Origin of the sequence: Enterococcus sp. DIV0187, assembly GCF_051713785.1 — a bacterium.
GTDB classification, from domain to species: domain Bacteria; phylum Bacillota; class Bacilli; order Lactobacillales; family Enterococcaceae; genus Enterococcus_A; species Enterococcus_A avium.
On record NZ_JBIOQO010000002.1, the window covers coordinates 1 to 461,373 of the forward strand.

At 39.3% G+C, this 461,373-nt stretch carries 418 protein-coding genes, 1 tRNA gene, 4 pseudogenes, 1 riboswitch and 2 other annotated features (1 of these 426 only partly in view); of the genes and pseudogenes, 206 read left to right on the top strand and 217 right to left on the bottom strand.

The window, feature by feature from the left end; translation table 11 throughout:
* The 12 genes from IGI52_RS19995 to IGI52_RS20050 all read left to right on the top strand — a co-directional run.
* A partial coding sequence (locus IGI52_RS19995; RefSeq protein WP_438782279.1) for an IS110 family transposase occupies positions 1-591 on the top strand: 591 nt, incomplete at its 5' end.
* Between the two features lie 409 nt (positions 592-1,000).
* A complete protein-coding gene (locus IGI52_RS20000) occupies positions 1,001-2,446 on the top strand; it encodes an IS1182-like element ISEfa7 family transposase (protein ID WP_002288571.1) in 1,446 nt (481 codons plus the stop codon).
* Between the two features lie 308 nt (positions 2,447-2,754).
* On the top strand, positions 2,755-4,824 hold the full coding sequence (locus IGI52_RS20005) for a BglG family transcription antiterminator (RefSeq protein WP_102866505.1): 2,070 nt from the start codon (positions 2,755-2,757) through the stop codon (positions 4,822-4,824).
* 47 nt (positions 4,825-4,871) lie between these two features.
* Positions 4,872-5,180 carry a PTS sugar transporter subunit IIB gene (locus IGI52_RS20010; RefSeq protein ID WP_311857489.1) on the top strand — a complete coding sequence of 103 codons (309 nt, stop codon included), beginning with the start codon at positions 4,872-4,874 and terminating at the stop codon, positions 5,178-5,180.
* Positions 5,181-5,584: 404 nt separating this feature from the next.
* Positions 5,585-6,868 carry a PTS sugar transporter subunit IIC gene (locus IGI52_RS20015; protein ID WP_070503512.1) on the top strand — a complete coding sequence of 428 codons (1,284 nt, stop codon included), beginning with the start codon at positions 5,585-5,587 and terminating at the stop codon, positions 6,866-6,868.
* 73 nt (positions 6,869-6,941) lie between these two features.
* The gene (locus tag IGI52_RS20020) at positions 6,942-7,334 is read left to right on the top strand and encodes a tetratricopeptide repeat protein (RefSeq protein ID WP_144325827.1); all 393 of its coding nucleotides are present in this window, start codon (positions 6,942-6,944) and stop codon (positions 7,332-7,334) included.
* Positions 7,335-7,364: 30 nt separating this feature from the next.
* Positions 7,365-8,231: a class II fructose-bisphosphate aldolase gene (locus tag IGI52_RS20025; protein WP_016178564.1), complete on the top strand. Its 867-nt coding sequence runs from the start codon at positions 7,365-7,367 to the stop codon at positions 8,229-8,231.
* Position 8,232: 1 nt separating this feature from the next.
* Positions 8,233-8,850: an AAA family ATPase gene (locus tag IGI52_RS20030; protein WP_438782280.1), complete on the top strand. Its 618-nt coding sequence runs from the start codon at positions 8,233-8,235 to the stop codon at positions 8,848-8,850.
* A 134-nt stretch (positions 8,851-8,984) separates the two neighbouring features.
* A complete protein-coding gene (locus IGI52_RS20035) occupies positions 8,985-9,983 on the top strand; it encodes a LacI family DNA-binding transcriptional regulator (RefSeq protein WP_438782281.1) in 999 nt (332 codons plus the stop codon).
* A gap of 55 nt (positions 9,984-10,038) precedes the next feature.
* Entirely contained in the window at positions 10,039-11,754 is a 1,716-nt protein-coding gene (locus IGI52_RS20040) for an alpha-glucosidase (protein ID WP_016178561.1), read from the top strand.
* Positions 11,747-13,609 (top strand): PTS beta-glucoside transporter subunit IIBCA, encoded by a 1,863-nt coding sequence (locus IGI52_RS20045; RefSeq protein WP_016178560.1) that lies wholly within the window; start codon positions 11,747-11,749, stop codon positions 13,607-13,609. Before IGI52_RS20040 ends, IGI52_RS20045 begins: the two co-directional genes overlap by 8 nt.
* 9 nt (positions 13,610-13,618) lie before the next feature.
* Positions 13,619-15,079: a sucrose-6-phosphate hydrolase gene (locus IGI52_RS20050; RefSeq protein ID WP_438782282.1), complete on the top strand. Its 1,461-nt coding sequence runs from the start codon at positions 13,619-13,621 to the stop codon at positions 15,077-15,079.
* Between the two features lie 38 nt (positions 15,080-15,117).
* Here the strand turns inward: IGI52_RS20050 and IGI52_RS20055 are convergent, their stop codons facing one another.
* From IGI52_RS20055 to IGI52_RS20075, 5 genes are all read right to left on the bottom strand, one after another.
* Complete coding sequence (locus IGI52_RS20055) at positions 15,118-17,376, bottom strand: ATP-binding cassette domain-containing protein (protein WP_207486457.1); 2,259 nt, start codon at positions 17,374-17,376, stop codon at positions 15,118-15,120.
* Positions 17,373-17,801, bottom strand: a complete 429-nt coding sequence (locus IGI52_RS20060; RefSeq protein ID WP_048722069.1) for a MarR family winged helix-turn-helix transcriptional regulator — start codon at positions 17,799-17,801, stop codon at positions 17,373-17,375. Before IGI52_RS20060 ends, IGI52_RS20055 begins: the two co-directional genes overlap by 4 nt.
* Before the next feature lie 356 nt (positions 17,802-18,157).
* Positions 18,158-18,538, bottom strand: coding sequence for a MerR family transcriptional regulator (locus tag IGI52_RS20065; RefSeq protein ID WP_438782283.1), 381 nt, complete (start codon positions 18,536-18,538; stop codon positions 18,158-18,160).
* Positions 18,539-18,580: 42 nt separating this feature from the next.
* Positions 18,581-19,237 (bottom strand): iron-containing alcohol dehydrogenase, encoded by a 657-nt coding sequence (locus tag IGI52_RS20070; RefSeq protein WP_137438994.1) that lies wholly within the window; start codon positions 19,235-19,237, stop codon positions 18,581-18,583.
* A gap of 393 nt (positions 19,238-19,630) precedes the next feature.
* Positions 19,631-20,056 carry a hypothetical protein gene (locus IGI52_RS20075; RefSeq protein WP_438782284.1) on the bottom strand — a complete coding sequence of 142 codons (426 nt, stop codon included), beginning with the start codon at positions 20,054-20,056 and terminating at the stop codon, positions 19,631-19,633.
* Between the two features lie 422 nt (positions 20,057-20,478).
* Here IGI52_RS20075 and IGI52_RS20080 point away from each other — a divergent pair, with 422 nt between their 5' ends.
* From IGI52_RS20080 to IGI52_RS20090, 3 genes are all read left to right on the top strand, one after another.
* Entirely contained in the window at positions 20,479-20,895 is a 417-nt protein-coding gene (locus tag IGI52_RS20080) for a GNAT family N-acetyltransferase (RefSeq protein WP_137438993.1), read from the top strand.
* Between the two features lie 10 nt (positions 20,896-20,905).
* On the top strand, positions 20,906-21,379 hold the full coding sequence (locus tag IGI52_RS20085) for a VOC family protein (RefSeq protein ID WP_137438992.1): 474 nt from the start codon (positions 20,906-20,908) through the stop codon (positions 21,377-21,379).
* Between the two features lie 243 nt (positions 21,380-21,622).
* Entirely contained in the window at positions 21,623-22,153 is a 531-nt protein-coding gene (locus IGI52_RS20090) for a 5' nucleotidase, NT5C type (RefSeq protein ID WP_144325839.1), read from the top strand.
* Positions 22,154-22,177: 24 nt separating this feature from the next.
* On the opposite strand, the gene IGI52_RS20095 is transcribed toward IGI52_RS20090, so the two are convergent.
* Positions 22,178-23,053, bottom strand: coding sequence for a hypothetical protein (locus IGI52_RS20095; RefSeq protein ID WP_438782285.1), 876 nt, complete (start codon positions 23,051-23,053; stop codon positions 22,178-22,180).
* Between the two features lie 150 nt (positions 23,054-23,203).
* Between IGI52_RS20095 and IGI52_RS20100 the strand changes: the two genes are divergently transcribed.
* A complete protein-coding gene (locus tag IGI52_RS20100) occupies positions 23,204-23,569 on the top strand; it encodes a MoaF-related domain-containing protein (protein ID WP_070503539.1) in 366 nt (121 codons plus the stop codon).
* 141 nt (positions 23,570-23,710) lie between these two features.
* Positions 23,711-24,571: an AraC family transcriptional regulator gene (locus IGI52_RS20105; RefSeq protein WP_016178545.1), complete on the top strand. Its 861-nt coding sequence runs from the start codon at positions 23,711-23,713 to the stop codon at positions 24,569-24,571.
* 60 nt (positions 24,572-24,631) lie between these two features.
* On the opposite strand, the gene IGI52_RS20110 is transcribed toward IGI52_RS20105, so the two are convergent.
* A complete protein-coding gene (locus IGI52_RS20110) occupies positions 24,632-25,603 on the bottom strand; it encodes a 1-phosphofructokinase family hexose kinase (RefSeq protein ID WP_070503543.1) in 972 nt (323 codons plus the stop codon).
* On the bottom strand, positions 25,600-26,361 hold the full coding sequence (locus IGI52_RS20115) for a DeoR/GlpR family DNA-binding transcription regulator (protein ID WP_070557897.1): 762 nt from the start codon (positions 26,359-26,361) through the stop codon (positions 25,600-25,602). Before IGI52_RS20115 ends, IGI52_RS20110 begins: the two co-directional genes overlap by 4 nt.
* A 292-nt stretch (positions 26,362-26,653) precedes the next feature.
* On the opposite strand from IGI52_RS20115, the gene IGI52_RS20120 reads away from it, so the two are divergent.
* The 7 genes from IGI52_RS20120 (at position 26,654) to IGI52_RS20150 (ending at position 33,147) form a co-directional block, all read left to right on the top strand.
* Complete coding sequence (locus IGI52_RS20120; RefSeq protein ID WP_438782286.1) at positions 26,654-27,112, top strand: PTS sugar transporter subunit IIA; 459 nt, start codon at positions 26,654-26,656, stop codon at positions 27,110-27,112.
* Positions 27,113-27,157: 45 nt separating this feature from the next.
* Positions 27,158-27,457: a PTS sugar transporter subunit IIB gene (locus tag IGI52_RS20125; protein WP_034875821.1), complete on the top strand. Its 300-nt coding sequence runs from the start codon at positions 27,158-27,160 to the stop codon at positions 27,455-27,457.
* Between the two features lie 33 nt (positions 27,458-27,490).
* On the top strand, positions 27,491-28,882 hold the full coding sequence (locus tag IGI52_RS20130) for a PTS galactitol transporter subunit IIC (protein WP_438782287.1): 1,392 nt from the start codon (positions 27,491-27,493) through the stop codon (positions 28,880-28,882).
* A gap of 22 nt (positions 28,883-28,904) precedes the next feature.
* Positions 28,905-29,168 carry a hypothetical protein gene (locus tag IGI52_RS20135; RefSeq protein ID WP_144325849.1) on the top strand — a complete coding sequence of 88 codons (264 nt, stop codon included), beginning with the start codon at positions 28,905-28,907 and terminating at the stop codon, positions 29,166-29,168.
* Between the two features lie 18 nt (positions 29,169-29,186).
* On the top strand, positions 29,187-29,939 hold the full coding sequence (locus tag IGI52_RS20140) for a class II aldolase/adducin family protein (protein WP_016178538.1): 753 nt from the start codon (positions 29,187-29,189) through the stop codon (positions 29,937-29,939).
* A gap of 337 nt (positions 29,940-30,276) precedes the next feature.
* Positions 30,277-31,029 carry a DeoR/GlpR family DNA-binding transcription regulator gene (locus tag IGI52_RS20145; protein WP_438782288.1) on the top strand — a complete coding sequence of 251 codons (753 nt, stop codon included), beginning with the start codon at positions 30,277-30,279 and terminating at the stop codon, positions 31,027-31,029.
* A 672-nt stretch (positions 31,030-31,701) separates the two neighbouring features.
* Entirely contained in the window at positions 31,702-33,147 is a 1,446-nt protein-coding gene (locus IGI52_RS20150) for an IS1182-like element ISEfa7 family transposase (RefSeq protein WP_002288571.1), read from the top strand.
* Between the two features lie 35 nt (positions 33,148-33,182).
* Here IGI52_RS20150 and IGI52_RS20155 read toward each other — a convergent pair.
* From IGI52_RS20155 to IGI52_RS20165, 3 genes and pseudogenes are all read right to left on the bottom strand, one after another.
* Positions 33,183-34,639 (bottom strand): annotated as a pseudogene (locus IGI52_RS20155) (PTS galactitol transporter subunit IIC).
* Between the two features lie 21 nt (positions 34,640-34,660).
* Positions 34,661-34,963 (bottom strand): PTS sugar transporter subunit IIB, encoded by a 303-nt coding sequence (locus tag IGI52_RS20160; RefSeq protein WP_016178528.1) that lies wholly within the window; start codon positions 34,961-34,963, stop codon positions 34,661-34,663.
* A 42-nt stretch (positions 34,964-35,005) separates the two neighbouring features.
* Positions 35,006-35,497 (bottom strand): PTS sugar transporter subunit IIA, encoded by a 492-nt coding sequence (locus IGI52_RS20165; RefSeq protein ID WP_176674701.1) that lies wholly within the window; start codon positions 35,495-35,497, stop codon positions 35,006-35,008.
* Positions 35,498-35,661: 164 nt separating this feature from the next.
* On the opposite strand from IGI52_RS20165, the gene IGI52_RS20170 reads away from it, so the two are divergent.
* The 13 genes from IGI52_RS20170 (at position 35,662) to IGI52_RS20230 (ending at position 47,764) form a co-directional block, all read left to right on the top strand.
* Positions 35,662-36,435 carry a DeoR/GlpR family DNA-binding transcription regulator gene (locus IGI52_RS20170; RefSeq protein ID WP_438782289.1) on the top strand — a complete coding sequence of 258 codons (774 nt, stop codon included), beginning with the start codon at positions 35,662-35,664 and terminating at the stop codon, positions 36,433-36,435.
* Positions 36,436-36,453: 18 nt separating this feature from the next.
* On the top strand, positions 36,454-36,882 hold the full coding sequence (gene lacA, locus IGI52_RS20175) for a galactose-6-phosphate isomerase subunit LacA (protein ID WP_049142584.1): 429 nt from the start codon (positions 36,454-36,456) through the stop codon (positions 36,880-36,882).
* Positions 36,883-36,900: 18 nt separating this feature from the next.
* Entirely contained in the window at positions 36,901-37,416 is a 516-nt protein-coding gene (lacB, locus tag IGI52_RS20180; RefSeq protein ID WP_010731482.1) for a galactose-6-phosphate isomerase subunit LacB, read from the top strand.
* Positions 37,417-37,428: 12 nt separating this feature from the next.
* The gene (gene lacC, locus IGI52_RS20185) at positions 37,429-38,355 is read left to right on the top strand and encodes a tagatose-6-phosphate kinase (RefSeq protein WP_438782290.1); all 927 of its coding nucleotides are present in this window, start codon (positions 37,429-37,431) and stop codon (positions 38,353-38,355) included.
* 12 nt (positions 38,356-38,367) lie between these two features.
* Positions 38,368-39,354 carry a tagatose-bisphosphate aldolase gene (gene lacD / locus IGI52_RS20190; RefSeq protein ID WP_438782291.1) on the top strand — a complete coding sequence of 329 codons (987 nt, stop codon included), beginning with the start codon at positions 38,368-38,370 and terminating at the stop codon, positions 39,352-39,354.
* Between the two features lie 455 nt (positions 39,355-39,809).
* Entirely contained in the window at positions 39,810-40,478 is a 669-nt protein-coding gene (locus tag IGI52_RS20195) for a response regulator transcription factor (RefSeq protein WP_016178523.1), read from the top strand.
* Positions 40,469-41,563 carry a sensor histidine kinase gene (locus tag IGI52_RS20200; protein ID WP_438782292.1) on the top strand — a complete coding sequence of 365 codons (1,095 nt, stop codon included), beginning with the start codon at positions 40,469-40,471 and terminating at the stop codon, positions 41,561-41,563. Before IGI52_RS20195 ends, IGI52_RS20200 begins: the two co-directional genes overlap by 10 nt.
* 54 nt (positions 41,564-41,617) lie before the next feature.
* Positions 41,618-42,871, top strand: a complete 1,254-nt coding sequence (locus IGI52_RS20205) for a hypothetical protein (protein ID WP_438782293.1) — start codon at positions 41,618-41,620, stop codon at positions 42,869-42,871.
* Positions 42,868-43,542: an ATP-binding cassette domain-containing protein gene (locus IGI52_RS20210; RefSeq protein ID WP_438782294.1), complete on the top strand. Its 675-nt coding sequence runs from the start codon at positions 42,868-42,870 to the stop codon at positions 43,540-43,542. Before IGI52_RS20205 ends, IGI52_RS20210 begins: the two co-directional genes overlap by 4 nt.
* 51 nt (positions 43,543-43,593) lie before the next feature.
* Positions 43,594-45,069: an ABC transporter permease gene (locus IGI52_RS20215; RefSeq protein WP_438782295.1), complete on the top strand. Its 1,476-nt coding sequence runs from the start codon at positions 43,594-43,596 to the stop codon at positions 45,067-45,069.
* Positions 45,070-45,080: 11 nt separating this feature from the next.
* Complete coding sequence (locus tag IGI52_RS20220; RefSeq protein ID WP_438782296.1) at positions 45,081-45,755, top strand: ABC transporter ATP-binding protein; 675 nt, start codon at positions 45,081-45,083, stop codon at positions 45,753-45,755.
* Entirely contained in the window at positions 45,748-47,166 is a 1,419-nt protein-coding gene (locus tag IGI52_RS20225) for a PASTA domain-containing protein (protein WP_438782297.1), read from the top strand. The genes IGI52_RS20220 and IGI52_RS20225 overlap by 8 nt, the downstream gene beginning before the upstream one ends.
* A 217-nt stretch (positions 47,167-47,383) precedes the next feature.
* The gene (locus IGI52_RS20230) at positions 47,384-47,764 is read left to right on the top strand and encodes a hypothetical protein (RefSeq protein WP_438782298.1); all 381 of its coding nucleotides are present in this window, start codon (positions 47,384-47,386) and stop codon (positions 47,762-47,764) included.
* Between the two features lie 5 nt (positions 47,765-47,769).
* Here the strand turns inward: IGI52_RS20230 and IGI52_RS20235 are convergent, their stop codons facing one another.
* A complete protein-coding gene (locus IGI52_RS20235; RefSeq protein WP_438782299.1) occupies positions 47,770-49,182 on the bottom strand; it encodes a PLP-dependent aminotransferase family protein in 1,413 nt (470 codons plus the stop codon).
* Between the two features lie 113 nt (positions 49,183-49,295).
* On the opposite strand from IGI52_RS20235, the gene IGI52_RS20240 reads away from it, so the two are divergent.
* From IGI52_RS20240 to IGI52_RS20255, 4 genes are all read left to right on the top strand, one after another.
* Positions 49,296-50,177, top strand: a complete 882-nt coding sequence (locus tag IGI52_RS20240) for a DMT family transporter (protein WP_438782300.1) — start codon at positions 49,296-49,298, stop codon at positions 50,175-50,177.
* A 214-nt stretch (positions 50,178-50,391) separates the two neighbouring features.
* Positions 50,392-51,252 carry a PRD domain-containing protein gene (locus tag IGI52_RS20245; protein WP_148894553.1) on the top strand — a complete coding sequence of 287 codons (861 nt, stop codon included), beginning with the start codon at positions 50,392-50,394 and terminating at the stop codon, positions 51,250-51,252.
* Between the two features lies 1 nt (position 51,253).
* The gene (locus IGI52_RS20250; RefSeq protein WP_438782301.1) at positions 51,254-53,098 is read left to right on the top strand and encodes a beta-glucoside-specific PTS transporter subunit IIABC; all 1,845 of its coding nucleotides are present in this window, start codon (positions 51,254-51,256) and stop codon (positions 53,096-53,098) included.
* An 18-nt stretch (positions 53,099-53,116) separates the two neighbouring features.
* Entirely contained in the window at positions 53,117-54,550 is a 1,434-nt protein-coding gene (locus IGI52_RS20255) for a family 1 glycosylhydrolase (protein WP_438782302.1), read from the top strand.
* A 314-nt stretch (positions 54,551-54,864) separates the two neighbouring features.
* On the opposite strand, the gene IGI52_RS20260 is transcribed toward IGI52_RS20255, so the two are convergent.
* Complete coding sequence (locus tag IGI52_RS20260) at positions 54,865-55,461, bottom strand: histidine phosphatase family protein (protein WP_438782303.1); 597 nt, start codon at positions 55,459-55,461, stop codon at positions 54,865-54,867.
* Positions 55,462-56,007: 546 nt separating this feature from the next.
* Between IGI52_RS20260 and IGI52_RS20265 the strand changes: the two genes are divergently transcribed.
* The 5 genes from IGI52_RS20265 to IGI52_RS20285 all read left to right on the top strand — a co-directional run bounded on the left by IGI52_RS20265 (position 56,008) and on the right by IGI52_RS20285 (position 62,486).
* Entirely contained in the window at positions 56,008-56,643 is a 636-nt protein-coding gene (locus IGI52_RS20265) for a DUF2922 domain-containing protein (RefSeq protein WP_438782304.1), read from the top strand.
* A 454-nt stretch (positions 56,644-57,097) separates the two neighbouring features.
* Positions 57,098-59,083, top strand: coding sequence for a HelD family protein (locus tag IGI52_RS20270; protein ID WP_438782305.1), 1,986 nt, complete (start codon positions 57,098-57,100; stop codon positions 59,081-59,083).
* Entirely contained in the window at positions 59,080-59,826 is a 747-nt protein-coding gene (locus IGI52_RS20275) for a MerR family transcriptional regulator (protein ID WP_438782306.1), read from the top strand. The genes IGI52_RS20270 and IGI52_RS20275 overlap by 4 nt, the downstream gene beginning before the upstream one ends.
* A 196-nt stretch (positions 59,827-60,022) precedes the next feature.
* Positions 60,023-61,441 carry a glycoside hydrolase family 1 protein gene (locus IGI52_RS20280; protein ID WP_438782307.1) on the top strand — a complete coding sequence of 473 codons (1,419 nt, stop codon included), beginning with the start codon at positions 60,023-60,025 and terminating at the stop codon, positions 61,439-61,441.
* Between the two features lie 226 nt (positions 61,442-61,667).
* Complete coding sequence (locus IGI52_RS20285; protein ID WP_438782308.1) at positions 61,668-62,486, top strand: histidine phosphatase family protein; 819 nt, start codon at positions 61,668-61,670, stop codon at positions 62,484-62,486.
* Positions 62,487-62,529: 43 nt separating this feature from the next.
* Here the strand turns inward: IGI52_RS20285 and IGI52_RS20290 are convergent, their stop codons facing one another.
* The gene (locus IGI52_RS20290; protein WP_438782309.1) at positions 62,530-64,566 is read right to left on the bottom strand and encodes an FAD-dependent oxidoreductase; all 2,037 of its coding nucleotides are present in this window, start codon (positions 64,564-64,566) and stop codon (positions 62,530-62,532) included.
* Positions 64,567-64,784: 218 nt separating this feature from the next.
* Between IGI52_RS20290 and IGI52_RS20295 the strand changes: the two genes are divergently transcribed.
* Positions 64,785-65,753 (top strand): helix-turn-helix transcriptional regulator, encoded by a 969-nt coding sequence (locus tag IGI52_RS20295; protein ID WP_438782310.1) that lies wholly within the window; start codon positions 64,785-64,787, stop codon positions 65,751-65,753.
* A gap of 53 nt (positions 65,754-65,806) precedes the next feature.
* Here the strand turns inward: IGI52_RS20295 and IGI52_RS20300 are convergent, their stop codons facing one another.
* Positions 65,807-66,427: a GNAT family N-acetyltransferase gene (locus IGI52_RS20300; RefSeq protein WP_438782311.1), complete on the bottom strand. Its 621-nt coding sequence runs from the start codon at positions 66,425-66,427 to the stop codon at positions 65,807-65,809.
* A 179-nt stretch (positions 66,428-66,606) separates the two neighbouring features.
* Here IGI52_RS20300 and IGI52_RS20305 point away from each other — a divergent pair, with 179 nt between their 5' ends.
* The 20 genes from IGI52_RS20305 to IGI52_RS20400 all read left to right on the top strand — a co-directional run bounded on the left by IGI52_RS20305 (position 66,607) and on the right by IGI52_RS20400 (position 95,953).
* Positions 66,607-67,590, top strand: coding sequence for a helix-turn-helix domain-containing protein (locus tag IGI52_RS20305; protein WP_438782312.1), 984 nt, complete (start codon positions 66,607-66,609; stop codon positions 67,588-67,590).
* Between the two features lie 317 nt (positions 67,591-67,907).
* Positions 67,908-68,351: a PTS sugar transporter subunit IIA gene (locus tag IGI52_RS20310; RefSeq protein ID WP_102866520.1), complete on the top strand. Its 444-nt coding sequence runs from the start codon at positions 67,908-67,910 to the stop codon at positions 68,349-68,351.
* Between the two features lie 97 nt (positions 68,352-68,448).
* Positions 68,449-68,733, top strand: coding sequence for a PTS sugar transporter subunit IIB (locus tag IGI52_RS20315; RefSeq protein ID WP_016178497.1), 285 nt, complete (start codon positions 68,449-68,451; stop codon positions 68,731-68,733).
* Positions 68,734-68,758: 25 nt separating this feature from the next.
* Entirely contained in the window at positions 68,759-70,021 is a 1,263-nt protein-coding gene (locus tag IGI52_RS20320) for a PTS ascorbate transporter subunit IIC (RefSeq protein WP_438782313.1), read from the top strand.
* Positions 70,022-70,082: 61 nt separating this feature from the next.
* Entirely contained in the window at positions 70,083-70,703 is a 621-nt protein-coding gene (locus tag IGI52_RS20325) for an SIS domain-containing protein (RefSeq protein WP_144325895.1), read from the top strand.
* Positions 70,703-71,611 carry a 4-hydroxy-tetrahydrodipicolinate synthase gene (gene dapA, locus IGI52_RS20330; protein WP_438782314.1) on the top strand — a complete coding sequence of 303 codons (909 nt, stop codon included), beginning with the start codon at positions 70,703-70,705 and terminating at the stop codon, positions 71,609-71,611. Before IGI52_RS20325 ends, dapA (IGI52_RS20330) begins: the two co-directional genes overlap by 1 nt.
* A complete protein-coding gene (locus tag IGI52_RS20335) occupies positions 71,599-72,222 on the top strand; it encodes a bifunctional 2-keto-4-hydroxyglutarate aldolase/2-keto-3-deoxy-6-phosphogluconate aldolase (RefSeq protein ID WP_438782315.1) in 624 nt (207 codons plus the stop codon). The genes dapA (IGI52_RS20330) and IGI52_RS20335 overlap by 13 nt, the downstream gene beginning before the upstream one ends.
* 18 nt (positions 72,223-72,240) lie before the next feature.
* Positions 72,241-74,325 (top strand): BglG family transcription antiterminator, encoded by a 2,085-nt coding sequence (locus IGI52_RS20340; protein WP_438782316.1) that lies wholly within the window; start codon positions 72,241-72,243, stop codon positions 74,323-74,325.
* Between the two features lie 176 nt (positions 74,326-74,501).
* Positions 74,502-74,903, top strand: a complete 402-nt coding sequence (locus tag IGI52_RS20345) for a VOC family protein (RefSeq protein WP_016178491.1) — start codon at positions 74,502-74,504, stop codon at positions 74,901-74,903.
* Between the two features lie 109 nt (positions 74,904-75,012).
* Positions 75,013-76,545, top strand: a complete 1,533-nt coding sequence (locus IGI52_RS20350; RefSeq protein ID WP_438782317.1) for a helix-turn-helix domain-containing protein — start codon at positions 75,013-75,015, stop codon at positions 76,543-76,545.
* 108 nt (positions 76,546-76,653) lie between these two features.
* Positions 76,654-82,815, top strand: a complete 6,162-nt coding sequence (locus tag IGI52_RS20355; RefSeq protein ID WP_438782318.1) for a SpaA isopeptide-forming pilin-related protein — start codon at positions 76,654-76,656, stop codon at positions 82,813-82,815.
* A gap of 532 nt (positions 82,816-83,347) precedes the next feature.
* Positions 83,348-84,118, top strand: a complete 771-nt coding sequence (locus tag IGI52_RS20360) for a Cof-type HAD-IIB family hydrolase (protein WP_048717756.1) — start codon at positions 83,348-83,350, stop codon at positions 84,116-84,118.
* Positions 84,119-84,221: 103 nt separating this feature from the next.
* Complete coding sequence (locus IGI52_RS20365) at positions 84,222-85,466, top strand: MFS transporter (protein WP_438782319.1); 1,245 nt, start codon at positions 84,222-84,224, stop codon at positions 85,464-85,466.
* 198 nt (positions 85,467-85,664) lie between these two features.
* Positions 85,665-86,069 carry a pyridoxamine 5'-phosphate oxidase family protein gene (locus IGI52_RS20370; RefSeq protein WP_048717757.1) on the top strand — a complete coding sequence of 135 codons (405 nt, stop codon included), beginning with the start codon at positions 85,665-85,667 and terminating at the stop codon, positions 86,067-86,069.
* A gap of 225 nt (positions 86,070-86,294) precedes the next feature.
* The gene (gene kdpA / locus IGI52_RS20375) at positions 86,295-87,971 is read left to right on the top strand and encodes a potassium-transporting ATPase subunit KdpA (protein WP_438782320.1); all 1,677 of its coding nucleotides are present in this window, start codon (positions 86,295-86,297) and stop codon (positions 87,969-87,971) included.
* A 15-nt stretch (positions 87,972-87,986) separates the two neighbouring features.
* Positions 87,987-90,017, top strand: coding sequence for a potassium-transporting ATPase subunit KdpB (kdpB, locus tag IGI52_RS20380; protein ID WP_438782321.1), 2,031 nt, complete (start codon positions 87,987-87,989; stop codon positions 90,015-90,017).
* Between the two features lie 16 nt (positions 90,018-90,033).
* Entirely contained in the window at positions 90,034-90,564 is a 531-nt protein-coding gene (locus tag IGI52_RS20385; RefSeq protein WP_271819781.1) for a potassium-transporting ATPase subunit C, read from the top strand.
* Positions 90,565-90,629: 65 nt separating this feature from the next.
* Positions 90,630-93,191 (top strand): DUF4118 domain-containing protein, encoded by a 2,562-nt coding sequence (locus tag IGI52_RS20390; protein WP_438782322.1) that lies wholly within the window; start codon positions 90,630-90,632, stop codon positions 93,189-93,191.
* Between the two features lie 9 nt (positions 93,192-93,200).
* Positions 93,201-93,890: a response regulator transcription factor gene (locus IGI52_RS20395; protein WP_438782323.1), complete on the top strand. Its 690-nt coding sequence runs from the start codon at positions 93,201-93,203 to the stop codon at positions 93,888-93,890.
* Between the two features lie 266 nt (positions 93,891-94,156).
* Positions 94,157-95,953, top strand: coding sequence for a heavy metal translocating P-type ATPase (locus IGI52_RS20400; protein ID WP_016178478.1), 1,797 nt, complete (start codon positions 94,157-94,159; stop codon positions 95,951-95,953).
* Between the two features lie 180 nt (positions 95,954-96,133).
* Here IGI52_RS20400 and IGI52_RS20405 read toward each other — a convergent pair whose 3' ends face one another.
* Genes IGI52_RS20405 through IGI52_RS20415 form a run of 3 tightly spaced genes read right to left on the bottom strand, consistent with a single transcriptional unit; the run spans position 96,134 to position 98,949 of the window.
* On the bottom strand, positions 96,134-96,775 hold the full coding sequence (locus IGI52_RS20405; RefSeq protein ID WP_438782324.1) for a hypothetical protein: 642 nt from the start codon (positions 96,773-96,775) through the stop codon (positions 96,134-96,136).
* A gap of 57 nt (positions 96,776-96,832) precedes the next feature.
* Entirely contained in the window at positions 96,833-98,269 is a 1,437-nt protein-coding gene (locus IGI52_RS20410; RefSeq protein WP_438782325.1) for a HAMP domain-containing sensor histidine kinase, read from the bottom strand.
* Complete coding sequence (locus tag IGI52_RS20415) at positions 98,266-98,949, bottom strand: response regulator transcription factor (RefSeq protein WP_016178475.1); 684 nt, start codon at positions 98,947-98,949, stop codon at positions 98,266-98,268. The genes IGI52_RS20410 and IGI52_RS20415 overlap by 4 nt, the downstream gene beginning before the upstream one ends.
* Before the next feature lie 307 nt (positions 98,950-99,256).
* On the opposite strand from IGI52_RS20415, the gene glpO reads away from it, so the two are divergent.
* The 9 genes from glpO to IGI52_RS20460 all read left to right on the top strand — a co-directional run bounded on the left by glpO (position 99,257) and on the right by IGI52_RS20460 (position 108,700).
* Positions 99,257-101,062, top strand: a complete 1,806-nt coding sequence (gene glpO, locus IGI52_RS20420) for a type 1 glycerol-3-phosphate oxidase (RefSeq protein ID WP_438782326.1) — start codon at positions 99,257-99,259, stop codon at positions 101,060-101,062.
* A 25-nt stretch (positions 101,063-101,087) separates the two neighbouring features.
* Positions 101,088-102,596 (top strand): glycerol kinase GlpK, encoded by a 1,509-nt coding sequence (gene glpK, locus IGI52_RS20425; protein ID WP_016178473.1) that lies wholly within the window; start codon positions 101,088-101,090, stop codon positions 102,594-102,596.
* A gap of 96 nt (positions 102,597-102,692) precedes the next feature.
* Positions 102,693-103,415, top strand: a complete 723-nt coding sequence (locus IGI52_RS20430) for an MIP/aquaporin family protein (RefSeq protein WP_016178472.1) — start codon at positions 102,693-102,695, stop codon at positions 103,413-103,415.
* Positions 103,416-103,478: 63 nt separating this feature from the next.
* Entirely contained in the window at positions 103,479-104,006 is a 528-nt protein-coding gene (locus IGI52_RS20435; protein ID WP_082158529.1) for a GNAT family N-acetyltransferase, read from the top strand.
* A 40-nt stretch (positions 104,007-104,046) separates the two neighbouring features.
* Positions 104,047-105,030, top strand: a complete 984-nt coding sequence (dhaK, locus tag IGI52_RS20440; RefSeq protein WP_070504953.1) for a dihydroxyacetone kinase subunit DhaK — start codon at positions 104,047-104,049, stop codon at positions 105,028-105,030.
* A 188-nt stretch (positions 105,031-105,218) separates the two neighbouring features.
* Positions 105,219-105,797, top strand: a complete 579-nt coding sequence (gene dhaL, locus IGI52_RS20445; RefSeq protein ID WP_016178469.1) for a dihydroxyacetone kinase subunit DhaL — start codon at positions 105,219-105,221, stop codon at positions 105,795-105,797.
* Positions 105,790-106,158 carry a dihydroxyacetone kinase phosphoryl donor subunit DhaM gene (gene dhaM, locus IGI52_RS20450; RefSeq protein ID WP_016178468.1) on the top strand — a complete coding sequence of 123 codons (369 nt, stop codon included), beginning with the start codon at positions 105,790-105,792 and terminating at the stop codon, positions 106,156-106,158. The genes dhaL and dhaM overlap by 8 nt, the downstream gene beginning before the upstream one ends.
* Before the next feature lie 148 nt (positions 106,159-106,306).
* A complete protein-coding gene (locus tag IGI52_RS20455) occupies positions 106,307-107,482 on the top strand; it encodes a M20 metallopeptidase family protein (RefSeq protein WP_304570794.1) in 1,176 nt (391 codons plus the stop codon).
* 3 nt (positions 107,483-107,485) lie between these two features.
* On the top strand, positions 107,486-108,700 hold the full coding sequence (locus IGI52_RS20460; protein ID WP_102866541.1) for an MFS transporter: 1,215 nt from the start codon (positions 107,486-107,488) through the stop codon (positions 108,698-108,700).
* Between the two features lie 61 nt (positions 108,701-108,761).
* Here the strand turns inward: IGI52_RS20460 and IGI52_RS20465 are convergent, their stop codons facing one another.
* Positions 108,762-109,454: a DUF2461 domain-containing protein gene (locus tag IGI52_RS20465; protein WP_102866542.1), complete on the bottom strand. Its 693-nt coding sequence runs from the start codon at positions 109,452-109,454 to the stop codon at positions 108,762-108,764.
* Entirely contained in the window at positions 109,444-110,298 is an 855-nt protein-coding gene (locus IGI52_RS20470) for an RNA polymerase sigma factor (protein WP_438782327.1), read from the bottom strand. Before IGI52_RS20470 ends, IGI52_RS20465 begins: the two co-directional genes overlap by 11 nt.
* A 168-nt stretch (positions 110,299-110,466) precedes the next feature.
* On the opposite strand from IGI52_RS20470, the gene IGI52_RS20475 reads away from it, so the two are divergent.
* The 12 genes from IGI52_RS20475 to pnuC all read left to right on the top strand — a co-directional run bounded on the left by IGI52_RS20475 (position 110,467) and on the right by pnuC (position 122,566).
* Positions 110,467-110,841, top strand: a complete 375-nt coding sequence (locus tag IGI52_RS20475; RefSeq protein ID WP_016178462.1) for a GntR family transcriptional regulator — start codon at positions 110,467-110,469, stop codon at positions 110,839-110,841.
* Positions 110,841-111,686: an ABC transporter ATP-binding protein gene (locus IGI52_RS20480; RefSeq protein ID WP_438782328.1), complete on the top strand. Its 846-nt coding sequence runs from the start codon at positions 110,841-110,843 to the stop codon at positions 111,684-111,686. The genes IGI52_RS20475 and IGI52_RS20480 overlap by 1 nt, the downstream gene beginning before the upstream one ends.
* Before the next feature lies 1 nt (position 111,687).
* Positions 111,688-112,344, top strand: a complete 657-nt coding sequence (locus IGI52_RS20485; RefSeq protein WP_438782329.1) for an ABC-2 transporter permease — start codon at positions 111,688-111,690, stop codon at positions 112,342-112,344.
* A gap of 342 nt (positions 112,345-112,686) precedes the next feature.
* A complete protein-coding gene (locus IGI52_RS20490) occupies positions 112,687-115,458 on the top strand; it encodes a sigma 54-interacting transcriptional regulator (protein WP_438782330.1) in 2,772 nt (923 codons plus the stop codon).
* An 80-nt stretch (positions 115,459-115,538) separates the two neighbouring features.
* Entirely contained in the window at positions 115,539-115,958 is a 420-nt protein-coding gene (locus IGI52_RS20495) for a PTS sugar transporter subunit IIA (RefSeq protein ID WP_016178457.1), read from the top strand.
* A gap of 19 nt (positions 115,959-115,977) precedes the next feature.
* Positions 115,978-116,448 (top strand): PTS sugar transporter subunit IIB, encoded by a 471-nt coding sequence (locus tag IGI52_RS20500; protein WP_048721220.1) that lies wholly within the window; start codon positions 115,978-115,980, stop codon positions 116,446-116,448.
* A 20-nt stretch (positions 116,449-116,468) separates the two neighbouring features.
* A complete protein-coding gene (locus tag IGI52_RS20505; RefSeq protein ID WP_016178455.1) occupies positions 116,469-117,260 on the top strand; it encodes a PTS mannose/fructose/sorbose/N-acetylgalactosamine transporter subunit IIC in 792 nt (263 codons plus the stop codon).
* On the top strand, positions 117,244-118,071 hold the full coding sequence (locus tag IGI52_RS20510; protein ID WP_438782691.1) for a PTS system mannose/fructose/sorbose family transporter subunit IID: 828 nt from the start codon (positions 117,244-117,246) through the stop codon (positions 118,069-118,071). Before IGI52_RS20505 ends, IGI52_RS20510 begins: the two co-directional genes overlap by 17 nt.
* A gap of 15 nt (positions 118,072-118,086) precedes the next feature.
* Entirely contained in the window at positions 118,087-119,142 is a 1,056-nt protein-coding gene (locus IGI52_RS20515; RefSeq protein WP_438782331.1) for an SIS domain-containing protein, read from the top strand.
* Positions 119,143-119,160: 18 nt separating this feature from the next.
* Complete coding sequence (locus IGI52_RS20520; RefSeq protein ID WP_137438928.1) at positions 119,161-120,165, top strand: SIS domain-containing protein; 1,005 nt, start codon at positions 119,161-119,163, stop codon at positions 120,163-120,165.
* An 855-nt stretch (positions 120,166-121,020) separates the two neighbouring features.
* Positions 121,021-121,728 (top strand): deoxynucleoside kinase, encoded by a 708-nt coding sequence (locus IGI52_RS20525; protein WP_207487211.1) that lies wholly within the window; start codon positions 121,021-121,023, stop codon positions 121,726-121,728.
* Between the two features lie 94 nt (positions 121,729-121,822).
* Complete coding sequence (gene pnuC, locus IGI52_RS20530) at positions 121,823-122,566, top strand: nicotinamide riboside transporter PnuC (RefSeq protein WP_016178450.1); 744 nt, start codon at positions 121,823-121,825, stop codon at positions 122,564-122,566.
* A 54-nt stretch (positions 122,567-122,620) separates the two neighbouring features.
* Here pnuC and IGI52_RS20535 read toward each other — a convergent pair whose 3' ends face one another.
* Positions 122,621-123,520 carry a hypothetical protein gene (locus IGI52_RS20535; protein ID WP_438782332.1) on the bottom strand — a complete coding sequence of 300 codons (900 nt, stop codon included), beginning with the start codon at positions 123,518-123,520 and terminating at the stop codon, positions 122,621-122,623.
* 178 nt (positions 123,521-123,698) lie between these two features.
* Here IGI52_RS20535 and IGI52_RS20540 point away from each other — a divergent pair, with 178 nt between their 5' ends.
* Complete coding sequence (locus tag IGI52_RS20540) at positions 123,699-124,613, top strand: alpha/beta fold hydrolase (protein ID WP_438782333.1); 915 nt, start codon at positions 123,699-123,701, stop codon at positions 124,611-124,613.
* A gap of 106 nt (positions 124,614-124,719) precedes the next feature.
* On the opposite strand, the gene IGI52_RS20545 is transcribed toward IGI52_RS20540, so the two are convergent.
* The gene (locus IGI52_RS20545; RefSeq protein ID WP_070504901.1) at positions 124,720-125,433 is read right to left on the bottom strand and encodes a sugar isomerase domain-containing protein; all 714 of its coding nucleotides are present in this window, start codon (positions 125,431-125,433) and stop codon (positions 124,720-124,722) included.
* Positions 125,434-125,743: 310 nt separating this feature from the next.
* Here IGI52_RS20545 and IGI52_RS20550 point away from each other — a divergent pair, with 310 nt between their 5' ends.
* The 8 genes from IGI52_RS20550 to IGI52_RS20585 all read left to right on the top strand — a co-directional run bounded on the left by IGI52_RS20550 (position 125,744) and on the right by IGI52_RS20585 (position 135,272).
* Positions 125,744-126,277: a PadR family transcriptional regulator gene (locus tag IGI52_RS20550; protein ID WP_438782334.1), complete on the top strand. Its 534-nt coding sequence runs from the start codon at positions 125,744-125,746 to the stop codon at positions 126,275-126,277.
* Between the two features lie 51 nt (positions 126,278-126,328).
* Positions 126,329-127,864, top strand: coding sequence for an MFS transporter (locus tag IGI52_RS20555; protein ID WP_438782335.1), 1,536 nt, complete (start codon positions 126,329-126,331; stop codon positions 127,862-127,864).
* Positions 127,865-127,956: 92 nt separating this feature from the next.
* Positions 127,957-128,403: a GNAT family N-acetyltransferase gene (locus IGI52_RS20560; RefSeq protein WP_185937755.1), complete on the top strand. Its 447-nt coding sequence runs from the start codon at positions 127,957-127,959 to the stop codon at positions 128,401-128,403.
* Positions 128,404-128,551: 148 nt separating this feature from the next.
* Positions 128,552-129,856, top strand: a complete 1,305-nt coding sequence (locus tag IGI52_RS20565; protein ID WP_438782336.1) for an MATE family efflux transporter — start codon at positions 128,552-128,554, stop codon at positions 129,854-129,856.
* Positions 129,857-130,550: 694 nt separating this feature from the next.
* Entirely contained in the window at positions 130,551-132,788 is a 2,238-nt protein-coding gene (locus tag IGI52_RS20570) for an adhesive domain-containing protein (protein ID WP_438782337.1), read from the top strand.
* Between the two features lie 57 nt (positions 132,789-132,845).
* Entirely contained in the window at positions 132,846-134,522 is a 1,677-nt protein-coding gene (locus IGI52_RS20575; RefSeq protein WP_438782338.1) for a hypothetical protein, read from the top strand.
* 5 nt (positions 134,523-134,527) lie between these two features.
* Positions 134,528-134,767, top strand: a complete 240-nt coding sequence (locus tag IGI52_RS20580) for a hypothetical protein (RefSeq protein WP_070504883.1) — start codon at positions 134,528-134,530, stop codon at positions 134,765-134,767.
* A gap of 178 nt (positions 134,768-134,945) precedes the next feature.
* A complete protein-coding gene (locus IGI52_RS20585; protein ID WP_144204875.1) occupies positions 134,946-135,272 on the top strand; it encodes a hypothetical protein in 327 nt (108 codons plus the stop codon).
* Between the two features lie 92 nt (positions 135,273-135,364).
* On the opposite strand, the gene IGI52_RS20590 is transcribed toward IGI52_RS20585, so the two are convergent.
* Both IGI52_RS20590 and IGI52_RS20595 read right to left on the bottom strand, forming a co-directional pair.
* On the bottom strand, positions 135,365-136,687 hold the full coding sequence (locus IGI52_RS20590) for a 2-hydroxycarboxylate transporter family protein (protein ID WP_438782339.1): 1,323 nt from the start codon (positions 136,685-136,687) through the stop codon (positions 135,365-135,367).
* A 114-nt stretch (positions 136,688-136,801) separates the two neighbouring features.
* Complete coding sequence (locus tag IGI52_RS20595) at positions 136,802-138,433, bottom strand: malolactic enzyme (protein WP_438782340.1); 1,632 nt, start codon at positions 138,431-138,433, stop codon at positions 136,802-136,804.
* A 395-nt stretch (positions 138,434-138,828) separates the two neighbouring features.
* Between IGI52_RS20595 and IGI52_RS20600 the strand changes: the two genes are divergently transcribed.
* The gene (locus IGI52_RS20600; protein WP_083291845.1) at positions 138,829-139,533 is read left to right on the top strand and encodes a FadR/GntR family transcriptional regulator; all 705 of its coding nucleotides are present in this window, start codon (positions 138,829-138,831) and stop codon (positions 139,531-139,533) included.
* Positions 139,534-139,542: 9 nt separating this feature from the next.
* On the top strand, positions 139,543-140,298 hold the full coding sequence (locus IGI52_RS20605; protein ID WP_070504873.1) for an IclR family transcriptional regulator: 756 nt from the start codon (positions 139,543-139,545) through the stop codon (positions 140,296-140,298).
* Between the two features lie 76 nt (positions 140,299-140,374).
* On the opposite strand, the gene IGI52_RS20610 is transcribed toward IGI52_RS20605, so the two are convergent.
* From IGI52_RS20610 to IGI52_RS20625, 4 genes are read right to left on the bottom strand one after another with little or no spacing between them, the layout of a single operon-like run.
* Entirely contained in the window at positions 140,375-140,818 is a 444-nt protein-coding gene (locus IGI52_RS20610) for a MaoC family dehydratase (RefSeq protein WP_070504870.1), read from the bottom strand.
* A 2-nt stretch (positions 140,819-140,820) separates the two neighbouring features.
* Positions 140,821-141,963 carry a CaiB/BaiF CoA transferase family protein gene (locus IGI52_RS20615; RefSeq protein ID WP_438782341.1) on the bottom strand — a complete coding sequence of 381 codons (1,143 nt, stop codon included), beginning with the start codon at positions 141,961-141,963 and terminating at the stop codon, positions 140,821-140,823.
* A complete protein-coding gene (locus tag IGI52_RS20620) occupies positions 141,956-143,107 on the bottom strand; it encodes a CaiB/BaiF CoA transferase family protein (RefSeq protein WP_438782692.1) in 1,152 nt (383 codons plus the stop codon). The genes IGI52_RS20615 and IGI52_RS20620 overlap by 8 nt, the downstream gene beginning before the upstream one ends.
* A gap of 5 nt (positions 143,108-143,112) precedes the next feature.
* A complete protein-coding gene (locus IGI52_RS20625) occupies positions 143,113-144,252 on the bottom strand; it encodes an ABC transporter substrate-binding protein (protein WP_070504864.1) in 1,140 nt (379 codons plus the stop codon).
* A 289-nt stretch (positions 144,253-144,541) separates the two neighbouring features.
* Between IGI52_RS20625 and IGI52_RS20630 the strand changes: the two genes are divergently transcribed.
* From IGI52_RS20630 to fucO, 6 genes are all read left to right on the top strand, one after another.
* Positions 144,542-145,453: a dihydrodipicolinate synthase family protein gene (locus tag IGI52_RS20630; RefSeq protein WP_229078993.1), complete on the top strand. Its 912-nt coding sequence runs from the start codon at positions 144,542-144,544 to the stop codon at positions 145,451-145,453.
* Positions 145,454-145,474: 21 nt separating this feature from the next.
* Positions 145,475-146,500 (top strand): L-rhamnose/proton symporter RhaT, encoded by a 1,026-nt coding sequence (locus IGI52_RS20635; RefSeq protein ID WP_438780359.1) that lies wholly within the window; start codon positions 145,475-145,477, stop codon positions 146,498-146,500.
* A 24-nt stretch (positions 146,501-146,524) separates the two neighbouring features.
* Positions 146,525-147,601, top strand: a complete 1,077-nt coding sequence (locus tag IGI52_RS20640; RefSeq protein ID WP_438780360.1) for a Gfo/Idh/MocA family protein — start codon at positions 146,525-146,527, stop codon at positions 147,599-147,601.
* A gap of 13 nt (positions 147,602-147,614) precedes the next feature.
* Complete coding sequence (locus IGI52_RS20645) at positions 147,615-148,490, top strand: amidohydrolase family protein (protein ID WP_438780361.1); 876 nt, start codon at positions 147,615-147,617, stop codon at positions 148,488-148,490.
* 14 nt (positions 148,491-148,504) lie between these two features.
* Complete coding sequence (locus IGI52_RS20650) at positions 148,505-148,834, top strand: L-rhamnose mutarotase (RefSeq protein ID WP_185968681.1); 330 nt, start codon at positions 148,505-148,507, stop codon at positions 148,832-148,834.
* Positions 148,835-148,920: 86 nt separating this feature from the next.
* Entirely contained in the window at positions 148,921-150,072 is a 1,152-nt protein-coding gene (gene fucO, locus IGI52_RS20655; protein ID WP_438782342.1) for a lactaldehyde reductase, read from the top strand.
* Positions 150,073-150,148: 76 nt separating this feature from the next.
* Here the strand turns inward: fucO and IGI52_RS20660 are convergent, their stop codons facing one another.
* A complete protein-coding gene (locus IGI52_RS20660; RefSeq protein ID WP_438782343.1) occupies positions 150,149-151,072 on the bottom strand; it encodes a LysR family transcriptional regulator in 924 nt (307 codons plus the stop codon).
* A gap of 164 nt (positions 151,073-151,236) precedes the next feature.
* Between IGI52_RS20660 and metF the strand changes: the two genes are divergently transcribed.
* The 7 genes and pseudogenes from metF (at position 151,237) to IGI52_RS20695 (ending at position 158,150) form a co-directional block, all read left to right on the top strand.
* Positions 151,237-152,094, top strand: coding sequence for a methylenetetrahydrofolate reductase [NAD(P)H] (gene metF / locus IGI52_RS20665; RefSeq protein ID WP_048718368.1), 858 nt, complete (start codon positions 151,237-151,239; stop codon positions 152,092-152,094).
* Positions 152,095-152,382: 288 nt separating this feature from the next.
* On the top strand, positions 152,383-153,636 hold the full coding sequence (locus IGI52_RS20670) for a MalY/PatB family protein (RefSeq protein ID WP_438782344.1): 1,254 nt from the start codon (positions 152,383-152,385) through the stop codon (positions 153,634-153,636).
* Positions 153,587-154,684: an aminotransferase class I/II-fold pyridoxal phosphate-dependent enzyme gene (locus IGI52_RS20675; protein WP_438782345.1), complete on the top strand. Its 1,098-nt coding sequence runs from the start codon at positions 153,587-153,589 to the stop codon at positions 154,682-154,684. The genes IGI52_RS20670 and IGI52_RS20675 overlap by 50 nt, the downstream gene beginning before the upstream one ends.
* Positions 154,685-154,706: 22 nt before the next feature.
* Entirely contained in the window at positions 154,707-155,618 is a 912-nt protein-coding gene (locus IGI52_RS20680; RefSeq protein WP_049219610.1) for a LysR family transcriptional regulator, read from the top strand.
* Between the two features lie 188 nt (positions 155,619-155,806).
* Complete coding sequence (locus IGI52_RS20685; RefSeq protein WP_438782346.1) at positions 155,807-156,523, top strand: alpha/beta hydrolase; 717 nt, start codon at positions 155,807-155,809, stop codon at positions 156,521-156,523.
* A 504-nt stretch (positions 156,524-157,027) separates the two neighbouring features.
* Positions 157,028-157,412 (top strand): annotated as a pseudogene (locus IGI52_RS20690) (hypothetical protein).
* Between the two features lie 57 nt (positions 157,413-157,469).
* Positions 157,470-158,150 (top strand): hypothetical protein, encoded by a 681-nt coding sequence (locus IGI52_RS20695; protein WP_438782347.1) that lies wholly within the window; start codon positions 157,470-157,472, stop codon positions 158,148-158,150.
* 261 nt (positions 158,151-158,411) lie between these two features.
* On the opposite strand, the gene IGI52_RS20700 is transcribed toward IGI52_RS20695, so the two are convergent.
* Complete coding sequence (locus IGI52_RS20700) at positions 158,412-159,380, bottom strand: AraC family transcriptional regulator (protein WP_438782348.1); 969 nt, start codon at positions 159,378-159,380, stop codon at positions 158,412-158,414.
* A 167-nt stretch (positions 159,381-159,547) separates the two neighbouring features.
* Here IGI52_RS20700 and IGI52_RS20705 point away from each other — a divergent pair, with 167 nt between their 5' ends.
* From IGI52_RS20705 to IGI52_RS20720, 4 genes are read left to right on the top strand one after another with little or no spacing between them, the layout of a single operon-like run.
* Complete coding sequence (locus IGI52_RS20705; RefSeq protein ID WP_438782349.1) at positions 159,548-160,873, top strand: MFS transporter; 1,326 nt, start codon at positions 159,548-159,550, stop codon at positions 160,871-160,873.
* 11 nt (positions 160,874-160,884) lie between these two features.
* Positions 160,885-162,879 carry an alpha-L-rhamnosidase-related protein gene (locus IGI52_RS20710; protein WP_438782350.1) on the top strand — a complete coding sequence of 665 codons (1,995 nt, stop codon included), beginning with the start codon at positions 160,885-160,887 and terminating at the stop codon, positions 162,877-162,879.
* Positions 162,880-162,916: 37 nt separating this feature from the next.
* Positions 162,917-163,570, top strand: coding sequence for an MFS transporter (locus tag IGI52_RS20715; protein ID WP_438782351.1), 654 nt, complete (start codon positions 162,917-162,919; stop codon positions 163,568-163,570).
* A complete protein-coding gene (locus tag IGI52_RS20720) occupies positions 163,560-164,222 on the top strand; it encodes an MFS transporter (protein ID WP_438782352.1) in 663 nt (220 codons plus the stop codon). Before IGI52_RS20715 ends, IGI52_RS20720 begins: the two co-directional genes overlap by 11 nt.
* A gap of 215 nt (positions 164,223-164,437) precedes the next feature.
* Here the strand turns inward: IGI52_RS20720 and IGI52_RS20725 are convergent, their stop codons facing one another.
* On the bottom strand, positions 164,438-165,310 hold the full coding sequence (locus tag IGI52_RS20725; protein WP_438782353.1) for a MurR/RpiR family transcriptional regulator: 873 nt from the start codon (positions 165,308-165,310) through the stop codon (positions 164,438-164,440).
* A gap of 193 nt (positions 165,311-165,503) precedes the next feature.
* On the opposite strand from IGI52_RS20725, the gene IGI52_RS20730 reads away from it, so the two are divergent.
* From IGI52_RS20730 to IGI52_RS20740, 3 genes are read left to right on the top strand one after another with little or no spacing between them, the layout of a single operon-like run.
* Entirely contained in the window at positions 165,504-167,312 is a 1,809-nt protein-coding gene (locus IGI52_RS20730) for a beta-glucoside-specific PTS transporter subunit IIABC (RefSeq protein ID WP_438782354.1), read from the top strand.
* A gap of 25 nt (positions 167,313-167,337) precedes the next feature.
* Positions 167,338-168,774, top strand: coding sequence for a 6-phospho-beta-glucosidase (locus tag IGI52_RS20735; RefSeq protein ID WP_438782355.1), 1,437 nt, complete (start codon positions 167,338-167,340; stop codon positions 168,772-168,774).
* Positions 168,775-169,536 (top strand): formate/nitrite transporter family protein, encoded by a 762-nt coding sequence (locus IGI52_RS20740; protein ID WP_438782356.1) that lies wholly within the window; start codon positions 168,775-168,777, stop codon positions 169,534-169,536.
* 52 nt (positions 169,537-169,588) lie between these two features.
* Here the strand turns inward: IGI52_RS20740 and xerS (IGI52_RS20745) are convergent, their stop codons facing one another.
* Positions 169,589-170,752, bottom strand: a complete 1,164-nt coding sequence (xerS, locus tag IGI52_RS20745; protein ID WP_438782357.1) for a tyrosine recombinase XerS — start codon at positions 170,750-170,752, stop codon at positions 169,589-169,591.
* A 151-nt stretch (positions 170,753-170,903) separates the two neighbouring features.
* Here xerS (IGI52_RS20745) and IGI52_RS20750 point away from each other — a divergent pair, with 151 nt between their 5' ends.
* On the top strand, positions 170,904-171,950 hold the full coding sequence (locus IGI52_RS20750) for a bifunctional transcriptional activator/DNA repair enzyme AdaA (protein WP_438782358.1): 1,047 nt from the start codon (positions 170,904-170,906) through the stop codon (positions 171,948-171,950).
* Between the two features lie 25 nt (positions 171,951-171,975).
* Here the strand turns inward: IGI52_RS20750 and IGI52_RS20755 are convergent, their stop codons facing one another.
* Both IGI52_RS20755 and IGI52_RS20760 read right to left on the bottom strand, forming a co-directional pair.
* The gene (locus IGI52_RS20755) at positions 171,976-172,302 is read right to left on the bottom strand and encodes a hypothetical protein (protein ID WP_144325959.1); all 327 of its coding nucleotides are present in this window, start codon (positions 172,300-172,302) and stop codon (positions 171,976-171,978) included.
* A gap of 12 nt (positions 172,303-172,314) precedes the next feature.
* Entirely contained in the window at positions 172,315-172,713 is a 399-nt protein-coding gene (locus tag IGI52_RS20760) for a helix-turn-helix domain-containing protein (protein ID WP_438782359.1), read from the bottom strand.
* Positions 172,714-172,955: 242 nt separating this feature from the next.
* Between IGI52_RS20760 and IGI52_RS20765 the strand changes: the two genes are divergently transcribed.
* The 4 genes from IGI52_RS20765 to IGI52_RS20780 all read left to right on the top strand — a co-directional run bounded on the left by IGI52_RS20765 (position 172,956) and on the right by IGI52_RS20780 (position 176,130).
* Entirely contained in the window at positions 172,956-173,600 is a 645-nt protein-coding gene (locus IGI52_RS20765; protein WP_144325963.1) for a TetR/AcrR family transcriptional regulator, read from the top strand.
* Between the two features lie 102 nt (positions 173,601-173,702).
* The gene (locus IGI52_RS20770; RefSeq protein ID WP_438782360.1) at positions 173,703-174,941 is read left to right on the top strand and encodes an MFS transporter; all 1,239 of its coding nucleotides are present in this window, start codon (positions 173,703-173,705) and stop codon (positions 174,939-174,941) included.
* Positions 174,942-175,081: 140 nt separating this feature from the next.
* On the top strand, positions 175,082-175,837 hold the full coding sequence (locus IGI52_RS20775) for an alpha/beta fold hydrolase (protein ID WP_438782361.1): 756 nt from the start codon (positions 175,082-175,084) through the stop codon (positions 175,835-175,837).
* Positions 175,838-175,935: 98 nt separating this feature from the next.
* Positions 175,936-176,130, top strand: a complete 195-nt coding sequence (locus IGI52_RS20780; RefSeq protein ID WP_049218310.1) for a type II toxin-antitoxin system RelE family toxin — start codon at positions 175,936-175,938, stop codon at positions 176,128-176,130.
* Positions 176,131-176,220: 90 nt separating this feature from the next.
* Here the strand turns inward: IGI52_RS20780 and xerS (IGI52_RS20785) are convergent, their stop codons facing one another.
* Positions 176,221-177,363: a tyrosine recombinase XerS gene (gene xerS, locus IGI52_RS20785; protein ID WP_016178386.1), complete on the bottom strand. Its 1,143-nt coding sequence runs from the start codon at positions 177,361-177,363 to the stop codon at positions 176,221-176,223.
* A gap of 1,209 nt (positions 177,364-178,572) precedes the next feature.
* Complete coding sequence (locus IGI52_RS20790) at positions 178,573-179,190, bottom strand: Type 1 glutamine amidotransferase-like domain-containing protein (protein WP_438782362.1); 618 nt, start codon at positions 179,188-179,190, stop codon at positions 178,573-178,575.
* A 79-nt stretch (positions 179,191-179,269) separates the two neighbouring features.
* Between IGI52_RS20790 and IGI52_RS20795 the strand changes: the two genes are divergently transcribed.
* Positions 179,270-180,208: a helix-turn-helix transcriptional regulator gene (locus tag IGI52_RS20795; protein ID WP_185937738.1), complete on the top strand. Its 939-nt coding sequence runs from the start codon at positions 179,270-179,272 to the stop codon at positions 180,206-180,208.
* 72 nt (positions 180,209-180,280) lie between these two features.
* Here the strand turns inward: IGI52_RS20795 and ald (IGI52_RS20800) are convergent, their stop codons facing one another.
* The 3 genes from ald (IGI52_RS20800) to IGI52_RS20810 are packed head-to-tail and all read right to left on the bottom strand — an operon-like array spanning position 180,281 to position 183,886.
* The gene (gene ald, locus IGI52_RS20800; RefSeq protein WP_176675336.1) at positions 180,281-181,399 is read right to left on the bottom strand and encodes an alanine dehydrogenase; all 1,119 of its coding nucleotides are present in this window, start codon (positions 181,397-181,399) and stop codon (positions 180,281-180,283) included.
* Between the two features lie 19 nt (positions 181,400-181,418).
* A complete protein-coding gene (gene kynU, locus IGI52_RS20805) occupies positions 181,419-182,690 on the bottom strand; it encodes a kynureninase (RefSeq protein WP_137438903.1) in 1,272 nt (423 codons plus the stop codon).
* A gap of 11 nt (positions 182,691-182,701) precedes the next feature.
* Positions 182,702-183,886: an MFS transporter gene (locus tag IGI52_RS20810; protein ID WP_185937736.1), complete on the bottom strand. Its 1,185-nt coding sequence runs from the start codon at positions 183,884-183,886 to the stop codon at positions 182,702-182,704.
* 205 nt (positions 183,887-184,091) lie between these two features.
* Here IGI52_RS20810 and IGI52_RS20815 point away from each other — a divergent pair, with 205 nt between their 5' ends.
* A complete protein-coding gene (locus IGI52_RS20815) occupies positions 184,092-184,535 on the top strand; it encodes an Lrp/AsnC family transcriptional regulator (protein ID WP_102866577.1) in 444 nt (147 codons plus the stop codon).
* Between the two features lie 128 nt (positions 184,536-184,663).
* Here IGI52_RS20815 and IGI52_RS20820 read toward each other — a convergent pair whose 3' ends face one another.
* The 6 genes from IGI52_RS20820 to IGI52_RS20845 all read right to left on the bottom strand — a co-directional run bounded on the left by IGI52_RS20820 (position 184,664) and on the right by IGI52_RS20845 (position 190,221).
* Positions 184,664-185,080 carry a DUF3788 family protein gene (locus IGI52_RS20820; RefSeq protein WP_176675338.1) on the bottom strand — a complete coding sequence of 139 codons (417 nt, stop codon included), beginning with the start codon at positions 185,078-185,080 and terminating at the stop codon, positions 184,664-184,666.
* A 52-nt stretch (positions 185,081-185,132) separates the two neighbouring features.
* Positions 185,133-186,026, bottom strand: coding sequence for a helix-turn-helix transcriptional regulator (locus IGI52_RS20825; RefSeq protein WP_185937735.1), 894 nt, complete (start codon positions 186,024-186,026; stop codon positions 185,133-185,135).
* Between the two features lie 159 nt (positions 186,027-186,185).
* On the bottom strand, positions 186,186-187,031 hold the full coding sequence (gene panC / locus IGI52_RS20830; protein WP_176675340.1) for a pantoate--beta-alanine ligase: 846 nt from the start codon (positions 187,029-187,031) through the stop codon (positions 186,186-186,188).
* Positions 187,028-187,870 (bottom strand): 3-methyl-2-oxobutanoate hydroxymethyltransferase, encoded by an 843-nt coding sequence (gene panB / locus IGI52_RS20835; protein ID WP_185937734.1) that lies wholly within the window; start codon positions 187,868-187,870, stop codon positions 187,028-187,030. The genes panC and panB overlap by 4 nt, the downstream gene beginning before the upstream one ends.
* Complete coding sequence (locus tag IGI52_RS20840) at positions 187,867-188,700, bottom strand: Rossmann-like and DUF2520 domain-containing protein (protein ID WP_185937733.1); 834 nt, start codon at positions 188,698-188,700, stop codon at positions 187,867-187,869. The genes panB and IGI52_RS20840 overlap by 4 nt, the downstream gene beginning before the upstream one ends.
* Positions 188,701-188,847: 147 nt before the next feature.
* The gene (locus tag IGI52_RS20845) at positions 188,848-190,221 is read right to left on the bottom strand and encodes a M24 family metallopeptidase (protein ID WP_185937732.1); all 1,374 of its coding nucleotides are present in this window, start codon (positions 190,219-190,221) and stop codon (positions 188,848-188,850) included.
* Between the two features lie 122 nt (positions 190,222-190,343).
* Here IGI52_RS20845 and IGI52_RS20850 point away from each other — a divergent pair, with 122 nt between their 5' ends.
* Complete coding sequence (locus tag IGI52_RS20850) at positions 190,344-191,897, top strand: helix-turn-helix domain-containing protein (protein ID WP_048718648.1); 1,554 nt, start codon at positions 190,344-190,346, stop codon at positions 191,895-191,897.
* A gap of 48 nt (positions 191,898-191,945) precedes the next feature.
* Here the strand turns inward: IGI52_RS20850 and IGI52_RS20855 are convergent, their stop codons facing one another.
* From IGI52_RS20855 to trpE, 18 genes are all read right to left on the bottom strand, one after another.
* Positions 191,946-192,770: a class F sortase gene (locus tag IGI52_RS20855; protein ID WP_137438897.1), complete on the bottom strand. Its 825-nt coding sequence runs from the start codon at positions 192,768-192,770 to the stop codon at positions 191,946-191,948.
* A gap of 225 nt (positions 192,771-192,995) precedes the next feature.
* Positions 192,996-194,186, bottom strand: coding sequence for a DUF6179 domain-containing protein (locus IGI52_RS20860; RefSeq protein WP_438782363.1), 1,191 nt, complete (start codon positions 194,184-194,186; stop codon positions 192,996-192,998).
* Positions 194,183-194,614, bottom strand: a complete 432-nt coding sequence (locus IGI52_RS20865) for a DUF6323 family protein (protein ID WP_311892519.1) — start codon at positions 194,612-194,614, stop codon at positions 194,183-194,185. Before IGI52_RS20865 ends, IGI52_RS20860 begins: the two co-directional genes overlap by 4 nt.
* A 280-nt stretch (positions 194,615-194,894) precedes the next feature.
* Positions 194,895-195,938 (bottom strand): peptidylprolyl isomerase, encoded by a 1,044-nt coding sequence (locus IGI52_RS20870; protein ID WP_048718655.1) that lies wholly within the window; start codon positions 195,936-195,938, stop codon positions 194,895-194,897.
* A 150-nt stretch (positions 195,939-196,088) separates the two neighbouring features.
* On the bottom strand, positions 196,089-196,421 hold the full coding sequence (locus IGI52_RS20875; protein WP_438782364.1) for a multidrug transporter: 333 nt from the start codon (positions 196,419-196,421) through the stop codon (positions 196,089-196,091).
* A gap of 150 nt (positions 196,422-196,571) precedes the next feature.
* Positions 196,572-198,320 (bottom strand): thiol reductant ABC exporter subunit CydC, encoded by a 1,749-nt coding sequence (gene cydC, locus IGI52_RS20880; RefSeq protein WP_438782365.1) that lies wholly within the window; start codon positions 198,318-198,320, stop codon positions 196,572-196,574.
* Positions 198,317-200,029, bottom strand: coding sequence for a thiol reductant ABC exporter subunit CydD (gene cydD / locus IGI52_RS20885; protein ID WP_438782366.1), 1,713 nt, complete (start codon positions 200,027-200,029; stop codon positions 198,317-198,319). Before cydD ends, cydC begins: the two co-directional genes overlap by 4 nt.
* Positions 200,030-200,073: 44 nt before the next feature.
* The gene (gene cydB, locus IGI52_RS20890) at positions 200,074-201,096 is read right to left on the bottom strand and encodes a cytochrome d ubiquinol oxidase subunit II (RefSeq protein ID WP_438782367.1); all 1,023 of its coding nucleotides are present in this window, start codon (positions 201,094-201,096) and stop codon (positions 200,074-200,076) included.
* Positions 201,089-202,504, bottom strand: coding sequence for a cytochrome ubiquinol oxidase subunit I (locus tag IGI52_RS20895; protein ID WP_438782368.1), 1,416 nt, complete (start codon positions 202,502-202,504; stop codon positions 201,089-201,091). Before IGI52_RS20895 ends, cydB begins: the two co-directional genes overlap by 8 nt.
* 376 nt (positions 202,505-202,880) lie before the next feature.
* Positions 202,881-203,774, bottom strand: coding sequence for a diacylglycerol/lipid kinase family protein (locus IGI52_RS20900; RefSeq protein ID WP_016178363.1), 894 nt, complete (start codon positions 203,772-203,774; stop codon positions 202,881-202,883).
* A 172-nt stretch (positions 203,775-203,946) separates the two neighbouring features.
* Positions 203,947-205,353 (bottom strand): C69 family dipeptidase, encoded by a 1,407-nt coding sequence (locus tag IGI52_RS20905; protein WP_070503972.1) that lies wholly within the window; start codon positions 205,351-205,353, stop codon positions 203,947-203,949.
* Positions 205,354-205,423: 70 nt separating this feature from the next.
* Entirely contained in the window at positions 205,424-206,179 is a 756-nt protein-coding gene (trpA, locus tag IGI52_RS20910) for a tryptophan synthase subunit alpha (protein WP_438782369.1), read from the bottom strand.
* A complete protein-coding gene (gene trpB, locus IGI52_RS20915) occupies positions 206,176-207,369 on the bottom strand; it encodes a tryptophan synthase subunit beta (RefSeq protein ID WP_438782370.1) in 1,194 nt (397 codons plus the stop codon). The genes trpA and trpB overlap by 4 nt, the downstream gene beginning before the upstream one ends.
* 23 nt (positions 207,370-207,392) lie before the next feature.
* Entirely contained in the window at positions 207,393-208,007 is a 615-nt protein-coding gene (locus tag IGI52_RS20920; protein ID WP_102872861.1) for a phosphoribosylanthranilate isomerase, read from the bottom strand.
* A complete protein-coding gene (gene trpC / locus IGI52_RS20925; RefSeq protein ID WP_102872862.1) occupies positions 208,004-208,762 on the bottom strand; it encodes an indole-3-glycerol phosphate synthase TrpC in 759 nt (252 codons plus the stop codon). Before trpC ends, IGI52_RS20920 begins: the two co-directional genes overlap by 4 nt.
* Positions 208,763-209,776, bottom strand: coding sequence for an anthranilate phosphoribosyltransferase (gene trpD / locus IGI52_RS20930; RefSeq protein ID WP_438782371.1), 1,014 nt, complete (start codon positions 209,774-209,776; stop codon positions 208,763-208,765).
* Entirely contained in the window at positions 209,777-210,307 is a 531-nt protein-coding gene (locus IGI52_RS20935) for an anthranilate synthase component II (RefSeq protein WP_176675356.1), read from the bottom strand.
* Positions 210,304-211,653, bottom strand: a complete 1,350-nt coding sequence (trpE, locus tag IGI52_RS20940; RefSeq protein WP_438782372.1) for an anthranilate synthase component I — start codon at positions 211,651-211,653, stop codon at positions 210,304-210,306. The genes IGI52_RS20935 and trpE overlap by 4 nt, the downstream gene beginning before the upstream one ends.
* Positions 211,654-211,749: 96 nt before the next feature.
* Positions 211,750-211,977, bottom strand: a binding site (T-box leader).
* 83 nt (positions 211,978-212,060) lie between these two features.
* Positions 212,061-212,291 (bottom strand) — a binding site (T-box leader).
* A gap of 130 nt (positions 212,292-212,421) precedes the next feature.
* On the opposite strand from trpE, the gene IGI52_RS20945 reads away from it, so the two are divergent.
* A complete protein-coding gene (locus IGI52_RS20945; protein WP_438782373.1) occupies positions 212,422-213,390 on the top strand; it encodes a YncE family protein in 969 nt (322 codons plus the stop codon).
* A 282-nt stretch (positions 213,391-213,672) separates the two neighbouring features.
* Here the strand turns inward: IGI52_RS20945 and IGI52_RS20950 are convergent, their stop codons facing one another.
* Together IGI52_RS20950 and IGI52_RS20955 are read right to left on the bottom strand one after the other, a co-directional pair.
* Positions 213,673-214,386, bottom strand: a complete 714-nt coding sequence (locus IGI52_RS20950) for a nitroreductase family protein (protein ID WP_438782374.1) — start codon at positions 214,384-214,386, stop codon at positions 213,673-213,675.
* 96 nt (positions 214,387-214,482) lie between these two features.
* Positions 214,483-215,340 carry a formate/nitrite transporter family protein gene (locus IGI52_RS20955; protein ID WP_016178352.1) on the bottom strand — a complete coding sequence of 286 codons (858 nt, stop codon included), beginning with the start codon at positions 215,338-215,340 and terminating at the stop codon, positions 214,483-214,485.
* 172 nt (positions 215,341-215,512) lie between these two features.
* Here IGI52_RS20955 and IGI52_RS20960 point away from each other — a divergent pair, with 172 nt between their 5' ends.
* Positions 215,513-215,947 (top strand): OsmC family protein, encoded by a 435-nt coding sequence (locus tag IGI52_RS20960; RefSeq protein WP_438782375.1) that lies wholly within the window; start codon positions 215,513-215,515, stop codon positions 215,945-215,947.
* 74 nt (positions 215,948-216,021) lie between these two features.
* On the opposite strand, the gene IGI52_RS20965 is transcribed toward IGI52_RS20960, so the two are convergent.
* The 9 genes from IGI52_RS20965 to IGI52_RS21005 all read right to left on the bottom strand — a co-directional run bounded on the left by IGI52_RS20965 (position 216,022) and on the right by IGI52_RS21005 (position 225,973).
* Positions 216,022-216,858 carry a GNAT family N-acetyltransferase gene (locus IGI52_RS20965; RefSeq protein WP_438782376.1) on the bottom strand — a complete coding sequence of 279 codons (837 nt, stop codon included), beginning with the start codon at positions 216,856-216,858 and terminating at the stop codon, positions 216,022-216,024.
* 133 nt (positions 216,859-216,991) lie between these two features.
* Complete coding sequence (locus IGI52_RS20970) at positions 216,992-217,666, bottom strand: hypothetical protein (RefSeq protein WP_438782377.1); 675 nt, start codon at positions 217,664-217,666, stop codon at positions 216,992-216,994.
* A 14-nt stretch (positions 217,667-217,680) separates the two neighbouring features.
* On the bottom strand, positions 217,681-218,799 hold the full coding sequence (locus IGI52_RS20975) for an NAD(P)-dependent alcohol dehydrogenase (RefSeq protein WP_311856050.1): 1,119 nt from the start codon (positions 218,797-218,799) through the stop codon (positions 217,681-217,683).
* Positions 218,800-218,842: 43 nt separating this feature from the next.
* The gene (gene buk, locus IGI52_RS20980; protein WP_438782378.1) at positions 218,843-219,913 is read right to left on the bottom strand and encodes a butyrate kinase; all 1,071 of its coding nucleotides are present in this window, start codon (positions 219,911-219,913) and stop codon (positions 218,843-218,845) included.
* A 5-nt stretch (positions 219,914-219,918) separates the two neighbouring features.
* On the bottom strand, positions 219,919-220,809 hold the full coding sequence (locus IGI52_RS20985) for a phosphate acyltransferase (RefSeq protein ID WP_438782379.1): 891 nt from the start codon (positions 220,807-220,809) through the stop codon (positions 219,919-219,921).
* A 9-nt stretch (positions 220,810-220,818) separates the two neighbouring features.
* Positions 220,819-222,159 carry an aldehyde dehydrogenase family protein gene (locus IGI52_RS20990; RefSeq protein ID WP_311856053.1) on the bottom strand — a complete coding sequence of 447 codons (1,341 nt, stop codon included), beginning with the start codon at positions 222,157-222,159 and terminating at the stop codon, positions 220,819-220,821.
* A 142-nt stretch (positions 222,160-222,301) separates the two neighbouring features.
* Positions 222,302-222,880 carry a TetR/AcrR family transcriptional regulator gene (locus tag IGI52_RS20995; protein WP_311856054.1) on the bottom strand — a complete coding sequence of 193 codons (579 nt, stop codon included), beginning with the start codon at positions 222,878-222,880 and terminating at the stop codon, positions 222,302-222,304.
* A 226-nt stretch (positions 222,881-223,106) separates the two neighbouring features.
* A complete protein-coding gene (locus IGI52_RS21000; protein WP_438782380.1) occupies positions 223,107-225,059 on the bottom strand; it encodes a glucosaminidase domain-containing protein in 1,953 nt (650 codons plus the stop codon).
* 560 nt (positions 225,060-225,619) lie between these two features.
* A complete protein-coding gene (locus tag IGI52_RS21005; RefSeq protein ID WP_154059697.1) occupies positions 225,620-225,973 on the bottom strand; it encodes a hypothetical protein in 354 nt (117 codons plus the stop codon).
* A gap of 232 nt (positions 225,974-226,205) precedes the next feature.
* Here IGI52_RS21005 and IGI52_RS21010 point away from each other — a divergent pair, with 232 nt between their 5' ends.
* Entirely contained in the window at positions 226,206-227,366 is a 1,161-nt protein-coding gene (locus IGI52_RS21010) for a cation diffusion facilitator family transporter (RefSeq protein WP_016178341.1), read from the top strand.
* Positions 227,367-227,590: 224 nt separating this feature from the next.
* Here the strand turns inward: IGI52_RS21010 and tnpC (IGI52_RS21015) are convergent, their stop codons facing one another.
* From tnpC (IGI52_RS21015) to IGI52_RS21060, 10 genes are all read right to left on the bottom strand, one after another.
* Positions 227,591-229,153 carry an IS66 family transposase gene (gene tnpC, locus IGI52_RS21015; RefSeq protein ID WP_070557863.1) on the bottom strand — a complete coding sequence of 521 codons (1,563 nt, stop codon included), beginning with the start codon at positions 229,151-229,153 and terminating at the stop codon, positions 227,591-227,593.
* Between the two features lie 149 nt (positions 229,154-229,302).
* A complete protein-coding gene (tnpB, locus tag IGI52_RS21020; RefSeq protein WP_070557861.1) occupies positions 229,303-229,656 on the bottom strand; it encodes an IS66 family insertion sequence element accessory protein TnpB in 354 nt (117 codons plus the stop codon).
* A gap of 1 nt (position 229,657) precedes the next feature.
* Positions 229,658-229,843, bottom strand: coding sequence for a hypothetical protein (locus IGI52_RS21025; RefSeq protein WP_070557862.1), 186 nt, complete (start codon positions 229,841-229,843; stop codon positions 229,658-229,660).
* Positions 229,844-229,998: 155 nt separating this feature from the next.
* Positions 229,999-231,987 (bottom strand): ABC transporter permease, encoded by a 1,989-nt coding sequence (locus IGI52_RS21030; protein WP_438782381.1) that lies wholly within the window; start codon positions 231,985-231,987, stop codon positions 229,999-230,001.
* 2 nt (positions 231,988-231,989) lie between these two features.
* Positions 231,990-232,751, bottom strand: coding sequence for an ABC transporter ATP-binding protein (locus tag IGI52_RS21035; RefSeq protein ID WP_048720073.1), 762 nt, complete (start codon positions 232,749-232,751; stop codon positions 231,990-231,992).
* Between the two features lie 140 nt (positions 232,752-232,891).
* Positions 232,892-233,881, bottom strand: a complete 990-nt coding sequence (locus IGI52_RS21040; RefSeq protein ID WP_438782382.1) for a sensor histidine kinase — start codon at positions 233,879-233,881, stop codon at positions 232,892-232,894.
* Complete coding sequence (locus tag IGI52_RS21045; protein WP_438782383.1) at positions 233,881-234,558, bottom strand: response regulator transcription factor; 678 nt, start codon at positions 234,556-234,558, stop codon at positions 233,881-233,883. Before IGI52_RS21045 ends, IGI52_RS21040 begins: the two co-directional genes overlap by 1 nt.
* A gap of 183 nt (positions 234,559-234,741) precedes the next feature.
* Positions 234,742-235,581: a TIGR03943 family putative permease subunit gene (locus IGI52_RS21050; RefSeq protein WP_438782384.1), complete on the bottom strand. Its 840-nt coding sequence runs from the start codon at positions 235,579-235,581 to the stop codon at positions 234,742-234,744.
* 15 nt (positions 235,582-235,596) lie between these two features.
* Positions 235,597-236,493 (bottom strand): permease, encoded by an 897-nt coding sequence (locus tag IGI52_RS21055; protein WP_154059692.1) that lies wholly within the window; start codon positions 236,491-236,493, stop codon positions 235,597-235,599.
* Between the two features lie 159 nt (positions 236,494-236,652).
* Positions 236,653-236,928 (bottom strand): HU family DNA-binding protein, encoded by a 276-nt coding sequence (locus IGI52_RS21060; protein WP_010743624.1) that lies wholly within the window; start codon positions 236,926-236,928, stop codon positions 236,653-236,655.
* Positions 236,929-237,255: 327 nt separating this feature from the next.
* On the opposite strand from IGI52_RS21060, the gene IGI52_RS21065 reads away from it, so the two are divergent.
* Complete coding sequence (locus IGI52_RS21065) at positions 237,256-238,788, top strand: helix-turn-helix domain-containing protein (protein WP_438782385.1); 1,533 nt, start codon at positions 237,256-237,258, stop codon at positions 238,786-238,788.
* A complete protein-coding gene (locus tag IGI52_RS21070; protein ID WP_438782386.1) occupies positions 238,757-240,271 on the top strand; it encodes a helix-turn-helix domain-containing protein in 1,515 nt (504 codons plus the stop codon). Before IGI52_RS21065 ends, IGI52_RS21070 begins: the two co-directional genes overlap by 32 nt.
* A 19-nt stretch (positions 240,272-240,290) precedes the next feature.
* Here the strand turns inward: IGI52_RS21070 and IGI52_RS21075 are convergent, their stop codons facing one another.
* Positions 240,291-240,683 carry a hypothetical protein gene (locus IGI52_RS21075; protein ID WP_049219393.1) on the bottom strand — a complete coding sequence of 131 codons (393 nt, stop codon included), beginning with the start codon at positions 240,681-240,683 and terminating at the stop codon, positions 240,291-240,293.
* 296 nt (positions 240,684-240,979) lie between these two features.
* On the opposite strand from IGI52_RS21075, the gene ald (IGI52_RS21080) reads away from it, so the two are divergent.
* Positions 240,980-242,116 (top strand): alanine dehydrogenase, encoded by a 1,137-nt coding sequence (gene ald / locus IGI52_RS21080; RefSeq protein ID WP_311856075.1) that lies wholly within the window; start codon positions 240,980-240,982, stop codon positions 242,114-242,116.
* An 80-nt stretch (positions 242,117-242,196) separates the two neighbouring features.
* On the top strand, positions 242,197-243,897 hold the full coding sequence (locus tag IGI52_RS21085; RefSeq protein ID WP_438782387.1) for a M3 family oligoendopeptidase: 1,701 nt from the start codon (positions 242,197-242,199) through the stop codon (positions 243,895-243,897).
* Between the two features lie 248 nt (positions 243,898-244,145).
* On the opposite strand, the gene IGI52_RS21090 is transcribed toward IGI52_RS21085, so the two are convergent.
* Complete coding sequence (locus IGI52_RS21090; protein ID WP_311856079.1) at positions 244,146-245,558, bottom strand: LPXTG cell wall anchor domain-containing protein; 1,413 nt, start codon at positions 245,556-245,558, stop codon at positions 244,146-244,148.
* 623 nt (positions 245,559-246,181) lie between these two features.
* The gene (locus IGI52_RS21095) at positions 246,182-246,961 is read right to left on the bottom strand and encodes an ABC transporter ATP-binding protein (RefSeq protein ID WP_311856080.1); all 780 of its coding nucleotides are present in this window, start codon (positions 246,959-246,961) and stop codon (positions 246,182-246,184) included.
* Between the two features lie 105 nt (positions 246,962-247,066).
* Between IGI52_RS21095 and IGI52_RS21100 the strand changes: the two genes are divergently transcribed.
* Together IGI52_RS21100 and IGI52_RS21105 are read left to right on the top strand one after the other, a co-directional pair.
* Positions 247,067-247,762, top strand: coding sequence for a TIGR00266 family protein (locus IGI52_RS21100; RefSeq protein WP_016178303.1), 696 nt, complete (start codon positions 247,067-247,069; stop codon positions 247,760-247,762).
* A 77-nt stretch (positions 247,763-247,839) separates the two neighbouring features.
* Positions 247,840-249,609: a putative polysaccharide biosynthesis protein gene (locus IGI52_RS21105; RefSeq protein WP_311856082.1), complete on the top strand. Its 1,770-nt coding sequence runs from the start codon at positions 247,840-247,842 to the stop codon at positions 249,607-249,609.
* Positions 249,610-249,701: 92 nt separating this feature from the next.
* Here IGI52_RS21105 and IGI52_RS21110 read toward each other — a convergent pair whose 3' ends face one another.
* The 16 genes from IGI52_RS21110 to IGI52_RS21185 form a co-directional block, all read right to left on the bottom strand.
* Entirely contained in the window at positions 249,702-250,160 is a 459-nt protein-coding gene (locus tag IGI52_RS21110; protein ID WP_016178301.1) for a hypothetical protein, read from the bottom strand.
* A gap of 153 nt (positions 250,161-250,313) precedes the next feature.
* Entirely contained in the window at positions 250,314-251,468 is a 1,155-nt protein-coding gene (locus IGI52_RS21115) for a trans-sulfuration enzyme family protein (protein ID WP_311856083.1), read from the bottom strand.
* A gap of 121 nt (positions 251,469-251,589) precedes the next feature.
* Complete coding sequence (locus tag IGI52_RS21120; RefSeq protein WP_311856085.1) at positions 251,590-252,690, bottom strand: SLC13 family permease; 1,101 nt, start codon at positions 252,688-252,690, stop codon at positions 251,590-251,592.
* A 238-nt stretch (positions 252,691-252,928) separates the two neighbouring features.
* Positions 252,929-254,068, bottom strand: a complete 1,140-nt coding sequence (gene tnpB, locus IGI52_RS21125; RefSeq protein WP_311856087.1) for an IS200/IS605 family element RNA-guided endonuclease TnpB — start codon at positions 254,066-254,068, stop codon at positions 252,929-252,931.
* 279 nt (positions 254,069-254,347) lie between these two features.
* Positions 254,348-255,391, bottom strand: a complete 1,044-nt coding sequence (locus tag IGI52_RS21130) for an HAAS signaling domain-containing protein (RefSeq protein WP_438782388.1) — start codon at positions 255,389-255,391, stop codon at positions 254,348-254,350.
* Positions 255,392-255,393: 2 nt separating this feature from the next.
* Positions 255,394-255,729: a PadR family transcriptional regulator gene (locus IGI52_RS21135; protein WP_016178296.1), complete on the bottom strand. Its 336-nt coding sequence runs from the start codon at positions 255,727-255,729 to the stop codon at positions 255,394-255,396.
* A gap of 108 nt (positions 255,730-255,837) precedes the next feature.
* Complete coding sequence (locus IGI52_RS21140; protein ID WP_438782389.1) at positions 255,838-257,064, bottom strand: DUF1015 domain-containing protein; 1,227 nt, start codon at positions 257,062-257,064, stop codon at positions 255,838-255,840.
* A complete protein-coding gene (locus tag IGI52_RS21145; RefSeq protein ID WP_016178294.1) occupies positions 257,064-258,251 on the bottom strand; it encodes a 3-phosphoglycerate dehydrogenase family protein in 1,188 nt (395 codons plus the stop codon). Before IGI52_RS21145 ends, IGI52_RS21140 begins: the two co-directional genes overlap by 1 nt.
* Positions 258,252-259,334 (bottom strand): 3-phosphoserine/phosphohydroxythreonine transaminase, encoded by a 1,083-nt coding sequence (gene serC, locus IGI52_RS21150; protein WP_373143704.1) that lies wholly within the window; start codon positions 259,332-259,334, stop codon positions 258,252-258,254.
* 684 nt (positions 259,335-260,018) lie between these two features.
* Positions 260,019-261,149 (bottom strand): hypothetical protein, encoded by a 1,131-nt coding sequence (locus tag IGI52_RS21155; RefSeq protein ID WP_256137727.1) that lies wholly within the window; start codon positions 261,147-261,149, stop codon positions 260,019-260,021.
* A 181-nt stretch (positions 261,150-261,330) separates the two neighbouring features.
* Positions 261,331-261,903, bottom strand: a complete 573-nt coding sequence (locus IGI52_RS21160; RefSeq protein WP_048718413.1) for a helix-turn-helix domain-containing protein — start codon at positions 261,901-261,903, stop codon at positions 261,331-261,333.
* A gap of 185 nt (positions 261,904-262,088) precedes the next feature.
* Positions 262,089-263,576, bottom strand: coding sequence for a glutamate/gamma-aminobutyrate family transporter YjeM (yjeM, locus tag IGI52_RS21165; protein ID WP_016178287.1), 1,488 nt, complete (start codon positions 263,574-263,576; stop codon positions 262,089-262,091).
* Positions 263,577-264,228: 652 nt separating this feature from the next.
* Complete coding sequence (locus IGI52_RS21170; RefSeq protein WP_438782390.1) at positions 264,229-265,830, bottom strand: ABC transporter; 1,602 nt, start codon at positions 265,828-265,830, stop codon at positions 264,229-264,231.
* Positions 265,823-266,581, bottom strand: a complete 759-nt coding sequence (locus tag IGI52_RS21175; protein WP_049218289.1) for an ABC transporter ATP-binding protein — start codon at positions 266,579-266,581, stop codon at positions 265,823-265,825. Before IGI52_RS21175 ends, IGI52_RS21170 begins: the two co-directional genes overlap by 8 nt.
* 213 nt (positions 266,582-266,794) lie before the next feature.
* On the bottom strand, positions 266,795-267,283 hold the full coding sequence (locus IGI52_RS21180) for a prolyl-tRNA synthetase associated domain-containing protein (protein WP_438782391.1): 489 nt from the start codon (positions 267,281-267,283) through the stop codon (positions 266,795-266,797).
* A 100-nt stretch (positions 267,284-267,383) separates the two neighbouring features.
* A complete protein-coding gene (locus IGI52_RS21185) occupies positions 267,384-267,857 on the bottom strand; it encodes a GyrI-like domain-containing protein (protein ID WP_438782392.1) in 474 nt (157 codons plus the stop codon).
* A 155-nt stretch (positions 267,858-268,012) separates the two neighbouring features.
* Here IGI52_RS21185 and IGI52_RS21190 point away from each other — a divergent pair, with 155 nt between their 5' ends.
* Entirely contained in the window at positions 268,013-268,675 is a 663-nt protein-coding gene (locus IGI52_RS21190; protein WP_373143699.1) for a Crp/Fnr family transcriptional regulator, read from the top strand.
* Positions 268,676-268,677: 2 nt separating this feature from the next.
* Here the strand turns inward: IGI52_RS21190 and IGI52_RS21195 are convergent, their stop codons facing one another.
* The 10 genes from IGI52_RS21195 to IGI52_RS21240 form a co-directional block, all read right to left on the bottom strand.
* Positions 268,678-268,887 (bottom strand): hypothetical protein, encoded by a 210-nt coding sequence (locus tag IGI52_RS21195; protein WP_016178281.1) that lies wholly within the window; start codon positions 268,885-268,887, stop codon positions 268,678-268,680.
* Between the two features lie 248 nt (positions 268,888-269,135).
* Positions 269,136-269,519: a hypothetical protein gene (locus IGI52_RS21200; RefSeq protein WP_016178280.1), complete on the bottom strand. Its 384-nt coding sequence runs from the start codon at positions 269,517-269,519 to the stop codon at positions 269,136-269,138.
* Positions 269,512-270,081, bottom strand: coding sequence for a UbiX family flavin prenyltransferase (locus IGI52_RS21205; RefSeq protein WP_311856099.1), 570 nt, complete (start codon positions 270,079-270,081; stop codon positions 269,512-269,514). The genes IGI52_RS21200 and IGI52_RS21205 overlap by 8 nt, the downstream gene beginning before the upstream one ends.
* A gap of 9 nt (positions 270,082-270,090) precedes the next feature.
* On the bottom strand, positions 270,091-271,563 hold the full coding sequence (locus tag IGI52_RS21210; RefSeq protein ID WP_311893233.1) for a UbiD family decarboxylase: 1,473 nt from the start codon (positions 271,561-271,563) through the stop codon (positions 270,091-270,093).
* An 85-nt stretch (positions 271,564-271,648) separates the two neighbouring features.
* The gene (locus IGI52_RS21215; protein WP_438782393.1) at positions 271,649-272,533 is read right to left on the bottom strand and encodes a LysR family transcriptional regulator; all 885 of its coding nucleotides are present in this window, start codon (positions 272,531-272,533) and stop codon (positions 271,649-271,651) included.
* A 72-nt stretch (positions 272,534-272,605) separates the two neighbouring features.
* Positions 272,606-273,172: an NUDIX hydrolase gene (locus IGI52_RS21220; RefSeq protein ID WP_438782394.1), complete on the bottom strand. Its 567-nt coding sequence runs from the start codon at positions 273,170-273,172 to the stop codon at positions 272,606-272,608.
* A gap of 84 nt (positions 273,173-273,256) precedes the next feature.
* The gene (locus IGI52_RS21225) at positions 273,257-274,108 is read right to left on the bottom strand and encodes an AraC family transcriptional regulator (RefSeq protein WP_311856104.1); all 852 of its coding nucleotides are present in this window, start codon (positions 274,106-274,108) and stop codon (positions 273,257-273,259) included.
* A 73-nt stretch (positions 274,109-274,181) separates the two neighbouring features.
* Positions 274,182-275,333 carry a pyridoxal phosphate-dependent aminotransferase gene (locus tag IGI52_RS21230; protein ID WP_438782395.1) on the bottom strand — a complete coding sequence of 384 codons (1,152 nt, stop codon included), beginning with the start codon at positions 275,331-275,333 and terminating at the stop codon, positions 274,182-274,184.
* A gap of 20 nt (positions 275,334-275,353) precedes the next feature.
* On the bottom strand, positions 275,354-276,076 hold the full coding sequence (locus tag IGI52_RS21235; RefSeq protein WP_016178273.1) for an amino acid ABC transporter ATP-binding protein: 723 nt from the start codon (positions 276,074-276,076) through the stop codon (positions 275,354-275,356).
* Positions 276,069-277,520: an ABC transporter substrate-binding protein/permease gene (locus tag IGI52_RS21240; protein ID WP_438782396.1), complete on the bottom strand. Its 1,452-nt coding sequence runs from the start codon at positions 277,518-277,520 to the stop codon at positions 276,069-276,071. The genes IGI52_RS21235 and IGI52_RS21240 overlap by 8 nt, the downstream gene beginning before the upstream one ends.
* A gap of 140 nt (positions 277,521-277,660) precedes the next feature.
* Between IGI52_RS21240 and IGI52_RS21245 the strand changes: the two genes are divergently transcribed.
* Complete coding sequence (locus IGI52_RS21245; protein WP_311945713.1) at positions 277,661-278,743, top strand: iron-containing alcohol dehydrogenase family protein; 1,083 nt, start codon at positions 277,661-277,663, stop codon at positions 278,741-278,743.
* A gap of 346 nt (positions 278,744-279,089) precedes the next feature.
* Here the strand turns inward: IGI52_RS21245 and IGI52_RS21250 are convergent, their stop codons facing one another.
* Both IGI52_RS21250 and IGI52_RS21255 read right to left on the bottom strand, forming a co-directional pair.
* A complete protein-coding gene (locus tag IGI52_RS21250; RefSeq protein ID WP_438782397.1) occupies positions 279,090-280,790 on the bottom strand; it encodes a hypothetical protein in 1,701 nt (566 codons plus the stop codon).
* A gap of 101 nt (positions 280,791-280,891) precedes the next feature.
* Positions 280,892-281,428 carry a GNAT family N-acetyltransferase gene (locus IGI52_RS21255; RefSeq protein ID WP_438782398.1) on the bottom strand — a complete coding sequence of 179 codons (537 nt, stop codon included), beginning with the start codon at positions 281,426-281,428 and terminating at the stop codon, positions 280,892-280,894.
* A gap of 436 nt (positions 281,429-281,864) precedes the next feature.
* Between IGI52_RS21255 and IGI52_RS21260 the strand changes: the two genes are divergently transcribed.
* The 4 genes from IGI52_RS21260 to tnpC (IGI52_RS21275) all read left to right on the top strand — a co-directional run bounded on the left by IGI52_RS21260 (position 281,865) and on the right by tnpC (IGI52_RS21275) (position 285,698).
* On the top strand, positions 281,865-283,295 hold the full coding sequence (locus IGI52_RS21260) for a basic amino acid/polyamine antiporter (protein WP_438782399.1): 1,431 nt from the start codon (positions 281,865-281,867) through the stop codon (positions 283,293-283,295).
* A 150-nt stretch (positions 283,296-283,445) separates the two neighbouring features.
* Positions 283,446-283,631, top strand: coding sequence for a hypothetical protein (locus IGI52_RS21265; protein ID WP_070557862.1), 186 nt, complete (start codon positions 283,446-283,448; stop codon positions 283,629-283,631).
* Position 283,632: 1 nt separating this feature from the next.
* A complete protein-coding gene (gene tnpB / locus IGI52_RS21270) occupies positions 283,633-283,986 on the top strand; it encodes an IS66 family insertion sequence element accessory protein TnpB (RefSeq protein WP_070557861.1) in 354 nt (117 codons plus the stop codon).
* A gap of 149 nt (positions 283,987-284,135) precedes the next feature.
* Positions 284,136-285,698 (top strand): IS66 family transposase, encoded by a 1,563-nt coding sequence (tnpC, locus tag IGI52_RS21275; RefSeq protein ID WP_070557863.1) that lies wholly within the window; start codon positions 284,136-284,138, stop codon positions 285,696-285,698.
* 58 nt (positions 285,699-285,756) lie between these two features.
* Here tnpC (IGI52_RS21275) and menA (IGI52_RS21280) read toward each other — a convergent pair whose 3' ends face one another.
* The 4 genes from menA (IGI52_RS21280) to pplA all read right to left on the bottom strand — a co-directional run bounded on the left by menA (IGI52_RS21280) (position 285,757) and on the right by pplA (position 290,214).
* The gene (menA, locus tag IGI52_RS21280; RefSeq protein ID WP_438782400.1) at positions 285,757-286,725 is read right to left on the bottom strand and encodes a 1,4-dihydroxy-2-naphthoate polyprenyltransferase; all 969 of its coding nucleotides are present in this window, start codon (positions 286,723-286,725) and stop codon (positions 285,757-285,759) included.
* 74 nt (positions 286,726-286,799) lie between these two features.
* A complete protein-coding gene (gene menA, locus IGI52_RS21285; protein WP_438782401.1) occupies positions 286,800-287,747 on the bottom strand; it encodes a 1,4-dihydroxy-2-naphthoate polyprenyltransferase in 948 nt (315 codons plus the stop codon).
* Position 287,748: 1 nt separating this feature from the next.
* Positions 287,749-288,774, bottom strand: a complete 1,026-nt coding sequence (locus tag IGI52_RS21290) for an FAD:protein FMN transferase (protein ID WP_369906299.1) — start codon at positions 288,772-288,774, stop codon at positions 287,749-287,751.
* Between the two features lie 543 nt (positions 288,775-289,317).
* Positions 289,318-290,214 carry an extracellular electron transfer flavoprotein PplA gene (gene pplA, locus IGI52_RS21295; protein ID WP_438782402.1) on the bottom strand — a complete coding sequence of 299 codons (897 nt, stop codon included), beginning with the start codon at positions 290,212-290,214 and terminating at the stop codon, positions 289,318-289,320.
* 255 nt (positions 290,215-290,469) lie between these two features.
* Between pplA and IGI52_RS21300 the strand changes: the two genes are divergently transcribed.
* The 4 genes from IGI52_RS21300 (at position 290,470) to IGI52_RS21315 (ending at position 294,529) form a co-directional block, all read left to right on the top strand.
* The gene (locus IGI52_RS21300; RefSeq protein ID WP_438782403.1) at positions 290,470-292,416 is read left to right on the top strand and encodes an FAD-dependent oxidoreductase; all 1,947 of its coding nucleotides are present in this window, start codon (positions 290,470-290,472) and stop codon (positions 292,414-292,416) included.
* Between the two features lie 139 nt (positions 292,417-292,555).
* Complete coding sequence (locus tag IGI52_RS21305) at positions 292,556-292,969, top strand: NusG domain II-containing protein (protein ID WP_034875886.1); 414 nt, start codon at positions 292,556-292,558, stop codon at positions 292,967-292,969.
* 11 nt (positions 292,970-292,980) lie between these two features.
* Positions 292,981-293,529, top strand: coding sequence for a Gx transporter family protein (locus IGI52_RS21310; protein WP_016178261.1), 549 nt, complete (start codon positions 292,981-292,983; stop codon positions 293,527-293,529).
* 13 nt (positions 293,530-293,542) lie between these two features.
* Positions 293,543-294,529 (top strand): polyprenyl synthetase family protein, encoded by a 987-nt coding sequence (locus IGI52_RS21315; protein WP_048721799.1) that lies wholly within the window; start codon positions 293,543-293,545, stop codon positions 294,527-294,529.
* A 45-nt stretch (positions 294,530-294,574) separates the two neighbouring features.
* Here IGI52_RS21315 and IGI52_RS21320 read toward each other — a convergent pair whose 3' ends face one another.
* The 8 genes from IGI52_RS21320 to IGI52_RS21355 form a co-directional block, all read right to left on the bottom strand.
* On the bottom strand, positions 294,575-294,931 hold the full coding sequence (locus IGI52_RS21320) for a DUF1634 domain-containing protein (protein WP_438782404.1): 357 nt from the start codon (positions 294,929-294,931) through the stop codon (positions 294,575-294,577).
* A complete protein-coding gene (locus IGI52_RS21325) occupies positions 294,931-295,779 on the bottom strand; it encodes a sulfite exporter TauE/SafE family protein (protein WP_154059888.1) in 849 nt (282 codons plus the stop codon). Before IGI52_RS21325 ends, IGI52_RS21320 begins: the two co-directional genes overlap by 1 nt.
* A gap of 103 nt (positions 295,780-295,882) precedes the next feature.
* Positions 295,883-297,211 carry a phosphatase PAP2/LCP family protein gene (locus IGI52_RS21330; RefSeq protein ID WP_438782405.1) on the bottom strand — a complete coding sequence of 443 codons (1,329 nt, stop codon included), beginning with the start codon at positions 297,209-297,211 and terminating at the stop codon, positions 295,883-295,885.
* Positions 297,208-297,462, bottom strand: a complete 255-nt coding sequence (locus IGI52_RS21335) for a hypothetical protein (protein ID WP_438782406.1) — start codon at positions 297,460-297,462, stop codon at positions 297,208-297,210. Before IGI52_RS21335 ends, IGI52_RS21330 begins: the two co-directional genes overlap by 4 nt.
* Before the next feature lie 14 nt (positions 297,463-297,476).
* Entirely contained in the window at positions 297,477-298,616 is a 1,140-nt protein-coding gene (locus tag IGI52_RS21340) for an FtsW/RodA/SpoVE family cell cycle protein (protein WP_438782407.1), read from the bottom strand.
* Positions 298,588-299,736, bottom strand: coding sequence for an FtsW/RodA/SpoVE family cell cycle protein (locus IGI52_RS21345; protein ID WP_438782408.1), 1,149 nt, complete (start codon positions 299,734-299,736; stop codon positions 298,588-298,590). Before IGI52_RS21345 ends, IGI52_RS21340 begins: the two co-directional genes overlap by 29 nt.
* 111 nt (positions 299,737-299,847) lie before the next feature.
* A riboswitch (M-box (ykoK) riboswitch) is annotated at positions 299,848-300,016 on the bottom strand.
* Between the two features lie 187 nt (positions 300,017-300,203).
* The gene (locus IGI52_RS21350; RefSeq protein WP_438782409.1) at positions 300,204-300,899 is read right to left on the bottom strand and encodes an alpha/beta hydrolase; all 696 of its coding nucleotides are present in this window, start codon (positions 300,897-300,899) and stop codon (positions 300,204-300,206) included.
* Positions 300,900-301,535, bottom strand: a complete 636-nt coding sequence (locus IGI52_RS21355; RefSeq protein WP_181235855.1) for a pentapeptide repeat-containing protein — start codon at positions 301,533-301,535, stop codon at positions 300,900-300,902.
* Positions 301,536-302,203: 668 nt separating this feature from the next.
* Here IGI52_RS21355 and lepB point away from each other — a divergent pair.
* On the top strand, positions 302,204-302,773 hold the full coding sequence (gene lepB, locus IGI52_RS21360) for a signal peptidase I (protein ID WP_438782410.1): 570 nt from the start codon (positions 302,204-302,206) through the stop codon (positions 302,771-302,773).
* A gap of 47 nt (positions 302,774-302,820) precedes the next feature.
* On the opposite strand, the gene IGI52_RS21365 is transcribed toward lepB, so the two are convergent.
* The 4 genes from IGI52_RS21365 to IGI52_RS21380 form a co-directional block, all read right to left on the bottom strand.
* Positions 302,821-303,240 carry a hypothetical protein gene (locus tag IGI52_RS21365; protein WP_070503255.1) on the bottom strand — a complete coding sequence of 140 codons (420 nt, stop codon included), beginning with the start codon at positions 303,238-303,240 and terminating at the stop codon, positions 302,821-302,823.
* Between the two features lie 2 nt (positions 303,241-303,242).
* Positions 303,243-304,541, bottom strand: a complete 1,299-nt coding sequence (locus IGI52_RS21370; RefSeq protein ID WP_207486372.1) for a Y-family DNA polymerase — start codon at positions 304,539-304,541, stop codon at positions 303,243-303,245.
* Between the two features lie 192 nt (positions 304,542-304,733).
* Complete coding sequence (locus IGI52_RS21375; protein WP_016178245.1) at positions 304,734-305,678, bottom strand: permease prefix domain 1-containing protein; 945 nt, start codon at positions 305,676-305,678, stop codon at positions 304,734-304,736.
* A gap of 3 nt (positions 305,679-305,681) precedes the next feature.
* Positions 305,682-306,008, bottom strand: a complete 327-nt coding sequence (locus tag IGI52_RS21380; RefSeq protein WP_048718059.1) for a PadR family transcriptional regulator — start codon at positions 306,006-306,008, stop codon at positions 305,682-305,684.
* A gap of 239 nt (positions 306,009-306,247) precedes the next feature.
* Here IGI52_RS21380 and IGI52_RS21385 point away from each other — a divergent pair, with 239 nt between their 5' ends.
* The gene (locus IGI52_RS21385) at positions 306,248-307,357 is read left to right on the top strand and encodes an NAD(P)/FAD-dependent oxidoreductase (RefSeq protein ID WP_438782411.1); all 1,110 of its coding nucleotides are present in this window, start codon (positions 306,248-306,250) and stop codon (positions 307,355-307,357) included.
* 15 nt (positions 307,358-307,372) lie between these two features.
* On the opposite strand, the gene IGI52_RS21390 is transcribed toward IGI52_RS21385, so the two are convergent.
* The 3 genes from IGI52_RS21390 to IGI52_RS21400 all read right to left on the bottom strand — a co-directional run bounded on the left by IGI52_RS21390 (position 307,373) and on the right by IGI52_RS21400 (position 309,707).
* The gene (locus tag IGI52_RS21390) at positions 307,373-307,936 is read right to left on the bottom strand and encodes a YdeI/OmpD-associated family protein (protein ID WP_048721280.1); all 564 of its coding nucleotides are present in this window, start codon (positions 307,934-307,936) and stop codon (positions 307,373-307,375) included.
* 1 nt (position 307,937) lies between these two features.
* On the bottom strand, positions 307,938-308,639 hold the full coding sequence (gene deoC, locus IGI52_RS21395) for a deoxyribose-phosphate aldolase (protein WP_048721278.1): 702 nt from the start codon (positions 308,637-308,639) through the stop codon (positions 307,938-307,940).
* A gap of 162 nt (positions 308,640-308,801) precedes the next feature.
* Positions 308,802-309,707, bottom strand: a complete 906-nt coding sequence (locus IGI52_RS21400; protein WP_438782412.1) for an AraC family ligand binding domain-containing protein — start codon at positions 309,705-309,707, stop codon at positions 308,802-308,804.
* Positions 309,708-310,012: 305 nt separating this feature from the next.
* Here IGI52_RS21400 and IGI52_RS21405 point away from each other — a divergent pair, with 305 nt between their 5' ends.
* The 7 genes from IGI52_RS21405 (at position 310,013) to rarD (ending at position 315,092) form a co-directional block, all read left to right on the top strand.
* A complete protein-coding gene (locus tag IGI52_RS21405; RefSeq protein ID WP_438782413.1) occupies positions 310,013-310,480 on the top strand; it encodes a hypothetical protein in 468 nt (155 codons plus the stop codon).
* 207 nt (positions 310,481-310,687) lie between these two features.
* Entirely contained in the window at positions 310,688-311,731 is a 1,044-nt protein-coding gene (locus tag IGI52_RS21410; RefSeq protein ID WP_438782414.1) for an aldose epimerase family protein, read from the top strand.
* Complete coding sequence (locus IGI52_RS21415) at positions 311,721-312,890, top strand: galactokinase (RefSeq protein ID WP_438782415.1); 1,170 nt, start codon at positions 311,721-311,723, stop codon at positions 312,888-312,890. Before IGI52_RS21410 ends, IGI52_RS21415 begins: the two co-directional genes overlap by 11 nt.
* A 117-nt stretch (positions 312,891-313,007) precedes the next feature.
* The gene (locus tag IGI52_RS21420) at positions 313,008-313,193 is read left to right on the top strand and encodes a hypothetical protein (RefSeq protein WP_049219495.1); all 186 of its coding nucleotides are present in this window, start codon (positions 313,008-313,010) and stop codon (positions 313,191-313,193) included.
* 37 nt (positions 313,194-313,230) lie between these two features.
* A complete protein-coding gene (locus IGI52_RS21425; RefSeq protein WP_438782416.1) occupies positions 313,231-313,560 on the top strand; it encodes a GNAT family N-acetyltransferase in 330 nt (109 codons plus the stop codon).
* A 355-nt stretch (positions 313,561-313,915) separates the two neighbouring features.
* A complete protein-coding gene (locus IGI52_RS21430; protein ID WP_155856972.1) occupies positions 313,916-314,089 on the top strand; it encodes a hypothetical protein in 174 nt (57 codons plus the stop codon).
* Between the two features lie 112 nt (positions 314,090-314,201).
* Entirely contained in the window at positions 314,202-315,092 is an 891-nt protein-coding gene (gene rarD / locus IGI52_RS21435; RefSeq protein WP_438782417.1) for an EamA family transporter RarD, read from the top strand.
* Between the two features lie 57 nt (positions 315,093-315,149).
* On the opposite strand, the gene IGI52_RS21440 is transcribed toward rarD, so the two are convergent.
* From IGI52_RS21440 to IGI52_RS21465, 6 genes are all read right to left on the bottom strand, one after another.
* Positions 315,150-315,314, bottom strand: coding sequence for a hypothetical protein (locus IGI52_RS21440; protein WP_016178233.1), 165 nt, complete (start codon positions 315,312-315,314; stop codon positions 315,150-315,152).
* 212 nt (positions 315,315-315,526) lie between these two features.
* Entirely contained in the window at positions 315,527-316,426 is a 900-nt protein-coding gene (locus tag IGI52_RS21445; RefSeq protein ID WP_154059897.1) for an NAD(P)-dependent oxidoreductase, read from the bottom strand.
* A 70-nt stretch (positions 316,427-316,496) separates the two neighbouring features.
* The gene (locus tag IGI52_RS21450) at positions 316,497-317,066 is read right to left on the bottom strand and encodes a CPBP family intramembrane glutamic endopeptidase (protein WP_216406467.1); all 570 of its coding nucleotides are present in this window, start codon (positions 317,064-317,066) and stop codon (positions 316,497-316,499) included.
* A gap of 64 nt (positions 317,067-317,130) precedes the next feature.
* Positions 317,131-317,958 (bottom strand): diaminopimelate epimerase, encoded by an 828-nt coding sequence (gene dapF / locus IGI52_RS21455; protein WP_438782418.1) that lies wholly within the window; start codon positions 317,956-317,958, stop codon positions 317,131-317,133.
* Positions 317,959-317,982: 24 nt separating this feature from the next.
* Positions 317,983-319,281 carry a diaminopimelate decarboxylase gene (gene lysA, locus IGI52_RS21460; RefSeq protein WP_438782419.1) on the bottom strand — a complete coding sequence of 433 codons (1,299 nt, stop codon included), beginning with the start codon at positions 319,279-319,281 and terminating at the stop codon, positions 317,983-317,985.
* A gap of 15 nt (positions 319,282-319,296) precedes the next feature.
* Positions 319,297-320,469 (bottom strand): M20 metallopeptidase family protein, encoded by a 1,173-nt coding sequence (locus IGI52_RS21465; RefSeq protein WP_016178229.1) that lies wholly within the window; start codon positions 320,467-320,469, stop codon positions 319,297-319,299.
* A 277-nt stretch (positions 320,470-320,746) separates the two neighbouring features.
* On the opposite strand from IGI52_RS21465, the gene IGI52_RS21470 reads away from it, so the two are divergent.
* From IGI52_RS21470 to IGI52_RS21495, 6 genes are all read left to right on the top strand, one after another.
* Positions 320,747-321,382 carry a hypothetical protein gene (locus IGI52_RS21470; RefSeq protein WP_311855154.1) on the top strand — a complete coding sequence of 212 codons (636 nt, stop codon included), beginning with the start codon at positions 320,747-320,749 and terminating at the stop codon, positions 321,380-321,382.
* An 87-nt stretch (positions 321,383-321,469) separates the two neighbouring features.
* Positions 321,470-321,802 (top strand): YrdB family protein, encoded by a 333-nt coding sequence (locus tag IGI52_RS21475; RefSeq protein ID WP_311855153.1) that lies wholly within the window; start codon positions 321,470-321,472, stop codon positions 321,800-321,802.
* A 140-nt stretch (positions 321,803-321,942) separates the two neighbouring features.
* Positions 321,943-322,833, top strand: a complete 891-nt coding sequence (gene dapA / locus IGI52_RS21480) for a 4-hydroxy-tetrahydrodipicolinate synthase (protein WP_176675418.1) — start codon at positions 321,943-321,945, stop codon at positions 322,831-322,833.
* Entirely contained in the window at positions 322,830-323,585 is a 756-nt protein-coding gene (gene dapB / locus IGI52_RS21485; RefSeq protein WP_311855151.1) for a 4-hydroxy-tetrahydrodipicolinate reductase, read from the top strand. Before dapA (IGI52_RS21480) ends, dapB begins: the two co-directional genes overlap by 4 nt.
* 514 nt (positions 323,586-324,099) lie before the next feature.
* A complete protein-coding gene (gene dapD, locus IGI52_RS21490) occupies positions 324,100-324,801 on the top strand; it encodes a 2,3,4,5-tetrahydropyridine-2,6-dicarboxylate N-acetyltransferase (protein WP_216406457.1) in 702 nt (233 codons plus the stop codon).
* Positions 324,802-325,063: 262 nt separating this feature from the next.
* Positions 325,064-325,708: a hypothetical protein gene (locus IGI52_RS21495; RefSeq protein WP_438782420.1), complete on the top strand. Its 645-nt coding sequence runs from the start codon at positions 325,064-325,066 to the stop codon at positions 325,706-325,708.
* 41 nt (positions 325,709-325,749) lie between these two features.
* On the opposite strand, the gene IGI52_RS21500 is transcribed toward IGI52_RS21495, so the two are convergent.
* The 3 genes from IGI52_RS21500 to IGI52_RS21510 are packed head-to-tail and all read right to left on the bottom strand — an operon-like array spanning position 325,750 to position 328,092.
* On the bottom strand, positions 325,750-326,286 hold the full coding sequence (locus tag IGI52_RS21500; RefSeq protein ID WP_438782421.1) for a TetR/AcrR family transcriptional regulator: 537 nt from the start codon (positions 326,284-326,286) through the stop codon (positions 325,750-325,752).
* A 46-nt stretch (positions 326,287-326,332) separates the two neighbouring features.
* Complete coding sequence (locus IGI52_RS21505) at positions 326,333-327,019, bottom strand: ABC transporter ATP-binding protein (RefSeq protein ID WP_216406451.1); 687 nt, start codon at positions 327,017-327,019, stop codon at positions 326,333-326,335.
* 11 nt (positions 327,020-327,030) lie between these two features.
* Positions 327,031-328,092, bottom strand: a complete 1,062-nt coding sequence (locus IGI52_RS21510; RefSeq protein WP_438782422.1) for an ABC transporter permease — start codon at positions 328,090-328,092, stop codon at positions 327,031-327,033.
* Between the two features lie 193 nt (positions 328,093-328,285).
* On the opposite strand from IGI52_RS21510, the gene IGI52_RS21515 reads away from it, so the two are divergent.
* Positions 328,286-328,882, top strand: coding sequence for a uracil-DNA glycosylase family protein (locus IGI52_RS21515; RefSeq protein ID WP_185937868.1), 597 nt, complete (start codon positions 328,286-328,288; stop codon positions 328,880-328,882).
* A gap of 113 nt (positions 328,883-328,995) precedes the next feature.
* Here IGI52_RS21515 and IGI52_RS21520 read toward each other — a convergent pair whose 3' ends face one another.
* Complete coding sequence (locus IGI52_RS21520) at positions 328,996-329,841, bottom strand: SDR family oxidoreductase (RefSeq protein ID WP_438782423.1); 846 nt, start codon at positions 329,839-329,841, stop codon at positions 328,996-328,998.
* Between the two features lie 106 nt (positions 329,842-329,947).
* On the opposite strand from IGI52_RS21520, the gene IGI52_RS21525 reads away from it, so the two are divergent.
* Positions 329,948-330,415: an Rrf2 family transcriptional regulator gene (locus IGI52_RS21525; protein WP_016178216.1), complete on the top strand. Its 468-nt coding sequence runs from the start codon at positions 329,948-329,950 to the stop codon at positions 330,413-330,415.
* 423 nt (positions 330,416-330,838) lie between these two features.
* Here the strand turns inward: IGI52_RS21525 and IGI52_RS21530 are convergent, their stop codons facing one another.
* The 9 genes and pseudogenes from IGI52_RS21530 to IGI52_RS21570 all read right to left on the bottom strand — a co-directional run bounded on the left by IGI52_RS21530 (position 330,839) and on the right by IGI52_RS21570 (position 343,619).
* Positions 330,839-332,536, bottom strand: coding sequence for a metallophosphoesterase family protein (locus IGI52_RS21530; RefSeq protein ID WP_438782424.1), 1,698 nt, complete (start codon positions 332,534-332,536; stop codon positions 330,839-330,841).
* A gap of 561 nt (positions 332,537-333,097) precedes the next feature.
* Positions 333,098-335,830, bottom strand: a complete 2,733-nt coding sequence (locus IGI52_RS21535) for a cation-translocating P-type ATPase (protein ID WP_438782425.1) — start codon at positions 335,828-335,830, stop codon at positions 333,098-333,100.
* Between the two features lie 203 nt (positions 335,831-336,033).
* Positions 336,034-337,312: pseudogene (locus tag IGI52_RS21540) on the bottom strand (SLC13 family permease).
* Positions 337,313-337,484: 172 nt separating this feature from the next.
* The gene (locus tag IGI52_RS21545) at positions 337,485-338,648 is read right to left on the bottom strand and encodes a sialidase family protein (RefSeq protein ID WP_016178211.1); all 1,164 of its coding nucleotides are present in this window, start codon (positions 338,646-338,648) and stop codon (positions 337,485-337,487) included.
* A 136-nt stretch (positions 338,649-338,784) separates the two neighbouring features.
* Positions 338,785-339,231: a YhcH/YjgK/YiaL family protein gene (locus IGI52_RS21550; protein ID WP_176675409.1), complete on the bottom strand. Its 447-nt coding sequence runs from the start codon at positions 339,229-339,231 to the stop codon at positions 338,785-338,787.
* Positions 339,232-339,243: 12 nt separating this feature from the next.
* Entirely contained in the window at positions 339,244-340,245 is a 1,002-nt protein-coding gene (pdxA, locus tag IGI52_RS21555) for a 4-hydroxythreonine-4-phosphate dehydrogenase PdxA (RefSeq protein WP_176675434.1), read from the bottom strand.
* Between the two features lie 39 nt (positions 340,246-340,284).
* Positions 340,285-341,181 (bottom strand): 4-hydroxy-tetrahydrodipicolinate synthase, encoded by an 897-nt coding sequence (gene dapA / locus IGI52_RS21560; RefSeq protein ID WP_016178208.1) that lies wholly within the window; start codon positions 341,179-341,181, stop codon positions 340,285-340,287.
* A 21-nt stretch (positions 341,182-341,202) separates the two neighbouring features.
* On the bottom strand, positions 341,203-342,360 hold the full coding sequence (locus IGI52_RS21565; protein ID WP_070503231.1) for an iron-containing alcohol dehydrogenase: 1,158 nt from the start codon (positions 342,358-342,360) through the stop codon (positions 341,203-341,205).
* A 23-nt stretch (positions 342,361-342,383) separates the two neighbouring features.
* A complete protein-coding gene (locus tag IGI52_RS21570; RefSeq protein WP_176675408.1) occupies positions 342,384-343,619 on the bottom strand; it encodes a four-carbon acid sugar kinase family protein in 1,236 nt (411 codons plus the stop codon).
* Positions 343,620-343,787: 168 nt separating this feature from the next.
* Here IGI52_RS21570 and IGI52_RS21575 point away from each other — a divergent pair, with 168 nt between their 5' ends.
* Both IGI52_RS21575 and IGI52_RS21580 read left to right on the top strand, forming a co-directional pair.
* Entirely contained in the window at positions 343,788-345,572 is a 1,785-nt protein-coding gene (locus tag IGI52_RS21575; RefSeq protein WP_176675407.1) for a sigma-54-dependent Fis family transcriptional regulator, read from the top strand.
* A gap of 116 nt (positions 345,573-345,688) precedes the next feature.
* Positions 345,689-347,109, top strand: a protein-coding gene (locus IGI52_RS21580) for an IS3 family transposase (RefSeq protein ID WP_225844229.1) whose coding sequence is annotated in 2 segments (ribosomal slippage) — positions 345,689-346,166 and positions 346,166-347,109 — 1,422 coding nt in all. Because the reading frame shifts where the segments join, the coding sequence is not laid out codon by codon here.
* A gap of 137 nt (positions 347,110-347,246) precedes the next feature.
* Here IGI52_RS21580 and IGI52_RS21585 read toward each other — a convergent pair.
* Complete coding sequence (locus IGI52_RS21585) at positions 347,247-347,579, bottom strand: SdpI family protein (RefSeq protein ID WP_438782426.1); 333 nt, start codon at positions 347,577-347,579, stop codon at positions 347,247-347,249.
* Between the two features lie 234 nt (positions 347,580-347,813).
* On the opposite strand from IGI52_RS21585, the gene IGI52_RS21590 reads away from it, so the two are divergent.
* Positions 347,814-348,101 (top strand): hypothetical protein, encoded by a 288-nt coding sequence (locus tag IGI52_RS21590; protein ID WP_016178202.1) that lies wholly within the window; start codon positions 347,814-347,816, stop codon positions 348,099-348,101.
* 46 nt (positions 348,102-348,147) lie between these two features.
* Here IGI52_RS21590 and IGI52_RS21595 read toward each other — a convergent pair whose 3' ends face one another.
* Positions 348,148-348,462 carry a hypothetical protein gene (locus IGI52_RS21595; RefSeq protein ID WP_176675667.1) on the bottom strand — a complete coding sequence of 105 codons (315 nt, stop codon included), beginning with the start codon at positions 348,460-348,462 and terminating at the stop codon, positions 348,148-348,150.
* Between the two features lie 283 nt (positions 348,463-348,745).
* On the opposite strand from IGI52_RS21595, the gene IGI52_RS21600 reads away from it, so the two are divergent.
* Genes IGI52_RS21600 through IGI52_RS21615 form a run of 4 tightly spaced genes read left to right on the top strand, consistent with a single transcriptional unit; the run spans position 348,746 to position 352,443 of the window.
* Positions 348,746-349,459 (top strand): ABC transporter ATP-binding protein, encoded by a 714-nt coding sequence (locus tag IGI52_RS21600; protein ID WP_438782427.1) that lies wholly within the window; start codon positions 348,746-348,748, stop codon positions 349,457-349,459.
* Between the two features lie 11 nt (positions 349,460-349,470).
* Positions 349,471-350,250 carry an ABC transporter permease gene (locus IGI52_RS21605; protein ID WP_070505131.1) on the top strand — a complete coding sequence of 260 codons (780 nt, stop codon included), beginning with the start codon at positions 349,471-349,473 and terminating at the stop codon, positions 350,248-350,250.
* A 52-nt stretch (positions 350,251-350,302) separates the two neighbouring features.
* Entirely contained in the window at positions 350,303-350,992 is a 690-nt protein-coding gene (locus IGI52_RS21610) for a response regulator transcription factor (protein WP_438782428.1), read from the top strand.
* A complete protein-coding gene (locus IGI52_RS21615; protein ID WP_438782429.1) occupies positions 350,989-352,443 on the top strand; it encodes a sensor histidine kinase in 1,455 nt (484 codons plus the stop codon). Before IGI52_RS21610 ends, IGI52_RS21615 begins: the two co-directional genes overlap by 4 nt.
* A gap of 349 nt (positions 352,444-352,792) precedes the next feature.
* On the opposite strand, the gene IGI52_RS21620 is transcribed toward IGI52_RS21615, so the two are convergent.
* The 6 genes from IGI52_RS21620 to IGI52_RS21645 form a co-directional block, all read right to left on the bottom strand.
* The gene (locus IGI52_RS21620; protein ID WP_438782430.1) at positions 352,793-353,398 is read right to left on the bottom strand and encodes a DUF975 family protein; all 606 of its coding nucleotides are present in this window, start codon (positions 353,396-353,398) and stop codon (positions 352,793-352,795) included.
* A gap of 20 nt (positions 353,399-353,418) precedes the next feature.
* Positions 353,419-353,844: a flavodoxin domain-containing protein gene (locus IGI52_RS21625; RefSeq protein WP_438782431.1), complete on the bottom strand. Its 426-nt coding sequence runs from the start codon at positions 353,842-353,844 to the stop codon at positions 353,419-353,421.
* Between the two features lie 21 nt (positions 353,845-353,865).
* Positions 353,866-354,432, bottom strand: coding sequence for a TetR/AcrR family transcriptional regulator (locus IGI52_RS21630; protein WP_016178194.1), 567 nt, complete (start codon positions 354,430-354,432; stop codon positions 353,866-353,868).
* A gap of 169 nt (positions 354,433-354,601) precedes the next feature.
* Complete coding sequence (locus IGI52_RS21635) at positions 354,602-355,219, bottom strand: group II intron maturase-specific domain-containing protein (protein ID WP_311855113.1); 618 nt, start codon at positions 355,217-355,219, stop codon at positions 354,602-354,604.
* A gap of 3 nt (positions 355,220-355,222) precedes the next feature.
* The gene (locus tag IGI52_RS21640; protein WP_438782432.1) at positions 355,223-355,750 is read right to left on the bottom strand and encodes a GNAT family N-acetyltransferase; all 528 of its coding nucleotides are present in this window, start codon (positions 355,748-355,750) and stop codon (positions 355,223-355,225) included.
* Positions 355,751-355,880: 130 nt separating this feature from the next.
* On the bottom strand, positions 355,881-357,470 hold the full coding sequence (locus IGI52_RS21645) for an NlpC/P60 family protein (protein ID WP_438782433.1): 1,590 nt from the start codon (positions 357,468-357,470) through the stop codon (positions 355,881-355,883).
* Between the two features lie 244 nt (positions 357,471-357,714).
* On the opposite strand from IGI52_RS21645, the gene IGI52_RS21650 reads away from it, so the two are divergent.
* Positions 357,715-358,671 (top strand): GIY-YIG nuclease family protein, encoded by a 957-nt coding sequence (locus IGI52_RS21650; RefSeq protein WP_311855107.1) that lies wholly within the window; start codon positions 357,715-357,717, stop codon positions 358,669-358,671.
* Positions 358,672-358,747: 76 nt separating this feature from the next.
* Positions 358,748-359,242 carry a GyrI-like domain-containing protein gene (locus IGI52_RS21655; protein WP_016178190.1) on the top strand — a complete coding sequence of 165 codons (495 nt, stop codon included), beginning with the start codon at positions 358,748-358,750 and terminating at the stop codon, positions 359,240-359,242.
* A 504-nt stretch (positions 359,243-359,746) separates the two neighbouring features.
* Here the strand turns inward: IGI52_RS21655 and IGI52_RS21660 are convergent.
* On the bottom strand, positions 359,747-360,376 hold the full coding sequence (locus tag IGI52_RS21660) for a histidine phosphatase family protein (protein ID WP_049219806.1): 630 nt from the start codon (positions 360,374-360,376) through the stop codon (positions 359,747-359,749).
* A 312-nt stretch (positions 360,377-360,688) separates the two neighbouring features.
* Here IGI52_RS21660 and IGI52_RS21665 point away from each other — a divergent pair, with 312 nt between their 5' ends.
* Together IGI52_RS21665 and IGI52_RS21670 are read left to right on the top strand one after the other, a co-directional pair.
* Positions 360,689-360,949, top strand: coding sequence for a DUF6442 family protein (locus tag IGI52_RS21665; RefSeq protein ID WP_016178187.1), 261 nt, complete (start codon positions 360,689-360,691; stop codon positions 360,947-360,949).
* Positions 360,950-361,048: 99 nt separating this feature from the next.
* Positions 361,049-361,783: a YdcF family protein gene (locus tag IGI52_RS21670; RefSeq protein ID WP_438782434.1), complete on the top strand. Its 735-nt coding sequence runs from the start codon at positions 361,049-361,051 to the stop codon at positions 361,781-361,783.
* A 163-nt stretch (positions 361,784-361,946) separates the two neighbouring features.
* Here the strand turns inward: IGI52_RS21670 and IGI52_RS21675 are convergent, their stop codons facing one another.
* Positions 361,947-362,201 carry a hypothetical protein gene (locus IGI52_RS21675; RefSeq protein WP_176675663.1) on the bottom strand — a complete coding sequence of 85 codons (255 nt, stop codon included), beginning with the start codon at positions 362,199-362,201 and terminating at the stop codon, positions 361,947-361,949.
* A 336-nt stretch (positions 362,202-362,537) separates the two neighbouring features.
* Here IGI52_RS21675 and aspD point away from each other — a divergent pair, with 336 nt between their 5' ends.
* Positions 362,538-364,133, top strand: a complete 1,596-nt coding sequence (aspD, locus tag IGI52_RS21680) for an aspartate 4-decarboxylase (protein WP_438782435.1) — start codon at positions 362,538-362,540, stop codon at positions 364,131-364,133.
* Between the two features lie 42 nt (positions 364,134-364,175).
* Here the strand turns inward: aspD and IGI52_RS21685 are convergent, their stop codons facing one another.
* Positions 364,176-364,709: a phenolic acid decarboxylase gene (locus IGI52_RS21685; protein WP_242693631.1), complete on the bottom strand. Its 534-nt coding sequence runs from the start codon at positions 364,707-364,709 to the stop codon at positions 364,176-364,178.
* Between the two features lie 107 nt (positions 364,710-364,816).
* On the opposite strand from IGI52_RS21685, the gene IGI52_RS21690 reads away from it, so the two are divergent.
* From IGI52_RS21690 to IGI52_RS21700, 3 genes are all read left to right on the top strand, one after another.
* On the top strand, positions 364,817-365,353 hold the full coding sequence (locus IGI52_RS21690) for a PadR family transcriptional regulator (RefSeq protein WP_034876033.1): 537 nt from the start codon (positions 364,817-364,819) through the stop codon (positions 365,351-365,353).
* Between the two features lie 110 nt (positions 365,354-365,463).
* Positions 365,464-366,282, top strand: a complete 819-nt coding sequence (gene thiD, locus IGI52_RS21695; RefSeq protein WP_311855095.1) for a bifunctional hydroxymethylpyrimidine kinase/phosphomethylpyrimidine kinase — start codon at positions 365,464-365,466, stop codon at positions 366,280-366,282.
* On the top strand, positions 366,272-366,820 hold the full coding sequence (locus tag IGI52_RS21700; protein ID WP_048719516.1) for an ECF transporter S component: 549 nt from the start codon (positions 366,272-366,274) through the stop codon (positions 366,818-366,820). Before thiD ends, IGI52_RS21700 begins: the two co-directional genes overlap by 11 nt.
* An 84-nt stretch (positions 366,821-366,904) precedes the next feature.
* Here the strand turns inward: IGI52_RS21700 and IGI52_RS21705 are convergent, their stop codons facing one another.
* Both IGI52_RS21705 and IGI52_RS21710 read right to left on the bottom strand, forming a co-directional pair.
* A complete protein-coding gene (locus tag IGI52_RS21705; RefSeq protein ID WP_016178179.1) occupies positions 366,905-367,570 on the bottom strand; it encodes a helix-turn-helix domain-containing protein in 666 nt (221 codons plus the stop codon).
* 101 nt (positions 367,571-367,671) lie between these two features.
* A complete protein-coding gene (locus IGI52_RS21710; RefSeq protein ID WP_438782436.1) occupies positions 367,672-367,974 on the bottom strand; it encodes a nuclear transport factor 2 family protein in 303 nt (100 codons plus the stop codon).
* A gap of 232 nt (positions 367,975-368,206) precedes the next feature.
* Between IGI52_RS21710 and IGI52_RS21715 the strand changes: the two genes are divergently transcribed.
* Positions 368,207-368,353, top strand: coding sequence for a hypothetical protein (locus IGI52_RS21715; protein ID WP_016178177.1), 147 nt, complete (start codon positions 368,207-368,209; stop codon positions 368,351-368,353).
* A 504-nt stretch (positions 368,354-368,857) separates the two neighbouring features.
* Complete coding sequence (locus IGI52_RS21720) at positions 368,858-370,387, top strand: ABC-F family ATP-binding cassette domain-containing protein (protein WP_438782437.1); 1,530 nt, start codon at positions 368,858-368,860, stop codon at positions 370,385-370,387.
* A 106-nt stretch (positions 370,388-370,493) separates the two neighbouring features.
* On the opposite strand, the gene IGI52_RS21725 is transcribed toward IGI52_RS21720, so the two are convergent.
* Positions 370,494-370,934 (bottom strand): hypothetical protein, encoded by a 441-nt coding sequence (locus IGI52_RS21725; protein ID WP_304570866.1) that lies wholly within the window; start codon positions 370,932-370,934, stop codon positions 370,494-370,496.
* A gap of 163 nt (positions 370,935-371,097) precedes the next feature.
* On the opposite strand from IGI52_RS21725, the gene IGI52_RS21730 reads away from it, so the two are divergent.
* Positions 371,098-372,669 (top strand): Nramp family divalent metal transporter, encoded by a 1,572-nt coding sequence (locus tag IGI52_RS21730; protein WP_311880760.1) that lies wholly within the window; start codon positions 371,098-371,100, stop codon positions 372,667-372,669.
* Between the two features lie 35 nt (positions 372,670-372,704).
* On the opposite strand, the gene IGI52_RS21735 is transcribed toward IGI52_RS21730, so the two are convergent.
* The 5 genes from IGI52_RS21735 to IGI52_RS21755 form a co-directional block, all read right to left on the bottom strand.
* On the bottom strand, positions 372,705-373,421 hold the full coding sequence (locus IGI52_RS21735) for a DUF5131 family protein (RefSeq protein ID WP_438782438.1): 717 nt from the start codon (positions 373,419-373,421) through the stop codon (positions 372,705-372,707).
* Positions 373,422-373,536: 115 nt separating this feature from the next.
* Positions 373,537-374,229, bottom strand: a complete 693-nt coding sequence (locus IGI52_RS21740) for a tryptophan synthase subunit alpha (protein WP_176675594.1) — start codon at positions 374,227-374,229, stop codon at positions 373,537-373,539.
* On the bottom strand, positions 374,229-375,509 hold the full coding sequence (locus tag IGI52_RS21745; protein ID WP_438782439.1) for a PTS ascorbate transporter subunit IIC: 1,281 nt from the start codon (positions 375,507-375,509) through the stop codon (positions 374,229-374,231). The genes IGI52_RS21740 and IGI52_RS21745 overlap by 1 nt, the downstream gene beginning before the upstream one ends.
* 11 nt (positions 375,510-375,520) lie before the next feature.
* Complete coding sequence (locus IGI52_RS21750) at positions 375,521-375,793, bottom strand: PTS sugar transporter subunit IIB (protein ID WP_176675596.1); 273 nt, start codon at positions 375,791-375,793, stop codon at positions 375,521-375,523.
* A complete protein-coding gene (locus IGI52_RS21755) occupies positions 375,787-377,826 on the bottom strand; it encodes a BglG family transcription antiterminator (RefSeq protein ID WP_176675597.1) in 2,040 nt (679 codons plus the stop codon). Before IGI52_RS21755 ends, IGI52_RS21750 begins: the two co-directional genes overlap by 7 nt.
* A gap of 205 nt (positions 377,827-378,031) precedes the next feature.
* Here IGI52_RS21755 and IGI52_RS21760 point away from each other — a divergent pair, with 205 nt between their 5' ends.
* The 3 genes from IGI52_RS21760 (at position 378,032) to IGI52_RS21770 (ending at position 380,375) form a co-directional block, all read left to right on the top strand.
* The gene (locus tag IGI52_RS21760; RefSeq protein WP_016178166.1) at positions 378,032-378,301 is read left to right on the top strand and encodes a hypothetical protein; all 270 of its coding nucleotides are present in this window, start codon (positions 378,032-378,034) and stop codon (positions 378,299-378,301) included.
* Between the two features lie 46 nt (positions 378,302-378,347).
* Positions 378,348-379,271: a DNA/RNA non-specific endonuclease gene (locus IGI52_RS21765; RefSeq protein ID WP_176675598.1), complete on the top strand. Its 924-nt coding sequence runs from the start codon at positions 378,348-378,350 to the stop codon at positions 379,269-379,271.
* An 84-nt stretch (positions 379,272-379,355) separates the two neighbouring features.
* Positions 379,356-380,375, top strand: coding sequence for an LPXTG cell wall anchor domain-containing protein (locus IGI52_RS21770; protein WP_438782440.1), 1,020 nt, complete (start codon positions 379,356-379,358; stop codon positions 380,373-380,375).
* Positions 380,376-380,424: 49 nt separating this feature from the next.
* Here IGI52_RS21770 and fsa read toward each other — a convergent pair whose 3' ends face one another.
* Positions 380,425-381,078 (bottom strand): fructose-6-phosphate aldolase, encoded by a 654-nt coding sequence (fsa, locus tag IGI52_RS21775; RefSeq protein WP_311855071.1) that lies wholly within the window; start codon positions 381,076-381,078, stop codon positions 380,425-380,427.
* Between the two features lie 217 nt (positions 381,079-381,295).
* Between fsa and IGI52_RS21780 the strand changes: the two genes are divergently transcribed.
* Complete coding sequence (locus IGI52_RS21780) at positions 381,296-381,667, top strand: YxeA family protein (RefSeq protein WP_016178162.1); 372 nt, start codon at positions 381,296-381,298, stop codon at positions 381,665-381,667.
* 33 nt (positions 381,668-381,700) lie between these two features.
* On the opposite strand, the gene IGI52_RS21785 is transcribed toward IGI52_RS21780, so the two are convergent.
* From IGI52_RS21785 to IGI52_RS21805, 5 genes are all read right to left on the bottom strand, one after another.
* Positions 381,701-382,009, bottom strand: coding sequence for a carboxymuconolactone decarboxylase family protein (locus tag IGI52_RS21785; RefSeq protein WP_311855069.1), 309 nt, complete (start codon positions 382,007-382,009; stop codon positions 381,701-381,703).
* Between the two features lie 44 nt (positions 382,010-382,053).
* A complete protein-coding gene (locus IGI52_RS21790) occupies positions 382,054-384,621 on the bottom strand; it encodes an FtsX-like permease family protein (RefSeq protein WP_311855068.1) in 2,568 nt (855 codons plus the stop codon).
* On the bottom strand, positions 384,618-385,304 hold the full coding sequence (locus IGI52_RS21795; protein WP_048722104.1) for an ABC transporter ATP-binding protein: 687 nt from the start codon (positions 385,302-385,304) through the stop codon (positions 384,618-384,620). Before IGI52_RS21795 ends, IGI52_RS21790 begins: the two co-directional genes overlap by 4 nt.
* An 82-nt stretch (positions 385,305-385,386) precedes the next feature.
* Positions 385,387-386,376: a sensor histidine kinase gene (locus IGI52_RS21800; protein WP_311855067.1), complete on the bottom strand. Its 990-nt coding sequence runs from the start codon at positions 386,374-386,376 to the stop codon at positions 385,387-385,389.
* The gene (locus IGI52_RS21805) at positions 386,369-387,049 is read right to left on the bottom strand and encodes a response regulator transcription factor (RefSeq protein WP_311855066.1); all 681 of its coding nucleotides are present in this window, start codon (positions 387,047-387,049) and stop codon (positions 386,369-386,371) included. The genes IGI52_RS21800 and IGI52_RS21805 overlap by 8 nt, the downstream gene beginning before the upstream one ends.
* A 180-nt stretch (positions 387,050-387,229) precedes the next feature.
* Here IGI52_RS21805 and IGI52_RS21810 point away from each other — a divergent pair, with 180 nt between their 5' ends.
* The 6 genes from IGI52_RS21810 to IGI52_RS21835 all read left to right on the top strand — a co-directional run bounded on the left by IGI52_RS21810 (position 387,230) and on the right by IGI52_RS21835 (position 390,257).
* Positions 387,230-387,598, top strand: coding sequence for a DUF6713 family protein (locus tag IGI52_RS21810; RefSeq protein WP_311855065.1), 369 nt, complete (start codon positions 387,230-387,232; stop codon positions 387,596-387,598).
* Between the two features lie 136 nt (positions 387,599-387,734).
* The gene (locus IGI52_RS21815; RefSeq protein ID WP_016178155.1) at positions 387,735-388,049 is read left to right on the top strand and encodes a PadR family transcriptional regulator; all 315 of its coding nucleotides are present in this window, start codon (positions 387,735-387,737) and stop codon (positions 388,047-388,049) included.
* Positions 388,046-388,630: a DUF1700 domain-containing protein gene (locus IGI52_RS21820; RefSeq protein WP_048722093.1), complete on the top strand. Its 585-nt coding sequence runs from the start codon at positions 388,046-388,048 to the stop codon at positions 388,628-388,630. The genes IGI52_RS21815 and IGI52_RS21820 overlap by 4 nt, the downstream gene beginning before the upstream one ends.
* Positions 388,627-388,791 carry a hypothetical protein gene (locus IGI52_RS21825; protein WP_016178153.1) on the top strand — a complete coding sequence of 55 codons (165 nt, stop codon included), beginning with the start codon at positions 388,627-388,629 and terminating at the stop codon, positions 388,789-388,791. The genes IGI52_RS21820 and IGI52_RS21825 overlap by 4 nt, the downstream gene beginning before the upstream one ends.
* Positions 388,792-389,010: 219 nt before the next feature.
* Positions 389,011-389,538 (top strand): GNAT family N-acetyltransferase, encoded by a 528-nt coding sequence (locus IGI52_RS21830; protein ID WP_049219127.1) that lies wholly within the window; start codon positions 389,011-389,013, stop codon positions 389,536-389,538.
* Positions 389,539-389,624: 86 nt separating this feature from the next.
* Positions 389,625-390,257 (top strand): pentapeptide repeat-containing protein, encoded by a 633-nt coding sequence (locus IGI52_RS21835; protein ID WP_311855060.1) that lies wholly within the window; start codon positions 389,625-389,627, stop codon positions 390,255-390,257.
* A 43-nt stretch (positions 390,258-390,300) separates the two neighbouring features.
* On the opposite strand, the gene IGI52_RS21840 is transcribed toward IGI52_RS21835, so the two are convergent.
* The 22 genes from IGI52_RS21840 to IGI52_RS21945 form a co-directional block, all read right to left on the bottom strand.
* Positions 390,301-390,912, bottom strand: a complete 612-nt coding sequence (locus IGI52_RS21840; RefSeq protein WP_438782441.1) for a hypothetical protein — start codon at positions 390,910-390,912, stop codon at positions 390,301-390,303.
* Between the two features lie 191 nt (positions 390,913-391,103).
* Positions 391,104-391,529 carry a transcriptional regulator Spx gene (spx, locus tag IGI52_RS21845; RefSeq protein WP_048722083.1) on the bottom strand — a complete coding sequence of 142 codons (426 nt, stop codon included), beginning with the start codon at positions 391,527-391,529 and terminating at the stop codon, positions 391,104-391,106.
* Positions 391,530-392,032: 503 nt separating this feature from the next.
* Positions 392,033-393,391 (bottom strand): FAD-dependent oxidoreductase, encoded by a 1,359-nt coding sequence (locus IGI52_RS21850; protein ID WP_311855055.1) that lies wholly within the window; start codon positions 393,389-393,391, stop codon positions 392,033-392,035.
* A 178-nt stretch (positions 393,392-393,569) separates the two neighbouring features.
* A complete protein-coding gene (locus tag IGI52_RS21855) occupies positions 393,570-394,130 on the bottom strand; it encodes an ECF transporter S component (protein WP_016178144.1) in 561 nt (186 codons plus the stop codon).
* Positions 394,117-394,524, bottom strand: coding sequence for a DUF4430 domain-containing protein (locus IGI52_RS21860; protein ID WP_176674244.1), 408 nt, complete (start codon positions 394,522-394,524; stop codon positions 394,117-394,119). Before IGI52_RS21860 ends, IGI52_RS21855 begins: the two co-directional genes overlap by 14 nt.
* 667 nt (positions 394,525-395,191) lie before the next feature.
* A complete protein-coding gene (locus IGI52_RS21865) occupies positions 395,192-395,512 on the bottom strand; it encodes a PTS lactose/cellobiose transporter subunit IIA (protein ID WP_016178142.1) in 321 nt (106 codons plus the stop codon).
* Positions 395,513-395,563: 51 nt separating this feature from the next.
* Positions 395,564-396,496, bottom strand: coding sequence for an ROK family protein (locus IGI52_RS21870; protein WP_311855053.1), 933 nt, complete (start codon positions 396,494-396,496; stop codon positions 395,564-395,566).
* Positions 396,497-396,518: 22 nt separating this feature from the next.
* Positions 396,519-397,946, bottom strand: a complete 1,428-nt coding sequence (locus tag IGI52_RS21875) for a DHA2 family efflux MFS transporter permease subunit (RefSeq protein ID WP_311855051.1) — start codon at positions 397,944-397,946, stop codon at positions 396,519-396,521.
* A gap of 101 nt (positions 397,947-398,047) precedes the next feature.
* Positions 398,048-398,359 (bottom strand): PTS sugar transporter subunit IIB, encoded by a 312-nt coding sequence (locus tag IGI52_RS21880; RefSeq protein WP_016178139.1) that lies wholly within the window; start codon positions 398,357-398,359, stop codon positions 398,048-398,050.
* Positions 398,360-398,377: 18 nt separating this feature from the next.
* A complete protein-coding gene (locus IGI52_RS21885; RefSeq protein WP_176674237.1) occupies positions 398,378-399,724 on the bottom strand; it encodes a PTS sugar transporter subunit IIC in 1,347 nt (448 codons plus the stop codon).
* Positions 399,725-399,753: 29 nt separating this feature from the next.
* On the bottom strand, positions 399,754-400,611 hold the full coding sequence (locus tag IGI52_RS21890) for a Cof-type HAD-IIB family hydrolase (RefSeq protein ID WP_438782442.1): 858 nt from the start codon (positions 400,609-400,611) through the stop codon (positions 399,754-399,756).
* A gap of 11 nt (positions 400,612-400,622) precedes the next feature.
* A complete protein-coding gene (locus IGI52_RS21895) occupies positions 400,623-401,600 on the bottom strand; it encodes a sugar phosphate isomerase/epimerase family protein (RefSeq protein ID WP_242693625.1) in 978 nt (325 codons plus the stop codon).
* Positions 401,601-401,613: 13 nt separating this feature from the next.
* Positions 401,614-402,006 carry a C-glycoside deglycosidase beta subunit domain-containing protein gene (locus IGI52_RS21900; RefSeq protein ID WP_016178135.1) on the bottom strand — a complete coding sequence of 131 codons (393 nt, stop codon included), beginning with the start codon at positions 402,004-402,006 and terminating at the stop codon, positions 401,614-401,616.
* Between the two features lie 57 nt (positions 402,007-402,063).
* Positions 402,064-403,167 (bottom strand): Gfo/Idh/MocA family protein, encoded by a 1,104-nt coding sequence (locus IGI52_RS21905; RefSeq protein ID WP_016178134.1) that lies wholly within the window; start codon positions 403,165-403,167, stop codon positions 402,064-402,066.
* Positions 403,168-403,195: 28 nt separating this feature from the next.
* Complete coding sequence (locus IGI52_RS21910; protein WP_016178133.1) at positions 403,196-404,278, bottom strand: Gfo/Idh/MocA family protein; 1,083 nt, start codon at positions 404,276-404,278, stop codon at positions 403,196-403,198.
* The gene (locus IGI52_RS21915) at positions 404,275-404,622 is read right to left on the bottom strand and encodes a nuclear transport factor 2 family protein (protein ID WP_016178132.1); all 348 of its coding nucleotides are present in this window, start codon (positions 404,620-404,622) and stop codon (positions 404,275-404,277) included. Before IGI52_RS21915 ends, IGI52_RS21910 begins: the two co-directional genes overlap by 4 nt.
* Positions 404,623-404,633: 11 nt before the next feature.
* Positions 404,634-405,620 carry a sugar phosphate isomerase/epimerase family protein gene (locus IGI52_RS21920; RefSeq protein ID WP_016178131.1) on the bottom strand — a complete coding sequence of 329 codons (987 nt, stop codon included), beginning with the start codon at positions 405,618-405,620 and terminating at the stop codon, positions 404,634-404,636.
* Between the two features lies 1 nt (position 405,621).
* Entirely contained in the window at positions 405,622-406,053 is a 432-nt protein-coding gene (locus tag IGI52_RS21925; protein ID WP_016178130.1) for a C-glycoside deglycosidase beta subunit domain-containing protein, read from the bottom strand.
* 18 nt (positions 406,054-406,071) lie between these two features.
* Complete coding sequence (locus tag IGI52_RS21930; protein WP_176674234.1) at positions 406,072-406,986, bottom strand: sugar phosphate isomerase/epimerase family protein; 915 nt, start codon at positions 406,984-406,986, stop codon at positions 406,072-406,074.
* A gap of 163 nt (positions 406,987-407,149) precedes the next feature.
* Complete coding sequence (locus IGI52_RS21935; RefSeq protein ID WP_438782443.1) at positions 407,150-409,459, bottom strand: GH39 family glycosyl hydrolase; 2,310 nt, start codon at positions 409,457-409,459, stop codon at positions 407,150-407,152.
* A gap of 215 nt (positions 409,460-409,674) precedes the next feature.
* On the bottom strand, positions 409,675-410,898 hold the full coding sequence (locus tag IGI52_RS21940) for an MFS transporter (protein WP_311855035.1): 1,224 nt from the start codon (positions 410,896-410,898) through the stop codon (positions 409,675-409,677).
* 136 nt (positions 410,899-411,034) lie between these two features.
* Positions 411,035-413,428, bottom strand: coding sequence for a sugar-binding domain-containing protein (locus tag IGI52_RS21945; protein WP_438782444.1), 2,394 nt, complete (start codon positions 413,426-413,428; stop codon positions 411,035-411,037).
* A gap of 116 nt (positions 413,429-413,544) precedes the next feature.
* Between IGI52_RS21945 and IGI52_RS21950 the strand changes: the two genes are divergently transcribed.
* Complete coding sequence (locus tag IGI52_RS21950; RefSeq protein ID WP_016178125.1) at positions 413,545-414,507, top strand: helix-turn-helix domain-containing protein; 963 nt, start codon at positions 413,545-413,547, stop codon at positions 414,505-414,507.
* A 199-nt stretch (positions 414,508-414,706) separates the two neighbouring features.
* On the opposite strand, the gene IGI52_RS21955 is transcribed toward IGI52_RS21950, so the two are convergent.
* Entirely contained in the window at positions 414,707-415,723 is a 1,017-nt protein-coding gene (locus tag IGI52_RS21955; protein WP_016178123.1) for an AraC family transcriptional regulator, read from the bottom strand.
* Positions 415,724-416,000: 277 nt separating this feature from the next.
* Here IGI52_RS21955 and IGI52_RS21960 point away from each other — a divergent pair, with 277 nt between their 5' ends.
* From IGI52_RS21960 to IGI52_RS21975, 4 genes are read left to right on the top strand one after another with little or no spacing between them, the layout of a single operon-like run.
* The gene (locus tag IGI52_RS21960) at positions 416,001-417,686 is read left to right on the top strand and encodes a glycoside hydrolase family 3 protein (RefSeq protein WP_070558472.1); all 1,686 of its coding nucleotides are present in this window, start codon (positions 416,001-416,003) and stop codon (positions 417,684-417,686) included.
* A 19-nt stretch (positions 417,687-417,705) separates the two neighbouring features.
* Complete coding sequence (locus IGI52_RS21965) at positions 417,706-420,531, top strand: alpha-L-rhamnosidase (RefSeq protein ID WP_070504333.1); 2,826 nt, start codon at positions 417,706-417,708, stop codon at positions 420,529-420,531.
* Positions 420,524-421,180: a beta-phosphoglucomutase gene (gene pgmB / locus IGI52_RS21970; RefSeq protein WP_070504330.1), complete on the top strand. Its 657-nt coding sequence runs from the start codon at positions 420,524-420,526 to the stop codon at positions 421,178-421,180. The genes IGI52_RS21965 and pgmB overlap by 8 nt, the downstream gene beginning before the upstream one ends.
* 16 nt (positions 421,181-421,196) lie before the next feature.
* Positions 421,197-422,741, top strand: coding sequence for a glycoside hydrolase family 43 protein (locus IGI52_RS21975; RefSeq protein WP_070558470.1), 1,545 nt, complete (start codon positions 421,197-421,199; stop codon positions 422,739-422,741).
* 120 nt (positions 422,742-422,861) lie between these two features.
* Here IGI52_RS21975 and IGI52_RS21980 read toward each other — a convergent pair whose 3' ends face one another.
* The 8 genes and pseudogenes from IGI52_RS21980 to IGI52_RS22015 all read right to left on the bottom strand — a co-directional run bounded on the left by IGI52_RS21980 (position 422,862) and on the right by IGI52_RS22015 (position 432,298).
* Positions 422,862-423,188: a PTS sugar transporter subunit IIB gene (locus IGI52_RS21980; RefSeq protein WP_070504831.1), complete on the bottom strand. Its 327-nt coding sequence runs from the start codon at positions 423,186-423,188 to the stop codon at positions 422,862-422,864.
* Positions 423,189-423,201: 13 nt separating this feature from the next.
* Positions 423,202-423,567: pseudogene (locus IGI52_RS21985) on the bottom strand (ABC transporter permease subunit); the annotation flags it as partial.
* 162 nt (positions 423,568-423,729) lie between these two features.
* Positions 423,730-426,114: a phosphoketolase family protein gene (locus IGI52_RS21990; protein WP_070504824.1), complete on the bottom strand. Its 2,385-nt coding sequence runs from the start codon at positions 426,112-426,114 to the stop codon at positions 423,730-423,732.
* Between the two features lie 164 nt (positions 426,115-426,278).
* The gene (araA, locus tag IGI52_RS21995; RefSeq protein ID WP_070558468.1) at positions 426,279-427,703 is read right to left on the bottom strand and encodes an L-arabinose isomerase; all 1,425 of its coding nucleotides are present in this window, start codon (positions 427,701-427,703) and stop codon (positions 426,279-426,281) included.
* Between the two features lie 30 nt (positions 427,704-427,733).
* Positions 427,734-428,432 (bottom strand): L-ribulose-5-phosphate 4-epimerase, encoded by a 699-nt coding sequence (locus tag IGI52_RS22000; RefSeq protein ID WP_070504819.1) that lies wholly within the window; start codon positions 428,430-428,432, stop codon positions 427,734-427,736.
* Positions 428,433-428,564: 132 nt separating this feature from the next.
* Positions 428,565-430,154 (bottom strand): xylulokinase, encoded by a 1,590-nt coding sequence (locus IGI52_RS22005; protein ID WP_070504815.1) that lies wholly within the window; start codon positions 430,152-430,154, stop codon positions 428,565-428,567.
* A gap of 161 nt (positions 430,155-430,315) precedes the next feature.
* A complete protein-coding gene (locus IGI52_RS22010; RefSeq protein WP_070504812.1) occupies positions 430,316-431,392 on the bottom strand; it encodes a GntR family transcriptional regulator in 1,077 nt (358 codons plus the stop codon).
* A 471-nt stretch (positions 431,393-431,863) separates the two neighbouring features.
* Entirely contained in the window at positions 431,864-432,298 is a 435-nt protein-coding gene (locus IGI52_RS22015; RefSeq protein WP_016178106.1) for a hypothetical protein, read from the bottom strand.
* 201 nt (positions 432,299-432,499) lie between these two features.
* Between IGI52_RS22015 and IGI52_RS22020 the strand changes: the two genes are divergently transcribed.
* Both IGI52_RS22020 and IGI52_RS22025 read left to right on the top strand, forming a co-directional pair.
* On the top strand, positions 432,500-432,832 hold the full coding sequence (locus IGI52_RS22020; RefSeq protein ID WP_016178105.1) for a PadR family transcriptional regulator: 333 nt from the start codon (positions 432,500-432,502) through the stop codon (positions 432,830-432,832).
* Position 432,833: 1 nt separating this feature from the next.
* The gene (locus IGI52_RS22025; RefSeq protein ID WP_016178104.1) at positions 432,834-433,640 is read left to right on the top strand and encodes a hypothetical protein; all 807 of its coding nucleotides are present in this window, start codon (positions 432,834-432,836) and stop codon (positions 433,638-433,640) included.
* 630 nt (positions 433,641-434,270) lie between these two features.
* Here IGI52_RS22025 and glf read toward each other — a convergent pair.
* Complete coding sequence (gene glf / locus IGI52_RS22030; RefSeq protein ID WP_016178103.1) at positions 434,271-435,380, bottom strand: UDP-galactopyranose mutase; 1,110 nt, start codon at positions 435,378-435,380, stop codon at positions 434,271-434,273.
* Between the two features lie 205 nt (positions 435,381-435,585).
* Here glf and IGI52_RS22035 point away from each other — a divergent pair, with 205 nt between their 5' ends.
* Positions 435,586-436,527: a hypothetical protein gene (locus IGI52_RS22035; protein WP_083303591.1), complete on the top strand. Its 942-nt coding sequence runs from the start codon at positions 435,586-435,588 to the stop codon at positions 436,525-436,527.
* A gap of 247 nt (positions 436,528-436,774) precedes the next feature.
* On the top strand, positions 436,775-437,251 hold the full coding sequence (locus tag IGI52_RS22040) for a hypothetical protein (protein WP_144204685.1): 477 nt from the start codon (positions 436,775-436,777) through the stop codon (positions 437,249-437,251).
* A 511-nt stretch (positions 437,252-437,762) separates the two neighbouring features.
* Here the strand turns inward: IGI52_RS22040 and IGI52_RS22045 are convergent.
* Positions 437,763-438,617 (bottom strand): glycosyltransferase family 8 protein, encoded by an 855-nt coding sequence (locus IGI52_RS22045; protein WP_070558462.1) that lies wholly within the window; start codon positions 438,615-438,617, stop codon positions 437,763-437,765.
* A gap of 282 nt (positions 438,618-438,899) precedes the next feature.
* On the bottom strand, positions 438,900-440,588 hold the full coding sequence (locus IGI52_RS22050) for a MucBP domain-containing protein (RefSeq protein WP_144204684.1): 1,689 nt from the start codon (positions 440,586-440,588) through the stop codon (positions 438,900-438,902).
* A gap of 136 nt (positions 440,589-440,724) precedes the next feature.
* Between IGI52_RS22050 and IGI52_RS22055 the strand changes: the two genes are divergently transcribed.
* From IGI52_RS22055 to IGI52_RS22075, 5 genes are all read left to right on the top strand, one after another.
* A complete protein-coding gene (locus IGI52_RS22055) occupies positions 440,725-440,910 on the top strand; it encodes a hypothetical protein (RefSeq protein ID WP_070557862.1) in 186 nt (61 codons plus the stop codon).
* 1 nt (position 440,911) lies between these two features.
* Positions 440,912-441,265 carry an IS66 family insertion sequence element accessory protein TnpB gene (gene tnpB, locus IGI52_RS22060; protein WP_070557861.1) on the top strand — a complete coding sequence of 118 codons (354 nt, stop codon included), beginning with the start codon at positions 440,912-440,914 and terminating at the stop codon, positions 441,263-441,265.
* 149 nt (positions 441,266-441,414) lie between these two features.
* Positions 441,415-442,977, top strand: a complete 1,563-nt coding sequence (gene tnpC, locus IGI52_RS22065; RefSeq protein WP_070557863.1) for an IS66 family transposase — start codon at positions 441,415-441,417, stop codon at positions 442,975-442,977.
* Positions 442,978-443,133: 156 nt separating this feature from the next.
* The gene (locus IGI52_RS22070) at positions 443,134-443,580 is read left to right on the top strand and encodes a transposase family protein (RefSeq protein WP_438780294.1); all 447 of its coding nucleotides are present in this window, start codon (positions 443,134-443,136) and stop codon (positions 443,578-443,580) included.
* Positions 443,549-444,880, top strand: coding sequence for an ISL3 family transposase (locus IGI52_RS22075; RefSeq protein ID WP_438780293.1), 1,332 nt, complete (start codon positions 443,549-443,551; stop codon positions 444,878-444,880). Before IGI52_RS22070 ends, IGI52_RS22075 begins: the two co-directional genes overlap by 32 nt.
* A 252-nt stretch (positions 444,881-445,132) precedes the next feature.
* Here IGI52_RS22075 and IGI52_RS22080 read toward each other — a convergent pair whose 3' ends face one another.
* Positions 445,133-457,417 (bottom strand): KxYKxGKxW signal peptide domain-containing protein, encoded by a 12,285-nt coding sequence (locus IGI52_RS22080; protein WP_438782445.1) that lies wholly within the window; start codon positions 457,415-457,417, stop codon positions 445,133-445,135.
* A gap of 455 nt (positions 457,418-457,872) precedes the next feature.
* Here IGI52_RS22080 and IGI52_RS22085 point away from each other — a divergent pair.
* Positions 457,873-457,960: transfer RNA gene (locus IGI52_RS22085), tRNA-Ser, on the top strand.
* 57 nt (positions 457,961-458,017) lie between these two features.
* Here IGI52_RS22085 and IGI52_RS22090 read toward each other — a convergent pair.
* The 4 genes in view from IGI52_RS22090 to IGI52_RS22105 are tightly spaced (at most 52 nt apart) and all read right to left on the bottom strand, a layout consistent with a single transcriptional unit that may run on beyond the window.
* Positions 458,018-458,647, bottom strand: coding sequence for a hypothetical protein (locus tag IGI52_RS22090; RefSeq protein ID WP_016178093.1), 630 nt, complete (start codon positions 458,645-458,647; stop codon positions 458,018-458,020).
* 22 nt (positions 458,648-458,669) lie between these two features.
* Positions 458,670-460,052 (bottom strand): hypothetical protein, encoded by a 1,383-nt coding sequence (locus IGI52_RS22095; RefSeq protein WP_016178092.1) that lies wholly within the window; start codon positions 460,050-460,052, stop codon positions 458,670-458,672.
* A gap of 52 nt (positions 460,053-460,104) precedes the next feature.
* Positions 460,105-460,506 (bottom strand): hypothetical protein, encoded by a 402-nt coding sequence (locus tag IGI52_RS22100; protein ID WP_016178091.1) that lies wholly within the window; start codon positions 460,504-460,506, stop codon positions 460,105-460,107.
* Positions 460,493-461,373: the 3' portion of a sugar transferase gene (locus tag IGI52_RS22105; protein WP_016178090.1), read on the bottom strand. The gene runs 148 nt beyond the window's last position; only the last 881 of its 1,029 coding nucleotides appear in the window; the start codon falls outside the window, past its right edge — the gene reads right to left on this strand; it ends in the stop codon at positions 460,493-460,495. Before IGI52_RS22105 ends, IGI52_RS22100 begins: the two co-directional genes overlap by 14 nt.

The following is a 461,373-nucleotide window of genomic DNA, read 5'->3' on the forward strand; positions in this document are numbered from 1 at the left end:
TTTAAAAATCCCGAAGGAATTGCAAAGGCAATTTCTAAAGCCATACGTAGTTCCTACCGGTTAGGAAAAGTCCATCAGGACTCTGTAGATATTGTTTTGGGTGTTCTAGCCAAAGAAATTCGTAGTCTTGAAAAGTTAATTAAAGACTTAGACAAAGCCATTGACGATTTAGTCGTTGTGCTACCTGAATATCAATGTTTAACCAGTATTCCAGGAATCGGTCCTGTTTATGCTGCGGGTATACTCGCTGAAATTGGCCCTATCAATCGCTTTTCAGATGAAAGCAAATTGGCTAAATATGCCGGTTTATATTGGCGACAGAACCAATCAGGTAACTCTGAGTATGAAAATACTCCTATGGCCAAACGAGGCAATCGTTATCTCCGTTATTATCTAGTTGAAGCCACCAACTCCGTAAGGAGATACGAGCCTGAGTACCATGCGTATTATAAGAAAAAATACGCTGAAACACCCAAGCATAAACACAAACGAGCCATCGTACTAACCGCAAGAAAATTTACGCGTCTGGTGGATACGCTACTACGTAACCATCAACTCTATATGCCACCAAGGAGCGTGATAGATAAATAACAGTATGTTATTGACGCTAATCCTTGGAAGTACCCGAAAAAATTTTTAATTTTGGTCGGGTTTAGTTCAGTGCGCTTCAAAAATTAACTACCTTTAAAAATCTTTTGAAAAATTATCTTGACTTATTACCACTAGACTTTTTTTCTATTAAATTTTAGTATACATGTTTCCATCGGTGATTAATAGATAGCCAGATTTTTTTACTCCTAATTTTTCCGCAGCAAAGATTGTAAAATCAATTACGTTGGATCAAATAGATTAAGTTATAATAAACAGAGCAATAAAAATAGAAAAAACTTCCACTTTGGTGGGAGTTTTCAGACTGTAGACAAAGTCCATTTTATGGATGATGTCTACAGTCTTTTCTTTTATAATAGATTTATGAAAACGAATGCAAGGAGTGATAGTTATGATGTCTAAAAACAATACGAATGGTAGAAATCAATTTGCGATGCTTACGATTGATGATCTAGTTCCTCAAGATCATCTCGTTCGAAAGATTGATGCCGCGCTTGATTTTGAATTTATTTATCCAATCGTCGAAGCCACTTACTCCGATTTAGGTCGCCCAAGTATCGATCCAGTGATTCTGATCAAATTGGTGTTTATTCAGTATTTATTCGGTATCCGTTCCATGCGACAAACCATTAAGGAAGTCGATACCAATGTCGCTTACCGCTGGTTTTTAGGCTATTCCTTCGAGGAGAAAATCCCCCATTTCTCAACTTTTGGAAAGAATTATGTCCGCCGATTTAGAGAAACGACGGTGTTTGAGGATATTTTTGCCTATATTTTAGAACAAGCAGTTAAAGCAGGTTTTGTAACAGAGGATAATTTGTATCTTGATTCTACCCACATCAAAGCTAACGCCAATAAACATAAGTTTACGAAAGAAATGACCCATGATGAAGCGAAAGCCTATCAGGATGAATTAGAAGATGAGATCAATCGTCAACGAATAGAGGCTGGAAAACGCCCTTTTACTTTGGACTTAGAAAAGGAAGTGAAGCTGAAAGAAAGAAAAATAAGTAAAGCTGATCCGGAAAGCGGCTACTACGTCAAAGGCGAACGAGAAAAACAATTTGCTTATTCTGCCCATACTTCATGCGACGACAACGGATTTATTCTTAGCACAATCATCACTCCTGGAAATATTCATGACAGTCAAGTCGCCTTTCAGCTCGTCAAACAATCGAAGAGACTTTTTCCTGAAATCAATTGTGTTGTCGCTGATGCTGGGTATAAGACACCTAAGTTTGTTCACTTTTTGACTCATTTGAACCTTCGACCTTGTTTGCCTTATTCAAGGCCCAAAGGGAAAAAGGGGCTATTATCAAAAAATGAGTTTCTCTACGACGAGTATTTTGATTGTTATATTTGTCCGCAAGATCAAATGCTCGCTTTTTCAACGGTTACTCGAGAAGGGTACCGAGAATACAAATCCAATCCAAAAGAATGTGTGAACTGTCCTCTGCTAAACCAATGTACCAAAAGTAAAAATCATCAACGAGTCATCACGAGACATGTTTGGGGAGATCTGATGGATGAAGTGGAACATCTTCGCCTAACGGATCTGAATAAATCAATTTACAAAAAACGGAAACAAACGATTGAACGAATATTTGCGGATGCAAAAGAAAAGCATGGGATGCGTTGGACCAAGTATCGAGGCTTGGAAAAAGTCGCGACGCATACGATGCTAGTGTTTGCTGCAATGAATTTAAAGAAATTAGCCACTTGGCTATGGAAAGGCAAGGAGCCTTTATTTTTTTGTTCAAAAATTCGAAACGAAGTAGATAAAAAGCTGTTCCAAGCTCGAGTTACGAGTTTGGAACAGCTTTTGTCTACAGTCTGAAAACTTCCACTTTGGTGGGAGTTTTTTGTTTCATTTTGAAGAGGATTAAATAAAGATGAAGGATCAAAAGCTAGTTTTATTTTTCAAGTAAGAACTGACTATAGCTCGTTAAAAAAAGCATGTAATATGAACCTGAAATGATTTTGAAAAGAGATATAAAATAACGGCATTTACAAATGGATGAAAGGCTTTAAAATAAACATTTTTTAGGTTGCGCTTACATTGTTGCCAAAAAAGATTGCAAGAATCTCTACTTATCAAGAAAAATAAAGGGTTATATACTCACCTTAGACGAAAGGAAGATTGGAATGAAAGATCGCACAGTAAAAATATTAAGGATTTTTATAACTTCTGACTATCCTGTAACACTTGAAAAGCTAGAAGAGGAATTTCATACCAGTGCCCGAACGATCCGAAATGAATTAAGAGAAATCAACCAATTTTTAAATGAGAGGTCACTTCCTGAAATCAAAAATCTTAGAAAAAAAGGGTATCAACTAATTTTAACTCAGGAGCAAAAAGATTCCTTGCTTGAGCAGCTTGATTTAGCGGATGTGGAGCAATACCTGGATCGTGAAAGCCGGATCTTTGACCTGATTCTTTCTTTTGCACTAGGAAAGAAAGCAACATTTTTGTATCAAAAAGAAGAGGAATACCAAATTTCTAAAAGTTCGTTGGATGAAGACATGCGTCGCGTCAGAAATATTTTGGCAGAATACGGCATCGAGGTGTTGAGTGTGCCAAAGCAAGGAATTGTGCTGCAAGGAGCTGAACGCTCCATCCGAACGATGGTTTATGATGTGATCAACAATGCTGTTGGAGTGATTTCACCTCAGGAGGAACAGAAAGCTTCTGTTAATTTAACAATTCTGAATCGTTATATCTCATTACATTGGTTGAAAAAATTAGATGATTTGTATGTTCGATCGATGACCTCGCTGGAGGAGACAATTTATCGCAATCAATTGTTGATGTTCACAGCGGTCTGGTTGAGTCGCTATTTACGAGAAGATCTCATCGCAAGCTCGGTGTGGGAAGCTGCCGATACACCTCAAAGCGACATTCGTGATTTTGTCACAGCGATTTGCGAAGCCTTTCAACTCTCACCGCCAGAAGTCGAAATCAAATACATTGTTTTTATGTTGAACACCTTCAATTCGAGAGACATGAATAATTCGATCGAATGGGTTCAGGCGCAGTTGCTTTCGATTCAACTGATGCAATTTGTCGAGAAAAAAACCAAAATTCCGTTTTCCAGAAAAGAAGAGTCTTTACAAGAAGGACTGTACAAGCATTTGGTCGGTCTGATAAATCGGGTGAAAAGCGATATTCAAATCGTAAATCCGTTGAAGGAAAACATAAAAAAGAATTATGGCACTATTTATTCTGCCATTCGTCAATTTACCCCCTCGATCGAACAGGTAACTGGCAATCGATTAAGTGAAGATGAAATCGCTTTTTTAACCATTCATTTTTCAACATCCGTCAGTGCGATCAATCAAGAGCTGCATTATGTCTATAAGGCAGTGGTTATTTGTAATCATGGGGTCGCGACCGGCAAGCTATTATCTGAAAATTTGAAGGAGCTCTTTAATATCGAAGTGTTAGCAGTGTTAAGCTCGCGGGAATTAGAATTGATCGAAAAGCTGGATGTCGATTTGGTTTTCAGTACGGTAACAATCCAATATTCACAAAAACCAGTGTTGGAGCTAGAGCCGATCATTAAAGAAGAGAGCAAAAAGAGAATTACCAGCTTTTTAAATGAAAATCATAAATTGAAACGTTTAGTTAACAATCAAGATTCCACGCAATTGTTTTATTCCCTGATCGATACTATTAAAAAAAGCGGGGGAGAAGTGTCTGGAGCCATCTATCAGGAATTGGAAAGGCTCTTTGACCAAAATCATTTAGAGATAAATAAAAAGGAGATTCAGCCGATGTTAGAAGATGTGTTGAAGGATAGCGATATTTTATTAAATCAGAAGGTAAGTAATTGGGAGGAATCGATTCGTCGAGTTTCTGAACCTTTGATACATGATCAGGTGATTGAACCAAGTTATGTGGCTGCTATGATCGACTCGGTGAAGGAATACGGTCCGTATATCGTGATCGGAAAATACATTGCGTTGGCTCATGCTCGGCCTGAGGATGGCGTCAATCAGTTAGGAATAAGTGTCGCAACAATCAAAGAACCGATTGAATTTGGCAATGAAGAGAATGACCCGGTAAAAATCATTTTTTGCTTAGCGGCAGTTGATTCTTATTCGCACTTAAATATTATGAAGAGTCTAATTGAATTGATCAACGATGAGGAAAAAGTGAATCGTTTAAGTCGCGAGACAAATATTGAACGATTCAAGGAGATTTTATTTAGTTAAGGAATTATGCATAGTTCGATAAATAGAGAAAGAATGGAGAGAAAAATATGGGAAAACAAGTATCAATTTTATTCGTGTGCGGTGCAGGTTTAGGAAGTAGTTTTGCCGCTCAAATGGCAGCAGAGGATGTATTAAATGCTCATGGTGTTGACGCAAGATTAGACCATGTGGACATTTCAACAGCAGCCTCATCACGATCAGACGTAATTATTACCGCTCAAAATTTTAAGTCACAGTTTGAAAAATTTTCAATTGATGAAGAGAAGACCGCCATTGTTTATTTGAAAAATATTGTATCAAAACCAGAAATCGAAGAAAAACTGCTGCCGATTTTAGAAGCAAAAGGAGCGTTATAAAGAAATTTTAAGGATGTCGGTTTGCTTATTTACGTAAGTTAATAAAATGATATTTCGGCATGAAAAATGAATACATTAATATGAATAAGGATGTCAGTTCCACTCTTGGCAGTTAATAAAGTGGAACAAACAAAAAAATAGCACACACAATTCAAGTTCAGAGAACTAGTGGAATGGTATACGGCATGAAGATCAAACTCATTTTTCGATCTTTGAAAAATGAATACATTAATATGAATAAGGATGCCAGTTCCACTCTTAGCAGTTAATAAAGTGGAACAAACAAAAAAATAGCACACAATTCAAGTTCAGAGAACTAGTGGAATGGTATACGGCATGAAGATCAAACTCATTTTTCGATCTTTGAAAAATGAATACATTAATATGAATAAGGAGCGAAACAAATGGGAGTTATTAATTTTATCATCGAGAATATCTTGACACAGGCATCGATCACAATTGCTTTGATCGCGATGCTAGGGCTATGTTTGCAGAAAAAATCTGCGGGTCAAGTGGTTTCAGGAACCCTAAAAACTTTGCTTGGATTCCAAGTATTGAGTGCTGGTTCTAGCATTATTGTTGGTAGTTTGACTTATTTTGGAGAAATTTTTACTGCGGGTTTTCACATGCAGGGAATCATTCCATCTATTGAAGCTATTAACGGGCAAGCAATGAATGAGTTAGGCTTGGGACGTGATATTGCCTTAACCTTTCTAGGTATTTTTATCGTGAATATCTTGATTGCCCGCTTTACAAAATGGAAATATATTTTCTTAACTGGACAAGCGATTTTATGGATGGCGACGATGACTACAGTTTTTGGGTACTTTGCCGGTTTGAGAGGGTTGGTTCTGATCATTGTTGGAAGTATCGTCGGAGCAATCTTTGCAGTAGCAATGCCAGCAATCGCTCAACCAATTATTCGTAAAATCACGGGATCAAATGATATCGCATTAGGACATTTCTGTACGATCGGTTACATGTTTGAAGCAGGTGTGGCGTATATCTTTGGTGAACGTGGTGAAAATAAAAAATCAATCGAAGATATCAATTTGCCAAAATCTTTTGAGTTTTTACAAGATACGTATTTGTCAGTGATGGTCGTGATGGTTCCGCTATACATCATCACAGCAGCCTTTGCTGGACCAGGCATTGGTGATCATGGCGCACAACATTATTTAATGTTTGCCTTCTTACAAGCCATTCAATTTGTTGTCGGAGTCTATGTTTTGCTATCAGGTGTTCGTTTGCTATTAGGAGAAATTGTTCCAGCCTTCCGCGGAATTGCGATGAAATTGGTACCGAATGCGATCCCGGCTCTGGATTGTCCAGTATTTTTCCCGTATTCACCGAATGCAGTAATTTTAGGATTCATCACGACAACAATCGGAACAATTATCGCCATGTTTGTTTTGCCGACATTTGGTTTGGCAATGATTTTACCAGGTATGCTGACTAACTTCTTTGCTGGAGGCACGGCGGGGATTTTCGGAAATGCGGCTGGTGGACGTCGAGGAGCGATTATTGGCGGGATTGCCCATGGCTTCTTCATTACCTTACTACCAGCACTTTTAGTAACCATCTTCAATCAAATGGGCTTTGTCAACGCGACTGCGACCGACGTAGATACCGTTGCGGCAGCATTACTTTATGCTTGGATTCTTAGCCCGATTTTGAAAATGTTTTAATTAATTTACCAGTAACGAGTCTTTATCTCAGTAGCGGGAGAAATATAAGGCATAAAAAACAGGAGGTGGATTTATGTTTAGTTTCTTTAAGAAAAAAGACAAACCTGAAAAGACGGAACACAAGATTGAGCTTTCACTTCAAGAAAAGGACAGTATAACCGAGGAAAACCAGCAATTAATGGCAAAAATCGCAGAAGCAAAACAAACAGAGGATTTAGCTAAACTATATGAAAAACTCGGCTTGAATTATGCCAAATTAGAAGAGGTGGATTCAGCCATCGAAAGTTTAGAAAAAAGTTTAGACTATAAGCTGTCCATTGGCGACGGCTACAAAAAATTAATGAGTCTTTATAACGCAAAACGGGCGGAAGCCGCGCGAAATGGGGATGATGCGGGCATCGATAAATACATGAATAAGATGGATGAAATGCGTCAAATTGCTAAAAAAGTCACGATTAGCGGCTAATCAATCAAAAGAAAAGAAGGTATTCGATAAATGTACAAAACACTAAAAGAAGTTACACAAATAGCAGAAGATTTAAATATGACCATTGGGGCATTTAATACCCATAACTTGGAAATGCTGCCGGAAATGATCCGCGCAGCGAAGGAGATGGGTTCACCTATCATCATCCAAACCAGCATTGATACAGCAAAATATATTGGTTACGATGTGATGGTGGCAGTAGTAAAAGAAATTGCCAATACTGAAATGGTGGATGTTGCTTTGCACTTGGATCATGCCAGAGATTTCAACGAGATCAAGGCAGCGATCGATGCAGGATACTCAAGTGTCATGTACGATGGCTCACATCTACCATTTAAAGAAAACATCGCCAAAACAAAAGCAGTGGTGGAGTACGCTCATGCTAATGGCGTTTCTGTTGAAGGCGAGTTAGGGACCATCGGCGGAACAGAGGAAGGAATCTCTGTAGCTGAAAATGATAAAGTTTATACAAAACCTGCGGATGCGGTGGAATTTGTTAAGCAAACAGACATCGACGCCCTTGCAATTGCTATCGGTACCAATCATGGACAATTTAAATCTAAAACAGAGGTCAATATTCCATTGTTAAAAGAGATCCATGCAGTAGTTGATATTCCGTTGGTGATTCATGGCGGTACAGGTGTAAAAGAGGAAGATTATCCAGAATTAATCAATAACGGAATCCGAAAATTCAATGTAGGAACCGAATTGCTAGTTAATTGGACAAAAGTCGCAAAAGAGTCCTTTGGCGAAACCGAAGTAAACAAATCACTGCGCCATAACGTCATTCCTGCAAACCAAGCGGTCAAAGAAATCGTTAAGCATAAAATCGGACTATTCATGAACGTTGATAGTCCCTTAGCGATGCAAAAATAACATGAAGAAGTATTTGATTTTGATTGCAGGAAGTCCAGCAACTGGAAAAACTTATTTAATTAATGAAATGCGGCAAGCACTAGGAGATTTTTTTCTGATCACACCAGATGAAGGAAAAGAAATTTTCGCAGATCAAATCGGTTTTGATAATCTGGATGAGAAGAAGGAACTAGAAAAAAAGGTTTGGGCATTTTATTATAGTGCTTTGGCCTTGTATATGGGTGCTGGGAAACGGATCGTTGTTTCCGAATATCCCTTTAGCGAGAAGCAAAAGGATCAGCTGAGTGCTTTAGCCAATCAATACAACTATGAACCAATCACTATCCGATTGGTTGCTGATTTTGATGTATTATGGGAACGCAGAAAGCTTCGTGATATTGAGCCTGATCGTCATTTGAGTCACATTATGACGCATTATCATTTTGGTGACCAGTTGGTGGATCGAAGCAAGGCAGATAATTTGATTACAAAAGAAGCTTTCTATGAAATCATTAAAACCCGAGACTATAACAATTTTCAATTAGGCAGCTTGATCGAGTTTGATGTGACTGATTTTTCAAAAGTTGGCTATGAACCATTTTTGAAAGAACTAACTGAGCGAATCGCGAAGAACCGTTGATTAAATATTCAACGGTTCTTTTTAAACGGATCGTTCTAAGGTTGATAAAATTATTTCTTTAATAAATCCTATTGACAATCAAAAATATTCATCGTATGATAATTATGAAATCGATACCACAAGGCGGTGAGTTATTGGCAACTATTAAGGATGTCGCAAAAAAAGCAGGGTTATCTGTGTCAACAGTTTCTCGATACTTGAATCATCATCCCTACATTTCTGAAGACAAACGCAAACGAATTCAAGCAGCGATGGCGGAATTGGATTATACTCCTAGTTCAGTAGCGACTCAACTGAGATCAAAAAAAGGGACAATGATTGGTATCCTTGTGTCACGGATTGCTAACCCGTTCTTTTCACACTTGGTTGATTCGATCGAAAAGAGTGCGCGATCACACGGGTATAACGTTCTGGTTATGCAGACCTATGATGATAAGAAAGCTGAAACAAATATGCTGGAAATGCTGAAACAGCAAGTGATCGCTGGTTTGATTATGTGCTCGATCGAAGGCGATCCAAAAAATATTGAAGCGTATCGCGAATATGGTCCGATTGTTTTATGTAATGAGGAGATACCAGAATCTGATTTGCCTCAGGTATTCACGAACCAAGAAGCAGCGAGTTTTGAAGCGACTGAGTATTTGATTAATAAAGGCTATAAAAAAATCGCTTATTGTACGGGAGGTACATTAACCCGCGGGGGACATGGGAATTCTCGGACTGAAGGATTTGAACGGGCTTTAAATGAGCATCAACTACCGATGAAAATTGACTGGATTTTTAAGCAAGTGCACACGATTGAAGATGGTAAGCAGGTGGCGGATAAGCTGTTGGCTTTGCCTGAGGAAAACCGTCCTAATGCGGTATTCACCAGTAGTGATGAAGTAGCCAGCGGTATTTTGCAGCGGTATTTGGAACAGGGAAAACAGGTACCAGAGGATTTGGCAATCATGGGTTTTGATAATCAACCATTCACTGGGATGCTGGCGGTACCTTTGACAACCATCGCACAGCCGATTGAGGCTTTGGGGCGTGAAGCAACGAATTGGTTGATTGCTCGAATGGAAGAAAAAGATTATCGAGTGGATACATCTGAATTAGTATTAAAATTAATCGAACGAAAATCTGCATAAGCAGGTTTTTCTTAAAATAAATATGGTATCGATACCACAAAAGGAGCAACGTAAGATGGAAACCGTTTTGAACAAAGAAAAGATATTATCCGAAGAACAAAGCTTTTGGAAAGAAGAAGTGGTCTATCAGATTTACCCGAAAAGTTTTTACGATAGTGACGGCGATGGGATTGGTGATATCAAAGGAATTACGCAGAAGCTAGACTATTTATCGAACCTTGGGGTGACCATGCTGTGGATTTGTCCGATTTTTACTTCGCCAATGGTTGATAATGGCTACGATATAGCTGATTATAAAGGTATACAGGTAGAATTTGGTACGATGGAGGATCTAACGGAATTAATCGAAGCCGCAAAAATAAAAGGCATCAAGTTAATTCTTGATCTAGTTGTGAATCATTCTTCAGATGAACATGCATGGTTCCAGACAGCTTTAACGGATTCCAACAGTCCTTATCGTGATTACTATATTTTCAAATCAGGTGAAGCGGGAAATCCGCCAAACAACTGGCGCTCGATCTTCGGTGGCAGCGTCTGGGAGCCTGTGCAAAACGAGGAGAATATGTACTATTTCCACACTTTTGATAAGAAGCAGCCGGATCTGAACTGGGAAAATCCAGAGCTGAGACAAGAAATCTACGAAATGATCAACTGGTGGTTGGAAAAGGGGATTGCCGGTTTTCGAATTGATTCGATCACGTTCATTAAGAAGGATCAGGATTACGGAAATGCGCCGATTGACGGCAACGATGGCTTAAGCAGTGTGAAGCACAAAACACGAAATCGTCCCGGAATTGAAACGTTCTTAGCGGAATTGAACCGCGAGACTTTCCAAAAGTATGAATGCGTCAGTGTTGGGGAAGCTCCCGGTGTGCCTTATGACCAATACGATCAATATATTGGTGAAGATGGCTACTTCAATATGATCTTTGATTTCCATTATGCCGACATTGATGTAGAAAATGGCAGCGAATGGTTCCGTCGCACAAATTGGGAGCCGCAGGATTTGAAGGAATTATTGTTCAAAAGTCAAACAGCGATTCAAAATAGCGGATGGGGCGCGAACTTTTTAGAAAATCATGACCAGCCCCGTTCATTATCAAAATACATTACCGATGAAACGTATCAAAATGAGATTGGGGCGAAAGCATTAGGGACTCTTTTCTTCTTTTTACGAGGAACCCCGTTTATCTATCAAGGGCAGGAAATCGGGATGAAGAATTTTCAACGAGAATCAATTGAAGACTTCAATGATGTCTCTAGTATTGATAATTATCATCGTTCGATTATGGAAGGCTTTTCCGAAGAGGAGGCCATGAATTTTGTAAATCATCGTTCTAGAGATAATACGCGTACGCCGTTTCAATGGGACGCTTCAGAAAATGCTGGTTTTAGTAAATCGAACAAAACTTGGTTGAAGCTGACAGGGGATCAGATCGAAGTGAACGCAGCGGACCAGGTACAACGACCAGAGTCAATCTACTCCTATTATCAACAAATGATTCAATTGCGAAACCGTTCAGTCTATCGTAATGCATTGATCTATGGCCAATTTACGCCACTGGAAACCGCCGATGCCGTTATTGGTTACGAGCGATCAGGAGAAAAGACGCTTCAAATTTTTGTCAATCTAAGCAATCAAGAACAAATAATTGAAGCCGTTGGTGAAGTTTTATTAAACAATTATCCAGAATTGACAGAACAGAATCATGCAAAAATTTTAAAACCTTATCAAGCCGTTGTAATCAGAAAGGGTGGCAATCATGACTAAAACAAATTATCAAGAAATAGCTGAAAAACTTGTCGCAGTTGTAGGAGAGGATAATATCGTCTCTGCTACACACTGCGCGACCCGCTTGCGCCTGCAAGTAAAAGACCGTAAAGCAATCGATGACAGTCAAGTAGAGCAGGTGGAAGAGGTCAAAGGTGTTTTCTATAATGCGGGACAATATCAAATTATTTTAGGTACAGGGATTGTCAATAAGGTTTATGCTGCGCTACAAAAGACTTACTCTTTCAATGAAGTTTCGAAAGATCAAATAGCAAAAGACGAAGCTTCGCCGTTGCAGCGAGCTGTTCGGAATATTGCGGATATCTTTGTTCCAATCATCCCAATTCTGGGAGCGACAGGTCTCTTCTTAGGACTAAAGGGTGTGCTCTTCAATGAAACCGTTCTTCGTGTAATGGGACTGACGCCGAATAGTATTCCCGAATGGTTGAGTGCGTCAGTGACGATTTTAACCGATACGGCTTTTGGCTTTTTAACCGCTTTTATCTGCTGGTCTGCGTTTAAAAAATTAGGCGGATTACCGATCATTGGCTTTTTGATCGGATTGATGCTGGTTTCTCCGGCTTTACCCAATGCTTATGCAGTTGCAGGTGGAACCGCTGAACCAATTATGGCTTTCGGTGTAATTCCGTTAGTTGGCTATCAAGGCTCGATCCTGACTGCCTTGATCACTGGAATGATTGGCGCCACGTTAGAGAAAAAATTACGAAAAAACATGCCCAATGCGATGGATTTGATTTTCACGCCATTTCTAGTAATCCTAATCTCTGTCTTTGTTGCTTTATTCGTCCTAGGCCCAATCGTTCATGCCTTTGAAGGACAGGCGGTAAAAGTAATTGAAATGTTCCTGCATCTGCCATTAGGAATCGGCGGTTTGATCATTGGTTTCTTATATCCAATTGCCGTCATGACGGGGATGCACCATATGTTTATCATGATAGAAACCTCTTTAATAGCGACAACCGGTTTCAATCCGTTGATTACGGTTTGTGCGATGTATGGTTTTGCCAATGCGGCGGTTTGTTTAGCAATTGCTTTAAGAACGCGTAATACTTCTGTGAAAACGGCTGGGATTTCGGCCACGGTTACTCAAATGCTGGGTGTTAGTGAACCTGCGCTGTTCGGTGTGGTGATGCGAACAGGAATGAAAGCGATATTAGTCATGTTAGGAAGCTCCGCAGTCGGTGGCATGGTGTTATCTTTATTGGGAATTCAAGCCAACAGCTATGGATTAGCGGTTCTATTATCACCACTGATGTATATCTATGAGCCTTACCAAGTGATCACATATGTGTTAGTAGGCATCGGTACCTTTATTCTGGCCTTTGCGTTAACGAATTTATTTGTTATTAAAAAAGAGAAGGACGCTGTTGCTTCAAACGCACAAGCTAAAAAGACGAATGGGAAAGTTTATTCACCCATCGAAGGTGAAATTATTCCAATTTCTGAAGTGGATGATCAGGTTTTCGCCAGTAAAATGATGGGGGAAGGCTTTGCGGTCTTACCAAGTGATGGAACAATCAAGGCACCTATATCGGGTATAGTAAAAATGATTGCACCAACAAAACATGCGATCGGAATAGTTGCCGATGATGGGATGGAATTGCTGCTTCATTTAGGAATCGATACGGTTGATTTAAATGGCGAGCCCTTCACATTGACTATTAAAGAAGGAGAAACACTGCAACAAGGACAAGTAATCGGAACGATTGATCTAAACCAGATCGAAGTTAAAGGAAAAGATGCAACTGTGATGGTGATTATCACCGATTCAAAAGAAGCCATTTCAGGATTGGAATACAATCAGGATTATGTGTTACCAATTTTAGGATCATAGGTGAATACGATGAAATGGACACAAGCGGCACGTTATCGCCCATATCAAGAATGGTCTGAGGAATATGTCAAGGATTTAAAAAGGAAGATCACTGCTTCAAAATGGCGATTGAACTATCATGTTCAGCCAGAGACAGGATTATTAAATGACCCTAATGGATTTAGTTATTCTAATGGGAAATGGCATTTGTTTTATCAATCGTTTCCCTTCGGTGCCATCCATGGGTTAAAATCTTGGTTTCATATCACCTCAAAAGATTTGGTTCATTGGGAAGTAGAAGGTCCGGCGTTAGAGCCGGATTCGGTGTACGATTCTCATGGTGTTTATTCAGGAAGTGCCATTCCGGTAGAAGAAAAACTTTTTTTAGCCTATACCGGAAATGTTAGAGATGAGACCTGGGAACGTCATAGTTACCAATTAGGTGCTTGGATGAATAACAATGGAACGGTCACTAAGCTAGAAATGCCATTGATTTCAGCCCCTCCTATTGGCTACACTGCGCATTTTCGCGACCCTCAGATCATTCCATACGAAGATGAGTATCTGATGGTGATTGGTGGACAAACGAGTGACGAAAAAGGCAACATTCTGATTTACCGTAGTCAAAATTTAATTGATTGGACATACCGAGGCCCATTAGCGCTCAATCAAGATTTAGGTTTTATGGTAGAATGTCCTAATCTGCTTTTTATTGATGGCAAGGTGGCGCTGCTGCTTTGTCCACAAGGCATGGACAAGAGTGTATTAGAATATCAAAATGTTTATCCAAATACGTATATTTTGGCTGAGGATTATATAATAGAAGAAAATCGACTAGAACATCCACTTCAGCAACAGTTGCTAGACGAAGGTTTTGATTTATATGCGACGCAAGCGTTCAATGCGCCGGATGGACGTTGCTTGAGTGTTGGCTGGATCGGATTACCAGAAATGGACTACCCAACCTTTAACGAGGGCTGGGCACACAGTTTGAGTTTGATCAAAGAGCTAACGCTAAAAAAGGGAAAGCTCTATCAATATCCTGTAGCTGAAACGAAGCAATTAAGAAAAACAAAGGAAACATTTATTTTAGAACCGACAGAGCAGTTACGAAAGACGACTAATAATTGTTATGAGTTACAGCTAACGATTCCTAAAAATAGCCATGGAGAGATTCATTTATTTTCAGATAAAACAGATATGTATGCTCTGATTTTGAGCTATGATACTGAAGAAGGGAAGCTTCAATTGGATCGCAGAAACACTCACTATCCATTGAATCCCGCGTTCGGTGAAATCCGAGAAAGTTTAGTAGCTCCAAGTGAAGCGATGAGACTCTCCATTTTTGTAGACCAGTCGACCTGCGAAATATTTATCAATCATGGGGAGAGGGTTCTGACTGCGAACTACTATCCAGAAGAGAATCAGAAGGAATTAGTAGTCAAAGGTACTAAGAATATTTCAATAACCTACTATTCACTAGAAAAATAAAGGAAGCGATGGTTGAGTGCTCTCAATCATCGCTTCCTTTATTCATCAATAAAATTCTTCAAATGTTTGGCGGTATAAGATTTCTTACACTCTAAAAGCTCTGGTAAATAGCCCTGAAACAGAATTTCTCCACCGTTCATACCACCACGTGGACCCATATCAATAACCCAATCGGCCTGACTAATCATCGATAAATTATGTTCTAAAACGATTAGGGTTTTGCCAATTTCTTTTAACTTGTCTAAAAGCTTTAGTAAACTTTTAATATCACTTTCATGCAGTCCAGTACTAGGTTCATCTAAGATAAAAATTGTTGAAGCTAACGAGTCCTTTTGCAGTAGCATCGTTGCGATTTTTAAACGTTGTCGTTCTCCACCTGATAAAGTATCTAGACTTTGTCCCAAGGGAATATAGGCCAAATTAGCTTCAACTAGAACCTCTAGCGTGTTTCTGATTTCAGGAATAGCAATTAGTTCATTAGCTTCGGCGACTGTTAGTTGAAAAAATTCGTCAATATTGTAGCCTTTCCAACTATAGGACAATGCTTCCTCGTTGTATCTTGTTCCGTGACATTTTTCGCATTCTTGCCGAACATCCCCCATGTAAGCTAAGTCATAGTTGATATAGCCTTTGCCCTTACATTCAGGGCAAGCGCCAGCGCCGTTGAAAGTAAATAGAGAAGCTGGTTTTCCCGAAAATTTCGCATATTCTTGGCGGATAACATCAAACATTCCAAGATAAGTCAATAAATTCGAACGATTGCTTCCACGGATAGGTGTCTGATCGAAGGCAATTGCTTCTGGATATTTTTCCATAAAAAGTTTTCGAATCAACGTACTTTTTCCAGAACCCGCTAAACCAGAAACCACCGTTAGTGCTCCTTTAGGAAGCTGGACTGATTGATTCTTGATGTTGAAGGCACTGACATCTTCCAAACTATAAAACTCTGAATAGTCTTTCTTGTGCAGTTTAAACTGATGAGGTTCATTTAACGATTGTGCGGTTAACGTGTCAGTATTTAAAAATTTGGTATAACTTCCTTGAAAGGTGATTTGGCCGCCCTTTGAACCTGCACCGGGTCCTAAATCAATGATGAAATCAGCCATTTTGATAATATCTGGATCGTGGTCGACCAAAACGACAGTATTACCTTTTTCTTTTAAACGTGAAAAAATCTTGCTAATTCCAATAATATCTTCAGGATGCAGACCAACACTGGGTTCATCGAAAATATACAACACATCGGCGAGTGAACTATTTAGATGTTTCGTCATTTTTAGCCTTTGGGATTCTCCTCCGGAAAGAGTACTGGTGGTTCTTCCAAGAGTTAAATAGTCTAAGCCAACAGATATCATCGTTTTCAGACGGTTCTTCAAATCAATTAAAATGGTAGCAACCTGCTTATCATGAACAGTGTCTAAAAAAGCTAGTAGATCTTGAATCGGCATGTTAACACAATCAGCGATGGATAAATCGTTGATTGTCGCCGAACGAACAAGCGCGTTCACCCGTGTACCTTGACACTCAGGACACACTACGGATGTGGTCACTCGATCGATATCCTTTTGGTATTGTTTCGCGCCTTTTTCAATTACGGTCTTTTGAATACGATTAATTACTCCGGTATAAAGGCCCGTTTTAGGGAATTTATCGGTCGCATTCGCCGGTTTACTGCCTTTATCGTAAAGCAACTTTTCCAACTCAGCAGAAGAGAAGTCTTTTATTTTTTTATGATTGTCGAAATAACCGGATTCGGTATACCGAGTCAAGCGCCAGCCGCCTGGTTGGAAAGTAGGAAAGCAGATGGCGCCTTCAGCGAGGGAACGATCAAAATCAATCAGTTTATTCAAATCAAAGGTTAAACTTTCACCCGTTCCCTGACAGCTTTGACACATGCCAGCTGGATGATTAAAAGAATAGATCATAGAATAACCAATAAAAGGCTGAGCGATTCGTGAATAAAGTAAACGCAGGGAAGTATAAATATCAGTAGTGGTCCCCACAGTTGAGCGGATATTTCCGCCAATTTTTTTCTGATCTATTACGATCGAGATCGGGAGATTTTCAATTTTATCTACGATAGGGCGTACATAGTGGGGGAGCATTTGCTGAACATAGCTTGAGTAAGTCTCATTCAGCAATCGCTGTGATTCAGCTGCTAAAGTGTCAAAAACTAAAGATGATTTTCCTGAACCAGAAAGTCCTGTAACTACTGTGATTTTTCCTTTTGGGATAGTAACAGAAACATTTTGTAGGTTGTTGCTTCTGGCGCCTAAAATATTGATTGTTGTCGTCATTGTTTTCGCGACCTTTCTTCTTCAAGAGCAAGGATCAGTTTATTCGCTAATTGGGTAAAAAGCTGCTGTTCTTCTGAAGAGAAATTCTGAGCGGCAGTTTTGTAGAGAAACGTGTGACCAGCGTCAACTGTTCGAAGAAAATCCAGACCTGTTTCAGTCAGGCTGGTTAATAACCCCCGTCCATCTTCTTGGTTGACTGCTTGTGTAATGTAGTCTTTTTGCTTTAATTCTTTAATGACCTTGGAAAATTTTGACGGGCGAATGTGCAGCTGTTCGGACAATTGGGAAGGGGAGGCCGGGCCTTTTTGCCGCAGCAAATTTAAAATATCGTATTGCAGCCATGAAAGTCCGTTGGGATTGACTAGATTTCGTTCAGCGACTAGCTCACATTGTAGCTGGATCAACGCAGTTTCTAAATCAGACATGATAATCACCCCGAATAGTTTTTATTTGGAAATTATATCTGATTTAAAACTAATTATCAAATGAAAAGACAAAATGATTAATTCGCTTGCTGGTTGTAAGGGAGAGAGTACGGGATATATCATGGATTTTTGGGTTGGTTGATACACTATGAGGTTTTCAGGTGAAAATTGATGAGCAAGGGGTGCATTTGTTTTAGAAGATCGGATAATCTCTGCTATCAAGAAATAGAAAAATTATTATTGGTTTTTAAATATCTGTTGACAGAATCAAGAGCAAGTTAAAAAGAAGGTACTACAAATGACAAACGAGATTTCGGCTTCTTATAAAAGAAAGAGCAGAAATCTCGTTTGTATTATTAAAAATTTTTTTTGGATGCTGCTTCATGCTGTCGGGTGTATTTATCAATTTTACGATTAATTTTGTCCAAATAGGCTTGCGTCTGAGCTAACTGTTTTTCAACTTCTTTTTTATGTTTAGTAAAAAAATCAAGCCGTTTTTCATAGGTTGGATCACCATCCATTGACCATTCGACAAATTTTTTGATGTCATTTAATTGCATTCCGGTATTTTTCAAACAAGTGATAATTGAGAGAAACGCTAAATCCTCATCCTTAAAATGACGCCTTCCATGTTTATCGCGAGCAACGAAGGGCAATAGTCCCTTTTGATCGTAAAAGCGCAATGTATAGGCACTTAGTCCAGTCTTTTTTGAAATATCACTGATTTTATAGCCCATCTTTTTCACTCCCTTTCCTATATTTTACCAGACTGAGGAAACCTATAAATATTTCAGGAGCGTATAAATATCTGAGTTAGTATTTTTTTGAGCCAGGTCGTCAAATGCAGTATCAGTAGAGGTAATACCCAAGTCTTCTAAAGTCGTCGGTAAATGAAGAGTTTGAAAAAAAGCTTCAACTTCATGAATCCCCATCAAAGCAGCTTCTTTATCTCCTCTGTGAGAGTCGACAGATAGGATATTTTTAGCGAACAATACAAAGCGTTCTACGTGCTTACAATAAACCATACGGGCCCAATTTGGCCAAACAATGCTCAATGCCGCTGTTTTTGAGATATTAAAAGAGTAGCTAAGTTCACTAGACATCTTTTGAAGAGAAGAGTAGTCTTGTAGCTTCATTACATTCCACGAATAGTCTGGGTGGCTGATCGTATTTAATATGGATGTTGGCTCTAATTGATTGATTTGATCAATACTTACCTTCAAAGTAGTGTCCATAAGATCTCGAATGAGCGCTTCTGTCAATTTATCAGTGACCGTAGTTTGCTCCTCCTTAACCAGATAAATGGTGGCCAAGTGTAAAATAAACTCAATGTTATTAGAAAGGAACCGCTCCTTCGCAGTATTATTTTGCTCAATGATAAAAGTCTTGTCTAGATAATCCTCTTTTTTTGGCGATTGAGATAAAGATGATTTCACAATATACACCCCTTTTCTTTTTGTATATTCAGCTTATGCCTTCGAGTACACTCTAAGTCAACAAGAAATATGCCAAATTTGAAAATAACTATTCGAAAAAAGCTTGATTAGATTCGATAAAGCACGATGTCTAATTGGATTGTGTGGGGCTGAGAAACAATGATGTCGACAGCACAAGTGAAGAAAGGTCAAATAGAAGGTGCGATGGAAAAGGTTAGACCAATCGCTTAAAAGCGTTAGTAAAAAGAAAATGTATGTGCTTTATGAATGGACAGGTGGAACCATTCTAAGAAATGCTGCCTTACACATTTTATTATCGAATCAATTTCAAACCTGTGAAATAGCTGGTGCTCTTAAAGGCTAGACGCTGATGAATCTATCAAGGGAATGGACTCAGCATTTAATTGCGGTTGCTTCTTTTTTCATTTGTGTCATGGCGAAGAAATAATCCGCATAAGTCCAGCTGCTCTTTGGATGAAATTTACTAATTTTTTCGCTCTCAAACTGCTGAATCATTCGCAGTTGCTTCAATAATCTTCTTGCGTCTATTTGTGCATATGCATAGGGATCAATGAAGGAAACAAAGTAAAAGCGGGTCTTTAGCCGATTTAGGTAACGAAGCTCATGCACAAGTGGAAGGCTTAATAATAGAATATCTCCAGATAACTGCTGGATCGCTTCTTCATCATAATCGACGACGTCCATTTGGATGGAAATCGTTTCTTTTTCCATAAGCTCTTTAAAGCGAGCAACTAATTGGGTGGTGATACTATTACTAGATTTCTCTTTAATAATGGTTAATTTATTTAAATTAGTCATTTTATTCCTCTTTCCTGATGGATTTAGACAAAGAGAGTCAGATATTTTCGTATGAAACTAACATACTACCTCGAGTTAACTTTAGGTCAACAAAAAAATTCGATTGTATTTCAATCAATCTGTTCTTTGAAACCATCATAGCAGTTGATACAATAATTTTGTATGCTTCTAAAGTAAAGAAAAACAGCGTTCCAAGAATAGTTAAAAGAAGCGTATTTTTTTGAAAAGCCGTTCTAATATTATTAGCTAGGAATCTATCCGCTTATCAATAATGGTAGTTAGTTCTGCCAAGCTTCCACGCCACTGAAATTTCATCTTGCTAAAAAAAGAATTCTCGTAAACTATCAAACCTGTGTCAGCTTTCACCATTGTCTCAACTAGGTAAAATGTTATACTGAAGGAAAAGTGAGAGGAGGTTGTTCATGCAGATTCGTCATGTCCAAGAGATTGACAGAGATTTTTGGCTCACATTGGATCGTCATCTGCCGGAAAACCAATTCGTACAAAAGATTCGAGATAAACAAGGATATGTTTTATTAGTTGGTGGTGTGCCGGCGGGGCTATTGAGATACAATCTATTTTGGGATGAGCATCCGTTTTGTACGATGCTTCATGTGGCTGAGAAGTATCAGGGGCTAGGGTTCGGAAAGGTTTTAATGGAGTTTTGGGAAAACGAAATGCAGCAGTTAGGTTATAAAATATTGATGACATCGACGCAGGTGGATGAGAATGCACAGCACTTTTATCGCCAAATAGGTTATCAAGATGCGGGCGGTCTATTGCTTTCAGTTCCTGATTATCAACAGCCGATGGAACTGTTTTTTATTAAAGAGGTTTAGGAGGAAGATTATGGACTATCAAGGAACGTTGATTGCAGTGAAAGATATTGAAAAGGCAAAGGATTTTTATCTTTCTGTTTTTGGTTTGAAAGTAATGGTGGATGCTGGTGTCCATGTTCAATTGACCGGCGGGGTATCCTTACAGACGACAGGTAGTTGGGCAGACTTTATTTATAAGAAGGAATCAGATATTATTCTTGAGAATAATGCTAGTGAGTTATATTTTGAAAGCGATGACATTGATGCTTTTCTTGATTTGTTGGAAAAAAGAGAGGATATCGTTTATCTTCATCCTGTTATTGAGCATAGCTGGGGACAAAGAGCAGTGCGTTTTTATGATTTGGATAAGCATATTATTGAGGTCGCTGAGAAAATTAGTATGGTGGTCAAACGCTTCATTGATTCTGGCTTGACCATTGAGGAAACGGCGGAGCGAACGGATGTGGAGCCCCAGTATATTAAAGATATTTTGGATAAGCTATAGGAACTTTGAATTATTGTCTAATCGGGTACTCTTTTTCGATTGAAGTCAGTTTTCTTTGTTTTATCATAGTTCATGCAAAATACCCTTTTAAAAAAACGAAGTGTGTGATCTAAAAGAAAAATAGATGATATTGATTGAGAGGGTGGTTATCCCATTTTTTTGTATTTTCTTTTATTAAGTCATATTATGGGCTGATCCGCATAGAAAATATACTGATAAAAGATAATTCTAGGAGGATATAAAATGGTTCGAATCGCAATTGATATGGATGAGGTTATTGCTGATTTTACAGCGAAGCTTTTGCAACTGTACAATGAAAAATACGGTGCTAGTTATACTAAATCTGATTTGGCAGGGATAAATTTGCGGGATATACGTCCTGAGCATGCGGAGAACATTCGAGAAATGATTCTGGATGCGGACTATTTTTCTGATTTGCCTGTGATTGAAGGCGCCAAAGAAGCGTTGGAAAAATTATCAGAAAAGCATGAACTGTTCATTACTACAGCCGCGATGGATTTTCCGACTTCCTTTAATGCGAAGTATGGGTGGTTAAGAGTGAATTTTCCATTCATTCCAGATACCCACTACGTTTTTTGCGGTGACAAATCTATCATTTCTGCAGATTATTTGATTGATGATCATTCGCGGCACTTAAAGACATTTAAAGGACAAGGCATTCTTTTTGCAGCACATCACAATGCGGATGAGTCTTATGAATTGAAAATGGATAGCTGGGAAGAAATCTACAACTATTTTGAAAGTAAGTATTAGCAGATTAAAAGCTTGAGAAGCATTTTATTCACTTCTCAAGCTTTTTTCGATTGGAGAATAGAGGTAGGTAATCCATTCAGAGTCTTTACGGCGGTTTTCGAAAGGCAAATAACCAGCGTACTTATAGATATAATCAATTTTCCAACCACCAGTCTTGGTCTTTTTCTGGTGGATTAGCTGTAATAGGTTATGAGCACGCGGATCAGTCGTATATTGGCTTTTTTCAATAATATATACCAAATCTGTTAAGGAAAGAACATAGCTTTGAGGGAACATACTCTCCGTGATATGCGGGCTGATGGGTTGACCAATAGACAATCGCTGATAGAGATTGTGCTGTAGCATATAATCGACACCTTGCTCGATCAAAGCGTTGACTTTTTCGTCGTGGGGATCAACTTTTTCTTGGTAAGTCAGTAGCGCTCGCATGGTTTTTCCAATACCGATGTAACAGGGAACCCTCATCATACAACCGCCAAATTTGCAGATACCTTTGTGGGGCCAAGTAGTTTTCTGCTGACGGTCAAATACTTGGTATTGTTTGATCCATTGAAGCGCGTTTTGTGCTTCGCTAGATTTTCCTAAGCCCAACCGACAGTAAGCCTCGAAAAGTATAGCGTTATAACAGGGAACGATTTCCTCTAATTTACCAGTAAAGGAAAAGCCCTCCGATGTGGACAGGTTTTGGTTCACAAAAGCAAGCAATTCTTGAGTAATCGGTAATTTCTCTGCATAAGGGATTTCAGCTAAGCCAATTAGAGCAAAAATTTTTCCTAATGGTTTCAACTTAGTCATTTTAGCGTAGTTTTTAATAATGTCAGAGTGATCAAGATAGTCGAATGGATCAGAGATTTCTTTATTCTGATCCACTTTCATTCGTAATACCAGAGCAGAGTCCATCTCTTTTCCTGCCTTTCTTGTCTATTTACATGTATTATCTCAAAAATGGAAAAAAATGAAAGCTGTTTTCTGACAAAACAGTGCAATTTGTTCCTAAAACCTGTATGTTAGAGATAGTAGAAAATAACGTTTAGATAGGAAGGTGCATTGATGAAGAAACATCCACTAGAGGGTAGAACAGCAAAAATATTCTTTGATTCCGGGCTGCAATTTCGTATTGATTTTTTGGCGGATAATCAGTTACGCTGGACCTCTATCCGAGAGGAAGATGCAGGAGCAACAGATGTCGAGACAATTCATATTGAAGAGTATCCAGGCGGGATTTTTTCGATTGATTGGGTAGAGAAAGACGGATTGTGTGTCTCATATACGGTCGATACGGTGAATAGTTATGTAAAAAGCTTTATGACCTTCACTGATGATGGTTATCGCGGTGGACGCAGACCATTTGTTCATGAAGGGCCGTTTCAGCTTATTCTAGAAAACGGCGAGCCAGATTTAGAACCGCTCTATTAACAGCTTTACGATAGCAAATCCGATCATTATTTTGTGATCGGATTTTATTTTGATATGTTCATTCGATATTATTGGTCTGAGGTGTATCAAGTGTTGAGCTGATTTTTTAGGTATGATCAATGTGTGAGTGAGGGGATAAGAATGATTCAAGATTTGAATCGATTGATGGATTATATTGAGGAGCGGCTAACAGACGAGCTTTCATTGGCAGAGGCCGCAAAGACGATTGGGATTTCTGAATATCATTTGAAACGGACATTTTCTTTTATTGCAGGTATTTCTTTAGTGGAATATATTAAAAATCGTCGACTGGCACTAGCGAATAAAGATTTGATTCGAGGTGAAACAGTAACGGATGTTGCACTTAAGTATCGTTATCAATCAGTTGAAGGATTTTCTCGAGCGTTTCGAGACTGGTCGGGCTACCTGCCTTCAGAAGTCATTAAAAGTCACCAGCAAAAAACTTTTCCTCGGTACTCATTTTATATTGATGTTAAAGGAGGAACTTCAATGAATTTCAAAATCGAAGAAAAACCCGCTTTTAATTTAGTTGGTGTTTCAAAGCAGGTACCGCTGCAGTTTGCAGGAGTGAATAATGCAATCCAAGAATTAGCTCAGTCAATTACAGAAAAACAAAGGGCAGAGATGCATGAGTTAGGAGACCTTTATCCTAAGCAGGTGATCAACGCATCTTATGATTTTGCTAAAGAGCGAATGGAGGAGAAGGGGGAACTGACACATTTTATTGGTTTCGCTTCGACTCAAGAAAATCCTTTTGATGACCTAAAGCAATTGTCTATTGCCAGTCAAACATGGGCGATTTTTCCTAACAAAGGGCCATTTCCTCAAGTACTTCAGGAGACTTGGGGACAAATCTATTCAGAGTGGTTGCCCTCTTCAGACTGTGAATTAGTTCAGGCGCCAGAAATCTCTTTTACCAATTTCGATGAAGGATTGGAGAACTGCTATAGTGAAATTTGGATTGCAGTGAGGGAAAAGTAATCGAACGAATCAAAGGGCACACCGATCCATAAACATACATCGGTGTGCCCTTTTCTGCTATTATCGATTGATACTTAGTTCCTTGATTTTCGTTAATTGGATGTCATCAATAAATTTATCTACCTGATTTTTGTCAATTGTTCCATTTGTTTCGAACAAGGAATTAGAAATACCACAGGCCATTGCATATCTGAGAGAATCTTCAATGGAATAACCTTGACTGATAGCATAAGCCATTCCTCCAACTGTAGAGTCGCCACAACCTGTTGTGTTCACGACAGCAACCTTGGGAATTTGAATATCATAAATAGTAGTCCCATGCTTAACAAGTGCTCCATCTTCACCCTGAGAGATCATAATGGTTTCGACATTGTCAAAAATAGGATCGTGCAGGATTGTAATTAGTTCTTTTATTGACTGAATCTTTCTGCCAATCAGTTCCTCCAATTCATGGGTGTTGGGTTTAATAAAGCTTGGTCGTACTGTTTTCTGTTTTAAACAATTTTCCAACTGTTCACCAGAGATATCCATCAAGATCGGGAAAGACTCTCCAACGATTGAGCGGATAAAGTGAAGCAAATGGTAGTGGAAATTGGCATCGTCCGAATTGACTGACCCAGAAATACAAATTACATCGATTGCGTATGTTTTTAAGAGATTACTAATATGTCTGAAAAAAAGCTGCTCATTTTCTTTGGAAAGATAGAGACCTTTTTCTACTAGCTCAGTGTGAGTGTTTCCGTCATGCATGATCGTGATTGCATTTCGTGAATTCCCTTCAACAGTCAAAAATTCAAGATGGTAACGCTCCTCAGCAATTAAGGTATCCAAAATCATTTTTCCGACAGGACCACCTAGGATGCCAGTCAAAATTACTTCTTTACCTGATTGTGCGATGACTCGGCCAGCATTGATACCTTTTCCGCCAATCGACGTGTGGGGATTTTCGACCCGATTTACTTGATCCAAATTCAATGAAGAAACAAGGTAGTTGTAATCCATTGAGGGGTTGAGCGTAATTGTTAGGATCATTCTTGCTCCTCCTTAATGATTTTCGTATAGGAGCTGTAGTAGTCAAACTGTGTGTCCGGCAATTTATTGTCGGTGACTAAATAATCGACTTCCGATAAGGAGTAGAAGGTATAAACATCCGACCGATTAAACTTGGAGCTGTCAGCCACCACGCATTTTTTCCGAGAGTGGGCAAAGGCCACTCGTTGGATTGAACCCTCGATAGAATTTGCGGTGGTGACGTTATTGTCAAAGACACCATTCGTTGCAGCAAAAGCAATATCGATATTTAGATTATCAAAGCTCTTTTCAGCGATTTCTCCATAAAATTCTTCAGTTGTCCTTGAAAATTCGCCTCCTGTTAATAGGACACGATAATCTGTATTATAAATCAAATAATTAAATGCTAGCAGACTATTTGTAATCACGAATAAGTTTGCTTTTTTAATTTCTGGCAGTGCATGGAGCATGGTCGTTCCAGCACCAATATAGATCGTGTCATTATCAGAAATAATACTGTTCATAACTTTTCCGATAAATTTCTTTTCTGGTACATTGGTATCGATTTTTTCTTGAGTGGACAATTCTTGTTCAATTTTTTCAAGTTTTTGTGCGCCACCGTAAATTTTTACTAGCAAAGATTTGTCGGCAAGCTCATTGATATCTCTTCGAATCGTCATATCGGAGACGTCTAAACTTGAAGATATTTCTGGAATGGATAAGTAGTCGTTTCTATTTAACAAATCCAAAATTTTTTCCTGACGCTCTTTTTTTAACATGAAATCACCTCTAATAGTAAGCTCTTACAATAAACCGTGAAATACACGGTTATGTTTATACATTAATTAATAGCATTTAAAGAAGGAAAATGCAAGAGAAAAATGTTCAGTTGTGTTAAAGTTTGTTAAAAATATGAAATTAGATTTGCGAAAACGTGTTTTAGAATGAAATAAAATGTTAAGTAAGCGTTGACAAACAGAATGAAGCGTTGTATATTTACATTGTAAAACATATGTTAACAAAGATTAACAAATGATTTCAATTTTTGTATTTGAAAGGGGCGTAAAATTTGTGGACTATAAAAAGATGTTCGACAAGCAGCTGATCGGTCTAGAGATTGATGGTGAAAACGAAGAACAGGTATTTGAACAGGTCGCAGAGCATTTAAAGAATCTGGGTTTTGTTAATGAAGGGTATCTAAAGGGAATTACGAGCAGAGAGCAAAAATTTCCAACAGGATTGATTACACAGCATTTAAATATTGCCTTACCGCATTCAGAACCAGAGTATGTGGAGAAACCATTTGTTTATATTGCGCGATTGAAAAATGAAGTAAGGGTCAAGCAAATGGGCGATAGTCAGTTAATGAAGGTGAAAAATTTGTTCTTTCTTGGTATTAAAGATCCCAAAGGACAGGTCGGATTGCTGCAAGCGTTTATGGAATTATTTATGAACGAAGAGTTTGTCAGAGCATTTATACAGGAAGAGGATAAACAAAAAATCTATCATTTGTTTACCAAAAATATTTAGATAAGGTTTCAATTCATTAAATTATAGAAGCTGGAGGAATTCATGATGAAAAGAAGACTAATTGTTGCATGTGGAAGCGGAGTGGCAACCAGCCAAACGATCGCTAGTAAAATCGCGGGATTATTAGAAGATGACGGGATTGATTTTCCGGTTGAAGCGGTAGATTATAAGTCCATTCAAAATGAGCTGCCATCTACCGGAATTTATGTCTATGTTGCGCAGCCGGATGACGAAGTTTTAGAAAAGGCTGAGGAATTAGGCGTGAAGGTTTTTCCTGGTATTCCATTTTTGACAGGTATGGGTGCAGATCAAATTTATGATGATATTAAAGCGTTGGTCGAGTAGCAATAGAATTAATTAAGGAAAGAAGTGGAAAACGTGAAAATATTTCAAGACATTATTAATTATATCTTAGGACTGGGTTCAGCCATTTTTGTTCCATTGATTATCTTGATTTTAGGGTTGGTCGCAGGAATGAAATTCAAAAAAGCGTTTATGTCAGCCATCACTTTAGGGATTGCCTTTACTGGGATGTCAATGGTTATCGGCTTTATGTCGAATGCGGTAAGCCCGGCTTCAGAAGCGTTGGCGAAAAATACCGGGATTAATTTACCGGCTTTAGATTTAGGCTGGACAGGTGCTGCTAGTATTACTTGGTCTTGGTCCTATGCGTTTGTTTTCTTTGCTGTGGTACTTGGTGTGAATTTCGTCATGTTGCTTTTGAATTGGACGAAAACATTAAACGTTGATATGTGGAATGTTTGGGGCAAGGCATTAACCGCCTACCTTGTTTACTTTATCAGTGGCAGCTTGTTAGCGGGATTTGCGACGGCGATTGCTCAAGTGATTTTGGAATTGAAGATGGGAGATATGTTCCAACGACATATTGAAGACCTGACAGGAATTCCATTAGTGACGGTTACGCATTTAATGAACATCTCGGCGGTATTGCTGTTACCGATCAATGTGATCATGGATAAGATTCCTTTCTTTAATAAACGAGCAGATACGAAGGCATTGAAGAAAAAAATCGGTGTTTTCTCTGAGAATTCTGTGATGGGCTTTATCATTGGTTTAGGACTTGGGCTGGCAGCCGCCTATGGCGTATCTGGTTCACTGAATTTAGCCATTCAAATTGCCACAGCAATGGCCCTATTCCCAATGATCTCAAAAATGTTTATGCAGTCGCTTTCGCCATTAGCTGATGCTATGTCAGAAATGATGAAAAAGCGCTTTAAGGATCGCGAAGTATACATTGGCTTAGATTGGCCGGTCCTAGCAGGTCGCTCTGAAATTTGGGTTACTGCAATTTTATTAGTACCAGTCTTTATTGGCTATGCAATCATCTTGCCGGGGAATGCTGTACTGCCATTGGCCGGCATTATCAATTATTCAATCGCTGTGGGTGGTTTGCTATTAACTGGTGGAAACCTAGTCAGAATGCTAATTATGGGTGTAATCTCCATGCCGATTTATCTGTACGCGGCCACGTATTTGACACCGATTCTAACTGGTTTAGCGGACAAAACTGGCGCGGTTGAAGGAATTAAGAAAGGCCAGCAGATTACCTGGTCTTCTATTGAAGGACCGGAATTTCGAATTTTATTTGCGGAAGCCTTCAAAGGAAATATTTTAGGTATCGTTGGTACGATTATTTTTGTCGCAATGTTTGTTTGGTTGTATAAATATATGTCCAAAGTAAAAGTTCCGAGCCAAAGATATGAAGAATTGACAGATAAAAAAGTCAACGGTGTAAAAGTCACAGGGTAATGACTATGAATGGAGGGTAGGTATGGTTAAAAGAGAGAATAAAGAAAAGACGAAATGGTTGCTTATATTATTTCTGGCGATCGTTAGTTTTATCCTAGCCTTCATGACCCAGAAGCTGATCTTTAACGCTATCGCTATTAGTTTAGCAATCTGTGTTTATAAATATGGCAATCCGATTCTTTTCAAGGAATATGACGAACGTCGGAAAAAGAGATATGAAGAAGCGCTGCAGGTTAGAGATGCAGCTCAAACAGCTATTACGAGTAGACGAATTTTCAAAAAATAGAAAAAGGTGGTCTCGACTATGTCAGATGGACGAATGATTTTTGAAAGAGAGCGCGAGGATTTAGCGCGGATCGTGAAATTGATTTTTGAACGAAAGAATACGAATGTCGCAGGCGGCAATTTTTCATTCAAAACAACGGATCAAACGGGAAAAGAATACATTATTATGACTCCGACAATGATGTCGGAAGCTTATTTAGGTGAGGTATCACCAGCGCAAATTCTAGTCGTTGAACCACATACACGAAAGATAATTGATGGTGTAGGGAAACTGACACGTGAAATCAATTTACATGAAGCTGTGTATGATACAAACCCAGAAATTAAAGCAGTTTTACATGCTCATGCACCAAATTCAATGTTTTGGGCAACAGCTGGATTAGATATGCCGAATTTAACCGAAGCGACCCAAAAAATCGGTTACGTTCCAGTATTAGATTTTGAACCGAATTGTTCCCCCGAACTAGCCGGGTTAGTCTCTGATTACATGGAAAAAGAAAAGCTTGAGCTGCCTAATATGCTGCTGCTAAACAGCCACGGTGTTTTGATCAGTGCGCCAGGAGAAACGGGCATCGAAGCGATCCATAAAGCCCTGCAGATTCTAGATACAACTGAGTGGAACGCAGAAATTGCTTATAAACAAACGATTTTCCAATCGTTAGGTCTATTAGATGGTTATTATTCAAAAGGCAAACAGGTTGGAACGATTGAAGATTTAAAGGATCATAATCCGATTTACAATCGTGAAGAGATATTTGCAGGAGGAGATTAAATTATTAGAGAAATTCCTTGAATGGAAAAGGAGAAATCCTTTTCTGTTCGAGGTTTTTTGTTTTGGGAAGATTAAAAATCAGAAAAGATATCTCGCTATTCGCGAAAGATCTTTTGGTTCAATAATATTTGGTGCTCTCAGTCAGAAAAAGCAGCAACGTTAAATATTATAGAACCTCACTATGATAGTCATGCTCGTTCGGTTTTATTTTTTTAGAATAGCAGCTTGCAAATTCTGAAAAATTTTGCTTTCCTTCCTGCAGAAGACTTCTTAAGAAAACTTGTTCTAGCACTTTTCTTAAGAATTTGATAGTCTTAAAAAGAAAAGAGGCGATGAAATGTTAAAAACGGATCGATTCCAAGCGATCATGTCGTTATTAGAGGTTAACGGTACAGTACGAGTCAGCGATATTATGGAGAAGTTTTCGGTTTCGGATATGACAGTCCGACGTGATTTGGACGAAATGGAGAAACAAGGATTATTAGAACGCGTCCATGGCGGAGCGAAATTGAAGGATTTTTATCGGCATGTGGAGCTTTCTCATAGAGAAAAACAGATTATGCTGCAAGAAGAAAAGCAGCGGATTGTGGAAAAGGCGAATGAAATAATCAATGATGGTGATACGATATTTCTTGGACCAGGAACTACAATCGAGCTCATGTCAAAAATCATTCAAGGGGATTCACTGCGGATTGTTACAAACTGTTTGCCTGTTTTTGAAGAATTAAATAAGCGAAAAGGGAATCGAAAAATCTATCTATTGGGTGGCGAGATGCGGGAAACGACTCAATGCTTTGTTGGTGAGATCACGAATAAATCGCTACAGGATATGAATTTTCATAAAGCATTTTTCAGCTGTAATGCTTTAAATGAACAGAAAATTATGACTTCGACTTTTGAAGAGGGCCAAACTCAACAGATCGCTCTGAATAATTCTGTTGAACGCTTTTTATTGATTGATCATTCGAAAATTGGGAAAAGAGATTTTTCAGTATATTATAATCTGAATGATGTAACAGTAGTTATAACGGATGATGATGAACAAAAGCACTATGAAAAAATCGAAAAAGAAGAAAAATATGTTGTGTAAATGAGAAACTGCCAAACTCTAGATAATTAGAACTTGGTAGTTTTTTGGTAGCCTTGAATTTAAGCGAGTTATGTTATTTTTAGGGTGCATCATTACTAATTCCTCCGAATACTTGAATACACCATTTGAAAAAAGATAGTCGATTTTTTTGGGATATTATGTTTATGAGAAAAAAATATCAGTATCAATCACCGCTTTATTAAGGAGGAAAAGGGATATCAAAACAACCATTGGCACTAAGTCAGCTGAAGCTCTTTGACATGAAACGAGTTAGATCAGAAAAAGCAATGATGAAATCGCACGCATAACCGCGGGATGCGAAGCGATTCAGGAAAAAAGAAGTCAAGGAATTCGCAATTAAACAACAAAAAGTCAAAAAGCACAAAACAAACAAGAACACAAAAAGAATCGTTGAGTAATACCAACAAAGACAAGCTTAAAGGAGGTAAAAAAAAGCATAAACATTGATAATTTCTTTATTTGGTGTGGCAAGAGATGGGCTATGCTTTTTGAAATGGATTTTACATCTATTTATTTTTTATAGGTAAAATAATACCCCGAAGTCTAAAGACATTCGGGGTCAGACTGTAGACAAAGTCCATTTTATGGATGATGTCTACAGTCTTTTCTTTTATAATAGATTTATGAAAACGAATGCAAGGAGTGATAGTTATGATGTCTAAAAACAATACGAATGGTAGAAATCAATTTGCGATGCTTACGATTGATGATCTAGTTCCTCAAGATCATCTCGTTCGAAAGATTGATGCCGCGCTTGATTTTGAATTTATTTATCCAATCGTCGAAGCCACTTACTCCGATTTAGGTCGCCCAAGTATCGATCCAGTGATTCTGATCAAATTGGTGTTTATTCAGTATTTATTCGGTATCCGTTCCATGCGACAAACCATTAAGGAAGTCGATACCAATGTCGCTTACCGCTGGTTTTTAGGCTATTCCTTCGAGGAGAAAATCCCCCATTTCTCAACTTTTGGAAAGAATTATGTCCGCCGATTTAGAGAAACGACGGTGTTTGAGGATATTTTTGCCTATATTTTAGAACAAGCAGTTAAAGCAGGTTTTGTAACAGAGGATAATTTGTATCTTGATTCTACCCACATCAAAGCTAACGCCAATAAACATAAGTTTACGAAAGAAATGACCCATGATGAAGCGAAAGCCTATCAGGATGAATTAGAAGATGAGATCAATCGTCAACGAATAGAGGCTGGAAAACGCCCTTTTACTTTGGACTTAGAAAAGGAAGTGAAGCTGAAAGAAAGAAAAATAAGTAAAGCTGATCCGGAAAGCGGCTACTACGTCAAAGGCGAACGAGAAAAACAATTTGCTTATTCTGCCCATACTTCATGCGACGACAACGGATTTATTCTTAGCACAATCATCACTCCTGGAAATATTCATGACAGTCAAGTCGCCTTTCAGCTCGTCAAACAATCGAAGAGACTTTTTCCTGAAATCAATTGTGTTGTCGCTGATGCTGGGTATAAGACACCTAAGTTTGTTCACTTTTTGACTCATTTGAACCTTCGACCTTGTTTGCCTTATTCAAGGCCCAAAGGGAAAAAGGGGCTATTATCAAAAAATGAGTTTCTCTACGACGAGTATTTTGATTGTTATATTTGTCCGCAAGATCAAATGCTCGCTTTTTCAACGGTTACTCGAGAAGGGTACCGAGAATACAAATCCAATCCAAAAGAATGTGTGAACTGTCCTCTGCTAAACCAATGTACCAAAAGTAAAAATCATCAACGAGTCATCACGAGACATGTTTGGGGAGATCTGATGGATGAAGTGGAACATCTTCGCCTAACGGATCTGAATAAATCAATTTACAAAAAACGGAAACAAACGATTGAACGAATATTTGCGGATGCAAAAGAAAAGCATGGGATGCGTTGGACCAAGTATCGAGGCTTGGAAAAAGTCGCGACGCATACGATGCTAGTGTTTGCTGCAATGAATTTAAAGAAATTAGCCACTTGGCTATGGAAAGGCAAGGAGCCTTTATTTTTTTGTTCAAAAATTCGAAACGAAGTAGATAAAAAGCTGTTCCAAGCTCGAGTTACGAGTTTGGAACAGCTTTTGTCTACAGTCTGACCCCGAAGTCTAAAGACATTCGGGGTGTTTTTAGCTTATTTAGCTTCGGCTGCATAAGTCATATTATGAGCTGTTGCCGGAGAGGCATTCTCTTCTTTTTCAGCTGCGTATGCAGCGTTGCGTTTTTTCATTTGACGAGCGTACCAAATGAAGATTAAAAGGTATGCACCTAATGCTAAGGCAGCGTATATCACAAATTCGATTTGTCCTTGAGAAGCATTACCGACTAAATAACCTAGGAATTTTTCAATCGGGCCTTCCATCGTTGTATGAGAGATCATGGCGGACCCGCTCAAGCCGGCTGGAAAGGCTCCGACTGCTTTAGCTGTTTGAGTAACGAATGGTGCAATCAAGGTGCCTGACCATAAGAATAATGGTAATTCGATCGCGCCGATTACGATCATACGGATTAATTTTCCACGAGTTACGACCAATAGTGCTGGGGTAACACCCATTGCGATGATTCCGCCTAGTGGCAATAATTTATTTCCTGGTAAGATGATAGCTTCTAGCAACATGATTGGTGCTAATACGTTAGCGGCAGCCCAGATTTCAGCGCGGCCTGCTAAGAAAGGCCAGTCTAAACCTATGTTGATGGTACGTCCTTTTAGTCGTTTATTGGCAAAATCGGTAATCCCTTGTGATAACGGTTCTACGGCTGCGATGAACCAAGCGCCGATCAAAGAGAACAATTCCAAACAGACGGCAGCAGTAAAGGCTAGCGAGAAAATTTGCGTTGGTGTTTGTCCTGCTAGTAATCCAACAAAAATCCCCAAATAAATTCCAATCGCGAATTTTGATCCCCAGAAGCCAATTTTACTATTCAATTTGGCAGCATCGAAATCATATTTATCCAACCATGGGAAAACTTTGTCGAAAATTTTATCGAAAACCATAATGATAGGATTCATCATGTAGTTCATATGAGTCGTAGTCATCGGGTTGCTGTCTGGTGCATTTAACAAGTCATTGAAGGTTGGTTTCATTAAGTCGGAGTTCCAAATTTTTAATACACCAATGAAAATAACTAATGCAGAAGCAATAAACAGATTAGCACCGCAGAAGATCGCGAACAAACCAACAATTGCTAAATGCCAAATATCGAAAATATCCACATCTAATGTGTCGGTTTTTTTCATTGCTAACATGATAATATTGACGATCACCATAATTAGTAAAAAATAAAGCGTGTATGGCGACCCCCATGTGATGGTTGCTAGTGGGGCCCAACCGACATCTGTAATGTTTAATGAAATACCTGTGCGTTCAACAAAAGCTGTCATAGCGTCTGAAAAAGCAGTAGTTAAAATTCCAATAATAGCTCCGATCCCAGTCAGGGCGATCCCTAATTTGATCCCGCCTTCAAGAGCGCGTGACGGTTTTACTTTAAAAAATAAAGCAATAACAGTTAATACGATGGTCATTAACGGTGCCGCCCCTAAATTAATTAGGGGGTAAATACTTTATTGGCAATATCAATAATTGTATTCATATGTTTTTCCTTTCTTTAGTCCTATTTGTTTAATGATTGGATTGCGCTTTCCATACTTTGGTAAACAGGCTCAGCCATAGCAGGAATACGATAAAGAATAGCACCTGCATCAACGACAGGGATGTTAATGTTAAAACCCAAGTCGGTGTTGGCAATTTGTGCGAAAATGTCATAATGAGAAAGCATTTCTTCATTGATGTCTTTGATCATAACTGCGTCACAGGTGACTTGATAGCCACGATTTTTCAATTCAGTTTCCAAAGCGCTTTTGATTTGATGGCTTGAATTAACGCCTGCTCCACATGCTGCTAAAATTTTGATCATAATAATTCTCCCCTTAAAATAAGTTTATTTTTTATCCTGCGGTTAGGCAGAGACTTCTATATAAAAATGTTCTTCTAAAAAATGATAAATCGCTTCTGTGTCCTCTAATTTGAAAAACGAACACAGTTTTTCTTTGTCAACAGAATTAATGAAATCCATGATATTAGCCAACATGCCAGCCTGTGCTTCACCATTTTCGTTCAAGATCATGAAAAGAAATGAAGCGGAAATCTGATCGCTTGGCGAGATCATGTTGTAGAAAGGGATTTCATTTTTTACTTTGATTGGAATGATACGGGTGGTTCGCACAAACTCACTTTCGGTATGAGGGATAGCGATATCTGGCAATATTTTAGAGACAGGTGAGAGATCCAATCCCGTCGGATAATTACGCTCCCGTTCTAAAAGGTTCTCCAAAAAATCTTCGGTTACCAATTCTTTCTTTAACAGATCTTGATAGACTTGCTCGAACACTTCTTCTTGCGATTGCTTGTCAGAAACATAGACCGTGTCTTTGAAAAAGAATTCATTCACACAAAACAGCTCCTTTATTAGTTCGTTTATGTTTATTTATCTGTTTACACGTTGAGTATAATCGCTTACAAAATCATTGTCAACACATAAACGAAAATAAACAAACAATATGTGTTGAAAAATGTTTTCAAATGTTTTATTATAGGGTCGTGGAGGTACAGAATATGCTGAAAACAGAACGACAGCGTTCGATCTTAGCGATGTGTGATCGCTATGGGACGATCACAGTCAAATTTATTCAGGAAGTACTGAATGTTTCAGATATGACGATCCGCCGAGATCTAGAGGAACTCGCGCAGAAGAAACAGCTTTTACGCGTTCATGGCGGTGCACAAAAAATCGATTATCTGGAAATGTCGACTTCTATAGAAGCAAACGAGCTTTCTCATACTGAAAAAAAGAAGCTTCATACAAAAGAGAAGGAATACATCGCTAAAAATGCGGCGGCTCATATCAATCAAGAAGACGACACGATTTTTCTTGGATCGGGGACAACGATCGAATTAATGACACGATACATCAAGCCGTCATCTCTCCGAATCGTTACTAATAGTCTGCCGGTTTTCAATCTATTAAGTGAAATAAAAAGATTTGAACTGTATTTGATCGGTGGGCTTTATCGGGAAAAGACTGGCGCCTTTGTCGGTTCAATTGCCAATGAAGCTGTTCAAAAAATCGGTATTAAGAAGGCTTTTGTCGGAGTGAATGGATTGAAGGGTTCAGAGGTTTCGAATTTCAGTATTGAAGAAGGTACCTTGCAAAAAATTGTTTTAGATAATGCGGCAGAAAAATGTTTGGTTTCAGATGCAAACAAATTCGACCATAGCGATTTTTATAATTTCTATGATTTACGCAAGATCGACAAATTATTTACGGATTCTACTCTTTCAGCCGAGCTGAAGAGTTATTATCAGCAATTCACTAAAATCATTCAGTAAAAATAGGAGGAAACAAAAATGCGTGTAGTAATTGGTTCAGACAGTGATGGCATGGAATTAAAGGAATTAATCAAGAAAAAATTGATCAAGGAAGGTATTACAGTAGTAGATAAGAGTGAAACGGCTTCAGAAGATTTTGTGGAATCAACTTTGGCGATCGCAAATGATCTGAATGAAAACGAAGGTAGTTTAGGAATCGCGGTTGATGGCTACGGTGCTGGCAGTTTTATCACGGCAACAAAGGTTAAAGGAATGGTAGCGGCAGAAGTTTCGGATGAACGCAGTGCGTATATGACCCGTGAACATAATAATTCCCGGATGATCACACTTGGATCAAAAATTGTTGGCGATGAGTTGGCATTGAATATTGTTAAGGAATTTCTACAAGCAAATTATGATGGCGGTCGTCATCAAGTACGTGTCGACATGTTAAATAAAATGGCGTAATTAGGAAGGATGAATGAAATGAAAATCGCAATTGGCTGTGACCACATCGTCACAGATACAAAAATGGCAGTATCAGATTTCTTAAAATCAAAAGGACATGAAGTGTTGGATATGGGGACCTATGACTTTACCAGAACCCATTATCCGATCTACGGAAAAAAAGTCGGAGAGGCCGTGACTAGCGGAGAAGCAGATCTAGGGGTTTGTTTGTGTGGAACAGGTGTTGGCATTAACAACGCTGTCAATAAAGTTCCTGGTATCCGCAGTGCGCTGGTTCGCGATATGACGACTGCTATCTATGCGAAGGAACAACTAAATGCCAATGTGATCGGCTTTGGCGCTCGGATTACGGGAGAATTTTTGATCTGTGACATATTAGAGGCCTTCATCAATGCCGATTATCAAGAAACTGAAGAAAACAAAAAATTGATCGCCAAAATCGATCACGTCGAAAAAGCCAGTGACAAGCAATCTGATCCGCATTTCTTCGATGAATTTATCGAGAAATGGGATCGTGGCGAATACCACGATTAAGCGGGTGGACAAATGATTTTAACAATAACGATGAATCCCTCGATTGATATTTCTTATCCATTAGAAACCTTCAAGCTCGACACAGTCAATCGAGTAAGAAATGTTCGCAAAACAGCTGGCGGCAAGGGCCTAAATGTGACACGTATCTTGAAGCAATTAGATACGGAGGTGATTGCCAGTGGTTTAATCGGCGGATTTTTAGGTGAAGAGATTAAAAAGGACCTGACTCAAAATGAGATTGCTCATGACTTTTTACCTATCAGCGGAGAGACACGTAATTGCATCGCTGTTTTACATGACGGAAAACAGACGGAAATCCTAGAAAACGGACCTGTTATTACTGAACAAGAAGCAAGGGCGTTCTTGCAACATTTCGAAAAATTAGCTGTTAAAGCCGAAATCATTTCTTTTTCAGGAAGCTTGCCAGAAGGATTGCCTGCTGATTTTTATCGACAAATGCTGCAAGTTTGTCAGCCAAAGCCTGTCGTTTTAGATTGTTCAGGGACAGCATTAAGGGAAGTGTTGCGAGGCAGTGTAAAACCTAAGCTAATAAAACCCAATACCGAAGAGCTGGCTGGTCTGCTAGGACGAGAAATCTCAACAGAATTATCAGATTTAAAAGCCGCCTTGTCAGATTCGATGTTTGATGAAATTGAATGGATCGTGGTTTCAATGGGGGGCGACGGAGCCTTTGCCAAACATCACGAGACTTTTTATCGTGTGACGATTCCAAAGATTGATGTCGTCAATCCAGTTGGCTCTGGTGATGCGACCGTTGCTGGATTGACCGCTGCGATTCAACAAGGTTTTTCGGATGAAGCCGTTTTAAAGCAGGGCAATGTTTTAGGAATGCTGAATGCTCAGGAAGCGACGACTGGCTATGTCCAATTAGCCAATTATCAAAAACTATATGATCAAATCTTAGTGGAGAAAGTGTAGGAGGATACGGAAATGAACGAAGAAAAACGTCAATATATTAAGCAACTATGCAATGAAGATGGAGTGATTGGGGCCTTAGCAATTGATCAACGCGGGGCTTTGAAGAAGATGATCACAAAATTCAAGGGCAGCGAAGCAGAAGAATCAGAAATCGTTGAATTTAAAGAAATTGTTTCTTCACAATTAACGAAATATGCTTCATCAATTTTATTAGATCCAGAATATGGCTTGCCAGCAGCTGACGTTAGAGCAAAAAATGCCGGCTTGCTGTTAGCTTATGAAAAGACTGGTTACGATGCGTCAACTCCCGGCCGCTTGCCAGATTTATTATCGATCTGGTCAGTTAAACGTTTAAAAGAAGCAGGCGCCGATGCTTGTAAGTTCCTACTTTACTATGATGTCGATGAAGCAGAAGAAATCAATAATCAAAAACATGCCTTTATTGAACGAATTGGCTCAGAATGTCAGGCTGAAAACTTACCCTTCTTCTTGGAGCTTGTTTCTTATGACGCGAACATCTCTGATGCGACTTCGAAAGAATACGCCATTAAGAAACCTCATAAAGTCAACGATATGATGAAGGAATTTTCTGATCCACGTTATGGCGTAGATGTGTTAAAGGTGGAAGTACCCGTCAATATGAATTATGTGGAAGGCTATGGGACAGGCGAAGTCGTGTACACAAAGGCACAAGCAGCTAACTTCTTCAAGGAACAGGCTGAAGCCACTAACCTGCCATTTATTTTCCTAAGCGCCGGTGTTAAAGCAGAGTTGTTCCAAGAAACACTGCGCTTCGCGAAAAATGCTGGCTCAACCTTCAATGGTGTACTGTGCGGCCGTGCGACTTGGGCAGATGGTGTAGAAAGCTATATCGTTGATGGAAAAGAAGCAGCGATGGAGTGGATGAATACGCAAGGGCGTAAAAATATTGAAGAATTAAATGCCGTATTGAAAGAAACTGCTACACCGGTGGAAGTGTTAACGAACTCTTTATCATAAGAAATCAGACTGTGAAGCACAATTGCTTGCAGTCTTTTTTTATACATAAGGCGTAAAATCATGCTGCATTATTAGGGGGACGAATTCTAAAATAGTAAGTGAGTTAAAACGAAGGGGCTTTTCTTTAGAGAGGTTTTCTTGCATGGGGTACTTAATGGCTTGATGGCAATTTTCAGTGTTCTAACGAGGCTTATTGGTCATAAACCAACGAACTTTGAAAAGTATATACAAGAAAACCAAGCAAATAGAAAGTAGTGAGACTGGAGGAAAGGTTCCAGTCTTTTTCTATTCTAGGTATTTTCAAACAGTAAAATCATTCTTAATTATGTGTTTTTTAACAGAATGTATGAATTTCTTCAAATCTTCACAAAAAGAACGTGGACTTTGAAGAAGAGCATGTACTATGCTAAAAAGCATAAGTGTAATTACTAAATCCATACGAGGAGTGAATATACATGCGTGTACTGGTGGTTGAGGACAATCGTGAGCTGGCTTTATCCGTAAAAAAGGGATTAGAGCAGGAGAATATTTCTGTAGACGTAGCTTATGACGGTGAGTTGGGAGAAGAGAAGGCCTTCATCAATTCATACGATGGGATACTACTAGATTTAAATCTGCCTAAAAAAGATGGATTATCTGTTTTACAAAGTCTCCGTGCTGAAGAAGTCGAAAGTCCAGTTATCATTATTACTGCACGTGATGAGATTGAAGAACGAGCAAAAGGCTTAGATTTTGGAGCAGATGATTATTTAGTCAAACCCTTTGAGTTACTAGAATTAAAAGCACGGATACGCGCGGTTATTCGTCGTTATCATGGACGTGCACTGCCGCAGATTTCAATTGGTGCTTTGAAGATTGATCCATTAGGTCGAAGGGTCAGCTATCAAAAGACAGAGGTGGTCCTGAAACCCAAGGAATTTGATATCTTGCTGTGCATCGCGCAGCGTCATCCAGCGGTTGTTTCGTCTGAGGAAATTTCTGAACATGTCTACGATGAAGATTTTGATCCTTTTTCATCGGTTCTGCGAGTGCATCTGGCTCGTCTAAAAAAGAAACTGGCTGAAGCAGCTGAAAAAGAGGTCTTAAAAACTATTCGAGCAAAGGGGTACCAGCTATGCGATTAAATTTTAAAATGACGTTAACGATGCTGGCTTTTTCACTGTTGGTGACAGGCGTGATTTTAGTGAGTTTCTTCTTTCTGAGAAATAATTTGGAGGGAATCAGTATCGCATCTACCTTAGGGGAAGATGTTTATTTTATGGAAGAGGGTAAGACGGTTCAAACAGAGACGCAGATGGAAGTTTCTAAATCTTCCAACAATCAATTTATGACTATTTCGATGATAGATAAAGCTTACCAGGACGAACTGTTTAAATATTTACCAGCGATGGTGCTGGTTATTTGTTCTGCCATCATGTTATTAACGTTTATTCTTTGGTTGGTTTTACGTAAAATTTACAGCAATCAAATCTTAGCGATTACGCGTGATTTAACGTTTATTGATCAAGTTCCTAAAAAAACTGTGAAGGACGAGGCGTTAAATGCGGCTTTTAATAAGCTAAAGGATAAGTTCGATGGCCATTTGGAGGATTATCGTCGATTAAATAGTTATCTGACTCACGAGCAGAAAAATGCCATCGCTATTTTGCGTACGAATCTGGAAATAGAACGGCAAGATGCCGATCAAGGAAATTTAATGCTTTTAGATCGGATGACCGACAGTATTGACGATATTTTAACACTATCCAATAACTCAGAGGATCTTAGCACGGAAGTCGTAGACGTTTCACTGATCTGTGCGGAAGTTTGTGATGCCTACAAAAAGAATTATCCGAATCTTTTGTTTGCGTTTACTGAAGATCAACCAACCCTGATTCATGGACGAGATCGTTGGATTTATCGAGCGGTTTCGAATTTGGTTGACAATGCAATCAAATATGGTGAAGGAAAACTGGTAACTGTCACCATTTCAAACCAAAAGGGCAGCGTGATTATCGAAGTAAAAGATCAGGGAATTGGCATTCCTCAGGAGAAACAGGCATCAATTTTTTCTCATCAGTACCGAGTGCATGGACTCAAGCAGGATGGCTATGGTATCGGACTTTCTGTGGTGTCTCATGTCTGTGATCTTTGTCGCGGGTTTGTCTATTTGGAAAGTGAAGAAAAAAACGGTTCGTCATTCTATTTAAGTTTTCCTAGTATTGGTTAACATTCAGTTAACACTGGATTTGCTAAGATACGCTCATAGGAGGAGAAGTAAGCGATGATCATCATCCGACATGCTTGGCTAAATCTTAAACGCAACCGCTTCAGTCATCTAAAAAGTGGTAGCTTCATTTTAATGATCTTGCTGTTTGTATTTTTGCTGCTGCAGGTTTATTTAACCGCTTCAGCCTATTTTTCAGATTATCAAGAGCAGACGGCAGCGATAATAAAAGGCGTGCAAGATTTAAAAAATGAACAAGCAAACAAATTTAATATGACCGATTACGAAACATTAAAAGCAAAGCCTTATGTAAAAAAGAGTCAATTAACAAGACAGGGGATCATCCCAACTAGTTTGCAGCAACCGGAAGATCAAATGTTCGGCAGCTTTTCCAGCTCTTCATCGGAGCAAAATCTAGATGACTACTTATCAGTGTCAATGTTGGAGGACGATGCGTTAAAAACGTTGTTGTCCACTAAAAAGGCTAAACTCCAAGGGAATATTCCTTTAAAAAAGAACAGCTGTGTGGTTAGTCGTTCTTTGGCTAAGATTAACAAGTTGAAACTAGGAGATACAATTATGCTTGGAGCAAAAGGGCAAGAACACAAGATCGAGATTGTCGGGATAGCTGAATTTTCAACGATAGAATGGGCATCAGCTCCAAGTAGCATCTTAATCAGCTGGGAAACAGGTTCAGCGGTGGAAAAAAACATGGTATCGAATTTTTCTTGTGTAATGTATCAATTGACCGATAAAAAGGAATTAAAAAATTTTGTAAAAGACTTTAAAAAAACAAAATCTTTTAAAAATTATTCTCTAATCAATCAAAGTTGGTCGCAAGAAATTTTAAAGTCGTTTAAGGATACGCTTGATCTGTTGTTTAACGGAGTAGTTGTTGCACTGATTATAGGGATTTTAGTGATTGCTGTTTGTTCCACATTAGCAATTAATCAGCGACAAGATTTTTATACGTTGCATTTGATGGGGATGAATCCCAAGGTATTATCGGCGAGCAGTTCATTAGAAAACAGCTTGCTTATAATTGGGCTCGGAGTAATCGCATTTTTTAGTTCTCGACAATTGAGCGGCTGGATTACTGGCGAGTGGCTAATCAAGCTACAAAAGAGTTTGCCTGAACAAGAGCCATTTGTTGACTGGACAATTCCCCATTTAGAGCAAAGTATGAACAGCTGGACAAATTATTCAGCAGTTCTTTTTTTAGGAATCTGTCTATTAATGATGTTGATAATAACCAATCTTCGAATTGCTAAAATTGTTCGTGCTCCCTTACAGGTGGTGGCAAAGCCATGACAAAATGGAACTTGGATCAGGTTAACTATCGTTATAAACATTCAAAGATCCCGACATTTGACAAGATTCGAGGCAGCTTTCAAATAGGAAAAAGCTACCAAATTTCTGGTGATTCTGGCAGTGGCAAGTCTACGCTTTTGGCTTTATTCGCTGGTTTAATCACTTGCTGTAGCGGTTCCTTAACTTACGATCATCAAGAAATTGCTAAGATTGATCGAAACCACTATCGAAGCCAAGAGGTCGCTTGCTTATTTCAAGAGGGCAGTCTCCTGAAGGACTCAGCCTTGGCCAATCTGGAAATGGAGACACTACTATCCGGTAGAAAGGTCGATAAGGACGTGTTAATACGCGGCTTGTTATCGATAGGTCTATCGGAAAAACAGTTAAACATTCCCTTGACTAAATTAAGTAAGAAAGATCAACAGCTCGTTGCTTTAGCAAAATTATTGCTGAAAAAGCGGGCGCAATTGATTTTAGTCGATGAGCCTGAAAAGGTTTTTAGTGAGTGCGGAGTATCTTTTGCCATGAATAAGCTTAGAAGTCATAGTCTGCAGGAAAAGAAATGCTTCATTTTTACGACACAATCCACGCAATCGGTCAAATTTGCGGATGAGCTATGGGGGCTTAATGGAGGGAAGTTACTCTTCATCAAAGAACAAGTCGAACTGTAGCATGATCTCGCTTTCCAACCATCTAAGTTCTTTGATAGGAAGGATGTTACGATGAATTATTGGAAACGAGCAAAAAACAGTATCTTAAGAACAAAAGGGAAATCATTGATCCTATTTGCAGTCATTTTTGTATTGGGCAATGTGATTGCCGGAGCGATTGCGATTCAGCAATCAACAACCAATGTTGAAAAGAAGATGAAACAGGAGTTAGGAGCAACGGTCTCTGCCGAACCGGATTTAAACAAAATCCTGGAGCAAAACGAGAACGGTGAGATACAGGCTTCCTCCCAGAACGAACGACTAAAGGAAGAAACCATTAAAAAAATGGGCGCGTCACCCTATGTAAAGGATTACGATTATAGCTATATGGCTTATTTGTATGTGAAGAAGTTCAAAACCTATGAACTTCAAGATCAAGGAGATATTCATTTCGCCACCCCCTACAATTCAATGACCTTAAAGGGAAGTAATAGCACCGAACCAATGGATTTCAAAAATAAAAAGGTCAAGCTGGTTGATGGTCGCATGCTGACCAAAGAAGAACTGGCTGGAAAAAAACCGGTAGCGTTGATTTCTAAGAAGGTGGCCGATGAAAATGGCCTATCCGTTGGCGACCAAATGGTTTTAGATACCGTCACTTTGCTTCCGAAAGAGGACGGCTCAATGGATACTCAGGATTCCACAGAGCATGGCATCAAGATCGTGGGCTTATTTGAACCAATCAAGCTGGAGAAAAAGAAAAAAGAAGGACAAAACAGGCAAGACGCTCTGAACCAGCAGATTACTGAATTGGAGCAATACAACACCGCTTTTGTTTCCAACGGTTTAGTACGGGAAATCAATAAGATCGAGATGGACAACCAGCCGGAAGAATTGAAGGAAGATTCTGAGGGGGAAGTGTCGCCGATTTTCACTTTGAAATCACCGGATGATGTGGCGGCTTTTAAAAAGGAAATGAAGCCGTTATTGCCAGATGGGTACAAAGCAGTTGCTTCTACGGATGAGTTTGATAAGGTAGGGGCAAGTGTTAAGCGCCTTTCTAAAATCTCTGGTTATGTCGTACTGCTGGCGATTCTAGCCTCCTTATTGATCATCACTCTCGTAGTCGTGTTGTTTATGAAAGATCGCCGACATGAGTGGGGGATTTATTTATCACTGGGAGAGCATCGAAAGAATATCATGAAGCAGGTCATTGCTGAATTGTTAGTGATTAGTCTAGCTGCTTTACTGATTTCCTTAGTATCAGGAAATATTTTAGGGAAAATGGTCTCTGAATCATTGATTGCAGGGGATACGATGGAGCAGTCTGCGCAGGATATCGGTTCACAAATGATTTCAATGGGCGGGAATGCTTCGGTTTTAGCTTCCTCGTTGTCAAATCAAGATGTCTTAAATAATTACGAAGTACGTTTTTCTTTGACATACATTGCGACCTATCTGATCGCTGGTATCGGAACGATTCTTTTAGCCGCTATCTTACCTTTGACGTATGTGATGCGGTTGAATCCGAAGAAAATCATGATGTAGGAGGAATGACAATGACGATTTTAGAAGCAAAAGACTTAAGCTATTTCTATCAAGATGGTGAAAAAAGACGGATGATCCTGCAAGATACCTCAGTGAAATTTGAAAAAGGGCAATTCTATACGATTTTAGGTGAATCTGGGTCAGGAAAAACGACCTTTTTATCCTTAATCAGTGCCTTAGATGCTCCGACAGCAGGTGAAATTTTATATAACGGGGAAGACATCAAAAACATCGGGTATGATCGTTTTCGTAGAGACGATGTCAGTATTATTTTTCAAAATTACAATCTCGTTCCTTATTTAACAGGGTTAGAAAATGTATTAGTAGCTATGTCCATCACGGATAACGAAATGCCTAAAGATACGACTGAAATTGCCTACAATCTTTTGGATTATATTGGAATTAACAAGGTTAAGGCGGATCGATTAGTCAATCAGCTTTCAGGTGGTGAACAGCAACGGATCGCAATCGCACGAGCCTTAGCGACCAATGTAGACATCATTTTAGCGGATGAACCAACGGGGAATCTAGATGTTGGGATGGAAGAGGAGATTGTGACGATTTTCAAGGAATTGGCTTCGATTCATAATAAATGTGTAATTGTCGTGACGCATTCCAGAGAAATTGCGGAACAGTCTGATCAGATCTTTTACTTAAATCAAGGTGAGCTGCTGCCATATGAGTGATTTTTTATCAAACTTTAACGGAGATAATTACGATCACCGCAAGCAGGAAAAAGAACCGCGAGAACCCAAAAAGGAAGCTCCTAAAAAAGTGAAGCAGGAAGTCTCTTCGGAAAAACAAGAGAAGGCGCCCGAACCAAAGCTTAGACGTAGAAATAAAACAAATGAAGCTACTGTCGAGATTGATCCTTCCTATAAAAAACAGAAAAGGAAGAAACGTCGCTGGGTCATTCTGGGAGCAATCGCCTCTGTTCTAGCTTTAGGGGTATTTTACTATCAGCAAACCCACGTCAAGGTCCCGAATTTTATCGGAAAAAATTTGTCTGATTTACAGGTTTGGGCTTCGGAAAATAAAATCAAAACCAAAATCAAGGAATCCTATGATTTAGCTAAAGATGCGAATACTATTCTTGCACAGAAACAAAAAAGTGGTTCACGGATTAAAAAAGGCGGCATTTTAAACGTCACGAACAGTCTGGGGGCAGACCCTAAAGAAAAAATTCCACTGCCTGATTTTATGCAGATGAACAAGCAGCAGGTGGAAAGATGGATCAAAGAGAAAAAAGCGGATAATCTTTCATTGATTGAGGAATACAGCGATACGATTGAAAAGGGACGACCGATTCGCTTTGAAATTGCCAATGCTGAAGTGACACCAGAAAACTATCGACGAAAAGATTCTGCGAAGGTTTATTTTTCTAAAGGCAAGCAAACCTATCAAAAGGATATCAAGGTTCCCGATTTTCTGCGTAAGCCGCGTAGTGAAGTTGAAACCTGGGCCAAAAATAATGAAATCGATATGACTTATGAGGAAAAAACCTCAAACGATATTCCAGCCGATAGTATCATGGAGCAAAGTACTGCCAAGGATGAAAAAATTGCCAAAAAAGAAAAGATGAAGGTTACTGTTTCTTTAGGCAAGGGCTATGTCGTTCCAAATTTCTCTGAGTATAATCTCGACGACGCAAGCTCTGCGTTGGAGGGAGTCCAAATTCAAGCAAAAGGTATTTACACAGAAAATCTTCCCTATGGTCAGCTAGTCTCTCAAAGTGAGGAAGCTGGAAAAGTTTTGAGTGCTAAGGATAGCCTATTGATCAAAGTGCTGTACTCCTTAGGGCAACCTTACATGAAAGATTTACGCGGCACGATGGTGGAAGGCGGACTGCAAAAATACTTCCACGATGAGTTTCAATCCAAAGGTGCCAACATTAATTATGTCATTCGGCGGGTTGACTCCGATCAGCCGAAAGGGACTGTTGTGGGAATGAGTCATTTCAGTGATTATGTTCCACTGAATCTTACGGTTTCTATCGATATTAGTTTAGGTAATTTGGGCTCCGCACCAACTAGTTTTCCTAATAATACGAACGGTGAGAACACGGGAGTCGGAAATGAAGCAAATGGCGGAAACTAAGGAACACCTAGCGAGTAGTTTCTAAGCCTAACAGGAAATATATTCGTCTTTGAATAAATAAAGTGAATAAAATGCATAAACCCATTCGATAATTTATCGAATGGGTTTATTTGTGAGTGTTTAAAAATGATTATTTGCAATATAACAATGATTATATTAATATTAAAATATATGAAATGTCATTTAATTGTTTTTTGTTAAAATGGAGGCTTTACAAATGGAAGGAACCACCAAGGGACAAGATAAGATTCGTCGTGTGACACTATTAATTTCTGTGCTGCTGCTATTGAGCAGCGTCGGAAGCTATCTGCTTTACCAACACTTTTATCAGTCAGAGCTTCAAGTAACCTTTGTCAGCAGGAAAATTTTGCCAAAGACTGGAACCGCAAAGAAAACTTCTCAAAGATTGAAGGAGACGCAGGTCAACAACAAGAATGCGATGCAGACGAATGTATCAAAGGAATTGACTCATGATCCTCTATTGCAAGGTTCGGATAAACGAAACACTCGTCTAACTCAAATAAATTCAACTGGTGCTTCACCAATAATTTTCAAAGTAAGTGATAAAATTGGCGTTTTTCCAATGGAAAATGAGTAAGCAAGTTACAGCCATTTTGACCAGGCTTGCTTTAATCGAGCGACGCAATCTGGAATATCCACTAGGTCAATTTTACTAAAGCCTAGAAATAAGGTATTAGGCGGACAAGCTGCTTTTTCCTGCCAAAATTTCATTGTTGAATAGACTTTTACACCGTGATTTAATGCGGAGTCGATCAATTGACTTTGTTCGACAGGCTGTGTGAAGGTTAGAAGAAAATATTGCCCACTCCCATTGCTAGATATTTTGATTTTATCTTTGACATCGTCCAGCTCTTTTGTGAATTGTTCCAGACGCTTTCGGAAGGTCTGATTCAGGCGGCGAATGTGTCGTTCATAATGACCAGTTTCAATCAGACGTGCGACAACATATTGATTAAGTAAAGGGACCGTACTATTATATGGTTCGAATAGTTCTAAATATCGTTGACATAAATGCGGCGGTAATATCATGTAACCCATCCGAATTGAAGGAGACAAAGTCTTAGAAAATGTACCCAAATAAACGACGCGATTATTCTCATCAATCGATTGCAAAGCAGGGATCGGTTTGGAGTAATAGCGTAATTCGCTATCAAAATCATCCTCAAGAATAAAAGAATCATTTCTTTCTGCCCACTCGAGCAATTTGTAGCGACGATCAATGGTCAGAGTTGCTCCTGTTGGAAATTGATGAGAAGGCGTCGTATAGATCGCACGAATATCATTGTTATAAGGAAGATCGGCAACAATCAAGCCATTTTCATCAATCGGAACAGTTTTAATCTTAATCTTGTTCATCTTAAACACCGCACTGGCTCGATCAAAACCTGGTTCTTCCATTAAGAACGTTTGCTGATCACAAGCAATCAATTTACACAAATAGTCAAGAGACTGCTGTAGCCCACAGGTAATAACGATTTGACGCTCCTCACAGTGAACTCCTCGTATTTTTCTCAAATAAGTAAGCAAGTTTTTCCTTAAATAAAGATCTCCCTGCTTTTCCTGATAGGAGGCTAATTTTGATTCATCTGTAAGAAAGTCAAGACATTCTACTGTGTAACGCTTCCAAAGCTTTTTAGGAAATAGATCGCTGGTTTGACTGCTGTTAGTCAGGTCGTAAACAATCTTGGAGTTCGTTTTTTCGTGATTTATAGAAGCTGGGCTGCTTTTTTTAATGCTCTCTTTTTTAGTTGCAAGACTAGGCACTTGTCTGACACGTAAGCCGGTACCCTTTACTGAAACAACATAGCCTTCTGCAATCAATTGGCTGTAGGCAGTATTCACCGTATTTCGACTAACCCCCAGCACATCCGCAAAAGCCCTGCTACCAATCAATAGTTCTTCTTCTTTAAGATTTCCGTTCAGAATATCTCGTTTGATTTGATCGTATATCTGTGAATACAAAGGTATTTTACTTTGGCGATCTAAATAAATCATCGTGCTTCTCCTTTAGTGGACCTCTTCTTTTTTTGATTAGCGGATCTTCTTATGGTACCAATACCAGTATATCATACTCCTTAACAGTTTAGATAATGATGGAGGAGAAGAAAATGGATCGTGTAACAGACCGTACCAATGATACAAAAGACGTTTTTGTCGAACTAATTGCTATTGCTTTTTTAGCAACCGGAGGGATTTTTGTAAAGCTCAGCAGTTTGCCGCCAATAAGCACTGGGTTTTATCGAATTCTTTTTTCGCTACCCATATTATTACCATTTACATATAAGCAATTAAAAGCACTGACTAAAAAGGACATCTTGATCTTAGGTGCAGCAGGTGTTTTTTTAGCAGGAGATATTGCCCTTTGGAATCTGTCATTTAGTTATACGTCCGTGGCTAACGCTAACTTGCTGACTAATTTGACACCTTTTACGGTTATTCCTGCTTCCTATTTTTTATTTAAGGAAAGAGCATCAAAATTTTTTCTGGTCGGAGCTAGTATTACATTGATCGGTGTCTTTATTCTTTTAGGTGGGAAACTTGATCCAACGCCGGAAAGTTATCTAGGCGATTTGTTAGCGTTTTGTGCTTCAATTTTCTACGCCGGCTTTTTATTGATTTCCTATCGCTTGCGGAATCGTTATCAAAGCAGTGTCATTATGCTGGTCAGCGGAATCGGCAGTGGGATCACACTTGGTATCGTAGCCTTAGTAACAGAAGGGATTCAAATTCCAAAAGGAGCTGCTGAAATAGCTCCGTTGTTAGGTTTAACACTCTGCCTGCAGGTGATTGGCCATAATTTATTGGCTCATTGTCAAGGAAAACTGAATGTAAACTTGTCGACGATTGTTTGCCTTTGCCAACCGGTTATCGCCTCTATTTATTCGTTTTTTATTTTTTCTGAACACTTGTCTCTAAAGGAAATTATAGGGATTATCATTGTTATGCTAGGGGTATTTTTTGTTAAGGGGCAATACCAGACTAAGCGATAGATTCTTTAAGTGATTAGCTAAACAAAGCCAAAGAAAACGTTGACATTGAAAAAAATCTCCCTTACAATGATGATGAGAAAACTTAAATCAAAGCAACGGTGGTAGTTGCTGCTTTGAGTATGTTACTGATCATGCAGGCAGAACTCAAATTACCTTAGGATAAATACGCTATCCTTAGGTAATTTGAGTTTTTTTGTTTGAAAGGAGGGAAAACATGATTATCAGTCAAATTTTGAACAATAATGTAGCCATTGTAAAAAAAGGGAGCAATAACCAAACTCGGGGGAACGAAGTGATCGTCTATTCAAAGGGTGTCGCTTTCAAAAGAAAAGTCGGGGATACCATTGAGGAAAAGGATATTCAAAAAACTTACGTCCTAGATTCCCATGATAAATTAGAGCATTTCAGCTATTTACTTTCTAATACCAAAGAAGAATATCTTCAGATCGTCACTGAAACGATTGAATATGGGGAGAAAGTCATTCAGAAGGATGTCTCTGATTATCTGTATTTAGCCTTGCTAGATCATATTGATTTTGCTATCAAACGTTTAAAAAAGGATCAAATCGTCAAAAGTCCGCTGGATTGGGAGGTTCGAAAATTTTATCCAGATCATTATAAGATTGGGCTTCACGCAGTGGAAATGATCGAAAAAGTGACAGGGATGAGCTGTCCGAACGAAGAGGCGGTATCAATTGCACTGCATTTTATCAACCTGCAAACCAAAGGCAGCGAAGATGACCACATGATGAAGATGATGGAAGCCGTTCGGGATATTCTATCCATTATTAAGTATCATTACCATTTGGGCTTTGAAGAAGAAAGTATCAACTATATCCGTTTAGTGACTCATTTACAGTATTTCATCGTCCGAATGTTTAAAAACGAAGCATTTACCTCAAATGAGACTGAGCTCAATCGACAAATTCGCAAACTTTATCCAGAAGCTTATAGCTGTGTCAATAAGATCCGTATCTATGTCCGAGACACATTTGAAAAGGAATTGTCCGAGGATGAGGAGGCTTATTTAATGCTTCACATTCAGCGGGTCACAAAACGAGAAGAGGGAGATTAATATGAAATATCAAGAATTTTGCAACCAGCTGATCGAATTGGTCGGCGGTAAAGAAAATATTCAAAGCGTCGCAAATTGTATGACACGTTTACGTTTTAAATTAAAGGATCGCAGCCTAGCTAAAACTGAGAAAATCAAAGAGCTGCCGGATGTGATCGATGTGGTATCAAATGACGTGGCGTATCAAGTTATCATTGGCACCCAAGTACAGGATATTCGTCCTGAGATGAATCAGATTTTAGGTTTAAGTGGCGAGGACAAGCACTCCGGATCAGGTGAGAAAGAAAAATTTGTCACGATGGCGCTAAGAATTCTGTCTGAATCAATGGGACCGATCCTAGTACCAATCATGTCGGCCGGGCTACTAGCTGGTATCTTATCATTGATTTCGTTAACCGGATTTGTATCTGCGGAAAGTTCAACCTATTTGATCTTAGATGCGATTCGTCAATCAGTGTTTTTCTTCCTGCCAGTCTTGATCGCGATTCCTTTTGCGCGTCAATTAGGAGTAAATGAATATCTGGCCGGTACGGTTGCCTTAACCTTGATGTCTGATACCATCAATGGTGCTAAGGGCTTGGATTTTCTGGGCTTCAATTTGCCCGAAACGACGTATTCTAATTCGTTCTTTCCGATTATTTTAAGCATCATTTTCATGAAATACGTGACAAAAGCATTAGAGAAAATCATGCCGAAAGCGCTGCAATATTTCTTTAATCCGGTATTGATTTTGATTGTTACATTGCCAGTTACGCTGATTCTTTTTGGACCTTTAGGCACATACATCGGTGATGGCTTAAACTTTATTTTCGAATTTATCGGAAATACTTTCGGTAATTGGATGGTACTCATGTTATACGCAGCGTTACAGCCGTTTTTGATCACGATCGGAGCCGGAAACTTTATTATTCCGATCTTTATGAATTCTTATGCGACCATGGGCTACGATCCAGTCTTTACACCTGCCTGGATCATTTCTGATATCGCCGTCTGCGGTGCTGTATTAGGATATTTCTTCCGTTCGAAAGACAAGAAGCAAAAACAATTGTTTGGAACGACCGCCTTTAGTGCGTTTATGGGAGTAACTGAGCCAGCTCTTTATGGGGTGTTCGTCAAATATCGCCGGCCATATATCGCAGTTATGATTGGTGGGGGATTAGGCGGATTGTTTGCTGGTTTGATGAAGGTCGTCGGGTATGCACCTGTGTCATTATTTGGATTAGGGTCATTTATTGGCGAAAATAATTACCGAAACTTCTATATGATGTTGATCGCTGTAATTATCGGCTTTATCGGTGCTCTTGTGGCCGGATTTATCCTAGGAATTCCTGCTGATGACAAGCTCGAAGCAAAAACAACGGAGCCGATTGAAAACGATGCGGAAGCTGTGACAAAATTATTAATCAAAGCCCCTGTTAAAGGAAAAAATGTTGCATTGAGTAACGTGAATGACAAAGCCTTTTCGTCTTCTGCTTTAGGCAAAGGACTAGGGATTGAACCGGAAGAAGACACAATTACTGCTCCAGTAAATGGTGAAGTTGTCAGTCTGTTTCCAACCAATCACGCGATCGGGATCAAAACCGAATACGGCGTGGAAATTTTGATTCATATTGGAATCAACACTGTCGAACTCGATGGAAAATATTTCGAAACATTCGTCAAACAAGGCGATAAGGTTTCAGTCGGCGACAAGATTTTGAAGGCTGATATGTCCGGGATTCGCAGTGAGGGCTATGATCCAGTCGTTATTACAGTAATCACGAATACGGCTGATTATTTAGATGTGTTGCCATCAAGTGACAGTGATCTAAACAGTAAAGAGGACTGTTTGACAGTTGTTGTTTAAAAAAAGGAGGCAAAAAAAGTGACAAAATTAGCGAAAGATTTTTTATGGGGCGGCAGTATCGCTGCTCATCAACTAGAGGGCGCGTGGCAAGAAGATGGTAAAGGTCCGGGGATTATGGATTTTGCCACCTCAGGATCAGTGACGACGCCGCGAGAATATACTAAAACGATCGAAGCGGGCAGACATTACCCATCTCACGAGGGAATCGACTTTTATCATCGCTATAAAGAAGATATCAAGCTGTTTGGAGAAATGGGCTTTAAGAGCTTACGAATATCCATTGATTGGTCGCGAATCTATCCAAATGGTGATGATGTCGAGCCGAATCAAGCAGGGATCCACTTTTACCAAAACGTTGTTGATGAATTATTGAAGTACAACATCGAACCGATTATCACCCTGTATCATTTTGAACTACCCATGAATTTGGTGACTAAATATGACTCATGGAAAAATCGTCAAGTCATCGATTTCTATTTGAAATTTGTCGAAACGATGGTTAATGCTTTGAGAGGCAAAGTCAAGTATTGGGTAACCTTCAATGAAATGAACCATATTGATCCGCAAACGGAAGCTTCGGATATGTTCACCTATATTTTATCAGGTCTAAAATACAGTGAGCTAGAAGGAAATAAAAAAGAAACCCTGGCAGTAATCGGCTACAATATGACTTTAGCCGGTGTCAGAGCAACAAAATTGATCCATCAGCTTGATCCGGCGAGTCACGTCGGCTGTGTATTTGGAATCACACCAAAATACCCAGTGAACTGTGATCCAATCAATGTTATGAATGCCTTCAAGGATATGGATCGTGATTTCTATCAGATTGATGCGATGTGTAATGGAGAATTTCCTAAGTATAAGCTAAGAGAGTATGCGGACATGGATATCGATATAGGAATGACTGAGGAAGATAAGCAGGCTTTTGCTGAAGGCAAGCTGGATTACATCGGCATGAACTACTATATGACAGAGGTTACTCGCTATGAAGGTGGAGAAATTGATGAAGAATCACTGTTTGGCGGTGTGCAGAATCCCTATATCGAAAAAAGCAAATGGGGATGGGGCATTGATCCGATTGGGTTGAGATATTTATTAAATTACACGTATCGGAGATATGGCTTACCCATCATTATTTGCGAAAATGGCTTAGGAGCTTACGACGAGGTTGGAGCAGATGGGTCCGTTCATGATGACTATCGGATTGACTACCTGCAAAAACATTTAAGTGAGCTAAAAAGAGCGGTAGAAGAGGATAAAGTTGATTGCTTTGGCTACTTAATGTGGGGACCGATTGATTTGGTCAGTGCCACAACAGGGGAAATGCGGAAACGCTATGGCTTTATTTATGTTAATAAGCATGATGACGGGACAGGTGATCTAGCTAGATCGCCGAAAGATTCATTTTATTGGTATAAAAAACTAATTGAGACCAATGGGGAGGAGTTGTAAAAAATAGGAATTATTGCTGGATCTAGCCGGCTTATCGTAATTACTAAAAACATTGGTGGCAGTATTACTCGTTTGTCTAACAAAACAATAGAAATTGGAGGAGCTGTGACAAAATTCTTGTCATAGCTCTTTTTTCTGAACAAACGATGTTTAAGAAGAAGCTTATTCGGGAAATAAGCAGAAATTTCATAAAAAAATTTAAAAACATCGAGTACGGACCGTTCAACATTAGCTCCTACGTTACTATGTTTCTTGGCAAATTTCGGAGTTTCCTTATTATTTCTTGAAGCTGATTCCTTTTATTCTAACTTTTTTTAACATAAGATGCTTTCCTTCATCACTGGATCAATGATATCCACTAATTCGAATTGCTTATCCATATAATTGAAGATGAAAATTGCGCAATTTGGATAAGCCCGAATCAACTCATCCTTGTTTTCTTGCTGAAGTGTTTGCAAAAAGCTGACACAAGCCCCATTATGTGAGACAGCTAAGACCTGCTGATGATCGTCAATTGCCATAATGTGGTGCAAGGTAGAACTCATTCGCTTTTGCACAGCCGATAGGGATTCTCCACCAAATTGCGAATAAAAGGTTTCGAAGTATTCGGCGCCATCCGGCTGTAAAAATTGTGGCTCTCCTTCATACAATCCATGATTCATTTCCTTAAGCCCTTTCAGTCGTTGGTATTCTTTACTTTCAGAAATAATCTCTAATGTGTCGCACGCTCGTTCTTGGGTAGAGGCGTAAAGATGATCAAATTTAATGCCATTTTCTTGAAAAAAGTCTCGGGCTAGCTTTGCTTGTTGGATGCCTTTTTCAGTTAAGGGTGAGTCACAGGCACCTTGGACTTTTTTTAAGACATTAAATAGTGTTTCTCCATGGCGCATCAAATATAGTTTCTTTATCATTTTAGCCCTCCAATTATTCATTATCTAAATAGTATCAAATTGAATCTGGCAGTGCATTACTTTTTTAGGGCTCATACTAAACCGGGAGAATAGGCTGTCATACAACGCCAAGTAACAGCAGAAGGGAAGAATTCGTGTCAGCTTTTTTTTGCGAATGAACGGTAACGATTAGGCTGTTTGTAATGAACAAGCCAGAAGAATAGGCAATTAGCTTTTAGAGTACGCATTTTTTTGAAAATGATTTTCTTATTTTTTTAACTCTAATAATCAAAAAAAATTTTCTTTTTCTCTATTTTCAGATTGTCATCTTTAGCTCACTCTTGTTCACTTGTGAATCACTCTTTTTAGTAGACATAAAAAAATTATGCCGTTGACAACGTTTGCAGGTTGGTATTAAATTTTATTTGTCAATAGAAAATATATGTCTGTAGAAATTGTTTTGCTATGAAAAGGAACGATTCTTATCTTTTAAAATAGCTTTAACTATAACTTTATTGCTTAGCCGGAAATACCTGTAAAAAGAATAGCCTGAGAGGAGCACGATTGATGCGCATGTTAATTGTCGTATTTGAAAATAGTGAAGGAAAAAATCATCGCTGGAAATTCAAAAATACCGATCCCAATAAATCTGTCGATGAGATCAAAACCTTATTAGAAAAAATGACTAAATTAAACTTATTCGAGAAAAATGGAGTGAAGCTATTCCAAAAGGTTGTTAGCGCGAAATTTGTAGAAACGACTGAGAAGCAAATTTTCGATGTAACAGCCGGAGTAATGGATGCCACGGAGGAGTCTGCCCAAATTCCAGCAGGGAATCAAGCTGACGTTTCGGATATCGAAGAAGGTGTAACCATGAAAGTTACCGAAGAAGCCGGTGATGGGATTAAACAAATAGAGGTCGTTTTACCACGAGGACTGGATCTTACCGCTATGTCTGATAAAGAATTGCAGGCAATGTTTGCAAATATTTTGCCAGAAGAAGCTCTTTTGGAGGAACTATACTATGAAGAGACTAGTGAAAAAAAGGAATCGTCCGAATCTGTGGAGACTTCCGAAAATAAAACGTCCTCTAAATCTGATGCTACAACTAAAAAAAACAATACACAGATAGAACAAAAGAAAAAAATCAACAAAACAAAACGAAAACTGTTAGAGCGCTTCAAAAAACATAGGGATCAATAATCCAACGTTGGTGTCCATTCAAGACGAAGAAAAAATAATTTGGCGAGTCGCATGGTTGAGTGATCGCTTATTTGCGTGTCTATTTTTGTAGCTGTTAGAAGAGGAGCACAAATAGCTTAAAATCAATTATTTATTCATAATTATAGGACTACTCATCATGCCTATAGCCACCGATGTTTTCTGCATCCGTATTTACCTCGATAGGCAATTAATTAAAAATGAAGCGAAGCAGATCTATGACGATTTTAGGTCTGTTTTTTATTGACCTGCGGTGCGTTTTAACAATGGTTTAGAATTTATACCATTCATTCAGTCATTAATTATTTATCATATAATCACTTGTCATTAACCAATAAGTATATTTTCCGGTGTTTTTTTATTTTCAAACCATCCATTATAACACCAACCCTGTTGGAGTTTGTTAAGATGAGGTCTGATGAAAGGGGAGGATTAGATGGACACGACTACTGAAAAGAACTATTTAGCAGAAGTGACGCACCAGCTTAAACAAAAAATCACAGAGGTTGAGGCTGCCCTGAACACCAATGAAGACAATTATAAAGAGTTGAAGCATTATACAATTGATTACAAAAATGAGCTAGATAAATATGAGGTCTACAATCACCAGCAAAATTTAAAATTTCTTGATAGCCGTAGTGTTTTGGAGGCAAATGTATTAAAGAAACTGAATTATCAAAAGCAGACTCCTTACTTCAGTAAAATTGCATTTCAATTTGACGACGAAGAGGAGGTAGAGGACTTTTACATTGGTCGGTATGGCTTTGCGGATCGCTACGGCGAGCAACTGATCTATGATTGGCGAGCACCAATTTCTTCGCTTTATTATGACTTTTCGCTTGGTGATGCTTATTACGAATCTCATCAACGGAAATTTTACGGACAATTACGTTTGAAACGACAATTTGAAATAAAAAATGGCGCGATCAGCTTTGTAGTAGATACAAATGATGCCATCAATGATGAGCTTCTGATGCGGGAGCTTGGTAAGAGTACCTCCAATGAAATGAAAACCATCATTCACACGATTCAAAAGGAACAGAATCAGGCGATCAGAGACACGAAAACCAAAAATTTGATTATTCAAGGGGTAGCCGGATCAGGGAAAACTTCTATCGCGCTTCATCGGATGGCCTATCTGCTTTATCAGAAAAAAGAGGAGCTGGATGCTTCTGATATTCTGATTGTCTCGCCTAATCAAGTATTCGCGGATTACATCGCAACAGTTTTGCCAGAATTAGGTGAAGAAGAGCTGCCGCAAATTGACATTGTCAAATTAGGCACCATGTTTATTGAAGAAAAATATCAGGTGTCCGATCGCCACGACGAATTGAAGGCAGCACTAGAAAATCCCAATTCCAAACAGGCTGAAAACTACAAATATAAGCAGTCTAGGGAATTCTACGAGCTGCTTCAAACGCATCTTGAACAATTGAAGGCACGACTGTATTCAGCAGAAATTAAGCTTGACAATTATCATATTTCAGCAGCAGAAATCAAACGCTTCGTTGATCAGCAGTCAGAAAAGAGTCTCGTCGAACTGATTCAAGAAATTACGAAGCTTTTAAGCGAACGTGTTTCAGAAATAAGTCGTGAATCCTTTGCCAAAACGCTCGAACAGCTTTTCAAGAAACGTCTCAATACTATCGGAAGTTTGTCGGATTATTATCACTTTCTAGCCACGAATCACTTGGAGCATGCGTCTGAAAAAAATCGCATCAATTATTCGGATCTATTTCCCTATTTATTCTTCAAATTAATGATTGCCGGGATTAAGCCGAACAAACAGATTCAGCATTTAGTAATTGATGAGATGCAGGATTACTCCTTGCTGCAGTTAGTGACGCTCGAGCGCCTGTTTCCGTGCCCGAAAACGATTTGCGGAGACATTCATCAGTCGTTGATTGCAAGTGATTCAAATTTTCTAGCAGAAGTTCAAAAAAATCTGCCACAATCACGATTATTGAAGTTTCAGACTAGTTATCGCTCTAGCTTTGAGATCATGAATTTCGCCAAACGTTTTATTGACGAGGAGGAGATTCAGCCGGTACAGCGTCACGGCAAGGAAGTTGAAGTGCTTGAGTATAGTAAGAACATGCTCGCGCAAAAGCTGGCCGATTTTAAAGCAAGTACGTTCAAATCTTGTGGTATAATTTGTCAGAACTGGCAGGAAGTAGAAAGGCTTGAGGCCGATTTTCCCGACGAACAGCTGATTCGCTTTGAAAAAAATACAAAAAAGATTGCGGAAGGCATTATCGTAACCACTACACAATTTGCCAAAGGGTTGGAATTTGATCAGGTTATTTTGCCGGATATCCGTTCGAGTCAACTGACACAAAAAAGTACACTGCTTTACACCAGCTGTTCGAGAGCTCTGCATGAGCTAACGCTTTTAATAAATGATGGAAAGGATTTTCAATGAAAACCTATCGCACTTCCGAAGTAGCCGCTATTGTCGGGCTGCATCCTAACACGATTCGCCGCTACGAGGAATGGGGGCTGATTCCTATTCCTCCCAGAGCCGCCAATGGCTATCGTGTGTTCACCGATTATCACATTGAGACGATCAAAATTGCTCAGGTCGCCTTTCAGATTGAAGTCCTGCAATCAGGGCTGCGAATTTTGATGGTTGATATGGTCAAGGCTGTGGCTCGTTATGATTTTGCCGAAGCACAATCGCTGTTGGATCGCTATCTGAAATTGGTGGACCAGGAGATCGCGAATGCAAACGATGTGATTCATGTAGTAGAAGATATTCTGGCTGGAAAAGCTGAAAAAGATGCTGTTTGTTTCACACGTCGAGAAACTGCCGAGTATTTAGGCGTTACTTCTGAAGCTCTGCGAAACTGGGAGCGCAACGGATTGCTGTCGATTAAAAGAAGTAAAAATAACTATCGTGTCTATGATGGTGAGGATATCAAGCGTTTGAAGATTATTCGAACCCTACGCTCAGCGAAGTATTCTTTGGCGGCGATTCTGCGTATGCTGAATGCGATTGATAAAGAAAAGCAGGATATCAAGCGATTATTGAACCCGTTAGACCCAGATGACAGCATTATTACCGCTTGCGATAACCTGATTGATTCATTGGAAAAGGCTAAATCCAATGCCTGTGAACTGAAAAAGCAGGTGGCTGATATGCAAAAGCGTTTTTTTAATAACTAATAGCAAAAAAGCGTTTGCATTTTTGAAAAGCGAAGTGCTATAATTCTTTTTAGAAGAATAATCAAATGGATAGTGATTGCATTTAGCAAGCTAAACCTGTTGATAAATTAAGCGTGAGGAACGCTTATTTGTCGACAGGTTTTTGGCGTTTTTAGGCTGTAATTACACCAAATTTAAATGAAACGAGGAAGCACAAATGACTTTTCCAAAAGATTTTTTATGGGGCGGGGCAACGGCCGCAAATCAATGTGAAGGTGCCTGGGATGTTGACGGAAAGGGTGCGAGTATTCAGGATCACATGCGTTCAGGTGGAAGAAAACAGTATCGAGTGATGACGCCAACAATTGAAGAAGATAGTTATTATCCAAGTCATGACGGAATTGATTTTTACCATCGTTATAAAGAGGACATCGCATTGTTTGCGGAGATGGGCTTCAAAGTCTTTCGTTTAAGCATTGCCTGGTCACGGATTTTTCCAAAAGGAGATGAGCAGGAGCCAAATGAAGCAGGCTTAGCTTTTTACGACAAGGTCTTTGATGAATGTAAAAAGTATGGGATCGAGCCATTAGTCACGATCAGTCATTTTGAGCTGCCTTATGCGCTGGCTGAAAACTATGGCGGTTTTGCAAATCGTCAGACGATTGATTTTTTTGTGAAGTATGCGACGACGTTGTTTGAACGTTATAAAGACAAGGTCAACTATTGGCTGACCTTTAATGAGATCAACTTTGGAACGCTGCCTTTAGGCGGTAGAAATTTATTAGGGATCTTAGACGAAGAAGACAATGAAGAGCGTCGGTTCCAAGCTTTGCATCATATGTTTATTGCGAGTGCCAAGGCGGTTAAAGCCGGACACGAAATCAATCCTGATTTTCAGATCGGCTGTATGCTGGCTTATATGACAATGTATCCGCTGACCTGTAAGCCAGAAGATGCGTTAGCCAATCAAGAGCTCGTAAAAAAATTAAATTGGTTCTGCGGGGATGTTCAGGTCAAGGGCAAGTATCCTTACTATATGAAGAGTTATTTTGCCAAGCACAACATTGCCGTTAAATTTGAAGACGGAGATGAGAAGATTTTAAAAGAAGGAACGGTGGATTATTACACCTTCTCTTATTACATGACCAGCTGCGTGACTGCCAACATTGAAGAAAGTGATGACCGCGTTGGCGGAAACCTGTTTGGCGGTGTAAAAAATAATTATCTGGAAACCAGTGAATGGAGCTGGCAGATTGATCCAATTGGTTTACGCTTTACCTTGAACGAATTGTATGATCGTTATGAAATTCCATTGATGATCGTGGAGAATGGATTAGGCGCGGTGGATAAAGTGGAGGAAGACGGAACGATTCATGATGATTATCGGATCGATTATATTCGTCGTCACATTGAAGAAATGAACAAAGCAGTGGAAGACGGTGTCGATTTGATCGGCTATACACCATGGGGCTGTATTGATTTGGTTTCTGGCGGAACGGGTGAAATGTCAAAACGTTATGGTTTTATTTATGTTGACAAAGATGATGAGGGCAATGGAACCTTTGACCGCAGCCGAAAGGACAGCTTCTATTGGTACAAAAAAGTCGTTGCGACAAATGGAGCAGATTTAACGTAGTTTTTACACAGGTCTTATTTAGGACTGCTGAAAAAATCGTGTTAATTAATAATTTCTGATGGATAGTGATTGTCTATGTGCAAGCTAAACCTGATGATGTGTACGCTTATTTGTCGTGCCGTCATCGGGTTTTCTTTTTTGGAGAGGGGGAAGAAGTGGGACATTCATTCTATTGGAAACTATTAGTGATAAAAATCAATTAGCCATGTAAGGAGAGAAAAAAGAAATGCGTAAGAATTTCAAAGGGATTTTTAGTTTGTTGGCGATCATTTTATTGATGCTGACTGGCTGTAGTACCAGTGGAGCCAAGACAAGCGATTCAAATGCGAGTACAGACAAAACTGACGAAGTAGTGTTATACGTGACACGTCATGGAAAGACTATGTTTAATGCGGTCCATCGGGCGCAAGGCTGGTCAGATACACCGTTGACTGATGACGGTGTGAAAGTCGCCGAACAACTAGGGAAAGGGTTGAAGGAAAAGAAGATTACCTTTAAATCAGCATATTCAAGCGATGCTGGCCGTGCACGTGAGACTGCAAGACTAGCGCTTAAAAATAATGGACAATCTGATCTTCAAGTGAAAGAAAGTAAAAATTTGCGAGAAGTTTGTTTTGGGTCCTATGAAGGCGAACACGATGAAGTGATGTGGAGAGATGCTGGAAAAGAATTAGGCTATAATTCATATGAAGACTTCATGAAAGCTATCAGTTCTGGAGAAGCCACTGTTCCAGAAATGCTGAGTGCGTTGAAAAAAATCGATAAATCGGGGATGTCTGAAGAGTGGGACGGTGTTAGACAACGGATGCAAAAGGAACTAATAGAAATTGCTGAGGAAACTGCCGAAGATGGAGGCGGAAATGTTCTCGTTGTTGCCCATGGAATGTCTATATTATCAATGATCTCGGATATGACAGAGGAAACTCCAGAAGGCGGTCAGCTAGCGAATGCCAGTGTTACCAAAATCGTTTATAAAGATGGGAAGTTCAAAGTAAAAGAAGTTGGGAATACAGCCTACGCAGAAGCTGGAACAAACGAAAAATAAATGTTAAAAGGGAAGTCATTGCAGCTTCCCTTTTAACGTTTAATTACACATTCATCGCTGCTTCATAAGCTTCCCAAATGGCGTCCATTACATTGGTCGGTTTCTTCGCGTCACCAATCAAATGAACATGGTCTGCCTGAATTGCTTGATATAACGCATCATCTGGAGTATAGCCGACAGAAATAATAATGTCATCGGCTGGAATCTCATGAGCCTTTGGCATTCCTTGAACACCGAGAGCAAACATGTGCTGTGCACGATTTGCGACATTTGGATAGTTTTTGACTGTCTCTGTTACATACGCTGTACCATCGGCAAATTTATCAACAACTGAATTTTTCAAAACAGTTACTTGGTAGTAATCTAACAGCTCCATCATCATATTGTAGTTGGCAGCAGACAAACCAAAGGCATTCAAGATTGTTTCGCTGGCTTCGATGATAGTGACCTTTTTCCCTTTTTTAGCTAAATCATAAGCGATTTCACAGCCGGTTAAGCCGCCGCCTACCACTACTATGTTTTCTCCGTTGATTTCTTTGTAGCGTAAGGCATCAATAGCGTAGGTCACGTGCTCACTGTCAAAGCCTGGCGTATCTAATCGGCGTTCATTTGCACCAGTGGCAACAAATACTTCATCATAGGTTTGTGTCTGTTCAGGGGAAACCTCGCTGTTCAGATGAATATTTATCATTAGATCATTCATTTGTTTCTTGTACCAATCCAGTAAATGCCGATCATCCTCTTTGAAATCAGGCGTTGCCGCAGCGACAAATACACCGCCTAACTGGTCGGTTTTTTCATACAAATCAACGGCATGTCCGCGAATCGCCGCAACGCGAGCCGCTTCCATCCCACCAAGTCCGCCGCCAACGACTAAGATTTTTTTCTTTGTCGCAGCAGGAGTTAAGGCATAGCTTTTTTCTCGTCCACAAGCTGGATTGACTGCACAGGAGATATCCTTGAATTGGAAAATCCTTCCCAAGCAGCCTTGATGACAATAAATACATGGGCGCACATCATCTAAGCGGCCTTGGGAGAATTTCACAGGCGCATATGGATCAGCCAATAATGGACGTCCCATCCCCATAATATCTAGTTTTCCTTCGACAATTACCTGATCGGCTAATGCTGGATCATCAAATCTGCCGGCACAAGCGACTGGAATCGAAACGACCTCTTTGACCTTCATCACATCTTCTAAATTGCAGGCTTTTGGCATATACATTGGCGGATGAGCCCAGAACCAGGAGTCATAGCTGCCGTTGTCACAGTTCAGCATATCGTAGCCGAATTCTTCTAATTTTTTTGCCACAATGAAAGATTCTTCGTAGTCACGGCCTTTTTCTTCAAATTTTTCTCCTGGAATCGCGCCGCGGTTAAAGTCTTTGACATAGCTTTTCACACTGTAACGCATTGAAACAGGGAAGTCCGGCCCGCAGGCACCCTTGATAGCTTCAACGATTTCTCTGATGATCCGCAGCCGATTTTCTAACGACCCGCCGTATTCATCAGTGCGTCGGTTAAAGAAGGAAATCGCGAATTGATCCAGCAGATAGCCTTCGTGGACCGCGTGGATTTCAACACCGTCACCACCAGCCTCTTGAACCAATTTTGCTCCTTTGGCAAAGTTTTCAATATATTCTTTGATTTCTTCTTTCGACATGCCACGATCGGTTTTTGTCGGGTCCCAAACGTTTTGGATGGGTGCAGGAGCAGGGCAGATACCGACTAAACCATGATTGGCACGACCAGTCAACGCCGTTAGTTGGACAAATACTTTCCCGCCAGCTTCATGAACACCATCCATTAAATATTTCATATCTCTGACATAACCTTCAGGATTACTTAGAATACAAAAGCCCATATTGTTTACCACCGGCATCAAGCCAGTAATGATCAAGCCTGTGCCGCCTTTAGCTCTTTCGATGTAGTAATCGGCTCCTTCTTTGGTATAAGCAATTGTTTCCATATTCAGCAAGCGCGGGGAAAAGACACCCATAGGCATCATGGCGATCCGATTGGGAATTTCAACAGGACCAATTTTCAAAGGGGAAAACAAACTTTCAAATTTTGACGTCATACAATAATTCCTCCTTTTCTTTTTTATGGATCTATTTTCAAGCGTTCTATCCTTTTGCTGCATTATTGAAGCATAAAACAGCAAGGCAGCGCTTTTTTAAATGGAGTTGTGAAATATTATACAAATAGTATAATTTAAGTATAGAATATCTGACGAAGTTCACTATGATTTTAGCGCCTGAGGAATATAACTATTACGCGAGGGGAGCGGAAGAGCCGATGACAGAACGAGGAGTCCATTGTTCTCAGTTTTCTAAGTCGCAGGACTATTCGAATGGTTTATCTCAACTGAACTTTCAATATACGATTAATAGTCCCAAAGAAACACTGTCTGTCTCTAGAATTTATCAATTGGATCACATGGTGCTGACCCACAGTATTGTCGATCGTTCGCAAGGAATGTTTACTCGTCGCTCAAAAGATCAAAATGATTATATAGGTTTTCGCTTTATCAAAAAGGGATTTGAACGTCATTCGAATGGAGAAAAGACCAGCATCTTAAAGGATTACACCATCGGAATTTTTGATTTGCAGGCAACCAGCAGATATCAAAGAGAAAGAACTACTGAAGGGATTAATCTATTTATTCAAAAAGATTATCAGACAAAAAGACTGCTGCCCACTTTGATGTCTAGCCGAATTATTAGTGCAGAAAAAGGAATGGGACGGGTGTTGTTGGAAATGATTTTTCAGCTTGCGGATCAATTTGTTTCTTGTTCTGAAGAAGAGAATCGCGTGCTGTTAAAGCATTTCGTTCAGCTTTTTTGTGATTGGCTGCCAGAAGCGGAGCCCTTTTTAGCCAGTGAAAACTATAATGAACTTTTAATCGTGGCAACAGATTTTATGCGCAGAAATTTGCAGGATGCGGGGTTAACGTTAGAGCAGACTGCGTCCTATTGCCAGATCTCGATCAGAACACTGCAAAAGGTTTTTCAGGCTGCGGATTTGTCCTACAGTCACTATTTGAATGATTTGCGCTTAACAACGGCGGCGATTCTTTTGTATCAAACGAATCTTTCAATTACAACTATTGCTTTTCAATGCGGCTATAATGATTCTGCTTATTTTAGTAAGCGCTTCAAACAGAAATATCGTATCTCTCCTTTGATTTATCGTAAAAGAGTTCAGAAAATGCAAAAAGTGGGCGTTGCAGAGGAAAACGAGTGCCCGTTGTTAGCAAATATTTAAGCATAACGAAAAGAACTAGCTCTTAATCTATCAATGAAGAGCCAGTTCTTTTTCTAATTTTTCTTAGCTCGTTTAATCAAGCAATACTCCTCGTAAGGAACATTCTGACTTTGGTGGATTTCCACTAGTTTAAACCTGAAATGTTCATAAATTGGGACATTTGCTTCGGTCATTGTCTCCAGCACAATATCCATATTCTGCGTTTGACAGTCTGCAAAGATCGGTGTCAGCAGCTTGCGCATCACACCAGTGCCTTTGGCTTCTTTTGCGACTGCGATCTGAGCAATATAATAGCTGTTTTTGGTATATTTTTTATGCCAGGGAAGCGTGTGATGAATTTCAGCGACTAGCTTGTTCTTTTTTAAGAGCCGTCTCCGGTCCTCCACAGGAAGTTCCTTTAAGATTTTTCTAGAAGGCAAGGAGTACAGAAACTGGCGAAACAAAGTGAGCTTTTTCGACGGAATACTGCTGATCATGCCGACAATCGGTTCACCATAGATTTGAACCTTTCCATGCTTAAAAAAAAGCAGAAGTTCTGTTTCAATAAATTTCTTCAAAATCTCTTCTGAATGGTCCATATGCTCGGTTAAAAAGTTAAAATGCTCTAAGTTTGAAAATCGCTCATAAATAAAATTTACAATTTCCGATAGATCTTCCATCGTTGCGCTTCTCATAAAATCACTCCTCAAATAATGTTTGTATGGTTTTAGGAAATAGTCTTTAGTGTTCTGCTTGAATCGTATGAAAAAAATAAATAGTCTTGTTCATTAAGCATAGATAATTTACACTGTAGCTAACTAATAATTCTACTATAGTGGAATTTAGTAATGACCTTTATGGAGGAGGAAGAAGGATGGATGGGAAGCTTTTTCGTCAATTACGCAAAGACCGTGGCTTGCGTTTGCAGGATGTCGCCGATGAGGTCAACAGCGTATCTTTTATCAGTAAATTTGAAAAGGAAAATTCGAATATTAGTTTCTATCGCTTAGAGCATTTATTGGAACAAATCAATGTTTCCTTAGAGGAATTCCTTTATTTGCGCGATCAAGCAGCAGAACCTAAGCTTTATCATTACCTGTCTGAGCAGCCATTTTTTATGACAGGAAAATTTACCTTCTATTTAAACCAGATTTTCAAATCCAACGATGAAGTGAATGCATCACGTGATTTCAATAAAGGCGTTCATCAGATGAGGGAATTGAGTCAAACGTTCACAGAAAAAAAACGAGGCGAAAAATTTCTAAAGCTGCTATGCCAGTTATTACGTCTGTGCTATCAATTGAATGATCGGCGTGAGCAAGAGGAACCAATCAAGCTTAACACTTTTTTTGACGAATTACAGACACTGTCAGAACCGGTGGTCACCTATTTATATAATGTTGAGAATTGGGGCGTTTTTGAAGTCCTCCTCTTTCGTTTTTTCCAATTCAGCTTTCCCGTTGAGACCGTCCATCAGCTATTGCGAACGGCTGTCTCGCGGATAGAGAAGGAGGTTGGAGTTCAGTTGATGCAACGGATGAAATTTGAATTATTGTTTGGTACCTGTGCGACCTTTATCAACTTTCAAAAACTGACGTGGGCAAAGGAGGTACTGGTAGAAACAGAAAAATTGCTCCACGATCAGGGGGATTTATTAAATAGTACAAAATTACTGTTTTACCAAGGCTGGGTAAAAATTATCTCAGGTTCCTTAAAATCAGGGAAACAAAACTGTGAACAAGCCATTTCGATTTTTCGTATTTTGAAACAGCCAGCATTGCAGCGTATGTATGAGGAAATGCTTCAAGGAATCATGATCAATCAAGCAAATCAAGAAGATTTTATTATTTTTTCATAGAGAAGCTTAATAATTGAATTTAGACAACCAGGACTAACTAATGAATGATTAGTTGGTCTTTTTTGTGATCATTCATTTATCGTAAAAGTTGGACCGATTTTTTTGGACATTTAATAAAATAATGAACCAAAATGGGATCAAAGAGACCGAATGCCATTGAAAATTCAGTTTTTCAGATTTCTTTGCTGTTAAATTATTCAGACGGTTCACTTCTTATGCCATTAAAAAAATAAAGCGAACCGACTCGGCATTGCGGATGTATTCGCTCTCAAATATAGTGGAGATGTAAAGGAAATATATATAAAGAGGTGAAAGAAGTGCTGCATGAAAGTATTGAAGAATCATATATTCAGCTTGATCTAGAAGTTGAAAACTTCGAGGAGGCGATAAGAAAATCCTTTGATCCTTTAGTAAAAAGAGCAACAGTCACAAAAGGATATGTCGAGTCAGTTGTTCAAATATATCAAAAAACAGGACCCTATATCGTGATTACCAAAAACATTGCGCTGCCTCATGCACCAGTAGCAGATGGTGCAAATAAGCTGGGTTTAGGATTTGTTCGATTGAAGCGTCCTGTTATTTCGGGACACGAGACCAACGATCCCGTAAAATATCTTTTCCCTCTTAGTGCAAAAGAAAGCAATGAACACGTTGAATTGCTGTCAAAGCTGGCGGAGTTGTTAAGTCAAAAAGAGTTTATTCAGTTTTTAGAAAAGGTATCCTCCACTCAAGAGTTCATCAATTATTTTAGAAAAGAATAAAAGAAGATTTCTATTTACTAAATGAATCAGAAACAAAAAATAGTTTTCGCGAAACTAATTATAAAAAAACTTAACAGTAGAAAAGGAGAGCGTCATTATGTATAAAGCGTTAGTAGCCTGTCGAGCAGGAGTAGGGTCAAGTTTAATGTTAAAAATCAAAGTAATAGAGGTAATCAAAGCCAACAATTTCCCCATTGAGGTAGAGCATTCTTCTCTAGATGGTGTTCAAGGATTTGGCGGACAAATGATTATTACGCTGCCAGACGTTGCCGAAGAATTAGCCCAGAAAAATTTACCCTATAAGCTTATTGGTATTGGAAACATCGTCGATAAAAATGAGATCAAAACAAAATTAGAAGCCGTTTTAGCCGATTTAGGATAAGACGATTATGGGAGGGAAATAAACAATGGATTTTTTGATCAGCTTTTTAAGTACACCAGCGGTCATGTTAGGGTTTGTCGCATTTATTGGGCTTGTTGCTCAAAAGAAAAGCGGAACAGAGGTTTTAACAGGGACATTCAAAACGATTATTGGGTTTTTAGTCTTCTGCGCGGGCGGATCGATCATGACTGCTGCTCTGCAAAATTTCAATCAGCTATTCCAAAGTGGATTTCATATTCAAGGGGTTGTAGCCTCTCCCGAAGCGGCGACGGCCTTAGCTCAAACCGAGTATGCATTTGTTACTAGCTGTACGCTGATTGTCGGTTTTATCATGAACCTAGTGATTGCTCGAGTCACTCCATTTAAAAATATCTTTTTCACTACGGGGCATAGTTTATTCTTCGCCTGTGTACTTTCATTGATTTTGAAGGCGCATCATGTAGCAGATATTCCGGCAATTGCTATCGGAGGCTTACTATTAGGATTCTTCTCTGCTGCATTACCAGAGCTGTGTCAGCCTTTTATGCGTAAGATAACAGATAGTGATGCGACAGCGATCGGTCATTTTAATATGATCGGCTATGCCTTATCTGGATATATTGGCAAATTATTCAGCAAACACAAAGAAAAAACAACAGAGCATATTAATTTTCCTAAATGGCTATCATTTTTCCGTGATTTCTTAATGGGTGTTTCGGCAGTTATGTTGATCTTATTTTATGTTTCTGCGTTAAAAGCCGGACGTCCAGCTGTGGAAGAGCTTGCGGGTTCTCAGCACTGGTTAGTATTCCCATTCGTTCAAGCTTTTACGTTTGCTGCCGGCATGTCGATCCTGATGACAGGTGTACGGATGTTCTTAGGGGAAATCACAGCTGCTTTTGTTTCGATTTCTGAGAAGTTTATTCCCAATTCTCGTCCCGCTCTTGATGTACCGACTGTATTTCCATTTGCACCAACAGCAGTTATTGTCGGATTCTTGTCTTCATATGCCGCTGGACTGATAGGTGTCTTTATAATGGTCGCGCTCAAGTTTCCGGTAGTGATCATCCCAGCTGCTCATATCTGCTTTTTCTCTGGCGGAACAGCAGGGGTCTTTGGAAATTCTACTGGTGGCTGGCGAGGCGCAGTGGTAGGATCATTTGTTATTGGCTTATTATTAGCCTTTTTGCCAACAGTTCTCTATCCATTATATGGGACATTGGGGATTGAAGGATCAACCTTCCCGAATATCGACTATAACGTGATGGGCATTTTGCTAGATAAATTGTTGTCACTGTTTGGTATGTAAAACGAGCAGACTTAGTGGGATTCCGCTAAGTCTGTTTTAAAAAAGAAAAGAGGGTAAGTGAATGGAAATTACTACAAAAAAATTAGACGCATATATTGATGTTCTTCAGCCAGAAATTAACGAATACATCAAACGAATGGATAAAAGCAAAATCGTGGAGGCCTGTGAAGTCATTTCAGAATCAAAACGAAAGCATGGGCGCGTGCACGTAACAGGCGTAGGGAAGCCTAGTCATGTGGCGGAATATATTGCAGCACTGAATTCTTCAGTCGGAACACCGACCTACTATTTAGATACAACCGAGGCAATTCATGGTTCAGCCGGACAAGTACTGCCGGGCGATGTCGTGATCGCTATTTCAAACAGCGGACAAACAGAAGAACTAAAACGTACAGTGGAATCCCTGAAACGTTTAGACGCCAAAATTATCGGTGTTAGTGGGGGAGAAGATTCTTGGTTGAAAGACCAATCAACCGTTTTTCTCTTAGCGGGAGTGAATCAAGAGGGCGATGATTTGAACAAGCCGCCAAGAATTTCGATTATTGCTGAAATCATTGTCTTGCAATGTCTTTCTATTTTATTACAACAAGAAGAACAACTAGATTTAGATAAATATTACCAGTGGCATCCAGGCGGTGCCTTAGGCGAATCAATCAAAAATAGAAAGAAAGTTGGACTCTAATGAAAATCAAAGGAATTATTACGGCGATGGTGACCCCATTATCAGAGGACGGAATTAACGAAGCTGCGACACGTAAGCTAGTAAACAAGTTGATCAATGATGGCGTTCACGGGTTATTTGTCCTTGGTACAAATGGAGAATTCTATGCGCTTAGCGAAGCAGAAAAATTAGCGTTGGTAAAAATCGTAGTTGATGAAGCTGCTGGTCGAGTCCCTGTTTTTGCTGGCTCCGGCGGGATCTCTACAGAAGAAGTGATTAAAGTAACCAATCAATTTGCAGAGCTTGGTGTCGATGCGGTTTCGGTAATCACTCCTTATCTAATCAAACTAAGCGATGAAGAGCTGATTCAGCATTATCAAACGATTGCCTTAAATACCAATCTTCCAATGATTCTCTATAATATTCCTGCAAATACTCAACTATCAATAAATGAATCTGTCTTTAAGGAATTAATCCAGCTTCCGCAAATTATCGGAATTAAGGACAGTAGCGGGAAATTAGAAAATATTCAAATGTACTTAGAGACGAATGATCGAGAGGATTTTTCAATTTTGATAGGATCAGATTCCTTGATTTTACCAGCTTTGCAGATGGGAGTAGATGGAGCGGTGGCTGCCACATCTAATGTATTAACAAAGACTGATTTAGGAATTTATCAGGCTTTTCTTGAGAATAAAATGGAGCGAGCTCAAGTTCTTCAAGAAAGCATCAATGATTTTCGAGGTATTCTAAAATTAGCGACTGTTCCCAGTGTTCTTAAGCATAGTTTAGAGCTTATCGGATTTCCTGTAGGAACACCAAAAAATCCAGTTCGTAAAGTTTCTTCAAAATTTGACGCTGAAATTTGCGAAACACTATCAAAATACAAGGAAATTGAAGGGATGGTGAAACTAAAATGCGAAAATTAACGACGTTATCTCGACTGTATCAAGAAAAATTAATGGCGATTATTCGAGTAGAAACAATTGAACGGGCTCAAGAAATCGTTGATGGCTGTCTTGAAGGAAAGATTTCCTGTTTAGAAATCAGCTATACGAATAATAATGCTGGTGACATTATCGAACAATTAAAAGAAATTTACCAAGAAAAAATAGTCATTGGAGCTGGAACTGTGCTTGACAGCGAGACGGCTCGTCAAGCACTATTAAAAGGAGCTGAGTTTATCATTGCTCCTAATTTCAACATAGACGTGGCAAAGTTGTGTAATCGCTATCAGATCCCTTACATGCCGGGCTGCACATCGATGACCGAAATCGTGGAGGCCCTTGAGGCGGGTGCAGATATGGTCAAGGCCTTTCCTACCTCATCTTTCATTGGACCAAAAATCGTTTCTACTATTAAAACACCGATGCCGCAAGTTCCCGTGCTTTCTTCAGGTGGAGTCACCATTGACAATGTGTCTGATTGGCTTGAAGCAGGTGTCGACTGTATGGGGATCGGGACACTATTGTCAAAAGGAACCAAGTCAGAAATCGCGGAAAATGCTAGACAATTGCGTCAGAAAGTTTCAGCAGGTTAATCTACTTAGACAGGAGGAATGGATGTGTACAAAATTGATCAGCGAACACGGCAAGTACTGATAAAAATGATTGAAAAACCTATTATTTCTCAAAGAAATTTAACAGGTCAGCTTAATTTGTCACGCGTTCAAGTCGATTACGTCATCACTAAAATCAATGAATCCTTATCGAATGAAGGGCTTCCTCCTGTCTACTTTGATGGAAATAACTATCATTTGTCAGAAGCAAGTCGTCTGTTTTTTGTTGATTTTTTCTCTAGCGATCATGTTTATCGATACTATGAGATGGATATTGAGGAACGAAAAAAATATATTTATCTGATGCTTTTCTATCATTATGAAGAATACTTATCGGTGAATCATTTTTTAGGCGTATTGGATATTGGAAAAACTACTTTTATCAATGACTTGAAAAAAGTCGAAAAAGAATTGGAATCTCTTGATATTCAAATCAAATATAATCGGAAAAAGGGTTACTATCTGGCTGGTAATGAATCGGTCTTGCGCTATCAATTAATGAAGATGGTGCTAGAGGATTTACGTTCAGATAATGGCAGCTTTCTTTGGGATTACTTTTTATTTAACGAAGGGACAATCCAGAAGGAGAAAGTCTTTCGACAGATTGCTGCAGAATTGGAACATTATTCCATTGTATTGGTGGAAAATCGATTGCTGGAATTTAGTTACATGCTGATTTTTTTGTTGCCGCATTTATCCAAAGAATGGTCAGAGTTTTATGAGAGGTACAATTTCCAGAAGTTTTACCAAATGAAGGAGTATAGCTTTTCTCGAAGCCTGCTTGCAAAGTTCTCAATCGACAATCCATACGCCATACTTTATATTTGTGGCTGGATGCTGGGCATGGCTATTGGGGATGCTAACGAAGAAGCGCCAGATTCTTCTATCATTAATGAATTAGTAGAAAGAATCTTTGATCGTTTTGAACGCTTGTCGGGTATTCGTTTTAAAGATAAAAAAACGGTGAAAAAGCAAGTATACAGTCACTTTCGTCCAGCTTACTATCGATTGTTTTTTCATCTTCCGATTATCAATCCTCTGAGTAAAAAAATTATTCAAGAATACCCAGATTTATTTCAAATCGTTAAGGAAACGATGAAGCCAATCGAGAATCTATTCGGAACGATGATTCCTGATGAGGAAATCTCCTTTTTAACCATCCATTTTGCTTCTTTAATTGATAATAATGATGAATACCAAGTGAAGCGAAAGGTCGGTATTATTGTTTGTCCGAATGGTATCGGAAGCTCGGCAATTATTTACAATGAGTTAAAGAATCTTTTTCCAGATATGATTTTTATTGGTCCAATAGAGACAAATGAGATCTATCAGAAAAAACAGGATTATGACATGATTTTCACTACTGTACCTAATATGCGGCTTTATTCTTTGAAAAAGCCGGTCTATACAGTGAATCCGATTATGACGATTGACGAAAAATACAACTTGGTCCAAGAGATTCAAAACGGTCCTGGAAACTTATCGGGGGATTATCAATTTGAAGAGCTTTTTGCAATTATTGATAGGTTCACGACTATAAAGGATGAGATCGGATTACGTAAAGAATTGAAAAGGCGGTTGAAGCAGCCTAGAATCTGTAATTCAGAAGATATTCTACCAAGTGTTTCAGGCAAAGATGAGCTCAGCCTTACAGATATTCTCTCTCCGGCTTTTATTCAGTTAAACCTTGCGACAAATAGCTGGGAGGAAGCTTTTTACGTAGCCGCGACACCGCTGATCGAAGCAGAAATCGTAAGCCGACGTTATATTGACAAGATCATCCAAACGACATACGAGGAAGGGCCTTACATGGTTATTTCTGATCATGTCGCGTTGCCTCATGCTCGCCCTGAAGATGGAGCGAAAGAGGTGGGATTAGGAATAACGGTACTTAAGGAGCCGATAAAAATTTTAGGGAAAACACCAATGAAGTATATTTTTACCCTAGCGGCGGTAGACAGCAAAAGACATTTAACTGCACTGGCTGAACTGGTGGCACTGATTGATCGACCAGATTTTTTTAATATGCTGGATTCTGTGTCATCAAAAGAAGCAGCCTATCAATGGATCGCAGATTTGTTATAAAAAAGCTTAAGAAAACAGTTGTATTCAAAAAAGAGTATGACTGTTTTTATGTAATCTGGATCCTTGGTGTTAGATGAGAAAAATTAATATATTTCGTTCACTGGAATACAAGCGCTTTCTTTGCTTTAATTTCGATATTCTTGCATAATAGACGAAAATTCAAAGGAGTGAACGAGATGGCAGCAATGGTATTTACCAATTACCCAGTGAAAGATGTGCAAGCTTCGACCGAATTTTATGAGAAACTAGGATTTAAGAAGAATGTGGAGTTTTCTAATGAGCAGTCCAGTTCGATGATGTGGGATGATACATTTTGGATTATGCTACTAGAATATGATTTTTATAATCTGTTCTTGAAAAATAAAAGGATCGCAGACACTGAAAAAGAAAGCAGTACGTTAACCGCTTTTTCTGTAGAGAGTCCGGATGTAGTGAAAAAAATTGCTGAAGCAGCAAAGGCCAATGGTGGAGACTATTTCTCGGTGGATATGAACATGCCGGAGGATCAAATGTTTAGTTTGGAAGTCACCGATTTGGACGGCAATCAATTTGAACCAGTATGGATGAATATGCCTTAACAAAAAAATCGCGGAGTAATCCGTGATTTTTTTTGAGCGTTGTAATACTCTTTTTTTAACTTTTTGCTTATTCTAAAATAGATGATTCTTTAAAAAAAGAGGGATAAAGATGCCAACAACACAAAAAGATTATTTTGAAGAGCTATTTGATCGAGAGACCTTTCTTCAGCGGCGAATGATTTTATTATTGAATGAGAAAAATGGCTATTGGGTAACACGAGAGTGGCTAAGTGAAGCTTTAGACTTAAGCAAACGGACCACGCTAAGCATCATAAATAGTCTAGCTGAAAAAGTTGCAGACCTTCATTCAGAGAATTTTTCTTTGCAATTATCAAAAGGAAAAGGGATTCGTCTGACGGTTGCAATAGACGCAGATGTATATAACTTAGTAACTGAGATTGTGCAGGAATGCCCCACAGTCGTTCTTTTAAAAACATTGATTATGGATGAGTTTCAAAGTGTGCGCCATTATGCGCTTGCCCACTTTACCAGTGAATCGACAGTGAGAAGAGATTTAGCGAAGGTTCGCCGGATGTTATCTCGTTATAAGGTTAAAATTAGTCGTGATACTTTTCAGTTGGAGGGAGAAGAATATCAGATTCGCATGATCATGGTGATTTTTTTCTGGAGTATTTATCGTGGAAGCAGTTGGCCCTTTCCCTTTATCAATGAGCAAATGCTTGAGGGATATGTTGAAGAAATCTTGGATAGTGAATTTACCGTTTATCCCAATATTCCTTATGCCTATAAAAAGCAGCTGGCTTATATTTTTGCAGAAGCAGTCATTCGTACTCGTAAGGGTAATATTCTCCAAATGCCTACAGAATTAGAAAAGAGGATTACCTCTAATACGTTGTATCCTATTTTTGAAAAGCAGCTTAGTCCATCTCAAGGTGTAATCAACACGAAGCATTCTGAGATTCCTTTCTTTTTCCTCGTTTGGTTGGCCATGTCTAAAACGATCGATGTTTTTAAGGAACCATTGATCAATGCTTTGTATCAACAGCAGGCTCAGCAGCATACCCCAATTTTTTCAGCGACGGATTTGATGGTCAGAAGATTTCAGGAAGAGTTCTTTCCTATTAAAGAAGCAGAATTTTTACGCTTCCGAAATTATATACTAAGCAGTCATTTTTTTGCGCAATATTTTAAAGGCTTCAATACCGACATGACAGGGAATACGTACAAAGCAATTTTCCAAAAACGCTATCCGCGAATGACAGAAAAAATGCGCCGATTTATTGAAGAATTGTATGCAGAATCAAAAAATCCAATCTTTTTAGAAGTCGCTTTTTTAATGATTCCTTATCTGAAAAATGCTTTATACTTGGAAAACCCGTGTAAATATGAAGTGCCCATTACCGTTTTAGTCGAAAGCGATATGCCCAATCTGATGATCAAAAATTACATCGAACAACTGCAAGGACACTTTAACTATTTGTACAATGTGACATTTATTGATGTTTTTTCAGCTAACACGAAAGAAGTGGATATTTTACTGACTACAGGTACCTTTAAAGATTTAAAAAAGGTTTATCCACAAGCTCAGCTAGTAGTTATTGGCAGACGTTTGGAGCTCAATGATCTAAATCGTTTAACACAGGTTTTAGATTTGATTTCAAAGGAAAAACAAAAAATTTAGTCTCTCAAAAAGTGTTCTATGAAAGCTTCATTTTTGAAAATTTCTGAAAAAATAATCTGCTATAAATAGAAATGGCAGTTTAAGAAATTTGAAGTAAGAGGTGTGAAAATGAAGCGAAAAAAAATAATTGACCAATTAATATATGGCTTAATGACCTTGTTAATTTTGATCAACTCACTGACTCCTTTGACAGTGTTTGCCGAGGATAAACCTGCAATAAAGCTTGAAAATGTTTTGGAAGGACAGAATGTGAATCAACTTAACGTTCAGCTTACATTAGAAGAGGGGCAAGAAGATCGCAGAGTTCAGCTCTCTCAATCAGTGATTCAGCAAGCGACTATAGAAATAGCTGGAAAATCAATAGCATTAAAAATAGAGAACGATCAAGAGCTTATTATTCCAGGAGATGTTGCTGGAGTAGGAACCATTCATGTAGATCTTAAGGATATAAAAGGGCTATCTTCCTTGGATATTTCTTATGAGCAACAGCAGCTGACCTATACGTTTGAACAAGCGACTACATCTGAATCAGCGAGTTCAAACGAAATAACAACGAGCTCTTCAGAAACTGGCAAAGCAGAAAACACAGAGCCTGATTCATCGAAAGAACCAACGAAAGCGACTGAATCAGCAATAGCAGCGACAACAGAATCCACTCAGTCAGAAGCTAAGCCGCGGGCTGACGGCCCTACCGATATTCGAGAGTATTTTCCGAATGGTGAAGGAACGATTTTGACTAGCTCGAATTTAGTTTATTTGGATAAGGATGGCAATGTTGTCACCCCGCCGGTTACATCTAACACAACCGTTCGGGCGTTTTATACCTGGAATATCCCAGAAGATGTGCGTCAGCAAATCGAACCAGGCGATTACTTTGATTTCAAATTACCTGAAGAACTGAAGCCTAAGCAGGCACAAGTCGGTGAGCTGAAAAACGAAGCAGGGGAAGTTTACGCCAAATATACCATTGATCAAGACGGAAATATTCGTTTTGAATTTACGGAAGAGGTAAAAAATCAAAGTGATATTAACGGCAGCTTTTACTTTGATACGGAATTCAAAAAAGAGCATATTGATGGCCCCGGTGATATCACCATTCACTATCCGGTGGAGGATGATTTGCCGCCTGTCAATGTTGAAATCCGTCCTGATACGGAGCAATCCATTGACAAGCAGGGACACTTTGATCGGACACCAAATCCTAGTAGTGTCGAGTGGACAGTCGACTTTAATCAATCCATGAACCATTTGGAAGATCCGAAGATTACAGAAAAATGGCCGGAAGGAATTGACTATAAATCTGTAAAAGTAATGGAATTAGAAATGGATCTCGACGGGACCATCAAAGAAGTAGGTCGAGAACTTAGTCCAGATGAATATACTGTTGATAAAAATGGTAATATCACGATTTTAGGTGAGACCAACAAAGCCTATCGTTTAGTTTATCAAACAGATATCAAGGATTCAGCGAAGCCAGAGAATGGCGGGAAAGTCAGCTTTACTAACGTCGCACAGTTAACTGATAAAAATGATGACGATGGAATCGATGCCAAAGCAACTGTGACAAACACATTCGGAAAGCCAGTTGAAAAAAATATGGTTAATTATGACCCCAATAATCAGGAATTCAGCTGGGCGATCAAATACAACTATGACGAGAAGAATATCGCTAAAGGTGATGCCATCATTACGGATACCATTAGTAAAAATATGGACCTTATCGATGATTCAATCAAGCTTTATCCAATCACCTTCGATAAAAAAGGAAAGGAGATCAAGGGAGAAGCTTTAGTTGAAGGAAAAGATTATGTTTTGGAGCCCAATCCTGATGGTGAAGGATTTGTCATTAAATTTTTAAATGATGTCGACGGAGCGGTGCGAGTCGAGTACAAAACCAAGGTGAACGGCATTGTCTCCGATCCTACTCAAGTAACAAATAATGTAACAACGGGCACGGGACAAACAGATGGTGACAAAGGAACAGCGCAGCAACAAAACGTGATCAAAAATATTACAGATATCGATTACGCGGACAAAAAAGTTGGCTGGAAGATCAATGTCAATAAAAATCACTATTACATGGAAAACCTAGTGTTAAACGATACCTATTCTCCAATACCAGGTCTATCAATGGCGATCAAAGAAGATTTAAAGCCGGATTTTGAAATTCGTGATGTAACGAAGAATCGTGTATTGGTACCAGGACAAGATTATGATCTTGAGTTATTAAGTGATAGCTCAGGAAAGAATGAGATGGGCTTTAAAGTCGTTTTTAAAGGAGATTACAATCCAACGGAGTCCGAATTAGAAATCAACTATCGGACGAATTTTGATGTGAGCTTATTGGACCCAAATAATCCTGAGTTAGATCATTTTGAAAATAAAATGCAGGCTGATTGGGAAGATGAAAATGGCGGGAAGCATACTTCTGATGACGACAAAGACTTCAAACCTCATGATCCATTCCAATTAAACGCTCAAAAAAGTGGGATCTATAATGCTCAAACGAAGCATATTACTTGGACGATTGCAGTGAATCTCAGTCATAATATCCTGACGCACGCACAGCTGCAGGATAAGATAAAAGAAAATCAAGATTACGTCGATGGTTCGTTGAAGATTTACAAGGCTGAGGTCAAGAAAGATGGCACCGTTACGAAGAAGCAGCCTGAAGAAGTCGTAAATGATGAGATGAAGAAGATTATTGAACCTAGCACTTCCAATGATCAGCTGCTGCAAATTGATTTTCCTGAAGGTTCAGATGAAACGTATTTAATCGAATTTGACACCTCTGTGGAAGGGAAGATCGTCGAAGGATCGAATCAATACACCAATGTCGCACATTATGAAAACAATGACGATGATCGTGATGTCACCGGAGAGGTCAGCGTGAAATATGGTGGGAAGTATGCACAAAAAACCGGCGAACAGGATAGTGAAAATCCTGATTATGTCAATTGGCATGCAGTGATCAATCCTTCCCAATCAACGCTTGATCATGTGGTGATCAAAGATGAACCCTCTGATAATCAGGTGATTGATCAAGATTCCATCCAATTATACGAAACAACCGTCGCAGAAGATGGCACCATTACGCCAAATTATGATAAACCGTTGAAATTAAACAAGGATTACACCGTAGAAATCACCACAGATAATGTCACTGGCAAACAAACCATGACGATCAAGCTGAATGACAAAATCGATACCGCTTATCAGCTAGAATACCGCAGCTATATCACCTCCTCTTCTGAAGGAAGTAAAGATACTGTTTCAAACAAAATTACGGTAACAGGCGACAATGAGCAGACTGTTTCTGGTGGTGATGGCGAAGATGTCACGGTAGAACTGAATCATAGTGGCGGTTCAGCGTCTGGTAAAAAAGGCAAGCTGGTGATCCAAAAGACGGAAGCAGACGGAAAAACACCTTTAGCAGGGGCTAAGTTTGAACTTTGGAATACCTCAAAAACTCAATTGTTGCGTAAAGGTGAAGTTGATGAAAACGGACAGCTTATTTTTGGGAATCTTCCTTATGGTGAGTATTTATTGATTGAAACAGCTGCACCGAAAGGCTTTACGATCTCAACCGATTTAACGGAAGGTCGGAGAATCACCATTGATGACAGTACTTCAACTGAAAATGCCGGAGTGATGACGATTCCGAATGAGCGCAACAAAGTCATCCTGCAAAAGACTGACGCTGACGGAAACCCCATCAAATTTGGCGGAGACATTCAAGAAGGTGCTCGCTTTAAACTAGAACATTTTAGCAATTTGATGCCGAATCACTCACTTTGGGAACCAGTTGAATTGAATCCTGATCGCTTAAATAGTGAGGGGATTTTAGAAATTGATAGTTTGCCGCTAGGACTGTACCGGATTACCGAGATTGAGTCACCCAATGGCTATATTTTGAACAATGATCCTGTAACCTTCGTGGTCTATCGAAACAGCAACCATCAAATACCGACGATCAATGTGAAATATAAAAATTATCAAGGTTCTGCTGAATTAATCAAAACGGATAGCGAAGGCAACCCGCTGCAAGGCGCAGAGTTTGATGTTTTAGACAGTAATGGTAAGAAAGTGAATTCACAGCCTTTGGTCTCACAAGCAGATGGAAAAGTCACCATAATAGGACTTGCACCAGGAGACTACAAATTTGTCGAAACCAAAGCACCACAAGGCTATATTCTTAACAATAAGGAAGTCCCTTTTACGATAGATGAAGTTGCTCACGGAAAACCCAAAACAGTGACGACGCAATCAAATGGTTCTCCTTTAGAATTAGTAAACTATCAAGGTTCTGTTGAATTTATGAAGAAAGATAAAGAAGGCAAGGCGCTTGCAGGAGCCGCGTTTGATTTATACAATGAGGCGAATCAAAAAGTAAATAAAGAATCAATTAAATCAGGTGAGGATGGAAAGGTTCATGTCGATCACCTAGCGCCAGGGAATTACACGCTTGTCGAGACGAAAGCACCAGATGGCTATCTATTAAATGAAAAGAAAGTCACGTTTACGGTGAAATCGTCCCATAACGGCAAGGTTCCAGTCATTGAATTAGCTGACTACATTAACTACAAAGGATCTGTCCAATTAACGAAACGCAATACCGATGGGGAAGGCTTATCTGGGGCAGAGTTCACTCTTTACAAAGATGATATGAAAACCGTGGTAAAAACAGCTAAAAGTGATAAAAACGGCAACGTTCTTTTTGAGGATTTGGCACCGGGAACGTACTATTATCAAGAAACAAAAGCGCCAACCGTTACTGAAGGCTCTGATTACGTTATCAATCCAGCCTTGATCAAAATAGAAGTACCTAAAGCTGCCGATGAAAAACCAGCGATTATTGATGTCGGTGATTTCCAGAATTTCCGCGGAAGAGCGCAAATCACAAAAGTGGGTGAGGGCGGTTCGATTGCAGGCGCAGAATTTGAGCTTTACCGAATCGTTGATGGCGAAGAGCAACATGTACGAAAAGTGATCACGCCTGAAAATGGGATTCTTGATATTTCAGACCTTGGAGCCGGAAATTATAAGCTTGTTGAAACCAAAGCAGCACCGGGATATATCGTCAATGATCAACCCATCTATTTTGTGGTTCAGGAAAACGATGAGCAAAACCCGATCATCGACAATCTAGATTTTGAAAATTATCAAGTAGAAGTGATTGGCCGGAAAATCAATGAAGCAAAAGAAGCTCTAGCCGGGGCAGAATATCAAATCTTTAAGACAGATGATCAGGAGCAGCCAACAGGAGATCCGGTCTCTGTCACCAATCGAGACGGTCAATCTACAACAACCGTAGTTACTGATAAAAACGGTGAAATCTACTTTAAAGGAATTGACCTAGAGGGGAAAGCCTCGCAAAAATATGTACTTGTTGAAACCAAAGCACCTGAGGGTTATGTCTTAGACACCAAACCTCATCCATTTGAGATTCACGAACAAACAGGAAAACCAGAGCCAATTGATTTAGGTGATTTTATCAATTATCAAGGCTCAATCGAATGGCTGAAGAAGGATGAAGCCGGCAAGGCACTCCAAGGTGCGGAGTTCGAGATTCGCGATGAAGACGGCAAAGTTCAAACGGTGATAAATGCATCAGGAAAGACAGTTGAAACGCTTATCTCAGATAAAACAGGGAAAGTTTTTGCGACAGGACTAGCTCCTGGTAAATATAAACTTGTTGAAACGAAAGCACCGAAGAATTTTATCTTGAACAAAAAGATCGTTTCATTTGAAATCAGCGACAAAGCTTCAGGAAAACTTGAAACCATCACTTTTGAAGATTTTATCAATTATCAGGGCAGCGTCAAAATGACAAAGGTCTCAGATCAAGGAAAACGCTTGGCAGGAGCAGTCTTTAGACTGTATCATGCTGATGGAAAACAAGTCGGAGAGTATACTTCTGATAAAAATGGACAACTCTTAGTCAAAAATCTTTCGCCTGGCGACTATTACTTTATGGAGAAAGAAGCTCCAGCTGGCTATACAATCAACAAAGAGAAACGAGAATTTACTATTCAATCAGCTGAAGAAAATAAACCAGCAATCGTTAATGTTGGAGAGTTTGTGAATAAGAAATTACCACCAGCTGATGTACCAAAATCGTCAAATCAAGCAAACAATTCTAAGCAGTATTCAGGAACAACAATAGGAAGTTACCCGAAAACTAATGATACCCGCAACTCATGGTACTTGGTGGTTGGCGTAGCTGTTCTTATCATTGCTGGAACCATTTATTATAGAAAAAAAGAGTAATTCTAAAGACCTAAACAGTGAAGTATTTGCTGCTTAGGTCTTTTGTTGAAGCAGTTAATCAAATGCGAAAAAAATGAGCTTCAGCTAGTATTTTTTATAAAATGTTTTAACTTCAAAAAGCGCAGCGATTTTAACGATCTCAGAACTTTTATCAAAAAGAGAACAGCGTCGTGATCAGCTTCTTAGAATAGTCAAGAATAGACCCCGAATTCGTCCTATGCAGCAAAATTTGAAATAGCGTATTAGAAATCAAGACAGCTTTCTTAAAGTTGATATTGCGTCAATCTTTCAAGAAATGGTATGATTGCTTATGAACTGGAAAACTGGAGCTAGGGTTCCGCTCATTCTACTGAGGACTGTGACCGAGGGCTTCATCTTTTACTAATCTGTAAAAGGCACCTATTGATATAAAAAATCCGAGGGGAAAGGTTCAGTGTATTTGTAATGCACTGACTTTTTTCTCGGATTTTTTTGTCTGATGGGCTTGTTAGTGCATTCATATAAATCAAGAGTATTTGAAAGGATGACAAACATGAAGAAACTAGCTTTTTTTGATTTAGACGGGACATTGTGTTCAGGGGGAAGCCTGCGGGTGGATCAGGAGACGCTCGACGCTTTTGACCAGCTAAGAGAAAATGAGGTACTGCCAATCATTGCAACGGGTCGCAGCTATTATGAAGTAAAGGAGCTATTAACGCTACTAAAGGCGGAGCACTTCGTATTATCTAACGGCTGCTATGTACGTTTAGCCGGCAAAACAATCCAGAACGCAAAATTTTCAGCATCAGAAATTGAGAAAATTTTAGCGATTGCCAAGGAAAATCGTCTAGCGGCAGGTTACTTTAATCAACGGGAGTTTGCAGTCAATCGATTATCGGATGTTGTAAAAGAGCACATCGCCTATATGGGAATTCAGGAGATTCCAATCTCGCCTAATTTTTTCCATAAGAACCCGGTTAATTTTATGAATCTCTATTTAAATGAAGAGCTGGAGAAAAAAATAAGCGCAGAATTAGCATCCGTTGCAGATACCGTTCGTTTTGCTCCATTAGCGATTGATGTCCTGCCGAAAACGGTCTCAAAAGGAACCGCCATCCAAAAGCTCTTGTCCTCGATGTCAGGTACACAACTAGAAACCTATGCCTTCGGTGATCAGAATAATGATTTAAGTATGTTTCAGCTGGTAGATTATGGAGTAGCAATGCGAGATGGGACAGATCAATTGAAATCCCAGGCTTCTTATGTGGCGAAAACGGAGAATGGTGTGTTGGAAGGGCTAAAGCATTATGGATTGATTTCATAAGAAGTGACTAAAAGTAGGATAAAACAATGAGACTTAAGGCGGATGCTCAAAGTTTAAGAATTCGTTAAGCTAAGCATATCAATGAAAGAGAGTAGGAGAGAGTGTGAAAGGGAATAAGAGAAATATTATCTATTTGATGTTGGGGCAATTTATCTCTGTGTTTGGTGGAGCGATATTACGCTTTGCATTGTCGCTATTTGTTTTGGATGTAACAGGAAGAGCTGATGTGTTTGCCACAGTCTTAGCAATCTCTAGTGTGCCGGTTTTGTTTGCGCCGATTGGCGGAGCAATTGCGGATCGTTTTGATCGAAAGATTTTGATGGTGTTAATGGATGTCGCCAATGCTATTATCGCGGCGCTATTATTCTTAGTAGTAGGAACCTCAGAATCTATCTTAGGTATTGGAATTTTGATCTTTATTTTAGCGATTGTCGGCAGCTTTGATACACCAGTTGTGGGAGCGAGTATCCCGTTATTGGTAGAAGAACACGAGCTAGAGAAAATCAATGGATTATCAAATGGAATTTTACAATTGTCTAATGTGGTAGCACCGATCATTGGCGGGATATTTTACGGATTAATGGGCGCGAAGCTGCTGGTTGCCAGCAGTATTGTCTTCTTTGTGATTGCTGCGATTGTTGAAAGCTTCTTGAAAATTCCCTTTGAAAAACGTGAACGAACAACGGGAACTGTTATGGAAATATTAACCGCTGATCTGAAGGATGGGTTTAAAGAAGTCAAAAATAATCAAGTGATTTTCAAATCAATCGTGATTGCCGCGGCGATCAATTTTGTCTTGACCTCGTTCTTTATTGTTGGTTTACCAATTATTTTACGGATGACACTGCAGGTTAATGACACAATGTATGGTATTGGAATGGGTGTCTTTAGTCTTTCTAGTATCGTCGGGGCAATTCTAGCAGGACCGTTGACGAAAAATCTGAAGTTTAACAATTTTTATCGTGTATTTACTTATTCGGGAATTATCTTGGTGATTACGAATATTTTGTTGAGTATGACCAGTGCAAGTATAGGATTTATGGTTGTTCTTATTATGGAGATTATTATCGGAATGATGTTGAGTGCAATCTCAATCTACCTAATCTCACTTGTTCAAAAGATTACGCCAAAAGCAAATTTGGGCAAGGTTATGGCAACCATTATCGCGGTAGCACAATGTGCGGTGCCGCTAGGTCAGTTGGTGATGGGATTAGTATTTAGAAATACGACAACCAATGTTTTTATCCCATTACTTATGATCAGCGTGCTCGTTTTGTTAATCTCATTTGTGTGCTTTATGATGTTCAGAGAAACCAAAGAAAGCGATATTTATACGGTAAAAGAATAACTAAGCAGCACGTCGGTAATTTAGAACTGACGTGCTTTGCTATGATTAAGAAGTTTGGTATAAAATGAATTTTCTGTTTTTTTGTTTATAACTTTTTGTGAAAAGCGATAATAATAACAAATAATGATGGGGTTAATGTAAATTTACTTGCATTTTTGTTAGTGTTTTGGAATACTAATCTAAAAGGGGTGGATAAGAATGAACGCTCAAAAGGAATTACAAGCATTCGTTGATAAACAAGAACTGTGTTTTCTAGGTTCTATTACTGAAGAGGGATATCCAATGATTCGTGCTATGCTAAAGCCGATAAAAATCGATGATAACTGCTTGTATTTGCATACGAATACCTCATCGAATAAAGTTCAACAATTTTTGGCTAATTCAAAAGCCTGTGTATATTTTTATGATGCGAAAAATTTCACTGGTATATCGCTGATTGGAAAGATGGAGGTGTTATCAAAAGAAGCGGATAAAATTGAGTTTTGGCAGGATCAATACCACATTTATTATGAACAAGGGGAAGGCTTGTCAGATTTCACCGTATTAAAATTTACTTTTGATCAAGGAGAGTTCTATCAAGATTTTCAAGTAACCACCTTTTAAAAAAGAAACCTTAAAAGACCATATAAAGATAGTGTAAAGAAATGGACGCAAGTTTCACACTATCTTTAGGTCTTTTTTTTTATGCTTAAAAAGTAAAGAAAGTAAGCCTTGTTACAACAGAAGTAGGGCTAATAAGGAGAGAAATGAAATGACGATTATTTTGGGAATCATTGGACTCTTATTAATGATTTATCTTTTCTGGTTTTTATTTAAGGGGGAAGAAATATGAGTAGTGTCATCTATCAAGGATTATTTTTCTTGTTTATTTTATTAGCATTGGCGTTACCGTTAGGCTGGTATATCAAAGAAATTATGCAAGGTAAGATTCCAAAGGGTGTTCGATTCCTTCAACCTTTGGAGCGATTGTTTTATAAAGTTATCGGACCAATTAGTAAAAAAGAAATGTCCGCAAAGCGTTACGGAGCAAGTGTTTTACTATTAAGTATTTCATCAATCATATTGTTGATCGTCATTTTAATGACACAACACTTTATGCCTGGCGGTTCATCCGTGAAAAATTTATCGTTGCCGTTAGCATTGAACACGGCTGTTAGTTTTGTAACGAATACTAACTGGCAGGCATATGCTGGAGAGACGACCTTATCAAATACTTCGCAGATGTTTGGATTAACCGTCCAGAATTTTGTTTCAGCAGGTGTGGGGCTTTCAGTCTTAGTTGCATTGCTTCGGGGACTTTCACAGGTTAAAAAGAAGGTTCTGGGAAATTTTTGGCAGGATTTGACCCGCAGTTTGGTCTATATTTTATTACCGCTATCAATCATTTTCGCGATTCTATTGATTTCTCAAGGAACTGTCCAAACTTTAAAATCAGGTATTTCTTATGAGGGATTAGAGGGAAAAAACCTCTGGCTTCATTTAGGACCAGTAGCTAGTCAAGTGGCGATCAAACAGCTTGGAACGAACGGTGGTGGCTTCTTTGGTGCAAACTCAGCCTACCCGTTTGAGAATCCGACAATTTTCTCGAACTTTTTAGAAAATTTGGCAATTTTATTGATTCCAGCCGCATTAATCTTTGCTTTTGGTTTTTGGGTTAAGGACTGGAAACAAGGTCGAACAATCATGATTGTTTCACTATTTTTCCTATTGTTGGCTTTTATTGGTGTGGCATTTAGTGAGTTCTATGGTCCGGAATTTGCACATGTACTTGGAACAACGAATCTGGAGGGCAAAGAAGTTCGCTTCGGCGTTGGGTGGTCAAGCTTATGGTCTGTGGGAACAACTGCTGCTTCCAATGGTTCAGTAAATGCAATGCTGGATAGCTTTATGCCATTGGGCGGAGCCATTCCAATGTTCTTGATGCAGCTAGGAGAAATCATCTTCGGCGGCGTTGGCAGTGGGCTTTATGGCATGTTGACATTTTTACTGTTGGCAGTTTTTATTGCTGGATTGTTAGTGGGACGAACGCCGGAATATCTCGGGAAGAAGATTGAAGCTTTTGATATAAAAATGGCGAGCATCGTGATTTTAACACCATTGATGCTGACGCTGTTTGGAACAATGGTATTCGTTTTACATCCGGAAGTATTAACATGGCTGACGAATCAGGGACCCCATGCATTTAGTGAATTGCTGTATGGAGCGACTTCGTTAGCAAATAATAATGGGAGTGCTTTTGGCGGATTATTAGCTGATACGCCATTTATTAATATTATAGGTAGTTTGTTAATGCTTGTTTCAAGATACCTGCCAATCATAGCTATTCTGCTCTTAGCAGAAAATATGGGCAGCAAAAAGAAAGCGGCTTTAAGCTCAGGCACGTTATCTACTGTTAGTCCAACGTTTGTATCTATGTTAATTATAGTTATTTTAGTGATTGGTGCATTGAGCTTTCTTCCAGCCTTAGCATTAGGTCCGATTGCAGAATACTTTACGATGAAATAGATGGAGTGAGTGAAAATGAAGAAAATTTATCAATGGGCTGTGGGTCAATCGTTTAAGAAGCTAGACCCTCGTCAACAAATCAAAAATCCAGTGATGTTCGTTGTCTATTTAGGCGCGATCATCACCACGGTGTTATGTTTTTATCCGATGCATGTGCCGTTATGGTTCAGTATTTCTGTCACAGTCTTTCTATGGTTGACCTTACTTTTTGCCAATTTCGCTGAAGCTGTGGCAGAAGGTCGCGGAAAAGCACAGGCTGATAGTTTAAAGCAGGCTAAAAAGGAGGTTATGACCTATAAAATACAAAGTTTAGCAGATATTGAAGAAGAGAATTTTACCGAGTTGAGATCTTCTGATTTAAAACGTGGTGATTTGATTTATGTGCGTGCTGGAGAACAGATTCCGGCTGACGGCGATGTAATCGAGGGGGCAGCTTCTGTCGATGAGAGTGCTATCACAGGTGAATCTGCTCCCGTTATCCGTGAATCTGGCGGTGACCGCAGTGCGGTGACAGGCGGAACCACTATTGTTTCTGACTATCTAGTAATTCGAGTAACTTCAGAAAACGGCCAATCTTTCTTGGATAAAATGATCGCGATGGTAGAAGGGACCCAACGAAAAAAAACACCCAATGAGATCGGACTACAAATTTTCTTGATTACTCTGACAATCATTTTTTTAACGGTTTCGATTACCTTAGTGCCATTTACAGACTTTAGCAGTCAGTTATCTGGTAAAGGTGAAGCCTTATCCATGATTATTGTCATTGCCTTATTGATCTGTTTAGCTCCGACAACTATCGGTGCGTTGATTTCCTCGATCGGGATTGCTGGGATGAGTCGTTTAACGAAGGAAAATGTCATCGCTATGAGTGGTCGTGCGATCGAAGCCGCTGGCGACGTGGATGTTCTTCTACTAGACAAAACAGGAACCATAACGCTTGGGAATCGTCGCGCCAGCGAATTTTTACCGGTGAATGGTGTCAGTGAAGAGCAGCTTGCCGATGCAGCACAATTATCTTCTTTAGCCGACGAAACGGCAGAAGGTCGCAGTATCGTGATTTTAGCGAAGGAACGCTTTAATTTGCGAGAAAGAGCATTTCAACAATCTGAAGTAACTTTTATTGATTTTAGTGCGAAGACTCGAATGAGCGGTATTGACTATCGCGGGGATGAGATTCGTAAAGGCGCCGCGGATACGATGAAAAAATACGTTCAGTCAAACGGTGAACAGTATCCAGCTGAATGTGACGAGATTGTTGATAAAATTGCTCGTGCAGGCGGGACACCTTTAGTAGTAGTAAAAAATAATCGGGTAATGGGTGTCGTCTATTTAAAAGATATCGTAAAAAACGGTGTAAAAGATAAATTTGCAGATATGCGTAAAATGGGTATCAAAACAATTATGATCACTGGTGATAATCCTTTGACAGCAGCGGCAATTGCGGCAGAAGCAGGAGTAGATGATTTTTTAGCTGAAGCCACACCAGAAAATAAAATGGATTTAATTCGCGATTATCAAGAAAAAGGCCATTTGGTCGCCATGACAGGTGATGGCACGAATGATGCGCCAGCACTAGCGCAGGCGGATGTAGCTTTGGCGATGAATACAGGAACTCAAGCTGCTAAAGAGGCGGGGAATATGATTGACTTGGATTCCAGCCCGACCAAATTAGTACAGGTCGTACAGATTGGCAAGCAATTGTTGATGACTCGCGGAGCTCTAACGACCTTCAGTATTGCCAATGATATCGCTAAATATTTTGCGGTGATTCCAGTTTTATTCTATAGTATTTATCCCCAGCTGGATCGACTAAATATCATGGGATTAGGAAGTCCGTTGACAGCGATTTTATCTGCCGTTATCTATAATGCATTGGTAATCGTTGCACTGATTCCTTTGGCACTAAAAGGGGTCAGCTATCAGGAAAAACCAGCGAGTCAGATTCTACGCCATAACTTGCTGATTTACGGTTTGGGCGGAATCATTGCCCCATTTATTTTTATCAAAATCATCGACTTGATTCTTTCGATGATCATTTTATAAAGAAGGAGCAGAAAAAATGAGGAGAAGTATTCTAGGTAGTATACGATTTCTGATCTTTAGCTTAATTGTTTTCGGCGGATTCTATACGGTAGTGGTTACTGGCGTGGGCCAATTGCTTTTTTCAAATCAAGCGAATGGCAGCCAACTAACGAAGGATAATCAAGTAATTGGATCAACCTTGATTGGACAACCCTTTGAACAGGATAAATATTTTTCAGGACGCAGTCAGCAGGTGAGTCAATTGTCGCCAGTTTCTAATGAACAAAAACGATTAGTTGAAAAACGAATCCAAGCAGAATTAGCGAAAAATCCAGCGGAGAAAAAAGTTCCTAACGATCTAGTCACAGCATCTGCTAGTGGCGTTGATCCGGATATCAGCTTGAAAGCAGCTGAATTTCAAGTATCTCGTATCGCTAATGAGCGCGGACTGTCTAAACGAGTGATTCAAAAGATCATTCAGGAAAAAGTACAAAAGGATTGGTTTTCTGATCAACAATATGTCAATGTTTTGCAGTTGAACCTAGCATTAGATAAACTTGATGTATAATTGGAATGGGTTCTCTAACCAGCTAGGTGGTTAGAGAATTGTTGTGCATAGGAAGGAGGGGAAAAATGGAGAAAAAGCAAATGGGTGATGGACGCCGTGGCCGTTTACGCGTATTTTTTGGTTTTGCGGCGGGAGTCGGTAAAACCTATAGTATGCTTTCGGAAGCTCATGAATTATTGCTGATGGGGAAAGATATTATCGTCGGCTATATCGAACCTCATGATCGCCCAGATACGAATCGCTTATTGGAAGGCCTGCCGCAGATCCCCCCTAAAAAAATTCTTTATAAGCAAATGCTTTTAACAGAACCGGATATTGATCAAATTATCCAACAAAAGCCAGAGATTGTTTTAATCGATGAGCTGGCCCATACAAATGCTGAAGGATCAAGAAATCGTAAACGATATCAGGATGTAGACGAGTTGTTAAACGCGGGAATTGACGTATTCACAACTGTCAATGTTCAGCATATTGAGAGCTTGAATGATATCGTTGAGGAGGTCACTGGCGTCGAGGTTAAAGAAACTGTACCGGATACGTTTTTGCAGCAGGCAACCATCAAGGTGGTTGATGTGGAGCCAGAGGAGTTGATTGATCGTTTAGAGCAGGGAAAAATTTATGCCAGTGAAAGTGCGAAGCGAGCTTTGCAAAATTTTTTCATTCCTCAAAAGCTAGATCAGCTGCGGGGACTGGCAATACAACGTGCTTCTGATCATATCAATCGAATCAGTGCTAAAACGATTAGGATTCAAAGCAAATTGCTAACAGTGGTGAATGATGCTTTTCCTAAAATGACGGAAAAATCGATTCGTTGGACCGCGCGTTTAGCTCAAGGTTTAGGAGCAGAATGGACGGTCATTCAGGTCCGTACTCAGGAAAATACGCCCACTAATATACCCTTAGCAGAAAAGCTGGGTGCTGAAGTAATTAGTATTGAAGAGGATAATAGCTTTGAAACAATCGTCGAGTTCGCAAAAATGACGGGTGTCACAGATATCATTATGGGAAAAAATCTCCGCCAGCCTTGGTATGAGAAAATTTTCGTTGAGGCATTTGATGATCGTTTATTGAAACGTTTAAATGACACGGAGCTTCATTTGATTCCCTTTAAGGAGGAGAAGCAATCCCTCTTTCTTAGAACACGTAAGGTTATTGAGGGTGGTGGTAAGGATTTGGTGATCGCGCTGGGAGGAGTCTTCTTGGCGACAATCGTAACCGAATTAATGCAGTATATCCATATTGGTGATCAAAATCTGATGCTGATTTATATCTTTTTCATTTTATTGGTTGCAAGAACTACATCTGGTTATTTTTGGAGTTCGCTTGCGTCTATTTTAAGTGTTTTGTCCTTTAACTGGTTTTTCGTGGAGCCTCTGTACTCCTTGACTGTCTACAAGCAAGGGTATCCAATCACCTTGCTGATCATGTGTTTAGTTGCGATCCTAATTAGTAATTTAATGGTTCGTTTAAAAAAACAAGCAGAAAGTTCAATGGAAAAAGAACATCAAATGGAATTGCTTTACGAGCTGAATAAGCAGTATGTCTTGGCCGACAATCGTAATCAAATTCTCGACATTTCAGCGACTTACTTATCTAGATTACTGGAACGCGAAGTAATCTTGTTTGATTCTCAGGCAAAAGTAGAAAGTGTTCATTGTATTAGTGGGAAACCTTCGATTTTAAGCACCAAGGATGAAGCTGCTGTTGCTTTCTGGACGGCTAAAAATCAAAAGGAAGCAGGCAATGGCACCGATACGCTGATTGGGGCTAGAGGATTTTATTTACCCATCATCGCAAGCGGAAGAACATTAGCAGTTTTAGGGATCGAGCGTAATGCCGGACTTGATTTAGAAAACAATCAGCTCAATTATTTAAAGTTAGTTTTGACTCAACTTGCTGTTATTTTAGAACAAACAGAATTGAAGAGTGAAAAAGAGCGGGTTGAAATGGAAAATGAAAGAGAAAAAGTCCGCAGCAACCTATTGCGAGCAGTCTCCCATGATTTACGAACGCCATTGACTGTTATTTCTGGCATTGCTGAAACGTTAAGTAATAGCGCTGACTTAAAAGAGACTACGCGTCAAAAGTTACTAGCGGATATTCAAGATGAATCTCAGTGGCTGATCCGAATGGTGGAAAACCTCTTATCCATCACACGTATCAATATGGATACGATGAAAGTGAATAAAACAGCTGAACCCATAGAAGAAATTATTGAAGCGGTGTATCAGCATTTAAAAAAGGTCTATCCAGAAGGTCAGGTCGAGATTTCTTTGCCATCTGAAGTAACCTTTATCCAAGCAGATCCTATTTTGATTGAACAAGCGTTATTCAACATCGTTGAAAATGCCTTTCGACATGGAGAAGAAAAGCAACCTGTAAAACTAACTGTGTATCAGAAAAACGATCAGACGGTCTTCGAGATCGAAAATGATGGCGAAATCCCCTTAAAACAATTTGAAAAAATCCAAACAAATTTATCCAGTACAAGCGAAGTACCAGTGGATTCAAAAAATGGGCTGGGGATTGGATTGAGTATCGTAAAAACAATCATCCATGCCCACAATGGAAAGATGGAAATGATGGTTGGTGAAGGCAAGACGCTGGTTAGAATTTATTTGAAGTGAGGAATTTTTATGAAAGCTAGTATTTTACTGATTGAAGATGACCCGAACATCACAGATTTTATGGAGGTTGTCTTAGACCAAGAACGTTATCAATTAACGATTGCTCGTACGGGAATGGAGGCATTAACTACTTTTCAAACAACTTCGATTGATTTAGTTTTATTAGATTTAGGTCTACCTGATATTGATGGAATTGATCTGCTGAAAATTCTGCGCAAGCGCCTGCATTTACCAATTATTATTATTTCTGCTCGAAGCAACGAGGAGGAAAAAGTAAAAGCCTTGGATTTAGGTGCTGATGACTATGTGACGAAGCCATTTGGCACAAATGAATTGTTAGCCCGCATTCGTACGGCTTTACGACATCAAAATGTTCAGACCGAGGCTATCTCAGTTATCGAAAATAAAGCCTTAAAGATCGATTTTGAGAAACAATTAGTTTATAAGGATGGCAGAGAGATTCATTTAACTAAAAATGAGTATCGAATTCTAGCATTGATGTTTCGACAATTAGGTAAAGTTGTTACTTACCAAACCCTAATGACCGAGGTCTGGGGACCATATAGTGACGATTCACAAACATTGCGAGTAAATATGTCTAATATTCGAAAAAAAATTGAGAAGGATACATTGAAACCAGAGTATTTGATCACTGAAATTGGCGTGGGTTATCGTTTACGCGATCATCGATCCGAATAGTTAATAGTAAGCAATGACATCAGGCAATTATATTGCTGTCTCGTCATTGCTTTTTCAATGATAAAATGCCAACAAGAAACAAGATTATTAGGTGGGAAATGCAGTGAAATGAATAATTTTTTAAAACTTTTATTTATAGTAATTCTAAAGTAGAATAAGTCTTTTTCGAGCTGTTAATGATAATCATTATCATTTAATGGATTCTATTTTCAATTAGCTGATTGCGGTGCTAATCTAATATTGAAGATAGATGGAGGCGTAGAGACATGAGTAATGTAAAGAAATTTTTGTTAACCGTAGTGATAGGAATTGTCGCGTTGATTCTGGAATTTGGCTTTCATCAAGAGCAATTGGCCTTTTGGCTGGTTGCTATTGTTGGAGGAATCATGGCGATTACTATGTTGATTGGTATGGTTAAAACGCTTCGCTCTGGAAAATACGGAGTCGATATCTTAGCTATCACAGCTATTATCGCTACCTTGTTGGTGGGTGAATATTGGGCAAGCCTGATGGTATTGATCATGTTAACAGGTGGAGATAGTTTAGAGGATTATGCGAGTCATCAAGCAAGTCGTGAGTTACGCTCTCTTTTGGATAATTCGCCGCAGGTCGCTCACCGCGTCAAGGAAGAAGAAGTAACCGATATAGAGGTTGAGGAGGTTCAAGTTGGCGACACGATTTTAGTTAAACCTGGCGAATTGGTTCCAGTCGATGGGCGGGTTATCGCTGGGGAATCTTTTGTTGACGAGTCTTCACTGACAGGAGAATCCAAACCAGTCGAAAAAGAGCTAAATGACGAGCTGATGTCAGGCTCAATCAACGGCGATGCAGCGTTACGCTTCAAGGTTACAAAGACAGCAAAAGATAGCCAATATCAGACATTGGTAAAATTAGTTAAGGAGTCTGAAGCCAAGCCCGCTCATTTTGTCCGATTGGCAGATCGTTATGCGGTTCCCTTCACACTCATCGCGTATATTATTGGCGGGATTGCTTGGTTCGTCTCAAAGGACCCTGTTCGTTTTGCAGAAGTATTAGTAGTTGCTTCTCCTTGTCCTTTGATTTTGGCTGCACCGGTGGCTTTAGTCGCCGGGATGAGTCGTTCCAGTCGAAATGGAATTGTGGTGAAAACGGGCACGTCAATTGAAAAGCTGGCGAGAGCAAAAAGCATCGCTTTTGATAAAACTGGTACTTTGACAGAAGGAAGACTTTCTGTTGAAGAGATATATGTGGCTTCGGAGGATTTCACAAAGGAAGACATTGTTGCTTACGCGGCTAGTGGTGAGCAAGAATCCAGTCACATTTTAGCTCGCTCTCTAGTGGCTTATGCAAAGGCAAAGAAGCTTCCTCTGTTGCCAGTAACAAATTTAGAGGAAGTTACTGGTCAAGGAATTCAAGCAACCGTTAATGACAAAAATATTCGTGTTGGAAAAGCTTCATTTGTTGGTACAACCACTCAGCTAAGTAGTGAGAAGACAGCAGTTTATATCTCAATCAATGATTGCTATGTGGGGTACATTACATTTACTGATATTGTTCGCAAAGAATCGGCGGAAACGATTAAGGAATTAAATCAACTAGGAATTACGAAAACGATTATGTTGACGGGAGATCACCAATCGATTGCTAATCAAATAGCAGAGGAAGTTGGAATTTCTGAGGTATATGCGGAATGCTTGCCGGAGGAAAAAATTAATGTAATCAAAACCTTGAGTGACGCAGATCGTCCAGGAATCATGGTAGGAGATGGCGTTAACGATGCGCCGGCGCTTGCTGTGGCGGACATTGGAATCGCCATGGGGGCTCATGGATCGACTGCAGCTAGTGAAAGTGCCGATGCGGTGATCTTGAAGGATGATCTTAGTCGTGTTTCAGCCGCTGTCCGCTTATCTCAGGACACGATGCAAATTGCTCGTCAATCTGTGCTGATCGGGATTGTAATATGTGTCATTTTGATGTTGATTGCAAGTACTGGTGTGATTCCAGCATTGCTAGGAGCGGCTCTGCAGGAAGTGATTGATACGGTTTCGATCCTATCTGCATTACGGGCAAGAAAAGATCGGTGATTATATAATAGAAGATGAGGTTGTGACAGAAGTGGTCAGCTTCAAGAAATAAGAAGGAATTTCCGAAAATTGTTCCTCAAATTTTTGTGAAATTTCGGCTTATTTCCGAAGAAGCTACTTCTGGAACACCGTTTATTCGGAAAAAGAAGCTATGACAAGTCTTTTGTCACAGCTCCTTTTTTAATAGTGACGGCCGTGATGACTACCCGTTTGCGGCTGTATGTTGTTATGATGTACACGATTCTGCTGTTGCACGGGTACATTGTTTTGCGACGTTTGATTTGTGTATTGTTGATGTTGCCGCACTTGCTGTTGTTGGACGGGTTGTTGCTGAGTTTCCTGTTGCTGTGCAGGCTGTTGGACTTGCTGAGATTGGGTGGTTTGTTGATTCATGCTAGTGGTTTCTTGAGCTGAATCATAATTATTTTGCTGGCCGTATTGATTTCCGGCGCCATCCTGTGGCTGCGTGTTATTAGCTGTTGCAGTCGGTTCAGTTGCTGGGTCGGAAGTTGCTTGAGTTTGCTTTGCTGCGTAATTTGGACAATCAGCGATTCTTGGCCGATCAGCGCGTCTTGAACCGGTCCCGTCTTGTTTGCCGTTTTGTGGTCTAGTAGTCCCGTCTTCATCTAAACGATTGAGAATATGATCTTGTCGCAAAGGGCAATCTGCTCGTGGTGTTTTATAAATGTTATTAATCGTACAGTAGCGCAGATTTTGAACGTCTTGATTCGTTGCAACAGCGTCTGCTTTTAATGTAGTGAAGCTTAATATGCCAACAAATAATAATGAAGCTGATACCAATTTCTTTTTATGACTCTTCATGAGTGATCTCCTCCTTCAATTGTAGTATAGGAGGAGAATGTGGCAAAAGTATGGCAATTATGAAGTGGGTAATAAAATTTTGACCAAGAATTGATTGCCAATTACTTCTGCCATAATTTGACCTTCATGGCGTCGAATGACTTGCTTAGCGATGGCTAATCCTAGACCAGTCCCATTGACATTTGTGCCGCTCTGCCGTTGAAAGGACTCAAAAAGCTGTTCTGCATGCTTGATCGGATTATGCCACTTGTTACTTATATCAATCTCCAACATCTTCGTTTTTTTCGCTATTTCAACAGTAATCAGCGAATATTCCGGCGCATATTTTGTTGCATTATCCAGCAAAATTTTAATAACTTGCGTGATCCGCAAATAATCTGCATGGATCATGTGTGGTTCAGACAAGTGATTTTCTAAGCGAATTTCTTGGCCTTTTTCCTTCAAAACTAATCGATAGCTACGCAGGGCATCATTGACACAATCCAATGGATCAACGAGATCCTTCTGTAGATGAAATTCAGTTGATTGCAATCTGCTTAGTTCCAGTAAATCGTTGATCAGTCGTTCCAAGTTAGTGCTTTCCTTTAATAGCTGCAATAGATACTCTTTTTCTTCTTGTGTGCTCAAATAACCGTCAGTAATCGCCTCTAGCGAGCTTTTGATCACCATGACCGGAGTCCGAAGTTCGTGGGATATTTGCGAAAGAAAATCCTTTTCTGATTGCTCTTTGCGGTCACGGGCTGAACGAGCCTCTGCCAGACGTTGGCTCAACAAAGTCAACTGATCGCCTAATTCCTGCAGTTCGTCTTTTGTTTGGATCGCTAAGGTTTCTTCGTAGTTTTCATTTGCCAGCTCGTTTACGTAGCTCCGCATCATTTCGATCGGTTTGACGAATCGTTTGGAAAGACGCCAAGCCAGAAAGCTTGCGATAATCACCGCACCTACGAGACTTAACAGCAGCATCAAGTAGCCAGACATTTGGTTTTGATGAATGACATCAACCTTTGAACGCATCAGGACTACAGCCGCGACGGAATCATTGTTCATAACAGGTGTTGCAATCGTTAATTCTTGTAGCTGAAACAGATTTCGTTTTTTTGCCACTTGCATTTTCTTCGTATCGAAGGTAGCAGTGACTAGCTTTTTCGCCTCATTTGGCGGCTCAATCTGTAGATTGGCATTGTCATGATGAGAGGTCATGACCGGGTTCATTTCTGTATCTAAAACCCAAACTTCTTCACCAGCGATTTGATTGAGAAAGCGCAAAAAGGCTCCATAACCGCCCATGCCGCCGCTTTGTCCCATTTTCGTATTGGAGCTGAAATAATCCGCTAAGGTTTCACTGATCAGTTTACTGCGATGGGTCATTTCTTCTTGATGCAAGTCTTCAGTCTGCTTGGCAAACAGTACACCAAAGAACAGGGCAATCATAGTGGCAAAAATCAATAATAGACCGACAAAATGCTGGATCAGACGAGTCGTGATTTTTTTCATGAGCAAACCTCAATTCGATAACCTTCGCCCCAAACGGTTTCGATCTGACAATCGGTAACGCCGGCTTTCTTCAATTTTGCTCGCAGACGTTTAATATGGCTGTCAACGGTACGACTGTCGCCGTAATAGTCATAGCCCCAGACTGCATCCAGTAAATTATCACGGGTAAATACCTTATTCGGATATTTTGCGAAAAGAACCAACAATTCAAATTCTTTTTTGGTCAATTTGATTTCCTGTTGGTTAACGATTGCTTGGCGTTTTTCTAGAAATAAACGGAGCGAACCAAGAGATAATTGGTTGACAGACGGTTCTTTTTCAAAATGAATACGCCGTAAGATTGCTTTGATCCTAGATAGGACCTCCTTGGGTGAAAAAGGTTTGATAATATAATCATCTGCGCCTACCTCCAATCCTAAAATACGATCCGCATCTTCTGATTTGGCAGTGATCATAATGATTGGAACCGTCGATTTTTCGCGAATCTGCTGGCAGATCGTAAAGCCGTCGACATTTGGCAACATGATATCTAACAGAACAAAATCAACTGGATGCTTTTCGAAATAGGGGAGTGCTTCTTTGCCATCCTGGATGACCGCGGTTTCGTATCCTGCTTTGCTCAAATAACGCATAAGAACATCAACAATCTGTTCATTATCTTCAATAATCAAAATTTTCATAACCGTTCCCCCCTTTATTCTGCATTTACCGCAATTATATCTTAGAAAGAGAGCAAAAATAAAGAACGAAAGTAGTTTCTTCGCATGGTATCATAAAAGAAAGTAGAGGGATAAATGATTGAAGAGTTATTTCCAACATTCTTTTTTTCATAGCCGGTTAGAATGAAAAGGGCTGACAGATTTGATGTTTCAAGCTGTTGCGATTCAAATCTTTTGAAAGCGTTTTTCGTTGTGATAAACTGATTCTGTAATGATAAATCGCCATTTTTAAGAAAAATATTGCATGAATAAGAGTGAGGTGTAAAGTATGTTTTCTTTTAAAGAGCGGAACCAAATGATTCAACAGTTAAAGGAGGGGGCGTTTGATTTAATAATTATTGGCGGCGGAATCACTGGAGCTGGGGTTGCACTGCAGGCGGCGGCTTCAGGATTATCTGTGGCATTACTTGAAATGCAAGACTTTGCTGAAGGAACGTCTTCTCGGTCGACCAAGCTGGTTCATGGGGGCCTCCGTTATCTCAAGACCTTTGATGTCGAAGTAGTCGCTGATACAGTCAGCGAACGAGCAATTATTCAGGGAATTGCTCCGCATATTCCGAAAGCGGACCCAATGATTTTACCGATTTTTGATGAACCAGGCTCTACCTTTAATCTATTTTCCGTCAAGGTAGCCATGGATCTTTATGATCATCTAGCTGGGATCACAGGCGGAAAATATGCGAACTACATGTTGAGCAAGGAAGAAATTTTAGAACGGGAACCCCAGTTAGCATCAGAGGGCTTATTAGGCGGAGGCGTTTATTTGGATTATCGCAATAATGACGCTCGGCTAGTAATCGAGAACATTAAACGAGCCGTAGCTGATGGTGCGATTGCAGTCAGCCGAATGAAGGTCGAAGAAATTGTCCATGATGATCAAGGAAAAGTTTCAGGAGTAAAAGTCAAAGATAGGCTAACAGACAATACGCTGACTGTTACTAGCAAGCTGGTAATTAACACCGCTGGACCGTGGTCAGATTTGGTTAATAAGCTGGATAAAAAAATTGATCACAAGCCCCATATGCGACCAACCAAAGGGGTACATCTAGTCGTTGATGGTGAGAAGCTGAAAGTTCCGCAGCCCACTTATTTTGACACTGGAGAAAATGATGGACGGATGGTCTTTGTCATTCCAAGAGAAAGCAAAACATATTTTGGGACGACGGATACTGATTATCAAGGAGATTACAATCATCCGACTGTCGAACAGGCAGATGTTGATTATTTGTTGAAAATCGTCAATCGTCGCTATCCTGAGGTAAATCTGACAATTGAAGACATCGAGGCTGCTTGGGCGGGATTACGACCGTTAATTAGTGAAGCCGGCGGTGATTATAATGGTACAACCAAAGAAAAAATCAGTGACGAAAATTTTGAAAAAATTATTAACGCGGCTGAGGATTATGCCAATGGTAAACAATCTCGTCCAGAAGTCGAAAAAACAATCACCGATGCGGCAAAGGAAGAGCCAAAGGACAATCCTTCAGCAGTCTCTCGCGGCAGTGATCTGACCATCGCTGACGATGGATTATTGATTCTATCAGGTGGCAAGCTAACAGATTACCGTTTAATGGCGACAGGGGCGATGAAGAAAATTATTGAACTCTTATCGGACAGTCAGTTCGAACTTATTGACTCAGAAAATTATCCTGTATCCGGCGGGGAACTCGATTCGAAAAATGTCGATGAAGCCTTAGAAGCTATTGCCAAAAAAGGCGAAGATCAGGGCTTAAGTTCCGAAGAGGCCAAATTTATTGCAGAACTATATGGTTCGAATGCAGAAAAAGTCTTCGCATTGAAGGAGCAAGGAGCCTTTGAAGGACTCTCCTTGGTAGAATCGATGTCACTACGCTACGCAATGGAAGAAGAGATGACGCTGACGCCGGTAGATTACTTATTACGTCGAACCAATTATATGCTGTTTATCAGCCATCGCTTAATGGAAATCAAAGACGCTGTCGTTGATGCTATGGCTGACTACTTCGACTGGAACGCTGCTACAAAAGAAGCGTATCAATCAGAACTAGATCAACAGATCAAGGAAACCCAATTAACGGATTTAAAAAAGCACTAAATATAATATAAAAAGGAGTGGAAACATGGAGTCTTATATCATGTCAATCGATCAAGGAACAACGTCAAGCAGGGCAATCGTTTTCGACAAAGCAGGGAAGGAAGTAAGTTCTTCACAGAAAGAGTTCACACAGCATTTTCCAAAACCAGGCTGGGTAGAACATGATGCGAATGAGATTTGGAACTCGGTTCAATCAGTTATTGCAGGCTCATTAATTGAAGGCGGGTTAAAACCCGATCAAATCGAAGGAATCGGGATCACCAACCAACGTGAAACAACGGTCATCTGGGAAAAAGAAACGGGACATCCTATTTATAACGCAATAGTCTGGCAATCGAAGCAAACAAGCGACATTGCTGATGAGCTAAAGGAACAGGGACACTCTGACATGATTCAAAAGAAAACCGGACTGTTGATTGATTCTTATTTCTCTGCAACGAAAGTAAAATGGATCTTGGATCATGTGGAAGGTTCGCGCGAACGGGCAAGAAATGGTGAATTACTATTCGGAACAATCGATACTTGGTTAGTTTGGAAATTAACAGGCGGGGAAGTTCATGTCTCTGATTACACCAATGCCAGCCGGACAATGATGTATAACATCTACGACCTGAAATGGGATCAAGAAATTTTAGACTTGTTAGACATTCCGAAAGAAATCCTGCCGGAAGTAAAATCAAATTCAGAGGTTTATGGTTATACGGCTGATTATCATTTCTATGGCAACAAGGTTCCAATCGCAGGTATGGCTGGGGACCAGCAAGCTGCCTTAGTTGGACAGCTGGCCTTTGATAAAGGGATGGTTAAAAATACCTATGGAACCGGCGCTTTCATCGTGATGAATACAGGGGAAGAACCAATTCTTTCTGAAAACGGATTATTAACGACGATTGGTTATGGCATTGACGGCAAAGTAACTTACGCCTTAGAAGGAAGTGTGTTCGTTGCTGGTTCTGCGATCCAATGGTTGCGTGATGGTTTACGAATGTTCCAAAAAGCACCGCAATCAGAAGATTATGCCAAACGCGTTGACAGCAGTGAAAATGTTTACGTAGTTCCAGCCTTTACTGGACTTGGTGCTCCTTATTGGGACCAGCAAGCACGTGGAGCGATCTTCGGATTAACTCGCGGAACAACCAAAGAGCATTTCATCCGTGCAACCTTAGAATCATTAGCCTATCAAACAGCGGATGTTGTAAAAACAATGAACAAGGATTCTGGTACTGATATTAAATTATTACGTGTGGATGGCGGCGCATCAAAAAATGATCTATTGCTGCAATTCCAAGCAGATATTTTGCAAACCCCAGTAGAACGTGCGCCATATCTGGAAACAACAGCTCTAGGTGTGGCTTATCTGGCAGGTTTGGCTGTCGGCTATTGGAAAGATATTGATGACATTAAGAAATTTGCTTCTGACGGTCAACGCTACGAACCAGCGATGGATCAAGACGTGACAGACGATCTATATGCAGGCTGGCAAGAAGCAGTTCAAGCGACGATGCAATATAAACATCAGCCTAAAGAAAAATAAGTGAATACATCAGCTGTACTGGCAACTAAATTTTAATGAGAGAAAAAATTTACGGTACAGCTGATATAGCAACAAAAATTTAAAGGGGATGAGTTTATGGACACGAGTATGTCAACGCAGGTAATTGGAGAAATTATTGGAACGATGGTCTTAGTATTATTGGGAGATGGTGTTGTAGCCGGTGTTAGTTTACGAAAAACAAAAGCAGAAGGAGCCGGCTGGATTGCGATTACCTTAGGCTGGGGCGCCGCTGTTACTATCGGTGCTTATGCTGCAGGTTATATGTCATTTGCCCATTTGAATCCTGCTGTCACAATTGGAATGGCCATTGCTGGGAAAATCGGCTGGGATATGGTTGTCCCATATATTTTAGGACAAATGATCGGTGCTATTATTGGTGCGGTTTTAGTATACATTCACTACTATCCGCATTGGAAGGAAACAAAAGATCAAGCCACAATTTTAGGGGTATTCGCAACAGGACCTGCGATTCGCAGCTTAGGTGCCAACCTGATCAGTGAAATCATCGGAACCTTCATGCTAGTGTTTGCTTTATTGGCTTTCGGAATGAGTAAATTTGGTGATGGCTTAAATCCAATAGCGGTTGGGATATTGATTTTAGTAATCGGTCTTTCACTTGGCGGTACGACAGGTTATGCGATCAATCCAGCGCGAGATCTTGGTCCGCGAATCGCCCATGCGTTTCTGCCGATTCCAAATAAGGGTGGCTCCGATTGGGGCTATGCCTTGGTTCCTATCGCTGGACCAATCATCGGTGGAATTTTAGCAGCATTGCTATTTATGATTTTACCAATGTAGATTTTATGGGGTAATAGAATTTTCTATTACCCTAGTATGCTTTAAATTTAGGACAAGTATAGTATGGAAAAGACGAAAAATATAAAAACCAAACGATTAGTAATTAGGAAATTTATGCCTAGTGATTGGCCAGATTTGTGGGACTATCTCTCGGATGAACGCGTAGTGAAATATGAGCCTTACGGGCCGATTAATCAGCAGCAGAGTAAGGAGATAGCAAAAAGCCATAGCGAATCGGACGAATTTTGGGCGGTTTGTCTTGAAGATAAAGTGATTGGAAACATTTATCTTGAGGAGGTAGTGGAAGACAGCTGGGAATTAGGCTTTGTTTTTCATTATGATTATCAACATCAAGGCTATGCGTATGAAGCAGCTTACACAATGATTGATCAAGTTTTCGCACAAGGAGCACATCGGATTTTTGCAGAGTGTCATCCTGAAAATCAGGCGTCATGGAGATTATTAGAGAAGTTGTCATTCACTAAAGAAGGACATCTGAGAAAAAATATTTATTTCAGTAAGCAGCAAGACGGCACGCCACTTTGGCAGGATACACTTATTTATGGGCTACTTAAAGAAGATCGGTCATAAGATTATAAAGGATAAAGTTATTTACAAGGAGGAAGAGCAAGTGAAAAAAATTATCAATGATCCAAAGAATGTCGTGGAAGAAATGGTAAGCGGACTAGTGGGCGCTTATCCTGATTATGTAAAGCAAGTTCCCGAAACACTCGTTGTGGCAAGAAGTGACGATTACGATCAAGTGGCGCTAGTCAGCGGTGGAGGAAGCGGTCATGAGCCTTCACATGCAGGTTTTGTCGGAGATGGTATGCTAAGTGCGGCGGTTTGTGGGCAGGTCTTCACTTCACCGACGCCAGATCAAATTCATGAAGCAATTAAGGCAACCGATAAAGGTAAAGGTACACTAATGATCGTCAAAAACTATTCAGGCGATGTGATGAATTTTGATATGGCAAAAGATTTGGCTGAAATGGATGGTATCGAAGTTGATTCTGTTTTAGTAGATGATGATATTGCTGTGGAAGATAGTACCTATACACAAGGACGTCGTGGTGTCGCAGGAACAGTCTTAGTGCATAAAATTATCGGTGGTATGGCCCGTGAAGGAAAATCTGTTGCTGAATTGGCCAGTTACGGAAAAGAGTTAGTCAAAGATATTAAAACTGTTGGGATCGCCTTATCGGGTGCAACGGTTCCAGAAGTCGGCAAGCCTGGGTTTGTATTGGCTGAAGATGAAATGGAATTCGGTGTGGGAATTCATGGCGAACCAGGTTATCGCCGTGAAAAAATCAAAGGATCAAAAGAAATTGCTGAAGAAATCATCGGAAAGATCAAGGGAGAATTCAATTGGAAATCCGGCGATAAATATGGCTTATTCGTCAACGGAATGGGCGCTACTCCATTGATGGAGCTGTTTATTTTGTTTAACGATGCAAAAGCGATCCTTGCTGAGGAAGGCATCGAACTTACCTTCAGTAAAGTAGGAAATTATATGACTTCCCTTGAAATGGCTGGCGCATCGATCACCCTGATCAAATTAGATGACGAACGGTTACGCTTATTGAACGAACCCGTTCATACAATTGCGTGGTAATTTAAGAGGTTATATTTAAATAATTGAGCTGGTTGATTTATAATGATCATAAGCTGAACAAAAGAGTATTCAAATCTGCCAGTTCTGCTAAAAGGATGAGAAAACTTATCAAAAGGTAGTTGGCATAGAAATACTGCTAATTTTTCTAAAGGAAAATTAGTAGGTTTGTACGAATAAGGAGGCCCATTATGTTTACACCAGAAAATTTGCGAAAAACACTAGAATTATTCAATGAAAAAATTCAAATCAAGAAAGACTATTTGAGTGAGCTGGATACACCAATCGGTGATGGTGACCATGGAAACAATATGGCTCGAGGCATGGATGCGGTGATGGCTGCAGACTTGTCTGGCGATTTGCCAGATATCTTTAAAGCGGCCGCGATGGCGATGATCAGCAAAGTCGGTGGAGCTTCAGGCCCTCTCTATGGCACAGCTATGATGGAAATGATGAAGGCCAGCAAAGAGTCAAATGAACCAGAAATTTTACTGAGGGCAGCGATTGCTGGAATTATGAAACGCGGGAATTCCACTGTCGGCGAAAAAACAATGTTAGATCTGTGGGGACCGGCTGTAGATAATTTAAATAACGGTACATTAAACACGGCTACGCTGGAAATCCTCGTTGAACAAACGAAAAATATCAAGGCAACTAAAGGGCGTGCCTCATATGTCGGGGAACGTTCGATTGGTCATATTGATCCAGGGGCAATGTCATCCGCTTATTTCTTTGAGTCAATGATTGAGGCAGGTGTTTTCAGTGAGTAGAGGTGTGGTATTAGTTTCTCATACGAAAGAAATCCCTGAAGGTTTGAAACGTTTGATCGGCGAAGTTGCCAAAGATGTCCCCATCACAACTGCTGGCGGATTGGAAGACGGCGGTATAGGTACATCAATGGAGCGAATCTCACAAGCAATCGAAGAAAACACAGCCGATGAATTGCTGGCTTTTTATGATTTAGGCAGTGCCAAAATGAATCTAGAAATGGCTATTGAAATGACAGATAAAAAGGTGACATTGTTTGATACAGCCATGGTTGAAAGTGCCTATACTGCTTGCGCATTATTAGCGGCAGATGTCGGCGAAGAGGACATCGAACAACAATTAGCTACATTAAAAGTGAAATAAATGAATTATTGAGGAGTCAATCAAAAGTTGACGCCTCTTTTTATTTTAAACATCACTGAAACTGAAAAAACAATTTTTTTATTGAATATAAAAAAGAAAAAAATTACTTCCCTCTTTGTTGTGCTATCATTTTTTTAAAGGGGGAATCATGATAGAAATGATTAAGAAAACAACGTTGCAAACAGAATTAGTAGATATTCGCAGACACCTTCATCGAAATCCAGAAGTGGGAATGGAACTGCCAGCCACAAAAGATTTTGTTTGGCAGAAATTGGTAGAATATGGCTACGAGCCTCAAAGTTGCGGTAAGATGGGGGTTACCTGCACGATTGGTCAAGGCGAGAGAGTCTTTTTATTGCGTGGCGATATGGATGCGCTTCCGCTTGTAGAGGATACCGACTTGAAATTTCGTTCTGAAAATGGCGCAATGCACGCCTGTGGCCATGACATGCATACGACCATGCTATTAGGGGCAGCGAAGCTTTTGAAAGAACATGAAAAAGAACTGACGGGAGTAGTGAAGCTTCTATTCCAACCAGGCGAAGAGATCTTGCAGGGGGCAAAGGATTGCTTAGATGCGGGGATACTGGAGAATCCTAAGGTCGATGCAGGAGCGATGATCCACGTCTTTCCTTTCAAGAATTTACCATTAAAAAATGTATTTGTCGCACCTGCTGGTACGTTTATGGCTAGCGCCGATTGGTTCGAAATCAAGATTGAGGGTGTTGGCAGTCATGGTTCGATGCCAGAAGTTTCAATCGATCCGATTAATGTCGCGACTAAAATTTATGAGGCATTACAGACCCTGTCTGCACGTGAAATCAGTTCAGCTGAGCGCTTTGTTTTGACAATCGGCGAGTTTGTCGGTGGAACACCTGGTTCATCGAATGTAATTCCAAGTTCCGCATATATGAAAGGCACGATGCGCAGCTTGAAAGAAGAGGTTCGCCAACAAATTAAGAAACGAATGATCGAAATTTCCACATCTATCGGTCAAGCCTTTGGTGCGAAGGTGACCATTGATTTTACTAATGGCTGTTGTAGTAATGAAATTGATCAAACAGTGACAAGAGTGGTCAAAGAGGGACTAGAGAAAGTTTTTCCTTCGGATGTTCTTCAAGAAGCGCCATTGGCAGTTCCAATGATGGGAAGTGAAGATTTTGGTGAAATTAGTCATCGAATTCCAACAACGACGATGTTTATTACGGCTGCCGATACTGAATTAATGCTGCACAACCCGAAGATTGTTTTGGATGAATCCATTTTGGAATTTGGTGCAAATGTCTATGTTGAAGCCGCATTAGCCTATTTAGAAAGTGTCTAGTTTATGGGAAAAAACAAGATTAATCGATCATTGATCCTGATATTTCTCGGATATACCTGTGTGTATTTGGACAAGAACATCATCAGCTTATCAGTCATTCCAATCGCACAGGATTTAGGAATTGATGCAGGACAAAAAGGCTTGATTTTAAGTGCTTTTTTCTTAGGATATACCCTGTTTCAAATTCCCTTCGGCTTTTTAGGCAATCGTCTAGGCAGTCGTAAAATCATGACTTTTGCGATTTTACTAATGGGTGTATTGATGATTTGTTTGGGCTTCGGCTTTTCGTTCATCTATTTGATCCTGATTCGTTTTGCGGCGGGCTCATTTGCTCATGCCGGCTATCCTTCTGCGGTCAGCGCGTTTGTTACAAAGGAAGTTGAACCTGCAAAACGAGGTTCGATACAATCCTCAATGATTGCCTCATCCGGTTTTGCTGGAATTGTAGGACCGTTGCTAGTTGCACCATTGCTAACTATGATTGGTTGGAAAACGACCTATTTTGTTTATGGCACGATTGTGCTTTTGATTGGATTTCTGATGCTTCGAGGAATTCCGAAAAACAGCGGACAGCCTATCGTTTCTGCTGGTCAATCCAATATTTCTTTTTTTGAAATGATCAAGGATCGGAATGTTTGGATCATGGTTTTGGCTGCGTTCTTCATTAATGCTGCGGTTTATGGGATGACAGGCTGGATTGCTTCCTATTTGGTAGATGAATTCAGTTTGACGATGAATAAAATGGCGATGATGAGCGCGTTGATTGGGTTGGTCATGATGCTCAGTGCAATGTTCGCAGGTTCGATGATCGTTCGTTATTTTAAGAATCGTGAAAAACAAGTAATTTTCGTTGTCTCGGCATTGGGCGGAGTGGTCGCCTTTTTATTATCAAGTAGCTCCTCATTAGTGGTAAGTATGCTTTTGTTGTCGGTGGCAGTAGCTGCTGCGAGTATTGGTTTTGCGACTTTGATGAGTTTACCAGTGAAGCTGTTTGCTGAACGAGAAGTTTCGACTAAGTATTCAATCATCAATGCAATTGGTGTTTCTGGCGGCTTTTTTGCGCCAATGATTATCGGTTGGTTAGTGAATACCAGCGGGTCATATGGCGGAGCCTTTACTTTTATTGCGCTAGTCTTTGTTTTAGCAGGAGGAGTTTCACTGGTTATTCAAACAAAGGAGAGTAAACAGCCAGTAGAAGAGCTAGAAGGACAAAAATAGAGAGCACACTATAGAAGATAAAAAACAGCAAATCATCGGATTTTGATGATTTGCTGTTTTTTTATCTTCGCTTAGGGAAAGCAAAATCTATTAACGCGTTATTCAAAAACTGGTTGAACTCCTTCATCAATAAGAATGTTTCTACAGTTTCTGAAACAAAATCATCGGAATCAAGTATTTCTTGATCCGTTAAAGGGTATTCCAAGTACATGCTCTTATATTTTAGATAATCGGTGATCGGTGAATCGATATAATTTTCGTAGCCTCGCGGCATTCGTTTTAATTGCTTGCCTAGTACAGTAAAGTGTTCAGTAAACACAGGGTTCTGAATGACCGTTAGAAATTCTGCTTCGTGTTCGATGATTGCTTGTCGAATCATTTCAGTTGCTTCGGAAAACATATCGGCGAAAAGACCGCCGCCTAAGAAGGATTGATTGTTGGGTTTTAGAAAAATGTAATAGCCTACTGGGATCGGTAATTTTCCCTTTGGTCCAATATGAGCACGAAACACTGGATTGTAGGGTGTTTTATCATGGCTGAAGCGTGTATCTCGATTGAGCTTGAAACTTAATTTTTTTGCTGGAATGAATTGGATTTCAGAGTCTTTTTCATGAAGCGCAAGAGAGAGTTCATCCACTAATTGATAGAACTCTGTCACAGCTGTTTTGCGTTGATCTTTGGTTTGCTGAAACCATTCTTGCTGATTGTTTTTCTCTAATGCTGACAAATAGTTGAAAATTTTTTCATAGGTCATAGGTGGCATCCTCCTTGATTAATTCTGAAAGCTGCTTGGATTCTAGCAGCTCGCTTAAAAATTTTGGTGGATCAAACGATGATTGGTAATGAGATAAAGCTTCAAAGAGAAGTGTTTGGTTGTCCATAAACTCCATATTTTCTTTTTGCTGCTGAATTTCGGCTAAATCAAATTTCTTTAATGATGAATAATCCAGTCTGTTCGGGTTTAGCCGATGTTGTTTGATGGCAAAGGGGACACGTCTTTTACAGTCACATTTACCTCCCGCATGTTCACAATAGTTCTCTAAAAATTTTCCCATTCTTTTTCGAGCTCGCGAAAGTTTCTTGCGGTATGTTTCTGGTGTGATTTGCAGAAGTCCACTAGCCAGCTGACTATTCATTTTGAACATTGTGCCCAGAATAAAAATACAACGATCTTCTGGCTTAAGACATTGGAGCATTATATTTGTACAGGAAAGCTTTAATTCCTCAGCTAATTCATCCTCCTCTAAATCAGAAAAAGCAGATTCCTTGGTAGGCAGCGACTGATCCAAATCTTTTTGCATTAGCTCAAAGGTTAGCTGCTCCTGAAAAGATCGTTTCCTCTGAACTGTAATTAAATGATTGACAGCGATACGATACACCCACGTACTGAAACGACTTTGCTGTTTGAAGGAACCGAGGTTCATAACGATTTTTAATAGTACCTCCTGCGTGGCATCCTCCGCATCAAAGATATTTCCCAGCATTCGTAAAGATAGATTGAAGACACTATCTTTTACTTCGCTTAAAAGCTTCGTTAACGAATTGCTATCCCCGCTCAAGGCGGACTGAATTAGCGCTGTTTCTCGTTCGATGTTCATTATTTTTTTGCCTCCTTTATTCATTAGACAAATAAAAACAATCGATGTGACACGTTTTAGTTTTTTATTTATTATTGTGACAGAATTTTTAAGCCTTTACTATAAATAATCTATTATTGACAACTGATATATACTGTTATACACTGTTTACGAAGAGGTGGTAGGATCATGAAAATTATTATTCAGCACTCATCGATGACGCCGATCTATGAGCAGCTGGTTGAACAAATTAAACGTGCAATCATTGAAGGAGAACTGCAGGAAAATGATGTATTACCTTCTGTGAGAGCTTTAGCTAAGGAATTGAAAATCAGTGCGTTAACGGTCAAAAAGGCCTACGATGCACTGGATCAAGAGGGGATGATCGCTACTGTTCACGGAAAAGGAAGCTTCGTTTGTGGAGTAAATCCATCCTTAAAGCGGGAGGAACAACTCAAAGCAATTCAAGATGAATTTGAAGGCGTGGTCAGGAAAGCACGATTAGTTGGAATGAGCGATAAGGAATTGATGGAGCTTTTGGAATTAATACTGGAGGGGTTATAATGCTTAAGCTAAAAAATGTGAAAAAGCGATACCAGAGCTTTGAGTTGGATTGTTCATTGGCTCTTGGTAGAGGTGAGATCGTTGGACTTGTTGGTCGTAATGGTGCAGGAAAGAGTACGGCTTTCAAAATTGCGCTAGGATTGATAAATCGTGATAACGGAGACGTTGAACTTTTTGGAAAATCAATCAATGAAATTACAGATAAAGATCGACAGAGAATCGGGGCTTCGTTAGGAGAAGTTGGGTTTTATGAACAGTTTACAATCAAAGAAATTGTGTCAGTCTTGCGAAGTTTTTATCCACAATTTGAGAAAAGCTATTTTGTCTCAAAATGCGAAGAATTTCAGCTTCCATTAGATAAGCCGTTAAAAGAATTTTCCACAGGGATGAAGGCGCGCCTAAGTGTTTTGATTGCGATTAGTCATAATGCGGAGCTTTTGATTTTAGATGAGCCAACTGCTGGATTAGACGTGGTTGCACGTGGGGAAATTCTAAGACTTTTGCAGAAATACCTTGAGAAAGATGAATCTCGCAGTATTTTAATCAGCTCACACATTTCTAAGGATTTGGAGCAGCTTTGTGATTCCTTGTATTTTATTGATCAAGGAAAAATTATTTTAAATGAGGATACCGACGTATTAATGGATGAGTATGGGATTATAAAAGTAACAGAGGAGCAGTTTTCTACATTAGATAAGGAATACATCACTAAGATATTGCCCGCAAGTTTTGGTTATCAATGCTTGACGAAGCAACGCCAGTTTTATCGTGAAAATTATCCCGAGGTAGCAGTTGAAAAAGCGAATATTGATGAGATTGTCTTTATGATGATGGGAGGGAATTAAGATGAAAGGATTATTTGTGAAGGATCTCTATTTGCTAGAAAAACAAAAATTATTTTTCTTAGCCACGATTTTTTTAACAGTAATGAATGCGCAAAATTTTCAGATGCTTGTGCTTGTGCCGCTTTTTATGCTATTTTTTGTACTGTCGATTATTTTTACTACCATTACCTTAGATGAAACGAATCATGGCTTCTCCTTTTTATTTACCTTGCCGGTCTCTCGAAGGAAGTATGTGTTTCAGAAATATTTATTGTCATATATCAGTTCACTGGCTGCTATATTACTTTCTGTTGGCATTATTTTGATTATGAATATGCTGCAGGGCAGAACGGTTGATATGAAAGACTTAGGCATTGTTTTAGTTGGCATCTTTATTCTCGGCTCTCTGTATATCAGTTTGATCCTGCCCTTTTATTTTAAGTTTGATGAAGGAAAAAGCCGATTGATCATTATAGTTGTAATGGCCATTATTTTCTTTTTTGTTTTCCTAGGCAAAGGAGTATTTGATCGTTTGGGGATTGATATTATGGGGATTTTATTGTGGATTTCTAATGTGCCGATGTGGCTGCTATTTGTTGGAGGGGGAATTTTCGCTATCGTCACTTGTGCGATATCTGTTATTTTATCATTTGGATTTCTTGAACAGAAAGAGCTGTAAGCCAGTAGCAGTAACTTGAGTAATTGAATGGAAAATTTTTGAATGAGAGGATCAAATCAACCAGGAGAACCTATCTGGTGTGGTTTGATCCTTTTTTAAAGATATAGCTATTAAAATAATACTCAACACTCTCTTCAACAGTTCGTAGATTTTGCAAAAGTGTTGGAAATAGCGTTCGTTTTTATAAAGAAATGCCATTTGCTAGCATAGACAGTTCTCGGTATAGGTCTTGCAACATAGGGAATGAATACCATTTTTCAAAAATTATTTAAGGTAGCGGCAAAAAACAAATATTGACTTTGGTGCCGCTTTTTCTATTATAAGAGAAGGGAGGGGAGTGTATTGAAAGAAGAACTGTTAAATTATTTAAAGAACCAAACGGCTTTTCTCGATTTGAATGAATTGAGCGATCTATTTACTGCTTCGAAATTGGCGGAGATTTTTAAAGTGAAACGGAATACGGTAAGCCAGTATTTAAATCAACTAACAGAAAATGGCGAGTTGGTAAAAATAAATTCGCGTCCAGTTTATTATTTTCACAAAGGCGCATTTGAAAAGCAATTTTTTGCATTGAGTACGAATTATTATGAAAGCGTTCAAGCAATCTTATCCGAGCAACCAATGTTTGGAAAAGAACAGGATTTCTTTTCACTTTTGATTGGGCACGACAAAAGCTTGAATCGGGTGATTGAACAAATCAAGGCAGCGCTTAATTATCCGGATGGCGGTTTGCCTGTATTAATTAATGGAGAAAGTGGTACGGGGAAGAGCTATTTAGTTAAATTAATTTATCATTATTGTATTCAAAATGAGTTGATTGCTGAAGATGCGCCTTTCATTACGCTGAACTGTGCCCAATATGCGAATAATCCTGAGTTGCTGACGAGTAATCTTTTCGGCAGTATCAAGGGTGCTTATACAGGCGCTGACACTGATCGTAAAGGGGCGTTTGAAGCAGCTGATGGCGGTATTTTGTTTTTAGATGAGGTCCACCGTTTAAATGCAGAGGGACAAGAGAAATTATTTACTTATTTAGATCAAGGCTTGATTTATCGAATGGGGGATACGAATCACCCGATTAATGTTCAAACTAGATTGTTTTTTGCGACAACGGAAGATTTGACAAGCAATTTTTTGACAACTTTTATTCGTCGGATTCCGATTCAGGTAACGATTCCCTCATTGCAGCAGCGAGCGCGAAATGAACGCCTAGAACTGATTTATTCCTTCCTGATCAGCGAACAAACGAAAATCAAGCGAGAGCTGGTTATCAGCGGACAAACATTAGAGCTGTTGGCTAGTGGCAGCTTTAAAGGAAATATCGGCGAATTACAGAATATTGTTAAAGTGATGGTGGCTAAAGCTTTTTCAGAAGCAATCCAGAATCAGCAGATTAGACTGACGATCTATCATCTTCCAGAATCGCTGCTTTCTTTGAATAACCAGAATCTGCAAACCACATTGCCAGAAGAAGTATTGATTCATGATGATTCTACGTTGGATAATTTAATGTTTTCCAATAGTCAAAGTCAAAGAAGAGTGGAAGATAGCTTTGCCAAAATAATTTTAGAGTATCAAAAAGCTCAGGGAGATCTAAGCGATTGTCATTTAAAGCTAAAGGAAATTGTTGATCAATTGTTTGATTATTTGCTGTTTGAAACGGATCGGCAGCAAAAGCATGAAATGCTGCTATATTTGACTCAGTATGTGCGGGAAACTTTCCGCCAGATGGAAAGTGCTTATCAAATTAAATTTAACGGCAATAGTGTGTATGCGGTGGGGTATTATTTATTCCAAAGAGGTTCGAGTCGCTGGGTATCAGAAGATAATGAAATCATGGAGCTGATTCGTCAGCTTGAAGTTCAGGTATCGGAGGCGTATCCTGCAAGCTATTATTATGTCCAAAGAATCTTAGAATTGTGCAAACCTAAGATCGATATCGAAATCTCAGCGATGGATCGGATCGTCTTAACCTTGTATTTGAAGAAAGCTGATTGGACGAAAGAGCAGGGAATGACCAAAGCGGTGATTGTCGCCCATGGGTACGCGACTGCCAGCAGTATTGCCAATGTAGCGAATCGCTTTTTGGGAAAAGATATTTTTGAGTCTTTTGATATGCCGCTGGATGTGACCCCTCAGCAGATCGCAGAAGAAATTCTTGACTATAGTGAGAACAACGATATTTCCAATGGTTTGGTCATTTTAGTGGATATGGGCAGTTTGAAGGAAATTTATCAGTTTTTTCCAAAACAGATCAATGTGCCCATCGTGATTATGAATAATGTTACGACACCATTAGCTATTGCGGTTGGAGAAAGTATTATGCACCAGCGAACATTGAATGAGTTGGCAGAAAATTCGGCAGCTGAGGCGGCTTTTGATTGGGAGATCATTTATCCTGAGGAAAATCGCACCAAAGCACTATTAACCACCTGTCAAACTGGGATCGGAACGGCCAATCAAATTTGCCATTTACTTGAAAAAAGCCTTCCAAGTACCTGCGAGCTAAAGATTTTGCCTTACGAATATCGCGTTTTAGAGGAAAAGAAATTGGATGAAACGGTCTTTTCGATTTATGACGTGTTAGGGATTATTGGCACGGATGATCCTAAAATTGCTGAAGTTCCCTATCTTTCTTTGGAAGAATTAATCTCTGGTGATGAGCAGCAGATTTTAACTGAATGGTTGGCACCTGTGATGACTGAAGAGGAAAACCACATTTTCAACACGAATGTAATTCGTAACTTTTCATTGGAAAAGGTAATTGACTCTGTCACCATTCTAGATACCGATAAAGTCATGAGTGAGATTGATTTATTTATGCGGGATTTGGAGCTTTCGGGAAGAATTCAGCTTTCTAATGCGAAGAAGTTGGCGTTGTACGTGCATGTCAGCTGCTTAATTGAGCGTTTGATCCGAAATGTTCCGATTGAAACCTATGAAGGTTATGCCGATTTATATCAGTGTCAAAAAGAACGGCTGGAAAGGATCAAACAGGCGTTTAGTGTCATTGAACGAGTTTATAGTGTCACGATACCAGATTCCGAGCTGGCTTATATCTTTGATATCGTTTACAAAAACACGGATACCTCAATGAATGAGGATGAATTTTGATAAAGCAAGCGGTGCGCCACTAAAGTTGGCACACCGCTTGCTTTTATTTAGGTGTAGAGAAGATTGAGAGGTGAATATGATTGGAAAGAAAGCTCGTTCTTGCATCCCACGGAAAATTAGCTTCAGGGATTACATCTTCGCTGGAATTAATTTGCGGAAGGCAAATAGCTATCGAAACGCTGGATTGCTATTTGACAGAGGATTTTGATCTAGAAAAAGAAGTAAAGAACATCATGAATAGATATCACGATTGTGAGTTAGTTGTAGTGACTGATTTATTTGGCGGAAGTGTGAACAATGAATTTTTGACACAGATTGATCGTCCGAATTTCTATTTAGTTGCGGGGATGAATTTGCCTTTTTTAGTTGAATTGACGATGCAGCTTCAGCAAGCTGATTCATTGCCGAAGTTGATTGAAGCGACTTTAGAAACTTCTAAGCAAACAATTCAATTTTGCAATCAAGCGATTACGAAACAAATGGAAGAAGAAGAATTTTAATAAAAATGGAGGGATAAAAATGATTTTATTAACAAGAGTGGACCATCGTTTGCTTCATGGTCAAGTCGCATTTTCTTGGACACAAGGGTTGGGAGCAGATTGTATTTTAATCGCTAACGATGATGTACCGACGAACGATTTGCGTAAGACGACGATCAAGCTGGCAAAACCACAAGGAGTTAAACTCGTTATCAAAAACATCGAGGACTCTATCGTCGCGCTGCAAAGCGGTGTAACAGATAAGTACAAATTATTTATCGTGGTGGAATCGATTGCGGATGCAAAAAAATTGGCGGAGGCGTATCCAGAGATTCAAAAGATTAATTTAGGCGGGATCAAAGCCAAGGAAGGTACACGGAGTATCGGAAAAGCGGTTAATGTTTTGCCAGAGGAAGAAGAAATGTTGAAGGAAATGGTTGGTAACGGACTCGAAGTGGAGATTCGACAAGTACCAGCCGATAAAAAAGTTGCTGTTACTGAAGTTCTTTAAAAAAGAAAGGTTGAAGAAACATGCTTATTCAAGCAATTTTACTTGGTTTAGTCGCATTTATTGCTCAATCTGAGTACGCATTAGGAACATCGCTATTATCTCGTCCGATTGTTACTGGTCTTTTTACCGGGATTGTACTAGGAGATGTAAAGGCCGGAATTATTATGGGAGCAACCCTAGAGTTGGCATTTATTGGCTCCTTCTCTGTTGGTGCGGCGATTCCACCAGATGTAGTGACAGGAGGCATTTTGGGAACGGCCTTTGCGATTACCGCTGGTGCTGGAACAGAAACGGCGTTGCTGCTTGGTCTGCCAATTGCGACGCTGACACTGATCTTAAAAAATATTTATCTAGGTATTTTGATTCCAATCATGAACCAAAACGCGGATAAATATGCTGCTGATGGGAATTATAAAGGGGTAGAGCGAATGCATTTAATCGCTGGCTTTGGTCTATCTTTGATGTTAGGACTAGTCGTCATGATTTCGTTTATGGTAGGGAGTAAAACCGTTGGAAATTTATTGGATATGATCCCTGAATTTATCCAGCACGGATTATCTGTCGCAACAGGCTTGATCCCAGCACTTGGGTTTGCGATGCTTGCTCGTCTGTTGATCAATAAACAGGTAGCGCCGTATTTCTTCTTAGGCTTTGCTTTGGCTGCTTATCTTGAAATTCCAGTGACAGGAATCGCAATTTTTGGTGCGATTGTAGCGGTAGTTGTGATCAATATTATGAATGTGCGTGGCGGACAGAATAACAGTGTCCAAACTTCTACAGGGGAGGTAGTGGATGATGATGAAGACTTCTAATGAAAACAATGAGTTGAAAATTACGAAAAAAGATTTGAGTAAGGTGTTCTGGCGTTCGTTCCAAATGGAATTCTCGTGGAACTACGAGCGACAAATGAATCTGGCTTACTGTTATGCAATGATTCCGATTTTGAAGAAATTGTATAAATCTAAAGAAGCGATGGCAACAGCGTTGAAGCGTCATTTGGAGTTCTTTAATACGACTCCGCATATCGTGACCTTGATTCTAGGGATCAACGCGGCGATGGAAGAGGAAAATGCTAACGATCCGAATTTTGATGTTTCCACAATTGACAATATCAAAACGTCATTAATGGGACCATTAGCAGGGATTGGCGATTCCTTCTTCTGGGGAACGCTGCGTTTGATTGCTACAGGCGTGGGTACTTCTTTGGCATTGCAGGGCAATATCTTAGGACCAATCTTGTTCATTCTGATTTTCAATATTCCACATTTATTGTTCCGCTATTTTGCAACCTCTTGGGGCTATAAATTGGGAACCGGCTTCTTGAAGAAGATTCAGGAGAATGGCATGATGGGCAGCTTGACCTTAGGTGCTTCAATCATCGGGTTGATGGTTGTTGGCGGAATGACTGATTCAATGATCGATATCAATATCCCGCTAAAAATCGGAACAGGTGAAAATGCGGTGACAGTTCAAAGTATTTTTGACGATATCGTGCCGCGAATCTTATCACTGGGTGCTTTTGGCGCAGTCTTCTATTTATTGAAAAAGGAAGTCAAAGCCTTGACGATTTTATTAGGCTTAGCTGTTTTCGGCATCCTTGGTTCGTTAATCGGGATCTTTTAAGAATGGAGGGAAAACATGTCAACAATGACAATGCTTGATTATATTGATCAAGAACAAGAAACATTGACGAAAATTTTAACCGAGTATAATTTTTCGACGGATACACAATTGGCAGAAATGAATACTGTCACGATTCTAGCGACAGGTTCCTCTTACAATGCGTGTTTATCAGCAAAGTTCGCGTTTGAAACATTGGCGGATGTCACGATTACAATTGAAGAACCCTATAATTTCAATCATTATGGACGCTTGATCAAAGGAACCGATACGATTATCGGCGTTTCTCAAAGCGGTAAAAGTGCCTCGACAATCGATGCGATGAAGGAATTAAGTGGCACCGAGATTCAACGGATCGTGTTAACCAGCGATGTAGAAAGTCCGATTGCTCAAGTGGTTGATAAAGTCATTGACCTAAACATGGGAATCGAAACCGTTGGCTTTGTTACAAAAGGCTTCTCAGCAACAATTTTACAATTGATCCTGCTGGCAATCAAAGTCGGCGTTTCGAAAAAACAAATTGATGAGCAAAAGCTTTATGCGCTTAAGGAAGAATTAGCGGAGTTGATTACGCATATTCCAAGTGTGATCACAAAATCCAATGACTTTTTTGAGCAGCACGAAAATCTGCTGAAGCTTGGCGGACGTTTCGTTGCACTAGGTTATGGACCAAACTGGGGAACAGCCAAAGAGTTTGAAACGAAATTTACTGAAACCGTGCGCCGTCCTAGTCAGGGTTTCGAGCTGGAGGCTTACATGCATGGTCCATATTTGGAAGCCGATTGGGAACATACGCTGATCTTTATCGAAACACCTAGTGTGAATCTTGAAAGATCACAGGCTTTAGCGGCTTATATGGATAGTTCTGTTGGGAAAATCCTGAGGGTGACGACAGAAAAAGCTTCTGATAACGATACTTTAGGTTTAGATATCAAAGTTTCTGAGCTTTTCTCGCCATTAGTATTGATTATTCCATTCCAACTGCTGGCGTATCGCACGGCAACGGCGAAGGGAATTGATTTAAGCAAACGAATTTTTGATGATTTTGACGCAGTATTAAAAAGTAAAATATAAAGTTGAGGAGTTTATGACATGTTGAAATTTAATGAACAGCAGCAAATTGATGATATCCAAGGAGCCTTAGAACTACGTCCACAGGTTGAAAAAATCGTTGACGAGGTTTGGGAAAAAGGCTACGACAATGTATTTTATTTAGGAATCGGCGGCACTTATGCTTCTGCTATGCAGGCAGTAACGTATATTAACGGTCGCAGTGATTTGCCAGTGTATGTGCAGCACGCTGCTGAATATTACACTACGGGTAATCGCAGACTGACGAAGGACTCATTAGTGATTCTTTCTTCAGTAACAGGTACAACGGAAGAAGTCGTGAAGGCAGTGGATATGATTAAAGAAGTCGGTGCGACATTATTAGGCTTCATTGATACGGCAGGTACGAAACTGGCTGAAAGCTGTGATCACGTGATTACCTATCCGAATCCTGGAACTGAGCAAATCAAATTTTTCATGGTTGCGGATCGTTTGATGAACAAGAATGGCGATTTTCCAGATTATGAAGAGTATTATGAGGAATTGGAAAACCATTTAGCTAAAGGGTTAGTCGAAGCAGAAAAACAAGCAGAAGACTTTGGTCGTGCGTTTGCTGAAAAACATCGTCACGATGATATGCATTACTTTATCGGGGCTGGTAATCAGTGGGGCGCTGTTTACTCATACGCGATGTGCTATTGGGAAGAACAAAGCTGGTTACGCTCTAAATCAATCCACGCTGCTGAATTCTTACATGGAACACTAGAAATCGTTGATGAAACCACACCAGTAACATTGTTCTTAGGGGAAGATGAGCAGCGTCCATTAGCTGAGCGAGTGAAAAACCTCTTGCCACGTATTTGTGGAAACTATACCTTCATTGATTCCAAGGATTATCCAATTGAAGGGATCAGCGAGAAAAATCGCGGTCGAGTGCTACCGCATTTATTAATGCACTGTGTCACCCAACGAATCGATGCCCATGTTGAAAAATTAAATTGCCATCCATTAGACATTCGTCGTTACTACCGTCAATTTGATTATTAATATTTTGAGACCTCTTTGCATAAAGTAAAGAGGTCTCTTTTGCGATTCCGATTTTTTGCAGGATCAAAAGTGGTTAGTAAAGACTTCAACTTAGAAGATCAAACATACAAGAAGTATAGTCGGATCGTATGCGAAACGAAAATAAACCTATTTTTCACGTTTTTAGAAAAATAGTACCAAAAAAAGAGATAGCAGCGAGTCCGACTTTTTGCAGGATTAAAAGTGGTTAGTAAAATCTTCAACTTAGAAGGTCAAACATACGAGAAGTATAGTCGGATCGTATGCGAAACGAAAATAAACCTATTTTTCACGATTTTAGAAAAATAGTACCTAAAAAAGAGATAGCAGCGATTCCGACTTTTTGCAGGATCAAAAGTTGGTAGTAAAGTCTTCAACTTAGAAGATCAAACATACGAGAAGTATAGTCGGATCGTATGCGAAACGAAAATAAACCTATTTTTCACGTTTTTAGAAAAATAGTACCAAAAAAAGAGATAGCAGCGATTCCGACTTTTTGCAGGATTAAAAGTTGGTAATAAAGTATTTGACTTAGAAGATCAAACATACGAGGAGTATAGTCGGATCGTATGCGAAACGAAAATAAACTTATTTTTCACGGTTTTAGAAAAATAGTACCAAAAAAAGAGATAGCAGCGAGTCCAATATTTTTGATGAAAAATCGTCAACATAGCAAAGAAAGTGCATACAAACTCTTGAAACCGACAACACTATATATTGTGTTGTCGGTTTTGTATATCACTAATTAGACACAAAATCTAGTCTTTACATCAAAAAAAATTAGGAGTACTATTATCAAGGATTTAAAAGATAAATTCTTACTTTAATGAGAGAGGGATGGATGAAACGATGCTATTAATAGCTGGCACAATCGGTGCAGGGAAGAGTAGTTTGACAGATATGTTGTCGCAGGAAATGAATTCAAAACCATTTTACGAGAACGTGGATGATAACGAAGTATTGCCGTTGTTTTACTCGAATCCAGAAAAATATACATTTCTGCTGCAAATATTCTTTTTAAATAAACGCTTTTTGGCGATGAAGGATGCCTTGAAGCAAGCGGATAACGTGCTTGATCGCTCAATTTATGAAGACAGTTTACTGTTTCATTTGAATGCTGATCTTGGGCGCGTAAGTCAACAGGAAGTGCTGCAATATGACAACTTATTGGACACGATGCTGAAGGAATTGGAGACTGCCGCACCAAAGAAACGGCCTGATTTAATGGTTCATATTAAGGTTTCCTTTGATGTGATGCTGGATCGGATTCAAAAGCGTGGGCGAGATTACGAACAAATTGCCGTAAATCCTGAGCTGTATGATTACTATCGAATGGTCAACGAGCGTTATGAGCAATGGTATGATAATTTTAATATTTGTCCAAAAATCCAGATCGACGGCGATCACTACGATTTTGTCGCTGATCCGCAGGCTGCTGAAACAGTGATCAAGCTGATCAAAGAAGAAACGAATAAGTTGAATCAGCAGGAACTGAAAAGTCCTTGTTATTATCCAAATGGAAATATTGAAAAAGGAATTTTTTAATAGGTCCTTTATTTGAGAATTAAAGAACGTCTGTTTTTTCGAGGGTATAGATATAAAGATGAATCCCTAAATATTTATAACGAGGAGCTCCACCATGATAAATTATTTTAAATTTTTACTTCACCAGTTAAAAGGCTGGCCGCAACAAAATTATTACCTCTTTTTCTTCAGTCTAGGCTGTCAGGTGATGACACTAGTTAACCAACCAATCAACCTTCTAACTGTAATTACCTTCATTGGTACAACTTTAGGGGTTTTATGTATTCTGTCCATTAATGCCGCAAAGTCGGTCAATGGTATTTTAGGAATTATCTCGGCAATCTGCTTTATTTATGTTGGCTATTCAGCCAAAAATTATTTAAGCATCGGCGAACAGATCGCCTATATGATCACCCTTGATATTCCTGTTTTATTAAGTAAGGAATGGAATCACAACATGGCCGCAAAAATCCGCAAGTTCACCGGAAAAACATGGGGCATTGCGATTATCAGTACTATCATCGTTTACTTTGTTTCTGGTTATTTGATCCAACGCTTCACTGATGATCCCCGACCTTGGATTGATGCGATTGCCTTTTCTATTAGTCTGAGTGCCGGAATTATCAGCTTCTTACGCTACAACAATCAATATTTCTGGTGGCTGGCTTCAGGCCTTGCCCAAATGGTTCTTTGGTTCATTTCATTCCGACATGGCTCCGCCAGCTTAGCGATGTTTGTCAACAGCTCGGTTTATTTGATCAACGATGTGTTGGCCTTCACTGTTTCTCCTTGGTACAACAAAAAGGAACGTGCAAGAATGCAGCGGATGGAAGAAGAGTATTATCATTTGAGTCACTAAATCGAATATAGAGACCAAATGGCCTTGATGACATAGAAGTCACCAAGGTCATTTTTATCTCGTTAAAATCCAATTAATTTCATCGGTGATCCACATTCCCGGCTTTTTCAACTCATCAAAAGGAACCCATGAACTCTTCATAAAAATCTTCTCAGCCTGCCAATCGCCATCACTCTGCTGCTTCGCCTTCAAATAATCAAGTGCCGCTTGACACTCTGGCCGATCCAAGAGCTTCTCTGATTTTAGAACGCTAAGAGCCTCAACGATATTTGTGCGATAAGGATAGGGGTAAAAAAGCGTGATCAAATCATCGTATAAATACTCGTCGTTGTTCTGATGGAAAATCACCCGATGCTTCAAAATATAGTCTAACCCTTGTTGTAACTTCGTACGAAGCCCGGGAAGCTCTCCGTATTTTTCTGCATACTCTGAGAGGGCTTTGACTGATTTCACGACACCATCATAGCAAGGTGAATTTCCAACACAGCCCCCAAAGCGATGAAAGAGGTCCTTACCCTGCCAGTTGGAGGGCTCGTTTCTATCAAATGGGAAGTAAGAAATGATCCATCGAACACCTTGTTCGGCCCATTCTTTTTTGCCAGCCCGAATAAAAATTGATGTGCAAAGTGCATTATGACAGGCCAGAACACCGTTTTGTTTTCCAGTTAGTGAAAAGCCTTCGTCAACATTTGTTTGCTTGTAAAGTGTGTTGAGCATGACTTGAACCGTTTCCAACCGTTCAAAGTAAGGAATTTCCGAAAGCTCTGCTAATAGAAATTCCAGCTTTCGCAGACCGGTGAAGGTATCTGTGCGAATCTTTTCAGCCAGAATTTTGGCGATAACCGCTGAATTTTCCAGACAGTGCTGAATATCCGCTGACTCTGGACAGCCAATGTCTCGTACGTATTTTTTTAATTGTAAAGCAGAGTCTAACTGAGTCTCTTCGTTAATCATAACCACACCTCGGAATCTTTTTAAAAGTCAAAAATAGTTCAAATCATCTTAAGTGTAGCATTCCGAGCTGAAAGTTGGAAGCTGCTTTTACATTGAAAGTGTACCTTTACCACAAAGTAATAAAACTGTTAATCGGTATCTGTTATACTTAAATCATCACTCTAAAAGGAGAAAAATTTTGGGATACTTAATAATGTTTGTGGTATTAATTATTATTTGTATAGAATTTTATCTTTATAAGAAAGACATGAAAAACGCTTATGCCCGTTTGAATCAGTATAACGTTAAGCCCTTGATTACCAGCTTCGGAAAAATGAACTATCTTGATGAAGGATCTGGGGAGACAGTTATCATTTCTCATGGGATATTTGGCGGATATGATCAGGGAATAACTAGTCTGAATCAAGTATTAGGAGAGGACTACCGAAAAATTGCCCCTGCTCGCTTTGGCTATTTAGGCTCAGATCTGCCGAGCGATCCCACACCAAAAAATCAAGCTCAGGCTTTTGTTGAAATGATGGATCAGTTGAATATTGAAAAAGGCTATATTCTAGCAACTTCAGCAGGCGGTGCCGCTGGATTAAGGATGGCTTTGGATTATCCTGACAGGCTGAAGGGGTTAATATTATTATCTTCTGGAGCGCCGGACCAGAAGAGAACCCCAAAAGAAATAAAGGCAATGAGGCTGCAAGGACCACCACCATTTATCGTCAATGACTTTATTATGTGGTTTTCAATGAAGCATTTTGGCTTTGTCTTCAATAAAATGATGGGTTCGACTATTGAAAGCAATAATTTGTTTGAAACCATGCTGCCAGCTACCCCTAGGCGTCAAGGAGTGAAAGCAGATAGCGAGGTTACAAATACGGATATGTCCTTGAATTATGATGACTATACTTTAGAAACGATCAGCGTGCCGATTTTAGTTTGTCACGCGAAAGATGATCCAATGGCGAAGTATGAGGCTATCGAAAAGTTGCTTAAACGAGTTAAGGCAGATACTGTAATTTGTGAGACCGGCGGACATACGATTGATGGCAACGGGGATGTGATCGATCAAGCGATTCGTGGCTTTATTGAGAAAACGAGCTAGTTGACGAAAAGAATTTTTAACGAAGTGATAAAAAGCCAGAACCTCTTTCAATGAAGAAAAGGGTTTCTGGCTTACTGTTTATCAAAGAATAATTTACGTTCAGTTGTTACCGATAACGTTCAAACAATTTCTCATTATAGGCATCGCCGCCATCGATATTGCTACTTCTGAAAACTGGAACATCGCCGCCTTTTTCAACTTCAAGCTGAACGAACGCGCTGACTAAAAGCTGGACGATAAAGCAGCTCATGATGGTTGAGGTAGGCCCTGTTTTTATTTCATCATTATGAGAAAGGCTGGCATCTCCGTAAACAGAGCGATTATCAAGGACAACATCCGCAAGCTCAAACAAGCGCAATCCGCTCTTGTGCCGGCTAATACTATTTTTTGACGCCTCCAAAGCAGTAATGGCAATGATGCTAACGCCCATCTCCTTAAGTCGCAGCCCCAGTTCAATTAACAGCGCATTTCGTCCAGAATTTGAGGTCATGACGATTACATCGCCTTTTTTAAACGGATACAATTCTAGCAAAACATCGGCGTATTCAGTGGTTCGTTCAATCAGCGTGCTTTTGAAGGCATGATTCATGCCTAGTTCATTTTCAAGGATCGGGATAAAGCCCGCATAGCCGCCTGCGCGGGCAAAGACTTCCTGACCGACGATATAGGAATGTCCCGTGCCAAAAAAATAAACCTTATTTTCCGTCTCAATACAAGTACTCATGAGTGTCGCTGCTTTAGTTATCGCCTCTGACTCATTGCTGATGACATATTCCATGTTTTTCTGAAGTTCTTGATAATAATTCTGCATTAAGTTCATTGAGTAATTCGTCCTTTCCAAAAAGTAAAAATCGTTTCCTTTATCGCTTGTGACAAGAGGTACTTCAACTCCATGATTTATCTTTATCGACAAAAAAGCAAGCAGTTTTTTGAATGATATTTGCGAATAATTCTTGAGTGCTCGGCACCTGCGACTATTTCGTCGCAGGTGTTTCTTTTTGTTCTCATTTAAGTCGGATTTTTCTAATAAAATAAGAGTATTTTTTATTTGACAATATGTCTAAAAGACCTATAATAAGCAAGTCGATATATCTAAAAGACTGATACTGTTTTATCGGGAGGGGGATAAAATGTACGATTTACTGCTTTTAGGCTCATTGATTACCAGTGATAAAACCGGCTATAAGCTTCAAAAAATCGTCGGCTCTGCATTGCAGCCGATGCGGAAGGTTTCTAGCGGGGTATTGTATCCATCATTAGAAAGATTAGAGAAGGAAGGGCTCGTGACTTCCACGATTTATGAGGATGGGCGAAAGATGAAGCTGTGGCATATTACTACAAAAGGTGTCGACCGCTTTATTGAGTTAATGAAGGAAAAAATTCCTTCTGATGCGAAGCGCAATGATAGGATCCATTTCAAATTACGTTCGCTGGATAGCGTGGACCTTACTGAGCAGCTGAGAATCTTGGATGAGTTCCAACTGTTTATTGAAAAGGATCTAATGTTCTATCAACAGGCGCAGGCAGAAATGGTTGATTCTCAAGGGCGTTTTCCGGAAAATGCGGAACGTTTTCGTATTTTAGTGGAGGCCTATGAGTTGGATATTCAAATTGCCAAAACAAAATTAATCTGGATAAAAAAACAAATCGCTGATCGAAAGTAATGGTCTACTGAAGCGATTGAATGTTATAAATAGTAGGAGTTGGAACAGTTTATGAAAAATTCTTCAAGAAAATGGTTCTCGTTGTTCGCGATGTCATTAGGCGTATTTATGGGCCTTTTAGATGTGACTGTAGTAAACGTCGCATTACCGACTATGCAAAAGGCCTTCAATGAACCCTTTACGCAGCTGCAATGGGTGCTGAATGCTTATACCTTAGTGTTTGCGGTCACGTTGCTGATCGTGTCAAAAATGGGCGATATGTATGGACGAAAAAAAATCTTTTTAGCTAGTTTGATTCTTTTTGTCATCGCTTCTGTAGTGAATGGCTTTGCACCATCCTTATTGATTTTAGATATTGGTCGTGGTGTCCAAGCAGTCGGTGGGGCTGGAATGATGTCCTTGTCGATGGCGCTGGTGGCTTCCAATTTTGATGGGAAACAACGCGGACTAGCTTTAGGTATTTTAGGTTCTGTTATTGGTTTGTCTTCGGCTTCTGGTCCGTTAGTCGGTGGTTTTCTAGTAGACGCCTTTGGTTGGGAATCAATCTTCTTTATTAATTTGCCGATCGGAATTATTGCCGTCTTAATGACGGTTCGTTTTGTCAAAGAAACACCAAGCTATGGGAAAGATCAAAAAATTGATTTTATCGGGATGATTTTATCCGCGGCAGCACTGTTCAGCGCAATCTATGGTTTAATTCAAAAGGAAACCCACCTCAGCTGGGCCTGGACTGATCTGCGCATAGGTGGATGGCTGCTTTTAGCGGTTGTTTTCTTAGCACTATTTATTTTTGCGGAAGCCAAAGTACAAAATCCTATGATGAATTTGTCGATGTTCAAAAATATCAATTTCATTGGTTCAGTGTTAGTCGCGTTTGCTTTAGGTTCTGGTATCTACGCTTTTAATACGTACTTGACAGTCCTGATGCAAAACTATATTGGCTGGTCCGCCTTTGATACTGGAATTCGTCAATTGGCCTTATCGGTTTGGTCATTGATTTTAGGACCAGTCGTTGGAATTCTTGGTAACAAATTCTCGAAAAAATGGATGATCGTTGCCGGACTATTAGTCAGCGGCGCTGGATTCATTTTTTTGATCGGTCAATTATCTCCAACGATGGGCTATGCTCAATTATGGCCAACGTTAGTCATGATCGGAATCGCCAACGGAATTGTTAATCCGGTATTGAACTCGGCTGGGTTAGAAGGTGTGGCTCCACAGGAAATGGGCATGGCTTCAGGATTACTGAATGTCTTCCGCCAATTTGGTACCAGCTTTGGAGTAGTAATTTTAGGCTTAGTCGAAGCCAATCGTTATGGGAATGTTGTAAGTCAACAGGCTTCTTCGCTGCATCTACCAGAAAAATTAGTGAACGGATTAATCAAAGCCGGCCCATTTTCCGGTCATGAAATTGCTTTTTCAAATGCACTAAGTAAAGCGCCATTTGTTCAAGATTTACAGAAGCTGGTTGTGGATGCTTTCGATAAAGGCTTGATTCAAATCTGTTATGTTGCCGGAACCATCGTTCTGATTGGTGCCATTGGCGCGGCGATCTTTATGCGTGAAAGTAAGGAAGTAGCTGAATAAGTTTTTAAGCAGCAATCGGTTTTTGATTGCTGTTTTTTTCTGTATTTGTTATGGTTGCTTACAAATAGTACCTTTAAAGGAGAACGCAACCAATGGGATTATTGATTAAAGATGTAGATGAAAGTAATTGGCGTGATATCGTTGCTCTTTCTGTTTCAAAGGATCAGGAGGCGTTCATCGAGACGAATGGTCAATCTTTGCTGGAGGCAGCCTATGATGTTTCTCTTAACTGGCAGCCGTTGGCATTGTATGATGATCGTCAGTTGATCGGTTTTTCCATGATTGGTGCCAAGCAGGATAAGTCAATGTGGCTGGATCGATTAATGATCGACGCAAAGTTTCAAGGAAAACACTATGGGAGCTTGTTTATTCCTTTACTGATCGATTTTATGAAAGAACAGTATGAGATTGAGCGGATTTATTTGAGTGTGCATGAGGAAAATGAAAAAATTATTCCTTATTATCAGCGCTTTGGTTTTATTGACAGTCAAAGGCATGATCCGGAGAATGGTGAACGGGTGATGTATCTTGATTTGTAGAATTGGATTGCCTTTTGCTTTGTTTATTGCTAGAATGTAAGGAAATTATGAAGAACTTTTAGCAAAATCGCCGGGTTTTGTTTTGAGTAGCAGTCTGCCCCGTAGGCCATAGGAGGGTAGGATGCTATTTTTTTGTGGAGGGAATCAAATGAATGAGATAAAAGGTTATGTCACACGAAGCGTGTTAAGTACACTAGGATTATCGCTGTATATTTTAGCGGATACGTTTTTTATTGCAAATGGGGTGGGAGTGCTAGGCTTGGCGGCCTTGAATATTGCACTGCCGATATTCAATCTACTGACGGGGCTAGGGCTATTGTTGGGTATGGGCGGCGCGACGTTGTTTGCGCTGAAGGGAAGAAGCGGTGGCTATTTTTCTCAGCTGCTGGTGATTGGTGGGATCATCGGACTCTTTTTTACTGGACTAGGGACCTTTTTCAGTCAAGATTTGGCGTTACTTTTAGGAGCAAGTGGCGCAACTGTTGCGTATACAACAATGTATATGCGCTTTATTTTGGTGATGGCGCCATTTTTTATCTTGAACAATTTATGTCTAGCATTTATTCGCAACGATCAAAATCCGCAGTTGGCAATGAAGGCGATGATTTGTTCCAGTGTTTTCAATATCATTTTTGATTATATTTTTGTTTTCCCAATGAATATGGGAATGGCTGGTGCAGCGTTGGCAACGGTATTGTCTCCAGTCCTTAGTCTGCTCATTTTGAGTACTCACCGACATTTCTCAAAGCGTTCCCTTTCATTGAGATGGGCGATTCCGAAGCTAAAGACGGTCACTCAAAGTGTGCAGCTGGGGTTATCTTCATTTCTTGCGGAAATGAGTACGGGTGTAAGTATTCTAGTCTTCAATCAGGTATTGATCGGCTTAGGCGGAGATATTGCCATTGCTGCTTATGGAGTTTTGGCAAATATTCTAGTAGTTGCGCTTTCTTTATTTACTGGCGTCGCACAGGGAATTCAGCCATTAATCAGTCGTGCCGCAAACAAAGAAGACCGCACCACTATCCAAAAGACCTTGGCCTTTGGGTTAAGGGTTAGCTTTGTTATGGCGGTTGGCTTGTATCTGGTCCTATTTTTCTTGAAATACCCAATCATTTCCGCGTTTAATCGTGAAAATGATCCAATCCTGATCCGATTAGCTGCTGCTGGTATTCCGATTTTCTTCTTGTCATTATTTGGCTCTTCACTGAATGTCGTTTTTAGCATTTTCTTTTCAGCAATCGGTCGTGCCAAACAGGCTTTTACGTTGGCATTGTTCAGAGGCTATTTTTTCTTAATACCTTTAGTGCTTGTTTTAGCGAACTTCTGGGGATTAACGGGAGTATGGGCGAGTTTGCCGATCACTGAACTTATGACACTTCTGTTTGCGGCTTACTTTTTACGCGAATATCAAAAAGCCAGTAAAAAAGATTCGACAATGAACTCAGCGATATAACAATTGGAAATAGTTGAAAAATTTCCGATCATGTCGAGATTGATAATAGAATAAGAATTCATGACTCATCGGAAAACCGATGGGTTATTTTTATTGCCTCTATAAGAAAAGTAGAAATTTTCACATGAAAAAATCGCTTTACAGTAGGTATATTCATGTTTGACTTCATGAGCTCTCTTTTCTACGCCCACAGTTACTGCTAAACTCGGCTAAGCAGAACTAGTATATCGGCAATAAGCAAAAATATTCCGACTCTGAAATATGGGTGTCATTTTTCAAACCAAACAAAAAGACCTGTCATCTTTTTCATTTTTTTAGAAATATAAGAATCCCTTTTCGAATTCCAGGGGTAGGTTATCCATACTCACCAACAGCGGATTTTAAAATAACTGAATATTTTTAAAATAAGAATGTGTCTCTTGCTTAAGTTAAAATAATATTCACCATTTATTCATATAAATGTCATAAACGAGCATTTTTAGATGAGTATTTTCATAACACAGCAGAGCTTTATTTTATTATAAGGTATGCCTAATTTAGCTTCTAAGAAGTCCTGTCAAAGTTCTTTATTGTAAAACAATCTAGTTGTTCGGAGATTATATTCTTGTTAAATTCCTATTAACTTAAGTGATCAAACCATTTTGCTGGTACCAAAAAAATAGTTCAAATAAATTATTTTTAGGGGATGAAAAGATTGAAGAGGGATTATCGAAAGTTAATGGACCAAAAAGCACGAGCAAAACGACGTTCAAGAAAATATATCTATGTAGGAACTTCAGTAGCGACAGGCTTGTTACTAGGATTGACACCGATTTCAATAGCAACTCCGTTTTTTTCAACGCAATCTACACAGGCTTATGCAGCGCTGATAGATGGGCAATTATTTAGTAGTTTGAACTCTTCCAATTCAAGTGGAACAACTGATACGAGTCCTTTTACTATTGAAAATGCTGTTAGAAGTGTGGATTTTACTATTTCAGCTGATAGCGGTATTGATCTAAGTGTTGTTGCAGGCAGTAGAATGGCTGTGTTGGCAATTCCTGAAGGACTTCGAGGTCACGTAGCACCGAATGGTACAGGAGCGCTCTCAACGAATATTTTACTTCCGGAAAACGGTCTAGCTCCATTACTATCGATTGTTGACGGCGCAACGACTACACTAATAAACTCGATTAACACATTAATTAACTCTAATCCATTATTGAATATAAATTTAGATGAGGTTTATGAACAATTAAATCTATTAGAAAATTTAAGTAGTCTGACTGCCGCAGATGTCGCATTGCAATTGCAGGCCCAAGGGGATCAATATATTTATGCGGATCTTGACGGTGTATTGGAAACGATCATTCGAGAAAACGTCAATCAAATACTTAGTGATTTGAATAGTGCTGTCCAGGCACTGACAATTACAGGAACCGGTGCTGGACTTTTGAATCAAACGCTAAATCTGACGCTAAAACCTATTTTCAATGGAACCTTCGCCACTGCCCAAGCTTTAGTAAATACAGGCTCAACATTAATTGGTGAGCTTGCAGATGCGAGTATTTTAGGAGAAACGAACGTTACGATTCCAACAACTATCATTGATCCGATCCCTCAAGAGTTAATTGATCGGGGAATAGACTTGACTCAACCTTATGAAGCTGGATTTTTAGCTACAATTGTGAAAACGAATCTTCTTTCAATTGATATTTCTACAGAATACGATGGCTATACACCAATCTTTTATAAAGTAGCACAAGTAACTGCACCGTATGATGTAGTAGTTACAGGGAATTCATCAACGGATTATAAAGTTACAGGGTATGCGGACCCTAATACGATCGTTAGAATTTATAAAGACGGCACAGAAATTGCTGAAGGAGAGACGGATGAGAATGGTCGATTTTCAATCCCTTTATCTGCAGAAGATGTCGATGCATTAGATCAAATTGAATTAATTGCCTATGATCAAAACAACGTGCCAAGTTTACCGACACCTGCAATTATTCCAGATGATGATGAAACGGACGCCGATGCCGATGCCGACGCCGACGCTGACGCCGATGCCGATGCCGACGCTGATGCCGACGCCGATGCTGATGCCGACGCCGATGCTGATGCCGACGCCGACGCTGATGCTGATGCCGACGCTGATGCCGATGCCGATGCTGATGCCGACGCCGATGCTGATGCCGATGCCGATGCCGATGCTGATGCCGACGCTGATGCCGACGCTGATGCTGATGCCGATGCCGACGCTGATGCCGACGCCGATGCCGATGCCGACGCTGACGCCGACGCCGATGCTGATGCCGATGCCGACGCTGACGCCGATGCTGATTCTGACGCCGATGCCGACGCTGACGCTGATGCCGACGCCGATGCCGACGCTGATGCTGACGCCGACGCTGATGCCGATGCTGACGCCGACGCTGATTCTGACGCTGATGCCGACGCTGACGCCGATGCCGATGCCGATGCCGACGCTGATGCCGATGCTGATGCCGACGCTGACGCCGATGCTGATGCCGACGCTGATGCCGATGCCGACGCTGACGCTGATGCCGACGCTGATGCCGATGCCGATGCCGACGCTGATGCCGATGCCGACGCCGACGCTGATGCCGACGCTGATGCTGATGCCGATGCTGATGCTGACGCCGATGCTGACTCAGACTCTGACGCCGATGCGGATAGCGACGACAACAGAGGAGTACCTGTAATGGCGAATAACCAAGGTACACCACCGACATCTTCTCTAGGAAGATATAGTGCAAGTGGGTCAGGAAGTGTTGGAAGCGGAAGAACTAGTTACCTTGGAAGCGCGAAACAATATCCAGCAACCGGTGAGGACACTGACACATCGCTCACAGCGTTAGGAGCATTAGCCGCATTCTTTTCTGGTATTGGTATATGGAAACTTAGAAAGACAAAAAAAGAAGACTAAAAAAACGGGATTGATGAAGGGAATGTTCCCTTCATTGATCTTTTATGGGGTGATAAAATGTCGATTCAATTAATTGAAAATAAATTCCAAGTGGTGGAAGAGCTGCTTAGTAAGATGCGGACAAAGCAGGTGAGTCCTCTCTTAATTATCAGTATCGGTAAATTCGCAGAACGTAGTCAGGTCGTTGAGCTGTACGGCGATAATTATCAAACAATTTGGAATGATTTTTTATCATACTATAAAAGAAAGAACCTTGAACAAGCCCCGTATTTTCGACTAGATGTTGTAACAGAGGAAAAGAAGATTACTTTCCAAGAACTTCAGGAATTGATTGGCAGTGTCAAAAGGAACAACTACGGCGATTTCAATTTTCGGGTAAATGGAAGAAAGAAGCAGAGCTTTTTAATGGAAGAACTGGTGGGAAATGCGATCTTAAAGCCTAGCAAAGAGCACAAGGTCGGGCGAAATCTACCGGAACTTTCAATTGATGATCAAAATTATCGTGGCTATATGAAGAGAAAATATGGCATAAGAAACGCGAAGACAGCTCAGTTATCAACTGCTCCACTATATCTATTTAAAACCGAAGCTTTTTACTTTGAAAATGATCAGGTTTTTCCTTTGATTGATTATGGAAATGGCAATCGAGTGCGGTCCGTTTCGGTTTTAAATTTGAATCAAATAACTGATCTAGTGATTGAAAAAGGCAGTGACTATCTAAAGCGCCAATTAACAGAGACAGGACAATTTATTTATGGTTATTTCCCCTGTTATGACCAACGAATAAAAGGCTATAATTCTGTCCGACATTTTTCTTCCTTGTACGCGTTAGCCGAAGCTGCCGGATACACGAATGATCAACAAATAAAGCCTTTACTTGAAAAAAGTCTTCAATGGGGCATCCAGCATTTACTCTCAGAAGTCTCGGGCTATCTTTTGGTCAAGGAACCGTTAAGTTCCAGTGTAGAATACAAGCTGGGAGCACAAGCAACAGCGATTTTAGCGATTGCTAAATATAGCGAAGTCACAGGAGATTCGCAATTTCAACCGATTTTAAGGCGATTGATTGTTTCTGTAAAGGATAAATTTATAACAAAGGACAATCGAACCATCCATGTGTTGGATTCGCAATTACAAATCAAGGAAACATTTAGAATCGTTTATTATGATGGTGAAATCCTTTTTGCCCTGCTTCGGGCTTATGGTATTTTCAAAGAAGCAAAGATCATGCAGATTTGTGAGGATCTCATGAATCAATTTATTGCCAATGGCTACCAAAAATATCATGATCATTGGCTTAGTTACGCAACCAATGAACTGCTGATTTATCAAGAAAAGAAAGAGTATTATCAATTTGGCTTGGACAATGCACTTGGGAATATTAACTTCATTGATAAACGAGATACGGCTTATCCCACAATGTTGGAGTTGCTAGTCGCAGCGTCTAAAATGGTTGAAAAATTATCGACTAGCGAACTGAAAACGCAACTGTTTGAAAGCTCAAAAGAGTTCAACATTGTAAAGGACAGGATCAACTCGGTCATGAAAAAAAGAGTTCAGCATGAAATCACGACTGGCGTCATGTTCCCAGAATTTGCCCAATTTTTCAAACAGCCAAATACGATCAGCTATGGCTTTTTCGCCAGACATGACCGTTTTAGAATGAGAATCGATGATGCTGAACATTTTCTGTCGGGATTAATTAACTATCGACTACATGAAATGAGGAGGTAAGGATCATGGTAGGTACGATTCGATTTATCGCGTTAATACTCATCGCACTGTCTTATTTCCTTATGCGTTTGCGGAAGAAGAACGAACGGAGCGAGGACTCACAAAAAGACGAACTGCAAAATTTCCAAAAAAACGAAGAGGGACTCTATCCTTGGGAAGCTGATACGGACGACTCGCCAGATCGGATTCCAGCAAATGCGAAACGCTATGTAAACAAGGCTCGATTAAAACGAGGAAGATGGTAGAAACAAGAAAAACGAGGAGAATTGGAAAGCATTCTCCTTTTTTTGTTCAAATGTTTGAATATCAATGCTATAGTAGTGGAATAAAAGAGTAAGAAACAAAAGTTTACATAATATATTTATTTTTTTTTAGATCGTTTGGTTTGAAATGAATCTGATTCATGGAAAAGAGGGTGTCTTTTTGAACAAACAGAAGATTGTTGGTGTATTACTGATATTGTTGGTTATTCTAATAAGTGTTTTTTCCTTCAAAGTAACCGAAGCCTGGATGCTTAAAATAATGATCTGCGCTGTCGCACCATTTTGTGTTTTGATCTACGATAGGTTTATCAATCCGAATAGAAGAGCAGCCAATTATTTCTTTGCGCTGCCATCGTTGATTTATCTATTAATGTGTTTTGAAAATGGCGCCATTCATATTATTCCATTCTTTGTTTTGATATTTATTTTCTTCGTTGTCTTTGTAGCAGGGATTGCAGGATCAATGAAATCACGAAGGGAAATATAATATTAGCACAGCACTTCAGATACGATATACCAAAAATAAAAACGAGCGAACATTTGCTTTCAATCGTAAGAAAGCTGTTCGCTCGTTTTTTATTATGAAAACAGCTGCATTAAAAATCCTGAGATAATTAACACGATCGCGCCGCCTAAACGATTTCCCATTTGGGCAAAGGCGATTAATTCCATGCGGTTAGCAGCAGATAATACAGCTACGTTACCGGTTCCGCCCATTGAGTTATTACATAGACCGGCAGTAATCGTTGATTCGACTGGGTATAATCCGAATAGACGACCAACGAAACCAGAAACGACAGAGATAACAATAACACTTGTCAAACATAGGACAACAAATTGCCACGTTAATGCGGAAGCTAGAACGTTCAAGTTTAATAACGCAATACCGATACCAGCTAGTACAGCAGCAGTCAGGTTTTTAACAATCAAGTTGTTAAACATGATTGCGGCATCTTCATAATATTCTGGCAAGATATTGGTAATTTTACAAATAACTACGATGATGATCATGAAGGCATAGGCATGGATCTTTGGAACAAAGAAGTTACAGATTTGACCTAAAATGAAGAAGGTCAATGCCACCATCAGCCCAACACCTAGTTGAGCAATATCAGGTTTAACTTCACGAGGTTTGCCATCGCCAAGATCGCCTTTTTCCATCAGCTTCCCATTACCATTTAATTTTGGCAATGATTGTCCCGCACGAGCCACTAACGCAGCACCAATAATTGCTAAAACATTTGTCATAGCAGTTGCCGGGATCAAACGAGAAATGATCGATGAGGCATCGGTTCCTAAAACGTGCGCATAAATTGTTGATAAAGGAACGGCTCCGGCTCCCACACCACCAGCCATCGCGGGCAATGAGATATATAAAACAGAATTCGCAAAGCCGTTACCGATCAGCATACCAACCAATCCGACAGCGAAGAAAGAAACGATCATAGAAATAAGTGCTACGGGAATAAAACGAACAGAGGCTTTCATTAATAACTTACGGTTCATTCCAAGAATACTACCGGTAATTAAAGCCGCGATATAAAAGTCTAAAAAGCCCATGTTGCTGACAAAGTTTTGTGTTGATTTTACGACTTCATCAGGCAAGATGCCAAAGGTCGCAATTGCCGCAGACGCGAAGATCGCAAAGACTGAGCCGCCGCCTAAATAACTTTTAACGATCGGAATTTTATTGCCGATAAAATGAAATAAATTCCCAAAAATTACTAGAATAGCGATTGGTCCAATCATATTTGTAGGCAATTTGCCTAAAGCCATCGCTACGATCAGGACAACGACCATGATCAAATAAATTGGAAGGCTAACACCAGTGATTTTGGTTGACCAGAAGCTGGTCTTTTTTTCTTCAACTGGTATCGCAGTTGTTGATTCTTTTTGTGCCATTTTTAAAAGATCCTTTCTTTAGTAAAGCATTGTTGAATCCATAAAAATGGGGAGTAGCATTGCATCTACTCCCTCATTTAAGAGAGTGGTTTTTAGTTAGTGGAAATCGAGGAATTAGTCTGTGTATTCAGGGACCCATTTAGCTGCTTCAACCGCTGCTTTGACATCTGTGATTTCTTCGCGGTTCAATTTTTGATCAACGACTGATTTCACTACCGTTTCAGCGATGATTTGAGAGAATTCCGTCAATTTAGCAACAGGAGGCAAGATAGACGCACCTGGTTTTGTCACATCCACGATTCCGCCTAACGCGCGACTTGCTTGAGAAATTATTTCATCATTTACGCGAGTTGAAGTTGAAGCGATCAAGCCTAAACCAAGTCCTGGGTACATTAGGGCATTGTTGGCTTGGCCGATTTGGTAAGTCACGCCTTTGTATTCCACATCAGCAGCAGGGATACCTGTACCGATCAAAGCTTTTCCGTTAGTCCATTCGATCAAATCTTTCGCTGTAGCTTCTGCCAATTTTGTTGGATTTGATAACGGCATAATGATTGGACGAGCAGTGTGAGCCGCCATTTCCTTGACGATGGTTTCGCTGAAAGCACCTGGTTGTGTAGAAGTGCCGATCATGATTGTTGGATGAATTTCTTTTACAACGGCTTCTAAGTTTGTTAATTCTTCGCTGTTAGTAAATTCAGCACGTTTTCTTGCAAATGGAATTTGACCAGGTGTTAAGCCTTCTGTATATTCAAACAACAAACCTTGTTTGTCGACTTGGTAGAAGTGTTTGCGTGCTTCTTCTTCAGGTGTTCCTTGGCGAACCATTTCCTTTAATAGAATGTTGGCAATACCAACGCCGGCAGTTCCAGCGCCAAATGTCAAGATGGTTTGATCTTTCAAGGCTTCACCAGAAATGTTCAATCCGCCTAATACACCGGCAAGAACAACGATTCCGGTTCCTTGGATATCATCATTGAAGGTCGTGATTTTATCTTGATATTTTTCTAAAATGTTTGCGGCATTTCCACGGCCGAAGTCTTCCCAGTGTAATAGTAATTCAGGGAAAAGATCTGTCGCTGCTTCAACGAATTGATCAATGAAATCGTAGTAAGTGTCGCCAGTCACACGTTCATGACGGTTTCCTAAGTAAAGTGGGTTATTCAACAATTCTTCGTTGTTCGTACCAGCATCGATGGAAACAGGTAAAACTTGTGCAGGGTTGATTCCAGCTGCAGCAGTGTAAACCATTAATTTACCGATGGCGATATCCACACCGTTGACACCCCAGTCGCCCATGCCTAGAATTCCTTCTGCGTCAGTCGCAACGATCAAACGAATGTCACGGCCGTCAGCGGCGTTTTTCAAGCTGTCTTTGATACTTTCTGGATCATCAATGGATAAGAAAGCCGCATCTTGTGGTTCAACGAAAATTTCGTTGTATTGTTCGATTGAATCAGCCACAACTGGATCATAAACGATTGGCATGAATTCAACTAAATGTTGGCCCATCAATTTGTAAAATAATGTCCGGTTGGTGTTAAACACGTTCATTAAGAAAATGCGTTTTTCCAAATCTGATGGTTTGCTTAAATATTGTCCGTAAGCTTGAACGGCTTGTTGCTCTAATGTTTGAACGGTACTAGGCAGCATCCCAGTAATACCATATTTTGCTCGTTCTTCTTTGGTAAAGGCTGTTCCTTTATTTAAAAAGGGGTTGTTTAATAAATTTAAACCTGTAAGCATAATTAAATCCTCCTAAAATTTGATTGCAACGGAAGTATAAAAGGTGGAGGAAAGTATAGTCAAAACGTTGGGTAACGATAAGTTTTGTTTATATGAGGGATATTCGAATCAAAGGCAGCAAGTAGCAGATGTTTAGGACATAAATAATTAGATAGTGATTTTTATATTGATATAGTAGAGCCGTTATAATCACGACAGTCACTGTTAATTTGAATTTGTATATAACGATTCTTAGGAGGAGAATAAGATAAAAGCGATGTCTATTCTTTTTATATGCGAGCAAGGTATAGTATAGGTTTAAAATATATGATTTACCGCTTTCATTTTTAGAGGAATGTGATAAACTAGAGTTTGTTCTCATATAAGAACCATTGGTTAAGATAGGTGGTAAGGTCTTGGAAAATCAAAAAAAGCTGACTCAATCTGAAAAAATCATGAATCAAATTGCTGATAAAATTGTCTCTGGAGAACTAAAACCGGGGGAGAAGTTACCAAATGAGCGCTCTTTAGCAATGCACCTGGGTGTGTCAAGAGGACAAGTCAGAGAAGCCTTGAGGGCTCTTTCATTAGTGGGTTTAGTCGTTATAAAGCCCAATGATGGAACCTTTGTTTCTGAAGCGGAACAACCCGTACCGGAGAATTCAATCTCTTGGATTTTCCAACGGGAATTGCATAATCAAGAGGAACTTTATCATGCGAGAAAATTGATTGAAACAGATGTAGTTAAATTAGCTTTTAATCACGCAACGAAAGAGAATCTTGAAAAATTAGAACAAATCACTCAAAAGATGGAGGCTGCTGCATCTGAGAATAGAACTGTTGCCGAATATAACAATTTGCTGGAAGAGTTTGATTCGTTTATGGGTAAGATTTGCGGAAGCAAGATAATGGAAAAATTGATGCAGACAATTATTTTAATTCGAAGAGAAAGTGCGCTAAATTTTTTAAGCGTTCCTGGTGCGATTGAAAATAGTATTCACTATCGTCAAAAAATTGAACAAGCTTTTATTGAAAGAGATAGGAAAAAGCTAACCTATTCTTTAAACGAGTTTTATAGTAAATCCAAACAATACATTGATAAAATGACGAAAGAAAAGTAGGGATTTAAAATGGCAAAAGTTAAGTCAGCAGAAAGAACCTTGCGATTATTGGAAGCAATATCGCATCATTCTAAAGGATTAAGCTTTTCAGATATCCAGCAGATATTAAATACACCGAAAAGTTCGACCTTCAGTTTGATTCAAGAGCTAGTGGAAAATGATTATCTTTCCTTTAATGACAATGCTAAAAAATATGTAGCCGGAAGTAATTTCATTAAGTTGGCAGCGAACTTTATCGGCAGCGGTGATTTGGTTCAAGAATTGAAAGTGTTGACTAACGAACTGTCTATCCGAGTGCGAACAACTTCTCATGCAGGGATTTTAGATGGCACGGAAGTGATTTATTTGGCTCGTAGTGAGCATTTTGAGAACTACTCTTTAATGAAGCAGATTGGCGGACGTTTGCCTGCAAGTTGTACCGCAATTGGTAAAATGTTACTTTCACAATATTCAGACGAGACAATTCGTGAGCTTTATCGAGATTCACCTTGGCGTATGTTGACAGCGAATTCGAAAAAGAATATCGATGAACTATTGGAGGAGTTGCGGGTATTTAGACAACAAGGGTTTTCAACGGAACATCAAGAAGCCAGTGAAACCTCAAACTGTATCGCGATGCCGATCGTTCAAAATGGGAAAATGATCGCTTCTTTTAGTTGTACTTTTTCTACAGAAGAGATGGAATCCGTGAACATAAACACTGTTGTAGAGATGATGAGAAACTGTAAACAAGAGATTGAGAGCCGTCTTGAACTTTTATTATAAAAAGCAATCAGTAAATAAATGAAAAGCACCAATTCAGAATTGCGCTCTGCAAAAATTCTGAATTGGTGCGTTTTTATTAGGCTTGTTTTTCGCACATCAAAAGATGATCACATACCATAACGACTTCCGCCCGTTGATTTTTTACGGACAGGGTTTCATAAACAATTCCCATATTTTCACGTTTTGGATGATCTTCCTTTTTTGAAATCGTTGTAGTCGTAGTGATTGTATCACCAATGAAAACAGGCTTGATAAACCGTAGATGTTCGTATCCATAAGAAAAGGCTACTGGATTGATCAGGTTAGCAGTCATTCCCACAGCAATGCTGAAGGTTAGTGTTCCGTGAGCGATCCGATGTCCAAAGGGTTGCGTTTTACACCATTCTTCATCCATATGATGCGGGAAAAAGTCACCTGTTTGACCAGCGTGAGTCACTATATCAGCTTCAGTGATCGTTCTGCCATAAGATGTTCTTTCGCTGTCTAACTGATAGTCCTCAAAATAAATTGTTTTTTCCATTATTATTCCTCCTTTATTCCAAACTTGACATTATCTTCCCCGAGAGTAGGGGCACCTTTTTCGGAAGTAAAGATCTCTCCATCGATTCTGATTGGACAGCGAGTAGTATAGAAATGCTTACCTTCACTACTATGGATTTCCTGTTTCATTTTCAATTCTTCGAATAGTCCGGCATTATCCATTTGCTGCCAGTTTAATACCCTTGTGCACCAAATATCGGCAGGTTGTAGAATGGCAAGCCAATGCTCGGTAGGTTGAGTGAGTAATTTTGTCTGCAGCATTCGTTTTATCTCATCACTGTCTTGTTCAACTGTATGTGTTTTTATGAAGTTTGCAAGTTCTTGATAATCGAGTAAATCAGCTAACTTGGCGATTGGACACATGGCGATCGCTAGATACCCATTTTTAGTTGCGTAGATGCCGTAAGGAGCGTCAAGATAGGGATTGGCATTATGAAACCCGCTACGAACCGGCAGTTCATTTCCATTATTCAAAAAAGTCGTGAAAGATTCGAATTGTAGATCCATTAACGAAGTGAGTAGTTCAGTCTGAATAACGCAACCTTCTCCAGTGCGTTGTGCATTGAACAGTCCAGCTAAAATACCTTGACACAGATGTTCTCCAGCAGCTAAATCAGCCATAGAAAGACCAAAAGGGAGCGGGTCTTGTTCTCTATCGCCATTCAGATAGCAGATTCCGGACATTCCCTGAATCAGCAAATCCTGTCCAGGCCAGCTACTCCATGGAGAATTCTCACCATATCCGGTGATTTCCCCATATACGATTTTCGGATTGATTTTATGGATCGATTCAGCATCCAAATTCAATTTTCTAGCAACACCTGGTCGAAAATTGATTAGAACAACATCAGCTATTTTGACAAGTTTTTTAAAGAAGATTTGAGCCTTTTCGGTCTTTAGATCCAATTCAAGTCCTTTTTTATTGCGATTAATTGCATGAAAAAGTGAGCTGTCATTGTCTATCTTAAAATTAGACACATATAACTGACGACAAATATCGCCTCCGCCTTTCTTTTCAATCTTGATGACCTCCGCACCCAGATCAGCGAGTTTCAATCCAGCTGAAGGAGCAGAAAGAAACTGACTGCAATCCAAGACACGAATGCCTTCTAAAGGTTTAATCATTCTTTTTCACTCCCAAATCATTCAAAATTTTTGCATGATCCTGATCTAGTAAAGGTGCCGGTTTATCGTCTTTTTCTCTTTTTCCATTTACTTGAATAGGACAACCAGTTGTGTGAATAGGACCTGCGGGTGTTTTTAATTGCATATCAAATAACAAAGCTTTAAATCCTTCTTGTTTTATCAGTTCTTGCCAATCATAAACAGGTGCTGCCCAATAGCCGCCAGATAATAGAAGCTCCATCCAAGCTTCAGTTGTTTTGGTAACTATAATATCTGCTATCTGCTGTTTTATCTCATCTCTTAAAGTAAAAGCTAGATCTTCTTTTTCATATTTAGCAAGCTGTGGAAGAGCAATCAACTTGCCTAAGATTTCTAATGACCCCATAGCTATTGATAGATAACCATTCTTAGTTTTATAGATCCCGTAAGGTGCAGCCAAGTATGCATGTGCATTATTTATTTTCGATCTTTCAGGCAGTTTTTGGCCATCATTAAAATAAGAGGTAAGAACCTCAAACTGCAGTGAGATTGCTGATTCTAACAAAGAAACCTCTACCTGCCCACCGATAGCTGTTTTATTCCTTCGAATTAAACAGCTCAAAATTCCTTCTGCCAAATGAATTCCTGCAAACGAATCCGCGATAGAAAGAGCAAATGGCGTAGGTGGCTGATCTGCATTTCCATTTAAAAAAGTTAACCCAGATAAGGATTGTGCTAATAAATCTTGTCCTGGTTTTGTTTTTAAACTGTCAGCTATTCCGTACCCAGTAACAGTCCCGTAGATAAGTTTTGGATTAAGTTGCTTTACTGTATCATAATCAAGACCAAGTTTTTTCATGACACCAGGTCGATTGTTTTCGATCAACACATCCGCATTTTTAATCAACTCTAAGGTGATTTCTTTATCAGCCGGATCTTTCAAGTTTAGTGCAATGCTTTCTTTATTTCGGTTGATGGTATGAAAAAGTAAACTGTTCTCGCCGATTTTCTGCTTTTTTAGTACCAAGTGGCGAGAACTGTCACCGACATTTGGCCTTTCGATTTTAATTACCCTTGCTCCTAAGTCGGCCAAACGCAATGCACAAGAAGGGCCGGCTAAAAACTGACTAAAATCTAGTACAGTGATTCCATTTAAAAGTGACACTAAAATCAACTCCCAGCGTGATTTAATGATTCTTGATATATGACATTTAGTTTACCTAGAACTTCTTTAGGATTACCTCCATGGACTGCATATTCCTGAACAAGGCTTCCTGCATTGTCTTGGAAATGAAGGTAACCATTGTAGCGAGGACGTAGATAAGAATTGTCAAGCGTCTTAAGAGTATTCTTAAAAAAGTTTGCACATCGACGATTCGTTTCCGAACTTAGCCAAGCTTTACGATGACCGGGTTGTCCGCCCGCATCAAAGAAAAGCGTTTCTTGAATTAATGGAGAAGCAGTGTATTCAGCATACTTGCAAGCTAGTTCTAGATTTTCTGAAGCTGATGAAACAGCTAAACCAGTACCGCCAAGAACGGTTTTTAGTGGAACATTGTTGAATGTAACAGTATCTGTAGCTATAAGTAAATGCTTTCCATAACCAGGTTTTGAATAGTTGGTATATCCATATGCATAAGGACAGTAAACAATGTCATTATTTTCAGCCATATAATTATGTACATCGATCGGGTCCCATTCAAGAATATCCTTTCTACACAAGCTGACAATCTCTCGGATAGCCTCTAAAGCAATTACACCACTTTCTTCATCAATCACAGTTCTATTTTTAAACATAGAAGCATTGATAGTAGCACCGAACATATAAAAGTCCATTAAAAGATTAATAGGGATTCCTGCAATAGCCACTTTGTCTTTCCGCGCGAGTTCAAGCACATCCTGCCAATTTTTCGGGATAGCTTGGTTGCAGAAGAACTGCTGGTTATAAACGGCGATAGGTGTAGCAGCATCCACAGCTAGGGCAGATTGAAAACCATCAAAATTATAAGAAAGGTGAGACAATCCGACAGAATTACTTTCTTGGTCTGCTAAGAAATCGGCTGATAAATGAAGTGATAAATCGGCTAAGATTCCACTTTTTTGAGCAAATCCTGCCCACGGATGGTCAATGATTAAAAGATCGTATTGATCTGCAAGGTGTTGGATTGGTGCGTCAGCGAATTCTTGCAACGATCTTTTTTCCCATTCAATTTCAACTCCAGGGTTGATTTCACAAAAACGTTGAGCAGTTGCAACAACAGATGTGAAGCCCCGACTATGGTTCCATGTAATTCCTTTAAGCTTTGTCATAATTATTCCTCCATCACTTTATTGGTACTACCAATATATCAAATTCGCATGATAAATCAAGCGGTTTCATGAAAAGTTAATTTTAAAATCTTTAAATAATTCACCAGTTAGAATTTAAATTACCTATATAATTCCACTCAATAGTGACATTTACTGAAACGTTACTCTAGAATAAAATTAAAAAAATAGGTTGACTTCTTTTCGTTAAGCGGTTACATTCTAAGTGTGAAGTTCATAAAAGGGAAACTAGTTCACGAATGAGAACAAGGAAGGCGGTTTTGTTTTGAAGATGAAGTTAAACGGGATTTATGCAGCGATGTTGACACCATTGACAGAGGAAGGAGGTATAGATGTTTCAGCGCTTAAGCGTATGGTCGATTTTTATATTGAAAAGAATATCACTGGGCTTTTTGCAGTCAGTTCTGTTGGTGAAGCTGCGCATTTTGATGTGAAGGAAGCTCAGACTATTTTAGAGACAGTCAAAGCAGCTAGTGCAGGGAAACTGCAATTATTTGCAGGCGTGACTGCAACGACCAGCAGTAAGGCAATAGAAGTGGGGAAAATAGCTGAAGGACTTGGCTATGATGGGATTGTATCTGCACCGCCTTATTTTTATCAGCCTAGTGATGATGCTATCCTGGCTTATTTCGAGGATATCAATACTCATGTTGATTTGCCGATGATTGTTTATAATGTGCCGTTGTTTGCACCAGTATTGAGCAAGGAATTGTTAATGTCGGTTGCAAAACTCGATAAAGTGATTGGAGTAAAGGAATCTAGTGGTAATTTAGTTGATGTCCTTCATATTTTAGATATGTTGGAAGATGAGAAGTTAGAGACCTCTTTCTTGATCGGAAGAGAAGAGATGTACTTAAGTTCATTATTAGCAGGAGCAGATGGGTGTATGGTGGCGACTGCTGGAATTGTTCCAGAAGCTTATCAAAAAATCGAAGAATTGTACTTAGCTGGAAAGATCAATGAAGCAGTCCAAGTACAGAAAGTTATACTGCCATTGTTAAGAGAATGCTTTAAGGTTAATTTTCCAGCAGGATTTAAGATTGCTTTGGCTGCAAGAGGATTAGATACACCGGTCTATGTTAAGAGGAAGTTGTCAGAACAGGAGCAACAGGATTTAGCACGTTCAGAAGAAACAATAAAACAGGAAGTGGCACGAATTTTAACGTTTGTTGGTAATTATTAACTGGTATTAGGAGGAATAAAAATGGTCGGAGCTTTTACAGTATTATTGTTGGCATGTTTTTTTCAGGGAAGTTTTGGGATTTGCTTCAAAAAATATCAACCATTTTCTTGGGAGGCATTTTGGACACTCTTTTCTATTGTAGGCGTTTTGTTGATCCCTCATATTTGGGCCTTTATTGAGGTTCCTAATTATATGAGCTACATTATGAACACGCCGATTGATAAAATTTTCTTTGGGGCATTAATGGGATTTTTCTGGGGAATCAGCTCGATTGCTTATAGTAAAGCGATTGACATGATCGGAGTTTCGCTAGTAACTGGTATTAATTTAGGATTGTCATTGCTTTTGGGAAGTTTTGTACCAATGTTTATTCTTGGAACTTTTCCGTCAACAAAGGCATTGATTATGCTGGTTTTGAGTATGGCTGTTTTAATGGGTGGGGTTTTGGTACTCTCAAAAGCAGGTTTTATGAAAAATGATGACAATGAAGAAAGTGTTGAAGAAGCAAAAGAGAATAATGGACCTAAAAAGAACTCTAAATTTATGGTTGGTTTTCTTTTAGCATTAGCTTCTGGAGCTGGATCAGCGGCTATCAATATTGGTGCATCCGCAGCAAATTATCCAGTTCAGCTAGCGATTGACTCAGGAGTATCACCAGTCAGTGCAAGTTTACTATCATGGGTGATTGTTTTTGCTGGTGGTTTTTTAGCGAACTTTGTTTATGCCATAATTGTACTTGTAAAAAATAAAACTTATACTGATTATACCAAGCCGGGTGCAGGGAAAGCCTATTTCAAAGTTTTGGTTACCTCCTTTGTTTGGTTCGCAGCTTTAGCAGTTTATGGGAAAGCTACTCACTTGCTTGGAGACCTAGGACCAATCGTTGGCTGGGTCGGATTTAATGGCCTAGCTCTGATTATCGCTAATATGTGGGGATTTAGAGATGGTGAGTGGAAAGGATTTCCGAAGGCGCAAAGGATTGCCATTATCGGAAATGCGATTATTGTCATTTCATTAGTTTTCGTCGCATTGGCAAATTCATTATAAAGAAAAACACTTAGGAGGAGCAAAATGGTTGAATCTATCAAAGAATTGAATTATGTACCGGAAATGCCGGAGAACCCTCGTAATATCGTTATTATTGGAGCTGGAGGGATTGTATCGGGTTCCCAACTGCCAGCATATAAAATGGCCGGCTATCCCGTACTTGGTATCTATGACTTGGATTATCAAAAGGCGCAGCAAACAGCGAAAGACTTTGATATCCCGCATGTTTATGATGACTTAGCAAAGCTAATTGACTTAGCAAAACGTGAGAATGCCGTGTTTGATATTGCGGTTCCTGCTTCTGCGACAGCAGATATTTTACGTCAACTACCAGAACAATCAGGAGTTTTGATGCAGAAACCAATGGGTGAAAGTATCGAAGAAGCTCAGGAAATTTTGACGATTTGTCGTGAAAAGGATTTTGTGGCAGGAGTGAATTTTCAATTAAGACAAGCTCCTTATATGATTGCTGCTAGAAAATTGATTAATGATGGTTTGATCGGTGAAATTGTAGACATTGATTGGCGCGTTGTTGAGTTGCATCCATGGCATTTGTGGGATTTTCTATTTGAAAAAGACCGGATGGAGATCAATTACCATAGTGTCCATTATGTTGATATGATCCGAAGTATAGCAGGTAATCCAACAAGCGTATATTGTAAAACGATGCAGCATCCTAAAATGAAAGCGTTAAAACAAACCCGTTCTGCTATGATCCTAGATTATGGACCTGAGTTGCGAGTGAATCTTCACATCAATCATAATCATGACTATGCTCCCGATTATCAAGAATCAACGTGCAAGATTGAAGGGATGAAAGGGGCTATTCGAATTACGATTGGTTTGATTTTGGACTATCCAACAGGACGCCCAGACAAAGTCGAGTACGTTTTTGACGATGGTAAGGGATGGCGCGAATTAGAAGTCCAAGGAAGCTGGTTTAATGAAGCGTTTATCGGTACGATGGGTGGATTAATGAAGAAAATGGATGACTCGACTTACGAGTACATTAATGACGTTGAAGATGCGTACCAAACAATGTGTGTCGTTGAGGCACTTTACGCATCCAGTGATAATGGAGGAACACCAGTAAATTATTAAAAGAGGTAGAAGCATGAAGAAGATTATAGATACGCATGTCCATACGTGGAATTTAGCACAGTTGCGCCTTCCATGGTTAGATACTGAAGATTATTTGAATCAAACATTCACTGAGAAGGATTACCAGAAGGCTGCCGCTAGTGATCAATTTTCGATTACTGACGCGATATACATGGAAGTTGATTGCACACCAAGTGATCGCGAAAAAGAAAATAAATGGGTTCTCAATCAATGCGCGAATGCGAATAGTATTTTCAAAAGTGCCGTAATTTCCGGTGATTTGTCAGATAAACACTTCAAAGAATATATTGAAAAATATCGTTTTGACATTTCAGGACTTCGCCAAGTTTTACATGTTGCGGAGCGAGAAAAGGGCTTTTGTCTGCAACCGACTTTTATTCAAAATGTCCGCTATTTAGGAGACCTTGGATTGACCTTCGACTTGAGCTTAAGAAACGAAGAGTTATCAGATGGTTATGAAATGGCTAAAAATTGCCCTGAAACAAGAATCATTCTTAATCACATGGGAAATCCCAATATGGAAATGTTAACTCAGCCGTTGAATGATGAGAAAAAAAGTTATCGTGAAAAATGGCTTGGGAATCTAAAAAAAATTTCTGAACTGCCGAATGTCTATTGTAAGATTTCCGGTGTTATGGAGACAGAGAAAGCAAGTTTTGAGGACTTCTCTGAGGAAATCGATCAAGTAATGGAACTGTTCGGAGAAGATCGAATTCTATATGCTTCAAATTTCCCGGTTATAGATTTAGGAGGTGGACTTAACAAGTGGACCGACTTTCTTTTAAAACTTACTGAATCTCGTTCTGAATCATTCAAAGGAAAATTATTTAGAAAAAATGCACAAGCAGTTTATTTCAACCTGAAATAATGGAGGAATGGAAGATGACTATAACAAGATATGGCGCAGTTTCTACCTTGAAACCAGAATCAAAACAAAAATATATTGACCTGCATGCTAACGCATGGCCGAAAGTAAACGAAATGATCAAAGAATGCAATCTGCAGAATTATTCGATTTATCAAATCGACAATTTCCTTTTTTCATATTATGAATATACAGGAGAGGACTATGAAGCAGATATGGCAAAAATGGCGGCGGATAAAACAACTCAAGAATGGTGGGATGAGTGTATCCCTTGCATGAAACCATTAGAAGGTCATGGTTCAGAAGGCGTGTGGACCACAATGAAGGAAATCTATCATTTAGATTAGCCATTATGATATGCATGCCGAAAATTAGTTTTATGATTATGAAGATAAATATAGTTCATTAAGAGTAATTAGGAGGAAATAAATACATGGCAAATCGGATGATATTAAACGAAACATCTTATCACGGAAAAGGAGCGATTGAATCTGTTCCGTTGGAGTTTCAAAAACGCGGTTTCAAGAAAGCAGTAGTGATTACAGATAAAGATTTGATCGAATTTAAAGTGGCAACTAAAGTTACAGATCTGCTTGATAAGGCGGCGATTGATTATGAAATTTATGACGGAATCGTGCCGAATCCAACAGTGGAAAATGTGCAGACAGGAGTAGATTTTGTTAAGAAAGCTCAAGCAGATGTTATTATTGCAATTGGTGGCGGCTCGCCGATTGATACAGCTAAGGCAATCGGTATTATTGTGAAAAATCCTGAATTTTCAGATGTTGTTAGTTTAGAAGGCGAAGTAGGTACTAAAAATCCCTCATTACCGATTTTAGCAATTCCGACAACTTCAGGGACAGCAGCCGAAGTAACAATCAATTATGTTATCACGGATAAATCAAAGAATCGTAAACTTGTTTGTGTCGATCCCCATGATATTCCGGTAGTTGCTTTTATCGATAGTGAAATGATGATGGGTATGCCAAAGGGGCTTTGTGCTGCAACTGGAATGGATGCTATGACACATGCAATTGAAGGTTTCATTACAAAAGGCGCATGGGAAATGAGCGACATGCTTCACCTAAAAGCAATTGAAATCATAGGACGTTCTTTACGATCATCTGTAGCAGGAGAAGAAAAAGGACGGGAAGAAATGGCATTAGGTCAATATATCGCAGGTATGGGTTTTTCAAACGTTGGTCTAGGATTGGTTCATGGTATGGCACATCCTTTATCAGCATGGTATAACATTCCACACGGCGTCGCTTGTGCAGCTCTTTTGCCAACCGTAATGAAATACAATAAGGATTTCACTGGAGAGAAATACCGAGATATCGCCAAGGTATTGAACGTGGAAGGTGCAGAAACGTTGGCGATTGAAGAAGTTAGGGATGCTGCTTGTGCAGCGATTGATCAAATGAGTAAAGATGTTGGCATCCCTGCAACGATTTCTGAACTAGGTGTAAAAGCAGAAGACATCACTAAAATCGCAGCAGATGCCTTGAAAGACGTCTGCACTCCTGGAAATCCGCGTGATACTTCCCTAGAGGATATCATTGAAATATACAGCGGTTTGATGTAGAGAAAGAATTTACGAACTCACTCAACTTTTGCGAGTCAAAGCTATCTCATCAAAGAGAAGCTTTTGACTCCTTTTTTTATTCAATAATATCAAACCCATAGCCGCGAATGTGTTCTTTTAACAGCTCTAGATAGGTCTGAGCTAAGGGACTGAGCTCAAGCTGCTGCTGTTTGATCCAGCCGAGGGTGATGACATCCTGATACTCTAGAGGAATCGCGACAATCTTATCATCGTTTAGTTCGCTGCTGATGATTCCTGAACTGATCGTATAGCCGTTTAAGCCTACCATCAGGTTGAAGATTGTTGCGCGGTCACTGACTTTGATGTTCTTTTTTCGATCCCAGGTGCTTAGAATTTCTTCGGAAAAATAGAAGGAATTGTTTTCTCCTTGCTCGTAGGATAAATAGGGATAGTCCTCGAGATCCGCTAATTTCAGCGTTTTTTTTGCTACTAAAGGATTGGTACGGCTGACAAAGACATGCGGTTTGGCATTAAAAAGCGGTGTGAATTCTAAGCCTTTTTCTTTGAACAGCTTGGTCATGACTTGACGGTTAAAGGAATTCAAATAAAGAATACCTAGTTCGCTTTTAAAGCTGGCGAGATCATCGAAAATATTTTCTGTTTCGGTCTCGCGCAGGGTGAAATTATATTCCTCGGCATTGACGGTGCGCAGTAGCTCCACAAAAGCATGGACCACAAAGGCATAATGCTGAGCGGATACTGAAAAATTCTGGCGTCGCAGCGGCTCATTCTTAAATTTCTCCTCCAGCAGATTGACCTGATCCAATATTTGCCGAACATAGATCAGAAATTCACGACCTTCAGCGGTAGGGATGATCCCCTGCTTGTTGCGAACTAGCAGCTGTACCTTTATTTCATTTTCGAGCTCCTTCAACGCATTGGAAAGACTGGGCTGAGTCAGATACAGAGCTTTTGCAGCCTCATTTATTGAGCCTTTTTCAATAATTTTTTCGAAATAGATCAATTGTTGTAAACGCATCACTTCACCTCTTTTTCTATGATTATAACGGAGGTTATAGTTATTAGCTATAACCAGTTATTACTTTTATCAGTTATTCAAGGCGAAAAAAGCATGGTATTGTGTAACGTATCACAACAAACGAAGGAAGTTAGTTAAATTCTGACAGAAGGGAAGTGCAGCCAGTGTCCAGCACGCTATCATTTGAGGTGTTTCCGCCGAATACACAGGTCGGAACGGAGAAGCTCCTGACAACATTGGAGGAGCTGCAGCAATTAGCGCCTGATTTTATCAGTGTGACCTGCAGCAACAATCGTCAAACCATCGAAGAGACGACGTTGAAGGTAGCCGATTATATCCATACGGAGCTTCAGGTACCAACGATCGCGCATTTGCCCGCGGCTTACTTGGATCAAGCGCAGGTTCAGCGACTAGTAACGCGATTAGATCAAATCGGCATTCATCAGATATTGGCGTTGCGAGGGGATATCATTCCAGAGCTGCCGCCTAAACAGGATTTTACTTATGCCAGTGATTTGATTGATTACGTGAAGCAGCAGGCACCGCATTTTCATATCAGCGGCGCTTGTTATCCTGAGACGCATCCAGAGTCGCAAAATCGCATTGAGGATGTTAAAAATCTGAGGCGGAAGGTTGCTGGCGGCTGCGATCAATTGATCACCCAGCTGTTTTTCGACAATGAGCTTTTTTATCAATTTCAAGAATCCTGTGACTTGGCGGATATCAAGGTTCCGATCTTAGCGGGGATCATGCCGATTGTAAATCGGAAGCAGGCCTTGCGTTTGATTAAGACTACCAATACTAAGCTTCCGCGCAAGTTTTTAGCCATTTTAGAAAAATACGAGCATGATCCGATCGCTCTTAAAGAAGCTGGCTTGGCGTATGCTATCGATCAGATTATTGACTTGGCGACACAGGATGTGGCGGGGATTCATCTGTACACGATGAATAACGCTGAGGTAGCGAAGCATATCTATTACAACACCAAAAACGTATTGAAGGGTCAGATCGAGGTACGCTAGTTTTTCAAGAATAAAATAATTTAACGTTGAAGAGAAGAGTAGTTGACGCTGCTAAATACAGAGACCTCGGCTGGTGAGAAAGAGGACATGGCAAACTCGATGAAGATGAGCTCTGAGTGTTCTTGCGGGTTCACGCTCGCTAGACGGTTGCGACCGTTATTTCGCCGAGCTTCTTATGGAGCTGTCGAGGTATTTTTGTAATACGAATTTGGGTGGTAACACGGTATAATCCGTCCCTTTGTCAATTGACAAAGGGACTTTTTTATTTTCAAAAAAAGGAGTGAGTCGATGGAAATTGCAGATTTTGTCCAGACATTTTATCAAAACAGAAAACAAACAGACTCTTTGAAGTGGGATGGTTTGAAGGAACGATACGGTGCTGAAGGCTTGCTGCCACTTTGGGTAGCGGACATGGATTTTTCTATGCCGACAACTGTTCAAGCAGCATTAACGGAACGGATCGAGCATGGTATCTTCGGCTATTCCTTGGTTCCAGAAAATTATTTTTCTGCTTATGCAAGCTGGCAGGAGCGCCATGAACAAACTAGATTTCGCAAGGAATGGCTGCATTTTACGACGGGTGTTGTACAGGGGCTTCACGATTTGATCGAATGCTTTACCGAAAAAGGCGATCAGATCCTCATTCAGCCGCCTGTTTATTACCCCTTCTTTAATGTGATTGAAGACCAGCAGCGGGAATTGCTCACATCGAATTTATTAGAAACAGAGGACGGCTATCGAATGGATCTGGTTCATTTCCAGCGGCAGCTAATGGAAAATGAGGTGAAACTGTTTCTTCTTTGCTCCCCGCATAATCCAGTTGGACGCGTCTGGCGCAGAGAAGAACTAAAGGAAGTTCTTTCCCTGTGTCAAAAATATGATGTATTGGTCATTTCCGATGAAATTCATTCAGATTTGATTTTGTCTGGTCATTCGTTTGTTTCTGCACTAACGATCGCTGAGGAATTAGATTGTTTCGAGCAGCTGATTGTCTGCAACGCGCCGTCGAAAACTTTTAATTTGGCGTCACTACTGAATGCGCATATCTGGCTGCCTGATCCGAAGCTACGAAAAAAATATCAACAATGGGAAAAGCAGCATCGCCATACCGGTCTTAGTACTTTAGGGCAGATAGCTGCAATGACTGCCTATGCTACAGGCGATGAGTGGCTACGAGACTTGCTGGCTGTGGTGGAGAAAAACTATCAACTGTTAAGAGGACGATTAGCAGAAAATATTCCTGAGATTAAGATCAGCGAGCTGCAAGGTACTTATTTAGCTTGGCTAGACGTAAGAAATTGGCTGCCAAAATTATACGAGATAAAGCATTACATCCAAGATCAATCCGGCTTAGCCATTGATTATGGTGCTTGGTTTTCGTCGGAGACTAAAGGATTCATCCGTATAAATTTAGCAACAAAACCAGAAAATATTGAAGCTGCAGTGAAAAGATTAATCGAAGTGGATCGCAACATTAAAGGAGTTATCACAGATGAATTATCAAACAGCAACAGAATTAGCGCAGATCGGCAATCGCAGTGACATACAGACAGGAGCAGTCTCAGCACCGATTTATTTATCGACGACTTTTTCTCATCCAGCGTTGGGACAAAGCACCGGATATGACTATACTCGGACTAAAAATCCTACGCGAACAATTTTAGAAGAAGCACTGGCAAATTTAGAAGCTGGCAGTCAAGCAATCGTTACCAGTTCAGGAATGAGTGCGATTCAGCTAGTCTTTAATTATTTTCCGGCTAAGAGTGAATTTTTAGTATCGAGAGATCTCTATGGCGGCAGTTATCGTTATTTTCAAGAGCTAGAGCGGCAAAATGCGTCAGTCTTTCATTATTTTGAGGATTTTGACAGCTTAAAAAGTCAAATCAATGAAGAAATCACAGCCATCTTTTTAGAAACACCGACGAATCCTTTAATGCAGGAGGTCTCAATCACTGAAGCAGCAAAGCTGGCGCATCAATATCATGCACTGTTAATTGTAGATAATACATTTTCAACTCCCTTGCGTCAGCAACCTTTGAAAGAAGGGGCGGATATTGTGGTTCATTCAGGGACCAAATTTTTAAGCGGTCACAATGATTTATTGGCAGGCGTCGTTGTGGCGAAAGAACCAGAGGTTGGTGAAAGATTGGCATGGCTCAGCAATACTACGGGTCCAACCTTATCCAGCTTTGACAGTTGGCTGTTCATTCGTAGTCTCAAGACGCTAAAGGTCCGTTTTGAGCAGCAGGAGCGCAATGCGCAGAAAATTGCAGCAGCTTTAGAGAATATTTCACCAATTGAGAAGGTCCTTTATCCAGGAATTGGCGCGATGATCAGCTTTTGTGTTCGTGATGCAGCCAAGATACCAGAATTTTTAAACCGACTGAATTTGATTACCTTCGCTGAAAGCTTAGGCGGGGTGGAGACGCTGATCACCTACCCAACAACGCAAACGCATGGGGATATCCCCAAAGAATTACGGGAATCTTACGGGCTAACGGATCATTTATTGCGTCTTTCGATCGGAATTGAAGACAGTCAGGATTTATTGGAGGATCTGATTTGCGGCTTCCAGGTATTTGACGAATAAGCACTATGGAAAGGAGAAATTCATGAATTTACAGCAATATCGTTACGTCCTGACGATCGCTAAGGTCGGAAGCTTTAGTCAAGCAGCTAAAGAGCTGTACGTCACGCAGCCCAGTCTTTCTAGCGCCATTAAGGAGGTAGAAAAGGAGCTGGACATTCAGCTGTTCCATCGCTCCAAATCCGGTGTTTGCTTGACAGAAGCGGGTAGCGACTTCTTGATCTATGCCAAACGAATCTTGGCTCAGGTAGAAGAGATGGAAAACCATTTTTCGTTGGGAACAAAGAAGAGCTTCACCGTGGTTTCCCAGCATTATGACTTTCTTTATGAGCCTTTTGCGAAAGTTACGAAGAAATTTCAAGCGGATTGTCGGAATTTCTATTTAATTGAGACGACTACCAAACGAATTCTTGAAAGCATTCGAGATTTTGAAAGCGAGCTGGGAATTTTGTATCTGAATCCGCAAAATAAGCGATTGCTTGAGCGTTATTTCAGCCAAGAAAGTTTGAAATTTGAGGTGCTGGGGAATTTTTCTACGCATATTTATTTGGGTGCGGACCATCCGCTTAGTGGGAAGTCAGTCATAACGAAGGAGGATCTTTTGGTTTATCCTCAAGTCCGTTTTTTTCAAGAGGACAGCGGTTCAGTCCATTTAGATGAGGACCCGATTGACATATCCAAAGAGCAATCCAATTTCTACACCAGTGACCGTGGAACTCTGATGAATTTACTAGCTGCATCTGATGCGTATGCTTCTGGCTTGGGCATCATCAACGGCTTAACTAAGGAGCAAATCGTGCTTCGTCCCTTAAAAGATGCCGAGGTTCATTCTTTAGTGGTGATCTCTAATAAAATGCGCAAACCGACAGAATTTGGAGAATACTTTCTCAAGCATTTGAAGAAAACATTACAGAAAAGCGCTAGAGATCCTAAATAAAAACACCAAATTTCCATAAAAAGGCTCATTGGTGCGGCACAGTTGATTGAGCGAGGCGTGCACACTTGTGACTTTAGTCGTGGGTAATCGGCTGTCGGAACGTTAATTACTAGAAAAGCAGGGTCACAAAAATTGCTCCAAAATGCTGGATAATGATATGATGGCAACGAAGGAAAGGAACGATCACAGTGAAGAAATGGAAAAAGCTCCTTCTGACTGTTCTTATCGGAATCGTTGTCGTGATAATCAGCGGAATTGCGTATGTAAAAACGCAAACTTATGCTCCGACAGAGACCGCGCAGCAGGTGACGGAACAGGCAAAAGAAGGCAAGGATTGGCTGTATTTTCCTTCTGAGGACAAATCGAAGCCGATAATCATTTTTTATCCCGGGGCCTTAGTCGATCCAGGAAGCTATAGCCCCTGGGCTCAAACGCTGGCAAAGGCTGGCTATCCAGTTTATCTATTGAAAATGCCGCTGGACTTGGCGATCTTAGCACCAAATCGTGGGGAGCAGGTACTTTCTCAGCAACCTAAGCGAGACTTTGTATTGGGAGGTCACTCATTAGGCGGTGTGATGGCAAGCCGTTTCGCCCAGGAGCATTCTGACAGATTAGTAGGAGTGTTTTTCTTAGCCAGTTATCCAGATGAAAAGGGAAGTCTAGCTGATAAGAAGCTGCCCGTACTCTCCTTGACTGGAGAGAAGGATGAGGTATTGAATCGTGACGCTTATCAAAAAGCCAAAGAGGATTTGCCTAAAGACACAAATTATCAAGAAATCGTCGGTGGAAATCATGGCGGCTTTGGTGCGTATGGCGCTCAAAAGGGCGATGGAAAATCAGATATCAGCGATCAAAATGAGCAGGTAGCTCAAAGGCTGATTACTTGGCTAAATAAGGAAGTTTAATCAAAGGACCGATCGGGAAAACTGATCGGTCTTTTTGGTGATCTAGTGAATCAAGAGGCATGATTTTGACAGATTTTATTTAGCTGCGTCTCATCGGCTAATTATTGTGAACTTGCATATATACAACAGTAGGACAACCTATATGTCATGGCAAACAAATCTAATAAAAATCAAAAGTAAAAGACATCTTAAAGTAAAGAAATTACACTGTTTTAATGATGCCTCTCAATCAGCTTTTTCAGTGTTTAAACGGGCTATTTTTATTCAAAATACAATCATTTCGTGGGCTTTTTTCATATTTTTAGATAAAAATACGGGTATTTATTTTTGTATTAAGTTATTTTATGGAGGAGTTTGACGCGTGGTTGTCGTATTTCTTAGTTTAGGATTTTTATATTTTAGTTGCAATCAAATTTTTGGTGTGTAAATCCCGTGGAAATAGGCGTATGTTAGTGGTGTAGATATCTCAACAAAGAACTATTCTAAACGAAAGGGGGAGAATGAATGCACGAGTATGGCATTACCGATAAAAAACTATTTACGCTGTCACGGCAGACAGTCGAAAAACGCATTCGCAAGTTTTACCATGAGACAAAAGATGGCACGGCCACCATCGAACTGTTGATTGCACTGCAAGTTAGAGCAGAACTCTGCGAATCAGAATTCAAGAGTGTGTTACGCGGATTAGCGAACTACATTTTCTTAAAAACCCGCTCAACTGCCGCGATGCGTCGCTATTATATTTATTTTACTGATTATTTTGGAAAGAAAGAATGGCAATTATTATCCGCAAAATTATTCCCAGCGCAAACCTATGTCGCTGAAGAAGCGGAGGAATTTAGTGAGCCAAATCACCGAAGAACCATTAACAGGATTTGTGGAATCATGAAGGTGATTTCCAGTCCAAGTGAAGAAAAATGAAAAACGAAAGGAAGAAAACTAAAAAATGAAAACGATTACGTTAGATGCGGAATTTGCCGATGAAATTGGCAAGCCCCATCATTTGAAATTTAAACATTTTGATCCCACCAAAACCGCGGATCAAGTCAAAACAGCATTAACCAAATTAACCAAGATTGGTCTGTTTGAAAAAGACGGGATCGCGCTATTCAAAGAAGTTTTGCACGCCAAAGTAATCGTGCGAGAAGACCGCACGATCTTTGATGATAAAGAAGAAATTGAAAAACCAGCAAACGATCCAATGAGTGTCATGATGGAGGCAGCTGGCGCACAGCCAGTTGTACAGGCGACTGTTGCAAAAGAAAAACCGCAGCCGCAGTCTGTAAAAAATACCGGACAAATCCGCTTTCCAGAGGATTTCACAATCACCGAAGAGCAGCCAAAACCAGGCTGGTTAATTAAAACCATCCAGCTGCCAATGGGAGTGGAACCGCAGGATATCAGTGAAAGTCAGGCATTGATGATGATTACATCCAGTCTGCCAGCAGGCGTCTCCGTAGAGGATCTGGCGGTAGATGAGCAAGCAACGCCAGCGAAGCTGATTATTACGGCGAAATATGAAGAGGAAGCAGAAGAACCAATAGCCTCCGCAAATAAAGAATCGCCGCCAGCAAAACCTAAGAAGAAACGGAAACGATTACTCAATCGTATGCGCAAGCGAGAATAAGTAGCACACTTCCGTCTTATCAAAAAATCCAACGTTGGGATGAGGCGGAAGTGTGTACGATTTGAAAAGGTGAGCGCAAATTTTAAGCCCGCAAAAGCTGCGGGCTGTTTGCCGTGGGAGAATTTGCTGAACAATGTGCGAGGATTAATCCTTTCCTCAATTATGGTATTTTTCATAGACCAGACGTGTCAGTCAAAACGAAGAGATTTTTTAAGTATGAAAAGCTCTTCGAAGCCTTCATCTAGCTGATATTAAGCTGAATCAATTTGAATGTTCATTTCTGAAAAAATTGGGTGTTTGGCCTGTTTCCTTTTTGAATAATTTGAATATCGAGGGGACACTTTTATAGCCAATTTTCATAGCGATCGTGCTTAAGCTGTCTTCAGTTTCACTCATCAGTCGTTTTGCTTCGGAAACGCGTTTTTGATCAATTAGTTCTTGAAAGCTGCTGCCGGTCTTATCCTTAAGCAGATTACTTAGATAATTTTTGTTGTATCCAAATTTTTTTCCTAAAGATTTCAACGTGATAGTTGTGTAATGATCATTAATATATTTTAAAATTTGAATCAGTGGATCGTTAATGGTCAATTTCTTGTTTGTACTGATAATCGGGATCGACGAGATTTCAACCATTAAAGCACAATAAAGCAAGTTGATCAGAAGCCTTTTATCTCCGCTGGTTCGGTTATACCCAGCCAGTAAAAGGGCAAAAAAAAGCTTCTTGGAAAGTTCACTTTTGGATGCATCCAAAAGAATGTAATTATTGTGCTCATTTTCAGCGTTGGCAGCCTGAAAGAAGAAATCCGTAACTAAATTTCTCGAAGCGGGGAGGTTCGGTATGATTTCATTTTGGATAGATTCTTTGTCCAGTAAAATATTGATCAGAATATCCTCTGAGTCGACATGATCAATTTGCTGGATTACTTTGCGATCTAAAATAACCAATTGATCTTTTTTTAAAAGAAATTTTTCACCATTTAAGCGTTGCGTGCATTGACCGTTCAGCACGTAGTTAATTTCAATAAAACTGTGTGTATGTGCGGGTGTATATGAAAATCGCGCATGTTTGTTTATAGCGATATTTCCGTATTTAAAAAAATCAGCCTGAGGTATCTCAGGGACGATCGAACGATGATATTTCAAATTCATTGTATTAATGTTTTTCCCAGTCTTCTTTTGCAAATCTTCTACAGTTGTCTCATCATACAGCTGCTTCAATAATTCTTCCATTGGCGTACTCCTCCTATCAGTCTTAAGTATACTCATTGACCGTTAAAAAGTTCCAAAATATCACAGAACCTGTATTTTGGCTATAACTATTCTATCTTTTTGAAATTGAAGCCCTCTAGTGAAAGCGGTTAATATATGGATGTAAAAAGAAAGGAGATTTAAAACAAATGAATAGTAGTACACAAAGCAAGTCCTTAGTTAAGGAATATAGCCCATTAGCAACGGCTGCGGGGATTGGTTCTATGTTAGGTTCTGGCTGTATTGTCGGACTTTCCGCCACCATTCCTGTTTGGCAGCAAGGGCTGGGGTTGACGACTTCACAGGTTGGATTTATTTCAGGAGGCTTAACTTTCGCTATTGCCTTTGGATCATTATTTGCTGGGAAGATTACAAGTTTATTCGGATTATTCAATTCCTTTAACTGGATTAATTTATTTTATGCGATTGGGTCGATGATTTGTATTTTTTCAGGAAATTTTGCTGCATTGCTTGCGGGTGTCTTAGTGATGGGAGTGGCGTCAGGAGCTGATCTGCCGATTAGTTTAACGGTGGTTTCACATGATGCACCAGATGAAAAGACCTCTGCGGAATTAGTATCTTCTACCCAGATTTTTTGGCAGGTAGGGATTTTTATTTCTTATATCTGTTCGTTTTTACTATCTGGTGTAAGCGGAGTATTGGGTGCTCGGATAGTGTTCGCAATATTATTTGCCTTCTCCTTATTCACTTGGATTTGGCGCAGCGTTTCTAAAAAATTCAAGAGATTTCATGAGGAAGGGCTCCAACGGCAAAAACTACTTAAAGACGGCTCGCAGGAAAAACAGGAAGTCTCAATAAAGTCTGTGCTATTTGGAGAAAACAAAAACAAGTTCTTAGGGTACTTTTTAGCTATTTTGATTTTCTATGTATGCTGGAATTTATTAGCTAATACGTGGGGACAATTCCAAACCTACGCATTAACAAATGCAGGTGCTTCTCAAGCACAGGCAACTGGACTGGGTATCGTCTTGAATATTGTATCGCTGGTAACCACGATTTTATTTGCTTCTGTTTCTGGTAGTAAGTATCGAAATAAGGCCTTTTTCGTCGGTGCGTTTGTCCAATTTATGGCGATGCTTAGTATGGCGGTTATTGGGGGCGGAACAGGTTTTATCATGCTGGCTGTCACCATTGGATTTTATAACTTTGGAAATCCGATGGCCGGAGAAGCAATCTATAAAGTTTGGACACAGGAATCATTTCCGACAGAAGTACGAGCTACAATCCAAGGATTTATTAATGGCTTTTCTAGAGTATGCTGCGGTTTATTCGCATTTATAACACCCTTTTTAGTTACTCCAGGAAAAATTCAAACGTCAATGTACGGATTTGCTGGTATCGTCTTGTGCGCTACTTTTGCTGGAATCATGATGATGCGTCTTCAAAAGAAAAATAAGGTCGTAGTAATCGAGGATTCGATTGATGATAACGAGCTTAATACTGACAATGTTTAGGTGGGATAACGATGGAAAAAACAGAAAATGCAAGATGGATATGGTATCCGGGAGATTTTGAGATTCGACAAGGATTATTGCAGAATTTTTCAAGAGAAGAGCGTAGCTATGATTGGCCTGCCTACTGGAATATGGATGATTGTCATAAGAATGTAAAGTTTAAACGTTATTACACCTTGGAAAAGGCAACGAGTTTTGTGGTTCATGCAATCGGGATCGGCTATGTTGAAGTCAATGGAGAAAAATTTCCTTTTGGTAAAAAAATTCTTTGTGAACCAGGGAAAAATAAAATCCGGGTGTTTGTCGGCAACACAGCTGGCCTGCCGGCTGCTTATATCGAAGGCGAAATAATTAAGAGTGATGGCGGCTGGTCAGCAAGTAATTTTGTTGAAGAATTGCCTGCTGGCAGTAGCACATTGTATACAGATAAAGAACAGGACCCAAATAACATCTATTTCAATACGGAAAGGGTGCAAGCAGCGACTGTTTCGTCAATCAATGGTGGTGTTTTGATCGACTACGGACGAGCAGTTTTCGGTACATTAGACATTAAGAAATTAGCATTAGATAAACCGATAACGATTTGCTATGGCGAGTCCGATGCGGAAGCATTGGACATTGACATGTGCTACTACAAAGAAGAAAATGCCGACGCAAATAGTACGCCGCGGAAACGAGCATTCCGTTACCTGTTTATCCCGGAGACTACTCCAGAACAAGTTGAAATAGAGGCGATCCACGAGTTTATTCCTTTAAAAAATCAAGCTTCCTTTGATTCCGACAATGAGTTAATGAATCGTATTTGGAATATTTCAGTGGAAACCTTTACTTTATGCAGCGGAATGTTTTTCTTAGATGGAATCAAACGAGATCGTTGGATTTGGTCAGGAGATGCTTATCAAAGTTACTTTATCAATCAATACTTATTCTTTGATGAGGACATTAACACTAGGACTATGCTTGCGCTGCGTGGGCAAAATGAGATCAAGCAGCATATGAACACCATTGTGGATTACTCGATATTGTGGGTTATCGCAGTAGAAAACCATTACATGATGACCGGTAACAAAGAATTCTTGAAACAGATTTACCCAAAAATGAAATCCATGATGGATTATCTGATAGCTCAAACTAACGAGTTGGGCTTTATCTATGGAAGAGAAAAAGACTGGATTTTTATTGATTGGTCAGAAATGGATAAGGAAGGTACGTTAGCTGCTGAGCAGATATTGCTGCTGAAGGCTTATAACGCAATGATCGTTTGCGGATCAGTTGTTGGTGAAGACACGAGTGAGTATTCAGCTAAGTATAAGCAGCTAGAAAGAAACCTGATGACTTATTTTTGGGATGAGGAAAAGGGTGCCTTCATTGATTCGTATGAATCAGGTAAACGACATGTTACAAGACACGCCAATATTTTTGCTGTTCTATTTGATTTTGTTGATAAGCTAAAAGCGGAAAAAATCTTACAAAACGTCCTGTTAAACGATAAGATTACTCAAATCACTACTCCTTATTTCAAATTTTTTGAACAAGACGCATTATGTAAGCTAGGTCAAACCGATCGGGTCTTTAACATTATTTGTGATTACTGGGGCGGCATGGTTCAGCAGGATGCCGTTACCTTTTGGGAAGAATATATCCCTGATGAAAAGGGGAATGCTGTTTACGAAATGTACGGAGATCCATTTGGCAAAAGTTTGTGCCACGCTTGGGGAGCTAGTCCAATCTATTTGTTAGGCAGATATTTTGCAGGTATCCGACCAACCTCGCCAGGGTATCAAACCTTTTCTGTCGAACCAAAGCTTGAATGTTTTTCTGCGATCGATTGTACATTTCCAATAAAAGGAGGGTCGATACGAATTAAAAAAGAAGCAAATACGCTAGTTGTTTGTTCGACGAAAGAAGGGGGCACAATGTTGCTAAATGGTACGGATGTCGTCCTTAAAGCGAATATGGAATATGCCTTCGATTTACCAAAAGAATTGGTCGGGAATAGTTATTGATACTGTTGCTTTTGAAGAAGAGAGGTGGAAAATACAAGTGACGAAAATCGGGATAATCGAAAAAATTGGTTTTGCTTTAACGAATTTAGGAAACATACCAATCATGACGTTGTTGAATACCTATCTCTTGATTTTTTATACGGATGTTGTGGGGATTGATCCCGCCATTGTCGGCACCTTGTTTTTGATTTCAAGATTGTTGGATGGGGTTAGTGATCCCTTGCTTGGTTTTCTGATTGATCGCTTTCCCAGGACGAAAATCGGAAAATACAAGCCAATTCTAATCGCGGGTTCACTTATCTGTTGTATCAATTACTTATTAGTATGGTTTTCTCCATTGCTTTTTGAAGGACAGAAAATTTTAGCGATCAGTTTTTCCTATATTCTGCTAGGTATCACCTTCGATTTGATGGATATTCCGTTAAACAGCTTGATTCCCGTATTGACAACTCAAGAATCTGAACGCAATGTATTGTCGTCAATTAAAGGGATTTCCTACACCGTAGGGCCAACGTTGTTAAATATCGCCGCTCCTTTAATTCTGGCAAATAACAGCAGTAAAATTTCCGGCTATCTGATCTTAATCGTTGGAACTGTCATCATAGTGGCCTTCTTTACGATTGTAGGAACCTTCAAAATCGAAAAAGAAACACTACTCAATCAAAGATGCATTAAAGATTTTGAAGATTAAGGAAGTAGCGACACTCTTTATCAGTATGCTCTTTATCACCGCCGCTACAAATATTTTTAACGGCTCCCTGTTGTATTATTTAAGCTATATTATAAAGGAACCGCGCTTATTAAGTATAGCGAGTTTCATTGGTTTGTTCGGTGCTTTAGGTGCTGGGATTCTTGTACCGAGCATTTCTAGAAGAGTTGGAAAAATCAACTTATATACTGTCGCTCTGGTAATAATTAGCATTGCTATGTTATTTCTAATGGCGTTTAAGAATTTAAAGCTCGCCTTTTTGATAGGCTATGTCTTGGTGCAATTCGGATTAGGCTTTACGAATACTTTGCAGTACAGCATCTCTGCTGATAATGTTGATATCGTTCGCAAAAAACTGGGCTTTGAACCAGCAGGATTAATCGCGTCACTGAACTCACTTATCATGAAATTTGCGATGGCTTTAGGCGGTGCCGTCCCTGGATTTGTCTTATCTTATACAGGTTATGTTGCAAATAAGGAACAGCTGAACAGCGCGTCTGTTGGAATCATTGTTTCAACCTTTGCCATTCCTTTTGTTTTGTATATTTTAACCATTTTAGTCTTTAACTACGGCTTTGTTTTCTCTAAGAAAAAGTCACTTTTGAAAGAAAATAGCAACTCTCCGATTGGGTAATTATTAGCATAAAACAACCAATATTTATTCTAGGAACTTAGAATAAATATTGGTTGTTTTATTTCTTCACGTTCACAAATCATTCGTAGTATCACTTTTTTTCCTGAGAGGTGGGAATAAGCAGTGGTGTAGGTGAGTCTCTAATTGTCCTAACTGCTCAGTGACCTAAACTAATTATTTACCTTAACCGTTAATGAGCTGTTGAAAGAAACAAATTACTCCTCCATCGTTGTCGAAGTGGCATTACGAATATCTGCGATCCTTGAGGTAGTAATAATGTGCTCCATATTTTGCTCGAAGTTTTTGGCAAAAAGAGTCGAGTATAGAATATCTAGTAAATGTGTAACAGAGGTATTTGTTGAGTAGTGCCCGACTTTTGAATAGAGACGTTCGCGTGTAGCCATATGCAAAACGGCGTCCGCGTTTTGTGACAAGATATTATCGGAGAAGCTTGTGATTGCTACAATCGGAATGTTCTGTTCTTTTAACACATCGGTGATTTCTCGCATCTTATTGCTGCTTCCAGTATAGGAAATCATTAAAGCGCAAGAGTCCTGTTCCATATTAAGCGCGTCATAAATGTGTTCACCCTCAAGCTTGCTGATGTTGACAGCATACATCAGACGTTTCATTTTGAATTGAAATTCTTCTGCCAATAAAATATTGACACTACTGGCAAAGATCGTGATTTGCTTGCTTTTATTAAGAAAGTCTACCGCTTTTGTCAACTCTTTATAGGATAGTAAATCTACAATATCGTCAAAGGTACTCTTTTTTAATTCGGTGATTTTGTTGGCGATGCTTAACACGGAATCATTGTTTGAAAAAGGGATATTTAAATCCACCCCTGAGATTTCTCTTTCAAAATAAGTGAGTTCCTTTATGAAGGATGCTTTTAGGTCATTCCAACCGTCAAAGCCCATCTTGTTTGCTACTCGGATAAAGGTGGAAGGGGAGGAAAAGCTTTCTTTTGCCGCTACTTTGATTGTTTTATTGGCTAACTCATATTTTTGACTTTGCATGTAGTCCACGACTAATTGTTCTGCACCGGTAAATTTGGTGGCCTTCATTAACTCCAAGATCGTCACGTTTAGCAACCTCCTTTAGAATTTTGTTTCAGAAAAAACGATTGATTTTAAGCAGAAATGAAAACGGTTTTCCTAAATGCTTAAGCCCTGTTGGAAAACGCTTTAGAATACACTATATTTTACATTGTAAGACCAAACAAAACAAGCTGGGTTAAGGCGCCTAACCCGCAAGAAAGTACGGGGTGAAATTGTTATGGATTACAAAATGTTAGCGAAACAAATCGTTGAGGATGTCGGTGGAAGTAAAAATATCATAAAGGTTTGGCATTGTGCAACTCGGTTGAGATTCAAATTAGTAGATGAACAAAAAGCTGATACGGCAGCGCTGGAAGCTCTAGCTGGCGTGGTGACAGTGGTCCAAAGCGCTGGTCAGTATCAAGTGGTGGTAGGAAATTCAGTCGGAAAGGTTTATGAGGAACTGATCCAGTTGGATGATCGATTCGATAATCAAGTAACGAATCGAGTGGCAGAAGATAACGAAGAAAATCAAAGTTTGATCAATAAATTGCTGGCGTTTGTGTCAAGCGTCTTCACACCTTTTTTAGGTGCATTGGCTGCTTCAGGAATCTTAAAAGGACTCTTGATTCTAGCAGCAAATTTCAAGCTTTTATCTGAAGCCGATGGAGCTTATCAAATTTGGAGTGCGTCATCCGATGCTATTTTCTATTTCTTACCATTATTCATTGGATTTACTGCGGCTAAGCAATTAAGAGTCAATCAATTTGTGGCCGTAACGATTGCAGGAGCACTCGTTTATCCCAATCTAATCACGCTGATGTCAGAGGGTGGAGGCTTAGAATTCTTTGGTCTGCCGATTCAATCAGCGACTTACTCGGCTTCTGTTATTCCGATTTTATTAGCGATCTGGGTATTGTCTTTTATTGAACCGTTCTTTGATAAACTTTTTCCAGAATCGGTGCGAAATATTTTTACACCACTTTTGTCGATCATGATCATGGTCCCTGTCACGCTGATAGTCGTGGAGCCAATCGGAAATATTGTCAGCAGTGCTCTAGCAACGGCCTTGGGATCAGTCTACAGCTTTTCACCAATGATTGCTGGACTCATCTTAGGCGCGATCCATCAAGTGATCGTCATCTTCGGGGTTCATTGGGCCTTGATCACCTTGATGATCAATAATATTTCTGAGTTTGGACAAGATCCTTGGCTGCCGATCGTTTGTATCGCGGTATTTGCTCAGGCGGGTTCGGCTTTAGGCGTTTTCCTGAAAACCAAAGATAAGAAAATGAAATCTATCGCCGGTTCGGCTTTTATCACGGCTATTTTTAGTATCACAGAGCCTGCGATTTACGGGGTTAATTTAAAATTGAAAAAACCGATGTATTTTGCTCTTATAGCAAGTGGGATTGGTGGGGCGATTGCCGGATTTGGTCAGGTTCAGGCTTCCACTTTTACTTTCCCAGGAATTCTAGCTATCCCGACGTATTTAGGAACGGGCTTTGGCTTTGAGGTAGTCGGTCTGATCGTTGGTTTATGTGGAGCGACTGTGTTGACGTATCTTTTTGGCGTGAAAACTAGTGATGAGACTGAAACCAAAACCGCTGGTGATCTGATCGTTGAAACACCCATCGATGGAAAAAGAATCGAGCTACAGGAAGTAAACGATCCGGCATTTTCAACTGGTGCGATGGGCAAAGGCTTTGCGGTGGTTCCGACAGAGGATACACTCAGAGCACCGTTTTCCGGAACGGTTTCGGCTATTTTCCCGACGAATCATGCGATCGGTTTAACGACGAATTCGGGGGTCGAGCTGTTGATTCACATTGGAATTGATACGGTTCAATTAAATGGAGATTACTTTGAAGCCCTTGTTTCACAAGGTCAAGAGATAAAAGCCGGACAAGCCTTGATCCGCTTCGATAACGAAAAGATCCAAGCAGCTGGTTACGACACGACAGTGATTTTTGTAGTAACCAATAGTTCCGAATTTGAAAATCTACAAGTCGATATTTTACAAGAACAGCCGATTCAGTTGGTTTAGTCTATTTGAAGTGAGGGAGTCAGTGATGAAATTAAGAGACAATTTTTTATGGGGCGGTGCTACAGCAGCGAATCAATATGAAGGTGCCTACCTAGAAGATGGCAAAGGCTTGACTATTAATGATGTGGAGATGGGTGCCGAGCACGGAAAAGCACGAGAAATCCATCAAACGATTCAGGCTGATCGTTATTATCCTAGTCATGAGGCGGTTGATTTTTACCATCGCTATCAAGAGGATATCGCGTTATTTGCGGAGATGGGTTTTAAAAGCTTAAGAATTTCGCTTTCTTGGGCTAGAATTTTTCCTAACGGCGATGATCTAGAGCCGAATGAAAAAGGCTTGGATTTTTATGATCGAGTGTTCGACGAATTATTAAAATATGGTATCGAACCAGTTGTTACTCTACATCATTTTGAATTGCCGTTACAGTTAGTCAATAAATATGGAGCATGGAGAAATCGAAAATTAGTTGATCTGGCGGTCAGATATGCCCAGACCGTGATGGAAAGATACAAAGATAAAGTCAAATACTGGATCACCTTCAATGAAATCAATGCGCTATTTATTTCGAAGCAGCCGTGGCATATGGCAGGGATTCTTTATCAAGAAGGTGAGAATAAGGTCAATACAATGCTTCAAGCAGCGCACCATCAACTGGTTGCTAGCGCCTTAACAGTGATAGAGGGCAAGAAAATTAATCCAGACTTTCAATTTGGCTGCATGTTATTGTATCCATGCACCTATGCGGCGACGTGTCATCCCAAGGATCAAATCAAAGCCAGAGAAAAGCTGTTAGCAACTTATTATTTTGGCGATATTCATATTCACGGGCGCTACACAAATACTTGTCTGTCTTATATTGAATCATTAAATGGTCATATTGAATTTGAACTAGGAGACGAAGCGATTCTAGCCCAAGGAACAGTCGACTATTTGTCCTTCAGTTATTACTTCTCAGCGATTGAAGGTGTCAGCGAAGAGATTGAAATGGCAGAAGGCAACTTATCCAGTGGTGGAAGGAATCCCTTTTTAGAAACGACCGAATGGGGCTGGCAGATTGATCCAATTGGCTTGAGAAATTCGTTGAATCAGCTGTATGATCGCTATCAGATTCCTTTGTTCATTGTCGAAAATGGTATTGGTGCGCTAGATAAAGTTCAGAAGAATGGCACGATTGAAGATGATTATCGCATCCAGTATTTGGCGCAGCATATCAAAGCACTGAAAGATGCGGTAGAAGTGGATCAGGTGGATCTTCTAGGCTACACCGTTTGGGGACCAATCGACATTGTTTCAGCTGGAACTGGTGAGATGCGAAAACGCTACGGTTTCATTTACGTCGATAAAGATGATGAAGGAAATGGAACGTTGAACCGTTCGAAGAAAAAGTCCTTTGAATGGTTCAAAAAAGTCATCGCTACAAATGGTGAATCGGTGGATTTAGAAGAGGTGCAGGTCTAAATGGATGACTACTCTCTGCTCTTAGAGGCAGGTCAAAAAAAGTTTGCTTTCTTCCGCCAAGCTCCCTTGAAGTTTTTTGTGAAATCCATTCTAGCAGGTGTTTACTTAGGTGTTGCCATGAGCCTTTCACTCGCATTAGGAGGAATCCTGACGACACTTGATCCTAATTTAGCCAAAATTGCCTTTTCAATGTTTTTCGGGTTAACGTTCATTTTGATTATTTATTTAAATGGTGAACTGTTTACGGGCAATTGCCTGACAACCGCTTTTCCATTTTATGCCAAAAAGCAGAAGCTTTCCTTTTTAGCCAAAATGTGGGGCAATTGTCTGCTAGGCAATGCGGTTGGCGTGAGTCTTTATTCTGTGTTCTTTATCAGAAGCCAAGCATTGAAAAGTATTGTGTTTCCATATCTCACAGATTTGGTAACGGCAAAACAGACTTTTACGATCGAAAGCTTAGTTATCAAGTCAATATTATGCAACTTCATTGTTTGCCTTGCAACATATGTAGCATTGAAGGTTAGAGATGACATGGCAAAGACACTGATCATGTTAGTGGTGATTATGACATTTGTTTTATGCGGATTTGATCATTGTATTGCCAATATCGGATTGTTTTTGATGCAGGGGATGGTTGATAGCGCCGTGCTGAATAGCTTTAGTGTATTCCAAAGTATCATTTTTTCAATTATTGGGAATGTTGTTGGTGGGGCACTGTTGTTGGCGGTACCATTGTATTTTGTTTTAGCGCCTAAAAAATAAAGATAGAAAACCGTTTCGCGAGAATGCTTGCGAAACGGTTTTTTCTATTTTTCTATGTCCACAAGTCATTCATAGCATCACGTTTTTTCTTCCCAGCAATATGAGTATAAACCGTCGTAGCAGACGTCCCCGATTGTCCCAGCTGCTCAGCGACTTGTACCAAGGAATTGGTTTTACTGTAGAGTTGTGTGGCGACAGAGTGACGCAGCTTATGAGGTGAGATTTTGATCTTGAAGGCTTCGGAATATTTTCCCACCATTGCTTCGACTGCACCGCCGGCGATGCGTTTGGCTTTGCCGCGATAACGGGTTAAAAAGAGGGCGGATTCGTTTTCATCTGGTCGATACAGCTGTTGTCTTTGATTAAGATAATCCGTTAGATATTCGATCGCAATCGAAGAGATGACCACCATATCCCATTTTCCGCCTTTTCGATAGACGCGAGCTTCTCCGGCGGTCAAATCGAGATCCTGAACATTCATATTGACCAGTTCAGCCAGCCGCATGCCGGTTCCTAGAAAAAGTCCAATAATGGCGAGATCACGGACTTGGTTTTTCTTAAAGGCTGTAATTGCCTGGCGACTTTCCAACGTTTCGATGTAGCGATGTTCGACAAAATCGAGAAAGTCCAGGGCTTCATCATCTAAGAAAAGCTTCTTCTCAATCGCGGCACCGCGCTCGGCCATGGTCTTATTATCCTTGACATTTGCGACTTTTCCCATCATATTATGTTCAAGATAAGGCTTGCCAGTTTTACGATCGATCGCCTCATTCAAATAGCTGAAGAGGGAGCGCAGGGCGGTTACGCCACGTTGAACGGTGACATTTTGCCGCAAGGGAAGGGCTTGTTCGCTTTCTTCTAAACGTTTCTTAGTCGATTCTTTTAAAATCTTCGGCGCTTTGACCAAGTGGGCTTTGTAGAACTCCAAATCCTCCGGCCATAATGCCGCAAACTCCTCCAGTGTAATTTCTGAGAGTTTCTCGGCCGAAGAAAAGCCTTCTTGGATCAGCCAATTCAAAAAGCGTCGATATTCTTTGGCGTATTCATATAAGGTGATGGAAGAGTATTGATCACCGCTTTTTTTACGAAAATAATTTTGGACGAACCAGGGGAAATATTGGATTTCTTCCTCCATCCGTCGATTGGCTTCTTGTTGATTCATCGCTGCCAACTCCTTTGTAACTAAAAGTATAAGACAGCGCGCAAGTAGTGTCAAACAACAGTTATTTTATAACGTCCAACTGTCATTGAAACAAAATGTTATTATCTTAGACGGTTATTTAATAAATAGAAAATAGTTGTTCATTTTTCGGAAGAAAGTCCATGTTAGAAGGTTTATACTATTGGTAACAAAGGGGGAATCCGAGATGATTACTTCAAAGAAAAAACAAGCAGAGTATTATCACGCTTTAAAAGAGAGAGACCGCAGCTACGATGGCATCTTTTTTGCAGGAATAAAAACGACGGGGATCTTTTGTCATCCAACCTGTCGAGCACGCAAACCGAAAATGGAGAACTGCGAGTTTTATCCAACAGCAGAAGAAGCGCTGCTGGCAGGCTACCGGCCCTGCAAAATTTGCCAGCCCTTGTCATTTCCGCAGGCAATTCCGGAAGAAGTTCAGCTTTTGGTGAATGCAGTGGAAGAGCAGCCGGAAAAACGCTTGAAGGAGGCGGATTTTTCAGCGCTTGGACTGAACTCCGTCACAGCTCGCAGAAAATTCAAAGAGGTCTATAACATGACTTTTGTCCAATATGCTCGGGCCCGCCGGATGGGTTTGGCTTTTAAGGAAATCAGTCAAGGCAGCAAGGTAATCGATCAGCAGCTGGAGTCTGGATATGAATCAGCCAGCGGATTCAATGATGCCTTTACGAAAATTATGGGAAATCCCGCGAAAAAAGTCGCTGCACGTACGTTAAACGCCTCATTTATTTCCACCCCCATCGGTCGAATGCTGTGTCTAACCGATGACGACGCGCTCTATTTATTGGAATTTGAAGATCGGCGTGGACTAGAGCGTGAGATCGAAGCGCTGCGTGACAAATACAACTTTCGGATCATTTATGGTCAAACCGCCATCAATCAGCGTGTGGAGCAACAATTGAACGAATATTTCAAAGGCGAACGCACAGAGTTTGAGTTGCCGCTGTTTCTTGACGGGTCCCCTTTTCAAAAAGAGGTCTGGAATAGTTTGATGACGATTCCAAGTGGCGAAACGGTCAGCTATCAGGAAATTGCGGAGCGTTTAGGAGATAAACGAAAAGTTCGTGCAGTGGGAAGAGCAAACGGCTCGAATAAGATCGCCATCGTCATTCCCTGTCATCGAGTGATCGGACACAACGGAAATCTGACCGGCTACGCGGGCGGATTAGAACGCAAGCAGTATTTGTTAGCATTAGAAATGAAGTATCGCTAAAAAAGAGCCCTGATCGGTTCTTTTTTTAGTTCAAGCGGAAAATTATCGCGGCGAATGCTAGAAAAAGTACAAACAGCACTGCCAGCAAACAATAGATTTTCCGTTTGAGTTGAAGAAATTTTTCCACTTCAGCCGGCTTCATTAAGCTAGTAGTTTTTCGACGAGCAAAAAGATAAAGCAGCAGGCCGCCACCGTTTTGTCCGCCGGTAGCGATCAATGACCAAAATTTTGGATTTTTGATGCCGCGGCTTTTGGCATCTAGCATGATTAACGAAAAGATATAATAAAATAGGCAGCAGGCCCCTGCCAAAAGTAAAACCATTAAAAGAATCATGAGCGCTGTTTGGTTCATAATTTGTCCCTCCTAAATTTTTTTTATAATCAGATAAAAAAGCGACAAGCTGTTGGCACCAACCAGAGCGAAAATCAGCCAAAGAAATACTTCATTCATGAATGGATTTGCTAAGAGAAGCAGCATCAGCAGTCCATTCACTAAAAGTAGAACAATAAAAATCTTCAAGAAGTGGTTGACCACGGTATTCTCCTGTAAATGCTTGACCATTTCTCGATCTCCCTTCAATAATTCATCGAGGGAAAGATTGTAAAGCTCTGATAAACGAATAATTCGCTCGATATCAGGGTAGCTTCGACCATTTTCCCAATTCGACATTGTTTGGCGGGTAATTCCTAGCTCAGCTGCCACATAATCTTGTGTGAAGCCTAATTCATTTCTACGTATTTTCAACCGTTGTCCAACACTCATTTTTACATCCCTCAATCACCATTTGTCTTATCTCTAGCTTAAAACAAAAAGTGAATCGTCGCGAGAAAAATCAGGTAAAAAAGCTTTTACGTTCGATAGTTAAGGGATTTCTCTTAAAGATATAGAACTATAAATATCGCAAATGAAATTATATCAAAATCTTTTTATCAAAAACTGTTGACAATTAGCCAGTGAAGCTCTATATTTTAAATAGATACCAATGGTATGTAAGGAGTGAAGCCATGGCGAGAGGAAAAAATCCAGAAGAAACAAGGCGCAAGATTCTAGCTGTTTCGAAGCAATTATTTCTTGAAAAGGGTTATGATAATACGTCGATCCAAGATATTGTCAATGGCTTAGATGGCATGACGAAGGGTGCAATTTACCAGCATTTCAAATCAAAGTTTGAGATTTTTGAAACGATTATCGAACCTGCGGAAACACCCGAAGAAAGTTTGCGAAAGCATCCAGGAAATAATGGATTAGAAAAATTGCAAAGCGCAATTCTAGATGCGTTTACTGATTATTCTCGGATGAAGTTAAATTATTCAGCGGCAGTTACCCTGCGCAGTCCACGTTTTATCGGAGAGCAGATCATCAGCATGTTTAACGAAGTAATTCCCGAAATCAAAAAAATCGTTGAAGAGGGGATCGCGGACGGCTCGATTAAAACAGAGTTTCCTGAAGAGGTCGCGGATGTGTTGATGATGAACCTAAATACGTGGATCGGGTTGCACTTGACTGTTTTTACTGAGGAACAGCTGAAGCGAAAGGTACTATTTACTAAGAAGCTATTCGATGGTGTCGGTATTCCGATCTTCAATGAGGAGATCATGACAGAAGCGAATAAAATGTTTGCCTATTTAAAAAAAGATAGCGAAGAATAAGCTATTTTTTTTAAGGTTATAGATACCAACGGTAGGTATGTTAATTTGAATCAGTTGTTTTTGAGGTTGTTGCTTAAGAGTGAAGAAAGAAGGATGGTTATTATGAGAAAGAATAAAAATTTTAATTTATTAATTGGGAGTCAATTATTCTCCGTTTTAGGAACAACGATTGTTCAATTTGTGATTTCATTGTATGTGCTGGATATTACAAAATCCGCGTTGACCTTTAGCGTGATTGCGTCGTTATCGATCGTAGGGCGATTGATTTGTCTGCCTTTCTGCGGCGTGCTGGCTGATCGTTTGCCGAAAAGAAATTTGATGTTACTGATGGATTGTCTGTACCTTATTTTATCGATTGGCCTGTTTCTAGTCACGCGTTTGGAAAATCCAGTAACGGCGATCGGAATCTTGACAGTGATCATTGGAATGGTCTCGGCTTTTGAAACACCCGTGGTTCAATCAGCGATTCCCATAATTTGTAAGGAAGAGGAGATTCCACGAGCAAACGGGATTATCAGTTCAATCGGGACCTTAGGAACGGTTTTAGGCCCGATCCTTGCGGGAATCATTTATCGATTTGACGCCGTTTATCAAATTTTTATGATCACAGCAGCCTTATTTTTAATTGCGATTTTCTGCGAAGTATTGTTAAACATTCCGGTTCAAGCACAAGCTACAATGGATGGGACGCTTTTCCAAGTGGTTGTCGGTGATTTGAAGGAAGTAGCGAACTATCTGAAGGCGCAAAAAGTCATTGTCAAAGTTGCAGCAGTAGCATTTTTATTAAACTTTTTCCTCGCTTCCTTTATTCAGGTGATCATTCCGTATGTTTCCCGTATTCAATTAGGTGCGACCGACGCACAATTCGGGTTAATGAATACGATTCTAGCAATCGGCAGTCTTTTGGGAACAGTCGTTTACGGTGTGATCGCGAATCGCTTGAATGAAACCAGTATTACCAAAAATTTGATTCTCGTGGCGATTTTATTTAGTTTATTAGTCATCCCGTTTGGCCTGATTCAGGATTCAACGTTGGCATTTTGGCTGATGACAGTCATCGTGGCCTCAGCAATGGGTGTAGTTACAGTCGTTTCGGTTCAATTGATTGTTTATATCCAGTTAGTTTCTGACAAAGCTTTGCTTGGTCGGATCATGTCATTAGTGATGATCGTGACTACCTTGGCAATTCCTTTAGGTCAGGTGATGTATGGCAGCTTTGCGGCAGTAGCGTCGACAAAAATGCTGCTAGTATTAATCATTGCTACTTCTATTGTGACCATTTTGATTGCTATTTTCTCAATCAGAATTTTTAAGCAGATGCGTGTAAGCAATGAAGTATAGTTTCAAAACATATATTTTATAAAAAGTCCAACCCATTTATTTTATATTTCATAATATTTTTCTTTAGGCCGATAACCGCTGTTATTGGCTTTTCTTGTTATACTAAAAACAAACGTATGAACTTTTAAGGAGGGATTGTAGTGAGTTTCTTTAGCTATAAAGGAAAAAACATCTTCTACGAAACAATCGGAGAAGGAAAACCACTCGTCTTTTTGCATGGAAATACCTCGTCATCCAAGTTATTTAAACCCATGTTGCCCCTTTATAAAGATTTCCAAGTAATCTTGATTGATTTTTTAGGCTATGGTCAATCTGACCGGCTGGATAGATTTCCTACCGAGCTTTGGAAAGATGAAGCTCGCCAAACGATCGCCTTGTTAGAGCATTTAAATATTAGCGACGCAAATCTAGTGGGAACTAGCGGCGGCGCTTGGGTAGCCATCAATGCAGCATTTTTAAGACCAGATCTGATCGCCACCGTTACTGCTGACAGCTTTCACGGGCGTACGCTTCCTGATGATTTTGATGAAGAATTACTAGCAGAACGCTCTTCAACGATGGCGGACCCTGAAGCATCACAGTTCTACCATTGGTGTATTGGGGAGGATTGGAAGGACGTGATTGAGCGGGATACAGATTCCATGTGGCGTTTGATCATCTCCAGAAGAGAGCTGTTCTTCGATTCCTTGCAAATTCTGCAGGCGCCGCTGCTGCTAACAGCCGCTAAAAAAGACAAAGCTATTCGTCCAAATATTGAACAAGAATATCAAGCCATTGTTGGCGAAGTCGTCCACGGTCAGTTCAAATTGTTCGACAAGCCCGGTCATCCCGCAATCGAAAGCTGCTGCGAAGAAGTAGCAGAAACCATTAATCAATTTATATATGAATATAGCTAAAAAGTATCAAAAAAGCGGTCAACTTGCTAGAATAGGACTAGGTTGATCGCTTTTTGATAGTTTAGAAAGATGGAGAGGAAAAAGGGAGCTTTCAAAAAATGTTACGTTTGATTAAATCAGCGAAAGCACGCTTTATCAACTCCCAGAATTCATGGCAAAGGATTGACCGCCAAAGCCCAGTTTTATTGGCGGTATCGAATTGGAAACTTCGTCTGATTTCAGATATCAATGAAGAAACGGTGACTTTTTTGATTTTAAAAGTGGGTCATCGCGACGATGTTTACCAATTTTAAAAGGAAAAACTTTAATTTCGTATCGACTGTAACCCACAAAAAAATAAACAAAACGAGTTCAATCTGTTTTCGATTGAACTCGTTTTGTTTTTATGTCCAAAGATCATCAATCACTGATCGTTTTTCTTTTTTGACGATATGTGTATAAATTTCTGTGGCAGACGTACCGCGTTGGCCTAGTATCTCACTGACGGTTTTCAAATTTTTTGTCTTGCGAAAGGCCATCGTGCCGACACTGTGTCGCAGCTTATGGGGAGTGGTGCGTTTGCCAAAGGCTGTGGAGTATTTGTCGATCATCTTTTCGATTGAGCCGCCTTCCATTCGTTTGGCAACATTTTTATGTTTGGTTAAAAAAAGGGCTGGTACTGAGTCATCGGCATTATAGAGTGTCTTTCGTTGATCAACATATTCTTGAATGTAGTCAATAAAAATCGGGGAGATCATCGCATGATCCAGCGTGTCACCTTTACGTTGAACCTGAACATACAGACCTTCGTAGTTGAGATCACTGACATTTGTGTTGACTAATTCAGATAGACGAATGCCCGATCCTAGGAATAAGGCGAGAATTGCGGTATCTCTAATACGATTTTTTTCATAAGCTGTTTTGGCTTGACGCGAGGTCAGTTGATTGCCGTAACCAGCATAGACAAATTCCACAAAATCGATCGCGTCCGAGTCCAAGTAGAGCATTTTTTCGATTTTATCTTTGCGTACTGCATCAGAAGCGTCCACACCGCCATTTTCTATATTGACCATAATATTTCGTCTTAACATCGGGCGAATCACATAATCACCCAGCTGCTCGTCAAATTCTTCGATTTCCTCATTCGATAGGTATTTGAAAAGGGAACGAAGAGCAGTGATGCTGCGTTGAACAGTCACTTTAAGGCGATGTGTATTTCTTTCACTCAAAGGAGATTGAGAGATGTCATTTTCAGCTTTTCCTTCAAAGGTTCGTTTCGGTGACTGATTTAAAAAGGACTTATATAAAACGATTTTATCTTTATTCAGTCTTTCAAAATCTTCTAATTGAATCTCTGAAATATCATCCACCTGAATAATTTGTTCAGAAGAAAGCCAGGAGAGGAATCTTCGATATTCTTTAGAGTATTCGTATAGGGTATTCGTTGAACGGGGGATTGCTTCCAAATACAATAAATATTTTTGGATGAAATCCGGCAATTTTTCGAATTCTTTTTCGTAGCGTTCCTGTAGTAATTCACGACTCATTTTATTTTTCAGTCCTTTCTTTTTTTGATAGGAGAGGGGGAACCCTCTAACTATATCATAATAGGTATATACCAATTTGTCAACTATTAAATAACATAAATATCATAGAAAAGAAAGGGGAGAACGAATAATTAAATAGTTGAATTACTGAAAAATGGTTCTTTCTATAAAACATAACGATTGTTATATCTGCGTTTAAATAACGGTACATAATGATAGGTTAAAAGAGAGGTACATACTAAAAAAAGAAAAAATTAAACCGAAATCATTATCCATTCATGCAATTTAATTTATTAGTTATTGGGATGTTATTATCGTTGCAAGCTCGACAATCATTGATCTATCAACAAACTTTGCATGCAATAACACATCAGGAAAAACAGAGATATATTTCTGTCTGAGCCATAAATTTGCTGCAAATTGAATTGCTTGAATAAATTAGTTGAGTCGCTGAAAACATGGCTTTTTACCATTTCTAACAGTTTAAAAATTATGCTTTCGGGAAAATAGATATTGTTACGAAAACATGATTTCTTGTCCTGCAGCATCTTCAGTAATTGATTAGTCATTAATATCTGAGATGCGTAACATACTAATTGTGGTCTTAGACTATTCATTATCGTTTAAAAAGGATTCTGAGGATCAATTGCGGACCATTATCAACCTTTTTATCTCAAGATTGCTCACAATCGACATCTAACGATCATGATCATTTTGCAGACACCAGATCATACAACTCATTTAATCAGCTCGTTTTTGATCATTCACTTGAGTCTTACTTGTAATTCATCGACAATGACATCCAAATAAAATCTTCCTTCAACTTATCAGCATTTACTTCAAATAGAAATCTGAAAAACGATTTTGATAATACATTAAAAAAAAATCAGCTAAGTTTGGTTTAACCAGATTATCCGGTTTGTTGAGCTCTATTTTATTACTTCTTTTATGGTTTGAGAAAAACTAACATTATTCTCAAACCATAAAAACCTATTCTCTTCATAGTCGGAACTTTCAGTACCATGTCATAGTTAGTATAAAAAATAAACTGGCTAGTACATCATGAGCCAGTTTATCTTTTTTATCAGAATATACCATCAAGAATAAAGTATCTTACACCATAACGAATTATTGTTCGACATTTTTATTTTTTACGAAGAAATAAAAGAACGTTACAATGTCAAAATGATTCCTACTACAAAATTGTATTTATATTTTCGTAACTATTTTTCTTTTTGTCCCTTTTACTAAGATTGCTTGCTTATTATTTATACAGCAAAGAGGCAAATTATTGGCAAAGTTCTCTTTGATATCTTTAGTAATAGTTTTGAATGGTGGTTCATTATAATGAGGCAAAGAATAAAACTCTACAATACCTAGTCCATTATAAGAGTTTAAGTCGGGTCCTTTATCCGGTGTATCCATTTTTTCGATATAGTGAATAGAATTCGACAAGATGATAGCACCGGCAGATTCTCCAATATAAAGCTTGCCATTTTCTATTTCTTCTTTAATAATCGCATCTGCTCCGGATTTTTTTAGTTCTTGCATTAAGTAGAAACTATTTCCCCCTGTAACATAAATAAAATCATTTTCCTTTATTTTTTGCTCAATAATGATTTGAGGCTCAACAGAAACGTCTACTACATCTACAATTGCCCCCATTTTCTCTAAGGCTTTTCTTCCAGCTGTCACATAAGATTTGATTTTTTCAACATTACTTGCTGTGGGAATAAAAGTAACTCTTTTTCCATATACATCTTTTTCTAGTAGTAATAATTCATCTGAAACCTCACTAAATGACGATGACAAAAACAATTTTTTCATAGATAGACTCCTTTACAACATGATAAACTCATTATATATTCTAATGGTGTCACTTTATGATACTTATGGAGGCAATGTTATGAATAAATCTGAACGAATCCAACGGGAACTTTTTTTCGTGAATAGCCATAAAGAATTTAATCTGACTGATCTAATGCGGGAATTTCAGATTTCTAGAAGTACTGCAATAAGAGATCTAGCAGAGTTAGAACAATTAGGAGTGCCATTTTATGTTGAAAATGGAAGATATGGCGGGTATAAAGTTCTCCCCTCCTCACTATTACCTCCAATTTATTTTACGGAAAAAGAAATTTTTAGTGTGTTTTTTTCTCTTCAACTTTTAAACTTGTTATCTGGCTCGCCATTCGGTAGTAATTATTCTACGATTCAGCAAAAATTATTAAATACATTTAGTGTCGAAAAACAAGAAAAAATAGCACAAGCAACTGATTCGGTACAATATGCGGGAATTTATCAAATTGAGCCCACTAAAAATCTTGAAGATTTATTTAGCACTATTTTGAAAAATGAACCCATCAAAATTCTATACACTCGTTATGCACGAAAAGTTAAACGAATTTTGCCTATTCGCTTAACTTTAATGGATGGTTATTGGTATTGTATTGCCATAGACATTGAAAAAAAAGAGATGAGAACTTATCGTTGTGATTACATAGAAGATATTGAAATAGCATTGGATTATCCATGCCCTCTCTCTGAAGGAGAAATAGCTAAAATTATAGCCACACAACAAAAGGAATATCGAAACATTCCTTTTAAAGTACGTCTATCTGATAAAGGAAAAGAACATTTCTTAAAAAATAAGTTTCCAAATATGAGACTCACAGTCACAGATAACGATAGCTTTATTCTTGGAGAGTTTAATAATAACGAACTACCCTTTTTGACCAATTATTTTCTTGGTTTTGGCGAGCATGTGGAAATACTTGAACCAAAAATATTAAGACAAGAATATATGATGTTGATCGAAAAACTATTAAGCAGGTACAAAGAATAGACTTTGATACCTGCTTTTAAACCACTTTGATTTCCAGTTACATTAAAATACTTCTTCCAAGCATTATTTTGATTAAGCTTCTAATGCTGTATTCACAGGGAAATAAGGTAAATCTAAATCAATTGCCACTGCTTCAATTGTCAACTTGCCATTATAGGTATTCAAGCCGCGTCGTAATGCCAAATTATCTTTTAGTAAGCTTATCAAATCATTGTTTGCTAATAAATTGACGTATTCCATTGTTGCATTTGACAATGCATAAGTCGCGGTTTGCGGAACGGCACCAGGCATGTTTGCAACAGCATAATGAACTACATTTTCTTTGATATAAGTAGGATTGTCATGGGTTGTTACTTTATTCGTTGTTTCGAAAATCCCACCTTGATCAATCGCTACATCCACAATCACCGAATGAAATGGCATACCTGAAACCATTTCTTTTGAAACTAGCGTAGGTGCTCTATGACCAGGAATCAAAACAGCACCTATAACTAAATCAGCTGTTTTCAATACTTCTTGAATATTGTAGCTATTAGACATTAAGGTTTGGATATTTCCATCAAAAATTAGATCTAATTGCTTCAAACGAGGAACACTTACGTCCATAATCGTTACATTTGCCCCAAGGCCAGCTGCGATTTTCGCAGCATTCATACCAACGACTCCCCCACCAATAACAACAACATTCCCACGTGCAACACCTGGAACACCTGAAAGTAATACACCGCGTCCGCCGTTAACGCGTTCCAAAAAATTTGCGCCTATTTGTGCGGCCATACGACCAGCAATTTCACTCATCGGTGCAAGTAATGGCAATGAGTTATCGGCTGGCTGAACATTCTCATAAGCAATTGAGTGTACTCCTGATTTCAATAACGCTTTAGTTAACGGCTTATTTGCGGCTAAATGCAGATAAGTAAATAACAATAAGTCTTTTCGAAAGTAGCGGTATTCTTCAGCCAAGGGCTCCTTAACTTTCAAAACCATTTCTGCAGCCCAAGCACTCATCGCATCTGGTACGATTGTAGCGCCAGCTTCTTCATACTCTTCATCCGTAATAGCAGAACCTAGCCCCGCTTTTGTTTCGACCAAAACTTTGTGTCCAAGATTTGTTAAACCAAATACGCCAGATGGCGGTAAAGCAACTCGATTTTCATTGTTTTTAATTTCTTTTGGAATACCTATTATCATGAATTATCCTCCTTCTTTTTTATACTACAGAAGAACGAGTATTGCTGTACTCTTCATAGATCTTTTCAGCAACAATTTTTTTCAACGTTTGAACAACTAGATTGATTTCTTCATAAGAGGTATATAAAGCAATTGGAGCTAGGCGAATCACATTAGGTTCACGAAAATCTGGGACAACACCATTATTTCTCAAGGCAGCCGCAATTCGATAAGCTTCTTCATGTTGCAGACAAACATGCCCACCACGCACTTTATCATCCGTACTATTCCCATATGAATACCCGTAATCAGCTAACTCTTTATCGATTAAAAACATTAGATAAGCAGTTTTATTCAAAGAATTAGCTCTAATTTTCTTCATTCCTAGCTGATTGAAAATTTGTAAAGAACCTTCCAAACCTGCCATTGAAAAAATTGCCGGTGAACCAATTTGCCAACCACTTGCATCAGGTTGTGGGTCAAATTGATGCTTTAGTTGAAATTGGGTATCGTTACGATTGCCAAACCACCCCGCTAATCCCGGCTTTTTATCAAAATGCTTTTGATTGATATACAAGCCGGCAGTCGACCCGAGTCCTCCGTTTAAATACTTGTACGTGCACCACACAGCAAAATCTGGTTGAATTTCTTTAAAATCAATTTCAATTGCGCCAATCGCGTGACATAAGTCAAAGCCGATAATAATTCCCCGTTTATGAGCTTCTTCTGTCAAACGCTTCATATCAATAATCTGTGCACTTCGATATAAAACAGTTGGCAATAAAATCACGGCAACATCATCTGTCATTGCCTCAATTACCGCCTCTTCGTCAATGAATTCACCATCAGCACTTCGAATAACCTTAACAGCTTCTTCAATTGAATACCCTTTTATTTCGACCATACTATCAACAGCATAACGATCTGTCGGGAAATTTAAATCATCGACCAAAATTTTATAACGATCTTTCGTAGGATGATAAAAGGTTGCCAATGCTGAATGAATATTAGAAGTTGTACTACCAGTCACGGTGATTTCTTGCGGTTTCGCATTAATCAATGGTGCCATTAAAGCAGAGATTTTTTCGCCATAAATATATAAATCATTCCAAGCTTGAACACTTTCTTTTTTCCAGCGCTCAATCATCTTTTCAATACTTGTAACGGCAGCTTTAGAAGCCATACCTAAAGAGTTTCCATCCATATAGATTTCTCCTGGTTGAATAAAAAAATCTTCACGATATTGGTGGAGCTCATCTTTTGTATCTAATTCTTTTGCATATGCTAAACCTGTTTGAAACGTTGTATTCATTTTGTTTCCTCCTAATTTTTAAGCGTTTCTTTTGTTGATAATAAATAGATAATTGATCCAGCAACACCGAGAGCTGCGATGCCTGTCAGAATCAATAATCCAGCTTTCCAAGAAAAGTTCTCAATTATTTTAGAAATGATTGGTGCTCCGATCACGATTGCTGTGTAATAAAATAAATTGACTAAACTCATAGAATAGCCAATCAAGCGTTCTTTTCCAGCAGCTCGAGGAACTAAAATGGTAATTGAAGAGGAAGCTAACATTGCGGCTGCCGATAGGAAAAAGACTTGTGCTATTATTAATCCACTTATTCCTTCTAAAAATGGTGCGGCTAAACAGGACAACATCATTGTTGTAAAGGCTACCAAAATCACGACACCTGATTTTTTTACTCGATCCAGTAAAAAACCTGCCACAATCCCAAAAGGAATCCCAAACAACCCAAATAATCCTGAGTAAAAGTTAGCTGTTGTTTGAGAAAGGTGGTAATAATCACTAAATAAAACTGGATATAATGCAATATAGGCATATAAAACAAAAGACATACATCCTTGCAAAATTCCTAGTATCCATACCGTCTTGTTCTTTATCACCGCCTTAAACGGTGAGTCCTCCCTTGCTTCTATTGTTGAGATATCCTCTACTGGAGCATCCAAAAATAAGAAATATAGAATCCACATAATCAAGGACAAGCCGCCAATTAAATACCAACTTGCAAAGTGCCCAAATCTTTCAGACAAGGGTAAAAACAAATTCATTGAGATTAACGATGCCAAAGCTGGAAAAGTCGTAAAAATACCAATCGCTGTTCCAGAATGAGAGCTATCCTTAAACCAATAGCTGATTAAGACCACAGCTGTCATTACAATCGTCGAAAATGAGACCCCTTCAATTATTCGAGTTACTAAAAGTAAAGAAAATGAACCAGCGATTGTCCCTAAAAAATTTCCTACAGCTAACAATCCAATGATCACCAATAACAAATTCTTTGCACCAATTTTAGTAACCAGTGCCCCACCTGGAATCGCTATAAAGATACCTGAAATCGTAAAAACCGAGGTCAACAAAGACATCTGTGTCAACGAAGTATGAAGGTATTGAGACAAAGGAGTAATGACAGGCGCTATCTTCAATTGTGACATTCCAATCAATGTCCCTCCGGCATAAAGCAAGAAAAATTTCATCCATTTATTCACTTGTTTCCTCCTTCCAGTCATGGATTTAAAAGCGCTTTCAAACCTTGTGCTTATTATAGCGAAAAGCTTTTCACGTTGAATATGCTAAAAAAAAGTTTATTTCCTCTTTTTTTTCGTTTAAACTACAAATAGTAATATATTTTTTTGATAAAATGATTATTTCAATAAATTAGTGCTGTTTTTACCTAAAAAGGGGGAAGCGATTGTGGATACGATTGATGATACTGACTTAAAGATTTTGAAACTCTTATCAGCAGACAGCCGCATACGTATCAAAGATCTTTCAAAAACTGTGATGATGTCTGAGCCAAGTGTCAAACGACGAATTGAAAAAATGGTCGATATCGGGGTTTTGCGGAATTTTACAATTGAAATTGATTATAGTAAATTAGGTTTCAGTATTCCCTTCTATATAAAAATTAGTGATTTAACGATCCACTTCAATGAATTCATAAAAAGAGCACGGCAGCTCAATCCTGCTTTATCGATCGATTCAGTTACGGGAGAAGAGAACTATATCATGCAAGGACGCGCTCAGACCATTGCTGAAGTGGAAAAATTATTGGCAGCACTGATGTCTTATGGCAAGGTATCAACATCGATTATTTTGGAAGAAACTACTGGTAAAAAATTAATTGATCTTTTATAAAAAAGTTCTCCCTATTTATGACATAAGCGATTCCGTCATGAATAGGGGGAGCTTTTCGATATTCTGCAATTAGCAAAAAAAGAGACAAAAATAGTCATTAATACGACTCTCTTGTCTCTTTCCGTTTTCTATTTTATATTTTTCTTGAAATTCACTGTTTTTATAGCGATCATTATACTCGTCTCATCTTTAATTGGAATCAAAACAGCATTTAGTTTGCCTGTTTTATCAATCTCTGCGCCGTTAGCTTCAAGTTTGCTGAAGAGTTCATTGGCTACGAGCTGCGGCCAAATACGTTCACTGAAAAAAACACTCACTTTAAGACCAGTCTCCCATACCGAGATCCAGCCTAGATTTTTCTTTTTGAAAAGTATTTTACTTAACCAGTTGTGCCCATCTTTATAGTAGTTCCAGTCCTTTTGATAGGATTGCTTATGGAGTTCTTCTAAAAGCTTTTGGTAAAGCTTCAGATCCTCTGGGGAAAGATGCTTTGCTAAATTTTCTATAGTTGGAAATTCTGATGAGTCTTTTAAAATGGGTTTCATCTAAAACGCCTCCTTTTTCCTCAGTTTATCAAGTAAAACTTGTAATAAGATGTCAAGTTTTATATTTTTTGCTGAGTTTTTCAATATGCCTTGCCATCTTTTGACGAAAAGCCGGAGGTTCAAGAATTTCTAATTGATCACCAAAAGAAAATAAGTAATTAATTGTTGTCACATCATCTGGAAGCGTTACAACAGCAATCAAACGGTCATCTTTATTTTGACGAACATCCTTAAATTCCTCCTGCACGCGATATGCTGCAGCACAATCGAACAGCAGCGTCAATTCAACCTGCTTTTCTGGTATTGTTGGCTTTTCTGAGAAGATTTTTTTTGGTGTTTCTCGGCTGAAGGATTCAGATAAAATCTCGACATTTCGCATGCGGGCCATTTTAAATAATCGATAATCTGCTCTAAGATAGCAAAAAGCATAAAGGTACCAAGCCTTATTACGAAAGACTAGTTTTAAGGGTTCTAATTTACGAGCGGTGAATTGTCCCTTAGTGCTTAGATAATCTATTTGGATAACATTTCTTGAAAAAATCGCCTGTCGTAATTGATCGAATAATTCATTTCGTAATCCAGTCCAATCAGAGAAGTCAATCTCTAACCAATCAAGTGTTTCTTTTTTGAAAAGAGTGCTGAGTTTTGAAACCAGAGAACTGCTTAATGAGCCAGCGGTGAGATTCAAATTCTGAAGCGCGATCAGAATTTGCTGTTGTTCTTCATCAGAAAATACAGCTTTATTTAGGACATAATTCTCTTGAATAAAGATTCCGCCACCTTTTCCTCGGACAGCATAGACTGGGATGCCGGCAGCGCTCAACGCATCAATGTCGCGATAAATCGTTCGAGCGGATACTTCAAATCTTTCTGCCAAATCTGGTGCGGTGATGGAGCCTTTTTCCATTAAAATAAAAAGAATCTGTAACAATCTGCTTTCGATCATTTGCCGCCCTCCCCTTTACAAACTAGCATATCATGAGGCGTTGAACAGGGGAAGCCTGTCTCTTAATAAAACAGATGGATGCAAAGGGAGCTGTGACAAAGGTTCTGTCACAGCTCCTATTTCCGAACAAACGGTGTTATAGAAGTGGGTTCTTCTTTTTTATTCTCCCCAGTAAAAATTGTCGATCAAACGCGTTTTGCCAATGTAAACAGCGATGGGCACTAGTATTGCTGAGTCAATTGTATCAACTTTCTGCAATGTTTCTTGATTGACAATCTCAATGTAATCAATTTTTGCTAGAGGTTCAGATGCAATTTCGGCAGTCATTGCCTGAATCAAAGCTTGAGAATTTCGTACGCCTGCTGCAAGCTGCTCTTGTGCCAGTTTCAACGCGTGACTCAATACTAAAGCTGCTTGGCGCTCTGCTGGATTCAGATAGCTGTTCCGAGAGCTTTTGGCTAGACCATCCGCTTCACGAATGATTGGACAGGCGATGATTTCAACGGGAATATTCAAATCACGAGTCATTTGTTGGACAACAGCAACTTGCTGCGCATCTTTTTGACCAAAGTATACGCGATCGGGTTGAGTGATCTGTATTAATTTTAAAACGACCGTCGTAACTCCACGAAAATGAGCTGGTCGACTTGCGCCTTCTAATACTTCAGTCACACCAAAGGCTTCCACATAGGTGTTAAATCCAGCCGGATACATTTCTTCCACTTCAGGATGAAAGATCAAAGCGACTCCCGCCGCGTTGCATAATGCTTGATCTGCTTGAAGCTTCCGAGGATAGCTGGCTAAATCTTCATTTGGCGAAAATTGAGTGGGGTTGACAAAAATACTGACGATGACATGATTATTGTCTTGTTTGGCCTTTTCCATCAGACTGCGATGGCCTTCGTGGAGTGCACCCATGGTAGGCACAAATCCAATTGATTGTCCCGCCTGTCGCCAGGCCTTCACCTGATTTCTGACTTCTTCAATCGTTTTAACGGTTTTCAATGTTTTATTCCTTTCTCCAATGCTGCGATGATTTCCGGTGCGATACTAAAAGTATGCTCTGCGGCTGGGAATTGCTCCTGCTGAATTTCTGTTTTATAGTGTTGAATGGCAGAATTCATTTCTGTGCCTAAATCGGCATAGCGTTTCACAAATTTTGGTTGCATCTCGCCGTACATACCTAACATATCCTGATAGACCAATACTTGCCCATCTGTCTGATTACCCGCACCAATTCCAATTGTAGGAATTGTCAATTTCTTGGTGATCAGTGCCGCCAAGTCAGCGGGGATTGCTTCTAAAACAATGGCGAACGCACCTGCTTTTTCTACTGCTAAGGCATCCTGCAAGATTTTTTGTGCGGCTTCAATCGTTTTTCCTTGAACCTTAAACCCGCCGAAAGCATGAATCGACTGCGGGGTTAAACCAATGTGTCCCATTACTGGAATTGAGGCGCGAGTGATGGCTTGAATCGTTTTACTAAAGGCTTCACCGCCTTCTAGCTTGACTGCGGCTGCGTGACCTTCTTTGATCAGGCGTCCGGCATTCGCTACGGCATCTGGGATTGATATATGATAAGACATAAACGGCAGATCTGTTACTACCAACGCATTTTGTGCGCCGTTGGCTACTGCACGAGAATGGTGAATCATGTCCTCCATCGTTACGGACAAGGTATCTTCATACCCTAGCATAACCATTCCTAATGAGTCTCCCACCAAGAGAGAATTGATACCTGCTTGATCCATTAATTTAGCGGTGGAATAATCATAGGCGGTCAGCATACTAATTTTTTCACCCTGCTCTTTTTGCTTCTGCATCGTTAAGACGGTATTTTTCACTGGTTTAACTCCCTTTCCATTTGTTGATACTCGCGCTCCGGATGCTTCAGAGTCGCGATTTGAATCAATTTCTTAGTCAGCTCGCGATAAATCCCAGTTGCTTCTCGAGGTAAGGCGGCCAAATGATCAGTGACAGTGGAAAGATCATTTCGTTCAACTGGACCGGTCAAAGCTTCACTGGGACTCATGGCTAGTAGATTTTGTGCATTTTGTAAAAATAGCTGCCGCCAAGCTGTTTGTGCAAATTCTTTGGATAATCCGCAATCTAACAGTAGTTCCTCTGCTGTCGCTGTCAGGCCTACGACTAGATTACTGACAAACACACATGCCGCGTGATAACGAATCTTTTCCTCTGGGGCGATGGTTGCGATTGGATTTCCTAAATTTGTTAAAAGCTGTTGAACTTCGGCTAAATTCTTTGAGCCCTCCAAAGTAAAAGGGACTTCAGCTAATTGACTTGCAGGTATTTCTTTGTCAGCAAAAGCCATCAGCGGATGTAGAGAAAAACAAGCAATCTCTTTCTTTGTTACAAAAACCGCCGAGCTTTTTGCACCGCTGCAATGAAAAACGCATTGTCCCTCAGAAATTAGCGGCTCTACTTCTTGCCATACCACAGCGATTTGATCATCCGGTACAGTCAAGAATAGCCAGTCACTTGCTTCGATACATTCTGCTAAACGATTAAAGGCCTGACTATTGATTTGACTAGCACTAGCAGTCGCATGCTTAAAGCTGCGACTGTAAAACCCTGAAATCGTGTACTTTTTACTAGCGAAGTAGCGTGCCATAGTTGTTCCGACTTTTCCAGCTCCGATAAAGCCAATTCGCATCTGCATTTCTCCTTTTTTATTCAAATTAATAGAAAAAGTATAGCACAATCGAAATGAAATTTTTCTTCTTTACATAGGATTCCTTTTTTTGAAACGCAGAAAAAACACCCAAAGAAAAAATTCTTTGAGTGTTTTGCTTCAATTCCCTTACTTTGCCGTCAATGCTGATTCCTTATTTAAAAAGAATGGACGATAGTACGCGGCTGCATTACTCATTGGCAAGACTTCTTCACTTAATACGATGCCGATTTCTTCTATTAAATACTTACGTCGTTCCTGCATCCGTGCCCACATTTCTGGGTATTCTCTTTGAATAGCAGCTCGTAATTCTTCATCTGCCAGTACAACACCGCCTTCACAGCTGGCGCCGGAATATCCGGGAACCGAAGGAATGATGTCGAATTGGAGGATCATCCCGCTTTGAAGTTTTTCTTTTGAGGCTGGATAGACAGGTGATGCCAACCATTCTTCATCGGCACAAAGATGTCCCGGATTCAAATGCCAGCCATATTGAGCTTTTGGTAAAACTTCTTCAATTTTATCATATAATACAGCACCCTCGAGGTTTATGGCGATTATCTCAAGCCAGGTCTTAACGGCATTGAAATAAGGTTTTGCGATACGATCTAGATAATCCTTCTCAGCTTCAGGCAATTCGTCACTTGAGTGAACGGCATATCCGCCGCGGCTTTGCAGGCCGCCTTTATAGCCAGTTGTCATAGAAATTCGATCACCTAGCTGGATTTTCTTAGCTGTCGGATAAAGATTTGCTTTTTCAAAACGAGCCCCAGTTGCCATGATGGTTACAACACTAGGTCTTTGTCCAAGGTCATTTAAATAGGCACCAATATCCATCTCGCTTTTTCCAATTTCCAACTGATCCATCGCACTTAAGATACAGTTTCCAGCGTTCATAGCACCAAATTCATAATGGGCGATTTCATTGGCGTTGTTGGTAGTGCGTAAGCCGTTTTCGCCAATCAATAGGTAGGTCGCATTATTAAAGGCCGCGGTTGGTGCAGCTTGTTTTAGTCCTTCAATTAAAAAATAAGGTAAGTCATATATCAACGCATTGTCTTCAAGTTGGCTAGTAAAGTTCTTCCAGCCAATCAGTCCAATTCTGTCTGCTTGTTCAAGCTTTGTTTGCTTCAAAATTTCTGGTACAGTCAACGTCGTTTCCATTGGTTGATTTGGCAATGAAAAATGCGGCATATGAATACCCTTCGCCTTGATGCGAGCAAAGGGGACTTTGTTGAGATTCTCATTTCCTAATACCAGATAGGCTTCCCCACATTGATGTATGACCAGCAATGCCTCTTCAAAGCGCGGCACAAAACCAGTAAAATATTCAAAATTGCCGCCATGCTCTAAATCGGCGTAGATTACAACTGCATCGTAATTTTCTTTCTGCATTTTTGTTAATAGCTCAGCTTTACGCGTCGCCATCGTTGTATCAGTAAGTTGGACTGGTTGAACATTTTTGTCTAATTTTGGAGGACTAATTTTTTCTAATTTGATCACGATTATCTGACTCCTTCGTTTTTTTTAATCATACCATAACAATTAGTTTGAAAATACTCGCTTTTTTTTAAGAAAATCGGTAAACTTATAATTATAAATAATTTTTTTTGAAAGGAGTCAATATGAAACAGTTACTTAACTCCTCTACTTACCGCCGAATTCAATTCGTTGAATTTTTGGATCAGCTACCTTCTTGGTGTGACGTCAAAGAGGCGGCACGCAAAATTGATTGTTCAGCGAAAACATTATTATCAGATATTGATTATATCAATGAATTTTGGGGGGATTACATCTATATTGAATACTCGAAATTTCAAGGAGTGCGCCTGAACAATATAACCTCTAATAAGATGGGGAATGTCTATGGATTGATATATAGTGAATCAAACGAATTTCAATTTGTTGAAAAAATGTTGTATGAATCAAATCAGGATGCAGATTACTGGATCAACGAATTGTTTATGAGTGAGGCTTCCTTTTATCGGATGGTCAACGCTTTAGAGGATTTTTTGAAGCGACGCGGACTTCAGCTCGAACGCTCCCCTTTTCGAATTGTTGGACCTGATGAACGCTGGGTTCGCTTCTTTTATCAGCAATATTTTTCTGAAGCCTATGGTGCCAATCAATGGCCTTTTACCTTGGATCATGAAGAAACCACTTGTTTTATTATGCGCACCTCCACCGATTTTGACGTTTCTCTAGATGATCGAGAGATTCAGGAGGCGGCTTATTTATTTATGGTGACCTTAAATCGAATGCAGCAAGGCTTTTATTTACCTGAGAATGTTTATGCTGAAGAAGATGATACGATTGACAAGGTTTTAGATTTCAGCCGGCCCTTTGCCGAACATTTATTGGCGGATAAGGATTTCACCCTGCCCCAAAAATGGTACAAAGAAGTCAGTCGAACCGTTTTCCATGAATTTTACAATTGGGACAATCCAGAGCAAATTGTTCGGATCAACAGTAAAATTGATACGTTTTTAAAAAACGTGTCAGAGGGAATCGATTTTCCATTGAATCAAGAGGATAAACGGAAAATTATGCAGCAAATGATGTCCTGGTATGTAGAATATAATTTCTATCCTTACCGTCAAATTATGTTGTATGACAAATATAAAAAATTTGCTCGTGAGGTCCAACTAGTCTATCCAATCTTCTCAACACTTGTGAAGATACATCTACAGGATATTGAAAAAAAATCACCTGAATTATGGACGGATATCCGGATCAACAATATCTTTTTCTTGATGATGAAAGAATGGTCACAGTTGCCAATCCATTTAGAAAAACTGAGACGAAAGGTAACTATTCATGTAGTGAGTGACTTGGGACGCAAACATGCAGAAATGCTGCGAGATTTCTTAGTGGCTAATTATAGTAATTGGACCATCGTTGATACGTTTAATGAGCCGGTCATTTCGGTTGGAGCAGACGATTTTGAGGATTTTTCCACCTACGATATCGTTTTAAGCAATAATCCAATTAAAGGATATGAAAATGACAATGTTTTAATTGTTAACAATTTCTTCTCCGCTTCTGACCGAGAAAATCTTCTGAACTTTATTGTTGCCCATCAAAAAAGCGAAGCGCGCAAACATTTGAAAGCCCTCGGCAATATTAAAACGAAAACCGCCAAAGAGCTGTATTTCTCTCAGCAATTGATGAACAAATAAAAAAATCGCCACCTCCTATTGACGAATCTTTAGAGGGTGACGATTTTTTTATTTGTTGGCAAAGACGATTAAATTGTAATCATCATTAATACACGTCTGCAAGCTGATGCGCTCTCCGCCACCAGAGCTTGTGATTTGCTCCCAATAATCTGTTCCGTCCTCCGCCATTCCAGAATCATCCACCGTAACGATTTGAGAAACAGTGTATGTCGATACATTATTCGCTCCATCTGAGACACTGATCGTTTCCCCGACGCCTACTGAGAACAGCACATTGAAAATGCCAGGATTATGTCCAATAAAATGTGTATTCGCGCCATCGTCTCCTGACTGAACAGAAGCACCGCCCCAGGTTGCGACTAGATTGGGATTGGCATCAATTATGGCTTGTCCGTTTCCCTGTCCCGCATTCAAATAAGTTATCAATTGCCCAGCAATCTCCAATTGATCCGCCTGCATTGTTGTTGATTGCGGCACTGCCATGTTTGGTGCGGTGGACTCCGGTGCTGAACTGTTATTAGGCTCAGCTTCATTCACTGTTGGTGAGGGTCGAGTATTTGTTTTTGCTGTCTCAGCTTCTGATTCTGCAGGAAGTGCGTCTGTGTTAGACGTTTCAGGTTTGGCCGCAGCTGCTGGATTCACACTACTGCTTTGAGTAGTTATCTGGTTGCCATCCTCATTTGATTCAATTGAGTCTCCACTGTCTTTAGTTGTTGAAGACGCTGATTTAGTTTCTTCCTGACTGGTAGACTGTTCTACAATTTCTTGATCCCTTGTGGCGGATGAACTATTTTCTGATTCACCCAATACAGATGCTGCGCCGTTTGTTAAAAAAAGTGCAGCGATAATAATAAATTTAAAATAGGTACTCATTTCTGTTTCCTCCTAAGCAAAAACTCTTTGCTATTTGCTTACAAATTAACGGAAAAGCAGCCCTATCACTGTAATGGTGCTCGTGAAATAACGAATATTATTATTTATACTCCGAAAAGATCGTGCGGTAATCCCCTTTTAAATAGTTGTTTCATAACTTTCTTTTCTGAAAACAAAACTGGTCGAGCATATTTTGCAGAATGACCTAAAAGCTTTCTTCTTGATTTATGAAAAGTCATAATGGGTTATTTGATAGTCTTTTATAGAAGCAAAAAGCGCTAAACGTTCTTCTTTTGTATAAGTTTTTAAATAATCTTTTAAAAGATTTAAAATCGCTGAATCCCTTGATGCATAAATGATTTGATGGAATTCCTCGAAGCTATTCTTTTTCATTTCGTATAAAATTAAAGCCTTTATAAAATTTTTATCTAGCTCTTTTAAAAGTTTTTCGTAAAATTCGGACTTTTCTGAAGTGAAATCTAGAAGTTCTTCAAAATCTGCTGGAGCAGAAATATTCTTCGAAATTAGTCGTATTTTTTCCTGCTGTTCAGCTGCAGAGTAGGCTTCTAGCAATTGATTGAAACGACTAGATGTCATGGTGGGTGTCAATTCTAGCTCCTTCTTCTTACGAGTAATGGTGAGAAAGAAGTCAAATGCCTTCTCAGGCTCTTCTAAGCGTTGACTAATTCCTCTTAATTGTTCAAAAATGCGATAATAATACTCATTCAATTCAAACAATTGATTCAGTTCTTGATGATGGTTTTTTTCTTGAAGCTGATTCAGAGCATATTGTGCTTCGAATGGATTTAGCAGTAAACGGTCATTTTCCTTTTTTCCAATTAACAATTTACCTATAACCTGCCTGAAGACAATCTCAAACAGATTGTTTACATCTTTGCGATAATCAAATCCTAGCTTCTCCTGATATGTCTCTAACAGTTCGTAAATTTGATTCTCTGGAATATTTGCAATAAAGAATACTTCCGCTGCTAAATTTTGTAGGTAGCGCTCATAAAAATCAAGACCGACAAAGTTAGCCGGAACAGCTTCAGCAAGTTGGTAGTCAAGAAAGGCTTGATCGACCTCAGCTGCTCCGTAATCAATATCATAATCTGTAAAAAAGCTGCCAATTTCTCGTAAGCTTTCCTCAAGAGATTCAATTCCAAAGCTTTGATAACTTGTAAGGATTTTCTCATAGAGCTGTTGTAATTTCTCTAAGCGTTGCTTCAATTGTTGCTTTCCTTGTTCGAAGCGCTCCGGCAAAGTTCCCTCTCCGCCATTTTTTAGAACAAACTCAAGGGACTGTTGGATTCTTTCTGCTTGATCAATTGGCATAACGCTTGAACCGCTTAACCGTTCCTGCAATTTCTTCATGAAAAATGGATAAAAAGCTGGATCTAAAAGTTCGTTCCTCATTCCTCTTCCTCCAATTCCGGAAAGTCTTCAAATGAACCTTGAAGTGCTTCTATATCTCCTTGATATTTTTGATAGCGGCGTTCGATCTCTTCAAGTATTTCTTGATCTGTTATTGATCCAGAATGGTAGGCCCGCAAATAATAAAAGAGTTCCTGGCAAATAGAGAAATGCTCTAAGTAATCACTTTTGTATGAAAATGGCTCCTTTGCTAAGAAATGTGCGACCGTCTGAGAATTCTCCCAACTGAAATCAAGTAAGTGATAATTCTTAAAATGCTGTTTGCGTTCCTCAGCGATTTCCCTAAAATCCGCCACCGATAATTGAAAGCTTTTGTGATTGACTTGAAGCACTTGATTGATCGTTGTTCGCGGTTCTTCCTTTTGCTCTGATAGGAATTGGTTAAATAACGAAACATCAAAGTTGGACATTCATTTGTTCACCCCTTTCATAGTCCTAATAACACAGACTAGCAAAAAAGGCAATCTTGAAAAAGAGTCGAAAATGTGGTATTATAAAGACAGTTAAGAAGACGGATTTAAGCCTTCCTTAACTTTTTTTGTTTACTTTTCTAGCTGTACTCTCCATCTCTATTTGGATAAAATAACTTTAAAACAATCACACAAACAGAACCAGCGAGGACAATTTAGTTGCCATTACTGGTTCTGTTTGCTTATTCAAAATCTTAGTATTAAAAATTGCCAAACGACTTTATTTGATCTTTCGTATTCGCTTAAACGTAATTCTTTGAATCTTGATCGGATTTAACGGCGCATCATTATCGTCTGTTTCTTGACTAGCAATCTCGCGTACCACCGACATCCCCTCAATAACCTGTCCAAAGACTGTGTAGCGTCCATCTAGCTCTGGAATTCCTCCCACCGCTTCGTAGTGAGAGCGCACTTTGTGAGGGAGATTCATACGGTATAACTGGTCGTTGTCGATATGATTTCGTTCCACGATATAGAACTGATTCCCGTTGGTATTGGGTCCATGATTCCCCAGACAAACGGCTCCGTCAAAATGATACAGCCCTTCATCCACCTCATCTTCGAAATAACCGCCAAAAATCGATGTTGCTTCGTCTCCAGAACCATCTAATGCTCCGCCTTGGATCACAAAATCCTTGATTACCCGAGCAAAGGGTGTCCCATCATAGAATCCTTGCTTAGCCAGCCCACGCCAATTCTTAACCGCTTTTGGCGCATCCTGCTGAAAGACTCTCATCGTAATGGTTCCTGCATCAGTTTCAATCAGACAAAGCTCTTCATTAGGGCGTGGAGAGGTCAGCTGAAGTAAATATTGATTCGGATAGTTAATGCCGTGATCTTGCTCTACTACTTTTTGAATATACCAATCTAGTTTTTCAACACCAAGTCGCGCTACTTTGATCAGATAAGTATATTCCTTTTTCGGTGTTGCCACACGATAAGAGACTAAACCGCGTAAATTATTGCTGCTGTTTCCTTTTACTTTGTACATACTCAAAAAATGTGCCGTTAAAAAGGTTAATTCTTGCTTCTTCAATGATTTGAATGGTTTTATCGACTTGCCTAAAACAAATGAAGCAATCTTCTCCTCATTTCCGTCAGCTAAAAACTGGGTGAAATCCCGCAATCGTTCATTGATTTCTGCTTCATCCCAATGCCGAGGAATCAATTGCTTAGTGACGGTTTCATTAATCAATTTCTTTTTACCGAGAACTGCTGCAGTACCGAGAACACTAGCAGCTAAAATAATTTTCCTTTTTTTCATGTCGTGCCTCCAACCCGTTTTCTTAATTGTACCAGAAAAGGCAGGTGATCGGTCATTCCCTTAAAGGCTAGGATCGGAAGGTTGTAAGCGATTTTTTAGGCGATCATTCGTCATTGTTTTTTAATTCTGTTCGTATCATGCTTTCATTACCTATCCAGCTCCCTTTATAGTATCCCTGAGTATCTCACTAAATTCATTAAGGTCATTCATATCAATCACTTCATCCTTCAATAAACTGCGGATATCCATTATCATTGTTGAGCGTCTTAAATTAATAATCACGCTGACCTTCTTTTTATCCCGATTTATTCTTTTTTCTAGTTCCCAAAACTTGTCAAAAGATGCACCTTCTTGCGTCAATAGTTCAAGATACTCACCGTTCAAACGATTCATGTAAGCTTCCTGCCAACCAGCGATTTTGTTTCTAAATAATTTCCAGTCCTTCTCAGTGAAGCCGTTATAACGTTTATTCGATTGAGACATGTTTGCTCTACTCCTCCTTAAATCTTTATGCTCTTCTACTGCGTACTTCTATAGTAATTCAATAAAGCGCTTATCCACAATAGAAGCAGTAAAAATACAGAAAAAAATCAGGTCCGCTCTCATAATGTAAGAGTGAACCTGATTTCTCTTTTAAATAATTCCCTGATCGATTTGCTTTAGTTTCCGATAATGAGCATTGGATTGTTCTAATTCACTCGGACTTCCCTGCATCGTTAAATGACCATCTTCGATGAAAATAATTTGATCCATCGCTTCAATACCCTGCAAATGGTGGGTGATCCAAATAACTGTTTTATCCTGCAGCTCATTGAAAAAGGTATTGATTAATGCCTGCTCGGTTACCGGATCGAGATCAACAGTTGGTTCGTCCAATAATATGATCGGAACTTCTTGTAATAAGATGCGCGCCAATGCTAAACGTTGGCGTTCGCCGCCAGAGAAACGTAAACCTGCTTCATCCACCATTGTCAATAAGCCTTCTGGCAAATTCTCCACTAATTCCTTCAATTCTACTCGAGCTAATACTTGCCAAAGAGCTTCATCTGTTGCTGCCTCATTTCCAATCCGCAGGTTATTCGCGATTGTTGTATGGAAAAGATACGGTGTTTGATGGATAACACCTAGATAATTGCTGATGTCATCACCAAATTTGTAGGTTTCTTCTCCATTTAGCGTGATTGCCCCTTCAGTCGCTCGCAGATCGCCACGAATCAGATTCGCTAATGTACTCTTGCCGGAACCACACCGTCCCAAGATCGCGATTTTTTCGCCAGGTCGCAGCGTTAGATCAATTCCTGATAAAACACTTTTCTTACCTTCAGGATAATGATAGTGAACATTGTCAATTTTCAATGTCAAAGCGCCTGAAATTTTTGGAGTTGCTTCATGACGCTTCTGAATCGTAGGCAGATCATTCAAGTTTTTGATTGAATCTTTGTAGCTATTCGTTTCTTGAGCCGCTGCTGGCAATGGCGCAAAGGCATCAATCAACGGAAAAACTGATAATACAAAAGCTGCGATCCAATTGGCCGCTCCTCCATGATTCCCAGGGAATTGACGACTGGTCCACACGAGCAGAGCGATCGTAACCACGCCAAACATCAGCTGTAAAATAAAATTACGCTTACGTTGGAAGCTTTGAAGCTTGCGATTGACCTCTCGCAGTGCCTCTTCGGATTTTTCATGATGGTTCACATAATCCTGTCCTCGTTGACTAAAAATCCAATCCGACACGCCCAACACATTATCGGTCAGATCACTGTATAATTCATTCTTCATCTGCTTCTGCTGTTCTTGACGAGCACCATTGATGATGACTGACCATAGAGGCAGTAGAAATACGACGATCCCTAAAAGGAGCAGCATCGCTAAAGCAAAGAAGAAAGAGAAGTAGCCGATCCCAATAATTACAAAAACATAGAGCAGCCACGCGATAATCGTTGGAAAAATCGTCCTTAAATACAAATTTTGAATATGGTTGATATCTTCAGAAAGCAGTCCGAGAATGTCTCCAGTGCGATGGTTCTGCTTAAAGAAAATCGCATCCTGCTCTAACGAATCATAAAGCTTTACGCGTAAATTCGAGGTCATCTTCAAGACCCAGTTATGGCTGACTAGCCGTTCCACATACCGAAAGACAGGTCGACCGATTCCAAAAGCTCGTGTTAACACGATAGGAATATAAATCATCAGAATATTTTCCGGCAATGACGCTGCCCGACTAATCAGATAGCCTGAATTGAACATCAAGGCCCCCGCACAGAAAAAAGTGATAAAGCCTAATGTCAAAGCTAGAATCAAAGATTTCTTATATTGCTTGAAAAAGGGCTTGACCCATTCATCGGTTTTTAGGACGTCGAATAATCCGATTTGCTTCATGTCTCTTCACCTCGCAACGCCTGACTTAATTTTGTAAAGGCACCCTTTCTTTTTTGCAGCTCTTTCAAGGTTCCCTGTTCAACGAGTTTTCCGTGATCCATTACCAACAGATAATCCATTTCGGTTAGCCAATGAAGCCGATGTGTCGCGAAAAAGACTAAATGAGTTTCCATCAGCGGCAACATTCGTTCCTTTAATTCGACTTCCGTTTCGATATCCAAATGCGCTGTTGGTTCATCGAATAATACTATCTTTCGTTCTTGATCCAAAAAGGCACGAGCCAACGCGATTCTCTGCGCTTGTCCACCACTCAGTGTGCGTGCTCCCTCGCCTAGTTTCGTATCCAATCCGTCTGGCAGCTCATTCACCAATTCCGTCAAACCAGTCACTTCGATTGCCTTTAAAATCTCTTCATCGCTGGCCTGCGGGTGATAAAAAGCGATATTTTCCCGGACTGATCGCTGGAAGATATATGGATTTTGCGGAATATAAATCAATTGCTCCTGCCACTGAGGCTGGTCAAAAGCGGTTAATGCTTGATCATTAAGACGAATCTGACTAGCATCAGGACGTAAAAAGCCGCTCAGCAAGTTGATCAATGTTGATTTTCCAGAGCCGCTCATGCCGATAATTCCAATTTTTTGATAACCCTGTACCTTGAAATCAACTTCTGCACCAAGCTTTTCTGCGTAATTGTACTGCATTTTCACACTCAACTGACTATCAGCTGACCAGGTTTGCAGTTCAAGTTTCGCATCCTGCATCTCAGGCAGTTCTAAAATCTGATTAACATCGTCCATCGCATTTTTCCCATCCAAAGTTGCGTGATAATCACTAGAAAAATCACGAATGGGCAGAAAATACTCAGGAGCAAGAATCAGCACCGTCAATGCCGGAAATAAGAAAATGCCTTCATTGATTAAACGCAGCCCTAATAAAACAGCTACTACAGCAACAGATAGCGTGGTAAAGAAATCTAGCGCAAACGTCGAAAGAATCGCGATTTTTAGTGTGCTCATCGTCGCCTTGCGAAAACGTTCACTGGTCGTAAAAATACTCTTGCTGTATTGCTTGCTGATGCCAAAGAATTTCAACGTATCAATTCCTCGTAAAGAATCGATAAAGTGGTTCGATAGCACTTGAAAGACCTTGTATTGCTTGTCGGCCTTACTTTGAGCCGCGTAGCCTAAGATGATCATGAAAATAATAATCAGCGGAAATACGAGCAGTAAAACCACACCAGATTCCCAATCCAATAGAAAAATTGCTACTAATAAAATCCAAGGGATAATCATCATATTCAGCATTTTTGGTAAAATCAGATGCAAATACTCCTCCACCTGATCAATCCCATCTAGTGCAGTCGTAACCACACTTCCAGTTCCTTGTTTTTGCACCACCTGCGGACCTAAACGAAAGATTTTTCGCAACAATTGACCACGTAAATCTTTAGCCTGCTGATAAGCATATTCTTCTAATACATGCTCCCGCAAATAGGTCATCAAATGTCGCAACGCAAAGGATATGAAAAACAACAGCATCCACTGTAGTTGTTTGTTTAATTCTTCCCCGTCCCATAAATGCGTGATTGTCCTAGACAACCCATACGCTTGTCCGATTATAAAGATTGCTTGCAGGATAGCAGATCCTGCAAGCAACATCAGAATTTTTTTGATACCGGGAAGTTGTAATAACTTCTTGTCGATCATGATTGAGCTCCTATTTCCTAGTAAAGTTAATTCAAATAAAACTGCTAATAATTTGATTGTACTCCGATCTCATGAGGATGTTTGATCCGTTTGCGGAAAATATAATATGTCCAGGCAGTGTAGCCTAGTACAAAGGGTAAAATAGTCAGTGAAATATAAGACATGACCTTCAGCGTATACGGACTTGAAGAAGCATGTTCGATTAACAAGTCATTTCCTGGAATAGAGCTGATCAAGACTCGCGGGAACAAGCCGCTGAATAATAAAGCGACTAGCGCAATCAAGGTTAACCCGCTAGTGATAAACGCCAGCATCTCTTTATTTCTAAAGACAGATACATTTGCGATAATTGTCAGCAGCACGATCACCGCTAATAAAATCAATGTCACCGCAAAATTATTTTGAAAGAAATCCGTTTTGAAATACATCAAAATCGCAAATGCGACTAAGCCAAAATAAAGAACGCCGTATAGCAGCTGCGCATAGTTTTTTGCGCGGTAGCGAACGGGGCCTTCCGTACGCAGCGCAATATAGTTCAAGCCATGCAAATAACACAATAACGTTAAGGCCACACCGCCGACAAGAGAATACAAATTGATGTAATCAGTAAAGGTCGCTGTCATGTTGTGATTCGCATCCAACGGCATTCCTTGAATCATACTAATAAATAAAATACCAAAGAAAAACGGAACAATAAAACTACCGATAGTCAATGTCCAATTCCATAATTGTTTGTGTTCCTTCGGCATGTGACTGCGGAATTCAAAGGAAACGCCGCGTATAATTAAGCCAAATAGAATGATAAACAAAATTAAATAGTACCCACTAAACAGTGACGCATACCAATACGGAAATGAGGCAAACATCGCACCGCCAGCTGTCAACAGCCAGACTTCATTGCCATCCCACACCGGTCCAATTGTTTCTACGATCTGATCCTTTTCGTGTTCATCATGGGCCAAGGTTTGAACCGACATACCGACACCAAAATCAAACCCTTCTAAAAAGAAAAAGCCAGAAAACAGGACGCCGATCAATAAAAACCACAATAATTGTAAACTACTCATGACTGAACGCCCCCTTATCGAAAGGATCAGTTGAGTCAGTCTCCTGATTCATTTGATCCAGTCCTGGTCCTTTGTTTAATTCACGCTTAACTAAATAAATCATTGTTACTGCTAATCCTGAGAACAGCAGGAAGTAAATGATATTTGAAATTAATAAAGAGGTCACTGAAACATTTGGCGACACACTGTCTTCAATCGTAAACAAGCCGTAAACCGTCCACGGATAGCGGCCTAACTCGGTCACTAGCCAGCCGGCTGTATTGGCTAAAAATGGTGCAAAGGTACAAAGCCCCATCACCCACAGCATCCAACGCTTCTCATATAATATTGGTTTTTTCTTACGAGTAAAGAACAAACCAAGAACGGCTACTAGCAGCATCAACATACCAAAGCCCGCCATGATACGGAAGTTCCAGAACAAAACATTCACCGGTGGATAATAATTTCGATCGCCATATTTTTTAACTAACTCTTTGTTCACAGTATCCATTCCTTTAATTGAGCCAGAAGGTTTATTATAAGAAAGAATACTTAGCATATAGGGAATTTGAACCCCGAACACCTGCTTATGTTCTCGTTCATTATCCCAAGCAATCAAGGTCCAGGCTGCCGGGTTTCCAGTATCCTCATAAGTTCCTTCCATCGCTGCAAACTTCATTGGATTCGTTTCAATCAAGGCTTTCATTTGCGCATCTCCCGCACCTAAAACCATGATCGAGCCAAATAATGTAACTACTAATCCGATGCGCATAGATTTCATAAAGAATTCCCGCATTTTTATGTCTTTTCGTTTTAATAGTTGGAATGCCGCAAGTCCAGCGGCAATCATTCCGCCCATTGTGATTGCCGCAGCGATTACATGACCGAATTCATACCAGACCTTTGGATTGGCGATTACCGCACCAAAGTCGGTCATTTCTGCTCGGCCATTACGAAGCGCATAACCAACAGGATGCTGCATGAAACTATTGGCCGCTAAAATCCAAAAAGCCGATAACATTGAGGCAATCGTTACAAGCCAAATAAATAGTACATGCAGACCTGGTTTTACCCGATCCCATGTGAAAATCCAGAGCCCTAAGAATGTGGACTCCAAAAAGAAAGCCAATAAGGCCTCCACTGCTAAAGGCGCGCCAAAAATATCTCCGACAAACCGTGAATAATCTGACCAGTTCATTCCAAATTGAAACTCTTGAATGATCCCAGTCACGACGCCCACCGCAAAACTTAGTAGGAAAATGTTTCCCCAAAACTTCGCCAATTGACGGTATTTTTCATTTTTCGTTTTAACATATAACGTTTCCATAATGGCAACAACTAATACCATTCCAATTGAGAATGGCACGAAGAAAAAGTGAAAAACCGTTGTCATGGCGAACTGAAAACGGGCCAACGTCACTATGTCCATTTTTATTTCCTCCCCTATATTGTGAATAACAGAACTAAAATAAATCTAATTCTATAATTACTATAATCCTTACGAAATAAATTGCCAAATGTTCAGCTTAAGCGCTTTTTATTCGTAAAATATGAAGAAAAAGGAAAATAACTATATAAAGGTAAAAATTTGATGGTTTTCGCTCAAAATATTGAACTGAATTGATTTATCTTAATAAGAAACTCACTTGAGCAACATTTTTGACCTTTATTTTTAATGAGAAAAATTGGCTAAAAAAATTAGGAGCTATGACAAGTTTTTTTTGTCATAACTCCTTTTTCCGATTAAATGTTTTTCTAGTATCAGAAATGTGCCGACCACTTCTGTTGCTGCCTCATTCCTTCGCCTACTCAGCTCCGTAATAGACTTCTAAATGTTGAGGCAATACTTTGAAGCTTAATGGCAGTTCTGGTCCTTCATCCCCGTCGACACTTGGATGCAAGTCTACAGTTTCCTTCACCGTCAAACGCCCCTCTGTAAATGGCGTATACCCGATATTCTCGCTTGCCTGATCAACACCCTTGATAATATCTGGAACACTTTTCAGACGATCCGTGATGCTTTGATCCTTGAGGTAAAGCAGATACAGCTGCCCATCATTAACCTTCGCTTCAGGAACAATGTGTGTAAAACCGCCAATTGTTCTTGTCAATACGATAACAACTGCGCTGCTTTCGATTGCGGTTTTTTCTCCGTCTATTTCTAACGTAAAATGGTAATTTTCATCATTGAAGACTTCTTTGACCCCATTCACAAAATAGGCTAGTTTGCCGAATTTGGTCTTTTCTTCTACATCAACATCACTGATGGCTTCAGGAATACTTCCAACGGCAACAATATTCATAAAATACTCATCGTTGACTTTTCCAATATCTAAAGATGTTTTGCGTTCGATGGTGAAAGTATCAATCGCCTCTTTGGGGTCCATTGGTATTTTCAAGGAACGTCCTAGATCATTGACTGTACCTAATGGGAAGAAACCAAATTTCGGACGATATTCCTGTTCAGCCAATCCACTGATGGCTTCATTAACTGTTCCATCTCCGCCCATCGCGAAAACACTATCGACTTTTTCCTCAGCCGCTTTGCGGGCAAATTTTGTCGCATCGCCTTCTTTTTCTGTTTCTTGTACATCCACCTCATCAAAAAACTGTTCCAATTTTTCTCGCGCTTGTCCAGCGTATTTCTTTGCCTCTTCATTCCCTGAACTAGGATTGACAATTAAGACTGCTTTTTTCATTATTACACGCTCTCCTTTTCATCTATCTGGAAAATAGTTCTTTTTCTTTTCTATTCTTCTTTAGTATAACAGGCAAAGAGCGATTATTTGTTGAGGATGCTTTGCGGATAGGTGATGAAAAGCCGTTGGAACGAAAAAAAATCCTCCATTGACGTTGGAGGATTTATTTCTTTTAGTCATTCAAATTGTAACGTAATTTCATATGTTCTGATCCTGAGATGACCATGTCGCCAAATAGCTTCGTTTGGCGTTTCAAGGATTCATCTGCCAGTTTTTCATTAGCAGCTTCCAAGAATTCTTGCACATCGGTTTGATCAGCAATCGCCTTATCCGTTTCATTTTGAATACCGCGATAAGCCGACATTGCTTCTAGCTCGAAGGTATTACGGAAATCCACGTAGAAATTATAATCCGTATCACCTAAGAGTGCAGTTGCACAGCTTAACCAGTACATATTATTTAGATCAAAGGTACCGGTGGCATCCTTGTAGCAAGCAGGTGTGTCGTTAACGTTTGAATAGAATGGTACGACCGTGTTAAAGGTATTGGCACCATAGGCTAACCAATGAACGCCTGCGATTTCAGCGGGTACATTGTTGCGGATTTGTAGAATATGCACGTTATGGTTCCGGTTGATTCCGATTGGCCGGATCAAAGTCTTTTCTGCTTCTGTACCGTCACCGTAAGGATCGTATTTGGTATTTTCAAAGTGAGAGCTTAGCACGAATTTTACGTCTTCAATTGTGATCTTGCGGTTTGCTCGACAAATGAATGGAAGATCTTGATCCATTGGGTCTTGTTCTACTTCAGGAGTGAAGTATTTTTGACCATACCAAGCCCGTGGATTGTTATAGACCGTATCCTTGATTGAAGAGCTGCCGAAAATATGACGCAGGTTATAGCCTTCAAAGTCTGGATTCAAATGGTTGTCATCGATCAATGCTTTTAAATCATCTGAACAAAGCGTATCTGCTGAGTCAAAATCAAAGTCATCAATATTCATACGGTTTGGCGCAACTACGTAAGCATCGTCTGGGATACGAACTGCTGCCCAATGATGTCCGCCAATGGTTTCTAACCACCATACTTCGTCTTGATCAGAAAAAGCAATACCGTTTGGTTCGTAGGTTCCGTATTCTTTCAATAAAGCACCGAGACGTTCTACGCCTTCTTTGGCACTGTGGATGTAAGGTAGAACCAATGTCACGATATCTTCTTCACCGATCCCGCCTTCAACATAAGGATCAAGTCCTTGAATCCGTGGATTTGTGGTGATCGTTTCCGTCGCAGACATCGCAACGTTTTCGCTGTTAATCCCAGCCGCAGGCCAAATACCATTCGTTAAAATCGAATTCGGCATTGAGGTATAGCGCAGTGGATTATCAGGCAATTCAACTTTCACGCCGCTAATGACTGCTTGATAATGTTTTGGTTGATCTTCTGGTTGAACTACCACAAAACGCTGTGGGTCTAATGCTTCATGCCCATCATCGTTCCTTGAAATAATAGTTGAGCCATCAATTGATGCTTTCTTTCCGACTAGTACGGTGGTACATGAGCCTTTTACTCTTTTTGTCATACTTGAAACACTCTCCCTTTTCATGGTAACTCAAGTATAACGCTAAAAAATTTAAACACCAAATGAAACCTTATCGCAAAATTTCTGCCAATATTTCTCCAGTTTTTTCGGTTCCTTGTCTTTCTAAAGAGCTGACGATCTTAGAACCGATAACTACTCCATCGCAGACCTGCTGAAATTTTTTAACCTGTTCGTTCGTTGAGATACCAAAGCCAGCCAAGACGGGGATCTTACTGAAGGATTTGATCCTTGACAGATGCGTCATTAGATCATTGCGAAAATCCTGTCCCGTTCCAGTAATGCCATTGACGGTTACGGCATAGATAAATCCTTCCGCATCCGCTGTTAATTTTTTTATCCGTTCTATTGGACTAGTTAAGGAAACTAACGTTAACAAAGCGATGTCTCTCAAATTTGGTAGGACCAGATCGCGATGTTCATAAGGTAAATCAGGAATAATGAACCCTTGGACATCGGTTCCATCTAAATCTTCCACGAGTTCCTTAATTCCATAATGAAAGAAAGAATTACTATAGCCCATCAATATTAGCGGAGCACCTGAACGAATCTCCTGCAATTTTTCGACCAGCTTCTTAAGCGTCACCTGTTGTGCAAAGGCCCGTAATCCGGCAGCTTGAATCGTCGGACCATCAGCGACTGGATCAGAAAATGGTACACCTAATTCAATCGCGGCTGCTCCTTGATCTACCAGCATTGCTATTTCTTCTTCTAGCTTATCTAATCCCTGCGCTCCTGCCATAATATATGGAACAAATAATTTTTCTGTTTCTGCTCTGCTTTTTAATGTTTCCGTCAAAGGTTTCATTGTGCTGCCTCCATTCGTTCTTTGATTTGTTGGACATCCTTGTCGCCGCGTCCTGATAGATTCATCACGAGAATTTGATCCTTATCCATCGTCGGCGCCATCTTCATGACTTGTGCCAACGCATGAGAACTTTCTAGTGCTGGAATGATCCCTTCTAGTCGTGATAAATAATGGAAGGCCTCAACTGCTTCCTCATCATTAATCGCCGCGTACTCTGCTCGGCCGATGTCATGTAAGAAAGAATTCTCTGGCCCAATACCTGGATAGTCTAAACCGGCAGAAATCGAAAAGGCTTCTAAAACTTGACCATCATCATCTTGCAGCAGGTGCATCTTCGCCCCATGTAAAATACCAACACTGCCTTTATTGATTGATGCCGCATGTTCTTCCGTATCCAACCCATGCCCAGAGGCCTCCACTCCCATTAATCGAACCGTTTGATCTTCTATAAACGGATAAAACACCCCCATCGCGTTGCTTCCTCCGCCAACACAAGCCAAAACTAAGTCAGGCAATCGACCTTCAGCTTCTAAAATTTGCCGCCGCGTTTCGATCCCGATCACACTTTGATAATCACGGACGATTTCAGGAAATGGATGCGGACCTAAAACAGACCCCATCACATAATGAGTATCCTCCACCGTTGCGACCCAATAACGCAATGCCTCATTCACCGCATCCTTCAAGGTCTTACTGCCGGAAGTGACACTTTCAACTTTGGCTCCTAACAGCTCCATGCGAAAGACATTCAGCGCTTGACGCTTCACGTCGACTTCGCCCATGAAAATCGTACATTCCATGCCGAACAACGCCGCGGCCGTGGCTGTTGCGACACCATGCTGACCGGCACCAGTCTCAGCCACAACCTTACGTTTGCCCATTTTCTTGGCTAGTAGCACTTGACCTAAAGCATTATTAATCTTGTGTGCCCCTGTATGATTCAAATCTTCACGCTTTAAATAAATCCTAGCTCCACCTAAATCTTTCGTTAAGCGCTCTGCATAATAAAGTGGATTTTCCCGTCCTACATACTGTTTCAAATAATAGTTCAGTTCTTTTTGAAATGCTGGATCTTTTTTTGATGCTTCATAGGTTTCCTCTAATTCTTGAATCGCGTACATCAATGTCTCAGGGACAAATTTTCCGCCATATTCTCCGTAGAAACCTGCTTTGTTAGGTTCTTGATACATAGAATCGCTCCTTTGTTTTTGCTTTATTTTTGAAGTTTTATTTGACTATCTGTTGCCTTAACCGCTTGACAAAAAGCATGAATCTTGATGCTATCCTTTTCTCCCATCGTTTCAACACCACTGGAAACATCTACTACCTTCGGCGCGAAATACTGGATCGCTTCGCTAACATTATCGCTGGTCAATCCCCCAGCCAACCAGAGCTTCTCCTTAGGTAGGTGATTTTGATCAACTAGCTGCCAGTCAAAAGTTCGACCATTACCACCCATCAGCTTGGCAGGTGGCGCATCCAATAAAAGATGGGAATATTGATTGAAGCAAACGGTTTTCTGATCTTTTACACTAAAGGCGCGAATAATCGGGCGTGAAAGCTTGGTAAGATTCGTCTTGCCGTGAATTTGGACTAGGTCTAAACCAGCGATATCTGCGGTTTTTTCAATCTCGTTTTGTTGCGGTGAAACGAAAACGCCGACTGTTTTTATCCTCTCTGGCAGATCTCTGGTCAGCCTACGCACTTCATCTGGCATCATCTGACGCGGGCTTTTCGCAAAGACAAATCCTAGATAGGTTGCTCCGGCCAACACTGCCGCTTCAATTGTCGAGCGATTTTTCAATCCGCAAATTTTAATTTTTGTCATTTTCTGCTCACCTGCAATTCAGCCACTTTCGCGGACGGGGTCTTTGCTCGCATCAATGTTTCTCCTACTAATACCCCATGATAGGAATGCTTAATCTTTTCAACATCCTGGTCCGTTTTAAAGCCTGATTCGCTGATATAGATGGACTTCCCTTCTGGTTGGGCCAGATCAAGACTGGTCTGTAGGGAAACATTGAAGGTCTTCAGATTACGATTGTTAACACCGATGATCTTAGCACCGATCGCTTGTGCTTTCCTTAATTCGTCCTTATCGTGAACCTCCACCAAAACTTCAAGTCCCCGCTTTCTGGCTTCTTGATAAAGCTCTGATAATCTTGCTAAAGAGAGTGCTGCAACAATCAGCAGTACAATACTTGCTCCGGCCTGCTTTGCACGATCAAGCTGTCGTTTATCTATGATGAAGTCTTTACACAAAACAGGAACGTCCACCACTTGGGCAACCGCGGCAAGATCATTGATCTCACCCTTAAAAAAGACTGGATCAGTTAAGACTGAAATGGCACTGACACCAGCTGCTTCATAACTTCTGGCCTGTTGCAAAATATCAACGTGCTCGTTGATGACTCCTTTTGAGGGAGATGCTCGTTTAATCTCGCCAATTACATGTATTTTCTCTGGCTCCTCTTTGACAATACGGTAAAAGGAAGGGCGAACCTTGGTTTTAATTGTCAGAACAGCTGTTAGGTTCTCTATCTCTTTTTCTTTTTCTAATAAAATTCTGGTTAAAAAATCCAACTACGCCACCTCCTGTTGCTTTACGATCAGTTGCTGAAGTCGATCATAAGCCGCTCCAGAAAGAATCGATTGTTCTGCCTCGGCGATTCCGTCAGTCAATGTTTTTACCCGACCACTAGCCATAAAGCCTAAGCCTGCGTTCAAAAGTACGGTTTCATAGTGAGCAGAAGGAATGCCACGTAAAACAGAAAGTAAAATATCTTTATTTTTCTCAGCGGAGCCCCCAACAATCCCTGCTAATGGCACTCGTTTGAAGCCGGCTTCTTCAGGATCAAAAGAAAATTCTTGGACTGCACCATTTTGATAGACGGCGCAATGAGTTGTTCCAGCTAGATTGGCTTCGTCCATGCCGCCATGACCATGAATGACGATTGCTCGTTCCCGTCCTAATTGTCCCAATGTTTTAGCAGTTTCAACGAGCGAGTCACCAGCATAGGTGCCCATCAACTGATAATCTAGCGGATAAGGATTAATCAGCGGTCCTAACAGATTGAAAATCGTTGGTGTCGCTAATTCTTTGCGAATATGCATTACCGCTCCCATTGCCGGATGCAACGTTGGTGCGAACAAAAAGGCGATGCCTGCTTCTTTTAGCAAATAATCAATTTTTTCAGGACTAACGGTCAAGATAATCCCTAGAACTTCTAAAATATCAGCACTGCCCGATTTACTGGAAATACTGCGATTACCATGTTTCGCCATAGGAATGCCGCCGCCTGCTAAAACAAATGCGGCTGTCGTACTAATATTGAAGCTGTGGGAATGATCACCGCCAGTACCGCAATTATCCATCACACCGACTGGTGCTGCTAACATTGGTGTGCCTTTTCCCTGCATAACCTGCGCTAGACCAGTCAATTCGGCTGCCGCAACCCCTTTGATTTTCAAGCCCACCAATAATGCGCTGATTTGGCTGTCTGTTAATTGCTCCTCAAAGATCGCCTTGCCGACCTGCTGCATCTCGCTAATAGTTAAATCATTTCCACGATAGACTTTTTCAAATAATTCTTGCATTTAAATCCCTGCTTTCTGTAAAAATTGATTAAGATAACTAGCACCGTCTTCTGTTCCAATCGATTCAGGATGGAATTGCAAGCCAAACACCGGATAGCGTTTATGACGAATCGCCATGATACAGCCTTCTGCTTCATCCATAACTTCTAGATCCTGTGGCACCTGATGAGGATCGATCATCAGCGAGTGATAACGCATGACCTGCCTTTCAGATTGTCTTTGCAGGCGCGACTGCTTGCCATGCATGATCGTCGGGGCACTGACGATTTTTCCGCCGAAGACTTCGCCAATCGCTTGATGACCTAGGCAAATGCCTAAAATTGGTTTTCTGCGATAAAAACGACGAATCAGCATTTCAATCATACCGGCTTCTGCAGGCCTGCCTGGTCCCGGAGAAAGGACGATTGCCGAAGCTTTTTCCGCTATGGCAAACAGCTCTGGATCATCGTTTCGCAAAATTTTGACATTCTCTGGCAACAGCTGGACCAAATTATAGGTAAATGAATCATAGTTATCGACAAGCAAAATCATTGTCCCACCTCCATCAATGCTTTGGCTTTTTGCAATGTCTCAAAATACTCGCTAGTCGGGTTAGAATCATAGACAATTCCTGCGCCTGCCTGTACATGGGCTTGATTATCTTTAACGACCATTGTGCGGATTGCGATCGCAAAATCAGCCTGATCGTTTTGACCAAGAAAACCAACTGCTCCTGCATAAATCGAACGTTTGACTGTTTCCCATTGATAAATACGAGTCATCGCTCGAATCTTCGGTGCACCACTGACTGTTCCAGCTGGTAAAGTTGCTTTTAAGGCATCCATCGCTGTGTGTCCCGGTTTTAGTTTGGCAGTCACTACTGATACAAGATGCATCACAAATTGATAACGCTCAATCGTTAAGTATGTTGGTACGGTTACTGATCCATGAACGGCTATTTTACCTAAATCATTTCTACCAAGATCTACTAGCATACGATGCTCCGCAATTTCTTTTGGATCATTTTGCAGCTCTTTAGCCAAAGCTTCGTCTTCTTCTTGATTTGCTCCCCTTTTTCTAGTTCCTGCAATCGGGTTTGTCGTAACCAGCTCAGCTTCGACAGTCATTAAACTTTCTGGTGAACTCCCAATTACTTGGACATCAGGAAAATCAAGATAATAGAGATACGCGGAGGGATTGTTTTGCCTCAGCTGGCGATAATAGTTAAAAGGATCAGTCGTAAATTCCGCTGACAAGCGCTGCGATGGGACGACTTGGAATACATCCCCTTCTACAATCCGTTCCTTCGCCTGTCTTACAATTGCTTCAAACTCGATTTGAGAAAGATTACTCGTAAATTCCAAAGTAGGCATTTCTAAATCCGGCAGCTTACTTACTTGAAGAAGCTTCTGCTCTAATTCTGTCATTCGCCTATTCATTTGTATTTCTGAGTCTTTGCTGTAGCTATTTCCGATTACTAAGGTACTTATTTGTTTTTGCTTGTCATAGATTACATAGGATTCATATAAGTAAAATTGCAGATCTGGAACACCTAGTTGATCCTTTGGAATCTCTCCGATAGCTTCGTAACAGGCGGCCACATCATACCCGACATATCCTAAAGCCCCGCCTTGAAAAATCAAGTTTTCTTGCTCTACTTCATCTACTAATACGTAGTTTTCTAACTCCTTTAGCGGATCTTCGCAAGGATAGCTCACGTGACCGTCGTGAAATGCTCCATTTTGAAAAATCAACTTCTTCACTGGATCAAAAGCGATGATTGCATAATCCTGCGTTTCAGACCTTCGTTCAAACAGTGACGTTCCTCGATCCTTTAAACTGTAATAAATCGTCTCTGTGGTTAGATGTTTGTCGAATATTTCTTTCGTTTTTCTCATTCTATGACTCCTTTAAGATGAATTTTTAATAATGGATTGCTAAGTCTTTCATAGCTAACTAAACAAAAAAAGCCCTCAAACCAAAATAAACTTTGGTTTGAGGGCGCAATCAGCGCGGTACCACCTCTTTTTTACTGTTCGCAAACAGCAACTCTAATCGTCCAACAACGATCGTACTCTGTAACGGGAGCTCCCGTCGTTCCCTACTCTGGTTCAAGAACGCTCCAATAAGTCCATTCACTAGGGAAAAAATGTTTCTTCTCATCAGCCGAAACTTTCTGTGATTTTTTCTATCCTAGCTACTTCTCTTAAAGTCGATTTTTTTGATTTTCTAAAAAAGTATTCCTGTCGTAACCCATGTTTTGTTCCTTTCGAACAAAAAAAGCCCTCAAACCAAATAAAATTGGTTTGAGGGCGGTAATCCACGGTGCCACCTCAATGGTATGCCAAACAAGGCATTTCTCTATCAGTCGTCCAACAACGACCTTACTCTATATCGGGAGTTCCCGGAAGCTCCTACTAAGATTTCAAAGCTTCGTCCAAAAGTCCATTCACATAATTTATCCCTACTGATTCACAGCACCATCAGCTCTCTGAAAAGGCTCATTTATGTTACTTCTCTTTTGTATGACTCTTATTTTTTTGAATATTACCCGTTTTTTTTCAACATGTCAACATTTTTTGGTAAAAAAATCAATTTATCTAAATTCCAATGACTGTTCGTAACAGAAATAAATTGCTAAAATAGAGACATTGGAGGCGAAGACGGTGAATAATATTCTTCTGAAAATAATAATTTGGTTGCGCCATTTTTTATTAGGATCATTTTCCAATCATAAAAGCGTTTGGCAGGCGTTTCCCTATTTTTTTAATGCTAGGAAAGAATTGAGCTTTCCTGTTCCCGGGTTAAAAAAAGTCCACACGTTGAATTGGAGAAATGAAAAAGACCACTGTACAGCTATGACGCCTCAAGGATTGACCTTGACTGAAGACTATTTACTGATTTCTGCTTACTGTCATGATCATCAGCACAATTCTGTCATCTATGTCTTGGACCGTATCACTGGTGTTCGACTCAAAACGGTTATTCTGCCAGATTTACCTCATGCTGGAGGACTGGCTTATGATCCAATTCATCGAAAAATCTGGATCAGTAATACATTAGATAACCATGCTGCTGTGGCAGCAATCCATCTTTCCGACATTGAAAAATACACAAAAGATCCCATAATGATCGCCTATCAACAAAAAATTGCCTTAAAGGAGCTTCCCCGCGCGTCTGCCTTGACCTATGATCAAGGTTATCTTTACGTTGCTTTATTTTCCTTAAATGAACCTGGAAAATTCTGCTGTTATCCAATTGATGAATACGGAAATTTAGAAATGATGGCTGGGGAATCCGTGGTCAACTCTCCTTACGACACATTAATGATTCCGAAAAAAATTCAGGGACTGACTATCTACAAAAATCTCCTGCTGCTTTCGCAATCTTGGGGAACTCAACCAGGAAAGATCTTTGTTTTTGATATTCATGAAACAGCTGATTTTTCCAATCTTGATGAAGCACTGAAAATCATCGAAACACCGCCATATTTAGAGCAAATACACGTCGAGAATGGACAACTTTTCGCCTTATTCGAAAGCGGTGCAGCAGCCTATCGCCAAAAAACTCCATATGTCATGAAAGATGTCCTGCAAGTTGACCTAATGAAGCTGCTAGAAAAAAACATGCTTTAAATTGTTTTAAATAGATTTGAAAAGCTTGCTCGGAAATACTGTAACGATTACTCAACTTTTTCAGTCAGAATGCGAAAAAAGTAGCTGAATCAAAAATCTTTTAGATTTTTGGTTTAGCTACTTTTCATGATTAAACGTCGACTCGTATGTCGCGTCTGGGAAATAAGCCGAAAATTCAAAAAATGCCGAATAGGAACTATTCAACATCCGCTCCCACGTCATGATGATTTTCAGAAATTTCTTCTTATTGATTGAAGTCAAACAGTGATGAATCGACTTTTTTTATTTTACAGTCCCAATGTAAAGATGTCCGTCTGGTGCAGCTGGCGCGCCCTTACTGTTTACAAATTCGAAAGACCGACCGCTATGCTCAGTCGCAACTGCCAAATGACAAAGAGCGATTCCAACATCTAGTTCCGTCAGCTTGTACATCATCCCAGGAAGACCATTGATTTTCTTTTTTCGATAAACATAAATGGCTCCATTATTTGCGATGAAATACCACGGTTGTCCATTCAGACCAGAAGGTGCTAATCGTGCAGCTTCAATTCTCGAATCCTTCCCCTCTGATATCTCTTTCAAAGCCTTCCGATCAAATTCTTTCAAGGTTCTGCTGGCAGATTCAGCTGGTTCACCGAAAGCCAACCCGATAATATAATCCGCGTCTGATTTCGCAGGTTTCATCATTCCCACCCATCGGGACGCATAGCCTTGAGAAAATAGAAATAGATCGACATGTTGAAATAAAAAACCGGCACAGGTATCTCGCAATGGCTGTTCCTTGCCATAAATCAGAAGATAATGGGGAGCTTTTGGTGTTCCAATACCTTTAACTCCTTCAGGTCCCACAAGCTTATAGGTAATTTCAGCATTTGGTAAAAGTGGCTGGACGGTTTCGATAAAGGTCTCTACCTCTTTGAGTGTCGTTTCGGATAGCGGCTTCATGGTAAAATTGCGCGTTGACTTTCGAGTGAACATACTTGAATACAAATCCATACAATAAACCTCCCCAATTAGATTACTTATTTTAACTATAGGTATATCCTTTAACCTATGCAAGAAAAAACGTCAGGGATTGCTCCCTAACGTATTTTAGTCAACATATTTTGAATCGGTTTTATTCAGCCACGCATAACCTAGACCCATCACTAAGCCGCCACCGATGAAGTTTCCAATCAAGGTGAAGAATAAGTTATGAACGACATTTCCTGCGGTCATCTCAGCAATCGTACCATGGGAAGCGAAATACGCTAAAGAAAAAGCTGGGAAGTTAGCGATAACGTGCTCAAAGCCTAAGAAGGCAAAAATAAAGATGATAAAAATAATCGCCATTACTTTTGCTGCGTCATCCTTCATCCGTAAACTGACTAGCACAGCAGTATTCACAACGATATTAGCAAACATTCCCTCAACTAAAATTTGACTTGTTGATTTTGTCAGCTTTGAAGCAATTCCGGTGAACATATAGTTGTCTGGTTCCAAGTGACCGAATGGCGCTGTCAATGAAAGCAGGTATCCGCATAGCACTCCGCCAATCAGATTGAATAAAATACAAGTAAATAATAACTTAATAGCAAATGATACAGACATTTTCTTCTTGTAGACACCAATCGTTGTGTACAACATGTTTGAAGTACCTAATTCTGCATTCATGAATAAAATCATTACTAACGACCAACTAAACATAAACGCATAAGCCATTTTTTCCAAGCCTGGAATTGCTTCCTGCATACGAATGGCAATATAAAAAGCAATAGCTGTTCCTAACGCTAAAAATAAACAAGCGAACATTGAACGTACTGCATAACGAGGCAAACTCGAATTAAACAAATCAATTTTTTTACTAATCGAATACTCCAGCTGAGACATTAAACCTGATTTTGTTTTCACATGCTTTTCGCTTTCAGTCACAGGTGTTTCTTCAATTTCCATAAATAAATCCGATTTCATAAGGTTCCTTCCTTCTTGGCAAAAGCCATAATGTACAGGTATCATACAAGATTTCCATACTATTTTCAATGAAAACTTGCAAAAAAATGAAATATTGAGAAAAATCGCACAAGTTATTTAATTTTCTCAGCAAAAATCGTATGATTGAAGTAATAGATTGGGAGGGAAATGAATGGTTAAACAAATTTTGAAGGCAGAAGTAGAATCTTTAGGCGGTCTACAGCTGAAATGCTCGGCTCGCGGCTTTGAATTCATCATTGATGAGCCAGAAAATGTTGGCGGCACCAATGAAGCGATGAATCCGCTGGAGGCTTTGCTCTGTTCCTTAGGCGCTTGTAAAATGATGGTGGTTAGGTTCTTTTATCAAGCAAAACAAATCAATCTGAAATCGGTGCGTGTTGAAATCCTAGGAGAGATCGACTCTGATCGCCTAAAGGGAAAACCAAATGTAAAGATTGGCTTCTCAAAAATTATCACAAATTATTACATTGACGCTGACAATACTGATGAAGAAATCAAAGACTTAGTGGCCTTTATTGAGAAGACCTGTCCTGTTAAAGATACCATCGTCAATGCCCCAGAGATGGAGCTGCATATCAATCCATGAAATAAGCTGTGACAAGAATTTTGTCACAGCTTATTTCTCGAAGAAGTTGACGTTGCCGCAACCTCCTTGTCCTTTCAACAGTCCATTTTCATTTCAAACTGATCGCAAAAATGATCAAAACCCAATTCCTCCATTTTTTTAATCCACAATTGATCCGTAAAATTGATATTATGCAAACGAACGTCTTGATAGCGTTCGCTCAAATTGACCATTAATTCTCCTAACTCTGAAATTCTCCCTTCGCGTCTTCCCCACTGCTTTACCTGCCCACTATCTTTTTGATAAATAATAAAAGCATTGCACTCTTTCTCATTGCCAGTATACATAATTCGATAATCATCTGGAAAATTCTGCAGAATCTCTATTCGATTTTCAAAAGAAGGCGTATCATGTCTCAGTGGTTCTAGTGATTCTAACGGAAACTCAGTAATAGACAGTTCTTGAAAGTTTTCTGTCCCCTTCATTGATTCTTTTGCATTTCCTCGAAAACACGCATATTCTTTAATGATTTCCAAGCCCATTTTACGATACGTTGCCACTGCGGGTTTATTGGTTTGAATCACTTCCAAACCATAATAAGCAAAGTTATGCTGTTTCAATAATTCCATACAAAAATCCATCATCTGTGAATACAATCCCTTGCGACGATGAGCTGGCACAACACCAGTTGCGGCATCAAAGGCAACCTTTTCCCCATTGTATTCGCCAACTGCATTTAGTAAAACAGCCACTAACTCACCCTCAAAAAAAGCTCCACAGGATAAATCATAACGAACATTTTCACTCTTAAAACGATGATAGAGGGACTCATCACTCAATTCCATTTTCACATAATAATCAGAAAATGCTTCCCGCATGCAGACAGCAATTTTAGAAAATTCAACGTCTGATAAATCCTTGATTTCATACATCCTATTACCCCTTTCTTGGCAATTCAATTAAATCCAGCATATCATGTAACCGCTTTAGATGAATTCAAATGAGGAGTTTCTTAGCATAACAAAAAGCTGCCTCACAAAGTGAAACAGCTTTTTATCAATAGGATCAAATTGCTTCTTTTTCCGAAATTTTTGCTGGACTACTACCTTTTTTAGAAGCAAATGAAAGGATAATCCCTAATGCGATCGAACTAAATGCCGCCACGACAACTCGAATATTCTCTGGTAGCAAAAATACGATCGTGTGGACTGGAATCCAGAAACAAATGCCAACTTTCAGCCAATTGAAAGTTACAAAAGCTGTCCAATCAATTTTGCCAATCAATCCCTTCAGAGTCACGGGTTCTTTTGCAGCTGCTGTTTCGATCCATAGCTCCATAATACGATGAAACGTATTCATCGCTGGCGCAAAGGTAAGATTCATAATACTGCTTCCGCAAAAAGCTTGTGCCAACGAAACGCCAGCAAAAGGCAGCAGTTTTCCAGCCTGTGCTAAACCAGCACCTCCCATGAATACTGGAAAAACTAGCGTCACCATACAACCAATAATCCCCCATACAACTGCTCGCAGAGGAACTTGAGCTGAAAACTGATAGTCACCAGAAGCAATCCGCTTTCCAAAGAGATCACCCATCGTCGCCAAAATCGCAAATTGAATGAAGCCTCCAATATAAGGGTGGGCAGAGCTTGCTGCCAAGATAGAATCTCTAGTAGCAGGGATAACAAAAAGCATTAACAAACCTGCCAGCAAAAGCCCCCAAACAATGTCCCCTCTTTTCATTTGATTTCCTCCAATCATTTAGGCGGCTGATAATCTTTATCCATCACAACGACTGCTTTAATGACTTCTCCGCTGATAGAATCTGCTTCGGCTTGATTGATGTTTTCAAAATCATAGTATTTGATAAATTGATCAAATGGAAACTCCCCTCGCTTGTAGAACTCGATTAAGTTTGGCAAATGATATTTTGCGATGGTATCGCCGATCAATACACCGCGAACTTTCTTGTTGCCAAAAACTAAATCAAAGAAGGTGTTTACTTCGAAGTTTTTCTGAGTCACTGCTAACGGTACGAAGGTTCCTGAATTGCTTACTGAATGAAGGGCCTTCGTCATGACAGGTCCAACACCGGTCGAATCAATCACATAATCCAAGCCGCGACCATCTGTTAAATCCTTGATAAATTGTTCAGGATCGTCTTCTTTGCTGTTAAAGATGTGACTGGCGCCTAGTTCCTTTGCCTTTTCTAAACGTTGATCGTTAATATCAATCGCGACAATCGGATAACAACCAGCAATTTTCGCAGCCATAACTGCGGAAAAGCCGACTGCACCGGTACCAAAAACAGCAATTCCTTCACCTACTTTTGGCTGTAAGACACTTAAAACTGCGCCACTTCCGGTACCAAGTCCACAGCCCAAAGGGCCAAGCAGACGCAAATCGACATCCTTATCCACCTTCACAACGTTTGATTCCTCAGTCAAACTATACGTAGAGAAAGAAGATTGATTGAAGAAGTTATTGACCTCAGTGCCATCCTCCGTGTGCAAAATGAACTCTCCCCGCGGATTTTTTCCAAGGTTGTTGACCGTAAACCACTTCTCACAAGAAGACGGATGACCTTCGACACAATGCTTGCATTCACCGCAATAAGCGTAAGACAGAATCACATGATCTCCTGGCTCTACGGAGGTCACCGCATTGCCGACTTTTTCAACGATCCCGGCGCCTTCATGTCCTAAAACATTTGGAAAATTGATACTATTCCCGTTTCTTTCACCGTAATCTGAACGACACAATCCAGAGGCGACAATTTTCACCAATACATCCTTTGAACCTACTTTTGCCAATTCCAGTTCTGTAATTTCGTATGGCGCCCCTTTTTCCTTTACTAATGCCGCTTTGATTTTCATTCTTGCTGCCCCTTTCTTAATTAAAAACATATTATTGATTTATTTAGACGTTTGGACTGACAAATTCCTTCATTTCTTCTTCTCCTAGTACAACCCGCTCTGCGCCTTTTGATAAAGCGATCATTTCGTGTTCCCCTGGTACTGCTACGATTGGTGCGATAAAACCGATCCGTTTTTCTAATTCTGTTACGACGATCTTTGAATAAGCTACCCCACCAGTCAAAGCGATCCGATCGACTAAACCATTGGAAACTGTGGCTAAGCTTCCTATGCCTTTAGCGATCTGGTAAATATAGGCGTCATAAACAATTTTTAGTTCTTCATCTCCAGCCAGAATGCGTTCTTCAATTTCTTTTGCGCTGCTGGTTCCAGCATACGATTTCAAACCGCCTTCACGTTTATAAAGTCGCAGCATTTCTTTTAAGCTATACTCGTAGCACAGCGGCATTAAATATTTCAACGGCAAACCACCTGTACGCTCCGTTGAGAATGGCCCCTCATCATCAGAGATTAAATCAATCATTTTCCCTTTGTGATGAATACTGATTGTGTTTCCGCCTCCTAAATGAGCGACAATCAATGTTGAATGCTGATAATCAAGCCCTTCCTCACGTGCAACTTTCATAGCCACTGCTCGCATGTTCAAGGCGTGACCAATACTTTTGCGTTCGATCCCCTTCAAGCCAGAGATACGAGCCACCTCTTCAAACTCGTCCACTGATACGGGGTCGTAGATTAGTGCGATGGTCTTTTCACTGCCTTGTTCTTTAATTTCATGAGCTAAAATTGCCCCCAAATTTGAGGGATGTTCAATTTGTGTGACGTTCTTCAAGTAATAGATCATGTCGTCATTTACTTCGTAGGCACCGGAGGAAACAGGCGGAAGACTTCCTCCTCGACCAGCTACAGCGTCTAATTCCTTAGGATCAATTCCTTCTTTTTTCATAAACGCCAATAAAATATCTCGGCGAAATTCTATTTGATCTACGACATTTTGAAATTTCTGCAACTCCTCTGTTGAATGCGAGATCCCCTGTTCTTTAATAATCTCACCATCCACATAATAAGAAACCTTGGTTGATGTCGATCCGGGGTTAATTGCTAAAATTTTCATCTGCTTCACCTCTTGCTGCAATACATCGCGACTAAAATTGAATAGGCTTTTTCTTCCTCTGTTGACCCTCTTGATACCATCACGATTGGTACGCTGGCGCCCATAATTAACCCAGCCATTTTTGCACCGGCTAGGATCGTTAAGCTCTTGCCAAGAACGTTCATGGTGGTAATATCAGGCCCTACTACGATGTCCGCATCACCTGCGACAGGACTTTCGTAGTGTTTGATTCTTGCAACTTCCTTACTTAACGAAAGATCTAGCGAAATCGGGCCGTCGATCCAACAACTATCTGGCGCTTCGTTCTGAAACTCCTGCATAATTTTTTCTGTCTCTACGCTAGAAGTGATTTTCGGATTGACCTTTTCCGCCGCAGCTAACAAACCAACTTTCGGTTTAGCAACACCAATTTTATTCATCACTTCGATCCCATGCTGAATCAAAACTTTCTTCTCTTCTTTACTGGGCGAAGTTACCATTCCGCCATCTGTTGTCAGCAGCAGCTTGTGATAAGCGGGGATCTCATTTAGTGCCACATGACTCAATAACTTGCTAGTAGCAATTCCTTTTTCACGATCGACAACTGCCTTCAAAAATGTCCGTGTCTGAAGATGCCCCTTCATCAGAAAATCGAGCTCATTATTTTTGGCCATCTTCACACCAATCGCTGCGCATTCTTCTTCCGTTTCTGCTGGGACAACTTGTGCTGAAAAATTATGTTGCGCCAAAATGGTTCGAATCTTGATCTCATCGCCAATTAAAACCGGTTCGAGATACTCTTTGACTTTTTCATTAAAAACCGACTGAACCGTTATTTCGTCATTGGCACAGACTACCCCGATCCGGATTTTTTGAACGCTAGTAAAGTTTGCGAGTAATTCATCAAATTTTTGCATGAAGATCACCTAATCCCAAGGGTTTCCATCATGTTTAGGCGTGATCGGCACCGCGATTCGCGAAATATTAATCAAGTGGGTATAGGTCAAATTTTCAGAAATAATATTGTTCCCCCATGACCCGCAGCCAAGTGAAACAGTTGGGTTCAGGCCATTTGCTGGAGAGCCTCCTGCATCAATCGTTGGCTGATTAACAACTAAGCGACTGACTGGCAAAACTTCTCCTGCATAAAGTTGATGTTCTTTGCTATGGCTGAATAGGCCTGCTGAATGACCGGAGCCTTCTAATAAAAGATTTTCCTGGGCAAAAGCTATTCCTTCTTCAAAGTCATCGTAACTTTTCAATGCGAGTACAGGGGCCATTTTTTCCTTACAGAACAATTCTTCGCTGCCAACTGCGTCAACTTTGACTGCGATAATCTGACTATCCTCTGGAATTTCAACATCGGCTGCCTCAGCGATCACCTGCGGATCTTGCCCAATCATTGCTGGATTAGCTTTGCCATCGATGAATAAAGTATCACGTAATTTCGTTAAATCCGCTTCCTCAGTGAAGACCGCCGCTTGCTGTGCACGTAATGCGTCAAGAACTTCGATTTCTTTTTCTTGCGGATAAAATAGGCTTTGTTGACACGCACAGACAATCCCGTTATCAAAGGAGCGACCAATAACTGAAAGCTCCGCGGCTACTTCTACATCAAAATCACGATCCAAAATCGCTTGTACATTTCCTGGGCCAACACCGTATGCGGGATGTCCGCTGGAATAAGCTGACTTCACTAAGCCAGGGCCTCCCGTTGCAACAATCAAATCAACAGATTTCATCAATTCTTGCGACACTTCGATGCTCGGTTCTTCAATTACCTGTAGCAAATCTCTAGGTGCTCCAACGCTGACTAAAGCTTCTCGCATCAGCTCAATGGTTTCTTTTGTTGTCTTTTTCGAACGAGGATGCGGCGATACGATCATGGCATTTTTTCCTTTAAGGGCCATCAAGCCGTTACCTAAAGGGGTAATTGTCGGATTGGTTGTTGGCGTAACCGAACCGATCACGCCTCTTGGATGCGCGATTTCTACTAGACCTTCTTCAGGTATTTCTCGAATCACGCCAACAGAAGCCTTATTCTTCAAACTCGCAAAAATATTGGTGGCCATACCTTGGTTTTTTCCGATTTTATGATCCAGTCGTCCCAACCCTGTTTCTTCAATTGCTAACTTGGCTAATGGTTCTGCTTGTTCAAAAACTGCCTTAGAAATTGCATAAAGCATCTTATCTACTTCTGCCTGAGTGTATCCGCTGATTTCTTCCATTGCGACACGTGCCCGTTGTACCATTTCCTCCATTGCCATTTCCTTAAGCCCCTTTCATTTTTACATACATGAGTGTATGTTTCTTACAGCCTCAATATACCTAAGTTATGAAAGCGCTGTCAATTTCGTAAAAAAAAGAACTTGTTCGCAAAATGCTGATGCAAACAAGTTCTTCTTCTTTTTAAGCGTTTTTAAAAATAATCGAAATACTACGTCTAATAGCCTCGGCAGTGTAATTTTTTGTAACTTCATCAGGAGTTCCTGAACCATACATTCCTTCGAAATAATTATAAAGCATACTAGAAACAGCCATGGCATCATTTTCCTCTAATCCCTCTTCCACTAAACCAGCTAAAAAGAAGTTATACAGTCGCGCGCGTGTTTCGCGAAAAGTTTCAAGCAGCTCGGCAAATTCTGGATAGACCTCTAACGTTTTTAAAGATTGCTGCATAAACTTGAAGCCCATCTGATTTTGCGACGGAACCATCAATATTTCCACGACTTTTTCTTGAAAACTCATCTCTTCGTCTAACATGATCCCACGTTTTTCAGACTTGATTTTCTCAATCGTCATTAAAACGACTTCACCAAAAATTTCTGATTTATTCTTAAAATGCCAGTAAGCAGCACCTCGACTAACATGGGCATCTTTGGATATTTTATCTAATGAAGTATTCTCAAATCCAACTTCATAGAAATTTTGAAAGGCGGTTTCCAGTAATCGCTGCTTTGTTAATAAACTCTCTTGCTTCCGTTTCATTGTCATCTCTCCTGCTTTAAAAAAACAAAAATTGATTCATTCAGACCTATTTTCAATTTTTTTGAAATCATTGATAAATTTCACGAAATCCTCTCTCTTGTGAAATTTTTCTTTATTAGTTTAATTCGTGAGAAAAAGAATACGATTCCATTTTCACATAATTCAAGCATTTTTAAAAGAAAAAAACCGCCAAGTTTTTCACTTGGCAGTCTATGGTTTGAAAAAATTATTTCATTGGTGGGATAACCGCCAATAAGCCACTACTTAAAGTAACATAGATCGATGAAGCGGTAGGTATAGTCTCCGTTTGAATCTTCTTCGTTGGCAAAGCTGTCGCAGCTAATGCAATTAGGCTTTCACCGCGGAAAAGATTAACAAAATGCTTCGTTGACATCACTTGTGGAATTCGTGGACTGTTTATAATACTAGCAATTAATTTTGATTGGATCTGATCATTCACATCAAATTTAGCTTTCGTTACTGTGCTTTCAGGTCCAGGCGTTTTTTCTTTGGTTTCTTTAGCGTGATCAAATTCTGTTAAATCATATGCTTTGATGATTGCATTTAGTTTCTCTGCATATTGTTTATCTGTTGCATAGCGTCCTTGTAGATGTTCCGTCGCGTCTTTATAAGATTCGGTTTGATCTTTCCAAGTTGCCTTGTAGAAGTCAGCATTGCCTGAAATTCCTTTTTTGATCAGCTTAGCATAATCTTCCAATGATTCTTTATAGGAAGGATATTTTCTAAACTCAGAAGTAATTTGGAAGCTTGCACCATCTTTATCCTGTTCCAACGTTTGGAATGTCACACCTTGATCCTTGAACTTGCCTTTAATACCAAACAAGTTATAATTTGGTTCGCTGGCTAGTGAACTATTACCTGAACCACTTTCCAAAATCGCTTGGGCAATCATTACTGATGAATAAATGCCGTTCTTTTGTCCAATTTCGCGAGATGTTTCTCCGATTTTCTTGATGAATTGATCGGTTGTTTGATTTTTATTAAAAATAAATGGTTGATTCGTACTATATTGTCCAAATGCATTGGATAAAGAGCCCGTTGCTTTTGGCAGACCAGCGACATTTACACGAAGAGCAAAGGTTGGCGCAAAATCAGCGATACTACCGATTTTTACGACGTCGCCAGGTTGTGGTGCATGGATATATTGACCATTACCGATATAGATCGCAACGTGAGTCGTCACACTCGTTGGTGCTCCCCAAAATAGCAGATCACCAGGCTGTGCTTCACTGACAGGAATTTGCGTTCCCGCGTATTGCTGATCCCCTGTCCAGCCGCCGATATTATGACCAGTCGCATTGGCATATACGACATAAGCAAGCCCTGAACAGTCAAAAGCATTCGGACCTTTAGCTCCCCAAACATAAGGCTTTCCAAGATGGCGGTATGCCTCTTGAACGATTGCCGTTTGAACCTCATTACTGAAGGTTGGTGCATTTTGATTTGATGGAATACGAACATCCGCTGCTGCTGCCTCTGGTTGACGTGCTGCTTGCTGTTCTTGATTTGCTGCAGATGAATTTCCAGCGGAATTGGTGGTACTTGACGGATTGCTTGCGGGTTTATCCTTATTTCCACTGTTTGAATTCCCTGTATTGCCGCTCGGTTTTTCTGCTGGTTTTGGCGTTGGTGTTGGTGTTGGTTTTGCTTCCTCCTTCACAGGAGTCACTTCAAACTGGATAGATACATCTGAATCAGGCATTGGGAATTGACCATTGATATTTCCACTCGTTGAAACAATTGCTTGTGTGGTAGTATTAATAATCTTTACTTCTTTTAGTGTATAGCCTTTTGCCAATGACACAACGTAATGAACGGTCGTACCAGCAACTAAGCCTTCATTCGATGTATATTGGAAGCTAATTTGGTTGCCGTTTGCATCAGCAGCTGTATTGTTTGCGATCGGACTACCATTCGCTAATAAATTATATTGTTTCGCTGGTTCAGGAGTTGGTTCGGTTGGAGTCGGATCAGGCGCTTCAGAGCTCCCAGTTTCTCCTGTACTCGAGCTTTCTGTCGTTTGTTGACTTGATGAAGTCGCAGCTGAATTGCTTGCAACAGTACTACTTTCTTCAGCGAAAGCTTGTTGTGAAGCCAATAGAGTTGGACCAAAAAGACTACCCAGCGCTAATAGACTTACAATTTTATTGTACTTCATCTCTATACCTCATTTCTAATATAAATATATTTTCACATATAATTAATTTCCTTAATTACTTACTATAATATCATTAATTTAAGAACCTGTCTAAAGTCTAAGCCAGAGTTCATAAAATCTTCAATATTATCAACGTGCAGGATAAAATGGCTACCTTTTTATCTGTTCATTAGTTTATAAAGCTTGATAAATCAGTCTAATTCGTTCACAAATTGCATATTTTACTAAATACAATAAATGGTTATTCAATGAAGATTCAATTGCGATTAAAATGTTTATTTTAATAAAATTCTAAAAAAGTGTGTTGTGTAATTTGTGTAAATAATCATTTTATTAATATAATATACGCGAAAATAAAGATAAATCTCGAAACATCAATAAAAATGATAATCCGAGATTTATTGAGGTGGTTAACTTACTTAAGACACCGTTTTTAATTGGTAAGCGCTCCGTATCTAAACAAATAGAATTACTGACAACACAGTGTCAAAGCTGCAGAGACCATTAAACAAGACTGCATAAAAGAACCTAATAGCACAGGCTATTAGGTCCTTCTTTTCTTAAGTATTGGCTTTTTCTTTATCTTTGATAATTTTCTGCATTAACTTCGAAATTGAACGTTCGTGGAAATGAGTCATTCGAACACTTTCGCCGCTTTCTGTCCGCCAAATTTTATTTTCATAAAATCCAACACTATCACGTTTTCCGTCCATCAGCTCTTTAGCGTAATTCAGGACTAGACGAATTGCTTCACGGGTGGGTTCGTCACTTTGGAAGTAACCTGGGTAGCTCCGCAAATATTCATCAAGATCACTATTTCTTGAAGCTTTCCAGTCTTCAATGAAATCTTCCAGTGCTGTGACTACATTACTTGTTTGAATCTTCCATAATGTTATGTCTACTTGATTCTCCATACTCATACCTCCCATTTTTGAATCCTCTTACATAAACAATTATAAAGTGTTTACATTTTAATTAGCTGAGATATTTGCAAAAATCTTATTAAAAAACTTCGAAAATAGATCGTTATTAAAAGTAAACCGCAAATATTTAAGGTTTACTTTTAATTCTTGCTGATGGATTTAGTTTCTTTCTCTCACTTTTTTCGGTTATACTAGTAATAATTGATTGATAAGGATGAGTGTTATGCTAAATTTTTTAATAAATAAAATTACAAGTCGTTGGAAGGGAAATAGAAGAACCAGTGTTGGGATCTTAGGTGGAATTTTAGGATTACTTTCGAATCTGCTTCTCTTTCTCGCCAAGTTCTTTATCGGTTCACTTTCAGGTAGTGTCTCGATCATGGCGGACGCGATGAACAATCTCTCGGATACTGCTTCTTCGGTTATCACCCTTGCTGGTTTCAAAATTGCTGGAAAACCAGCGGATGAAGACCATCCTTATGGCCATGAACGTTTTGAGTATATCAGTGGATTTGTCATTTCGATCTTGGTCACCTATGTTGGGATTCGTTTTTTGGATAGTTCTTTTATCAAAATTCTACATCCCAGCAGTGTTTTGCTCTCCCCCATCGTTTATATTGTTTTGATATTATCTATCCTAATGAAGTTTTGGCAGTCCTTTATGTATCGGAGATTAGGTCGTGAAATTAATTCTGATACTTTAAAGGCTACTGCTCAAGATAGTATTAACGATGTTTACACTACGATCGCCGTGCTGATCTCCGCAATTATCGAATGGTTCAGCGGCTGGCGCATTGATGGGTATATTGGCTTTCTGATCGCTTTATATATTATTTATTCAGGAGTCAAAATGATTATGAGCTTCATTAATGATTTAATGGGAGTTCGACCGCGCGAAGAAGAAGTTTTAGCGATCCGCAAGCATTTGGATAATTACCCAGACATCATCGGCTATCATGATCTGCTGATTCATAGCTATGGACCAAATAGTGTTTTTGCCTCTGTCCATATTGAGGTCAATCAAGATTGGAGTTTGCCTCATGCTCATGAAGTGATTGATGCGATCGAATATGATGTGAAGCAGAACTTGGGGGTTGATTTAGTCTGTCATCTTGATCCCTACCCGATTGATGATCCTGACTTTAAGCGAATTGCTCCAGAACTAAAAAGGATTTTAAAGGATATTCATCAGCATTTGCGTTTTCACGATCTGCGTGTTGATAAGACGACCACACCAGAGACCATCTATTTTGATTTAGTAGTGCCTGAAGACTTAAAAAAGGTCACAAATTCGCAGCTGCAAGATCAAATCAGCGAACGCTTTATCAGCCAAAGCGGACCTGCAAAGCTAAGTATTACCTTTGATCGAACCTATTTATTGTGAGCAAGAAGAGTCCGAGTCATAACGATTCATTGTCAGGAAATAAGCAGAAAATCCTGAAAAGAAACACAGTGACTTAGGAGAGCTGATAGTGAATGGTACACTCAATGCTTCGTAAAATTTATGGATTTTCGGCTTATTTTCCGCCGATGCTACTTATGAGTCGTAAATGCCCAATCACCAAGTACCTACACACCAAATAACCTAAGCCCTATAATGGACTTAAGTTATTTGGTTGTTTTTGCGTACTGTTTGGCGCACGTTGCTTGTGCGAGAGGCTGCCAAGGCAAAAGCTCATCCAACGCTTCATTAGAAACATGCGCTAGATTAGGAATGCGATCAAATAGAAATTCCAAATAGCTCACTGGATTCAGCCCATTTACTTCAGCTGTTCGATACACGCTTAGAATGATTCCCGAAGTTCGAGCACCTTCCAAACTGCACGAATGCATAGAATTCTTGCGACCGATTACCAGCTCTTTTATCTGGCGCTCTGCTAAGTTATTACTAAGTTCCAAGCGTCCATCCTCAAAAATCCGCTCAAATCCTCCACGCAACTTTAGCGCATACTTGACCGCTGTATCTAGTTTGGATTTTGGAACTGCTGTAAAGGAGCCCAGCCATTCATAGAAATTGATGAATAGAGGGGTTAAATAATCCCGGCGTTTTTTCTGCCGATCTTCAACGGATAAGTCGACCCACTCTCGTTCCAATTGGAACCAGATATCGATCATTTTGACAGCGATCCAAGCAGGCGTTTCCTCGTTTTTATTGTTCTTTGGAAGAGCTTCAAAAAACTTCCGACGTGCATGAGCCAAACAATAAACGAGTGTGACATTTTCCACCGCGTTATAGCCTGCGTAACCATCACAATGCAGATACCCGTTGAAATCTGCTAGAAATTGCTTTGGCACTTCGCCAGCTCGCGATACTGCGTGATGGTAATATACGATTGGATGTGTACTATGCTTTCCTGTGCTGAATAGCCAGTAATGCGTGTCTTTCTTGCCCTTCTCAATGACCCGATACGTGGTTTCATCGGCGTGAAGGATTTCCTCTTGGGTTAAATGACTTTTTAATCGTTGGGCTAAACTGTCTAAGGCGTTATGACAAACTTTGATATGCCAGTTGGTGATGTTATCTCGGGAAATATCCAGACCCAATGTTTCTTGCCAATAACTTTCCTGCCGATTGGCAGGTACTTTTTGACCAAACTTCAATCGGATGGTTTCGGCAATCACGCTGTTTGACCCTAAACTATTGGAAACGACAGGTCTTGGAACAGGAGCTTTTTTATAGGAAGAAACATCTGCCTTTTCGCATTCTTTGCAACAATACGTATGTTGGTAATGAACGAGCCGATCTAACATGGCTTGATGGAAAAGCACCTCTTCGCGAATCTTGGTTGTGCCAATGTCGGTCATTTGAGTGCCGCATTGGTCACAGATTCGTTGCTCAGTTGACAATTCATGGTGTCTTTCTTTTAAGGGAAGATAGGCGATCTTCGCCGCTTTTTGACCGATTTTTCTTTTGTGTCCTTTTACCATTGTTTCTTGTCCTTCTTCTGTTTGGGGAACGGCCTTACTATCTTCAACCTCATCAGAAAATAGGTTTAACTGACCAGTCACTTGTGAATCCAGTGTTTCTTTGGAACGACCAAAAAAACGATCCGTAAAATAGCTCAATTTCTCATTGAGAAGATGAACCTCTTGGTTCAATGCTTGATTCGCATGCTGGAGTTCTTTGATTGTTTCTGTCTGAGATTCAAGGAGTTGAAGTAGGATATTCACATCTACTTCGACGTTATTGTTAGAAGAAGAATTTGTTTGTAAGGACAAGAAATTCACCACCATTTTCATTGTTACTACTGTTATTATTATACCATTTAGACGCATCAAAAAACAGAGAAAACCGCATAAAATCAACGATTTCACTCTGTTTAAAAGAATCCTTTTGTCCCAGCCTTGATTGCTTTGGGTTGGTGAATACTTAATCCCTCAAGTAGCCAGTGAATCTGTTGCACAGACAGTTGGCGAACTTCTTCCTTTTTTCTCGGCCATTGCAGTCGACCGTTTTCAATTCGTTTGTATCCCAGAAAAAAGCCATCGTTATGCCAGTAGAGCAATTTAAATCGATCACAGCGATTGCCGCAAAAAAGAAAGATGGCATCTTCGTAAACATCCAGCTCATAGTCTTGTTGGATAATCCTAGCAAGTCCGTCAATTCCTTTGCGAAGATCTGTCTTACCAGTTACGAGAAAGATTTTTTCTACTTTGGTAAAATCGAGAAACATCTTATCCCAACTCCTTAAGGATCGCCGAGAGGATATAGCTGTTTACGCCATTATAGATCAAAACTTCAGAACCATCCTTCTGACGGATACGCAGGGCAATTTTTGCGGTACTGTTTTTTCTCTGATCACGAGCCGTTCTCGATTGATCGTGAAGTTGAATAGGAACGATATCATTTATGTTTTTCAAAAAAACACCTCCGTTTCACTTGATAGCTCAAGTATAGATGAAGGTGGAAATATTTTATAGGTACCGATTTATTAGGCATTTACTATGAGTCGCTGTTTAATTGTGAAAAGGAGCTGATCCGAAAGTCTTTTAGACTTTTAGATCAGCTCCTTCTTTTAGCTTTTCCGTTCAACAAGTTGATAGTAGCTTCGCGCGGTTAAACGATAAACTACAAAATACAAGATGGCAAAGATCACTGTCACGATAACACAAACAAGCAGAAACAGCTTCCAGTTTACCAGCCCAAACAGAACCAACAGCTTCTTAATTAAAGGAAAGGCAAATCCTAGATGGATGACAGCCACAACTAATGGAAAAGAAAATACCATCATCACTTGACTGCGGATAACCTTTTTAACTTCACGATGACTCATTCCCACCTTCTGTAAAATTTCAAAGCGTTCTCGATCATCTATTCCTTCAGAGATTTGCTTGTAGTAGATAATCAAGGCTGTTGCTAAAATAAAGGTCGCTCCGAAAATGATTCCTAAAAAGAAGAAGCCGCCGGTAAATATCTTGTTCTCAGACACAAATGTATACTTGTCAACAATCCTAACTTGAGAGTCACCCAGCTGTTGATTTAGTTGATTACGCAATGTTTGAGCAAAATCAAGTTGATTTTTTTCTCCCTTTAGGTCAGTGTTGAACATAAAGTTGTATTCAGGATAATTTTCTGCGGCAACTGCTTTTTTCGGAAACCAGTCAGACAAACACTGCTCTAAAACTGACTGATTGGCTAATATGACTACAAAGGAGTCCGTTAGCTCGATCTGTTGATTAATTCCAGGAAATTTATTGATGCGCTTTTTGATTTTAAACTTCTGATCCTCAAGCTTCAGCTGATTTCCGTCAACATCACCGCTAACTGGATAGAAATAAATTTCGTCATCCTTCAAATTCACTGTTTCATCTGTGTGCTTTGCATACTCTTGAGCAGTCATAAAACTAATTAAAGCGATCGTTGCTGATTTTGAGTTGTAAAAATCCTCCAATGGTGTCAGCTGATAGTTGCCATTTTTTGGTTGAAACATGATACTTTTGGTCGAAGTCAGGTAGACCTGTTTAGTAATCGGCGCTTGTTTCTCAGCACTAACTGCTTCGATTGCAGCTTTCACCTTCTCCGGCTGCTGAACTGTTGAAATCATCACGTCACGTGGATAGCGTGTATTTTCAACATCCTTTTGTCCAAAGAATAGACTGCCAGTAGTCGCTACTGTTACTAGAACCATTGTTGAAAGAATACAAATGCTGGCTAAGCCCGCTGCATTTTGCTTCATTCGATGCATCATACTTGAGATTGAAATGAAATGATTCGTCTTATAATAGAATCGTTCATTCCTTTTTAGCAGCTTCAGTAAAGCAATGCTTCCTGCCATAAATAAGCAGTAGGTTCCAAGAATTACCAAAATAATGGCAACAAAAAACAGCGTTAAGGCACTTATCGGAGAATCAATTGTAACCGCGATCCCATAGCCGCTTCCTAAAAAGACCAAGCCCAAAATAGCGATGATCCAACGTGCTTTTGGTTCCTGTTCTCCCTTTTTGCTTCCATGCAGAAGCGAAATAGGGTTGGTCTTTTTGATTTGCCAGCAATTGATTAGCAGCAGCAAGAAGAAAATTCCAAGAAACAGCAGGAAAACAAATCCAAGACTCTCAGGTAACAGCTGAAAAACAAACTCATTCCCGACGCTGATCAGTCGACGCAAGACTAGAAAAGCTAGCTTTGATAAAACAACTCCGGTAATTAAACCAGTGATCAGCACAATGAAAAAGCTGAGGAAGCTTTCCCAAATCATTAGCTGATACAGTTCGCGTTTTCCTAATCCGAGAATATTGTAGAGGCCTAGTTCTTTTTTTCGCTGCTTGAGTAAAAAACTATTCGTATAAAATGAAAAGATCACAGTAAAAATCATAATAACGATATGACCTAATCCAAACATCGAACTAGCAGAATCGCCGCCAGGCAGCGCGCGCATCCCTTCATTATTTACAATTACCTGTGTCATTGTATTGATAGCGACTAGAAACAGCATTGAAATAAGAAAAGGCAGATATCCGCGATGATTCTTCTTTAAATTTGTAGAGGCTAATTTTAGATAAAACATATTTAAGCCTCCTTCGATAACAAGGCTGTCAGCGTTTCATTGATTGTTTCTAAAAACTCATAATTATCCTTGTTCCCACGATAAAGTTGATGATAAACCTGGCCATCCTTGATAAAGAGGACGCGTTTGGCATGGCTGGCCGCAATCGAACTGTGAGTCACCATTAAAATCGTCTGGCCATTGAAATTCAAACGTTGGAAAATTTGCAGCAGCTGTTCAGAGGTTTTAGAATCTAATGCCCCTGTTGGTTCATCCGCTAACAATAAATCTGGATTGGTAATGATCGCTCTAGCCACTGCAACTCGCTGCTTTTGACCGCCTGAAAGCTCATAAGGATACTTTTCTAATAATTTTTCGATGCCTAAGGCCTTAACTACTGGTTTAAGTTCTCCCATCAGTTGCTTAACTGGCATGCGAGACAAAACTAACGGCAATAAAATGTTATCTTTGACTGAAAATGTGTCTAGTAAATTAAAATCTTGAAACACAAAGCCTAAATGATCTCGGCGAAAAGCGGCCGCATTTTTTTCCTTGATAGTATTCAGATCCATCCCGTCCAATAAGATCGTTCCAGAAGAAGGCTTATCCAAGGTTGCGATCAAGTTCAATAAGGTACTTTTACCAGACCCGGATTCGCCCATAATCGCTACGTAATCGCCCTTGTCAACAGACAGATCAATACTTCTTAATGCTTCAACAGGCATCCCCTTGAACTGGGTTTGATAAATCTTTTTGATATTCTCAACTTTTAATAGTTCATTCATTGTGAATTCCTCCTAGTTCATTTTTTGTAGTTTCGTTAGCCGATTGTCACTGGCTAGCTCTCTACTACATCATAGAATCTTGCCTATAAAAACACTACTTACGAAAATAAATCCAAACTTACAATTATGAAAGTTTGGATTTATTCATATGCGGCAATCTCTTCCGGGAAAACAATTACGACCTCTGTTCCCTTTTTCACTTGAGATTCAATATACAATTGACAACCTAATTTATTGGCGGCCTGTTGACTAAGATAGAGGCCCAGTCCACTGGCTCTTTGCTGCTCGCGGCCATTCATTCCAGTGTATCCCTTTTCGAAAACGCGCGGCAGATCCTCCGCTCGAATCCCCATACCAGTGTCTCGAATAACCAGCCGATTCTTCTCAAAGGCTATGCTGATCGTGCCATTTTCTGTATATTTAATTGCGTTAAAAATGATCTGCTCTAGAATAAAAATCAACCATTTTTGATCTGAGTAGACCTTTCCAGTCAAATTTTCAAGCTGCAAACTTAAATTCTTTTGAGAGAAAAAGGTCGCATATTTCTTTACAACGGTTTTAATCACCTTATCAATTGAAATTTGCTGAAAGACAAGGTCTGTTTGATCGAGATTTTGCCGCATATAGTTTAAAATCATCTGCAAATATTCATTAATCTTGAAGAGTTCATTTTTCATTGTTCGTGGCTCTAACTGACCTGATTGAATTAAAAGATCTAAAGCAGCCACTGGTGTCTTGATTTGATGCAGCCACAAGCCGAAGTCATCTAGCATATCTTTTTGTCTTTGCTGCAGAGCTTCTTGCTGCTGATTTTTCGTTTCTAAGACTAATCGCAAGGCATTCTGATAGGTCTGCTCAGACAAGGTTGCAGCTTTAGGCAGAAAGATTAAACTATTCAATTGCAGATCTTTTGTTGCTAATAGCCTTAATTGCTTTTGCTTACGGAAATATCGATAAAAAGAAACAAAAGAATAGGTAATCAGCACAAAAAATGTAAATAAGAAGCTATCCCAAAAAGGTATCAAGCTGAGTTCATAGAGATAAAACGTCAGAAAAATCAGTCCCCAAAATGCGAAGTACATCCCGTAAATCATTCGTCTTTCAAATAGAAAATGGATTAGTAGTTTCATTATTTTTCCTCGATTAAATAGCCTTTCTTTTTAACCGTTTGAATCAAACTGTCAATACCAAAGTCCTTCAATTTTTTTCGTAAGCGTGTCAAATTAACTGCCAGGGTATTGTTATCAATAAAATCATCGCTTTGCCACAATGTCTCAATAATTTGTTCTCTGGGTACAATCTGCCCTCGTGTGGCAAATAGAACGCTTAAAATACGTGATTCATTTGGAGTCAATGGCAGATGATCATTTGTTGATTGAATCTGATTGATTGCTGGAACAAATTGATACTCCCCAAAGGAATAGCTTAGTTGTTGACCATATTTATAACTGCGGCGCAGCAGCGCTTGAATCTTCGCTAGTAAAATCGTCAGTTCGAAAGGCTTTTCGATAAATTCATCAGCGCCCATATTCAAAGCCATAACCTGATTCATCTGGTCTTTGGCTGAGGAAAGAAAAATAATCGGCACCTCTGAAACCTTACGTATTTCCTGGCACCAATAAAAGCCATTAAAATATGGCAAAGAAATATCCAAAATTACTAGGTCAGGCTGAATCGCTTGATACTCTTCGAAAACATGTTGAAAGTCATTTGCTATTTCACAATCCAGGCCCCACTGAGTTAAATGCTGTTGAATCACAGAAACAATCGTCGCGTCGTCTTCTACAAGAAAAATTTTATTCGTCATTATAGTTCCTTCTACTTTTTCTTTTTATTATACTAGAAATTTGCAGAATTTCTGAGTTTATCTTGATTTCGAGAAATATTTTATTTACCTATACTCCGTAAAATAAAAATTTAGAGACTAAATGCCAACAAAAAACCGTAGACCTCATCTAAAAAAGATGGTGTCTACGGATAAATTGCATGCTTAGAACGCACGATAAACATATTGATTTTTTGGAGCACTCACCATTTGAGCATTGTTGACTGTCATAGATGGGATCTGACGATCAAAAGGTTCGAAGAAATCTAAAGTTATAGTCCCTTCTACATGCAGCCATTGATTGTTTTTCACTGTTAAATCAGCTGGCAGCTTGGTCATCAATCCAAATACTCCGGAATCAGCCACGCAATGAATAATCCCGAATCGGAAAAGAAAATCGTATTTCTGATTGTTCTTGTTCGCCTCATAAACAAAGCCGTTAAAAGAAATCGTTTTTCCAACAAAGGAATTTGGGTAATTGTAGATTAATTCCATCACTTCTAAATAATTCTCATCCGTGATCTCCAATTTTTGATCCGTCTCATATTTCTTCATCAGCTGTGTCATTTGTTCATTATAGTCGCTTTTATTGTAATAGATACTCGTATCAGGCTTCAAATATTGGGTGTTCATCTCAGGGTCGCCCACCGATTCTTTGCTTACTGGAAAGCTGAAGCCCTTCGCTTCAACAATCGTCGTATCCAAGCTGATCGTTGGAAATAGCGTCCCCACTACTAGCGGCAAAGCCAGCAGCAAATAAGCAATTCCTCGCTGATAGGATTTGTTCAAGCCGTGATCATGCCCGTGATGATGATGCTCATCATTTTTCTCATTCTCTCCAGCGGCCCAGATTTTCAATTGGACCAAAGCGAGTATCAGCGACAGTGCCATTGTCAGAAAGATGAGATAACGATAGTGAACATTAATATATTGATCCAGTCTGCCGGAAACCTGCAAATACATCATTAATTCAAAATAGCCCGACAAAATCAAAAAACGTATCATTCCCTCTTCCTCCTTCTATATCACTAGCGCGTAAATCGTTACAACCACACTGATCAATGCGATCAGCTGTAGGATAAATTTCCCATGAAAACTGCGTTTCATCATCATTAAATTCTTAATATCAACCATTGGACCAAAGACTAGGAAGGCAACAATCGCATTCGTACCGAATAAGCTTAGTAAAGAAGAGCCCACAAAAGCATCCGCTTCTGAACAAAGTGACATGGTAAAGGCTAAGACCAACATCACTAGAATGCCGACGATTTTTGAAGAGGTCAGCTGCAGCATGAATTGTGTCGGAAGAAAGACCTGCATTCCGCTGGCAATCAAGGCACCAATGATTAGATATCGTCCAGTATCGAAAAATTCATCAATTCCGTGAATAAGCACTGACCAAATGTTGTTTTTTAAGTTTTTTCTAATTTTATTTTCGACATGATGATCAGAATGCTCGTATAATTCGGCTTTTAAGATTGTAGAACGATTAAAATAGGCGATCCATGAGCCTATGATCAAGGCGACAATGAAGCTTCCAAGAGCTCGCAGAAACGCAAACTTCATACTGTTGCCAAAAGCAATATAGGTTGAAAATAGAACGATCGGATTAATAATCGGTGCGGTTACCATAAAGGCAAATGCCGTATGTTCAGGAACTCCCTTTCGCATAAACTGTGTGACGATCGGCACGATGCCGCATTCACAGGATGGAAAAAAGAAGCCTAAAAAAGAACCTACTAGAATTGCTAGAAACTTATTGTTAGGCAGAATTTTTTGCACTCGTTCAGGGGTTAAATATACCTGCAGCGCTCCGGAAATGAGACATCCCAATAGAACAAAAGGAATCGCTTCAATGACGATTGACAAAAAAATTGTGCTCATTTGCAGAACCGAATGTGGTAGAAAATTAAACATGTGACGCCTCCAAATTTTTCACTGTTCTAAGATATACTCTTTTTCGGCAAAAGACACAAGATTTTTTCAATTCACAAACTTTTTTTTACGCTTTTTTTATAGATTTTTTACTTTTGGGTATTAAAAAAAAGCCCACTCAAAAGAGCGGGCATGCACAAACTATTTTACAGCATCTTTTAATTGTTTTCCGGCTTTAAAAGCTGGTGATTTGCTGGCTGCGATAGTGATTTCTTCGCCTGTTTGAGGGTTACGGCCTTTACGAGCTGCGCGTTCACGTACTTCGAAGTTTCCAAAGCCGATTACTTGAACCTTTTCTCCATCTTTTAATGAAGTTTGAATTCCGTCAAATAAAGCATCTACGGCTGCTGTTGCGTCCTTTTTGGTCAATCCTGTTTTCTCTGCTACTTGTTCAACTAAACTTTGCTTATTGATCATAATGTATAGCCTCCACTATCTTTTTTAATGTATTCCAAAGACAATTCTATTCGTTCTTGCGGGGAAAGGCAACAGTTAACACTCCTTTTTCTCTTTTTTTGGATTTTTTATTTTTTTATTTATTAGAAATTAAAAAATAAAAAAATTATTCAAATTTTTTTAAAATAATTTGTACATTTCCTTATTAAATTGGTATTCTAAATTATAATATTTTATATTGATAATTAGTTAAATAACAAATATAACAAATAAATAAGGCTGGTACGCTTGTTTTATCAGGTTTTTAAGATTATATTAAATAAAAAAACATTTTAAGGGGTTTTATTTATGAATATGAGAGGGTTAATGAAGAAGGAGACATCTCGTCGTTTGCAGTTGGTTGAAGAATTATATTATGCAAAGGAACTCCTGACATCGGAACAATTAATGGAATCATTAAATTGTTCACTCCCAGCATTAATCACCGATGTTCGTTTTCTTAATGGAGAAAATTTGCCGTTTAAAATCACGAAAATCAAAGGACTCTATACGATCGACTTTGATTCATATGCAACGATTGATGCAGTTTATGCGTATATTTTACGCACTAGTTTAGAATATCAGGTCATTAACAGTCTACTTTTTGAAAAAAGTCGCGGCATCCAACCTGCTGCTGACCGATTGAACTGCAGCTTTTCAAATATGCAGCGTTACTTAATCAGCATCAAGAAAGAAGTGATCAAATGGGATATCACGGTTACACATCGACCGTTACAAATGGTTGGCGATGAAGGAGCAATTCGGCATTTGTTTTATCTCTTCTTTAAAGAGTCGCGTATGGAGTTTGCTGATTACGGATTTTCTCAGCGTCTCTTGAATTCTGTGGATGAGTTAATTCGTCGTATTCTAGAAGAAAATCAAATTACGAATAATATGAATATTCATTTCCAATTAATGCATAGCTTTTTGATTGGGCTGCAACGTCAAAAGCAAGGGCATAAAATGAAGCGGATTTACCGCTACAGCGGATTAATTATACCTAATGTGAAGCAGCTTGAATCATTGGTACGTTTGATCAAGCGGGAAACATCTTTAGAGTTTACCAATGCTTGTCTAAAAGAGTGCTTATGGCCGTTGTTTTCACATCAACTGCTTCTGAATCGTAAACAGCAAGCACTGGTTCACAAAAGAAATAGACGCCTAGCAAATTTCTACCATACACATTATTTATTGCTGGAAGCGGTCAGCGATCTATTGAGTACACCACTTTCACAAAATGAAATGGTCGACGCTGCTCGGCTGCTCGGCAATGAATTATTTTGCTACTATCCAGAAAAGCATTCAATCGAAATTTTGCACGAATCAGAAAAAATTATGTTGCATTTAATTGATAAAAAATACTATCGAGAAATCAAAAAGCTTGAGAATGTAGTCAGCAACTTTTTATCGCCGCTTCATCAGGAGGAATTTGTTCCGCTGTATATCAGTTTTTTGATAACAACGATAGATAATCTGCTGCAGCGTTTAATTAATTCTGACAGACCTATCAAGGTTCTTCTCCTGTCAGATACTTCCACCACTCATGAACGCTTTTGGCATTCTGTTTTTCCTGATTTCATCAAAGGTGCAGTCACGTATGAACACTTTGAGACGCCCTTCATCAAGCAGGATCAACTGACTGACTTAACACAGCAATACGATCTGATTGTTACGAATGTTACGATGAAGGATCTAGTACCTGCTTGTCCTTTGATTGCGATCAACGCTTTTCCAACGGCAAAAGATTTTGATCGAATTCAACAGTTTATTAATCAATTTGACCCACTTTTATCACGAAAGGAACTACATCATGAACTTACGCCGTCTACTGAAACGAGATAGTCAGCGACAATTACAGTTAGTTGAAACACTCTATTACTCTCAACATCCACGTTCGAGTGAGGAATTATCGTCAATCATTCAATGTACGATACCTGCATTTCTAAATGATATTCGCGCCATCAACAATCAAAGCGAGTATTACAAGATAGTGCGAGAAAATAGTCTATATCATTTAGAACTCAAAGATAATGCCACAATTGATATTTTATATTCAACGTTAATTAGAAACTCAATTGCGTTTAAACTGCTAGAAGCGATCTTTTATGAAGAATCTTATACACTATTAGAGCTTTCGAAAAAACTATTCTGCAGTCTGAGTACAGTTCAAGCATCAATGAAGGACCTGCAAGAAACATTAGGGCGCTGGAAAATGTCTATCCAGCGTCGCCCTTTTCGTCTAACGGGTGATGAGACAGCTATTCGGCATTTATATTTTTTATATTTTTCTGAGAAAAAAGAAGCCCGTGAAAACACACGTTTCAGTTCGGAATTTTTTCATTTTGGCGAAAAAATTGTTCGCTCGATAGTTAGAGAAAATGAGCTATCGTTATCGCTGGCTCAGTATAACCGTCTATCAATTACTTTTTTTATCAGTCTGGTACGAATCTCAAGAGGACATCGTATTGTTCCGAAACGCTTACGATCAACTGCGATCAGCGCACCTAATCCATACACAGTCAACAGGTTTGAGCCCTACCTGCGGAGAGAGCTGGGAATTCTTTGTTCCGAAGACATCGTGAAGGATAGTTTTTGGCTGCTTTATTCCGATTTATTCTTATTAGGAGATAAACAAAAGAAAAAGGTCATGGAGAATAATTATTCTTTAGCCTATCATTATGAAATACACCTTGAGTTAGCAGAAAAACTCAGTAGAATGCTGATCGTTCCACTAACTGCAAAACAAAAGGATCAAGTAGCGACAATCTTGATTAATCAGCATCTTTTCCATGCAAAAACAAAGGAAATGATCAGTATTCTCCAGGATCGGAAAAAGGATTGCTTGCGGTTGCTAGAGACTTTTCATGCTCATTGCGTCTATCAGCTGCGTAAGCTCATACTCGAATTTACTGAGGAGTATCATCTCTTCAATTCAGATGAATTTATTGATAACTATATCTATCAAATCATAGCTACTGTTCCAAACTGCTTAAATGGAATGAGGCGATCAGAAAAGCCCGTTAAACTTTTAGTCGTGTCAACTGATTCTATTATGCAGGAAAGCTTATTGACGGAGCTTTTGCGTTTATCACTTCGAGGAAACTACACGATTCATCAAATAAATGCTTCGCAACTGCATAATCGAAGCTATTTGGAGCTTTTTGAAGAACACGATATTGTCATCAGCACCTCCACGTTCGATGTACCGAACTGTCAAACACCCATCATCGCCGTTGAACTTTGTCCCAGCGTGCACTCTTTAAATAAAATTCAGATAATGGTAGATGAAATCAACAAAACCAACAATCAGTTGCTGCGAACCTAAAAAATGGACTTGAGTACGTTCACTCAAGTCCATTTTTTTCAGCGACTAAACGGGTCAGCTCTTTTTCCATTGATGCCTTTTCTGCTGTTAAGCTGTTGATCATTCGCTGATACTTTTCAGTACCGTTCTTTTTCCGAAACACATTCAACTGAATCGCAGAAAAAAGAATCATAATCAACGCTAAAGCAATAATCACCAGTGAGATAACGCTTAATTCCATTCTAAATAGTGTATATAATAAAACAATCAAACCGATCACGATTTCGAGAATACTAAGCTTTGCTCGCCGCCCTCCCCCAAAGATGATCCGCTTTAGTACCGAGCCGTGTAATAATTCTTCATAACGAGTCAGGCGCGCTTCTAAAAAGCTGACCTGCTCTTTTAATTGATTGATTCGTTGTATATCTGGCATAGTAACTTCGCTCCTTCATCTCCTAAATCTATTATTACCAGTAATTTCCATTTTCGCAAATATTTTATTTCTCAATTATAAAAATAATAATTTTTATCAGGCAGCCCTGATCAATAAGAACATTCTAAGCATTTAACGCGGAAGATTAAAAAGTGTAAAGGATTTCATTTGGTCGCAATCGTTCAATTTGTATAAAAACTTTGCAAATTCTTATTTGAAATTGTTCGAAATTCCTGTACAATTATTTTGTAAGCGAATCCACTTCGTATACGAATCGTTAAGAAGGAGTGTGTCAAATGATTATTGGAATTCCCAAAGAAATCAAGAACAATGAAAATCGTGTTGCCCTTCCCCCATCTGGTGTATTTGATTTAACCAATCGTGGTCATCAAGTATTAGTTGAAAAGGACGCTGGTAAAGGTTCTGCCATTAAGGACGAAGAGTATGCGGCAGCAGGTGCAACCATTATCGACAGTGCCGCAGATGTTTGGGCGGCTGAAATGGTGATGAAGGTCAAAGAACCTCTACCTGAAGAATATCAATATTTCCGCAAAGGGTTGCTACTATTTACCTATTTGCATTTAGCAGCAAACAAACCATTGACTGAAGCATTAGTTAATAGCGGTGTCAATGCGATTGCTTATGAAAATGTCCAGCCAGCTGACAATACCTTACCGTTACTTGCTCCAATGAGTGAAATCGCAGGACGTATGGCGGCACAAATCGGCGCGAATTATTTAGAACGTGTCAACGGTGGAAAAGGTATTCTACTATCTGGTGTTCCTGGTGTGCGTCGCGGAAATGTAGTCGTAATCGGCGGTGGTGTTGTTGGATTGAACGCCGCTAAATTAGCATTAGGTCTAGGTGCTAATGTAACCTTGCTAGATGTCAGCGTTCCTCGCTTGAAGGAATTGGATATTATTTTCGGCAACAGCGTACAAACCATGATGTCAAATAGCTACAACATTCAAGAATGTTTGAAAACGGCTGATTTGGTTATCGGTGCCGTATTGATCCCAGGACACAAAGCACCAACATTGGTTACCAAAGAAATGGTTGCTCAAATGCCTGATCATGGAGTAATCGTGGATGTCGCGATCGACCAAGGCGGGATCTTCGAAACAGAAGACCGCGTGACTACTCATGATGATCCAACCTACGTGACTGAAGGTGTGGTTCACTATGCAGTAGCAAACATGCCGGGTGCCGTTCCACAAACAGCAACATATGCCTTGAGCAACAGCACGATGGCGTATGCAAATCTGTTAGCAAATAACCCATTAGAAGAAATCTTGAAGAATAACTTAGCCCTTCGACGTGGAGTCAACACTTACAATGGCAAGCTGACAATTGAGCCAGTAGCTAAAGACTTAAACATGGAATATACTTCGATTGATGAGGTATTAAACGAAGAATTAATGATGAATTCATAAAACAGGAAGAGCCTGTCAGCGTGATGCTGGCAGGTTTTTTGCTATAATGAAGAAGATTCTTATATTTTAGGAGGTTCATCATGCTTTTTTCTGAAATTCTGTATCAGAGACCTGATTTAACACAATATGAAACGTTCTTTCATCAAGTTACTCAACAATTTTCCGAAGCTCCAAATTACCCAGCCGCAAAGGCAGCTCTAGAAAAGCTAAATCAATTACGTGCTGAGATGGCTAAAAACATGAAATTGGCCTACATTCGCCACTCAATCGATACAAAGGATAGCTTCTATCGTGAGGAAAATGACTTTTGGGATCAACATGCTCCTATAGTTGATCAAATCCACAATCATTTTTACAAAAGCCTGCTATCCTCTTCTTATCTGGAACAATTAGAAAAGGATTTCCCGACAACACTATTTCTTTATGTACAGGATCAACTGCGTCTATTAGATGACTCGGTTATTGCTTTAAAACAGCAGGAAAATGAAGGAATTAGCCAATACACTCAATTGATCGCTTCAGCTGAGTTGGACTTTAACGGCAAGAAACGGACACTGTCAGAGTTATCTGCCTTCTTTACTGATCCAAACCGAGAAATCCGAAAGTCTGCTCAAAAACTTTACGACAGCTTTTTTGTCGCCCACGAAGAAGAATTTGATGAGATCTATGATCGCTTAGTCCAGTTGCGCCATCAGCAGGCACAAAAACTAGGCTTTAAGAATTATGTCGAGTACGGAGATCATTTAATGAATCGCTGGAGCTATGATCGTAGTCAGCTACAGGATTTCCGCCAATTTATTCTGGAAAAGGTCGTACCAATCAATCAAAAGCTCTATCAACGACAGGCTGATCGCTTGGGGCTTGAAGCACTCTTACATTATGACCTGCCCCTCGTTTATCCAGATGGCAATCCTCGTCCACAAAGCCAAGGAGAAGCATTAATTCAAAAAGCCCAAGCGATGTATCAGGAACTTTCCGATGAGACTGGCGATTTTTTTGACTTGATGGCACAACAAAAATTCATGGATATAGCCAGTCGTTCAGGAAAACAAAGCGGCGGCTATTGTGAATTCATTGATGATATTCAAATGCCCTTCATTTTCGCAAATTTTAATGGTACATCAGATGATGTTGATGTCCTGACACATGAGACAGGACACGCCTTCCAAAGCTATCTGTCTCGCTGGATCAAAGAGCCTGAGCTGATTTTTCCAACTTCGGACACCGCGGAAATCCATTCTATGAGTATGGAATTTCTAACTTGGCCTTGGATGGAGAACTTCTTCGGAACCGATAGCAGAAAATATCAATTTGCCCATCTAAGCAGCGCCCTGCAATTTTTACCTTATGGGGCTCTAGTTGATCATTTTCAAGAGGAAGTGTATCTGCATCCTGAATGGACAGCACATGAGCGAAAAGCCTGCTGGCGGAAACTGGAACGCAGTTATTGTCCGGAACGGAATTACCAGGCCTCCGAAGCTTTAGAACGAGGAATTTACTGGTATCGTCAAGGTCATATTTTTGAAGTTCCCTTCTATTACATCGATTATACTTTAGCCCAGGTATGTGCCTTGCAATTTTGGCAACGACAGATTGTTGAAAATGATCCATCTACTTGGCAGGATTATCTTGCGATTTGTCGTATCGGCGGAAGTAAAACCTTTTTGGAAACAGTCCAGTTAGGTCACCTTGCCTCACCTTTTGATCAGGAAAAGATGAGCCGTCTTTTAACAGCAGTCGATGATTACTTGTCACAGATTTCGGAAACGGAATTACGCTGAGATAAGACAGATTTTACGAACTCGCTCTAATTAATGGAGTTTAGCCGTAATTGTATACATCGCTTACGTAGAAAAGCTCATTCATGAAGCCGGACATGAATAATTAACTGCTCTAAAGCAAATTAATCATATGAAAATTTTATATTTTCCGTATAGTTTAAAAAGAAGCCTACAGATTTTGTGCGCACTCCAAAAGTTAGATCCAAAATCCAACTCCTGGAGTGAACACATTTTCAGTAGGCTTTCTATTAGATTTTTTTCTTGTTTAAGAAAATGGCACTGAGTAAAAATACACACGCGCCGCCTAAAATCGTTAGTAGCGAGCTGCTTTGCATATTGGTTTGAGGCAAGACCGCCTGTTTTAACGGCTTCGCTTTTGCAACCTTTGTCTCAATCACCGCTTTTTTTTCTGGTTTTGCAGTAATGTTCAACTCTTTCGGTTCTGCTTTTACTTCTGACTTTACGTCCGTTTTTACTTCAGTCGATTCTTCGGCTTTGATTTCTTCTTTTGGGCTTTCTTGTGCTGGTTTAACAGGAATAGCTTCCGGCTCTGCTGGTTTTTCTTCAATAACGACCGGTGCTTGGTAGGTATAAGTAAATACTGCCCCTGTTTCATAGTCTTGATTGTAGCGAACGTCAAAATTTGAGACACCTTGATAAGTGTAAGTTAACCAGTGATTCATATTTTCCGGACTGGTATTTTTTTGATTAACTTCGCCAATTTTGATGTAGCCGTTATGCACTTTGTAATAAAGCTCATTTCCCTTTGTCACATAATAATTTTGAATATTATTATTGTTGAACAAATCAATGCTTTGCAGCAAATCAATATCTGTGAAATTAAAAAAGCCCGATATATTGACCGCCGAGGCCGTCAAATTGTCCAAAAAGGCATAATTCAGCCGAACATCCTTAATCCCATTCATAGTAATCCCATTCTTCTTATGAATATAAAGGGCTGGGTTTCTATAGAAGCTGCCGCTGAGTACAGTCCAATCCTTGACTGTCACTTTCATGTCAACGACTTTTCCATTGTAGCTGCCGACATTTTTATAGACGATCGTAACTGAACCAGGAGCGGCATTCTTCAGTTCAAAATAATACGCTGTTGAGCTTTCTTTATACCCTTTAGGAGCGTTCACTTCGATATCTTCCAAATGATCAAAGTTTGGCATAAAATTATACTCAGCAGGAATTTTAGCATCATCATCGGTGATAGTTTTTCCATGATCGACAATTTTTCCATCGTTTTGATCCTTTAATGCCCAACTGGTGGCACGTGCTGTTTGCGGCTGGACTTCGACTGCAGGCTGCTCTTCAACTTTCGGTTGGGTTATGGTTTCGGGTTCGATAGGTTTGACAGGTTCATCAGGTGCTGCGACTGCTTCGCTCTCTTCACCCACTGCCTCACTCGTTTCTTGGATAACTTCGGCTTCCTGATGAACCACTTCAGGCTCCTCGTGAGCAACTACTGGTTCTGCTGGACTCGCTTCCTCTTTTGGTGTTTCTAAAATGGGCGCTGCTGTCGTGGTACTTTCGACCAACTCTGTAGTCACGCTAGGCGCTGCTGTTTCAGTATTTTCATCTGCCCAAACATTGTTCGGCATGAGCGAACACCCTAAAATCGCCACTGAAAATAAATAACCACTTTTCCTTTTCATAAAAATCCTCCTTTTATTAAACACAGCCTTATTATAACAAATGTTTTCAATCTAATACAACCAGTTATGCATTTCTCTATAAATGTGAAATAAACACTTCACCTTGATTTATAACATTTTAATTCAATCGGGTTATAAAGCTTGCGGGGAAAAATAATAACCATAAAATAACTAACAACGAAAAATATAAAAGAATATTGTGTTAACGGCATTATTTTCCCGTTTTAAATTTTTTTACAGATGAATAGAAAAATCACCGGGGGAAAACATCTTCAGAATTATCTCTCCTACCTACAATTCCCTCTAATTATAGCGTTTTCCAACAGGTTTATTGATTCAAAATACAGTATAAAAATCGCTAAAATGATTTTTTTACTCTCAAGGCAATATTAATGGCAATTGGAAGGATGTGTTGAATGCTATTTTTTTGGGAGAGTTCTTATATATTTCTTTTGCGATATTTTTACTTCGTTAATTACTACAGATAGCTCAGTTATACGATCCTGCTAAAGAGTCTGTTCGCTATATTCACTAAAATTAATAATTAGAGCTCAAGCCTAACAAACTGAGAAAAGCAGAATTCGCAAAAAAAAATCCCTCTGCATAGAGAGGAATTCTAGGATTTATTTAGGAATCACCATCATCCGATCCCCACTCATTTGATGAAGCGCGATCGGTCGTTGGTAAAAATCATTCAATACTTTTTCTTTTAACAGTTCGTTCCGTGGTCCTTGGTTGAAGATTTTACCTTCGCGAATCATTAAAACCTGATTAAACAGCGGCAGGATTTCTTCCGTATGGTGCGTGACATACAGCAAACTCGGTGCATCTGCAGTCTGTTTCATCTGTTTAATTCGTGCCAGCAAATCTTCTCGAGCAAATAAATCAAGGCCATTACATGGTTCATCGAGAATCAATAATTCTGGTTTTGCCATGAGTGCACGCGCGATCAATACTATTTGCTTCTCTCCTTGCGACAAAACCTGATAGACTTTGCCGATTAATTTTTTCGCCCCAAGTGATAGTAAAAGCTGCTTCGCCTCCTCCATATCAGCCTCCGAGTATTTTTGATAAATCCCAATACTAGCAAATTTTCCTGACAATACGATGGCCTCCGCCTGCTCCTCGCGATGAATTCGTTCCTGCAGTGATTGACTTACCCAGCCGATTCGTTTCGTTAGATCAGGAATAGATGTTTCTCCGAACCGCTGACCTAAAACGGTTAATTTACCAGAAGTGGGCCATAAGCTGCCTGAAATCATATTCAGCAGTAAGCTCTTTCCTGCACCGTTCAACCCTAAAACCGCCCAATCTTCGCCAGCTTTGATACGCCAATCAATATCCTTCAGCAAAGCATTTTGTTGACGAATAAACTGAACCTGTTCAAAAGCTAAAATTTCCATATTTCTTCCTCCATCTTATCCCTTTTAACAATCTTATCAAAATCTCACAGAAAAGATACGTAAAATGATATAATTTATCAAATGACTTAGAAGGGAGTTTTACTTATGAACTATGAATTATCAGCCAGCACCTTCGCTCCTACTGCGAAGGTTCATTTACAACGAGGAGAAAAATTAAGAATTGAACCAGGCGCGATGGTTTACCAGCTGGGAGACATCGAGCTTGAGGGACATATGAATACAAACGGAAAAAAAGGACTTGGTGGCGCCTTAAGTGCTTTAGGTCGTTCAGTAACAAGTGGTGAAAGCTTCTTTATCAGTACAGCTACTGCTCGCTCCAATGAAGCGATGATTGCTATCGCACCTGCCGTACCTGGAAAAATCTTCGCCTTAGATGTCGGAGCTGAACATTGGCGTTTGAACACGGGGGCTTTTCTTGCCAGTGAGGAGAATGTCAGCTACCAAATGCAAAGACAAAAGCTTTCAGGTGCTCTTTTAGGCGGTACGGGAGGACTTTTTGTGATGGAAACAACTGGACGTGGACAGATTTTGGTTTCTGCTTTTGGTGATGTAGAAAAAATCGAATTAGATGGACACTCTCCAGTCATTATCGACAATCAGCACGTGATTGCTTGGACAAATTCGTTAGATTACAACATTCGTGTTGCTTCTGGCACTTTTGGTTTCAAGACTGGCGAGGGTGTCGTGAATGAGTTTCATGGCCGTGGAACCGTTTATATCCAAACACGAAACCTTGAAAGCTTCGCCAATCATATTGATCCCTTTATCCCTAAATCTTAAAGATTCGCTCTCAGCATTGTAACAAGGAGAAATAACAGGTAAAATATGGGAGATACTGTTGCAGAAAGCTGGTTTATATGACTGAAAATACAAGAAAAGATGGCGGGCTGAATCAAACGCCTTCACGGGTGGCTCGTTATCATAGCGAAGCGGCTGCGCCGCAAAAGAAAGAATATAAAAAAAAGACTCCTCAAGCTACTGAGAAGGAACCAACTGTAGCACCATCTGCCGCTTCGAACAAGCAGACAAACGCTCAGGAAAAAATGGTTCAAAGTACAGCATGGCTGACAATCGGTAATATTTTCTCTCGTCTGCTGGGTGCTGTCTATGTAATTCCGTGGATCGCCTGGATGCAACCCCACGGTCTAGAAGCGAATTATTTATATACGAAGGGCTACAATGTATACGCGTTGTTTTTAATGATCTCTACTGCAGGAATTCCTGCAGCAGTGGCAAAACAAACCGCCCGCTATAATTCCATGAATGAATATGGATTAAGTAAAAAATTACTATTTTATACGATGCGGCTGATGACCATCGGAGGAATTCTTTGTGCAGCTATCATGTACCTAGGCGCGCCATACCTATCTCAAGGAAACGCTGATTTAGTCCCTGTTATGCGCTCATTAAGTGTTGTGTTGCTAATCTTTCCAGCGATGAGTGTGATTCGGGGTTTCTTCCAAGGGAACAACAATATGAAGCCCTACGCATTGTCTCAAATCATCGAACAAATCGCGCGGGTTTGCTACATGCTGGCTTCGGCCTTCATTATCATGCAGATCAACAATGGCAGCTATAAGACTGCCGTGGTTCACTCAACCTTTGCGGCTTTCATTGGTGTGGCTTTTGCGATGGGTGTGCTGCTATTTTCATTACTTAAGGAACGCTCAGCCTTTCGTGAGCTGATTCGAGAGAGTAATAACCAGATTACTTTCTCTGGAGGACAACTCGTTCTTCAAATGATTCAACAGGCGATTCCTTTTATTATTGTCGGGAGCGCCATTAGTATTTTTAAACTGATTGATCAATATTCCTTTGAAAAAATCATGTCGATCGTAACAGATTACTCTGCGGCGAAAAATGCTGATCTCTTTACATTAATCTCTGCTAATCCAGATAAATTAACAATGGTCGTGATCGCACTAGGAACCGCCATGGCTACAGCTGGTCTGCCGTTGATTACGGAGCGCTTTACGAAAAAGGATCACGAGGGCTTGGCAAAATTAGTGACGAATAATATCCAATTGCTTTTCTTTGTGATGATGCCGGCAACTGTCGGAATGATTGTCCTTGCTTATCCGTTAAATACTCTATTCTACTGGCCGAATGACCTTGGCTCAGAATTATTAGCAGCCTCCTGCGTGGTGGGGATCATGATGGGCTTATTCATGGTCTGTTCAACAATGCTGCAGGGGCTTGATGGCAATATGCAGGCCGTATGGTTCTTATGTATTGGGATATTTGTAAAAATCGTCGCGCAATTCCCTTTAATCTTTATGTTCGAGGCGTATGGGCCGCTTATTGCATCCTTTGTAGGATTTTTAGTGGCAAATATGTTTTTGTTGGATCGCATTCATGTCATTTCGCAGTTTCCATTTAAAGAAACAATGATTTCTATCGCTAAAGTCACAGTAATGTCCATTGTTATGGGCGTTGTCGCTTACATCGTTAAGTTCGGCTGCGAAGTCATCTTAAGCTCGGATTCTAAAATGCAATCAATGATCATTATTATCATCGTAGCTGCCTTTGGTGGATTTACCTACATGGTTCTAGCCTTAAAAACACGAATGGCCGACAAATTGTTAGGCTCACGTGTGGATGGTATTCGCCGTCGATTACATCTTTAAAAAACACACCCCTGCTGTATATCATTATCCTGCAACGGGGGTGTGTTTTTATGTGCTAAAAAATGAAGCTTCCTTGAGCTTATACTTAGCATTTATTTGCTGTGCTTCAGAAGATTGCGCCAATCAATGATCGTTTTATTGACATGATTCAATACTTCTAATTCCAATTTTTTCGTATCTGCGACTTCCTGTTGCTGAAACGATATTAGCCTCTCGTAATTTTTTTGCAGCAGATCGTGAATTGTCTGAGTCCCTTCAGAAAGGATCAAGCTGTTCGCCTCTGCCTTCAATTGTTCGATTACAATTGGTGTCGTTTCTTGAAAGTACACATAGCCGTATTGGTTGAGATTGTTCTTATACGATCGCAGCGTTGTCAATGAAGCCTCTAAGACAGCTGCTCCGTCTGCCGTTTGCTTCGGTATCTGAACAGTTTCTTTTTGGCGCTGCGGCTTTTTCTTTCGTTTTAGCGCCCATCGCGTAATCAAAAAAGTTGCTAGACAAACAATGACGTTTGAAAGCAAGACTTCTGGACGTAAAAAATTTTCAAGCATGACTTTCACTTCCTCCAAGAGATGATACCATTATACCGAACTAGTTCATAGTAAGGGATCATTTTTCTAAAAAAAAGAAAAATGACAACTATTTTTTTGCATATTGAAACATAAAAATACACGTCGGGAAAATTCCCGACGCGTTGATTCTAACTATTTTACTGTTACACGAACCTTAGCCAATGCCTGTTCCAAATCTGCTAGCAAGTCTTCTGTGTCTTCGATTCCTACAGACAAACGCAGCAAGCCATCTGTTATCCCTTGCTTTTCTCTTTCTTCCCTTGGAACACAAGCGTGGCTCATCGTTACTGGATAGGATAAGATCGATTCCACACCACCAAGGCTAACAGCCGCAATCGGTATCTGCAACGCCTCTGCGAAGTTGTAAACCGCTTCTTGGTTAACTAACTCAAAGGATAGGACCGCTCCTCCAGAGGTTGCCTGTCGTTTGTGAATGTCATATCCGGGATGATTAGATAAGCCCGGATAGTGAACCTTCTGTATAGCTGGATGATTCTCCAGCATTTGACTGATTTTTTCAGCGCTGCGAGCACTTTGCTCCATTCGCAAAGCCATCGTTTTTAATCCTCGCATCGTCAACCAGCAATCTTCGACTCCTAAAATCCCGCCAAGAACCTTTTGCTGCAGTTTGATTTGATCGTGCCATTTTTCATCATTCGTAATCACTAAACCGGCCACCACATCACTATGGCCATTGATAAACTTAGTTGCACTGTGGATCACAATATCGACTCCTAGAGCCAATGGTTTTTGAAATTGCGGTGTCATAAATGTATTATCGATCATTGTCACTAGATGATGCGCCTTGGCGATCGCTACAACGCCAGCAATATCTGTCACTGATAATAATGGATTAGATGGTGTTTCTAAGTAAAGTCCTCTTGTATTAGGACGGATCGCATGCTCCCATTCGTCTAGGTTGGTTTCATCGACAAAGGTCACCTCGATCCCAAAGCGATTCATCACTTCATTCACTAATTGAAAGGTGCCGCCATAAATACTCTTGCACATGACTAAATGATCCCCTTGACTAAAACTCAGCAAGATCGCTGAAATCGCACCCATTCCAGATGCGAATGCTGTCGCATATTTTCCGTTTTCCAATGCAGCGACTGCCGCTTCTAAAGATGTGCGTGTAGGATTTCCGAACCGGGAATAAGTGTACGGCTGTCCTTCCTTAATAGAGTCTTGCTTAAAAGTCGAACATTGGTAAATTGGTATTGAAGAAGCGCCGGTTTCTCCATCAAATGCATGGTATCCATGAATCATTTTTGTCTTATCGTTCATCTCAAAATCCTCCCTACTCATTTCTCACAAGTTTAGCTTAACACTGTTCGAAGCGTTTTCATGTTTTTTGGAAGAATTCCCATAAGAAACTTAGCCGATTTTCAGGAATTCTTGGCGCTTTCTAATGGATAACGAAATAGAAGATTGTTCCCAACAGCAGGAGTAGACTAAAATTGACTATACAGAACAAACCAAGGAACCTCTTCGTCTTTCTAGGATAATAAACTCGGAATAAATTGTAGCCGATTAAATTAGCCAATGAGGCAATCAATGTCCCTAATCCGCCGATATTTACGCCTAAAATGACCGCCTGTTGATTGGATGTAAACGGCGCAATCAAGAAGGCAGCCGGAACATTAGAAATGACTTGGCTTAACCCTAATCCTGCCAAATAAATTTCTTTTCCGTTCAAAGACTTCAAAAAAGTATTGATAAACTCAGCATCTCCAATATTACCAACGATGATAAAGAAACTGACAAAGGTTACTAATAATCCGTAATCCACCTTTTTGTACAATTCACGTCGGTAAAGTAGAATGATTAGTGCTACTAAAGGAATCACCCACTGATACAATAAAATATCCAGAACTACAAAAATCATGAGCAGCATCAATCCTGTCAGCAGCAGACTTTCTTTTCGATTAATCTGATTTTCTTTTAGCTGAATTTCGTCTAAGGAATCCTTCGCTACCAGCAGAGTCAAAAATCCCAGAGAGATCACACTAACCAAAAGGACTAGCGACATCCAAGACAAAAATTGAACGAGCGGTACATGATAATAATCATACAAAAATAAATTTTGCGGATTGCCAAACGGAAAAAAACTGCTTCCTAGATTAGCCGCAACAATGATCAACACGCTGCCTAGAAAGCGTCCTTTAAATTTCGGCAGTATAGACAACAGCTTTAAATAAATCGGCAGTAAAGTCAAAATCGCCACGTCATTTGTCAGAAACATCGATCCTATTAAAGATAGTACAATCATCAATTGAACTAATTGACGACTATTCTTGGAAAAATGCAGCAGCTTTTGGGCAATATAACGCAAAAGCCCCACTTCTTCAAAGCCTTGAATCAACAACATCAAACCAAATAAACTAAAAATTACTTTATAGTCAATAAATGTACTTGAAAAACGGCCGATCAAACAGCTGATAATAGCTAAAACTAATGAAATACTCATTAAGAGATTCGCTTTGAGATACCCTATTATTCGATTCATATTTGCTCATCTTCTCTCATTTTTAAAAGCTGCTGGCAGTTAAACACTCTAAAATTCAATCGTTGCACAGCAACTTTCTATTACATTCCATCGAACTAGATCTCAAACTATTTTGAACCTCTCATGACTAAAGTCACGAGATTCTTGGGAATAGAGCAGACTTGCGAACGGATTTCTTTGCCCGCAGCGGTGTCTCTTATTGACCAAGCTATCCCCGTAGTTCCTACGGTTAAGGTATCTAGACTATTACTTGTATTTGTAGACCCTCAGCCAAAATATTTTTACTCGCATTGATGTCGCGATCATGATGCGCATGACAAACAGGACAAGTCCATTCTCTAATTTCGAGTGACTTCTTGCCGTCCTTGTGTCCACATTTTGAACAAAGCTGACTAGACGGAAACCATTTATCTACTTTGATGATCTCACGACCGTACCATTCAGCTTTGTACTGTAATTTACTCACAAAACTAAACCAAGAGACATCCGAAATACTTTTGGCTAGCTTATGATTACGCAACATACCTTTCGTATTTAAGTCTTCGATACAGATACTATCGTGATTTTTGACAATCTCTGTACTCAACTTATTCAGAAAGTCCGTGCGTTGATTGATTACTTTTTCGTGCAATCGGGCGACTTTTTTCTTTTGTTTTTGATAGTTTTTCGCTTCAAATAGTTCTTTTCCTGCTTTTTTCGCGTTTAATGCTCGGCGAGACAATTTTCGTTGTTCACGTTTAAGTGTCTTCTCCATTTTGGACGTGAAGCGATTATTATCGATTTTTTGACCATTAGAAAGAATCGCAAAATCAGTGATGCCTAAATCAATTCCAATTTCTAAGCCCGTTTTAGGCAATTCTGGGACTTCTTCTTCACAAAGGATTGAGACAAAAAATTTCCCACTTGGATTTTTCCGAATGGTTGCGTTTAAAATCCGTCCATTGAGCTCTCGACTTTTCGCAAATTTCACTTGCCCTAATTTAGGTAATTTGATGATGTTTTCAATAATCGTAATGCTCTTATTGACGTTTTTCGTGGTATAGCTTTGGACGGGATTCTTTTTGCTTTTAAACTGTGGTCGCCTATTTTGTTTTTTAAAAAATCGAGAAAATGAATCGGAAAGATTTTTTACCGAGGATTGAAGCGCAATACTATCGACTTCTTTTAGCCAACTCGTTGCTTCATTCTTTTTCATCTGAGGCAACATGGCAGAACAGGAATTATAGGTTAAACCTTTGCCATTTTTAGAATATTCTTCGTTCCAAAGAGCCAAGAAATAGTTATAGACAAAACGAACACACCCAATCGTTTTAATGATCAAAACCTCTTGGTCGGCGTTGGGGTAGATTCTGGATTTGTAGGCTTTGTGTCGTAGCATAGCATTCACCTCAATCTGTCGAAATTTTTTCGCATTGAATTCGTTTCCATCATTTTAACATAGGTATATACTAAATTTGAATATGTCGGTCGTTTAACATAGCTAAAGCTATGCCACGACCGAATCCGATTCATCTGCATGAATAAAGTCGCGAGTGTTCTCGGCTAACTCATAAACTACGAAAAGCAAAACCAAGGACAGCGAGCTCATGAGTAAAGCAAAAAAAGTGTATCCAGAAAAAAATAGACCCTCAAATAGAGAGTCTAAACAATCTTTTCATTATGCTTGTTCTTGATTCACATAACCTGAATAGTGGCTTCGTTTACTTCGGTTATAGAGAACTGAAATAATTTGAATCACAGAAACGATAACAATAATAAGGCTAATGATCAAACGAATTGAAGCTGTATTTCCTGTAGAAATGTAATGCAAGACATCTCCTCTAGACCAGGTTTGTTCCTGAAGCAGCTCAACTAATTCCTGGCTAAAAATATTATTGTGCATCAATAAAAAGACCCACATAACTGCCGAAACAGCAGTGTCAATAATAGACCAAACACACACACGATTCGTCCAACGGCGATCAATCAATTTCACCACACCAACAATTAATGTCAGTAGGGTTCCTATAATTAACACCGGAATCAAAAACATTGTAAAGCTGTTACTGAATAATGGAACATTAAAACTAACATTCCCTGACTCGGTGAAAACGTGAGAGAATCCACTTACCGATACAAATATGAAAATGACACTAAAAACAATGACGGCAATAATTTCTGCTATTGGATCAGATAAAGGAATCAGTTTTTCTGTAGTCAACGGCGGCAAATCCGTCACCTTCCAATCATCCTTTTTCCTGCTATTTAAAGCACCTGTCCGCTCGGCGATCACAAATCCCACTGTCGTCCATACAAGTGTCTGCATTACTCCAGATACACCGCTTTGAATTCCAGATTGAAACATCACCTGAAGAATGCGGCTAACCTGATTGCTATTTTGCTGCAACGTCTCAAAAACCCCAGTCACTGCCCCAACAATAACTGTAATAATCCCGACAATCGGAACCAACAGCTTCAGTAAGCGAATGTACTCATCATACACCTGCGGAGAAATAAGATAACGAGGGTTTTGACGATATTGTTCAGCTAACTTTGTCGGAGAACCCATCGATTGCAGCACCTCTTTGATCTCAGCATCATTTGGCTGATCTGACAGCATATCATAAATATTGCTGCGTAATTCTTGGGCGACCTCTGCCCGTTCCTTTTCCGGCAATTGCTGAACAACCGCCGCTATATAGCGCTCAATTAAATTTTCCATAGTCACTCCCCCGAGTAGATGTCCATTAGACTTTTTTGCATTTCCTTCCATGCTTCAAACAACTTATCCTTAACCATTTGACCTTTTTTGCTGATCGTATAATACTTCCGCGGTCTGCTTTTAGTGGTATCCCAATCACTTTCCAGCAGCTCCTGCTTTTCCAGCCTTCTCAGCAATGGATAAAGCGTATTGGCCTCAATCTCCATTCCTCGCTCCTGCAATGTCTGCAAAAGTGCATATCCATAGTGAGGCGTATCCAAGCTGCCTAGTACAGCCAAAACGAGATTTCCTCTTTTTAATTCTGTCACATAGTTCTGAACAATATCCTTATCCGGCATATGATCACCTCTTCACATCCATTATACTGTGCCACACACATTATAGTCAATAAAATAATGTCGTAAAACAGAAAAAACTCTCGAAAAATCACTTTCGAGAGTTCACACTTATTTAGTTTCTAACTCATGTAAGAACAATCCGCTCAACAGCTTCGGTTCGAACCATGTTGACTTCGGCGGCATAATTTTTTTCGCATCTGCCACCGCTAAAAGATCGGTCATTTGTGTTGGGTACATTGAAAAGGCTAACTTCCAGTCGCCTGAATCCACAAGCTTTTCAAGCTCTTCCGTCCCGCGAATCCCACCAACAAAATCAATTCGTTTATCGGTACGAATATCCATAATCCCGAAAATCTCTTCCAACACAAATTTCTGCAGCAAGGCCACATCTAATTTTTCTACTGGATCAGTCGGAACTTTTTCCGGTTTGATTCTTAAGGTATACCAAGCTGTTCCATCATATAACTGGCATTCGCCGGCTCTTTCAGGCTTTTTGATACCCGTTTTAGTTACTTGATAATTTTCTGCTAAACGATCCATGAAATCGGATGGTGGGGCTACCTTTAGTACACGGTTGTATTCCCAGATGGCTAATTCGTTCTCAGGAAAGATAATCGACAGGAATTGCTCAGTTTCAGGATTTTGTTCGCCAGATTGACGTTTCTCTAAGCCGATTTTTACTGCCGATTCCGTCCGGTGATGGCCGTCAGCGATATACAAGGCGTCTACTTCTGAAAATAGCTCCGTCAATTGATCAATCGTTTCAATCTGATCAATTACCCAAACACGATGCGTCACCTCATGATAGCTGGAAAAATCATATACCGGCTGGTGATCTTTTTGCCAGGTTTTAATGATCGTTTGGATTTCCGACTGTGGACGATAACTTAAGAAAATCGGGCTCGTATTGGCATCACAAGTACGTATATGGTTCATACGGTCAATTTCTTTTTCATGACGAGTAAATTCGTGTTTTTTAATTTTTTCATCAATGTAATCACTAATTGAAGTACACGCAACAATCCCAGTTTGGCTGCGACCATTCATCACTAATTCATAGAGATAAAAATAGTCATCTGACTCTTTGAATAGCCAGCCCTTTTCCAAAAACTCCGCCAAATTTGCTGCTGCTTTTTGATAGACCTTTTCATCATAGGGTGAAAGCTCTGTTGGCAGATCAATTTCCGCTTTATCGATATGAAAATAGCTGTAGGGATTATCCGCTGCTAAGTCTCTCGCTTCTTGTGAATTAACAACATCATAGGGCAAGGCAGCTACTTTATCAGCCAAGTCTTTTGCTGGACGCACGCCTTTAAAAGGATGAACCTGAACCATTAAAATTCACTCTCCTCATCCCGCTTGATTGCGCGAACACGAACAATGCCTTCATTTTTACTTAATTGCTCCACAATCGCCGCGATTTTATCAGGATTTGTCTCTGAAACATCTACTAAAGTATACGCATGGTCATCTTTTCCGCGATTCACCATATTATCAATATTAACATCTAAAGAGGCAATTTCAGAAGCAATCAACCCCAGCATATTCGGTACATTACGATTGATAATCGTGATTCGATAAGGCGATTCAAAGGCCATTTCAACATTTGGAAAATTAACCGAACGCTTAATGACTCCTGTTTCTAAGAAACGCTTTAAACCGCGAGCAGCCATTTTGGCACAGTTGACTTCTGCTTCTTCAGTTGATGCGCCTAAATGCGGCAAAACAGTAATCTTATCGTTATGAAGTAATTTTTCTTCCGCAAAGTCAGTGGTAAAACCAGCGATACGATCTTCGTTGACTGCTTTTACAACTGCATCCGTATCGACGATCTCTCCCCGTGCGAAATTTAATAAGCGAGCGGTTTGTTTCATTTGCATCAACTCTTCCGTGCTGATTAAATGATGTGTTTGCTCAGTCAACGGAACATGAATCGTGACGAAATCACAATTGGTCAAAACTTCCTTCAAATCTTTTGCCCGTTTTACTCGGCGAGAAATACTCCACGCCGTATCCACTGATACATAAGGATCGTAACCTGTAACTTCCATTCCCAAACGATAAGCATCATTAGCTACCATCGCTCCGATCGATCCAAGACCGATAACACCAAGCTTCTTGCCTTCTAATTCCGTTCCAGCAAACTGCGATTTTTGAGCCTCTGCTTGTTCGTCAACATTGGCTCCTTCTAGTGTCTGTACCCAACTGATCCCTTGAACCATTGGCCGGACAGATAATAATAAGCTCGCGATCACCAATTCTTTTACCGCATTAGCATTCGCCCCCGGTGTATTAAACACCACGATTCCTTTTTCCGTACATTCTTTTACAGGAATGTTATTCGTACCAGCCCCCGCACGAGCCACTGCTAAAACTGATTCAGGAAAATCATAATCATGCAGTTTTTGACTGCGTAAAATAATACCATCTGGTTCTTCGCTTTCATTAATACGGTAATTTTCATTATCTAACCGCGCCATTCCTTCCGGAGCAATCGCGTTGAATGTTTTAATCTGAAACATCTATTTCCCTCCATTTTCCTTCTCAAACTCTGCCATGAACGCAACCAAGGCTTCCACTCCTTCGATTGGAAAGGCGTTATAAAGACTCGCACGCATTCCGCCAACAGAACGGTGTCCCTTTAAGTTTTCAAAACCTTGAGCCAAAGCGGCCTTATTGAAGGCTTTGTCCAACGCTTCATCTCCTGTCACAAATGGAATATTAGTGATTGAGCGGCTGTCTTTTTCCACTGGACTTTTAAACAAACTTGATTGTTCAATCGCGGTGTATAGCAATTGTGCTTTTGCTTGATCCTTCGCTGTAATTCCAGCAACGCCTCCTTGCTCCTTCACCCATTCAAAAACAAGCTTCGCGATATAGATAGCATAAGTCGGCGGTGTATTATAAAGAGAGTTATTCTTTGCTTGCAGCGCATAGTCCAACATTGGTGCGAAAATTGCTTCTTGATTGAGCAGGTCTTCACGAATGATTACGACCGTAAGCCCAGCTGGACCAATATTTTTCTGTGCACCTGCATAAATGACACCGAAATCTTCGACTTTATAATCGTTGGCTAAAATATTTGAAGACATGTCCGCAACTACTGGGACTTTGCCAAAATTCGGAATCTGCGCAAACGCTGTTCCTTCTATCGTATTATTTGTTGTAATATGCACATAAGCGGCGTCTTGATCCACCGTTTCTGGCAGTTCAGGAATGTAGGTAAAATTCTTGTCTTCACTTGAAGCAATTACTTCTACCTCAACATTATCGAGTGCTTTTGCAGCACTAATAGCTTTTTTCGACCATGAACCTGTATTTACGTATAAAGCTTTCTTTTCTTGCGCCAGATTCAACGGCAGCATAGTAAATTGCAAGCTCGCACCGCCTTGTAAGAACAGAACTTTATAGTTTTTTGGAATAGCCATGAGTTCTCTCAATAAGGTTTCAGCCTCTTGGATGATCTCTTCAAATAAGGAGGAACGATGACTCAGCTCCATCACCGACATGCCGCTATTTTTGTAATCAAGCATTTCGGACTGTGCGATCTCCAACACAGCTTTTGGTAGTACCGCGGGACCTGCAGAAAAATTGTAAATCGTCATACTTATTCTCTCCTTTTTCCTATTATGAAAAATATTTATCCATCAGCCCTTTACCATTGACCTTTAAAGCCTAAAGTCACAATGATAACTTGCTTTAAGATGTGATGACAATTATAACAGATGTCACTAAATGATAAAAGCCTAATTTTAAATTAATTACACTGTAATTTGATTGGTTTTCAGAAATTCCCACGTTTCTTTACATGAGGTTTGCTTACAGAAAGTCTTGAAGAAAATGAAACGTTCACCAGAAATAGCATATTAAAAAAGCTCTCACTCCGAAATCTACACAGAGCAAAAGCGTCTATTTGTTCTTTGTACAACATATTGTCACAAACTGTAAACTGACAGTTGCTACAAAAAGTAGCTTTATGAGGCCTGAAAGAAAATTTTGTACACTAATTTTATCGTAAAGGAGTTTAAAGGAAGGTGGGATGTTTTGAAAATAGGAAATAAATTGAAGAATCTGCGTAACGCGAACGGCTATAATACACAGGAGAAAATATTTTAATGGAAGTCTGCAATATGGGTTTCCACCTTATACCGGTATTCTTAGAGAAACCAGCCTGAAAAACCTAGCCACCCAATCAAATCGAAGAGAAAGCGAGGATAACCCTATTTGAAGTTCTTATTTTAAACACTTGAGGGCATGACAAAGAAGACTATTCTAATGAAACGAAAAGTCTATTTTCTTTTCTTTTTTCGCTTGTTACTGCCGGTGGCCGATTTAGTTTTTTTGCTACTCTTACCTACACTTGTAGTTTGAGTTTGTCTATTTTTGAATCGGTTTATCAAACTCATTGCTGACAATTGCTGCCCGCTCAAGTGTCCAATGTTGTTTGAGGATTTCTTTCTGGGTATTTTTTCTTGCAAAACAACTTTTTCTTCCACCGCTAGATTTTTAGTCAACAGTCCCGGTCCAGTGGAATCTTCTAAGTAATCATTGGACGTATTTTGCTGAGATACTTGAGCATCTATCATTTCTTGTGCTTCAGCCGAACGCTCAACAAATAAGACATGGACATCCTCGATAGTTTTACCCTTTGGCAAGTATGCTTGAACTAAAACCACTAATTCTGTCTCACTTAAAGTTCGCGGATCGAATCCTTGTGGTACCATAATTTTCAGTTCTTCTCTGCCTACTTCAGTACTTTGTTCCACTGGTTCTTCTAGCTTCTCATTCTGTGGTTCTTCATAATGTTTGATATTTGTCGTTTTAAAGCAGTCAAAGGTCATAAATTGGGAAAATTGACGGACTTCTTTATTTTTGAAGATAGTCAGTTCAGTCAATAGCTTGAGCAAAACGGCTATTTCCTCCTCTTTCCTTTGCGGATCTACATCCTTCAATGTCCATTTATGCTTTCTTCCGTTTGCATCTTTAAAAATCGAGATCAGATTGTAGCTGTCTAGACAATCCTCGGCTTGCGATGTAGTTACGGCATATAAGTATTTAACGGCTGAACGATAACACTCACTGGATTGATGATACTCTTTTTTATTATTAAATAAGCGATGAACTACGGCATCCCAATCACCACTTTTTTTGAAATAAGGCTTAAACAGACTACTGAACCGACGCAATACATCATTTGGCTCGGCGGTTAAATAAATAGTTGTCACTAATTCCTGGCAGATAAAAGAAAAATCACTAAAGACCAGCGCATTCCTAACTAAAATCGCTACAATACTTTCTATAATGTTCGTTGCATCATGGGTGTTGTTATAGTATTCATTGACCCTTTTTTCTAGGCTTGCCCTTTTCATGGTAAAAATTTGGCGTTTTCCTAATGGCTTGATAGTTGATTTTACAGTCATGCTTGCACGCTCCTCTTCATCCATTCCGATTGTCTGTTTACATAAAAATTTTACCGCTTTTTGATAAAAATTCCCAATCCGTAATTTTTATTTTTTTTAAAACGATACAATCAAGCAAAAGGTATAAAAAAAGTGCCCGAAACCTGATAAAATCAAGCTTCAGACATCACTTTTGATTTGCTTAAAACATCCCACTAAGCCACAAACTAGCTAATACTACTGCCATTACAGTTATTGTAAATACAATAACGATCACTGTTTTAGAAAGAAAATCTTTTCCGAAGCTTCGCTCTTTTCTTCTCTCCTCTACATCTTCACATTCCATATAAGCGACAATCTCTTTATAAGTTTTGATATTCTTCTCTTTTTTTATTTTCTCGATTTTAAGCGCCGCCCACATGCCAACTAGCCACAAGACGAACGGGATCAAAAGTCCTATATTCCCAAATAACTTCCAAACAGGTCCGAATAAAATCGCTGCTGCCCCAATTGTTCCCAACATGATATAGCTGTACCTGTTCATCTCATCTTTTTTAATCACATTTTTCATGGTTTCCACGTCTCCTTTGACAAGTTCATCTAAAGTTACGTCAAAAAGAACACTCAGCAATAACAGATTATGAATATCTGGATAGCTTCGTTCATTTTCCCAATTCGAGATTGTTTGACGAGAAACGTAAATTTTCTCTGATAATTCTTCTTGGGAAAATCCTGCTTCTTCCCTCAATCGTTTAATCTGTTTGCTTAAATTCATCTCATCCGCTCCTTCATCCTCACCATAAGACCTATTGTGGTTTCCCACTAGCAAAACTCTTTATAGTAAGCGATTTTCCACATGTCAAAAGTCTTTATCATGTCTTAAAACCTTGATATATCAAGTCTAACTGAAAAACAAACAAAATTAAAGCCTCGACGAAATTTCGTCGAGGCTCAGAGTTATTATTCAGCTTTTGAACGGCGTACATAGTTTTGGTAAAGGATAATACCAACTACAGTAAATCCAACTGGACCTGCGATCATCCATAATGTATCGCGAGCGCCAGCACCTTCGATGATTGGTTGGAAAATCGTGAAGACATTCGCACCCAATACTAATAAGAAGACGACAACACTGATGATCATTGTCATGCTCTTAGACTTGTACACTTCAAACGGACGATCCAAACCTTGTTTTTGCTTGAATTTAGGGAACGCATAAATCAAGAACAAGTAAGGCAATGTCATTGAAACGTTCGCCATCAATGTCAAAATATTGTAGAATGCTGATGGATCTGGTGTAGCGAATGAAGCGATCAAAATAATCGCAACAACGATCGCACATTGGACCCACATAGCAAAGCTTGGCATTCCATTTTCATTCAATTCAGTAAATTTCTTAGGCCATAATTTTTTCGGTGTTCCCATAATCAACGTCTTCAATGGTGAATACGTCAATGTAAAGAACGCACCGCTATATGCTAAGAACATACCTAGACCAGTATAACGAGCAAACCAATTACCCATACTGATGGCAGCGCCGTGTCCTAGACCCATCGCATCACCTAAAACGTAACCTAAGTTGTTCATCATTACATAAGAAATATTTCCTAAGTTGGTTGAATCACCAGATAAAACATCTTGCCAATTGGTACTTACACCCCATAAGAAGATCCCTAATGCATAACCAACAGAGATGATCAATGCAGAAAGTACGACACCTTTAGGGAAAGTTTTTTCAGGGTTCTTAGTTTTATCAACCATGCCCCCAACAGCTTCCAAACCACCATAAGCAAAGATTGCGAATACCGCGAATCCTAACAAGCCGATTGGGCTTTGATAGCTAGGATTTGGTGAATGTAAAATGTGGTTAAATGGTTGCGCTAAATGCCCCCCATTTAATACCAAAATAATACCAGAAATTACGATTAAAACAACGTTTAAACTTGTTACCGCAATCCCACCTAAGCTAGTGATTTTAACGATTCCCTTGACCCCTTTAATTGAGACTAACGTTACGATGATCATCCAAACACATGCCAGCAAACCAACTACTTGAGTCGAGTTCATACCCAACATATGTAATTTTTGCGTTTGGTCGCTCCCAGCAAATGCTGTGGTAAAAGGAATCCAAACTTTAGATGATGTAGAAACCATCCAGACAACGTAAGAAGCAAACCACATAAACGTTCCGATAAATGCAAAACGTGGTCCTACGCTGACCTCCAGCCATTTGTACATCCCACTATTTTCGCCTTTGATCGTTGAACCGAATTCCGCCATCATCAATGCAAATGGAATAAAAAATAGAATTGCTGCGATAACGTAAAAGACGATTGATCCATAGCCCATTAAGTAAAAGGCTACTGGTCCGTTAGCAAACCCAAATACCGAGGTAAAGATCATCATGACTAACGCAACCAATGTCATGCCTTTCTCTGATTTGGCCATTGAAACCACTCCTATTCAATTTTTCTAGGGTCTTTATTACGTTTGTGTTTCAATCTTGAAATTAGTTATTAATTGAACAAGAACACTGTAAATATAAGAAATCCCTAAATGATACTTTACAATGAAAAAAGACAGAGTGCAAGAATGGCGAAAGTCATTGAATATTCTGACAAATTGCATCAAAACAATTACGAAAGCTGAAAATCTACGCAACAAATTAAATGATAAAATAACTAGATTAAGAACAATTGAAATGAGTGATTTTAACTTGTTTTTTTATTGTATTTTACTTTTCCTGCTAAAGCACGTTATATCAAACTTAATATCAATATTCAAAAATTAGAAAGCGCTACCTATTGATCTGTAAATTTTTATTTAAAATTAAAAAAATACAGCTAAAGGTTTGTCTACTCTCTTCTGAATCTTTATTTAAATGAGGATTAATTTTGAAAGGATTATTTTCATCGTCTTTTTATGATAATTAGATTTGAATTATTTTATCTAACTACCATTTTATACTCAGCGTTAATCCGTCTAAACCTAAAGATACTTTAATTTTTAAATCCGCATTTCTATTTCGATAATTTATTTATGTAAACTTTTATCCATAAAAAAAGAACCTTGCGTTAAGGTTCTTTCTTTACCTTTATAATCAGTCATTTAACTTCTTCCAAAAATTATTTCGGTTGATTAATAGCCATGCCACGGACAGGATCGCCAACCAAATCATGACACCGCCATTTAGCAACACAGGATTAACGTTCATCATGACAGCGACTACATATAAAACGATCAGAATCGCACCAACAAAAAGCGAGCCAAACATCCAAATCATCAGACCATAGTTCCCCACCCCTCGTGTAAAAAGTTGGCTGATATTGGTCCATGTCACATTCAACAAACGATAATCTCGGCTAAAAAAGTGAAGTGATAACAGATATGTTCCCCATAATATCCCTGCTATAAAAGGCAGTGATAAGAATATCGGAAACCGCAACACAACAGCTATCAATAAACCTACTCCGCCAGCAATCAGCATCTGGATTTTACAGCCAACCCAGAATTTTTGACGAAGATATTTCTCTAGCGATAACGGAAGAGATTGAATAAAAGAAAAATTCTCACGATCCAATGAGATTAGATTACTGACAAAAGAGGTTTGATTAAGCATAATCGTCGCAAAAACAATCCCCGCCACAAAGAATACCCCCATAAACTTTGGCGTTAAGGTTTGTAAATTGATCGGACTCGTAGTTACTATTGTCCCAATCATCACAATCGGCATAATTAATGATGAGGTCAAGACCTGCATAATCAAGTTAGGATTTTTCAGTAATTGACGATTGTAGCTTGCCAACAGCTGCTTCAACGATTGATCGGTTTTTCGTTTGCGTTTTGTTGCCGCAGTATGGGAAGCCTCATCGCTGAATTGTTCGTATAAGCTAGGAATTACGAAAAATTTCAATGCCAGCAAAAGTAATCCCGTCACAGCGAACAATACAAGCAAAGTAATAAGCCCAGTTACCGAAAACAGCTCGTGCATAACCCGGTAGAACGGTAGAAAAACCGAAAACGCATGTCTATCAGCTATGCCGCCCGTGCTGGAATGATCGACAGAATTTTGGGTGAAATTGATTGCTAAAACCCCGCCAACAGAAACAATCATGGAAAAGCCCAGCATTAAGCTGGTAAACAGCTTTTTATGTCGCCGAAACAGCTTGGTTTTTGTCATTCCAAAAACAATTAAGCTACATAGACTAAATAATAATGTAAAGAAAATAATGAATAGCAGAATAGCTCCCACTACCGCGATTACGATGGAATAGCCGCTTTTATAGGACGTCAGGAAAAATAAAATTAACAACGGCAATAGAAACGGTACAATTGTCATCCCAACTGCCAAAAACTTGGCGACAAAGACCTCCCCTTGCTTGATTGGCAAAGGCAAATAATCCTGCAAATCTTTACTTTCAAAAAAGACATTAAAAATCGCTGAAAGTGATTGGGAGAAACCAATCAAAGCAAATAGCATCATATAATAAGTAAAAAAGCCAGGCAATTTTGAAAAATCAATCATCACCATAGTTGCTCCATAAATCAACAGAAAGATTACCCCAGACATTAAATACTGTTGAACGATACTACGAATGACTTTCTTGCCCTTATGCCCTTTTTTTCGAATTTGATTGGTGGAAGATGGATTGACATACAGCATGTTGACTGCAATCAAGCGTTTGATGATTTGACTATTCATGGGCAGGCTCCTCAATTTCAGTAATCAAGTCCCCATCAGCTTGGCGTCCAGCCATTTTGAGGTAGACACTTTCTAGCGATTCATTTGGATAATCCTGCAATAAATTATCCACGGAACCGTTATAGATCAGCTCACCTTTTTTCAAAATTGCCAGTTCGTCGCACAATTGCTGTGCAGTGTCTAAGACATGCGTCGAAAAAATCACTGTGTTGCCCTTTTCGGCATGGCGTTTAATCATTTCCTTCAAATCAAATGCCGCCTGCGGATCTAAGCCCTGCAACGGTTCATCTAAGATCCAAATATCGGGATCTGGCAGTAAGGCTCCAATAATGATCGTTTTTTGCCGCATGCCATGAGAAAAGCTTTCCAATGTTTCATCTTCGTGACCAACTAAATCAAATAAATTGATCAGCTCTTGTCGGCGATGCTCCTGCCCCTTCAGATCATAAGCAGCTGAGATTAAATCCCAATACTCATTGGCTGTTAATTGTAAAAACATATCTGGCGAATCCGGTACATACGCGATCTTCTTCTTAATTGCTAATCGATCCGTCTTCAAATTCTTTCCATCAAACAAAATCTCACCACTCGTAGGCTCAATAATACTCACTAAACTTTTGATCGTTGTCGATTTTCCTGCCCCATTATGGCCTAAAAAGCCGAAAATCTCACCGGCCTTAATCGTTAAACTTAAATTATCTAACGCTTTTTTCTGATCATATATTTTTGTTACACCTTTTAATTCAATCATTTTGTCGCCCCCTTATTCATTCACTATACGAGAAAAGCTTCGCCATGACAATAAACGAAAAGAAAAAAACACTCAAAAGAGTGCTTTAAGCTGCGACCTAATATCTTTAAAAAATAGATACATCTATGCGTAATTTAATGCAAAAAAATCTGAGAAGCTAATTTTAAAACACCCAAGTTCATTTGAGTCACGTTACTATGAAGGACATGAAATCTAAAGGTGAACAACCGTTACTTGATTTTCATGCTCTTTAACAATCGCGACTAAATCCTCTGTTTTTAACCATACAGTTGCTGTATTATCGTTCGGATGAACACCAATAAGTCCTGGTTCTTCAAAGAAATCGGCATCAATAAAGAAGTGTACTTTGTGTTCTGAATCATTTAAAATTCCAAAAGGGCTCACCGCGCCTGGAATTAATCCCATCACTTCCATTAAATCATTCTCCGATGAAAAAGATAATCGTCGCGTGTTGTTTTCCTTTTTGAATTCTTTAAGATCGACCCTTTTGTCGCCTTTAACAGTAATTAGATAAAAATTTCTTTTTTTATCATCACGGATAAAAAGATTCTTCGCATCAGCTTCTGGGTATGGCAACGCAACCTCGGAAAGTTCCTCCATGTTGTATACAGCCTGATGTTCTGTCACTTCAAACCAAATATCCTTTTTGCTAAGATAATCCAAAATCTCATTTTTATTCACAATGCTTCCTCCTAACGATCAGTTATGAATAGTTAAAGTATATCATATCCAAATACAGATAAAAAATGTATATTTATAAATACAGTTTTAATTAGACCCTTTAGTCTTTTAATGGAATCCAAAGCTCAATAATTGAACTGATTCGATTCCAATGAAATCTTTCGTCATATTTTTCAAAATGTAAAAAGTTCGTTTGTTCCAAGTTCAAACCAAGCTTGGGAATCAGCTTATGGTAAATCTCTTCATATGTAGCGTAGATTTGGTCCATCGCACCTTGATGCTCCACAACCAAATATTTTCCCGCAGGAATATCCTTCAAAATGAATTTCGTTGGATGCGCCTTCATTTTTGGGATCGCACAATAATAATAAAGCTGCCCATCTCGCCGTTCCATAAACGCATACTTAGTCCAATTTCCAGTTTGTTGGTTCAATCCATTGCTTTTAAGCTGATAATTAAAACGCGGCCAAAATGATAGACTGCGTTCAAGATTCTTGCTTTTTTGATTTGTCAGCGCCAGTTCTAGTCCAGTAACAGAAAAGGACGCTAATTCTTTTAGCTTATACTTGATCATATCACGACAATCCTTTAATCGTTTTCAATTAGTTTAACTGAAAGATCCGAGAAAAGAAATCACGAAAAGTAAAAATAGATCTTAAAGCGCCTTTCAAACTTGATTCATAGTAAAATATTAAGTGAAGACCATTATAGAAAAAAAAGGGTGAGGAAATGGTAGGAAAAGTGGAAAAGCTGCACCGCGAAATACTCGATTATTATGGTTTATTGGAGCATGAATCGATTTGTGAAATTCGGCATTTTGGTACGGGAGAAGAAATATATAGTCAAGGTGTGGAATACAAGCATTTGATGATCGTAGTTTCAGGAAAAGCTAAAGTTTGCGTCAGTGCTCCGAATGGCAAAGACTTGATTTTAGCTCATTATCTTTCTAGAGGGTTGATCGGACACGCGGAATTAATGACTGGAACGAAGTATGCGACCGCTTCCGTCATGACGCTCTCGCCTTTTGAATGTATCCTGATCCCTTTTCAGAGTAAACAGGACAATCTCTTTAAGAATCTGACCTTCATGACGAGAATGACCGAGGATTTAGCGTTGAATATGATCCGAGATTCCTACAACTTTACTTCGAATGTTTTATTTAGCGGCGAGCAGCGACTATGCTCCTATATTGCTCAAGGGGCTTATAAGGATTTTTTCTTTGATCGTTTAACAGATGTCGCCGCGACGGTGGGAATAAGTTATCGGCATTTGATGCGTTTATTAAAAAAATTAGCTGAGGATAACATTTTAAAAAAGGAAAATGGCGGCTTTCAGATTATTGATATGACGCAATTGAAAGCTCGCTCGGCTGAAGGAATACAGGCTAGGTAGTGTTAACTAGCCTGCTTCCATTTGCAATCAGCTTTAGAGTCAGTATTTTCTTGTTGCTGCATTTTGATGGCAGTCGCTAAGATTTGTTCTTTTCGTTGTGCTTCAAGTTCATTGATATGTGCCCAATAGTTTACTTTTGCTCGGGCTTTTTGTTGCTTTCTAACAGCCATAAGCCCAGCAGCAATAAGAATCAATAGTATAAGAATTATCATTTTCAGCACCTCCTATACCCTTATTTTATGGCTTTTGGCGGAAACCAATTAGGACATATGTCACATTTTGCAGGATTTTTTAAACTTGATGGAAATCTTTTTTTAAAATCAGAAAAATCATGCATACGATTCTGCTGAAGAGTCTGTTCACTATATTCAAGAAAATCAATAATTAGAGCTCAAGCCTAACAAACTGGGAAAAGCAGACCTCGCAAAAAACTGCCTAACAACAGCTAGGCAGTTTGAGATTATTTATATAACGGTTCTTTGGTTAGCTCGTGGTCACTGATCCAAAGAACGAGTTCGTCCGCAAGCTCTTCTGTCATCGGAAACGATGCTTCGATCTGTTCTTTTGAGATATGATCCACATGTACGCCCGCTGTAATGACACAATTTCCCGGAATTATTGATTGAATCCTTCCCAATAATATCTTCGCCAGAACATCATCTTTGTGAAATCGGCCATCATGACTGGGAAAACGCTGAAGCTGTGTATCTCCTGAAAAAGTCGTTACCGTACCGATATGCGGCGTATCACCGCCATAAAGACACAGCAGCAGATCATTCCCAATCCATTCGGCTTTAAGTGTGATTTCGTAGTCGGCTTTTTTGATAGTAAAGAGTTTACTCACTGTCTTTCCACCGCCTCGAAACGTGGTTTTCGATGCCTAAAGCGTCCATCAGCTTCATTGATTGATGGGCCACGAGATCATCGATTGTTTTTGGCTGGCTGTAAAATGCTGGGATTGGCGGGATGATTTGAACTCCTAATCGGGCTAATTTGGTCAGGTTTTCAAGATGGATCGCATTCAGCGGTGTTTCTCGCGGCACTATGACCAATTTTCTTTGTTCCTTCAACGTCACGTCAGCAGCTCGCGAGATCAAGTTATCGCCAAACCCCATCGAAATACCTGCGACAGTTTTCATACTGGCTGGCACGATCACCATTCCATCCGTTAAAAAGGAGCCACTGGCGACCGCAGCACCTAAATCACGATTGCTATAATGATAATCCAGCATCTCTTCAAATTCTTTCAAGCTAACATCGGATTCCAACTTCAGATTTTGCTTTGCCCAATCACTAATAATCCCATGCGTCTCGATCGTTGGATCAGCTTTTAGACGTTTGATCAAATCAATGGCGTAGATAATGCCAGATGCACCGGTAACTCCAATCACGATTCTTTTTTTCATCTGCTTCACCTACTCCAAATATTTTTTCCAATCCGTGACTTTTTTGAATTCCGCCCGAATAAAATCATTCTTCAAATCAAATGGCACCGTACCGTCCAAGATCGTTTTACTGCTCATACCGCGGAAACGAATCGACGCCGGATTATACTCTGGCCGTTCTGAAGGATCTAACGGATGATTGCGCATTCCCGGCAGCACGATAATGTCCTTGTCACCTTGGAAACGAGTATTCAAAGTCCACATCACATCGTTCATGTCGAAAATATCGACATCGTCATCAACCAAAATGACGGTTTTTAATTCTTTAAAAGCTGAAAGAGCTAAAATCGCCGCTTGGCGTTGGATTCCTTCATCGGCTTCTGTTTCTTTATGGATCTGTAAAATCGACATTAGCTTGCCTCCGCCTGCTGGAGGATTATAGACGTTCGTTACTTTCCCGGGAATCGCCTTGTCAACTAAATCCAAAATACTGGCTTCAGTAGGAATTCCCGCCATCGATACATGTTCTTCGGATGGTCCAATCGTCGTCTGCATGATTGGTCGATCTTTGCGATGCGTGATCGCTTTGACTTTCACGACATTGACAGCAGGATTAGCATCGCCGTTATAACCAGGAAATTCCGGCATCGCCTTGCCAGTATTCGTATTGATATCCTCTTGGATCGTTTCGTGAGGTAAAATCTCTGCTTCGATAATAAATTCCGAACGGGCGATCCCAACTTCATCCACTGCAACGCCATCCACTAACTGAACAGGCTCCTGACGCAATGCGCCAGCGATCCACAATTCGTTGTAGCCCAGCGGTGTGGTTGGCGGCTCGAAGGTCGTGCCGATGGAGATTGCTGGATCTAATCCAATATTGATCGTGATCGGCATCGGCTTGTTCAATGCTTCATACTGTTTTTGAAAATGTCCGATGTGACGGCCGCCGGGCATGATATACATCCCGATCGTGTCTTCATCCTCCAACACCATCCGATGAATCGTAACATCGCTCATACTTTTATCCGGATCAGAGCCAAAAACAACGCCCATTGTAATATAGGGTCCAGCATCATATTCTGTATTGGTGGGTGCTGCTAAAATTTTGCGAATGTCAAAGCCTTCATCACTGGCTAAATGTACAACTTCTTGAGCCGGTGCTTCAGCTTTGGTCACTTTTACTGGCTTAACTGGATTTTGAACAGAATCCTTCAACAAACGCCCTAGATGTTTCGGATCGTGATGCAGGATCTTACCGACACGGTCGCGGCTGGCGATAATGCCGATCAACACTCGGGTATCTGGGAACCCCTTGACATTGTTGAACATCATAGTTGGTCCTTCTTGCGTCGGGCGTTTGACCGTGCCGCCCGCTCCGATATAACGATAAACCCCGGAAAGCTCTGCATGAGGATCGACCTCTACATTCGTTTCGTGATACTCTCCTGGCATTTCCTGTAATTCAGCTAAAACCTTTCGTAAATCATAAGGTGTCGACATAAAAAAAGCCTCCTTGTATTGTTTGATTCAATAAGCTAAGTTTAGGCTCATCAAAGACACAATACAATTCAGCTTTTTGGTTTTATTATTCCACATTGGAATATTTATCTTGCAAATACTTTAAAAATAATTTAGGTGCCGGAGCATCGGCTTCTTCTGAGAGATAAAAATACAGGTAACTTTCCTGCGTCGGTGCGATTTCGCGTAGAACTAATTGATCTGACAGCGAATTACCTAATGATTTTTCCATGATTAAGGAGATGCCCAATCCTTGCTCGATCATTTTCAAAATCAAATCGATCCGGGTTCCCTGATAAGTAACTTGCGGTTCAAACCCGACGCTGTGACACAACTCCATCACCGAATAATAAGCTTTAGATGCTTGGCCCAGCAGCAAAAAGTTTTCAGCCTGCAAATCAGAAAGAGTGATTGTCGAATTTTTTGCTAAAGGGTGCGTTTTCGGCAAGACCGCCACAAAATGATCCTCTTCTGTTGTGATGTAGTTCTGAGCATTTAATTTATCTAATGAACGAAAGAAATACACACTATTCTTTTCTTCCAGCGGGATACGATCCATCGCCATTGCTTCAGATTCCTGCAAGTTCAAGTGAACCTCGGGATGCTGCCGCAAAAAGCTCGTTAATAGATCAAAGCCCAAATAGTTCGGCATCGTCGGAATTGTGTGAATTGTTAAGACTCGCTCCTTTTTCTCTCGATGTTTAGTTAAATTCGCTTCTAAAATCTGATAATCAGTCACGATCCTTTTGACATCCTCCAAGATCAATTGTCCGTCTTCTGTCAGCTTAATCTGGCGATTGCTGCGATCAAAAAGCTGGATTCCCAGTTCCTTTTCCAATGCGTTGATCTTTTTTGAGACATTGCCCTGTGTCATAAAATTGCGCTCTGCTGTTTCCGTATAGTTCAAGGTCTCAGTTAAATCAAGAAAGAGCGTTAATTTTTGCTGATCCATTTCGTCACTCCATTCCATTCAGGAATATTTTAACGCAGACAATCGCCTAAGCCAAATGGCTGGGCAAAAGGATTATTTTTTGAGCGATAGAGCCTTTGCCACCATCTGATGATAATAAACCTTCATCGCCTCTTCAGTAACTTTCTGGTCAATATCTGTAACAGCGATCCATCTCACATCACTGTTTTCATCTTCTTTGATTTTGAAGGTTTGATCTTCCTGCGCCATAAAAAGATAGGTCGTATTAATATGATTATGCTCCTTAATATACTGACCATTTTTATAATGCGCCGGAACTGGTAAGATATTAAAGGCGAACAAGCCATCGTGCATTAAATGGTACTCCTTGATTCCAGTCTCCTCTTCTAATTCCTTTTGAGCTACCAACAACAGGTCTGCGCAGCCATCCGCATGTCCGCATGTCCAAGAATAAGACTGATAAATATTATGATAGACCATCAATACCTTGTCATAAGTCGGATTAACTACCCAAGCTGAAGAGGAAAAATGATAGTCTGGATTTTCCCGCGTCAACAACTGCTCTTGAAATTGCAGTTTTTCCATAAACAGCTTTTTGTCCGCTGCTTCTTCCTCTGTATACGGTTCATATGCTTTGATTGTCTCAATGATTTCTTTCATTTTCCTCTTCCTTCCATAGTCATTCAACTAATTATAACAAGTAAAAAGCTGTGACTACAATTAGCCACAGCCCTTTATTACATTCTATTTTGGTCGAACCGGCAGCCAAACCTGAAATTGCGCATTTTCTGGATTGGCATCCAAATACAATTCAATATCCGGCAACTCATCGTATTCGAACCCAGAAGTTGGCAGCCATTCTTGAAATACTTGCTGCTGCAACTCTTGAATCGCTCCTGGCATTGGTCCGGTTCCTGAGAAAACAGCCCATTTTGCGGCCGGAATTTCATATTGCGCGAATTCCTTGGTCGTTTCTTCACTGACAACGCCAATCACATATTCCCAAGCGTCCTGAACCTCTGAGGTCATCAAGCTAACACCTAAAACTCCTGGCGTTTCTTGATCCATCAGCGGCAGCAGCTTTTGCAGATCTCCGCTGGCACTGACTTCATTCCAAAATTCCGGAATACGCTTTTGCGCTACCTCCATGTCCTGCTCGATTTTCAAACCAAACCCAGTCACATGAAAAGCTTCTTTGTCGATTAGTTGATACTCCATTGCTTGCACACCCTTTACAGTCAATTTGAAGGTCAACATTGGATAGCTAGTCAATTTTACGCCTGATTGCTTAGCTTCCTTAGGTGTGATTCCGTGCACGCCCTTAAACACACGATTAAAGGAAGTTGGAGAATCGTAGCCATATTTCGCAGCAACATCAATGACCTTTTCACCTCGCTGCAAATCTACTCCTGCCAGACTCATCCTCCGGCGGCGAATGTATTCTCCCAACGTTACACCAGCAATATAAGAAAACATCCGCTGATAGTGATAGCTGGAGCATTGAGCTAATTGTGCTGCTCTGTCCAAGTTGATCTCAGCAGCTAAATTCTCCTCCACATAAGCAATACTATTATTGAAATGATCTAACCATTCCATCCATCTTCCTCCTGTTTCTACTATAGTCTGACCAGTAAAGGAATACCTCTTAGAACGTGCCCGCTTTTGCGAGCTAAAAGTTTAATTTTTCTAAGCGACCAAAGGCTTCGGCTAAAACTTCCAACGACTGAGTTGCGGCCAATCGGATATAATTGTCGCCAACGGTTTCTCCAAAGGCTTTTCCCGGTACGAAGAGCACACCGCTTTTTTCCAAGACCTGTTCAACGAACGTCACTGAATCTAGGCCGCTTTTACTGATATTAATAAAAGCATACATGCTTCCAGCAACAGAAGGCAAGGATAAATAAGGAATTTCAGCAACCCTTTTTTCAATATAAGCCAAACGTTCCTTGAACACTTCAACGGTTGGCGGTACGAGTTCCTCATAATGTTTCAACGCATAGATTGCACCGCGCTGTGAAGCTGTTGGTGCAGAATACGTAATACTCTCATTGATCATTCCAGCAATTTGATTGATGTAAGCTGGCGCGATCATATAGCCTAAGCGCCAACCCGTCATCGCAAAGCCCTTCGATACACCGCTGATAGTGATGGTGTTTTCTGGAGCCAGACGAGCCATGGGTACGAATTTTTCTTTGAAAGCAAAATCCTCGTAGATTTCATCTGAAATAATAAAGAGCTCCTTTTCAATCGCAACTTCAGCGATTTGTTTTAAGGTATTCTCTGAAAAAACCGCTCCCGTTGGATTGTTTGGTGAATTAATAATAATCGCCTTGGTCCGATCAGTGATAGCCGCCTTTAAGTCCTCAACGTCTAACTGGAAGCCATTTTCTTCATAGGTAGGAACAAAAACAGGTTTACCTCCTGATAATACAACCTGTTCACGATAAGGTGAAAAATAGGGTTCATGAATAATCACTTCATCACCAGGATCAAGGAGCACCTGCATGACTAAATACATGGCATGCAATGCGCCAACAGTCGCCCGAACTTGATTGAGTTGAACGTGCATCCCGTATTTTTTTTGATAAAAATCAACGACCGTCATCAGAAATTCTTTGCTGCCATCTGGTGCTGTGTAGTTAGTTGCCCCCTTTTTCACGTCAGCATAAGCTGCTTCGATAATTGCCGGATCAGTAATCAAATCCGGATCGCCAATTGACAAATCAATAATATTTTCCTTTTCTTTAGCTAAAACGGCGATCTTCATCAGCAAATTTTCTGCCGGCTGCTGGAAGCGTCGCGCGAGTTTACTTTTGTCCATCCTGTGTCCTCCGCTTCTGTTTACAATACTTTATTTAAGAAATCTTGTGTCCGACTGTTTTGCGGGCGCTCAAAGATCTCCTCAGGGGTACCCTCTTCTTGAATGATGCCGTCTGCCATGAAGATCACACGATCCGCCACTTCCTTGGCAAAGCCCATTTCATGAGTTACCACTACCATGGTCATGCCTTTTTTAGCCAAATCCTGCATAACTGACAGCACCTCTCCCACCATTTCCGGATCAAGCGCTGAAGTTGGTTCATCAAAGAGCATCACATCAGGACTCATCGCCAATGCACGAGCGATCGCCACCCGCTGCTGCTGCCCGCCAGATAAACTAGCAGGATAACTAGTAGCCTTTTCCTTCAAACCAACTTGATCTAACAAAGCTAAAGCTTGTTCTTTGGCTTTTTCAGGGTCTTCTTTTTTTATTTTTACTGGTGTAATCGTTAAATTTTCTAACACACTCATATGGGGAAAGAGATTAAAGCTTTGGAACACCATCCCCATTTTCTGACGAATCTGATCAATATTACTGTCTGGAGCCGTAATATTTTGCCCCTCAAAAAAGATCTCACCAGAAGTCGGCTCCTCCAGCAAGTTCAAACAACGCAGGATCGTACTCTTCCCGCTTCCTGAAGGCCCGATGATGACCACCACTTCGCCTTCTTTGACCGTCAGATCAATCGACTTTAATACCTCGTTATCGCCAAAGCTTTTTGACAGTTGCTTTACATTAATCATTCAGACCCATTCTCCTTTCAGCAAAACCTAATAGACGAGAAGTGCAAAAGGTCAGTACAAAATAAATCAGCGAGACCAGCACATATGGCAGGAATGGCTTGAAGCTGGCACCTTGTACTACACCTGTTTGGAAGATCAGCTCCGACACTCCGATAACGGAAACGACAGAGGATTCCTTGATGATCGTAACGAACTCATTCCCCAATGCTGGCAAAATATTCTTGATCGCCTGCGGGAAGATGATGAAGCGCATCGCTTCTTTTTGATTCATTCCTAAAGAACGTGCCGCCTCCATCTGTCCTTTATTGACCGCATTGATCCCAGCTCGGACAATCTCAGCAACATAAGCCGCGCTATTCAAAGATACAGCGATACAACCAGCTAGTAATTTCGACAAATCTAAGCCTAAAACACCAGTACCGAAGTACACGATAAAAATTTGAACCAATAGCGGGGTGCCGCGGACGTACTCGATGTAAACCACTGCAAGAGCCTTTAAAAGCTTGCTCTTGCTTAGCTTCATCAACGCCAGCAAGCTACCAAAAATCAAACCGAACAAGACACCTACAAAAGCTAATAAGATCGTATATTTGGCGCCATTTAGATAATAAGGGCCATACTTTTGCAGGAAGGATTGCTCATCTTGGAACATCAATTCATTGGCTTCCTTTTGATAGCCCTTCAACAGATCCTTGTCATTGATTGTTTTGATGGATTCGTTGACATGCTTTTTCAATTCTGGTGTATTTTTCGACATCGCAATGGCAGTGACCTTTTCACCCTGTTCAAACTTGACAGGAGCTAAAGCTACGTTGTCGCTTTGCTGGACATAGGCCTCCGCGACAGGCTGCTCCAGCACTACCGCTTCGACCTTTTTATTCAATAAATTATTGATCAAGTCAGGAACCTTCTGAAGTGAAGTCGGTTCGGCACCAGTCATTTCATTTTTCACTAGATCTTCTTGCGTCGTTTGTTTTTGTGCACCGACTGCTAAACCATTAAAATCAGCGGTCGTTTTAAATTTATTCTTGTCATCTTTACGAACCAGTACTTTTTGTTGTACGACAAAGTACGGATCAGAAAAATCTACTTCTTTTAGGCGTTCCTCAGTAATCGACATACCAGAAATAACTAAATCGATCTTGCCGGTTTTCAATGCTCCTAATAGTGCGTCAAAACCAAGCTCTTCAATTTTTAATTTGACACCCATATCCTTTGCGATTTTTTCAGCAATCGAGACATCAAAACCAACAATTTTATCCTTGCCATCCACATCCGCATGGAACTCATAGGGTGCATAATCTGCGGATAATCCAACAACTAACTCCCCGCTTTGTTGAATTCGTTCATAGATTTCATCCTTCTCTGCTCCTTGTGCTTTTGCCGGTAATAAATTCAGCAGCATTAATAGCACTGTGAGTAATGCTCCAACTTTCTTTTTCATCCATTTTGCTCCTTTTGAATAATAATATAAGTATATGAATAATAAGAGAATAAATATTCAAAAATAACTTGCTCTCATACTACCATAACTATTATAATAAAAAAAGATTAATCTAAAAAAATGATGAAAGAAGTTTTTCTATGACAAAACAATTGATCGTGCGAGGCGCCCCGCAAGAATATGAACTGAAAGAAAATGCTTGGGATTCACTTGAATCTCATCTCAATAGAAGAAACATTGAGAATGTCTTGATTCTCCACGGCAAAGTATCCTGGCAGGCTGTAAAAGACTATTTCCCAGATTTATCAATAACAAAAACTTTCCAATATTATGGCGGACAATGTACTGATTCAGCTGCTGAGGATTTTGCGTCTTTATGCAAAAAGGAACAATTTGACGGGATTATCGCTGTTGGTGGTGGAAAGGTCGCCGATCTAGGCAAATTCGTGGCATATAAGGTGAATCTGCCGATTATTATTTTGCCAACCCTAGCCGCAACCTGTGCTGCCTATACCCCGTTAAGTGTGGTCTATAATGAAGAAGGTGTGATGCTGCGCTACGATATTTTTCCTAAAGCCAGCGATCTAGTATTGATTGATCCAGAGATTATCTTGCACTCTCCCCGTGAATTGATGATCGCCGGTATTGGGGATACGTTAGCGAAATGGTATGAATCCCATGCGATTATTTCACAATTAACAATCAAACCTGTGGAAGTCCAAGTGGCTGAGTTTGCGGCGCAGAAATGTCGTGAAATTCTTTTAACAAAGAGCATGGAGGCATTAGCAGCGATGGAACAGAAGCGACTCAATCAAGCTTTTATTGATGTAGTTGAAGCCAATATTTTATTAGCTGGCATGGTGGGCGGTTTTGGTGATGAATATGGACGGACAGCTGGTGCCCATTCGATTCATGATGCACTGACGGTACTACCGGACAGTCATCAGCAGCTTCACGGAAACAAAGTCGCCTATGGCATTCTAGTACAACTGATGATTGAAAATAATCTAACGGAGATAGAACGTTTGCTGCCTTTTTATCGTCAATTAGCTCTTCCGACAAGCTTAACCGATATGCACCTACAATTGACCGAGAAGGACTATCAAGCTGTGGCTGAACGAGCCAGCACTCCTGGCGAAATGATTCATCTAATGAAAGAAACAATCACACCAGAACGAATTATTCGCAAAATGAAAGAATTAGAGACGTTAACCAGCAGCTAAATAAAATCTACTGCGAGTTAAAACATCGATCAAGGCATAGACAAAAAAGACATTCTAAACGACTCATCTGGTCGTTTAGAATGTCTTTTATCAATACTTGCCGAAATATCCTTATTAAAATATCTTTCCCGTTCGTATAGCATAAATAGTTAAGGAAATCAGGATGAACAACGCCAACATCTCTAGTAGAAAGTCGGTGGTTTTTACTTCGTTTTTCGAAGTGTTCTTCTCTCGTTTCATTGCGCTATTAGGGGCCTCCTTATTTTTACAATGCAAGGATAGCAAACCATTGGTATAGGCGCGTAACAATTCATAATGAATTTCATTAGAATATCATTAACGAAACCTAATCCGATTCGACTTTATATTCGAACAATTTTCCTTTTGCGTTTCTGAAAATCAACGTTACGCTTAGTAGTTCAATTACTTGCATCAGCGGTACCCCTGCACCTGTGTAGAAAAACATAAATAAGCCTCTTCTGCCGGGGGCCCAGGTCGCAAACCATGAAACGCCAAATAGATACACGGTATAGGTCAACAATAAACCAAGGAAAATAATCAAATAATCCGCTAAAACCGGCCGATTTCTTTTCTTTTTAAAATAAGCAATTGTGAACAACAAGATAGCGCCTAAGCTCGCAAGCAATAGTATTGGTGAAATAATCCGATAAATCCAGATAATCCCGTTTATCAGAAATACAAACGGTTTTGTTCGCCGCTCCTCTGCCTCCATTCCCTCTTTTAAAGTAGAAACAGATTTGACATTAATTAAGTCTAGAACAACTTCAGCTGGTTGATTTTCTACAAAGATTGATCCGCCATAGCTCGTTTGATAGCTTCGATAAAATGTGGTTTCAATAACACCTGCCCCAATATAGTTACATACCTTTCCCATATCTTCAAGCTTTTTCCCATTGCTTTGTTTCGAGACAAAGAACATATTTTTCCTATTTAACTTGCCTGACTCAAAACCCTCTTCCAGCTCCTGGGAGATTTTTTTAAAGACTTTTTCATTTGCTTTGCCGTCCTTGTAGAGACCTTCTCGCTGAAACATTTCACGTAAGCCCCAAACAAACATATCACCAGGCAGCTCACCATTTTTTACTGGCCAAGAATCCGGCCAAATTGATTCACTATAGATCCAATTGATTCCCTTTTTGTATTTGGCAAATGTTGGGGACACTTTTTGTGCCTTATCAAACGTCTTTTTTGACACCCAAATTCCACTGTCTTCAGCAACCACTTCAGAATCAAAGCTGCTATTGTCAATTTGAATCAGATTTTCTGTCATTCTGGCAAATGAGGTCTTTGTCCGATCATTGGTGGTAAAGATTCCATAATGCTCATAATTGATTTTTGAAATGACCAAAGATTCGCCTGCGGTTAACAGCACAGGTGCTAGTAAAAGTAGGATATTTCCAATTAATCTCGTTTTACTCGTTTCCTTAAGCAGCATCCAAAAATTTCTAAAGCCCTCTTTGAATGAAGAGCCAAGCGAGGAATGCTTTACAATAATTCCAAATAACGTACAAATGGTCGCGACAGCATATAAGGGCACTAGCCAAATAGAATCCTCACGCAAAAACCAAAAGAAAGGAAAAGCCGCTATCAGTATGACGGCCCATGGGAGACGTTTTCTGAGTGCTTCTTTTCTTCGTAAGAAATGACCAAGTATTCCGGCTAATACGAACAACACAACTGCAAAAACCAAACTATTTCGATAAACCCTTAATGAAAAATCTGAGGTAAATGTAACCGGTGAATAGCTGAAAAATAGAAAGCCTAGTCCGCTTAAGTATCGATTCTTGATCAACGGCGCCAAAGCCTTCACAATCGCAAAGGCCGCTGCCATATTCACTAAACACAAAAACAGCGGATAAGACAATTTTGAAAAATGATTCACAATAAGGAAGAAAGTAAAAGACAACCCTTTAGTCAAAGTCCCCGTACCATAAGGGCCTAACCATTTTCCCGCTAAAATAGTTAATGCTTGATTGATAGAAAGTGCATCGTCATACCCTGCCTGCATATAAATTTTGACTGGCATTTCCACGGCTAACACAACACGCACGATTATAGCAACAATAATGAGAAAGGCAAATAGTCTTCCTTTTGCTAGTGTACTCAGTGTGAATTGGTTCTTTCTGCTCATAATTTAGAGAAAGGGATAAAAGGCGGCATCTCCCCTTTTACCTCCGTTAAAAATTTTTGCAGCCAAATGACATCCAGCCATTGATCAAATTTATACCCGATTTTAGGGAAATTAGCCACTTGCTGGTAGCCAAGCTTCTTATGGAAATCGATACTGGCTTGATTGCCGCCAGTAATACACGCTGTTAAAATCGCGATATTCTGCTTTTTCAAGGTTTGTTCTAATGAGCGGTACAAAAGCTTTCCCGCTCCGTTACCGCGTTTTTGCCGATCAACATAGACACTTACCTCTACTGCCCAATCATAGGCAGCGCGTTCTTTATACGCATGGGCATAAGCGTAACCTAAGATTATGCCGTTGTGTTCGGCTACAAAATATGGATATGTAGTCACCGTTTCCGCTATTCGCTGGGCAAAATCTTCTTCACTGGGGACAGCATAATCAAATGTGATCGTTGTTTCCTTCACGTAGGGCGCATAAATTGCTGCTACTGCTGTTGCGTCTGCTGGTGTTGCTAATCGAATTTCAATCATCCTAGACCTCCTCGCTGGTTCAATTCTATCACTCTGATAAATAAAAAAACACCCTCTCTATAAAAAATTACCGCTAGACAGGTATTATCCTTCCTGTTTCTATAGTAACTGGCGCCTATATGAATCATTTAATTCATTCGAGCATCATACAAAACTGTTAACAATAACATAGCTAGTTTCTCTAGTAACGGCAATTTGTTCTACCAGACTGTTTTCCGCCGTGTTTATCTTCGATTTAGATTAAAAATAAATGTCAATTCTTTAATCTGTTAACCGTTAGTTTTATTCCCTCCTAATGGTTATTTTCAACTGAGTATGCTTAGATAGAAGAAGTGTGTCTCAAAAAATTCAATTTCGGCTTCCCCCCTTCTTGAAACGTTTAGCGAAAATATTTTTATTGAGATAAAAAACATGAATCTAAAACAGAGGTAAATTTATGGAACAGAATCAACCACCTGATAATCATACTAAAGAGTTAAGTTTATTGGGCTTAAGTATGATCGTGATCGGCTCAATGCTTGGCGGCGGCGTCTTCAATCTACCCAGCAGCATTTCACAATCCGCTGGTGTTGTCGCATCTTTGCTTGCATGGCTGATTACCGGTGTCGGTGTTTTTTTCATCGCGAAGGTTTTTCAGACCCTTTCAAAGGAAGAGCCTGAAATTATCGGCGGAATCTACTATTACGCCAAAGACGGATTTGGCGATTATATTGGCTTTAACTCCGCTTGGGGCTATTGGCTAAGCAATATTATCGGAAATGTTTCCTTTGTCATTTTATTTTTAGATGCGTTAAGCAAATTCATCCCCTCCATCGGCGGCTCTGGTGGACAAATCGGATTGCTTTTAGGAACCTTCATGATTTGGGGTGTAATCTTTTTAGTCGCTCGCGGAATTCGGACTGCCAGCATTTTGAATACGATCGCTACCAGTGCAAAAGTTATTCCGATTTTAATGGCGATTTTTCTTTTGTTCGTTCATTTTAAGTATCAAACCTTTTCAATCGATGTCTTCGCTAAAAATATGATGTTGAACGGTAAACAATTAGGCTCTGTCCCAACTCAAGTTCGACATGCGATGCTGCAAACTATGTGGGTTTTCGTTGGGATCGAAGGCGCGGTAGTATTATCTGGGCGAGCAAAACGTGCACGGGATGTCGGGCGAGCAACCTTGATTGGGTATGCAACAACCTTAGCAATCTACGTATTAATCGTAATGCTAAGTTTTGGATCATTACCGCAGGAGCAATTGGCTAATCTTCCAAGTCCCTCTTTAAGCGGTGTCCTTCGAGCCTCTTCTGGTGCTTGGGCAGCTAGTATGATTGATATTGGTGTCATTATTTCCGTTTTAGGCGCATGGATTTCTTGGACAATTTTGGCTGCAGAGATTTCCTTTGATGCAGCACAGGACAAAATGTTCCCAGCTTTCCTTGGAAAAGCCAACAAACAAAATGCGCCAGTTAACGCCTTAGTATTAAATGGTGTTATCATGCAGATCGTCTTCATGATCTCTCGTTGGGCAATGGATGCCTTCCAGGCTGTGACAGATACAGCCACAACGATGGTACTCGTCCCTTACGTCTTGTCTGCTGCTTTCTTATGGCAAATTGCCAAAGGAAAAAAACATAAAGGGCAGCAATTTCTAGCCATTGGCGGGATCATTTACGGAATTTATATGCTGTATTCCTCAGGAGCGCTAAACCTGCTTTACTGTATTGGCATTTACGCATTGGGCATGGTCTTTTGGCTGTGGAACAGCCATACCTATCATCGACCAGTTTTTACCACCAAACGAGATAAGCTGCTTTTTGCAATCGTGACAGGGTTAGGTCTGATTAGTTTAATCGTTTTTCTGATTCAATTAGGATAAAAATAAACCGGTGATTTCGGATCACCGGTTTTTTCTTCTATACAAACTGTAAAATCATCGTTACTAAGTAAATGCCTAATAAATCGGTACCTATAAAATATTTCCACCTTCATCTATACTTGAGCTATCAAGTGAAACGGAGGTGTTTTTTTGAAAAACATAAATGATATCGTTCCTATTCAACTTCACGATCAATCGAGAACGGCTCGTGATCAGAGAAAAAACAGTACCGCAAAAATTGCCCTGCGTATCCGTCAGAAGGATGGTTCTGAAGTTTTGATCTATAATGGCGTAAACAGCTATATCCTCTCGGCGATCCTTAAGGAGTTGGGATAAGATGTTTCTCGATTTTACCAAAGTAGAAAAAATCTTTCTCGTAACTGGTAAGACAGATCTTCGCAAAGGAATTGACGGACTTGCTAGGATTATCCAACAAGACTATGAGCTGGATGTTTACGAAGATGCCATCTTTCTTTTTTGCGGCAATCGCTGTGATCGATTTAAATTGCTCTACTGGCATAACGATGGCTTTTTTCTGGGATACAAACGAATTGAAAACGGTCGACTGCAATGGCCGAGAAAAAAGGAAGAAGTTCGCCAACTGTCTGTGCAACAGATTCACTGGCTACTTGAGGGATTAAGTATTCACCAACCCAAAGCAATCAAGGCTGGGACAAAAGGATTCTTTTAAACAGAGTGAAATCGTTGATTTTATGCGGTTTTCTCTGTTTTTTGATGCGTCTAAATGGTATAATAATAACAGTAGTAACAATGAAAATGGTGGTGAATTTCTTGTCCTTACAAACAAATTCTTCTTCTAACAATAACGTCGAAGTAGATGTGAATATCCTACTTCAACTCCTTGAATCTCAGACAGAAACAATCAAAGAACTCCAGCATGCGAATCAAGCATTGAACCAAGAGGTTCATCTTCTCAATGAGAAATTGAGCTATTTTACGGATCGTTTTTTTGGTCGTTCCAAAGAAACACTGGATTCACAAGTGACTGGTCAGTTAAACCTATTTTCTGATGAGGTTGAAGATAGTAAGGCCGTTCCCCAAACAGAAGAAGGACAAGAAACAATGGTAAAAGGACACAAAAGAAAAATCGGTCAAAAAGCGGCGAAGATCGCCTATCTTCCCTTAAAAGAAAGACACCATGAATTGTCAACTGAGCAACGAATCTGTGACCAATGCGGCACTCAAATGACCGACATTGGCACAACCAAGATTCGCGAAGAGGTGCTTTTCCATCAAGCCATGTTAGATCGGCTCGTTCATTACCAACATACGTATTGTTGCAAAGAATGCGAAAAGGCAGATGTTTCTTCCTATAAAAAAGCTCCTGTTCCAAGACCTGTCGTTTCCAATAGTTTAGGGTCAAACAGCGTGATTGCCGAAACCATCCGATTGAAGTTTGGTCAAAAAGTACCTGCCAATCGGCAGGAAAGTTATTGGCAAGAAACATTGGGTCTGGATATTTCCCGAGATAACATCACCAACTGGCATATCAAAGTTTGTCATAACGCCTTAGACAGTTTAGCCCAACGATTAAAAAGTCATTTAACCCAAGAGGAAATCCTTCACGCCGATGAAACCACGTATCGGGTCATTGAGAAGGGCAAGAAAGACACGCATTACTGGCTATTCAGCACAGGAAAGCATAGTACACATCCAATCGTATATTACCATCACGCAGTATCGCGAGCTGGCGAAGTGCCAAAGCAATTTCTAGCAGATTTCAACGGGTATCTGCATTGTGATGGTTACGCAGGCTATAACGCGGTGGAAAATGTCACACTCGTTTATTGTTTGGCTCATGCACGTCGGAAGTTTTTTGAAGCTCTTCCAAAGAACAATAAAAACGAGGAAACGCCTGCTTGGATCGCTGTCAAAATGATCGATATCTGGTTCCAATTGGAACGAGAGTGGGTCGACTTATCCGTTGAAGATCGGCAGAAAAAACGCCGGGATTATTTAACCCCTCTATTCATCAATTTCTATGAATGGCTGGGCTCCTTTACAGCAGTTCCAAAATCCAAACTAGATACAGCGGTCAAGTATGCGCTAAAGTTGCGTGGAGGATTTGAGCGGATTTTTGAGGATGGACGCTTGGAACTTAGTAATAACTTAGCAGAGCGCCAGATAAAAGAGCTGGTAATCGGTCGCAAGAATTCTATGCATTCGTGCAGTTTGGAAGGTGCTCGAACTTCGGGAATCATTCTAAGCGTGTATCGAACAGCTGAAGTAAATGGGCTGAATCCAGTGAGCTATTTGGAATTTCTATTTGATCGCATTCCTAATCTAGCGCATGTTTCTAATGAAGCGTTGGATGAGCTTTTGCCTTGGCAGCCTCTCGCACAAGCAACGTGCGCCAAACAGTACGCAAAAACAACCAAATAACTTAAGTCCATTATAGGGCTTAGGTTATTTGGTGTGTAGGTACTTGGTGATTGGGCATTTACGTTACTAATAGTCCCAACGCGTAATAGCTATTAAATACGATCAGATTTTCCACCGCCATCGGAAATGTTTTGTGCTTGATTTGTTCCTTAGTAAAAATTTGAGTTTGTGGTACTACTTTAAACAGACTGATAAATGTCAGCAGAATCGGCCATTGATAAATACCAACGATCAATACAACAAGGATTGATCCGTAGCAGCTGTACATCAAAATATTGAACAGCCTCACACTCCACTCTCGCCCAATATAAAAGGGCAATGTATACCGATGATTTTCGATATCCTGCGCTAGATCACTGATATTATTTGCCAGCATGATATTGGCGATTGTCAAGATTAGTGGAAATACTGCCCAAATCACTGCCAGTACCGCCATAGTATTGCCAGTGATCGCAAAATGATTGAAATCCAGTTCCATGTAAAAAAGGCGTTGATCATAGGTATTTAGATAAATCGTAATAGCAAAAATTCCCAGCCCTTCAGTAACTCCGCTAAAAATCTCACCTAAAGGCATGCGCGAAAGCGGGATCGGACCATACGTATAAAACACGCCAACAAAAAAACACGCTGCTCCCATTGGCAACAGCATCCAGCCAGTTTGAACGACTAAGATCAATCCAACAATTGCCGCGAAACCCACTAGTCCTATAATCAAACGCTGTATCTGTTTTTCCGACAAATTTTCTCGTCCAATCAGATTTTCTTCATATTTGTAAATCTCCGAATGAGCTTTTTTAAAATCCATATAGTTATTGATTGCAGTGATTGCCAAGTCAAACGCAAACATCCCGAAAAAGAAAAAAAGAGTCTTTCCCGGATGGAAGGAATGAAAATACGTGTTAGTAAATAAAATAGCAATCACAAAAGGAAAGATTCCGGCAAACTTTGTACGAATTTGCACAAGTTCAAAGAAATGTTCTTTGGTCATTTTTTGCTGCGTAGCTTTTAGCTTCTTCGTATTATCCATAAATAATCCCTCGTTCATTATTTTTTCAACAAGCAAACCCACCTCATAATTATAGGGGCGGGACATCCGATTTATCAGATAAGCTGCCACAACAATGTGACCAATAGTCCTAATGCATAGCTGCCATTAAAGGCGACTAAATTTTTAATCGACATTGCAAAGGTCTTGTGTTTAATTTGCTCTTTAGTAAACGCTTTGGTTTGTGGATAGACCTTTAGCAAACTCAAGAACGTTATCAGAATCGGCCATTGATAGATACCCGTGATTAGACCGATCACGATCGCCAGATAAGAACCATACATTAAGAGATTAAACAAGATCACCGCATTCTTTTTGCCTAAATAAAAAGGTAATGTATAGCGATGATTTTCAATATCCTGTTCCAGATCACAAAGATTGTTCGCCAACATAATGTTTGCGATTGTGGCTATTAATGGAATTGACGCCCAGACAACCGCCAACGCCGCCGTTGTACTCCCAGTAATCGCAAAATGTTGCAAATCCAGCTCCATGAAAAAAAGCTTCTTATCATACGTGTTCAAATAAACCGTGATAGCAAAGATTCCCAGCCCCATCGTCACACCGCTAAAGACTTCGCCCAGCGGCATGCGAGACAATGGGATCGGACCAAAGGTATAAAAGACTCCGATAAAACAGCAGGCACAGCCCATCACCAGCAACAGCCAGCCAGTTTGAATCGCTAATGTGATCCCAACAATGGCCGAAAACCCAATCAATCCAAAAATAATCATTACAACCGTTCGCTCCGAAAGTTGAGCTTTTCCGATAATATTTTCTTGATATTTATACTCTTCTGAATGGGCTTTGCGGAAATCCATATAGTTATTAATCGCCGTCGTCGCCATATCAAAAGCAATCATGCCAAAAAAGAAAAAGAGCGTCTTCCCCCAATGAAACGAATGGAAATACGTATTCGTAAACAGCACAGCAATTAAAAAAGGAAAGAAGCTTGCCAATTTCGTTCGAATTTCTACTAGATCAAAAAAAATCTTTCTTGTCATATTATTTCAGATCCTTATCATTGCCCATTTTATAGCCAGCCTCTTTATTTAATTCAAAAATATCCTTCAATCCAGCTGTGACATAAACCTTATCGTCTCGCGTAACAAAGATCGCTTCTGTATCCTTTAAGCCCTCTACATATTTCAGGCCTTCTTTGACCCCCATCGAAAAGACCGCAGTAGATAAGCCATCGCCATCGATTGATTTTTTCGAAACAATAGTTACACCGGCGATATCGTTGTCAAAAGGATAGCCAGTCTTTGGATTGAACAAATGATGATAAGTTTTCCCATCCGCCTCTAGATAGCGTTCATATATCCCAGATGTTACCAGTGACATATTACTTTCTGGCACACTTCCTAATACAACATTCCGTGCTTGATTCGGATCTTGAATTCCGACTGTCCAATCTTCTTTTTGATTTCCCCGCGGACTATGACCCATAACATAAACATTGCCTCCAAGATCAATAATCGCTGTCGTTACGTCGTTTTCTTTCAAAACCTTGACGACTTCATCGGTGATATAGCCTTTTGCAATTGCCCCTAAGTCTAATTTCATACCTTTTTCTTTCAAAAAGACAGTCTTATTCTCATCGTTGAATTCGACCTCATGATAATTAACCAGCTTCAAGGCTTGATCAATCTCATTTTGAGCCGGCTTACGCGCATCGGGGAAACCAATCCGCCACATCGATGTAATTGGACCAATCGCCATGTCGAATCCGCCTTTTGAATCTTGGCTATATTTATAAGCTTCCTTTAATAGAAAGAACATGTCATCTGTCACTTTGACTGGCTTTACCCCAGCCTCTTTATTGACTGCGTCAATCTCTGACCCCTCTTGATTAACCGTAATCTTATCTGCCAGCTCCTTCACTCGCTTGAAAGCCGGTTTCAGAGCAGCTTCCTTTCCATCATCATAAATACGCATTTGGACATATGTACCCATTAAAAATTGCTTATCCTCATATGGCTTTTCATTTATTTTTGGTTTGTTGCTGCCGCAAGCTGTCAGCAGAACCATCAATAACCCGAAAGTCATGATCACTATTCTTTTCTTCACTTCGCTACTTCCTTTGTATTCAAAATTTTGTCACCTTATCATAGCGTGTTTAAGACAAATTTTCTATGTTGATTTATTTAAAAACAGCTAATTTCCTGATTGCTATCGATTATTTATGAATAACTGCGAAAAGTTGGACTGAAAGCTACCTCATTTGAATGAAATCATTTTTCCAAACCCTTGAAAAATGAGTCGGATTTTCGGCACGCATACTATTTTGCTAAACAGTTCAACCGTTTTTTTACTATCCTCTGTTAACCTGACCTTGATTCACATAAACTGCCAAAAACAAAACTAGCAAGTCATCTCTTATCTTAGGAAATAAATTTTTGACAAAATTTATTTTTAAGTTCGCTGACATATCATCCAACTACACTGTACTATTACTTTAAAGATTAAAGATTTTTTTAATCTACTATTGATTTATAACTGCGAAAAGTTGGACTGAAAAAAAGAGCTGGGGAAACCCCAGCTCTTCTAAGATTCCCTAAAATAAAGGAATTATTATTTAGTGACGATGTTATCAACTTGAATTGCAGTTGTGTCGCCTTTTTCAGCTGCGTTTACTAATTGTGCAGCGTATGTTTGGAATGCGTGTGAAGAATGTGTCGCGCCTGTTACCACTTCAACGTCTGCAGGAGCACCTTTTTCAACTAAACCTTTGTTTAATTGTTCGATATATTCTTTTGGACCAACACCGCTTTTAGCTTTCATATTCTTTTCGTAGTCCGCATCATCTTTTTTAGATTTGCCGTCTTTGTCTACCATATCAAAGTTAGATTCAGTAATTTTTCCGCCAGCTACAGTCATGCTGAAGATTGTACGGTAGCCATTTGAGTAATTCTTTTCTTCTAACTTGTAAGTGCCGTCTTTCAGATCAGCGCCATTGTCGATTTCAATTGTTTTCGTATCGCCAGCTTGAGCTGCTTGGACTAATTGTTGAGAATAGTTTTTGAAGTTTTCACTTGAATGAGTGGCACCTGTTACTACTTCAACTGCATCTGGATTTTGTGTTTGTTCTAAAGATTTGTTCAATTCTGGAATGTATTCCTTAGGACCTGTTTTTGTTTTTTCTTTCATGTTCTTTTCGTAATCCGCGTCATCTTTTTTAGATTTCCCGTCTTCATTTAGATAATCGTAGTTAGATTTCGTGATTTTTCCATCCTTAACGGTCATGTCAAAAACAACACGGTAGCCGTTTGCATAATTTTTTTCTTCAAGCTTGTAGGTACCATCTTCTAAATCCCCACCTGCTACTTTTTCCGCTGGTTTAACTGCCTCAGAAGAGCTTGTTGAAGAACTAGCTGCTGTATCTTTATCATCATTTCCGCCACAAGCAGCTAACGCTAGTGTAGAAAAAGCTACCACTGCAAATCCAGATACGATTTTTTTCATTTTCATGATTAAACTCCACCTTTTTATTTTTTTGTGATTCTTTAAACAAAATCATTCTAAAACATCCCTACGTTTTTGTACATCAAATACTATATATAACTATTGTTTTTTAATCATATTATCAGAATACCGTTAATATTACTTTAGAATAGTTCTTATAGACAAAAAAATGAACTATATGTATAATGTAGTCGATTGTTCAGGTATTATCAATTTATTATAATTGTGCAGTCATTATCATTTAGAAGGAGCGGATTATCAATGGCAAAACAGAAAATTGTTGTTGTGGGTGCAGGGTATGCAGGTGTTTCAGCAACGAAGTTCATGGCCAAAAAGCTAAAAAAAGATGATGTTGAGATCACCTTGATCGATCGTCACTCTTACCATACAATGATGACCGAATTACATGAAGTAGCTGGCGGACGCGTAGAACCAGACGCAGTCCAATACGATTTACAGCGGTTATTTGCTCGTCAGAAAAATGTTTCATTAGTTACAGATACTGTTATTGGTATCGATAAAGAGAAAAAAATCGTCAAAACCAAATTAGGCAAATACCCTTTTGATCAATTAATCATCGGTATGGGCGGCGAACCAAATGATTTTGGTACACCTGGTGTTAAAGAACACGGCTTTACCTTATGGTCAATGGAAGATGCGATCAAGATCAGAAAACACATTGAAGATACCGTAGCAAAAGCTGCCTTGGAGCCCGATGAAGCTACACGCCGTGCTATGCTCACTTTTGTGGTTTGTGGTTCTGGTTTTACCGGAATCGAAATGATCGGCGAATTAATGGAATGGAAGACTGTTTTAGCTAAGGAACACAAATTACGCCCTGAAGAGTTTACTCTAATGGTTGTTGAAGCCCTTCCTACTGTCCTAAATATGCTAGACCGTAAAGACGCGGAAAAAGCAGAGCGTTTCATGATGAAAAAAGGTATTCAACTGAAGAAAGGTGCTCCAATCACTGAGGTAACTGCTGATTACATCGTCCTAAAAGATGGTTCGCAAATTCCAACAAACACTTTGATTTGGACTGCTGGTGTCAAGGGAACCTCCGATGCGGCAGATTTCGGTTTGGAAACTGCCCGCGGTCAACGCTTGTACGCCAATGAATACATGCAAGCAAAGGGTTATGAGGACAAAGATATCTATATCATCGGTGACTTGGTTCATTACGAAGAAAACAACGATGGCAAGCCAACCCCGCAGATAGTTCAAGCTGCTGAACAAACTGGACATACAGCAGCTGCTAATATTGTAGCGAAAATCAAGAACACACCGAAACACGAATTTAAGAGTAATTATCAAGGATTTATGGTTTCAATTGGATCTAAATGGGGCGTTGCTAATTTGATGGATAAAATCCATCTATCAGGCTTCTTAGCGATCGTGGTTAAACATTTAGTCAATCTGCTGTACTTCTTTACGATTCGTTCAGGCTACTACATGTTCCAATACATGATGCACGAATTTTTCCACATCAAGAACGACCGTAACGTAACTCGCGGACATTCTTCTCGTTACGGAAACGTATTGTGGAGTGTTCCATTACGGGTCTTCTATGGCTCTATGTGGCTAATCGAAGCCTCAAAAAAAGTTGTCGGTGACGGCAGCTATTTGAATCCAAGCTCTTGGTTTGGAAGCGGCTCATGGTTTACTGACAATGTTGTCTTCCCCTTCCCTTGGTTGCAAGAGCAAGTAACAACGGGTGCATCCGCAGCTGGATCACACGCAGCTGAAGCAACGACCGCAGCAACTGGAGCGGCTGGCGGCGCGACTGACGCGGCTGCTACTGCTGCGACACATTTTGGTTTCAGTTATGCTTTTGGTGAAAATCCAATGCCGGTTTTTGAAAAAATGCCTCACTGGTTTTCAAATATCATGGAATTCATGATGCCAAATAGAGACGTTGCATTATTTATGCAAAAATTTATGACTTTTGTTGAGATTGGTATTGCATTAGCCTTAATCTTCGGCCTATTCACTTGGTTAGCAAGTGCTGCAACGATTGGTTTGACCGTAGTCTTCTGTCTATCTGGCATGTTCTTCTGGGTAAACATTTGGTTTATCTTCGTAGCGTTTGCTTTGATGAACGGATCTGGTCGAGCGCTTGGTCTTGATCGCTGGGTGATTCCTTGGATTCAACGAACTGTCGGAAAATGGTGGTATGGAACACCAAGATCAATCTACGGAAAAAAATAAGTCAAATTTATTTGACGAATAGTGAAGGAAAGTTCTAAAGGGCTTGATTTTCTCTTTAGAACTTTCTTTATGTTATGATAAGAAAAAGAAGCAAACATTAGTATGAAATGCTCAAGTGAGGATAAATGAGGTGTATAATTTGAAGCTGAAGGATTTTGCAAAAAATAGTTTGCTGCGGCCTTGGGACGGCATCATCGTTCTCATTCTAGTCGTGCTCTCTTTTGCTCCCGTTGTGGTCTTTAGTCTCAATCGCACTGCCAGTCCAATGCAAGAGGCGGTTCTTTCTGTTGATGGACAAGAAATCAAGACCTTTGATCTTTCAGATAAGTCACAGAGCTACACTTATCGCTACGAAGATAAGGATGGCGACTATAATTTGATTGAAATCAAAGAAGGTCGAATTCGGATTAAAGAAGCGAACTGCGGTGACCAAATCTGTGTACGTCGCGGCTGGATCGACCAATCAGGTGAAACGATTGTTTGTTTGCCTCACAAATTATTAATTGAAATCAAATCCTCAGACGGAGGGGAACCCGGCAGTGTCATCTATTAGCTGCTTTTACTATGAATAAAACACAAAAATTAATTTACATAGCACTCCTAGTAGCCCAGGGTGTCATCTTGGGGTTGATTGAAAATATGTTTCCTTCCCCCTTCGCCTTCGCGCCTGGGGCAAAACTAGGACTCGCCAATTTAATCACCATCGTTGCGATTTTTACGATGCCCAAAAGAGACAGTTTTCGTTTGATTTGGATGCGTCTGATTCTAACGACCCTTTTAGGCGGAACCATCTCAACCTTTTTATATAGCATGAGCGGATCATTGTTGAGCTACTTCGGTATGCTTCTAGTGAAGAGTCTTGGACCTAAACGTGTTAGCATCATCGGAATCAGCGCTGCCGGCGGTTTTCTCCATAACGTTGGCCAGCTCTTCGTCGCCAGCTGGATCGCGCAATCTTGGACCGTTATGCTTTACTTGCCTGTTATGTCCCTACTTGGCATTCTTGCCGGTATCGTCATTGGTATCGCCGGCAATTATTTGTTAGTTCACGTACGTGCATTGCAAAAATTCCAATTAGATTATGAATCGAAAAAAAATCTGAAAAAGGATTAGAAGGATAGCCAAAATGAAACTTCATCCCATGTGGCAAGATTATCCTGATCTTGCTAAGCAGTTAACCACGACCCTCCAATTAATGGAGGATGTGGTGAAATTAAAAAATAAAAAAGTCGAATCGGCTGTGTTGGATATGATCCATGCTGGCGGCAAGCTTTTGCGCCCTGCTTATCAGCTGCTGTTTGCTCAATTTGGTCCAGAACAAGATGAAAAGAAAGCCACCTCTTTAGCGGCTTCCATCGAAATGCTCCATACGGCCACCCTGATTCATGACGATATCGTGGATGAATCTGAATTACGCCGCGGATTACCGACGATTCGTTCCACCTTTGGTAACGATACCGCCGTTTACGCTGGAGATTATTTATTTATCTGCTGTTTTAAATTATTATCCGACTACTCAACCTCACTAAAGAGTCTGCAGCTGAACTCTCGCAGTATGGAAAAAATTCTCGATGGCGAGTTAGGACAAATGGATGATCGTTACAAACTTGATCAAACTGTTGAAGAGTATTTGGAGAATATTTCAGGAAAAACAGCAGAACTTTTTGCCTTAAGCTGTTCAGTTGGTGCCTTTGAAAGCGGCAATAGTGAACGCTTTGCTAAAAAGGCTGGCATGATTGGTCATAACATCGGAATCGCCTTTCAAATTATGGATGATTTATTGGACTATCAAGCAGACGCTGCCACATTAGGTAAACCCGTCCTAGAAGATGTACGTCAAGGCGTTTATTCCCTGCCGTTGATTTATGCGCTCAATCAAGATAACAGTCAATTACGTCCTTACTTAGAAAAACAAAAGCAGATGACTGTTGAAGATACCTTGCAGGTACAGCGTTTGGTTCAAGAATTAGGTGGCGTAGACTACGCACAGCAGCTGGCAACCGAGTATACTGAACAAGCACTAAAGGATATCCGAAAACTACCAGACAACTATTTCAACACAAAAGAAAAATTAGAACGTCTGACCAGCCAAATTTTATCACGGAAAAGCTAGAAAAAAATCCGACCAACATGTATTGTTCGTCGGATTTTTTACTATTTATTTTTCGACTAAACCAAAACTCATACCGATAATTAAGACAATCAGCACAATGATCGTAATGAAAACATACAAATAATCCTTTTCCTTCGCAAATGCAAAGATTGATACCACTACTCGTAAGACGGGTGTTAAAATCAAGCAAAAAAGCCCCAACATAACAAACGCTTCTCCGTTTAATTGAACCAATTCATGCATAATCAGTGTCAAACTATTCAGTGGCACTTGATCGGTAGCTGGTTGAAAGAATAATAAAATCATGCCAATCAGAATAATCGTAGCAGAAACAATTACTCCAATTCTCAGAATATAACCGATAGAAAGTTCGATTTTCAACATTTCCTCTTTGTTTTCCATTACAGAATCACCCCGAATCCTCGCAGAACCATTTGGAGTCCCATAAATAATAGAATTGGGATAAAAATCATTCGAATCACAATTGGTTTAAGTCGTGTCATAATCCTAGAGCCTACCGTTGCTCCAACTAACACACCCAAGGCTAACGGCGCCGCAATTTGTGGCAAGATGGCCCCACTGAAAAAATAAACCATCGCAGAAGCCGCCGCTGTCACACCCATCATCAAATTACTGGTGGCACTTGATGGCTTTAAGGGCATTTTCATGATGGTATCCATTGCCGTTACCTTAAAAACACCGCTTCCGATACCCAATAATCCTGAAGCAATTCCAGCTCCAAACATCATAGCAAAGCCTCCTGGCACCTTCTCTACTTGATAATTAATTTGTTTATCCAGCACCTTATCATAGTATGAACCATTCAGCTTTAACTTTTCAGCCAGCGAATCGCCTGCCGATTTATTGATCGTTTTATCTGTTTTACCGCGTAATTTTTGAATCATATTCAATACGGAAAACAATAAAAAGCCACCAAACAAAATAAATAGAAACCCCGTCGGAACCACTCCCGAAAGCAAGGCGCCAACAATGGCTCCGATCGTTGTCGCAATCTCTAAAAACATCGCAACTCGTAAATTCAGCATGTCATCCTTCAGATAAGCGATCGTTGCACCAGAACTTGTTGCAATCACACAGACAATGCTAGCAGCGATTGCATACTGAATGTCCAAACCCATCACTAACGTCAAAAAAGGCGTTAAAATAATTCCTCCGCCGATTCCCAAGATCGACCCTAATATTCCTGCCAACGCTCCAACTACAAGTAATAAACCTATTTGACTAAGCATAATTTCCCGCCTTCCTGTTGCTATTATAGCGCAAATTATTTTTTAATTAGAAAATTTAGATCAATAAATTTAAAATTCAAATAGATGAAATCACTAAAATGAATCATTGTTTACTTTCTTCTAAAGCTAATTGCTTATGCAAGAGCTTCTTTACCCGATCCGATTCTTCTTGTGGAATCTTTTGATAAGAAATACCCTCTTCACCTGTGAATCCATCACCGATAAAGCCTTCTCCTTGTATCTGCTGACTATCAATCTCCGTCAGACAAGAATGATAACCAGTCAAAATAGTCTGCATTTGATGAAAGGTTAGATCCGTCTTTCCGTTTTCTCCAATTCCATCTAAAATTTTCTGATAACTAAAAATACTTTTTGCCGAAAGCAGCTTATTGATCAATAATTCCATCACTTCGCGTTGCCTTCCTTGGCGACCATAATCTCCGGTTGGGTCTTCGTATCGCATCCGTGAATACTGCAAGGCTTCCCAACCGTTCAAATGTTGTTTTCCTTTGGGATAGTCAATTCCTTCAGCTGAAAAAGCAAAATCATTATCTACAGTAACACCTCCGACTGCATCTACCAATGTCTGCAGACCATCCATATTTACCGCGACATAATGATGAATCGGAATGTCCAAAAATTTTTCTACTGTATCCATCATCATTTCTGGTCCTCCAATCGAATGCGCATGATTGATTTTGTCCTCATAGTCCGCTCCCACAATTTCAACAAAGGAATCTCGCGGAATACTCACAAGCGTTGCTTTATTCAGTTGATTGTTCAGAGTAGCTACCATGATTGTGTTCGCTCGAAAATCTGTCTTTCTCTTCGCATCGTTTGCAATTCCTAAAATTAAAATGCTCATTGGTTCGGAAGCTGCTGGTGACTTTTGCTTTTTCTCTCGTTCAATCGGAGAATACATTGAATCCGCCATTTTTTGTGAACCTTGGTAAACTTTTAAAGCAAAAACACTTACACCCGCAGCCAGTACAACTAACATTGCCAAGATGCTTAACAACACCTTTTGCCATGTCATAAATTTAACTTTGCGATCCTGCACTGAACTCTTTTGTCGTAAATAGGGGTAAAAAAGACTGGCTGTGCCAAAAGTAATTCCTCCACCAAGAAAGAGTCCAGCAATAATATCGCTAAAGAAATGTACGCCCAAATAAATTCTGCCGCCTGTAATAGTTATCAGTAAAAAGATTAATAACGATTTTATTATTAACGGCGGCTTCTTTTCTATAAAAAAATAAATCAGAAATACCGAACAAACAAACGTCATAACCAAAAGCGAATGCCCACTAGGAAAACTATATGATGAGCGTGAGATATATTGTATTTGATCAGGCCGCGATCGTTGGATGAGCTGTTTCAGCAAGTATCCTATTCCACTTATAAGAATCAGATTTCCAAGACACCAAATAGTCAACGTTTTAAAATTGCTTCGCAGTAAAAAATACTAATGAGGCTAAAAACTACAAGTATTGGACCAATCGTAGCGAATTTAGCAATCACACCCACAAAAGTTGTTACTGCCAAAATATCAGGCAATCGATATTGAATGAATAGCTGATCTAAATGAGTCAGCCATTGCGCATTCAGTACAACTGCCATGGTAAAAAGAAATACTATGAGCAACGCACTCGCGCTACCTAGTAAAAAGGTTTTTCGCATATTCATGTTTGTCTCTCCATTCAATTTTTCTTAAACCCCATCATGATCCCAAAACCGATACCTAGAACAATTAAGGATGTTCCCCCTTGACTCAAAATCGGTAATGGGATACCCGTTAACGGCAGTATGCCGATCGCCGCTCCGATATTTTCAAAAATTTGGAACAGTAAACTAAAAACAAAAGCGGCGGCAATATATAAGTTCGCTTTATTATTCGTGTTGATTGCTGCGTAAAGGATTTGATAAAACAAGTAGAAATAGAGAAAAATAACCAAGGTTCCTCCAATAAAGCCAAAGCTCTCTCCAACGACTGTAAAAATCATATCCGATTCCCGAACAGGAACATAAACTGACGCTTGTCCTTCCCCTCGTCCAAATAATCCGCCAGAACCAATCGCATAAAGACTCTGTACTTGTTGATACGCGATGGAATCGCGATATTGAAAGGGATCGACCCACGCTCGAACCCGATCTAATTGATACGTCTTAAAATGCAGCCAATAAAGCAGTTTATTTCCCCACTCGCTAAATACTAAAATCAGTAACGCACTTCCTAAAGCTGCAGCTGCGCCAGTGATCGTAACAAGAATTTTCCAGTGAACACCAGAAATAACAAATAGCGCCCCTAAGATCGCAATAAAGACCAAACTTGTACCAAAATCTCGCTGCATAAACATCAGTAAAAACGTCGGTAAGCTATATAGTAAGATTTTCCCTATATAGCCAAGATCATTTCTCAAGCTTCGTTGCGGCTGGTTCATTTCGTCGATCAATGTTAGTCGAACCATAAAAAGAATAAAACTAAGCTTCATTAATTCTGAAGGCTGAAAAGAAAAGCCTCCGATTCGCAGCCACCGTTTCGTGTTTGTCACCGCAAACATAGCGGGGTCATGAAACCAATATAAAAGAGCCATCAAGCCCAATGAAAGAACATAAAAAAGCGGGGCATATTTCAATAAATGAGACGTTGTAATGCGACTCACTATCCCCATTGCCGCTAATGAAAGCAAGCAAAAAAGAATCTGTTTCATCATTACACTTTTCACATCGACACCATCCAGCTCAGCTGCCAATGATTGAATACCGATACTAATTAGATAAAACAAGAAAAGCGGTAAAAATAGAGAATAATTAAATTCGTTGCTCAAACGTTTCATCATGTGTTTGGACCTCCGAAGATAATTTTAAGCAGATACCAAGAGCTGCAGAAAGAATCAAATAGCTAGTTCCGCCATAACTAATAAAAGGCAGAGGCACACCCGTCATGGGTATCAGACCTAAAATACTTGCGATATTGATGCTTGTTTGGAACAATAACAAACTTCCCACACCGAAATAAATCAAACTAACTTGCTGGTTGACTTCCTTCGATGCCAATACAAATAGACGAAGCGCAATCAAAAAAAGCAACGCCAATACGAATAACCCAACAATCACGCCTAACTCTTCAACCAAAATCGAATACACAAAATCCGTTTCGGCAACTGGAAGGTAGCCCTTTTTGGTGATACTATTTCCTAGACCTCGACCAAAGAAGCCGCCATTATAAAGAGCATAATAGGAATTGCTCATTTGAAATCCTTTTCCATAAGGATCTAAAAATGGATCTCTGACTAATCGAATACGATCATAAGTATGAGCGAACAATTCAGGCAATAGATGATGACTACCCAGAAAAAGAATCATGCCGCCTGTCAAAACAATCCCCATAAAAATCGTTAGAAAGAGAATCACCGACAACTGATATGGTAATTGCGCAGTAGTTATGATTATTAAAGCGATCCCCCAAATAATAATTGCACCCGTTACCTTTGGTTGGAGCAAAATCAATAATCCACTAAGTAAGACAAGGCCACAAGGAACCAACATTTCATGTCGTGTCCGTTTCACTCGGAAAAAGTAAGCTAAATAAAGAATTAATGCAACATTTGTCACTTCCGATGGCTGGAATTGGATTCCTAATATAGACACCCATCTCTGTGCACCATTAATGCTGACGCCCGCTATTTTTGCCAGCAGCAGACTAACTAACCCGATCACTAGCAATCCTTTTGCTAGTATCCCCTTTGTCAAAACATTGCTTTTCACATGAAAAATGAACGCAATAAGTAACCAACTCAGCCCAATAAAAATTGCTTGCTTACTAAATAATGTTAACGGGTTTTCTCCTTCAGCCATCAGGCGATAGGAACTCGCACTGAAGACAATTAAAAGACCGATTAGACTAACTCCCAAATAAGGTAGCAACAATAGCCAATCGATCTTTCTTTTTTTTATCATGTATAGCTCTCCCTTCATCAAGTAATTGTTTGAGACGAGAGAGTCCACAGTAAATAACCTAAAAAAACACCAAACGTTAGCAAAAAAACTAACAAGTCTGGTGTCTCACACAATCAATCTCATCGTCTGAGTTTTAGCACTAAACAACGTAAAGAATTCCTTCTTAGCTATTTTATGAAAAGCCTTAATCCGACAATTCCTGTTTTACACATTGGCGTCTTTCGACGTTTCTGCGCAATAGCTTATATTTGTTTAGGAGCCTCACCTAACAAGTTTACTTATATTTACTTTCACAAAGAATACTACTTTTTTTATACGTAAATAGCAAAAAAAATCGTCATACCTTACGTCATCTTTAAAATCGCTTATGAAATCCTTTACTAAAAATTTACTAGGAAAAATATTCTTTTTATGATATTCAAATCGAAAAAAAAGTATCCTAGCTAAAATTAACTAGGATACTTCTTTTAAATACTCTTTTTCAACCATTCCTGATAAACCTGCAACTGCTTTGTCGTATGGAAGAAATGCTCTCCTTCGTTAAAAACAGTTAATGAACTATTGGGTGTTTCAGAGAACTTTTCAATCGTTGCTCTTGAGGTCAGGTTATCTTTGCTGCCATAAAGAATTTTTGTTGGAGCTGTCCAATTAATCGGATGCTCAACAACATACTTATAGTAGTCCCATTCCAGTGTCTTGATCGGCGTTTCGATAATCTTTTCCCGTTGCAGATCGGCTTTGGTTAATCCCGACCAAAGTAGCATATTTTCGATCAATTCCTGCATATCAACGATTGGTGATAGGAAGAGACTGTGTTCGATCGGTTTATTTTGACACGCTAACATACCAAAATAGGCCCCTATACTGCAGCCAAATAACGAAAATGTTTTTGTTTGCTCTTCCAGTTCATGCAAAATTTTATTCACATCGGCTACAACATTTTGCGGGTTTAACGCATAGTCAACTCCCTTTCGGTCGCCGTGTTCTGGCAGATCAAAGCTCCAAACTTGATATCCATTTTGTGTGGCAATCTCAGCCAACAATTGAATGACGGTATCTTCCTTATGAGATTGATCGCCGTGAAATGCTAAGATTATCTCATCGCTTGGTTCTCCCCAACAAATAACAGGAATCTTTTGGATATTCTTTTTTTCTCTTTTCATCTAAGCCTCCTCAATTTGTAAACCTAATCCAGCCGCAATGGTCATAGCTTGATAAGAATTCACTTTCAATCCTTTCAGATGCTCCATCGAGAAAGCTATCTTGTTAAATTGATTCGTAGTAAGATCCAAGCCAGATAGTTTTGTCCGCATCCAGTTGCTATTATCCAATTCATTATTGGACAAGAATAAATGCTTCCAAGTCACTTCAAAGAATTCGCTGTCCGTCATTTGACAATTTTCAAAGGCGACATTTTTTAAATTCGTCGCACTATATGAGCCGAAGTTAATCACACAATCCTTGAACTGACAATCCCTTAAATAACTCTCTGCGAAATTACAACCAGTCAATTTACAGCTTTCAAAAATAACCTGATGAAAGCTGCCACCGATCCATTCCAGATTTGAGAAATCACAATTCTTAAAAATTACATTACTCGCTTCAAATCGATATAATTTAGTCCGCTGCATCGTGATTTTCTCTAAAATCGAACGACGTAACACTAAATTTTCACAGGTTAAATAACTATAATCAAAATCCGTGCCATGGACATCCTCAATGGTTGCTTCATCTTCCAAGTAAAAATCCTCAGAGAAATTTTTCGGTAAAATCGGTGGTGCAGGATAATTCTTTTTCATTGTCTTGCTCCTTGTTCAATTTAAAGTATTAATTTTTTATCAAAAATTAATTTCAGTTTCTCGCCGTATATCATTCTGCTAAACCTCTCATTTGTGTTCATCCTCAGAAGCGCGTTTTTCTCTTGCATTCTTAGACACTGCAAAAAGCAGAACTGACATCCTTGTTCAGTTTAAAGTATTAATTTTTTATCAAAAATTATTTTCAGTTTCTCGCCGTATATCATTCTGCTAAACTGCTCATTTGTGTTCATCCTCAGAAGCGCGTTTTTCTTTTGCATTCTTAGACACTGCAAAAAGCAGAACTGACATCCTTGTTCATTTTAAAGTATTAATTTTTTATCAAAAATTAATTTTAGTTTCTCGCCGTATATCATTCTGCTAAACCGCTCATTTGTGTTCATCCTCAGAAGCGCATTTTTCTCTTGCATTCTTAGACACTGCAAAAAGCAGAACTGACATCCTTGTTCATTTTAAAGTAATGGAATTACACCATAGATCATTCTTCTAATGCTTAAAATTTACAGCTACATCTTTCCTCATTCAGCATGTTTACAGTTTCCCATATTCATACAAAAATCTCTACCCTCAATCGCCTTTTTCTTTTATTAGAAGCAAATAAGAGCTTTTTGTTTTGAAGAATGATAAAATTTAGCAATGAGGTGAATCTATTGAATAAAATAATCAAGGAATGGCTTCCCGTAGTCATTATCATAGCATTGATATTTTTAGCCAGGATGTTTGTTTTCTCTCCGGTAAAGGTTGAAGGACATTCGATGGACCCAACGCTTCACGACAAGCAGCATCTAGTCACATCAAAAATATCTAATCTAGATCGACAGGATATCATCACTACGAAGGAACCAGACAATCAAAATATGTATGTAGTAAAGCGAATCATCGGCTTACCTGGAGATCATGTGCAGATGAAAAACAATGTACTTACAATCAACGGCAAAGAATACGCCGAACCGTATCTTGATGAATTTAAGGAAAAGTTCAAAAAGGACAAGCTTAATGAGGAATATTCCTATAATACTGCGTTTCAGGAACAAGCAGCTAATGCTGAGAGTTTTACCAACGATTTTGAAGTAACTGTTCCAAAGAATCAGTATTTCGTTTTAGGAGACAATCGCTTGATTTCTAAAGACAGCCGAATTTTTGGCTTCGTTGACAAATCCTTGATCCAAGGAAAAGTGGTTGTACGTTTCTGGCCGTTAAACGAAATCAAATTATTCTAACTATTTTCCGAAAAAGCCATGACGATTTCTCGTCATGGCTTTACTTCTTACTTTGTAATCTTCTGATTAAGAATTTTTTTCGGACCTAAAATCTCAACATGATGAATTTGCTCAATCGTCAAATGAATTGCGCCTCGTTCCTCTTCATTTAAATAAATTTGTTCTTCTCTTTGTCCAATAAGCCTACCTACCAAATCATCTAAATAGTTTCCTTCATCATCTAGAGCCTCCAGCTGGATAGCAATTCGTTTATTTTGCAAATATGCCTGCTGCAAAACTTCCCCGATTTCTTCTAAAGACATTGGTTCTTTTTCACTATTGATGTGGTTTCGTTCTTTCGACTCTTTATTCAGTACGGCGGTATGATCAGAAAGATAAAAACCGATCCATTTTATCATTCCGCGATCCTGATAAACCTGCTTTGCCTCCATAAATAACCTTTCGGCACTTTCATCATCATAAATCATCCCTAATCCATTCCTTCCATTCCACCGGCATGACCGCCAACCAAACCGGCTCGTTTGATTGCTGTAGCTCCTTCATTTAACGAATGTGCCCGCACAATCGAGCTGAATTTATAACGACTGCGTATTTGAGCGATAACTTCATCAATTTTTTCTTCTTTGATCGTTTGCTGCGGATCTTCGAACAAATTTAACTGTAGATTCCCTGCTGGTCGCAAAGAGGAAACTGTGATAGAAATATTACGGACTTCAGAATGATCCCAGTATTTTTCAAACAACGCAAAAGCTACTTTTGTTAGTTCGCGCGCTTGATAGGTCGGTGGAATTTTCAATTGATGATGAAACCCTCCGCGTTTTCCGCTGCCAAAATACGCATAGGCAATTCCTAGATGCAGTGTACCGCCTAATACATCGTTCTTTCGTAATCGTTGTGCGACCTGTTCGCAGATTTCAGCGATAACAGTTAGAATATCACCTTTATGAGCATAATTTTTTGGTAAAACCTGTGAGTTGCCAATCGATTTTTCCTTAGTAGGATACAAATCCTTTTGCGAGAGAACAGAACGATCAATCCCCCAAGCATGCATATAATGCTGCATCCCCATCACACCAAAATGATTTTTCAAGACAAAGGGGTCGGTATGAGCCAAATCACCCATGGTATACATACCCATCATTTGGTAGCGACGCTCCATCCGATTGCCGATTCCGCAAAATTCGCTTAAGCGAAGCGGCCAAATTTTCTCAGGCACATCTTGATAATGCCATTGAGCAAACCGCTCTTTAGTAAGCTTGGCCTCATTATCCATCGCGATTTTTGCTAATAAAGGATTGTCTCCCATCCCTAACGAAGTATAAATACCAACTTTTTTAATAATTTCGTTTTGAATCATTTTTCCAACTTCCGCCGAACTTTTGCCAAATAATTTCCAGCTATGGGTCAAATCCCCAAATTGTTCATCAATGCTGTAGGTATGAATGTCTTCTTCTGCCATATACGAACGAAAAATCTCTTGGATACGCATGTGATATTGAATATAGAGTGTCATCCGCGGCGGTACAATGTGAAGTTTGGGATGATTAGGAATTTCAAATCCCCGACTAACATTACTGATGCCTAAAACTTTTTTCGCCATCGGGCTTGCTGCTAAAACCAACCCCTCATTCTCGCGATCCCCACTCATTACAACTAGCAAGTCTTCCAGTGGTTTCAGTCCATGCTCAATACACTCCACACTGGCATAAAAGCTTTTCGAGTCCATACAGAAAACATCTCTGACAGGCTCCCCTTCGTACACATTCATCAAAACCACCTCCTCAAAAATCAAACATATGTTCGCTTTAAGTTTAGGTTTATTCTGAATTTTTGTCAATCGTTAACCGATGAGGATTTAATAAGAAATTTTCCAAAGGATTTTGACTGATAAAACAGATAAAAAAGACGTTCTAAGCATCTTAATCATGCCTAAAACGTCTTTCAACGTATAAATCTTATACTACTTTTTTACAAAAATGGCCTCCAAAACACTGTAAAAAATTCCTGCCATTACAAAAATCATCCAGCTCATACCCCATGCCCCGCTCAAAAACGACCAGCCTAAGTAGATCATCACAACAATTGGCCAATAAACTCTCTCCAGCAAATGCTTCGTACGTGCTGAGTCACCATATTTTGCCTGCATCGCATTGGGGCCTAATTCATCTTCATCAGCGATAAAGTATTTTTCCTTAATAAATTTATCAAAGCTATTGTAATTGATACTGCCGTAAATAATTAGAAACACCCCAATTGCCAAAAAGAAGAACATCACGGGAATTCCGTATTCCGCGTAGGTAAACATTTGGAAAAAGAAAATTGGCGAGATACTTAATACACACAGACAAATCCCAAATACTAAGCTGACTTGAAAGCTTTTTTGATAACCTTTTTTCAACTTTTGAGCCTCTTTATTCGTGTCAATCGGGATATAACGATCATTTAATTCTGAATTATTTTTTGAAAACTGCATCCCATTATAAATAATAATCCCAACACTGATAGCGATCATAACAAAAAACAATAAAAATCCCATCATCTCAGAACCACGGATGCCCAATCCAATCAATGCTCCAACCGCAAGCAGGCAACCACTGATCCCTAAGCTTAAACCCATTGCATCTTTCTTACGTTCGGTCAAATACTGATACATCTCGTCTTCGTTGATTCCATTTTCCGGTTCTTTTTCACGAGAAGCAAATTCTAATTCTTCACGTAATTCATCAACGGAGCCAAACTCACTGATTACCTGACCAATCGCTTCGTGCTCGCTCTTTCCTTCATCTATTAACGCTAAATAGTGATCTTCCATTATTGTTAAAATCTCTTGTTTTGCTCGCAAGACTTCTTTTGTTTTTGGAAATTCAAGAAATAATGTCTCTACATAATTTTTGATCGTATCCATTTTTTACCCTTCTTTCATAAATCGGTTCACAACTTTTTTGGTTTGCTTCCATTCATCCCGCTTTTCTTCCAAAAAAGCCAGTCCTTTATCTGTAATCTGATAATACGTTCGTTTTTTACCATGGGTAATTTCTCCAGGATAAGAATGGATATAGCCATTTTTCTCCAAACGATTGAACGCCGAATACAGTGTCGTCTCCTTGATGACATAGATTTCTCCGCTTACATCTCTAATTTTCTGGGAAACAGCATACCCGTAGGAATCGCCATCCTTCAGTACGGACAAAATGATGACATCATTGTATCCGCGAATCCCATCGCTAGAAATCATTTTGCCACCTCCTGAGATTACTTCATCTGTCGTTGTAATCATTGTACGCTAATTACTACGACAGGTAAAGTAAAATATTTTTGAATTTTCGAAAAGTATTTTCAAATCAGTAAAATTAATCAATGAAAGCGTTGAACTATCACTATTCTTCCAGCAATGATCTAAAAAGCATTTTTTTCAATCTAGTGATATGATCTTACTGACTATATAAATTTTAAGATAAAAAGGAATTGAAACTTATGCAAAAAATCGCAATCATTGGCGGTGGCATCATTGGGATGACACTGGCAAATTATTTAGATCCAAAAAAATATCAAGTAACGCTTTTTGATGATCCTACTGGACAAGCAACAAAAGCCAGTGCAGGGATTATCTCTCCTTGGCTGTCCAAACGCCGAAATAAGCAGTGGTATCGATTAGCCAAAGATGGTGCGGCTTTCTTTCCAAAATTGATCCAAGATTTCCAGCTAGATCATACGATCTATCAGCAATCTGGAACATTGCTTTTACGTCCCGAAAAGCAAATAGCAGAGCTACGAGCATTGGCAGAAGAACGTAAAAAAAACGCACCAGAGATCGGTATGATCAAGCAGCTGACTGGCGAACAGACACAGCAAGAATTACCCTTACTAAAACCCTTGCCAGCTCTTAAAATTAGCGGTGGCGGTCGCTTAGATGGAAAGGCCTATTTGATTCGAATGCGTAAATTAGCGCAAGAAAGCGGCGTTAAGTTTATTTCTCAACGTGTTCAGTTAGCAAATATACAGTCCCTCACCTATGGCGATAACCAAGCAGCTTTTGATCAAATTATTTTAACTGTCGGCCCTCATTTAAAAGGATTATTAGCTCCTTTAAACTACCAAGTCGATTTACGTCCACAAAAGGGGCAGCTCTTAGTATTTGAAACGGCTTTTAACTCTAGCGGAAATTTCCCGGTAGCCGTGTTAGATGGCGAAGCAGATTTGATCCCCTTCTTAAATGGAAAAATTTTACTGGGCGCAACACATGAAAATGAAGCGGCTTGGGATTTGTCAGAAACACCAGAAGCTTTTGAACAACTCACAAATAGTGCACGGGATTTCCTCATGGAACCCGAGAAATTATTAACTACACCCTTTCATTATCGAGTTGGGACACGCGCATATACGTCTGATTATGCCCCCTTTTTTGGTCAATTGGATGATCATTTATTGGTTGCTAGCGGGCTTGGCTCCTCTGGGTTGACGACTGGTCCGTATATTGGCTATTTATTGGCTCACTATTTGAATACAGGTGAATCGAACTGGCAAGTTTACCAAAAAGAATTGTCAACTTATATTCAGCGCAAAGAAACGCCGGAATCAGACTAAGATTCCAGCGTTTCGTTACATTGGTCTTAAGTTTTTCTCTAATCGATCAATCATCCAGGCTAGTCGTTTGGTTCTTCCAGCCTCAGTTTTAGCATCTAAGTAGGCTCGGGTATAGGTTTTCTTAACCGAAGGCGGCATATTTTCAAAATTCTTTGAAGCCTCGGCATTTTTCTTCAGCAACGCTGCTACTTCCGCAATTTGTTCATCTGTAATCGCTGATGGCTTCGTCGCATTCGCCCACTGGCCATTTTGCTTTGCTTCTGCGATTTTTTCTCGCCCTAAATCTGTCATTAAGCCTTGCTGCTCCAGCTTATCCACAATTTTTTTATTTTTTTCAGACCATTTACTATTTTTACGTCGTGTAGCAAAATATTTCAGATAAGAGTGTTCATCAACCTTTTTCATCACCCCATCTATCCAGCCAAAACATAGCGCTTCTTCCAATGCTTCCCCAGCTTTTAGACTTTTGACTTGCTTTGTCTTACCAAAAATCAGCCATACACCGCCGCTGGTTGTCGCATTTTCCGTGAGCCACGTTCGAAAGTCTTCTCGTTTTTCAAAAAGTAAGTTATTCTCCATATTAATTATCCATTCCTAAAACGACTGGTGTGGATTTGAAGCCGATACCCATTCGGTCAATCCCCATATCAATTAGTTCTAAGAAATGCTCCCGCGTACGAATACCACCGCTTCCTTTGATTTTGATTCGACCTTTGCACTGGTCCATCATGATCTGGATCACTTCATTAGTTGCTCCTTTACTCTCATAACCCGTGATAAAGCCGGTACTTGTTTTAACAAAATCAGCATTCGCCGCAATCGCACATTCGCAGGCTTGACGAATTTGTTCTTCATTTAATGTATCCGTTTCAAAAATAACCTTCACTGCTGTCCCATGAGCATGACACGTCTCCACGATGATCTTCAGCTCTTTGGTTACTTCATCATATTTTCCACTACGAATCCAACCAAAATTCGCGACAATATCTAACTCATAAATATCCTCTCGCTGACAATACGTCTCTGCCTGCAACACTTTGGAGGCAGTCGTACTCGTCCCAAATGGAAAATCACAAACGACACAAATCTTGGTATCGGTTCCTTCTGTCATCTCCGCTGCGATATCCAAAGAAGATGGGTTTACACAAACCGTTGCGCAATGATAATCAATGCCCTCTTGAATGTATTGTCGAATCTCTGCTTCCGTAAAATCAGGCTTCAATACGGACTGATCAATATACGCGCCCAGTTCCTCAACGGTCATTTCACTCGCTTTTTTCATGGTTGGATCCCTCCCGTTTATTTTCACCATATCTGCCATACTTTTGGATAATTAAAAAATAGGTATCTTCCCCAAAAAGACAGCTTAGGCATTTTATGTAAAAAAACTATACTTATAAAATAAGTATAGGATAACCTCAAGGCTTTGTAAACGCTCACTTAGCTATGTTGCTCTATTTACCACCGCTTGTTTTTTTAATTGATTTTTTAAATCATCTAACGATACATTTTTAAAATCTTCATTTTTCATTCGTTTGCGATAAGCTGTTGCTGTTTCTCCAGTCAATTTTTTAAACATCCGACTAAAAACCACAAGACTATTGAAACCAACCTGCTCAGCAATATTCTCGACGGACTCATCTGTCATAGAAAGTAAAAAAGCGGCTCGATTGATTCGTACCCCCAGTAAATAATCTCTGATACTAATATCCATGTGATTACGAAAGACTCGTGATAGATGACTGCGATTAACCGCTAACCGCCGGGCGATTTCCTCAACAGTGACATGCTCTGCGTAATGAGCTTCAATGTATTCGACAGTCGCTACCGCCAAAGGTGAATAAACCTTTTTATTACCTAAATGACTCTTGCCACCATCTTCTAAGAGAATTGCTAAAAAATGATAGGTCAATTCATTTAAATGCAGCTCATTCGTGAGTGTTTCCTCCACAAATGGCAAACAAGCTAGGATAGTATTGATATATTTTTGCGTATCTGAAGATACCATCGTGTATTGATCCTTTTTAAACTGTGAATGGTGAATGATTTCGTCTGCTGCGGCTCCGCCAAAAGAAAGCCAACCATACATCCACGGATCTTCCCCATCCGCCAAATAGAAAGTTGAGTCACCAGGACGAATCAAAAACAAATCACCTTTTTTTAAATGATACTGTTGATTTTTCACTTGATAGGTTCCCTTCCCCTCCATTACGATATGCAGTGTATAATTTTGCCGAATCGCAGGTCCAAAAGCGTGAAAGGGCAGCGTTTTTGAAATTCCGCAATAATCAAAATGCAGATCGGTTTTCAACTGACGCTGTTCCTTTTTTAAAAAGATTGCCTGTTCCATCACCAGTACCTCCATCCTAATCTTCACTCTAAAGTATACATGAAAATAGTATATTTTTTGATAGTATTCACAACTATTGAATCACATCCAGCTACTTCCGGTTTGCTGCTAAGGGAAAAGCACAAAAGAATGATCCTTTTAGAAAATTTTTTTGTTATTCTTGATTGTCACGATACCCTTTTTACTCACTTGGACGCTGAAAATTTATCGAAGCACATGGTGAGCTTTGATTGCATGTTGTAGTATGAATTGAGTATTGTATACTAAGGATATTTCTATCTTATGAATAAGGAAGGTTTAACAATTTGATTTCAGGTATTTTTATTTTATTAGGTTTTTATTATTTCTATTTGGCAAGAAAATCCAGCACCTTAACCAGCTCAGCGAGAACAAAGAAAATCGGCATGTTTCTTACAAAACTCACAGTAATTGTGCCATTGATCGCTCTTGCGGTTTTTGTCATTTTATTTATGACTATTTTATCTGGTCGCCTGATCGAAAGAAGTTCCCATGCATTAATTTTACTCGTCTTATGGCTAATACTTACAAATTGTTACGCTTGGCTTCTCACCTATTCTGGCGATAAGAACTTTTTAATCCAAACCATTGCAGCAGCAGTGTGTTCTTTGATTTGTATTGTTCTAGTAACACCATTGGGAAGGTATGATTTACTTGTTTATGATTATATTGGCAACTTTTCCTTTGTAATTGGTTTTTCTGGCTTACTTCTTTTTTATCTTAGCCATTATTTTAGAAGACCCGCTCATTTGTAGAATATCTTCTTCTGTTTTTGAGAAAAAATGCAACAAAAAGTTAAATAATCGTCACAGAAAGACGTTTAAAAGAAAACGATTTCTTGATAAATTGATTTCAGGGAATGATGATGCTTTTCTTAGAACTTGTCACTTAATCAAGAAATCGCTAAACTTATTAAGACACGAGAAATTTTCCATTACACAAAAAAAGCGAGGTTTTTTTATATGCAAATTACAGAAAAAGATTTTGGTCAAGGTTATCACTTAATTAGCATTGAAAATGAATCCGGTTTCCACATATCGGTAACTGATTTAGGAGCACGAATCGTCAGTCTAGGGCACGACAAAGAACTGGTACTAAACTTTGATTCAGCCGAAGAATATCTAGAAAGGGATGCTTTTATCGGGGCTTCAATCGGTCGAACCGCTGGTCGAATCGAAAATGGACGCTTCACACTTGACGGTAAAGACTATCAAGTAGCGATTGATCCAGAAACTGGTCATTCTCTTCACGGTGGCAAACCAGGCTTTGAAACGAAAAAATGGGATTATGCAATCGAAAATGGTGATCAGGAGGCATCCATTATTTTCACACTGACTAGCCCTGATGGCGAGCATGGTTTTCCAGGAAACTTGAAGGTGGAGGTTCGACACACCCTGACACAGGAAAATGTTTGGCGTGTGACCACTAAAGCTACCAGCGATCAGACTACCTTGTTCAACCCCACCAATCATGTATATTTCAACCTGACAGGCGATCCTACTCAAGCGATCGATGAACACAAGCTCTGGCTAAATAGTGACTCTGTTGCTGTTCTGCGACCAGATACCATTCCTACGGGCGAAATCATGAATGTAACTGGAACACCTTTTGATTTCCAAACAGAAACAGCTTTGGCTGATATGTTTACTAGTGACTTTGAACAAAAAAATCTATGTAACGGCTTGGATCATCCATTCTTCTTAAAGGAAAGCGATTTGAACAAACCCGCAGCAAAACTGACTAGCCCTGATGGAACAGTTGAACTAACTGTCTCAACAGATTCTTCTAGTGTTGTCATCTTTACCGCCAACTTTGGTGAAGATGGACCGATGATGCAAGGAAAACAACTCGCTCATCACGGCGGCATCACTTTTGAAACACAGGTTGCACCAGGAGCAGAACAATTTTCTGAATTCGGCTCCATTAAACTGCCTGCGAACGAACCCTTTGAAACGATTACCGAATATAAAATAAACTTGAAAGAAGCGAATACACATGGAAATTAAACGCGAATTAAATACAAAATTTGCTGAAATTTTTGGCCCCAAAGAAACGACCCAATACTTTTCACCCGGACGGATCAATCTGATCGGTGAACATACCGATTATAATGGTGGTCACGTCTTCCCTGCTTCCATCACTTATGGAACCTATGGTGTAGCGGCTCCTCGCGAAGATAAGAAAGTTTTGGTTTATTCCACTAACTTTGAAGATATTGGTGTCATCACCTTTGACGTTGATCAATTGGACTACGAAAAGAAAGATAACTGGGCTAACTATGCAAAAGGCATGGTCTTAAAATTGAAGGATGCCGGTCATAAAATTGATCATGGCTTCGAGCTATTAGTAGAAGGTACAATTCCAAATGGTGCTGGGCTGTCCAGCAGTGCTTCCTTAGAATTATTAGTTGGAGTTGTTTTAGAAGATTTATTTGATTTTAAGACCGATCGTCTTGAGCTAGTAAAAACAGGAAAAAAAGTCGAAAATGAATTTATCGGTGTCAATTCAGGGATTATGGATCAATTTGCCATTGGCTTTGGCGATATCGATCAAGCGATTCTGCTGGATACCAACACGTTAAAATACGAAATGGTTCCAGTAAAGCTTGACGGTTACGCAGTGGTGATCATGAACACCAACAAACGCCGTGAATTGGCAGATTCCAAATACAATGAACGTCGCAGCGAATGTGAGGAAGCACTTGCTCGTCTGCAAAAGAAACTGGACATTCAAGCATTAGGCGATCTAGATGAAACCACTTTTGAAGCAAATATTGATTTGATTGGCGACGACACCTTGATTCGTCGCGCACGCCATGCTGTAACCGAAAATCAACGAACTTTAGAAGCGAAGGCGGAATTAGAAAAAGGCAATTTGGAAGCCTTTGGAAAATTGTTGAATGCCTCTCACTATTCACTTCGCCATGACTATGAAGTAACAGGAATCGAGCTGGACACCTTAGTCGATGCGGCTCAAGCTCAAAGCGGTGTCTTAGGTGCTCGAATGACAGGTGCCGGCTTTGGTGGATGTGCGATTGCTGTTGTCAAAGAAGAAAATATTCCAACCTTCAAAAACAAAGTCTACGACAAATACATGGAAATTGTTGGTTACGCGCCAGATTTCTATGTCGCACATATCGGCAGTGGAACAACAAAGATCGGTTAAACCTTAAAGTAATGAACGCCTCTATCCATCGTTTTGGGTAGAGAGCGTTTTTTGTTATCAAAGAATTTTGCCTTCAAACTATCTTTCGTCTACAATTATGGAAAAGGAGTCTTTCCCATGTCGAGCAAACGATCCATCTTAGAAAAGAAACGGGTTTATATTCCCTTAGCAATTTTTCTCGGCGTTTTAGGATTCAGCCCAATGCTCGTTTCCTTATTAGGAGTAAAATCTGAGGATAAACTAAATAAAGACTATTACTCAAACGCTGAAGAACCATTTTTTCAATCGATAGATAAAGACTGAACTTTACTATATTAAACTAAAAAATTTGGAGCTTATGATGATTAGACGGATTGAAACAATTACTGACGCAGATTTAGAAACCATTGCATCTATTTGGTTAAAGAGCAATTTGGAGGCTCATACTTTTATTGACCGGAATTATTGGCTCAAAAATTATCAAACAGTTAAGGCGTCCCTCACTACCGCTGATCTTTATGCCTACTATCATAACGAGAAAATCATCGGCTTTCTTGGCTTGATTGACGAGTATATTGCTGGAATCTTTGTATTGCAGGAATACAGATCATTAAGAATTGGTGGGCAATTATTGGCGAAAATAAAAGAGAAGCACTCAAAATTATTATTAAGCGTTTATCAAAAAAAATGAACGTGCTGTTCAGTTTTACTTAAAACAAGGTTTCACGATTCTAAAGGAAACAACAGATTGTGAAACAACTGAAGAAGAATTATTGATGGAGTGGATTCTTTGATCCTCTCACGACTAAAATCACTGTAACTTGTAAAAAGTGAAATTTTTCGGCTAATCCTTTCATTCAACGACCGTTTCTCTTCTTTTTTCATTTTGGGTTTCTTAATAGAAGTCCTACAATTCTATTCCCAAGCTGAGCTATAAAGATTTCTTAACTTCTATATTACAAAATTTCAGAATACGATTTTTTCAAAACCTCCATTTTGACGCGGTTTCCTCAAAAGCATATACTTTCTTTAAAGAGGTGATCCTTTTGAACCTAAAAAAATTCAATAATATGTATACCTATATCGCTATTTCCTATTTTTTCGTCTCACTTTTCTTCGCCTTTCAATCGGGTGCGGTCTTAAAACTAGCAAGCTTCTTCTTTCTAATTTCATTTGGTATCAATGCCTTCAAATCAATCAAAGAAGCTCAAAATCGTTAATCCAATTTTCGTAATCACATATTATTTATAATCATCAAATCCCTTTTTTTCAAATTATCTCTCAATTGTTTATGTTAAAATGGTAAAATACGATTCAAACAAGGAGGTTCTGATGAAAAAAGATTCTGGGTTAGTTTATGGTTTTGGTGCATATATTCTTTGGGGCATCCTGCCGCTTTACTGGAAACTGCTAGGTGGTGTCAGCTCTATTGATATTTTGTTTTATCGAATTATTTGGTCTCTGATTTTTATGTTGCTTTACATGATTGCATTACGAAAGATGCCGACTTTTATTCAAGAGGTCAAAGTACTTTTAAAAAATCGAAAAAAGGTTCTCGCTGTTATTATGGCAGCGATTTTCGTCTCATTAAACTGGGGAATCTTTATTTATACGGTGTCAATTGGACAAGTTCAACAAGCTAGTTTAGGCTATTATATTAATCCATTACTAAATGTACTGGCTGGTGCTCTCTATTTAAAAGAGCCGCTAACGAAGCAAGCCAAGCTGGCTAGTCTTTCGGCACTAACTGGAGTGATATTGTTGACGCTCCAAACCGGTGTTTTCCCCTTCAATTCGCTTTTTTTAGCAACTAGTTTTTGTTTGTATGGATTAACAAAAAAACAGTTGCAGTTGAGTTCTGCAACAAGCATCACCTTGGAAACATTGATTATTGCGCCAATCGGTCTAATCTATTTGTTTTTTATTTCACCGACTGGATTCATGAATTATTCAATGAGTACGAATGTATTGTTAATGGGGGCCGGTGTGGTAACGGCAATTCCTTTGCTACTTTTTGCAACTGCTGTGAAGAAGCTATCTTATATAACGCTCGGTTTTCTCCAGTATGTGAATCCGACCATCATGCTAGTGATGGCAATCTTCCTATTCCATGAACCATATGCCTTGCCGCAATTCATTGCCTTTGCCTTTATTTGGTTAGGTATTCTGATTTTTGTTGCCGGAAATTTGATTCCAGTACGAAAAAAAGGGCTTCGTCCATAGAGACAAAGCCTTTTTCTAAACACTATACAAACTTCAATAATCCTATGGTCTCAATGCTTAATAATTGAACTCATGTAATATCTCACCTGATCTGAATACTTTGCTCATCTTAACTTTTGCATAATTTGTTGCATAGCACAGTGCTTCTCGACGAGTATTGAATGTTTCCTCGGTCATTTCTCCGACAATCGTTTCTACCTGAACTAAGTATTGATATTCCATATCTTTTCCCCATTTCTTTTCAAAACACGCAACCATCATTTGTATTATCATAGCGAGTTTTCAAGGGAATTTCAATAACCAATGTAATATTATATGACATGAGATAAAAATAATTTGAAAAAAGCAACATTTCACGTAATGTTTCTTTACATACGCTTGGACATTAAAAAAGATTCAAACGACATTACGCTTGAATCTTCATAAAATCTCCATTAATGATTTGCTTGAAATTCCTTAATATTTGCAATAACTTTTTGAGCCAAACGAACTTTTGCCATCGAAGTTAGACCGGCGTTGGTTTTTCCGGCAAAAACATTCGGTAACCCTATCACTTCTTCGCCTAATCCTGCTTCAGTATCACTAAACGCATAGTTCCCAGGTTCTGCCAACCATTTTTTTAGCGCTGGCACTTCATGAGACGGCGCAATCGAAACATTCATCAAAATTTTCCCATTGCCAAACTGATTAAAAGCTACTTCATCTAATAGAACAACATTTTTATTCAGACAAGTAATTAAGATATCTACCTTCCCTAACAGCTCATCTAAGGACAAATAAGTCATATTCAATTCTTTTTCAATTTCAGGTTTGCGCGTTCGACTATAATAATTGACGTTCATACCAAAGAACTTCATCGTTTTCGCCAATAAGCTGCCGACTGTTCCCATGCCCACAATGCCGACTTTGACATCGGTCAATTCCATTGGCTCATCCTTCCACATCGCAGGTCCGCGCCCTTGTAATAAACGAACCAATTCACTGATGGCATATTCCTTCACACCTTCATCACCATAATCACGAACGCCTGTTACCACGATCCCTTTTTTCTCTGCATGGAGAATATCTACGTTCGCATTTTCTGGCGCATACAAGCTGGCACAAATTCCAATATAACGAATATTCGGGCAAGCATCTAAGACTTCCTTATCAATAAAGCTGGTAAAACTCAACATCACACAATCTGCGTCACCTATTCGATCGATAATTGTCGCTGCATCCGTCGGAATATCCTCATAAAAAAAAGTTTCTTCTGCTAGATCCTTGAGTTTTTCATCCCATTCAGGTAATAATTTGGTTGGCTCGATCGCCACCATTTTTTTAAATTTCTCCATGTCGGCCTCCTAAGTAACTCTATTCATCTCATGATACGTCCTAAAAAAACTCTCGTCAATGAAGAAGGATTTAAGACATATAAAATAAGATGATCCCAACAGCAATCAAGTTATTGATATAATGAACAATAATCGAATACCAAATATTCTTTTTCACTAAATAAATTGAGCCAAAAATGATTCCAGAAATAAAATAGCTCACAGTAAAACTGAAACCATGAATCACTGAAAACAAGCTTGCTGATAGGATAAGCAAAAGAAATTTTGTCCACTTACTTCCTGACAATGGAATCATGCAATATCGAAGGATCATTTCTTCGAAAAATGGACCATAGGTTATCGCTGACAATAGATATATCCATGAAACACTCACATTCTCATTGGTTCTGCTCCCTGTGTCAAATAACCAATTGGTTAAACAAAGTAAAAGCATTCCTATGACAACGATAACTAGAATTTCTCTCCACTTGAGCTTTTTAAAATCTTCAATCAATGATTTTCCAAACAATAGAATGACAAGAATAAGAAAGGCCGGTGTAACAAGCACTCTCAAAGCAAATAAATTTTCTGGGAGCCCTATTCCCGGAATAAACCAATCCAACATAAAATAAAGAAACGCGATTCCCCACTTCAACGCCATCTACATTCCTCCTACTATTTTCTCATCCCCCAAAAAAAAGATGACCACGCACGGTCACCTTCTTTTACGCTAAATCTTCATCTAAAATTGTTCCTTTGACAACCATATTCGTGTCACCAATTAAATAAAGGTCATCCTCGACAACATTCACTTGAAGCTGTCCACCTAAGACTTCAATTACTACTGGATCACTTTTGACCAGACCTTTTTTAGTCAATGCATATGCCGTTGAGCCGGTTCCGGTACCGCAGGCCAAAGTGAAATCTTCCACACCTCGTTCATAGGTGCGCTCTACCACCGTTTGATCAGACAATATATCATAGAAGTTCACATTAGCGCCTTTTTCGAAGGCCGAATGATTTCTCAATTTTCTAGCGAATTTAACAATTGTTTCTAATTCAGTCATAGCTAAATCCGGTACGTGAACAACTAAATGAGGGATCCCTGGATTCCCCAATTCAACATAATCCACGGTTACCTCTTTTCCATCAACCTGAATCACTTTATCTCCTTCAAAAACGGTTGGTGAGTTCAACTGTACGCGATAGGCCCTCTTGTCCAAACGTTCTGCTGGCACATCACCTGCAATTGTTTCAATAACCATATTCTCTTTCGCAATACCCGTATCATATGCCCAGCGCGCCACACAGCGAGCGCCATTTCCGCACATTTCTGCTTCAGAACCGTCAGCATTGAAAAAGCGAGTATAAAAATCACCGGATCCGCGGGCTGCCTCTACCGCGATCAAAGTATCTGCTCCAACGGAGACACGACGAGTAGAAACACGAGCCGCAAATTTGGTCAATTGTTCACTGGCAAAGTTCAGTTCTTGATTATCTATCAAAATAAAATCATTGCCTGCACCTTGTAGTTTATAAAAAGGAATGTTCATTCATCCACCTCATTTCAAGAGTCTTTATTTCAAAAATTCAGGAATTTCTTCATTTTGAATCATCTGACCCAAGGTCTGTCTTTTTACGATAATTTCGGCTTGTCCTGCTTTTGTTAACACAACGGCTGGAATCGCTAATTTGTTGTAATTGCTTGCCATAGAATAGCCATAAGCTCCCGTTGAAAAAGTAGCAAAAATATCGCCAGCTTCAACCACTGGCAGCTCAATATCTTTGACCAAAATATCCGTACTTTCACAGGCCTTACCTGAAACCGTCACTTTTTCCGTTGCTTTAACATCTGCTTTGTTGGCTAAAATCCCTGTATATTCCGCTTCATAAAGTCCCGGACGAATATTATCGGTCATCCCACCATCAATACTGACATATTTTCGCAATCCAGGAAGCTCTTTGATTGCTCCGATTTTGTGTAGGCTGATCCCTGCTTCAGCAACGATACTCCGGCCTGGTTCAATCACAACTGCAGGCTGCGGTAAGTTTTCTATCTCGCAAAAAGCCAATACTTTTTCCATCATAGGATCTGTAAAATAACTAAAAGGCTTTGGCTGATCTGCATCTGTGTAGCGAACACCGAAACCGCCGCCAAAGTTCAATTCCTTGATTGTATAGTCAAAACGGTCTTTTACCATTTTAACCAAATCTAAAGCAATTTCTACCGCTGCAAGATGGGCATGATTATCAAATAATTGACTACCTACATGGAAATGAAAACCTAAAAAATTCACTTCTGGTGCTTCAATCGCATGTTCGATTTGCGGGAACAAGATCGCCTCATCGATCGGAATCCCAAATTTTGAATCCTTTTGTCCTGTCGAAATAAATGAATGAGTTTGAACATTGACTTCAGGTGTGATACGGAACAAAACATCCACTACTTTTTGTTTTTCTTTGGCGATTGCCGCAATCAGATCAACCTCCTGCAGACTGTCGATGATGATTCGACCAACGCCATAATCAATCGCCATTTCTAGTTCTTCGATTGATTTATTGTTGCCGTTCATTTCAATATGCTCCGCGGGAAAATCAGATTTGATCGCCGTGTACAATTCACCGTCAGAAACAACATCTAAAGAAAAGCCTTGCTTTTCAATAATTTTTAACATCGCAAGCGTTGAGAAAGCTTTGCTGGCAAAAGCCACACGAACATTCTCATATTTTTCGACAAAATCTCGCTGCAGTTCTTGGCACTTCTCTTCAATCATGGTTTGCGAAAACACATATAACGGAGTTCCAAATTTCTCTGCTAAAGCAACAGTATCACAACCATCCCACATTAAATGACCATTTTTAGTTTCAAATTCCATCGTAAGCCCCCTCAATTAATTCTCGTTCAATCCAGCAATTAAGTTTACATAGGTTTGAATCCCTAGTAACAGATTTACCTCATCAAATTTCATTTTTCCACTATGCAGCGGATACGTATAGCCCTTTTCTTCATCACGAATCCCTAAGAAGAAAAACATCCCAGGAATCTCCTGCTGATACCAAGAAAAATCTTCCGCGATTAAATATGGTGGAGTTTCCACATAATAATCAGCCGCAACCTTTTCCAATTTCTTCACCATTTCCGGATCGTTATCAACGACTCGATACATATGATTGAAATCAACCACTGCCTCACAGCCATAGCCTTTAGCAATTTCCCCGGCTACTAATTCCGTCCTTCGAACGACTTCCTCATATACGGCATCATCAAAGGCCCGCATTGTTCCGTGTAAAACAACTTCCTTAGCGACAATATTCATCGCCTCGCCACCGTGAATTGTTCCAAAGGTCAACACCACGTTATCCAATGGTCCGATATTTCGTGCTAAAATACTATTCAAACCAGTAATCACACCGCCAGCAGCAACAATTGCATCTTCTCCGAGCTGCGGCTGTGCGCCATGTGTGCTGACGCCCTTGATTGTGATCGTCACCTCAGCATTACGCGCCATCATTGGCCCTGGTCGACAAGAAATTTTTCCTGCTGGAAGATCTGGAAAGACATGCAATCCCACGATTTCTTCTACACCTAGCTTTTGTAAAATACCGGACTTCATAATTAATTCCGCACCACCTGGTCCTTCTTCCGCCGGCTGAAAGACAAAGACAAGCGTTCCTTGAATTTTTTCTGGATACTTGTGTAAATAGGCAATGAAACCTAGCAGCGTTGCCATATGTCCGTCGTGACCGCAGGCATGCATTTTTCCAGGTGTTTTTGAAGCAAAATCATAGCCCGTTTGTTCTTCTACAGGCAACGCATCAATGTCTGAACGAAAGGCTAACGTTTTACCTGGTTTGGTGCCGTGTAAGACCGCGATCGTACCTGTCTCAATGACTTCATAAGTCTCTGTGACACCAAAGGATGCCAACTTCTTTCGAATATACGCTGCCGTTTGCTTTTCCTCCAATCCTAATTCGGGGATTTGGTGCAATTCGCGGCGCATAGTAGTGACTAACTCTTCTAACTCTTTGACTTCCGTATCGATCATCGTCTCACTCATTTCCATAAAAATTCTCAGAATCCTATTTTTTGATTAGAAAATCATTGATAGTTTCTCATATTATAGTACAGATTGCGTCAGCGGTCATTAATTTGTTTTTGAAATTTTTCAAAATTAATACATGATTCTCTTTCGTTTAAACGAGTAATTGTGATTTTAAATTCTAAAAATTTACAATTCATTTGATCTCCTTTCATTGTTCTCTTGAGCCTTACTCAATTTTTTAGTACCTATCCCTTAATTACTTGGTACACTTAGTAAAAAGAAATTTGGAGGAACAAAATTGGAAAAAGAAAAAAAGATTATGCCTGTCGACTTTTTATGGTTGGCACTTTATGCTTTTGCAGGGTTTAGTTTGGAATTGCTTCTTGGGTTGGTTAGCAGTGGTTTGAGTCTAGCTGTAAATGCCGGATTGACGGCAATTTTATGGTCAGTTGTTTCTATTTTCTTAATTCATTATGCGAAGAGCCGCTTTAATTTTGATGTTTTTAGCATTTCTCGGCCTCTGGAAAATAAAAAACTTATACTAATTATTTGCTTAGTATTTTCTGTGATCGTAGTTTCTACAATCGGCTTTGGCGGATTCAAACCAGTCGTCGAGTTTAATGGGGAACTGAAGAAAAGTATTATTTCCTTTATTTTTCGTCTATTCTATTATTTTGCAGAATGTAGTTTGATTGTATTAGTCATCGCGTTTGGTCAGAAATTTTTCGAATCTCAATTTGGATTGTCTGAGCGATTTCCTAGTGGAGGATTACTACTTGCGATCACTTGGGGCCTAATTCATTTTCTTCTTCAAGGGTTCAGTGGCGGATTGTATACGATCTTTTTTTCAGTAGTTGCCGGATGTATCTATCTTCTCTGCCAAAAAGATATTCGCTGGACTTATCTTTTTGTAGCGATCGCATTTATTCTTTAAAACGTCCATACATTGATTGTTTTTTCCTGATGATTTAGAATTTTCTACTACTTATAATGATAGAAATTTTTGTGGAGGTGCACGTTTTTGGCTAGTATTGTATTGGGTATCCGATTTTTACTTGAAATCGCAACAGTTGGCGGGCTTTTTAGTGGTATCTTTATCAAAAAAGGTATTTTACAACGAATTCTCTTCGCTGTTTTAACAATTACTATCACACTAGTTTGGGCGAGATATGGTGCGCCAAAATCCCCAACTGTTCTGACTGGCAACGGGAAACTTTGCTTAGAACTGCTCGTTTATTTCCTTGGTAGCCTTACCTATTTTTTCCTATTCGGTACCAAGATTGGTACGACTTATCTAGTGATTGCCAGTCTTGATTTATGGCTGATGTATCAACTAAACTTACAAGGACATTAAACGTTCTTGTTTTTTTGACTTTCTTTGATTAAAAATTTCATGAGATTTTCGTTGGCAGGCACTCATAATTAAGATATAATTCTACTATTAAAGACCTTTTTACAAAGGCTTTGAAAAAAATGAAGAAGGAGTTGTTTCCCTTGAGAATATTTGAAGGATCTGGTGTTGCTCTAGTTACGCCCATGAAAGCCGATGGTGCTGTTGATTACAAGAAGTTAGAGGAGCTAGTCGAGTGGCAGATCAGTGAAGGAACCGATGCAATCATCGCTTGCGGAACTACTGGCGAAGCTTCCACTTTAGCCAATGACGAACATATTGCTGTAATCGAGACAGTCGTCAAAAAGGTGAACAGACGAATCCCAGTTATTGCCGGAACTGGTGTAAACGATACCCAGCATGCCATCGAATTATCGACAGGTGCTGAGAAAGTTGGCGCCGATGCTCTATTGATCGTGACTCCTTATTATAATAAAGCATCAGATGAAGGCCTCTTTTTACATTATCAAAAAATTGCTGAAAGCGTGAAATTACCAATTATTTTATATTCTGTTGCTTCACGTACTAATATGAATATCACACCACAAATGGTGAAACGCCTAGGCGAAATTCCTAATGTGGTAGCAATTAAGGAAGCCAGTGGGAATATCTCACAAATTGCTGATATTGCACGAATCATGCCAGATGATTTTACGATCTATTCTGGAAATGATGATCAAGTCTTACCGATCATGGCACTTGGTGGAAAAGGCTCTATTTCAACAATCGCCAATATTGCCCCACGGCAAACCCATGAATTAACACAAGCCTTATTAGATGGCGACTTTTCAAAAGCCAAAGAACTTCAGTTAGCACAAATTCCATTGATTCATGCGATCTTCTGCGAAGTAAATCCTATTCCAGTCAAAACAGGTGTGAGTTTATTAGGAAAAATCGAACCAAACTTCCGTCTCCCACTTTCTGCAGCGAAAGACGAAACCGTTGAAGGATTGAAAAAGGAAATGGCTGCTTATGGATTGGAGGTTGCTAAATGATCGATATTATCTTAAATGGTGCCAATGGCCGCATGGGCCAGGTTCTACAGACAATGATCGCGCATCAATCCAATATGCAAGTCGTTGCCGGAATTGATCGTGAAGCCTTCGAAGCGGACTTTCCTACTTTTCAAGCAATCAACGATTGTCAGGTAAATGCAGATGTAGTCATTGATTTTTCTCACTATACCGCAGTCCCTGCTGTTTTGGATTATTGTGCAGAAAAGAAAATCCCTGTTGTTGTAGCCACAACCGGTCTGACTGATGAAGTAAAAGAACAAATAGCTAAAACGGCAGAACAAACGGCCGTCTTCTTCTCAGCCAATATGTCTCTAGGGATCAATCTCTTAGCGAAAGCGATTCGCGAAATCACACCCGTCTTAGAGGAAGAATTCAATATTGAAATCGTGGAAAAACACCACAATCAGAAAAAGGATTCTCCTAGTGGAACTGCGTTATTATTAGCTGATGCGGTAAATGACGCGGTAGAGGAAAAGAAAACCTATATTTATGGCCGCCATGGCAATGATTTAGAAAATCCGTTATCAGAATTAGGTATTCACGCTGTTCGCGGCGGTACGATTCCTGGTGAACACACCGTAATCTATGCCGGTCCTGATGAAGTGATTGAGTTGAACCACTTGGCTTTATCCCGAAATATTTTTGCTAGTGGCGCAGTTAAAGCCGCAAAATATATCAGTGATAAAGAGACTGGTTTGTACGATATGGAAAAACTGATTGATGAGAAATAACAAACAAGACAAAATAATTACCTTAGTATGAGATAGGATGTCAGTCTAACTTTTGGCAGTTATACTTGAATTGCTATTAAGACATAAATCATTGTCTATTTTAATTCGAAATCTTTAGTTGGATGATATACGTGGCGAAAATCAAACTTATTTTTCGCCTTTTGAAAAATAATTACCTTAGTATGAGATAGGATGTCAGTCCAACTTTTGGCAGTTATACTTGAATTGCTATTAAGACATGAATCATTGACTAATTTTAATTCGAGATCTTTAGTTGGATGATATACGTGGCGAAAATCAAACTTATTTTTCGCCTTTTGAAAAATAATTACCTTAGTATGAGATAGGATGTCAGTCTAACTTTTGGCAGTTATACTTGAATTGCTATTAAGACATGAATCATTGACTAATTTTAATTCGAGATCTTTAGTTGGATGATATACGTGGCGAAAATCAAACTTATTTTTCGCCTTTTGAAAAATAATTACCTTAGTATGAGATAGGAGCAGATTCAATGACTTTAACCGATCCTTATGAAATTGCTAAATTTATTAAAAATGCCGAAAAAACGACTCCTGTGAAAGCCTATGTTCAAGGAAATTTAGCGGGAATCACCAAAGAAAAAGTTCAGTTTTTCGGTCAAGAACAAACCTGGATCTTGATTGGTGAAAGTCAAGCGGTACAAGAAGTATTAAACGAACAACAAACAAAAATTAGTGATGTTCATGTAGAGAACGATCGCAGAAATTCAGCAATTCCAATGCTAGATATCTCATCAGTTAACGCTCGCATTGAGCCTGGTGCATTGATTCGTGATCGTGTTGAGATTGGTGATAAAGCAGTCATCATGATGGGTGCTATCATTAATATCGGTGCTTCCATCGGCGAAAGCACGATGATTGACATGGGAGCTATTTTAGGTGCACGTGCAACTGTTGGAAAACATGCCCATATTGGTGCAGGAGCGGTGTTGGCTGGCGTACTTGAGCCGCCTAGTGCTTCACCTGTTGTCGTAGAAGACAATGTTTTAGTCGGAGCTAATGCCGTTGTTTTAGAGGGAGTCCATATCGGAAAAGATGCCGTTGTTGCAGCCGGTGCTGTTGTTACCAAAGACGTTCCAGCTGGAGCCGTTGTCGCTGGCACCCCTGCCAAGATCATCAAGATGAAGGATGAAATCGATCCTGGTAAAACTGAATTTTTAGATGATTTAAGATAAGTAAGAAATCTCAGCTGTCTTCAGGTAAAAGCGGCTGAGATTTTTTTTAACCTCCGTTCTTTCCCCTTTTTCCACACTAACAGTCATCGTGTGCTAAAAAATTAAGCATTTTTAAGTTGAATTACTCAATATTTTATTTGAAAGTCGCTTTTTTTGAATCAAATAACCTATTTTATCGTATTCCTACTGCATTTTTCACGAAGTATGCTATAATACTAACGGATTAGTACAACTCTTAAAAGAAAGCGACTGAATTATACTCGTGAATTTAAAAAGTATCAAAAAATCACTCAAAATTCGTAACAAACAAATCAACAAAACTTTTGCTCAAGTGGAAAAAACACTGAGTGAGCACATCCACAGTGATGTAAAAATCTATTTTGATAAAGTGAACACACATCAAATCCACCTTGATGAGACAACTCCTGATGGAAAAACTCGCCATATTCAAAGTGCGGAGCATGACCATTCCTTTAGAGAATTAGTCAATGCTCATATTCAAAAACCACAAACAAATACCTTAAATCAATTGACCAACAGCATCTATAATTTATGGTCAGAAAGTTTTAAAACATCAGAATCTGTTGTTGAAAGTGAGGATACTGACAAAGCAGCGGAGCTTGCTCAAGATATCTTGGCTGATGTAGTCAAGGAACCTGTTAGTGCTGATGTAACCGCAGACCAAGCAGAAGCATTGAATCAATCTTTAAAATCAAAAGCAAATTACTCTGCTGAATGGTCTGATGCTGATAAAGCGATCGAGGTATTTTATAACCCACCGAAGAAAGACCGTCAATTATTGGCAACTATCGCAGCAGATCAAACTGTTACTTATACAGATGCCCTAAATACCAAACGTGTCATGAAAAAAGAATTACCAGACATGATCGCAGCTGTCTTAGCTTAAGCAAAATCCCACTGTCGAAGATGACAGTGGGATTTTTTTCGTTATTTTAATACACCATGGAAAAAAAGTTGAATTGCATTCTCCAAATTTTCTTGCCGCACATTCACAGGTGAATCCAAGTAAGCGGATATCAAGATAAACAATTGACTCACAGCAAAATTCGGATCAACCGTCTCTCTTATTTGAGATTCATTGTTAAATACCTTAAGAAAAGGATGTTTATAAGAGCTCTGCCAAAGTACAAATAACTTTTGAGCTGTTTCAGGACTCAGCGTATGCTGAATATCATGCATCATCATAAAAAGGCTGAAAGGATGCCTTTGTTGTAAATAGAAAGCCATCGCCAAGATTTTTTCCTCAAAACTGATATCTTGAGCTGAAAGCTCTGATAGGTTTTTCCCAACTTCATTTGCCAATCGCTGCATTACTTGAAAATAGATTTCTTCTTTATTTTTGAAATGGTAATAAATATTTGGTTGCGTAATCTCAAGTATTTTCGCGATTTGCCTAGTAGATGTGTCATTATAGCCTTGCTTCATAAATAATTCTTCAGCAACATCTAAAATCTCTTCATACATCCAATCGCCTCTTTTTTATTTGATACCATCATTATACGCGATAAGGTTATTCGTTCGCTTCTGAAATGTCTTTTTCTGTTAATTCTCCATCCTTCATCTCTAAAATTCGGTCACAGAATTTCACCAGCCGAGTATCATGAGTGACCATGATTGTCGCCTTATTTTTTTCTTTGGTTTCCTTGGCTAAAATTTTTACAACTTCATAAGCCTTCTCAGAGTCCAGACTAGCTGTCGGTTCATCGGCTAAAATAATCGTTGGGTCATGATACAACGCCCGAGCGATCGCGACTCGTTGACGTTCCCCGCCAGAAAGCTCTTCAGGATATTTATTTTCTAAACTGGCGATATCCAATTGCTCGAATAATTTTTCCGCCATTTCCGAATTATCACTTTTACTAACTTTGTCGACTAGCTTTAATTGCTTTTTGACGGTTAAAAACGGAACTAGGTTTGATGCCTGCAAAATAAAACCAATTTCCTTGAAGCGTAATTTTGCCCGTTCTTTTTCCTTCTTCTCGCTGAAATCATCATCGTTGATCAGAACTTCTCCTTCTGATGGGGCCTGTAAACCGCCTGCAATCGTCAGAAATGTACTCTTTCCCGAACCAGACGGACCAATAATGGCAACGAACTCCCCTTTTTCCACTGAAAAATTTGTTTCCTTCAACGCTTCAATCGTTGAATCGCCATCTTTAAATGATTTTTCTACTTGTTTAAATTCAATTGCACTCATTTTTCTTCCCCCTATCCGATTGCCTTCAATGGATCAATTTTTACAATGGTTCGCACTGAGAAGAACGCACCAATTAAAGCAACTAAGATCATCAATATGCTGATTCCGCCAAAGAACAACATATTAACCTGAAATGGCACTGCATCTGGTAATATCAGAGCTGTTCCTAACGTAGCTGCTAATCCAATCACTACCCCAACAGTCGCTAATAGGAATGTTTGCGCAATTACAGAATTTGAAATATAGCGACTTGAAATTCCCTGAGCCTTCATCACACCAAATATTTCTGCCTTTTGCATCGTTAACACATAGATGAAAATTCCTATGACGATTGCAGCAATTACGATCAAGAAACCGATCATAAATCCAAAGGTCAAGACCTGTGCACTGTAACCTGGTAGATCATTGATAAAACTCTTGATGTCCGTCTCCTCTAAATCATCTGGAAATGATTGAACATCTCCTCTAGTAATGATCGCATTGATTCGAGTATTTTCACTAGTTCCTTGTGTTTCAAAGCGAATTTCCTGATACGCACCAATCGTTGTATACAACACTGGTGCTACATTGAATTTTGCATTATCCGTGAACCCAACGATTTTTAATGTTTTATCGTTTCCTGCCATTTTAACAGTTTCACCGAGCTTCAGATTGTATTCATCCTTTAGCGAACGATCCGCTACTGCTTCATCATCAGAAGAAAACATCTTTCCGCTAGTCAGCTTTGGAGCCAGAAATTGATCCTTATCGATACCAAAAAAGCTGACATCAATTTTTTCTCCCCCATCACTTTTGATTACTCCCGCTGTTTGAGCAAGATAGGCTTTTTCATCTGCCTTTACATCATCAAAGGTTTTCAGCGGTATCATTGACATATTGAGATTATTATTCGCTTCCTCTGTTAAAAGAATGGAATCTGCATTCCATTTATCTACTGCTGTTCGGTTATCTTGCGCCAGCCCATAAGCCAACCCCGTTAAAAAAAATACCAGATAGGCAATCAAAAACATGACTCCCATTACTAACGTGTAACGCAATTTCGAATGTTTGATTTCATTAATCGCTAAAAACATAAAAAGACCTCCACTTATCAGTTGATAAAATTACCCTAACACGATTATTTTATGAAGGAAAATAATCTGCTTAGCAGCTGATAAGTTCATTGTCATCAAAATCCAGCATCGCTCAATTATTTTGGCAATCAATCTAAACTGGACACTCACTGTCAAGATTTCTTTTGTATACTAAACTAAAGGAGGTCACAAAATGAATATCAAACAAGAAATTGAGAAATACGTAGATGAAAATGACCAGATTTATTTAAACGATATTGATATCGATCCAAAATTAATAAAGGCGATTATGATTAACGAAGTGGTTCCTGCTGATCCAAACAATGATTTCTACAGTTTAGAAGATGCTGCTTACATGGAAACTACAATACCATTATTTCAAAAAGCCGGTATCGAGGTTACAAACATTCAAGACATATTGTCTTACGGTATTTATCTAACTAATGCGATAAAAATTCCAAAATTAGAAACGACAATCTCTAATGACAGCATCGAAAAAAGTTTGCCTTATTTAGAAAAGGAATTGACCCTTTTTCCAAATGTTCAAGTAATTATGTTGATGGGCGATGTCGCAAAAAAATGCTTTAATCGGATCACCAAAAAGTCTACAAAAAGAAATATTGTCCCGGCTATCTCCACCTATAAATTGCGAAACACTGAACTTTACTATCAAAATATCCGAATCATGCCCTCTTACATCATGACTGGTAAAAATATTTTGATTGAAAAATCAAAGGTTCGAATGGCGGCGGAAGATCTTGCCATTATGTATGAAATCATTTCTGATTAGTATCTCCATACAAGTTTTTCATTTACTAAAAATGACTATTCCAAAGAAGGAATAGTCATTTTAGGCTTATCTAGCTGTTTTATAATGCTTAGACAAAAAAGTCTGTGTATCCATCAATGCAAAAGCTCTTTAAATCCTGCTTCCAAACTCATTAGTGGTCTGCCTAATGCTTTTTCGAAATCCGTAGAAGTAACATCTAGTTGATTATTTTTAATATCATATTGGAAGGATAAAAATAGTTCTGCGACCGATTGAGGCATTCCGTTGGCAACTAAATGATTAATAAAACCTGAATCATCTGAACTTATTACTTCAAACTCTTTTCCTGTCGCTTTTTTTAGCGCGTTCGCCAAAGTGTTATAGTTTACTGGTTTTCCAGAAAGTTCTAAAATGGCTGGATAGTCAGCTCCTAGTAGAGCCTTTGCAGCCACCTCTGCGTATTCTCTTTTCATCGCCCAACCTGTTTTTCCATTTCCAGCCGCATAAACAAATTTCCCACTATTCATAGCCGCTTCGACTAACGGCAATTCATTCTCTAAATACCAATTATTACGCAAAAATGTATGCGAGATGCCTGCTTTTTCAATCAATCGTTCTGTAAAAAGATGATCCTCAGCTAAAGGACTAGTTGCTTTGTCCGCTTCAGCAAAACTTGTATAAACAATGTAAGATACTCCTGCTTTTATCGCTGCTTCAACCACATTTGCGTGCTCCTTCTTTCGATTGCCTGGAGCACCAGACACAAACAGCACACGATCAATTCCTTCAAATACTCTTTCCATAGCCTCCTTATCCCCATAATCACCGATTCGAACATGTATACCAGCCCTTTTTAAAGCTTCAGCTTTTGCTTCACTTCGAACCAAAGCAAAAATCTCCGAGGTTGAAATACTTTTTTTCAAGAAGTCCAATGCATAATTTCCGAATCCTCCAGTTGCACCTGTTACCAAATAATTCATATGATCCGCTCCTTTTCTTTTGCTGTACATTTATAATTTACACCTATAATCATAAGTAGTATGATAAGATATGTCAAGAAAGAAAATTACAAAAGGAGCTGAGGTCATGAAATACTCGATACAATTCAGTGATGCCATCCACATCCTTGCTTATATTGAAATCTGCAAAGGAACTGATGCGCTATCTAGTGAAATGATTGCTAAAAGTGTGGAAACGAATCCAGCAAATGTTCGAAAAATCATGAGCCAACTAAAAAAATCTGGGCTGATCCTCACACAAATCGGAAAACCAAACCCCACTCTCGCAAAACGACCGGAAAATATCACGCTATTAGAAATTTATAAAAGTATTGAGGGAAATACGAACTTGATTCAAGTAGATCCTAAAACCAATCCGAATTGTATCGTTGGCGCAAATATTCAAGAAGTGCTTAGCGAAAAATACGATGCACTACAGAAAAAAGTAGAAGAAGAAATGAATGAGATTACGCTTGATATGTTAATCCACAAAATCGCCAAACTGGAAATTGATAAAAGACCGGAAAATAAGAAGCTGATTCAAGATTTTTTATAAAAATCAAAAAAAGAGCTGTGACAAAAATTTCGTCACAGCCTCCATTACTTGTTTCTAAATCCGTCGACTCATTTGAAGAACAGCGATCTTTCGACGAATATCCTCTCTTATCTTGATTAAATAAGGAAAAAATATCAGTGGTCTCTATCTTTTTTATAAAATCCCATCAAAATTTGCGGATACTCCTCTGCTAAGTTTTGAGTTTCTCGTGAATAGTCAATTACGTCAAATTCAGAGTTAGCAAGTTCTGTTAATAAATTTCAATATTACTCTTGAAAAGTGATATTGTCTGAGATTACGACTCTAATAGATTTCCTCCATACATTCTTTCATATTCGAGTAAAGCTATATACGAACAAATATATTATCTTTGAATAATCGTAAAAATCAACAGAGGCGAAAATCTTTCTTCTCCTCTGTCAATTATTTTCCGCGTTCTAATAAGCTCATTAATTCAAACCCGGTATTTACTTTTGAATAAATCGAACACACAACAAACATCCGTTTTCCAGCAAATTCAACATTTTTGAAGCGTCTTGAAGATGCCGGGATATGATGATGTCCATGAATAGCGCCGATAATATTGTATCTTTCAAATAGCTTTTCTATCTGTGGTTCTGAACAAACATAATCTTTATTATATGCATCGCTTGTTTCTGGCAGTAGGCTCAGTTCATTGAATAATGGTGCGTGAGAAACAATTACAGTGGGTGTATCCACGTCCTCGCCTAAGATTTTTTCCAACGCGTTTAAAATGAATCGTTGCAGCGCTTCTTTTCGTCTCACTAACGCAACAGGAATTGTCAAACCGACATAACGAATACCTTCATGAATAAGATACTCATTGTTCAAAAGCTTCATTTTTGGAAAGCGACTAGTGATTTCCGTTTTGACCACTTCATAAAAATCATGCTCACCAGTCGGTAATAAATACCACGCTTCATCCGTTTCTTGCATTAGCTCCTTAAACCATTCATAGTTGAAAAACGGTCGCCACTTATCCCATTGCTCTTCAGATACATCGGTCGTTTCAGGTAGAACGTCCATTAGTTCATGTCCTCCTATCACATAGATCCCTTCAATTTCTTCATCTTGAACATGAGAATCCGACACATCACCGACCAGCACATTAAAATGTCGATTAACAAATGGCAACTTTCCATCCTGCGCATGGATATCTGAAACCACATTGATCAGATTACGATTTTCAGTGGAATGGACGTTTTTGAAATACTTCTCTGCTTCATCGGGATGGACACTGTGAGCAACATAGTTTTCCCGCGTTCGGGAGAGTTCTTCCCCATATTGAGAGCGTAGAAGCGGTTGAGTATTGACCATTTGAGCTGAATCAGTAACAGCTAGAGCCTGTTCAACACCATGCTTCACTTCTTGAGGCAATAAGGAAAGTGCCGATCCAATATCCGAATATATCGTCAGTCCTTTGTCGATCAGCAGTTGATCTTGCTCCACTGCATCTAACAACTGAACATCTTTTCCATCGATCATCAATGGCAATGAATTAGCCAGCTGAACAACGAAATTCAAATACTCAGAAATATAGCCTGCAATTCCGGTTTTTATATTTTCACTAAAAAGAAATTTTCCGGCCAGATTCGCTGATAACGGTCCGGTTTCATCGTGTTGCATCAATCGTCCAGCAACCTGAATTTCTAATAACGGATTTTGCAGGATCGCTTTATAAGCCTGCTTTACTTCAAATGATTTTTCATCCACACGATTTCCAGACACCTGAAAAATGCTCAACATCAAATATTTCTCTATTGTTGTCTGATGAAGCTCAATATAGCGTCGAATTTCTTCTGGATGAAGCAAATATTGGATCGCGGCACGTTGGATATAGTTTCGAGCTGTATCATAAGGAATCGCTGAATAGACTAAATCGCCTTTTGAAGAAATTGCCATAGATTGATTTCTTGTATTGTAGGTCAATTGAAAATAATCATTTTTAAAAACCGTTTTATTAACGGGCCGCCGTTTATTTTCTGGATAACGTTCTATTCGTTCAGCTAGAGCTGGTGGCAGCACAACCTTTGAGGTAGTTTGCAGGGAAGCTGCTCGATTTTCAATCAACGAATTTGTCGTCTCTTTTTCTGATTTCATGGAATCACCTCTCATTCTGTTAATCATTCTTTTATTAAACCCATTATAGCGTGTATCGTCAAATCGGGTGAAGGATTTCTCAAAAGTCTTTAGCTTCATTGCTTTCTAAATGAGTAACAATCCTCAGATGCGCCTCATTCTTAAATCACTCTTTCATTTAGTTACACTCTGAGTATACCAATCAGTCAATGACTAAGGAGGTGTGTAATTGTATTTTTCTTTACTAGATTTTAGTTTCGGATGAATCATCTAAAAAAGTAAAATAACAAATGATACGCACTATTAATAATTTCGTTTCATAATAAATAATTGAAGAGAATGATTCCTTAATCAGTGGTAGGATGTCAGGTGAAAGGGATGGATGATTAATGGAATATGTTATTGGTAATGAAATTACTACCGTAGACTGCCATGGAGAAAAAGTAACAGGAATCATCGAACAAATCTATGTAAATACGATAATTGTCGGGACTACGACAATGAAATATGTCTGTCCCAAAAAATAGCTTAGTACATAAAAAGCAGGCAGCGTATCTAAATTCTGACACACTGCCTGTTTTTTTACTCAATTACGATTTCTTCAACTTTTTCAGCAGAAACTTTTCGCTGAAAAAACTTTACAAATTCAACAATCGGAATAATCGAGAAGGACGCTCCAGCAACTACGCCCCATTGGACACCATTCAAAGAAGCTACACGGAAAATATCGTTTAGTCCCGGAACCAAAATAATTACACCCATCAAAGCAAAGGAAAGCAAAATCGCCCAGTTGAAGGTTTTGTTACGAAACAGCCCTACTTTGAAAATTGATTGCTTCACAGACTTCACGTTAAAGGCGTGGAATAGCTGCATAAATCCAAGTGTCGCAAAGCACATCGTCAAGGCATCTGCATGTTGCAAATTATAAAGTGCCTGAGTAGATAATTCCGGCATACTTAACGCTGTATGCGCTGGATTTTGAATCGCAAACCAGTAAACAAACAACGTAATCCCGCCTTCTAAAATTCCTTGATAAATAATACTGCTGAACACTCCACCAGAGAATAGATTTGAACTGCGTCCTCTTGGCTTATGACTCATTAAGTCTTTTTCAGCTGGCTCCATTCCTAATGCGATTGCTGGAAAAGTATCAGTTACTAAATTGATCCATAATAAGTGAATCGGCAACAAAGTATCCCAAGCAAACAAGGTCGCAATAAATAAAGTCAAGACTTCACCTAAATTCGCTGCCAACAAGTATTGAACAGTCTTTTGAATATTCGAAAATACTTTCCGGCCTTCTTCGACGGCAACGACGATCGTAGCAAAATTATCATCAGCCAGTACCATATCGGAGGCGCCTTTAGAAACTTCTGTACCAGTAATCCCCATACCAATTCCGATATCGGCTTGTTTTAATGACGGAGCATCATTGACACCATCGCCGGTCATCGCTACTACTTTTCCTTCTTGCTGCCAGGCCTTCACGATCCGGACCTTATGCTCTGGCGATACGCGCGCATATACAGAATAGTTATACACTTTTTTAGCAAACTCTTCATCACTCAGCTCGTTCAGCTCTGCACCAGTTAAGACAGCGTTGGAATTTCCAGCATGAATAATTCCTAGACGAACCGCGATGGCTTCAGCAGTATCTTTGTGATCTCCTGTGATCATAATAGGTCGAATCCCAGCTTCTTTTGCCATTCTCACCGCTTCGGCAGCTTCTTCTCTTTCGGGATCAATCATCCCGACTAATCCAGCAAAGCATAAATCATTTTCAAGTATTTCTGACGTCAATTCTGGTGGAAGTTCGTCTAAATACTTGAAGCCCATCGCCAACACCCGTAATGCTTGCTTCGCCATATCAGCATTGTTAAACAGAATTTCATTCTTTTCTTTTTCCGTCATGGAATGTTCTTGGCCAGCTACAAATACACGTTTTGTTCGTTGAATTAAAACATCTGGAGCTCCCTTTACCGCGACTAGGTATCTTCCGTCAGCAAGTTGATGAACCGTGCTCATGAGTTTCCGATCTGAATCAAAAGGAAGCTCCCCGACACGAGGCTCCTTTTTTAGACTTTGGTGAATATCAAAATTCTGATCAATCCCAAATTGAACTAGAGCCGTTTCCGTGGGATCACCAATCAATGTTCCATCTTGAGCAAATTTTGTATCATTAGCGTAATTCATGATTTTTATCGCTAAGTTGTCTGTTCCAATAGTAGATTTAGCCGATTTTTGCTGAAACTCATCATACAATTTTTCTACAGTCATTTGATTCAGTGTCAAAGTCCCTGTTTTATCCGAAGCAATGATGTCCGTGCTTCCTAACGTTTCCACAGCTGGCAATTTGCGAATAACAGAATTACGTCTTGCCATTACTTGGGTTCCTAAAGCTAAAATGATTGTCACAATTGCTGGTAAGCCTTCAGGAATTGCTGCAACGGCTAAGGAAATCGAAGTCAACAGCATATCTACGAAAGAGGTCCCATTGATCAATGTTCCAACGATAAACATAATCACTGCGATGGCAATAATCGCTATAGTCAAGAATTTTCCCAGATCATTCAAATTATTCTTCAGAGGCGTTTCTGTTTCGTCCGCTTGAGCCAACATATCAGCGATTTTTCCGACTTCGGTACTCATTCCAGTGTTCACTACAACACCTTTACCCCGGCCATAGGTTACATTGCTATTTGAAAAAGCCATGTTTACACGATCCCCAATACCAATATCACCAGCTGGTAATACGCCCGTTTCTTTTTCCACTGGTACCGATTCACCCGTCAAGGCCGCTTCTTCAATTTTTAATGAAGCCGCTTCTAATAATCGAATATCTGCTGGAACAACATCTCCCGCTTCTAGTAATACAATATCCCCAGGAACTAGCTCATCACTTTTGATTGATAAGGTATGCCCGTCCCTCAAGACAGTAGCATTTGGTGTCGACATTTGCTTCAACGCTTCAATCGCCTGCTCCGCTTTGGCTTCTTGAAAAACACCCATGATCGCATTAATGATCACAACGAGTAAAATGATGATTGAATCAACAACCTCATGAGATACAATTGCTGAGATGATTGCAGCAGCAAGTAAAACCAGAATCATAAAATCCTTGAACTGTTCCGCAAATTTCATCAATAGACTCTTTTTCTTACCTTCAGCCAGTTCATTTTTTCCATATGCTGCTAAACGTTTTTTTGCCTCGTTATTACTTAATCCATCGCTTGATGTCTGCATTTCAGTCAAAACAAGTTCTGTAGCTTCCGCATAAAATGCTGTTGTACTTTGTTTCTTATTCGTTTCTGTCATAACTTCCTCCTAATTTTTCTTAAAAAAAGAGACTTGTGTATGTCTAAAGAGGCATACACAAGTCTCACCATTCAAGACAGCACCAGAAAAATTTTTTCGTTATTGGTGATACTGTCACAGCTGTTACACTGCTGGTTACTCCCTTATGTGGAAATTAAAATTCTAATGTAGAACGGTCAATCCAAACAAAAGAATTACTTTATTTAAAATGGAAAGACTACGACTGATCCGATTGTCAGTGCAACGATTCGAATCAGATACATAGGCACTGAATATTTCCAGAACTCCGGCAGCTTGTATTTTCCCATCCCCATGATCATGGCTGGCATTCCATCTACAGGCATGTACCCACCATTCCAACCAGAGATCACAACTGCTGTTGCCGCTGCAACAGGACTTAAGTCTAAACTAATCGTTGTCGCTATCGCAATTGGAGCGAAAATATAAACAGATCCCATGTTTGAACCCGTAAATGTTGCACAGGTACTAGTTAATAAAGCGAAGATCAACACTAAGAAGAATGGATGGAAATTCGTTCCGATCGTATCTGCCACTAAATCACCGATCATCGCTGTAAATCCAGTATTTGCTAAGGCATCTGCCACTCCGATAACACCAGCCATCATCAAAATTACTGGTGCTCCCATACTGTCACGCACTTCTTTGAAATCTAACACATTGATTACTAAGAGGATAGCACCTGCTAATCCCGGAATCACATAAGAAGCATCACCTAATGTATTCATCATCATCATACCAGCAACACTTAACATGAATAAAGCAATCGTAAGATTTTCTTTCCACGCCGGTAATACTACTGCCTCAGCTTCTTCTTTTTTATCCTCTTCTCCTGGTTCTGTAATTGGATGATCTGGTAATAAACGATAAGCAATCAAACTCCAAACTAGGAAACCCATTGCTAAAATGAAGTTAACGATTGCAAATTTCGGCATTGAGATCGTCTCTTTATATCCCGCCGTTTCTAACACACTAACAGTTACGCCATAAAATAACGCGCAGTTAAAGGGCAGTAACGGATGGTTCGTCGCAAAACCTAACGGCATCATTAATTTTGATGTAGGCATTTTTTTTATTATAAGGAATCATCGATACTAACGATAAAATAAGAACATAATACCCAGTAGATCCAGAACCTGTCAGACTTGCACCAAGCATCACCACGATCAGCAGTAACACATAACTTTTATAGCCGCCACGATTAACCAATGAGATCATCGTGGATTGGACTCTGCCAATCAAACTGGTCTTCATTAAACCTGCCATTACAACCATAAATCCTGCTACCATAATTACACTTGAATTTACAAATCCTGCAAAAGCCTCTTGAACTGTTGATAAACCAGTAACAACCAATAACAAGCAGGCCAACAAAGGTGGAGCGCCAAAGGCCAATTTGTCAGACATGATCAAGACGATCATGAAAACTAAAATACCCAGGGCGAGAATCATTTCTATTGTCATTTTTGTATTCTCCTTTTTTGTTAAAATGAAATAATTTTTTACTTTCTGTTGATACATAAGGAAGATCAACGCCCTATGTATCAGCAGTAAATGTAATTCTAAGTCCTGAGCAGTGGTCGCTCTGCAGCGCAACACACTGATGCTGGAAACTTCAAATAGTTATTTTTTTCGGTTAGACGCCTTCACCCGAAGTTGGATTATAGACACCCTCTGCTTCTCTTTTTTCGCCAAATAAATCTTCCACTGTAAAACGAACGTACTTCACGCACAAACGATTCTTGTAGGCATAAACCAAATGCAACACCCCATTGCTGTCTTGATAAAGTGTCGGATATTCGTGCTGCGAGTTATTCGTTTTATTTTCGATTCCAATATAGCCTTCAGCGGGTTCAAAGACTCTGCCGATTGGCCAAGTTTTACCATGATCTTCTGTAACTGAAACAGCAACTGGATTTCGTAAGCCAGGCCATGCCACTTTTCCGAATTCCGCACGATTGGCAGCGTTCACATTATAAGCTAAAGCGATTTCACCCGATTGCAGCTTAATTGCACTGACACTCGCATTATTATTCGGTAGCATGGTCGCTTCTGGAACTGACCAAGTATCACCGAAATCATGCGATTCACTCTTATAAACATGATCCGCAAATCGACTACGCATAAAGGCAACTAAATGTCCTTCTTCTACTTCAATTAGATTTGCATGTACTCGCCCATTACTATCAGGCATCCGAACCGCTTTCCACGTTTTTCCTTGGTCGTCTGAAACTTGAAATTCCGTTGGATCATTGGTCAATCCATCTGGTGAATCTTCACATAGCCATGTACTAAAAATCCAACGGCCGTTACTTAAAACTTGAATTGCTTGTCTAGAGAAGGTCCCTTCATTATCGAACAATACCTCTGGTTCTTTCCAAGTCTCTCCCTCATCCTCAGATTTTTGAACCATAATAATAGAAGTAAACTGCATGTTATCTTTGCCTTCTTGACGGCTCAATTGAGACGTATAAATTAACCAAATCTCGCCATCCGGTGCTCTGAAAAAGGCTGGATTCTGTTCACTGCGATCTTCACCCTTAGAAACAATCTTTGCCTCTGACCAAACCTGTGTTTTAGGGTCTAACTTGGAAACAGCGATGGAAATATCTCCGCTTCCTTCAAAACTTCCAGCAAACCACGCACACAACATCCCACCATCCTTCGTTTCAATTAATGCGGGTGCATGAGCAGTTGCTTTTCCGCCAGTGGGAATCAATCCAAAATCTATATTCATAAAATCATCCCGATAAACCACGCCATTTGGTTCAGATTGTCGTACTTTCGGTAACTCTGTCATACTTTTTCCTCCTTATTCTTCCTATTAATGTGTTTATTTTTTCTTCTAGAAAAACTAAGTAAACGATTCATGTCGCATCCCATCCAACTAGGTTTCACCGGCAGTCGCTCACTTATTTTTCCAGAGTGCTTCCTTTTTAATTAAGTGCTAACTTAATGACTGCTTTCTTAAAGCGCAGCGGCTGATCGACGTGAAAAACCGCCTTATGACCATCCCACGGAAAACAAATGTACGCCATGCCTTCTGACATCTTCATCTTATGTGCATCTTTACCCGTAAACTTTTGAACATCTTTTTCTGCGTTGTAGGGAATTGCTTCAATTAAATCGTCAATTTTGTTCCAAGCAATATATTCTTCACCCTCTAAGACAATCTGAAGATCTACGAAGTTTCGATGCGCTTCGAATTGTGCCTCTTCAATGGGTTTGGTCGCTCCTTCTTGAAAGAAGAAGAAACCACCCTCGAAGAAATACTTTTTGCCAAATTCCTGTTGCTCAATCCTATTCATTGCTTCAAGCGCATCAGGAATATTGGGAAATAATTTCGTATAATGTTTCAAATTTGTTACGGCATCAATAATCATTTCTCAGCCCTCCTAAGAATTCTCGGCTAAACGAATCGCATAGTCGATAGCATTTTCAAGACTGAATTCACTTGCCGTCCACTTCCCGGCTTGGTCAAATGCGGTACCATGATCCACAGAAGTTCGAATAATCGGCAGACCAAGAGTAATGTTTACTCCTTTGACCGCTTCCCAAGCACCTGCTTTCTGATCATAGACAAAGCCTAATGTTTTCAATGGAATGTGCCCTTGATCGTGATACATTGCAACAACGATGTCATACATCCCGCCGTTTGCCTTGGAAAACACGGTATCCGCTGGCAAAGAACCATACGCTTTGATGCCTTCTGCCTTAGCAGCTTCTACGGCTGGATTGATCTCATTGATTTCTTCTTGACCGAACAAACCATTTTCACCACAGTGAGGATTCAAGCCCGCTACTGCGATTCGCGGTTCAGCGATTCCTAAATTTTTGCAGGCTTGATTCGCAATTCGAATCACATCTAAAACCCGTTCTTTTGTGGCACGATCGCAGGCTTCTCTTAAGGAAACATGAGTCGAAACGTGCACAACCCGCAAATTCCCGTCTGCCAGCATCATCGTATATTTTTCAGTTCCAGTTAAATCTGCATAAATTTCAGTATGTCCAGCATAATGATGACCAGCCGCATTCATTGCTTCTTTATTCAGTGGATTTGTAACAGTGGCGTCAACTTCTTTAGCCATCGCTAGTTCGATCACTTTTTTTACATATTGAAAGGCGGCATTTCCGCCAACTTTGGAGACCTCCCCAATTGGCAAATCTTTCATGTTTACAACAGCTAAATCAATCAAATCAATTGTTCCAAACGTGAATTTCCCTTCACTTGGCTTTTTCACTACATTGATAGCTAGAGCTAATTCCGGATGTTTTTCTAAGTAGTATTTCAAAACACTTTCATCACCGATTAATAGCGGACGACACCGATCATATAACGCTTGTTTGTTCAAGGCTTTAATCGCGATCTCAGGACCAATTCCAGCTGGATCGCCCATGGTGATTCCAACGATTTTTTTCACTTCGCTTCCTCCATCCTATTTCATGCCTTTTTCTTGATTTTCTGCAATTACTTTTTTCAACGCTTCAGTTGCCTGTGGGGAAACTTGATTGAACGGTGCACGACATTTCCCGACTGGGTAGCCTAATAGTCCTACTGTATGCTTGACAATCGTATTCGGATTACCAAATTTGAAGCAATCTCTAAATGAACGAATCGAATCTTGATAAGCTCTTGCTTTTTCAATATTTCCTTCTAAGAATTGTTCATAAATCTGCGCCATAACAAATGGATAGATGTTCGAACATCCCGCAATTCCGCCTTGTCCACCTGCTAGAAGCGTCCACAAAATCAATGAATCATTACCGGAAAGAACAGCGAAATCCTTCTGCTCACGAGTCTGTTCAATGTATTGCAGAATATTATCAAAATTTCCGCTGCTGTCTTTCACACCAATAATATTGTCAATCGTACTTAATTTACCAACGGTAGCTGGAGCAATGGCATTGCCGGTTCGCGCTGGGATATTGTATAGAACGATTGGCATATCCACGTTTTCAGCCACTGTTTTAAAGTGGGTATACAACTCCTCTTGTGATGCTGCCGCAAACGAAGGGGTAATGATTGAAAGTACATCCACACCAACCTCCTTCGCCTTTTGTGACAAACGAATCGTATCTTTTGTTCCTACAAGTCCTGTTGAAGCATAAACAGGTACGCGACCGTTTACCTCTTCAACTGCCACCTTCATGATTTCAATTTTTTCTTCTTCTGAAAGAATATAGCCTTCGCCGTTGGTCCCAAAAACAAAGATTCCATGGATACCACCATCAATTAGTCGATTGATTTGCACACGAAGCTCTTCATAATTAACACTCTCATCGTTTTTCATTGGTGTTAAAATTGGAGAAATGATTCCTTTGATTTCTACCATATTATTCTGCCCCATTCCTTTTTATAAAATTTCTAAATAGATGCTTCTTGCATCTTCAGGTGTCACTTCGCGCTTATTGTTGACTAACAAGCGTGTTACTTCCATCCCTGCAGCTACTAAACCGTCCAAGTCTTCGGCTGGTACATCAAAAGTTTTCAAGCTAGTAGGAATTTCCAATACTTTGACGATTTCTTCTAGCTGATTGATCATGTAACTAGATTTCTGATCCACTGTTAAATTTTTATCGCCATTTTTTACTACTCGGTCGTATGCCACCGCCAGTAATTCTTTGATCGCTGGTTCATTAAATTTCATCACCGGTGTCAATAGCATCGCATTAGAAACACCGTGAGCAATGTGGTATTTCCCACCTAATGGATATGAAAGTGCATGAACGGCAGTTGTTCCTGATGAGGTGATCGCTACTCCAGCATAGAAGGAGCCTAAAAGCATGTTACTTTTTGCGTCTAATGCCTCTGGATTGGTGCAAGCTTCAATAATGTTGTTCATAATCAAGTCCAATGCTTCTAACGCGAAGGTATTACTGATTGGATTTGCCTTTGTAGAAGTGAAGCATTCAATTGCGTGACATAACGCGTCCACTCCAGTCGCTGCTGCGATCGGTTTTGGTAAATTTTTGATCATTCGACTGTCTAAAATCACGTAGTCGGCGATCATTTCAGGATTGACGATTCCAATTTTTAATTCCTTTTCCGGAACTCCAACGATGCTGTTAGGAGTCGCTTCTGAACCTGTTCCAGCGGTAGTTGGAATCATTAAGCTAGTAATTTGCTTCTTAGCCAATAATGGATTGTCCAATAAATCCTTAACCGTGTAACTATCTGTCGCTAAGATTGACGCTAGTTTGGCAACATCCATCACACTTCCGCCGCCGATTGCAATAATAAAATCTGCTTTTTCCTTCTTAAATTCCTCCACCATCGCTTGGGCTTCATGATAATTCGGTTCTGCCGGAATCTCCGATATGATCGTGTATTCTACACCAGCCTTTTCAATCATTGATTTAGGTAAATCCAATAGCCCTGCGCCTAAAATTCCTTTATCGGTAAAAATCACGATCTTTTGAACACCTTTTGCAAGGATATCTGAAAGTTGCTCAATTGCATGTTCGCCGGCAATAATATTCTTTGGCATTTTTAAGCTGTAATCTGCAAGCATTTTTATTTCCTCCATTTTCTTATCTATTCTGTTAATTGGCTGATTTCTTCAAAAAGTTCAACATTTCCAAAGCCACCAGACTTAGTAATCACCTGAATTTCTCGATTCCTCCATACAATTGAGGAAAGAACCACACCGGCACTAATTTCTACCAGCGGTTTTATCTGATTGATCCCTAACACATTCATTGACTGAAACAAGGTATCACCGCCTGTGAATAGGAAGGTGTTTTCAGAGTCCTTCGACCAAATCGCTTGGGTTAGTTCTCCTAATGACCGACCAATTTTAAAACGAAAATCTGAAATATCTAAGCCTTGTTCTTGTTTGTAGCTTTCAATTCCTATGCTAGTTTCTTTACTTAATGTTTCAAAGAGAATCAGCGGATGCTTCTCCATTAACGATAAATAATGATCCACCTTCTTCTTTCCTTCTGAATCGAACCAATAATTTGAGCGTAACAATTGGTGAGGGGTCAAGGAAATTCTAGGATAGTTCCTCTGCTCTACATAATCGACCTGTTTTTTTGTAATCGGGTTGACACTTCCGCATATCACCACAAGAGGTTTTTTTAAGGAATAATTTTTAGGTTCATATTCGGGAAATAGTTTTGTTGCTAATATCTTCGCAAACCCAGCACATCCTACCGTCATTGACAGCAAATTCTTCTGTTCCAGCCTTTCGACATGCTGCTCCATATCCTCATTCGTTTTAGCATCAAATAGTAAAACACCGTTGAAGCTTTGCGGAAATGTTTCTTTTATTAAGAGGCCATCAATATTCGCTTCTTTTTTTAATCGTCGCAATACGTTACTTTCATTCACTGGCTCATAGGGATCTTTTCCAAAGACACTCTCAGAAACTAATATTTGATCTATGTATAAATTCCCATCTATTAATACACGATTCATTTCAGGATAAGCTGGTAAAAACGGTACCGCAGTTGCTCGACTAGCATCTAACACAGCTTTAATCTCAGCACTGATATTCCCTCGCAAAGCAGAATCAACTTTTTTGTAAATGAAAGGCACATCCGCATTTTTAGCGCTTACAATTATCCGATGAATTAAGCTGTATGCCTCTTCAAAGCTTAAGTAACGACTTTCTGTATCAATTACTAATACATCGACTTCTTCATTCATTTCATTGAAGTTAAACGTTGTATCGGTCGAAACCATCGTTGGAATACCTCGTTTAGAAAATTGAACACCTGTATCTAACGCTCCGGTAAAATCATCTGCGATAATTAATAGCTTTATCATCCGTTCACCACCTTAGATTTCATGGTTTCATTTTAGCTTGCATCCTTGCCCTTGGATATTTAAAAAAAGAAAAAAACGTTTATTATTGAAACATTTTCTTTGTTTTGATGATTTCTCTAAATAGAAAGATGTATAATTGTTCTAATATGAAACAAGAGGTGGAAAAGCATGTCAGCAAAAATCAAAATTTTAGGAATTGCTCCTTATGAAGAACTAAATAATTCCATGAGTATCGTCAGTAAACAATTTACTGATGTAGAATCCGACATCTATACAGCTGATTTGAAAGAAGGACAAAAAATTGCCTCAGATCTATTTGAAAATGACTATGATGCGATCATTTCTCGTGGAGGAACTGCTGATTTAATTCGTCAGGTAGTCTCGATTCCAGTGATTGATGTCTCAATTTCCATTTACGATATTCTTGGAACCATACGTTTAGCTAAAAACTATACAGAAAATTTCGCAATTGTCGGCTATGCCAGTATTACTGAAACGGCTCATTTGCTTTGTGATATTTTAGGATACACGATTAAAATCATCACATTAGATGAATCAACGGATACCAGTATGACCTTGGATATCTTAATCGAGGAGCAATACGAAATGATTCTGTGCGACGCCATCACGAATCGGCTCGCACTGACGAAATCAATTAATACTATTTTGATCACTTCGGGGTTTGAAAGTATCAAGCATGCTTACCAGGAGGCTTTGACGATTGCCAAACAATTAAAAAGAGTCATTCATGAGAAATCAGTCTTGGAAGAAAGTCTTCACCAGCAAAAACAGGATTTTATCATCATTGATGAGGCCTTTCAGGTGTATTATGCAAATACGTCGAATGATTTATCCAGCTCGATCGCCAAATTTTTAAACACAAAAAAAGATATGACAGACGAAAACCAATACTATCATACCTTTAAAAACAGGGTCTATATGCTTAATGTAAAAAAAATAATAGTTGATGAGCGAACCTACTATAGCTGTATTCTAAAAATTTCTACCCCCCCTATCATAAATAATCGCTTTGGCATTTTTTACCAAAAACGTTCTGAAGTGGAAGAAATTTTTACAACAAAGCTTTTATTTACTCAATTTATTCAAGAGGAAACAAAAAGAAATCTGCAACGAATCAAGAATTTCTACAATTCTATCATTATCGTCGGCGAGACCGGAACCGCCAAATCCAGTATTGCCTATCAGACCTTTTTGAATCAAGAAATGCATAATAATCAACTAATCTCAATTGATGCCAAACTGATGAATGAAAAAATGTGGAAATTTCTCGTGAATCCCACTAATGGTCCGTTAGTCGATGAGAATAATACCCTGCTCTTTCAAAACATTGAACAGCTTTCTGTAAGAGACGCTGAACAGCTAATTACAATTGTAAAAAACACCAAGCTCCTGCAAAGAAATAATTTGTTGTTCACCTATAATACCAATAATGCTAGTGAAGAAAAAATCTATAATCGTTTATTATTTGAGTTAAATTGCGCCAGCATCTACGCACCACCTCTCAAGGAACGAAAACATGAATTGAGTGTGATTACTACATTATTGTTGAATAAAATAAACATCGAATGCAATAAAGATGTACTTGGTTTTGAGCCTAATGCCTTAAAAGAGTTTCTAGCCTTCGAATGGCCAGGAAATTTCAATCAGCTGCAATCCGCTCTTAAGGAATTAGTCATCAATGCAACCACTCATTATATTTCCGAACATCAAGTGATTCAACTGCTAAAAAAAGAACGGTTGATTCAACATTTCTCAAACTCGCACCTAGGAAGCTTCACCTTACAAACAAAAGTTGAGAATCCGACACTTTTTGATTATTCAAAAGAAATCATCTTGAAGGTACTAGAACAAAACAATGGCAACCAAACAAAAACCGCGGAACAACTAGGGATCAGCCGCACAACATTGTGGCGATATTTGAAGACAGACTAAGAATCTTCATTAGTCGCTCCATTCTAAAAAGAAACCGAACGAGTATAATCCTTCTATATTGAACCGACCCCCAAAAGTTAGACCAAAAATCTAACTTTTTGGAGGTCGGTATTTTTATGACTGAATATGGCTTTGAAATCAAGCTGAAAGTTGTTCAAGATTATTTGGATGGAAAAGGTGGCTATCGCTATCTAGCGAAAAAGTATGGAGTTAAGAACGCGGATCAAGTAAGAAGCTGGATTAATTCCTATCAACAATTTGGTGAGGAAGGACTCTTTCGAAAACATTATGATAATACTTACTCTGTTCAATTCAAGATGGATGCGATAGAGTTATATCAAACGAGTGAGTTGTCCTATCGTGAAGTTGCCAATAGACTCGGTATGAGGAATCATGCTCTGATTGCCAGTTGGATGCGGAGTTTTCGAGATGATGGTATCAAGGGACTCTCAAAACCGAAAGGACGTCCACCTACCGTGCCTAAGAAAAAAGAAAAGCCAAAGAAAGATTTTGTTAAAGTAACATCGGAAGAACGCGATCGTATTAAAGAATTAGAAAAACAAGTCCGTTCACTTCAGATAGAAAATGCCTTTTTAAAAGAACTGAGGAAGCTGCGAAATCAGGAAGCCCAACAAAGACGAACGAATCAATCGCACGAATCATCCACAGCCTCCGAGGACCCTTCAAATTAGTTGAGCTTCTTGAGACCTTGGACTTTCCTAAAGCAACGTTTATGTACTGGCAAAAACGATTTGACAGAGAAAACCCTGATCAAGAAATTGAAGCCGAAATGCTTCGTATTCGTAAAGAACATAAAAATTATGGCTGTTTACGAATGACGAACGAACTAAAGAATCGTGGATTCCATGTTAATAAAAAGAAAGTCCAACGTTTGATTCGAAAACTAGGAATCGAAGTGCGTTCATACACGCGGAAATCACGGCGCTACAGTTCTTACCGAGGAAAAGTCGGGAAAGTGGCAAAACACCGGATTCGTCGTCACTTTTATACGACTATTTGTCACCAAAAAATTACGACAGATACAACAGAGTTCAAATATCTTGAAGTGGATACCAAAGGCGTGATCCGTCAGAGAAAGTTATATCTGGACCCGTTTATGGATATGTATAATAGCGAGATTCTTTCGTACCGCATCTCGGAAAAGCCAAATGCCTTGGCAATCATGGAAGGCTTAGAAGAAGCCATAGCGATCACGAATGATTGCCCGTATCGTCGCACTTTCCACTCGGATCAAGGCTGGGCCTATCAGATGAAAGCCTACCGTCGAAAACTAAAGAAACAGAAAATTTTTCAAAGTATGTCTCGTAAAGGAAATTGTTTAGATAATTCCATCATGGAGAATTTCTTCAGTCTTCTAAAACAAGAAATTTTTCATGGAGAAACCTATCACAGTTTTGATGAACTAAAAACGGCGATTGATGATTTTATCTATTACTACAACAATCACCGGATGAAACAGAAATTGAACTGGAAAAGCCCTGTTCAGTTTCGAGAAACAGCACAGAAAGCGGCATAATCGCTTAGCTTAAGAAACAAAAAACGGAGTAGATTTCTCTACTCCGAAAAAAGTCTAACATTTGGGGGTCACTTCATATAAAGAAGCTTATGCTCGTTCGGTTTTTATTTGATGTCTTTCAAGCTAATTACAGAATTCTAGTCTAATAGACTATTCACAAGAAAAAACTGAAGACCTACCAATAAGAAGAAACTAACAGCAACTCCGATTAAAAACATTTCATCCGACCAATTTAGAAAAATTTTGCTTAAGATCGTAAATAGTAACTGGATAGCGCCGAAAACAAAAGAAGAATTCTTGGCAGCTATTTGCGCTTTTTTCCAATTCGTTGGATTTCTAACTGCCTTAGTTGAACGAAATCCATAAACGGAATTTGTTCGAAAGCGATCCTCCTTTGCAAATCTTGTTTCCAGAATAGGCATAACAAACAAAAAAACAAATGATGGCAGCAGACCAATTAACCAAACCAATTCTATCCTCCTCCTTTTCAATAAAGCAATACTATTGAGTTCAATTATTTATATGTAGTCGAGTTAAAAGAAAAATTGACCTATTATATTTCTATTAGAATTGCTGCCTTTCTCTTTTTCCCGTTTTTTTTACTCTTCATAAAAAAAACGACAGTAAAATATACAGAATCCGCAGCAGTTTCACATTTCATTTTCGTATAATAAAGGGAGAAACTAAATAATTAAAGGAATCAGGTGATCAATTTGGAAAAATATGTCTATGCTGTCATGTTAACGTCTTCCATTTTTCTGAAGGTTACGTCCACCATCAGCCTTTCGCTTTTTCTGCTATTATTCGGAATTGTTGCTGGGATTGTTGCCGGTCGCGTCTTCCTTTTTCACAAATATGATTTATTTTTACCTGTTTTCAAAGTCAATATTCTTAATGAAAATGGTAAATTAATCATCCTTTGTACCAGTGTCCTCGTCTATCTCATTGCATTATCTTTTATCGCCATTGGCTCGTGGCTTTTTTTTCAATAATACAAGCAGTTAAAAAGAGGAGTTCTGCCTGCAGATTTTCCTCTTTCTATTTACTTTTTGCGTTTACAATAGTATTTGTCACATCAATTACAAGCACATTCTCTTCTACTAAACACAACTCCTTTGTTAGCAGCTTTTTTATTTCTTCTTTTGTTAAATGAGTTCTTCCCTTATACACACCCTCACCATAAATTTCCCAATCCGCAGCGTCCTTTATCTTTTCATGTTGAATGAAATTCGGTGCGGGATCTATTTTTATTGAAACAATCAGTTCATATAAAATTGCGTCAGCCTCTGCCTTCTTCGTTGGTATACCGCAATTATTAAGAAATGACTTCAAATATTGGAAAGACTTTGCCATCTTCTTCACCCCATATCCCTTTTTTCATTCACCAAAAATCATCCGATTATATCAAATTAATTATACCAAAATATGATAAAAATTAATAAATACTAACTGATTATCTCTAAAGCTCCAACTATTTCGTTTTATTTTATTTGTAAGGTTACTTTAAGGTTAAGTCCAGTTCTATGCAAGTTTTCCTCTCTATACTGTAGTCATGAGGAACAGAAGATTTGCTTAAATATTTTGATTGAGTGATATATGCTCAACCTATTTTAAAATCAATGAGGAGGAAAGAATCATGGCAACAACTACCATTTTAGAAATTAATAATTTACGGAAGAGCTATGGACAAAACGAGATCTTAAAAGGGATTAATTTGCAACTGCTGCCAGGGAAAATTACTGGTTTGTTGGGACGAAATGGTGCTGGAAAAACAACCTTGATGAAATGTATCTTGGGATTAACGGCAAACTATCAAGGGGAGATGACTTTTAACGGACAATACTTAAACACAACAGATACACAAACGAAAATGAAAATTGGTTCATTAGTGGATGTTCAATTTTATGAAGACTTGAATGCTTATGATAATTTGATGCTTTCGATTCGATTAATTGACTCGATTCCTCGAAAAAAAAGGAAACAGATGATTATGGAAAGTTTAGAGTTTGTGGAACTGAGCAACGCATCCAAGAAAAAGGTCAAAAATTTTTCTTTCGGTATGAAGCAACGTTTGGCTTTGGCCCTATCGCTGATTACAAAACCAGAGCTATTGATTTTAGATGAACCATTTGTGGGTTTGGACCCAATTGGTGTGGAAGAAGTTAAAGAATTGTTACAAAAACTCTGTCGAGAGCATGGTACAGCGATTCTTTTCTCCAGCCATCAAATGCAGGAGGTTTGCGATTTGACTGACAATATTTTGGTATTAAGCAACGGAGTTATCAGCTATTCTGATCAGAACACGCACGTTGAAAACCAGCAGGCTCAATTAATTGAGCAAATGAAATAGGAGGAATCATCATGGAAATATGGAATATTTATAAAATGGAAATAATCAAAACATTGAAACGAAAAAATAGTTTAATTCTGTTGATCCCATCAATTTTGATCGTAATCATGGCATTTGGTATTTCGACAGGCGGATTAACGTTTACTGGTGAAGGGATATCTAGTGATGGAACGTTTGCTTGTCTTGACTTTGTTACAGCAATGTGGGGATTTTTCAGTACGCTGGGAATTTGGGGGATTTTACTGATTTTAGTCACAGCTTTTCAGTTTTCTGGCGAGATTACTAGCGGACAAATCAAAATGACCTTGCTACGAATTGGTAAACGAGGTCCAATCATCATCGCGAAATTTTTTGCTCTTACAACTGCAGCAATTGGAGCTTTTGTCCTGTTTACACTCACTGCGGTTGGTAGTTACTATCTCTTTGTTGCCAATTCCTCTATCGGAAATGCGAGCTTCTCTTCTGCGACGATTGATTTTCCTAACTTAGTAGCAATGATTGGGTTTATCCTTTTACACCTAGCATTATTTATGGCAATTGCTTTACTTGCGGGATTATTTCTATCTCCTTTTATCGCCTTTATCCTTTCATTAGTTAGTTTGTTTGCGGTCAATTATTTAATTAACAGCAATGCATTTGAGTTTGCGAAATATTCAGCGTTGTCGGTCAGCAATCATTTGATTAGTGGAGAAGCGGAAAATCTAATTCCTGCACTTTTATCTTCCATCTTAATCATCGCTTGTATTTTGATATCAACCTCCCTGCTTTTTAAAAGAGTAGATATAAAATAGCTTCTTGAACGGTATAATAGAGAATAATAGATGAGCAAAGGAGTGTTGTTCAATGGGATTCTCAATTTTAGTAGCAGATGACGAGCAAGGAATCATTGATTTCGTCACTTTATATTTAGAAAAAGACGGCTACACCGTTTTTACCGCAACAGATGGGGAAGATGCATGGGCACATATTCAGCAAGAAAAAATTGATCTGGCGATTTTAGATATCATGATGCCAAAAATGAATGGCTATCAATTGATCAAAAAAATTCGAGTAGAAAAAAATATACCAATCATTTTCTTAACTGCTAAAGACGCGAGCGCAGATAAAGTCTTAGGACTGGATATTGGTGCAGACGATTATGTAACGAAACCTTTCGATCCTTTAGAATTGGTAGCGCGCGTCAGCGCTCAGCTTCGCCGCTTCTATTCTTTAGGTGCCCAAGAGATAAACAGTCCGAAAAAAATCGAACTACATGATCTGACTCTCGATCTTGAGCAATGCCTCCTTTTCAAAGGAAATGAACAAATTGCGTTAACCTCGATTGAATTCAAAATCTTACGGTTACTAATGAGCTCCCCTGGCCGTGTTTTCACTAAAAAGCAGATTTATGAAGCTGTCTGGAAAGAAACTTATATCGTTGATGACAATAATATCATGGTCTATATCAGCCGTCTTAGAGAAAAATTGGGAACCAGAGAGGAGGAATCCTATATCCAAACAATCCGCGGATTAGGATATAAGATACTGCCATGAAGAAGAAGCCTAAAACACTCGGACGTTTTTTAACAAAAAAATATATTACGACTTCGCTTCTTTTATTAGTATTATTATATATTTTAGTCTTCATTGCCCAATTTCTCTCGATAGGTACAAGTAAGATTACACTTGATTTATGCGCTGAAAAAATCGTCCGACCAGATTATACAAAAATTGATACTTCTACATTAGAAGACGTAGGAGGCTGGTTGGAAATTTTAGACGAGAATAATAATGTTGTTTACACCAAAGGCACAGTAGCGGAGAAAAAGGCTCATTATACTCAAAAACAATTACTGGAAATGGATGGCCTTCAATCCATAATCCAACGAAAAATTTATAAAATAGGACCTTCAACATTGAGTATTGATAAAAAAGGACCTCATTATATTGCTACTTTTGCCTCCTTTAAAGGATTAGACGACCGTGAATATATTTGTATTGCCAAGTTTCCTCAAGGAAGTGTTTTAGGAAAACTTGAGCCTACATTTAGAAACTTTCGTTCATCTACTATCTTTCTCATTTTTAAAGACACTTTATTAATTCTCATTCCTGTATTATTAATTTTCATCTTCTGTTTGAAACGCTACTCTAAATCAGTCAAGGAGCATCTCATCGCTCCGAACACTGTTCTAATTAATGGATTACGTACAATAAAAAATGGCGATTACTCAAAAAAGATTCATATGAACGCAGAATATGAGTACGTGGAAATTGAAGATTCCTTCAATCATATGGCAAGACAATTGGAAAAAGCGGAACAACAACGGGTCCTTTATGAAAAAGAACGGCAACTGCTATTTGCGAACATGGCTCATGACTTGCGAACCCCCATCACCACTATTCATGGTTCTGCTAAAGCCGTAGCAGATGGATTAGTTAGCAAAGATAAATTGAATCAAACAATGGAAACGATTATTACGAAGACAAATCACATGAATGAACTTGTTAATCGCTTATTGGTTTTCTCAAAACTCGAAAGTCCTGACTATCACCTTCAGCAACAAAAAATTGATCTATCTGAGCTACTTCGCGAAGTATTATTGGAACATCTAGATTTAGCTGAAAAAAATCAGATTGACATGATTATTGATCTGACAGATGATCCATTGGAAATCATTGGCGATCCAATTGAACTGCGACGTGTATTTGATAATCTGATTGGCAACAGTATTCAGCATAATTCAGCAAATACGACTGTTAAAATTCGACTCTATCCATTAAATCATCAAGTGATTTTAGAGATCAAGGATAATGGCAATCCCATTCCAAAAGAATTACAAGAACATTTATTTGAACCCTTTGTCAGCGGTGACAGTTCTCGCACCACTAAAAACGGTAGCGGCTTAGGGCTAGCAATCAGCAAGAAGATCGTTGAGAAACACGGTGGAAAAATTTCTTTTATTGAATTAAACGAGCACGAGAAAATGTTTCGAGTAATTTTGTAAAAAATAAGTGAATAAGGCTGAACAAAAAAGATAATTTGCGATAAAGACTAGATCAGAAAAATAGATTCATTTTTTGCTATCGACTCAATAGGCTTTTGAATTATCCCATATGGTTGAAAGACCCAAAAATCAAAATTTACTCTGTCGCTTTATGACAAACTAAAATGCTAGCGAACTTCTTCCAATCGAGGAGAAGCTCACTAGCGTTTTATCATTATCGACCTTGTGAAAGGCACCCAACCATTCACAAATATGCTGAAAAATCGACATATAGGATTGACTTTTCTCGGTCAGCGAATATTCTATTTATGGAATTAATTAGTGACTATTCTTTTGGAAAGTAGAGAAACTATCCTTCAAAAACATGAGATTCTTGACTCCTCATATCAGCAAACGCCGCATACTCTGTCACACCCATGTATGGCATCAACCACAGTAAAGAGAGACCAAAGGTCAAAATCGACAGTGTGATCCAGCCTAACCAAGACAACTGTAAAACGAATAGATGAGACTTTCTTCCATTGGTGAGTTTTTTACTTCTATTTAATGCTTCTCGAATGCTGATCGTCGGATTTTCTTCTAAAAAATAGAAGGCCATGCTATAGCTGTATAATTTAACGATCCCAGGAATAACCAATAAGCAAGACCATAAAGTGACCCAAATTCCAATCCATAAAGATAACCCAACACATTTAACACAATGACTAAATCCACTGAGTAAATCAGCAAGCTGCACTTTCTCATCATGGTGCAGTTTTCGATTCATCCGGATACTGCTAAATAATAAACAACTTCCGCAAACTACACTGAGACTGATCCCTAAAATCGGAATATGACTGAATAGTCCATAAAATAGAATCAATCCAAAGATGATCCCATAGATTCCAGCCATATATTTCCAACTACCCTGCAAACGTTCTTTGGCGACCAGTTTATATTCTCCTCGGTAAAACATCTCAATTCACCCTTTCATTTTTAAATCAATCCATGCTTTGCCAGTGACGCATCGATCTCCTCAGATTTTAGCCACGCATTATCTGTTACTTTAGTGAACGGTGCCACCCCTCCGCACTCTACTACATCTAGTTGATCTACGAGATTTTTAGGGAGATTCTTTTCAAGTGTTTTATCGATTGTTTCCGGATAAAAGTTACTAAGAAACAGAATCGTCTTTTTAGAATTTAATAGCTGTGAATTCTTTGCTAGAAATTTCTTGACCGGTTTATACATTTTCGCCATGCGAATGCCTGACCCGATTAGCACCGCATCATATGCTGAAATATCCGGTATTACCTCGTTTAAATTGATTAACTGACTACCAACGATCTGTGCAGCGATGTACTCTGCACAAATTTTTGTCGTACCTGATTTGGAACTATAAACAACTGCAACCTTCTTCATTTTGTTACACCCTTTCTCAAATTACTGGACTAGTGATAAATTTTTGAAAATCGTCTCCACCAACATTTCCTGCTCCTCTTCGACTGATTTTAAATCCTTCTGCAAATAGTTTTGATAGCTGTCTGCGTTTAAAAATATCACCTGCAATGGCAGTAGCAGCTGAGCCGCAATAAGTTTAAGCTCGTATTCTGATTTTTCTGCTTGAAAAATCTCCTTCAAAATTGGCTGAATCATTTTGTTTGTGCCAATTCCGCCATCATTCATTTCATTCAGAATAGAAATTTTGACTAAGGGATAATGTTGGTAGCCTAAGCTGACGATTCCTTGGATCATTTCCTTCAGTCGACGTAACGGATCTGCTTCTGTAGAAGTTCTTTGGATAATATCTTCAAATAGATTCCCCATACAGATATTGACTGCTTCCAGTAAAAGATTTTCCTTTGACTTGAAATAGTAATTGATTAATGCACTATTCACTCCAGCTCTTTCTGCGATTTGACGGTTCGTTAATTTCTCAATATTTTGATTTTCCTGCATCGCTGTAACAACAGTATCTAAGATCTTTTTCTGTGCATCTGATTGTTCCATTTTTTATACCTCCTGACGATTCATTAACCATAGTTTAATCATGATTAATCCTTGATTAAACTATAGCACGCCTATTTAGTCCAGTCAATAGAAAATCGAGTAGAGGGGAAAGCCAACTGACCTTCCGCCCCTCTCACACCACCGTACGTACGGACCCGTATACGGCGGTTCAATAAGTTGAGTGTACGAACTGGTACTTCAAGGAGATGTCCTCATATCCTTGGCGGTCCAGTTCTTTGTCTGTTAATGATCGATGAAGAATATGACTTTTGGAGACTGACCAAATACCTTTTCTTGTATTTGACCATTCATACGCTTTCGCTTTATCGATCCCTAAACGAATCAGATTTTTTCTTTTGGTTCTTGGATTCTTCCATTGTTTCCAAATATATTGTCTGATTCTTCGCTTCAACCAACCGTTTAACTCCCTCATGAATTCTTTCATCTCACCAATTCCATAGTAGTTGATCCAACCAGTCATTAGTTGCTTGATTTCTTTTAAAATAAGTTGGATACTTCTTCCACGGTTTCTTTTAGTGAGTTGTTTGAGCTTGCTTTTCACACGCTGTTTTGCTTTTGCGTGAGGGCGAATTTTAATACCTTTCTTTGTTGGCAGAATGCAGAATCCAAGAAACTTTCGTTTCAATGGGCTTCCTACCGCACTCTTTTCTCGATTTACCGTCAACTTTAGTTGTTCTTCGAGAAATTGAATGGATTTCTTCATCACACTTCGAACCATTTTCAATAAAGGGAAGCAAAAAAAGCTGATAAGATTCCTAGATCTCATCAGCTATTCCTTCAAAGTTAATTTCAACAAATATGATGGATGCTCCAATCCAGTTGGTTCATAATATTCCTTCCTCTGAAATTCGAACCCTAATTTTTGCAATAATTTCTTAGAGACATGATTCTCCGGATGATGTCCCGCAAATAATGCCTTCAAATCTGTTTGAGCTTTCGCATAAGTAATCACTGCTCTAGCAGCTTCGTCAGCCAACCCTTTTCCCCATGCTTCAGGAACTAAATGAAAGCCAAGTTCAGCAATTCGATTTTCTAAATCATAATGATGCAAGCCACAACAGCCAACAAACATATCGGTTTGTTTAAGAAAAAGTGGCCAATACTGAAAACAAAACTCCTCTTGACTCTGAATTTCTAAAGATAATCGTTGAATCACCTGATCTTTTGAAAGGCAGCCGTTCTTCGCAATAAAATGCGTTACCTTTGGATTCTTCCATAATTGTTTTGCTAAAGCTATGTCGATTTCTGACCAAAACGAAAAGTAAAGACGCTCTGTTTTCAATAGTTTTTCTCGCAAGTTACTCTCCTATCATTTTCAAAAATGTCGCCACTTAATTTAGCGGATATTATTTCTATTAATCAATCAAAAAATATCCAAGCAGATTAATGTGAATTAAGCCTGCTTGGATATTATTTTTAAGTTAATTTTAGTATACGCGAACTCCGAAATCTGGTGCGTAATATTGAGTCGAACCATACTTCACGTTTTCACCTGGTTGAGGAGCATGAATGTACTGATCGCCTCCTGCTGAGATTGCCACATGATAACTTGATCCTTGGTCACCCCAGAATAATAGGTCACCTTGTTGTGCTTGGCTAACATCAATTGTTGTGCCTGATGATTCTTGTGCCACAGTCCAAACACCGATATCTTTCCCCGTTACTTGCTTATAAACATATTGAGTAAGACCTGAGCAGTCAAAGCCGCTAGTATCTTTTCCACCCCATACGTAAGGTGTGCCAATATATTTTTCCGCTTCATTAACAATTTGCTGACCCCGAGAATCAGTTGTTTGTTCTGGAGCTGTTTGTTGCTGCTCACCTGAAGTTGCCGGTGTTTCTGGTGCTGGTTGTTGTTCAGGTGTTGTTTGTTCTGGCTGTACTTGTTCAGGTTGCGTTTGTTCAGGTTGTTGCTCCGGTGTTTGTACTTCAGCCGGTGCTTGTTCTTCTTGAACTGGCGTTTCTGGCGTTGGCTGTACTGCATCTGGTGTTACAACTGATGCTTCTGGTACTTTGTTTGTTTCCTCTTGTACTTGTGTATTTTCTAGTACCGGTGTATTATCAATAATCGGTTCATTAACTACTGGAGTGGTGTTTTCGACTGGTGTTGCTGTTTCTACAGGAGTAGTTGAAACAACCGGAGCTGTTTCTTCACTTGCTGTTCCATTGCCAACAACCACTCTTTGTCCTTCATAAATGATGTTATTATCAATATTGTTCCATTCAGTAAACTCATCAACACCAATTCCAAATTGATCCGTGATAGAATTAATCGTGTCACCAGTTTGAACTGTATACTCTTGTGGTTGTGCCGGAGTTTCCACAGCAGGCTGTGCTACTGGCGGTGTCACTGGTTCAGTTGCGTCATAGCTAGTTAAATCATTTTCTTGAATCACTGAAACCAATTTTTGAACATAACTTTCATCGTCATTAAAACGTCCCTTTAATGCTTCAGCAGCTGTTTGATAATCTTTAGCGTTACTGCGCCATGTGCCGCTGAAATAATTTTCGTTGCCATCGCGTGAAGTTGTCTTAATGATCTCAATATAATCTTGGATTGCTTCTTTATAAGAACCGTAGTGCTTCATTTCTTTCTTTTCAGTAGCACCAGATTCTTGGTTCGTTTTATCCAACATTGCAGATTGACCTTTGTATTGACCTTCTAAACCAAAGAGATTGTAATAAGGGGCTTTCGCAAATTCATTTTGTCCCCAATCACTTTCAACGATGGCTTGAGCGATCATAATTGAAGCATACAGGTCATGTTTTTCGGCTAACGGTTTGATTTCATTTGAAATCTCATTAATGAAAGCCTTCTTATCAACATTTGACGTGGTGGCGGTTGTTTTTCCTTCAACAGCTTCTACTTCGTTAGTGTTTAGTAGTGGTGCCGCTACTGAAACCGCTACTAGTGCCGTACCTACTACAGCAGACCCTTTTTTAATGTTACGGTAATTGATGGTCTTCTGTCGCTTTTGTTGACGCAATTCACGTCTGGTCAAAACCTTATTTGACATTTAACATCTCTCCATTTCTCTCTCTCATTGCTTTCTTAACGTAATTAATTATAACACAATAGAAATGGATGGTCATTGTTTAACAACTGCATTTTTTGATATTTTAGATTATTTTTTCAGAGAATAGACCAAAAACGCCTACTTTTCAATTATTTTCAAATTTCTTAAAAAATTGATTCTGGAATAGTCTTTTAAACGATTTATTAAAAGTCTTTTTGTCAAATTGAACAAACGGAGTGAAACGATGCTAAAAGAGAAAATTAAGAATTTACCAAAATCACCTGGAATCTATAAGATGAAAAACACGCACGGAGATATTATCTATGTGGGAAAAGCAAAAAATTTGAAACAGCGAGTCAATTCTTACTTTATTCAAAATAGGCAGCACTCACGAAAAGTTTTAGAAATGATTCGTTGGATCGATGATTTTGATTACGAAACGGTCGATACAGAATTTGATGCTCTCTTATTAGAATGCCATTTAATTCATCAAATTCGCCCTCGTTATAATCGAATGATGAATTACTATGAAGGTTACGGCTACTTTCAATTTATTGATAAAGCTCCGTATCTGAAAGTCTTAAGTGAATGGTCTGAAGATGGCTTAGTCATCGGTCCTTTTTTCAAACAAAGCAAAATCCAAGAATTGAAGCAAATTATTAATAGTACCTATCGTTTAGATGGCCCATTAAAATACGTAGCGGGAATCGTTAAAAACTACGATGATATGACACCAGAGGCGGAATTTGAATTGCGTATTCAGGAGATCAAACAGACTCTTTTAGGTCAATCTACTGCTTTACTGACCCGCATTGATCAGCGAGTACAAGCAGCGAGTGAACGACAGGATTATGAAGCCTCTGCTCAATGGTGGAATTATTATCTAACTGTACAACGCTTTTTGCGACGTAATAAGCAGCTGATCCAGATTATGCAAAATCAGACATTCGTTGGGATACTACAAGAAGATGGCGTCTATTATTGTTATCTCTACGCTAAAGGAGAGTTGTTGAATCGCGTGGTCTATCACCGTAAACCGACCTTTCAACAAGCGAAAAAAAGATTGGAAAAAGATATTTCAAAGAAAACCTGGCAACGGCTTGCATCTAAAGAACGGTTAGAAAAGGCGGATGTAGACCTATTCCCTATTTTCTTTAATTATTTAAATCAACACGGACAAGTTTTGGGTTATGAGGCGTAAAATAGATAGTTCCCATTTGTATTCGATTTCAATCCTTGTTACAATCATCGTAAGTGTTATGAAACGGGGGATAAAAATGCAAATTGAGAAGATTACCAAACCAGCAAAAACAATCGTTTCGATGTCTACACACATTTCGCATGAGCACTTGCCAAATTACATCGGAACTTCTTTTGTAGATTTATTAGAATACATCAAAAAAAATGGGGCCGAACTGGTAGGCACACCGTTTATCTCCTATTTGAATCTCGACAGTGATGGACAACCGAAGGACGAACTGCTAGATGTAGAAATCGGCTTTCCAATAAATAAGGAAATTCCCTCTACTGAAAAATTTCAGAGCTACGAATTACCTAGCTATCAGGCCGTTCGTACATTGTATGTGGGAGACTACGACGATCTGACAGATTCCTATAAAGAATTGATCGAAGCGATTAAACAGGAAAACGGCATCTTTACCTTCCGTAGTTATGAGTACTTTTTGACCGATGCTTCTGTTCCGTTGGAAGACCAGGAAACGATGATCGAGTTGACTTATCGTCTAAAACGAAAAGACCTATTAACTAATTAAACTCTATACATTAAAATTAAATGAGAATCCTTTCGAATAAAATTTCGAAGGGATTTTTGGTTTTCTTTCTGATATTTTTAGTTCCTCGAGGTCTAACAGAACATTTTTTTACCCATAAAAGAATGACTCCTACTGAAATTAAAAAAACACTCTAGCATAGAGCGCTAAAGAGTTTTTTAAAAGTTATTTTTAATGTTCATACTTCAATACGAGAGAGTCCGAACTATATTTTTACTAAAATATATTTAGCGTGATCACTTGTAAGTAAAAACTAAGTGTTTTATCTCGAAAAAGCCTAGAAAGCCCCTGTTATTTTCTTATATTTTATGTCAATTAAAAAAGCCACAAATAACTGTTTTTATCATTTAGACTTTTAACGAACACATCTATCAACAATTAACAAATTCTACTCAGAAAATATTCCATATAAACAAAATATTGAAAAAATGTATATAGCAAGCTAGAAATGATTTTTGCTAAGCTACTTATTCATTATTTATTCATTTAAAATGATTGGCCCCACAACTCAAAAAGAACGTTGTTATTCGTATAATTTAGAATGGTCAAGCTGGAGTTATCTACGATTCCACTTTCGCGGATTTTTGCTAAAGGTACCCCTTTTAACGTATTTAGTAAAGCCATCAATAAAATCCCATGACTTACTACTAAAACATTTCCATCAGGCAACGCATTTTTTGCATCTTCGATTACCCTTGTACTTCGCGCAATCAAATCAATATAAGATTCTGCATGAATTTTTTTCGCATCGAACAAATCAGGTCGGGTGCGATAATTTTTCAAATCCTCAGGATAGGCAGCAGTAATTTTATCAATCTTTTTGCCATCCCAATCTCCCAAACGCATTTCTCGCAAATCCTCAATAATCTTCATCTCTGGTGGATTTTGATTTTCCTCGAGAATAAGCTTCGCTGTTGTCTGTGCACGTTTTTGCGGAGAGGACAACGCCACATCAAACTGAACAGTTTTTAAATGCTCCCCCATTCGCTTTGTCGCTTCTACTCCAGACGGAATCAAGGGCGAATCAACGGTTCCCCCATTAAAAAGTCCTTCCGCATTGTTTTCAGTTTTCCCATGTCTTACAAAATAAAAAGTTGTCACGCGTTCACACCCCATTCATTAATAACTCTCCATTAATATGTCTAGTTCTATTTCACCCATCAAGTATACACTACTATACAGTATTTGATACCAAAAAACTTATGCGTCGTCAATAAAATCAAAAAACAGCTTTTTTATCAAATAGTAAATTCTTAAACACGTGACATTGTAATCGGCTTCAATTATAATAAAAAGAACAATACTCATCATTTCGCCTCAGTTACACTTTATTTAGACCTAAAAAAGCTTATATAAACTATGATTTTAACTCGAAAATAACGAATAAATTAATTTGATAGATGAACCCCATAGATTGGAGGGAAACGGATGGAAAAAAATCGAAAACAAACGAGTACAGATTTGGCTTTAGCAACGGCAGGGATATTCAGCATGATACTTTTTAGTATTTTACTAATGGCCCGTATTATCGAAGATCGTGAAATAATGGACCTAGTCAGTCTTGTCACAGGAGCTGCAGCGTCATTTTGTTACGGAAAATTTCTTTGGATCAAGCAAAAATCATGGTTGACCTTATCCGTCATCCTGTTTGCTTTATGTATTTTCTTTTTCATCCGCTATCTATTTTAGCTATTCGCTGTTGGTAAAATTCACCAACAGTTTTTTTCTGCCTAATTTTTTGCTACTATTGTATAAGCTATTATTCAACGAAATATTAAGGAGGACACCATGTCTGATTTTGCTACACTCGTAAATTTTCTTACAACAATCCAAGATAATCCGCGTTTTGAATCTGATACTCTCATTATCGCTGGCAATAGTTTGCCCCATTTGATTGTTTCCGCTGCGAAGTTTTGTGAAGAGGAACTTGCAATTCAACGTGTCGTTTTTGTAGGCGGGATCGGTCACGGTACCGCACCCTTGATTGAAAATTGCAAAAAAATGTATCCAGAATTTGTTCGCCCAGAATGGCGACATCTGTCTGAAGCAGAGATCACTCAAGAAATTTTCTTACATTATTGTTCACGTGATTTAGAGCTGCTATTAGAAAAGAAATCAACAAATACTGGTGAAAATGCTCGCTTTTCTCGTGACCTATTTAAACAGGATGCTCCGAAAAGCTTTTGGCTAGTACAAGACCCTATGGTACAAAAGCGCAGCCATGTTACCTTTTGTAAGGAATGGGAGCTACAATTGTCTGCGATTCAACCGCTTTTCTTTGAGCAACCAAAACTGATAGACTTTGATACTTACCCCCATTTCGAAAATCCGCTAATGGATACATGGTGGAAGCCAGATTATTTCTTATCTCTAGTCATTGGTGAGATTCGTCGATTAAATGATGATGAACATGGATACGGTCCGAATGGTAAGAATTTTATTCCTCATGTCGAGGTACCCGAAAATGTTTTAGCAAGTTATCGAAGATGTCAAAAGTATTTAATTCACGTGGATAGAAAATAAGCTAGAACGAGTCTCTACTTTCATTAGGAAGCAGAGACTCGTTCTAGCTTGTTTAGCTGATTTAAAATTTCAAATATTTTTTTCGATTCGATCCATTCGATCTTTAAAAAATTTAAGTCCAAAATAAAAAGAAGCCCTCACCTTGAGAGGAACTTCTTTCAGTCTATTCAATTACTGTACTTACAAATCCTGCGACTTTATCAAACAAATCTCCGAAGAAACTTGAAACACTCTGCCATAATCCACCAAAATTGGGGTCAGCAATAAAATTTTGAACTTGCGTGATGACTTGGTCTTTATACATGTAAATGATAAATAGTAAAAACAATACGCCAGCGATGCGCCACAAGACTGACCCAACCTTTACGACAAAGAAAACCAATAATGCGATGAACGCAATAGCTATTAATTGATCCATCTCTGATCCCTCCTTAATCTTTCTATATATACTTCATTATCCATCAATTTGCACGACAATTAACTTATAGGAATAGTATGCCTCTTTTTTTACCGTTTTACATGGGTCGAAAGACTGATATCTGATCGGGAAAACCGTAAAAATCATCCCAATATTTTTTGTAAGCGTCAACTTATCTATTATACCAGCCTTAAAAGATAATTCGAAGAAAAAACACACTTTATTTCTTTGTGTTTTAACAGAAACTTTCTCATAAACTCTAAGCGTATTTACGCTGTTTTAAAAACAATTCTCGTTACTATAGAATCAAAATACAGTGTAGAAGGAGTCGTATTTGTGTCAACAATTACTGAACAAGCCTTAGAAGAATTAAGTCCCTTTGAATTAAGTCTCTTTTTGGAACAAAAGATTCATGAAAATAAAAATGTTACCAACCTACTAAATGCTGGACGAGGAAATCCTAACTGGACCGCTCCTACTCCGCGGGAAGCCTTCTTTTTACTTGGTCAATTTGCCACACAGGAAACACTATATGGCACTGGCGAATTAACAGCGGGAATGATCCAATCAGATACTGGACGTGGACAACGGTTTACTAATTTCTTAGAATCTCATCCGGGAAAAGGTGCCAACTTCTTAAAAAAAATCTGGTTTTCTGACAACAATTATTTAGGAATGCCAAAAGAAGCTTGGTTAACGGATATGTTGGATCATATCATCGGCGATAACTACCCAAATCCAGTACGCTGTTTAAGTGCCTGCGAAGGTCCGATCAAAGCTTACCTAAATCAAGAGCTATTTTCTGACAGCACTATTCCCTTTGATATTTTCGCGGTGGAAGGTGGAACTGCGGGGATCTGTTATATTTTTGATACTTTGTTTAATAATTTTTTATTGAATCATGGTGATAAGATCGCATTGATGTTACCGACTTTCGCACCTTATTTAGAAATTCCCGAATTGCCAAAATATGCGTTTGAGATTGTTAAAGTTCAAGCCAAACAAACGATGATTGATGGCAAAATGACGTATCAATATCCAGATGAAGAAATCAATAAACTGCGTGATTCCGATATCAAAGCAGTCTTTGTAGTAAATCCAAGCAACCCGACAGCAAATGCCCTAGCTCAACCGACCATTGATTTGCTGAAAGAAATTGTTGCAACAGATAATCCTGAATTAATGATTTTAACTGATGATGTGTATGGAACATTCGTCCCTGTCTTCACTTCCCTGTTTTCGGAGATCCCATACAATACAGCTTGTATTTATTCTTATTCGAAATATTTTGGCGCAACAGGCTGGCGTGTAGGAACAATCGCCGTTGCTAAACATAATTTATTTGACGAACTGATTGCTAACTTGTCACAAGAAAAGCTTGAAAAATTAAATGAACGTTACGCTTCACTGACCGCTGATCCGACAACAATCACCTTTATTGATCGAATTGTAGCTGACAGCCGTGACGTTGCTTTAAATCATGCTGCTGGTTTATCCGCTCCACAACAAGTGATGATGGTGATGTTCAGTTTGTACAGCTTATTAGATGAAGGAAAAGCTTATAAAGCCGAAGTAATGGATATTTGCCGCCAACGGGAAAAGCTGCTCTTCAATACTTTAGGTCTGCAGGAACCACTTGAAGATCTAGACACTGCTTATTACTGCGAGATCAATTACGAAGATTGGACCCGTAAGCGTTACGGTAATGCCTTTGCTGATTATCTAAAAAATAAGTGGACAGTCACAAAAGTTCTAACTTCTCTAGCTGAAAAAGAACAATTGATGTTACTGAAGGCTAACGCCTTTGGCAGCAGCGAGTGGGCGGTACGCGTTTCCTTAGCTAACCTAGCCACGAATCAATACCCCGAAGTTGGAAAACGAATCATCCGCTTGACCGATGAAATCCGTGACCAATGGATGAAAACAAAATAGCAAAAAAGTTCAACACTCTTTTTAGAATGTTGAACTTTTTTGCTATTTATTGATTCGGTGATAGTTTTCATCAAAATATTTGCCATTTCGGATATCATCTGGCATTCCTTCATAAGGCGTTTCACTGATCACATCTTCGTTGTCTTCCCCTGCATCACCAATATAAGTAATGTTCGCAAATTCTGGAACAACTAGCTTAGGATAGGTTTCATATTTCTCTCTAGCTTCCAGCATTTCATCGATGTGTTCATTTTGGAATGTAACAGTGATTTCTGGATGTTCCTCTACCCATTTTGGGAAGAAAATGGTGCCATGAAGTTTCTTTTCGTTTGGCACAAAATCAAGCGCTACGTCAGTTCCAGTTGGTTCTGTCCAAGTAATTTTATAAACCCCTTCAGTTAAAAGATCCATTTGCACCTCTTGATCTTTTACCCAACGCCCTGCGACCATTCCTCCGTGAATCCGATAATCCACAGTGTGGTCATTTTTAGCGTACCATTCGTATTCCCAACCATTATCATACGTATAAATAAAATGTGTGCCGACAAAATCTTCCAATGTTTTAAATTGTTTCAAATTAATCCCTCCAAATATTCAATTGACAACATGTAATTATTTGCATGTTTTAGATTACGTGATTATGATAAAATGATTTTATTCAATTGTCAAGGGAGATGTTTAACATCGCACAAAAAAATACATTACAATACATTATTCTTGGAATGCTGCAAGACGATAAAAAAACTGGATACGATATAAAAACGGCGTTTACTACAGAAATAGGCGAATTTTGGCAAGCGAAGCACAGTCAAATTTATCCTGAGTTATCGAAGCTTACAAAAAAAGGCTGGATTGATTTCCAAACTGAGATTGTGGGAACAAAACTTGAAAAGAAAGTTTACTCCCTGACAAAAACAGGAAGAATGGCCTTACTCGAATGGATTAATGAACCCTTAACAGAGTTACCAACCAATAAAGACGAGTTTGTTTTGAAATTATATTTTATAAAAAGTATTGATGATGAGCGCCTACCGGAAATGATTCAACAACAAATCGACTTGCATCAAAAAAAATTGGAGCATCTAGAAGATAGAAAAATAGCCGTTTTTCCTGATAAAAAGATTAAAGAAAACTATGGACATTACCTTATCCTGATGCATGCGATTCATCGCGAGGAGGAATATTTAAGCTGGCTGGAAAGCTTGACAAAAAGAGCCTGAGTATTCAATCTCTAAATAAAAATTGGATGAGGGAAAACAAATCCAATTGGCTGTTTTCATAGGTAAGACAAAAAGATATGCTATTAAAAAAACAAATGGAGCATTACTATATGAAAAAAGTTGCAACAATTGCCGGTTCAGATGCGACTGGCGGCGGTGGATTAGAAGCTGATTTGAAAACCTTTCAAGAATTCGGAACGTTTGGGTTTGCCGCAATTACTTCGATCGTTAATTTAGATCCGAATAATGGCTCACACCATTTACGGATACTTCCTTTGGAAATACTGCAGGAACAACTTGCGTCAATCTTCGCAGGAACAATTGATGCCTTAAAAACGGGGTTGTTACCTTCCCAAGAGATGATCGAATTGGTTAGTACACTAATTCCTAAAGAGATTCCGCTGATCGTTGACCCAGTGATTGGTGGCAAAGGAACCCAAGATTTCATCAAAAGCAATCAAGTTCAAGCCTTGAGAGAAAAATTAATTCCTCGTGCGATGATCGTAACACCGAATCTACGAGAAGCAGGTATTTTATCTGAACTGGGAGAACTGACTTCTAAAAAGCAAATGCAGGAAGCTGCTAAAAAGATCGCTCTGCTAGGTGTGAAACATGTAGTAATCAAAGGCGGCGCACGGTTAGACACGAAACAGACACTCGACCTTCATTATGATGGAAAAAGCTTCCAAAGCTATCCGCATCCTGTAATTGATACTCCTTACAATCATGGGGCCGGATGCACCTTTGCAGCAGCCATTACTGCGGCAGTGGCAAAAAATTATCCGGTGGAACAAGCTATCAAATTAGCGATTGATTTTGTTCAGGCAGCCATTTCTATGGGAGAACAAATCAACCCGTATGTTGGTCATGTCTGGCACGGTGCCTACACCCACGGAGAAAAACGATTGGAGTATTCAGATGAAAAGTAATAAACGAATTCAAAACCTGGTATTAATTGCCTTGTTTGCAGCACTTACCTTAATGGGAACAATGATCAAGATTCCTTTGCCAACCGGTGCCTTTCTACATTTTGGAAATGCGGTGGTTCTTCTAGCAGTGCTGTTGATTGGTTATTGGCAAGGAGCCTTAGCTGGTGGAATTGGCTTCTTTATTTTTGACATCCTAAATGGCTTTGCCGCTGAAGCCCCGTACTTTTTAGTCGAAAGCTTTATTGTGGGTGCCGCTGCCTATCTCGCCTTCTCATTTTTCAAGCGCAAGCCAACTCGGATTCGTCAAATCATCATTATCGGAATCTGTGCTGGCATTGCCAAGTTTATTATGTCTGTAATCAAAGCAACCGTTATGTCAATGATCGCTGGCGCTCAATTGAAACCCGCTTTCTTCGCGGCCCTGGCTACAATGCCCGCAACGGTAATCAATATTTTTTCAACAATTTTGATCGTCAGCCTGGTCTATTTTCCACTAAGACATGCAATGCAGATAATTTTTCATAATCAACCTGTGTAAATTATGCTATAATAAACGTCCTTGGCAGGGGCGAAAGCTTATAAAAGAGAGACCAACAAATCAATTGATTTGTTGGTCTCTCTTTTATTCTTTCATTGATGGTACTTCAAAATAGTCTTTACTCATAATATCACGATAAACCCCTGGAATGGATTTCCATGAAATGAATGAGATTCTTCTTACATAGGTGCCTTTGTGCTGCACCAACGCATAATTCTTGCCTTCTGGAGCCTGTCCACCTTGAAAATCCAGCAGCATCCCCTCTCCAAATGGATCATCTGCCACCCAAATATTCTTATATGGATCAGGATACTGTTCTTTCTTCCCATCCTCTTTGTATTTTTTTCCATCATTATAAGTAACCGAAGTTGGTAGTGTCGCGTAGCCGATCTTCATTTCCATAAATGGATTGAAACGATCCACCCATTGATTTTGGTTCTGGTATTGGGTAAGAAAGATGATTCCGGAGAAAACGATTAGTAAAGTCGCGATCAATCCATATTTATATACCTTTTTCAATTTGACATCTTTATCGATCCGTTTCACAACCTCTTCATCTCCTTTTAAAAGCTCATCCAGCGATGTGTTAAACAGTTCGCTTAATTCCACCAGAAGCGACAATTCCGGATAGGTTCTGCCTGTTTCCCAACTCGATATTGTTTTGTCAGAAACATTGAGCTTTGCTGCTAGTCCCTTTTGTGTCCATTCCATTCTTTTTCGGTGTTCTTTGATTTGCTTTCCGATCTCCACTTTACGTCCTCCTTTTAATTTCATCATAAATGAAAGAAATGATTTTTCTACCTAAACATTGTAGAATCCCTCTATATTAAGGTCTATATTTTGTAGAATCGCTATTTCAATGAATCTAGCTGCTTTTTTGAATCGCAGAAAACCTGCCAAATCGCTATCTGCCGACCTTGCCCGACAACTACTTTCCAAGCAGCTGGAATTTCCCAATGCTTGTCCATTTTTCCTAAATAAGATCCACTTGCTTTGCCAATAATCATCGTAAATTCATCATTTCCAATCCACTCTTCCATTTCAATAAGATAATCAGGAAACCAATCAAAATACCCTTGCCAACCAGTCTTCATCGCTTCTTTATTTTTACAATTGCCGTATGTATCGATAAACTGAAAATCTTCAGTTATCATTTGGATAATCTTTGGTAAATTTTGCTGATTAATAGCTTTAACAAATTGCTTGATGATTCTTTTTTTATTCCTCCTGGAAGTTTGTTTTCTTAAGTATAACAAGAGAAAATCTTCATACTCCAAATTTTAAATAATTAGAATACTTTATGAATGCAAAATTGTTTTATTATTTTGTTTTAATGTGTTATACTTTTATTTGCAATGATGTTATTAAATGAAAGGAGGAAATAGAATGACTTTTTATGATCAAGAAAAACCTTATCGTGTGACTTTTGATTTAGAACAAAATGTTTTTGTTGTTTACTCAACAATCACTGGTCAACAAGGAACTGGAATCACCATTGAACAAGCGATCTACGACTTCAAAAAATCTGCCTAAGGAGCGCGTATCTCAATGAATGAAGCCTATAATTAAAAGCCTCTGCTTAGAATTAGAAAGCAGAGGCTTTTTTATATACTCAGCTTACATATTTGTTCGTTAAAGATAAGGTAAATCTATGTCTTCCTCTATGAATTTTACGTTATACTGAAGAAACGAAAAATACGGAGGTAGAAGTTTTATGAAAAAAGTGTTATTTCCATTCTTCGCAATAAGTTATTTGCTGGCCCATATCACCTTACATCTGTCTCTTTATCCAATCGACTGGTTGTCCGGTTTATTTAACTAAGCGGAGGTAAAATATGCTTGAAATAATCATACAATTCTTTAAAAATCTAACAGATTTGTTCTGTCAGGTCATTGATGTGATTGCTGACATTGTTCTTTATTTGTTCTCTGCTCAACTATAATAAATTGAAGAGTCCTGAAAAAGGGCTCTTTTTTTCTTGACTATCCGCTTCTTTTGTTAGATGATGGGAATTTGAGTAAGAAAGTAGGAGAAACATGAGTATCTTAGATTTAACAGGAATCGCGCAACAATTTGGCGATAAAATCCTGTATGAAGATTTAGAATTACATTTGAACAAAGGGGAACACCTAGGCCTGATCGGACAAAATGGCGCTGGAAAAAGTACCCTAATAAAAATTATCACCGGCGAACAATTACCGGATGAAGGCACGATTGCTTGGCAGAAGAATATCCACGTGGGCTATTTGGATCAGTATGTCGAAGTCGATCCAACCTTATCTATCAAAGATTTTCTAAAAACTGCCTATGCCGCAGATTTTGTTAAAGAAGCGAAAATTGGCGAACTGTATATGGAATACAGTGAATCGATGGATGATAAATTGCTAGATAAGGCTGGAAAGCTACAGACAGAATTAGATCAAGGTGATTTTTATCAGATTGATACGTTAATTGCTGAAATGAGCAGTGGTTTGGGATTAGATGTTTTGGGTATGGATACGCCATTGGAGGATTTAAGCGGTGGCCAGCGTTCAAAATTAATTTTGGCAAAATTATTATTAGAAAAACCGGACGTGCTGATTTTGGATGAACCGACGAATCATTTGGATGATGAACACGTAGTCTGGTTGAGTCAATTTTTGCAGGATTTTTCCGGCACTTTCGTAGTCATTTCTCATGATCGCGATTTCTTGAACCAAATTACCACCCACATCGCTGATATCGAGTTTGGGAAATTGACCAAGTATACTGGTAATTTGACAAAGGCCTTGAAACAAAAGGAACAATTCCAGGAAACATATATGAAGCAATATGCTGCTCAAAAACGTCAGATTGAGAAAACAGAAGCCTACATTCGTAAATACAAAGCAGGCTCACGTTCGACTATGGCGAAAAGCCGTCAAAAGCAACTAGACAAAGTAGAACGCTTAACGCCGCCTTCTTCTAATGCGGTCGCTCACTTTGAGTTCCCATATGCACCGATCATTACAACGTTAGCAATGGAGACAACAGATTTGGAAATTGGTTATCAACGACCACTGCTGCCGCCAATAAATATCACATTACGGTATGGCGAAAAAGTCGCTATTCGTGGGTTCAACGGCATCGGTAAATCAACCTTACTGAAGACCTTGATCGAGGCGATTCCTAAAATTGCAGGTGAATTTCACTTTCCTGCAAATACGAAAATTAATTATTTCGAGCAAGATTTGCAATGGGAAAATCCTTACCAGACTCCCCTACAGTATTTGAGTGAACATTTTCCGAAAGAAACTGTTAAGGAGCTGCGGAAACATCTCGCTAAAGCAGGGTTGCCGAATCAATTAGCTCAAGAACCACTTAGTACCTTAAGTGGTGGTGAGCAAACCAAAGTTAAACTTTGTCAAATGACAATGCAAAAGGGAAATTTGCTGATTCTCGATGAACCAACAAATCACATCGATCAGGCAACAAAAGACAGCTTGCGTGAAAGTTTAGCTAATTTCGCTGGAACTGTCATCGTCGTTTCTCACGAAGAGAGCTTTTATCAAGACTGGACTGATCGAGTAATTGAGATTAGTCAATAAAGCGAAAAACACTAAAAAAGCCAAATGGTTAGCTGCTTTGCATCAAGAAAGCAAGTGCCCATTTGGCTTTTCTTTTATAAAATATTTTTAGCTTTACTTGATGGCTCTACTTCCATTGAAGTGTATCTCTTTCTTTATCCGTCAAACCAAAACTTTTGTAATGTTCTAAGACACGTTCGCGCAAATTAGGACTCCACGATCCCCTTCTTATTAAAATATCTACTCCAGCTGGTGTGACGAAGGATTTTTCAAAACGAATCACTAATACATCCCCTTTGATCGTCACTACCTGCCAACGACTACTCAAAATTTTCATTATTCCTATTCCTCGCCAGATAAACTGTCCACCGACAAAACGGTCCATTCCTCTGATTTGCTTGGTTTTGCCGTTTGCTTCATATTCTACCAAATCGAGTAATTCCACAGCATTTTTCTCTGTTCTCTTATAGGTAATTCGGGGATTTTTTCTTTTATCTGTCAACCACATTGGAAAATTCGTTCCTTTGATTTCCCACGTACCATCTAATTGTGTGTACCAATCGACCATACGCTCACCTCATTTTCTTCTATTTAGTGTAAAACAAATTCGAATTATGCCAAAGAAATATGCTTTTTGAAAATTTTAGGCATACCGAATCTTTTTCTTTTCATTTCCTGATTTTGGGTGTATGATTGCATCGTAGAAAAGTTTAGAGAAAGGTGGGAGCTTCTTGAGTACGAATAAACATCCCATTTTAGAACATACGAACGGACTTTCTTTAGAGGAAGTCAACGGTACGATTAAAGTACCGAAAGGAAAAAGCTTCTGGCGAACACTGCTCGCCTATTCAGGTCCGGGAGCATTAGTCGCTGTCGGATATATGGACCCAGGAAACTGGTCGACCTCCATCACCGGTGGACAAAACTTTCAATATCTATTAATGTCCGTGATCCTAATTTCCAGCTTAGTGGCTATGCTTTTACAATATATGGCAGCAAAGCTGGGAATTGTTACTCGAATGGATTTGGCACAAGCGATTCGTGCTAGGACAAGTAAATCCTTGGGGATCGTCCTTTGGATCTTGACTGAATTAGCCATCATGGCAACCGATATTGCGGAAGTCATCGGTGCAGCCATCGCTTTGTATCTATTGTTTAATATTCCCTTGGTTATCGCTGTTTTCATTACTGTATTCGATGTCTTTCTACTATTATTATTAACCAAAGTCGGATTCCGTAAAATCGAAGCCATTGTTGTTTGTTTAATTTTTGTGATTCTCTTCGTCTTTATTTACCAAGTTGCTTTGTCCGATCCTAATTGGGGTGACGTTTTAAAAGGATTTGTTCCAACTAGCGAAACGTTCGCAAATAGTCCTGCCATTGGTGGTCAAACACCGCTGACTGGTGCGCTTGGAATCATTGGTGCAACGGTAATGCCGCATAACCTTTACCTTCATTCTGCGGTTTCTCAAACTCGCGAAGTTGATCATGATGATGAAGAGGATGTCGCAAATGCCGTCCGCTTTACAACTTGGGATTCAAATATTCAATTGTCATTAGCCTTTCTTGTTAATGCACTACTTTTGATTATGGGTGTTGCCGTGTTTAAAACAGGCACTGTCAAAGACCCATCCTTCTTTGGATTGTATGAAGCCTTATCAAATCCAGCTACGATGAGCAACGGAATCCTGATGAATGTCGCAAAAACTGGTGCTCTATCAACCTTATTTGCTGTAGCGCTTCTAGCTTCTGGTCAAAACTCTACAATTACTGGTACTTTGACTGGGCAAGTAATTATGGAGGGCTTTGTTCACATGCGGATGCCGATCTGGTTGCGTCGTCTAGTCACTCGGTTGATTTCGGTTGTTCCAGTATTGATTTGCGTCCTGCTAACGCGCGGCGATACAGTCGTTGAAGAACATGAAGCATTAAATAATTTGATGAATAATTCGCAAGTTTTCTTGGCCTTTGCCTTACCATTTTCTATGCTTCCCTTATTAATGATGACAAATAGCAGCGCAGAAATGGGGGAACGATTCAAAAATAAACGAATCATTCAACTGTTGGGTTGGATCTCAGTTATTGGTCTGACTTATTTGAACTTAATTGGTTTGCCTAGTCAAATCGAAGGCTTCTTTGGAGACAGTCCTTCTGCATGGGAAATCACAACAGCCGATAGTATCGCTTATGTTTTGATTGTTGCTGTTCTTGCTTTGTTAGTCTGGACAGTCGTTGAACTGCATAAAGGGAATAAGCGTGTGGCACTTGCTGCAAAAGAACTAAATGAAGATTTATCTGAATAAATAAAGAAGCAGAAATCCGAGTGATTTCTGCTTCTTTATTTACTTGGATACCAATTGATTCCCGCTTTTTTTGCTTGTGAAAATAATTGGCGGTAACTCAACTGATACTCCTGCTGATCCTTAATAAAATGCGTCCCACATTGACGAAACTCAAATGCAACTCCTTGCGAGATTGCTTCTTCCCGCAACTTCAAGATCCATTCATAATTTAACGGGCGCGCATTTTTATGGTATTCCCCACCCGCAACAACTGACTCGATGTCCGTCAGATACTCAGCAATGGAAATTTCTTCAATTAGTGGCTGACAAGCAATTTTTTTATGCTTGATTGGTAACGCTTGTAATAACGATAATCGTTGATCCGCTCGGGCCTGATTTTCAACTGAAACACCAATCGTGACATTATCGTACCCGTCGCCCCAATCTTCAGGAACGCAATTCATTAAACGATCAATCCGCTTAGTTAAGAACATAAAATGCAGATCACTGCGCTCTTTGATCATTTGCCAGCACTCGGCGCGCCAAGAATCTGCCTCTTCAATTAAAAAATCACTAGAAAAACAAACAAAGACGAGCTGTCCGCCCTTCATTTTATAACCATTCTTTGTTTTTTTAATAGGCGCGTCAAATTGAGCTGTCTTTTCAATCTTGCTTGTATCTACTTCTCGCTTTTTATCCCCCTCATGAATAAAGCAATATTTACAACCCTCGCTGACACGACGACAGCCACGCCACGGATTCCACATCCCCATTTATTCACCTGCTTTTTTCTTTTATCTTATCAAATTTGCTGAGGGTAATGCGAGCTATTTCGTTATAAAAATAAAATCAGGATTCGCTTCACGAATGAATGAAGCGAATCCTGTTTTAGTAAACCGAACGGATTTCTGATAAATACTCTTTGATGCTAGAAATTCCTCCCTCATTGAATCTTTTGATAAATTCAGAACCAATAATAGCTCCATCCGCGCCATTTGCTAAAATGCTGGCAATATCAGTTGGATTTTTAACTCCAAAACCAACAAAAACTGGCAGCTGCGTATTAGCTTTCAAATAAGGAACAATATCTACATAATCTTTAGGAAGTTGTATAAACTCACCTGTTTTTCCTTCCCCAGAAACCAAATAAACAAACTGAGAACTTTTGGCTAATTGATTGTTTATCGCTTCCTTATCCATATTTTTCGTAAATGTATGAACAAGACCAGAGAAGTTATCTTCAGGCAATTTTTTATCAACACACAAAATGGCATCATAACGCGTTTTGGAAAGCTGTCCTAATTTAAATTCTTCAACACCCTCATTATAAGTCATCAGGATCACTTTAAAGGTGTACCGTTCGCGTATCTCTTGTAGAACAGAATCAATTTCCTTGATACTCAGTGTTGAAAAAACTTTTTCTTGTGATTCTCTAACTATTGAACCATCAATATATGGATCAGAAACTGGAATACCAATTTCAATGTACCCTATTTGAAATTCTTCGACAATATCTAAAATCTCAAAAAATTTTTCTCTTGTTGGATAGTTGATAGTCAAATACAGAACTAGATTTTTCATTAAGCACCTCCAAGTAATTGTAAAATCCAACCTAAAATGGGACCATATACGGTATAATCTGTTTCACTTAGGATTCGCATAATAGGAGCATAGCTTCCAACCATTGGAAGCAATAATGCTTGACCAAAAATCAATAGAAAACCATTTGTCAATGATCCCAATATTGCTCCTCTACGCCCACCATGTGCATTACCGAAAATAGCAGTAGCAGCTCCAGTGAAGAAAGTCGGAATTAATGCTGGAAAAACAACAACTGGATAATTTAACGCACCAAGAATCAGCATACCTGCCAAACCAGCGACTAAACTACATAGGAAACCGACGATCACTGAAGTAGGATAATTTGGAAATAGTAACGGGATATCCAAACCAGGTTTCGAATTAGGAATAATTTTATTTGCAATCCCATGAAATGCTGGTATGATCTCTGACAGCATCATGCGCACGCCGGTGATAATTACTGTGATCCACATTCCGAACTCAACACCTCGTAATAGTGAAAAGACGATAATATCCTGACCACCAGTAATATTCTCCATTGTCCAACTAGGTGTCGCAAAAAGACTCACTAGTAAAAATAGAACAGTCATCACCAAAGTCAATGCGATCGTCATTTCTCTAAGAAAATTCAATTTCTTAGGAATCTCCATATTCTCAAGATCATGTTCTTTATTTCCAAATACTTTTGCTAACAGTGTCGCTACCAATAATCCCGAAGAACTGGAGTGTGCTAAAGTAAATCCTTCGCCTCCTTTAACTCCTTTTATGCAAACTGCTACATAAGCACAACTAAGCGTCATATATAGCCCTAACATAATGGAACCCACCGTAACAATCCCTGTAAAGGGCAATGTTGTATTGAACTTTAGTAATGCAGCGATCAATCCTGCGAAGAAAAATGAAACATGCGCCGATAAATGAACATATTTAAAGCGGGTAAAACGTGCTAACAACAAATTAATTAAAAAACCAAAAGCAAAAATCAACGCCATTTCTGTTCCAATATCTGCAAAGCTTTCAGCCTGAGCAGCTCCAATATCTGAAGAAAATGCCTTCATATCAAATATTTTAGAGATCATTTGTTGAAGCGGCAATAAAGCTCCACCTAATGTTTGACCACCAACATTGATCATAGTAAAACCAATCATTGTTTTAAGTGTACTAGGCAAAATTTGATCCCAGCTTTTCTTTTGAGCAACCATCCCAACAACGACTACCATTCCAATAATAAATACTGCCTGACTCAGTACATTATTTACAATATATATAAAGACTGCCATGTTTTTGCCTCCTATTCATTGATTGTCTTTAATAGTTGTTCTTTCAAATATTCTTTATCCATCATATTGTCAATCCGAATAATCTTAGCTGATGAATCACGCAGTGTATCGGCAAAATCTGATGTTGTGATTAAAATGTCAAAACTATTTGGATCAACAGAACCAATATCCGCCGCATCAACAGTTACTTCAATGTGCTCATCATCCAAAATTTGTTGTGTGAATAATCGCATCATCATGCTGCTACCAACCCCTGCACCGCAAACCGTTACAATTTTTAACATGATTCATTTCCTCCTTTTACCATTGCTAATATTTCCGAAGCATTTGTTGCCTTCAAAATATTTTCTACATTTTGTTCATGAGAAAGTATTTCTACTAATTCGGCTAATGCCTTTAAATGGGTTTGATGATCCACCGCACATAACCCGATAACAATATTTACCGGATCATTCTTAGGATGACCGAATACAACGGGTTCTTCTAAAGTAACAATGCTGAAACCAATAGCCAAAGCACCTTCTTCAGGGCGTGCATGTGGCATAGCGATTCCAGGTGCAATCACAATATAAGTTCCATTAATCTCAACATTCCTAATCATCCCCTCAATATAATTCGCTGAAGCTAGACCTTTATTTACTAATAGTTCCCCACTACGTTTAACGGCTTCATCACGATTTTCAGCATGATAGTGAAGATCAATTAAATCTTCTGATAATATTTCCTTAAGCATAGGCTGATACTCCCTTTTTAAATTTTCACTCGATCTAATATTCAAATACTCTTTAAATTCTTCTGTTAAGCTGTGAAATTGCTGCGTAGATAACTTCACATACTTATTTACCATTCGCAACAAGTCATCTACATTAATTTCATGGAAAACTGGTTTAATGAATTCACTAATAATTTGAATGTCTTCTTCTGATAAATAAGGATTTACTTGAACAAACGGTACTCGCTTTAAATCTAAGGGTATTGTAGTGATTACTAAATCTACTTTATGCTCTGCTATCCAACGAACTCCTTCTCTAGCTCCAAAGGTTCCGATAACATCTACACTAAAAATACTTTTTATTTTACTTTTTAAAATTTCAGAAGTGCTAATTCCTGCATTGCATATAATAACAACTTTTGCTTTATGGGGAACATAAAACTTACTTCGTTCCACTGAAGCTGCAAAGAAAAGTGTGAAAAAACTTGTTTCATGATCAGTAAATTCAATCTCAAGCATTCTTTCAATCACCGAAATTTGTTCCTGAACAATCAAATGCAACTCACGATAATGCTCTAAAACATGCTCATACATAGGGTTTTCCAACGTCTCATTCGCTAAAGTTCGTTTATATGCTGGTCGTAAATGATTGATTAATCCTTCATATAGCTTTTTGTCCCCTTTAAAATCCAATTCTGGAAGTTGCATATTCACCGCTGAAATAAATCTTTCAATAACTAAGTTAAAAGTTACCCATTTATCTGAAAGTAATTCTTGGTATTTAGTAATAGACGCCTCAGATATTTTATTTGCCAAGTATAATTGTTCCGCCAAGTTAATTGACTGTCTGAATAATTCAGTCAATTCTCTACACCGCTCATGTAGAGCTTTTTCCTCTTTGCTCAAAATATCCTTTTTATTTGAAGCAGCAAGTGTCTTTCCTAATGCGCTCCTTTTTTTTGTGATCCAAAAGTGCAATATTACCTTTTGGAAGGATTCATCACTCAATTGAATCCCCAACTGCCTACAGATTTTTTCAATGAATGACTCGATTTCTGCTAATAACGGCTGTTCCATTTCATAATGCTCCGTCTCAAATAATAATGGATCCTGTTCAAGTGTAGCGGCTAATAAATTACGAATATCTATTTCATCTCCGATCACTCGATAACCGCGAAATGGTAAAGATTCTAGCGTAATTTCATTTTTCTGTAGAATTTTGCGCACTTCTTGCAGATCACTCAATAAAGTATTTTTTGAAACTAGTGTTTTTCGTAATAGCTCTTCTGAACTGAAATAATCAGGTAACAATAAAATTGTCTCTAATAGACGAACTCTTCTGATGCTTTTATCACCACTAATAAAATCACTATTTTTGAGCAATAATTTTTCAATATCTACAGGATTATCAACGCTATAATAGACACGCCCCTTTTCAATGGCGATTATCTCTTCAGAGGCCGCCATGAGTGTTTCATTCAGTTTTTTTATATCGTTGTAGATTGTTCGGGTACTCACTTGAAATCTTTTGGCCAAATAGGGGATTTCAAAAGTTTTTCCTTGTTTTGCCAGCAAAGAATATAAATTTGATAATCGATTATCCATAAGTATTCCTCCTAAATTTAGTATAAGGTATCACAAGCATTATAAAAAAGAACAGTTCACTTCAGAATTTTTGAAGCAAACTGTTCTGGAGTGAACTAAAAAAGCTTTTGACTCACTTGGCTTTTAATCATTTCGTTATCAAAGCATTAATTGCTTAAAAATGCTAAAATCAGATTATCCAATTAAATAAAAAGGAAGTGATTTTTTGGAAGAATATCGCGGCTTATTAGAAAAGACGATTTTACTGCAAGAAAAGCCGATCATGATGTCCTTATTGATTATGAGCGATGGTGAAAACAAGACGGAAGTTTTAATCAAAGATCGTTATCTATCCAGTTACGTTTTTCGTTTACCGGAAAATAAATATATGATCCACATTGAAGGCCGCCGCAATAAACGGAATCAACTGGTTGCCAAACATTTTGAGATTATGAATCCGGATGAATACATTAAAATCATCGGTGCACCTGAATAAGCAAAGCTACATTACTTAATTTACAGAAAGAATAGGAGCAATTCCCTTGTCAAAGAAAACTAAACTAGTTGCTGCGATCGTGATTGCGGCAGCTAGTTTCGCTGTGTACAGCGCAAAAGAACAGCTTCAACAACCAACATCGAATACCTCGCAAACAACACAAAAGCAAACTCAAGTTGTCCCGCCTCAGCAGGATTTGGCTCAGCTTAATTATGAAGGCACTCAGACAATCGAAATCAATCAGAATAATCCGACCTTTTCTAAAGAGGATCTCTCAATCGAAAATGGACCATGGGAAAGATATGGCGACTTAGATCATTTAAATCGTGCAACAGATGCTGAGGCATTACTAAACAAGAAACTGATGCCAACGGAGAAACGCGGTGAAATCTCCAGTGTAACACCCACGGGTTGGCATAACAAAAAAATCAATGGTCAATACCTATTCAATCGATCGCATTTAATCGGTTATCAACTGACCGGACAAAATGCCAACTGGAAAAATTTGATTACCGGTACGCGCCAATTGAACAGCCCGGAAATGCTGCGTTTCGAGATGGATATCAAATACTATTTAGAAAAAAGCAACAAGAATTATGTCCGCTATTCCGTCATTCCCGTTTTTCGCGGTGATGAACTTTTAGCCCGCGGCGTTCACATGATGGCTCAATCAATCGGTAGCGATGAGGTGCGCTTCAATGTTTATATTTTTAATGTACAAAATGGTGTATCTCTAAATTACGCAGACGGAACCAGTACCATAGAAGGAAAATCACAATCCTCAACTTCAACAAGCGCCTCTACCGCTAAGGAATATGTCGATAAAAATGGAAAAGGCCTGATCAAAGGCTCGAAAAGTGGTGTCTACCACCTACCCGGCAGTAAATATTACGACAATACAACCAATCCACGAGCTTGGTTTAGAACCATCGAAGAAGCGAAAAAGGCAGGTTATCGCCCTGCAAAATAAATTTGCCAAAGTTCTCAACTTTTTCTTTACAGATATATTTCTTATGTTACAATAATATTACGAAATATAGACAAAATATTAGGAGTGATTACTTTGAAAAAACTTTTTTTTGCTTTATCGTTATTCATTCTCTTCCCCATTAGTGCAAATGCCGAAACTGAAAGTTCTACTGCAGCGGACAATCCCCCTGTAGCAGCAACCGAACAAACAACTCCCGCTGAAAATAGTGCAACGGTCGACTCTAAGTCTGTAACAGAGTCAACTTCGGCCAATGCCACTGAAAACAGTGAGATGAAAGATATTCAGCAAGCGAAAGATAATACGATTGACCAAATCGAAAAGGAAACGGGTGTAAAAAAGAGCAACGACCCAATTGGCAGTGAGTACGACACCAACAAGATTCGTGAGATCTTGAAAGACGAATCAATGAAAAGTACCCTTTCGCCTAGTGAAGTGGACAGCTACACCGATCAGCAGCTATTGAATGCCATGACACTTTGTGAACGAGTTGGTACCGATGCTTTTGGTTTAGATGTCAGCGGATATGCACGTATCCTGCAAGCCTTATACAAAGATAAAAGCTTGTCTTGGGATAAAATCGAAAATATTCTGAATTACAATCCGAGTAATTACACGAATGCTCTTGAAATGATTGATCAAATTGACAGTCTACAGGCCTATTTGGCGGCTCTTTATCCTAACAACAGTTCTTTCATGCCGATTCGTCAAATGAGCAATCAAGAATTAATCAATGTCTTGAAGTACATTTCACCGATCCAAGAAAAGATGATCGGTACCGAAGGCAGCTTCTTCCCCGGCATTATCGCTTGGATTAGTCGATATTCGGAAAACGCTGAGGTTCTCAATGGCGGAACCAGCTCTAGCACAACTGGAACTTCAACGACAGAAGATTCAACGACCCCTTCAACAACGCAAAGTGCTGAAAACAACGCCCCAGCAAAAAACGATAACGACAAAAAAGACGATAAGGGCGGTTTCTTACCAAAAACTGGTGAAGAAAGAAGAACCTGGCTTACTGTAGCCGGTGTCATCATCTTGGTAATCATCGCGTTTATCATGATTCGCCGCAATCGTAAAAAATAATAAAAAATCAGTGAGCGGGAATTTTAACATTCTTCCCCTCACTGATTTTTTATTTTTGTTTTTCTTGATACGCTTGCCAATCAGCTTCAAACTGTGCAATCCCATTCGTCGTTAATGGATGGCTCCATAACTTTGTAAACAGATTTCCAGGAATCGTTGCAATGTCTGAGCCTGCTAATGCAGCCGCTTCAACATGTCCAAGATTTCGAACGCTGGCTGCGATGATCTCCGTATCAAAACCATAATTATCAAACATTTCTCTTAAATCACTCACTAGCTGAATGCCATCAGAAGCAATATCATCTAATCGACCGATGAAAGGACTAACATAGGTAGCTCCTGCTTTGGCAGCCATCAATCCTTGAGCCGCTGAGAAGATCAGGGTAACGTTGGTTTTAATCCCTTCTTGCGAAATCGTGTGAACAGCCTTTAGTCCAGCTTCTGTCATTGGAATTTTTACAACAATGTTTTCTGCCCATTGATGGATTTCACGTGCTTCGTTAATCATTCCTTCGCTATCCAATGAGGTAACTTCTGCGCTGACTGGTCCGCTGACAATTTTGCAAATTTCTTTGATAACCGTTTCGAAATCTTTGCCTTCTTTTGCAATGATCGTGGGATTCGTTGTGACACCGTCTACCAAGCCGAGCTGATTGATCCGTTCAATCTCTTCAATATTCGCTGTGTCTAGAAAAAGCTTCATCTTATCCTCCTAATTAATTGTGTATTCCATCGCAACAGCACTTGAACTTTTACCGACATTTCTTCTTTACTTAAGTATACTCACTCAATCGAACTTCTTCAATGTTCGACTGTTGTGACAATTTTGTTAGTTCCAGATAGGTCCCTCGTCTGATTTTTGCATCTGAAAAACTTGATAAGCTAAATGTATCAAGTTTGAAAGGACGATCAATCAATTTATGATAAAAAAATTACTCGGAATTATTATAGGAATCTTCATTCTTTTATTTGGAGCGATGCTTTACTCAAAGAATTCTTCCAGCGAAGTTGCTGGTACCCTTGACCAGTTAAATCCTTTAGTTCCTAAAAGTGAGCTTTATGTGAAAACAACTAAACCTCACTCTGTCAATGATTATGGAACAGCCAGCTATGAACAACTCGCAGCGGACAAAAACGGAAAAACACGAACGATTCAATTTAATGGAATCTCCGAGTTAAAAATAAACCGCTACTTGAAATTGACCAATAAAGGCGCTCATGTTGAAACCTATGAAGAAGTGCGCCGTGATCAGGTTCCAGAAAAAGCATTAAAGGAAATTGATCCTCGATAAAAAACTGGGAAGGCATTTGCCATCCCAGTTTTTCTAATTTTTGTCAAATGCTTCCAGTGCTGCGGGCAAAGCATTGATCACTTCATTTCCTACTACTGGTAAGCCAACCATAATTGCACTGATTATTTCTTCTCGTGATGCTCCTGCTTTTTTGGCAAGCATGACATGAAACGGCAATCCACTAGTTTTCCCTGTCGCTGCTAAAACTGCGAGATACGATAAATGCTGTGTTTTATCATCTAATACACTGATTTCGCCCCATGAATGGATCATTTCATTAAAAGCTTTTTGATATTCTGTTGCTTCTTTGGCAAATGTTTCAAAAGAATTACTTATTGTCATCTAGGCACACTCCTTTTTTATAAGTGTATCAAATTCTGATGCTCTTAGGTTAGGTCATCTCGTAATGCTTCGATTATATTTTCTTTTTTTATTTTCTCGATAGCGTAAAACATCGTAATTACAACGATCAGAAATACACCCAAGATACTGATCCACAGGCTTCCCCAGGGAAAATAAAAAGCAATTTCCGCCCCGCCTTTCGTCATGCCTTGATAGATTAGCCATGAAAGAATGCTCGCTATTGGAATTCCTAGTAGCAATGAACGTGAGCCATAAAAGATACACTCAAAAATCATCATTTTATTAAATTCTCGATCTGTCATTCCTACTGAGCGTAGCATCGCTAGTTCTCTTCTTCGCAGTTTAATATTTGTCGAAATGGTATTAAAAACATTTGCGATTGCGATTAATGAAATCATTGCTATAAAAACATAGCTAAAAATATTCACTACAAAAATAGTATTACGGTTCTGTTCAAAGATTTCATTGACGTTATAAAGATCATATTGAGTGGTAATTCCCTCCAGTTCAATGATTTCTTTCATTTCAGTGGTTGACCGTGTAGATTTTTTAGACAGAAAAGTTAAACCGAGGTCTTGAGTAATCCCCTTTGTAGAAAATCGACTTTTCATTTGATAGGGTGCAACCAGCATAAAAACGTAAGATTTCGTTTCGGATGATTGTCTAGGCAAGGTGTCCATTGGATAAGTATCTGCAAAAGTTACCTTAATATTTCGCTGCTGATCCCAAGCAGGTTTTCCAGAAATTTCTGGTGCAGCAGTCAATGTCAAATCATCCTTAGCAAACAAATCAATCAGCTCTTTTTTCCCATCTACCTTCTTAACTCGCTGTTTTGCCACTGCGATCAGTTTACCGTTTTCGCCCGTATATTCCTCGACCGGCAAATTCAGACTTTTGATAAATTTCAAGTATTCTTTATCCTCAATAAATTGGATATCCATAAATAGTTGTTTCTTAGTGGATTTCGGACTTAACAGCTTCTGATAGTGAGAAGAAAAATCATTTATTCTCACTTGGGTGGCATACTGGATAATTGCTTGGTAAGAGCTACTGGTAATGCCCTCAACCTTTTGAAACCTCTCGTAAAGTCGGAATAACTCATCCTCACCCATTTCTGAGCTAGAAAAAACGATGTCATAATCCGTATCAACCACCGATTGTTTTGCTATATCCTGCAAATAGCTGCCAAATGCACGTGCCGAGACGAACAAAACCACGCTTAAAGCCAGCGAAAAAATGATTGTCCGATAACGCTTCTTATTCCGTTTAAAATTTTTTAAAGCCAATGTCCCTTCCAAGCCATAAATTCGCTTAGAAAATTGCGTGATTCGCACATCCTTTGAGACAATTTTAATCTCATTCGATTGACGAATACTTTCCATCACTGGTGTATTAGCCGCTTTTTTCGCTGGAATTGAAGCTGAGATCAAAATCGTGATTAAACTAATCATTATGGCAGCAAACATCACCGGTAGAGAAAACACTAAAACTAACGGAGTATTTCCATAAAGAAGATTGCTGAAGTTTTTTGCCACAATTGCAATGATGAGTTTGATACTTCCAATCCCCAACAAGATCCCTAACGGAATACCCAACACCCCGATACATAAGCCTTCAAACAAAACAGAATTTTTCAACTGTTTCGGTGTCGCTCCCACAGATGAAAGAATTCCAAATTGTTGCATTCGTTCATTCAATGAAATCGTAAAGGAATTGTAAATTAAGAAGATCGATCCCAACATGATCAAGGCAACCAAAATCGTCCCTATTGAATACAATAACAGATTAAATACCTTATCATCAGATGCTCCCAGAAAACGTAAGACATCGTCATTTAAGCTATATGATCGATTTTTTGCTATGTCATTGGCATAGCTTCTCGCCTTTCTTGGATTTTTTAGTGTAACAAAGACACTGAAGGTATTTATTTTTTCAGTGTTATCAGCACATGTTATCAAGGTGTAGCCCGGAGAGCTTTGCTCTTCAAAACCTGGGCGCTCACAAATCCCAACAATCGTATAGCTTTTTTTCTTTTCCTCAGTTAAACTTTCTTGATTATTCTGTGTGTGATCATAACCGTCATGTTGATTAAGCTGCTTCCTTCCCTGCATTCGTTCACCCAGCGATAATGAAAGCGTCTCGCCAATCGTATACTTTACTCCGCCATTTGCAGCAATGTGTGCAGGAATGACGACCTCATGACTATTTTTCGGCAATCTCCCAGAAAGCAGCTTGACCGGTAATGTTTCAAAGGTCTTTTGGTTGAAGCCAGCAACAAAAAGATAAGGTTTATTAGGATTCTTCCCACCAGATAACCTTCCGTAACCAATATTGGAAAATTTAGTCGTTTCTGATACATCCTTATTCTTGCTTTGTTTTTCAGCAAAACCAGAAGGGGCATCCAAAACTGCAACATGCCAATCCCCATATTTTTGTTCAGAGCCTTTCACCATAAAATTTTGCAACGAAATAGCAAAGGTTGCAACCGCCATAATCATCGCAGTCGACAAAATGACGCCAATAATTGTAACTAGTGTTCGTGTACGATTTTTCAACATATTTTGCATTGTTACTTTATGGAAGATGTTCATGATTGAATCATCCTCTCATCACGAGTCACACGCCCATCAGAAATACCAATGATCCGATCCGCCTGCAAAGCAATATCCTCATCATGGGTCACGACAATCAACGTTTGTCCATATTTGCGATTGCTCATTTTCAACAGTTTGATGATTTCATGTCCATTTTTACTATCTAAACTACCCGTTGGCTCATCCGCCAGCAAAACTGCTGGAGCATTCATTAAGGCTCGCCCAACTGAGACCCGCTGCTGTTGACCACCGGACAATTGATTTGGTAAATGATTTTTTCGCTGGTTCAGTCCTAAAAGCTCTAACAACTCACTCAACCGCTCCTGGTTAACCTTGCGCTTATCCATCAAAACCGGCAGTGTGATGTTTTCCACTACATTCAATGTCGGAATCAAATTGTGAAATTGATAAATCAGCCCGACCTGACGCCGGCGAAAAATTGCCAACTTCTCATTATTTTGAGCATACACATCCTGCCCATCTAAATACACTTTTCCACTCGTAGGCACATCCACACCGCCGATCATATGCAGAAGAGTTGATTTTCCTGAGCCAGACGCCCCAATAATCGCCGTAAATTCGCCTTTTTCAATCGTCAACGACACATCATTTAGAGCAACGACCTTATTCTCTCCTTTTCCATAAACCTTACTAAGATGCTCGATTTTCAACAGCTCCATTATATGAGCCCCCTTCCTAATGGTTCACCTCTATAATAGAAGCTTTACCTTTCAGCTCGGTGACTTCCAAGTGAGAGATTCGTCACTTTGGAAAACGAATAACAAATAATGCGCCCCCATTTGGATGATTTCTGGCTACAATTGTTCCCCCTTGACGGTGAATGATTGATTGACTCAATGACATTCCAATCCCAAAACCCGTCGTACTACTATTTATCCCCCGATAAAACCGTTCAAACAACCGAGGAAGCTCTGTCTCTTCAAATCCCTTCCCACTATCATGAATAGTTATTTCCGTGAACAAAGGATTGTCCTCTCCTTGAACCTCGATTTTCCCTTTTTTACCAATGCTCTCGATACAATTTCTTAGAATATTTTGCAGAGCTTCTGAAAGCCAAATTCTATCGCCTTGGATCGTTGTACTTGGAGAAATAGTTGTTTCTACCTGAATATCATGTAACTCCAAAGATATCGAGAATGGTCGTAGGGAAGTAGCTATCAGTTCTTCAACGTTGATCAAAGCATTTTGAAAATCTACGACTCCAGCATCTAGACGTGATAATTTCAATAGGGCCGTAATTAGGCTGTCCATCTGCTGAAGCATCTCCTCTATTTCTCGTAAATTTTTCTTACACTCCTTTTCATCTGGTGTTGCTTTTGCTAGTGAAAGAAGCAGATTGACTGAAGTCAAGGGAGTTCGCAGCTGATGAGCAATATCCGCTAATGAATCCGCCAGATTCTCTTTTTCCTTTTTCAAAGCTACATTTTGTTCACGAATACGTAAAGTCATTTTAGCGATCTCACTTTGCAAGATCGACAACTCGCCTTCCTCCAGCTCCTCAATAATCAGATGCTCATCATTATGTAAAACCAAGTCAACTTGATCAGCTAGTTGTGCAATTTTCTGATAACGAACCTTTGTAGAAAAATAGAAAATTCCAGCAAAAATTATTGCAGAAAAGAAGACTAATATACCTGATGTCTGGCTCAAGCTGAAGCCAACAACTGTCAAAATGACCGTGACTGCTGAAAAAAGCCAAGAAGGCCTACGAAATTCTGGATTTCTAAACATTACTGCCTCCTAATCGGTAACCTATGCCTCGAACTGTTAAAATCATCTCTGGATGTGTCGGATCTTCCTCTATTTTTTCTCGTAAACGTTTGATATAAACGGTCAGAGTATTATCATTTACAAATTCTCCTGCCGCATCCCATAGTTCATCCAACAAGCGTTCTCGAGTGAGAATGTTTTTAGGATTGTTCACAAATACCAGCAAAAGACGGTATTCTAAAGCCGACAGAAAAACTTCTTTGCCGTTCTTGCGTACCACTCCACCTGCGATATCTACATAAAGTCCTGAAACCTCAAAAGTCGTTTGCCCATGCCCGCTTTTTCTCAGCGCATTTCTTATGCGTGCTAATAATTCCCTCGGACGAAACGGTTTGATAACGTAATCGTCTGCCCCCATATCCAATCCAGTCACCACACTAGCTTCATCGTCTGAAGCCGTTAAAAATATGACAGGTATTGCTTGCTCCGATTTGATTTCTGTACAAACAGTAAACCCATTGCCATCTGGTAATGAAATATCCACTAAGGCTACGTCAAACTTATTTTTACTCAACAAAGTGAATGCTTCTCTTTTATTTACAGCATGAGTCACAATAAATCCTTCCATCTGCAGCAGAATCATTAAATTTTTGGCGATTGCCTGATCATCTTCAACTAAAAATAAATGTGTCATTTGAACATCCCTTTCTAACAGCCTCGGTAATAAGTGAAGCTAAATGCTCTTTCGTTTCATTTATTTTACCTTAAATACTTGGAAGAGCTATAACTTGGATTTATTTTCTTTCTTTTTCCCGGTCACCTTTATGCTATAGTGATAAAGACAAAGTATAAGAAATGAAAACGAGGTAAAATCATGACAAACTTAATAAATGGTTTTTTTGCACTTGAACTAGGTTTGTTGCTAACCCATGAAATGGATGCCATTCGTCATAAAGAATGGGAAATGTTTATCTTTTTAAAAGATCTTCCTGAAAATACTGCCTATTTGGTCTTTACCTTGCCCCACATTCTGCTGTATGCACTCGTACTCTTTTTTCTTCTATTAAATAATATAACTATTCTGTATGTTGTTGATATTTTCGTCATTTGCCACCTTTTTATACATTTCATTTTTAGGAGGCACCCGAATAATCAGCTGACTGGCTTTTGGTCACTAGTAATAATTAACTTAGCCGGAATCATCGCTTCGGTTCATTTGATTTTGATGGTGGCTGAACGCTAAACCCTCTATTCCCATGAGTCTTTCATTTAACCTAGCATTTCAATTTTTTGTATTAATTTTTACAAAATACGCCTAAAGTCCTATAGTCCCTCTATACTATGTAATGTATAGTATAACGTATAGAGAGGTGTTGTTGATGGATAGTCAATTGAAAAAAGGTTTGATTGAGTATTGTGTTTTGGCCTCATTAGTGGAGATTGATTCCTACGGCTATCAAATCGTTAAGGAGATCCATCCACAGCTTGAGATTACCGAATCGACGCTTTACCCGATCTTGAAAAGGCTGGAAACGAATAAAAAAGTATCGACTTATTCAAAAGTCCATAATGGACGTTTGAGAAAGTATTACCACTTAACAGATCTAGGTTTTGCTAGTATTCAGAAATTTTTACAGGAATGGAACGACGTAGAGGCCGTTCACAATTATATTAAAAGGAGTGTTGAAGAATGAATCGAGTGGAATTTATAAAGGAATTGAGCAATCATTTAGCTTATGAAGTCAGACCTAGCGAAGTCCATCGCTTGATTGAATATTACGATGAAATGATTTTGGATTTAATGGAGGATGGGTACTCTGAACGAGCCGCTGTCAAAAAATTGGGCGATCCTAAGCAACTAGCTTACGAAGCGGCCGGTATTCCAACAGAAGTTCGCGTTCCTCGCAAATTTAATTGGCTATGGATCACTTTGTTAGTCCTGGGATTTCCATTATGGGGCAGTTTGGCACTCGCAGCATTTCTTATACTTTTAAGTATCGATATCGTTATCTGGTGTATTCCCTTTACAGGAGCTTGTTTAGCAGGCGGAACGATCATTGGTGGTGTCGCTGCGGCTTTCACTAGTCCATTTGTTCTTTTCGATTCATTCTTTATGGGTGTTACTCAGCTTGGTGCAGGAATGTTCCTATTTGGCTTTGGTCTATTGTGCATGTGGTTGACCTACAAATTTAGTGCAGTGTTCATGAACATGCATCGCAGCTTAATGCGGATCATTCGCCGCAACATTTTCCAAAGAAAGGTGGTCCAAGTATGAAATCTAAGCACTTAATTCCAAAGCTTGCTACTTATCTGATAGGTGCCGGTATTATATTAATGATGCTAGGCTATGCGTTATCCGGATTTTCCTATGATCGCTATCATATAGATTATGATGATCGTCATTGGTACAATGTCGTAGGCTTCAATATTGATTAAAAAAGATCGAATCCGCATGGATTCGATCTTTTTGGTTAGTGTTTAAGATTTTTTTTACTGCTTTTTGAGGGAAATTGTTCGAAGTGATTGTTCCCTCTTTTTTTACTACCATTTAACTTCAATTGAAGGTAAAACTCTTTTCATTATGAAATTGACTACTTTGAAAAGTCGAATCATGCTACACTACCCACAAGCAACAAAGCTAAAGAGGTGAAGTTCATGGAAAAAATTAAGTTGATCCAACCACAAAAAGAGCATGAAACAGCTATTCAAGAATATGTAGAAGAACATTTTTCAATTGGCGAAGATTCACTACATGGTTCGTCATTGCTAACAGAAATGGAAAGTTATAGTGCCTGGTTAACTCATTTAGCTAAGCAATCCGACAAAGCTACGGTTACCTCCGATTGGGTTGTTTCGACTACCTTGATTGCCATACGAGAAAATGATCAAAAAATCATAGGAACGATCGATATTCGTCATGAACTAAATGAATTTCTACGCGAATTTGGCGGACATATCGGCTTTGGTGTACGGCCTACCGAACGTGGAAAAGGCTATGCTACAGAAATTTTGCGCCTAGGGTTAAAATATTGCAAAATATTAGGACTTGAAAAAGTGATGATCGCCTGCTACAAAGAGAATACCCCTTCAGCCAAAACCATTCGAAAAAATGGCGGTGTTTTGGAGAGAAAATTTATTCACGATGATGGAAAAGAAATCCAAGTATATTGGATCAATTTATAAAAGAATCGGTTTGAATCGATAGTCTCCAATCTGAGGAGATGCTAAAATAGTGGTAGAAAAGATTGCTTAGAAAGGACGGGATTTTCATGAATGCTACGCTGAAAAATCATGATTACTCATTTCGTAAGCTGCAACAGGCCAATTTTCATGACATGACCTTTGAACAAGTAGATTTTTCAAACGCAGATCTCTCCGGCGCAAATTTGAGCAACTGTTTATGCATTGATTGTGATTTTTCAGAAGCCATTCTGAAAGATGCGTCTTTACAAGGAACCGATTTTCAAAACAGCCGTTTATGCGAAGCGGATATTTCTGGTGCGAATCTCTACTTTGCAATGTTGGAGCACGCAGATTTGACTGGTATCATTCATGATAAACGGACAAAATTTTTTGACCTTTATTGTCCCGCAGAAGGACCATTCATCGGCTACAAAAAGTGCTTTGATTTTCGGATCGTTCAATTACTGATCCCCGCTGATGCCCGCAGGACCTCTGCAACAAATACCTGCTGCCGCTGCGATAAGGCTAAGGTGCTGACAATTAAGGATATGTATACGAACGAAGATTATGATGAAGCTGTCTCATATGTGGATGGAAATTTTGTTTATCGAGTTGGAGAGTACGTAGTTGCTGAAAATTTCAACCCCAATCGCTGGGCTGATTCCACTGGCGGCATTCATTTCTGGCTGACAAGAAAAGAAGCCGAGGGTTATATGTAAAAAAGCCGATCTCGCCATTGTTCTAATGGTAAGATCGGCTTCTTCATTCATTTTTCTTTTTAGGATTCTTTTTTTCTTGAAATAAATCGAGGGTAAATCCTTTAATATCTGTAAGTCGCAGGATATCTTTTAAAGAATTATACTCGTCATACAATTTTTTCTTTTCTTCATTCAACTTATAGGTGGTAACAATCCCTGACATAATCGGAGCGTTAAACATCTTAGCAGAGACTACTCGATGAATCCCATCATTTTGGAGAATATAACAATCGTCTTCCTGATAATGGTTAAATTTTATACGATCAGTGCCCTCAAGATTAACTTGTCCAGAATAAAAAGCTTGTTGGGATTCGAGCCCATGTTCTTCTAAAGATTGTAAGTTCTCCTCAATCTTCTCACTTTCTCTACCCTCAGTCGCTATTCCCATAAAAAAATCATAAACGGATGTTCCTTCGATGGTCCAATTTGATTTTATCGCGACAATTTTTTGTACGGGAATATTTTTGCTTAAGTTCTCACTATTTTCTACTTTGTCGTAATAATTTTCTATTTCCGTATCTTGAAAGAAATTTCTCTTTTGCAATTGGATGTGCTGTAAACTAATTCCAGCTTTCAACATACGATTAATCGCCTTTTCTTCAAAATTTGTAGTCATCTCTACCCTCCCCTACATTGGAAAAATTATTTTATCACTTTATAATCAGCTTCTTATTATTCTCATTTAGTTAAAACTACACTGAATTCAGAAATCTCAAGTTCAAATAAGATAAGAATGAAATGATAACACCCACAACAATTACAGTCGCAGGTGCCAGTTAAGTTGACTCATTTATGAAAAACAGTTGTCTATGCGTAACGTTTGTTTTCTAAATCCATCTGAATTAAGGCCTCAGTCATTCTTCTCGATGCGACTCTTCGAACTTCGCGTGGAATAAACTGATGAATTTCATCTTCATTGAAGCCGATTTGCAGCCTCAAGCCATCCGTGATAATTGGACGTCTTAATAAACTAGGATGTTCCTCAACGATTGCTACCAACTCATTAAAGGTGATAGTATCAAAATCAATATCTAATTTTGAATAAACTTTTGAACGTGTCGAAATAATATCTTCTGTACCCGTTTCTGTTAGAGATAAAATTTCTTTGATTTCATCTCTCGTTAATGGTTCAGTCAAGATATTCCTCTCTTCAAACTCCAATCCTTGATTCTTCAACCAAGTCTTTGCTTTTCTACAAGAAGCACAACTAGATGAGCTAAATAATTTAATCATATTATAAACACCTTTCTGAAAAATATTTTCTATCCACTGTTATCTACACCTATTACGATACAGGACATATCATTTGTTGTTAATATAATTTTTAAAAGTGCTTAAAAATATGACTTTGTAATATTCAAAAAAACCACATATAATAACTCTAAAATAGAATAATTATTAATAGGATTCATCTATAAAACCCTAGTAATCCTCATTGTTTGTTTGATTTATTCAACCAAAAAATCATCTGTTTAAAAAACACAAGTAATTCGCACTCGAAGGTTGAATCATTTATTTCTTCTTAAAAGCAAAATATGATAATCTGCTTTTCAAACTCTCATTTGTTTTTTGTTTTGATCCATCTGCAAATAAATTTTCTTGCTTGGTTATCGAGTAATAGTTATAAACAGTTGAAGAAATTCTCTCTTGTGCAGAAAAAAAGCCACTGAAAAATGATTATCCATCTTTTCAGTGACCTATTTTATAGGACATCTATTTAAAAAAATACCTGTACATTACGATTCATTTTCCTGATGAAGAGCTTTTAAGCCCGCCATATTAAGTAAGTTCCAAGGCGTATCAAACTCTGGTTGGAAGAAGAAATCCGCATAAGCTAACTGCTCGATCGTAAATTTTGTTTGTATTGCGATCGAAATCGCATTGATGTTTGCAGTTAAGTCTTTTTTAGACATAATTTGTGCACCTAGAATCGCATGAGTATTTGGATCATAAACCAATTTAAACAGCATCCGTTCTTTCATATTTGCGGGCACAAAGTCCATCAGGGTGTCTTGATCTAGTAAGACAGATTTCGTCTCGATCTTCAGGCGATCCGCCATTTGATCATTCAATCCAGTCGATGCGAACTTGTAATCAAATACACGCAAGGCCGATGAGCCCTGCACACCAGGGAATGGATAGTTTGCTTCCTCTAAGTTTTTCACTGCATAGCGACCTTGACGACGTGCATTGGTTGCAAGAGCAATATTGACTGTTGTTTGACCTGGGTTGTATTGAATCAAAGTCGCATCTCCTACCGCAAAAACATCCTCAGCGCTTGTTCGCATGTACTCATCGGTTTTGATCATGCCATTTGAATGCATATCCACAGCCCCTTGTAACCAAGCGGTATTCGGTCTAACACCAGCAGACATTACAACTAACTCAGCTGGGTATTCACCCTTATCGGTCACAACTTTGCTGACTTTTCCATCCTTACCGACAAATTCAACGACCTTTTCTTCCATTGCTAAATTCATACCATTATTCGTCATTTCTTTTTCTAAAATATCGGTAAATTCTTGATCAAGATAGAGTCCTAATGGTCGAGTGATAATATCCACCAGCGTTACATTTTTTCCAGCCTTCACAAAGGCTTCTGCCGCTTCTATTCCGATATATCCGCCACCGACAACCACGACATTTTGAATATCGGGATCAACAGAATGAAGCTTCAAATCAATCGTATCTTGACGACCGCGCATGGTTTCTATATTCTGCAACTCATGACCAGGAACCGGCAAAATAAATGGATTTGCCCCCGGGCTTAAAATCAATTTATCATAGGTTTCCTTACGTGTTTGACCGCTAACGTGATCCAACACTTCAACTTCATGCTTGTCAGGTATTACTTTGGTAATTTCAGTATTGGTAAAAACGCGAACCCCGCGTTGTTCCATCTCTTCGGCTGTCATGTAACGAATTGAATTTACGTCTTTCACGACTCCTTCGAGATACATTTGCGTGCCTCAGCCCATAAATGAGATAAAGTCACCTTTTTCGTACCATTGCACTTCCGCTTTGGGATGAGTCAACAGTAACTCTTCGACTGCTTCATAGCCGCCGTGTGAAGATCCTAAAACAATAACCTTCATCAAAAATCCCTCCTGTATAATTTATTTGATACACTTACATTGTAGCTCACTCCCTATAGATAAAGACATCATTTAGCTCACGATTATACAGTAAGGATCTTGCAAGTCTCTAAAGTGCAAAAAGGATAAATCTATGCTGATGAATCATCATAGATTTATCCTTTTGTAGTTATCTCATTCATTTGTTATTCACTCTATGCCATTTTTGAATCGTTTGTGTTAATAATTTTTTCAAAATAGGTGTTAATAGTACATAGAAAACAACATTTCCAACAGCATGCATTGTATCAACCGGAATTCCAGCTAAATAATAAGGTAAAAACGCTGAAATGCCTAAAAATGGCGCTTGAACTGCCGATATGAAAAAACCAAACAGTATTCCTGTGATTCCTGCATAAACTGCTTGTAATAAAATGCTCTTTTTAAATTGAGGAACTTTTTTTAGTAAACCTGTCAATAAAATAATTAAAAAGTAGGTCACTACTTGAGCAATTGTCCATACCCCCATCCCCATATAAAAATTTGTAATGAGAATAGAAAGCAAGCTGACTAATAATCCTTGATAGGTTCCCCAATAAATAGTGATAATTAATAATATCGCCGTGACCGGCTGTACATTGACAATGAATTGAAAAAAAGTACGACTGACGACACACAATGCGACAAGCATAGATAGCAGGCTTAATTCCTTTACCCCTAGTGAAAATACGGAGTAAACAGTTCGACTAGAATTGTTCAAGCTTGAACACCACTCGATCGTCTTTTTTCAGCGTAACGTCCTTTGCTCCTGAATTTACTTGTTCATCATTAATTGTAAAAACCCAATACTTATTATTTTTAGCATCCTGTGAATGTCCGTCAAGTGAAGTAATCATCCCATCATCATCTTCTACTGAGTAATTCTCTTTTAAGACGTCAAATAAGCTTTGACCCTCCTTGAATGAAACGTCCTTTTTAGATAATTCTTTGTCACCATCTAATAAAGTGATACTTGCTTTTGCTTCTGATCTTTCGCTGCTTGACACTTTTTCTTCCGCCACACTGCTGTCTGTAGACTCTCCTTGTTTCGTTGTACATCCGCTAAACAGCATTAAACTTACAAAAAGTGCAAAAAATAAATTTCTTTTCTTCATTTCCATATCCCCCTTGATTTTATTAAATAAAAAGACACCCGGAAAGCATGGGTGTCCAAAAAAACAAATGAAACAAACGACCCTGATATTGCTTGTTCGAATCAATCCACACTAGTGTCTGACTTTGCATTGCGCATTACAGTAGAAAGGGACTGTAAAGGAATTTCACCTTTTTCCTAGTTGTTGATTGAAGGATATTAAGTTTTAAAAGTCGATTATTCTTTTTAATTGATTCTTCATGGCTGCTCATCAAATTTATTTCCCAAGTATTAAAAAAATACTAAAAAACCATTCTGAACAAATAAAAAAGCATTGTCTTCTATATTCAAAATAACAGATTTCTCCTATAAAATAAACACTATTGAGACAATCTATAACTGCTATTTGAAGACAAAACAAATAAGTAATACTAAATAGGACAAAATTGCTTTTTAGAACAATAACTATAATTGGAAGTGACTTACTCCACGTCCAGTTAAAAGAGATAACAAGTGCCTATATCAATCTGTATCATTACTCCTTTAGAAGAAACTCTTAGCTATTTATGAGAGTCGCCGTTTATTCATGAAAAGGGAACTGAGTCAAAAGTTTAAAGACTTCTGACTCAGTTCCCTGTTTTTTAAACTATTCCCTTAGCTTCAAAAATCGTTTACTAAATTACTCATTTTTAGCTTCTTTGCAAATAATCATACAGTCCAATAACCTCTTTAGCCAAATCGCAAAAAGCAATAGAGGTCATTAAATGATCCTGACTATGTACAGTCAATAATGTAATCTCTGTTTTTTCTCCTTGAGCTTCTTTCGTTAACATGTCTGTTTGAGAATGATGCGCTTCAACGATGGCTTGCTCGGCATCGTGAATCTTTGACTCTGCTTGACTCATATTCCCTGCTTTTGCTGCTTGGATCGCTTCCATTGCATCACTTTTGGCATTCCCGCTATGAATAATTAAGTTCATTACCGTTTCCAATTGCTCCTGGTTGTTCATTTTGTTTTTCCTCCATCCATTGTTTCATTTAGACAATATCGGTAAGAGCTGTCAAACTGTCATCATTTTTAATACTTCAATTACTTGATAAGCTGCACCATATATCCCTGCATCATTTCCTAGACTCGCCTTTCTAATCTGAATGGACTCTCTGATCTGAGGAAAAACAGATTTCTCAAGGGCTTCTCTTAAAGGAACAATAAAGAGCTGATCTGCTTCAGAAACACCGCCTCCAATTACTATTTCTTCTGGGTCCAACGTATTTACGATACCTGAAATAGCTTTAGCTAAATAATTGATTGTTATTTTCAGTGTTTCTTGAGCAAATTGATCTCCTGTTTCAAGTAATTCAAAAATTTCCTTTGCGTTGCTAACAATTGTTCTATTTGCTAATTGATTGAAGGTTTTTACCATACCATTGGCTGACCCATAGCACTCGAGACAGTTGACATTTCCGCACCCGCAAACTCTTTTTTCAGTGGAAACAACTGGAATATGCCCGATTTCACCTCCAGAAGAGTGATGACCATTGATGATTTGCCCATTAACTATAATCCCGCCACCAACCCCTGTTCCAATCGTGATAAACACGATATCCTTCAATGGCACATCTGTGCCTTTCCAAAATTCTCCTAGTGCGGCCGCATTCGCATCATTCAGTAAAACGACAGGTACATGTAACGCTTGTTCAATGATGCTTTTTAGCGGAAAATTGCTCCAGCCTAAATTTACCGCGCGTTTTACATGAACATCATCTACTGGGCCAGGAACACCTATACCAATCCCCATGAGATTTTCAAGTGATTCTCCTGCTTGGCTGAACTTACCTTTTATACTATTCACTATTTCATAAGGAATATGACTACCGTTATCACAAATATTCGTGGAAATCGACCATTTTTCAATTAGAACTCCTGCCATATCCAATAAAGCTAATTTTATTGCTGTTCCACCAATATCAATACCAATTATTTTATTCGGCATGGGACATCCTCCTATATCTTTTTTATGAATCAATTTCGTTACTGATTTTGTAATCAGCTTCTGTCTTCCGGTTGAACAAAAACAACCGTGTGATCAAGACCATTTCGACTGAAAATAAAGCTAACAAGAAAATGAACCCAGATTTCGATCCATTTATTACTGCTCGGGCAATATCATCAGAAAATTGAGATTGACTTTTTGAGATAATCGCAGCAACAATTGAAGTTCCTGCGGCTCCGGCAAATTGTTGGAACGTCATAATGATGGCATTGCCATTTGCTTGATAATCATCACTTAACTGTCTCAGCCCATTTGTCATCAGATTGCCAAATGAAAAGCCAATTCCGATCGTAAAAAGAAAATAAAGTCCGCCGATTGCCAAATTACTCAGCGAGTCACAAAGAACTGTAAAGAGTATCAATGACAAAGTAATAATGATACATCCAAATAAAATTGGTTTTTTTGGCCCGAATCTGTCTAAAAGGCGTCCGCCTAAAGGGGTGAATAATGATCCTAGGATCGCTCCTGGAAAAACAACAAAGCCGGAAACCTGTGCACTACTTCCATTTACCACTTGTATATAATTAGGCAAAATAAAGACTAAGCCCATCAATACTAATTGCATAATGAAAAAACAGATGACATGCATAGAATAAGACAGATTATTAAATAAACTAAAATCCAAAATCGGATTCGCAATTTTTCTCGAGCGTATAATCAAACCAGTTAAGCCGCAAATACTCATAATGAAGGCTCCGATAACTTGAATAGTTAAGAAGCTGTAATTTCCCATATTGCTAAAACCGAGAATTGAACCGATAAAGAAGACTGCAATCGCGATCAAACTGAAAAAATCAAAAGAAGATCGTCTGACTTCGCTTTTTTGTTCGATTGTCATTATTCCTACAATAAGAGTGAGAATCATAACGGGAATGATCAGGATAAAAATAAAACGCCAACCTAGTCCTGTAACGACTAAGCCGCCAAACGTAGGGCCAATCGCTGGTGCAATTGCCGGAATCATTGTCCCTACACCCATCATCATCCCCATTTTTGAAGCAGGAACTTGTTCCAAAATAATGTTGAACATTAATGGCAAGCCGATTCCAGTACCAATTCCTTGCACCACACGACCGATCAGTAGTACTGAGAATGATGGTGCTACCGCATCAATGATTATTCCGGTCGTAAAGAAGCAAAGGGCCATTAAAAATAATGTTTTATTTTTGAAGGAGCGTTTCAAAAATCCGGATAAGGGAATGACGATAGCAAGAACTAATAAATAGATGGTAATCATCCATTGAACCGTCGCAGTATTTACGTTGAATTCGCGACTTAATGTCGGAAACGTCACATTCATCGCCGTTTCCACCAAAACCCCGCAAAAGGATAAAATTCCTGTTGAGATGACAGCACCAACGACTTTTGCTGTTAATTTCTGTTGTTTCATTTTTTTCTCCATTTCTAAAAATCAGTAAAACATCTATTTGAAAGATAGCTTACTAAAAAATACGTTTTTAAAAACGACGACTGATCCAGTCGCCGCTTTACTTAATTTTCCACTAATGAAATTGCCTGCTGCAGCACTTTCACACCGTTCATTGTTCCATAAGCCGACATATCAATAATGGAAACAGGAATTTTCCCCTCAACCATTTCTTTCACCTGTTTTTCCTTGAAGCGAACTTGAGGACCTAATAAAACCACATCTTTGTCTGCTAGATGATTTTTCAGATCATCTACAGGTCGCGCATCCACGGTTGCTTCGATTGCTTGCTCAGCACCGGCCTTTTCAATTTTTTCAATTAGAAGACTTGTACTCATTCCAGCATTACAAACTAACAGAATATTGATTTTCTTCATTATTCGTTCTCCTTTACACTATTCTACAATCGAAGTTTGGTTCTCGATATCGATATCTTCTACTTGCTCTTCTTTGGCTTGAAGCGTTTCTTGTTCGCGTTTATATTCAAGATTGTCAGCCATTTTGAAGAATGGGAAATAAATACCTGTGGCTACAACGACACACAGAAGTTGCGCCAGCATCATACGCCAACCACCTGCAATAATTGCGTTAACAAAAGTAGGTGTTCCCGTTGGTAGCTGCGCGCCAATCATGCGTGGAACAAATCCAGTTGTAATCGCTAAATAACCTATTAATCCTGTAACCAAAGGTGTCACAACTGTTGGAATCAAGAAAGTTGGATTCAAACAAATCGGCGTTCCAAAAGTAATTGGCTCATTGATTCCAAAAAAGGTCGGTACACTTGTAATTCGACCAATATTCTTGTACTGATCGCTCTTAGCGAAAAAGATAAAGCAGATAGCGAGTCCTAAGACGCAGCCGCCCCCACCAATTTCTAAAAAGACAGAAGTAAAACCAAAATCAACCAAATTAGGCGGTGTTGTTCCCGCTGCTGCGGCATTCATATTCTCAATCGTCATTGTCTGAAGGATTGGTGCATACACTCCGAAAATGATCGCCTTGCCGTGGATACCGAACCACCAGAATAAACCGATCAAGGCATATGCCAGCATGACTCCTCCAACAGAACCGCCGATTTGTTGGATCGGTACCTGGAGAACACTATAAACTAAATTGTGAACGCTACCAAAACTAGTAAAGGTAAAGCCCCATGAAATCAATGACATAATAAAAGTAATAACAAAAAATGGAATAATAGAACTAAAAGATTTTTCTACAAAGCTAGGAACACTGTCCGGCATATGAATAGTGATATTATTTTTAATAAACCAACTATAAATTTTCGCTACTAGCAGCCCAACAATAATCCCAACAAACATTCCCTTGGAACCAATATAATCGAAACTAATAAAATCAACGGGACGAACAGTATCATGAACCTGCTGCTCAATTGTCGAAAGCGGAGTCAACAATAGGAATGAGATGATTCCTAATACTCCTGGAAACATGCCCTCAATATCGTATGATTTCGCCAAATTGTAAGCAATAAAATAAACGACGATTAACCCCATGATATTGCTTGTAAATACTCCTGGTAGTAACAACAATGACTTCAATCCATTACCTTCAATGAAGCTTTGATACCCAGCAAAGGGTAAATTAGCGATTAGTGTGCACATTGCGCCAGTGATACTTGCAGGGATTGTCATAACCATCCCTTTACTTACTGCTTTCAAATAGCGATTATCAGAAACCTTTTCAGCTGCCAACTGTAATTTCCCAAGGTTGTCGATAAAACTCATAATCAAGTCTCCTTTTCATTTAGTTTGTCCTATACAAAGCGTGCGATTGCCTTCCCAACACCATTTGCGTCATTCGTGTCTGTCATATATTTCGCTTGTGCCTTTACTGCTTCAATCGCGTTCCCCATTGCAACTGTATAGCCAAACGAATCACTCAGCATTCCCAAATCATTATAGCTATCTCCGATTGTCATCACTTCATCCAAATTGATTCCCTTACTAGTGGCATACTGCATAATTGCTTTTCCCTTGTCAGCTAGTGGATTAGTAATCTCCAGATTAATATCAAAAGAACCGGTAGCATTCACTGGATATTTTTTTCCCAGCTTCATCCGCAGGTCAGCAATGAGTTCTCTCTTCGTTGAAAAACTGATGATTTTTCCAACCTTGTAGTTTTTCTCAATTAAATCATCTACTGATTCAATACGTTTTATCTCTTTGTATAGGAAATGATCCTCTGCACTTGCATAAGCTTCTTCATAGGAAATCTCAGGATGAAAATTAATGATTTTTGTCGCTACTGCATCTTTACATGTTTCTTCATCACTTAAGGAAAAAGAGCCGCCTGTTGTGTATAATTCGACAAATAATCCATTACTCATCAATTCTTCAACAATCTGTTTTACGACGAAATTATCAAGATACAAGCTCTGAACGATTTCTCCTTGAGCATTTCGCAACTCGCTACCGTTCATCACCAGGTAGTTGCACTCAATTCCTGCCTCTGCTACTTGCGAATGCGCATCCTCGTAGGACCTTCCTGTAGTGATGATGAACTCGATCCCTTTATTCTGAGCCATTTTGATTGCTTTAGAATTAGCTTCAGAAATAGCGTGATCGTTGCTGACCAGTGTGCCATCCATATCAGATGCGATCAGTTTAATCATCTTCTCACCTGCTATCCGATCACATTCTTTAATAATGCTTGATGTCTTTTGACCTGTTCGATACTGTCCACTTCCATGTAATCCTGAATGTGACGATTGCCTTCATACTCGCTGCAGATATAGCCGTTATACCCGGCATTTTTCAATGTAGTAATTACGTCATGATAAGGAATGCTAGTTTCTTGAAGGTCCTCTGTAATATCGTAGAATTTTCCGTGAATGTGAGAAATATATGGCATATTGTTCACTAGAATTTCTGGGTCTGTATATACAAAGTGTCGGCAGAACTCTGCGAAGGCTTTGTCAGCTTCTGTCGCATTTTTCATTTTTGATACGCTTTCAAAAGTTTCATCGCGATTAATACCTTTTTCATAGTTATCGCTCACTAATTTGATAATTTCTGGTGTCCCGCCTTTACGAATATAAGCATCTTGGAAAATCGATCCGATCCGTTTCGTGAAGATGCCAAAGTCCGGCATAATGCTGAACCATTTCGTTCCGCTTTCCTTAATGTAATCCAAGCGTTCTTCAAACCAAGGAGTCCCGAAGGTAAAGGGTGCGTGAACCTCTAAGGCAATCTTGACATTGGCTTCCTCTGCATAAGGCAAACTTTGTTTTACCACTTCTAAAGGAGTTGATACTAAGGTTCTTAGTATTTTACAGCCTAAACGATTCGCAATTTTTAAGTCTCTCTTCATCATGTCAACATTTTCCGAAGTCGTCAACATCCGATTTGCAAACAATTTATTATCTAAAAAAGCGTCATAGGCGACCGGCTCTACTCCGTACTTTTCAAGCCATTCGTGCCATTGTTTAACAAAATAATCGGAAATATTCGGGAAAGTTGGCAGCATTTGTTCTGGCAAAAATTCAATTCCTGTAGCACCTGTTTTTGCGGCTTCCCGGATACAATCCTCAAGGGTCATTTTGCCGGTATAAAACTCATCTTGGTAACTGTAAAGTGATACTCCGCGTTTGATTGTACTCATCATTTCATCTCCTCTATGCTTCTAGCACCAATACTTTTTCATCATCGCCGGTATTATTAAATGGTAAGTAAGAAATCCTCAAACTTACAAAGGCATGTACCTTGTGCTCGCCCTCCGATAAACCACCGGGCTTTTTCACAAAAACAGTGATCGTCTCAATCATTTCCCAACGATGATTGATGACCGTCGGCAATTCTTCAAATGTAAAGGTTTCACCTTTTACTGTAATCAGCATATCTTCGTTAGCGACTTTTTCATCATCAACTGTTAGATCCAAAACTTCCACACAACTCATGGGAATCCCTCGGTAATAAGGAACTCTTAATTGAACCTCGTACCCGGTGATTTGATTATTCTCGCGCACGTTTCGAAACCCTTCAGGATTCACTAAATATTTTTCAAACATTCTTTTGCCTCCTTTATAAGTCCTGCCGTAAATTGGTCTTACAGCAGGACATTTGATTTATAGTTTTACTTCGTTGCCTGTTTCAGCAGCTTTATAGATGGCATCTAAAATCTGCGTTACTTTAAATGCTTGTTCCGGTTTTACCAATGGTTCAGTATCATTGATGACCGCCTCCAACCATTGTTTGGCTTCGATTTTTTCTGGATCAGAGTCGCCGCCTTCAAAGAATGCGATGTTGCCGGCAGTACTGATATTTTCTTCCGTCAACAAGCCATTTTTCGAACGATTGTAGGTCAATTGATTAACTGGATAACTCATACCCGCGTCGATTTGTGCACCGGCTTTGGTTCCGCATAAGGTTGTTGCCGCTTCCTTTGATTCCAAGACATTTAATGCCCAAGAGGCTTCTAGGAAAATTGTCGAACCGTCCTTCATCTTAATGAACCCAAAAGCCGAATCTTCTACTTCAAAGCTTTCAGTATCCCAAGGTCCAAACAAGTTCCCTGCCTCTGCGCCAGGAAGGTTTCCTAATTTATTGAAGACAGAACCAGTTACCGATTCAACCTCATAGTTGTCCATCATCCACAAGGTAATATCTAGCGCATGAGTCCCGATATCAATTAATGGACCACCGCCCTGCTGTGACTTATCTGGGAAAACACCCCAAGTAGGAACTGCTTTTCGTCTGATCGCATGGGCTTTGGCAAAATAGATTTCTCCTAGTTCGCCATTTGCACAGGCTTCGTGAAGGGCTGTAACTTCACTTCTAAAACGATTTTGATAGCCGATGGTAAATTTCTTGCCGGATTTTTTCCAGGCATCCATCATTAATTGTGCGGCTTCTGGTGTATGAGCCATTGGTTTTTCACAAAGCACGTGCTTACCAGCTTCAAAAGCTGCTACAGTAATAGGACTGTGACTGACATTTGGGGTACAAACATGTACGATATCGATTGATCCGTCTTTCAACAGCTCATTGTAATCTTCATAATATTTTGCATCAGCAGAGCCGAACTCTTCCGCCGCTTTTTTTGCCCGATCTATCTTAGTGTCACAAAATGCGACAATCTCGCATTTATCACTTTGACTTTTTAGTGCTGGAAAATGTTTATTGTTCGCAATCCCACCGCACCCGATAATTCCGATTCTTACTTTTTTCATGTCTGTTCTTCCTCTCCATTTCTTTCTATTAGTTACTTGAATAATCAATATCCAAGTTGACACTTTGGTGATATCTCGCTGAAATACGGATGGCATCTAAGACCTTCATCAAGTCGAAAATTTGCTCCGGCTGAACCACTAATTCCGCTTTTCCTTGAACATATTGATAGTAGTTATCGAAAAACATTTGATGGTTGACAGAAACCTCAGGTAATTCTTCCTTCAAAATTCTGCCTTCTGGAGCCGGTCCAAAACTGCGCGTCGGTCCGGCATGAGTCATTGTGATCTGCCCTGGCACATTGCTCAACAAGGCCGATGTTCTGGTGATTTCGCCTTTAGGATTGAAACCGTCTATTTTGGCACTTCCTTGATTGCCACCAATAAACCAATGACGCTCAAACCAGTTTTCTGAACTATTTAAAAAATACGTTCCTAATTCAATCTGAGCGTTTACACCATTTTCAAAATACAGCTGGATGTTAAAATAATCATCCACCTGCTCGTTAATGACGTTACGCACATTGGCATAAACAGTTTTTAATGGTGAGGATACCATCCACAGAATCTGGTCAATCAAATGAACACCCCAGTCATAAAGCATTCCACCGCCAAATTCCGGATAAATATGCCAATCATGCATATTTCCATTAAAGCCGTAAAGAGAGCTTTTGATGGTATACATCTCTCCTATCAGTTTTTGATCATAGACTTCCTTGGCTACACGATAGTCGTGATCCCAACGACGTTGATGATGGACGGTAAAACGAACCTGTTCTTTTTCTACGATTTCTAACATCTGCTCTACTTCAGCGGCGTTCATAGCAAGAGGCTTCTCACAGATAATATCCTTCTTTGCTTCGGCTGCTTTAGTTACCATTTCCAAATGAAGTTGATTTGGAACCGCGATAATAACCGTATCAATCGAAGTATCTGCTAATAGCTCCTCGGCTATTAGGTATGTGCTGACCCCTTGCGGAGCGTATTTCAATTGCGCTTCATTCACATCACAAACTGCTGCTAACTGCGCATAATCAAGTTTCTTGATGGTTTCTGCATGGGTCTGACCCATAAAGCCGAACCCAAGAATTCCAATAGTTAATTTCTTGCTCATCCTAGTTTCCTCCTATCAAAATAATCCCAATGCTCTACAAATTGTTCATCCTTTATCCGATACAAATCAACAACATGAGCCTTTGTTTCTTCTTTGCTATCAATGCTTCGTGAAAAGACTACTGCGTATTCTTCATCTAGAACGACGCGATCAACAGCTAATCGAAAATACTCATCCGAAGAGAATTTTGCAGAAAAGGCCTTCACCAATCCGTTTCTCCCCTGCTCAACGCCAGGATTGTGTTGACAATAATCAACTGCGATTAATTGATTTGCTCTTTCTAACTGCTGCTGATTAAAAAATCCCTCATAGAAATCAACTATCTGTTGTTTGGTAATAGCCATTGTTTTCCCTTCTATTCTTTCCCTAGTAGCTGCTTAGTCATTTGGAGCTGTCTTCGAGTAAATTCTGTACCGCCGCAATACAATTCATCTTCATATTCACTAATTAAGTAACCATCGAAATCTGAATTTTTAATAATTGATAATATTTCCGCATATGGAATACTAGGCTCCACTAGATCCTCATCTAAATAATGGAACTTCCCATGAAATTCGAAGCAATAAGGCAGAATCGTTTTCAATTCTTCCAACATTTTCGGCAACTCATCTTTTGATTTAAATTGAACAAAGCCATACATTCCTTGCAAAGTAGCATTGATCGCTGGATGAGCACCTAAGCTCAATAATTCTTCACGTGCTTTTTCCAATGGAACTCCTTGTCTGCGCAAATTCGCCGCCAATTCTAAATGACTTTCCTCTACTCCTGCCTTTAAAGCTTTCATCCAATGGGGTTTATTCGGAGCAATTGCGAAACAGCCAAAATCGGGAATAAATCCAAGATGTTTTGAACCAGTCTTTTTAATTACTTCCAGATAATCTTGCATCAACGGTGACGCGGGTGACTCTGGATTATGGATCTCAATGCCAACTTTGATATCGAAAAGTTCTGCATAGAATGCGAGTTTTTCAAATGCAGCCGGTGATAGCATATATTGAACACGCATAACCTTACAGCCCAATTTATGAGCTGCTTTTAAATCAATGACGGCGTCTGCCAGCATCTCATTGTCGGATAGATTTCGATCATGCATCATCCCTTTGTCGTTGTTAGCCCCATACCCAACAGGTCCAATCCCATATTTGGCTTTTAATCGCTGAATCAATCCTAGAAAATCATCACTGACGTTAGGATATGACGGAATCATTTGAGTACCGACAATCTCATATCCTTCAGCTCCAGCTAAGTATGCCTGCTTCACACACTCCTCAAAATCATACTGATACCGTGCATATTCCGTTCCGTAACAAAATAATGTTGCGCCTAATTTTAAGTTGCCCATCTTACTCTCCTCCAAAGCTGATTGTAACTTTCTCACCTGAATCCAACGGCATAAAGTCATGTTCCGGTCCGATCTGCATGTAAGGAATGCGAAGCAATAATTTCAACTCAACCTCATGCTCTCCGATTAAACCACCTGGCTTCAACACATGGACTTTTGCTAAATCAACTTGACTCCAAAATTCTGTGATCGCATGTTTCAATTTGTAAATCGGCAGCTCTTTTCCATGTAACTCAAAGGTCACTGATTCATCAGAAATTTTCTCGCCATCTACATAGACTTCAAGCAAGTCAATATCAGACAAATAATGGCCACGATAATAAGCCAGTTGAACCTCAAAGCTAAAACCGTTCTTTTTCCCATTGATGTAGATCTCTTTAATAGAATCTTTTTTAATTATTTGGTCGTTGAGCTTCATTCGCATTGCAAACATTTTCTTTTTCTCCTTCACCTAAATAACGTAATTTCTCAAATATCTGGTACTTAAACTCACTGATTTTTTTACGTCTTCGTATGTTTCTTCAAAAGATTTATCTTCTACTTCGATGCAGCTATATCCCCCAAACCCAATGTCGGTCAAAGCAGAAACGTATTTACTCCAATCAACATCTCCTAGACCTGGAAGTTTAGGCGACATATATTGCAAAGGTGTAGCCATTACTCCTACGTCCTTCAGCTTTTCTGGATACAACTTGATGTCCTTATAATGAACATGAAAAATTTTGTCTTTAAATTCGTAAAGTGGACTGATGTAATCAATCTGCTGCCAGACAAAATGAGAAGGATCATAATTCAACCCTAGCGCTTTACTGTCTAAGCGTTTGAAAACTTCTCGCCAAACAGCAGGAGTAGTCATTAGATTTTGACCGCCGGGCCATTCATCATCGGTAAATAGCATGGGACAATTTTCAATCCCAATCCTTACACCAGCTTCTTCCGCATAGGCTAAAATCGGTTTCCAGACAATTTCCATCTCCTCGAGATTTTCTGAAAGAGATTTTGTCTGCATCCGTCCAATAAAAGTGGTTACTAGATTCACCTTCAATAATTTGGCAGCATCAATCAGCCGATACAAATGTGTAATAGCTTTTTCTCTTTTTTCCAAATCCTCATCTAATGGATTCGGATAATAAGCCAATGCGGAAATCTCAATTTGCTTGCTCGCTGCATAGGAAAGAATTTCTTGCGCACTTTCTTGGTTTAGATTGTTTACATCAATGTGGGAAACTCCCGCATACCTTCGAGCCGCTTTTTCTTTTGGCCAACATGCCACTTCTACGCAATCTAATCCGTTATCTGCGACAATATCGATCATTTCTTTAAAGTCACTTTGATCCAAAATTGCACTAACAATTCCTAGTTTCATGATTCCACCTCTGTTTCTTTTATCTACACTTGCAGTATAAAGCGCTTTCTGAAAATAAAACTTCAAATATTTGTGAACTTCTCTGTCTCTTTTTGCTGTTTAGAAATTACCAAACAAAAAAAGACAAAAATGATAAGTTCATTTTTGTCTTCCTATAGAATTATTACTGCCTTTTTTTAATGTTTATCACATAGAATTCGTTTGTTGTCAGCTTCTTCTTGATCTTAAGCTGATGATTGGAGACATGGATTTCCTCCAAATTTTGGAGCGGTGTATTCCGTTTATTTAAATAAACTAAATCTGAATCACGAAGATGCTTTGTGAAAAAGAACTTTTTCCACTCGTTAAAGAGATCGCCATAGCCCTCCAAACAAGAAAATACTCTCAACTCGTAATCACCGTTAGAAATTCCAGAAAGAATCAGTTGTTCTTCAGAGTCATGCTCTTCAAAAAAATTATCCACCTCTACTAATTTTAAATGTGCTTCATCTTTTAAAAAATAAAGACTATTCGGATGAACATACTGATGACCCAAAATGAAAAATTCATCATTCGTCGAAAAAGCAACGAGGTGCCGCTCATCTTTATAAAGCATGTCCAATCCTTTTAATTGATTAAAAAATTTCATCGCGTGCATGGCCGGCTTCGACAAACCATTTTTGTTGATCAACCCATTTCCCCCACTCAAAAATGCGTGATGCTTCGGGCCTTTTTGCGAAAGATCCGTTCCTAACCAATATCCTAATCCATCTACTTGGTCAAAAAGATCCTTCAAACTTTTTATAATAAACGCTCCTTTGTACAACGTGTCATTTAGGAGATTGCTTCGCGAAACTGTATTACTCCACTCAGAAATGTACAAAGGCTTTGAAATACCGATTTTTTTTATATTTTTTAATTGATTTATTAAAAAATGCGCGTCAGTCACACGTTGAAAATTTCGCTTTTCTCGAACTAATCGATCAGAATAAGGAAACAGAACAAAGGAATAGAAATCAAACTTACATTCAGCAAGTTCGTTGTGAAAAAAGGATGCCATATCCATTTCATTTGTAACCACAAAGTTCCCACCACCAACTGAAATATTGGGAATCATTCGCTTCAAGATCGCATAAGTAGATTTGTAAAAAGTGATGTATCTAGTAACCAGCTCAGAATCTTTTAGATCATTTGCGACAAGCTCGATCTTCCACTGCTCCACATTTTGTTTTCCGTACCGATTTAAAATATGGCGACAAAAGCCTTCAATAATTTTTTCCCAATCCTCTATGGAATAATGACTTTCCTTAAATTTACCAATCAGCTTATTCACACTAATCCATGGAAGCACACCTATCTCCAACAGAAAATCAAGAATTTCATCTATTGCTTCGTATTCCATCAAAGAGTCCTCGAGAATTCCTTTCGTAAAGACTCCCCAAATCCTGCCATACTTAAAATCAAGGTTTTCTTGCAAATAGGTAAGATGCTGCCTGAGATTATTGTTCAAAACAATCTCAGCTTCTCCGACATTTAATATTGCATTCCAAGTTTCCTTGATTGGGATCACTTCTTTTTTACTTACATCTATTTGAAGAGAAGTCCTTTTTGATACCTCTTGTTCCGATTGATTCTCCTTATATTTCGTAAAGGTAGCTTTCACGTGAGAAGTCGACTGGCTATTCCTTTCAGTTTTCTCCATACTATTTTGTTTTCGATACACTGATGGTGTCATAGCATAATTCTCTTTGAATTTTTTATTGAAACTATTCGTATTAAAGAAACCATTATCCACCGCGATTCTTGTAATCGTTTTGTCTGAAGTCAACAGATCACGGATTGCGTGGTTCATTCTTATCTCACTTAAATAGTCTTTAAAATTCATCCCTAAATTCTTTTTAAAAAATTTGGAAAAATAAGCCGTATCCATATGAACCAAATCCGCCATTTCTGACAATGTGATATTTTCATAATAGCGTTCTTTTATTTCTCTTGTAATGTCTCGGATTCGTTCATCCTGATTCCTCATTTGTGCACTCTGCTCAAGATAAAAACTGCTCAGTTCGTTTAATAGTTGATAGACTTTGCTTATCTGTAAAAAGTTCGTTTTAGCATTTTCAAATAAAAATAAATCAATAATCTCAATAATAATTTGCCGAAGTGGACTATAATTCATATTCGGATTCGCAACTGAATTGCAATTAAATCCAACATATTCAGCCTCGAGTGCCTGAGATAGTAAAAAATCAGAAATTGAAAAATGAAAAAGCAAGTCTTCATTTCCTGTTGTTTCGATAAAACAGCATTCATGCTTATTAACAACAAGAATATCGTCTCTTTTCATTATGTATGATTGGTCATCTATTCGAACCTCTGCCTTTCCTTTAAGCAAGAAAAACAGTTCAATTGTTCTCAAATCATTATTAAAAAAGTGCAAAGTAGTCACCAACTGAATATCACTTTGCGTATCCAGATAATTGATTATTTTTCCCATAACAACATCCCTCCTTATAGTCGTTTTTAAGAACAATAGCTTTATTGATAGCCCTTTCTTTTGATGGTACCACAAAAAGAGAGCCTATATTTTTTAAAAAATCTGTTTTGCGCTCTTTCTTGGATTTTGATCAGTATTTTAGACACTAAAAAAACAGACCTCTTCTTACGAATAAAGTCTGTTTATTCTTATACTTATTTTGAGAACAAATATTTTTAAGCTTCTTGCACCCCTTCATTTTGTACATTGCTTACTGTTGCCTCACCGGACTTTTTTTCGATGCGGTTTCCTAAGCGAGTAATCAATAATACGATAGCCATCAAGCCGCTGATGGCAATCCCAGCCAGATAAGAGTTTGCCCCTGCTGAAATCTTGGTTGCCGCAAGCAGCATCGGTGCTGCGAAACCGGCTAAAGAAGAAATCAGTGTATTCATCGCAATAGCGACCGGAAATTGTTGATGATTAGCTAAAATGGATAATTCAAATGGAATCGTCGCATTGACCATAACAATCCCCATTCCTGAGAACATATTTCCAGCAATATGCAACGCAGGATTATTGAAAAAGACGATACAAATATAAGATAAAGCGAAAGCCACAAAGCCCCAGGCCATCGTATCTGTTTTAGTAATTTTGCGGATATATTTCAATCCAAAAGCGGTACAAATTCCTCCGACATTTCCTAATGCTGTGACCATTGCCGTATACGCTGTACCGTTCCCTTTTGAAGCTAGCAGAATTGATTGATTTGCCATAAAGATCATTAAGCAAAGCGAAGTCACAAAAGTCACGATCAGCATCACATAAACATAGCCATTCAAGCTTTTTACCGTTTTACCAAAACTGATTGAACGTTGGTTAGAGACTTCCTCTTCAGATAATTTTAAATCTTTGGGCACTAAAACTAACACAACGACTAAAATAAGAATCGCTGCCCCATAAACCCAGAATAGATTTTGCCAATTCGTACTGCCTAACACACCGCCGATCGCAGTAAAGCCCATCATTCCTAAATTGTTAAAGCCTACCGCCCAACCCATGACCGCCGCACGCTCTTCACCATCAAAATGTTCTTGCAGTAAAACTGGTCCAACATTACTGATTAATCCTAACCCAAAACCTAGAGCGATCATACATGCTAAAATAATATTCAGACTGCTGTTATAAAAAACTGGCAGTAAACCGCTGATTGCTACGATAGCTACTGAAACGACCCCAATATTTTTTCTGGTCATTTTATAGGTTAACCAAGTAAAAAGTAACGTGGCTATCAGCTGACCAAGCTGAGGAATGGAACTAAGCATTTGTACCTTAGAAATAGGTTCTTGAGGGAATGATTTTGAAATTGCGGCAATTGCTGCACCCACAACCGAGCCTGACATCAACAAAAGATTCATACTTAAAATACCTAAGGCTAGAGATAATTTTTTCTTATTCATAATAATTGCGCTCCTTTATATTTTTTGTTTCCGCTTTCAAATGATAGTTAAAGTATAGGCTAGAAAAAGTACTACAGCCATATGCAAAATTCATGCGCTTTGTGGTCTTTTCATAGATACTTTTTCTGCCTTGACTTTATTTTTGAATGATCACTTTGATTTGAACACTTGCTTCACTTGTTCGAACGATAGCCAATGCTTTTCCTTGGAACAATCGAACATGATCTAGACTGTACGCAGCTTGATTCGTTGGATTTCCATTTGCTAATCCAACGATTTCTCCATTTTCGACAGAAATTGTTACCTGATTATTTGCCGTAGGAACAAATCGTTGATGATCATCGACTGCTTCTAGGGCAAAAAGACTGTATTCTTTTCCTTCAAAAATTCTTTTACTTCGAATCGCGTGAATCGTTGAACTGGTTTGATGCTTGGCTTCAGTAATGAGTTGGTTTCCATCATAGGCTACAGCCTTTAATTCCCCAGCTTGATACGGAATTTCCCAATTAGCGATACAACCAATAATAATTTTCTTACCAAAACTTATTCCATTGACAAAAATCTCAACTTCATCGGCATTACTGAAGACACGAACAGCAATCATCCCATCCGTATTGATTTCGAGGCCTTCTTCATTCCAATGAGGCAGGATATGAAGTACAGGTTCTTTTTTCCAATTCGCTTGATAATAGTAATAATAATCCTTAGGAAAGCCGCACAAATCAGCGATACCGAATTGAGAAGAAATAGCTGGCCAACCAAAAGGAGAAGGTTCGCCATAGTAATCAAACGCTGTCCAAAGAAAAACTCCCCCCATATACTGGTGCTTAGTCAAATAATTTAAAACTTTTTCAGGTGTTGCGGTACCTCCTGCTCCGGGATCACCAGGTTGACGCTTTCCAGGTAAAATCATTGAAAATAACGAACCAAAATTGGAGCACTGACAATTTTCTTCATTATCTTTGTAAATTCCTCGTGTTGAAAAATAAGAGGCACTTTCCGTACTCATGATCGCAAGCTCTGGATACTGCTCTTTGATTTTAATCGCACCAGGTCCCATTGCATCCGCTTCTGGATAGTTTACTCCAAGCACGTCATAATTTGCTAGATAGCTTTCATTAACTATACCATCAGGATTTAGTAGTTCTGCTGAAACAACTAGACATTCATAGTTATTTTGTTTGATACACCGAACTAATTTATAAGCGATGCGGCTCCCGAGATTGGTATTCCCGATGACCTCCTCATTCGCTACTGACCAAAACGCAATCGAAGCATGCATCCTGCTTTTTCGAACCATTTTTTCCAAATCAGCAATTCGCCAAGGTGTGCTCTCTAACAACCGATTCTCATTCATTAAAAGAATGCCAAAACGATCGCAAGCCTCCATAAGTTCCTCAGAAGCATAATGATGAGCACTGCGCCAGGCATTGACACCCATTTCCTTCATCGTTTTAATTTTATAATCAACGATATCCTGATTCAGTGCTACACCTACTCCAGCAAAATCTTGATGCTCGCAAACACCTCGCAGTTCATACAAATTCCCATTTAAATAAAAACCTTGTGAATCATAAGCGAACGTTCGAATGCCAAAACTTTTACGGCACTCATCCGTTTCCATTTGAAAAACTGCTTCATACAAATGAGGATTTTCAGGTGACCAGGGTATTGGAGCAGGAAAAATAAATGTTTCTTTAAGAACACGCTTTTCAAAAGGCTGTAACGTTTGTTTTTCTAACGTGATCAGCTGTTCACTGATTCTGATTACTGGCGAGACCTCGACTATCTCCTGTGAGTAATTCTCGATACAAACCTCAGCTCCCATAACTGCTTGTGTTTCTTGAAGCTCCTGTGTATAGACGTAAGCATTTTCTCTATCAAAAGCAATCAATGGTACAAACTCTAACCAAACGTCACGATAAATTCCAGCGCCTTCATACCACCAGCCTTCTGCTCCTGTCGTTGTATCCACTCTTACCAGCAATACATTAGTTCCTTCATTGCCATATCTAGCCATCTCAGAGATATCATAAGAAAAACTTGTGTATCCACTAGTGTTCTGACCTAGATAGGCACCATTTAGCCAAACATCTGCTGAACGCATCACTCCATCGAAATGTAGAATAACGCGCTTTTGATTCATCAGCTCATCGTTTAAAGAAAATGTTTTCCGATAATAACCAACTCCATCTTCCTTTGATCCAGACATAAGTAATTCTGGAGCTTGTTTATAGGGTTGGCTGATTTTCCAGTCGTGGGGAATCGTAATAGTTTGCCATTCTTGATCCAATCCAGAATCAAAATCGGTTCCGGCTAAATTTTTTAATCCTTGAATCTCATCTCCTCTAGCAATCAGTTTTAAAAAATGCTCACCTCCTGCACCGTATGTTACAGATTCTCCAGCCTCTTCTATTAGCGGTGCGGTCAATCCACCTAAAGCGTGGGCTTTTTTAGCTGTTTTTTTAGGCATACCGATTTCTCCATAATGAAACAGCCATTGCTGATTTATTTTTTTCTTTTCTCGCATCTGCCTTTCCTCCTCTGATATCCATTATTCTAGTTCGTTTGTCTCTGTGATATAATGAAAAATACCGACTTCAAGAAACCGTTTACTACAATTTCCCGACCTTTCGGAGGTACTTTATGGCAAAAGATCCTTTTTCTGAGCTCCATTCTGGCGATGCCGACATTCCGCAAATCAGAACCCATTCACCAATCGCCATCTTCTATAAACAAAAAATCGGTGAAAAAATTCTTTATACCAAAGTGCAGGATGGTAAAATCATCGCCTTTGAAAATGAAGAATATCAAGCGTTGCATAAAAATCAAAACTTTGAATTAATGTATGTTTTAAAGGGAGAACTAACAAATTATATTGAGGAGAAGGAATACACTTTTCAAGCAGGAGAAGGCTGTCTATTGAATACACAGATTCTGCATCGGGAGATTCTTTCAGATGGCTGCAATGTCGTCTTTCTAAATTTATCGCCTGCGCTGCTTCAGGAATTACTGTCTATTGATTCTGGCGAAGGTCCGATCTTTCAATTTTTACAGCAAAATCTTCAATCTGATGCGCAGTGGAAACGCAGCTATATTGAGTTTACTCCCTGCTTGCCTTATCAAAGCGAAGGCTTTCATGTCATTATTGATTCTTTGCAGCTGGAGGTAGCTACCTCCAAAATCGGTCGTGCTTATTTTCAACGAGGATTGATTTTACGACTGTTGGATGCATTGGAAAACACCAACCAATTTTCACTTCAGCGGATTGATCTGGATTTATCCAAAGAAGATTATCTTGTTAATCGCGTGATTCATCTGATTGAAAGCCGCTTTGGTAATATTTCTCGAAAAGAAATCGAAGCCACACTGCACTACAATCCTGAATACCTGAATCGACTCTTAAAACGGCAAACAAAAATGACTCTGGCCAATTATGCTCAAATGATTCGAACTCAGAAAGCTCAACAGCTATTAAATACGACTGATTTGACCATTCAGCTTATTGCAGAACGACTAGGCTTTTCTAGTGAGGCATATTTCTATCATTTCTTTAAAAAGCAAACTGGATGTTCACCCAATCAGTATCGACAAAAATTTAAGCTCTAAGAAAGGCTTCGCGAACTCGCTCAGCTTTTGAGCAATAAGACCAAAATATTTCTAAATTGCTTCTCAAATTTCGAAATATTTTTGCTTATTGCCGAAAAAGCTAGTTCGTGAAGCCGGACATGGATATGCCTGTTGTAAAACGATTTATTCATGTGAAAATTTTATACTTTCTTCATAGTTAAAAAAAACCGATTGAGACTCAATCGGTTTTTTTAGCATTGAAAGAATGCTTTTCACGATATTCAGTTGGTAAAATCTTTAAATGTTTTCGAAACATTTTATAAAAATAGGAGGGATTTTCATACCCTACCTTTAGGGCAATCTGTTCAATCGGCGCATTGGTATACGTTAAGTACTCTGCTGCAACATTCACCCGTTGCAGATGAACCAATTTGATAAAGGTTAATCCGGTGTGTTTTTTCAAATAAGAAGATAAATAATTCGGATTGAAGCCAAAGTGCTGAGCCATTTCCTCTAACGTAATGTGCGCATAATTCTTTTCAATATATAAAAGTAACGATAATAAATTAACTGAGCCATCATCTTCTCCAGCAATCACTGTTTGTTCATTAGCAGCTGAACGAATCAACCGACCGAAGAGTGTTAATAATTCTAATCGGATGATCTGATTCGATTGGGTGTCTGGATAATAGTATTCCTGGATAATGTCCTCTAACAGAAAATGAATCTTTGTATCTTGATGCGTCCGAAACAAGCGATAGATATTCTCCCCCTGCGTTTCATTTGAGAGCAGTGAAAAAAGCAAGGAGGAGACTTTTTTGGTTGCTCGATCCTCATACATAAAATGATAATCGTTTAAATTGAAAGCTGTGTCCTTTAGGGTCAGATTGACTACGATAGCATCGGTTTCAATTGGTTCTACACGGTGAATCGTATGGTTGCCAATGATGATCAAGTCATTTTGCTTCAGCTTTAACTCATCGTTTTTCGTAATAACGGTACATTCACCTACCAGAGGTACGATTATCTCCACATAATTATGGACATGAAATGGAATGAAGGAGCTCACTGGCTGTACCGAAATGGCGATTGATTGCGGATTTACCTCTAATGAGTCGTCCAACGTATGAAAAAATTCATAAATAGGCTCGTTTTTCAACACACCTGTTTGTTTTGGTCTCATTTCTGAACCCAACTCATTCCAATTACGAGGATGATTTTTCTCCTGTAATATGGTTAAAACTTCTTCTTCCATTCCTTCAGCTCCCCTCAAAAAAGCTACTATCTGTGTAATAAGTCGAGTAATTATAGGATTTTAATCTTTAAGTTGTTTTTTTGAATGATATTCTTTCATTACTTCGCCTAAACTATCTCATGAATAAATCATTCAAGCAAGACTCAATTTTAGATAAATGAAAGGCGCAATGAAATGGACACACTTAAGCTGTTTTTTCGCAATGGTTTATACAATTTCTCCAGACTAAAATGAAAGCATGAACAAGTATCTTTAAATCATTGGAGGCGCAAAAAGCATGTTAGATTTATCAAAAAAACCTTATTACTTAGCAGATGAACAAATTCAACAGCTGCAAAGCAAAGTCCAAACTATGACTTTGGATGAAAAAATTGGCCAGCTCTTTTTTGTTATTGGACAGGACGAGGATCAAGTAGACATTAAAGAGTTTATCAAAACTTATCGCCCTGGCGGTATGATGTATCGTCCCGCCTCAGCGGAAAAGATCAAACGACAATTAACAACTGCTCAGGCAGCCAGCGATATCCCTCTATTCTTTTCGGCGAATTTGGAATCTGGCGGAAATGGGATTATTACAGAAGGAACCTGGTTCGGAATGCCGCTGCAAATAGCTGCGACAGATGATCCTGAACAAGCTTACGAATTAGGAAATGTCGCTGGAAATGAAGCCGCTCAAGTAGGCTGCAACATGTCCTTTTCCCCAATTGTTGATATCGATCTGAATTTTCGGAATCCGATCACCAACACTCGAACCTTCGGCAGCGATCCAAAGCGTGTGATCCAAATGGCATCGGCTCAAATTAAGGGGTTGGAAAAGAACAGCATCTTGCCTGTTATCAAGCACTTTCCGGGTGACGGCGTCGACGAACGAGATCAGCACCTGTTAAGCACGGTCAATTCCTTATCGGTTGATGATTGGATAAACTCTTATGGAAAAATCTACCAAACCTTTATTGATCAGGGAATTAGCAGTATCATGATCGGACATATCATGCTACCGGCTTGGGAGAAACAGCTGTCGCCGGATATAAAGGATTCAGAATTGAGACCTGCCTCGGCTTCAAAACGGCTAATTGATGGGCTATTACGTGACGAACTTGGATTTAACGGCTTGACGATTACCGATGCTACACCAATGATTGGTTACAATTCGATTCTTCCGCGAGAAGAACTGTTACCTGCAACAATTAATGCCGGAATCGATATGATTCTTTTTAATAAAAACATTGATGAGGATTATATGTTTATCAAAAAAGCGGTTGAAAATGGCACATTGAAGCTGGCACGAATCAATGAAGCTGTTTTACGAATTCTCGCGACAAAAATGGTACATGGTTTATTTGAAGCGACGATGCCAGAAACGTTGAATTTAAATACTGCTGAACATGCAAAAAAAGCAGCCGCGGCAGCTAAAAAGGCCGTTACTTTAGTCAAGGATCGGGATCACCTTTTGCCTTTGACAGTCGAACGTTATCCACGAATTCGATTGGTTGTTTTAGGTGACTCAGATGACGGAGGTTTTAAAGAGGGCGGCCAAGTTTCCGACCTTTTCCAAAAACAGCTGGAGATACTGGGCTTTCAGGTGACTCTGTTTGACCGAAAGCGGCTAGATTTTCATGAGATTTTTGAAGAAGGCATAGCTGAAATGAAGGAAAAATTTGATCTAGCACTCTATATTGCAAATATCGAAACAGCTAGCAATCAAACCACCACTCGCCTCGATTGGATTCATTTAATGGCGGCGGACGCTCCTTGGTTTATGAAGGCTATTCCGACGATCTTTATCTCAACAGCAAATCCCTATCATTTATTTGATATCCCAGCAGTATCTACCTACATCAATACGTATACTGGGAATAAGGAAAGCATTGACGCAGTACTTAGAAAAATGACTGGTAAAGAAGCCTTTGAAGGGGTTAATCCGGTCGATCCATTTTGCGGTGACTTTTCCGCTAAACTATAAAATTAGGAGTGTACAAAAAATGAGAATTTCAAAAATTTTGATCAATCATATGACAGAACCTATTGGCTTTCAGTTAGATGATCTGCGAATTGAGTTTACAGTGGAAGCAGAACAATTCACAGAAATAACGAAGCAATTAACCATCTGGACAGATAATTATGAAGCCCCCGTTTACCAAAGCAAGCAGGAACCATTTGAAACTAACTATTTTGATGTTCCGTTGACACTGATTCCACGTACTCGTTACCACGTAGAAATTGCAATTCGAGACACCAATCATGAACTTCTTACCAAAGAAAGCTTTTTTGAAACTGGTAAAATGGATGAACCTTTCCAAGCAGATTGGATTGCTCATCCAGATAAAGCTATTCAAAATACACTTTTTCAAAAAAAGATCAGCGTGAAGTCCCAAGTAGCAAAAGCGCGTTTATACGCTACTGGATTGGGGATTTATGAAGCATATATTAATGGTGAAAAAGTTGGTGATGAGTATTTAACGCCAGGGGTTACGGCATACGATCAATGGATCCAAGTCCAAACCTACGATGTCACAGCAGCCTTCCAAAAAGCAGCGGATCATGAGCTGCTCTTCACTACTGGTGACGGCTGGTATAAAGGAACTTTAGGCTTCGATGGCGGAATGAAAAACATTTACGGCGACCAGCAATGTGTCATTGGAGAATTCCACGTGACGTATGAAGATGGTCAAACAGAGATCATTTCCACTGATAGCTCATGGGTAACAACCAGCGGAAAAGTAACTAAATCAGAGATTTATTATGGAGAAGACTTGAATGATACATTAACCCCTTCCGATTGGCAGTCCGTGATCTTACTAGATCAGAATAAGGCACTACTTCAAGACCGATTGAGTCTGCCGATAAAAATTATGGAACGATTGCCTATTCAAGAAATCCTTGAAACTCCGGCAGGTGAACAGGTCCTTGATTTTGGTCAAAATCAGACTGGTTGGATGGAATTTTACAACCGCGAACCCAAAGGCACAAAACTTGTTTTTCAAATGGGAGAAATCCTACAGGAGGGTAACTTTTATCGCGAAAATTTACGTGAAGCAAGAGCCTCTTTTGTCTATATTTCTGACGGTGAAGAAAAATGGGTTCGCCCCCATTTCACTTTCTACGGCTATCGTTATGTAAAAGTCGAAGGAAACACTCAAGCACTGAGAAAAGAAGATTATCAAGCGGCGGTCCTTTATTCTGAAATGGCAACCACAGGCGAAATCAAAACCACTAATTCAAAGGTTAATCGGCTTTTTCAAAATATTCTGTGGGGACAAAAAAGTAACTTCTTAGATATTCCGACTGATTGCCCGCAGCGGGACGAACGACTTGGCTGGACAGGCGATGCTGAAGTCTTTTCTAAAACAGCTGCTTTAAATATGAACGTTTTTCCATTCTTTAAAAAATATGGAAAAGACATCGCTATCGAGCAACAATTGCATGATGGTATGGTTCCAATGTATGCTCCTGCAATGGGGAATTCTGATGGCGGTGCTGCGGTTTGGGGCGATGCAGCAACGATCATCCCATGGAACATGTATCAGATTTATGGTGATTCAGCGATTTTACGTCAAAACTACACAGCAATGAAGGATTGGGTAGCATGGATTCAAAAAAACAGTAAGAGCAGTGATTTATGGACTGGAACCTTTCAATTTGGCGATTGGCTCGCTCTTGATGGAGAAAATCCCGCGTTACCAACTGGAAAAACTGAAGAAGATTTTATTGCCTCTGTCTACTACTATTATTCTAATGACATCATTGCTAAAACAGCTGAAATTTTGAATTTTGCTAACGATGCAACTTATTATCGTGAACAAGCTCAACGGATCAAAGAGGCTATTGTTAAGGAATATATTACTGCAAATGGCCGTTTAGCAATTGATACTCAGACGGCTTATGCAATCGCGCTATATTTTGAATTGGTTCCTCAATCACAACGTTCGCGAGTCGCTAAGGATTTAGTAACCCGCTTGAAAAAGGACAATGACCATCTTAAAACCGGATTTGTCGGTACTCCCTTCATCTGTCAGGTTTTATCTAATTATGGCTATCATAAACTAGCCACGAAAATTTTCCTTTTAGAAGATTTTCCAAGCTGGCTCTATGCAGTAAATCTTGGCGCAACAACTGTCTGGGAACGCTGGAACTCTGTTCTTCCTGATGGTTCCATGAACCCAGAAGGAATGAATTCATTAAATCATTATAGCTTTGGTGCAATTATGGAATGGGCCTATAGCTATCTTCTAGGAATTAAACCAGCTCACCCTGGCTATCAGGAAATCAACTTTTCGCCGCTATTTGATTATCGCTTAAAACAAGTTAATGGACATTTCGATACACCATACGGAACTTTCGCTGTAAGTTATCAAATCGAAGCGGACAGCGAGCACACCATTAAGCTCAACTTGACTGTGCCTTTTGGAACGACCGTACATGTCGATTTACCACGAGGAGAAAATGGTCCGGTAACAGTCAACAATCAGGAAAAAAATAACGGTCGCTTCTCACTTACCTGCGGCACCTATGAAATCGCCTATGTTCCCAGCGAAAATTACGTAGAACACTATAATAGCGAAACACCTGCAGCCGAAATTATGGCAGATGAACTGTTAGTTCAAAAAATTGATGCGATTGATCCTGTGTTAGATTTTTTCAGAGCAGATCCAGCAGCCATTAAGGGCGGTTTAGGAACTATGTCCTTGAGCAAATTGAATACACTATTGCCTTTTATTCAAATCACATCAGAGAATCTGGCAAAAATCAATGACGCACTAGCATCAACGCCTATTCTAAGTGAACGGGAGGAAATCTCATTTGTTTAAAGGTGCATTATTTGATTTAGATGGGGTCATCGCCGACACCTCTACCCTGCATTTTGAAGCTTGGAAAAAACTTACAGACAATTACTTTGCTGCGAAACTTCCCAGTGACTTGGAAGAAAAGACAAAGGGCGTGAGTCGAGCGGAATCTTTGAAGGTGATTTTAAACTATTTAGAGGTTTCTGTCTCTGAGAATATGTTTCAACAGCTTTTGTTTGAAAAAAATGAACAGTATAAGGAGTCGCTTAAGCAGCTATCCCCTGACAATATCTTGCCAGGGGTTGCAACATTCATCTCTGAACTGAAACAGCAGAAGGTGAAGCTTGCTTTAGCCTCTTCTAGCTTAAACGGACCGCTTATTTTAGAAAAGTTAACATTGGCAGAGACATTTGACACCATCGTCGATCCAAGTAAAGTGGAAAATGGCAAACCGGCACCAGATATTTTCATCGCTGCGGCTCAGTCATTGAATCTTCAGCCTTTAGAATGCATCGGTATTGAAGATTCGATTGCTGGACTTAAAGCCATTAAAGAAAGTGGCGCTTTCTCTGTAGCAATAGGAACAAATAGTGATCTGAAGACAGCGGATCTTCACCTTTCAACTACCGCTGAACTAACGTTTGCTGCTGTTCGTACAGCCTATCATCAATAGAAAAGGAGTGAATTATATGGTGGAATCTTATCAAAATCCAATTCTACGCGGTATGTATCCTGATCCGAGCATCGTTTTGGTAAAAGATACTTATTATATGGTCAACAGTACTTTTGAGTACTACCCGGGGATCGCCTTAAGTAAAAGTACAGATTTATTAAACTGGACAAAACTTCCTGGAATCGTCGTAACAACGGAACAAGCGGACCTATCAAAGGCGAAATCTAATGAAGGAATCTTCGCGGTTTGTATTCGCTTTTTCAATGATCATTTCTATGTGATCACTACTAATTTTGCGGAGTTCAAAAACTTTATTATCAAAGGCAAATTGAATGAGAATGGAGAAATTCTTTGGGAACAACAACGGTTAGAAATCGACATTATGGGAATTGATCCGGATCTTTACCATGAAAATGGACGTACCTATGTCACCTTCACAGGCTATATCGATGATAAGGGAACCAAAGCCATTCAACAAGCGGAAATTGAGCTTACAACTGGAGCCATTTTACGCGGGCCAGAAGTAATCAGTCTCGGAACAGGTGGTCGCGATGTTGAAGGTCCTCACATAATTAAGCGAGATAACACTTATTACCTACTGGCTGCTGAAGGCGGAACGGGTGTGGGACATATGATTACGATGTTCAAGTCGGACAATCTTTGGGGACCTTTTGAGGATCACTCGACCGCCAATCCAATTTTTACAAATCGTGATCGCGCAAATGAACCTTTACAAAATATTGGTCACGCCGATCTCTTCCAAGATACAAAAGGAAATTGGTGGTTGACCTGTTTAGGAACGCGCCCATCTACAATTGATTTCAAGCAAATTACCAATATGGGACGAGAAACCCTGCTCTATCCAGTCAATTGGGAGAAAGAATGGCCGGAAGTTAATCAGGGAATCCCTAGTGAAGTGGTCGATATGAAGCAGTTTCCGAAACATCAAAAGGTACTTGTAAATGAACAAAAAATAGTGCCTTTTGTTGATGAATTTAATCAGCCCACTTTAAATCCTGAGTGGCTTAGCTTACGGGATAGCCTTAAGGAAAATATTCTTTTGCAAAACTCTACCTTAACTTTAAAAGGCTGCTCAACAACAATTGAACAAGGCACAACCCCCTCATTTCTCGGAGTCAGACAAACTGAAAAATCAGAAACATTCACTGTTACAGTCGAAAAATCCACTACTTGCAATCATGGAAAGATCGGTATCACCAGCATGATCAACGATACCCATTTTGCTGCTCTTTTAGTTCGAGAAGAAAAAGGAAAATTTATTGTATCTCGTTCTCAAAAAGTAGAAGATTTAACTGTTGAGGAAGATTTGGGAAGCCTTGAGTCATTGCCAACGAAGTTTGAACTGATCAATCAACCAGCAACGAAGACATTCATCGTCACTGACGGTAAAAAAGTTCTAAGCTTTGAAACTAGCTCGCTGCATTTTTCTAATGAAGCCATCGCTGCCCTAAATACAGGAGATGTGCAGGGCATCTATGCTTTGGGTGATGCATCATTCGTTGTTAAAGAGATACAACGTCAAGCGGTTGATGTTGAATAAGATAAATAATACATTTAAGGCACTGTCCATATGCAGACAGTGCCTTAATCTTAATTATTATTGAAACTATTCCATTTGTTACTTGAACATGTCTATCAAATGGTATTTTCCATGTATTAATTACATAAAGCTCGCGAGTATTTCCTTAAGCACCGCCTCTCCATCTAACGTTTCGTAATCTTCTTTCTTGATCATCTTGTAGCTCACCGCTTTGTAGTTCAAAAAATCCTTCAAACGGTTCACTTCGTATTCTGATTGGGGACCGATCATCAGACCATCGATTTGTTGATTTTGGATGGCCTGTTCTGCGATAATTGCTGGAGCAGAATACACGCGAATGGGAATGTTCTGCTCGTCTGCTGCTGTTTGGATGTTTTTTACTAATAAGCCGGAGGTGATACCAGCTGTACAAATCAGCAAAATACGTTTTTCGTTTTCTTCTGTCATATTGTCTACCACCTTACGAGATTTTACGTTTCTTATTATAGATATCTAATACGACTGCCAAAAGTAAGATCAGACCTTTGATTGCCTGCTGCCAGTCAACACCGACACCAAGAATCGACATCCCATTGTTCAAGACCCCCATAACCAAGCCACCGACGATCGCTCCAGTAATGGTTCCGATACCACCTGAAGTAGAAGCGCCACCGAAGTATACAGAAGCCATCGCATCTAATTCTAAAGAAGTTCCAGCTTGTGGTGTCGCCGCATTCAGACGAGCGGCCAAGATTAAGCCCGCTAAAGCGGCCATCATGCCCATATTGACAAAGACCCAGAAAGTAATTTTCTTGGTTTTGATCCCTGAAAGTTGATATGTTGGTCGTTTAACATAGCTAAAGCCATGCCACGACCGTAGCCGAGAACACTCACGACTAAAGTCGCGAGTGTTCTCAGCTAATTCATAAAAAGACCTGTAAACATGCCATAATTGGCTCTGTTTACAGGTCTTTATTTAGGTGATTCAGTTTCTTAGCGCCACACAGTCTTAACTAAAATGATACCCTTTTCTCTTCAGTTCTTGCCATTTCCAGTTTTCTACTTCCGGAAGATCACGACCTTCTGTTCGAATAAAGTCATGATGTTTTGCCAATGTTTCATCCATTTGTACTGAGAAGTCTTTTGCATCTTCTGCATAAACTGCATTCGCTGCTTCTTGAGCTAAATGGAAGCGGTCCAACTCACTGAAGACACGCATATCAAATGGCGTTGTAATATCACCATTTTCACGATAACCATGAATATGCAGATTATGATTGTGACGATCAAAGAAGATGTCACGAACCATACCTTCGTATCCATGGAAAGCAAAGACGATTGGTTTATCCGTAGTAAAGATTTCATCGAACTCTTCGTCAGTCAATCCACGAGGATCAATATCAGGATGACGTAGTTTCAAGATATCCACGACATTGACAAAACGAATCTTCAAATCAGAAAACTGTTCATTCAGAATCGATACAGCCGCTAAAGCTTCCAAGTTAGGTTCTGTTCCGGCTGCCGCAATCACAACATCTGGTTCATCCCCATTATCAGTACTTGCCCAATCAATGACCTTCAAGCCTTTTTCGACCAATTCTTCTGCTTCCTTCGCAGAATAGAATTGTGGACGTGGGTGTTTACTTGAAACGATCAAGTTAATCACTTGTTTGTCTTGCATCGCTTTATCCATAACTGCCATTAGGCTATTTGCGTCTGCAGGCAGATATTCACGAATAAATTCTGGTTTCTTCTCAGCTAAATGGGTCAATACACCTGGGTCTTGATGGGTATATCCATTATGATCTTGCTGGAAGACCGTAGAAGTTGCAATCAGATTTAACGCTGGATATTCTTTGCGCCAAGCATGCGCGCTGGCTTTACGCATCCATTTGAAATGTTGCGTTAACATCGAGTCAACCACACGCAAGAATGATTCGTAGCTGGCAAAGAAACCATGCCGACCAGTTAATACATAACCTTCTAAAAATCCTTCTGCTTGATGTTCTGATAATTGACCATCAATCACACGACCAACCGATGATTGCCATTCGTCGGTACTGTTTTTTGGTTCCATCCATTGACGATTCGTCACATCAAAGACTTTGTTCAAACGGTTAGATTTCGTTTCATCTGGTCCAAAGATGCGGAAATTGGTTGGATTTTCAGTGATCATATCCCGAGCTTGTTGACCAAAGACGATCATGTCTTGTGCCATTACCGCACCTGGTGTTGTCGTATCAATCGCATATTGTTTCCAATTTGGCATAGTCATTGGTTTTGGATCAATTCCGCCATTGGTGATTGGATTGGTAGACATCCGACGATCGCCTTTTGGTGAGATTTCTTTCAATTCATCGACGATTTTTCCGTTTTCATCAAATAATTCTTCTGGACGATACGATTTCAACCAATCTACTAATTTATCAGCATGTTCCATATCTTCTGAACTTACTGGGATTGGCACTTGATGCGCACGGAAGGTTCCTTCTAATTGTTCGCCATCCCAAGTTTGCGGACCAGTCCAGCCTTTTGGTGTACGGAATAAGATGACTGGCCATTGCGGCATCGCAGCATCTTCTGCTTTACCTTTACGAGCCTCTGATTGAATCGTTTTGATTTCTGTGATTACTTTATCCAATGTTTCGGCCATTACTGGATGAACTTTTTCAGGATCAGTCCCTTCCACAAAATAAGGCTTCCAGCCAAGACCTTCGAAATATTTTTGCAAATCTTCATCGCTCTTGCGAGAAAGAATTGTTGGATTTGAAATTTTTCCGCCATTTAAATAAACAATCGGTAATACTGCACCATCATTCACTGGATTGATAAACACATTTGAGAACCAACCGCCAGCTAAAGGACCGGTTTCCGCTTCGCCATCACCTACAACAGTTGCGGCAATCACATCTGGATTGTCTAAGATTGCACCTGTCGCATGCGAGAGTGAGTAGCCAAGCTCTCCGCCTTCGTGGATAGAGCCAGGTGTTTCTGGTGCCGCATGTGAGGCGATTCCGCCTGGGAATGAGAACATCTTAAATAATTTTTTCAATCCAGCTTCATCTTCAGTGACTTCTGGATAAATTTCACTGTAGCTGCCATCGATATAGGAATTTGACACCATGACTTGACCACCATGACCGGGACCTTCAATATAAAACATATTTAAATCATATTTATTGATTACCCGATTTAAATGAGCATAGAGAAAGTTTTGACCTGCAATCGTTCCCCAGTGGCCGATCGGATGCGTCTTAACATCTTCTTTTTTCAATGGCTTTCTTAACAAAGGATTGTCCTTCAAATACATTTGCGCAACGGAAATATAGTTTGCTGCACGCCACCATGCATCTACCTTTTCAATATATTCCTTTGAATCATAATTGCTGTTCATACAATGAGAACCCCTTTATAGTTTTTTTTACTTTTATTATTTTAGTACAATATACCTTTAATTAGCTTAAAAGTAAACCTTTACGCTCAAATTAATAGTATTTTTTACTTTTATTGGTTTAATAAAATATTGACTTGATCATTTCCAAGCCAATATTTTATCTTCTACTTGATTGTCACATATTCTAAATCAACCAACTTCGCCCATGTAATGATTTGTTCAGTCGTAAGATTCAAAGATAGAACCGTATGGTGTCCGCCGCCGACTTCGATCCATTTACCTACCCCTTCATGGAAGTTTGGTTTTACCTTCCAAAGCACACGAGCCACTGGTAATTTTGGTGCTTCTTCTGTTGGTTCAAACGCTTCAACCTCATTGATTAATAATTTATAATGCGTTCCAAAGTCTGCCATTGAGACTACCACGCCGTCACCAGCTTTTCCATCAAATACCAAACGAGCCGGATCTTCACGGTCGCCCATTGATAATGGTGAGACAACAATCTTAGGTTTATTAACAGCCAATGTTGGATCAACTTCCATCATATGGGATTGCAGGATGGCTTCTTTTCCAGCAGCTAATTCATACGTGTAATCTTCCATAAATCCAGTGTTTTGATTATGCGCCATGACTTTCATCAAACGATCCAAAGCGGCTGTTTTCCAGTCGCCTTCTCCAGCAAAACCATATCCTTCTGCCATCAAGCGTTGCACCGCTAGTCCAGGTAATTGCTGCATACCATAAAGGTCTTCAAAGTTTGAAGTAAAGGCATTGTAATCACCTGCTTCTAAGAAACGGCGAATGCCGATTTCTTGTTTCGCTTGCACCTTAACGTGGGCTTCCCAAGTCGCCCGATCATAATCGCCATAATCAAAATCATATAATTCTTTGTATTCGGCAAACAGAGCATCCACTTCTTCATCCTTGACTGCATCAACATACTGCACCAAATCACCAATACCGAAGTAATCAACGACCCAGCCGAACTGAATCTGCGCTTCAACCTTATCACCTTCTGTCACGGCAACATTGCGCATATTATCACCAAAACGAGCCACCTTGATGTTAAAGCTTTCATTATATGCTACTGCAACGTCCATCCAGTCAGCAATTTGTTTTTGGACGCTTTCTGTTTGCCAATAGCCAACAACGATTTGATTTTGCTTTTTCAAGCGGGCATTAATAAAGCCATACTCACGGTCCCCATGAGCCGATTGATTCAAATTCATAAAGTCCATGTCGATAGTTTCCCAAGGAATACTTTCATTGAACTGTGTCGCTAAATGCAGCAAGGGTTTTTGTAATAATTTGGTCCCACGAATCCACATTTTTGCTGGTGAGAAGGTGTGCATCCAGGTGATTACACCTGCCACCTCATCACGATAATTGACTTCCTTCATAATTTTTGTAATCGTATCAGAAGTTACCGCTAATTCCTTTAACACGATGGGATAGTTCATTTTTCCGCTATCATTCAGTCCTTTTACGATCGCTTCTGCATCAGCTTTTACACTTTTCAGCGCTTCTTCTCCATATAAATGCTGCGATCCTACGACAAACCAAAATTCTTTTTTGCTCACTTCTAACATAGCTATTCGCTCCTTTTTAACATTGATGTTTTATTTACCTTGCCCATAATAGGCATTTTTTCCGTGTTTTCTTAAATAATGCTTATCTAAAATACGCTGTGGCAATTCTTCGGCAAAACTGTTCAATTGACGTGCAAAAAGATTCATTTTGGCAACCTCATCTAAAACCACCGCGTTCATGACGGCGCTATCTGCATCTTTTCCCCAAGTAAATGGTCCATGTCCATGTAATAGCACACCAGGTATCTCCATAACATCAATCCCGCATTCTTTAAAAGTTTCAATGATGACATTTCCTGTTTCGTGCTCATAGCCAACGTCAATCTCTTCTTGAGTTAAAAATCTTGCACATGGAACTTTGCCATAGAAAGTATCTGCATGGGTCGTCCCCATTGCCGGTAAATCCAGTCCGGCCTGTGCCCAAATGGTTGCCCAAGTGGAATGGGTGTGGCAAATCCCGCCGATTTCAGGAAAGGCTTTGTACAACACCGCATGTGTCGGTGTATCTGAAGAAGGATTCAAATCCCCCTCAATTATATTGTTGTCTAAATCGACAACGACCATATCGGATGCTTGCATTTGTTCATAGCTTACGCCGCTTGGTTTGATGACAAAATAGCCGGTCTCTTTGTCAAATGCACTGACATTTCCCCAAGTATATTTAATCAAGCCTTGCTTGGGTAATTCCAAATTGGCCTGAAAAACCTCTTCCTTTAAATGCTCTAACATTTCAACTTCGCTCCTCATTCGTTTCGTAATTCGTATTAAAATATTCATTTTTTCTCTTGCCTAATCATGCAGTTGCTGCATGATTAGGCAAATGGTTCTTTTTTGTCATGTATGTACGACAAACTGAAATCCTTATTTTAATGAAGTGATCGCTTCGGCTTCGATCGATAAACCTTTCTCGTAGCGATCAATAAATTGACTATATCCTTGTAGATCTTCTGTCGTCGGTTCGATGGTCACTCCTTCACTCGTCGCAAATACTTTTTGTTCTAGAAAATCTGACAGAGAAAGATTTTCTTCTAATTGGTAAGCAGCAAGTAAAGCGATGCCCCAAGCGCCCCCCTCACCCGCTGTCTCCATTACCGTCACCGGAGCTTCCATCGCTGAAGCCAAGATTCTTTGGCCCACTACAGGTGTCTTGAAAATTCCGCCATGCCCGACGAGCTTATCGATCTTGATATTTTCCTTTTTCAAAATCTCCATTCCGATGCGCATTGCACCAAAGGCACTAGATAAATGCAGACGCATAAAGTTGGCTAAATCAAACTTACTTTCAAGTGTTCGGACAAATAATGGACGTCCTTCATTCATTCCGGTGATATTTTCGCCTGAATAGTAACCGTAAGAAAGCATCCCGCCGCAATCAGATGTGCCTTCCAATGCTTTTTCAAATAGCGTATGATACAGTTTGTCTCCACTGATTTCTAAACCTAGTGCGTCAGAAAATTCCTTGAACAAATTGACCCAGGCGTTGATTTCTGAAGAACAATTATTTGTATGAACCATTGCTACTAAATCGCCTACGGGTGTAGTGACCAAATCGATTTCCGGATGAACCTGTTTGAGTTTTTCTTCAAGAACGATCATGGCAAAAGCTGAGGTTCCAGCCGACACATTCCCAGTTCTTTGGCGGACACTGTTGGTTGCCACCATGCCGGTCCCCGCATCGCCCTCTGGCGGACAAAGAGGAATTCCCTCCTGCAAAGTACCTGTCGGATCGAGTAAATATGCTCCTTCTTTCGTCAAGTTGCCAGCTGATTCCCCAGCTAGTAAGACCTTCGGCAGCACTTGATTCAGCTCTTGCTTGAAGGCGGTACCTTTAGTCAAGTCGCTAAATTGCTTCAGCATCTTTTGATCATAATTCTTTGTTTCAGTCTCGATTGGGAACATTCCAGACGCATCACCTACACCCAAAACCTTTTGTCCGGTCATCTGCCAATGAATATAACCTGCCAAAGTAGTCAAAAATCGAACTTCACTTACGTGCTCCTCTTTGTTCAAAATCGCTTGATACAAATGAGCGATGCTCCAGCGTTGCGGGATATTATACTGGAAAATTTCCGTTAACTGCTTTTCTGCCTCTTCTGTAATCGAATTCCGCCACGTTCTAAAAGGCACTAGCAACTCATCATTTTTATCAAACGCCATGTAACCATGCATCATTGCACTAAAGCCGATTGAACCGATTGTTGTTAGGGTTTCACCGTACTTCTCAAATACTTCGGTCGCCATTTTGCGATAGCTTACTCGTAAGCCCTTCCAAATGTCTTCAAGTGAATAAGTCCAAATTCCGTTCTCCAGCGTATTTTCCCATTCGAAGCCCCCAGCAGCAATCGGAACCAAATCGGAACCGATTAAGACTGCTTTGATTCTAGTTGAACCAAACTCAATCCCTAAAGCTGTCCGGCCATCCATAATATCCAGCTTGGTTTTTGCAATCATTTCCTTCGTATCGATAGGAATCTCCTCCTTTTTTCTCTTTTGTTACCGTTATCATACATTTTATGTACGTACACGTCAATTAAAATCTTATGTTTTGTTCGTACAAATATTCCGGTCAACAAAAAAACAACTCACCGAAATGAGCTGTTTTTCCCAACTTATTATAATTGTTTCACTGAATCACGTTCGATCAATGTAGGTTCATATAGAATATTCTCTGGATCGTGTCCTTCTTCAATCGCCTCAATGATCCAGTTTGCCGCATCATGTCCCATTTGGTCTTTCGGATGATTCAATGTAGTCAGCTTAACATTTCCGAGCTTGCTTAAAGCTGAATCATCATTCCCGACAATCGATAGCTCCTCTGGAATCTTGAACTTAGCTGCGGTTAGCTGATCTACTAATCCACTAGCGATCTGGTCGTTATAACACACAATGCCTGTAAGTAATTCTGACTCTAGACGTGCTATTACCTGCTCATAGACGTCCTTTCTCGTTTCGGTCTCATAGGTAATAATATCCTCTGGAGAAAATTGGATGCCGTACTCTTCGCAGGCTTTGATAAATCCTTTCATCCTATATTTCCCTTGTAGGTCATCGATCTTCGTTATTAGCAACAGTTTTTTATGATTCTTTTTAATTAGGTACTCTGTTGCTAGATACCCGCTGGCGACATCATTGACACAAATATAGGGCGCGCTGATTTCTTCATAGACCGCATTGATCATCACCATTGGAATTCCCTGTTCCTTTAATCGAACATACAAAGCCAAATTTGGATTGTATTGATTACTTTTTGTTGGTTCAACAATCAACCCTTCCACTCCTTGGGTAATCATCTTCTCAATACATTCCTTCTCCTGCTGAAAATCATTGTTGGTGCTGGCTAATAATAACGAATAACCTTTTTCCCGTAATGTTTTTTCGATACCACGAATGATCGAAGGAAATATGTAATCTGATAAGTAGGTGGTGACCACGCCGATGGTCTTGTGAGCGGAGTTTGTATTTTCCCCACGCCTATATTTCACGTCTACATAGGTTCCTGAACCCTTCTCCTTTCTAAGAAAGCCTTCATTCGCTAATAAGGCAATTGCTTGCCGAATCGTATGTCGGCTGACCTGATAATCCTTTTGCAATTGTAGTTCGGGAGGGATTGTTGTATTTTCTGGATATTCGCCTGAAAGAATTTTTGATTTCAATTCATCGGCGATTGTTTGATATTTTGATTGATTCATAGTTTCTCCTTTCTTTTCCGTTAGTCTTTGTATACAGATTAACAGAAAGGATCAAGGATTACTATATATGTCCGAACAACTTGCAATTTTTTTCTGTTAGCCAGACATATTTCTTCGCTTAATAGTAAAAACCTTGGACTTTCTTATTTGAAAGTCCAAGGCTGTGAATAGCTTATACTTTTGTCTTACTAGAGAGTGACGAATCAATCGACTTCGTAGCGAGAAGTAAATGGCTCCTCACTGCTCTTCGTAGGGCAAGGTGTCATTTTGTTGGAGACTGCTTATTGCAAGTCCAGCATTTCTCAAATACCTCAAAAAAACTACCTATAAAAATAAAACTACCGAGTTAGAAAGAGAGTTTAGATGTTAAGAGGCAGTTTCATTCTCACATTCTTTATTGTAAACAAATTTGAAGAAAAGAAAAGATAGAATGCAATATTTTTATCCCATAATTTTAATAAAGTAAAAATATCATTTAACTTTTTTCAGCTTGATTGCTTTAATTTTCTTTTGATTGTTAAAAATTTGCAATTCTAATCGGTCTTTTTCCAGCTTGACGATATGGTATTCTGTTTGGCTATCTTCTCTGGTTAGGATAATATTTCTCTTTGAAGAGTTTGCTGTGATTTTCGCATCTTTCATTAGAATGTAACCATTTTGTCTGATATTCCAACATCTGTGGTCATTGCTTTTCGCTTTGATTGAATATTTCACCGACTGATTTGACCAAGTTCCTTCTAACCAAGTCGGGTTATTGACAGCATAGGCATTGAGAAAGCCAAATAAACAGAATACACATAAAATCAGCAGACAAAATAGCAAACGTTTCCGTTTCTTTGTAAGATTTTGCAAACTCCGCAATACTTTATGATTTAGCTGTTTTATTCTACTTGTTTCCCTTACCAAAAAGATCTCTTCCCTTCTTTCTAAAATATGCCTTCTCCTATAGCTAACACTATAAAGGAATTTCGATGCAATAAGTTCAAACTATCCTAAACGGTTATTTTTCTGTCCTGAACGTAAAGATTATTCTGCTAGTTTGCATTGCAATATAGTTGGAAATACTTTACTATATTGTTAAGCAAACTAGTAGAAAGAGGGCCACGCATGAATCAACAGGTTTCATCTCAAATGCTTAAAGGAATTTTGATGGGCTGCATCTTGATTATTCTGTCCAAAAAAGAATTATATGGCTATAAAATTAGTGAAGAGCTGCAAAAATTTGGATTTGATAGTATCCCTAAAGGAACTATCTATCCTCTATTGATGAATATGGATAAAAAAGGGTTAATTGTTGGTGAAATGCGTGCTTCTGATGAGGGACCACAACGAAAGTATTACCATTTAACAGAAAATGGTCTTACCGAAAAGGAATCGTTCATCAAGCAGTGGGTGTTTTTGTCGGGGAATGTTGAAAAATTATTGAAGGAGAATAAATAAAATGAAAAAAACATCGCTCATTAAAGAAAACGCGAAATTACAGGAACTCTTAAATCCAATCAACGAAGAATATTATGGAAATTTATTAATCTACGTTAGAAGCAACTCCGTTTTCAAAGATGAAAAAATATTAGAGGAAGCACTTTTAGAGATCCTCCAGGATATTCTCGATGCTCAGGAAAATGGGGAAACTGCTGAAGATTACTTCGGCAAACAACCAAAGGAAATCGCTGATGCTCTGTTGAAAGAAGTACCCATCAGTATTGGAAATGGGGTACATTTAGCGGTCGCTGTTCTATTTGTTTACGCGCTTATCACTGTGATCCCTTCACTTGCTTCACCTAATACATTACTTGATGTAGGAAAATTATTGATTGGCAGTATTTACTGGACTATCCTCGCAATAATTATTGTATGGCAGATTGGAAATAACATATATACGACTAAACGAACTTTCAAAAAATATCTGGCAATCTTTCTAACAATAATGTTTATCATTCTTGGAATCAGTCTGTCAATCTTTTTTAAAACCAGCTTGACTCTCGACACAGAAGGCCTAGTCGGAATCTCAATAATCGCTGTAATTCTCTTGAGCTGTGGGATTTTCTTTCTCAGACAAACACACAAAAAGGAGTTAACCCCTTTTGTCCCTATCATGCTTACTACTGCAATAATTGGTGTTCTCTACAGAATACCTGTTTCTCAGGAATTTTTAACAAGTAATCTGGGTAAAGGTCTTGTGGCTACCTGCATGCTCCTCAGCCTTATCAGTTTTTATGTCTTACTGCACAGAGGAGTTAAAAAATAAAAGGAATGAGTTATTTTAGTCACTATAATTCATAAAATCAAAGATACAAGTTTTATCAGCCTAGTCAATGCCCAAGCTTATGAAAGCTTCATTACTAAAGACTGGGATTTAATTTCCGATTTATTCCCCCATGTCATCATGCAACAGCACAAGGGTAATATCTTGATATATCAAATGACTGATGAAGGAGTCGAAGCTGTTTAGAAAATTGCTATCACTCAAGATCCTGTTACTGTTGAAAAGTATCTAAAGAAAACCGTGAATTACATCACAGTTACAGACTGCTCACTTTGTTTGATTTAGTATACAAACCTAACGATGGCTGCTCACAATTCTGATAAGTCCACTCCTGATCAGAATTGTGCTCAAATCAAAATTGATCTTGAGAATGGCAGAAATTCTGTCACAAGTTATTTGTTTAAAGACGACGTTGATAACGAAATTCTTATTAATGAAGAATACAATCTGTTACTTGCTTTCCAACCATATACTGATTCTTATTATTCAAATCAGCAAATTTGTTGGAGCACTTTTAAGTGAATACTGTTTGTAAACTGATCTTAACTTTTTAATTATTTAATAATCAATTTAGAACTGTATTTCGGTGTTCGTCATAAGTAGTCACCTCGTTTATTTAGAATCCATCAACCTACTAGCTAAACTCAAAGCTTCTTCAATTACCTGATGCATATCAAAATAGCGATACATACCCAAGCGACCGCCAAAAATAATCTGAGATTCTGTTTTTGCTAGTAATTTGTATTTGTCATAGATTTCTTGATTCTTCTCATCATTCACGGGATAAAACGGCTCATCACCTTTGCGCCATGCTTTTGGGTATTCTTTTGTAATAATTGTTTGTGTTTGCTTGCTAAATTCAAAGTGCTTATGTTCAATAACTCGTGTATAAGGAATATCCTTATCGATGTAATTGACCACCGCATTTCCTTGATAGTTCTTGCAAGACAGCTGCTTATGCGTAAATTTTAGCGAACGGTATTCCAATTCTCCAAAGCAATAATTATAAAATTCATCAATCATTCCCGTATAAATCACCTTATCGTATTTTTTCATCCATTCTTTTTTATGTTCCAAAAAATCAGTTCTAAGCTCTACCTTGATATTGGGATGATCCAACATTTTCTCAATAATTTGTGTATATCCTCCGATAGGGATTCCCTGATACAAATCATCAAAATAATTGTTGTCAAAAGTAAAACGAATCGGCAATCGTTTAATAATGAACGCGGGAAGTTCTACACAGGGCTTCCCCCATTGCTTTTCAGTATATTCTTTTATTAAAATCTCATAAATATCTTTTCCAACAAGAGAAAGTGCCTGTTCTTCCAAATTATGTATCTTTTTCTCACTATAATTCTTCGTTTGTTCGGCAATTTTTGCTTTCGCTTCTTCTGGATTTTTTACCCCCCATAAAGAGTTGAAGGTATTCATATTAAAGGGCAGGTTATATAGTTTACCTTTGCTAACAGCCATAGGGGTATTTGTAAAGCGATTAAAAATCGCAAATTGATTTATATAGTCCCAAACTTTCTTATTTGATGTATGAAAAATATGTGCGCCGTATTTATGGACCTGAATACCTTCGATTTCTTCTGTGTAGATATTTCCTGCAATATGCTTTCGCTTTTCAAGAACTGTTACCTTATGACCTTGGTTGGCCATTCGCTCCGCAAAAACAGAACCAAATAAGCCGCTACCAATTACTAAATATGATGCCATTTACCTTTCCTCCCATTTACTGTTACTCTTTACTTTCACGACTCAAAGATTTCTTCCTATTCCATACTATTTCATTCTTCTCCACAAAAATATTTTTTCCCAATATTGAGACGTTATAAATCCAATGAAATGAACTATGAGATACTTATTTCAGCACGTCAAAATCATTCTAAAGATTATTTTGAAGGGAGATCTGTTAAAAAATATGGGAAGAAAAGAAATAAGAAAACAACTAGAGAAAGAGCAAAAGCGAACACATAGAAATGGAAAAAATTGGATGTATGCAACGTTAACCGCAGTTGGAGGCGTTATTGGAGTAAACACCTCATCAGCAAGCGCCCAAGCAGCTGAGTCTACTCCACAAGTCAACGCTGGTGTAGAAATCGATACAGGAAAAGTATTAGCAAATAATAATACTGCTACGATTCCTGCGTCATCTACCAGCAACTCAATGGCAGCGCCTTCCAGTGCATCTACAAGTGGTTCTACCACAGAATCTACTAGCGCTTCCTTAACTGAATCGGCCAGTACATCTACAACAAGTTCTGCCAGTGGTTCTGCTACTGAATCAACAAGCACATCAACAACCGAATCCACTACTGACTCTTCAAGCATGAGTTTAAGTTCATCAACTTCTGCCAGCGAGAGTACGAGTACAGTAAATTCGGAAATTTTGAGTGAGTATTGGAGTGAAAGCTCATCAGAAAGTACGTCAACTTCTTTTAGCGAAAGTACTTCTGAAAAATCATCAGCAGCCAATAGTGAGAGTTCAAGTACACGTAATTCTGAGATCTTAAGTGAGTATTGGAGTGAAAGTACTTCTACCTCAACTTCAGATAGTACTAGTATGAGTACTTCAAACTCTGCTAGTGAAAACAAATCATTAGCTGCCATAAATAAAAACGGTTCTTCAACAAATAAAACTAGTGGAGCAAACACAGCATCCTTAGGTTCAAATAAAGCGGCCACTAGCGGAAAGTCTACTCTAGCCAACACAAATACAAAAACATCAAACACTATAGAAAAAGAGCTTCCTAAGACTGGTGAATCTAATCAATTAAGCGGCCAGTTATCACTTCTAGGCTTAGCGACAGTATTTTCTGCTGGAGCCTTTTTGCATCATTTAGAGAAGAAAAAGAGCTTATAGCTGTAAACATACTAAAATAAAACTATCTCGAACGTAATGCTCCTTCAGAAATTAGATGTTTGATCTGATTTCTGAAGGAGCATTCTTAGCGTTGTCCTTTGATTATTCTCAAGGTAAAGAATTAGCTGGGAACATTCCTATTTGGCTCTATCTAAATGCTCTATGAACTATTCCCATTTTTGAAACATTCAATTTCTATCATCCAATGGTATGCTAAAATTTTTTTATAACTGGAAAGGAGATAATAATGATGAAAAGATGCGTTTTACTGGGTGTATTGGCTACAGTAGCCACGATTTTTCTTGTATTTGGAGTTTCTAAAGAAATATCTGCCTCAACAGAACAGACAGGTGCCTATGAATTGTACACTTCACCCGTAGGTTATGAGGATTATTTTAGTGACGAGAATCCTTATACTCCTCCAAGTGAGAATTTGAAAATCAACCCCATCTACTGCCCAGCTTTAAAAACAGGACAAATGCCAACCGTCGATTTTTTTGAATGGAGCCTGCCAGAAAAAGGAATATACGCTCATACAGCTGATGGAACACCTTTATATCTAAATGGAATCGGTGGTGGAACTGTGGAGGGAAATTGGAACAAACCAGGTGTATACACGGTTTTTGCCATCTTATCTGATCGTAAAGAAGGGACAAAAAATATCTACACTATACTTCCAGTAATCATCGAGGCACATGATAGTGAAAGTTTTAGCGGGTATTAGTTTTCTAATCATTTTTAGCGTACAGTAGAAAATATGTCTCAAATACTTAATGAGACATATTTTCTATTTTGGATACGAAAGTACTGTGTAGTAATGCCACTATTTCAAATAAACATTTAGTCATGAAAGAGTTTAACATTAAACAAGCTGAATAATATTTTTCAATTGATTCTTGCACAAACCAAGTTGAAAGTTTACTGGTAAATGTCTCGATTGGTTCATCTCCAGAAATAACTGAATAATTGTTTGATGATGCTTGATTTTGCAGAAAATATGCTTGCATAATAGTTGTCCCCCAAAAATTTCGATAATGTTTGATCAAAAGAACCTACATTGTATAGATAGTTAATTTTCATTTTCTAAAAACATTATCAAGTATCAAAAAAAGATTGTTCGCAAGCTCTTCTAGATGAAACACTGAAAAAAGATTTCTTATTGCTCAAAAGATATCTAATTTCTGGGTTTATTTCAATAATTGGTGTTTTTTTCCTTAATCAGTATAAAATTCTGCCTAAAGTGTTTTTATCGCACACAAATAATTCCAAAAATCTCTCTCCCATTGATCTTGTACAAGTAGGTGCTCCCATGGCAGCGAGTGATGTTCGAATTCTACAAAATGGCGTACTTTTATATTTGCTCTCGCCTTCTTGATCTCCGAAAATTTGTGAAAATTTATTTTTTTTGCCCAATCAAATAGCCAATGATCGTCCTTTTGATAATTGTATTCATACGGTAAAAAATGCACATATTTCTCACAAAGAATATTTAAAATCGTTTGATCCAAATAAATGTATTTATTTTCATTTATCATTTCTAAAATCTCTTCTAAAGAAATTAATTCATTAAACTTGGCTACTTTAAATAAAAGAAATCCTGAATTGAAGTAATTTTTCATGGTTTTAACACCAAAGTACTTCGAACTATCTTCCCTATCACTAATCATCGAAAAGTAGAAGTCACGAACTGCTCCGATTACCTTCTCTTCAGATACAAGGTTAAAGAAATCAGATACATCATCATAGATAATCGTATCATTATCTAAATATAGAATGTTCTCATAGCTGTTAAAATAGGAGGGCAGAAATAAACGCCACAATGTGACTTCTGGAAAACGAGTGTTATTATAATTTTTGATTTGTTTTACCATTTCAGGAGGATACCAAATAGTAATGGAGATAGCTTTTTTTTTATAAAATTTAGGAATATTCTTCAATCTAATTATCTCTTCACCCCCTAGTTCACCTACAACAATAAGAATATCCAAAGGTTCCTCACTCTGATAATTATTCATAATTGAAGCGATTGACACCGCCGTCAGCTGAATGTGTGATCCAGTAACACAATAAATGACTGCATTTTTTCTCAATATACTAACCTCACAAAATTATAATAAGCATTTCGTTACCAATCTAATTAACGATTCTAAATAATCCTAATAAACAAAACTCTTGGCTAAATTTATTTTACCTTAACAATTAATGAGGGGAGGTCTACTCCCAAATTTGGGAAAATAAACTTATGATAGTATAATTTTCCTTAAGAAAATGCTTAGATAAATTTAGAATCCATTACAAAACCAAAATTTTCTGCCGCAGATCCTGTTTTTCTAAGATTTTGTTACCATCCCAAAAATTGATCAACTTCATCACTAAAATAAAGATTTAACAGCCTCGACGATAAATGCAGCCGAATTAATGAAATAGCTATATCCTTCAATCAAGATCTTATAATATTTAATCCCGTACGAGGAAACAAATTCCTGAGTTACAGTGAACACATTGTCCTTCAATCCCATAGAAGAAACGGTCCCTGCATATGGTGGAATAGCTGCATCTCCGTCTGTTTTTAATACATCATAAACATTATAGTTGTTGACTAAAGAAATTCTATGATTAACATTATTTACCTTATCTAAATAATTTCCTAAAAAGTCCAAACTCACACTCGCATATTTGTCCAAATCACTTTCCTGTGTAAAATCAGAAGATGTTGGCAATGCTTGAAAAGCTTCAGAATGTAAAACGTATTGTTTTCCGTCAAGCCATAACATATAGTAGACCCTGCCATTCTTTGTTTGGATCCGTTTTGAGACTGTTTGAATCGTACCTAATAAATTGAATTGCTGAGTTGTTCCAACGACATTTACATTAAGTTGATTGTCACTGTAAGTTACTAAACTCAAATTTACATTCTTAACAATTTTTAATTGCCGTTCAATATCCGCTATACTGGAAATATTATTCTCGGCATAGTCTATATAAGAACCATTAAAGTTACTCGAATCATCCTTTATATAAATATAGATTACTTCTTGCTGCTTTGAAGTAAATTTTCCACTTGTAGCCCCCTCAGTTTTCACCAAAGTATAACCAGGAATTGTTTTAGCACTTATTGTATAGTCTTCATCAATTCCCCCAATTATTGAATCCTCTTCGTTAATAGTGTTTCCATTAATATCCAAATAATGGACTATAATCGGCTGCGCTATTAATTCATCTTCTGGTTTATAACCATAACTAATTTCATCAGAAAGTGTCCCACCAGAAATATACGTTTCAGAACCAATCATTCGTGGCATAAAAAAAGGTGCTGTCCAAACCAAAGCAAATTCTTCAGTAACATAGCCTTCTACTTTTGGTGGTGCTGGTATCGTGTACATAGTTCCGTTTAAAATCGGATTTGGATCAACTTTAGGTAATGTCTCCTTTATTTCATCAGGTAATCCTCGATAAGATATTTTTACATTGTATAATTGGGGCTCATAATTATAGCGAAGTTGTTTTTCTATTTCCTGATAATTTAAAATACCCTTGAATAGTTCATCATAAATTCTGTCTCCAGAAGAATAAATATTTCCTCTAAAAGTGATGTTTACAAATTTCCAACCTGTCTCAAAAATGTACGGTTCTCCTAGTTCAATATAGCCTTGAGATGTATTTATCTCAGACTTTCCACCACTCCAAAATGGTATATCATCATTGTAAGTGAAGCCTCGATTATTGATCGTATCCCACCAATAATCCTCATTATATGCTAAAGCAATCTTGTCTATTTCTGATTCTTTTTGTGTTTCCTGCTTATCCTCTACCATTGAAATTTTATTACTACTTGAAGTAGTAGATTCTGTACTTTCTTGAGAAGAATCAATCGTGGATTCTTGTGTTTTGTTATCCATAATCGATGTTGAACTGTCAGGAGTGGTACCCTCACAACCTGTACCTTCCGTTGTCTCACTCTGTACGATTCCAACTGTGTTACCAATAATTGGAACATTAATAATTACAAAACTCATTATCACAACTATGACCCTTAAAATATATTTCCTTTTATGATTCATTTAAGTCACTCCTAAGTCGATTTTTCTTAATGATAAAAAACAGTTGTTCTTTAGTAAATGCCTAATAAATCGGTACCTATAAAATATTTCCACCTTCATCTATACTTGAGCTATCAAGTGAAACGGAGGTGTTTTTTTGAAAAACATAAATGATATCGTTCCTATTCAACTTCACGATCAATCGAGAACGGCTCGTGATCAGAGAAAAAACAGTACCGCAAAAATTGCCCTGCGTATCCGTCAGAAGGATGGTTCTGAAGTTTTGATCTATAATGGCGTAAACAGCTATATCCTCTCGGCGATCCTTAAGGAGTTGGGATAAGATGTTTCTCGATTTTACCAAAGTAGAAAAAATCTTTCTCGTAACTGGTAAGACAGATCTTCGCAAAGGAATTGACGGACTTGCTAGGATTATCCAACAAGACTATGAGCTGGATGTTTACGAAGATGCCATCTTTCTTTTTTGCGGCAATCGCTGTGATCGATTTAAATTGCTCTACTGGCATAACGATGGCTTTTTTCTGGGATACAAACGAATTGAAAACGGTCGACTGCAATGGCCGAGAAAAAAGGAAGAAGTTCGCCAACTGTCTGTGCAACAGATTCACTGGCTACTTGAGGGATTAAGTATTCACCAACCCAAAGCAATCAAGGCTGGGACAAAAGGATTCTTTTAAACAGAGTGAAATCGTTGATTTTATGCGGTTTTCTCTGTTTTTTGATGCGTCTAAATGGTATAATAATAACAGTAGTAACAATGAAAATGGTGGTGAATTTCTTGTCCTTACAAACAAATTCTTCTTCTAACAATAACGTCGAAGTAGATGTGAATATCCTACTTCAACTCCTTGAATCTCAGACAGAAACAATCAAAGAACTCCAGCATGCGAATCAAGCATTGAACCAAGAGGTTCATCTTCTCAATGAGAAATTGAGCTATTTTACGGATCGTTTTTTTGGTCGTTCCAAAGAAACACTGGATTCACAAGTGACTGGTCAGTTAAACCTATTTTCTGATGAGGTTGAAGATAGTAAGGCCGTTCCCCAAACAGAAGAAGGACAAGAAACAATGGTAAAAGGACACAAAAGAAAAATCGGTCAAAAAGCGGCGAAGATCGCCTATCTTCCCTTAAAAGAAAGACACCATGAATTGTCAACTGAGCAACGAATCTGTGACCAATGCGGCACTCAAATGACCGACATTGGCACAACCAAGATTCGCGAAGAGGTGCTTTTCCATCAAGCCATGTTAGATCGGCTCGTTCATTACCAACATACGTATTGTTGCAAAGAATGCGAAAAGGCAGATGTTTCTTCCTATAAAAAAGCTCCTGTTCCAAGACCTGTCGTTTCCAATAGTTTAGGGTCAAACAGCGTGATTGCCGAAACCATCCGATTGAAGTTTGGTCAAAAAGTACCTGCCAATCGGCAGGAAAGTTATTGGCAAGAAACATTGGGTCTGGATATTTCCCGAGATAACATCACCAACTGGCATATCAAAGTTTGTCATAACGCCTTAGACAGTTTAGCCCAACGATTAAAAAGTCATTTAACCCAAGAGGAAATCCTTCACGCCGATGAAACCACGTATCGGGTCATTGAGAAGGGCAAGAAAGACACGCATTACTGGCTATTCAGCACAGGAAAGCATAGTACACATCCAATCGTATATTACCATCACGCAGTATCGCGAGCTGGCGAAGTGCCAAAGCAATTTCTAGCAGATTTCAACGGGTATCTGCATTGTGATGGTTACGCAGGCTATAACGCGGTGGAAAATGTCACACTCGTTTATTGTTTGGCTCATGCACGTCGGAAGTTTTTTGAAGCTCTTCCAAAGAACAATAAAAACGAGGAAACGCCTGCTTGGATCGCTGTCAAAATGATCGATATCTGGTTCCAATTGGAACGAGAGTGGGTCGACTTATCCGTTGAAGATCGGCAGAAAAAACGCCGGGATTATTTAACCCCTCTATTCATCAATTTCTATGAATGGCTGGGCTCCTTTACAGCAGTTCCAAAATCCAAACTAGATACAGCGGTCAAGTATGCGCTAAAGTTGCGTGGAGGATTTGAGCGGATTTTTGAGGATGGACGCTTGGAACTTAGTAATAACTTAGCAGAGCGCCAGATAAAAGAGCTGGTAATCGGTCGCAAGAATTCTATGCATTCGTGCAGTTTGGAAGGTGCTCGAACTTCGGGAATCATTCTAAGCGTGTATCGAACAGCTGAAGTAAATGGGCTGAATCCAGTGAGCTATTTGGAATTTCTATTTGATCGCATTCCTAATCTAGCGCATGTTTCTAATGAAGCGTTGGATGAGCTTTTGCCTTGGCAGCCTCTCGCACAAGCAACGTGCGCCAAACAGTACGCAAAAACAACCAAATAACTTAAGTCCATTATAGGGCTTAGGTTATTTGGTGTGTAGGTACTTGGTGATTGGGCGGTTCTTTCCAATTTCATGGGATTCGATATGATATACTACTAAATGTAGTATAATTTAATTGTTGGTAGTTACTGTTACATGATAAGGAGGCGTATTTCTTTGGAAGAATTACTTTTATCATTGGACGTTAATTTACATGTTGATGACTGTCAAATAACAAACGAGAAAATCACCTTTGATGTTTCTTCCATTTCTACCTCTGCAAAGTGCCCCACATGTCGCTGCAAATCCACCAATATTCATGATTCTTATACTACTAAAATTCAAGATCTACCGATTCAAAGTAAGACAGTCTATTTAAATTTACTTATACGAAGATTCAAATGTCAAAATCCTGACTGTTCTAAAAAAACATTTTCTGAGACGTTCCCTTTTAGGGAAGGAAATGCACAAAAAACAACACGATTGATGAAACTAATTGTTGATTTAGCAGAAAGTCGGAGTTCTGTAGGTATGACTAAAGACCTTGAAGAAATGGGAATCATAGTAAGGAAGAGTAGTCTATGTAATTATCTTGGGCAAAAAAAAAATTCACGTAGATTATGATGTAGCTGAAATATGCATTGATGATTTCGCTCTGAAGAAACGCCAACGTTATGGCACAATTATGGTAGATATCAAAACTGGGAAAATTGTTGACCTGCTGGAATCTCGTGAAAAAGAGGATGTGATCGAATGGCTTAAAAAATTCAAATGTGTTGAGCTGGTGTCACGTGATGGTTCTCGTACATACTCTGCAGCGATTAAGAAAGCATTCCCTCATGCAATACAAGTCACCGATAGATTTCATTTGGTTGCTCGTCTTTGTGAACTCGCTCAAACATCCATGCGACACTCTTTCCCGCCAAGGATTCCAATCGAGATTTCCAATGAAAAATTTGAAGATTTTCTTCTATATACTTCACGAAGAGATAAAATTATTTATGTAAAACGGCTGCATACCGACGGTATGACACAGCAAGAAATTCGAATGAAAACAGGCTTCGGCCTTAAAACTATTTCCAAGTATATAAAAATGAAGGAGAAGGAAATTCCGGAAGATAAAGCAATATTTTGGGAACGACATCATAATGAGCTCATGGAAGAAAAACAACAACAAATTGATGAAGTGAGAGCCCTTGCCAAAAAAGGAGTTGCCCTTTCCGAAATAACTGATATTACAGGATACACGCCTCAAACAATTGTAAGATATTTAGGAAAAGATGCTTCTTCTCTCAGCGGACAATATGGGATCGATCGTCCTGGTAAATTAGAAAAATATCGCAAAGAAGTTCTTGCGCTTCGTAAAGAAAGAAAAACATACTCAGAGATTTTTCAAATTATTTCTGAAAAAGGATATACCGGAACAGTAGATGCTATTCGAGGATATATGTCCCGGCAACGTCGTCTTCATAAACATTTTAAAGAAGAGTATCAAGGGAAATCCATTGAAATATTAGAACGAAAATGGTTAATTAAACTATTCTATTTACCGATTGAGAAAGTTCCCGTCATTGATAGTGAGTTATTGGAATTAGTTTTCAATCAGCATCCAAAATACAAACAACTCTATGAATTAGTTTGGAGATTTCGTCATTGTTTAAAAAAACAAGATCTAGAGTCTTTTAAAAGCTGGATGTCTTCTGTAAAAGAAAATTTTGATGATGTCTCTCTATTAAAGTTTGTGGGTAGTCTCTTAAATGATTTCCCAGCAGTCAAATATGCGATTACTCATAAATATAACAATGGTTTAGCTGAAGGTAGCGTAAATAAGATAAAGACCATAAAGAAACAGATGTATGGACGGTGCAGTTTCAATTTATTACGAAAAAAAGTTTTATCATTGGAAAATCGTCGAATCCCATGAAATTGGAAAGAACCGATTGGGCATTTACGTTCTTTATGTCTTTTTTATCCAATAACATAAGAATCATTTGTGTTGCCATTCCATTTTATAAATAAAAAACATCTAAAGCAGAAATATTTCTTCCACTTTAGATGTTTTCACGTGACCTCATCAGCCCCACTTACTAAAATTTAATACTACAAGCAGACTAGTAACTAGGTCATAGAGTCCAACCCTGTTTTGTTGAACCCTATGCCTTTGTCTTTCTAATTGTTAGTCTTTTTGTTGTTCATCTTTTTTCTTTAATAACCCTAGAGCTGAAAGAACACTAGCTATCCCTACAAATGAAAGTTGTAAGCTTGATTCAAGAGATTCCCCAGTTTTTGGATATTCTTTTCCAATTGATCCGGTTTTGCTTGAAGTATTTGTCCGGCCTGTTCCACTAGTCAAAGCACCTGTAGAAATTCCTTTAGATCCTTTTGCAGCGGTTCCTGTAGTTATCCCTTTGTTGGTCGTAGACGTGCTAACCGAAGTTGGAATAGTTGAAGTACTGTTGCTATTACTCATACTTGTAGAGGTACTTCCACTAAAACTTGCCGATTCACTTGCACTTTCACTATTACTCATGCTGGTACTTTCCGATCTCGAATCACTAACTGATGTGCTGGTACTTGTACTTTCACTTATACTTAGCGATATGCTACCACTATAACTTTCTGATTCGCTTCTGTCACTCATACTTGTAGAAGTACTTAGACTTGTACTATCACTGTTGCTCTCGCTAGTACTATCAGACCTTGAATCACTGATCGATATGCTTGTACTGGTACTATCGCTCAAACTTATGCTGGTACTAATTGAGCTAGAATCACTTAATGAGGTGCTTAAGCTTGTGCTCTCACTGATACTTGCAGAGGTACTTCCGCTGTAACTGGCGGACAAACTTGTGCTCTCGCTGTTACTGATGCTTGTACTATCGGATCTCGAATCACTAATTGACGTACTTGTACTTGTGCTGGCACTTGTACTTACTGAGGTACTGCCGCTATAACTTTCTGATTCGCTTCTCTCGCTGGCACTTATAGACGTACTCAAGCTGGTACTTTCACTTATGCTTGCTGAAGTGCTGCCACTATAGCTTGCGGACAAGCTCGCGCTTTCGCTGTTACTAGTACTTGTACTAATTGAGTTCGAATCACTAATACTGGTGCTTAAGCTACTGCTTTCGCTGTCACTTACACTAGTGCTATCCGATCTTGAATCGCTGATTGACGTACTTGTGCTCGTACTTTCACTTGTACTTACTGAACTACTACCACTATAACTTTGTGATTCACTCCTCTCGTTGGCACTTATAGACGTACTCAAGCTGGTACTTTCACTTATGCTTGCTGAAGTGCTGCCACTATAGCTTGCGGACAAGCTCGCGCTTTCGCTGTTACTAATGCTTGTACTGTCGGATCTTGAATCGCTGATTGACATGCTTGCACTTGTACTTTCACTCGCGCTAACTGAACTGCTGCCGCTGTAGCTTGTCGACTCGCTTGCAGATTCACTTACGCTGGTTGAAATCGATTCGCTGATTGATGCACTAATACTTGTACTTTCACTGTTACTGATACTTGTGCTAATTGAGTTTGAGTCGCTAATACTTGTGCTTAAGCTGCTGCTTTCGCTATCACTCACGCTAGTGCTATCTGATCTTGAATCGCTGATCGACGTGCTTGTGCTGGTACTGTCGCTCATACTTACTGAGCTGCTACCGCTGTAGCTTGTCGACTCGCTTGCGGATTCACTTGTGCTAGTCGAAATTGATTCGCTAATCGATGCACTGATACTTGCACTTTCACTGTTACTGATGCTGGTGCTGATCGAGTTCGAATCGCTGATCGACGTGCTTGTGCTGGTACTGTCGCTCATACTCACTGAACTGCTGCCGCTGTAGCTTGTCGATTCGCTTGCGGATTCACTTGTGCTAGTCGAAATTGATTCGCTAATCGATGCACTAATACTTGCACTCTCACTGTTACTGATACTTGTGCTGATTGAGTTCGAATCGCTAATACTTGTGCTTAAGCTGCTGCTTTCGCTATCACTCACACTGGTGCTATCCGATCTTGAATCGCTGATCGACGTGCTTGCGCTGGTACTGTCGCTCATACTTACTGAACTGCTGCCGCTGTAGCTTGTCGACTCGCTTGCAGATTCACTTATGCTAGTCGAAATCGATTCGCTAATTGACACGCTGATCGAATCACTGATACTTGCACTTTCACTGTTGCTGATGCTGGTGCTGATCGAGTTCGAATCGCTAATACTTGTGCTTAAGCTGCTGCTTTCGCTATCACTCACACTGGTGCTATCCGATCTTGAATCGCTGATCGACGTGCTTGTGCTGGTACTGTCGCTCATACTTACTGAACTGCTGCCGCTGTAGCTTGTCGACTCGCTTGCGGATTCACTTATGCTAGTTGAAATTGATTCGCTAATCGATGCACTGATCGAATCACTAATACTTGCACTTTCACTGTTACTGATACTTGTGCTAATTGAGTTCGAATCGCTAATGCTTGTGCTTAAGCTACTGCTTTCGCTGTCACTTACACTAGTGCTATCCGATCTTGAATCGCTGATCGATGTGCTATCACTTGTGCTTTCACTCGCACTGATTGAACTGCTACCGCTATAACTCGTTGATACGCTTGCGGATTCACTTGCGCTGGTTGAAATCGATTCGCTGATTGATGCACTAATACTTTCACTTTCACTGTTGCTGATGCTGGTGCTGGTGCTGATCGAATTGGAGTCACTGATACTTGTGCTTAAGCTACTGCTTTCGCTGTCACTTACACTAGTGCTATCCGATCTTGAATCGCTGATCGATGTGCTATCACTTGTACTTTCACTCGCGCTGATTGAACTGCTGCCGCTGTAGCTTGTCGACTCGCTTGCGGATTCACTTATGCTAGTTGAAATTGATTCGCTAATCGATGCACTGATCGAATCACTAATACTTGCACTTTCACTGTTACTAATGCTGGTGCTGATCGAGTTTGAATCACTAATTGACGTACTTGCGCTGGTACTATCGCTCGTACTTACTGAGCTGCTGCCGCTGTAGCTTGTTGACTCGCTTGCAGATTCACTTGCGCTGGTTGAAATCGATTCGCTAATTGACACGCTGATCGAATCACTGATACTTGCACTTTCACTGTTACTGATGCTGGTGCTAATCGAGTTCGAATCGCTAATACTTGTGCTTAAGCTGCTGCTTTCGCTATCACTCACACTGGTGCTATCCGATCTTGAATCGCTGATCGACGTGCTATCACTTGTACTTTCACTCGCGCTGATTGAACTGCTGCCGCTGTAGCTTGTCGATTCGCTTGCGGATTCACTTATGCTAGTCGAAATTGATTCGCTAATCGATGCACTAATCGAATCACTGATACTTGCACTTTCACTGTTACTGATACTTGTGCTAATTGAGTTCGAATCGCTAATGCTTGTGCTTAAGCTACTGCTTTCGCTGTCACTTACACTAGTGCTATCCGATCTTGAATCGCTGATCGATGTGCTATCACTTGTGCTTTCACTCGCACTGATTGAACTGCTGCCGCTGTAGCTTGTCGATTCGCTTGCGGATTCACTTATGCTAGTCGAAATTGATTCGCTAATCGATGCACTAATCGAATCACTGATACTTGCACTTTCACTGTTACTGATACTTGTGCTAATTGAGTTCGAATCGCTAATGCTTGTGCTTAAGCTACTGCTTTCGCTGTCACTTACACTAGTGCTATCCGATCTTGAATCGCTGATCGATGTGCTATCACTTGTGCTTTCACTCGCACTGATTGAACTGCTACCGCTATAACTTGTCGATTCGCTTGCGGATTCACTTATGCTAGTCGAAATTGATTCGCTAATCGATGCACTGATCGAATCACTGATACTTGCACTTTCACTGTTACTGATGCTTGTGCTGATTGAGTTTGAATCGCTAATACTTGTGCTTAAGCTACTGCTTTCGCTGTCACTCACGCTGGTGCTATCTGATCTTGAATCACTGATTGATGTGCTTGCACTTGTACTTTCGCTAGTACTGATTGAACTGCTGCCGCTGTAGCTTGTCGACTCGCTTGCGGATTCACTTATGCTAGTTGAAATTGATTCGCTAATCGATGCACTGATCGAATCACTAATACTTGCACTTTCACTGTTACTAATGCTGGTGCTGATCGAGTTTGAATCACTAATTGACGTACTTGCGCTGGTACTATCGCTCGTACTTACTGAGCTGCTGCCGCTGTAGCTTGTTGACTCGCTTGCAGATTCACTTGCGCTGGTTGAAATCGATTCGCTAATTGACACGCTGATCGAATCACTGATACTTGCACTTTCACTGTTACTGATGCTGGTGCTAATCGAGTTCGAATCGCTAATACTTGTGCTTAAGCTGCTGCTTTCGCTATCACTCACACTGGTGCTATCCGATCTTGAATCGCTGATCGACGTGCTATCACTTGTACTTTCACTCGCGCTGATTGAACTGCTACCGCTATAACTCGTTGATACGCTTGCGGATTCACTTGCGCTGGTTGAAATCGATTCGCTGATTGATGCACTAATACTTTCACTTTCACTGTTGCTGATGCTGGTGCTGATCGAATTGGAGTCACTGATACTTGTGCTTAAGCTACTGCTTTCGCTGTCACTTACACTAGTGCTATCCGATCTTGAATCGCTGATCGATGTGCTATCACTTGTACTTTCACTCGCGCTGATTGAACTGCTACCGCTATAACTCGTTGATACGCTTGCGGATTCACTTGCGCTGGTTGAAATCGATTCGCTGATTGATGCACTAATACTTTCACTTTCACTGTTGCTGATGCTGGTGCTGATCGAATTGGAGTCACTGATACTTGTGCTTAAGCTACTGCTTTCGCTGTCACTTACACTAGTGCTATCCGATCTTGAATCGCTGATCGATGTGCTATCACTTGTACTTTCACTCGCGCTGATTGAACTGCTACCGCTATAACTTGTCGATTCGCTTGCGGATTCACTTATGCTAGTCGAAATTGATTCGCTAATCGATGCACTGATCGAATCACTGATACTTGCACTTTCACTGTTACTGATGCTTGTGCTGATTGAGTTTGAATCGCTAATACTTGTGCTTAAGCTACTGCTTTCGCTGTCACTCACGCTGGTGCTATCTGATCTTGAATCACTGATTGATGTGCTTGCACTTGTACTTTCGCTAGTACTGATTGAACTGCTACCGCTATAACTTGTCGATTCGCTTGCGGATTCACTTATGCTAGTCGAAATTGATTCGCTAATCGATGCACTGATCGAATCACTGATACTTGCACTTTCACTGTTACTGATGCTTGTGCTGATTGAGTTTGAATCGCTAATACTTGTGCTTAAGCTACTGCTTTCGCTGTCACTCACGCTGGTGCTATCTGATCTTGAATCACTGATTGATGTGCTTGCACTTGTACTGTCGCTCATACTTACTGAACTGCTACCGCTATAACTTGTCGATTCGCTTGCGGATTCACTTATGCTAGTCGAAATTGATTCGCTAATCGATGCACTGATCGAATCACTGATACTTGCACTTTCACTGTTACTGATACTTGTGCTAATTGAGTTTGAATCACTGATTGACGTACTTGTGCTGATACTTTCACTCGCGCTAACTGAACTGCTACCGCTATAACTTGTTGACTCGCTTGCAGATTCACTTGCGCTGATTGAAATCGATTCGCTAATTGACACGCTGATCGAATCACTGATACTTGCACTTTCACTGTTGCTGATGCTGGTGCTGATCGAGTTGGAGTCGCTGATGCTTGTGCTTAAGCTACTGCTTTCGCTGTCACTCACGCTGGTACTATCTGATCTTGAATCGCTAATCGATGTGCTATCACTTGTACTTTCGCTAGTACTGATTGAACTGCTACCGCTGTAGCTCGTTGATTCGCTTGCGGATTCACTTGCGCTGGTTGAAATCGATTCGCTAATTGACACGCTGATCGAATCACTGATACTTGCACTCTCACTGTTACTGATACTTGTGCTAATTGAGTTTGAGTCGCTGATGCTTGTGCTTGCACTTGTACTTTCACTTGCGCTAACTGAACTGCTACCGCTATAACTCGTTGACTCGCTTGCAGATTCACTTGCGCTGGTTGAAATCGATTCGCTAATTGACACGCTGATCGAATCACTGATACTTGCACTCTCACTGTTACTGATGCTGGTGCTGATCGAGTTCGAATCGCTGATGCTTGTGCTTAAGCTACTGCTTTCGCTATCACTCACGCTAGTGCTATCTGATCTTGAATCACTGATTGATGTGCTATCACTTGTACTTTCACTCGCACTAACTGAGCTACTGCCGCTATAACTTGTCGATTCGCTTGCGGATTCACTTATGCTAGTCGAAATTGATTCGCTAATCGATGCACTGATCGAATCACTGATACTTGCACTTTCACTGTTACTGATGCTGGTGCTATCTGATCTTGAATCACTGATTGATGTGCTTGCACTTGTACTTTCACTCGCGCTAACTGAGCTGCTACCGCTATAACTCGTTGACTCGCTTGCAGATTCACTTGCGCTGGTTGAAATCGATTCGCTAATTGACACGCTGATCGAATCACTGATACTTGCACTCTCACTGTTACTGATACTTGTGCTAATTGAGTTTGAGTCGCTAACACTTGTGCTTAAGCTACTGCTTTCGCTGTCACTTACACTAGTGCTATCCGATCTTGAATCGCTAATCGATGTGCTATCACTTGTGCTTTCACTCGCACTAACTGAGCTACTGCCGCTATAACTCGTTGACTCGCTTGCGGATTCACTTATGCTAGTCGAAATTGAATCGCTAATTGATGCACTGATCGAATCACTGATACTTGCACTCTCACTGTTACTGATACTTGTGCTGATCGAGTTTGAATCGCTAATACTTGTGCTTAAGCTACTGCTTTCGCTGTCACTTACACTAGTGCTATCCGATCTTGAATCGCTGATCGATGTGCTATCACTTGTACTTTCACTCGCGCTGATTGAACTGCTGCCGCTGTAGCTTGTCGATTCGCTTGCAGATTCACTTGCGCTAGTTGAAATCGATTCGCTAATTGACTCGCTAATCGAATCACTGTTACTTGCACTTTCACTGTTACTAATGCTGGTGCTAATCGAGTTCGAATCGCTAATACTTGTGCTTAAGCTACTGCTTTCGCTGTCACTTACACTAGTGCTATCCGATCTTGAATCACTGATTGATGTGCTATCACTTGTACTTTCGCTAGTACTAATACTTGTGCTGATTGAGTTCGAATCACTAATACTTGTGCTTTCACTCGCACTGACTGAACTGCTGCCGCTGTAGCTTGTTGACTCGCTTGCGGATTCACTTGCGCTGATTGAAATCGATTCGCTAATTGACTCGCTGATCGAATCACTGATACTTGCACTCTCACTGTTACTGATGCTGGTGCTAATCGAGTTTGAATCGCTAATACTTGTGCTTAAGCTACTGCTTTCGCTGTCACTCACGCTGGTACTATCCGATCTTGAATCACTGATTGATGTGCTATCACTTGTACTTTCGCTAGTACTGATTGAACTGCTACCGCTATAACTCGTTGATTCGCTTGCGGATTCACTTGCGCTGGTTGAAATAGATTCGCTAATTGACTCGCTAATCGAATCACTGATACTTGCACTTTCACTGTTACTGATGCTGGTGCTGATCGAATTGGAGTCACTGATACTTGTGCTTAAGCTACTGCTTTCGCTGTCACTCACGCTGGTGCTATCTGATCTTGAATCGCTGGTCGACGTGCTTGCACTTGTACTTTCACTCGCACTAACTGAGCTGCTGCCGCTGTAGCTTGTCGATTCGCTCGCGGATTCACTTGCGCTAGTTGAAATAGATTCACTAATTGATGCACTGATCGAATCACTGATACTTGCACTTTCACTATTGCTAAGACTTGTACTAGTTGAGTTTGAATCACTTGTTGATGTACTAATTGATTCACTAATACTTTTACTTTCGCTCTCTGATAAGCTTTCACTTACTGAAATTGATAATGATTCTGAATCTGATGTGCTATTCGAAGTGCTATTGCTTTCCGACAGACTGCCACTTTCGCTTTCACTATCACTTAATGAATCAGAAATTGATTCACTAATACTCTTACTTTCACTCTCTGATAAACTTTCACTTACTGAAATTGATAGTGATTCTGAATCTGATACACTATTTGATGTACTTTTGCTTTCTGATAGACTGCCACTTTCACTTTCGCTATTGCTTAATGAATCAGAAACTGATTCACTCATACTCTTACTTTCACTTTCGGATAAACTTTCGCTTACCGAAATAGATAACGATTCTGAATTCGACAAGCTTTCAGAAGTGCTATTACTATCCGAAATACTGGTGCTTTCACTATCACTCAATGAATCGGAAGTTGAAGCACTATTACTTTCACTATCACTTTCCGATAATGACTCACTTACAGAGATAGACAATGATTCCGACTCAGAGATACTCTCAGAAGTACTTTCACTTTCTGATGTACTCTTACTTTCGCTTTCTGACTCGGATATTGATTCGCTAATTGAAATCGATTCAGAAATTGATGAGCTTTCGCTTTCGGAGTCTGAACTAGATTCACTTTCGGATGTTGACGTTGATATTGATTCGCTATCACTTTCTGAGTTCGAGATAGATTCACTTTCTGAGATTGAATCGGATGTAGAATTGCTATCACTTTCTGATGTAGAAACTGATTCACTTTCTGAGATTGATTCTGAAACTGAATCACTCTCAGATAGTGATTCAGAAGTAGAAATACTTTCACTTTCTGAAATTGAAATAGATTCACTTTCTGAGATTGATTCTGAAATTGACTCTGAAGTAGAATCCTCCGATTGAGAAATTGATTCACTTTCCGATACAGATAAAGACGTTGAGGACGAGTCGCTTTCTGAATTAGAAGTCGAAATTGAGTTGCTCTCGCTTTCAGAAATAGAAGTCGACTCACTTTCTGACATTGACGTTGATTCAGAAACAGGATCTACCTCATAGTTAACAACAAAGGATTGCGGTGCTCCATCGATTGAAAGCCCATTATTTGTCGTAGTATCAAAAATACTATTACTTGCCAACGCTTCCGCTAACGTCGCATACACTTGACCATCTGGTCCTGTAATAGTATAAATATAACCATTCCTAACTAAGTCTGCATCGGTTACACCTAATACGATTGTTCCATTTGAAACTCCTGCAACACCATATTGGCCTTCAGAAACACTCGTCGGTATTTGAGTGTATGGATTTCCAGTTGCTGGATCGGTAGCTGGTTGATTATTTGAAATAATTCCAGCTAACTGATAATCAGGGTATAAAGTAATCGTTAACGTTTGAGGATCAGAATCCGTTGTACTGGTTCCATTCGCAGTAAAGTCAAAGGTGAATGTGCCATTGGCATCTGCATAATAACCCGCCTGAGTTAAATATCCCACAACTAAATCCGCATAACTGATTTCTGCTCCTGATGTACCATTGATAGAAACATTTGGAACTTGACCTACTAGAGCCGTCCCATCAGAATTTACAAAAGTAATATTAACAGTTTGAATATCCGCTGTGACATAAATGGTAACTAAACTTGCTTCCGTCCCCACCGTTGTAGTAGTTGGTTGTACAAATCCGTTTAATTCAGAACCCGTAGCATAATGGTAACCTGGAGCAACATTTGTCGTTGTGTAGTAACTATTTAGCCAATCAATAACATTCCCGTAGTTCGCTGGTGGTAAATTACTTCCTGCTGCTTCTTGTCCAGAGCTTAGATAATCCGCAGAAACGACCATGCCTGTCTTAGCATCTACATATTGATATTGAATATTATTATTCGCTACCCCGTATACATAGATATTATAGACATACTCAGACCCCTCCATCGGTACAATTGCTACATTCGCTTGACCATATGCATCACCGTCATCGGCAGTAGTTGTATCATCTCCACCGCTTTGTTTATCCGATAAGGCGGATGCTGGAACTTGACTTGCAATTGCCCACATATAATTTGGCGGCATATTGTCTAACGCATAATCCTTATTCACTAAATTGATATACTGCCCAATATAGTTAACATCTGGATCAATTGGTACATCAATTGTTTTAATTACATTTCCGTATTGATCTACGTATTTTAATTTAACCGTACCAGGATCGATAGCTACCGTTGTCAATTCGCGTGTACTAGAATCAACAATATTCGATGTAGTCACGTTCCCAGCAGTGTCGGTAACAGTTGTCACACCGTTTCGAATCGTCATGTTCGTAAATTTAAGATTTCTATTTCCTGCGGGATTGGCTGCTTGGCTATCCGTTCCTTGCCAAGTTGAAATTTGTGAATTGTTCATTGTGAATGTTCCTGCCCCACTCACAAGTGGTCCTGTACTTGGTGCTCCTGACGAAGTATTAACTGCCATGTGTAATTTCTTTGGAGAAATGAAAGTAACGCTTGATCCAGCACTATTCATTTGAATTACAGCACCATTTGCCCATTGATTAATATCCAATGTTGTTCCGGCATTAAATACCACACTCTGAGTTCCTTGAATGCGAATTGCTCCAGGTTGTGTTGATTGCGGAATAGATAAATTAAAATTTTGACCAAAGACAAATTTTGCAGTTGCTGAAGAGCCCTGCTGTCCGTTAATGAAATATTGGAAGCCTGTTTGCGTCCAACTAACGTTATCTCCTACTGTCACTCCATCTATTAAATAGTACATTGCAGGGTAACTTGCAGCTTGACCATTATAGGTACGTGCAGTATTTGAAGATCCATCCCCCATTGTGATTGTGTTCCCATAACCAACACTTCCTGCAGCTGCTCGAGTTTCGAAGTAGAATTGTGAGAAACCAATATCATTGGAAGTACGATTGAGTGTTACACTTGAATTATTCGCAAAGTTAATACTTCCAACTGATCGAGTAACTTCATTTGATATATTGAAGACATTCGTTCCAGAGAATACTACTTTAGATCCCACTCCATACATAAGGTGAATAGGATTGTTTCCATTTAATTCACTAGCACTTAATGTCACATTATTAACATTGGCTGTCAATTGAGTAGCGCTTGATGGATTAATAAGGGAGTAACCATTTCCATCATTTACAGCGAAACCTTGCTGCGCTTGAACGTTGCTTAGTGTAAACGTTGTAGAATTTGTAATGTAGCCCCAATTGAAGGTTTGTGTTCCAAGATCAACAATATTGTTATTTCCTTGAACGATTACACTGGCACCATTTGCGCGAGCTGACATTGCCCCTGTAGAATAAGTAATTTTAGCTGTAATATCAATGTAAGTAATATTGGCATTAGACCAAGCAGCTCGCAATTCTTCATAAGTTGTGACCTCAGCGTAGGTGCCATTTGTGATGGCATTGGCTTTATAGGTAGCATCGTTCTGAACCTCATCTGGAACAGCCACATAAACAGAAGTTGGCGTTTTTGGTGTCTCTAAATTATTAATCTTGTCTTCAAAATCTTCACGATTAATATCCGGGTCAGCCGAAACATTTACTTTTGTGGATTTGCCATTTGCACCTCGAACTGAAAAATAAGCAACCAAATCATTTGCTGCTGCATATTTCTGTGCAGCATGGATTAAGGCTGTACTAGGCGCAACACCTGATTTCATTGTAAATACAAGTTCATTCGTTTTTGAATCAACTTTTACTTCAGTCCCATTTGGAACGATTTGATCAAAAAGCTCTTTTGCTTTATTTGTTTCATCTTTACTTTGTTCTTGTGCGGAGGGTTGTTTACTTTTCTCTACACTCAAAGAGTTTGCTGCACTTCTTTTTTCTGAATGATTCATTGACTCAGAAAGACTGGTTGAAACCCATGAACTTGCAGATTCAGAATTACTCATGGATTCAGATATACTTGTAGATTGTTTTTCATCTGTTGCTGCTAATAAACTGGTGGAAGTTGAATCACTAATTGATGCAGACAGACTCATCGAATCCGATAAGCTTACCGACTCAGATGCACTGATTGAATCTGATATACTCACCGATTCAGATAGGCTACCTGAGTCAGTAGTACTTTCTGATTCCGTTTGACTTTCTGACTCCGTAAGGCTAGTGGATTCCGTTTGACTAGAAGATTCCATCACGCTCTCAGAATCTGTGATAATTGAATTTGTTGTACTTTCTGATTCTACGGATGTGCTATTTTGTGTGGAGGAGGCTGGAATCTGGGTGGTATCTTGGTTTGCGAGAATCTGATCTGTATCAGCTTCCATTCCTGCGTCATCTTGCGGATTAGCAGATGTCGCATGTACATCTTGTGTAATCAAAGTACTTGTGCCTAAAACGCTTGTAAATGCTGTAATTGTAGCAAACATCCAATGTTTACCGCTTTTGTACATTTTGTATCGTTCTTTTTTATTCGATCTTAAAAGCTTGTACAAATTATTTTTACGACTCATAATTTAGTACAACTCTCCTTTCTTATACTTTTTTTATTTTTTGAAGTGCTGAAGGAATTATCTCACAGAAAATTATAGCTAGATTAGAATGTACCAATATTGGGAAACAAGTTTTTTATCTGTATATTATCGTTGGTTAAAAACAAAATAGTCTTAATTACAAATGGTAAAATCTCTCATTTGAGACTTCTGTAAAACTTCAAAAGCAAATTTTTTTATTAGTAAGTTAAGAGCCCCAAATATTTTTTTAAAGTAAGAATTTTTTTTAGTAATCCTCAATTTAGTTATTAGTCATAACATTTTTAATTTTCTTTTTGATACTATAATAGTTTTCCATTATACTTAACAATCCAAGCTGTTAAAAACTGCTTTAAAATAACAAACAAATTCAGTTATGAGAAATTAGACTAAGTTGACTTAAAATTAACTATTCGTTTATAATAAAAGAGTTGATTGGGGAAGTACTCAAGTGGCTGAAGAGGCGCCCCTGCTAAGGGTGTAGATCGTTAACACGGTGCGAGGGTTCAAATCCCTCCTTCTCCGTTTCATTAGTTATATTAAAATCCCCGTCCAAGGATATGGACGGGGATTTTAATATAACTAATGGCTTACTTTCAAGTCGAATGTTGCCACGCGTTGCTCTCCGGAAACGAAATCAATTTCTACCTTATCAAATTCATCACCGTTCACAGGTAGCTTAAAAAAAATTTGGGTTGTTCCTGATTTTCCTTTCGGAACTTCGTCCTGCCCTCTTTGTTGGTTAACTGAGGTCAATCGTTTTCCATCTTTTGAATAAGCTTGAAAGGATTGCGCATAAGGTAAGAAAGGAGTAGTCATTTCTATATTTTTATACTCAATTTTTACAGAAAGCATCCGCGTTGTATCATAATTTTCCAATTCATTCATCCGTTTTGGAAAGGCTGAGTGCTTTGTAGTAACCTCCACCACTTTCATTTCTGCTAGCTTCTTTTCACCATCTCCAAATTCGATTACTTCATTCTCGGAGAAAGTCTTGACTTCTTGTGTAAATCTGGAATTTTCGGTTGATTGTTCTTGATTATCATTTATTTTAGACGTCAAATCTTTTTTTAATTTAGAATTTTCAGTTTTCAACTTTGAAACTTCACTTTTCAAGCTGTCGGTTGTTTTGGAAGAATTATCTTCTGTACAGCCTGATAACATGAAAAACGTTACTATAAATAAACAAATAACTATTTTTTTTGTCCACATATTCTGATTCCTCACACAACTTCTATAAAGAATCATCTTCAAAATCAAGTAAGGAACTTAACAGCTCATTTTGTTCTTTCAACATATCCTCGATCTCGACTTCTTCCGATATTTTTACCGTCTGATTAGCATGAATCAACTCTTCTTCTGTAGCTGAAGAATCATTTTGTTCCGAATCTATCACATGTGCATCCACTTCCTGAGTCTCCGCCATCTCAATTTCCATTGATGCAGAACGATTTGTTTCCATCTTACGATTCGCTTCATCCGTTTCTGAATCAAAAGTTTGTAAACTATTCTCTGATTGCTTCTCCTGATCGTCCTCATTACTCTCGAGAAAATTGTCTCCTAGAAAAATCGTTCCAAAAGTATATATCCCTTTGGCACTTTTATTATCTAAACTTGTGCAATGCAATCCAAAGCTTTCAAGGTACTGATTGACCGTGTTTTGATTGATAATACCCGTTTTTAAATCTCTAACAATAATATTATCAGCATATTGAACATCTTGATCTTTCGTTAAATACGACAAAACCTTCTTTGTTTCCTCTGTAATTTCTGCCTCGATCAATGTGTTTAAATTAATTTGTTGACGTCCATTAACGATCAGTGTACTTTCATTATTGATTATCACGTTGTATACCATATCTTTGTCGATTTGAAAGGCACGTTGATTATTTTGAACACAGTTCGTTTTATATTCTTGAACAATTCGATCAGAGAATTCATAGATTCCATGAGAGATATTCTCGCTTTTTATTAGTTCGCCATTATCATAAATATCACATTTTACATAATGATCACTTACGTCAATCACATAGTTGAGTCCATCAAACATCTGCGTTGTCTTTTCAATAGTTTCAAGATGTCGTTTTTCATTTTCCAAGATCGAACAAAATGTTTTAGGAACAAGGACCACTTTATCGACATTGATAGAAAGGTTTTCACCATCAACTAAAGTAGCGAATTCGCCTTCGAATTGATGACCGATTTCATTTAACTCATTTGAACTTTGAGAATTTACACCTATAAACAAGGAACAATGAAATTGATTTTTACTTGTTTCCTGAAATAATTCTTGTTGATTCTTCGCCAGATACGCTAACACACAACGCACTAATTGTATCGTATCCACAGTATCTAATTTATCAAGAACATCTCCAAAAGACTGATATGCTTTTGAACGTCGGCTTTGGCGCTTTTTTATTCCCCAAACAATGGAATCAGAAAATTCCTCTAATTTGATTTCACTTCCCTCAATCGAGTTAGAATGCTCCATAAAAAAAGAAGGCTTCCACGAATTCTTTTTAACATCCGAATACAGCGAGCTGAAAACTGCTTCATAATTTGATCCACAAATTCCAACCCTAAACTGATCAATATCTAATGCAATAACTGTTTTCACTATAAGTACCTCCGATAGCTGTCTGCCTATTTTTAATTATTGTTAGCCTTGTTTATTCCTCCACATGTTGATTGATACTCTCCGCCAAATTTGGTGACATCACCGAAGCAGAAAGCGCCCTTAATTGTTCCTTTTGCTGTTCAATCATTAAAGAGATACTGGCTATATCTTGCATCAAAGGCTCTACTTGATCATAACAGGCTGTAAATCCTTTAATATAAGAACTGATCTCATTGATTTTCGTATATTCAACTATCAAACTATTGATTTCTTTTCTTAATTGGGAAAAATTGTCTATTGAGACTTCTTTTCTATCCTTTACTATTGAAACTAACTTATTTACTTCATAAAGTTTCTCATCTCGAGCTTGTATATGTGTTCGAATACGTTCCAACAATTCATTTAAAGTTGCTCTGCCGGCAATAAGCTCATTTTCTAATTCATTTGCTGTCATTCATTGTCTCCATTTCTTTAAGAAGAAGATCCTGTTCTACCTGTATTAGGGCACGTTTAGTAAAAATTCCTTCTCTTAATAAGTAGCTGAATTTATTTACTCTTTTTTTTAGCTGTATTCGTTCATCCAATGTGATACTTTCCATTAGTGAATCGATTTCAGCTAATGAATCAATGACATACCCTAACTTATACTTAACAATCATTTCTGAAATCGCCGCGTCTCTCCACACAATTACTGGAAGTCCCAAAGCTAAATACAATGAAATTTTGTGGGGAGCATTATACCGTGTATATTCTCGATAGTTTCCCCCTTGGAACAAGTCGTTATCCCAGGCAATACCAAAACAGTTCTTCGGCATTGCTTTTAACAGATCATTCTGAGAATAGACACCCTTGTATTCAACAGTTCCTCCTAGTTCAAAATCACTCTTTGCTCCAAAGACTTGTATTTTCGTCTGATAAGTCCAATCCTTCAAAAACACAGATTTTTGAACGTTCCCTGCAAAAACAATCCTCTTTTCTAAAGAAGTTTCAGTCAGCACTTGTTCCAAGGATATTCGATAATCAAATAATTCTTTAGCTACCATCGCTGTAGTTACTCCAAAGGATTTCAACTTTTGTTCCATTTTCTCTCCGTGAGTAATCAGCATATCCGCATGATTGAAGAGATCGATTTCTTTTAAAAAACTGTTATCTCTTAATAATTCAGAATCGTGAATTAATAAAACGACTCGAGCACCTCGCTGTTTTAAACGTGTAACAAAAGTTTTCTCAAATTTAAACTGATTGTAGCTTGGATACTGATACACAATTAAATCACCCGCTGCTACGCCAGCAGTAATACCGTCAATTCTTGATAGAAGTG

Coding starts and splice junctions, on each gene's coding strand:
- IGI52_RS20000 (WP_002288571.1), top strand. CDS start 1,001: ATGATGTCTAAAAACAATACGAATGGTAGAAATCAATTTGCGATGCTT.
- IGI52_RS20005 (WP_102866505.1), top strand. CDS start 2,755: ATGAAAGATCGCACAGTAAAAATATTAAGGATTTTTATAACTTCTGAC.
- IGI52_RS20010 (WP_311857489.1), top strand. CDS start 4,872: ATGGGAAAACAAGTATCAATTTTATTCGTGTGCGGTGCAGGTTTAGGA.
- IGI52_RS20015 (WP_070503512.1), top strand. CDS start 5,585: ATGGGAGTTATTAATTTTATCATCGAGAATATCTTGACACAGGCATCG.
- IGI52_RS20020 (WP_144325827.1), top strand. CDS start 6,942: ATGTTTAGTTTCTTTAAGAAAAAAGACAAACCTGAAAAGACGGAACAC.
- IGI52_RS20025 (WP_016178564.1), top strand. CDS start 7,365: ATGTACAAAACACTAAAAGAAGTTACACAAATAGCAGAAGATTTAAAT.
- IGI52_RS20030 (WP_438782280.1), top strand. CDS start 8,233: ATGAAGAAGTATTTGATTTTGATTGCAGGAAGTCCAGCAACTGGAAAA.
- IGI52_RS20040 (WP_016178561.1), top strand. CDS start 10,039: ATGGAAACCGTTTTGAACAAAGAAAAGATATTATCCGAAGAACAAAGC.
- IGI52_RS20045 (WP_016178560.1), top strand. CDS start 11,747: ATGACTAAAACAAATTATCAAGAAATAGCTGAAAAACTTGTCGCAGTT.
- IGI52_RS20050 (WP_438782282.1), top strand. CDS start 13,619: ATGAAATGGACACAAGCGGCACGTTATCGCCCATATCAAGAATGGTCT.
- IGI52_RS20055 (WP_207486457.1), bottom strand. CDS start 17,376: ATGACGACAACAATCAATATTTTAGGCGCCAGAAGCAACAACCTACAA.
- IGI52_RS20060 (WP_048722069.1), bottom strand. CDS start 17,801: ATGTCTGATTTAGAAACTGCGTTGATCCAGCTACAATGTGAGCTAGTC.
- IGI52_RS20065 (WP_438782283.1), bottom strand. CDS start 18,538: ATGGGCTATAAAATCAGTGATATTTCAAAAAAGACTGGACTAAGTGCC.
- IGI52_RS20075 (WP_438782284.1), bottom strand. CDS start 20,056: ATGACTAATTTAAATAAATTAACCATTATTAAAGAGAAATCTAGTAAT.
- IGI52_RS20080 (WP_137438993.1), top strand. CDS start 20,479: ATGCAGATTCGTCATGTCCAAGAGATTGACAGAGATTTTTGGCTCACA.
- IGI52_RS20085 (WP_137438992.1), top strand. CDS start 20,906: ATGGACTATCAAGGAACGTTGATTGCAGTGAAAGATATTGAAAAGGCA.
- IGI52_RS20090 (WP_144325839.1), top strand. CDS start 21,623: ATGGTTCGAATCGCAATTGATATGGATGAGGTTATTGCTGATTTTACA.
- IGI52_RS20095 (WP_438782285.1), bottom strand. CDS start 23,053: ATGGACTCTGCTCTGGTATTACGAATGAAAGTGGATCAGAATAAAGAA.
- IGI52_RS20100 (WP_070503539.1), top strand. CDS start 23,204: ATGAAGAAACATCCACTAGAGGGTAGAACAGCAAAAATATTCTTTGAT.
- IGI52_RS20105 (WP_016178545.1), top strand. CDS start 23,711: ATGATTCAAGATTTGAATCGATTGATGGATTATATTGAGGAGCGGCTA.
- IGI52_RS20110 (WP_070503543.1), bottom strand. CDS start 25,603: ATGATCCTAACAATTACGCTCAACCCCTCAATGGATTACAACTACCTT.
- IGI52_RS20115 (WP_070557897.1), bottom strand. CDS start 26,361: ATGTTAAAAAAAGAGCGTCAGGAAAAAATTTTGGATTTGTTAAATAGA.
- IGI52_RS20125 (WP_034875821.1), top strand. CDS start 27,158: ATGAAAAGAAGACTAATTGTTGCATGTGGAAGCGGAGTGGCAACCAGC.
- IGI52_RS20135 (WP_144325849.1), top strand. CDS start 28,905: ATGGTTAAAAGAGAGAATAAAGAAAAGACGAAATGGTTGCTTATATTA.
- IGI52_RS20140 (WP_016178538.1), top strand. CDS start 29,187: ATGTCAGATGGACGAATGATTTTTGAAAGAGAGCGCGAGGATTTAGCG.
- IGI52_RS20145 (WP_438782288.1), top strand. CDS start 30,277: ATGTTAAAAACGGATCGATTCCAAGCGATCATGTCGTTATTAGAGGTT.
- IGI52_RS20150 (WP_002288571.1), top strand. CDS start 31,702: ATGATGTCTAAAAACAATACGAATGGTAGAAATCAATTTGCGATGCTT.
- IGI52_RS20160 (WP_016178528.1), bottom strand. CDS start 34,963: ATGATCAAAATTTTAGCAGCATGTGGAGCAGGCGTTAATTCAAGCCAT.
- IGI52_RS20170 (WP_438782289.1), top strand. CDS start 35,662: ATGCTGAAAACAGAACGACAGCGTTCGATCTTAGCGATGTGTGATCGC.
- lacA (WP_049142584.1), top strand. CDS start 36,454: ATGCGTGTAGTAATTGGTTCAGACAGTGATGGCATGGAATTAAAGGAA.
- lacB (WP_010731482.1), top strand. CDS start 36,901: ATGAAAATCGCAATTGGCTGTGACCACATCGTCACAGATACAAAAATG.
- lacC (WP_438782290.1), top strand. CDS start 37,429: ATGATTTTAACAATAACGATGAATCCCTCGATTGATATTTCTTATCCA.
- lacD (WP_438782291.1), top strand. CDS start 38,368: ATGAACGAAGAAAAACGTCAATATATTAAGCAACTATGCAATGAAGAT.
- IGI52_RS20195 (WP_016178523.1), top strand. CDS start 39,810: ATGCGTGTACTGGTGGTTGAGGACAATCGTGAGCTGGCTTTATCCGTA.
- IGI52_RS20200 (WP_438782292.1), top strand. CDS start 40,469: ATGCGATTAAATTTTAAAATGACGTTAACGATGCTGGCTTTTTCACTG.
- IGI52_RS20205 (WP_438782293.1), top strand. CDS start 41,618: ATGATCATCATCCGACATGCTTGGCTAAATCTTAAACGCAACCGCTTC.
- IGI52_RS20210 (WP_438782294.1), top strand. CDS start 42,868: ATGACAAAATGGAACTTGGATCAGGTTAACTATCGTTATAAACATTCA.
- IGI52_RS20215 (WP_438782295.1), top strand. CDS start 43,594: ATGAATTATTGGAAACGAGCAAAAAACAGTATCTTAAGAACAAAAGGG.
- IGI52_RS20220 (WP_438782296.1), top strand. CDS start 45,081: ATGACGATTTTAGAAGCAAAAGACTTAAGCTATTTCTATCAAGATGGT.
- IGI52_RS20225 (WP_438782297.1), top strand. CDS start 45,748: ATGAGTGATTTTTTATCAAACTTTAACGGAGATAATTACGATCACCGC.
- IGI52_RS20230 (WP_438782298.1), top strand. CDS start 47,384: ATGGAAGGAACCACCAAGGGACAAGATAAGATTCGTCGTGTGACACTA.
- IGI52_RS20235 (WP_438782299.1), bottom strand. CDS start 49,182: ATGATTTATTTAGATCGCCAAAGTAAAATACCTTTGTATTCACAGATA.
- IGI52_RS20240 (WP_438782300.1), top strand. CDS start 49,296: ATGGATCGTGTAACAGACCGTACCAATGATACAAAAGACGTTTTTGTC.
- IGI52_RS20245 (WP_148894553.1), top strand. CDS start 50,392: ATGATTATCAGTCAAATTTTGAACAATAATGTAGCCATTGTAAAAAAA.
- IGI52_RS20250 (WP_438782301.1), top strand. CDS start 51,254: ATGAAATATCAAGAATTTTGCAACCAGCTGATCGAATTGGTCGGCGGT.
- IGI52_RS20260 (WP_438782303.1), bottom strand. CDS start 55,461: ATGATAAAGAAACTATATTTGATGCGCCATGGAGAAACACTATTTAAT.
- IGI52_RS20265 (WP_438782304.1), top strand. CDS start 56,008: ATGCGCATGTTAATTGTCGTATTTGAAAATAGTGAAGGAAAAAATCAT.
- IGI52_RS20270 (WP_438782305.1), top strand. CDS start 57,098: ATGGACACGACTACTGAAAAGAACTATTTAGCAGAAGTGACGCACCAG.
- IGI52_RS20275 (WP_438782306.1), top strand. CDS start 59,080: ATGAAAACCTATCGCACTTCCGAAGTAGCCGCTATTGTCGGGCTGCAT.
- IGI52_RS20280 (WP_438782307.1), top strand. CDS start 60,023: ATGACTTTTCCAAAAGATTTTTTATGGGGCGGGGCAACGGCCGCAAAT.
- IGI52_RS20285 (WP_438782308.1), top strand. CDS start 61,668: ATGCGTAAGAATTTCAAAGGGATTTTTAGTTTGTTGGCGATCATTTTA.
- IGI52_RS20290 (WP_438782309.1), bottom strand. CDS start 64,566: ATGACGTCAAAATTTGAAAGTTTGTTTTCCCCTTTGAAAATTGGTCCT.
- IGI52_RS20295 (WP_438782310.1), top strand. CDS start 64,785: ATGACAGAACGAGGAGTCCATTGTTCTCAGTTTTCTAAGTCGCAGGAC.
- IGI52_RS20300 (WP_438782311.1), bottom strand. CDS start 66,427: ATGAGAAGCGCAACGATGGAAGATCTATCGGAAATTGTAAATTTTATT.
- IGI52_RS20305 (WP_438782312.1), top strand. CDS start 66,607: ATGGATGGGAAGCTTTTTCGTCAATTACGCAAAGACCGTGGCTTGCGT.
- IGI52_RS20315 (WP_016178497.1), top strand. CDS start 68,449: ATGTATAAAGCGTTAGTAGCCTGTCGAGCAGGAGTAGGGTCAAGTTTA.
- IGI52_RS20320 (WP_438782313.1), top strand. CDS start 68,759: ATGGATTTTTTGATCAGCTTTTTAAGTACACCAGCGGTCATGTTAGGG.
- IGI52_RS20325 (WP_144325895.1), top strand. CDS start 70,083: ATGGAAATTACTACAAAAAAATTAGACGCATATATTGATGTTCTTCAG.
- dapA (WP_438782314.1), top strand. CDS start 70,703: ATGAAAATCAAAGGAATTATTACGGCGATGGTGACCCCATTATCAGAG.
- IGI52_RS20335 (WP_438782315.1), top strand. CDS start 71,599: ATGCGAAAATTAACGACGTTATCTCGACTGTATCAAGAAAAATTAATG.
- IGI52_RS20340 (WP_438782316.1), top strand. CDS start 72,241: ATGGATGTGTACAAAATTGATCAGCGAACACGGCAAGTACTGATAAAA.
- IGI52_RS20345 (WP_016178491.1), top strand. CDS start 74,502: ATGGCAGCAATGGTATTTACCAATTACCCAGTGAAAGATGTGCAAGCT.
- IGI52_RS20350 (WP_438782317.1), top strand. CDS start 75,013: ATGCCAACAACACAAAAAGATTATTTTGAAGAGCTATTTGATCGAGAG.
- IGI52_RS20355 (WP_438782318.1), top strand. CDS start 76,654: ATGAAGCGAAAAAAAATAATTGACCAATTAATATATGGCTTAATGACC.
- IGI52_RS20360 (WP_048717756.1), top strand. CDS start 83,348: ATGAAGAAACTAGCTTTTTTTGATTTAGACGGGACATTGTGTTCAGGG.
- IGI52_RS20370 (WP_048717757.1), top strand. CDS start 85,665: ATGAACGCTCAAAAGGAATTACAAGCATTCGTTGATAAACAAGAACTG.
- kdpA (WP_438782320.1), top strand. CDS start 86,295: ATGAGTAGTGTCATCTATCAAGGATTATTTTTCTTGTTTATTTTATTA.
- kdpB (WP_438782321.1), top strand. CDS start 87,987: ATGAAGAAAATTTATCAATGGGCTGTGGGTCAATCGTTTAAGAAGCTA.
- IGI52_RS20385 (WP_271819781.1), top strand. CDS start 90,034: ATGAGGAGAAGTATTCTAGGTAGTATACGATTTCTGATCTTTAGCTTA.
- IGI52_RS20390 (WP_438782322.1), top strand. CDS start 90,630: ATGGAGAAAAAGCAAATGGGTGATGGACGCCGTGGCCGTTTACGCGTA.
- IGI52_RS20395 (WP_438782323.1), top strand. CDS start 93,201: ATGAAAGCTAGTATTTTACTGATTGAAGATGACCCGAACATCACAGAT.
- IGI52_RS20400 (WP_016178478.1), top strand. CDS start 94,157: ATGAGTAATGTAAAGAAATTTTTGTTAACCGTAGTGATAGGAATTGTC.
- IGI52_RS20405 (WP_438782324.1), bottom strand. CDS start 96,775: ATGAAGAGTCATAAAAAGAAATTGGTATCAGCTTCATTATTATTTGTT.
- IGI52_RS20410 (WP_438782325.1), bottom strand. CDS start 98,269: ATGAAAAAAATCACGACTCGTCTGATCCAGCATTTTGTCGGTCTATTA.
- IGI52_RS20415 (WP_016178475.1), bottom strand. CDS start 98,949: ATGAAAATTTTGATTATTGAAGATAATGAACAGATTGTTGATGTTCTT.
- glpO (WP_438782326.1), top strand. CDS start 99,257: ATGTTTTCTTTTAAAGAGCGGAACCAAATGATTCAACAGTTAAAGGAG.
- glpK (WP_016178473.1), top strand. CDS start 101,088: ATGGAGTCTTATATCATGTCAATCGATCAAGGAACAACGTCAAGCAGG.
- IGI52_RS20430 (WP_016178472.1), top strand. CDS start 102,693: ATGGACACGAGTATGTCAACGCAGGTAATTGGAGAAATTATTGGAACG.
- IGI52_RS20435 (WP_082158529.1), top strand. CDS start 103,479: ATGGAAAAGACGAAAAATATAAAAACCAAACGATTAGTAATTAGGAAA.
- dhaL (WP_016178469.1), top strand. CDS start 105,219: ATGTTTACACCAGAAAATTTGCGAAAAACACTAGAATTATTCAATGAA.
- IGI52_RS20455 (WP_304570794.1), top strand. CDS start 106,307: ATGATAGAAATGATTAAGAAAACAACGTTGCAAACAGAATTAGTAGAT.
- IGI52_RS20460 (WP_102866541.1), top strand. CDS start 107,486: ATGGGAAAAAACAAGATTAATCGATCATTGATCCTGATATTTCTCGGA.
- IGI52_RS20465 (WP_102866542.1), bottom strand. CDS start 109,454: ATGACCTATGAAAAAATTTTCAACTATTTGTCAGCATTAGAGAAAAAC.
- IGI52_RS20470 (WP_438782327.1), bottom strand. CDS start 110,298: ATGAACATCGAACGAGAAACAGCGCTAATTCAGTCCGCCTTGAGCGGG.
- IGI52_RS20475 (WP_016178462.1), top strand. CDS start 110,467: ATGAAAATTATTATTCAGCACTCATCGATGACGCCGATCTATGAGCAG.
- IGI52_RS20480 (WP_438782328.1), top strand. CDS start 110,841: ATGCTTAAGCTAAAAAATGTGAAAAAGCGATACCAGAGCTTTGAGTTG.
- IGI52_RS20485 (WP_438782329.1), top strand. CDS start 111,688: ATGAAAGGATTATTTGTGAAGGATCTCTATTTGCTAGAAAAACAAAAA.
- IGI52_RS20500 (WP_048721220.1), top strand. CDS start 115,978: ATGATTTTATTAACAAGAGTGGACCATCGTTTGCTTCATGGTCAAGTC.
- IGI52_RS20505 (WP_016178455.1), top strand. CDS start 116,469: ATGCTTATTCAAGCAATTTTACTTGGTTTAGTCGCATTTATTGCTCAA.
- IGI52_RS20510 (WP_438782691.1), top strand. CDS start 117,244: ATGATGAAGACTTCTAATGAAAACAATGAGTTGAAAATTACGAAAAAA.
- IGI52_RS20515 (WP_438782331.1), top strand. CDS start 118,087: ATGTCAACAATGACAATGCTTGATTATATTGATCAAGAACAAGAAACA.
- IGI52_RS20520 (WP_137438928.1), top strand. CDS start 119,161: ATGTTGAAATTTAATGAACAGCAGCAAATTGATGATATCCAAGGAGCC.
- IGI52_RS20525 (WP_207487211.1), top strand. CDS start 121,021: ATGGATGAAACGATGCTATTAATAGCTGGCACAATCGGTGCAGGGAAG.
- pnuC (WP_016178450.1), top strand. CDS start 121,823: ATGATAAATTATTTTAAATTTTTACTTCACCAGTTAAAAGGCTGGCCG.
- IGI52_RS20535 (WP_438782332.1), bottom strand. CDS start 123,520: ATGATTAACGAAGAGACTCAGTTAGACTCTGCTTTACAATTAAAAAAA.
- IGI52_RS20545 (WP_070504901.1), bottom strand. CDS start 125,433: ATGAACTTAATGCAGAATTATTATCAAGAACTTCAGAAAAACATGGAA.
- IGI52_RS20550 (WP_438782334.1), top strand. CDS start 125,744: ATGTACGATTTACTGCTTTTAGGCTCATTGATTACCAGTGATAAAACC.
- IGI52_RS20555 (WP_438782335.1), top strand. CDS start 126,329: ATGAAAAATTCTTCAAGAAAATGGTTCTCGTTGTTCGCGATGTCATTA.
- IGI52_RS20560 (WP_185937755.1), top strand. CDS start 127,957: ATGGGATTATTGATTAAAGATGTAGATGAAAGTAATTGGCGTGATATC.
- IGI52_RS20565 (WP_438782336.1), top strand. CDS start 128,552: ATGAATGAGATAAAAGGTTATGTCACACGAAGCGTGTTAAGTACACTA.
- IGI52_RS20575 (WP_438782338.1), top strand. CDS start 132,846: ATGTCGATTCAATTAATTGAAAATAAATTCCAAGTGGTGGAAGAGCTG.
- IGI52_RS20580 (WP_070504883.1), top strand. CDS start 134,528: ATGGTAGGTACGATTCGATTTATCGCGTTAATACTCATCGCACTGTCT.
- IGI52_RS20590 (WP_438782339.1), bottom strand. CDS start 136,687: ATGGCACAAAAAGAATCAACAACTGCGATACCAGTTGAAGAAAAAAAG.
- IGI52_RS20595 (WP_438782340.1), bottom strand. CDS start 138,433: ATGCTTACAGGTTTAAATTTATTAAACAACCCCTTTTTAAATAAAGGA.
- IGI52_RS20605 (WP_070504873.1), top strand. CDS start 139,543: ATGGCAAAAGTTAAGTCAGCAGAAAGAACCTTGCGATTATTGGAAGCA.
- IGI52_RS20610 (WP_070504870.1), bottom strand. CDS start 140,818: ATGGAAAAAACAATTTATTTTGAGGACTATCAGTTAGACAGCGAAAGA.
- IGI52_RS20615 (WP_438782341.1), bottom strand. CDS start 141,963: ATGATTAAACCTTTAGAAGGCATTCGTGTCTTGGATTGCAGTCAGTTT.
- IGI52_RS20625 (WP_070504864.1), bottom strand. CDS start 144,252: ATGACAAAGCTTAAAGGAATTACATGGAACCATAGTCGGGGCTTCACA.
- IGI52_RS20630 (WP_229078993.1), top strand. CDS start 144,542: ATGAAGTTAAACGGGATTTATGCAGCGATGTTGACACCATTGACAGAG.
- IGI52_RS20635 (WP_438780359.1), top strand. CDS start 145,475: ATGGTCGGAGCTTTTACAGTATTATTGTTGGCATGTTTTTTTCAGGGA.
- IGI52_RS20640 (WP_438780360.1), top strand. CDS start 146,525: ATGGTTGAATCTATCAAAGAATTGAATTATGTACCGGAAATGCCGGAG.
- IGI52_RS20645 (WP_438780361.1), top strand. CDS start 147,615: ATGAAGAAGATTATAGATACGCATGTCCATACGTGGAATTTAGCACAG.
- IGI52_RS20650 (WP_185968681.1), top strand. CDS start 148,505: ATGACTATAACAAGATATGGCGCAGTTTCTACCTTGAAACCAGAATCA.
- fucO (WP_438782342.1), top strand. CDS start 148,921: ATGGCAAATCGGATGATATTAAACGAAACATCTTATCACGGAAAAGGA.
- IGI52_RS20660 (WP_438782343.1), bottom strand. CDS start 151,072: ATGCGTTTACAACAATTGATCTATTTCGAAAAAATTATTGAAAAAGGC.
- IGI52_RS20670 (WP_438782344.1), top strand. CDS start 152,383: ATGGAAATTGCAGATTTTGTCCAGACATTTTATCAAAACAGAAAACAA.
- IGI52_RS20675 (WP_438782345.1), top strand. CDS start 153,587: ATGAATTATCAAACAGCAACAGAATTAGCGCAGATCGGCAATCGCAGT.
- IGI52_RS20680 (WP_049219610.1), top strand. CDS start 154,707: ATGAATTTACAGCAATATCGTTACGTCCTGACGATCGCTAAGGTCGGA.
- IGI52_RS20695 (WP_438782347.1), top strand. CDS start 157,470: ATGAAAACGATTACGTTAGATGCGGAATTTGCCGATGAAATTGGCAAG.
- IGI52_RS20700 (WP_438782348.1), bottom strand. CDS start 159,380: ATGGAAGAATTATTGAAGCAGCTGTATGATGAGACAACTGTAGAAGAT.
- IGI52_RS20705 (WP_438782349.1), top strand. CDS start 159,548: ATGAATAGTAGTACACAAAGCAAGTCCTTAGTTAAGGAATATAGCCCA.
- IGI52_RS20710 (WP_438782350.1), top strand. CDS start 160,885: ATGGAAAAAACAGAAAATGCAAGATGGATATGGTATCCGGGAGATTTT.
- IGI52_RS20730 (WP_438782354.1), top strand. CDS start 165,504: ATGGATTACAAAATGTTAGCGAAACAAATCGTTGAGGATGTCGGTGGA.
- IGI52_RS20735 (WP_438782355.1), top strand. CDS start 167,338: ATGAAATTAAGAGACAATTTTTTATGGGGCGGTGCTACAGCAGCGAAT.
- IGI52_RS20740 (WP_438782356.1), top strand. CDS start 168,775: ATGGATGACTACTCTCTGCTCTTAGAGGCAGGTCAAAAAAAGTTTGCT.
- IGI52_RS20750 (WP_438782358.1), top strand. CDS start 170,904: ATGATTACTTCAAAGAAAAAACAAGCAGAGTATTATCACGCTTTAAAA.
- IGI52_RS20755 (WP_144325959.1), bottom strand. CDS start 172,302: ATGAACCAAACAGCGCTCATGATTCTTTTAATGGTTTTACTTTTGGCA.
- IGI52_RS20760 (WP_438782359.1), bottom strand. CDS start 172,713: ATGAGTGTTGGACAACGGTTGAAAATACGTAGAAATGAATTAGGCTTC.
- IGI52_RS20765 (WP_144325963.1), top strand. CDS start 172,956: ATGGCGAGAGGAAAAAATCCAGAAGAAACAAGGCGCAAGATTCTAGCT.
- IGI52_RS20770 (WP_438782360.1), top strand. CDS start 173,703: ATGAGAAAGAATAAAAATTTTAATTTATTAATTGGGAGTCAATTATTC.
- IGI52_RS20780 (WP_049218310.1), top strand. CDS start 175,936: ATGTTACGTTTGATTAAATCAGCGAAAGCACGCTTTATCAACTCCCAG.
- xerS (WP_016178386.1), bottom strand. CDS start 177,363: ATGAGTCGTGAATTACTACAGGAACGCTACGAAAAAGAATTCGAAAAA.
- IGI52_RS20790 (WP_438782362.1), bottom strand. CDS start 179,190: ATGAAAAAATTGTTTTTGTCATCGTCATTTAGTGAGGTTTCAGATGAA.
- IGI52_RS20795 (WP_185937738.1), top strand. CDS start 179,270: ATGAATAAATCTGAACGAATCCAACGGGAACTTTTTTTCGTGAATAGC.
- ald (WP_176675336.1), bottom strand. CDS start 181,399: ATGATAATAGGTATTCCAAAAGAAATTAAAAACAATGAAAATCGAGTT.
- kynU (WP_137438903.1), bottom strand. CDS start 182,690: ATGAATACAACGTTTCAAACAGGTTTAGCATATGCAAAAGAATTAGAT.
- IGI52_RS20820 (WP_176675338.1), bottom strand. CDS start 185,080: ATGAAACCCATTTTAAAAGACTCATCAGAATTTCCAACTATAGAAAAT.
- IGI52_RS20825 (WP_185937735.1), bottom strand. CDS start 186,026: ATGATCGAAAGCAGATTGTTACAGATTCTTTTTATTTTAATGGAAAAA.
- IGI52_RS20840 (WP_185937733.1), bottom strand. CDS start 188,700: ATGCGAATTGGCTTTATCGGAGCTGGAAAAGTCGGAACAACTATGGCA.
- IGI52_RS20850 (WP_048718648.1), top strand. CDS start 190,344: ATGAAACAGTTACTTAACTCCTCTACTTACCGCCGAATTCAATTCGTT.
- IGI52_RS20855 (WP_137438897.1), bottom strand. CDS start 192,770: ATGAGTACCTATTTTAAATTTATTATTATCGCTGCACTTTTTTTAACA.
- IGI52_RS20860 (WP_438782363.1), bottom strand. CDS start 194,186: ATGAGGAACGAACTTTTAGATCCAGCTTTTTATCCATTTTTCATGAAG.
- IGI52_RS20865 (WP_311892519.1), bottom strand. CDS start 194,614: ATGTCCAACTTTGATGTTTCGTTATTTAACCAATTCCTATCAGAGCAA.
- IGI52_RS20870 (WP_048718655.1), bottom strand. CDS start 195,938: ATGAAAAAAAGGAAAATTATTTTAGCTGCTAGTGTTCTCGGTACTGCA.
- IGI52_RS20875 (WP_438782364.1), bottom strand. CDS start 196,421: ATGTCTCAATCGAATAAACGTTATAACGGCTTCACTGAGAAGGACTGG.
- cydC (WP_438782365.1), bottom strand. CDS start 198,320: ATGAAGCAAATCGGATTATTCGACGTCCTAAAAACCGATGAATGGGTC.
- cydD (WP_438782366.1), bottom strand. CDS start 200,029: ATGATCGACAAGAAGTTATTACAACTTCCCGGTATCAAAAAAATTCTG.
- cydB (WP_438782367.1), bottom strand. CDS start 201,096: ATGAGTAGTTTACAATTATTGTGGTTTTTATTGATCGGCGTCCTGTTT.
- IGI52_RS20895 (WP_438782368.1), bottom strand. CDS start 202,504: ATGGACATAGTGACGTTGGCCCGTTTTCAGTTCGCCATGACAACGGTT.
- IGI52_RS20900 (WP_016178363.1), bottom strand. CDS start 203,774: ATGAAAAAAGCAGTCTTAATTGTCAATCCTAGTTCAGGGAATGAAGAG.
- IGI52_RS20905 (WP_070503972.1), bottom strand. CDS start 205,353: ATGACAAAAAGAGTAAAAGGCTCATGTACCACCGTACTAGTCGGAAAG.
- trpA (WP_438782369.1), bottom strand. CDS start 206,179: ATGAAACCTTTGACGGAAACATTAAAAAGCAGAGCAGAAACAGAAAAA.
- trpB (WP_438782370.1), bottom strand. CDS start 207,369: ATGTATCAAGAACCTAACAAAGCAGGTTTCTACGGAGAATATGGCGGA.
- IGI52_RS20920 (WP_102872861.1), bottom strand. CDS start 208,007: ATGACAAAAATTAAAATTTGCGGATTGAAAAATCGCTCGACAATTGAA.
- trpD (WP_438782371.1), bottom strand. CDS start 209,776: ATGCAAGAATTATTTGAAAAAGTCTATCGTGGAAATGATTTAACTATT.
- IGI52_RS20935 (WP_176675356.1), bottom strand. CDS start 210,307: ATGATTTTGCTTGTCGATAACTATGATTCATTTACCTATAATTTGGTC.
- trpE (WP_438782372.1), bottom strand. CDS start 211,653: ATGAGAAAAACGAAAGAAATATTCGACAAACATCTAACCACAGAGACG.
- IGI52_RS20950 (WP_438782374.1), bottom strand. CDS start 214,386: ATGGATTTGTATTCAAGTATGTTCACTCGAAAGTCAACGCGCAATTTT.
- IGI52_RS20955 (WP_016178352.1), bottom strand. CDS start 215,340: ATGAAATCGGATTTATTTATGGAAATTGAAGAAACACCTGTGACTGAA.
- IGI52_RS20960 (WP_438782375.1), top strand. CDS start 215,513: ATGGTTAAACAAATTTTGAAGGCAGAAGTAGAATCTTTAGGCGGTCTA.
- IGI52_RS20965 (WP_438782376.1), bottom strand. CDS start 216,858: ATGTATGAAATCAAGGATTTATCAGACGTTGAATTTTCTAAAATTGCT.
- IGI52_RS20970 (WP_438782377.1), bottom strand. CDS start 217,666: ATGAAAAGAGGGGACATTGTTTGGGGGCTTTTGCTGGCAGGTTTGTTA.
- IGI52_RS20975 (WP_311856050.1), bottom strand. CDS start 218,799: ATGAAAATCAAAGCGGCATTAGTAAAGGAAAAAGGGGCGCCATACGAA.
- buk (WP_438782378.1), bottom strand. CDS start 219,913: ATGAAAATTTTAGCAATTAACCCCGGATCGACATCAACCAAGGTTTCT.
- IGI52_RS20985 (WP_438782379.1), bottom strand. CDS start 220,809: ATGCAAAAATTTGATGAATTACTCGCAAACTTTACTAGCGTTCAAAAA.
- IGI52_RS20990 (WP_311856053.1), bottom strand. CDS start 222,159: ATGGCAATGGAGGAAATGGTACAACGGGCACGTGTCGCAATGGAAGAA.
- IGI52_RS20995 (WP_311856054.1), bottom strand. CDS start 222,880: ATGAAACGGAAGCAAGAGAGTTTATTAACAAAGCAGCGATTACTGGAA.
- IGI52_RS21000 (WP_438782380.1), bottom strand. CDS start 225,059: ATGAAGTACAATAAAATTGTAAGTCTATTAGCGCTGGGTAGTCTTTTT.
- IGI52_RS21005 (WP_154059697.1), bottom strand. CDS start 225,973: ATGGAGAATCAAGTAGACATAACATTATGGAAGATTCAAACAAGTAAT.
- IGI52_RS21010 (WP_016178341.1), top strand. CDS start 226,206: ATGCTAAATTTTTTAATAAATAAAATTACAAGTCGTTGGAAGGGAAAT.
- tnpB (WP_070557861.1), bottom strand. CDS start 229,656: ATGTTTCTCGATTTTACCAAAGTAGAAAAAATCTTTCTCGTAACTGGT.
- IGI52_RS21030 (WP_438782381.1), bottom strand. CDS start 231,987: ATGTTTTATCTAAAATTAGCCTCTACAAATTTAAAGAAGAATCATCGC.
- IGI52_RS21035 (WP_048720073.1), bottom strand. CDS start 232,751: ATGAATGAACTATTAAAAGTTGAGAATATCAAAAAGATTTATCAAACC.
- IGI52_RS21040 (WP_438782382.1), bottom strand. CDS start 233,881: ATGAAACTACTAATCCATTTTCTATTTGAAAGACGAATGATTTACGGG.
- IGI52_RS21045 (WP_438782383.1), bottom strand. CDS start 234,558: ATGACGAATAAAATTTTTCTTGTAGAAGACGACGCGACGATTGTTTCT.
- IGI52_RS21050 (WP_438782384.1), bottom strand. CDS start 235,581: ATGATACGTTTTTTGATTTTGTCGGGCTATTTTGAATTAATGATGTAT.
- IGI52_RS21055 (WP_154059692.1), bottom strand. CDS start 236,493: ATGTTTAATTTTCTACCACATTCGGTTCTGCAAATGAGCACAATTTTT.
- IGI52_RS21060 (WP_010743624.1), bottom strand. CDS start 236,928: ATGATCAATAAGCAAAGTTTAGTTGAACAAGTAGCAGAGAAAACAGGA.
- IGI52_RS21065 (WP_438782385.1), top strand. CDS start 237,256: ATGAATATGAGAGGGTTAATGAAGAAGGAGACATCTCGTCGTTTGCAG.
- IGI52_RS21070 (WP_438782386.1), top strand. CDS start 238,757: ATGAACTTACGCCGTCTACTGAAACGAGATAGTCAGCGACAATTACAG.
- IGI52_RS21075 (WP_049219393.1), bottom strand. CDS start 240,683: ATGCCAGATATACAACGAATCAATCAATTAAAAGAGCAGGTCAGCTTT.
- ald (WP_311856075.1), top strand. CDS start 240,980: ATGATTATTGGAATTCCCAAAGAAATCAAGAACAATGAAAATCGTGTT.
- IGI52_RS21085 (WP_438782387.1), top strand. CDS start 242,197: ATGCTTTTTTCTGAAATTCTGTATCAGAGACCTGATTTAACACAATAT.
- IGI52_RS21090 (WP_311856079.1), bottom strand. CDS start 245,558: ATGAAAAGGAAAAGTGGTTATTTATTTTCAGTGGCGATTTTAGGGTGT.
- IGI52_RS21095 (WP_311856080.1), bottom strand. CDS start 246,961: ATGGAAATTTTAGCTTTTGAACAGGTTCAGTTTATTCGTCAACAAAAT.
- IGI52_RS21100 (WP_016178303.1), top strand. CDS start 247,067: ATGAACTATGAATTATCAGCCAGCACCTTCGCTCCTACTGCGAAGGTT.
- IGI52_RS21105 (WP_311856082.1), top strand. CDS start 247,840: ATGACTGAAAATACAAGAAAAGATGGCGGGCTGAATCAAACGCCTTCA.
- IGI52_RS21110 (WP_016178301.1), bottom strand. CDS start 250,160: ATGCTTGAAAATTTTTTACGTCCAGAAGTCTTGCTTTCAAACGTCATT.
- IGI52_RS21115 (WP_311856083.1), bottom strand. CDS start 251,468: ATGAACGATAAGACAAAAATGATTCATGGATACCATGCATTTGATGGA.
- IGI52_RS21120 (WP_311856085.1), bottom strand. CDS start 252,690: ATGAATCGAATAATAGGGTATCTCAAAGCGAATCTCTTAATGAGTATT.
- tnpB (WP_311856087.1), bottom strand. CDS start 254,068: ATGCTACGACACAAAGCCTACAAATCCAGAATCTACCCCAACGCCGAC.
- IGI52_RS21130 (WP_438782388.1), bottom strand. CDS start 255,391: ATGGAAAATTTAATTGAGCGCTATATAGCGGCGGTTGTTCAGCAATTG.
- IGI52_RS21135 (WP_016178296.1), bottom strand. CDS start 255,729: ATGCCGGATAAGGATATTGTTCAGAACTATGTGACAGAATTAAAAAGA.
- IGI52_RS21140 (WP_438782389.1), bottom strand. CDS start 257,064: ATGGTTCAGGTTCATCCTTTTAAAGGCGTGCGTCCAGCAAAAGACTTG.
- IGI52_RS21145 (WP_016178294.1), bottom strand. CDS start 258,251: ATGTTTCAGATTAAAACATTCAACGCGATTGCTCCGGAAGGAATGGCG.
- serC (WP_373143704.1), bottom strand. CDS start 259,334: ATGACGATTTACAATTTTTCTGCAGGTCCCGCGGTACTACCAAAAGCT.
- IGI52_RS21155 (WP_256137727.1), bottom strand. CDS start 261,149: ATGACTGTAAAATCAACTATCAAGCCATTAGGAAAACGCCAAATTTTT.
- IGI52_RS21160 (WP_048718413.1), bottom strand. CDS start 261,903: ATGAATTTAAGCAAACAGATTAAACGATTGAGGGAAGAAGCAGGATTT.
- yjeM (WP_016178287.1), bottom strand. CDS start 263,576: ATGGCCAAATCAGAGAAAGGCATGACATTGGTTGCGTTAGTCATGATG.
- IGI52_RS21170 (WP_438782390.1), bottom strand. CDS start 265,830: ATGAATAGTCAAATCATCAAACGCTTGATTGCAGTCAACATGCTGTAT.
- IGI52_RS21175 (WP_049218289.1), bottom strand. CDS start 266,581: ATGATTGAATTAAAAGGTGTAACAAAAATATATGATCAGAAAAAAGCG.
- IGI52_RS21185 (WP_438782392.1), bottom strand. CDS start 267,857: ATGATCAAGTATAAGCTAAAAGAATTAGCGTCCTTTTCTGTTACTGGA.
- IGI52_RS21190 (WP_373143699.1), top strand. CDS start 268,013: ATGGTAGGAAAAGTGGAAAAGCTGCACCGCGAAATACTCGATTATTAT.
- IGI52_RS21195 (WP_016178281.1), bottom strand. CDS start 268,887: ATGATAATTCTTATACTATTGATTCTTATTGCTGCTGGGCTTATGGCT.
- IGI52_RS21205 (WP_311856099.1), bottom strand. CDS start 270,081: ATGAAAAAAAGAATCGTGATTGGAGTTACCGGTGCATCTGGCATTATC.
- IGI52_RS21210 (WP_311893233.1), bottom strand. CDS start 271,563: ATGTCGACACCTTATGATTTACGAAAGGTTTTAGCTGAATTACAGGAA.
- IGI52_RS21215 (WP_438782393.1), bottom strand. CDS start 272,533: ATGGATCAGCAAAAATTAACGCTCTTTCTTGATTTAACTGAGACCTTG.
- IGI52_RS21220 (WP_438782394.1), bottom strand. CDS start 273,172: ATGAAAGAAATCATTGAGACAATCAAAGCATATGAACCGTATACAGAG.
- IGI52_RS21225 (WP_311856104.1), bottom strand. CDS start 274,108: ATGGAATGGTTAGATCATTTCAATAATAGTATTGCTTATGTGGAGGAG.
- IGI52_RS21230 (WP_438782395.1), bottom strand. CDS start 275,333: ATGGACAAAAGTAAACTCGCGCGACGCTTCCAGCAGCCGGCAGAAAAT.
- IGI52_RS21235 (WP_016178273.1), bottom strand. CDS start 276,076: ATGATTAATGTAAAGCAACTGTCAAAAAGCTTTGGCGATAACGAGGTA.
- IGI52_RS21240 (WP_438782396.1), bottom strand. CDS start 277,520: ATGAAAAAGAAAGTTGGAGCATTACTCACAGTGCTATTAATGCTGCTG.
- IGI52_RS21245 (WP_311945713.1), top strand. CDS start 277,661: ATGACAAAACAATTGATCGTGCGAGGCGCCCCGCAAGAATATGAACTG.
- IGI52_RS21250 (WP_438782397.1), bottom strand. CDS start 280,790: ATGCCAGTCAAAATTTATATGCAGGCAGGGTATGACGATGCACTTTCT.
- IGI52_RS21255 (WP_438782398.1), bottom strand. CDS start 281,428: ATGATTGAAATTCGATTAGCAACACCAGCAGACGCAACAGCAGTAGCA.
- IGI52_RS21260 (WP_438782399.1), top strand. CDS start 281,865: ATGGAACAGAATCAACCACCTGATAATCATACTAAAGAGTTAAGTTTA.
- tnpB (WP_070557861.1), top strand. CDS start 283,633: ATGTTTCTCGATTTTACCAAAGTAGAAAAAATCTTTCTCGTAACTGGT.
- menA (WP_438782400.1), bottom strand. CDS start 286,725: ATGGATAATACGAAGAAGCTAAAAGCTACGCAGCAAAAAATGACCAAA.
- menA (WP_438782401.1), bottom strand. CDS start 287,747: ATGACAAGAAAGATTTTTTTTGATCTAGTAGAAATTCGAACGAAATTG.
- IGI52_RS21290 (WP_369906299.1), bottom strand. CDS start 288,774: ATGGTTCTGCTGACAGCTTGCGGCAGCAACAAACCAAAAATAAATGAA.
- pplA (WP_438782402.1), bottom strand. CDS start 290,214: ATGAAAATGAAAAAAATCGTATCTGGATTTGCAGTGGTAGCTTTTTCT.
- IGI52_RS21300 (WP_438782403.1), top strand. CDS start 290,470: ATGGCAAAACAGAAAATTGTTGTTGTGGGTGCAGGGTATGCAGGTGTT.
- IGI52_RS21310 (WP_016178261.1), top strand. CDS start 292,981: ATGAATAAAACACAAAAATTAATTTACATAGCACTCCTAGTAGCCCAG.
- IGI52_RS21315 (WP_048721799.1), top strand. CDS start 293,543: ATGAAACTTCATCCCATGTGGCAAGATTATCCTGATCTTGCTAAGCAG.
- IGI52_RS21320 (WP_438782404.1), bottom strand. CDS start 294,931: ATGGAAAACAAAGAGGAAATGTTGAAAATCGAACTTTCTATCGGTTAT.
- IGI52_RS21325 (WP_154059888.1), bottom strand. CDS start 295,779: ATGCTTAGTCAAATAGGTTTATTACTTGTAGTTGGAGCGTTGGCAGGA.
- IGI52_RS21335 (WP_438782406.1), bottom strand. CDS start 297,462: ATGAATATGCGAAAAACCTTTTTACTAGGTAGCGCGAGTGCGTTGCTC.
- IGI52_RS21340 (WP_438782407.1), bottom strand. CDS start 298,616: ATGATGAAACGTTTGAGCAACGAATTTAATTATTCTCTATTTTTACCG.
- IGI52_RS21345 (WP_438782408.1), bottom strand. CDS start 299,736: ATGATAAAAAAAAGAAAGATCGATTGGCTATTGTTGCTACCTTATTTG.
- IGI52_RS21350 (WP_438782409.1), bottom strand. CDS start 300,899: ATGAAAAGAGAAAAAAAGAATATCCAAAAGATTCCTGTTATTTGTTGG.
- IGI52_RS21355 (WP_181235855.1), bottom strand. CDS start 301,535: ATGAAAAAGAATTATCCTGCACCACCGATTTTACCGAAAAATTTCTCT.
- IGI52_RS21365 (WP_070503255.1), bottom strand. CDS start 303,240: ATGATTTATGATGATGAAAGTGCCGAAAGGTTATTTATGGAGGCAAAG.
- IGI52_RS21370 (WP_207486372.1), bottom strand. CDS start 304,541: ATGAATGTGTACGAAGGGGAGCCTGTCAGAGATGTTTTCTGTATGGAC.
- IGI52_RS21375 (WP_016178245.1), bottom strand. CDS start 305,678: ATGGATACGATCAAAAATTATGTAGAGACATTATTTCTTGAATTTCCA.
- IGI52_RS21380 (WP_048718059.1), bottom strand. CDS start 306,008: ATGATTTCTAGCGATGGGATTCGCGGATACAATGATGTCATCATTTTG.
- IGI52_RS21385 (WP_438782411.1), top strand. CDS start 306,248: ATGCAAAAAATCGCAATCATTGGCGGTGGCATCATTGGGATGACACTG.
- IGI52_RS21390 (WP_048721280.1), bottom strand. CDS start 307,936: ATGGAGAATAACTTACTTTTTGAAAAACGAGAAGACTTTCGAACGTGG.
- deoC (WP_048721278.1), bottom strand. CDS start 308,639: ATGAAAAAAGCGAGTGAAATGACCGTTGAGGAACTGGGCGCGTATATT.
- IGI52_RS21400 (WP_438782412.1), bottom strand. CDS start 309,707: ATGGAACAGGCAATCTTTTTAAAAAAGGAACAGCGTCAGTTGAAAACC.
- IGI52_RS21410 (WP_438782414.1), top strand. CDS start 310,688: ATGCAAATTACAGAAAAAGATTTTGGTCAAGGTTATCACTTAATTAGC.
- IGI52_RS21415 (WP_438782415.1), top strand. CDS start 311,721: ATGGAAATTAAACGCGAATTAAATACAAAATTTGCTGAAATTTTTGGC.
- IGI52_RS21420 (WP_049219495.1), top strand. CDS start 313,008: ATGTCGAGCAAACGATCCATCTTAGAAAAGAAACGGGTTTATATTCCC.
- IGI52_RS21425 (WP_438782416.1), top strand. CDS start 313,231: ATGATTAGACGGATTGAAACAATTACTGACGCAGATTTAGAAACCATT.
- rarD (WP_438782417.1), top strand. CDS start 314,202: ATGAAAAAAGATTCTGGGTTAGTTTATGGTTTTGGTGCATATATTCTT.
- IGI52_RS21440 (WP_016178233.1), bottom strand. CDS start 315,314: ATGGAATATCAATACTTAGTTCAGGTAGAAACGATTGTCGGAGAAATG.
- IGI52_RS21445 (WP_154059897.1), bottom strand. CDS start 316,426: ATGGAGAAATTTAAAAAAATGGTGGCGATCGAGCCAACCAAATTATTA.
- IGI52_RS21450 (WP_216406467.1), bottom strand. CDS start 317,066: ATGGCGTTGAAGTGGGGAATCGCGTTTCTTTATTTTATGTTGGATTGG.
- dapF (WP_438782418.1), bottom strand. CDS start 317,958: ATGAACATTCCTTTTTATAAACTACAAGGTGCAGGCAATGATTTTATT.
- lysA (WP_438782419.1), bottom strand. CDS start 319,281: ATGGAATTTGAAACTAAAAATGGTCATTTAATGTGGGATGGTTGTGAT.
- IGI52_RS21465 (WP_016178229.1), bottom strand. CDS start 320,469: ATGGAAATGAGTGAGACGATGATCGATACGGAAGTCAAAGAGTTAGAA.
- dapB (WP_311855151.1), top strand. CDS start 322,830: ATGATCGATATTATCTTAAATGGTGCCAATGGCCGCATGGGCCAGGTT.
- dapD (WP_216406457.1), top strand. CDS start 324,100: ATGACTTTAACCGATCCTTATGAAATTGCTAAATTTATTAAAAATGCC.
- IGI52_RS21500 (WP_438782421.1), bottom strand. CDS start 326,286: ATGTATGAAGAGATTTTAGATGTTGCTGAAGAATTATTTATGAAGCAA.
- IGI52_RS21505 (WP_216406451.1), bottom strand. CDS start 327,019: ATGAGTGCAATTGAATTTAAACAAGTAGAAAAATCATTTAAAGATGGC.
- IGI52_RS21510 (WP_438782422.1), bottom strand. CDS start 328,092: ATGTTTTTAGCGATTAATGAAATCAAACATTCGAAATTGCGTTACACG.
- IGI52_RS21515 (WP_185937868.1), top strand. CDS start 328,286: ATGAATATCAAACAAGAAATTGAGAAATACGTAGATGAAAATGACCAG.
- IGI52_RS21520 (WP_438782423.1), bottom strand. CDS start 329,841: ATGAATTATTTGGTAACAGGTGCAACTGGAGGATTCGGAAATTATGCA.
- IGI52_RS21525 (WP_016178216.1), top strand. CDS start 329,948: ATGAAATACTCGATACAATTCAGTGATGCCATCCACATCCTTGCTTAT.
- IGI52_RS21530 (WP_438782424.1), bottom strand. CDS start 332,536: ATGAAATCAGAAAAAGAGACGACAAATTCGTTGATTGAAAATCGAGCA.
- IGI52_RS21535 (WP_438782425.1), bottom strand. CDS start 335,830: ATGACAGAAACGAATAAGAAACAAAGTACAACAGCATTTTATGCGGAA.
- IGI52_RS21545 (WP_016178211.1), bottom strand. CDS start 338,648: ATGACAGAGTTACCGAAAGTACGACAATCTGAACCAAATGGCGTGGTT.
- IGI52_RS21550 (WP_176675409.1), bottom strand. CDS start 339,231: ATGATTATTGATGCCGTAACAAATTTGAAACATTATACGAAATTATTT.
- pdxA (WP_176675434.1), bottom strand. CDS start 340,245: ATGGGCGATCCAGCTGGAATTGGTCCTGAGATCGCGATTAAAGCCTTG.
- dapA (WP_016178208.1), bottom strand. CDS start 341,181: ATGGTAGAAATCAAAGGAATCATTTCTCCAATTTTAACACCAATGAAA.
- IGI52_RS21565 (WP_070503231.1), bottom strand. CDS start 342,360: ATGCTTGCAGATTACAGCTTAAAAATGCCAAAGAATATTATTGCCGGC.
- IGI52_RS21570 (WP_176675408.1), bottom strand. CDS start 343,619: ATGATAAAGCTATTAATTATCGCAGATGATTTTACCGGAGCGTTAGAT.
- IGI52_RS21575 (WP_176675407.1), top strand. CDS start 343,788: ATGTCAGCAAAAATCAAAATTTTAGGAATTGCTCCTTATGAAGAACTA.
- IGI52_RS21595 (WP_176675667.1), bottom strand. CDS start 348,462: ATGGCAAAGTCTTTCCAATATTTGAAGTCATTTCTTAATAATTGCGGT.
- IGI52_RS21600 (WP_438782427.1), top strand. CDS start 348,746: ATGGCAACAACTACCATTTTAGAAATTAATAATTTACGGAAGAGCTAT.
- IGI52_RS21605 (WP_070505131.1), top strand. CDS start 349,471: ATGGAAATATGGAATATTTATAAAATGGAAATAATCAAAACATTGAAA.
- IGI52_RS21610 (WP_438782428.1), top strand. CDS start 350,303: ATGGGATTCTCAATTTTAGTAGCAGATGACGAGCAAGGAATCATTGAT.
- IGI52_RS21615 (WP_438782429.1), top strand. CDS start 350,989: ATGAAGAAGAAGCCTAAAACACTCGGACGTTTTTTAACAAAAAAATAT.
- IGI52_RS21620 (WP_438782430.1), bottom strand. CDS start 353,398: ATGTTTTACCGAGGAGAATATAAACTGGTCGCCAAAGAACGTTTGCAG.
- IGI52_RS21625 (WP_438782431.1), bottom strand. CDS start 353,844: ATGAAGAAGGTTGCAGTTGTTTATAGTTCCAAATCAGGTACGACAAAA.
- IGI52_RS21630 (WP_016178194.1), bottom strand. CDS start 354,432: ATGGAACAATCAGATGCACAGAAAAAGATCTTAGATACTGTTGTTACA.
- IGI52_RS21635 (WP_311855113.1), bottom strand. CDS start 355,219: ATGAGATCTAGGAATCTTATCAGCTTTTTTTGCTTCCCTTTATTGAAA.
- IGI52_RS21645 (WP_438782433.1), bottom strand. CDS start 357,470: ATGTCAAATAAGGTTTTGACCAGACGTGAATTGCGTCAACAAAAGCGA.
- IGI52_RS21650 (WP_311855107.1), top strand. CDS start 357,715: ATGCTAAAAGAGAAAATTAAGAATTTACCAAAATCACCTGGAATCTAT.
- IGI52_RS21655 (WP_016178190.1), top strand. CDS start 358,748: ATGCAAATTGAGAAGATTACCAAACCAGCAAAAACAATCGTTTCGATG.
- IGI52_RS21660 (WP_049219806.1), bottom strand. CDS start 360,376: ATGGGGTGTGAACGCGTGACAACTTTTTATTTTGTAAGACATGGGAAA.
- IGI52_RS21665 (WP_016178187.1), top strand. CDS start 360,689: ATGGAAAAAAATCGAAAACAAACGAGTACAGATTTGGCTTTAGCAACG.
- IGI52_RS21670 (WP_438782434.1), top strand. CDS start 361,049: ATGTCTGATTTTGCTACACTCGTAAATTTTCTTACAACAATCCAAGAT.
- IGI52_RS21675 (WP_176675663.1), bottom strand. CDS start 362,201: ATGGATCAATTAATAGCTATTGCGTTCATCGCATTATTGGTTTTCTTT.
- thiD (WP_311855095.1), top strand. CDS start 365,464: ATGAAAAAAGTTGCAACAATTGCCGGTTCAGATGCGACTGGCGGCGGT.
- IGI52_RS21700 (WP_048719516.1), top strand. CDS start 366,272: ATGAAAAGTAATAAACGAATTCAAAACCTGGTATTAATTGCCTTGTTT.
- IGI52_RS21710 (WP_438782436.1), bottom strand. CDS start 367,974: ATGATAACTGAAGATTTTCAGTTTATCGATACATACGGCAATTGTAAA.
- IGI52_RS21715 (WP_016178177.1), top strand. CDS start 368,207: ATGACTTTTTATGATCAAGAAAAACCTTATCGTGTGACTTTTGATTTA.
- IGI52_RS21720 (WP_438782437.1), top strand. CDS start 368,858: ATGAGTATCTTAGATTTAACAGGAATCGCGCAACAATTTGGCGATAAA.
- IGI52_RS21725 (WP_304570866.1), bottom strand. CDS start 370,934: ATGGTCGATTGGTACACACAATTAGATGGTACGTGGGAAATCAAAGGA.
- IGI52_RS21735 (WP_438782438.1), bottom strand. CDS start 373,421: ATGGGGATGTGGAATCCGTGGCGTGGCTGTCGTCGTGTCAGCGAGGGT.
- IGI52_RS21740 (WP_176675594.1), bottom strand. CDS start 374,229: ATGAAAAATCTAGTTCTGTATTTGACTATCAACTATCCAACAAGAGAA.
- IGI52_RS21745 (WP_438782439.1), bottom strand. CDS start 375,509: ATGGCAGTCTTTATATATATTGTAAATAATGTACTGAGTCAGGCAGTA.
- IGI52_RS21750 (WP_176675596.1), bottom strand. CDS start 375,793: ATGTTAAAAATTGTAACGGTTTGCGGTGCAGGGGTTGGTAGCAGCATG.
- IGI52_RS21755 (WP_176675597.1), bottom strand. CDS start 377,826: ATGGATAATCGATTATCAAATTTATATTCTTTGCTGGCAAAACAAGGA.
- fsa (WP_311855071.1), bottom strand. CDS start 381,078: ATGAAGCTTTTTCTAGACACAGCGAATATTGAAGAGATTGAACGGATC.
- IGI52_RS21780 (WP_016178162.1), top strand. CDS start 381,296: ATGATAAAAAAATTACTCGGAATTATTATAGGAATCTTCATTCTTTTA.
- IGI52_RS21785 (WP_311855069.1), bottom strand. CDS start 382,009: ATGACAATAAGTAATTCTTTTGAAACATTTGCCAAAGAAGCAACAGAA.
- IGI52_RS21790 (WP_311855068.1), bottom strand. CDS start 384,621: ATGAACATCTTCCATAAAGTAACAATGCAAAATATGTTGAAAAATCGT.
- IGI52_RS21795 (WP_048722104.1), bottom strand. CDS start 385,304: ATGGAGCTGTTGAAAATCGAGCATCTTAGTAAGGTTTATGGAAAAGGA.
- IGI52_RS21800 (WP_311855067.1), bottom strand. CDS start 386,376: ATGTTTAGAAATCCAGAATTTCGTAGGCCTTCTTGGCTTTTTTCAGCA.
- IGI52_RS21805 (WP_311855066.1), bottom strand. CDS start 387,049: ATGACACATTTATTTTTAGTTGAAGATGATCAGGCAATCGCCAAAAAT.
- IGI52_RS21810 (WP_311855065.1), top strand. CDS start 387,230: ATGACAAACTTAATAAATGGTTTTTTTGCACTTGAACTAGGTTTGTTG.
- IGI52_RS21815 (WP_016178155.1), top strand. CDS start 387,735: ATGGATAGTCAATTGAAAAAAGGTTTGATTGAGTATTGTGTTTTGGCC.
- IGI52_RS21820 (WP_048722093.1), top strand. CDS start 388,046: ATGAATCGAGTGGAATTTATAAAGGAATTGAGCAATCATTTAGCTTAT.
- IGI52_RS21825 (WP_016178153.1), top strand. CDS start 388,627: ATGAAATCTAAGCACTTAATTCCAAAGCTTGCTACTTATCTGATAGGT.
- IGI52_RS21830 (WP_049219127.1), top strand. CDS start 389,011: ATGGAAAAAATTAAGTTGATCCAACCACAAAAAGAGCATGAAACAGCT.
- IGI52_RS21835 (WP_311855060.1), top strand. CDS start 389,625: ATGAATGCTACGCTGAAAAATCATGATTACTCATTTCGTAAGCTGCAA.
- IGI52_RS21840 (WP_438782441.1), bottom strand. CDS start 390,912: ATGACTACAAATTTTGAAGAAAAGGCGATTAATCGTATGTTGAAAGCT.
- spx (WP_048722083.1), bottom strand. CDS start 391,529: ATGATTAAATTATTTAGCTCATCTAGTTGTGCTTCTTGTAGAAAAGCA.
- IGI52_RS21860 (WP_176674244.1), bottom strand. CDS start 394,524: ATGAAGAAAAGAAATTTATTTTTTGCACTTTTTGTAAGTTTAATGCTG.
- IGI52_RS21865 (WP_016178142.1), bottom strand. CDS start 395,512: ATGAACAACCAGGAGCAATTGGAAACGGTAATGAACTTAATTATTCAT.
- IGI52_RS21870 (WP_311855053.1), bottom strand. CDS start 396,496: ATGCCGAATAAAATAATTGGTATTGATATTGGTGGAACAGCAATAAAA.
- IGI52_RS21875 (WP_311855051.1), bottom strand. CDS start 397,946: ATGAAACAACAGAAATTAACAGCAAAAGTCGTTGGTGCTGTCATCTCA.
- IGI52_RS21880 (WP_016178139.1), bottom strand. CDS start 398,359: ATGAAGAAAATCAATATTCTGTTAGTTTGTAATGCTGGAATGAGTACA.
- IGI52_RS21885 (WP_176674237.1), bottom strand. CDS start 399,724: ATGAGTTTTATCGACAACCTTGGGAAATTACAGTTGGCAGCTGAAAAG.
- IGI52_RS21890 (WP_438782442.1), bottom strand. CDS start 400,611: ATGATTAAACTGATCGCATCTGATATGGATGGCACACTGGTCAGCAAC.
- IGI52_RS21895 (WP_242693625.1), bottom strand. CDS start 401,600: ATGAGTACAATCAAACGCGGAGTATCACTTTACAGTTACCAAGATGAG.
- IGI52_RS21900 (WP_016178135.1), bottom strand. CDS start 402,006: ATGTTTGAAAAATATTTAGTGAATCCTGAAGGGTTTCGAAACGTGCGC.
- IGI52_RS21905 (WP_016178134.1), bottom strand. CDS start 403,167: ATGAAAAAAGTAAGAATCGGAATTATCGGGTGCGGTGGGATTGCGAAC.
- IGI52_RS21910 (WP_016178133.1), bottom strand. CDS start 404,278: ATGAGCAAGAAATTAACTATTGGAATTCTTGGGTTCGGCTTTATGGGT.
- IGI52_RS21915 (WP_016178132.1), bottom strand. CDS start 404,622: ATGGCTATTACCAAACAACAGATAGTTGATTTCTATGAGGGATTTTTT.
- IGI52_RS21920 (WP_016178131.1), bottom strand. CDS start 405,620: ATGGGCAACTTAAAATTAGGCGCAACATTATTTTGTTACGGAACGGAA.
- IGI52_RS21925 (WP_016178130.1), bottom strand. CDS start 406,053: ATGTTTGCAATGCGAATGAAGCTCAACGACCAAATAATTAAAAAAGAT.
- IGI52_RS21930 (WP_176674234.1), bottom strand. CDS start 406,986: ATGAAACTAGGAATTGTTAGTGCAATTTTGGATCAAAGTGACTTTAAA.
- IGI52_RS21935 (WP_438782443.1), bottom strand. CDS start 409,459: ATGGGAAAAATAATCAATTATCTGGATACGCAAAGTGATATTCAGTTG.
- IGI52_RS21940 (WP_311855035.1), bottom strand. CDS start 410,898: ATGAATAAGAAAAAATTATCTCTAGCCTTAGGTATTTTAAGTATGAAT.
- IGI52_RS21945 (WP_438782444.1), bottom strand. CDS start 413,428: ATGCGAGAAAAGAAAAAAATAAATCAGCAATGGCTGTTTCATTATGGA.
- IGI52_RS21950 (WP_016178125.1), top strand. CDS start 413,545: ATGGCAAAAGATCCTTTTTCTGAGCTCCATTCTGGCGATGCCGACATT.
- IGI52_RS21955 (WP_016178123.1), bottom strand. CDS start 415,723: ATGGAAGAAGAAGTTTTAACCATATTACAGGAGAAAAATCATCCTCGT.
- IGI52_RS21960 (WP_070558472.1), top strand. CDS start 416,001: ATGTTAGATTTATCAAAAAAACCTTATTACTTAGCAGATGAACAAATT.
- IGI52_RS21965 (WP_070504333.1), top strand. CDS start 417,706: ATGAGAATTTCAAAAATTTTGATCAATCATATGACAGAACCTATTGGC.
- IGI52_RS21975 (WP_070558470.1), top strand. CDS start 421,197: ATGGTGGAATCTTATCAAAATCCAATTCTACGCGGTATGTATCCTGAT.
- IGI52_RS21980 (WP_070504831.1), bottom strand. CDS start 423,188: ATGACAGAAGAAAACGAAAAACGTATTTTGCTGATTTGTACAGCTGGT.
- IGI52_RS21990 (WP_070504824.1), bottom strand. CDS start 426,114: ATGAACAGCAATTATGATTCAAAGGAATATATTGAAAAGGTAGATGCA.
- araA (WP_070558468.1), bottom strand. CDS start 427,703: ATGTTAGAAGTGAGCAAAAAAGAATTTTGGTTTGTCGTAGGATCGCAG.
- IGI52_RS22000 (WP_070504819.1), bottom strand. CDS start 428,432: ATGTTAGAGCATTTAAAGGAAGAGGTTTTTCAGGCCAATTTGGAATTA.
- IGI52_RS22005 (WP_070504815.1), bottom strand. CDS start 430,154: ATGATTGCAAAAACCAAGCTGGATATTATGGATGGCCGGACAGCTTTA.
- IGI52_RS22010 (WP_070504812.1), bottom strand. CDS start 431,392: ATGAATCAATCAAAATATCAAACAATCGCCGATGAATTGAAATCAAAA.
- IGI52_RS22020 (WP_016178105.1), top strand. CDS start 432,500: ATGAATCAACAGGTTTCATCTCAAATGCTTAAAGGAATTTTGATGGGC.
- IGI52_RS22025 (WP_016178104.1), top strand. CDS start 432,834: ATGAAAAAAACATCGCTCATTAAAGAAAACGCGAAATTACAGGAACTC.
- glf (WP_016178103.1), bottom strand. CDS start 435,380: ATGGCATCATATTTAGTAATTGGTAGCGGCTTATTTGGTTCTGTTTTT.
- IGI52_RS22035 (WP_083303591.1), top strand. CDS start 435,586: ATGGGAAGAAAAGAAATAAGAAAACAACTAGAGAAAGAGCAAAAGCGA.
- IGI52_RS22040 (WP_144204685.1), top strand. CDS start 436,775: ATGATGAAAAGATGCGTTTTACTGGGTGTATTGGCTACAGTAGCCACG.
- IGI52_RS22050 (WP_144204684.1), bottom strand. CDS start 440,588: ATGAATCATAAAAGGAAATATATTTTAAGGGTCATAGTTGTGATAATG.
- tnpB (WP_070557861.1), top strand. CDS start 440,912: ATGTTTCTCGATTTTACCAAAGTAGAAAAAATCTTTCTCGTAACTGGT.
- IGI52_RS22080 (WP_438782445.1), bottom strand. CDS start 457,417: ATGAGTCGTAAAAATAATTTGTACAAGCTTTTAAGATCGAATAAAAAA.
- IGI52_RS22090 (WP_016178093.1), bottom strand. CDS start 458,647: ATGTGGACAAAAAAAATAGTTATTTGTTTATTTATAGTAACGTTTTTC.
- IGI52_RS22100 (WP_016178091.1), bottom strand. CDS start 460,506: ATGACAGCAAATGAATTAGAAAATGAGCTTATTGCCGGCAGAGCAACT.